The following is a 461,373-nucleotide window of genomic DNA, read 5'->3' as shown; positions in this document are numbered from 1 at the left end:
CACGGCCAGAAACGGCAAGTTTCCGACCAGTAGGAGGGGGATCATACTCACGGCCATCGCGCATACGCCCAGCAGCCACCGAGGTTCGGGCGCCCCGTTGAAGTGCAGCAGCCCGAAGACGGCCCCCGCCACGCAGGAGCCCAGCGCGTACACCGCGAGGACGATGCTCGCCGCTCCCTTGTGGCCCTGCTCGTCGGCGAAGGCCACAGTGACCACGTCCACCGCCCCGAAGATCGCGCCGGTGGCCACGAAGGTGGTCACCAGGACCTGCAGGCCGGGAGAGCGCATGGCGGAGCCGCCGCCGTGCCGCTCGCGCGGGTGCGGGGCGGGCTCGGTGGACCGCTGCGCGGTCAGCCAGAAGACGCCGACCGCGAGGAAGCAGGCGGCCAGCAGCGGGCCGGCCTCGGGGAACCAGGCGGTGGACAGGCCGATGGAGATGATCGGGCCGAAGATGAAGCAGATCTCGTCCACCACGGACTCGAAGGAGTACGCGGTGTGCAGCTGCGGGGTGCCCCGGTACAGGGCCGCCCAGCGGGCCCGGATCATCGCGCCGACGCTCGGCACGCACCCGATGCCCACACAGGCCGCGAACAGCACCCAGTCCGGCCACCCGTAGTGCGCAGCGACCAGCAGCAGGGCCGCCGCGGCCACCGCCAGCAGAGTCGCCGGGCGCAGCACCCGCCGCTGTCCGTACTGGTCGACCAGCCGCGAGACCTGCGGGCCCGCCACCGCCGCCGACAGCGCGATGGTGGCCGACAGCGCGCCCGCCAGCCCGTACCGCCCGGTGAGCTGGGAGACCATCGTGACCACGCCGATGCCCATCATCGACAGCGGCATCCGGCCGAGGAATCCCGCGGCGGAGAAGCCCTTGGAGCCGGGGGCGGCGAACAGGGCGCGGTAGGGGCTGGGCACTGGGTCTCCGGGCGGCTCGGACGGGACGGCGAGGGGCCGATGCCGCTGCGGTCAGGGCGCGGCACGGCTCTGTACGGATCAGTAAGGCGCGAAGGTGGCTGATACAGCTTACGAGTTAGGTGACCCTAATGCACCCCGGATATGGCGGTGAACACGTGCGGCACCCCACCGTTACCTCACTGTCAGTGCCGGGTGGCAGGATCGGAGTCATGCCAGACGCGCTCGATGCCACCCCCTACGACGCCCTGCTCCTGCTCTCGTTCGGCGGCCCGGAGGGGCCGGACGACGTCGTCCCGTTCCTGGAGAACGTGACGCGCGGGCGCGGCATCCCCAAGGAACGCCTCAAGGAAGTCGGCCGGCACTACTTCCTGTTCGGCGGGGTCAGCCCGATCAACGACCAGAACCGCGCCCTGCTGGACGCCCTGCGCAAGGACTTCGCCGACCACGGCCTGGGCCTGCCGATCTACTGGGGCAACCGCAACTGGGCGCCGTACCTCACGGACACCCTGCGCGAGATGGTCCGCGACGGCCGCCGCCGCATCCTGGTCCTCGCCACCAGCGCCTACGCCTCGTACTCGGGCTGCCGCCAGTACCGCGAGAACCTGGCCGACTCGCTCGCCGCCCTGGAGGCCGAGGGCCTGGACCTGCCGAAGATCGACAAGCTGCGGCACTACTTCAACCACCCCGGCTTCCTGGAGCCCATGATCGAGGGTGTGCTCCAGTCCCTCGCCTCCCTCCCCGAGGACGTCCGCGACGGCGCGCACATCGCGTTCACGACCCACTCGATCCCGGACTCCGCCGCGGACGCCTCCGGCCCGGTCGAGGAGCACGGGGACGGCGGGGCGTACGTCAGGCAGCACCTGGACGTGGCGCAGCTGATCGCCGACGCCGTCCGCGAGCGCACCGGCGTCGACCACTCCTGGCAGCTCGTCTACCAGTCACGCTCCGGCGCCCCGCACATCCCGTGGCTGGAGCCCGATATCTGCGATCACCTGGAGGAGCGGCACGCCGCCGGGGTCCCGGCCGTGGTGATGGCCCCCATCGGGTTCGTCTCCGACCACATGGAGGTCCTCTACGACCTCGACACGGAGGCCAAGGCCAAGGCCGAGGAGCTGGGTCTGCCGGTCGCCCGCTCGGCCACCGTGGGCGCCGACCCGAGGTTCGCCGCGGCGATCCGCGACCTCGTCCTGGAGCGGGCCGCCGTGGAGCGTGGCCAGGACGTCACGCCGTGCGCCCTGGGCGCGCTGGGCCCGAGCCACCACCTCTGCCCGGTGGGCTGCTGCCCGGCCCGCGCCCCGCGTCCCGCCGCCGCGGGCGCCGACAGCCCCTACGCATGAGGAGCGCCGTGACCGACGCCCACCACCTGGACCTGCTGCGCCTCGCCCAGGAGGCCGCCCGCCGCGCCGGTGCGCTGCTGCGGGACGGCCGCCCGGCCGACCTCGCGGTGGCCGCCACCAAGTCCAGCCCCATCGATGTGGTGACCGAGATGGACATCGCGGCGGAGAAGCTGATCACCGACCTGATCTCCGAGCACCGCCCCGACGACGGCTTCCTCGGCGAGGAGGGCGCCTCCAGCGACGGCAGCAGCGGCGTCCGCTGGGTGATCGACCCGCTCGACGGCACGGTGAACTACCTCTACGGGCTGCCCACCTGGGCCGTGTCCATAGCCGCCGAGCAGGACGGCGAGACCGTCGTCGGGGTCGTCGCGGCACCGATGCGCGGCGAGACGTACCACGCGGTGCGCGGCAGCGGGGCCTGGGCGGCCGGAGCCTGGGAGGGCGAGCGCAGGCTGGCCTGCCGGCCGTCCGCGCCGCTGGACCAGGCCCTGGTCTCCACCGGCTTCAACTACGTCACCGAGGTCCGCACGCACCAGGCCGAGATCGCCCGCAAGCTGATCCCGCTCGTCCGGGACATCCGGCGCGGCGGCTCGGCCGCCATCGACCTGTGCGACGTCGCCGCCGGCCGCCTCGACGGCTACTACGAGCGCGGACTCAACGCCTGGGACTTCGGCGCCGGCGACCTGATCGCCCGGGAGGCGGGCGCCCTGACCGGCGGACGGCCCTCAGAGCGCCCGTCACGCGATCTGACGGTCGCGGGTACCCCCGGCGTCTTCGAGCCCCTCCAGCGGCTCCTGGAGGACTTCGGCGCCTGGCACGACTGAGTCGGCCGAAGCACGAACGGGCCCCTGGCGCTGGACTCGCCGGGGGCCCGCTGTCGTACGGGTCAGACGCTTGACGCGCCGACTTCCACACCGTGTTCGGCCGCGAGGCGGCGCAGGTCGTCGAGCTCGCCCTGCTCCACCTCGACGAGGAAGTCGTCGCCCTCGTCCCGGGCCCGCGTCAGGTCGGACTCGGTCGCCCTTATGCGCTGCAGAAGTCCTGCGGTGAATGCGTCCATGCTGCGCCCCCTCGTCCTGGGTCGTGGGTCGATGGCACGGGGGTGTGCCGTTCGGAAGGGGCGATCACGTCTCCCATGGGTGCCCAGCGCTGCCCTGCTGGGCGGCGACGGTGCCGGACACCCACGCCCACTCTGCGGAAGCGGACCGCGGCGTACCGCATGGTGCTGCGGCACAAGCAGAGCGTGATCGCGGGGTGTAAACGGTCCTCCCCCCGCTCCCTCCCGCAGAAACCTCAACCGGAGGAGAAAATCTCACATTCCCGGATCCGGCGTCCGGTTCGCGCGGTGGCCACCACGAGGCTCACCGCGAAGATCGCCGAGGTCCCGCCCGGGCCCCCTCCCGCTGCCGCTCCACCGCCTTACTGCCGACTTATGGCCGAAAAGGGCAGGATGGAGGTCAACACACCCCCGAAGCCCCCTGCTCGCGTGCGCCCCGAGGCGCTGTGCGGGTGGACACAGGAAGGACAAGACGTGCGCGTACTCGTCGTCGAGGACGAGCAGCTGCTCGCCGATGCGGTGGCCACCGGACTGCGCCGGGAGGCCATGGCCGTCGACGTCGTGTACGACGGTGCGGCCGCCCTGGAGCGCATCGGCGTCAACGACTACGACGTGGTCGTCCTCGACCGCGACCTGCCCCTGGTGCACGGCGACGACGTCTGCCGCAAGATCGTCGAGCTCGGCATGCCCACACGCGTGCTGATGCTCACGGCGTCCGGCGACGTCAGTGACCGGGTCGAGGGCCTGGAGATCGGCGCCGACGACTATCTGCCCAAGCCCTTCGCGTTCAGTGAGCTGACCGCGCGCGTGCGTGCCCTCGGCCGCCGCACGAGCGTGCCGCTGCCGCCCGTCCTGGAGCGCGCCGGCATCAAGCTGGACCCGAACCGCCGCGAGGTCTTCCGGGACGGCAAGGAGGTGCAGCTCGCGCCGAAGGAGTTCGCCGTCCTGGAGGTCCTGATGCGCAGCGAGGGCGCCGTCGTCTCCGCCGAGCAGCTGCTGGAGAAGGCCTGGGACGAGAACACCGACCCGTTCACGAACGTGGTGCGCGTGACCGTCATGACCCTGCGCCGCAAGCTGGGCGAGCCGCCTGTCATCGTGACCGTGCCCGGCTCCGGTTACCGGATCTGATCGGCGGTGGCCGCTCACCCCGCGCCTCCCCAGGCGCCCCCGAAGCCCACCTGGGACCCCAGGAAGGCAGCCCCGCCGTTCCCGCTCCTGCGGCCGACCATCCGGATACGGCTCACGCTGCTGTACGGCGGCATGTTCCTGATCGCCGGCATCATGCTGCTGTCGATCATCTACCTGCTCGCCGCGAACGCCATGAACGTGGGCAGTGACCTGCCCTTCAAGATCCTCACCGGCCAGGTGGCGAGCGAGACCTGCAACTTCCCGGGCTCGCCGACCGCGACCGAGCTCAACGAGGCCATGAACGCCTGCGTCAACGAGCAGCGCCAGCACGCCCTGGACAATTTGCTCAGCCGCTCCCTGCTGGCCCTGCTCGGCCTCGCCGTGATCGCCTTCGCGTTCGGCTACGCCATGGCCGGCCGGGTGCTCTCGCCGCTCGGGCGGATCACCCGCACCGCGCGCGCGGTCGCCGGGTCGGACCTGTCCCGGCGGATCGAGCTGGACGGTCCGGACGACGAGCTCAAGGAGCTGGCCGACACCTTCGACGACATGCTGGAGCGGCTGCAGCGGGCCTTCACCGCCCAGCAGCGCTTCGTCGGCAACGCCTCCCACGAGCTCAGAACCCCGCTCGCGATCAACCGCACGCTCCTCGAAGTGCACCTGTCCGACCCGCACGCGCCCGTGGAGCTCCAGCAGCTCGGCAAGACGCTGCTGGCCACCAACGAGCGCAGCGAACAGCTCGTGGAGGGCCTGCTGCTGCTCGCCCGCAGCGACAACCAGATCGTCGAGCGGGGGCCCGTGGACCTCGCCGAGGTCGCCTCGCAGGCCATCGACCAGGTGCACGCCGAGGCGGACGCCAAGGGCGTGCAGATCCGCGGCAAGCGCGAGCCCGCGGTCGTCCAGGGCAACGGCGTCCTGCTGGAGCGGATCGCGCTGAACCTGGTGCAGAACGCCGTCCGGTACAACGTGCCCGAGGACGGCTGGGTCGAGGTCACCACCGAGATCCAGCACGGCCAGGCCGTCCTGGTCGTGGCGAACACCGGACCGGTGGTGCCGGCGTACGAGATCGACAACCTCTTCGAGCCCTTCCGCAGGCTGCGCACGGAGCGCACCGGCAGCGACAAGGGGGTCGGCCTCGGCCTGTCCATCGTCCGGTCCGTGGCCCGGGCGCACGGCGGGCACATCGCGGCGCGGCCGCGGGAGGGGGGCGGGCTCGTGATGCGGGTCACCTTCCCGATTTGAGGGGGCCCGGCGACGCACCTGGCTGCGCGCCTGGCGACACACCCGGGGATGTTCGCTTTGCGCGGAATTCTCCGGGCACCCGTCCGGTCGCTCCCTGTGTGATCAATCACAAAGGCGATTTTCTGGCCATCTACTCTCCGTGATCATGTGAGCTACCGGAAAGCCCGGAAAATCCGGGTTTTCCGGGGGCTTGATCACGGGAAGTACACGGTGAGACGCCTTTGAGGTGCGACATTCGGACCGTGTACGGTCCCGATCGCCATCCAAGCCGATCACTCGTGAGGAGTCCGGTTGGGTGTCGATTGAGTAACAGACCTTGATGTGAGGCAAAATCTCCGCCTCGGGTCGGGCACAAGTCCGGCCTCTCACGCGTTACGTGCGCTGGAGACACCGCAGACACCCGGAGGGGGAGAGCGACATGGCAACCGACTACGACACCCCACGCAAGACCGACGACGACGTCGACTCGGACAGCCTTGAAGAGCTGAAGGCCCGGCGGAACGACAAGTCCGCCTCGGCCGTGGACGTCGACGAGTTCGAGGCCGCAGAGGGCCTGGAGCTGCCCGGCGCCGACCTCTCAAACGAGGAGCTGGCAGTCCGCGTGCTGCCGAAGCAGCAGGACGAGTTCACGTGCATGAGCTGCTTCCTGGTCCACCACCGCAGCCAGCTGGCCCGGGAGAAGAACGGTCAGCCGATCTGCCGCGACTGCGACTGAGGCGGGGTCGGCCGTGACTGGCTCGACCCCACCTCGGAAGCGCCGCTTCCCCTGGGGAGCGGACAAGGGGCCGTCCGACGGCCCTCACGGCGTGCGTGACGACGAGCGGGGCTCCCCCGGCACGGGACCTGTCCCTACGGGGTCGGCCTCGCTCGAACCGGTCGGTGACCGGGCTGACCTCCCGGTGCCGGCTGAGGGTCCCGCCCCCGTCGCAAGGCGCCGGGCGGCGGTGATCCGGGACAGGGCCAGGGACCTGGCCAGGGAAGGCGCCCGCAAGGGCGGCCGACACGCCAGGGTGGGCCTCGGCTACCTCGCCGACCGGCTGATCGAGATCGCCCCGCGGATCCCCGTACGAGACCTGGCGACGCTGCGCAAGCAGTTCCCGGGCCTCGGTCCCGAACAGCTCGCGGACAAGCTGATCGCGGGCGCGGCGAACGCGTCGGCGACGGTCGGCGCGGGCGTGGGAGCGGCGGCGATGCTGCCCGTGCCGCCCGCGATGCCCACGGAGCTGGCCGCGGAGATCACCGGGGTCGCGGCGATAGAGCTGAAGCTGATCGCCGAGCTCCACGAGATCTACGGCGCGCGGCCGCCCGGCAATCTGAAGGACCGCAGCAGCGCGTATCTGAGGTCCTGGTCGGAGGAGCGTGGGATCGATCCCCTGAAGCCCTCGACGGTGAACTCCGCTTTCGGCGGTCACATGAAACGGCAGCTGCGCCAGCAGATCATGAAACGCATGGTGCGCAACCTGCCCAACCTGATGCCGTTCATGGTCGGGGCCGCGGTCGGCGCGGTCATGAACCGGCGCGACACCAAGAAGCTAGCGGCGCGGATCCGGGCGGACCTGCGCAAGACGCAGGTGCCCTGGGACCAGCTGACGGAACTGCCGCCGCTGGAGCGGCCCGCGGACGCGCTGCCGATGGGCAACGGGCAGCAGAACGAGCTCGGGCGCTGAGCGGCGTCGCAGTTACGCTGCGGCCGCTTCCCTCGCCGTCCTGATCGCCTCCGCCAGCCGCTGCGGCTCACGCGTCGACAGGTACAGGTATGGCGTCGGGTCCGCGGGGTCGGTGATCTCGACCCGCAGGGCCGTGGGGATGTAGGCGCGGAGCAGCATGAAGGCACGGGTGTCCGCCTTGTGCGTGCGCCAGGCCCGGGCCTCCTCCGGGCCCAGGATCTCCGTCTCGCCCAGCGCCGTGACCGGCACCCTCGCCTCGCCCGCGATCAGGGCGCCGCCCACCACGCGGATGCGGACCGAGCCGTACGAACTCGCCGCCACCGCCGCGGCGGCCGTGCCGCCGACCAGGCCGCCCAGCATCGGCAGCGTGCCGAAGGGCAGCAGGATCAGGGCGAGCGAGACCCCGGCCAGGAAGCTGATCAGCCACCAGGAGCGGGGCGCGGTGAGGCGTTCTTCGTACGGGGTGGCGGAAAGCTGCATGACGTCAAGCTTGGCACGGTGTCCGCGCGCCGCCCGGATCAGGGGGCAGCGGGCAGCGCTGTCAGGTAGGGCGGTGGTGGGAGACGGGCGGGCAGGGGGGCCAGCGCGCAGCGCTGTCAGGTAGGGCGGTGGTGGGAGACGGGCGGGCAGGGGGGCCAGCGCGCAGCGCTGTCAGGTAGGGCGGTGGTGGGAGACGGGCGGGCGGGTAAGGTCTGCGGCTGTGAGTGGTACAACCCCAGCTCTGACGCCTCCCGCCGATGCGAAGCAGCCGGTGCGGCACGCCGACGCCCCCGCGCCCGGTGAGCTCCTCGGCGCGCACTACGGCCAGTGCTTCGGCTGCGGCGGCGAACAGCCGCACGGGCTGCACCTGGCGGCGCGGGCCGGCGAAGGGCTGTCGATCACCGCCGAGTTCACCGTACGGCCCGAACACCAGGGCGCCCCTGGCCTCGCGCACGGCGGAGTGCTCGCCACCGCCCTCGACGAGACGCTCGGCTCGCTGAACTGGCTGCTGCGCACCATCGCCGTGACCGGCCGGCTGGAGACCGACTTCGTCCGGCCCGTTCCGGTGGGCACCACACTGCACCTCGCGGCCGAGGTGACCGCGGTGGCCGGACGGAAGATCTACTCGACCGCCACCGGACGCATCGGCGCCCCCGACGGCCCCGTCGCCGTCCGCGCCGACGCCCTCTTCATCGAGGTCAAGGTCGACCACTTCATCGACCACGGCCGTGCGGAGGAGATCCAGGCCGCCATGAACGACCCCGACCAGATCCGGCGCGCCCGCGCCTTCGAGGTGAACCCGTGAGCCGCGACCCCGTGAACGTGCTGATCCGGCGCGTCGACGCGGACGTACCGCTTCCGACGTACGCGCACCCCGGTGACGCGGGAGCCGATCTGCGCACCACCGAGGCGTGTGAACTGGCGCCGGGCGAGCGGGCCGTGCTGCCCACGGGGGTGTCTGTCGCGCTGCCCGAGGGGTACGCGGCCTTCGTACACCCTCGTTCCGGTCTTGCCGCCCGCTGCGGTGTCGCCCTCGTGAATGCCCCGGGGACGGTTGATGCCGGGTACCGTGGGGAGATCAAGGTGATCGTGGTGAATCTGGACCCGCGCGAGACCGTGCGGTTCGAGCGCTTCGACCGGATTGCCCAACTGGTCGTCCAGCAGGTCGAGAAGGTCCGCTTCCAGGAGGTGGCGGAGCTTCCCGGCTCGGCGCGGGCCGAGGGGGGCTTCGGGTCCACCGGCGGCCATGCCGCGGTGGGCGACGGGGGCGGCACAAGCGGCCTTGCCGCCGTGGGCGGCAAGGCGGGTGGGAATCGATACGCTTCGGTCGTATCCGACCGGGAAGGACAGTGACGTGTTCGGACGTCGCAAGAAGAAGGATGCCGCCGAGGACGCGGCCGGCGAGGCCGAGCAGGTCGTCGACAGCGTCGACACTGAGGCGGACGACGAGGTCGAGCGCGAGCGGGTGCGGCTGGAGCCGGAACCGCGGCCCGACGGACCCTGGGACAGCACCGAGGTGCGGGACCCGGCCGAGGGCCGGGTCGACCTGGGCGGGCTGTTCGTGCCGGGAGTCGACGGCATGGAGCTTCGGGTGGAGGTCGCGGGTGACGCGATCGTCGCGGCGACCGTCGTGCTCCGGGACAGCGCCATCCAGCTCCAGGCCTTCGCCGCGCCCAAGCGCGAGGGCATCTGGGGCGAGGTGCGCGAGGAGATCGCGGCCGGCATCACGCAGCAGGGCGGCATCGTCGACGAGGTCGAGGGCCCGCTCGGCTGGGAGCTGCGGGCCCAGGTACCGGTGCAGCTGCCGGACGGCACGGGCGGCTTCCAGGTCGTCCGGTTCGTCGGTGTGGACGGGCCCCGCTGGTTCCTGCGTGGTGTGATCTCGGGCCAGGGCGCGGTGCAGCCGCAGGCGGCCGGGCTGCTGGAGAACATCTTCCGGGACACGGTTGTGGTCCGCGGTGAGGGCCCGATGGCGCCCCGCGACCCGATCGTCCTCAAGCTGCCGAACGACGCGCAGATGGTCCCCGAGGGCGTCCAGCAGGACGACCAGGGCAGCTCCCGCTTCTCCGGCGGCATGGGCCAGCTCCAGCGCGGACCGGAGATCACCGAGGTCCGCTGAGACAGAGACAGGCACGACAGGGCCGTATCCACTGGGGTGCGGCCCTTTCGCATGGGCCGGCGCGTCAGGGTTCTGTCAAAGACGTTCCCCCGCCCCCTCGTCGTCCCCTTTGCCCGGAACGTTGGCCGTAAGGTCGACGCTGCGTACGCAGCAGTTTGCGGAAGACGGACAATGAGGCCATGGCACGCGGCAAGTTTCGGATCTACCTCGGTGCGGCACCGGGCGTGGGCAAGACGTACGCCATGCTGTCCGAGGCCCACCGACGGGTGGAGCGGGGCACGGACTGCGTGGTGGCCTTCGTGGAACTGCACGACCGCCCGCGCACCGAGGTGATGCTGCACGGCCTGGAGCAGATCCCGCGCAAGCGGCTGGAGTACCGCGGCGGGACTTTCACCGAGATGGACGTGGACGCCGTCCTGGCCCGCCATCCGCAGGTCGCCCTGGTGGACGAACTCGCCCACACCAACATCCCCGGCTCGCGCAACGCCAAGCGCTGGCAGGACGTGGAGGAACTGCTCGCGGCCGGCATCGACGTGATCTCCACCGTCAACATCCAGCACCTGGAGTCGCTGGGTGACGTGGTCGAGTCGATCACGGGGGTCCGGCAGCGGGAGACCGTGCCGGACGAGGTGGTCCGGCGGGCGGACCAGATCGAACTGGTCGACATGTCGCCGCAGGCGCTGCGTCGCCGTATGGCGCACGGGAACATCTACAAGCCGGACAAGGTGGATGCGGCCCTGTCGAACTACTTCCGGCCGGGCAACCTCACCGCCTTGCGGGAGCTGGCGCTGCTGTGGGTGGCGGACCGGGTCGACGAGTACCTGAAGCAGTACCGCAGTGAGCACCGGGTGTCGAAGATCTGGGGTTCTCGGGAGCGGATCGTGGTGGGTCTGACCGGCGGTCCGGAGGGGCGGACCCTGATCCGGCGGGCGGCGCGGCTGGCGGAGAAGGGTGCCGGTGGGGAGGTGCTGGCCGTCTACATAGCGCGCAGCGACGGTCTCACGGCCGCCTCGCCGAAGGAACTGGCGGTCCAGCGCACCCTCGTGGAGGATCTCGGCGGCACCTTCCACCACGTCGTCGGCGACGACATACCGGCCGCGCTGCTGGACTTCGCGCGCGGCGTGAACGCCACCCAGATCGTCCTCGGGTCGTCGCGGCGCAAGACCTGGCAGTACGTCTTCGGACCCGGCGTCGGCGCGACGGTCGCCCGGGAGTCCGGACCCGACCTCGACGTCCACATCGTCACGCACGACGAGGTCGCCAAGGGCCGCGGCCTGCCCGTGGCCCGGGGTGCGCGGCTGGGGCGGGGCCGGATCATCTGGGGCTGGGCCGTCGGCCTCGCCGGTCCGGCGATCCTGGCGGTGCTGCTGAACGCCGTCGACCTCGGCCTCGCCAACAACGTGCTGCTGTTCCTGACGCTGACGGTGGCGGCGGCGCTGCTCGGCGGGCTGCTGCCGGCGCTGGCCTCGGCGGCCTTCGGAACGTTCCTGCTGAACTACTTCTTCACTCCGCCCCTGCACCGCCTGACCATCGCCGACTCCAGGAACATCGTCGCGCTGGTGATCTTCGTGGCCGTCGCCGTGTCCGTGGCGTCGGTGATGGACCTCGCGGCCCGGCGCACGCACCAGGCGGCCCGGCTGCGGGCGGAGTCGGAGATCCTGTCCTTCCTCGCGGGCAACGTGCTGCGCGGCGAGACCAGCCTGGAGGCACTGCTGGAGCGGGTGCGCGAGACGTTCGGCATGGAGTCGGCCGCGCTGCTGGAGCGCAAGAGCGACATCGACCCGTGGACCTGCGTGGGCCGCGTCGGCTTCGGCGGGCCGGTGGAACGCCCGGAGGACGCGGACGTGGACATGCCGGTCGGGGACCACATGGCGCTCGCGCTGACCGGCCGGGTGCTGCCCGCGGAGGACCGCCGGGTGCTGGCCGCGTTCGCCGCCCAGGCCGTGGTCGTGCTGGACCGCCGACGGCTCCAGGAGGAGGCCGACCAGGCCCGCACACTGGCCGAGGGCAACCGGATCCGTACGGCGCTGCTGGCCGCCGTCAGCCATGACCTGCGTACCCCACTGGCCGGAATCAAGGCGGCCGTCTCCAGTCTGCGGTCCGACGACGTGGCGTGGTCCGAGGAGGACCAGGCGGAACTCCTCGAAGGCATCGAGGAGGGCGCCGACCGGCTCGACCATCTGGTGGGCAACCTGCTCGACATGTCCCGCCTGCAGACCGGCACGGTCACGCCGATCATCCGCGAGGTCGACCTCGACGAGGTCGTGCCGATGGCGCTGGGCGGCGTACCCGAGGACAGCGCGGTCCTGGACGTTCCGGAGACGCTGCCGATGGTCCGGGTGGACGCCGGGCTGCTGGAGCGGGCGGTCGCCAACGTCGTGGAGAACGCGGTCAAGTACAGCCCGGACGGTACGCCCGTGCTGGTCGCCGCCAGCGCCATCGCCGACCGCGTCGAGGTGCGGGTCGTGGACCGGGGACCGGGCGTGCCCGACGAGGCGAAGGACCGCATCTTCGAGCCGTTCCAGCGGTACGGCGACGCCCCGCGCGGTGCCGGAGTGGGCCTCGGCCTCGCGGTCGCCCGGGGCTTCGCCGAGGCCATGGGCGGCACCCTCAACGCCGAGGACACACCCGGCGGCGGCCTGACGATGGTCCTCACGCTCCGCGCGGGAAAGCGCCCCGCGTTTCTCTCCGTACCTTCAGAAGGGCAGGCTTCATGGTGAGTCTCACTGGGGGTGCTCCCCAGACCCCCAGAGTGCTCGTGGTCGACGACGAGCCACAGATCGTGCGGGCCCTCGTGATCAACCTCAAGGCGCGCAAGTACGAGGTCGACGCGGCCCACGACGGGGCCACCGCCCTCCAGCTCGCCGCCGCCCGCCACCCCGACGTGGTGGTCCTCGACCTGGGACTGCCCGACATGGACGGCGTCGAGGTGATCAAGGGGCTGCGCGGCTGGACCCGGGTGCCGATCATCGTGCTGTCGGCCCGGCACTCCTCCGACGAGAAGGTCGAGGCACTCGACGCGGGCGCCGACGACTACGTCACCAAGCCCTTCGGCATGGACGAACTGCTCGCCCGGCTGCGGGCCGCCGTCCGCCGCGCCGAGCCCGCCGGGGCCGGTGAGGACGAGGTGGTCGTGGACACCGACGAGTTCACCGTCGACCTCGCCGCGAAGAAGGTCAACCGGGGTGGGAGGGACGTACGGCTGACGCCCACGGAGTGGCATCTGCTGGAGGTGCTGGTGCGCAACACCGGCCGACTGGTCAGCCAGAAGCAGCTGTTGCAGGAGGTGTGGGGGCCGTCGTACGGGACGGAGACGAACTATCTGCGCGTGTACATGGCACAGATGCGGCGGAAGCTGGAGGCGGATCCGTCGCATCCGAAGCACTTCATCACGGAGCCGGGGATGGGGTATCGCTTCGAGAGGTGAGTCCGGGTGCGGTGCGGCTGCGGGCGCGGGTGCGGGTTCGGGCCGTGGCACGGGGGTACGTGACTGGGGGTACGTTGCTGTCAGTCCACCCCGGTAGGCTTCAGACATGAGTGCTGTTCCTCGTTCCGAAAAGCCGGCGGGCCGGTTCCGGCGCATGCTCGACCGGCTCTCCTCTTCGCAGGAGGACCTGGAGTCCGAGGAGCTGCGGGAGGACGCCGAGACCGCGGGTTGTACGCGCATCGGTGACTGCCATGACCGACAGATCGTCACGGTTACTGGTACCTTGCGCACGGTCACGCTGCGTCCGCGCGCGGGGGTCCCGGCCCTGGAGGCCGAGTTGTTCGACGGCTCCGCCGCACTGGACGTCGTGTGGCTCGGCAGGCGCTCCATCGTCGGGATAGAACCGGGGCGCAAGCTGATCGCATCGGGCCGGATCTCGATGAGCCGGGGCCGCCGGGTGCTTTTCAACCCCAAGTACGAACTGAGACCCCTCGGACGGGAGTAGCCGGTGACGTCGCTCGACAAGCCGACTGAGCACACCGAAGACACGGAGCACGACAACCGGGCAGTGACGGAGGCCGCACTGTTCGAGGCCTTCGGCGGCGTGCGGGGCATGATCGAGACGGTGCTGCCGGGCCTCCTCTTCGTGACCATCTACACGATCAACAAGGACCTGCACCTGTCCGCGCTCGCCGCCCTGGGTGTGTCCGTGCTGCTCGTGGTGGTCCGCCTGGCGATGAGGGACACCGTCAAGCACGCCTTCAGCGGTGTCTTCGGCGTGGCGTTCGGTGTCGTCTTCGCGATGATGACCGGCAACGCCAAGGACTTCTACCTGCCGGGCATGCTCTACACGCTGGGCCTGGCGCTGGCGTACATCATCACCACACTGGCCGGTGTTCCCCTGATCGGCCTGATGCTCGGCCCGGTCTTCAAGGAGAACCTCTCCTGGCGCACCCGCAACCCCGGCCGCAAGAAGGCGTACGCCAAGGCCAGCTGGGCGTGGGGCCTGATCCTGCTCGGCAAGTCCGCGATCCTCTTCCCGCTGTACTGGTGGGCGGACACCACGCAGCTCGGGTGGGTGCTGGTCACCCTGAAGATCCCGCCCTTCCTGCTGGCGGTGTGGCTGACCTGGGTCTTCCTGGCCAAGGCGCCGCCGCCCATCGACGTCTTCGCCGAGATGGAGGCGGAGGAGAAGCGCCAGGAGGCCGAGAAGGCGCGTCGCGAGGCGGAGGCACGGTCGGTCGAGTAGGCCTCCGGGCCGGGCCGACCGAGTAGGCGGCTTCAAGAACCGGATGAGCGAGGGCGCCCTGCGATCGCAGGGCGCCCTCGGTGTCGTGGCTGCTGTGGTGGCTAGTCCGCCCGGTGCTCCCGGCGGACCGACAGCAGGTCCTCCAGTTGCTCCTCACGGGCCTGCGCGGCCACGAAGAGCAGTTCGTCGCCCGCCTCCAGGGAGTCCTCCTGGGACGGGGTGAGGACGCGGGTGCCGCGGATGATGGTGACCAGGGAGGTGTCCTCGGGCCACTCCACGTCACCGACCTGGGTGCCGGCCAGGGCCGACTCCTCCGGCAGGGTCAGCTCGACGAGGTTGGCGTCGCCGTGGCTGAAGCGCAGCAGGCGGACCAGGTCGCCGACGCTGACCGCCTCCTCGACCAGGGCCGACATCAGGCGCGGGGTGGAGACGGCGACGTCGACGCCCCAGGACTCGTTGAACAGCCACTCGTTCTTGGGGTTGTTGACGCGGGCGACGACGCGCGGGACGCCGTACTCCGTCTTGGCCAGCAGGGAGACGACCAGGTTCACCTTGTCGTCGCCCGTCGCGGCGATCACGACGTTGCAGCGCTGGAGCGCCGCCTCGTCCAGGGACGTGATCTCGCAGGCGTCGGCGAGCAGCCACTCCGCCTGTGGGACGCGCTCGACCGAGATGGCGGTCGGCGCCTTGTCGATGAGCAGGACCTCGTGGCCGTTCTCCAGCAGCTCACCGGCGATCGACCGGCCGACCGCGCCGGCTCCGGCAATGGCGACGCGCATCAGTGACCGCCCTCCTTCACGGGTCCCTCGGCGAACGACGCCTCGACCTTCTCGACATCGGCACTGCGCATCATCACGTGCACCAGGTCGCCCTCCTGCAAGACCGTCTGCGAGGTGGGCAGGATGGCCTCGCCGAGGCGGGTGAGGAACGCCACGCGGACGCCCGTCTCCTCCTGGAGCTTGCTGATCTTGTGGCCGACCCAGGCGCTGGAGGCGTGCACCTCGGCGAGCTGCACGCCGCCGGTGGGATCGCGCCACAGCGGCTCGGAGCCGGACGGCAGCAGCCGGCGCAGCATCTGGTCCGCCGTCCAGCGGACCGTGGCGACCGTCGGAATGCCGAGGCGCTGGTAGACCTCGGCACGGCGGGGGTCGTAGATACGGGCGGCGACGTTCTCGACGCCGAACATCTCGCGGGCCACGCGGGCGGCGATGATGTTGGAGTTGTCGCCGCTGGAGACCGCGGCGAAGGCGCCGGCCTCCTCGATGCCCGCCTCGCGCAGGGTGTCCTGGTCGAAGCCGACTCCGGTGACCCTGCGGCCACCGAACGAGGAGCCCAGTCGTCGGAAGGCGGTGGGGTCCTGGTCGATCACGGCGACCGTGTGCCCCTGTTGCTCCAGGGTCTGGGCGAGAGCGGAACCCACCCTGCCGCAGCCCATGATGACGATGTGCACGACCGTCCTTCCGAGGTCAGGAGATGTTGACTTGGCTTGAAACAGGGTCTCAGACCGCTGACCAAGCTACACACGCACGGTCCGCGGCGGGGACCCCCGTGCACGGTTTGCGGTGGTCAACGGCGGCTGATGCTCCAGACACTGAGGACGGTGAGGATGCCGAGGCCGATGAGGGCGGCGGTGGCGCCGATGAGCTCTGCGGTCGCGGGCATGGGACCTCCGAAGAACGGGGCAGGACGGCCGTACGGGAAGGGTTTTGTCATATAGGCATGCGGATGGTGGTGTCGGCCGGATCCATGGCCTGACCTGCCGGGTATTTCACTCGGGGGGCAGATGCGAGGAGGCCGGTGGGCGACACCCTGTTCGAAGGCTTACGATCCTCTGTTGTGTCCAAACTGACCGACGTGCCCAAACGGATCCTGATCGGGCGCGCACTGCGCAGTGACCGGCTCGGAGAAACACTCCTGCCGAAGCGCATCGCACTCCCCGTCTTCGCCTCCGACCCGCTCTCCTCCGTGGCGTACGCGCCCGGCGAGGTGCTGCTGGTCCTGTCCATCGCGGGTGTGTCGGCCTACCACTTCAGCCCCTGGATCGCCGCCGCGGTCGTCGTGCTGATGTTCACGGTCGTCGCCTCCTACCGGCAGAACGTGCACGCCTACCCGAGCGGCGGCGGCGACTACGAGGTCGCGACCACCAACCTCGGCCCCAAGGCCGGCCTCACCGTCGCCAGCGCGCTGCTCGTCGACTACGTCCTGACCGTCGCCGTCTCCATCTCCTCCGGCATCGAGAACCTCGGCTCGGCGATCCCGTTCGTCGTCGAGCACAAGGTCGCCTGCGCGATGGCCGTGATCCTGCTGCTGACCCTGATGAACCTGCGCGGGGTCAAGGAGTCGGGCACGTTGTTCGCCATTCCGACGTACGTCTTCGTCACGGGCGTCTTCATCATGATCGCCTGGGGTTCCTTCCGCGGCCTGGTGCTGGACGACACCATGCGGGCGCCGACGGCGGGCTATGAGATCAAGCCCGAGCACGAGGGCCTGGCCGGCTTCGCCCTGCTGTTCCTGCTGCTGCGGGCCTTCTCCTCCGGCTGCGCCGCGCTCACCGGCGTCGAGGCGATCTCCAACGGTGTCCCCGCCTTTCGCAAGCCCAAGTCGCGGAACGCGGCGACCACGCTGGCGCTGATGGGCCTGCTGGCCGTCACCATGTTCTGCGGCATCATCGCCCTCGCCATGGCGTCCAACGTCCGGATGGCCGAGAACCCGGCCCACGACCTGCTCGTCAACGGCACCCCGGTCGGCTCCGACTATGTGCAGAACCCGGTGATCACGCAGGTCGCCGAGGCGGTCTTCGGCAAGGGCAGCTTCCTGTTCGTCATGCTGGCCGCGGCCACCGCGCTGGTGCTGTTCCTCGCCGCGAACACCGCGTACAACGGCTTCCCGGTGCTCGGCTCGATCCTCGCCCAGGACCGCTACCTCCCGCGCCAGCTGCACACGCGCGGCGACCGCCTCGCCTTCTCCAACGGCATCGTGCTGCTGGCCGGCGCCGCCGCGCTGCTGGTCTGGATCTACGGCGCCGACTCCACGCGCCTGATCCAGCTCTACATCGTCGGTGTGTTCGTCTCCTTCACGCTCAGCCAGACCGGCATGGTCCGGCACTGGAACCGGCATCTCGCCATGGAGACCGACCCCGCCAAGCGCCGCCACATGATCCGCTCCCGCGCGATCAACGCCTTCGGCGCCTTCTTCACCGCCCTGGTCCTGGTCGTCGTCCTGGTCACCAAGTTCAGCCACGGCGCCTGGGTCGCACTGCTCGGCATGGTGATCTTCTACGTGATGATGACCGCGATCCGCCGCCACTACGACCACGTGGCCAAGGAACTCTCCGCGCCCGACAGCCCGGGCGACGACAGCGTCCGTCCCTCGCGGGTCCACTCGGTGGTCCTGATCTCCAAGATCCACCGCCCGGCGCTGCGCGCCCTGGCCTACGCCAAGCTGCTGCGCTCGGACACCCTGGAGGCGCTCAGCGTCAACGTCGACCCGGCCGACACCAAGGTGCTGCGCGAGGAGTGGGAACGGCGCGGGATCGACGTACCGCTGAAGGTGCTGGACTCGCCGTACCGCGAGGTCACGCGGCCGGTCATCGAGTACGTGAAGGGGCTGCGGCGGGAGTCGCCGCGCGACGTGGTGTCCGTGATCATCCCGGAGTACGTGGTCGGGCACTGGTACGAGCATCTGCTGCACAACCAGAGCGCCTTGCGGCTCAAGGGGCGGCTGCTGTTCACGCCGGGCGTGATGGTGACGTCGGTGCCGTATCAGCTGGCATCGTCCGAGGCCGCGAAGAAGCGGGCCGGGAAACGGCAGGAGTGGAACGCGCCCGGGTCGGTGCGGCGCGGGCCGGCGCAGGAGCGGCCGCGGGAGCCGAGCGGCAAGGAGTGACCGGGGCCGGTGCCGGAGACTGCGGCTCGGTGCCCGGCATCGGCGTGCGGGGGAGCACGTAGACTGGTGGGCTGTTGTCCGGTCGTACCCACTCTCGTATCTGGAGCACCCCCGCCATGCAGGCAGAACCGAAGAAACCGCAGGTGGGGTCGCTCGTCGGGGAGGAGTACGAGGTCGAGGTCGGCCCCGTCGCCCATGGCGGGCACTGCATCGCGCGCACCGAGTCGGGGCAGGTGCTGTTCGTCCGGCACGCGCTGCCCGGTGAGCGGGTCGTCGCCCGGGTGACCGAGGGCGAGGAGGGCGCGCGTTTCCTGCGGGCGGACGCGGTCGAGGTGCTGTCGGCGTCCAAGGACCGCATCGAGGCGCCCTGCCCCTACGCCGGGCCCGGCCGGTGCGGCGGCTGCGACTGGCAGCACGCCAAGCCGGGGGCGCAGCGGCGACTGAAGGGCGAGGTGATCGCCGAGCAGTTGCGGCGGCTCGCGGGGCTCACGCCCGAGGAGGTGGGCTGGGACGGCACGGTGATGCCGGCCGAGGGCGACAAGCTGCCGGCGGGGCAGGTGCCGCAGTGGCGGACGCGCGTGCAGTACGCCGTGGACGGTGCGGGGCGTGCGGGTCTGCGCCGGCACCGCTCGCACGAGGTGGAGCCGGTCGACCACTGCATGATCGCGGCCGAGGGTGTCAGTGAGCTGGGCATCGAGAAGCGCGAGTGGCCCGGGATGGCGTCGATCGAGGCGATCGCTGCGACGGGGTCGCAGGACCGGCAGGTGATTCTGACGCCGCGGCCGGGGGCGCGGCTGCCGATCGTGGAGCTGGACCGGCCGGTGTCGGTGATGCGGGTCGGGGAGAAGGACGGCGGCGTCCACCGCGTCCACGGCCGCCCCTTCGTGCGCGAGCGCGCGGACGGCCGTACGTACCGGGTCGGCAGCGGCGGTTTCTGGCAGGTTCATCCGAAGGCCGCGGACACGCTGGTGACGGCGGTCATGCAGGGCCTGCTGCCGCGCAAGGGCGACATGGCGCTCGACCTGTACTGCGGCGTCGGCCTGTTCGCGGGCGCGCTCGCCGACCGGGTGGGGGAGAAGGGCGCGGTCCTCGGCATCGAGTCCGGCAAGCGGGCGGTGGAGGACGCGCGGCACAACCTCGCGGAGTTTCCACGGGTCCGGATCGAGCAGGGCAGGGTGGAGACGGTCCTGCCGCGCACGGGCATCACCGAGGTCGACCTCATCGTCCTGGATCCGCCACGGGCGGGGGCGGGGCGCAAGACGGTGGAGCATCTGGCGTCGTTGGGGGCTCGGCGGATCGCGTATGTGGCGTGTGATCCGGCGGCGTTGGCGCGGGACTTGGGGTACTTCCGGGATGGGGGGTATCGGGTGCGGATGCTGCGGGCGTTTGATCTGTTTCCGATGACCTCGCACGTGGAGTGCGTGGCGATTTTGGAGCCTGCGCAGAAGGGCTCCTGACCTGCTGCTTTGTGGGCGAGGTCGATTGATGACGAGTCGAGCACCTCGTCGATGCCGAGGCCGAGCGAGGCATCAGGGGTTGTGGAACGGGTCTCCTGCGCGCTCACCCGCGGCGTCGCAGAAGGCCCGCATGGCCGACGGCCTGAGCGCCGAGGGCTCGTCGGTCCGGCTACAGGGGCCTTGGCGCCGGGGCGACCCCCGACCCTGGCTTCCTGGCTGGACGCAGAGCGGGGAGACGTCGCGCTGGATGAGGGCATGGTCCGGCTGCTCCCATCCGCACCTCACGTCGGCGATATCCCTGTGGACTTCCTCCGTGCTCATTGCGCCAAAGGCGTGGGAGCTCTCCCGAAAAGGCCTCTCCGTCCTTCAATCCGGGATGGACGTCGACGGAGTGGAGCCAGGATCATCCTGGCTCCACTCCGTGGTGCGGGCGTGTTACTGGAACTGTGCGAAGAACCTCCAGATCTCTGCTTTGGTCCAGGTGGTGACGCCGCTTTCGCCGGAGGAGCCGTCGATCGGACCGGGTATGTGGCCTCCGTCGAACGCGGCCCACTGGACCGGGTATCCGGCACGGCAGCCCGAGTAGGTGGTGGTGATGTGCGTTCGGCTGCCCGGCGCGGGCTCGCGCGGGCTCTGGGGGGTGCAGCCGTTGTTGCCGACGAATTTGTCGCGCAGGGACCGTCCTTGCGCGATGTTGAGGACGGAGTCGCTGATGCCGTGGATTCCGAAGTAGGCGATGGGCTGGCTGCCACCGCTGCACCCGCTGATCTGAGCGCCGGAGATGACCGCGACGGCCCTGAAGACGTTCGCCCGGCTGCATGCGAGTGCGTAGCTCATACCGCCGCCCCAGCTGAATCCCGTGGCGAAACGCTGTGCCGGGTTGACACAGAGGCCGCCCTCGATGCGCCGGATCATGTCGTCGACGAAGGTGACGTCCTCACCGCCCGAATTGGCCCAGCCGTTGCCGAGGCCCTGGGGGGCGACGAGGATCGCGCTGTCGTTCGACTGTTCCTGTTGGCCGTAGTAGGACCAGGCGCTCCCGCTCGTGCCGCCCGAGGCGACGTCGCCCGCTGTTCCGCCCCGCCAGTGGAACGCGAAGATCAGCCGGTAGCGGTGGCTGTTGTCGTAGTTCGCGGGCACCCTGAGGATGAAGCTGCGGCTCTTGCCGCCGCTCTGAATCGTGTGCGTACCGCTCGTCAGAGTGGGTGCGCTGCCGCATCCGCCGCCGCCACCGGACGACAGCTTGATCATCTGCCATTGCTGGTTGGCGCCACCCCAGTCGGTGTACTGGACGACGTTGCCGCCGTCGGCGGTGGAGGCGCCCTGCACCTCCACCGCCTTGCCGCTGGTGCGGTTGATCAGCCGGACGTGGCCGGCGTCGGAGTCGGCCAGGCGGAACTGCTGGTTGGCCCCGTTGTGGTCGGCCCACTGCTGGATCGCGGCACCGTCGGCGGTCGAGGCGCCGGCCACGTCGAGCACCTTGTCCGAATGCCGGGCCTTGAGGCGGTAGAAGCCGCCGCCGGAGTCCACGAACTGCCACTGCTGGTTGGCTCCGTCGTGGCGCGTCCACTGGCTGACCCGCGCGCCGTCGGCGGTGGACGTGCCAGCGACGTCCAGCGCCTTGCCGCTGTTGCGATTGACCAGGACGTACCAGGCATTGGTGTCCACCGTCGCCGCCTCGGCGGGCGCCGGATTCACCGCGGCGAGCATGCCGATCGCGAGGGTCGCCGCCACCACGGCGGCGACCCGTGACCACCAGCGGTGTAATCGTGGAGGGGCGGGGGAAACCGCACCGTAGGTCTTCATCGATTCACCCTTTCGTTTGTGGCAGGTTCCCTCAGGTGCGGGTCCAGCGTTGGTTGCTGCCGTTCGAGCAGGAGTAGAGCTGGATCAGGGTGCCGTTGGCGGTGCCGCCCGCGACGGCGTCGAGGCAGAGGCCGGACTGGACGCCGACGATGGATCCGTCGGAGCCCAGGCGCCATTTCTGGTTGTCGCCGCCCCAGCAGCTGTAGATCTGGACTCTGGTGCCGTTGCCGGTGCCGGCGGCGTCCAGGCATTTGTTGCCGTAGACCCTGAGCTCGCCGGCGGCGGTGTACGTCCACTGCTGGTTGGTGCCGCTGTGGCAGTCCCACAGCTGGACCTGGGTGCCGTCGGTGGTGCTGGCGTTCGGCACGTCCAGGCAGCGGCCCGACCCGACGCCCTTGATCTGTCCGGAACCCGAAGGGGGCGTGGTGGAGCCGCCGTTGAGTGCGTTGAGGACGGCGGTGTAGGCGGGCTTCTTGCTGCCGTCGCCGTTGAACAGCAGCGGTGTGTGCTGCGGTCGCCAGGAGTCGGAGTCGCGCACACCCCAGACGGTGATGCCGACGCAGCGCGGGACGGCCAGGCAGTCGTTGGTCACGTTGGCGTAGGTCGAGGCCGGGGCGCCCTGGATGTCGAGTTCGGTGATGGCCACGTCGACGCCGAGGGCGGCGAAGTTCTGCAGGGTGGTGCGGAAGTTGCTGTGGTAGGGGCTGTCGTTGTTGAAGTGCGCCTGGAAACCGACACAGTCGATCGGCACGCCGCGCTGCTTGAAGTCCCGGACCATGGCGTACATGGCCTGGGTCTTGGCCCAGGTCCAGTTCTCGACGTTGTAGTCGTTGTAGCAGAGCTTGGCGGCGGGGTCGGCGGCGCGCGCGGTGCGGAAGGCGACCTCGATCCAGTCGTTGCCGGTGCGCTGCAGGTTCGAGTCGCGCCGGGCTCCCGAACTGCCGTCGGCAAAGGCCTCGTTCACGACGTCCCACTGGACGATCTTGCCCCTGTAGTGGCGCATCACGCCGTTGATGTGGTCGATCATCGCCTGGCGCAGTGCGCTGCCGCTGAGGGCCTGCATCCAACCGGGCTGCTGGGAGTGCCAGGCCAGGGTGTGACCGCGCACCTGCTTGCCGTTCTGCACCGCCCAGTTGTAGACGCGGTCACCGGCGGTGAAGTTGAACTGGCCCCGCTGCGGTTCGGTGGCGTCTATCTTCATCTCGTTCTCGGCCGTCACCGAGTTGAACTCACGGTTCGCGATCGTGGTGTACGCCGAGTCGCCCAGCCTGCCCGAGGCGATGGCGGTGCCGAAGTAGCGGCCGCTCTGCGCCGCCGCGGCGCCGAGCGTGCTCTCGGCTGCGTGTGCGGTCGGCGGCGCGACCAGTGCGGCGGCCGCACCGAGGGCGGCGACGACCAGCGCCAGCAGCAGGCCGCGGATCTTCCTGCGGATTGCGGGTCTGGGAAAGGCATATGAGCCCATGGCTGTGCCTCCAAGGTAGACATCACGGAAGGACTGAAGCGCGGGGGAATGCGTCGTCCGCTCCCACTCGGCAGGCGGCCGTCGGGTGAGGTACGGCGGGTGGCGGCGGTGTTTCGACACAGGCATGGGGGGCACTCCATCGCGGCTCAGCCGGGGGACCGCCACGCGGCGTCGCGTACCTCTCCAACTGCGCGAGGAGCCAGGATGCGCTGGTGCGAACCTCACCGGAACGTGACGGGGTGGCGTAGGTGCTTTGGTGCGCGGATCTGTCGTGCAGCTGTGCGTGGATCTGCCGTGCAGCACACATTGCTCAGGGCCGACGTGGCTCGATATCTCGAACTATGGCCGCTTCTCAGACAGGGAGATTGAGGTATTGACGATGGGTCGTCAATACTTCCCGCATAAAAAGTTTCCGGTGCTCGTTCGAAACTTTCGTAATCCGGCGAGCCGGACCGTGGGCGGCACGTGTTCGGGGCGGGAAGCCTCGGGGATCGCGGAGATGATCTCGCTGCGGCGCGGGACACGGCCAATCTATGGTGTGACGTGCGCCGTTTCGTACATAAGCTCAGCGAAATGTTTCGGCCTTCCTGGCGACGCTTGCGATAGGTATTGACGCCGTTCATCGGTTCCCTATGATTCAGGTTGCCCGACATCCCGACCCCTGTTCGATCAAGCGAACGCCGGGGTTGCTCCATCGCACAGCAGGGCATCTCCGGGGGGCATCCCCGAACGCCGAGCGCAAGGAGCCGCGTCTCGTGCATATGTCATGGCCTCGTCAATCCTTGCCGCGTCGCCGCACGCCTGCCCCCGGCGGAGGGGTCCCGCACCAGGGCGACCTGGCCAGGACGCGCAACGGCGCCTGGTACTACCTGGCATTCGTCGACACCTGCCCCGGCGGCCTGGTGCCGCGCCGGCCCCGGTCGCATGGACCTGCACGACCCCCGCAGATGGAAGTCTCCACCCCGGGCGCCCCTGCCCTTCGAAGGCGCCGGGCGCCACCGGTCTTTCGGGGTTCGCGAAGAACCGGGAAGTCACAAGCGGTCTGCCGTGGTGCTCGCAGGCCGCCGCACACCGCACTGCACCGACAGTCCGGACAACCTCTGACGAGGCCGACCGGAACCGCCTACTCAAGGTTGAGGAAGTCCCCATGCGCAGAGGAAGTTTCAGCCGCAGGCATCCGTCTGCGGTGCTCGCCGCCGCGGTTGCGGTCCTGGCCGCGTTGGCGGCGATGCTCGTCGCCACCCCGGCTCAGGCGGCCGCCAGCGGCGCCTTGCGCGGTGTTGGTTCGAACCGGTGTCTCGATGTGCCGGGCGCCAGCCAGACCGACGGCACGCATCTGCAGATCTGGGACTGCTGGAGCGGGGCCAACCAGCAGTGGACGTTGACGGACAGCAACCAGCTGACCGTGTACGGCAACAAGTGCCTGGACGTTCCGGGCCACGCCACCGCGCCCGGTACCCAGGTGCAGATCTGGACCTGTTCCGGCGGTGCGAACCAGCAGTGGCGGGTCAACTCCGACGGCACGGTCGTCGGCGTGGAGTCCGGGCTGTGCCTGGACGTCAGCGGCGGTGCTACGGCCAACGGCACGGCGGTGCAGCTTTGGAATTGCAACGGCGGCAACAACCAGAAGTGGACCGGCCTGTCCGCGCCGCCGGGCGGCACGTGTTCTCTTCCGTCGACGTACCGGTGGACATCGACGGGTGCGCTGGCGCAGCCGGCGAACGGGTGGGCCTCCCTGAAGGACTTCACCACGGTGACACACAACGGCAAGCACCTGGTCTACGCGTCGAACTTCTCGGGATCGTCGTACGGCTCGATGATGTTCAGTCCCTTCACGAACTGGTCGGACATGGCGTCGGCCGGCCAGACCGGCATGAACCAGGCCGCGGTGGCCCCCACCCTGTTCTACTTCGCACCCAAGAACATCTGGTTGCTGGCCTACCAGTGGGGTGCCTGGCCCTTCATCTACCGCACGTCGAGCGACCCCACCAACCCCAACGGCTGGTCCGCGCCGCAGCCGCTGTTCACCGGGAGCATCTCCGGCTCCGACACCGGCCCGATCGACCAGACACTGATCGCCGACGGTCAGAACATGTACCTGTTCTTCGCCGGTGACAACGGCAAGATCTACCGGGCGAGCATGCCGATCGGGAACTTCCCGGGCAACTTCGGCTCGTCGTACACGACGATCATGAGCGACACGAAGGCCAACCTCTTCGAGGGCGTACAGGTCTACAAGGTTCAGGGCCAGAACCAGTACCTCATGATCGTCGAGGCGATGGGCGCGAACGGGCGCTACTTCCGCTCCTTCACGGCCTCCAGCCTGAACGGCTCGTGGACCCCGCAGGCCGCCAGCGAGAGCAACCCCTTCGCGGGCAAGGCCAACAGCGGTGCCACCTGGACCAACGACATCAGCCACGGTGACCTGGTCCGCAACAATCCCGACCAGACCATGACCATCGACCCCTGCAACCTGCAGTTCCTCTACCAGGGCAAGTCCCCCACCGCGGGCGGCGACTACAACCGACTGCCGTGGCGGCCGGGTGTCCTCACCTTGCAGCGCTGACTTCCCGAATTCACGGTGACCGTGATGATGTGGCGCCGTCTGCAGGCGTGTGGGCGAGCGGTTCACGGCGTGGGCGATTCCACCCGCTGACCGACACTCACCGCCTCGAGGAACCCCAGCCGTGCGGCGGCCGGGGTTCCTCTCGCCTCCAGCGCCGTCGTCGCGGCCCAGCCCGTCTTCGGAGAGGCCGAGGCGTTCGGACCCCACTACGGCGTGTGCGCCACCGGACGCGCCAAGTCGGCCATTTCGCGCACCGTGGCGCTCCGGATCATCCACCGAGCCCTCGACGGACGGGGACGGCTACCTCTACATCGTCGACCGGAAGGAGGAGGTGATCATCCGCGGCGGCTACGACCTGTACCCGCGCGAGACCCAGGAGGCCTTGCACGAGCGCCCGGCCGCCGCCCTCGCTGCGGTGGTCGGCGTACGGCTCAAGGATGACTGTTGGTCGTTTGCGCTCGTTTGACGCTCTGGGCGCCAGGACGCGGGGCAAGAGCGCATCATGTACTGCGTGTCCTGTGGCTGGCGCGAGCCTGCTGACCTGCTGTGTTGGGTGACAGCGTGTGCGGTGTCGGGGCCTGTCCTGCCGATCTACTCGGCTCGGTGTGGGGTGATCCTGACGCTCGTTTGACGCTGCGCCACCGGGCCCACGGTCAGCATTCCGCTAGCGGCGACGGCGTGTTGCGGTGCGACGGCCCGTCGAGCTGCCCGAGGGGGACCACGACACGGTGGCCGACCAGGCGCTGCGCGAACTCGCCCGCGCCCTGCCCCTCGACGCCGCGACCCTGCTCTCGATCGACTTGCTGACCGGCGCCCACGTCCAGGTGGCGGGCATCGGCTACACCGCCGAGGCCTCCCGGACCCTGGCCGCCGAGTTCGTCACGACCCCGCGGTATCGGAGCGCTCTGCGGCGGGAGCTACCGCCGTTCATCTCCGGGACGCCGAGGATCCCGGATGAGCCCGGGCCCCCGTTCCGCCAGGGCTGGTTCCACGCCGAGCGGGTGCGCCCGGCAGGCTTCCGCGACGGCGTCACCGGAGCACTGCGGCATCGCGGCCGCGTCGTCGGCCTGATCCATCTGAGTACGGAGAGCGCCGACGCCTACGACACCGAGGCACGCCGGTTGCTCGCCTGCCTCATCCCGGCCCTGGCTGCGCTCGCCGACCCGGTGGCCGACGCCGGTAAGGGGCACGGCCTGCCGGAAGCAGGAGCAGCGAACCTCGTGACCGCCGACGCGGTGATCGACCTGCCCGCACGTGATCGCGTCCGGGTGCTGGAGGGGCCCGGGGGCCCGGCGGACGCGGTGCTGGTGCACGAGGTCCCGACCGAACGGCCGTACAAACTCAGCCCCCGGGAGCTGGAGGTGCTCACCCGGGTGCGATGGGACAGACCAACCAGGCCATCGCCCAGGCGCTGTTCCTGTTGCCGCGGGCCCGTGCACTGCCACATCGAGCACGTGCTCCACAAGACAGGCGCCGCCTCCCACACCGAGGCCACCGCCCTCTCCATATGGGACGGCCTGCTCCGCCCCGCCTTGACCATCTGGCGTTCTTCGTCGCACGGTCGAACGGTGATCCGCCGGAGCCCTCGCCCACCGGCAGTCGACCGCACCGGCGGCGTACCGCCGCAGTCCTGCGTACCGCACCACCGCGAGCCCGATGCCGCCGTCGTCGCAGGACTCGATTCTCAGTCACCGACCTGGTGTGCTGCCTCGCAGGACGACGTTCGTGGAGACCGGCACGATCCGCGAGGCGTCGTCGTCGGAGAGCGCGAGTTGCATCGCGCGGACCCCCACCTGCCGCAGAGGTACGGTCACGGAGGTCAGCGCCGGGACGACGTCCACTGCCGGGCCGATGTCGTCGAAGCCGGCGACTGCGACGTCCTGGCCAGGGACCAGCCCGGCGTCGCGGAAGGCGGTCATCACACCGATGGCCATGACGTCGTTGACGGCGAAGACGAGTTCGGTACCGTCGAGGCCCCGCTGGACGAGCTCGCGGGCGGCCGCGCGACCGCCCCTGCGGCTGAACTCGGCTTCGACCACGAACCGCTCGTCGATGTCGATGCCGAACTCGCCAAGGCCCTCCACGAAGCCCTTGCATCGGTCACGGGACGTCCTGAGTCCGGCGCCTGCGCGCACCATCGCGAACCGCCGGTAGCCGAGGCCCACCAGAGCGCGGGCGAGCTGCCGCGCTCCACCGTAGTTGTCGATGCTGACGGTGCGGAACGGCAGGTCGTGCTGGCTGATGAGAACCACGCTGCCGCCCGCCTCCTGGTAGGCGTGGAGCTCCTCCACGAGAGCGTGGCGGGTGTCGGTGCCGTCGATGCGGCTGCCGGTCAGGATGATGGCGCGGGGCCGCATGCCGCGCAGTGTCCTGAGGATCTGGAGTTCCCGCTCGGGGGAGCGGTCCGCGACCGCCATGGTCACGATGAGTCCGGCTGCCTCCGCCGCCTGCGTCACCCCGCCCGCGATCGAGGCGAAGTACGGGTCGTCGACGCCGCTGACGACCAGCGCGACGGTGTTCGTCGAACCCCGCGCGATCGCCTGGGCGGACAGATGCGGCGCGTAGTTCAGTTCAGCGGCCGCGGCGAGCACACGGTCGACGTTCTCCTGCCGGACGTTGCGGATGCTGCCGTTGAGCACGCGCGACGCGGTCGCCTGCGAGACGCCCGCCGTCCGCGCCACATCGTGAAGGGTCGCCTGGCGCTCCCCGGAGGCGGCCTTCCCGCGCCGCCGCGGAGGCGCCGCCGACCCGTCTTCCATGCCGCACATTGTGCACCGAGCCGCACGGTGCCTGGGAAGGGGTGCGGTGATTACGGAAGGTCACGGCATGGGCAGACCTCCAACCCGCGCGGAATGCGTTTTCCCACCCTCGCGGCCGAGCGCGGCCGAGCGCGGTCGCCGTGGCCGATGCGGCCGACTGTCGGCACGGCGCCGTCGGGGCCCGCGACGAGTCGCCTGGCAGTCCCATGACCAGGGCCGACGCGGTCGTGTTCCGGTTGAGCGATCGCTTCCAGTCGCCTGCGGGCCGTGGGCCGTGGGCCGGATGCCGCTCGCGTGGTCGGTACCGTCGCGCGTCGGACGCGACAGCTGCCGGAACAACGCCGACAGGTCGCTCCGCGAGGGCGCGCCGGACGGGGCGCCCTCGGGCACACCGGGGAGGCCTGCGCCACTGGAATCGGTCGCCATGACCGTGCCTGTGCCAGGCCGGACCGTTGTCCGCATCCCCGCCGGTGACCGGCCACGGATATTCTCGGGTGGCGTAGGAGGATCGTTTTCGTGGTGCGGGAGGGAATGGCGCGATGCCCCATCCAGCCAGATCGACCGTCACCCTGCGCGACGTGGCGGCCGCCGCCGGAGTGTCGGTCACGACCGCATCGAGAGTCCTGGGCGGCAGTTCCCGGACGGTCGCGCCCGAATACCACGAGCGGGTCCTCACCGCCGCGGCCGCGCTGCGCTACACCGCGGACGCCTCGGCCCGGGCGATGCGGCGTGCGAACGACTCGATCGCAGTGGTCGCCGACGACCTCACGACCCCGTCGATGGCGATGGCCGCCGCGGCGATGGAACGGCAGGCGCGTGACGCCGGGGCGTTCGTGACCGTCTCGTCGACCCACGGCACCGCCGAGCGCCAGCTCGAAACCGTCCGGCTGCAGCGCGCGCTCCGGCCACGGGCGCTCATCCTGACCTCCAGCCGCCTCGACGCGAACGCCCTGGACGGGCGCCTGCTCGACGAGTTGCTCGGCTACGAACGCGAGGGCGGCCGGGTGGTGATCGTCGGCGACACCGACATGCCGTTCGACTCGATCAGCTTCGACAACCACGGCTCCGCGAAGGAACTCGCCGCCCATGTCGCCGAGTCGGGGCACCGGCATGTGACGATCCTGGCCGGCGTCCGCGGTCGGGGGAACGTCTCCGCCCGCACCGCGGGCTTTGTGGCCGGGCTCCGGGAGGGCGGGGTCGAGACGCGGAACATCCGGATCTCGCATGGTGCGGTGAGCCGCCAAGGGGGGTTCGACGCGGCGCGACGGATGGTCGCCAGGGGGCTTGAGCCGCCCCACGCGGTCCTCGCCGCCAACGACGCCATCGCCATCGGTGCGATGTCCGCCCTCCGGGCCGCCGGCGTGTCGGTGCCGGCGGACGTCTCGGTGACCGGCTTCGACGACATCGAACTCGCGACCGACGTGACACCACGGCTGACGACCGTGTCGTTGCCACTGGCGCAGGCAGGCGCCGAGGCGGCCCGCCTCGCCCTCGCGCCTCGTGGGGAAGCCACGCACCTGATGATGCGGGGGCAGGTCGTGGTGCGCGACAGCACGGCGGTTCACGCCGGCTGACCTGCCCCTGCGGTGTGTGGTGCGCGGCGCCAAGTCGCCGGGCGCCGTCCGAAGTGTGGCCCCGTCCTCCCGCATCACGAGGGCACGGCGGGGAAATGACCGTCGCGCAGCTCCTCGCGCGTGCGTGCAGAGGAGGGTGCGGTGAGCAACTCGGTTCGGTGCCGAAGGGCCCCGCCGACCTGCTGTTCGTCTCCCGCCGGGCCCTCTCGCATCGTCGGCAAGTTCATTTTTGTTTGAAACCTTGACGCGTTCGATCACCGCTGGGCACACTGCGCGGAATACGTTTTCCCAGCGCGGCCTGAGGAGCAGGCATGAGGACTCTCAGCGAACCGCAGCGCCTGCGCGGCAGCGCCGACGACGTGCCGCCTGGGGGGTGCGCCGGCAAGGCCGCCTTCGGCCCCCCGCTGCCCCGGTGCGCGGGGCGGCACACCGCGCCCTTGATGCCGACGCCGAGACCAGCCCCCGATGAGGCAGGTCCGGCCGGATCCGTACCCACGATGTCGCGCACCGTTCGGTGCGCCCACCCCATGGACTCGAACCACCCACGCCTTGAGCCGTTACCCGATGTCTCGGCCGAAGGCGTCACGACAGGAGCCGGTACCGCACGACCACCGACGACAAGAAGAGGACAATGACCGCCAACCGAAGACTTGTGTCAAGGGCGATGGCCGCCGCACTGTGCGCGCTGGCCGTCGTGTTCGCATCGATCGCACTCCTCCCCGCGCAGTCGGCCCACGCCGCGGGCACCACGTACTACGTGAGCGCGGCCGGGAACGACAGCAACGCCGGAACCAGCAGCAGTGCGCCGTGGCGCTCGCTGAGCAAGGTGAACTCGAGGACGTTCCAGCCCGGCGACACCATTCGCTTCAGGTCCGGTGACAGCTGGGTCGGGCAGCTGTGGCCGAAGGGGTCCGGCGTCGACGGCGACCCGATCGCCATCGACCGCTACGGAGACGGCGCCAAGCCGAAGATCGCGGGTCAGGGCACCGTCGGCGACGCCGTGCGGCTGTACAACCAGCAGTACTGGGAGATCCGCAACCTCGACGTCTCCAACACGGCGCCCGCGACGGCGACACCCGGCGAGAACCTCGGCGACTTCCGCGGCATCGGCGTGCACGGCGACAACGGCCAGACCCTGCACCACTTCGTGATCGACTCGGTCGACGTGCACGACGTCACCGGCGAGGTCAAGTGGATCGGCGGCAACACCGCCAACAACAAGCCGGGCATTACCTTCAACACCGGCTGGGACCGCTCGAAGAACACCGGCGGCATCGCCTTCCTCACCACAGTCCAGGACATCACCGCACCCGGCGCCCCCACCGTGCTCGACGACATCACGGTGGAGAACTCCACCATCAAGAACACCTCGTTCGCGGGAATCGTGACGAAGCAGTACGCCGGTGACGCGCCCGGTGCCGTCTTCACGGGCTGGGGCAAGCGCGCCACGGCCACGGACTCCCGCTTCACCCCGCACACCGACGTCACGATCCGCGGCAACTACATCACGCAGGCGAACACCGACTTCGGCGGCAACGGCATCTATGTCACCGGCACCCGAGGCGCACTCGTCGAGGGCAACGTGATCGACCGGGTCGGCGTCTCCGGCGTCGAGACCAACATGGCCGACACCGTCACCGTCCAGCACAACGAGATCATGGGCACCCACCACATGGGCGGCAGTGCCGACGCCAACGGCCTGGACCCCGACATCGGCACCACCAACCAGCTGTTCCAGTACAACTACCTGCACGACAACGGCGACGGCATCCTGCTCTGCGCCTGCAACTCCTCGGTCAGGTTCGGCAGCGCGGTGGTCCGCTACAACGTCGTGACCGGCAGCGAGCGGTGGAACCTGCACATGTCGCAGACGACGGGCTCGGTGGCGGAGGTCTACAACAACACCTTCGTCAACACCAATTCCTCGACCATGGTGAGCGGCGGTGTCTCCGGCAGGGTCACGTTGACCAACAACCTGTTCGTCACCGGGAACTCCAACCCCGAGTTCAACAAGCAGACGACCGTCATCTACAACAACAACGGGTACTCGTCCGACTGGGCGAGCCGGCCCACGACCGACACGAAGGCCGTGATCGGCAGTCCGATGTTCGTGAACCCCGCCGTCACGGGGCCCTACGGCGACGAGAACGGCACGAGACTCGGCACGGCGGCGAACTTCGCGCTCCAGGCCGGATCGCCGTTCGTCGACGCGGGTGCCACCATCACCGGCAACGGCGGCCTCGACTACGCCGGGGCCACTGTGCCGGTGGGCAGCGCTCCGGAGATCGGCGCCCTCGAACGCGGCGCGCCGGGCATCGCGTTCACGGACACGTTCGACGGCCTGGCGACCGGCGCGCTCGCCAACGGCACGAACGGATGGCGGGTCATCTCGACCAACAACGCGGTCGACGTGGTGGACACGCCGTCCGCCACCGACAAGAGCGTCCGGCTGACCCGCACCATCGAAGGCGGCGGCACCGACGGGACCAACCTCGCCCGGCTCTTCTCCACCCCGCTGCAGGGCGTGGTGACCATCGACGCGCAGGTGATGCGCAACGACACGCAAGCCGGCTGGTTCGGGCTGCCGTACGTGTACAACTCCAGCGGCGCCCAGGCCGTCAGCGTCGCGTTCGCTCGCGGTCAGATCCACGCCTACGAGGGCACCACGGACCGTGTGATCGGTACGTACACCTCTGGCAAGTGGTATCGGATCACGCTCTCGGTGGACACGGTGAACCAGCGCTTCGACCTGGACATCGACGGCCGGCGGGTGCTGAACGATGCCGCGTTCCGTACCTCGATGCCGGGGATCGCGAAGGTCGCGTGGTACGCGAACGGGGGCGAGCGCGGGTCGGTGCACGTCGACGACGTCCGCATCTCGCGCGGTACCGGATTCCGTCAGTGACGGTTACGCCCAGGAGTCTTGGTCCGCGGACATCCTGAAAGAGAAGCAGCTCTGCCGGGCCATTTCGGTCCGGCAGAGCTGCATTGCCGTTGCATTGCCGTCTTGCTCAACGCGGTGACATCTGTTCCAGCCGGGCACTGACCACGGGTACATAGAATGTGGTGATGCCCGCCATATTGGGGTGCGTTCCCGATCCGTTTGTCCCAGGGAAACCGTTGACCAGGTCGTCGAATGTGTATTCCGCCCGCTGGGCGTCATCACGTGTGTCGAAAGTGGTCTCCCCGAAAACGTCGGCAATGGCGACATCCCACTGGTGACAGGCCCGCAAGGTCACCTCGCGCAGTGCCACCTGAGTGTTCCAGTCCCGCGAACCGAGTTTGTGGGCGGCGACGTACACAATGCGGGCGGTCGGCCATTTCCGCTTCATCGTTTCCAGCGTCCTCTCCAGCTCTCCGGCGTAGGTGCCCACGTCGTAGCGTCGGTCCCGGAAGATCGACTGGGCGTCGTTGGTGCCGCCGTCGAAGAGGACGAAGTCCGGTGCGACGGCGGTCGCCTCTTCGACCTGCGCACGTATCTGCCCGCCGGAAGCATGGGGGTCGGCGCCGATGGTCGCGCCGTTCCGGGCGAACTTGGTGAGGGTCATGCCGTGTTGGTCAGTGACGATGTCCACAAAACTGCGCGGATACACGTGTCCGTACACAATACTGTCACCGAAGGCGTAGACACTCCTGCCCGCCAATCCGTTGTCCACATCGGTCTCCTTGCAACTCCGCTATGTCAGGCCTGAATTTAAGCAGGACATTGACTGCTTGCGCCAGGACGGCTTAAATTGCATACAGAAAGCGCTTACTAAGAGGAAAGCCGGAGTGCTGACACACATGACTACAACCAACACAGGGTTGCCCGGGGGCGTCGCCGTCTCGCATCTGTCGGTGTATGACTGGCCCGCATCCGACGGGGTGTGCGGCGGCACCCCGCATATGCACCTGGCCTGCTCGGAGGGTTACCTCGTCACCGGCGGACGCGGGGCCGTGCAGACGCTGACCGCGTCCGGCTACGAGGTCACTCCGCTGGAGGCCGGCGCGGTCGCCTGGTTCACGCCCGGCACCATTCACCGGCTGGTCAACGAGGGCGATCTGCGGATCACCGTTCTGATGCAGAACAGCGGGCTGCCGGAGGCGGGTGACGCGGTCCTCACGCTGCCCCCGGAGTACCTGACCGACCCCGAGACGTACGCACGCGCCACCGTCATTCCGGCCGACGTACCCGAGGAGGAGCAGGAGCGCATCGCCCGTGCCCGGCGGGACCTCGCCCTGGAGGGCTACCGGGCACTGCGCGAGGCCGAGGGGCCCGAGGACCTGGCGGCGTTCCACCGGGCCGCCGCCGCGCTCGTGCGGCCGCGCATCGCCGAGTGGCGCGAGCGGTGGCGTCAGGGCGCCGCGGCCGCCGCCGAGGCCACCGGGGTGCAGCTCGACGCGCTGGAGCGGGGGGAGTTCCCCCACCTCGCGGACGCCGTCGTACGGTCGGAAAGGCCCACTGCCCGCGGGAAGTTCGGCATGTGCGGTCGGCTTGACGTGTACCAGAACTGATGTCCGTGCGGGGCGCGGCCGAGGAGCTCTTGGCCGGTTCCGTATGACCGCACGGGTGCGGCCGCTTGTCGGTACCGGTGTGCGCTCGGGCGGAGGAAGAGGACCGAACTTGATTTATGCGCTGTTGAACTGTCCGCGGGATGGAGTCCGGCGCCATGTCGATCACCGGGTGGCGGGTGCGCTTCACTCGCCGGGGATGGGCACGGCCACGCGAAGTGACCCCGTTCATGCGGGAGTTCGGTGATTTGTTCGCCGGTCTCGATCAGGAGTTGGATGATCTGGGGGTGCCCGAGGGACAGCGGTTCCTGATCAGTCCGGCGGGCGGGTACGACGCGGCGCTGAACCGGTACTTCTCGGTGTCGCTGGCATCTTCACCGTGGAACACCCAGGCCGCCCATGCCCGGGACCTGCGCACGAGCTTCGACTTTCTGTGGTTCGCGCGAGGCCGGCGTGACTGGCGTGATGCGTCTATGGACGACCGGGCGGCGTACGAGTGGTGGCGTCGTCGTGACGAGCGTGGACCTCGCTTGGAAAACACGAGCTGGGACCGGGAGGTGTCCACGGTCAACCAGTTCTACTTGTGGGCGATCGAGCAGGACCTTGTCCGGGCCAATCCCATCCGTCAGCGCGCGGCTGCGGTGTCGTCACCGTGGCGTGGCGTGGCGGGGCGGGCGGCACGATGGTGCGGCAAGTGCCGGCAGAGACGTGTCGCCGTGTCTACAACCCCGACCGTGCCCTGTGCCGCAGCCCCGAGGCTTCCGCCGATCAGCCCGTCATGGCCGACGGCCAGCCACTGCCCTGCCGAAACACCGCCCTCACCGTCTTCGTCCTGGTCGGCCTGCCCCTCACCCTGGCGGCCGGCCTGGCCGCCGCGGTCGTTCTCAACCATGGCATCCGCCGCTTCCGCGCCCTCTTCCGGGACCACCGGCCTGAAGCAACCCCGCAGCACACGAGCCAGGCACCGCAGAACACCAGCGCATAGGCCCTGCCGTCCGACGGACGGCAGGGCCTATGCGCTGGAAGCACCGACTGCTACTGCTGCCCCTGACCTTCTCCCTGTGGAGCAGGCGGTGAGGACGTGGTACCCCGCAGGATCAGATGGGTGGGCAGGACGATGTGCCGACCGCGGTCCGCCTCGGGATCGTTGATGAGTTCCAGGGCCAGTTCGGCGGCGGCGCGGCCCAGGTCGGAGGGCGACTGGGCCACGGTGGACAGGTCGAGCCATTCGGCCATCAGCTGGTCGTCGAAGCCGAGGACGGAGATCCGTTCGGGCACCTCGATTTGTACGGTGCGCAGGCTCAGGATGAGGGAGGCGGCGAGTTCGTCCTGTTCGGCGAAGATCGCGGTGGGGGGTTCGCGCAGGCTCAGCAGGTTGCCGACCGCTTGGGTGGTGCCGCGTTTGTCGCGGGGCGGGGTGGTGACGATCAGGTCGTCGTCCAGAGGGATGCCCGCCTCGGTGAGCGCCTGCTGGTAGCCGAGGAGGCGCTCGCGTGAGCTGAAGCTGAAGCCGCGGGCGTTGGTCGTGTGGGCGAAGGCGATCCGGCGGTGTCCGAGGTTGATCAGGTGGCGGGTGGCCTTGCAGGCGCCGGCGACGTCGTCGACGTAGACGCTGGGGCGGCCTTCGACGTGCTGGCTGATGTAGATGACCGGCATGCCGAGGTCGTCCAGCCGGGTGGTCTCCTCGCCGGTGAGGTCGAAGCAGAACACCAGCAGCGCGTCCGCGTTGCGGCGGGCCGGCAGGCGTTCGAAGAACGCGGCCCGTTCGTCCAGGTCCGGGACGACGTACACGGTCAGCTCCATGCCGGCCCGGCGCAGCAGCGGGCCCAGGCTGGACAGCGCTGCTCCCATGAACCACGAGTCGAGCGTGGGCACGAGCACCGCCATGACACCGGTGCGGCCGGTGACCAGGCTCGACGCTTGTCGCGAGATCGCGAAGTTCAGCTCACGGGCCGCTCGCTCCACCCGGGCACGGACCTCGGGTGAGACCGATGTCAGACCGCGCATCGTGCGCGAGACGGTGGAGGGAGAGACCCCTGCCCGTTCGGCGACGTCGGCCAACGTGGGGTGCCGCTGAGCTGGTGACATGAGCGGAAGTTAGCACAGATCGCGCCCTCAGCGGGAGTCTTTGTGACAGCGCTGTCACACCCCATCCTTGCGGGCAGAATGCCTGTTACACCCAGTCCGTGGGCGGTATCGGTCGCCTAAATCGTGTGCGCTACCGCGACGTTACGCATTGACTTCCGCCAGGTGCACTCCTACGGTGCAAGCGTTGTCTCAGCGGAGGCCAAGACGTGGCCGTAAGTCATTCACTGGCTGCTTTGACCTGCGCTTTCGATCCACGCAACGCCGTGACAGCACAGTCTCGTAACGGCCCAGAGTCATCTCGGTAGCTACTCCCTACAGGGCGCCCCCGCCGAGACTTCGGTTCCGCACGTCCAGGAGAGACAGTGAACGCCAGAACCACCAGAGTCCTTCAGTGCTCGGCCGTGCTCGTCGCCGCCGGGCTCGTCCTCACCGCCTGCGGCTCCTCCGACAGCGACAGCTCGTCGGGGCAGTCGAAGAGCCCGTCGTTCTCGGGCCGCGGTCCGATCACGTTCGCGGCCGCCAAGGACAGCTCCGGCGTCGTCCAGAAGGTGATCGACAGCTGGAACAAGCAGCACCCCAAGGAGAAGGTCACCTTCGTCCAGCTGCCGGCGGACGTGAACCAGCAGCGCCAGCAGATGATCCAGAACGCCGAGACGAAGTCCGACGCCTACACGGTGCTGTGGATGGACGTGGTGTGGACCTCGGAGTTCGCCGCCCACCAGTGGATCGACCAACTGCCCGCCGACCAGTTCCCGCTGGAGAAGATGCTCAAGCCGGTGGTGGAGACGGGCAAGTACCGCGACAACCTGTACGCGGTCCCGCATCACTCCGACGGCGGCGTGCTGTACTACCGCTCCGACCTGCTGAAGAAGGCGGGCGTCGCTGCCGCGCCGACGACGTGGGCGGAGATGAAGGCCGCCTGTGCCAAGGTCGAGAAGCTGCCCGAGGCCAAGGACATGGACTGCTACGGCGGTCAGTTCCAGAAGTACGAGGGCCTGACGGTCAACTTCGCCGAGGCAGTGAACTCCGCCGGCGGGGTCATCACCGACGCCGACGGCAAGCCGAACGTCGACACCCCCGAGGTGAAGAAGGGCCTGGACTTCCTCGTCGACTCCTTCAAGGACGGCACGATCCCGAAGGAGGCCATCACCTACCAGGAGGAGGAAGGCCGCCAGGCGTTCCAGTCCGGCAAGCTGGTCTTCCTGCGCAACTGGCCGTACGTGTACTCGCTGGCCGAGAAGAGCAAGGTCGCGGGCAAGTTCGCGGTCGCGCCGCTTCCCGGCCTGGACGGGGCCGGTTCCTCCAGCCTGGGCGGCCACAACGTGGCCCTGTCCTCCTTCGCCAAGAACAAGGCCACCGCGCTGGACTTCATGAAGTTCTTCACCAGCGAGGACAGCGCCAGCACGTTCCTCAAGGACGCCTCCATGGCTCCGCCGTACGGAGCCCTGTACGACGACCGGGCACTGGTCAAGCAGTACCCCTACCTGCCGGTGCTGAAGAAGTCGATCCTCAACGCCGTACCGCGCCCGAGGGTGGTCCAGTACGGTGACGCGTCCTCCGCGATCCAGCAGGAGGCGTACGCGGCCCTGAACGGTGACAAGTCCAGCGCGCAGGCGCTGAAGGACCTGCAGGACGCGCTGCAGAAGTCCACGGCACAGTGAGGAGAAAAGCCGTGGTCGACACCAAGATCCCACCCGGCACCGGCGCGGACCCGGCCGGCAGACATGCCGGAAAAGGCACCGCGCCGGTCAGGGGAAGCAAGCGGGCCTGGGCGACCGCGGCTTCGGGGCGGACGGCGGCACTGCTGGTGTCGCCGACCCTCCTGGTGCTCACCGTCGTCGTCCTCTACCCCACGCTCATGGCGATCAGAGAGTCGCTGTACGGGGCCAAAGGGCTGGACCCGAAGACCGGCTTCATCAGCGACACCGAGCCGTTCGTCGGGCTGCAGAACTACGCCGACATCTTCGGCGAGGCCGGCGACCGGTTCTGGAACGCGTTCTGGAACACCACCTTCTTCACCGTCGCCACGGTGGGCCTGGAGACGCTGATCGGTGTCGCGATGGCGCTGATCATGCACAAGGCGTTCAGCGGCCGGGCCCTGATCCGCGCCAGCATCCTCATCCCCTGGGCCGTGCCCACGGCCATCTCCGGCCTGCTGTGGCGGTGGATCTTCAACAGCGACGGCATCGCCAACGCTCTGATCGGCCACCAGGTGTTGTGGACCACCGAGGGCTTCCACGCCAAGGTCGCCGTCGTCATCGCCGAGGTGTGGAAGACCTCCCCCTTCATCGGGCTGCTGGTCCTGGCCGGCCTGCAGGTCATCCCGAAGGAGGTCTACGAGGCGGCCCGCCTCGACGGAGCCGGCCCACTCGCCCAGTTCTGGCGGATCACCCTGCCTTTGGTGAAACCCGCCCTGCTGGTCGCGGTGCTCTTCCGCTGCCTCGACGCACTGCGGATGTTCGACCTGCCCTACCTCCTCATCGGCGCCCAGAAGAACTCCGTGGAAACCCTCTCCATGCTCGCCCAGAACGAGGCGTCCAACGTCCGCTTCGGACCGGCCGCCGCCTACGCGGTACTCCTGTTCGTCTACGTCTTCCTCATCGCGCTCGGCTTCGTCCGGCTGCTGGGCACAGACCTCGTCGGAGACGTGGGCGGCCCGACAAAGCCCAAACGCAAAAGCAGCCTCCGGCGCACCTCGGCGCCCAAGAGTGCGGAGGTGCCGGCATGACGACGACCGGGAAATGGCGAACCTGGCTGCTCTACCTGGGCGTTGCCGCGGTGGTGGCCTACTGCCTGGCCCCCTTCTACTGGATGCTGGTCTCCAGCCTGCGCAGCGCCTCCGACATCTTCGACACCTCGCTGCTGCCGACCTCCGTGTCGTTCGAGAACTACCGGGCGGTCTTCAGCCCCTCCCAGGGATTCGGCCGCGCCCTGCTCAACAGCCTGATCGTCTCCAGCATCACCACCGCACTCGCCCTGCTGCTGGCCACCTTCACCGCCTACGCGATGGCCAGGCTGAAGTTCCGCTTCAAACGGCTGATCCTCACGCTGATCATCGCCACGTCGATGTTCCCGGTCGTCTCGATCGTGGTCCCGCTGCTGAAGCTGTTCACCGACATCGGCTGGATCAACACCTACCAGGCGATGATCGTGCCCAGCATGTCGTTCGTGCTGCCGCTGGCGGTGTGGAACCTGACCACGTTCTTCAAGCAGATGCCCGACGAGCTCGAAGAGGCCGCCATGATCGACGGCTGCACCAGGGGCCAGGCGTTCCGCAAGGTCATCATCCCGCTCGCCGCGCCGGGCATCTTCACCACGGCGATCATCAGCTTCATCGCCGCCTGGAACGAGTTCCTCATCGCCCTGTCGATGACGAACAAGCAGGACATGCAGACCGCGCCGGTCGCCATCTCCAAGTTCACCGGCGCCACCCAGTTCGACATCCCCTTCGGCAGCCAGATGGCCGCCGGCGTCCTGGTCACCGTCCCTCTGGTGATCATGGTGCTCGTCTTCCAGCGCCGCATCGTCGCCGGACTCACCGCGGGCGCGGCCAAGTAACCCCTGGCCGCCGCACCGCACCTTCCCCCACTCTCAAAAGGACCGTTCAGCACCATGTCCTCCACCACGCCTTCGCCCTGGTGGCGCAGCGCCGTCATCTACCAGGTCTACATCCGCAGCTTCGCCGACGGCGACGGCGACGGCGTCGGCGACATCGCCGGCCTGCGCTTCCGGCTCCCCTACCTCAAGTCGCTCGGCGTAGACGCCCTGTGGATCAACCCCTGGTACAAGTCCCCGATGGCAGACGGCGGCTACGACGTGGCCGACTTCCGCGCCATCGACCCGCTGTTCGGCACAGTCGCCGACGCCGAGCAGCTCATCGCCGAAGCCCACCGGCACGGAATCCGCGTCATCCCCGACATCGTGCCCAACCACACCTCCGACCAGCACGCCTGGTTCCAGCAGGCCCTGGCCGCCGGCCCCGGCAGCCCGGAGCGCGAGCGTTACGTCTTCCGGCCCGGCCGCGGTCCCGACGGCGCCGAGCCGCCCAACAACTGGATCTCCTGCTTCGGCGGCCCGGCCTGGACCCGCCTGCCCGACGGCGACTGGTACCTGCACCTGTACGCCCCCGAACAGCCCGACCTCAACTGGCAGCATCCCGACGTCCACGCCGAGTTCGAGTCCATCCTGCGGTTCTGGTTCCACCGGGGCGTCGACGGCTTCCGCATCGACGTCGCCCACGGTCTGGCCAAGGACCCCGAACTGCCCGACCTTCCACCGCGCCCGGACACGCCACACGGGCAGCCCCTCCACCACGCCCAGCACCCGCACTGGGACCGCGACGAGGTCCACGACATCTACCGCGCCTGGCGCAAGGTCGCCGACGAGTTCGACGGCGACCTTGCCTTCGTCGCCGAAGCCTGGGCCGACACCCCCGAGCGCCTCGCCGCCTACGTCCGCCCCGGCGGCCTGCACACCGCCTTCAACTTCGACTTCCTCATGGCCAGCTGGGACCCCAAGGACCTCCGCACGGTCATCGACGACTCCCTCGCCATGCTCAGCAGCGTCGGCGCACCGGCCACCTGGGTGCTCTCCAACCACGACGTCATGCGCCACACCAGCCGCTACGCCCGCAAGACCGTCGCACGATGGGTGCCCAACGAGCGGTACCAGCCCCAAGGCCCCGCCGATCTGGACCTCGGCACCCGCCGCGCCCGCGCCGCCGCCCTCCTCATGCTCGCCCTCCCCGGCGGGGCCTACATCTACCAGGGCGACGAACTCGGACTCCCAGAAGTCGAAGACCTGCCCGAGGCTGTCCTCCAGGACCCCATCTGGGAACGCTCCGGTCACACCGACAAGGGCCGCGACGGCTGCCGCGTCCCCCTCCCCTGGTCCGGACAGACCGCCCCCTTCGGCTTCAGCACCGCCGACACCGCCAGCCCCTGGCTGCCGCAACCTGCGGACTGGAGGGAGCGCAGCGTGGAGGCACAGACCGGCGACGAGACATCCATGTTGGAGCTGTACCGCACTGCCCTGCACATCCGACGCGAGCACCCTGCTCTCGGCGACGGGACCATGTCCTGGCTCGACGCCCCAGCAGGAGTCCTTGCCTTCCAACGCGAACCTGGCTTCACATGCGTGGTCAATCTGTCGGACGAGGCGTACCGGTTGCCTGAACACACCGCGACCTTGCTGGCCAGCGGCCCGATCACGGACGGACTTCTGGAACCGGACCGCGCGGTCTGGATCAAGGCCTAACCATCCACCCCAGGGGCGACGGCCCTTCTCAGTTCTCGAGGGCCTCTCCGGTGTCACTCCCCGCTGACCGGAGGGGCCCTGGCCCATTGGACAACGGACACCTGCAAACCCTGTCCATAAGAAGCGCGCATCGTCCCTCCTGCCGGCCGTCCGACCAGCTTGGCTGCTGCTGGACGCTCGCGCGGGGAAGCGGTACCGCGCAGAGGCCGAGCCGATCGACCCGGTCGGCGGTCATGTCCCTGGCCCCTCGCGGCCTTGAATCGGCCGCACGACGGCCTGGGCGGTGTTGTGGCCGCCGAAGCCGAGGGAGCAGGGCGGCGAAAGCTCGCGAGCGTCGGTCAGGGCTGCCCCGCGGTCATGGCCGTTGGCCTCGCAGCCGTGCTGTTCGGGGCAGTGCCGTGCGGCTCACACTTCGAAGCCGGTCGGTCGACCGTGCGGGCGGCAGGGATGGCTCGGTCCCCGACCGGCACCGACTCCGCGGCGGCACCGACTCCGCGGCGGCACCGACGAGCGGTCCCGCTAACGGCCCGTGCGACCTTCGGACGGCGGCTCGGCCGTCGACTCCCGCCAGATGATCCGGAACAGAGGTTCGTCCTTCGTCTCGGGCGGGGTGTCGAGCAAACCCGCTATCAGCTTGGCCATGGCCTTGCTGCCGAGTCGTTCGAGGTCCACGTCGACGGTGGTCAGGGACGGGCTCATGAACTGCCCGACACTGTTGTTGTCCCAACCGGTCACGCTCACGTCGCCCGGCACGTCCCAGCGGCGCTCCAGGGCGCCCCGGACGACGCCGGCGGCGACGAGGTCGTTGGCCGCGATCACCGCGGTCGGCCGGGAACGGCCCGGCAGTGACCGGATCGCCTCGATGCCGGACTCGCCGGACCAGTCGCCGTCGAAGACTCCGACGGACTCCAGCCCGAGGCGTTCGACCGTGTCCAGATACCCCTGCCTGCGCGCCCTCGCGGAAGCGAACTGGGCGTCGCCCGCCACATGAAGGAAACGAGTGTGACCGAGCGCCGCCAAGTGCTCGATCATCCGCACGACAGGCGTGGCGTCGGCCAGCTCCCCGATGCCGCGCATCTCGTCGTCGAAGTCGGCGGAGATCACCACGGCGGTCCTCTGGTGCAGCCTGCTCTGCACCGAGGGGACCACGGGAGCGAGGGAGAGGATGCCCTCGAACTGGCCCGAGTCGGCGAGCTCCAGCAGGCGTTCACTCCTCGCCCGTACGCCGCCCCCGGCGCTGACGACGTCCACGAAGTACCCTGCGGCGTCTGCCGTCGCGGTGGCTCCCGCCAGCATGCGTGAGGGGTTGAAGGCCATGGCGGGCATGAGGATCGCCAGTCGGCCGGTCTTCCGTGTGCGCATGGACCGCGCCACCAGGTTGGGGCGGTAGTCCAGTTCGCGGATGGCGTTCTCCACCCGTTCCAGGGTCGCGGGCTTCAGCCCGCCGTTGAACCGCAGGTACCGCGACACCGTCTGGGGTGACACACCGGCGAGTCGCGCCACATCGGTGATCGTCGGTCGTCGTCGCGCCGTGTCAGCGCCGTCCATCCGCTTCTCCCACCTTCGCCAATGTTCCGGTGAAGTCAGAGAGTACACACTCTTGACGCAAAAAGTGATCGTTCACTATCGTCCTCGCAACCCAAAGAGTGAACGATCACTTTTCGGGTGACGCGCGGCCCGGGACGGGCCCGCATCACTGTGTGCCGATGCCGCCGCTCAAGGGAGCAGTGCCGTGAGCTCCATCAACGAACTACGCCGGCTGCGCGGGTCCCAACGGGGCGTGCGACAGCAGAACAAGGCGGCGTTCTTCTTCCTACTGCCATGGTTCATCGGGCTCGTCGGGATCACTCTCGGCCCGATGCTTGCCTCGCTCTACCTCAGCTTCACCAAGTACAACCTGCTCCAGCCGCCGCAGTTCAGCGGACTGGACAACTGGACGCGCATGCTCGAGGACGAGCGCCTGCACAAGTCGCTCGGGGTGACGTTCAGCTACGTCCTGGTCTCCGTCCCGCTGCAACTGGCGCTGGCCCTGGCGCTGGCCCTGCTGCTGGACAAGGGAGTGCGGGGACTTGCCTTCTACCGCTCCGTCTTCTACCTGCCCTCACTGATCGGCGGCAGCGTCGCGATCGCCGTGCTGTGGCGAGCGATGTTCGGGACCAACGGCCTTGTCAACGACGCCCTGGCCGTCGTCGGTATCCAAGGGCAGGGCTGGATCTCGGAGCCCGGAACGGCGCTGTCGACCCTCGTCGTCCTCAACGTCTGGACGTTCGGCTCCCCCATGGTGATCTTCCTCGCCGGGCTGCGGCAGATCCCCACCTCTCTTTACGAGGCGGCCTCCGTCGACGGCGCGACGCGCTGGCGCCAGTTCCGCAGCATCACGATTCCGATGCTGACACCCATCATCTTCTTCAACCTGGTGCTCCAGATCATCCACGCCTTCCAGACGTTCACCCAGGCCTTCGTGGTCTCCGGTGGCACCGGAGGCCCCGCCGACTCCACGCTCTTCTACTCGCTGTACCTGTACCAGCGCGGGTTCGGCCACTTCGACATGGGGTACGCGTCCGCGCTCGCGTGGGTCCTGCTCCTCATCGTCGCGGTCTTCACCGCCGTCAACTTCTGGGCCTCAAAGTACTGGGTGTTTTACGATGACTGACCGCGCCATAGACGTACGAGACGTACCCCGCTCGCTGCCCGTCGACCGTTCGGACACGCTGCGCCGGATCAAGCGCGGGATGCGCGCCCCGCTCAAGCATGTCCTGCTCGCTCTCTGCGCCCTGACGATGCTGTACCCCGTCCTGTGGATGGTGGTCAGCTCCCTGCGGCCCAACAGCCAGATCTTCCGCAGCGCGGGACTCGCCCTGACGCACCCGCACGTCGAGAACTACAGCAACGGCTGGAACGCCTTCGCCCAACCGTTCAGCCACTACATGATCAACTCGCTGATCGTCGTGATCGGCGCGATCCTGGGCAATCTCCTCGCCTGCTCCATGGCCGCCTACGCGTTCGCCAGGCTCGAATTCAAGGCGAAGCGCGTGTGGTTCGCCATCATGCTCGTCACGATCATGCTGCCGATCCACGTGATCATCGTGCCGCAGTACATCCTGTTCTCGGAACTCGACTGGGTGAACACGTTCCTGCCCCTGATCGTGCCGAAGTTCCTGGCGACCGACGCCTTCTTCATCTTCCTCATGGTGCAGTTCATCCGCGGCATCCCGCGCGAACTCGACGAGGCCGCACGGATCGACGGTGCCGGGCAGGCGCGGATCTTCTTCCACATCATCCTGCCGCTGATGGTCCCGGCGCTGGCGACGACCGCGATCTTCACCTTCATCTGGACCTGGAACGACTTCTACAGCCAGCTCATTTACCTCACCGACCCGGAGATGTACACCACGCCCCTCGCGCTGCGTGCCTTCGTCGACCAGCAGACCGCGACGGACTGGGGCTCGGTGTTCGCCATGAGCGTCGTGTCGCTCGTGCCCGTCTTCCTCGTCTTCCTCGCCGGACAGCGCTTCCTGCTGCGAGGCATCGCGACCACCGGCGGAAAGTAACTGCGGGGGCTACTGCCGGATCTGCGGGGGCGATCGAGTCATGGCCGCTCGGCAGCACCGCAGCCATCCATCCGATCCACTCATCAAGCACAGGAGAAGCACATGAAAGCCAGCCCCTTCAGTCGCCTCGCGATCGGAACGGTCGCCTCGCTCTCGCTCGTCCTGACCGCCTGCTCCGGCGGCAGCACCGACTCCGCTCCCGAGCTCAGCGACAAGCCGGTCACCATCCGCGCCACCTGGTGGGGAGCGGACGCGCGCGCCCAGCTCACCAACGAGGCCATAGCGGCGTTCGAGAAGAAGTACCCCAACATCAAGGTCAAGGGCGAGTACAAGGACTGGAGTGGCTACTGGGACGCGCTCGCCACGACGACCGCGGCCAAGGACTCGCCCGACGTCATCCAGATGGACGAGCTCTACCTCGCGTCCTACGCGGACCGCGGAGCGCTGTACGACCTCGGCAAGGTCAAGAAGATCCTCGCCACCTCGCAGTTCGACGACCAGGCTCTCGCCACCGGACAGGTCAACGGAACGCAGTACGCGCTTCCCGTCGGCATCGGCGTCATGTCCGTCGTCGTGAACACCGACCTGTTCAAGAAGTACGGCGTGGACGTCCCCGACGACAAGACGTGGACGTGGGACGACTACGCCAAGGTCGCGAAGGAGCTGACGGACAAGAGCGGCGGCAAGATCCACGGTGCGGCCGGCGCCCCCGGCTTCGACGCCGGCAGCCTCAAGTACTGGGCGCGTCAGGAGGGCGGCAACCTCTTCGACAAGGACGGCAACGTCTCGCTCAAGCCCAAGGCGATCACCGACATGTGGAACTACGGTCTGAAGCTGATCTCCTCCGGGGCCAGCATCAAGGCGTCGACGATGGTCGAGGACCAGACCGCCGGCATCACCGCCGGCAGCTTCGCCACCGGCAAGGCGGCCATGACCGGGGCCTACAACACCCAGATCACCGCGCTGCAGCAGGCAACCGGCGCCAATCTGAAGCTGCTGCAGATGCCCCACGTCGGCACCACCAAGGCGAACTTCTTCAAGCCGTCGATGTACTGGGCCGTCTCGGGTCAGAGCAAGCACCCGGCCGAGGCCGCCGCATTCGTCAACTTCATGCTCAACGACCCGGCGGCCGCCGACATCCTCAAGACGGAGCGTGGCATCCCCGCGAACAAGGAGATGCTGAAGCACCTCGAGGCCGGTCTGACCGGGCCGGACAAGGCGGCCGCCGACTACATGAACGAGGTGACTCCTGGTGAGTCGCCGGTCGTGACCCCCAACGGCGGAAGCGGGATCGAGCCGATGCTGCAGCGCTACACCCAGGAGGTCTACTTCAAGAAGACCTCGCCCGAAGACGCCGCGAAGGCGTTCATCAAGGAGCTCCAGGGCGAGATCGACGCGGCCAAGTGACCTCATTCCCGGGGGCCGTCGGCGCCGCCCACGGCTCCCGGGGGAGTCCCGCGAAAGAGCGGGTCGGAAACCAAGAGAGAGAAACCACCCATGCCCAGCGCTCGGCCGCCGTACCGCGCGGCCATCATCGGCACCGGCGGTATAGCCCACGCCCACGCCCACGCCCTCGCCGAACTCTCCGAACGCGCCCGGCTGGTCGCCGTCGCCGATGTCGACCCCACCCGCGCCGCCGAGTTCGCCGACCGATACTCCGTGCCGCACGTCTTCAGCGACCTGAAGGCTCTGCTGGAGAGCGAGAAGCCCGACCTCGTGCACATCTGCACGCCACCGCAGACCCACGCACCCCTGTCGTCCATGGCGATGCAGGCCGGCATCACCGCCCTGGTGGAGAAGCCGACGGCGCTGAGCCTGCGCGAGATGGACCAACTGGCCGCTGTGCAGGAGCAGACCGGCTCCAGGGTCCTGACCGTCTTCCAGCACCGCTATGGCGCGGCGGCCGTACGCCTGCGCCGGCTGGCCGCCTCCGGCGCACTGGGCCGGCCGCTGGTCGCCACCTGCGAGACCCTGTGGTACCGGCCCGACGAGTACTTCGAGGTGCCGTGGCGGGGACGCTGGGACGTCGAGGGCGGCGGCCCCACCATAGGCCACGGTATCCATCAGTTCGACCTGATGCTGTCGGTCCTCGGCCCCTGGTCCGAGATCACGGCGCTCGCTGAGCGCCAGGCCCGGCCGACGGACACCGAGGACGTCTCCATCGCCGCCGTCCGGTTCGCGGGCGGAGCCCTCGCCACGGTGGTCAACTCCCTGCTGTCGCCCCGTGAGACGTCGCGCCTGCGTTTCGACTTCGAGTACGCCACGATCGAACTGGAGCACCTCTACGGCTACCGCGAGGAGCACTGGCGGTTCACGCCGGCGCCCGGCCACGAGGAACTCGGGGCCCTCTGGGCCGCCGGTGACGAGCCGGACATCACGAGCGGCCACAGGGTCCAGATCGAGGCCGTCCTGGACGCCTGGGACACCGGTCAGGAACCCGGCGTCTCCCTGTCGGACGCGCGACGCACGCTGGAGTTCGCGGCCGCGACGTATGCCTCGGCCTTCCGCGGTGTCCGCGTCGCCGCGGGCGAACTGACCGGCGACGACCCCTTCACGCTCAGCATGGACGGCGGCGCCGTGCCGTGGGAACGGGTCAAGGAGGCCCTGGTATGAACACTCTCGACATCAGACACGACCTCGATGCCTCGGTCACGGTCCGGGACGGCGACACCGAGCTGTTCCGCTATGTGTACCGGCCGGACACCGTCCAGCTGGAATCGCCCAAGCCCTACCTCCACCCGCTGCGCACCCGCGCCGGTCACGTAGTCAGCCTGTTCCGTCCCCACGATCACGTGTGGCACAAGGGCATCGCCTGGTCCCTGCCCCACGTGGGCGAGGAGAACTTCTGGGGCGGCCCCACCTACATCCACGGACGCTTCTACGTACAGCTGGAGAACAACGGAACCCAGGCGCACCGCCGGGTCGTCGCCATGGACCGGTCCGACGGATCCGCGACGTTCGCTCACGAACTGGACTGGATCACCCAGTCCGGCGCGTCGTTCTTCACGGAACGCAGGACGCTGCGGGCGAGCCTGATCTCCCCGCACGCCTGGGCGTTGACGTTCGAGACGCGGATGACGAACGTCTCCGGAACGGACGTCGCCTTCGGATCGCCGACCACCAAGGGCCGGGAGAACGCCGGCTACGGCGGCCTGTTCTGGCGGGGCCCGCGGTCGTTCACCGGCGGGCAGTTCGTGACCGCGGACGGCAAGGGCGGCGACGAGGTCCGCGGGCGGCGCATGGAGTGGATGGCTTTCGAGGGCCGCCACGACGAGACGGACGTACGGTCGCTCGTGCTCATGGTCGACGACGCGGCGAACCCGAACCACCCACCGCAATGGTTCGCCCGTACAGAAGAGTTCGCATGCCTCAACCCGGCACCGTTCTTCAGCGAGGAACTGACCGTCGAGGACGGTGCCACCCTGCGGTTCCGCTACGGCGTGGGCATCGCCGATGCCGACGCGAGCGCGGCTCCCGCACTCGCGGACGCGGTGCGCGAGGTGCTCGCGCGGTCCGACGCGTCCACCGCTGCCGGGGAACCCGCATGAATGTCCGCACGTGCGGACCGGGCCAGGGTCCGCCCTTGCCCAACGGTTGCCGCCCCGAGCAGGGCTGACGCGAGTCCGACCGCCGCCTCGGAGGAGGTGGCGGTCCTCTGCGTCTGCGGCAGGTCGCCCGGTCGAGCCGCGGCGACCTGGGCCTGCCACGGTGACGGTCGCGGCCCAGCCGCGGTCGTTGCTGGTCGGTCCTCTTGGGACGGCGGCCGTCCGGGCGCAGCGGCCTGTGGCGGCGGCCTACTCGAACACAGCCGAGAGACACTACCGACCGTCGCGACTCGCCGTGTCGGCGAAGCGAGCACCCCGCATCTGATTGACGAGTTCACGACGGCGCATCACCTTGTGATCCACCACCCGGCCGTCTTTGCGGACGGCACCTCGGCAGGCCGTTGGCGGCGCTGGCCACCATGGCACTCACCACGTACTGGCCGTGGTTCATGACGCATACCGTGGGCCCGCGTGAGCGCGAGCTGGCTTGCGCTGCGCTACCCGCATCGGTTCCGCCTGGAGGACGTCGAGCTCGACTGGGGTCACCTGGCCGAGGTCATGGCCCGCCTAATGTCCCGGCTGAACCGATTTGCCGATTGACCTCCTCACCCTCATCTCAAGGACTCACGCATGCCTGCCCGCTTGCTGTCCATTCCGGACCGCGCCCTGCATGCTCTCGAAGCTCACGAATGCGTGGCATCCACTCCGGCACCATCGACGACCCCATCTGCGACCCCTGCACCACGCCGGACGCCGAGCTCTGGCGCCCCTGCCCCACCTGCGGACAAGTCGAACGGCTGTACGCTCCTGGCCCGTGTCCCCGTTACTCACTCTCAAGCAGCGGCTCCACGAAATTCTCGCCGATGACATCGGCTCCATACCCCCAAGACTGCAGCCCATCCACGACGCCCTGGCCGGCACCGAACGGGCCGGCACCACGATGCGCTGGCTCTCCAAGCGCATCGTCTCCACCGTCCTGTCCGATCTCGGCTCCGGCCGCCGGCACCTCACCCACGAGGCCCTGGACGAACTTCCTGAAGGCGAGGTCGTCGAGCACATCCGCTGGGCGACCGCCCGCCGCCTGCTGCATGACGACACTCTGAAGTCCGAAGACCGCTTTGCGGCCTGCTGTTGCTCCTCCGCGCCAAGTGGCCCGCCGCGATCTCGCGGCTCACCGTCGACCACGTCGAGGAGACGGACGGAGCCGTCCGCATCCGCCTCGGCACCGTCCCGGTCGAGCTTCCCGCACCCGTTGCTGAACTGGCCCTCCACAGGTCGAGGTTCGCCGCAGCCATGCCGTCCTCGGCCGGACAGACTCTGCCTGGCTGTTCCCCGGAGGCCAGACCGGCCGCCCGATCAGCGCCTGGGCCATGGGCGAACGGCTCCGAGGATGACCTCGGGCTTGCCCCGAGTATCGACCACGGTCCGGACCTGCCGAGCGCCTTGCGCGTCGCGCGGACCAGACGGTGAGGGCGGCCCACGCTCTCGGGCACATCGACAGTCGGCGCCGGTGGAGACTGGGCCGCCTTCTCGGCTTCCTCGTCGACCAGCGCGAAGACGCAGTCGCCTCGCTGCCGACCGGACCAGCCCAGCTTGTGCGCCTCCGGCACGTGGCGGAGCGCGGCCGGGAGATCAGCTCGACCCCGTCGGCAGGGACACGGGCGGCTTCGTCGGCGTCTTCTTCCAGCCGTTCCTTTGCTGCCTGTACCTCGCGAGGGTGCTTGCCGTGCTTGACGTAGTAGCGGCCGTCCGCCGTGACGACTGCCACGGGTGGCCGCTGCTGCGCCACGTTCTCTTGATCAATCCGCGCTTCTCAAGCGCCGCAGCCGTATGGATGGCCTTTGGCGGAGAACCACGGTCTCAGAAGCACCGCGATCTCTCGCAGCATCGCGGCTTGCCTCTCCGGCAACGCGCACTTCACGGCCCAGGACTCGGCTCAGTGCAGGGAGGAGCGTCACGATAGGCGGCAGCGGCAGGGTGCTGCCGGGTTTCGTAGCCCGTCTGGGTGGCTGGAGCCGTGTGGGTTCGGGTGTGATCAGTCGATGTCCGGATCATCGGGCTCTTCGAGGAGGCGGGTCGCGAGGTCGTCGGCCCACTCCATGGCCCAGGTACGAAGAGCGGTGATCGTGGTCTCGTCCAGGCCGTATGCGGCGAAGGCTTCGTCGTCGGTCCATTCGGCGCCCGTGAGGTTCGCCTGCAGGTCCTCGCGCTCGAAGCGGCCGCGGGCGTGGCGGCGGCCGAACTCCTCGAGCTCGGCATTGGTCCAGCGGCGGGAGGCCGCGAACACGTCGATCAGGTCGCGGGGCGCTCCGCGGTCGGCGAGGGCGCGGACCTTGGTCCCGATCACGTCCTCCTCCGCGAGCACGGGCCCGTACGGGCTCTGGGCGACCGGCCGCCAGAAGATCTCCTTGAGGATGTCGACTTCGCATTCCTGCCCGGTGGCCGGGTCGGTCACGGTGAAGCGGGCGGACAGCGGGGCGGTCTCCAGCGCGTGTACCTTCCAGCCGCGGGCTTCCAGGCCGGCGCGGAGCGTGGCTGCGATGTCAGCCATGGGCGCCGGGTTCTCGGTGGCGACGTCGAGGTCCTGGCTGGGGCGGTTCACGAGGCGGTGGGCCCGCACGGCGTATCCGCCGGTGAGAACCAGGGGGTATGGGGAGCCGAGGGCGATCACGTCCGCCAGGAGCCGCGTGTGCAGCTCCGGCATGTCCGTCACGCGGCTGCCCGGGTGCGGGAGGCGAGCTGGGGGAAGGCGTCTTCCCATACGGCGCGCACGGTACGGCCGACGAGGGTGCGCAGCACCGGCCACAGCTGGAGGAGCAGGTCCCGGTTGAGGTAGCGGGGCAGGTCGTCGCGCAGGCCCTCGTGCAGGACGGTGCGGTACAGGCCCATGCGCTGGCGAGGCTTGCTCAGGTCGTACGAGGTCATACCCGACCAGGCCATGTGCAGTGGCAGCTCCACGATCCCCTGGGTCGGGCCGTGCAACTCGTCCAACGACTCCGGCAGACGCAGCCGGAACTTCTCCCGGTAGAGCGCGAGGTCCTCGGCGTCCGCGCCCGGGAGGTCCTTCGGCGCGGGTGCGGGGTGCTGTGAGCTGGAGGACATGAGTCCATTATGGCGGCCGAAGAAGCAGTGAGGGTCTGATGTGCGAGCTTGCGTCCGGAGTGAGCGGGAGGGCTCGTGCAGGTGAGCTGGTCGTGGCAGCCTGTTCCGCCTGAAGAGGAGGGATGGACTGTGGGTCATGACGCTCGTTTGACGCTCTGGGCGCCCGCACGCGGGACAGCGAGCCGATAAACCGGCTCTGACCTGCGAGTTTCCGAGTCTCGCCCAGACCAACATCTTTCCGATGACTCATCATGTGGAGTGCGTGGCGATTTTGGAGCCCGCCGCAATAGTCGTCGGGCAGCGGTCCCTTTCTGACATCGAACGCCATCTTCCTGACCCGGTACGCCGGACTCTTCCCGTTTCAGGTGGGACTCGGGCTTGCCGTGGCGGGTCTTCTCGGATTCACGGCGACCGTCCCTCTGGGGCGTCTGGCTGACCGAATAGGCGCACAGCCCCTGCTCGTGGCGGGTTACGGCACATTGGCCGTACTGTTCGTGTCCTACTGTTTCGTCGGAAACTTCGCGGCCTTCGTCGTCGTAGCCTCTCTCATATCCATCTGTGAGACGTCGGGAAGCCCCCACTGCGCTGATCGCGGCACGGTCGCGCCTGCTCAGGTCAAGAGCAGGTGCAAAGCGCCGTGCGGGTGTATTCAGGTTCCATGGGCGCTCGACGACTGCGCGGCAGTCACCGCCGATCACAGGAGCCGCATCAGGTTGTGCTGGCGGTACCCCTCGGGCTCATCGTGATCGTGTCGGTGGGCGACATTCTCGCTCCCCCGAAGTACACCTCGGCCCATTCCTGGCCGCTGCTCCCGCGATCACCGCATCGTTCGCAGGGCCTCGGACCACCGCCGGCATCGGGACCGGTCGCGGTTCTGGCTCAGGCCGTGGTCGCGATGGTGCGCACCAGTCTCACCGACCTCAAACACAGCTTCCAGCTCACGACGCTCGTGCTGATCTCGGTGTTCGTCACGCTGCTCGCCCACCGGCGCGAACGACACGAGAAGGAGCTGACGCAGCTGCGCTCGGTGGCGGAGGCCGCACAGCAGGTCGTGCTACGACCGCTGCCGCGCCGGATCGGCCCGCTGCGTATTGCCTCGGTCTACCTGGCCGCCGAAGCCGAGGCGCAGATCGGCGGCGACCTGTTCGCCGCGGCGCGCGCCGGGCAGGGGACCCGGTTCATCGTCGGGGACGTACGGGGCAAGGGCCTGGAGGCGATCGGGGACGCTGCCCTCCTAAACTGCGGCCACCCACCGCCCCTGCTGCTGCACAAGGGCCAGGTCACCTCGCTCGAAGTGAGCGATCCGGCCCCGCCTCTGGGGCTTGAAGAGTTCGCCGCCGCCCCCTCCGCTGCGGAGACCTTCCCTTCGAGCCCGGTTTCTGCCCGCTGGCCCAGCGTATGGGCACCGTTCCCGAAGACGATGCCCAGGGGTTCGTGCGTCATCTACAGGAAGACCTCCTCGCCTACACGCCGGGAGGTCATCTGGGCGACGACGCCGCCATGGTGGCGATCGAACGCGGACTGACGGCCAGGACCAGTGCTGTCAGCGTCGCGGGTGATTGCTGGGGGCCTCGGCCATCGGGTTCCACTCGGTGACGCCGGTGACGTCTGTCTCCCGCAGTGTCTGGAGATATGCGGGAATCCGGGCCGTCTTGACGCTGCCATGGTGGCAGGCGAGCGTCTGGGGATGCACGGCCTCGATCTTGTCCAGGGCATGATCCAGGTGAGCCCGCGAGGGGAAGATACCCACGCTGCGGTACATCTCGATCATGTAGTCGCTCTGGTCGGCGTCCGTTGTCGCGTGTCCACTGTCCGGGCCGATGAACACGTCCGAGCAGAAAACGGTGCGTGTGGTCCTGTCCCAGGGGAGCATCGACTCCCAGGTGTGCACGTACGGCGTGATCAGAAACCGCAGCCGGTGCGTGCCGAGGTCCAGCTCGCTGTCGCCGTCGACGGCCAGCGGCTCGCGGTCCGCGAGGTCGGCGTTGACGTCCGCGCCGATGGGGCTGCAGACCGGCAGTGCGTGCGGGGCCCGTTGCAGGAAGAGGTTGAGCGCCCCGGACTCGTCGCCCTCGAAGTGGGGCACCACCAGGTACCGGAGGGTCGCCGGGTCGATCAGCTCCGACACGGCCCGGTACGTCTCGTCGAAGGCGCGGCGGAACCCCGTCTCGACGAGCGTGGGGGCGTCGTCCCGGATCAGGAAGAAGCTGGTGGTGAAGTCCAGTTCCGGATGGGTCATCACGTTGATGCGGAAGATGTCCGCGGCTATCTCATCGACGGCAGCCATGACCGCCTCCCTGGCCGATCCGTTCCGACGCTCGCTGCCTTGCTCCCAGCGAACGCCCGAACCGACCGTGACGCAAGTGGTCATCCACGTCCCCGCGTAAGCAGTGCGCCCTGCACCGTGCAGGGCGCTTCCCGGGCGGTGCAGCCGTACAGCTCCTCGGCCTGCATTCGACAGGAGTGCTCCCCGGCGCCGCTAGCGTGAGCTGATGCACACTTCCGCGTCTCGCGCGTCCCTGCTGCCTGTCCTGAGGCCCCGGACCCAGGAAGGTCTCTGCGACTTCTACAAGGAACTACGCAGCACCGACGACCTCTTCTGGGACCGCCGCCTGGACGCCTGGATCGCGACCAGCCATGCCGTGGTCAGCAGCACTGCCGCTGACCCGCGGTTCTCCTCGGTGCGCTATCCCGACATCGCGGCCGTCTCCGAGGAGCTACAGCCGCTGGCCCGGGTCCTGAGCCGGCAGATGCTCTACAGCGACGCACCCGACCACCCCCGACTGCGCGCCCTGCTGAGCAGAGCCTTCACCCCCGGGCAGTGGCGACGCTCCGCGACCGGATCTCCGTGGCCGTCGAGCAGATCATCACCCGCGCGGCGCCGACCGGACGGATGGACATCGTCGCGGACCTCGCCCGGCCCCTGCCCCTGAACGTCATCTGCGACCTCATCGGTGCGCCGGAACGAGACCGACCCTCCTTGTCCTCCTGGTCCGACCAGATCGCCGCAGCCATTGGCAGCTCCCGGCTCGACGCCGACGACAGCCGTGCCGCCTCCCAGAGCATGGAACGCATGCTCGCCTCCCTCCGCGAACTCCTCACCCGCCGTGAATCCCCGCCCGCACCCCACACCCTGCGCGCACTGCTGACCACGCGGGCCGAGAGCACCGACCAGAACTTCGACGAACTCCTCGCCAACTGCGCTCTGCTCCTGATCGCCGGCCACGAGACCACCACCCACTTCATCGGCAACGCCGCCCTCGCCCTGCTACGCCACCCCCAGGCAGCCGACCAACTGCGCCGTCGGACCGACCTGATCCCCGCCGCCGTCGAGGAACTCCTGCGCTACGACAGCCCGGTGCAACTGATGCTGCGCCGGGCGCGGCACGACCTGGACCTGGCGGGCCGCACCATCGCCGCCGGGCAGGTGGTGCTCCTCGTCTGCGGCGCGGCCAACCGGGATCCGGCCGCCTTCCCCGACCCGGACGTGCTGGACTTCGAGCGGCCTGGTGGACGGCACGTCGCCTTCGGGTATGGGCCCCATTTCTGCCTCGGCGCGGCGCTGGCCCGGCTGGAGGGCACCGTCGTCCTGGAAACGCTCCTGACCCGGCTTCCCGACCTGAGGCTCGACGGCGCCGCGCCGCAGTGGCAGCGCAGCCTCAACTTCCGCGGGCTGACCCGCCTGGACGTCGCCTTCACCCCTGTCTGGAACCGGCGACGTGGGCATACGGTCCGGCACCGGTCGACGACGGTCAGTGGCTGAAATGGAGTAGTGCCCCGCCTTCAGTGAATCTGCACAGCGAATGCGCAATAGCGGCGCGGCGCGCCAGGGATCTGCACAAGGCCTGGCGCATGACGCTGCGTTGGTGCGGAGTGTTCCGTTCGAAGACGTGGTTGCGGGACCAGTCGGGCCCTGGTGTCGCGCGGTATGTGGAGAAGCTGCCCTGAAGTGTGTGCGTGCCTGCACGAATGCGCAGCCTGTTCGTTCAACTTCCTGGATGCGTATTCCGGTTGATTGGTTGCCCGGCGTGCTCCGTGCTTTGATCCTTCCCGCCGCGGGACCGTGCGATGGCCTCCGGAAATGGGTGTCGCACGCCTGCGGCCGAGGCCCGCTATCTGTCCCCAGCGGGGCCGCCCCCCTTGTGGATCGTCCATATGAAGGGAAGTTTCATCATGAACTCCGCTCCCCGGGTTGAGACCGTTGAGATCTCCGACGCCGAGCTCGACAGCGTCTCCGGCGGTATGCACCCGCACGCCAGCCTCGTCGTCGGCCCCACCGCGGTCAGCGATGCGGATGTCCTGGCCCAGGTCGACGCGGTCAAGAACGAGGTCCTGGGCTCCGCCGCCCAGTACAACCACGTCAGCGTCAGCGTCTCCCTCTGATCCGAAGCCGTAACTTCCGCCGTTGAGCCTCTCCAATCCCTTGGTGTGGTTGGGGCGTTGGCGGACACAGGCGATATGGACAGGCAAAGCTCCTGGCAGCAGCGGGTTCTTGACCGAGATCCTGCGTCTGCCAGGAGCTTCGCGTGCTTGTCCGCTCGTTGTCAGACCAGGAGACCCCGCGCCCAGGGCCTGCGCGACGGCCGCCGTCTTGGTCTGCGACCTGCGTCATGATCGATGTCCTGTTCGGTGACTTCGTGTGGTGGTGGGCTCCCGTCGGTCGGTGCCAGATGTCAGGCACATACGGCGGGCGGGTCAGATCCAGGTGGGCAGGTATGCCTCGGGGTACCGGCCGCCGAAACCGCCGTGGGGCAGGATCTCGTCGATCGCCGTGAGGTCGGCCTCGGTCAGGGTGACGTCGGCGGCGCGGGCGTTCTCCTCGACGCGGCGCGGGCTGCGGGTGCCGGGGATGGGCACGATGTGCTCGCCCCGGGTGAGCAGCCAGGCCAGGGCCAGCTGCGAGACCGTGGCACCCTTTCCGGCGGCGAGGCGGTGCCGGTGATGAAGCCGCGGCCGAGGGGGGAGTAGGGGACGAAGCCGAGGTCAGTCGCTCTCCCGGTAGTTCATGAACCAGTGGGTGTCGAAGTAGCGGGCCATGGTGAACGGGTGGTGCGGGTCGATGAGGATGCGGCAGACGAACTCCGCGGTCTGGTAGTCGAAGTGGAGCTCCTCGCCGTCGAAGGAGCGGACCATGACGGGCCAGCGGTCGGGGTCGTCGCCGTCGGCCTTCCAGCAGTACAGGTCCTCGTGCTCCGTGCCCGCCCAGATGAGCAGGCCGTCCGCCCTGAGAGCCGTCCACGGCTCCTGGTTCAGGTCCAGGTATCCGTCGAAGGCGCCCTCGCCGAACGTCTCGACCATGCGCTTGTAGTCGCTCGGCAGCGTGGTGCCCAGGCGCGACTCCACCTCCGGCCAGTCCACGTCCGGCCGCTGGGCGGGGTGTGTCCAGCCGGTGATCCGTATGAGCCGCTCCATCCAGTCGACGTCCTCGTCCGGAGCGACCGCCAAGAGTTCGGGCACCTCCCTGTGAGCGACCACCAGCACCGGCCGTACGGTCCCCTTGGCGTCCCGTGCCGTACCCGTGCCGATCCACTGATCCCCGTACGCCCACGCCCGTATCGTCACGGCCCGGTCCTCGAAGGGAACGAGGAGAGCCGCGCCCCTGGACTCGTCGAGCGTCGGATCGGTGAAGCCGTCGAGGACGAGGGTGCGCGGGGCGCCGTACCTGCTGCCGAGCAGGCCGGTCAGTTCCTGCGGGTCCAGGTCGCCGGGCAGGTACATGTAGCCATCACCCGGGCCGAGTTGGTCCAGCAGGTCGTTGACGGTCGCTTGCGTGAGGTCCATGACGGACAGTGAAGCGCACCGCACTGACAATGGACGTGCTGGGAGGACTCGCTTCCCCGAGACGGGCAGACAGGGGCGAGGATGGCCACCGTCAAGGACGTTGCCGAACGGGGGGTATGGCGCCGAGTACCGTCTCCTACGTCCTGAGCGGCTCCGGCAAGATCTCAAGAGGACACCCGGCGGACGCTTCAGGTCGCCATCGTGAGTACCGGGCGATCGACGGCAGGTTCGCCGTCGATGTCACCGACGCCGCCCGCTGCCACGACCACGACGTACTGCTTGCGGTGCTGATGGCGGTCGAGGAGCGCGATCCCCTCCCGCCCGGGGTCGGTGATCCCGTTCGGCGCGAGCGACGACTCGGCCCTGCACGACTGGGCGGACGCCGTGAGGGCGAGGAACGCCAGCCCCTTCAAGCTCCTGCTGCGCCGGATCGCGAACATCTTCGTGCCGTTGATCCCCGCCCTCATCGGATGCGGCATCATCGCCGGCCTCAACGGTCTGCTCGTCAACCTGGGCTGGCTGCCCGGGATCACCCCCGCCCTCGCCGCCATGGCCTCCGGGTTCATGGCGCTGATCGCCGTGTTCGTCGGCTACAACAGGGCGCAGGAGTTCGGTGGTACGCCGATCCTGGGCGGCGCGGTCGCCGCCATCATCGTCTACGCAGGCGTGGCCAACGTGGAGGCGTTCGGTCAGGATCTCTCCCCGGGGCAGGGCGGCGTGCTGGGTGCCCTGGGTGCGGCATGGCTCGGCGTACAGATCGAGAAGTGGTGCCGCCGCTGGGTTCCTGAGTCCATCGACGTCCTGGTCACCCCGACCCTCACCGTGCTCGTGGCCGGACTGGCCACCCTCTTCGGGCTGATGTTCGTCGCCGGTGAGGTCTCCGCGAAGATCGGCGAGGCCGCGAACTGGCTGCTCTCCCATGGTGGTGCGGGTGCCGGAGTGGTCCTCGGCGGTCTCTTCCTGCCACTGGTCATGCTGGGCCTGCACCAGGCGCTCATCCCGATCCGCACGACCCTGATCGAGCAGCAGGGCTACACCGTTCTGCTGCCGATCCTCGCGATGGCCGGCGCAGGCCAGGTCGGCGCGGCGATCGCCGTCTACCTCCGGCTGCACCGCAACACCTCCATCCGTACGACCATCAAGTCCGCCCTGTGGCCCGGGTTCCTCGGTGTCGGCGAGCCGTTATTCTACGGCGTGTCCCTGCCCCTGGGCCGTCCGTTCATCACGGCCTGCGCGGGCGGAGCGCTCGGCGGTGCGTTCGTGGGGCTCTTCAACCAGCTGGGCACCGACGTCGGTTCCACCGCGATCGGCCCGTCGGGGTGGGCGCTCTTCCCGCTGCTCGACGGAGACCGTGGGCTCGGCCAGACGGTGGCGCCGACCGGCGCCCCGGCCCGCTGACAGGGACGACAGCAGAGGAAGGGCGCCGTTCGATCCTGACGGTGCCCCACACCACCCAGGGGACGGCCCGGCTCGCGTAAGGGCCGCCCGCCGAAGTGTCAGTCGCTTGCTGGAAGGGGCCGCCCGGCGATCTCCCGGGCCTCGTCCGAGGGGACCCCCAGCATGCGCAGCATCATCTCCGCCATGGCTGTGGCCGCCGCGCCGCTGTCGGTGTCCGGTCGGGTGAGGCGCAGATCCAGCAGGGCCAGCAGGCTGCCGCCCAGTGCGGAGAGGGCGATCTCGGCGTCCGTGAAGGTGAAGCGGCCCGAGGCTGCTCCCGTCTTCAGGTCGCCCAGCGCGCGGGGCGACAGGCCGCGGTCGGAGTGGATGTGCCCGAGGCCGCGGTGGCGCAGGATCCGCATGATCTCCGGGTGCGTCTCGGCCATCCCGGCGCTGAGCCGTACACCGAACGCGACCCGCTCGGCGGGGTCGTCGACGCCTTCCAGCCGTTCGTCGATCGCCCGGCCGTACTCGTCGAGGGCGTCGAGCACCGCCTCGTCGAAGAGGGCGGTCTTGGACTCGAAGTGGTTGTAGAAGGAGCCGAAGCCGACGTCCGCCCGGTCCGCGATCGCCTGGATGCTCACGCCGGTGTCGCCGGACTCGGCCAGGATCTGCCGGGCCGCACGGATGAGTGCCTGCCGAGTCGCGGCGCGGCGGCGTTCGAACCGGTTGCTGGGCGGGGCTGACGTCGGCATGGGGCAAGTCTATCCATGACCACCAGTACTGATGGATTCATCAGAATTATTGGGTGAACCCGTTGACGGGGAACTAGTCAGAGATGATGATTTGCTCAGATAGTAGGGATGGTTGCTGATCAGGGACGCCGCGCCACCCTGCCGCACGAGCCACGGAGGGCACATGCCTGACCCCCACAGCACCCACCCCGGGCGTTCCCGCAACCCGGTGATCAAGGTGGCCGATCTGGCCTGGCTGGAGTTCGAGAAGCCGGACCTGCACCGGGCCGAGGTGTTCGCCCGCGACTTCGGCTTCGCCGTCGCCGCCCGCACCGAGCGGGAGCTGTGGCTGCGCGGCACCTTCGCCGGTACCCCCTGCATGGTGATCCGCAGGGGGCGTACCTCCCGGTTCATCGGCCCGGCGTTCCGCGCCGCCGAGCGGGCCGACCTGGACCGGCTGGCCCGCGCCACCGGCACCGCCGTACGGGACGCGAACGTGCCGGGCGGCGGGAAGGCTGTCGACCTGCTGGACCCCTCGGGGTTCCCGGTGCGGGTCGTGCACTGTGCCGAGCGGCTGCCCGCGCTGCCCGAGCAGCAGCCGCTGCTCCTCAACTTCGGCACCGAGCACCGCCGTACGAACGCCACCCAGCGTCCGCCGCGTGAGCCGTCCCGCGTTCAGCGGCTGGGGCACGTGGTGCTGGAGACACGGGTGTTCGCCCGCGCCCTGGACTGGTACCTGGACACGCTCGGCATGATCGTGTCGGACTTCCTGTTCCTGGACGGGCAGCGCGACCGGGGCCCGACGATGGCGTTCATCCGCTGCGACCTGGGAAGCGTGCCCGCCGACCACCACACGCTGGCCATGCACCTCGGTCCCGGCACCGGCTACGTCCACTCCGCCTACCAGGTCACCGACCTCGACGCGATCGCCACCGGCGGCGAGTACCTCACAGAGCGTGGCTACCGGCGCAGTTGGGGCATCGGCCGGCACCTCCAGGGCAGCCAGCTCTTCGACTACTGGCGCGACCCGGACCACTTCCTGCTGGAGCACTTCGCGGACGGCGACCTGTTCTCGTGCGACGTCGAGCCCGGCTGGGCGCCCATGTCCGCGAGCGGGCTCGCCCAGTGGGGACCGCCGGTCACGCGTGACTTCCTCGGTACGAAGCCCTCTCCCGCGAAGGTCCGCGAAGTGCTGCACGCCCTGCGCGGCGACAACGAACTCGACCCGGCGCGACTGCTGGGCCTGCTGAAAGCGATGAACTCATGAGCACCAACGTCCTGCGCACCGCCGACGGCTGGTGGGTCGTCCGCGGCGACCGCGCCACCCGTGTCGAGACCAAGGCGGCCACCACGGCCGAGCTGCTCGCCGACCGCGAAGCCGTCCGTGAGGCCGTCCGTGAAGCCGACCGTGGCGCGTCCCGTGCGGCCGCCGCGCGTGACGCGACCGGCACGCCCGTCGCCGACCTGGTGGCGCTCTCCCCGGTCACCACCCCCTGCCGTGTGGTCGCCCAGATGGTCAACTACCGCAGCCACGCCCGCGATTCGGGCTTCACCGGAGAGATCCCGCCCACCTTCTTCCGCAAGGCCTCCGGCTCGGTCAGCGGCCCGGCCGACACCGTCGTACGGCCCTCGCACGTGAAGTTCCTGGACTACGAGATCGAACTCGGCCTCGTCATGGGCGCGCCGCTGCCGCTCGGCACCGTCGTCACGGAGCAGGACCTGCCCTCGTACGTCGCCGGGCTGGTCATCACCAACGACGTCAGCGCCCGCGACGTACAGCTGACCAAGACGCAGTTCTACGAGAGCAAGTCGTACCCGACCTTCACGCCCACCGGGCCGTATCTCGCCCTGCTGGAGCCGGAGGACTTCGCCCATCTGCTGAACCTGCGGCTGAGGCTGAGTGTCAACGGCGACCTGCGCCAGGACCGCACCCTGGCCGACATGATCGTCCGTCCCGCCGAGGCGCTGACCCTGCTGGCCCGCTTCCAGACCCTCGACCCGGGCGATCTGCTCCTGACCGGCACGCCCGGCGGTACGGCGCTGAAGGCCCCGCCCAAGGCGGTGGAGAAGATCGGCGCGCTGCTGCCGCCCGCCGTGAAGTGGAAGGCGTTCTTCAACAGCCAGGCCCGCAACCCGCGCTACCTCCACACGGGCGATCTGATCACCGCCACCATCGCCACCCCGGACGGGCGGATCGACCTCGGCGAGCAGCGCACCGCCGTCGCGGACGCCGAGTAACGCGAGAGCCGAGTAACGAGAGAGCCGAGTAACGAGAGAGCCGGGTAGCGCGACAGCCGAGTAGCGCGACAGCCGAGTAACACAAGAAGCGAGCCGGACATGAAAGCACAGGCCGACCCGGGCAGCGCCGCCCGGACGGCGCCGGTGGTCATCGTCGGGGCGGGCCCGGTCGGTGTCACCGCCGCCATCCTGCTCGCCCGCCGCGGGGTGCGCAGCGTCCTGCTGGAGCGGCACCGGGACGTGTACCCGCTGCCACGCGCCGTGGCCATGGACGACGAGGTCCGCCGGATCCTCCAGGCCGTCGGCATCCACGAGGAGTTCACCGCCATCGCCCGCCCCGCGGGTGGCCTCAGGCTGCTGGACGCCCGGCACCGGGTGATGGCCGAGTTCCGGCGGGACGACCCGCACGGCTACCACGGCTTCCCCCAGACCACCCTCTTCGACCAGCCCGAACTGGAACGGTTGCTGCGCCGCGAGCTGGCCCGTCATCCCGCGTGCGAGCTGCGGGGCGGAGTGGAGGTCGTCGCCGTCGAACAGGACGTCCCCGGTGGCGGGGTGCGGGTCACGCTGCGCGACGAGGCCACGGACGTGGTGGAGCACCTGTGGGCGGACGCCGTCCTGGGCTGCGACGGCGCGGGCAGCCTCACCCGCGACGCGATCGGCGCCGTATGGGAGGACCTGCGTTTCGAGGAGACCTGGACGGTCGTCGACGTGCGCACCGATCTGCCGGTACGCGGCTGGGAAGGAGTCGACCAGGTCTGTGACCCCGCCCGGCCGGGGACCTTCATGCGGATCGGCGAGGACCGCTACCGCTGGGAGTTCCGGCTGGGCGCGGGCTCCGAGGACCTGCGGGAACTGGTGGCCCCCTGGGTGGAGCTGCCGTACGACGGCGACGGCTTCGAGGTGATACGGCAGGCGCGGTACACCTTCAGGGCACGCGTCGCCGACCGCTGGCGCCGGGGCCGGGTCTTCCTGCTCGGCGACGCCGCGCACCTGACCCCGCCGTTCATCGGGCAGGGCCTGTGTTCGGGTCTGCGGGACGCCTACAACCTCTCCTGGAAGCTCGCCCGGGTATTGGAACAGGGCGCGGACGACCGCCTCCTCGACTCCTACCAGAACGAGCGCAAGCCGCATGCCCGGCGCATGATCCGGCTCGCAATGGCGACGGGCTGGGCGATGACCGGCGGACAGGGCAGGGCCGCCGCCGTACGCCGCACCGCGCTCGGCGCGGTCTGCCGTGTCCCCGCGCTCACCGCGTACCTCACCGAGCACGGCCTCAGCCCGGCGCTGGGCCGCGGCCCCCTGGTGCACCACGGCCGCCGCCCGACGGACACCACCCTCGTCCCCCAGCCGTGGGTGACGACGGACCGTGGGCGCGCCCGCCTCGACGACGCGCTCGGCGACTCCTTCGCCCTCCTGTCCGCCGTACCGCCCGCCCCGGCCGTGCGGGCCGTCGCCCAGGCGCTCGGCGCCCGGATGGTCCGCATCGACGTCCCCGACGGCGCCACCGCCGGGGACACGGCCGTCATCGACGACGGAACCCTCGGGGCCTGGCTGCGGGCCGCCCGGGCGGACGCCGTCCTGCTGCGTCCCGACCGGGTCGTGATGAGCATCGTTCCGGCAGCCGGCGGCGGACTCACCCGTACGTCCGCCTGGGCGCCGCTGCTGTACACGTCCCGCCGCCCCGCAACCGCAACGCGTTGAGGAGCACCCCACCATGGCCGCGCCGAACCCGAAGCCCGCCCGGGCGCGGCCCTCCGTGCGCCCCGTTCCGGCCGCGATAACGCTGACGCGCGATTGTCAGTGCCGGGTGTCACGCTGGTCTCAGACTGGACCTGCGAAAGGGAATCGCCGTGATCACGACTGACCTCACTCCCGGCTCCCCTTGCTGGCTCGACCTCGGTGCCCCCGACGTCCGGGCCGCCGCGGCCTTCTACGGCGCGGTGCTCGGCTGGGAGTACGAGTCCATGGGCGAGGGAGAGGACATGGAGGGCGGGATGTTCCGGAAGGACGGCAAGACCGTCGCCGGGCTCGGCAAGCTCACCGAGGAGGGCGCGCGCTCGGCCTGGATGATCTACTACGCCGTCACCGACGCGGACGCCACGACCCAGGCCGTGGAGCGCGCGGGCGGCACGGTGCGGGTCCCGCCGAGAGACCTCGACGACTGGGGTCGGATGGCGCAGTACAGCGACCCGTTGGGGGGCCAGTTCGCGGTCTGGCAGCCGGGGAAGAACGCGGGCTTCGAACTGGCGGACGAGCCGGGGTCGCTGTCCTGGACCGAGCTGTACACGACCGACGCCGCGGGCGCGAAGGAGTTCTACGGCGGCGTCTTCGGCTGGCAGTTCAGCGACATGGAACTGCCGGGGGGCGAGGGTGCGTACACCCTCATCACCCCCGCCGGGCTTCCCGAGGAGCGCATGCAGGGCGGCCTCATGCAGCTCCCCGCGGAGAACCTCACGCTGGCGAACGGGCGGCCGTACTGGCACCCGGTCTTCCACGTCACCGACTGCGACGCCGCGGTCGCCCAGGTCACCGAGAACGGCGGCAGCGTGCAGATGGGACCGGAGGACGCCGAGGGCGTCGGTCGGCTGGCCGTCTGCGTCGACCCGTCCAACGCGGACTTCGTCGTGCTCACGCCCACCCAGAGCTGAGCGTTCTGGGCGAGGGCGACTCAGCCGGTCCCCGCCCTTGCGTCTACCGCCGGCCGAGGAGCTTGTTCATCCGGGTGATCTCATCGGCCTGGGCCGTGACAACGGCCTCGGCCAGCTCCTTCGCGGGCTCGTGGGCGCCGTTCTCGATCTCGCTCCCGGCCATCCCGACCGCGCCTTCATGGTGCTCGACCACGCACCTGCTGTTCCTAAAGGAGCGCCTGAACCGCCGTCAGGTGCTCGCCCTGGCCTGCGCGGCCCCCGCGGTCGGGCGCATCGCGCTCCGCTGAGCAGGAGGGCTGCGGTCCCGGCCGGTCCCGCCGTTGTCGTCGGGAGCCTCGACGCCGGGTGCGCCGTGCCGCAGACTCACGTCTGACCGGGTCGTTTCGCGTGAGCCGAGGAGGTGGGCACGGGGTGGACACGACCGTCGAGTCGGCGTCGGACCGATCGGACGGCGGGAGCCGGGCCGCGCCGGGGCCCGTGCTGGGCCGGGCGCTGCGGGTGCTCGGTGCGTTCAGTCCCGCCCGGCCCGCGCTCACGCTGAGCGAGCTGTCGCGGAGCTGCGGGCTGCCCACCTCGACCGTGCACCGGATGCTCGGTCCGCTGCTGGAGTGGGGCGCGCTGGAGCGCGGCGCGGACGGGCGGTACCGGGTGGGGCTGCGGCTGTGGGAGCTGGGCGCGCTCGCGCCGCGCGGGCCCGGGCTGCGGGAGCGGGCGCTGCCGTATCTGGAGGACCTGTTCCAGAGCACCGGGGAGAACGTGCAGCTCGCGGTGCGGGAAGGCACCGAGCTGGTGTTCGTGGAGCGGATCCGGGGGACCGGTGCGGTGCCCGTGCTCACCCGGGTCGGTGGTCGCTTCGCGATGACCGCGACCGGAGTGGGCCTCGTCCTGCTCGCGCACGCGCCGCGCGAGGTGCAGGACGAGGTACTGGCCGGGCCCGTACGCCGCTTCACCGAACGGACCCTCACCGATCCGCAGGTCCTGCGCCGCGTCCTCGGCGACATCCGCCGCGTCGGCTACGCCGTCAGCGACCGGCAGGTCACCATGGACGCCCTCTCCGTGGCCGCTCCCGTGTACGGGCCGGGGGAGGGCGTGGTCGCCGCGGTCTCCCTGGTCGTACGCCACTGCGAGGGCCGCCCCCGCTCACCGCACGTGCTGGCACCCCTCGTCTGCACCACGGCCCGAGCCATCACCCGCGCTCTGGGCACCCAGCCCACCGCCCCACCGGCCCGGGAGGCCACACAGTGCCTGGTGGGGGAGGACTGCACCTGCGGGGTGCCTTCGGCGACTCGGGAGGGGTGAGCTTCTGGGGGCCGGGGTGCGTTCGCCGTGTTCGGGTGGGGTGACCTTCTGGGGGCCGGGATGCGTTCGCCGGGTTCGGCTGGGGTGAGCTTCTGCCACTCGAGACGCGTGACCGGACAGGTCCCCCTCCGCCCCGCCCCGATTCCTTCCCGGCATCCGGGAAACCCCCTCGCCCCCCGTCGCCCGCCCGGCCAGAATCCCCGCATCCGCCGCACCCCGGGGCGCGGCCGAGCCGCCGTACCGCATCACCTGCCCCGACCGTCGTGCGCCGGACGTCGGACCGAGCCGGCGGCGACGGGGCGACGGGGGCGACGGAGGGCTGCCATGGCATGCTCCCGCGCCCCTGTTCGCCAGCCCGCGTCCCCGGTCCAGTGACCAGCCTTCGCGTGAGCCGAACGAAAGGAACGCCAGTGACCGCATTCGTGCGCAACCAGTGGTACGTCGCCGCCTACGCCCACGAGGTCGGCCGGGAGCTGCTGGGCCGTACCGTCCTCGGTGAGCCGATCCTGCTGTACCGCACCGAGGACGGCCGTGCCGTGGGCCTCGCCGACCGGTGTGTGCACCGCCGCTTCCCGCTGTCGGAGCACCCCAGCCGCTTGGAGGGCGACAAGGTGGTCTGCGGCTACCACGGCTTCACGTACGGTACCGACGGCGTCTGCGTCCGCGTCCCCGGCCAGACCCGCGTGCCACGCACCGCCCGCCTCGCCACGTACCCCGTCGTCGAGCAGGACTCCTTCGTGTGGGTGTGGATCGGCGACCGCGAGCCCGGCGACAGCCTTCCGCCCCGCGCCCCCTGGCTCGACTCGCCCCACTACACCACGGTGTGCGGCATGGAGCCGATCGAGGGCGACTACGGCCTGCTCGTCGACAACCTCCTCGACCTCTCCCACGAGACCTACCTGCACGGCGGCTACATCGGCACCCCCGAGGTCGCAGAGACCCCGATCACCACCGAGGTCGACGACAAGTCCGCGATCGTACGGGTCAGCCGGCACATGGACGACGCCGAGTGCCCGCCGTTCTACGCCAACTCCACCGGCATCCAGGGCCGGATCACCCGCTGGCAGGACATCGAGTACCACGCCCCCGCCCTCTACCTGCTGCACTCCCGCGTCGCCCCCGTAGGCACCCCCGCCCCCCGCCCGGACGGCAGCGACCCGGACGCCTTCCACGTCGAGGTGGTGTACGGCATCACGCCGTCCACCGAGAAGTCGACGTACGACTTCTGGGCCGTGGCCCGCGACTTCGCGCTCGACGACCAGGAGGTCACCGACTACCTGCGGTCCAGCAACCACACCGTGGTGATGCAGGACGTCGTCGCACTCAACGCCCTCCAGCGCGCCCTGGACACCGAGAAGCCCGGCTACCAGGAGCTGTCCATCAACATCGACACCGGCGGCCTCGCCGCCCGCCGCATCCTGGCCCGGCTCGCCGCCGAGAACTCCCCGGCGGCGGCCCGATGAACACCCTCACCGAGGGCGAGGTGTACCGCATCCACTGGGTCCCCGGCACCGACCGCCTGCTCGCAGTCTGCCACTGCGGCGACGAGCGGGAGTTCGAGGACCCCGTGGCGCTGTGGGACTGGCTGCTCGCCCACCCGGAGGGCCACAGCAGCCCGTACACCGCCGCCTCGCCCGCCGCCTCCTGACCGTCCGGAGATGCACGTGACCACCGTGAGCACCGCTCCGCCCACCGCCGCGGAGCCCGACCACGAGCAGGAACTCACCCTCGTCGTCGCGGCCCGGGACCACCTCGCCGAGGGCGTCGTCCGCCTCACCCTCACCCGCCCCGACGGCGCTGCGCTGCCCCCCTGGCAGCCCGGCGCCCACCTCGACCTCTGTCTCCCCTCCGGCCTCGTACGGCAGTACTCGCTCTGCTCCGATCCAGCCGACCGCACCCGCTGGCAGGTGGCCGTGCTGCGCGCCCCGGACGGCCGGGGCGGCTCCGCCGAGGTCCACGACCGCCTTACCGCCGGCGACCCGGTGCGGGTCCGCGGCCCCCGCAACAACTTCCCGCTGCACCCCGCACCCCGCCACCTCTTCCTGGCCGGCGGCATCGGCATCACCCCGATCCTCCCCATGGTCCGGCAGGCCGAACAGTGCGGCGGAGAATGGGAGTTGGTGTACGGCGGGCGCAGCCTCGCCACCATGGCGTTCCACGCGGAACTGCGTCAGGCGTACGGCGACCGGGTGCGGCTCGTGCCCCAGGACCGGGACGGACTGCCCGACCTCGACACCCTGCTCGGCACCCCGCGCCCCGGCACCCTCGTCTACTGCTGTGGCCCCGAGGGGCTGCTGCGGGCGGTGGAGGAGCGGTGCGCCTCCTGGCCGGCCGGTGCGCTGCGTGTCGAGCGGTTCGCACCCAAGGCCACGACCCAGGAGATGGACGGCGAGTTCGAGGTCGAGCTCGCCCGCAGTGGCCGGACCCTCACCGTCGCGCCCGGCACGTCCGTGCTGGACGCCGTCGAGCAGGCCGGTGCGCAGGTGCTGTCCTCCTGCCGCGAGGGCACCTGCGGCACCTGCGAGACCGCGGTCCTGGCCGGGACCGTGGACCACCGGGACTCGCTGCTCACCCCCGACGAGCAGGCCGCGCACGACACGATGATGATCTGCGTCTCTCGTGCCGCCTGCCCGCGGCTGGTCCTGGACCTGTGAGCCCGCTCAGCCCTGCTGCCCACTGATGTTGACCATCCAGGCGACGCCGAAGCGGTCCGTGCACATGCCGAACACATCGCCCCACATCTGCTTCTCCAGCGGCACGGACACCGAGCCGCTCGCCGACAACTTCTCCCAGTAGCCCCGCAGTTCGGCCTCGTCGTCGTCGGTCAGGGCGATCGAGTAGGCGTTGCCCCGGTTGAAGTCCTCGCCGGGGGTGTCCGCGCCCATCAGGGTGAAACCGCTCGGTGTCTCCAGCATGCCGTGCATGATCATGTCGGCGTCGGCGGTGCCCGACTGGCCGCCGAGCTCGCCGTAGGTGTTGAGCGACAGGGTGCCGCCGAAAACCTCTTGGTAGGACTCCATCGCCCGGCGGGCGTCGCCTTCGAAGTTGAGATACGGGTTGAGTCGCGAAGCCATGAGAACCTCCCGAAGCAAGCGGACGGCCATTGCTCCGCACCCTAGCCGGGGCCACTGACAACGGCCTGTCCACGCCATTACGCCGTCACGGCGTCGGTGCATCGAGTCAACGGGACTGTCGCGGAGCGTGTCGCTGTTCGGCCGAACGGGTGACATCGCGTAAGAATTGGCTGGTGCAGGCGATAAGCGAGGCAGATGGGGGGAGCCGGTGAACAGCCACGATGTCACCGATGAACAGTGGGAAGGGCTCGCCCAGGTCGTGCCGCTGCGGGGCCGGGACGCCTGGCCGTCGGCGGTGGACCACCGTGCGCTGCCCGAGGCGCAGACCGAGGCCCGCCGCCGCTTCGTCGTCCTGCGCGTCAATGTCTTCGCGGACGCCCGCGAGGTCGCCGAGACCCTGATGGCCGGTGTCCTGGTGCTGCTCGACCTGACCGGCGCCGAGACGGAAGTCGCCAAGCGGGTCCTGGACTTCAGTACGGGCGTCGTCTTCGGCCTGTCGAGCGGGATGCACCGCGTGGACCGCAACGTGTTCCTGCTGACCCCGCCCGGGACCGAGGTCCAGGGGCTGATGGAGGGGGCGGCGGGCGTTCCCGGGGTGTAAGGGACACGCCGTCTTCGCCCGATCGTAGGAAGGTCCCACCGGCGGAACGGTTCGGCCGTGTCGCGGTCTTCTACGGTCCGGACATGGCCGCGTCCCCCACCATCACCGCCCCGCCCCACGCCCCCCTCCCCTCCGGCCCCGGATGTCCGGAGCGGCCGTGCGTCACGGAGTTGCGGCTGTCCGCGTTCGCCGGGCACCGCGGGGCCCGGTTCCCGCTCGGGCCGTGCACGCTGCTCGCCGGGCCGAGCGGTTCCGGCAAGACGACCGCGCTGCGGGCCTACGAGGCGCTGGCCCGGCTCGGTGGCGGCGCCCGGCTCCATGACGTGTTCCCCGACCCGGTCGCCTGCGTGCCGGAGCGGGCACGGCCGGACGCCCAGCGGCGGCGCGGTTTCCGGATCGGCTGTACGACGGACGGTCCCGAGGGTCCGGTACGGCTCGACGTCGCCGTACAGGTCGAGCCCGAACTGCGCATCGTGGGCGAGCGGTTGACGTCCGGTCGGCTCGTGCTGCTGGAGACGGCCCTGCGCGATCCCGGCCGGCGTGCCGTGCAGGCCGCGTGGCACACCGGGGGGTCGGCGCCCGTGACGCGGGCACCGCTGCCCGACGACCGGCTCGGCACCGCGCTGCTGCCGTTGCGTGTGGCGGGCAAGACCGACGGGCAGCGGCAGGTGCTCGCCGCCGCCGAGCAGATGGTGGTGGCGCTGCGGTCGGTGTTCGCCTGCGATCCGCTGCCCGAGCGGATGCGCACGCCGGTGCCGACCGGCTCCGGGCGCCTCCTCGGCGGCTGCGACAACCTCGCCGACGTCCTGTGGCGCACGCGGCAGGAGTGCGTGCGGCGGCACGGGCAGTTCGTCGCGGCGGTACGGGCCGGCTGCGCCGGGAGCGTGGCGGACGTACTGGCCGAACCGGCGGCCGACGGCACGATCCGGGGAAGCCTCGACCGCGGCGACGGGTACCGGACCGGCTTCGGGCGACTGGGCGACGGGGAGTTGAGGTACGTCGCGCTCGCCCTGGTGCTGTTCACCGGGCCCGGCGTCCTCGACGTCGACCCGGTCGGCGAGGTGCCCGCCGCGCTGCAGACGCTCACGCTGCTCGCCGACGGGTTCGACCGCTCGCTGGACGTGCCGCAGCGCACCGAACTGCTGCGGCTGGCCGCCCGGATGGGCGGGCGCGGGCACATCCGCTGCGTCGGCGCGGTGAGCGACGTCTCGTGGGCGGCGGGGGAGGACGGGATCACGGTGGTACACCTGAAGCCGTGACAGCACAGTCAGCACATCCCGAACCGCCGGACCTCGCCGCCCTCCAGCGTCGGCTCGCCGCGTTCGCCGCCGCGCGCAACTGGCAGCCGTACCACACACCCAAGAACCTGGTCGCCGCGCTCAGCGTCGAGGCCTCCGAACTCGTCGAGATTTTCCAGTGGTTGACGCCCGAGGAGTCCGCCCGCGTCATGGCCGACCCCGACACCGCGCACCGCGTCAGGGACGAGGTCGCCGATGTGCTGGCGTATCTGCTCCAGTTGTGCGAGGTGCTCGGCATCGACCCGCTGGCCGCGCTCGCCGCGAAGATCGACCGCAACGAGGAGCGGTTCCCGGCGCCGGAGGGCCCGTGAACACGCCTACCCGGCAGGGGACAACCGAGGCGTTGGAGGACGCTGCTCCACTTTCACGCTCTGTATTCAAATTCCGAACTGAATCCGAATTGTTGTCCACAGATTTCCGTCTTCCACTGGCTTTTCGTCTCAGGCGCCCTCACGCTGGGTAGTGAACAAGGGAGTGCGGGCAGACGTGCGGAGAGAGCGCGTCGGGACAGACGGGGGCAGCGCATGGACGCGGTGCGACTCATCCTGACGAGCAGGCGTGCCCTGGCGGGAAGCGGCGAGGTGGCGGAGATCCTGACGGAGGTGTGGCAGGCGCAGGCCCTGGCCCAGGCGATCGGCAGCCGCCTCGCGGTCTTCGGCCCGCCCGAACTGCGCGGTGAGGCTCTGGGGTTGACCGAGCTGGCGGGCCGCGGCTGCGGTGTGCTGGACGCCCCGGAGCTGGCCCCCGGTGAGCTGCGCGCGGCCCAGCTCACCGAGCTGGGCGACGCCCGCCAGGCCCTGCTCTACCTGGGCAGCCTGCTCGGCGAGGTGGGCATAGCCCTCGTCGGCATCACCTGCGCCGCCCCCGACGAGGGGACGTACTGGCAGTGCATGGAAGCCATCGACGCGGCGGACGAGTCGAGGGACCGGGTCCTGGAGATGCTGCGCAAACTGGCGGACCGCGAGCAGGCTGTACCCGCGCGCGAGGCGGGTTAGGTTCCCTGTCCCCTGGTTCGCTGTCCCCTGGTTCCCCTGTCCTCTGATTCCCCGTCCGCTGGTTCCCCCTCCCCTGGATCCGCCTAGATCCGCCCCAGCCCCTCCGGAGGCTCGGCCCCCCGCTCCTCCGGCGCCGACGGGGCCGGTCTGTTCGTGCCCGCCGCCTGCAGGTCCGCGTCCAGGGCCGACAAGTCCGCGTTCAGCGCCGCCATCAGCTCCTCCATCTGCTGCAGCAGCCCCTTCGGCTGGGCGTCGCCCCCGCCCTGCTGCGGCACGGTCTCTTCCGACATGACGGCCTCCTCGGCCTGGCCCCCCGGGGAGGCCGGTGCGGGTGTCGCTCCGGCGTCGACGGCGTCGAGGGGCCGGTGCGGGCGCCGGGCGGTCCGGCTCCGCCCGAGCCAACGATCATCACCCGAGCGGGTCACTGGCACGGGCGCGCACCCGTGAACGGGGTTGACGTATTTCACCCTCGGCGGGGACGCGGCGGCGCCCCGCGCGACGGCCGCCGGAACCGATGGGTCGCCCGCAATCCCGAACAGGCAGGATGGAGGCATGGATCTTCGAATCTTCACCGAGCCCCAGCAGGGGGCGACCTACGACACCCTGCTCACCGTCGCGAAGGCCACCGAGGACCTCGGCTTCGACGCCTTCTTCCGCTCCGACCACTACCTGAAGATGGGCTCCGTGGACGGCCTGCCCGGCCCCACCGACGCCTGGATCACGCTCGCCGGACTCGCCCGTGAGACCAAGCGCATCCGGCTCGGCACGCTGATGACCGCCGGCACCTTCCGGCTGCCCGGCGTGCTCGCCATCCAGGTCGCGCAGGTCGACCAGATGTCCGGCGGCCGGATCGAACTCGGCCTGGGCGCGGGCTGGTTCGAGCAGGAGCACACGGCGTACGGCATCCCCTTCCCGAAGGAGAAGTTCGGCCGCCTCGAAGAGCAGCTGGAGATCGTCACCGGGCTGTGGTCCACGGAGGTCGGCCGGACCTTCGACTTCCAGGGCACGTACTACGAGCTCAAGGACTCGCCCGCGCTGCCCAAGCCCACCCAGCCGAAGATCCCGGTCCTCATCGGCGGCCACGGCGCGACCCGCACGCCCAAGCTGGCCGCCAAGTACGCCGACGAGTTCAACATGCCGTTCGCCTCCGTCGAGGACAGCGAGCGCCAGTTCGGCCGGGTCCGCGCCGCCGCCGAGGAGGCGGGCCGCAAGGGCGACGACCTCGTCTACTCCAACGCCCTCGTCGTCTGCGTCGGCAAGGACGACCAGGAGGTCGCCCGCCGCGCCGCCGCGATCGGCCGCGAGGTCGACGAGCTGAAGCTCAACGGCCTGGCCGGTTCCCCGGCCGAGGTCGTCGACAAGATCGGCCGCTACGCCGAGACCGGTTCCCGCCGGATCTACCTCCAGCTTCTCGACCTGCACGACCTGGACCACCTGGAGCTGATCTCCCACCAGGTCCAGACCCAGCTGTCGTAAGGCCGGCCGGGGCCGGGGCCGCCGACCCCGCCGCCGCGTCCCTCACCCCTTCCGCCCCTGCTCCCGCGCCTTCAGCTCGGACGCATACCCCGCCCCGACGGCGAGCAGGGCCGAGGACAGGGCGAGGAACGCGACGGCGGGGTTGACGTATCCGGGGACCCCCGCCGGGTAGCTCTCGCCCGTCTTCGTGTGGCACATCAGCCGGATCGGGACCACGTGCACGCTGGTGCTAAGCGTCACGGCCGCCTTCTCCGGGCCCCCGGCCGCCAGGCACGGGCGGATGGGCGAGGAGCCCGTACCGCCGTCCTCCACCTCCACATGCGCCCCGAACACATGCAGCGCCCCCCAGGCGTACAGGGCGGCGGCCGCGGCTCCGGCGAGGGCGGCGCCGAAGCGGAACCGTGTGGCCCTGTCCGCCCGACGGATGCCCTGGGCGGAGAGGCTGCTGAAGGCGTAGCCGCACAGGCCGAACGCGGTGATCGCACCGACCATGATCAGCAGCAGGAGCAGGAACCAGTCGCCCATCAGCTCCCCGGCCTCTCCTGCTGCCGCTCCTGCTCCTCCTTCTGCCAGGCGCCCACCCCGAGCTTCCCCGTCGTCCCCAGATCCAGCTCCGGGATCACCGTCACGGGCGCGGCGCCGGGCTTCGCCCAGGTCCGCACGTAGGGGGCGTTGACCGCCTCGCCGAACTGCGTGGTGTTGCGCCAGACCAGACCGGCCCAGGCGCGCTCGCCTGGCGCCAGGGTCAGCGGCCGGGGCGGGGCGTCGGCTCCCGTGCCGGAGGCGATGGCATCCCCGCCCTTGAGGATCCGCACGCCCTCGACGGGCTCGTGCTCCTCGTCGAGGATCCGGACCTCCGGGTAGCCGTTGAGCCGGTACGGCTCAGTGCCGCAGTTCTCCAAGTGCAGCCCCACGACCCGCAGCCCCATCGCGGCGTTGCCCTCATCGGCGTACACCCGCACCCCCGAGGCCGGGCACGCACCTCCCTTGGAGGGGGCCTCGGCGGTGGGCACGCTCCTGACCTGGGAGATCGAGACCCGCTCCCCGCCGCCGGTCATGACGACGGTCCGGCGTACCGGGCGACCCGGCTCGACGGACTCCACTGTCTCCTCCCCGGTGGACATCGCCTCACCCGTCTCCTTCGCGAAGGCCAAGGAGACGGTGTACGTGAAGGGTTCGGTCCCCTCGTGGGTGATCTCGAACTCGACGCGGTCGCACGCGGGCCCGCTCAGGCCGGTGATCCTGACCCCGCTCCGCTCCGTCCACGACGGGTCGGCGGGGCACGGGGCGGCCGAACCGCCGCTCGCCGACTCGGCTTGCTGGGTGCCGCACGCGGTGAGCAGCAGCAGGGCGGAGAGGGGGAGAAGGAGGGAGCGCATCCGCCGAGTTGATCAGCACCGGCCCCGTCGAGCTGTGACGGAAGCCACCCCTCCGGTCACAGCCCTGTCACAGCCGACCGGCGCCCAGCCTTGGCCGAGCGGAAAATCCCAGGTGGTGTCGCTTTGTTGTCGGTACGTTGTCAGGGACCCGCGGGCATGCATACCCGCACTTCAGACCCTTTCGAGGCAACCACCGTGTTCCTGACGATCAGTACCACCGGCACCCAAGAACGCCCCGCGACCGACCTGGGGTTCCTGCTGCACAAGCATCCCGGCAAGGCGCAGGCGTTCTCCACCTCCTACGGCACGGCGCACGTCCTCTACCCCGAGGCCGACGCCCAACGCTGCACGGCGGCGCTGCTGCTGGAGGTGGACGCGGTGGCACTGGTCCGGCGCGGCAAGGGCAAGGGCCGGGGCGGCGCACCCGACGCGGCCCTGGCGCAGTACGTCAACGACCGCCCGTACGCGGCCTCCTCGCTGCTCGCCGTCGCGCTGAGCGGCGTCTTCTCCAGCGCGATACGCGGGGTGTGCACCGCCCGCCCCGAGCGCGCCGCCGAGCCGCTCCCGCTGCGCATCGAGGTGCCCGCGCTGCCCGCACGCGGCGGCCCGGATCTCGTACGACGCCTCTTCGAGCCGCTCGGGTGGGCGGTCACGGCCGAACCCGTGCCGCTGGACACCGAGTTCCCGCAGTGGGGCGACTCGCGGTACGTGCGTCTCGTCCTGGAGTCCGAGGCGCTGACCCTCGCCGCCGCCCTGCGCCACCTGTACGTCCTGCTGCCCGTCCTCGACGACGCCAAGCACTACTGGGTCGCCTCCGACGAGGTCGACAAGCTGCTGCGGGCCGGTGAGGGCTGGCTGCCGGACCACCCGGAGCAGAAGCTGATCACCAGCCGTTACCTCTCGCGGCGTTGGTCGCTGACCCGTGAGGCGATGGAGCGCCTGGAGCTGGTTCGGCTGGCCGAGGCCGACGACAGCGAGGTCGAGGACCTCGACAACGCGGTCGAGGCCGAGACCGAGCAGGAGGAGAAGCCGACGCCGCTCGCCGTGCAGCGGCGGGAGGCGATCGTGGCCGCGCTCCAGCAGTCGGGCGCCGCCCGGGTCCTCGACCTAGGCTGCGGGCAGGGCCAGTTGGTGCAGACGCTGCTCAAAGACGTGCGGTTCACCGAGATCGTCGGTGTCGACGTGTCGATGCGGGCGCTCACCATCGCCTCCCGGCGGCTGAAGCTGGACCGCATGGGGGAGCGGCAGGCCGCGCGCGTCAAGCTCTTCCAGAGCTCGCTCGCCTACACCGACAAACGGCTCAAGGGGTATGACGCCGCCGTGCTCAGCGAGGTCATCGAGCACCTCGACCTGCCCCGGCTGCCCGCCCTGGAATACGCCGTGTTCGGCGCCGCCCACCCCCGCACGGTCCTCGTGACCACGCCGAACGTCGAGTACAACGTCCGCTGGGAGAGCCTCCCGGCCGGACACGTCCGGCACGGCGACCACCGCTTCGAGTGGACCCGCGAGGAGTTCCGCGCCTGGGCGGACGCGGTCGCCGAACGGCACGGATACGACGTCGGGTTCAGGCCGGTCGGACCGGACGACCCGGAGGTCGGCCCGCCCACGCAGATGGCCGTTTTCACCATGCGGAAGGAGGCGAAGGCAGCATGACCGAGACACACCAGGGCCGTGTCCTGCCCGTCACCGACCTCTCCCTCGTGGTCCTCGTCGGCGCCTCCGGCTCCGGCAAGTCCACCTTCGCCCGCAGGAACTTCAAGCCCACCGAGGTGATCTCCTCCGACTTCTGCCGCGGCCTCGTCTCCGACGACGAGAACGACCAGAGCGCCAGCCGCGACGCCTTCGACGTCCTGCACTACATCGCGGGCAAGCGCCTGGCCGCCGGCCGTCGCACGGTCGTCGACGCGACCAGCGTGCAGTCGGACGCCCGGCGGCAGCTGATCGAGCTGGCCCGCCAGTACGACGTGCTGCCCATCGCCATCGTGCTCGACGTGCCCGAGGAGGTGTGCGCCGAGCGCAACGCCGCCCGCACCGACCGGGCCGACATGCCGCGCCGGGTGATCCAGCGGCACATCCGCGAACTCCGCCGCTCCATACGCCACCTGGAGCGCGAGGGCTTCCGCAAGGTGCACGTCCTGCGCGGCGTGGCGGACGTCGAGAGCGCCACCGTCGTCACCGAGAAGCGCTTCAACGACCTCACCCACCTCACCGGCCCGTTCGACATCATCGGCGACATCCACGGCTGCTCCGCCGAACTGGAGTCGCTGCTGGGCAAGCTGGGCTACGTCGACGGGGTGCACCCCGACGGCCGGACGGCGGTCTTCGTCGGCGACCTCGTCGACCGCGGCCCGGACAGCCCCGGTGTGCTGCGCCGCGTGATGTCCATGGTGACGTCCGGCAACGCGCTCTGCGTGCCCGGCAACCACGAGAACAAGTACGGGCGCTATCTGCGCGGCCGCAAGGTCCAGCACACCCACGGGCTCGCCGAGACCATCGAGCAGATGGAGGGCGAGAGCGAGGAGTTCAGGCAGCAGGTACGGGAGTTCCTCGACGGGCTGGTCAGCCACTACGTCCTCGACGGCGGCAAGCTGGTCGTCTGCCACGCCGGTCTGCCGGAGAAGTACCACGGCCGCACCTCCGGCCGGGTCCGCTCGCACGCCCTGTACGGCGACACGACCGGCGAGACCGACGAGTTCGGGCTGCCGGTGCGCTACCCGTGGGCGGAGGACTACCGCGGCCGGGCGGCCGTGGTGTACGGCCACACCCCCGTCCCGGAGGCCACCTGGCTGAACAACACCATCTGCCTGGACACCGGCGCGGTCTTCGGCGGCAAGCTCACCGCGCTGCGCTGGCCGGAGCGGGAACTGGTCGACGTACCGGCCGAGCGGGTCTGGTACGAGCCGGTCAAGCCGCTGCGCTCCGAGGCGCCGGGCGGGCAGGACGGGCGGCCGCTGGACCTGGGGGACGTGCAGGGTCGGCGGGTCGTGGAGACCCGGTACGCCGGGCGGATCTCGGTCCGTGAGGAGAACGCGGCGGCGGCCCTGGAGGTCATGAGCCGCTTCGCGGTCGACCCGCGGCTGCTGCCGTACCTCCCGCCGACGATGGCACCGACGGCCACCTCCCACGTCGAGGGCTATCTGGAGCACCCGGCCGAGGCCTTCGCGCAGTACAAGGACGACGGTGTGGCGCGGGTCGTGTGCGAGGAGAAGCACATGGGATCGCGGGCCGTGGCGCTGGTGTGCCGGGACGCGGAGGTGGCGCGGAAGCGGTTCGGCGTGGACGGTCCCACGGGTTCGCTCTACACCCGGACCGGCCGCCCGTTCTTCGACGACGAGTCGGTCACCGAGGAGATCCTCGGGCGGCTCAGGTCGGCGGTCGAGTCGGCGGGCCTGTTCGCGGAGCTGGACACGGAGTGGCTGCTGCTCGACGCGGAGCTGATGCCGTGGTCGCTGAAGGCGTCCGGGCTGCTGCGCAGTCAGTACGCGGCCGTCGGCGCGGCTTCCGGGGCGGTGTTCCCGGGTGCGCTGGCCGCCCTGGAGGGGGCGGCGGCACGCGGCGTCGACGTCACCGGCCTGCTGACGCGCCAGCGGGAGCGGGCGGCCGACGCGGCGGCGTTCACCGAGGCGTACCGGCGCTACTGCTGGACCACGGACGGCCTGGACGGCGTACGCCTCGCGCCGTTCCAGATCCTGGCCGTGCAGGGCCGCAGCCTCGCCGCCCTGCCGCACGACGAGCAGCTCACCCTGCTCGACCGCCTCGTCGAGCACGACGGCACCGGTCTGCTCCAGACCACCCGGCGGCTGTACGTCGACACCGGCGACCCCGAGTCGGTCCAGGCGGGCATCGACTGGTGGCTGGAGATGACCGGCCGGGGCGGCGAGGGCATGGTCGTCAAGCCGGTCGGCGCGGTGGTGCGATGGGGGTCCCCCCGCTCGAGCGAAGCCGAGAGTGGGGGAAAGCAGGGCCGTCTGGTGCAGCCCGGCATCAAGTGCCGGGGCCGTGAGTACCTGCGGATCATCTACGGTCCCGAGTACACCCGCCCGGACAACCTGGCCCGGCTGCGCTCCCGGTTCCTGAACCACAAGCGGTCGCTGGCGCTGCGCGAGTACGCGCTCGGCCTGGAGGCCCTGGACCGGCTGGCCGAGGGCGAGCCGCTGTGGCGGGTGCACGAGGCGGTGTTCGGGGTGCTGGCGCTGGAGTCGGAGCCGGTGGACCCGCGGCTGTAGCGCCTGTCCGGCGGATCATCCCGGTGACGCGGGACCTGATCCGCCGGACAGCCCTGGCCGAAAGAGGGGGTGAACAGGAGCGCGAATGGTCAGGATGGAGGCATGGGATTCCACGTCGACTCCGAGGCCGGGCGGCTGCGCCGCGTCATCCTGCACCGGCCCGATCTAGAGCTCAAAAGGCTCACCCCCAGCAACAAGGACGCCCTGCTCTTCGACGACGTCCTGTGGGTACGCCGGGCGCGCGCCGAGCACGACGGGTTCGCCGACGTGCTCCGCGACCGCGGTGTCACCGTCCACCTGTTCGGCGAGCTGCTCACCGAGGCCCTGGAGATCCCGGCGGCCCGCGCGCTCATCCTGGACCGGGTCTTCGACGAGAAGGAGTACGGCCCGCTGGCCACCGACCACCTCCGGGCGTCCTTCGACGCGCTGCCCACCCGGGAGCTGGCCGAGGCGCTGGTCGGCGGGATGACCAAGCGGGAGTTCCTGGACGCGCACGCGGAACCGATCTCCGTGCGCTTCCACGTCATGGACCTCGACGACTTCCTGCTGGACCCGCTCCCGAACCACCTCTTCACCCGGGACACCTCCGCCTGGATCTACGACGGCGTCTCCATCAACGCCATGCGCTGGCCCGCCCGGCAGCGCGAGACCGTGCACTTCGAGGCGATCTACCGGCACCACCCGCTCTTCCGCGACGAGGGGTTCCACATCTGGTCGGAGGGGCAGGCCGACTACCCGTCGACCATCGAGGGCGGGGACGTGCTGGTGATCGGCAACGGTGCCGTGCTCATCGGCATGAGCGAGCGGACCACCCCGCAGGCCGTCGAGATGCTCGCGCACAAGCTGTTCGCGGCGGGCTCCGCGGAGACGATCGTGGCTCTCGACATGCCCAAGCGGCGGGCGCTGATGCACCTCGACACCGTGATGACCATGGTCGACGGCGATGTGTTCACCCAGTACGCCGGGCTCGGCATGCTCCGCTCGTACACCATCGAGCCGGGCGTCGGTGAGAAGGAGCTGAAGGTCACCGACCACCCGCCGGAGCACATGCACCGCGCGATCGCCGCCGCGCTCGGGCTGAGCGAGATCCGGGTCCTGACCGCCACGCAGGACGTGCACGCGGCCGAGCGTGAGCAGTGGGACGACGGCTGCAACGTGCTCGCCGTCGAACCGGGCGTGGTCGTCGCCTACGAGCGGAACTCCACCACCAACACCCATCTGCGCAAGCAGGGCATCGAGGTGATCGAGATCCCGGGCAGCGAGCTTGGGCGGGGCAGAGGCGGACCTCGGTGCATGAGCTGTCCGGTCGCCCGCGACGCCGTGTAGAGCCGCCGCCGGGCCGCCCGCATAGAAATGCTGACTGTCGTATAGACTTCCAGCGTCCCTGTCCCTGTACTTCTGGAGCGCCCCCATGGCGACAGTCCCGACCGCCCTCGCCGGCCGCCACTTCCTCAAGGAGACCGACTTCACCGAGGAGGAGTTCCGTGGCCTGATCGAGCTGGCCGCCGAGCTGAAGGCCGCCAAGAAGGCCGGGACCGAGACCCAGTATCTGCGGGGCCGCAACATCGCGCTGATCTTCGAGAAGACGTCGACGCGCACCCGCTGCGCCTTCGAGGTCGCCGCCGCCGACCAGGGTGCGTCGACGACGTATCTCGACCCCACCGGTTCGCAGATCGGGCACAAGGAGTCGGTGAAGGACACCGCCCGCGTGCTCGGCCGGATGTACGACGGGATCGAGTACCGCGGGGACAGCCAGGCCAAGGTGGAGGAGCTGGCGGCGTACGCCTGCGTGCCCGTCTACAACGGCCTCACCGACGACTGGCACCCCACCCAGATGCTCGCCGACATCCTCACCATGACCGAGCACGGCGCCCGGCCGCTGAAGGAGACCGCGTTCGCCTACCTCGGCGACGCCCGCTTCAACATGGGCAACTCCTACCTGGTCACCGGCGCCCTGCTCGGCATGGACGTCCGGATCGTCGCCCCCAAGTCCTACTGGCCCGCCCAGGAGATCGTGGACCGGGGCCGCGCGCTCGCCGAGACCAGCGGCGCGCGGATCACCCTCACCGAATCCCTGGCGGAGGGTGTCGCGGGCGCCGACTTCGTCGCCACCGACGTCTGGGTCTCCATGGGCGAGCCCAAGGAGGTCTGGGACGAGCGGATCGCCGCGCTCGCCCCGTACGCCGTGACCATGGACGTGCTGCGCGCCACCGGCAACCCGGACGTGAAGTTCCTGCACTGCCTGCCCGCCTTCCACGACCTCGGCACCAAGGTCGGCCGCGAGATCCACGACAGGCACGGCCTGGACTCCCTGGAGGTCACCGACGAGGTCTTCGAGTCGGCCCACTCGATCGTCTTCGATCAGGCGGAGAACCGGCTGCACACCATCAAGGCGGTCCTGGTCGCCACCCTCGCCTGAGCAGTCCTGGTCCTGACCGTGCTTGATCAGGCCTTGTGCTGACCCGCGGCCCGGAGCCACCCCTTCCGTGGCCGCCGCGCGCCCCACCCCGGCGCACCCCGCACCACCAGAAGGCCATCCTCGTCCGCATCGGCGTGGTCACCGTGCTGTAGTGCGCGGTCGCGCTCGCCGCGATCGGTGCGGGCCGCCGTCAACGTCGCGGTGATCGCCCTGCGCCGCCGCGAGCCGGATCTGCCCCGCACTTTCCGCGTGCCGCTGTACCCCGCGGCCGGTCTCCTGGTGTACCTCGGCTACGGGCGCCGCAACTCCCGAATGGCGCAGGTCACGTCGCCGGACGCGGCGGCCAGTGCGGCTGACGCTGACGTGGTACGACAGGCAGTCTGAACCACACCGCCTTGCCGGACTCGGTGGGGCGGTGACCGCAGGACGCGCTCAGAGTGCGGATCAGCAGCAGCCCGCGCCCGTGTTCCTGCCAGGGGTCGGGCTCGCGGTCGGCGGGATGCGTGAGGTTGCCCGGCGGCGCCGGGTCGGGGTCGTGCACCTCGACCCGGCAGCCGGTCGGCAGCAGCTCCACGACCAGCTCTATCGGGGCGTTGCCCGCCGTGTGCTCCACGGCGTTGGCGACCAGCTCGGCGGTGAGCAGTTCGGCGGTGTCACTGTCGGCGCCGTGATCCAGCTCCGTGAGTGCCGTACGGACCAGTGCGCGAGCCACGGGCACGGCCGCGGCGGAGTGCGGCAGCGCGATGCGCCAGGAGGCGGGGGCGGAGGGGCGTTCGTGCAAGGCTGGTTCCGTTCATGGTGCAGGCGCGTCCTGAGTGCCGAGAGATCCAGGCTGTCCTGCTTTCAACCTTAGGAATGGTACGGCGCCCCTCGGCAGGGTCTCACGACGGGCACCGCCCGGGACCTTCGGCCCGGTGAGTGCGGCTTACCCCGGCGAACGACCGGCCTCGCCCGGGTACTCCCGCTGTTACCGCGTTATTGACGTCCGGTGACTTCTGTGACCGGACAGAACCCCTGTGACCAGGTGAGACACCCACGCTTGCTCCTATCGCGCACTCCTGACGACAGTCACGAATGAGTGATAGCTTCAGGGGGTAGAGGTCAGTGAGGCAGTGCCCGCCCAAGGAGGCCGCACCCCATGAGTCCCTTCACCGGCTCCGCCGCCCCCACCTCGCCCTGGCGCCATCTGCGCGTCCACCGCGCCGACGGTGTGGCCACCGTCACCCTGGCCCGCCCCGACAAGCTCAACGCCCTCACCTTCGGCGCCTACGCCGACCTCCGCGACCTGCTCGCCGAGCTGTCGCGCGAGCGGGCCGTGCGTGCCCTGGTGCTGGCCGGCGAGGGCCGCGGCTTCTGCTCCGGCGGGGACGTCGACGAGATCATCGGCGCCACGCTGTCCATGGACACCGCCCAGCTCCTCGACTTCAACCGGATGACCGGCCAGGTGGTGCGGGCCGTACGGGAATGCCCGTTCCCGGTGATCGCGGCGGTGCACGGCGTGGCGGCGGGCGCCGGGGCGGTGCTCGCGCTGGCCGCCGACTTCCGGGTCGCGGACCCCAGCGCCCGCTTCGCGTTCCTCTTCACCCGGGTCGGCCTGTCCGGCGGCGACATGGGCGCCGCGTACCTGCTGCCCCGCGTCGTCGGCCTCGGCCACGCCACCCGCCTCCTCATGCTCGGCGAACCGGTCCGCGCGCCCGAGGCCGAGCGCATCGGCCTGATCAGCGAACTGACGGACGAGGGCCGAGCCGACGAGGCCGCCCACCGCCTGGCCCGCCGCCTGTCCGAGGGCCCGGCACTGGCGTACGCCCAGACGAAGGCCTTGCTGACGGCGGAACTGGACATGCCGCTGGCGGCAGCGGTGGAACTGGACGCATCAACGCAGGCCCTCTTGATGACCGGCGACGACTACGCAGAGTTCCACGCGGCGTTCACGGAAAAGCGCCCCCCGAAGTGGCAGGGGAGGTAGGAATGCTCTCCACCCAGCGAGCAACCACAACGAACCCGCAGCCGCCCGCGAAGACCGGCCACCCCCCACGCATCGCAATCATCGGCGGCGGCCCCGGCGGCCTCTACGCCGCAGCCCTACTGAAACGCCTCGACCCGGATCGGCAGATCACCCTCTGGGAACGCAACGCCCCCAACGACACCTTCGGCTTCGGAGTAGTCCTCTCCGACGAAACCCTCGGCGGCATCGAACACGCCGACCCACCCGTCTACGAGGCCCTGCAACAGCACTTCATCCGCTGGGACGACATCGACATCGTCCACCGAGGAGTACGCCACACCTCCGGAGGCCACGGTTTCGCCGCCCTCGGCCGCAAACGCCTCCTGGAGATCCTGCACACCCGCTGCCACCACCTCGGCGTAGACCTCCGCTTCCGCACCGAGGCCCCACCCCCAGCCACCCTCTCGAACTCCTATGACCTCGTCATCGCCGCCGACGGAGTGCACAGCACCACCCGCGAGACGTACGCCAACGCGTTCCGCCCCCACATCACAACGCACCGCTGCCGATACATCTGGCTGGCCACCGACTTCCCCTTCGACGCCTTCCGCTTCGAGATCGCCGAGACCGAGCACGGCGTGATGCAACTCCACGGCTACCCCTATGCCCCCGACGCCTCCACCGTGATCATCGAGATGCGCGAAGAGGTCTGGCACGCGGCCGGTTTCGACGAACTCGGCGAGCACGAATCCATCGAACGCTGCGCCAAGATCTTCGCGGACGCGCTCGCGGGCCGCCCGCTGAGCTCCAACAACTCCACCTGGACCACCTTCCGCACCGTCGTCAACGAACGCTGGTCGCACGGCAACGTCGTCCTCCTCGGCGACGCCGCCCACACCGCCCACTTCTCCATCGGCTCCGGCACCAAGCTCGCCGTCGAGGACGCCCTCGCCCTCGCCGCCTGCATCCAGGAACAGCCCTCGATCGAGACGGCCCTGACCGCGTACGAGGAGGAGCGCAAGCCCGTCGTCGCCTCCACCCAGCGCGCCGCCCGGGCCAGCCTGGAGTGGTTCGAGAACCTCTCGCTCCATCTCCACCAGCGCCCCCGCCAGTTCGCCTTCAACCTGCTCACCCGCAGCCGCCGCGTCACCCACGACAACCTCCGGCTGCGCGACGCGCACTTCGCCGAGGCCGTGGAGGGCGAGTTCGGCTGCCCGCCCGGCACGCCCCCGATGTTCACGCCGTTCCGGCTGCGCGGCCTGACCCTGCGCAACCGGGTCGTGGTCTCGCCGATGGACATGTACTCGGCGGTCGACGGCGTCCCCGGCGACTTCCACCTCGTCCACCTCGGCGCCCGCGCGCTCGGCGGCGCAGGGCTGGTGATGACCGAGATGGTGTGCGTGAGCCCGGAGGGCAGGATCACCCCCGGCTGTGCGGGCCTGTACACCGGCAAGCAGGCCGAGGCCTGGCGGCGGATCACCGACTTCGTGCACAGCCGGGCACCCGGCGCCGGAATCGGCGTGCAACTCGGCCACAGCGGACGCAAGGGCTCGACCAAGCTGATGTGGGAGGGGATGGACGAGCCGCTCGACGACGGCAACTGGCCACTCGTGGCCGCCTCCCCGCTGCCGTACAAGCCCGGCAGCCAGACCCCGCGCGAGCTGTCCCGCGCCCAACTCACCGACATAAGAGAACAGTTCACCGCCGCCGCCTTGCGTGCCGCGCGGGCCGGTTTCGACCTGCTCGAACTGCACTGCGCCCACGGCTATCTGCTCTCCGGCTTCCTCTCCCCGCTGACCAACCGGCGCACCGACGCCTACGGCGGCTCGCTCGCGAAACGGCTCCGCTTCCCGCTGGAGGTCTTCGACGCCGTACGGGCCGTGTGGCCGGAGGAGAAGCCCATGACCGTGCGGATCTCGGCCACCGACTGGGCCGAGGGCGGCACCACGCCCGAGGAGGCCGTCGCGATCGCCCGGGCCTTCGCCGCGCACGGTGCCGACGCCATCGACGTGTCGACCGGGCAGGTGGTGGCCGAGGAGCGGCCCGAGTTCGGGCGGTCGTACCAGACGCCGTACGCCGACCGGATCCGGCACGAGGCGGGCGTCCCGGTGATCGCGGTCGGCGCGATCTCCTCCTGGGACGACGTCAACTCCCTCATCCTGGCGGGCCGCACGGACCTGTGCGCGCTGGCCCGCCCGCACCTGTACGACCCGCACTGGACCCTGCACGCGGCGGCCGAGCAGGGGTACGACGGTCCGGGCGTCGTCTGGCCCGCTCCCTATCGTGCGGGCAGCCGCCCACCCCGCACCGGACGCACCGACGCCCCCAAACCCCGGTTGACACTCAGCAGTTGAGGTCGGCCGTCCCGGCCGTGAGGGTCAGGGGCATGCGCGGTCAGAGGCCCGCGAAGACCGCCCCCGCGTCCCGCAGCCGCTCGTGCAGCCCTTGGAACACCGCCGCCGACCGCACGCCCGGCCAGTTCGCGGGCAGCAGGCTCGCCGGCAGGCCGGGGTCGGCGTACGGCAGATGACGCCAGGAGTCCAGGGCGAGCAGGTAGTCGCGGTAGGCCTCCTCGGGCGGGGTGTCGGTGCGCCGCTGCCAGTCGTGCAGTACGCGCGCGTGCCGGTCGAGGAACGCCTCGTGCTGCTTGGCGATCGCGGCCAGGTCCCACCAGCGGGCGACCGCCTCGACGGTCGGCGCGAAGCCGAGGTGCTCGCCGCGGAAGAGGTCGACGTACGGGTCGAGGCGCAGCCGTTGGAGGGTGTGCCGGGTCTCCTCGTAGAGCCGGGCGGGGGCGATCCACACGCCGGGTGAGGCCGTGCCGAAGCCGAGCCCGGCCAGGCGGGAGCGCAGCACGTGCCGCTTCTGCCGTTCCGACTCGGGCACGGAGAACACCGCGAGCACCCAGCCCTCGTCCTCGGGCGGCGCGGCGGCGTAGATGCGCCGGTCGCCGTCGTCGAGCAACTGGCGGGCGTCCGGGGAGAGTTCATAACCGGCGGCGCCCTGTGCGGTGCGGGCCGGGACGAGCAGGCCGCGCCGCTTGAGCCGGGACACCGACGAGCGCACCGAGGGCGCGTCCACCCCGACCGCGGCCAGCAGCCGGATCAGCTCGGCGACGGGTACCGGGCCGGGCATGAAGCGGCCGTACGCGCCGTAGAGCGTGACGATGAGGGACCGTGGAGCGTGCTGGTCGGACACGTTGATCATCTTAGGTCGTACGGATCACTGCCGGTCGCCTTCGGTGCGCAGGCGGAACCTCTGGAGCTTTCCGGTCGCGGTGCGCGGGAGGGCGTCCAGGAAGACGATCTCGCGGGGGCATTTGTAGGGCGCGAGTTCGGACATGACGAAGGCGCGCAGGGCCGCGGCGTCCCGTTCGGCGCCCTCCTTGAGGACCGCGTAGGCCACCACCGCCATGCCGCGCACCTCGTCGGGCCGGCCGACGACCGCCGCCTCCACCACGTCCGGGTGCCGCAGCAGCGCGTCCTCGACCTCGGGTCCGGCGATGTTGTACCCGGCCGAGATGATCATGTCGTCGGCGCGGGCGACGTACCGGAAGTAGCCGTCGGGCTCGCGGACGTAGGTGTCGCCGGTGATGTTCCAGCCGTCGCGCACGTACTCCCGCTGCCGTGGGTCGGCGAGATACCGGCAGCCGACCGGGCCGCGCACGGCCAGCAGTCCCGGCTCGCCGTCGGGCAGTTCACGCCCTTCGGCGTCCACCACGCGCGCGTGCCAGCCGGGGACGGGCACGCCGGTGGTCCCCGGTCTGATGTGCTCGTCGGCCGCCGAGATGAAGATGTGCAGCAACTCGGTGGCGCCGATGCCGTTGATGACGCGCAGGCCGGTGCGCTCGTGCCAGGCCCGCCAGGTGGCCGCGGGCAGGTTCTCCCCGGCCGAGACGCAGCGGCGCAGGGACGTCAGGTCGTGGCCGTCGAGCTCGCCGAGCATGGCCCGGTACGCCGTCGGCGCGGTGAACAGCACCGACACCCGGTGCTCGGCGATCGCGGGCAACAGCTGCTTGGGGCCCGCCTGTTCGAGCAGCAGCGCGCCGGCGCCGGCCCGCAGCGGGAAGACGACGAGACCACCGAGGCCGAAGGTGAAGCCGAGCGGGGGGCTGCCGGCGAATACGTCGTCGCTGTGGGGGCGCAGCACATGCTTCGAGAAGGTGTCCGCGATCGCCAGCACATCCCGGTGGAAGTGCATGCATCCTTTCGGACGACCGGTGGTGCCGGAGGTGAACGCGATCAGCGCCACGTCGTCGGCCGCCGTGTCCACGGCCGGATACGGCGTGCCGGGCGCCGGGAGGTTGAGGAGGTCGTCGGGCGCGTCACCGCCGTACGTCGTGATCCGCAGGTCCGGGATCTCCGCCTTGGCGAGGTCGTCGACGGCCCGGATGTCGCACAGCGCGTGCCGCACGCGGGCGATCTCGCAGATCGTGCTCAGCTCGTGCGGGCGCTGCTGGGCCAGCACGGTGACGGCGACCGCGCCCGCCTTCAGCACCGCCAGCCAGCAGGCGGCCAGCCAGGGCGTGGTGGGGCCGCGCAGCAGGACACGGTTGCCGGGGACGATGCCGAGGTGACCGGTGAGGACGTGCGCGAGCCGGTCCACACGGGCGCGCAGGTCGCCGTACGTCCAGGTGGGGCCGTGCGGGGTGTGGAACACCGGGCGGTCGTCGGGCGGGCCGTGCAGGAGGTCGGCGGCGCAGTTCAGCCGTTCGGGGTAGTGCAGCTCCGGCAGGTCGAAGCGGAGGTCCGGCCACTGGTCGCGCGGGGGGAGGTGGTCGCGCGCGAAGGTGTCGAGGTGGGCGGAGCGGATCGGACGATCGTCCATGGTGGTTCGCCCCCTTGCCTGGTGGGCGTCGTGGTGGGCGTCGTGGTGGGCTCGCACCAGGAGCGTATCGCGTTGGTGACGGCAGTCAATGGAGCGCGATACCGTCGGGTGAGACCGCTCCGGAGGGAGGACCGGCAGTGCCCGCATTCTCACTCGAACCGGAACAAGCCGCCTGGTGCGCCGAGCTGCGCACCCTTGCCGCCGAACGGCTGCGCCCGCTCGCCGAGAAGGGCGAACCCGGCCACGTCAACCGCCCCCTCGTCGCCGAACTCGGCCGCCTCGGCCTCCTCGACCGCCTCTTCACCTCCGGCGCCCTCGACCTCTGCCTGATGCGCGAGTCCCTCGCCTACGCCTGCACCGAGGCCGAGACCGCCCTCGCCCTCCAGGGCCTGGGCGCCCACCCCGTCCACGCCCACGGCACACCCGAACAGCGCGACCGCTGGCTGCCGGGGGTACGCGAGGGCAGCGTGGTGGCCGCCTTCGCACTGAGCGAACCGGGCGCGGGCTCGGACGCGGCGGCACTGTCGCTGAGAGCGGAGCCGGAGGAGGCCGTTGTGGGGGGCGTGCCGGACGGCGAGGTGGACGATGCGCCGTCCGCCCGCTTGGCCACGCAGGGTGGTGGTTCGGTGGGTGGTGCCGGTGCTCTGCCGCGTGGCGGCGCTTCGGTGGTTGGCGCCGGTGGTTTGCCGGGGGGTGGTGCTTCGGTCGCTCGGCCGGGTGTCGTACCGACCGGCGCCTCGCTGTCCGCCGAGGCCGACGGCTCCCGGTGCTGGCGGCTCAGCGGCGAGAAGTGCTGGATCTCCAACGCTCCCGAGGCCGATTTCTACACCGTCTTCGCGCGTACGACCCCGGATGCGGGCGCGCGCGGGGTCACCGCCTTCCTGGTGCCGGCCGACCGGCCCGGCCTCACCGGCACCGGGCTCGACATGCTCTCCCCGCACCCCATCGGGGCCCTCCACTTCGACGCCGTGCCCGTCACCGCCGACGACGTGCTCGGCGAGGTCGACCGGGGCTTCCGGGTCGCCATGGGCACGCTCAACCTGTTCCGGCCCAGCGTCGGCGCCTTCGCCGTCGGGATGGCACAGGCCGCGCTGGACGCCGCCCTCGTGCACACCGCCCAACGGGACGCCTTCGGCGGCAAGCTGAGGGACCTTCAGACAGTCACCCACCAGATCGCCGAGATGGCCCTGCGCACGGAGGCGGCCCGCCTGATGGTCTACGCGGCGGCGACGGCGTACGACGACGGCGCGGACGGCGTCCCGCGGCGGGCCGCGATGGCGAAACTGCTCGCCACCGAGACCGCGCAGTACGTCGTCGACGCGGCGGTCCAGCTGCACGGCGCGCGGGCGCTGCGGCGCGGCCATCTGCTCGAACACCTCTACCGCGAGGTGCGCGCCCCGCGCGTCTACGAGGGGGCGAGCGAGGTCCAACGCGGCATCATCGCCAAGGAGTTGTACGCCACCCTGGAGGCCCGACCGTGACCGCCGAGCGCATCGACCCGCCCGACCTCTCCCCGGCCACCGGCTTCTCGCACGCCGTGGTCGCCACCGGCTCCCGGCTGGTGTTCCTGGCCGGTCAGACCGCCCTCGACACCGATGGCAAGATCACCGGCGACACGCTCCCCGAACAGTTCGAGCGGGCGCTCGGCAACCTGCTGACCGCCCTGCGCGCGGCCGGCGGCACCCCGTCCGACCTCGCCCGCGTCACCGTCTACGCCTCCGACGTCGCCGCCTACCGCGCCCACGCCCCCGAACTGGGCCGCATATGGCGGAGTCTGGCCGGACGGAACTACCCGGCCATGGCGGTCGTCGAGGTCGTACGGCTGTGGGACGAGGCGGCGATGGTGGAACTCGACGGATTCGCCGTGCTGCCCTGACGCCAGGGAGCGACCACCCGGCCGTCCGGGAGCAGTTCCCGGACGGCCGGGCGGACTCGCCACCGAAGGGGTGACGATCACGCTCCCGGGCGCGGGCGCCCGGTACCAGTGGAGGCCCCACTTCAGGAGGTCCTTCCATGTTCCTGCGCCCTGCGCTCGGCGCGGCCGCCGCCGCCCTGGCCCTGTTCGCCGCCACCCCCTCGACACCGGCCGCTGCCGAATCGCACGAGTCGGTCACCGTCGACTCCAAGGGCCGGATCGCCCCCGACGGCACGATCACCCTCACCGGCACCTACCGCTGCGTCGGCAGCACCGGACCGGTCTTCGTCAGCTCCATGATCGCCCAGAGCGACCTGTCGGTCCGGCACGGCATCGGCGGCTCCCTCGCCGTGTGCGACGGCAAGGAGCACCGCTGGGAGAACACCGGCAAGCCGTACAACCGCGTACTGAAGGCGGGCACCGCCAAGGTCGAGGCCACGCTCATGGAACTGCGCCCGCAGGGCGGCCTGCCGCTGCCCACCTTCCACGCGACACAGCAGCAGGACGTCCGGCTGGCCAAGAACTGACCGGCCTCTTCGGACCCGGGTGCGCCCGCACCGTACTGTCACCGGGCGCACCCGACATCCAGCACTTCGATCACGTCACCATGGCGGGTGTACAAAAGCCAGCACCAGTCACCGAATGCCGCGGACAGATCCGAGGCCTGTGTCGTCCGGTCTGTGGCCACGGCCCCGATGAGCGTGATGATTTCCTCGTGCGCGTCGTCCGGGACGTCGAACAGCACGTTGGCGGCCCGCTGGACCATTTCCACTTTCATCTCGCCCCCCGCGGACAGCATGAGCAGCCGAATACAGAGGTCGCTCGACCAGGATAATCCCCCATTGGGGTGAATCACGATCCGTCACCGGGCCGGTGAGCCCGAGCAACGCGGGCACACCGATACGGGCCCGAATGGCAAAGATGCAGAAGTGGACATTTCCGGTCACTGTAGGACAGGGCCGGACACCGGCCGATCTTGCCGAGCATCGGACTAGCCGAAGGAAACGTGATGGCCGTAGCTTCAGACATGCTCGTCCCGGCACTGCGCGAGGTCCGCAAGGCCGAAGTCGCGCTGGCCAACCGCTTCAACGCCCACCTCGCGGGCACGCCCGCCGGGGAGTACCGGGAGGTCCTTGAGCGCCGCGCCGGCGACGCCCGGGGGCACATCTACCGCATCGACGAACGTCTCGGAACGCTGCAGTCCCGCGGCCTGATGCAGACCGTTTGGGGAAATGCCTGGCGGTTGACCGGGCAGGCCGCCCGGCTGCCCTTCAGCGTGACCATGGCCGTCCCCAGCGCCATGTTCCGGGGGCGTGGACCGGCGACGGAGCACCAGCTGCTGAAGAACGTCGAGGACGAGTACGCCGTCACCGCGTACGCCGTGGCCATCTGCCGGGCCGCCGAGCGCATCGCCCAGGAGGCCCAGGACGCCGCCAGCTCGGAGCTGCTCAGTTCCATCCGCCGCGACCACGAGGAGGCGCTGGAAGAGCTCGGCAACAATCTTGAGCAGCGCGCCGAGGCAGCGGTGGCGGCCGCCCAGACCGCCGACGGTCTGACCGCCACGGGCGCCGCCCAGGGGGTCCGCGCCTGGAGCAGCTGGCTGCGCGAGACGGCCGAGCGCATGCCGGGCGCCGACCGGCTCCAGGGCGCACCCGAGGGGGCCCTCATCAGGGACTTCGAGTTGCCGATCCCCGACTACCGCAGGCTCAGCAGCAGGACGATCCTCGAACGCCTCCCGCACCTGCCCCAGCGGGACCTGGCCACCGTCGGCGCCTATGAGCGCGCCCACGCCGCCCGCCCCGCGATCCTGAGCAGGGTCGCCGACCTGCTCGGTCCGGAGCCCTGGCCCGGCTACGACGGCATGGACGAGGACGAGATCATCAAGCGGCTCGGTGACGGTGAGGAGAGCCTCACCCGGCGGGTGCTGACCTACGAGCGCCGCCACCAGGCCCGCTCCAGCATCCTCTCCGCCGCCGAACGCATCCCCGCCTGACCGGCCTGGCACCGGCCTTTCGGGCCGGGCTCTCACCGGCGCACCCCGGGCTCACGCGGCAGACCGCGCGACCCGGGGGTGTCGGCACTGATAGGTCCACAGCTGGTCGACGAGGGTGAAGCCGAAGGAGTCGAAGAGCCGGGGCGCGGCCTGGCAGTCCCGGCCGGGGTGCGGCGGGTCGTCGACGACGAGCGCGACCTCGGTGGCGCCCTGCTCGGCCAGCAGGGCCAGGGCTTGGCCGAGCAACTCGTGGCCCATGCCACGGCGGCGGTGACTGGGCAGAGTCTCGATCCAGTACACGGTCGCGGTGCGGTCGGGTCCCACGCTGACCACGGCCTCCGCGACCGGCTCGGCCGCCTCGCGGACGATCAGCCGCTGCCCCGGCGGGAAGTCGCAGGGGACGACCTCGGCGACCAGCTTCGCCGACCGAGGTGCGGCAGACAGCGCGCAGTACAAATAGCGGCTCTGGCAACGCCCGGTGAAGCCGCTGTGCAGCAGAGCGTCGTGTGTGGCGCCGCGGTGGGTGCGGGGCAGCCCGCCCGGTCCCAGCGGCCCCGGCGGACCACCGACGAACGCCTCGATCAGCGCGCAGTGGGCGAGCGCGGCGAGGGCGTGCCCGATCAGGGCACGCAGGGCAGGCGGATCCTCGTGGGCGTGGACCCAGCAGATCAGCCCGGTGCGCACATCGGCCCAGGACAGATAGGCGATGACCCCCCGAGGGCGGTCCCCGGCACTGGCCAGCACGCTGATCTCCGGCCGAGCCGGCACCGCCCAGCCGGCCGGGGGGACCGGACCGTGCCGCGCGGTGGCCAGCCTCTCCGGGGTGCAGCGCGGTTGTCCCGGCAGCCGGTCGGCGTCGATCAGTGCTCGCACCCCCGGTTCGTCGTCGGGACGGTACGGGCGCACCGTCGACCCGCTCTCGGGGCTGGGCGAAGAGGCCATGGTGTCCGTCCGCACAGGTGCTGACGTCGTTACCGGCTCTCTTCAGCGTCCTCCGTTCGGCCCCCGCTGTCACGGGAAACGGTGACTGTCCCGCAGGCGCCCTACGGAGAGCCGCCGTCCTGTGGCCTCACAGCGAACGTGAGCTGGGCCGCCGCCAGCAGCGCGCGCATCTCGGCGATGACCGGCCGGTGCAGGGGCAGCGTCAGGTGGCCGACGCCCGGCACCAGCACGTTGCGGGCCTTGAGGTCCGGATGGTCGATGCGGCCCCTGGCGGCCGGGATGACGGCTTCGTCCAGGTCGCTGTGGAAGGCCACGAACCGGGTGCGGCATCCCGGGGCGGGTTCGGCGAGTTCGGTCAGCAGCTCGCTTCCGGGCCGTAGCTGGCGCAGCAGCGGATGGGCCGGGGCCAGCAGGGCGGTCGCGGTCCCGCCGTGCGGCGTCGCGAGCGTGATCACCAGCGGGACGTACGCGTCGCCACCGAGCCGCTGCACGTAGTAGCGGGCGATCAGCCCGCCCAGGCTGTACCCGATCACGACCGCCGACCGCCCCGCGCCCTGGGCGCAGGCCGGCTCGACCTGGTCGCCCAGCGACCGGGCCGCCGTACGGATGTCCGGGCCGAACGCGTTGCAGGCGACCTGGATGAAGGGGCCCACGCCGTCGCCGCGCAGCTCGCGCTCCAGCGGTGGGACGACCGACGCGCCGTCGGCCAGCCCGTGCACCAACAGCACCGGAATCCCCGAATCGGCGGGCAGCGGGTCGGCCGGGCCCGCCGGTCGCCCGTGCCGGGCACGACCGAGCAGCCCGGTCAGCTGCCCGACGCCCTCCGCGGCGATGTCGAGGGGGAGCCGGGCCAGCCGTACGACCGCCCTGCTCGCCTCGACACCTACGCCGCGCGCCGGTGACAGCCCGGGGACCGTCAGCTGCGGCCTGAGAGGAATGCCCGTAGCCATTCACCTTCCCTGCACGAACGGCGCCCGTCCTGCGTGGCGGAAGAGCTGGACAACTGGACTGCAGAACTGGATGCGCCTACATGGGAAACGTTGCGGTAGTCGGCTCAATTCCATCCATCGCTACGGTTCACTTTGGCCGATCCCGGTCAAACATGCACATCGGCCTCCGCCGACGGCCGCGCAGGCGCGCGCGGTGCCTCGGTCCTACGGTGGTCCTGAGAGGGCCGTCGAACCGATCCGGCCCAGTGGAGGAGGCCGCGATGGACGAGCAGTTCGTCTGGGTGACGACACGCCGCCTTCGGGCGGGCAGCCTGGAGGAGTTCGAGAGGTCATGGCGCCCCGATCCCTACCCACAGGGTCTGCGCCGCGCCTTCGCCTACTGGTCCGAGGACGGACTGGAGATCACCGGGGTCTCGTTCTGGGACTCGAAGGAGGCGTGCGACTCCTGGCGGGACTCCGAGCCGGAGAAGCAGCGGCGTGCGGCCATGGCCCCCTACGTCGTCGAGGAGCGGGAGGGTTTCTACCGCGGCCGTGAACTCACCGTCCCTCAGCGATAGCTGTCGGTGAACAAGCACAGGCGCGTTGTAAGAGTTGCCGGGCTGTCACCGGCCCACCGGATCGCCCTCGGCGCCGTCGGTCTGCGTGCGCAGCATCGCATGGCCGCCGTGATGCAGGGGTGTGGTCAGGCCGAGTCGGGCCGCTTCGCCGCCTGTTCGGGCGTCGAAGACGTGGACGTGGCCGTGACCGCCGCGCGTGACGGCGACCCAGTCCGCGCCCGGTGAGGCGGCCACCGCACGGCGTTGGACGCCTTCCCAGGGGGTACCGCCGCGGCGGGGTGCCCCGTCCATGGCGGGGAGGGGGACGCGGCGGGCGGTGTCGTCGGCGTCCAGGAGGATCAGTTCGTCGCCGTCCGGGTGGATACGGGTGAACGCGGTGTGGTGCCGGGCGAGGGCCAGCCGGAAGACCAGGCCGGGGCCGAGTTCCGTCAGAGTGGTGCGGTTCGTCCCCAGGTCGTGGCGCCACGCCTGGTTGGTCCATTCCGGCCACCGCAGCGGGTCTGCGGGGCCGCCCCGCAGCGTCGACCACAGCGCCCGCCGCCGGGGATCGAGCCGCAGGTACCAGCCCCGGGCGGTCGAACCCCACGGGATCACCGGCTCCGGGACGAGTGCGTCGCCCTCGCGGCGGGCCCGGTGCACCCCGTCGCCCGTGGCCGCGAACACCTCGCCGCATTGGGGGTCTTGGGCGTCTCCGTGTCCGTCGTCCGGCAGCGGAAGGTCTGCGTGGGGTGTGACAGGAGGGCAGCCGGGCGGTGCCCCGAGCAGGTCGGCGAACCGGTGGGCGGCCAGCGCGCCGGGCTCTCGGTGCCGCAGGACGACCAGCGGATCGTCGTCGCCCAGGACCGTCACCCCCGGTTCGCCGACGCGTGTGCGTATCCGGGCCGCGGCTCCCGTGGCGAGGTCGATGACGGTCAGGAGGTCCGACCACGGCTCGGCGTTCTTGCCCAGGCCCGTCGTGACGGCGACCCACCGGCCGGACGGGTCGCAGGCGAGATGCTCGGCCGGTACGGCGACCGGGACCGCGGCCTGCACCAGTTCGTCACCGAAGGGGTCGAGCACCAGCAGCTCGCCCCTGCGGTCGTCGACGCAGGCCGCTCGCCCGCCCGGCAGCGCCAGGAACCCGGCGTGCTCGGAGAGGTGACGGCCGGTGAGGCGGTCCGTCTCGGTGCCGTCCGGCACGGTCAGTACGTGGACGGATCCCTCCACATGGTCGGAGACGAGCAGCAGGGGCGGGGCGGCGGTCATCGGTGCCTCCATGGAAACAGGGACTGTTGAGGAGTCGAGGACAATGAAAACGATTATCATGTATCTTCGGGTCGTTCCGGGGTCCCTGAGAAGAAGCGAGGGCATCGATGCTGCGCTCACCGTCGAGATACGTCCGAGGCTGGATCACCGCAGCGCTGGTGGGTTCCGTGCTGGTCGGGTGCGGCTCAGCCACCGAACCGGCGGGCGAGCGGGCCGCCGCGCCCGGCCCGAAGACCGACGTCGCCGTCGAACCCATCAAGGCGACACGGGAGTTGACCGACACGGGCGGCGTCAAGGTCTCCCTCAAGAAGGAACCCGAGCGCGTCGTCTGCCTGTTCGCGCTCTGCGACGACATCCTGACCGAGCTGGGCATCGTCCCCACGGCCACGAACAGCGCGCTCCTCGCCCACCCCGACTTCCTGGGGGAGGAGAAGGCGAAAGAGGTCGACATTATCCCCGGCGGGTTCATCGCGCCCGAGGCGGAGGCGATCCTCTCCCACAAGCCCGACCTCGTGATCGGCCTGGAGGACACGCACGGCAAGCTCGCCCCGGCGCTGAAGGACGCCACCACGTTCTGGGCCATGCAGCCCGAGACGTGGGAGGACAGCGTGGGCTACCTGCGTGACGTCGCCGCGCTGACCGGCCGTACCGCCGAGGGCGAGAAGGCCGAGAAGGCCTTCCGCACCAAGCTCGCCGAGGCCGAGAAGTCCAGGAGCGACAAGACCGCGCTCATCATCTACGGCAGTGACGAGAACTTCGGCGTCGCCACCCCGGAGACGGACGTGGGCGCCAGCCTCTTCCCGAAGCTCGCCGACTACCCCTGGAAGTCCCGTGGCGTGGAGGGCAGTTACAGCCTCGAAGAGATCCTCGCCCGTGACGTCGACGTGCTGTTCGTCGAGACGCTGAGCTTCGGCGAGGCGGACGGCAAGCTGTCGGAGAAGCTGGCGAAGAACCCCCTGTGGGGCAAGATCCCGGCGGTGAAGAACGGCGACGTCCACGAGGTGAACTCCGAGGTGTGGGCCAAGGGGCGCGGTACCCGTTCGCTGGGCATCATCCTCGACGAGGCCACGGCCGCACTGCGGTGAGCACGCCCACCGCGACGCACTCCGCGGCGGGCGACACGGCATCGGGCGCACAACGGTCCGGGCGCCTCGCAGCTGGATGGCAAATGCCCGTCCTGGCCGTCCTGTCGGTCGCCGCATCGGCCTGCGCGCTGAGTCTGGGCACCCCCTACGTCCCGCCGCACCGGCTGCCCGGTGCGCTGCTGGACGGGGACAGCACACTGGCCGGGATCGTCGTCACCGAACTCCGCGTGCCCCGGCTGGTGCTGGCGCTCGTCGCCGGGGCCTGTCTGGGCGCGGCGGGGCTCGTGCTCCAGGAGGCGCTGCGCAATCCCCTGGCCGTCCCCGAGATGCTGGGCGTGTCGTCGGGGGCCGCGCTCGGGGTGGCCGCGCCGCTGGTGCTGGCGCTGTCCCTGCCCGCCGCCGTCCAGCCCCTGCTGGCCGTCGGCGGGGCCGCGCTCGGCGGCGGACTGACGCTGCTCGCCGCCGGGTTGGGGCGCAGCCCGTCCGCCGTGCTGCTGACCGGCGCCGCGGTCGCCGCCGCCCTGCAGGCCGCGCTGCTCGTGCTGATGGTGGCGGCCGACCAGCTCGACCTGCAGCTGATCTACCGCTATCTGCTCGGCTCGCTCTCCGCCCGTACCTGGGACGACGTCACCGGGCTGTGGCCGTGGCTGCTCGTCGCGGTCCCCGCGCTCGTGCTGTGCGCGCCGGTGCTGTCGGTGCTGCGGCTGGGGGACGAGGACGCCGAGGCGCTGGGGGTGCGCGCCCAGCGGGCCCGGCTGGCCGCGCTGGCCATCGCCGTCGTACTGATCGCGCCCGTGACCGCCGTGTGCGGGCCGGTGGCATGGGTCGGGTTCCTCGCTCCGCACCTGGCGCGGTGGTTCACCCCCGCGGCGGGCGCGGTGCGTTGGCTGCCCTGGTCGGCGGCCTGGGGTGCCGCCGTGGTGGCCGTCGCGGACGTCCCGGCCCGCCTCGCACTGGCGCCGGTCGAGACGCCGGTCGGCGCTTGGACGGCCCTGGTCGGTGTGCCCGTCGGGGTCGCCCTGCTCCGGTCGGGCAGGCGCAGGCCGGCGGGCACCGCTGTCGTGCGCTCGGTGCCGCAGGGTGCGCAGGCCGTGCCCGCACGCCCCTCGGAGGAGGTCGGATGAGCCGCCGTTTCGCGGTGCTCGTCGCACTCACCGTCGTGTGCGCCGGTGTCGAACTGGTGGCCGGGCGGGGCATGTCCCCGGCCGCTGTCTGGGACGTCCTCGGCGGGGGCGGCGATACGACGGAACGGCACATCCTGCTCCAGCTCCGGCTGCCCCGCCTCCTGGTGGCCCTCGGTGCGGGGGCGTGCCTCGGCGTGGCGGGCCTGGTCCTGCAGTCGGCGCTGCGCAACCCGCTGGCCGGGCCCGAGGTGACGGGTGTGACGCCGGGGGCGGTGCTCGGCGCCGTCGCCGCGACCAGCCTCGGACTCGCGGGGTGGGAATCGCCCCTCGCCGTGGTCGTCGCCGCGTGCGTGGGCGGCTGCGCCGGGGCCGCGCTGCTGTGGCTGCTCGCCGGGCGCGGCCGCAGCGACCCCGCGCAGACCGCCGTGCACGGGGTGCTGGTGTCGGCGGTGCTCGGCGGGCTCACCGCCATGGTGCTGCTCGTCGATCCGGGCGAGCTCGGCAGCGTCGTCCAGTGGCTCGTCGGCACCACGGAGGGCCGGGTGTGGCCGCACTGGCACCTGCTGTGGCCGTGGGCGCTGGCTTGGGGAGCCGCCGCCTGGCTGCTGGCCGGGCCGCTGACCCTGCTGCGCTGCGGGGACGACATCGCCCTCGCCGCCGGGCTGTCCGCCCGGCGGGCCCGGACCCTCGCCCTGCTGTGCGCGGTGGCGCTGACGGCGGGTGCGGTGGCCGCCGTGGGAGCGCTGGGTTTCGTCGGGCTGCTCGTACCGCACCTCGCCGTGGCCGTCTTCGGCGCCGACCTGCGGGTGACCCTGCCCGGCGCCGCCCTGGTGGGCGCGGCCGTGGTGTGCGGGGCGGACGCGGCGGCGCAGCTGTCCTCGCGGCTGCTGGCGGCCGCGCTGGACTCCGGGCGGCTCACGCTGCCGGTCGGGGCCCTCACCGCCTGCCTCGGGGCCGCGCTGCTGCTGGTCGTCGTGCGCCGCGCGCCGAGCCGTACGTTCTGATGTCGACGGAGGACAGCATGACCGAGTCCGTGGGGATCCACGTCCAGGGGGTCCACTTCGGCTACCCCGGGCAACCCGTGTTGCGGGGCGTCGACATGACCGTCGAACCCGGGGAGCTGACCGCCCTCATCGGCCTCAACGGCTGTGGGAAGTCGACCCTGTTGCGGCTGGCCGCCGGGCTGCTGCGGCCGGACGAGGGGCGCGTACTGCTCGGCGGGGACGACCTCGCCCGGCTGACCCGGCGCGCCACGGCCCGACGGGTCGCGCTGCTGCACCAGTCGGCCCCGGCCGTACCCGGCATGACGGTACGTCACCTCGTCCGGCAGGGGCGGTACGCGGCGCGCGGACCGCTCGGCATGCTGCGCGAGGGCGACGACCCCGTCGTGCGCCGCGCCCTGCGCGACGTCGGCGTGGAGCAGTGGGCCGAGCGTGACGTCGACGCGCTGTCCGGGGGCGAGCGGCAGCGGGTGCGGCTCGCGATGGCGCTCGCCCAGGACACCCGTGTCCTGCTGCTGGACGAGCCGACCACGTACCTGGATCTGCACCACCAGCTCGACGTGCTGCAGACCGTGGTCCGCCTGCGCGAGGAACGCGGCCTGACGGTCGTGATGGTGCTGCACGACCTGGCGCACGCCGCCCGGTTCGCCGAGCGGATCGTCGCACTGCGCGACGGCCGCGTGGTGGCCGACGGGACACCGAAGGAGGTCGTCACGCCGGGGCTGCTCGCGGACGTGCTCCGGGTGGCCGGCCGGGTCGGCCGGGATCCCGAGGGGGGCTGGCCGGTGTGTTACCCAGATCACCCTCTCCCAGCCCTAGAATATGAAAATCATATTCATTAGAGTTCCCTGCGTGGCGCTCACCAGAACGCCATATCTCCCTGATGACGAAGGAGAGTTCATGGACACCGAGCAGGTCTTCGCGCCGATCGCCGACCCGGGTCAGCTGGCTCACGACTCGGCCTCCCACTCCAACGCGCTCGTCGAGAACCCCTTCGAGGACACCGAGGAGTAAGCGAGGGTCCAGCACCTTCGACCGGTGGGCCCGCCCGTCACGTTGCGGGCGGGCCCACGCCCTCCCCAGGCCCCCTTTTCCCACAGGAGGATCGACGTGTCCCGCAGCCGGCTCGCACCCGGTGTCGAGGTTGTCGCCGTGCCCGGACGGGGCCTCGCCGTCCGTACGGCCGAGGGGGAGTTCCTCAGCGTCAGGACCGGGGACGCGGACGAGGACGCCCTGCTGTCCCGTCTCTCCGGTACGGCCGCGGGGGATCCGGACGACGAACTCGACCGCATCGTCCGGGCCTTCGAGGGCGCCGGGTATCTGGCGGACGCAGCGCGGAGCCCGCTGTGGCCCGCCGATCGCCGGGAGGTGCGGGTGCTGGGCGATCCGGTACTGACGGAACCGCTGGCCGCGCTCCTGCGCACGCTGGGCGCCGAGCCGACGAGAGCAGCTCCTGACGACCTGTCTGCCGGAAACCCCGCCGCCGTCGTGTGGTGCCTCGACGGGCCCGTCCCCGAAGGGCTGTGGGACGCCGCCGACCGGCTGCCCGAGCGCGGCATCGCCTGGCTGCGCTGCCACCGCGAGGGCTTGCAGGCCTACGTCGAACCCCTCGCCGCCACTCCCGGGGACGTCACCTCGGCACACGTCCGGGCCCGTCGGCTCGCCGCCACCCCCGCGTACCGCGAGCTGGCCGCCTACTGGAGCGGGCCGCGTACCTCCGGCGCGCCCGTTCACCTCACCGCCCCCGCTGCCGGGCTGCTGGCCGCCCTGCTCGCCGACGACCTCAGCCGGTGGATCACCGGCGCACCCGACACCGGCGACCTGCCCGCCCGGCGCCGGCTCCGGCGCGTCGACCTGCGCACGCTGACCGTCACCGAACACCCCGTGCTGCCCGTGCCCGACGTCGCCCCGATGCCGAAGAAGGCCGGATGACGTCGCTCGAAGCGCCGTTCACCGTGGTCGTCGAGGGCCTCGCCACCGACGTTCACCTCCCGGATGGCGAGGATCCCTTCCCGGCCGTCCTCGTCCGCACGCCGTACGACCGCAGACGGCACCGCGCCGAGCTGCGCGGCTGGGCCCGCCGCGGCTTCGCCGCACTGGCCCAGGACGTACGGGGCCGGTACGCGTCGCCGGGGGAGTGGCACCCGTACGAGAGCGAGGCCGCCGACGGAGCGGCGACCGCGCGCTGGATCCGCGGGCAGCCATGGAACGACGGGCGGCTGGTCGCCGTCGGCGCCTCCTACGCCGCCCACTGCGCCCTCGCCCTGGCTCTCGACGCGCCCGAGAACGCCCGGCCCGACGCCGTCATCGCCGCCGTGCCCGCGCTGGGCGCCGCCGAGACGGCTCGCGAACCGTCGGGTGTGGAACGGCTGCTGGCCCGCGCCGGATGGTGGGCCGCCCACGGCGACCGGCGGGACTCCGACGAGAGCGCCCTGGACAAGGCCCTCTCCGCCGACCCCGGTCTACTCACCCATCTGCCGCTGACCGGTCTTCCCGAGCGGCTCGGCCGGAGCCTGCCCTCCTGGCCGGGCCTGTGGCGGCACCACGGACGCGGCGGACTCCTCGCGGCAGCGGGGCACGCCGGGATGCCTCTGCTCGCCGTGGGCGGCCATCACGACCACTTCACCGAGGACACCGTCGCGCTGTGGCGCCGCTGGGGCGGTCCGTCGGCGCGGCTGCTGCTGGGACCCTGGGGGCACGGCCTCGTCGCCGAGCCCGGACCCGACGCCGATCCGGCGCACCGGGTGAGCCTCGGGGAGCTGTACGTGCGCTGGGCCCGCCGCGCCCTCGCCGGGGACCTCGGCCGCGGGCACCGCGGCGCGGTCGGCCTGGGCGGCAGCCCCTTGTGGATGCCGGCCGATACGGAGGGGGAGCCGCGCACGCAGAGAGTACGGCTGCTGCACGGCTCGTCCTTCACGGCCGCCCCCGAACACCCCGTGTCCTCCGAGGACTTGACCGTCCCCACGGACGGCCCGCCCGACCGCTGTCTGCTGGTCACCCCGCCGCTGCCGCGTCCGCTGGACGTGATCGGGGACGCGGAGGTCCGGCTGCGGGCCACCGCGCACACTCCGTCCGCCGACTGGGCCGTCCGGCTCGTCGCCCTCACGCCGCAAGGGGTGGCCCGGCGGCTCGCCGTCGGCGTCGTCCGACGCGAGGAACCACCAGGGAGGGCCGCCGAGTTCACCGTAGGGCTCGGCAGGCTCGCGCGGCGGCTGCGCGCGGGCACCCGGCTCCGCCTGGAGATCGCCGGGCACCACTTCCCGGCCCACGCCCGCAACCCGCACACCGGCGACGACCCGGTCACGGCCACCCGGCTGCTCCCCTCCCGGCGCGAGGTCGACCCCGGGAGCGTGGCGCTCCGGCTGCCCGTGCTCATGTCCCGTCCCACTGCCACCGATCCCGCAGAGGAGATCCCGCGATGACGGCGCTGCCGCTGGAAGCTCTCGTCGACCCCGTCTGCGGCATCGTCCGCAAGGTCAAGCCCGTCGAGCACCCGGCGGGCGCACCGCCCCGCTACACCGCGCTCACCGCCGAGATCGCCGACGCCCGCAGGCTCGGCCTGTGGCCCGCCGACCGGGTGTCGCTCGGCACGACCTTCGGCGACCCCGAGGGGGCTCGCACAGCGGCGATGGCGGAGGGGATCGAGCGGTACTGCGGCAACCGCGTGCCGCCGCCCGGCCACCCCGACGCGCCCCTGCGTGCCACGGCCGCCGAACTGGCCGAGAAGGGGTTGCGGCTGTACGGGCCGGGCGAGCTGCCGTCCTACGCCGACTGGCAGTACGCCCGTGAGAAGTTCCCGTACCGCCCCCTCACCGCCGACACGCCGTCCCTGTGGACGCGCGGCATCGAACGGCTGCCCGAGGGCCGGACCGCCGAGGTCTGGGCGCCCGTCGCCCTCACGCACCTCAACTGGCGCCAGGGCGAGCTGCGTTCGCTGCCGCGCACCCACCACCTCAACTACGCCGGAATAGCCACCGGGCAGGGCTTCGACGACGCGGTCGAGCGCGGCCTGCTGGAGATCGTCGAACGCGACGCCCTCGAACTGTGGTGGCACCTCGACGGCCCCACCCGCGGCATCGACCCGGCCACCGTGCCCGGCCTCACCGACGACCTGGCCGGATCAGCGCTCGACGTCCATCTCGTCGAGATGCCCTCGGAGTTCGCCCCCTGCATGGCCGCGCTCGTCCACGACCCGCGGCTCGGTCTGTACGCCGCCGGGTTCGCCTGCAAGTACGACCCGGCCGAGGCCGCCCGCAAGGCCGTCCTCGAAGCCGTCCACACCTGGGTCTTCACCCAAGGTCTCACCGACCCCGGCGGCTGGGTCTTCCAGGCCGTCGAGGCCGGGCTGCTGGCCCGAGGGCTGTACCTGGACCACCGTGCCGACGGCCGCTATCTCGACGTGTGCGGCGACCAGTTCGAGCACGTACGGGACCTGGGTGCGCACGTGCAGGTGTGGCTCGACGAGCGGATGGCGCCCGAGGCCCGGCGGTTCACCGGGCCCGCGCACGGGACCGTGTCCATCGACGCGGTCGAGCCCGGCAGCCGGGACCGGCTGGAACGTGCGCTGCACGAGGGCGGCCACCGCGTCATGACGTTCGACCTCACCACCGAGGACGTGGCCGAGACGTCCCTGCGCGTCGCGCGGGTCCTCGTCTCCGAGCTCCTCCCCAACGCCCCAGCCGCCTTCGGCTACTTCGGCTGCCCGCGCCTCGCCGACGCCGCCGTCGCCCGTGGCTGGCGGCCGACCGCACCGAGCGCGCCGGAGGACTTCACGCTGGCTCCTCCGCCGCACATGTGAGGGCCGCGCCGTGGAACACGCCGGTGAGGCCGGTCCCGGGGGACACGCTTGTGAGGCCGGTTCCGTGAAGCAGGTCCGTGAGGCCGGTCCCGTGAAGCACGCCCGTGAGGCCGCCCCCAGGGGACACGTCCGTGAGGCCGGTCCCGGGGAACACGCCCATGGGGCACGCCTCATGCAACCTGCACGCGAAGACCGTCCGGTGGACCTCGTCGCCGCCCTCGCCCGCGCCCGCTCCCCGGAGAATCCCGGCCCCGACACACCTGCCGGGCCCGCCGTCCGTGCCTGGCCGGGACCGCCGCTGCCCATACCGGAGGCCCGCGCCGGGGAGCTGGACCTGCGGGCCCTGCTCAGCCTCTCCCTTGCGGCCTCGGACGGCTCCGGGCGGCTGCGGCCCGCGCCCTCCGCGGGCGCGCTGCACCCGGTGGACGCCCGACTCGTCGTAGGCGCCGGCTGCCCGCTGCCGCCCGGGCGCTACGGCTACGACCCGCTGCGCCACCGCGTGCACCGCCTCGGCCGGGAACCCGACGGCGCGCTGCCCGGGGCGACCGTCGAACTCTCCGTCACCCCGCGACGCACGGTCTCCCACTACGGCCACCGCGCCTGGCCGCTGATGCTGCTGGACACGGGGCACGTTGTCGCTGCGCTGTGGCTCGCGGCCCGCGCGCTGGGCACCTGCGAGTCCCTGCCCCGGCTGGACGGGCTCGCCGAGGACCCTCTCGCCGCAGTGCACTTCGCCCCGCCTCAGGGAGGAGGCCGGGCTTCCCGGCCCGCCGGGGCGAGCATGGACGCGCCCGCCCCCCGCGAGCTGCTGGCCCGTCGCAGCGCCCCGCCACCGCTACGGGGCACCCCGCCCCCTGACGTACTGCGTGCGCTGCTCGCCACCGCCGTCCAGGCGAGCGCCGGTGAGCTCGCCTGGTGCGCCGCCGTCGGCGAACCGCGGCCCGAACTGGTCGAGTTGGCCCCCGACGGCACACTGCGGCGCCTCGCGGCGGGCGAGGCCCGGCCGACGCTCGCCGTCTGGGCCGCGGGTCAGGCATGGCTCGCGGACGCGGGCGCCGTCCTGCTCGCCTACGGCTGCCCCTCGGACGCCGACGCTCCGCGGATCCGCCGAGCGCACCTACGGGCCGGTTTCGCCGTTCACCTGGCCCACCTGACCGCCGTACGACACGGGTCGGCCGCCCGCCCCGTCGGCTCCTGGCAGCAGGCGGACCTGGGCGCCGCGCTCGGCGCCGCACCGGGCCGGGACTGGATCGTCCACGGCCTGGCCCTCGGCACCACCCACCCCGACGAGGAGAAGACCTCGTGATCGTCCACCCCGAGCTGCGCCGCGCCGCACGTCACGCACGGCACCCCCTGCTCGCGGCCACCCTCCTGCAGGGGGCCGTCACCCTCACCCACCTGGCGCAGGCCGTGCTGCTGGCGCTCGCCCTCGCCGACCTGGCCCGCGGTGACACGGACCGGCTCCCGCTGCTCCTCGGCGCGGTGCTCGGCGTCGTCGCCGCACGCGCCGGGCTCGGCAATTGGCAGCGGCGCACCGCCACCCGTGCCGGGGCCGGCGTCAGGGTGGCGCTGCGGGACGAACTCCTCGCCCACCTCGGACGGCTGGGACCCGCGCACCTGACCACCGCGCGCGCCGGGGCCGTCCGCACCACCCTGGTCGACGGCGTGGAGGGCGTCGACGCCTACGTCTCCCGCTACCTGCCCCAGCTCCTGATCACCCTCACCGTGCCGCCCCTGCTGCTCACGGCCTTGGCGGTCATCGAACCGGCCGCCCTCCTCGGCCTCGTCCCCGCCCTGCTGCTCGCCCTCGCCGGGCCGCGCGCCTGGGACCGGCTGCTGGCCGAGCGCGGCAAGGAGCACTGGGACACGTACGAGGGGCTGGGCGCCGACTACCTGGAAGCACTGCAGGGCATGCCCGCCCTGCGGGCCGCGGGCGCCGTCGGGCGCACCCGGGAGCGGCTGGAGCAGCGTTCGGCGGCGCTGCACCGGGCCACCGTCGCCAAACTGCGCGTGTCCCTCGTCGACACCGGCATCACCGACCTGGCCATCCAGGGCGGCACCGCGGCCGCCGGGCTCCTCGCCTGCTGGTCGGCCGTCACCGGATCCACCACGGCGACCGGCACGTACCTGGTGCTGCTGCTGGCCTCCGAGTGCTTCCGGCCGGTCCGCGACCTGTCCCGCGAATGGCACGCCGGGTACCTGGGCGTGTCGGCCGCGGACGGGCTAGCGGCGCTGCGCACCGCCGAACCCGCCGTCCCCGACACCGGAACGGCACCGGCACACTGGCCGAGCCCGCCCGAACTGTGCTTCGAGGACGTCGAGTTCACTTATGACGGTGCCGAGACGCCCGCGCTCCGCGACGTCACCTTCACCGCCGAGGCAGGGCGTACGACCGCGATCGTCGGCCCTTCGGGCGCCGGCAAGTCCACGCTTCTCGCCCTGCTCCTGCGCCATCACGACCCGCAAGGTGGCCGGATCTCCCTCGACGGCCGCGCCGTGACCGCGTACGCGCTGGACTCGCTGCGGCAGGGCATCGCCGTCGTCTCCCAGGAGACGTACCTCTTCCACGCCACCATCGCCGACAACCTGCGCCTGGCCCGGCCGGACGCCACGGACGACGCGCTGATGCGCGCGGCCCGCACCGCCGGGATCCACGACGAGATCGCCGCCCTCCCCGACGGCTACGCCACCGTGCTCGGCGAACGGGGCGCCACCCTGTCCGGCGGCCAGCGGCAGCGGCTCGCCCTCGCCCGCGCCCTGCTGGCCGACGCTCCGGTGCTCGTCCTCGACGAGGCCACCAGCGCGGTCGACGAACGCCGTGAGGCGGACATCGTCCGCGAGTTGCTCGACGCCGCGGGCGGCCGGACCGTCCTGGTGGTCGCCCACCGGCTCGCCGCCGTCCGGCACGCCGACCGCATCGTCGTCCTCGACGGCGGACGCGTGGACGCCGTCGGCGAGCACACCACCCTCGTCCAGGCCGGGGGCGTCTACGCGGAGCTCGTCAAGGCGGGCCACGCTCACCAGGGAGGGCTCGCCGCATGAGCACCACCACCACCGATCGCGGTACCGCCGACATGCCCGCGCGCGGCTCACTGCGCGCCCTGCTCCCCGCCCTCGCCGGGCACCGGATCATGATGGCCCGCACCTGTGCCGCCGCACTCGTCGAACAGGGCTCGCTCGTCACGCTGCTGACGCTCGCCGCGCACACCGTCGGAACCGCCGTCATCGAGGACCGCGCCCCCTCGGCGGGTACGGTCGGCGCGCTCATCGTCCTGGTCCTCGTACGCGCCCTGATGACCTGGCGCGAGATGGACCTCAGCCACGACCTGGCCTACCGGGTGCTGGCCGAACTGCGGGTGCGCGTCTTCGACGGGCTCGCCCGCAGCGCGCCCGCCCGCGTCGCCGGCCGGCGCAGCGGAGACCTGGCCGCCACCGCCATGGCCGACGTCGAGGCACTGGAGTTCTTCTACGCCCACACCACCGCCCAACTCCTCGCATCCGGCGTGGTGTTCACCGGCGGTGCCGCCGTGCTGGCCACGGTGGAGCCATGGCTGCTGGTGGCGGTGCTGCCGGTCGCCGCGCTGCTCGCCGTGGCGCCCTTCGCCGACGCGCGCGGACGCGCGGCGCGCGGAGCCCGCACCCGGGCGGCCTCGGCGAAGCTGTCGGCCGACACCGTGGAGACCGTCGACGGGCTGCGTGAGCTGCTCGCCTTCGGCGGGCTTGCCGAGCGGCGCCGCCGACTCGCAGAGCAGGGCCGGCGGGTGGGGGAGGCCCAGCGTGCCGAGGCCACCTGGGAGGCGATGGCCGCCGCGGTCCGTGACCTCCTCATCGTGGTCGCGGTCCTCGGCGTGGTGGCCGCCGCGGCACAGTCCGTGACCTCCGGGCGGCTGCACGGCGCTTGGGCCCCGGCGGCGATGGCGCTGGCCCTGTCCGTGCTGGGCCCGGTCGCCGAGTCGGCCAGGGCACTGAGCCAGGCAGTGGGACTGCGCGCTGCCGCCGCCCGGGTCGACGCGGCCCTGAAGGCGCCCGCGCTCGCCCCGCCGCCCGCCTCGCCCCGTCCGCTGCCCTCCGGTCCGCTGGGCGTCCGGCTGCACCGGGTGAGCTTCGACTACGGCGGTCACTCCGTGCTGGACGGAGTCGAGTTGACGGTCCGCGCGGGGCAGACCCTCGCGCTGGTCGGCGCCTCGGGGGCCGGCAAGTCGACGTGCGCCCACCTGCTGGCCCGCTTCTGGGACCCGTCCTCGGGCACCGTCCACCTGATACCCGGCGACGGCGATCCCGTGGACGTACGTGACGTGAGCGATGCCGAGCTCCGGCGCGCGGTCGCCGTGGTGGGCCAGGACACCCCCCTCTTCCACGGCACCCTCGCCGACAACCTGCGGCTCGCCGCACCCGACGCGGACGACGACCTCCTCGCCGAAACGGCCCGGTTGTGCGGCGTCGACCGGATCGCCCCCATGGACACCCTCGTCGGCGAGCGCGGCTCCACCCTCTCCGGCGGCCAGCGCGCCCGGATCGCTCTCGCCCGCGCGCTGCTGGCCGAGCCGAGAGTCCTGGTGCTCGACGAGACCACCGCCCACCTGGACAACGCCAGTGACGCCGAACTCGCCACCGCTCTCGGCAAGGAAGGCCGCACCACGGTCGTCATCGCCCACCGCCCCGCCACCATCCGCCGCGTCGATCGCATCGCCGTTCTCGAAGCCGGCCGCATCGCGGAGGAAGGCACCTGGGAGGAACTCACCGCCCGCCCCGACAGCGCGCTGGGCCGCGTCCTCGCCGTCACCCCGTCCCGACCTGAGCCGGAGAAACGAGTCTCCGACTCACGTCACTAGGACTCTGCCAGCCACGCCAGCATGCGGCCCTGCGACCAGCAGCGGCCGATGGCCTCGGCGCGCAGAGCCGACTGCTCGAACACCGCCAGGCCGATGATGCTGTGGCCGGAGGCGCGGCGATCACCCAGTGTCGGAATCGCCGGCGCGACTCCGACGCCCTCGACCGACACCCACGCCACCGCCCGGCCGGTCGCCGCTTCGTCGAGGCGGTGCAGGAAGCGCAGGCGGCTCTCGAGCGTGAACTGCGACAGCGCCCACGTCGTGGTGACGACAGGCAGGGCGTCCGCGGGCACACGGGCGAAGGCTTCGGGCAGCACCTCGACGGGGTCACCTTGCAGCAGCAGCGGAGGTGCCGTCGCCGCCAGCGCCATCTCCGCATCGAGCCTCGCCAGCCGCTCCCGCTGATCCGGCCACAGGCAGGCGCGCAACCATCGGGCCTCATCCGCGTCGGTCACGTCAACCGGATCGAGATCGACGCCCACCCGGGCGACGACCTCGGGCATCGCCCGCGTCGGGACGGGCCGGTCGCCCACGGTCGAAGACGACATCTGGACGGGAGACGACGGGTCGCCCAGCGATGGTCCGTTGCTGTACGTGAGGCCCACGCGATCGACATTGAGATTGAGCCCGGCCGAACAGCCCACGTCGATCAGCCCCACCGCGTGCGCGCCCACCCGGCGCGCCGCCTCGGCAATGGCCGGATACAGCACGGCGCAGCGTCCGGTCTCGTTGGGCCGCGTCTTCCGGCGCACGGCGACGGCCACGACCGAGTCGGTCATTCGCAACAGCGTGTCGATCGCCGCGCGAGCGGCAGCGTCGCCGTCCGCGGCGGCATGGGCCGCGGCAAGCGCCGGGGCGTGTCCGGCGAGGGCGAGGTCGTGCAGCGCGGCGAGGATCACGGTGGGGTGCCGCCTGCGCGCCGGCGCCGCCTCGATGGCGCGCAGCGCCTCGTCGGACTCACTCAGGGCGACGGCGACGCGCGCGTACAGCGGCGATGTTTCGGCGGCATCGACCTCACCAAAGCGTCGGTACACCTGAGCGAGTGTGCGGGCCCTACCCACGGGTGCAGCGCTCCCTGCGGTCGGTCTTGACATCCCGACGAGTCTAGCCCTTGGGAAGTCGCGAACCTCAGCTGCTGTGCCGGCGAAGGGAGTTGACCACGTCGTCGGCCAGTTCCGTCGGATTCACGGTGATGTGGAAATGCGAGCCGGGACGCACGCGGGTAGTGAAGGCGCCCGTCGTGATCTCTCCCCACGCGGCAAGCGGCGCCGGATCGACGGTCCGATCGCCGTCGCCGTGATAGCAGCGAACGGGGCAGGAGAGAGGGCGTCGTCCCGCCGCGGCGGGACGGTAGACCTCGCTGGCGCGAATGTCGGAACGGAGGATCGGCAGCATCAGCTCACGCAACTCGTCATTGGCCGCGATCTCTGGATCGGTGCCGCCGAGTCCGCACACGGTGGCCCAGAACTGCTCGTCGGATTCCTGATGTGTGCGACCGCCGCCAGCGAGCGGAGGGGCTGCCGAGCCCGACACGAAGAGGTGCCGCGGTTCCCGGCCACGGTCCCGGAGCAGGACGGCTGTCTCGTACGCGACCAGCGCGCCCAGGCTGTGCCCGAACAGCGCGCAGGGCGTCGGGTCCATCCTGAGCAGCTCGGCCGCGACGGAGGAGCTCATCTCCCTGACCGTCTCGACCATCGGCTCGCCGAGCCTGTCTCCCCGGCCGGGGTACTGCACGCCGTACAGCGCGATCTCCGGCGGCATCGCGGGAGCCCACGGCGCGAAAGTGGTCGCGGAGCCCCCGGCGTGCGGGAAGCACACCACCCTCGCGGCCGGACGGGGCACCTCATGGAACGGCCGCAGCCAGTCACGTTGGCGAGTTCGGTGCTGCATGTTCCGGAGCATCGCAGGACGGCGGAGGCTCCGGCGAGGGATCTTTCAGTTCTCATTCAGCGCGAGGTAGCCGGCGAGTTGGGCGGCCGCGTCCAGCATGGCCAGGCCGCGAGCGGTGACGCGCTGCCGCCAGTCGTCGAGGGCCGCGGCCAGCGCCTGCGTGTCCCCGGCCGTTCGTACCTGCTGGACCACGGTGGCGATCAGCTCGAGCGGGTAGCCGCCGCGCCGCAGGAAGTGTGCGAGCTCCGCGTCGCGGATGTCGTCGGCGTCGTACGTGCGATGCCCCGTCTCCGGCCGGCGGACGGGAGCCAGTACGCCCACCGCCTCCCACTTGCGGATGGTCGCCACGCTGACGCCGAGGCGATGGGCGAGCTCCCCGATGCTGAACGGCTGGGTGTTCCTCGGGGCGCGCCAGGCGGCGTTCGAACGCCTCGTCAGATGGGTCAGGACCTCGTCGACGGCGTCCAGGGTTCCCCGGTCCCGCAGAAGCTCGGCATGGCTGCGGTCGATGGCGGTCAACGCGTCGTTGAGCCGTCCCGCGACGACATCACGCATGATCGTGCCGGCCTCGGCGTACCCGTGCGCCGGGACGAGCGCCCGGTACGCCCGCAGGGCCGCGGCGTGCTTCTCGGTATACCGCCGGTAGCCGGTCTGCGTACGCTCGGCGGGGGGAAGGAGGCCGTCGCGCTCGTAGTTGCGCACGGTTTGCGCCGAGATGCCGTGCCGCCGGGCGAGATCGGCAGGTCGGAAATGTGCCACGTTTGAGACTCTACAGCTTTCTTTCAAGGTACTTCACGGGCAAAGGTTCAACTGGTTGTGCAGGTGTAGATTCCAGGCCCAGCACGCCGGAATGCGTTGGTCCCTTGGAAAGGAACCTGGATGCCAGCAGCGATCGAAGTAGCTGGACTGTGCAAGAAATTCGGCTCGGTGACCGCCCTGGATCACCTCGAACTCAGCGTGCCCGAGGGCACCGTGCACGGTCTTCTCGGGCCCAACGGTTCGGGCAAGACGACCACCGTGCGCGTCCTGAGCACCCTTCTCAGGCCTGACGAGGGCAAGGCCGAGGTGTTCGGCTTCGACGTGCGCAGGAACCCCCTCCAGGTGCGCTCCATCATCGGCCTGACGGGTCAGTACACCGCGGTCGACGACATGCTGACCGGCCGGGAGAACCTGCACATGATCGGCAGGCTGTTCCGGATGTCCACCGCGGACGCCAAGACCCGGGCGAATGAACTGCTGGAGCGTTTCGACCTGGTCGGGGCGGCCGACCGGCAGGCAAAGACGTACTCGGGCGGCATGCGCCGCCGGCTGGACCTCGCCGCCAGCCTCATGGGGCGGCCCTGGCTCATCTTCCTCGACGAGCCCACCACCGCCCTCGACCCGCGCAGCCGCATGGACGTGTGGCGCACCGTGAAGGAGCTGGTGGCGGAAGGCACCACCGTCCTGCTCACGACGCAGTACCTGGAGGAGGCCGACCACCTCGCCGACTCACTGTCCGTGATCGACAACGGCGAGATCATCGCCGGCGGTACACCGGACCAGCTCAAGGCTCAGGTCGGCCAGGCGTGGGCCGATGTCACTCTCGTCGACGTCGCCGCCGTCGACGCGACGGCGCGCATCCTGCGGGAGACGCTGGGCACCGAGCCGGTCGGCGACGCGGAGACGATGCAGGTGCACGCGCCCCTGTCCGCCGGCATGACGCTGAACGAACTGCTCGACCCGTTGCGGGACGCCGGGATCGCGATCGCGGACGTGGCCGTGCGCCGGCCCACGCTCGACGACGTGTTCCTCGCCTTCACCGGGCACACCGCGGCGGCCCGGGCCTCCGAGAACGCCGACACCAAGAAGAAGGGCGGTAAGCAGTGATGGCCTCCACGTCCTTGGACTCGCGGCTCGACACCACGGAGCTCGGCGCCACCGACGCACAGCAGCGCAGCGGCCTGACATGGTGGCTGTCCGACGCGTGGCAGATGGCGCTGCGCAACTTCCGGCACCTGATGCGCAGCCCCGAACTGGTGATGTTCTCGCTGGTCCAGCCGGTCATGTTCATCCTGCTGTTCGCCTACGTGTTCGGCGGGGCGATCAACGTCGAGGACGGCAACTACCCGCAGTTCCTGCTGCCCGGCATCCTGGTGCAGATGGTGCTGTTCGGTTCCGTCGCCGGCACCACGATCGGCATCGCCACCGACATGGAGCGCGGCCTGATGGACCGGTTCCGCTCGATGCCGATGAGCCGTTCCGCGGTCCTCGTCGGCCGTACGGTGTCGGAGGTCGTCCGCAACGTCGTGGCTGTGCTGGTCGTCGTGCTCATGGGCCTGCTGATCGGCTTCCGCTTCCAGGGCGGGTTCCTGCCCGCCCTCGGCGGCGTCGCGCTGCTGCTGCTGTTCGGCTACGCGCTCACCTGGGTCGGTGCCATGATCGGCCTGTCGGTGCCCAACGCCGAGGCGGCCCAGTCGGCAGGCCTGATCTGGATCTTCCCGTTCAGCCTGATCTCGTCCGCGTTCGTACCCACCAACTCGATGCCGGGCTGGCTCCAGGTGTACGCCGATGCCAGCCCCATGACCACGACCGTCAACGCACTGCGCGACCTGTTCAACGGGAACGCGGCGGGAACGGACGTCCTGCTGACGGTCGGCTGGTCCGTCCTGCTGGTCGCGGTCTTCGCCCCGCTCGCCACCCGCAAGTACAGCCTGCACTCCAAGTGAGCACCGTCCGCGGGACCTCCGGCCCGCGGACGCCGTCTGTCCCGGTCAGCACAATGTCCCCCTCCCGGTGATGCCTCAACGGCACCGCCCGGAGGGGGACCACTACGCGGTTGCTTCGACGTCAACAGCGCCCGGGTCAGCCCGCACGCCGGGGCTTGTCCCACCAACCAGCGGTGTTGTACGTGCGTCCCTCGCCCGCCGCGACGGCGAAACCGGCGGACCGGCCCGAGGAGTTGACCGCCAGGACGTACGAGCCCAGGTTCTTGTCGCCGAGATCGGTCGTGCGCCCCCGGCCCGGCTCCCACATGACCGCGGTGAACGGGAACGCGGACGAGGTGGGGAAGTCGCGGATGCCCACGATCTGGCCGCGGTCGTTGACCTCGTACGCCACGCGACCGGGCAGTGCGACCGGATCGGCGTTCGGACTCGGCCAGTAGACGGCGGTGGACGCCCCGCCGGGCGCGCTGATTTGCCAGCCGACGATCAGCCCGTTCTCGTTGCGGTCGGTGGCGAACGAATCGGGTCCGCCGGAGAGCTGACGCGGGGTGAGCGTGCCGGGCTCCCACACCACCGCCGTGTGGTGCCATCGCTGCTCGCCGACCTCGGTCACCACACCGCCGGCCACCCCGCCGCGCTCGTCGAGCGTGCGCGCGAGCGACACGGGCCCGTCGGCCGACGGATCGAGCGTCGGGAGCGCGGTGTACGTGCGGCTCGCCGGGTCCCACAGGAACGACCCCACGGGGAGGCCCACGCCCGCCGCGTTGGTGCCGACGACGAGCACCGTGCCCTTGTCGTTGATGTCGACGGCCTGGGCGCCGTCGGCCCCGGGCGGCAGCGGCAGGACGTCCAGCCCGGTGTGTGCCCGCCAGACGAAGGGCTCCAGCCGCTGGCCGCTGCCCGGCGCTCCGAGGGTGCCGACCACGGTGCCCGACCGGTTGACACCCTCCGCTCGCGAACTGCGCGGCTCGGACGGCGTGATGTCGGTCAGCCGGCCGCCGTGGACGCGGGGGTTCATGATGAACGCGTGGGTCGCCCGGGAGCCCGGGACCGCCGTCGCGCCCACGATGTCACCGCGGTCGTTGAGGTCGGTGGCCTCGCTCTGGGTGCCGGTCCCGGCGAGCGATCCGATGTCGTGGAACCCGCCGGCCGCCTTGGCCGGCGAGCCCCGCAGCCCGGCCGGTACGACGCCGGCCGGCCGGTCGCCGTCGGCGCCGGGGTTCATCACGAGGGGGGCGGTGGTCCGGGTGCCCGGGAGCGGCGTCATGCTCGCGACGTCGCCGCGGTCACCGATGCCCCAGGCCGGCGACTCCATGCCCTGGTAGCAGCCCGTCGTCATCAGCACCACCAGCGCGGCGGCCGCCAGGGGCCGTGATCTCCTCACCATGTCACCCTCACCGGTCGCCGTGGCCGCGCATCAGGCGGCGCAGGTTGTAGTGGGCGACCTGGCGGCCGAGCGTGGCGCCGACCTCGTCGGAGAACCGGAAGTGGACGCCCGCCAGGACGCGGGCGTCGACGTTCTCCTGCGTCAGCGCCCACCACGGCGTCCCGCGCCGGTACTGGCGGGTCACGGTCCGGCCGTCGCCCCGCGGATACGTGATCGAGAACGCCGCCGGAACGAGGGGCCCGACGAGTCGCGTGAGCACCTGCTCGGCGGCGCCGGCGGTGACGGCATGGCCGCTCGGGTACTCCGGGTGCGGGGGCGACAGCAGGTACGGGGCCCAGTCGGGGTCGGGAGCGGTGCGGGGATCACCGTCGGTGTCCGCGGCGTGGATGGCCGTGACCGGCCGCCAGTGCAGGTAGGCGTACTTGGCCTCGAACGTGGCGATGCTGGCGTCGACGATGGCCGCGCCGAGCGCCGCCAGCAGCCGCACCTTGCTTCGCCGGGAGCGGTCCGGGTCACCGGCCAGCAAACGGAGCACCGGCACGTACTGCGTCATGGGGTCCAGCCACGCCAGGTCGCTCTGCTCCTCGGTCCGCTCGGAGACCTGCCCGCCGAAGCGCTGCACCTCGTTGAGGTCCCGTCGGTACCTGCTCGTGCCCAGCGCCGGCGGCGGAGCCGGCCGGAACCGATCGGCCCGGCCGAGCAGGAACGGGCGCGCCCGGCCGTACCCGGCCCCGACCAGCATGGTCGCCCCGGGCGTGAGCCGGTAGACCCCGGGTGCCTCGGGCGGCAGCGTGAACGGCGCGTTCACCGACGCGATGTCGAGGCCGTCACCGGTGCGCGCCGTGACCATCGCCGCCGCGGCCTCCCGGCCGGCGGCGATGCCCGCCTCCTTGGCCGCGCCCGCGGCCAGCCCGGACAGCGAATCGCTCAGCACGCCGTCGAGCTTGGCCGCCTGGTCGGGGACGAGCGCCTTCAGCACGTCGTGCACCGCGGTCGCCGTGGCGGCGTCCTCGAACACCGCCCGCTGCTGCCACGACCGTGCCGACGCCGCCCGTCGCGAGCCCAGCGCCGACCACGCCGCCATCCAGCTCATCGCCCACATCCGCTCGGGCAGCCCGGCCGTCGGGGACGCCCGGAACGTCGTCAGCATCTCGTCGAACCACCGGCCCACGACATCCGGGCGGGAACCGGTCCGGGGGGACGCCAGGGGAGCGGCCTGAGCCCCGGTGGCGGACAGAGCCGCGAAGCCCGCGACGCCGGCCGCGGAGATCAGCAAACTGCGCCGCGAGGTCCCCGCGGTGAGGGGTGATATGGAGGATCCGGACGATCCTGTCGTCATCGCCATGCCTTTCCATCGTGTTCGTGGTTGGGGGTTCGGGGTTCGGAGCCGGGATTCGGAGCCGGGTCGGCCACGGCCCGGGACCCGTTCACAGCCGGCGCAGGAGGGCCGCCCGGTCGACCTTGCCCGTGCTGGTCAGGGGCAGTTCGTCGAGGGCGACGACGCGGGTGGGGACCATGTACGACGGCAGGATCGCCCGCAGCGCGCCGACGATCTCGGACTTGGGCAGCGGCTCGGCCGTCGGGACGTAGAAGGCGGCCAGCGTCCGTCCGCGAGGCCCCGAGGGCGCCACCACCGACGCGGCCCGGATGCCCGGGCACTGGAGGAGGGCGCTTTGCACCTCGCCCAGTTCGATCCGGTAGCCGCGCACCTTGACCTGGTCGTCGAGGCGGCCCAGGAACTCCAGGTCGCCGCTCGGCAGCCACCGCGCGCGGTCACCGGTGTGGTACATGCGCTCGCCGGGACGGTGGGCCCACGGGTCGGGCAGGAACCTGGCGGCCGTGAGGTGCGGGGACCTGGCGTAGCCCAGCGCCACGCACTGCCCGGCGATGTACAGATCGCCCTCCTCGCCGACGGGACAGGGCCGCAGACCGCCGTCGAGCACGTAGTACCGGGCGTTCTGCATCGGTGTGCCGTACGGGATGCTCGGCCATGCCGGGTCGACGTCGCCCACCCGGTAGTGGTTCGACCAGACGGTGCACTCCGTGGCGCCGCCCAGCGCCACCACCTGGGCCCGCGGGAAGGCGGCCCGGATCTGGTCGGGCAGCGGCACCGGGACCCAGTCGCCGCTGAGGAGCACCAGGCGGAGCGTGTCGCGTCCGGCCGGCTCACGGACCTGGACGAAGGGCATGACCATGCCCAGGGCGGCGGGCGCCGAGTCCCAGATCGTGATGTCCTCCTGCTCGAGCACGTCCACCAGACTGTCCGGCTCGGCCAGTTCCGCCGTCGACGCCGGCCGCACGGACGCGCCGGCCGCCAGCACGCCGAAGATGTCGTAGACCGACAGGTCGAAGCAGAAGGACGTGACGAACAGGATTCTGTCGGTGGGCCCCACGTCGTAGGTGCGGTTCATCCAGTCGATGAGGTTCACCACCGACCGGTGGGTGACCACGACGCCCTTGGGCGCACCGGTCGAGCCGGACGTGAAGATGGTGTAGCAGACGTCGTCGGCCGCCGGGCCGGCGGTGAGGGGATCGGCCGGGCGCAGCTCGACGTGGTGTCCGGTCCACAGCGGCTCCCGCCCCGGCGCCGCCCGGACGCGGGACGGCGCCACGCGGATCACGGCGTCGTACCGGTGGGCCAGCTCGCCGGCGAACACCTCGGCCCGGCGGCGGTGGACCCGGGCCTCGGCCACCCCGGGCAGGAGTTCGGGCAGGCGCTCGACGAAGTGGGGTGACACCCGGACGCCGGCGTAGGTGTCCAGCTCGGGATCGATGAGGTCGGCGAGCACGATGACGCCGTCGTCGGCGAGCAGGCCGAGGAGCGAGTCGAGGACGCCGATCAGATAGTCGAGGTCCGGCATGAACTGCACCGTGCTGGCCAGCACGACGACGTCGAACGGACCGTGCACCCGCTCGGCGACCTCGTGGGCGAAGCACACCACGCCCTCGACCTCGCCCCCGGAGCGGGCCCCGCCCTCCTGGCTCCGGGTCACGGACACCGGTGAGGGGTCCACGGCGACGTAGCGGGAGGCTCGCGGCGCCAGGGCTTCGACGATCAGGCCCGAACCGCATCCGATCTCGAGGATCGCGGGCCGCTCGGCGGCCGTCGCGCCCAGCACGAACGAGGCGACATGGTCGCGGTAGCCCAGCACGTCCTGCTCGTCGAAGGGCCGTTCCGAGCGGCGCATGTTGAAGCCGGCGGCCTCCAGCTGGTCGGGAGCGCTCGCCATGAAGTCGAAGAACTTGGTGACCCGCTCACGCTGGAAGGTGGCCGACCACGAGGACTCCTCGGGGATGTCGGGGCACAGCACGTGCCGCAACGACGGCACCTCCCACCGCAGTTCCTGCACGGAGGGCAGATGGGCGCGGTCGGTGAGCACCGCCGCCACGTCGAGCCGGTCGAGCAGCTCGACCACGCGGCGCGCGGGCCACGCCGGATCGAGGGGGACGTAGGCGGCGCCGCACTTGAGCACGGCCAGCAGCCCGACGAGGGCCGACACGTCACGCTCGCCGTAGAGGGCCACGCTGTCGCCCCGGCCCAGTCCGAGGTCGCGCAGCAGCCGCGCCAGCCGGTTGGAGCGGCGGTCCAGCTCGCCGTGCGTGAGGACCTGCTTGTCGGACGTCACGATCGCCGGGCGGTCCGGGTGCCGCCGGGCGGCGTCGGCGAGCAGGTCGGGGATGGTGGCGTCGTCGCGGAACGGCCGTACGGTCTCGTTCCACCCGTTCCTGGGAGCGCCCGAAGCGGAGGCCGGCGGGATGCTCATCGGGCGAGCGATCCGAAGGCCTCGTCGGCCGCCAGCACGTCCGTCAGCTCGTTCACCGTCGGGTGGTCGAAGAAGAGCCGCAGCGACAGGCGCGTGCCGGCCAGCGCCCCGAGCTTGGCCATGATGTCGGCGATCAGCAGGGAATGCCCGCCGACCTCGAAGAAGTCGTCGTCGTCGGCGAAGTCGTCGTGCCCCAGCGCGTCGGCCCACTCGGCCCGCACATGAGCGTGCAGCAGCCCACGCTGCGTGCCGTCGTGGCCGTCGTGATCCGGGCTCGCCATCCCGCCCGATCGGATGTCGTTCACCACTCGCTCCAGCGTCCTCTCACGGTGCACTGCGTCGTCGGCCGACGGCCGCGGCCGCGCGGCCCCCCCGTCGCCGAACAGGTGGCGGATCGTCGCCGTCACGAGCGGTGAGTCCGCTGACTCCTGGTCGGACCGAGCAGGTCGCGGGCGGCGGGATCGTCGGATGCGGGGTCCGTGACGGCCCCATCGGGGTGTCAGTCTCGCCGTGGCGTTCCGCAGTTGTCCGAGGATCTTTCAGAGGTCAGTCAGGGTTGCCGCCCCTGGACGGTGCGCACTGGTCATCCTCACGTACATGGGAACGAAGACGAGAAACCGTTGGTTCGTCGGTGCCCCTCGCGGTGAGAGCAGAGGGTGCGTGTTGTACGCCTTTCCGCAGGCGGGCGCCGGCGTGACCACAGTGCGTCCGCTGTGCGTCGAACTCGCGGACACGTTCGACACCTTCGGCGTGCGCCTGCCGGGGCGGGAGTCCCGGCTCGATGACCCGATGGAAACCGTCATGCCCGTGCTCGCCGACAAGCTCGTCGACGAACTGCTCCGCCATGCCCAGGGACGGCCGGTGGTGCTGTACGGTCACTGCGCCGGCTCGGTGATCGCCTACGAGGTGGCGCGGCGCCTGGACCCCGCCCAGGTGCGAGGACTGGTCACCTCGTCCTACCAGGCGCCCGGCAGCGTTCGGCGCGAGCCCACGTGGCGGCGGCCGCGGCAGGAGTTCTTCCAGCAGGTCGTGACCGACGGCTATCTCCCGCCGGAGATCCTCGCCAACCAGGAAATGCTCGACATCGTCGAGCCCGCCCTGCGTGCCGACTACGAACTCATCGAGACCTACGAGCTGGAGGTGTTCGAGAGCGGGGCGGCCGTCGAACGGGTGTCGGCTCCGACGGTGGCCGTGTTCGGCCGCGACGACCACACCATCGACCCCGTCAACATCGAGGCGTGGTCGGGGTTCACCACCGGGCCGTTCCGGATGGTGTCGCTGGCGGGGGGCCACGACCTGCCGAGCAGCCGGCCGGCGGAGCTCGCGGCGGTCATCCGCGAGGGCCTGACGACCGGAGCCTGAGCCCGGCCCTCGTGCCGATGGACGAGTGCGGCGCGAACAGGCCGCGCTCGTTGTCGGCGGGTGAGCGCGGCGACCGGTTCGTCCGGCAGGGCCAGCAGTGACGTGTTCGGCGTCGGCGCTCGCGCTACCCGCGCCGGGCGCCGCCAAGGGATGCGAGGGCCCCGGTTGCGAGAGCCCCGTGGCCCGGCCGCGCGCCTGCGGGAACCCGACGTGCGGAACGCACCGGTCGGCCTCCGGACCACCGGACCGGGCTCAACCCCGCCATCCGCCGTACCCGTTCAGGCCGGCTCCCGGCCCAGAACGTCCGCGACCAGCCCGGCGACGTCGGTGGCCACGTGGAAGTGCCCGCCCGGCCGCACCCTCAGCGTGAACTCCCCCGACGTGCTGTCGGCCCACTCCGTCAGCTGCTTCTCGTCCACCAGCGGATCACCGTCGCCGTGGTAGCAACTCACCGGGCACGCCAGCGGCTTGGTCTCGGAGCGAGGCCGGTAGGTCGCGTGCGCTCGCAGGTCCGAGCGCAGCGTCGGCGCCAGCAACTCGCGCAGCTCCTCGTTCTCCGCGATCCCGGGGTCGATGCCGCCCAGCGCGTACAGGGCCGTCCAGAACTCGTCGTCGGGTGCCAGGTGGATGTCCCGGTTGCGCATGTGGCCGGGTGGGAGACAGGCGGAGGCGCACAGCCTCCTCGGCTCAGCGCCCATGTCCCGCAGCAGCAGGGCGGTCTCGTAGGCCACCAGCGCGCCCAGGCTGTGCCCGAACAGCACCTGGTCGCAGGTGGGCAGCCGGAGCAACTCCAACACGACGCGGCCGGCCATCTCGGCCACGTCGGCCACGAGCGGCTCGCCGAACCGGTCACCGCGCCCGGGGTACTGGACGGCCACGAGTTCCACGCCGGGCGGCATCGCGGGTGCCCATTCGGCGAAGGCGGTCGTCGAACCTCCGGAGTGCGGGAAGCACACCATGCGGACGGCGGGAGTCTCGACCTTGGCCAGTGTCCGTATCCAGCCTTGTTGCCGCATCCGGCTCATCGATCCGTCCTTCTCGGTAGCCGACCGTCTTGAAACCGCATCGTTTGTCCTTCCGGTGCCCGTCACGTGAATCGCGAAAGAGATAGGTAAGACATCGCCGGGCGGTGCGATCGGTCATGCACACCGGCTTCTGGCGGACATCTTTCAGGCGCTCGCGGGGTGCCGAGATTCGCTTCCTAGGGTGGGCCCCCGTACGACGGCGACTTCCGCCGGTCATGGCTGGGGTGACGTTCGAGAGTTACTTCTTCGGGGAGTCTGCATGGGTTCTGGCGGTGTTTCTTCGGCACAGGAGGCAATGTGGCTGGAACAGAATCTTGCGCCTGAGGTGCCGAACAGCACCACGACCATTTGGGACGTCCGGGGCGAATTGCACCTGCGGGACCTCGAAGACGCGCTGAGAACGGCCATGGGGGAGGCGAGCGCCCTCCTGGTGAACTTCCGGCGGGACGACGACGCGCTGCGGCTCGTCACCCGGAAACCGGACGCGTACGACGTCTTCCGCGTGGACGTGAGCGATGCCGCCGACCCGGCGCACGCGGCTCGCGCGTTCCTCACGGAACAGGTCCGGCGCCCGTTCGACCTCAGTGCGGACGCGCTGTTCCGGATCGGTTCCGTCCGGATGGGCGACGCGCATCACCTCGTATGCCTGATCTTCCACCACATCCTCACCGACGCGTTCGGCGTCTTCACCCTGCTGTCCCAGCGCGTCGCGGAGGTCTACCGCGCCCTGCGGGCCGGCTCCCCGGTGCCCGAACGGCCGGGCACCCCGCCCGAGATCGCCGGCGAGCGGGAGGCGGCGTACCGGTCGTCGGGACGCTTCACGGACGCGGAACGGTTCTGGCGGGATTACGTAGCGGCCGACGGGACGGCCGCCCGGCTGCCGGCGGGGATGCGCGCGGACGCCGCGACCCGTGCCGACGACGCCGGGTTCTGGGACGGCCTGACCGCACCGCTGGGCGTGTCCAGCTACACCACCAGCGTGGCCGCGAGCGAGGCCGCCGGGTGGCAGGAGGCCGCCGAGTCGGCCGGTACGAGCGTCCCGGACCTGCTCACCGCGGCCGCGACCGCCTTCCTGCACCGCATGTGCGACGTGCCCAAGCCGCTGCTGTCCTTCACCGTCAACTATCGCAGCGGCACCATCAGGAACGCGCTGGGCCTGTACTCCAACGCCCTGCCCCTGACGGTGGACGTGCCGGCGTCGGCCGACTTCGTCGAGCTGGCGCAGTCGCTGCGGACGGAGCGTCTGCGGGTGCTGCGGCACGCCGAGTACAACGTCTCCCTGATCAAGCGCGCTGCCGGTCACGCGGGTGACGCCCGCAGCCCGTTCGGCCCCGTCGTCAACGTCATCCCCTTCCTCAAGGAACTCGACCTCGCGGGCGCCGTCGGCAGGTTCTCCGGCGGAACGTTCGGCCTGCCGGACGAAGTGAGGATCTCCACCTACACGGACGGCGGTGCGGACAGCGACCTGTACGTCCGGTTCGACGCCCCCGGGTACCTGTACACCCACGAGGACATCGCCGGGCTCGCCGAACGGTTCGTCGCCTTCGTCCGCGCGGCCCTCGCCGACCCGCGTGCACGCGTCCGGGACGTAGGAGCCGTGGGGAAGGAGGAGCGTGCCGCGCTCCTCGACCGCTCCCGCGGACCCGTCGTCGACCTGAACGGTGTGACGGTGCCCGCCCTGCTCGACCGGCGGGCGGCCGCCGCTCCCGAGGCGGTCGCCGTCCTCCACGAGGACACCGCCCTGACCTACGGGGAACTGTCCGTGCGGGCCGACGCCCTCGCGCGCAGGCTCGTCGAGCGCGGTGCCGGGCCGGAACGGTACGTGGCCGTGGCCGTTCCCCGTTCCGTCGAACTGGTGGTCGCGGTGTGCGCGGTCCTCAAGGCCGGGGCCGCCTGCCTCCCCATCGACCCGGACTGCCCGTCGGACCGCGTGGAGGCGATGCTGAGCGACGCCCGGCCGGCGCTGCTGCTCACGGTCGCCGGGATCGACGGACTGGCCGTCACGCCGCTCGACGGGGCACAGCCGCTGTGGGAAGCGAGCGTCATCGAGCGGGCCGCCGGCCCGCAGGGCGCCGAGGCGCAGCCGGCCGCCGCACCGCTCGACGGCTGCCGCGGCGAGAACGCCGCGTACCTGCGCTACACGTCGGGGCCGTCCGGGCAGGCGGCCGGAGTCGTCGTGACGCACACCGCACTCGCCAACGGGCTGCTGTCGATGCAGCGGCGACACCCGCTGGACGCGACCGACCGGGTGCTGTACGAAGCCCCGGCGTCCCTCGGCGCCTCCGCGTGGGAGATCCTCTGGCCCCTGATCGCCGGTGCCACGATCATCATGCCGGCGCAGGACGTCCACCGCGACGCCGCCTCGCTCGCCGCGGCGGTCCGGCGGACCGGTGCCACCACGGTCCACCTCGTGCCGTCCGTGCTCGCCGAACTCGTCCGCGACGAAGCCGTCGCCACCGCCTGCGCGGGCCTGCGCCGCGTCCTGTGCGGCGGGGAAGCGCTCCCGGCCGACCTGGCGGCACGGTTCCGCGAGATCTGCGACGTCCCGGTCCACAACCTCTACGGTCCGGCCGGGACGGCGCTGGACGTCACCTCGGGGGAGCACCGGCCCGGTTCGCCCACCGTGCCGATCGGACGGCCGATCCAGAACACCGGCGTCCACGTGCTGGACCGCCACCTGCACATGACACCGGCCGGGGTGGTGGGCGAGGTGTACGTCACCGGCGCCGCGCTGGCCCGGGGCTTCCTCAACCGTCCGGCCGTCACCGCGGACCGCTTCGTCGCGTGCCCGTTCGGCCCCGCCGGAACGCGCATGTACCGCACGGGCGACCTGGCCCGCTGGAACGCCGACGGCGAACTCGAATTCGTCGGACGCGCCGACCAGCGGGTGCGCATCCGCGGCTTCTGGGCCGATCCGCTCCAGGTCGAAGCCGTCCTCACCGCCCACGCCGGAGTGGCCCAGGCCGCCGTGACCGCCCGGCCCGACGGCCCCGACCAGCCCGCCCAGCTGGTCGCCTACGTGGTGCCCGCGACCACCGGCCGGCTGGGCGCCGCCGGCCAGGACGTCGACTTCAGCGCCGGGCTGGACGTGGCCGAGGTGCGCCGTCACGTCGCCGCCCGGCTGCCCGAACACCTCGTGCCCGCGGTCGTCGTCGTCCTGGACAGCCTGCCGCTGACGACGGACGGCAAGCGGGACCGCGCCGCGCTGCCCGAACCGCAGGTCACACGGCGGGCCCATCGGGCGGCGCGGACCGTCGAGGAACGCATCCTCGCGGACGCCTTCGCCGAGGTGCTGGGCACCGGTCGCGTCGGTCTGGACGACGACTTCTTCGCCCTGGGCGGTGACAGCATCTCGGCGATGCGGGTGGTGACGCTCGCCCGCGCCGGCGGCCTCGCGCTCACCGCGCGGACCGTCTTCGAACGCCGCACCGTCGCCGCGCTGGCGGCCGTGGCCACGCCGGCCGACGCCCCGGCCGCCGCGGGGACCGAGGCCGCGGCCGACAGCGGCCGCGTCGGCCCGATACCGCTGCCGCCCATGGCGCGCCTGTTCGCCGAGCGCGGACCGGGCCTGGACAGGCTGGCCCAGTGGCTGGTGCTGACCCTGCCGGCGGACATGCGGCTCGACCTGCTCACCGCGACCGTGCGGGCGGTCCTGGACCGGCACGATGTGCTGCGCTCCCGGCTGACCGACGGCGCGTTGCTGATCCAGCCGCCGGGATCGGTGGCGGCGGACCGGCTCGTCCGGCGCGTGCCGTGCCCCGGAGACTGGGACGGGCCCTCGTGGCGGGCGCTGCTGGAGGCTGAGGCCGCGAAGGTGATCGCCGAGATCAGCGCCTCGGCCGGGCAGATGCTCCGCTTCGTCTGGTTCGAACCGTCGGACGGCGGACCCGGCAGGCTGCTCGTCGCCGCCCACCACCTCGTCGTGGACGGAATGTCGTGGCGCGTGCTCGTCCCCGACCTCGCCGAGGCCTTCGGGCAGCTCCGGTCCGGACGGACGCCGGCACTGGCACCGGTGGGAACGTCGCTGCGGCGCTGGCTGGACGAACTGGCGGACGACGCGGTACGGCCCGAGCGCGTGGCCGAACTGGACCTGTGGCGCGGGATCCTCGCGCCGTCCGGCGACCCGCTGGGCGCCCGGCCCCTCGACCCGAAGGCCGACCTGACCGCGACGGCGGAGACGCTGAGGGTCGACGTTCCGGCCGATCTCAGCAGGGAACTGCTCACGTCGGTCCCGGCCGCCTTCCGCTGTGGTGTCGACGACGTGCTGCTCACCGCCCTCGTCCTCGCACTGGCCGGGCGGCGAAGCGGCCCGCACGCCGCCGGGACGGTCGTACGGCTGGAAGGGCACGGACGGCAGGAGGAACTCGTTCCGGGCGCCGACCTGACGCGTACGGTCGGCTGGTTCACCACGGTCCACCCGGTCCGCTTCGACCTCTCCGGCATCGACGTCACCGACGCGCTGGGCGGCGGCCCCGCCGCGGCGGACGCGCTCCGGCGGGTCAAGGAAGGCCGGCGCGTCCTGCCCGACCAGGGCATCGGCTACACCCTGCTGCGCTACTTCAACGAGTCGACCGCGGCGGTCCTGCGCGACCACCCGGCCGACGAAGTGGGGTTCAACTACCTCGGGCGGTTCTCCTTCGACCGTTCCCGGACCGACCACGAAACGGCGTGGACCCCCGCCCCGGAATGCGCCGAGCTGGTCGCGGCACCGGACCCGGACACGCCGCTGATCTCCGCACTCGCACTCGACTCCCTCGTCACCGACACCGGCGACGGCGAACAGCTCCAGGCGTTGTTCACGTTCGCCACCGGAGTGCTGTCCACCGACGAGGTGCGGCACCTCGCCGACGCCTGGCAGACGGCTCTGCGCGCCCTCCACGCACAGGCGACCACGGGCGCGAGCGGGCTGACCCCCTCCGACATGCCGTTGGTCGACGTCCGCCAGCAGGACCTGGACGGCTGGCAGAGCCGCTACGGCCGGATCGACGACGTGTGGCCCCTGACGCCGCTCCAGCACGGGCTGCTGTACCACAGCATGCTCGGGGGCAGCGCCTCCGCGTCGTACCAGACGCAGTTCGCGTTCCGGATCAGCGGATCGGTGGACGCGGCGCGGCTTCGCGCCGCGGCCCAGGCCCTGCTGGACCGGCACCCCAACCTGCGGGTCGCCTTCGTGACGAAGTCCACCGGAGAACCGGTCCAGGTGGTCGTGGACGGCGTCGCAGTGCCCTTCCGGCACGTCGACCTCACCGGCCGGCCGAACGCCGAGGAGGAACTCGCCCGGGTCCTGGCCGAGGAACGCGAGGCGCAGTTCCGCCCTGACACCCCACCGCTGCTCCGGTTCAGCCTCATCACCCTCGGTCCGACGCAGGCCGAACTCGCGCTGACCGCGCATCACGCGCTGTTCGACGGCTGGTCGCTGCCACTCATCGAACAGGAACTGATGGACCTGTACGCCGGCCCGGCCGACGACCGTGAACCGGTCGACCACGGCTACCGGGAGTTCCTTCGCTGGCAGTCGCGGCAGGACACCGGCGAGGCCGTCGCGGCCTGGGCCGAGGAACTGTCCGACCTCACGCAGCCCACCCTCCTGGCCGCGGGGCTCGCCCCCGCCGACAAGGGGGAGACGGCCACCGACGTCGGTCAGGTCGACGTCCCGCTCACCCGCCAGGAAGCGGCCCTCGTGGTGCGTCAGGCCGCGGCGTGCGGCATCACGCCCAATGTCCTGGTGCAGGGCGCGTGGGCGGTCGTACTCGCCCAGCTCACCGGGAACTCCGACGTCGTCTTCGGCACCTCGGTCACCGTACGCCCACCCGAACTGCCGGGCGTGCACACCGCCGTCGGCATGTTCACCAACACCGTGCCGGTGCGGGTGCGGTGCGCGCCCGCCGACAGCCTCGAAAGCATGCTCCTCGCGGTACAGGACGCCCAGGCCAGGACGCTGGAGCACTACCACGCCGGGCTCGGCGACATCCAGCGGGCGACCGGACTGCCCACGCTCTTCGACACCATCGTGATCTTCGAGTCGTTCCCCGTGGACCGGGAGGCGCTGTCCAAGGCCGGCGCGTCCGCGGACCTGACGGTGACCGGCATCCGGCCCTTCGCGCCGACCCACTATCCGCTGACCGTGCTCGCCGCGGCCGACCCCATGCTGAGCGTGACCCTCCAGTTCCACCCGGACGTCCTCGACCGGGACACGGTCGAAGCGACAGCCGACCGCTTCGGCCGGGTGTTGCGGAGCTTCCTGGCGGACCCGCGCACCCGCACTGCAGCGGTCGACGTGCTGTCCGACGCCGAGCGACAGCTGGTGGTCCACGAATGGAACGACACCGCGCTGGACGTGCCGGACGAGTGCGTGCCGCAGCGGTTCGCCCGGCAGGCGCGGACCACCCCGGACGCGGTGGCCCTGGAGGCGGGCCAACAGCGCCTGGCATACACCGAGTTGGACGAGCGCGCCAACCGGATGGCGCACTGGCTGATCGCGCAGGGCATCGGGCCCGAGAGCCGGGTCGTGGTGCTGCTGCCCCGCTCGGCGGACCTGGTGGCGGCGCTGCTGGCGGTCTGGAAGGCCGGCGGCTGCTATGTCCCCGTGGACCCCGACCATCCCGCCGCCCGGGTGCGGGATGTGATCGAGGACTGCGCGGCGTCCCTGGTCCTGGACGAGACCCTGCTGGAGCGGACGGACTTTGCGCGGTACCCGGCGCACGACCCCGGGCACGTCCCGGCCCCCGGCCACGCCGCCTACACCATCTACACCTCCGGTTCGACGGGCAGGCCCAAGGGCGTGGTCGTCAGCCACGGCGCCCTGACCAACTTCCTGGCCGGCACACAGCGCACCCTCCGCCTGTCAGCGTCCGACCGCCTGGCCGCCGTCACCACGATCGCCTTCGACATCGCGGCACTGGAGCTGTTCCTGCCGCTCACCACCGGGGCGCGCGTGGTGCTAGCCACCCGCGACCATGTCGCCAACCCGGAGGCCATGCTCGATCTCGTCGGTCGGGCCGGCGTCACCGTCATGCAGGCGACCCCGGCGCTGTGGCAGATGCTCGCACTGCACGACGCGAGCCGCCTGGCCGACCTGCGCGTCCTGACCGGCGGCGAGGCCCTGCCCCGGCCGCTCGCCGAGAAGCTGTGCGCCCACGCCGCGCAGGTGATCAACCTGTACGGGCCCACCGAGACCACCATCTGGTCGACCCTCGCGGACGTCTCGGTCAGCAAGCCGCCGTCGATCGGGACGCCCATCGCCAACACCCAGGTCCTCATCCTGGACGCGGCCCTGCGGCCCGTCCCGCCGGGCGTCGGCGGAGACCTGTGGATCGCGGGGGACGGCCTGGCCCGCGGCTACCACCGGCAGCCGGGCATGACCGCCACACGGTTCGTCGCCAATCCGTTCGGCCCGCCGGGCACGCGGATGTACCGCACCGGAGACCTGGCCCGCTGGTCGGGGACCGGGGAGATCGAGTTCCTCGGCCGGGCGGACTTCCAGATCAAACTCCGCGGTTTCCGGATCGAGCCGGGCGACGTCGAGCACGCCCTGACCGGGCACCCGGCCGTCCGCGAGGCCGTTGTGACGGTGCGCGAGGACCAGCCCGGCGACAAGCGCCTCGTCGGATACGTCGTCGCCGCCGACGACGCGGAAGTACCGCCGGCCAGGGAGTTGCAGCAGTTCGTGCGGGAGCGGCTGCCCGACTACATGGTCCCGTCGGCGGTGGTCGCCCTCCCCGCCATCCCGCTGACGGCCAACGGGAAGCTGGACCGCTCGCGGCTGCCCCGGCCCGAGGCGAACAGCGCCAAGTACCGCGCGCCGGAATCACCCCGGGAAGTCGCGCTGTGCGCGCTCTTCGCCGAAATCCTCGGCGTGCAACGGGTCGGCGTCGACGACGACTTCTTCGCCCTCGGCGGGCACTCGCTGCTGGCCACCCGGCTCGTGGCGCGAGTGCGGTCCGACATGGGCGTCGAGATCCCGATCCGCACCATCTTCGCCGCACCGACCGTCGCCGAGCTCGCCCGGCGCTGGAGCGGCCTGTCGACCTCCGTCCGGAAGCCTCTGCGCAGGATGACCGAAAGGTAACAGGAGCATGGCGCCCCTCTCGTATGCGCAACAGCGCATGTGGTTCATCAACCGGTTCGAGGGCCGGACAGCGACCTACAACATCCCGATCCTGATCCGGTTGCGCGGACGGATCGACCAGGACGGCCTGCGCGCCGCGTTCCTCGATGTCCTGACCCGCCACGAGATCCTGCGCACCGTCTACGACGAGCTGGACGGACAGCCGCTGCAAAGGATCATCGAGCCTGCCGAACTGAGCCTGCCCTGGACCGACTGGGGATGGGTGTCCCCGGACCAGGTCGACGGCATCGTCGCCGCCTCGGTCCGCGAGGGCTTCGACCTGTCGACCGACCTGCCGATCCGGGCGTACCTGCTGCGCCCCGAGCCGGACGTCGCACTCCTCGTGGTGGTCATCCACCACATCGCCGGTGACGGCGGCTCGCTCGGCCCCTTCACCCGGGACCTCTCGGCCGCCTACCGGGCCCGCGCGACCGGCGCGGCGCCGACCTGGGACGAACTGCCGGTGCAGTACTCCGACTACGCGCTCTGGCAGCGAGAACTGCTCGGCGACGAGTCCGACCCGGACAGCGTCTTCTCGGCCCAGCTGCGCTACTGGCGGCAGGAACTGGACGGGGTCTCCCGGCCGATCACGCTGCCCTTCGACCGGCCGCGCCCCGCCCGGGCGAGCTACCGCGGCGACAACCACGGGTTCGAGATCTCCGAAGCGCTGCTGGAGAAGGCGGAACGTCTCGCGCGGGCGCGCAACGTGACCGTGCCGATGGTGTTCCAGGCCGCGCTGGTGGTCCTGCTGCACCGGCTCGGAGGCGACCGCGACATCACGCTCGGCTCGCCCATCGCGGGCCGCACCGACGAGGCCCTCGAAGGCCTCGTGGGCTTCTTCGTCAACACCTGGGTGCTGCGGGTGGGCCTGGCCTCCGGCGACACGTTCTCGCAGGTCCTCGAAGAGGTCCGCAAGAAGGCCCTGGCCGCCTACGACCACCAGGACCTGCCGTTCGAGCGGCTGGTGGAGGTGCTGCGCCCCGAGCGCTCGACCGCGCACCACCCGCTGTTCCAGGTCACCCTCGCCTGGCAGAACAGCGTCCGCCAGGAGCTGGACCTGCCCGGTGTGACGGCCTCGATGGAGCCGGTCGCCACCGGCACGGCCAAGTTCGACCTGTTCTTCAACCTGATGCCGCACCCCACGCGCAAGGCGGTGACCGTCGATCTGGAGTACGCCACCGACCTGTTCGGCCCCGCCGCCGTGGCGGCGATCGCGGCCCGGTACCTGAGCGTGCTGGAGCAGGTCGTCGACCACCCCGACCGCGGCGTGGCCGACCTCGACGTATCGCCGATGCCGGCCACGCGGGACGAGCGGGCGGCCGACGCCGGCGAGCGCGAGAAGATCCTCTACGAATGGAACGACACCGACCGCGACTTCCCCTGCCCGGGACCGATCCACCTGCCGTTCGAGCGGCAGGCCGCCGCGCGGCCCGACGCGATCGCCGTGCGCTGGGCGGACGGCTCCATGACCTACCGCGAACTGAACCGGCAGGCGAACCGGATCGCCTGGACCCTCAAGCGGCGCGGCGTGGGACCGGAGACCGTGGTCGGCGTGGCCGTCCGGCGCGGCCCGCTCATGGTCGCGGCCGCCCTCGGCGTGCTCAAGGCCGGGGGAGCCTACCTGCCCATCGGCGCGTCGCTGCCGTCCGACCGGGTCGCCGGGATGCTGGCCGACGCCTCCTCGACGCTGGTGCTGACCACCGAGGACACCAACAAGTGGACGCCCCCGGACGGCGTGGAACTCCTCGACGTCGGCAGCGCCGGCATGACCCTGTCCCTGGACGGCGAGATCAACCCCGAGCCGGTGGCGAGCGCCGACAACACGGCCTACATCATCTTCACCTCGGGAAGCACCGGAAAGCCCAAGGGCGTCACCGTCGCGCACCGGCCGGTGCACAACCTGCTCAACTGGTGCTACCGCACCTTCGAGTTCGGTGCCGACGACGTGAGCCTGTGCGTCACACAGCTGGACTTCGACCTGTCCGTGTTCGACATCTTCGGCCTGCTCGGCGCGGGCGGCGGCGTCTACATCGCGGACACCGTCCAGCAGCGCGACCCCGAGATGCTGCTCGACGTCCTGCTGTCGGAGCCGATCACCTTCTGGAACTCGGTGCCGGGCACGCTGAACCAGCTGGCCCCGCTGCTGCCGCAGGCCGCGGGCAGCCCCGGGATGAACGACCTGCGCCTCGTCTTCCTCTCCGGCGACTTCACCCCGCTGCCCCTGCCGGACCAGGTCCGCGCGGCCTTCCCGCGCGCCGAGATCGTCAGCCTCGGCGGCGCGACCGAGGCGACGGTCTGGTCGAACTTCTTCCCGGTCGGCGCGATCGACCCGCAGTGGCGCAGCATTCCCTACGGGCGGCCCATCGACAACGCGCGCTACTACGTGCTCGACGAGAAGCTTCAGCCGTGCCCGGTCGGAGTCGAGGGCGACCTCTACATCGGAGGGCCGGTCACCGCTCTCGGGTACGTCAACCGTCCCGTCCTCACGGCCGAGCGGTTCGTCGCCGACCCGTTCGGCGGGACCCCCGGCGGGCGCATCTACCGCACGGGCGACCGCGCGAGCTTCTTCCCGGACGGCAACATCTGCTTCCTCGGCCGGGCCGACGGCCAGGTGAAGGTGCGCGGCTTCCGCATCGAGCTCGGCGAGGTCGAGTACGCCCTGAGCCGCCACCCCGCGGTGCGCCAGGCCGTCGCGATCACCCGCCGCGACTCCTCCGGCGACCTGCGGCTGGTGTCCTACGTCCTGCCCGACCTGAGCACGGTGGAGAGCGTGGTCGCCGCCGACGAACAGGTCCGGGAGTGGCAGGAGATCTACGACCAGGGCTATCTGGAGGTCACCGACCGGGACTTCGGCGAGGACTTCAACCTGTGGGTGTCGAGCTACACCGGCGAGCCCATCCCGGTCGGGCAGATGCGCGCCTGGCGGGACGCCGCGGTGGACCGGATCCTGGGGTTCACGCCGCGCCGCGTGCTCGAACTGGGCGCCGGAACCGGCCTGCTGCTCGCCCGGATCGCGGGCAGCGTCGAGGCGTACTGGGCGACCGACTTCTCGGAGCCGGTCGTGGAGCGGCTCGGCCGGCAGGTCGCCGAGGCGGGCTGGTCCGAACAGGTGCGGTTGCTGTGCCGGCGCGCCGACGACCTCGACGGAATCCCGCAGATCTTCGACACCGTCGTGCTCAACTCCGTCGCCCAGTACTTCCCGAACGAGCGCTACCTGGAGCAGGTCCTCGACGGCGCCTGGGAGATGCTGGAGCCGGGCGGCCGTCTCGTGCTCGGCGACATCCGCCGGGCCCGCTCGCTGCGCGCCTTCCAGGTGGCCGTCCAGCAGGCCAAGCACGGCAACGTCCCGGCGGCCCAGCTGCGCGGCGCGGTCGAACAGGCCCTGCTCCTGGAGAAGGAGCTGGTCGTCGACCCGGAGTGGTTCCACCGCTGGGCCGAGCGCGCGGGTGCGGCCGGTATCGACGTACGCCTGAAGGACGGCGCCTACCAGAACGAACTGACCCGCCACCGCTACGAGGTCGTCGTGCACAAGCCGGGCGGAGAGGCCGCGGACCGGCCCCGCGCGGTGGACGCCGTGCCGCGCCTGGAATGGGACGGCGACCTCGACGGCCTGGCCGGCCGCGTCCGTGACCTGCGCGAGCCGGTGGTCCGGATCACCGGCATCCCCAACGCGCGCGTCATCGAGGAGGTGGCGGCGGCCCGCGCCCTGGGCCTGGAGGAGTCCGAGCCGCCGGCGGCGGCGCCGCTGGAGCCCCAGGAGCTGGCGGACTGGGCCGCACGGCAGGGCTGGCAGGCCGCGCTGAGCTGGTCGGGCAGCGCCGTCGACCAGTTCGAGGCGGTCCTGCTCACCGACGCCACGACCGGGCAGCGGGCCCTGTCGGGCACCTACGTCCCGGTGGCGGGCGCCGGTACCTGGATCAACGACCCGGCCGCCGCCGCGGGCATCACCGCCCTCCCGGCGGTCCTGCGCGAACACCTCACGAAGACGCTGCCCGAGTACATGGTGCCGTCGGCGATCGTGCCGATCGGCAGCGTGCCGCTGACCGTGAACGGCAAGCTCGACCGGGCCGCGCTGCCGGTGCCGGAGTACGCCGCCGCCCGGCGCGGCCGGCTGCCGTCCACACCGGAGGAGGAGTCGCTGTGCGAGATATTCGCCGGCGTCCTCGGGCTCGACCGCGTCGGCGTGGACGACAACTTCTTCACCATCGGCGGCCACTCGCTGCTCGCCACCCGCGTGGTGAGCCGCATCCGCGCCGCGCACGGTGTCGAGATCCCCATCCGGGCGATCTTCGAGGCGCCGACCGTCGCCGAACTCGTGACCCATCTGACGGACCACACGAAGCTCAGGCCGCCGTTGAAGCCGCAGCCGAGGCCCGAACGGCTGCCCGTCTCCTTCGCGCAGCAGCGACTGTGGTTCATCCATCGGTTCGAAGGGCCGTCACCGACCTACATCATCCCGCTGTCCATGCGGCTGCGCGGAAAGCTGGACGCGCACGCGATGCGCCAGGCGGTGCGTGACGTCGTGGTGCGGCACGAGTCGCTGCGCACCCTCTTCGACGAGGTGGACGGCACGCCCTACCAGCGGGTCCTCCACCCGGACGAGGTGGAGATCCCCTGGCAGGAGCACCAGGTCACCGAGACCGGCCTGCGGGACGCGCTGCGCGAGGAGGCGCGCCGGCCGTTCGACCTGGCGCGGGAGATACCAGTGCGGGCCGCGCTGTTCCGCGTCGACGAACACGACGCGGTGCTGCTCCTCCCGCTGCACCACATCGCGGCGGACGGCTGGTCGCTGGGCCCGCTGGCCGAGGACCTCACGGCGGCGTACACCGCCCGGTGCCTCGGGCAGAGCCCGAGCTGGGCCCCGCTGCCGGTCCAGTACGCCGACTACACCCTGTGGCAGCGCGACCTCCTCGGCGGCGACGAGCCCCACAGCCTGTACCGGCGCCAGCTGGACTACTGGACGCAGCAGCTCGCCGGGCTCCGGGAGTCGCTGGACCTGCCGACGGACCGGGCCCGGCCGGCCGTCGCGTCGTTCGCCGGCGACGTGCTGCCCGTGGAACTCGACGAGGAGCTGACCGACGGCATCCGCCAACTGGCCCTGCGCACCGGGACCACCGTGTCGATGGTCCTCCAAGCCGGTCTCGCGGCGCTGCTCAGCCGACTCGGTGCCGGCGACGACATACCGATCGGAGCGCCGATCGCCGGGCGGACCGACGAAGCGCTCAACCGGCTCGTGGGCTTCTTCGTCAACACCTGGGTGGCTCGCGTCGACACCAGCGGCGACCCCAGCCTGACCGAGCTGGTGGACCGCGTGCGGGAAGTCAGCCTCGCCGCCTACGACCACCAGGACATCCCGTTCGAGCACGTGGTCGAGATGCTCAACCCGGTGCGCTCGACCGCGCATCACCCGCTGTTCCAGGTGTGCCTGGCCCTCCAGAACAACGTCCAGCCGGCCTTCGACCTGCCGGGCCTGACGGTGACCCACGAACCGGTCGACATGGGCGTCGCCCGCTTCGACCTGTTCCTGAACCTCACCGAGCGGACCGGCGACGAGGGGACGAGCCGGATCGCCGGGCTCGCGGAGTACGCGACGGAACTGTTCGACCGTGACACGGTCGCGGGGCTGGTGGACCGCTGGCGGCACCTGCTGCGGCAGTGGGTCGACGCGCCGGACACCCCGATCGGCGCGGTGGAGATCCTCACCCGGGACGACCTGCCGGCCCTGGAGCGGTGGACGGGCCGCGGCCGCGGCAGCGAGCGCGTCACCGGCACGATCCCCGGGCACTTCGCCGCCGTCGCCGCCGAACGGCCCGACGCCGTCGCCCTCGTGACCGCCGACGGCGAGGAGAGCTGGACGTACGGCGAACTCGACCGATGGGCCAACCGCATCGCCCACCACCTCCGCGCGCGCGGCGCCCGCCCGCACCACCGTGTGGCGCTGCTCATGGACCGCTCCCCGCTGATGGTCGCGACGGTCCTGGGAACGCTGAAGGCGGGCGCCTGCTACGTGCCGATCGACCCCACCTGGCCGCGAGCGCGCATCGACGCCTTGCTCGCCGACCTCGACCCGGCAGTGGTGGTCGACGAGCGGCTGGCCGAGGAGGATCTGGACGGCCACCCGGCGCTGCCGCCGGACGCCGACGGTCTCGGTGAGGAGCACGTCGCCTACGTGATGTACACCTCCGGCTCGACCGGGACGCCGAACGGTGTCGAGGTGAGCCATCGCAACGTGCTCGACCTCGCGCTCGACCCCTGCTGGTCCGACGGGGCCCACGAACGGGTGCTGGTGCACAGCCCGCAGACCTTCGACGCGTCGGCGTACGAACTGTGGGTCCCGCTGCTGCACGGCGGAGCGGCCGTGGTGGCGCCCCCGGGGAAGCTGGAGCCGGCGCGGCTGGCGACGCTCATCGCCGAGCGGGGCGTGACCGCGCTGTGGCTCGGCGCGGGCCAGTTCGACCTGCTGACACAGCATCACCCCAAGTGCTTCGCCCAGGTGCGCGAGGTGTGGGCGGGCGGCGACGTGCTGTCACCGGCCGCCGTGCGCCGGCTGCTGGGCGAGGACGGCACCCTCACCGTCGTGAACGGGTACGGTCCCACGGAGGCGACGGTCTTCGCGGCTCGCCACCGGATGTCCTCGCCGGCCCAGTGCAAGGACCCGCTGCCGATCGGCGAGCCCATGGCGGGCAGCCGCCTGTACGCCCTCGACGACCGGCTGCGGCAGGTGCCGCAGGGCGTGGTGGGGGAGCTGTACATCGGCGGTGACGGCGTGGCACGCGGCTACGCGGACCGTCCGCGAGCGACGAGCGAGCGGTTCGTCGCCGACCCGTTCGGGCGCCCGGGCGACCGGATGTACCGTACGGGCGACCTGGTCCGCTGGAACCACGACGGACAGCTGGAGTTCCTGGGCCGCGTGGACGACCAGGTGCGCGTCCGCGGTCTGCGCGTCGAACCCGGAGAGGTCGAGGCGGCCCTGCGCAAGCGGGACGGCGTGGCGCAGGCGGTCGTGGTCGCCCGCGAGGACCGGCTCCGCGAGCGACGCCTGGTCGCCTACGTGGTGCCGGAGGTGGCGGACGCGGACGTGACCGAGCAGGTCGAGAAGTGGCGCGCCATCTACGACTCGATGTACGGCGAGACCACGGCGGACGCCACCGTGATCGGCGACGACTTCACCGGATGGACCAGCTCCTACACACGCCGGGCCATTCCGCTGTCGGAGATGCGCCAGTGGCGCGACTCCGTGGTGGAACGGGTACGCGGCCTGGGGGCGCGCCGGGTGCTGGAGATCGGCGTCGGCTCCGGCCTCCTGCTCGGTCCGCTGGCACCGCAGACCGAGGTGTACTGGGGCACCGACTTCTCGCAGCCGGTCATCGACCGGCTCGGCGCCCAGGCCGGCACGGACCCGCGGCTGAAGGAGAAGGTGAGGCTGCGGTGCCAGTCCGCCGACGATGCGGACGGACTGCCGGCGGAGTTCTTCGACACCGTCGTCCTCAACTCCGTCGTGCAGTACTTCCCGGACGCCGCGTATCTCTCCCGCGTCCTGGACGTCGCCCTGGACCGGCTCGCGCCGGGCGGCCGGATTCTGATCGGCGACGTCCGCAACTACGGCACCCTGCGGGAGTTCCTGACGGCCGTCCACTGCGCCCAGCACCCGGACGACGGGCCGGCGGCCGTACGGGCGGCGGTCGAACGCGCCGTGCTGAGCGAGACGGAACTGGTCGTCGACCCGGGCTTCTTCACCGAGTGGGCACAGACCCACCGCGACGTGGTGGCCGTGGACGTACGGCTGAAGCCGGGCGCGTACCAGAACGAACTCACCCGGCACCGCTACGAAGTCGTCCTGCACAAGCAGCCGAGCAAGCCGCTGCACCTCGCGGACGTCCGCACGGTGACCTGGGGCGCGGACGTGCGGCACCTGTCCGACCTGGAGACCGCGCTGACCCAGCACGGCGGCCACCTCCGGCTGGCCCGGATTCCCAACGCCCGGCTGGTGAGCGAGGCAGCCGAGTGCGGTGTCCCCACCGAGACGCAGGAGACGCCCCTCGACCCGCACGAGCTTCAGGCCTGGGGCAAGGAGCGGGGCCACGCGGTCCACTGCACCTGGTCGGCGGAGGCGCCCGGCTGGTTCGAGGCGGTGATCATCCCCGAGGGCAGCGCGCACTGTTGCGACGGTGTGTACCGGCCGATGGACACCCGCTCGCGCCCGCTGGTGAACGCGCCGTCGGTGTCCCGCCGGGTGACGCGGCTGCCGTCGTGGCTGCGGGAGGAACTGGCCGCCGAGCTGCCGGACCACATGGTGCCGAGCGACATCATGGTCATCGAACGCATGCCGGTGACCGCCAACGGGAAGATCGACCGCGCCCGGCTTCCCGAGACGGAGGCGGACGACGAGGAGTTCGGCTCCCCGCGCACGCCCCTGGAGGCCGAACTGGCCACGCTGTTCGCCGAAGTCCTGGGCATGGACCGGGTCGGGGTCGACGACGACTTCTTCGACTGCGGCGGCAGCTCCCTCCAAGTCATCCGGCTCATCTGGCGCATCCGTGCGGAGCTGGGCTTCGAGATCCCCATCAGGACCGTGTTCCAGCATCCGACCGTGGCCGAGGTCGCGGAACAGCTGTCGGCCGGCGTGGACGCCGTCGAGTTCGACGACCCGTTCTCGGTCGTGCTGCCGATCCGGACCGAGGGCGACAAGAAGCCGCTGTGGCTGGTGCCACCGGGCGGCGGACTGTCCTGGGCCTACCTCGGCTTCGCCCAGCACCTCGACCGGTCACGGCCGGTCTACGGTCTCCAGGCACGCGGGTTCGCCGGGGAGCCGCGAGCGACCTCGATCGAAAGCATGGTGGACGACTACGCCGACCAGATACTGCGCGTTCAGCCGGAGGGGCCCTACAACGTGCTGGGCTGGTCGTTGGGAGGGCCGATCGCCCAGGCGGTGGCCGCCGAACTCCAGCGCCGGGGACACGAGGTGGACCTCCTCGGCGTACTCGACTCGGGCCCCTCGAGCTACTTCGCCGACTTCACCACCCCCGACGCCAAGATGGTGCGCAGGTACCTCGCGCACTACATGGGCCATCTGGCGGGAATGGAGGAATTCGAATCGCTCGTCCAGACGTCCACCACCCTCTTCATCGAGCACACCGAGCTGATGACCCGGTACACGTCGCCGCGGTTCCGCGGAGATGTGGTGTTCATCGCCGCTGTCATCGACCAGGGAACCCGCGAACGGCGGCAGCTCGAGGTGGAACTGGACGTCCAGTGGCGGGATTTCACCGAAGGAACCGTGAAGCGCTTCGAGATCGAATGCGCGCACAACGAGATGATGTGGCCCGACAACGCCGCTGAGATCGGCCGCATCGTCAACGAGATCATCACATCGGCACGATGACCCGGCTGCCGCCCCCGGACCGGATGTGACAGCTATGGAGGAGAGATGAGCGTGAATCCGTTCGACGACGAGACCGGCGAGTTCTATGTCGTGGTCAACGACGAGGACCAGCACTCGCTGTGGCCCACGTTCGCCGATGTGCCCGCCGGCTGGCGCGTCGCGTTCGGGCCGGCGGGGCGCGCGGAGAGCGTCGCCTACGTGGAGGAGCACTGGACCGACATGCGGCCCCGGAGCCTGCGTGAGGCGATGCAGGCCTCATGAGGCAGGTGGGCCCGCGGGCGGACGTCCGCCCGCGGGCCCACGGCTCTGCCGCCGACCTCGAGAAGCGTTCGAAACACCTAGGGAGACGCCATGGCCCTTGCGACCACCAGGCACAGTCAACACGACCCACTGTCCGTCGCGGACGCCCATGGCTTCATCCGGGTGTACGGGGCACGGGAGAACAACCTCAACGACGTCGACGTGGCGATCCCGAAGCACCGGCTGACCGTGTTCACCGGCGTGTCCGGCTCGGGGAAGAGCTCGCTGGTGTTCGACACGATCGCCGCGGAGTCGCAGCGGCTGATCAACGAGACCTACAGCACGTTCGTGCAGGGTTTCATGCCGACCCTGTCGCGCCCCGACGTCGACGTGCTCGAAGGCCTCACCATGGCGATCGTCGTCAGCCAGGAGCGCATCGGCAACAACCCACGCTCCACCGTCGGCACCGTCACCGACGCCAACGCGATGCTGCGCATCCTGTTCAGCCGGCTCGGCGAGCCACGCCTGAACTCCCCCCAGGCGTACTCGTTCAACATCCCCTCGATCAGCGGCGTGGCCGCGGTCACGGTCGAGCAGAGGGCCGGGACGGTCGAGGAGCAGCGCAACTTCGACGTCACCGGCGGCATGTGCCCGCGCTGCGAAGGCATGGGCTCGGTCACCGACCTCGACCTCGCCCAGCTCTACGACGCCACGAAGTCGCTCGACGACGGCGCCATCACCGTGCCCGGCTACCACGTCGGCGGCTGGAACTGGCGGGTCTACGCCGGTTCCGGGCTCCTCGACCCCGGCAAGCCGATCGAGAAGTACACCGAGAAGGAACTCGACGACTTCCTCCACCACAAACCGACCCGGCTGAAAATACGCGACCTCAACACGACCTACGAAGGACTCGTCGCAAGGGTCCAGAAGTCGCTGCTCAGCAAGGACGTCGAGGCGCTCCAGCCGCATGTGCGCGCCTTCGTGGAGCGAGCGGTCACCTTCACGTCGTGCCCCGACTGCGGCGGCACCCGGCTCAACGAGAGAGCCCGGGCGTCCAGGATCAAGGGCGTCAGCATCGCCGACGCCTCCGCGATGCAGATCGACGACCTCGCCGAGTGGGTCCGCGGTCTGAACGAGCCGTCCGTGGCACCGCTGCTGACCTCGCTTCAGCACACTCTCGACTCGTTCGTGGGCATCGGGCTGGGCTATCTCTCCCTTGACCGGGCCTCGGGCACGCTCTCGGGCGGCGAAGCACAACGCGTGAAGATGATCCGGCATCTGGGGTCACCGCTCACCGACGTCACCTACGTCTTCGACGAGCCGACGATCGGCCTGCACCCCCATGACATCCAACGGATGAACGAGCTTCTGCTGCAGCTGCGCGACAAGGGCAACACCGTGCTCGTCGTGGAGCACAAGCCCGAGGCCATCGCCATCGCCGACCGCGTCGTCGACCTGGGCCCCGGCGCCGGTGCCGCGGGCGGCACCATCTGCTTCCAGGGCACCGTCGAGGAGCTGCGGGCCGCCGACACGCTGACCGGCCGCCACCTCGATGACAAGGCGTCGCTCAAGGACAAGGTGCGCACACCGTCGGGCTCGCTCGAGATAAGGGGAGCGAGCGAGCACAACCTGCGGGATGTCGACGTCGACGTCCCGCTGGGAGTGCTCGTCGTCGTGACCGGCGTGGCCGGCTCGGGCAAGAGCTCACTGATCGAAGGGTCGGTGTCGGGACGCGACGGCGTGGTCACGATCGACCAAGGACCGATCAAGGGCTCACGGCGCAGCAACCCCGCCACGTACACCGGCCTGCTCGAGCCGATCCGCAAGGCGTTCGCCAAGGCCAACGGCGTGAAGCCGGCACTGTTCAGTTCGAACTCCGAGGGCGCTTGTCCCACCTGCAACGGGGCCGGCGTCATCTACACCGACCTGGCGATCATGGCGGGAGTCGCGACCGTCTGCGAAGTATGCGAGGGCAAGCGGTTCCAGCCCTCCGTGCTCGAGTACCGTCTCGGCGGCCGCGACATCAGCGAAGTGCTGGCCATGTCCGTGACCGAGGCACAGGCGTTCTTCGCCGCCGGCGAGGCACGCACGCCCGCCGCCGTCGCCGTCCTCGGACGGCTCGCCGACGTCGGGCTCGGCTACCTCTCGCTGGGCCAGCCGCTCCCCACCCTCTCCGGCGGGGAACGGCAGCGACTGAAGCTGGCCACGCACATGGCCGAGAAGGGCGGCGTCTACGTTCTCGACGAGCCGACCACCGGCCTGCACCTCGCCGACGTCGAGCACCTGCTCGGCCTGCTCGACCGGCTCGTCGACTCCGGCAAATCGGTGATCGTCATCGAGCACCACCAAGCGGTCATGGCCCACGCCGACTGGATCATCGACCTCGGCCCCGGCGCCGGCCACGACGGCGGCCGCGTCGTCTTCGAGGGCACCCCGGCCGACCTCGTGGCCGGCCGCTCCACCCTCACCGGCGAGCACCTCGCGGCGTACGTCAACGCTTGACGGCAACTCACCCGCTCCCGGCCACAGGCCCGGCCGCAGACCTGCCGTGAGGGTCGCTGCCGCAGCCCATAGCTGCTGGCCAGACGCCCGCGATGCCCGTACTTGACAGACTTGACCAGCTGTTCCTGGCCAAGTTCTTTCACCCCTGTGGCACGTCCGCAAGGTTGCGCCAATCATTGAGTGCGGTCACGGGAACTGGGCCTGCGGGGGAGGCAGTGATGGGGGCGACTGGTGTTACGTCCGCACAGAAGGCCATGCGGCCGACAGATGCGTTCGCACCGGCCGAGAGGAACGACGAGGTGACGCTGTGGGACGTAGAGGGTTTCCGCCGAAGCGATGACTGCCGTCGCTGCTGCGCGACGAACTGGCGTAGACGCTCCCCGAGTTCATGACGCGGAGCGGGTGATGACGACCTTCGAAGACCCGTTCGCCGGCGTGCTGCCGAGCCGCGCCTAGGGGGAGAACCCACCGCTGTGGTGGCTGCCCCCGGCGGCGGTCCGAGCCGGCCCCTGCATGAGCTGGACCAAGCACGACGAGGGTCAGCACTCGCTGTGGCCGGCCTGTGCAGAAAATCCAGCTGATCGGCCCATTGTCCACGGACCGGCCGCGCGAGCGGACAGCCGTGCGCTCGTGGAGGTATCCGGACCGACACCACCCCCAGGAACCCGAGGAGGGCCATGGACGCATAGCCGAGGGGATTCCCGCAAGGAGCCGCGCGCTCTCAATGCCTCGAAAGATTCGTTGCCGGGGGCCCGTTGCCAGTGCCAACGGGGCCACGAGCTTTCATGGAGGACTGTTTTGCTTGTGGGAGGTCGGAACACCGACGTCATCTTCGTCCGATGGCCTGCGCAGGCGGACCTGAGGACCCGCTGCCGGAAGGAGGGAGTGCCGCGGTTACTCGTCGTCGAGGCAGGTGCGCAACCGCCGATCAGCAACGACCCGGTCGAGGACTGGGTCCGCCCTCCGGTGTCCCGGGATGACCTGGAGGCGCGGGTCAAAGTCCTGCAGAATCGTTTCAACAGCCGCCGGGTGCCGACGATCGACTCAACCGGAACCTTGAGCTTCGGCCGTCACTCCATCACCATCTCCACCACGCAGACGGAGCTGATGCGGCTGCTCATCGATCGCTTCGGCGAGGTCGTGTACCGCATCGAGTTCGTGCAGCGCCTCGCCACGCGGACGCCGACGCTGAACAGGAACTCGCTCGACCTGCACATCATGCGGCTCCGCCGCCGGCTCCTGCCGCTCGACCTGTCCATCCGGACCGTGTGGGGCCGAGGCTACATGCTGGAGAGCGCGACCCCCGCCGAGGTGGTCCCAGTAACGAATGCCGGCGGAATCTGAGCGAGGTCCCGGACCTGCGCATCATCGGCCCGGCGACGGCCGGGGACCGTGGCGCCGCCATCTCCGTCGTGCGGGTGGACACCCACCCGCACGACGTCGGCCAGGTCCTCGACGAGCAGGGCATCGTACGGAACTTCTTCGGATGAGGGGCTGAGGCGTGAAGCTGACATCGATGTACCAGGACGTCATCCTGGACCACTACAAGAACCCCCGCGGGCGTGGTCTCCGGGACGGTGACGCCGAGGTGCACCACGTGAACCCGACCTGCGGTGACGAGATCACGCTGCGCGTGAAGTACGACGGTACGACGCTCCAGGACGTCTCGTACGAGGGCCAGTGCTGTTCCATCAGCCAGGCGAGCGCTTCCGTACTGAACGACCTCCTGGTCGGCAAGGAACTGGCCAGGGCGCGGAAGATCCAGGAGACCTTCCTGGAGCTGATGCAGTCCAAGGGGAGGATCCAGCCCGACGACGCGATGGAGGACATCCTGGCGGACGCGGTCGCGTTCGCGGGGGTGTCCAAGTACCCGGCCCGGGTCAAGTGCGCCCTGCTGAGCTGGATGGCGTGGAAGGACGCGACGGCCCAGGTGCTGGGCGGAGCCGGCGTGGTCGTGACGGACGTCGTCGAGGACCGGGCCGAGTCCGCACGGGCGGCCTGGTCGACGAGTTCACCCTGACCTGCCGGCCGGCCGCCCACTGGTACTCGGCGGGCGGCCGGCTCGCGTTCTGGTACGCCGGTCGCCCGCCTTCGGGCCGTGGCCATCTGCTCGGGCTGCCGTGCCGCGCAGGCGGTGAGACCGCATGCCCTCTCATTCGGTGCGGGCGGCCGAGCTTTCCGACAGCAGCCTCTCGTGGACCTGCGCCCGCAGCTGCCGTAGCCGGGGGAACGGCAGGGTGACCCGGCGTGCCAGGTGGTCGACGCCAGTGCTGCCGCCGGTGCCGTTGCGGTTGCCCACCATCTTCGAGACCAGCGCCAGATGGGTCATCTTCCACCGCCAGTAGCCGTTGGCCACGTCGAGCAGGCTGTCGGCGATGCGGTTGAGCACGCCGGCGCCGGGGCCCTGCGCGCAGACATCGGCGACGCTGCTGCCCCTGTGCTCGGTCAGCCGCTCGAACGACCGGTAGAGGCGGCCCTCCTGCCGGTCGCCGCCCAGCAGCTGCGCCAGCAGGCGGAACTGCGCCGACTGCGCGCCGCTGGCCCCGTCGAGGAACGGGCGGAACTCGGCGAAGTGGCGCAGCGGCAGCTTCTCCAGCGCGACCAGCTGGTCGTGCAACACCCGGAGCAGCTCGGCGGTGCGCTGGAGGAACTCCAGCGCCAGCTCCTCGTCTTCCGGCCCGTAGGGCGGCGTCATCGCATCCGCGGCGGCGTCCAGGTCGATGGTGACCTGCTTGAGCCACAGCTCGCAGGACTGGTGGGTGACGATGAAGAAATGCTCGGCCAGTGTCACGGCCCGGCTCGCGGTGTCCGGGGTGCGGGTCTCCTGCAGGGACAGCAGGGTGTCGACGTGCAGGTAGTCCGCGTAGGTCAGGATGGTCATCAGGCGGCTCCACCGCATTCCCGCGCGAACTCCAGCAGTTCGCGTACGCCGTCCCGCAGCACCCGCGGCTCCACGCACACGGCGATCCGGACCAGGTGACGGGACCAGGGCGCCGGCTCGGCCGACATGACCCGTCCCCTTGCGTCCAGGCGGGGTATCAGCGCGAAACCGCTCCCGGGAACCACCGCAACGTTTCTGCTCTCCAGCAGGCGGGCGGCGAATTCTTCGGCGGTCAGGCCCGTCGGCGCCACATCGAGCACCGCGTACCAGCCCCCGGCGGGCAGTTCCGGCAACAGGCCGGCGTCGCGCACGGCCGGCAGCGCGGCATCCCGATTGGCGAGCACCATCGCGCGGTTCTCCCGCACCACCTGCCCCAGCCGCAGCGCCTCCAGTCCCGCGTACTGCACGGGGGTCGACATCGCGATGATGTTGGCCTCCTGCACGATCCGTACGGCCCGCGCGGTGCGTTCGTCGGCGGTGCTCAGGTACCCCAACCGATAGCCGGTCATCGCCAGGCTCTTTGAGAAGGTGTAGACGCTGTGGACGATCCGCTCGGAGACCGGCACATCGCGCTCCAGCGACGCGGTGGAGACGTGCTCGCCGTCGTAGACGAAGTGCTCGTACGCCTCGTCGCTGATGATCTGCCAGCCCCGTGCGCGCGCCATGTCGAGGAGAGAGCGCAGTGTCGCGGTGTCGAGGACGGCCCCGGTGGGGTTGGCGGGTGAGTTGAGCAACAGCACTTTCGTGTTCGGGGTCGCGGCCGCCAGCACCGACTCGGGGTCCGGCCGGTAGTCGCGCCCCAGGGGGTAGAACACCGGGCGGAGGCCCGCGAGCAGGGCCTGCTGGAGGTGGATGGGCCAGTGCAGCTCCGGCAGCAGGATCTCCGCGCCGGGTTCGGCCACGGCCTGCATCAGTGCGGCCAGGCCCTGGCAGGAGCCGGGCGTGACGAACACCCGGGACACGTCGGTGTCCACGCCGTTCTCGTCGGTGAGCTTTTCCACCAGGCGCTCGCGGAGCTCGAGCAGGCCCTCGACCTCGGTGTAGGTGGTGTGCCCTCGGGTCACCGCCTGAGCCAGTGCCTGCGCGACCTCGGGCGGCGGAGTGAAGTAGGGCTCACCGACGTGCAGCTTGGTCACCGGAGCACCGCTGATGCGCTCGTGTTCATCGGCCTCGCGGAAGACGCGATGAAGTTCCGACGACGGAATCGTCGACGAGACCGCGGCACCGTCCAGCAGTTGGGGATATGGGCTTGGCAGGGGCATGGTATCTCCGTTTCGGTCGTGGCAGCGGCGCACGGGGGACATCACGAGGTGCGGCCGCCGTCGACGGGAATCAGCGCTCCGGTGATCCAGCCGGAGAACTCCGGGTCGAGCAGGCCGCACACCCACCCGGCGACCTCGACGGGACGGCCGAAGCGGCCCATGGGAGTCGCCGCGAGCAACGACGAGCGCAGCGAGGCGGACTCCCCGGCGTCCAGGCCCATGTCGTCCCACATCGGTGTGTCCACCGGTCCGGGCAGGACGGCGTTGACCCTGACGTCCGGGGCCAGCTCCCTGGCCAGCGAGCGGGTGAGACTGTTGAGCGCGGCCTTGCTGGCGCCGTAGAAGGACCGTCCCGGCATGGCCAGCACCCCGCCGACGGACGACACGTTCACCACGGCGCCCCGCTCCTTGCGGAGGTGGGGCAGCGCCGCGCGGATCAGCGCGGCCGGGGCGCGGACGTTCGTGGCCAGCAGCCCGTCGAAGTCCTCGTCCGACGCGGTCTCCAGCGGCGCGAAGCGGGCCAGCCCGGCGTTGTTGACCAGGCCGTGCACCGTACCGAAGCGGGCGGTTGCGGCGGCGACGACGTGCTCAGCCGCTCCCGGCCGGGTGATGTCGGTGGCGATCACTTCGACGCGCTCGTCACCGCCTCCGGTCAGCTCGCGCAGCGCGGCCTCGCGACGCCCGACCGCGGCCACGTTCGCGCCGCGCGCCAGCAGGTGCTCGGTGATCGCGCGTCCCAGCCCCGTGCCGGCACCGGTGACGATCACCGTGCGGCCGGCGATGCCGTCGTCCCGCTCAGCCACGGCGGGCCACCCCGCTACGCCGTCCCCCGGCGCACGCGGCCTTGACCCGGGTCCCCCTGGCCGGTGACCTGTCGGTGCCCGGCCCGGCGAAGCCGGTCCCGTCGAGGGCGTCGGCCACCAGGTCGGCGAGTGGCACCGCGGATGCGGCGCACCAGTCGACTCGGCCGGCCGGGGCGGCCGAGTGCCGCGGCGTGCGTGGCCGACAGCCGCGTCCGGTATCGCGTTGAGCGGTTGCGAGCATGACCTCCACCTCGGCCGGACGGATTGTTTCGGGGCCAATCTCCCGTCTGCCGAGCGGATCGGCATCCCATTCCGACAGAACTGCGCCAGATGCGTCCGCGGACGGCGCCACCGTTTGTGACGATGCAGGCCCCAGCCGCTCTGCCGTATCTCCGGATCCCGCACGGAAGGTTCTGCCGATGAGCCCGTCCACGGCCGGCACCACCGCGTTCGACCTCACCGACCCGACGACGTTCGTGCGCAACGACCCGCATGCGTTCTGGGCCGAGGTGCGCGACGGCGATCCCGTCTACTGGCACCAAGGCCGCGCGGACCGCGCCGGCTTCTGGGTGGTCTCGCGCTACGCCGACGTGGTCACCGCCTACACCGACGCGGCGAGGCTGGGTTCGGCGCGCGGCACCGTGCTGGACGTGCTGCTCCAGGGCGACGACTCCGCCGGCGGCCGGATGCTCGCGGTCACCGACCGGCCGCGCCACCGCGAACTGCGCAACCTCATGATGCGCGCGTTCTCCCCCCGCGTGCTCGGCGAAGTGGTCGAGCGGGTCCACCGCCGCGCGGACGAGCTGATCCGGCAGGTCACCGGGGCCGGTGACTTCGACTTCGCCGCCGAGGTCGCCGAGCACATTCCGATGGGCACGATCTGCGACCTGCTGTCGATCCCGCAGACGGACCGACCGGACTTGTTGCGGTGGAACAAGAACGCCCTGTCCTCCGAGGATGCCGACGCCGACCCATTCGCCGCGCTGGAGGCCCGCAACGAGATTCTGCTGTACTTCATCGACCTGGCCGAGCAGCGCCGGGCTCGCCCCGGCGACGACGTGGTCAGCATGATCGCCACTGCCACCATCGGCGGGGAGTTGCTGCCCGTCGAGGACGTCGCGCTCAACTGCTACAGCCTGATCCTCGGCGGTGACGAGTCCTCACGGGTGTCGGCGATCTGCGCGGTCAAGGCGTTCGCGGACTTCCCCGACCAGTGGCGGGCCGTGCGCGACGGTGACGTAGCGGTCGACACCGCGGTCGAGGAGGTGCTGAGGTGGGCCACACCTGCCATGCACTTCGCCCGTACCGCCACCGTGGACCTGGAGCTGGGCGGCCGGCGGATACGCGCGGGAGACATCGTCACCCTGTGGAACATCTCGGCCAACTTCGACGATCGGGAGTTCGACCGGCCACGCCGGTTCGAGGTAGCGCGTACGCCGAACAAGCACGTGTCGTTCGGCCACGGGCCCCACTTCTGCCTCGGCGCCTACCTGGGGCGAGCCGAGCTGCGGGCGCTGCTCACCGCGCTGGCCGGAGCGGTTTCCCGCATCGAGCCGGCCGGGCAGCCCCAGCGCATCTACTCCACCTTCCTCAACGGCTACAGCACCCTGCCCGTCACCTTCGCGGCCCGCTGACCGGACACGACACCGGCAGGGAACACAGCGCGAGCCCGGCTCCTGCCCGCCCTGACCGCGTTGATGATGCGGCCCGGCGGGCAGTCCGCGGTGCGAGCCTTCGCCGTCCTACACAGAAGCGCGCAGCGCCACCTTGTCGACCTTGCCGACGGCGGTGCGCGGGAACTCCTCGACAGGCACCACCTTGTCCGGGATCTTGTAGGTGGCCAGACCGCGCTCGCGGAGGAAGGACTTGACCGCCGCCGGCTTGACCTCCTTGTCGCGGAGGATGACGAAAGCGACGCTCTTCTCGCCCAGCACCGGGTCGGCCACGCCGACCACCGCCGCGTCGCGGATCGCGTCGTGGGTGAGCAGGTGCTCCTCGACCTCCTCGGCGGGCACCTTCTCGCCGGCGCGGTTGATGATGTCCTTGATGCGCCCGACCACGACGATGCTGCCGTCGGGCCGGCGGCGAACCATGTCACCGGTGCGGAAGTAGCCGTCGGGGGTGAACGCGCGCCGGTTCTGCTCCTCGGCCCGGAAGTAGCCGCGGATGGTGTAGGGACCCCGCACCAGCAGCTCACCCTCGGCACCCTCGGGCACGGGCCGGCCGTCGGCGTCGACGACGAGGATTTCGTCGTGCTCGGCGAGCGGGCTTCCTTCGGTACCGACGATGATCTCCTCCGGGTCGTCCAGGCGCGTGTAGGTCAGCAGCCCTTCCCCTACGCCGAACCACTGCGTCAGCGCAGCACCGAGCCCGGTGCGGACCTCGGCGGCGCGTCCGGGGTCGAACTTGGAACTGCCCACCTGCAGCGTCAAATCCGGGAACCGCGCATCCGACTTGCGGGCGGCGTCGATCCACAGCCGCACCACGGGCGGCACGAGCGTCGTCAGCGTCACTCGCTCCCGCTCCAGCAGCTCGAACACCTCGTCCGGCCGGACGCTGGAGGTGAGCACCGCAGTGCCGCCGACCAGCAGTGCGCCCAGGACGCCGGGGCAGCCGAGCGCGGAGTTGTGGCCGACCGGGTTCACAGCCAGGTACACGCTGCCCTCGCCGAACCGCAGTGCCTCAGCCGTGGCACGCATGTTGTAGGCGTAGTCGTCGTGCGTCCGGGGGATGAGCTTGGGCAGGCCGGTCGTGCCGCCGGACAGCAGGAACAGCGCGGGCTGGCTGGGGTCGACGGCAGGCAGGTCGGACCCCGGCAGGTAGAGGTCCGCCAGTGCGGTGAACTCCTCGGCGTCGCCTGCGACCACGACGTGTTTCAGTGCGGGCACCTCGGCCAGCACCTCGCGGGCCAGTGAGCGGTGGTCAAAACCCTTGACCTCGTCGGCGACGACCAGCGCGACCGCCCGCGAGTGCGCGCAGAGGTGGGTGAGCTCGACCTTGCGGTGCCCTGGCAGCGCCATGACGGGTATGGCGCCGATCCGCAGCAGCGCGAAGACCACCACGACGAACTCGGGCACGTTGGGCAGTTGGACGACGACGCGGTCCAGCGGCTCGATGCCACGGTTCAGCAGCCCGCCCGCGAGCGCCGAGGACTCCGCCGACAGCTGGGCATAGGTCATCCGCCGCTCACCGCACACGAGTGCGGTCTTGTCGGCGTACCGGGCACATGCCTCGTCCAGCAGGTCTCCCAGTGGCCGACCTTGCCAGTAGCCCTCGCGCCGGTAGAACGCTGCCAGTTCCTCGGGCCAGGGCACACAACCTTCGAGCATCGCTTCCACCCAACAGAGTCGATGAGCTGAACAGCACGGCGTTTGGACGCCATTGCTCCAGCGTGGCTCATGTCGTGTTGGCGTGAGGCAACGGCGACAGGGACGCGAAAGGACCGTGCTTTGCGCAGCACGGCCCTGTCGCAGTCCTTTCGGAACGACGCGCCGACGCACCGGCGGGCGGCTAGCTTCGGTGGCCGGCGCAGCGCGCTCATAGCCCCAGTACCGACAGGACGGAGTGAGCAAGTGCCCACCGTTCCGGAGTTGTTCGAGTCCGTTGTGGCGCGTGCGGGTGACAACCCAGCGGTGGTGTTCGGCGACCGCGTCGTGACCTACACCGAGCTCAACGCCCGCGCCAACCGGTTGGCGCGGGTGCTGGTCGAGCGCGGGGTCGGCCCCGACACCACAGTGGCGGTGGCGATGCCGAAGTGCGACGAACTGATGGTCGTGCTGCTGGCGGTGCTGAAAGCCGGTGGCGCCTACCTCCCGTTGGACCCGCAGTACCCCGCCAAGAGGCTGGCGCACATGGTCGAGGACGCCCGGCCGGTTCTGCTGGTCCGGTTGGCGCGGGTGTCGCTCGACCTCGGGGCGCCGGTTTCCGAGCTGGTGGTGGACGACCCCGACGCGGTGCGCGAGACCGCGTCGCGGCCCGCCCACGACCTGACCGACACGTGCCGCACTGCTCCTCTCCACCCACAGCACCTGATGTACGTCATCTACACGTCGGGCTCGACGGGGACGCCCAAGGGCGTCGCCGTGGCACACGCCGGCGTCGCCGACATCGTGGCCGCCCAAGCCGCGTCCATCGCGCCCCAGCCGGGCGACCGCGTGCTCCAGTGGGCGTCCATCAGCTTCGACGCGGCGTTCTGGGACTGGTCGGCGGCGTTGCTGTCCGGTGCCACGCTGGTCGTGGCCCCGGCCGAGGAGCTGCTGCCCGGCCAGCCGCTGCACGACACGCTTCGCCGCCACGCGGTCACCCACGCCGTGTTGCCCCCGGTCGCACTGAGCGTCACCGACCCCGAGGATGTGCTGGTAGGCGGCACGGTGATGTCCACCGGCGACGCGTGTTCCCGCGCACTGGCGGCCAAGTGGGCGCCGGGGCGTCGTATGTTCAACGGCTACGGGCCGACCGAGACCACGGTCGGGTCCACCATCGCCGGCCCCATCGACACCTCCGACGAGATCACCATCGGCACGCCATGGTCGGGCAACAGCGTGCACGTCCTCGACGAGCGCCTGTGTCCGGTCCCGGACGGCAGCGACGGGGAGCTGTACCTGGCGGGCAACGGCGTGGCCCGCGGTTACCTGTACCGGCCAGGGCTGACGGCCACCCGGTTCGTGCCCAACCCCTTCGGCCCGCCGGGTAGCCGCATGTACCGCTCCGGCGACCGCGGCCGCCGTCGCGAGGACGGGCAACTGGTGTTCTCCGGCCGAGGCGACGATCAGGTGAAGATTCGCGGTTTCCGCGTCGAGCTGGGCGAGGTCGAGGCGCGGCTGGCGGCCCACCCCGCGGTCGACGTCGCTGCCGCAGTGGTGGTCGGCGACCTCGGGGGCGCTCGCCTTGCCGCCTACGTCAGCACCATCGACGGCGCCGAGGTGTCCGCTGCCGAACTGCGTGTGCACGCGGCGGAGACCCTGCCCGAGCACATGGTGCCTTCATCGGTCCAGCTGCTGCGGCGGCTCCCGGTCACCGCCAACGGCAAGATCGACCGTGCGGCGTTGCGGGATCTCGCCGAGTCGGCGGCGCACCACGACGAGGAACCCACGGGTGGCGATGCCGGCGATGACCACGCCTCGGTGGAGAGCAGGCTGTGCCTGATGGTCCGGGAAATTCTGGCGGTACCGGAGGCCGGGCCGGGCGACAACTTCTTCAAACTCGGCGGTCACTCGGTGCTGGCGACCCGGCTCGCCGGACGGCTCCGCGACGAGCTGGGGGTCACCGTGCCGATGAGGGCGGTGTTCGAGGCAGGCACCCTGTCCGAGCTCGCTTCCGTCGTGCGGGCGTCGCGCGAGTCCTGATGGAAGGAGATGTCGTGTACGACCCGGCCCAAGGCTTCCCTCATGTGGTCGTCGAACTGGCCTACGCCGACCCCGATGGCGCTGTCGACTGGCTCGTGCAAGTCTTCGGATTCCGCCTGCTCCTCAAGCAGCCGGTGTCGGGGGCCGTCCAACACGCCGACCTTGACACAGGCGGTGGCATCGTCATGGTCCGACCAACCGGCGGACGGCACTCCGGCACCTGCACCGGCGGGCACACCTGCAAGCAGATCATCGTCTGGGTTCCTGACGTGGACGAGCACTTTGCCCGCTCCACGGCAGCGGGCGCTCACATCGTGCAGCCCCTGATGGACAAACCATGGGGATTGCGTCAATACCTGGTCCGGGACCTCGAAGGCCATCTTTGGGAATTCACGCAGCACCTGCGTGACGTACCGCCGCACGAGTGGGGTGCGGTGGCCTTTACTTGACCGCTCTCACCGCACCAGACGGGCACGCGCGCCCGCCGCGGCCGGACGTGCCGTCCGTCACGACCGTGCCCAGTCGCCGCGACCACTTCGGGACCACATCATGATTTCCTCGCACACAGTCATCGTCCTGCACGCCCATCCGGACGACGAAGCCATCTTCACCGGGCTGACGATGCGCCGCCTGGCCGACGCCGGCGCTCGCGTGGTCCTCGTCACGGCCACCGATGGTGCCGCCGGCATCCCTCAAGTCCCGTTGCCACGCGGAGAATCCTTGCGCAGCCGCCGTCTCGCCGAACTCGAACGTGCTTGCGAATTGCTGGGTGTGGCCAGATTGGAGGTCCTCGGCTACTCCGATTCCGGTGCTCACAGCGGCCCGTACCGGGCAGGAACGCTTGGCGCGGCATCCGTCGCGGAGGTCGCACGTCAAGTGGCACGGATCGCCGGCCGTGAAGGTGCCTCCACGGTGGTGCACTACGACCCCCGCGGCATTTACGGGCATATCGACCATGTCCAAGTGCACCGCGTGGGCGCCATGGTCACCCGCAGTCTGCGCCTGAGCGGGTATCAGGCCACTGTGGATGCCGCGGCCCTCTGTGCGGGGCCGCGCCACGTGTTGCACGGCGCTGCCGGTGATCCGATGGACGTGGGGGTTCCTGCGTCCCGGATCTCGGTCACCGTCAAGGCGGAAGGCCCCGACCTGCTGGCCAAGATGGCCGCGATGGCCACGCACGCCAGCCAGGTCGGGGCGGCAGACCTCGACCCCGCGGGCTTCGCCGCAGCGTATGGCCGGGAATGGTTCGTCCGCGAGGGCGAGCCCGGAGCGCTGGATGCGCTCCTCGCCGCTTCGACCGGACAGGCCGCGGCAGTAGAAGGCGGTTCAGTCAATGCATACGGACCATCCGAGAGGGTGGTAAGTGCGCTTTAGGTCTGGCTGCCCGTGCAGGTCGGGGACTAGATGTCCCGGAAAATCTCGATCTGCGCCCCGATGGAGTTGAGCCGCTCCGCCAGATCCTCGTAGCCCCGATTGATGACGTACACGTTCCGCAGGACCGACGTCCCCTCCGCCGCCATCATCGCCAGCAGGACGACCACGGCGGGGCGCAGGGCGGGCGGGCACATCATCTCGGCGGCGCGCCAACGGGTGGGGCCCTCGACCAGGACGCGGTGCGGGTCCAGGAGCTGGAGTCGGCCGCCGAGGCGGTTCAGGTCCGTGAGGTAGATCGCGCGGTTGTCGTACACCCAGTCGTGGATGAGCGTCTTGCCCTGCGCGACCGCCGCGATCGCCGCGAAGAACGGGACGTTGTCGATGTTCAGACCGGGGAACGGCATCGGGTGGATCTTGTCGATCGGCGCCTCCAGCTTGGAGGGCCGGACGGTGAGGTCCACCAGCCGGGTACGGCCGTTGTCGGCGACGTACTCGGGTGTGCGGTCGTGGTCGAGGCCCATCTCCTCCAGGACCGCGAGCTCGATCTCCAGGAACTCGATCGGCACCCGACGCACCGTCAGCTCCGACTCCGTCACCACCGCGGCGGCGAGCAGGCTCATCGCCTCGACCGGGTCCTCGGAGGGGGAGTAGTCCACGTCGACGTCGATGGTCGGCACACCGTGCACGGTGAGCGTGGTGGTGCCGATGCCCTCGACCTTGACGCCGAGCGCCTCCAGGAAGAAGCAGAGGTCCTGGACCATGTAGTTGGAGGAGGCGTTGCGGATCGTCGTCACGCCGTCGTGGCGGGCGGCGGCCAGCAGCGCGTTCTCGGTGACCGTGTCGCCGCGTTCGGTCAGCACGATCGGCCGGTCGGGACGCACGGACCGGTCGACAACGGCGTGGTACTGACCCTCCGTCGCCGCGATGTCCAGCCCGAACCGGCGCAGCGCGATCATGTGCGGCTCGATGGTCCGGGTCCCGAGGTCGCAGCCGCCGGCGTACGGCAACTTGAAGCGGTCCATACGGTGCAGCAGCGGACCGAAGAACATGATGATGGAGCGGGTCCGTACGGCGGCGTCGGCGTCGATCGCCGCCATGTCGAGGTCGGCCGGCGGCACGATCTCCAGGTCGACGCCGTCGTTGATCCAGCGGGTACGGACACCGATGGACCCGAGCACCTCCAGGAGGCGGTACACCTCCTCGATCCGGGCGACCCGACGCAGCACCGTACGCCCCTTGTTGAGCAGCGAGGCGCACAGCAGAGCCACGCACGCGTTCTTGCTCGTCTTCACATCGATGGCCCCGGACAGCCGACGACCGCCGACCACCCTGAGATGCATCGGGCCCGCGTAGCCCAGAGAGACGATCTCACTGTCGAGGGCTTCACCGATTCGGGCGATCATCTCAAGGCTGATGTTCTGGTTGCCGCGCTCGATGCGATTGACGGCGCTCTGGCTGGTTCCGAGCGCTTCGGCAAGTTGCGACTGCGTCCAGCCGCGGTGCTGCCGGGCGTCACGGATGAGCTTGCCGATGCGTACGAGGTAATCGTCTGCCATGAGGCTGAGGTTATCTCAGATATGAGATGGTGCTTCCCGGGGGGTCCATTCGGGTGACGTCCCGTCAATGCCGCCGTTGCGGCAACGGGACCTCACCTTCGGTTACCCCGACTTGGCGTGCTGATGGGTGCACGGAGGCAACGCATTTGGTTTCAAGGACGTTCACTGGTCCCCGGCGAGCGCGAGAAGCTGACGGACCTGCTGACGAGGCTCGCCTGTCGTCGCAAACCGTGGGGGGCTTTCCTTCGCCTTGGTGGCCGCGTCCTCGAAGACACGCTCACCTGAATCCCCATAAAGGGGCGCGAGTGCGGACATGACCGGATTATGGGGGGCCATGGCGAGTTCCGGGACGAGCGGTACCGCCCGCGCTGAAGTCCCCGTACCGCGAGCGTCGCTCCGCCTTCGGTGAGCAGCGCTACGGCGCGCTCGGCATTCCGCGCGAGGGCCTGGAGGCGCGCCGGCGGGCCGCTGCCGCGAACTGGGACTGCTTCGGCGCGCCCGCCGCCCTGTTTTGCTACATCGACCGGGACCTGGGCCCGGCCCAGTGGTCCGACGTCGGCATGTATCCGCAGACCGTCATGCTGCTGCTGCGCGCCGAAGGGCTGCACAGCTGCCCGCGGATGGCGTGGGCGAAGTTCCACAGGGCCGTCGCGGAGGTCCTGTCGCCCCGGACGAGTCGACCGACGGTCGCTGACGCCAGAGATCTTCGCCCTGGACGAACTGGACCCGTCCGCACGTCGCATCCTGCCGCCACGGCGACTCGCACCGGGTCCGGGCATGACCATCCAGCCCGCATGTACTAGAGTTATCTCGACATCGAGATATCTGCCGGGGCGCACTGCGGTCGCCACCCCAGTAAGGGTTACCTAACTTAGCCTTACCTTATCGGATCGGCCAAGTAGGCGTGGCGGCAGGATGCGGTGGTACGCGCACATGAATGAAGGAGACTGTCGTGTCGGCGAACAGCTTCGACGCCCGCAGCACGCTGCAGGTCGGCGACGAGTCGTACGAGATCTTCCGCCTGGACAAGGTGGAGGGCTCGGCCCGGCTCCCCTACAGCCTTAAGGTCCTGCTGGAGAACCTGCTCCGCACCGAGGACGGCGCGAACATCACCGCCGACCACATCCGCGCCCTCGGCAACTGGGACTCGCAGGCCCAGCCGTCGCAGGAGATCCAGTTCACGCCGGCCCGCGTCATCATGCAGGACTTCACCGGTGTGCCCTGTGTCGTCGACCTCGCCACCATGCGCGAGGCCGTCAAGGAGCTCGGTGGCGACCCGGCGAAGATCAACCCGCTGGCCCCGGCCGAGCTGGTCATCGACCACTCCGTCATCGCCGACAAGTTCGGCACCAACGACGCCTTCAAGGTGAACGTCGACCTGGAGTACGGCCGCAACAAGGAGCGCTACCAGTTCCTGCGCTGGGGCCAGACCGCCTTCGACGAGTTCAAGGTCGTCCCGCCCGGCACCGGCATCGTCCACCAGGTCAACATCGAGCACCTGGCCCGTGTCGTCATGGTCCGCGACGGCAAGGCGTACCCGGACACCCTGGTCGGCACCGACTCCCACACCACCATGGTCAACGGCCTCGGCGTCCTCGGCTGGGGCGTCGGCGGCATCGAGGCCGAGGCCGCGATGCTCGGCCAGCCGGTCTCCATGCTCATCCCGCGCGTCGTCGGCTTCAAGCTGACCGGTGAGCTCAAGCCCGGCACCACCGCCACCGACCTCGTGCTGACCATCACCGAGATGCTCCGCAAGCACGGCGTCGTCGGCAAGTTCGTCGAGTTCTACGGCGAGGGCGTCGCCGCCACCTCCCTCGCCAACCGCGCCACCATCGGCAACATGTCGCCGGAGTTCGGCTCCACCGCCGCGATCTTCCCGATCGACGACGAGACGCTGAACTACCTGCGCCTGACCGGCCGCTCCGAGCAGCAGGTCAAGCTGGTCGAGGCGTACGCCAAGGAGCAGGGCCTGTGGCTGGACCCGGCCGCGGAGCCGGAGTTCTCCGAGAAGCTGGAGCTGGACCTGTCGACGGTCGTCCCGTCGATCGCCGGTCCGAAGCGCCCGCAGGACCGCATCGTCCTGGCCAACGCCGCCGAGCAGTTCAAGCAGGACGTCCGCAACTACGTCAACGACGAGTACGAGGCCAGCAAGGAGTCCTTCCCGAGCTCCGACGCGCCCTCGACCATCCCGAACGGCGCCCCGTCCAACCCGGTCACCGTCACCGCCCCCGACGGCACGACCTACACGCTGGACCACGGTGCGGTCACGGTCGCGGCCATCACCTCCTGCACCAACACCTCCAACCCGTACGTCATGGTCGCCGCCGCCCTGGTGGCCAAGAAGGCCGTGGAGAAGGGCCTGACCCGCAAGCCGTGGGTCAAGACCACCCTCGCCCCGGGCTCCAAGGTCGTCACCGACTACTTCGACAAGGCGGGCCTCACCCCGTACCTCGACAAGGTCGGCTTCAACCTCGTCGGCTACGGCTGCACCACCTGCATCGGCAACTCCGGCCCGCTGCCGGAGGAGGTCTCCAAGGCCGTCAACGACCACGACCTCGCCGTCACCTCGGTCCTCTCCGGCAACCGCAACTTCGAGGGCCGGATCAACCCCGACGTCAAGATGAACTACCTGGCGTCCCCGCCGCTGGTCGTCGCGTACGCCATCGCGGGCTCCATGAAGGTGGACATCACCAAGGACGCCCTCGGCACGGACCAGGAGGGCAAGCCGGTCTACCTGTCCGACATCTGGCCGTCCGAGGCCGAGGTCAACGACGTCGTGGCGAACGCCATCGGCGAGGACATGTTCAACAAGTCCTACTCCGACGTCTTCGCGGGTGACGCCCAGTGGCAGGCGCTGCCGATCCCGACCGGCAACACCTTCGAGTGGGACCCGCAGTCGACGTACGTCCGCAAGCCCCCGTACTTCGAGGGCATGACGATGGAGACCACTCCGGTCTCCGACATCTCGGGCGCGCGTGTCCTCGCCAAGCTGGGCGACTCGGTCACCACCGACCACATCTCCCCGGCCGGCGCCATCAAGGCCGACACCCCGGCGGGCAAGTACCTCACGGAGCACGGCGTCAAGCGCGCCGACTTCAACTCCTACGGTTCCCGTCGCGGCAACCACGAGGTCATGATCCGCGGTACGTTCGCCAACATCCGCCTGCGCAACCAGATCGCGCCGGGCACCGAGGGCGGCTACACGCGTGACTTCACGCAGGAGGGCGGCCCGGTCTCCTTCATCTACGACGCCTCGCAGAACTACCAGGCGGCCGGCACCCCGCTGGTCGTTCTCGCGGGCAAGGAGTACGGCTCCGGTTCGTCCCGTGACTGGGCGGCCAAGGGTACGGCCCTGCTCGGCGTCAGGGCCGTCATCGCCGAGTCGTACGAGCGCATCCACCGCTCCAACCTCATCGGCATGGGCGTCCTGCCGCTCCAGTTCCCGGAGGGCCAGTCCGCCGAGACCCTCGGCCTGACCGGCGAGGAGACCTTCTCCATCACCGGCGTCACCGAGCTGAACGACGGCACCACGCCGCGCACGGTGAAGGTCACCACCGACACGGGCGTCGAGTTCGACGCGGTCGTCCGGATCGACACCCCCGGTGAGGCCGACTACTACCGCAACGGCGGCATCATGCAGTACGTGCTGCGCAGCCTGATCCGCAAGTAACGGATCCGGTACGGCGTTCGGGCCGCATCCCCGGTCAACGGGGGTGCGGCCTTTGCCGTCCCCGAATTTTCGGGGCGGAGCGGCCGTTTACAAGCGAGCCGCTCCGCGCTAGCTTCCGAAACAGGTGGGTGGGAGCGCTCCCATAAGACGGCGGGCGGACCGGAACCCGCGTGCCCGGGTCCGCTCCCACCTCGCCCAAAACGCACACTCAGGAACGATTTCTGGCGACCTTTCAGTGAAGGGACGTTGATCTGTCATGCTCACGACACTCCCCGACTCGCCACCCCCCGACCGGCGATTACCACGCCGGTCCTTCCGCCCCACCGCCCTCCTCCTGGTCCTGCTCTCGCTGCTCGCGACGATCCCCGCCCTCGGCCTGATCGTCCTCAGCTCCGGCAGCCCGGCGGAGGCCCACGGCACGCCCATGAAACCGGCCAGCAGAACCTTCCTGTGCTGGCAGGACGGCCTCACCGACACCGGTGAGATCAAGCCGGTCAACCCGGCCTGCAGGGCGGCGCAGCAGGTCAGCGGGACGACCCCGTTCTACAACTGGTTCTCCGTGCTGCGCTCGGACGGCGCCGGCCGCACCCGCGGCTTCGTACCGGACGGCGAGCTGTGCAGCGGCGGAAACACCAACTTCACCGGTTTCAACCTGCCGCACAGCGACTGGCCGCTCACCCACCTCACCTCGGGCGCGACCGTCGACTTCTCCTACAACGCCTGGGCCGCGCACCCGGGTTGGTTCCACGTCTACATCACCAAGGACGGCTTCGACCCGACCCGGACCCTCACCTGGGACGACATGGAGGAACAGCCGTTCCTCAGCGTCGACCACCCGCCGCTCAACGGCAGCCCGGGCACGGTCGAGGCCAACTACTCCTGGACCGGCGCGCTCCCCGACAACAAGTCGGGACGCCACATCATCTACATGGTCTGGCAGCGCTCCGACAGCCAGGAGACCTTCTACTCCTGCTCGGACGTCGTCTTCGACGGCGGCAACGGCGAGGTCACCGGTGTCAAGGACCCCGGCAACCCGCCCACCGAGCCCCCGCCCGGCACCTGCACGGCCACCCGTACGACGACCGGCAGCTGGAACGGCGGCCACCAGTCCGAGGTCACCGTCACCAACACCGGTGACGTTCCGATGCTCGGCTGGATGGTCGACTGGACGCTGCCGAGCGGCCAGCAGGTGGAGAGTCTGTGGAACGGCACTGCGACCTACCACGGCCAGGCCGTGATGGTGCACAACGCAGGCTGGAACGGATCGCTGGATCCCGGAGAGAGCACCACCTTCGGTTACGTCGTCTCCGGCTCCGGCGGTGATACGACGACGAGCCTGCCCTGCCGGGTCGGCTGACCCACGCCGCCCCGGGCGGACCCGGTGGCCGCCGAGCCGACGTCCACCGGGTCCGCGAGCCGACGCAGGTGGTCCGCCGGTGTCATAGACCCGGCCGCTGCCCTGTCTTGCTGATGTGTGCATTGACGCACCGGGTCCGGCGTGCCGTCGCCGGTATCCGTTTTGAAAGTCGCATCAGCGAACGGAGACAGTAATGAAGATCGTGGTCGTCGGCGGTACGGGGCTCATCGGCTCGCAGGTCGTCGCACTATTGCGCGACGGTGGTCACGAGGCAGTGCCGGCCGCCCCCTCCACGGGCGTCGACGCCCTCACCGGCGAGGGCCTGGCAGGGGCTCTCAAGGGCGCGGACGTGGTCGTGGACGTGTCGAACTCCCCGTCCTTCGAGACCGAGGCGGCGCTGGACTTCTTCACCCGCTCGGCGCACAACCTGTTCGAGGCGGAGCGGGAGGCGGGTGTCCGCCACCACGTCGCGCTCTCCATCGTCGGGGTCGACCAGGTACCGGACTACGGCTACTACCAGGCCAAGGTCGCCCAGGAGGAAGCCGTGCGCGGCAGCGGTGTGCCCTACAGCATCGTGCGCGCCACCCAGTTCTTCGAGTTCATCGCCCCGGTGATGGGCATGTCCACCGAGGGCACGGAGGTGCGCCTGCCGTCCCTGCGGCTGCGCCCCATCGCCTCCGCCGATGTCGCCGCCGTCGTCGCCGAGGCGGCGCAGGGCGAGCCGTCGAACGGCGTGCGCAACATCGCGGGCCCCGAGGTGCACCGGCTCGACCGGCTCGGTGAGATGACCCTGGCGGTGAAGCCGGACGGCCGCACCATCGCCACCGACGAGGCCGCCGGCGTGTTCGCGGGCATGCCCGACGGGGTGCTCATCGGCGACGACACGGCGCAGCTTGCGGCCACCCGCTACGAGGACTGGCTCACGAAGAACTGACCGGAGCCCCGTAGTCCGACCGACCGATGGAGGGGGCACCGCGTGCTGTCGTGGTGCCCCCTCCGTCACAACGCCTTGCAGACGCTACGGCCGCCCGCTGAGCCTGCGTGCCGACCTCTCGTACGCCCCCAGCTTCTCGGGCGTCAGGACCCAGTAGAGCCCGTCGATACCGTCCGGTCCCGTCGTGACGCTCACCAGACCGACGCTCACCCCGTCCTTGACGAGCAGCACGCTGGGCCGGCCGTTGGCCTCGACCACGCCGTACTCGGCGCCGGGGAAGAACTTCTGGGCGAAGGCGCTGATCCTGGCCACGCGCTCGGCCCCCACGACCGCCAGCTGCGCCACGCCGCGCATACCGTTGCCGTCCGCGTAGGCGACGACGTCGGCCGACAGCACGTTCTCCAGCGCGGCGACGTCACCGTGCTGCGCGGCGGCGACGAAGGCTTCGAGCAGGCGCCGGTGCTGTGCCGTGTCGACGGGTTCACGCTGCTCGGCGGACAGGCGCTTGCGGGCCCGGCTGACGATCTGCCGCGTATTGGCCTGGCTCAGCTGCAGGATGATGCTCGCGATCTCGGCGTACGCGTAGTCGAACGCCTCCCGCAGTACATAGGCCGCCCGCTCCACGGGATTCAGCTTCTGAAGGACCAGCAGCACGGCCAGCTCCAGCGCCTCGCCGCGCTCCGCGCCGACCTGCGGATCCACACTGGTGTCCACGGGCTCCGGCAGCCACGGCCCCACGTAGGCCTCACGGCGTACGCGCGCCGACTGAGCCACGTTGATCGCCAGACGCGTGGTGATCTTCGCCAGGAACGCCCCGGGATCCAGTACCGCGCCCCGGTCGGCGCCCTGCCACCGCATCCACACGTCCTGCACCACGTCCTCGGCCTCGGTCACACTGCCCAGGATGCGGTAGGCGATACCGAACAGCCGTGGACGCAGTTGCTGGAAGGCGTCCGCCGCTTCGCTCAGCGAGTCGTCGCTGAGCGGCCCCTGCTCGTCCATGAAGCCGATGCCTCCGCAGCTCCACCGTCGTACCCCGGACCGGCGTACCCCCGGCGCAAGGACGGCCCGCTCACTGCGATCCTACGGCGGCCACGCCGGCAGAACAGCAACGCGCGGAAGCGGCGCCTCCCGCCGGGAAACGCGCGGGAGGCGCCGCACGGGACGACAGTCTCCTTACCGGCCGAGCAACTCGACCTCCGAGAGCGTCGCCTCCCCTCCGCTGAAGACCAGGCGGTACCTCGCGTACGCACCGGCCCGCGCCACGGAGAACGCCCGCGTCTGCCGGTCCCACCGGAAGGCGTCGCCCGCACGCACGTCCAGGGTCCGCCACCTCTTGCCGTCCGCCGACCCCTGGAGCTTCCATCCGGTCGGAGCCTTCGCGCGGTCGGACGAGGTGAGCGTGTACTGCACCGCCTTCGTCCGCCCCGACACCGGCAGCTCCACGGACGTCACGCTCGCGTCCGTCGCCGACGTGTTGTCGAAGAGGGCACCCTCGCCCGTGATCAGATCCGCCCGCGGCGTCGGCACCTTGTCGTCCTTGGTGAGGGAAACCGGTGCCGCGTCCTTGCCCGTGCCCCACTTCGACGGCCTCGGCCCCATGTCGAACTCCAGCACCCCACCCTTGGCGAGCAGCGAGTGCGGAAGCGACGTCGACGTCCAGCTGCGGCCGTTGACCTTCAGACCCTGCACGTAGACGTTCTTCGCGCTGTTCTTCGGCGCCCGGACCACCAGGTCGCGGCCGTTCTCCAGATGGACCGTCGCCTTGGTGAACAGCGGTGAGCCGACCGCGTACTCGCCGCTGCCCATCACCAGCGGGTAGAAGCCGAGCGCGGAGAACAGGAACCAGGCCGACTGCTCGCCGTTGTCCTCGTCACCGTGGTAGCCCTGGCCGATCTCGCTGCCGGTGTAGAGGCGGGACAGCACCTCGCGCACCTTCGCCTGCGCCTTCCAGGGCTGACCGGCCGCGTCGTACATGTAGATCGCGTGGTGGGCGACCTGGTTGGAGTGTCCGTACATGCCCATCCGGACGTCGCGCGCCTCCGTCATCTCGTGGATGACACCGCCGTACGAGCCGACGAACTCGGGCGAGGCCGTCTCCGGCGTCGCGAAGTACTCGTCGAGCTTCTCCGCGAGCCCGCTCCGGCCGCCGTACAGGTTGGCGAGCCCCCGGCTGTCCTGCGGCGCGGTGAACGCGTAGCCCCAGCCGTTGGTCTCGGTGTAGTCGTAGCCCCACACGCGCGGGTCGTACGTGGAGGACTCCACCCGCCAGTCGCCCTGCGCGTTCCGGCCCTGGAAGAAACCGGCCTCGGAGTCGAAGAGGTTGACGTAGTCCTGGGCGCGGTCGAGGAAGTACTCGGACTCCTCCTTGTAGCGCTTGTCGCCGGTCTTCTCGTACAGCGCCCGGCCCATCCGCGCGATGCCGTAGTCGTTGAGGTAGCCCTCCAGCGCCCACGACAGGCCCTCGTGCGTGTCGGTGCTGGTGTAGCCGAGGAAGGGTGAGGTCGCCATGCCCTTGCGGCCCACGCCCGACGACGGCGGCACCACCGTCGCGTTCTTCACCGCCGCGTCGTACGCCGCCTTCGCGTCGAAGTCGACGCCCTTGACGTACGCGTCCGCGAAGGCGACGTCCGACGAGGTGCCGGTCATCAGGTCGGCGTAACCCGGTGACGACCAGCGCGAGGTCCAGCCGCCGTCCTTGTACTGCTGCACGAACCCGTCGACCATCTCGCCCGCCTGGGACGGCGTCAGCAGCGAGTACGCCGGCCAGGTCGTCCGGTACGTGTCCCAGAAACCGTTGTTGACGTACACCTTGCCGTCGACGATCTTCGCGCCGGTGTGGGTCGGCGTGTCCTGACCCGGCATCGGGGAGAACGGTGAGGCGTACTTGTACGTGGAACCGACCTTCTCGAAGCCGGAGTTGGGGTACAGGTACAGCCGGTACAGGCTGGAGTACAGCGTGGTCAGCTGGTCCGGCGTCGCGCCCTCGACCTCGACCTTGCCGAGCAGCCGGTCCCACAGCCGCTGCGCCTTCGCCTTGACCGCCTCGAAGGAGGTGCCGTCGGGGATCTCCTGGCGCAGGTTGTCCTTGGCCTGGTCGACGCTGATCAGCGAGGTCGCCAGGCGCAGCGTCACCGTGCGGTCGGCGCCCGCGTCGAAACGCAGGTAGCCCTTCACCCCGCTGGACGAGCCCTCCGTCACCGGCTTGTCGAAGGTGCCGTAGACGAACAGCCGGGTCGCGCCGGTCGACAGGCCGGACTTCACGTCCGAGTACCCGGTCACCACGCCGGTCTCCTTGTCGAGACTCAGACCGGCCTGGTCGGTCACGTTGTCGAACAGGACGCTCGCGTCGTCGCCGGGGTAGGTGAACCGGAGCATCGCCGCGTGGTCCGTCGGGGTCATCTCGGCCTTCAGACCGTTCTCGAACCGCACCCCGTAGTAGTGCGGCCGCGCGACCTCGTTCTCGTGCCTGAAGGCCAGGGCCCGCGCCGTCCGCCCTATGTCCGGGGTGCCGGTGGCGGCGGACGGCATCACCTGGAAGGTCTGCCGGTCGCCCATCCAGGGGCTCGGCTCATGGCTCGCGCTGAACGCCTGGATCGTGGGCAGGTTGTCCGCGTTGTTGGCGCGGGCGTAGTCGTACAGCCAGCTGAGCGAGCCCGCGTTGGTCACCGGTGTCCAGAAGTTGAAGCCGTGCGGCACGGCGGTCGCGGGGAAGGTGTTGCCGCGTGAGAAACCGCCGCTGGAGTTGGTGCCGCGCGTGGTGACCGCGTAGTCCGACAGGTGCGCCTTCGGCTTCTCGGGAGCCTTCACGGCCAGCGACACATCGTCCACCCAGCCGCGGAACTTCGCCGGTCCGGCGGGGGAGTCGTACGCCACCAGGATCCGGTCGACGGTCTTCCCGGACGCCACCGAACCGATCCGCGAGACGACGTTGTTCCACTGGTTGACGTACAGCACCTTGGCGTCGCCCTGCCCGCGCGGGGAGAGCCGGAAGCCGTGCTGGTCGCTCGCTCCGAGGTCGCTCAGGTGGGTGCCGTCGGTGAACGCGAGGTCGACGGAGACGTGCGTGGCGTCGTAGTCCCGGTCCCCGTCCGCCATCGACGGGAAGATCCGGTACGACAGTTCGGTGTCGCGGCCGACGGCCACGTCGACGTCGAAGATCTTGTTGTACGAGTAGGCCCGGCCGTCCGTGGTGTGCCGGCCGGCGTACCGCAACGCCCGCTTGCCGGTGAAGCCGGCGCCCGCCTTAGCGGTGGGCGAGCCGCTCGGGCCGCGGTCGACCAGCGACAGCATGTCCTGCGGGACCGGGCCGTCGCTGCCGCCCGTGGAGAACTGCACGTCCGCCAGCTGAAGAATGGTTCCGCCGTTGTTCTTGGTGACGTCCAGCCGATAGTGCCGGAACTCGGCGGAAGCGGTGTCCGCGATGTCGTACGTCTTCGTCTGGAAACGCTCCGAGAAGGCCTCACCGGCGCGGCTGTCGAGCGTCTTCCAGTCCTTGCCGTCGGTGGAGCCCTGCAGGGTCCAGTCCACCGGGTCGCGTTCGTCGTGGTCGTTGGCCGAGGTAAGGGCATACCGGGCGAGTTTCACCGGTTTGTCCAGGTCGAACTCGACCCAGCCCGTGGGTGTGAACGTCAGCCACTTGGTGGTGGGCTCGGTGTCGACGAGGTTCTCCTTCACCTCCCCGGCGCCGCTGTTCTCGCCGCTCGCCCGTACGTCGGTGACGTGGTCGGTCACATTGCCCGGAATGCCGCTGCTGTAACCGCCGTCCACACCGGCGGCCCGCTTGCTGCCGTCCGGTGCGGTGTCGACGGTGTTCAGCCAGTCCGGTGCCGGCTCCCCCGTCTCGAACGAGGACAGGAACTCCCGGTCGGCGGCCGTCGGTGCGGCGGGCAGGGCGACCGCCGCGCCCTGCGAGCCCACGGCCAAAGCGAAGGCGGTCGCCGTCACGACCGCCGAACCCCATCTGTGCCGAGCTCTCTGCTGCTTCAACGGACCCTCCCTGGCGCGCGGACAACGTTGTCAACTTCGCTGCGCAAGGACCAGTTGTGGCTCAAGTGCCTGGCCTTGTCAAGGGTGTTGGCTGTGGCATTCGGGGCCTTTGCCGCGGACTTTTCCGGCAAGGCACCCACAGGCCGCTCATATTTCCGCGAGGTCTCAACTCGGAAAAGACCGTTGGCCAACCTTGCATTTGATCTTGCTCCGTCGGCGGGAAGTGGACTATACCTGTCGGCACTTCGCATGATTCCGCACTTCCTGCACGACCCCAGCTTGACCCGATCGCGGTGCCGGGGAGGATCCGGTTCACCGCCTGAGTCCTGGAGAAGGCGAGGACTTGAGCATGGGATCCACTTCTGCCCAGAACCCTGAGAACAACGGCTCCGCGGGTGTAGGTCGCCGCGATGTGATCAAGCGTTCTGCCGCGCTCGGCCTGATTTCCGTACCGACGATGAGCTTCCTGTCGGCGTGCGCCAGCAGCGGGGGAGGCGACAACGGGGGCAAGGCGAAGGAGGGCGAGAAGACCGCGAAGAACCCGCTCGGCGTCAATGACACCGCGCCGATGGAGTTCGTGCTGTTCGACGGCGGCTTCGGCAAGGAGTACGCCGAGGACGCCGTGAAGATCTACGAGCAGAACTTCCCCGAAGTGGACGTGAAGTTCTCCGCCACCCAGAAGATCCAGTCCACGCTCCAGCCCCGCTTCAACCAGGGCACCCCGCCGGACCTCATCGACAACTCCGGTGCCGAGCAGATGGACATGGGCGTCCTCTCCAGCAAGAACCAGCTCGCCGACCTCACTCCGCTGCTGGACGCCCCGTCGTACGACGACCCGAACAAGAAGGTCCGGGACACGCTGCGCCCCGGCATCGTGGAGATGGGCCGGCTGGACGGCGACCCGGTCTGGATCATGTACTACGCCTACACGGTCTACGGCGTCTGGTACTCGCAGAAGGCCCTGGACTCGCTCGACGAGCAGTACCCCGAGACCTGGGACCAGATGCTCGCGGTCTGCGAGAAGGCCAAGAAGAAGGGCATGGCGGGCTGGACGTACGCGGGCAAGTACCCGTACTACCTCCCCTTCTCGCTCTACCCGATGATCGGCAAGGTCGGCGGTGTCGAGGTCCTGGACGCCATCGACAACCTGGAGCCGAACGCCTGGAAGCACCCGGCGGTCAAGGCGTGCTTCGAGGCCTACTACGAGCTCTACAAGAAGGGCTACGTCCTCAAGGGCACCCCGGGCCTGGACCACATCCAGTCGCAGACCGCGTGGGCGCAGGGCAAGGCGCTGTTCATCCCGAACGGCTCCTGGGTGGAGAACGAGTCGGCGAACGTCATCCCGAAGGACTTCGACCTCGCCGTCTCCGCGCCGACCGGTATCGACAGCTCCGACAAGCTGCCCTTCGGTACCATCTGGGCCTCCGGCGGTGAGCCGTTCATCGTCCCGGCCAAGGCGAAGAACCCTGCGGGCGGCATGGAGCAGCTGCGGATCATGCTGAGCGAGGCGAGCTCCAAGAACTTCACCAGCAAGGTCAAGTCGCTGACCGCGTACAACGGCGGCACGGACGGCATCACCCTGACCCCGGGGCTGAAGTCCGGCGTCGCGGCGCTGGACAAGGCCGGCGAGAACGTGGTGAACCCGCGGATGCAGGACTGGTACGTGCAGCTGCAGAAGGAGAAGATCGGTGTTTCCGGTCTCGGCGAGATGATGGCCGGGCGTCTCACCCCGGCCGAGGCCATCAAGAAGATCCAGGGCTTCGCCGATGAGACCGCCAAGGACACGTCGATCAAGCACTACAAGCACCAGTAGGTCCGGTGAGGATCCGTCACCAGCGGCTGCATCCGCGCGCAGATCGGGGTCGATAGCACATGCAGCACGGCAAGTACCGGTTCATCGTGGGGTTCCTCGCGGTGCCCCTGGGGCTGTACACGCTCTTTGTCGTCTGGCCGTTCATCCAGTCCATCTACTACTCCTTCACGGACTGGACCGGCCTGAGCCCCGAATTCAAGATGGTCGGCTTCGACAACTACGAGCGGATGCTCGACGACGACATCTTCTGGAAGTCGTTGCAGCACAGCCTGTTGTTCGCGTTGCTGCTGCCGCTGGTGACACTGAGCTTCGCGCTGTTCCTCGCCTTCATGATCAATGTGGGCGGACGGCGCAGAAAGGGCGGCCCGGCCATCACCGGTGTCCGCGGGTCCTCGTTCTACAAGATCGTCTATTTCTTCCCGCAGGCGCTGTCGATCGCCATCGTCGCGCTGCTGTTCGCCTTCGCGTACAACCCGGACAGCGGCGCGATCAACTCGATCCTGCGCGGGATCGGGCTGGACAGCGTCCAGCCGCTCTGGCTGGGCGACCCGAACCTCGCCCTGTGGGCCGTGATGGCGGTGATCGTCTGGTCCACGGTCGGTTTCTTTGTGGTCCTGTTCTCCGCCGGTATGGCCTCCATTCCGGCGGATCTGTACGAGGCCGCGCTGCTCGACGGCGCCGGCCGCGCCAGCACGTTCTTCCGGATCACCCTGCCGCTGCTGTGGGACACCGTGCAGTCCGGCTGGGTCTACATGGGCATCCTCGCCCTGGGCGCCGAGTCGTTCGCGGTCGTACACATCATGACGACCGGGCCCGGCGGCCCCGACTACTCGACCACGGTGATGGTCCTGTACGTGTACCAGAAAGCGTTCCGTGACGGGCAGGCCGCCTACGCCACCACGATCGGCGTGGCCCTGCTCGTTGTCACGCTGGCCTTCGCCGCGATCATCATGCGGCTGGGACGGCGCGAGCGGCTGGAGTACTGACAGATGAAGACGACCGAGACCACCGCTCCCGTACCGGCCGAGTCCGGTATGCCCGTCACCAAGACCGGCCTCCCGTCCGAAGTGCCCTCCCGCGACAAGAAAGAGGGCACCGTCCTCAACGTCTTCTCGCACGGCGTTCTCGTCATCTGGGCGTTCATGGTCGTCATGCCGCTGCTCTGGGCGGTGATGACGTCCTTCAAGGACGACCGCTCCATCTTCGGCTCACCCTGGTCGCTGCCGGACACACTGCACTTCTCGAACTGGTCGCGGGCGTGGACCGAGGCCAACATGAGCGACTACTTCCTCAACACCGTCCTGGTGGTGGGAGGGTCGTTGGCCGGCACGCTGGTGCTGGGCTCGATGGCGGCGTACGTCCTCGCCCGCTTCGACTTCCCCGGCAACCGGTTCATCTACTTCCTGTTCATCGGCGGCATGAGTTTCCCGATCATGCTCGCGCTGGTCCCGCTGTTCTACGTCGTGAACAACATGGGCCTGCTGAACACGATTCACGGCCTGATCCTGGTCTACATCGCGTACTCGCTCCCGTTCACGGTGTTCTTCCTGACGGCGTTCTTCCGCACGCTGCCGACGTCGGTGGCGGAAGCGGCCTTCGTGGACGGCGCCTCCCACACCCGGACGTTCTTCCAGATCATGCTCCCCATGGCCAAGCCCGGCCTGGTCAGCGTCGGTATCTTCAACTTCCTGGGCCAGTGGAACCAGTACATGCTCCCCACGGTCCTCAACACCGACCCCGACAAGCGCGTCCTCACCCAGGGCCTGGTGCAGCTGGCCGTCAGCCAGGGATACAAGGGCGACTGGTCCGGCCTCTTCGCCGGTCTGGTGATGGCGATGCTGCCGGTGCTGGCGGCCTACATCGTCTTCCAGCGCCAGGTGGTGCAGGGGCTGACGGCGGGGGCGCTGAAGTAACGGCAGTAGCACTTCGTAACCGATCGCGCGCACACCGCTCCCACGCCCGGGAGCGGTGTGCGTGCTGTGCGCGCGGCCTCGAAACTGTTCAACCTCTTGACGGGAGGCACCCCGGACGGCTCAGCTTAGAGTTCACTAGTTGGACATAGACGGGGCCTCATCGATGCGGTCCCGCGCGCAGGAGGTCGTCGTGGAGACTCCGGGGTCGCAGTCGTCGCTGCACCGAGCCAACCTGGAGCGGGTGGTCCGAGCCGTACGGCTGGCCGGATCCCTTACGCAGGCGGAGATCGCAAGGACGACCGGTCTGTCCGCGGCGACGGTCTCCAACATCGTCCGTGAGCTGAAGGACGGCGGAACGGTCGAGGTCACGCCCACGTCGGCGGGTGGCCGCCGGGCCCGCAGCGTCTCGCTCAGCGGTGACGCCGGCATTGTCATCGGCGTCGATTTCGGGCACACACACCTGCGCGTCGCGGTCGGGAACCTGGCCCACCAGGTGCTCGCCGAGGAGTCCGAGCCGCTGGACGTCGACGCCTCCGCCGCGCAGGGCTTCGACCGGGCCGAAGAGCTGGTCAACCGGCTGATCGCGGCGACCGGGGTGGACCGGGCCAAGATCGCCGGGGTGGGCCTCGGCGTACCCGGGCCGATCGACGTGGAGTCCGGGACGCTCGGCTCGACCGCCATCCTGCCCGGCTGGACCGGCGCCCGGCCCGCCGAGGAGCTGCGGGGGCGGCTCGGCGTACCGGTGCACGTGGACAACGACGCCAACCTGGGCGCCCTCGGCGAGCTGGTGTGGGGCAGCGGCAAGGGCGTGCGGGACCTGGCGTACATCAAGGTCGCCAGCGGTGTCGGTGCGGGCCTGGTGATCGACGGGAAGATCTACCGAGGTCCCGGCGGCACAGCCGGAGAAATCGGACATATTACGCTCGACGAGTCCGGCCCCGTCTGCCGCTGCGGTAACCGGGGCTGCCTGGAGACCTTCGCGTCCGCCCGCTATGTGCTTCCACTGCTCCAGCCCAGCCACGGCAACGACCTGACCATGGAGGGTGTCGTACGGCTGGCCCGGGACGGTGACCCCGGCTGCCGTCGGGTGATCGCCGACGTCGGCCGCCACATCGGCAGTGGAGTCGCCAACCTGTGCAATCTTCTGAACCCGAGCCGAGTGGTCCTGGGCGGCGATCTCGCCGAGGCCGGAGAGCTGGTCCTCGGGCCGATCAGGGAGTCCGTCGGCCGCTACGCCATCCCCAGCGCCGCGCGCCAACTGTCCATTCTCCCAGGGGCACTTGGCGGCCGTGCTGAGGTGCTCGGAGCGCTCGCCCTCGCCCTCAGCGAGATGGGCGATTCGACACTTTTGGACGGCAGTGTCCCCGGCAGGCTTCCGGCCACCGCACCCGCCTTCACTTAGAGAACGGATGGCACCGTTGCCAACCCGTTAAGGATTTACTTCTTGACGTCGCACGTGTGGCCGAGTTGACTTCCAGCCACCTCGGCCGCAACGACGCGGCCTCGTCAGGGAGGTTATGAAGTTGAACACGCGTATGCGTCGTGCCGCCGTTGCCATCGCCGCCGGTGCGATGGCCGTCTCGCTCGCCGCCTGTGGCAGCGCTGAGGAAGCGGGCGGCGACACCGACGCCACCGGCTCCGCCGCCGCCAAGGGCGACAACATCAAGATCGGCCTGCTCCTTCCGGAGAACAAGACCGCGCGTTACGAGAAGTTCGACCGGCCGCTGATCGAGAAGAAGATCAAGGAGCTGACGAACAACAAGGCGACGGTCGAGTACAACAACGCCCGCCAGGACGCCAACCTGCAGGCGCAGCAGGTCGACACGATGATCACCAACAAGGTGGACGTGCTGATCCTGGACGCCGTGGACGCCAAGGCGATCAAGAACTCCGTGCAGAAGGCCGTGGACGCCGGCATCAAGGTCGTCGCCTACGACCGCCTGGCCGAGGGCCCGATCAGCGCCTACACCTCGTTCGACAACGAGGAGGTCGGCCGGACCCAGGGTGAGGCCCTGCTGAAGGCCCTGGGCGCCAAGGCCAAGGACAGCCAGATCGTCATGATGAACGGCTCGGTCACCGACCCGAACGCCGCCCAGTTCAAGAAGGGCGCGCACTCCGTCCTCGACGGCAAGGTGAAGATCGGCCGCGAGTTCGACACCAAGGAGTGGTCGCCGGACAACGCCAACGCCAACATGGAGGCGGCGATCACGGCGCTCGGCAAGGACAAGATCGCCGGTGTGTACTCCGCCAACGACGGCATGGCGGGCGGCATCATCACCGCCCTGAAGGCCGCCGGCATCGCCGACATCCCGGTCACCGGCCAGGACGCCGAGCTCGCCGCCGTGCAGCGCATCATCACCGACCAGCAGTACATGAGCGTCTACAAGTCCTACCCGCAGGAGGCCGAGGTCGCCGCCGAGATGGCGGTCGCCCTGGCCAAGGGTGAGGACCTGGGCTCCATCGCCAAGGACAAGGTCTCCAGCGGCAGCGCCACGGACATCCCGTCGGTCCTGGTCCCGGTGGTCTCCCTGACCAAGGACAACATCAACGACACCGTGATCAAGGACGGCATCTACACCGCCGACGAGATCTGCGCCGGCAACTACAAGTCGGCCTGCGACAAGCTCGGCATCGGCGGCTGAAACGGTCTCGGTCCCCTTCCAAGTACGGGAACCCGTCACTGAGTTCCCGTACGGGACGGCCGTACCTCAAGGCTCCTCCGGCGCCCCGCGTCACACACAGCCCCGCAAGCTCGACCCGGGGCGCCGGACGGAAAATCCCCCCAGTCTTTCTGCACAACCTCCCGCCGGGTCAGGCGGCGAAGGAGATGGTTCACGTGTCCGCTACGCCCGTGCTGGCGTTGCGCGGGGTCTCCAAGCGGTTCGGTGCCGTTCAGGCGCTCACCGACGTAGAGCTTGAGGTCCACGCCGGTGAGGTGGTCGCCCTGGTCGGCGACAACGGCGCCGGAAAATCCACGCTGGTCAAGACGATCGCCGGCGTGCACCCCATCGATGAGGGCGTCATCGAATGGGAAGGCAAGGCCGTTTCGATCAGCAGGCCGCACGACGCCCAGGCCCTGGGCATCGCGACCGTCTACCAGGACCTCGCGCTGTGCGACAACATCGACGTCGTCGGCAACCTGTTCCTCGGCCGTGAGCTGAGGAAGTGGGGTGTCCTCGACGAGGTCGAGATGGAGCGCCGCTCGCGCGAGCTGCTGCAGACGCTGTCGATCCGCATCCCCAGCGTGCGCATCCCGATCGCCTCGCTCTCCGGCGGTCAGCGCCAGACCGTGGCCATCGCGCGCTCGATGCTGGGCGAGCCCAAGCTCGTCATCCTCGACGAGCCGACCGCCGCCCTCGGTGTCGAGCAGACCGCCCAGGTCCTCGACCTGGTCGAGCGGCTGCGCGAGCGCGACCACGCGGTCATTCTGATCAGCCACAACATGGCCGACGTCAAGGCCGTCGCCGACAAGGTGGCGGTGCTGCGCCTCGGCCGCAACAACGGTGTCTTCGAGGTCAAGACGACCTCGCAGGAGGAGATCATCTCCGCCATCACCGGCGCCACCGAAAACGCCGTGACCCGCCGTGCGGCGCGCACGAACGGGGAGGTTTCCCAGTGAGCATCGACAAGACCTCCACGCCCGCGGCGGACGAACACGCCGTCGAGAACCCCGAGGCGGCCTCCGCCGCGGTGACCGCCGTCGACCCCCGGCTGCTCGTGCGCGAGCAGGGACTCGCGGGCTACCTCGGTGAGTTCAAGCGCAAGCTGAAGGCGGGTGAGCTGGGCTCCATCCCGGTCGTCATCGGCCTGATCGTCATCTGCGTCGTCTTCCAGAGCCTGAACTCCGCGTTCCTTTCCGCGCAGAACATCAGTGACATCACCGTCACGATGGTCGGTACGGGCATGATCTCGGTCGGCATCGTCTTCGTGCTGCTGCTCGGCGAGATCGACCTGTCCGTCGGCTCCGTCAGCGGCGCGTCCAGCGCCATCGCGGCCGTGCTCGCGGTGAACCAGGGCTGGCCCGAGTGGGTGGCGGTACTCTTCGCCGTCGGCGCGGGCGCCCTCATCGGCGCGGCGCACGGCTTCTTCTTCGCCGTCCTCGGCGCCCCGGCGTTCGCCGTCACGCTGGCCGGTCTGCTCTTCTGGCTGGGCTTCATGCTCCAGACGCTGGGCGAGAACGGCACGATCAACCTCGACAGCGACGGCCTCATCGGCCGGCTGACGACGTACTTCTTCACGGACATCGCCGCCGCGTACGGCCTGGCGGCCGTGGTGACCGCGATCTTCTTCATCACCTCGTTCCTCGGCAACCGGCGCCGCGAGGCGGCGGGCATCCCGTCGCGGCCGCTGAGCGACACGCTGCTGCGCACGGGGCTGCTCGCGGTGATCTCCTTCGCCGCGGCGTTCATGTACAACCAGTACAAGGGTCTGCCGCTGGCGACCGTGATCTTCCTGGTGTTCCTGGTGGGTACGGACTTCCTGCTGCGCCGGACCTCGTACGGCCGTAAGGTCTTCGCGCTCGGTGGCAGCGTCGAGGCGTCGCGGCGTGCGGGTATCAACGTCACGGCGGTACGGATCTCCGTGTTCGCGATCTCCGGTGGGTTCGCGGCGATCGGTGGTCTGTTCCTGGCGTCGAAGATCGCGTCCGCGAACCAGAGTGCGGGTACCGGTGACCTGCTGATGAACGCGATCGCGGCGGCGGTGATCGGTGGTACGTCGCTGTTCGGTGGGCGGGGGCGTACGTGGAACGCGCTGCTCGGTGTGCTGGTGATCGTTTCCATCCAGTACGGGCTGCAGCTGGAGTCCATCGCTGAGCCGGTGAAGTACATGATCACCGCGGGTGTGTTGCTCACCACGGTGGTGATCGACTCGATCACCCGCAAGACCCAGAAGACCGCGGGTCGCGCATAGGGGTTGCGCCGTAGGGGGCGCGGTGGTCTGCCGGGTGCCGGTCGCATGTGGCTGGTCGCGCCCACACGGCGGAGCCGCAAACTGATACAGCCCCGCGCCCCTTTCGGGCGTTGCTGTGCCCGGTGCCTCGTCGGTGCCGGGCACAGTCGTGTCGTACGTCGGCGGAACATTAGACTCGTCGAGCCCGTAACAGCTCGAACAGCTCTACTGCAAGGAGGCACGGGTGCCGCTGCTGACCCGCATCAGGGGACCGCGCGATCTGGACCGGCTCAGCCTGGAAGAGCTGGACCAGCTGGCGGAGGAGATCCGGACCTTCCTCGTCGAGGCCGTCTCCAAGACCGGCGGCCACCTCGGCCCCAACCTCGGCGTGGTGGAGCTGACCATCGCCCTGCACCGGGTGTTCGACTCGCCCAAGGACAAGGTGCTGTGGGACACCGGGCACCAGGCGTACGTCCACAAGCTGCTCACGGGCCGGCAGGACTTCTCGCGGCTGAAGATGAAGGGCGGCCTGTCCGGCTACCCCTCGCAGGCCGAGTCCGAGCACGACGTCATCGAGAACAGCCACGCCTCCACGGTCCTCGGCTGGGCCGACGGCCTGGCGAAAGCCAACCAGCTGCGCAAACGCGACGACCACGTGGTCGCCGTGATCGGTGACGGCGCGCTCACCGGCGGCATGGCCTGGGAGGCGCTGAACAACATCGCCGACGCCAAGGACCGCCCCCTCGTCATCGTCGTCAACGACAACGAGCGGTCGTACGCGCCGACCATCGGCGGTCTCGCCAACCACCTCGCGACGCTGCGGACGACCGACGGCTACGAGCGGTTCCTCGCCCGCACCAAGGAGGTCCTGGAGCGCACCCCGGTCGTCGGCCGGCCGCTCTACGACACCCTGCACGGCGCCAAGAAGGGGCTGAAGGACTTCATCGCGCCGCAGGGCATGTTCGAGGACCTCGGCCTGAAGTACGTCGGCCCGATCGACGGCCACGACATCGAGGCGCTGGAGTCCGCGCTGGCCCGCGCCAAGCGGTTCGGCGGCCCGGTGATCGTGCACTGCCTCACCGAGAAGGGCCGCGGCTACCAGCCCGCCCTCCAGGACGAGGCCGACCGCTTCCACGCCGTCGGCAAGATCCACCCCGACACGGGCCTGCCGATCGCCTCCTCCGGCGCCGACTGGACCTCCGTCTTCGGCGACGAGATGGTCAAGCTCGGCAAGGAGCGCGAGGACATCGTCGCCATCACGGCCGCGATGCTCCAGCCGGTCGGCCTGGACCGGTTCGCGAAGATCTTCCCGGAGCGGGTGTACGACGTCGGCATCGCCGAGCAGCACGGCGCCGTCTCCGCGGCGGGCCTGGCCACCGGCGGACTGCACCCCGTCTTCGCCGTGTACGCCACCTTCCTCAACCGCGCCTTCGACCAGGTCCTGATGGACGTCGCCCTGCACAAGTGCGGCGTGACCTTCGTACTGGACCGGGCCGGCATCACCGGCACCGACGGCGCCTCCCACAACGGCATGTGGGACATGTCGATCCTCCAGGTCGTCCCCGGCCTCCGGCTCGCCGCCCCGCGTGACGCCGAACAGGTGCGCGCCCAGCTGCGCGAGGCCGTCGACGTCGACGACGCCCCGACCGTGGTGCGCTTCTCCAAGGGCGCCGTCGGCCCCGCCGTACCCGCCGTCGGCCGCATCGGCGGCATGGACGTGCTGCGCGAGCCCGGCACCACCACCCCGGACGTGCTGCTCGTCTCGGTGGGCGCCCTCGCGCCGATGTGCCTGGAGATCGCCTCCCTCCTCGACAAGCAGGGCATCTCCACCACCGTCGTCGACCCGCGCTGGGTCAAGCCCGTCGACGAGGCCATGGCCCCGCTCGCCGAACGGCACCGCGTGGTCGTCACCGTCGAGGACAACTCCCGCGTCGGCGGCGTCGGATCGACCATCGCCCAGGCCCTGCGGGACGCGGGCGTCGACGTACCGCTGCGCGACTTCGGCATCCCCCCGCGCTTCCTCGACCACGCCTCCCGCGCCGAGGTCATGGCGGAGATCGGGCTGACCGCCCCGGACATCGCCCGCCAGGTCACCGGCCTGGTCTCCCGGCTCGACGGGCGCTACGAGCGGACCGCCGCCGACGAGATCGAGGCCGCGCGCGACTGACCCCCACGGCACCGAAAGCCTCTGAATGGGCCGGTTCCACCACTGCCAAGAGTGGTGGAACCGGCCCATTCGCGTGAGGCGGCTCGCGTCGGGGCATACGCATAACGCCCCCTCTCGATCATGTCGAGGACGACAAGCGTGGGAGGTACGCCGTGAGCAGCACCCTTTTCCGGACGAAGAAGGTCGAGCAGTCCATCCTCGATACCGAGGAGCCAGAGCACGCGCTCAAGAAATCACTGTCCGCCCTGGACCTGACGGTCTTCGGCGTCGGTGTGATCATCGGCACCGGCATCTTCGTCCTCACCGGCGCGGTCGCCAGGAACAACGCCGGACCGGCCGTCGCGCTGGCCTTCGTCGCGGCCGGCGTCGTCTGCGCGCTCGCCGCGCTCTGCTACGCCGAGTTCGCCTCCACCGTCCCGGTGGCCGGCTCCGCGTACACCTTCTCGTACGCCTCCCTGGGCGAACTGCCCGCCTGGATCATCGGCTGGGACCTGGTCCTGGAGTTCGCGCTGGGCACGGCGGTGGTCGCCGTCGGCTGGTCCGGGTACATTGCCTCGCTGATGGACAACGCGGGCTGGCAACTGCCCGAGGCGCTCGGCACCCGGGAGGGCGCCGACGGTTTCGGCTTCGACATCCTCGCCGCCGCCCTGGTGCTGGTGCTCACCGCCATCCTCGTGGTCGGCATGAAGCTCTCCGCGCGGGTCACCTCCGTCGTCGTTGCCATCAAGGTGACCGTCGTCCTCGTCGTGATCATCGCGGGCGCCTTCTTCATCACCGGCAGCAACTACGACCCGTTCATCCCCGAGCCGGTGCCCGTGGAGGCCGGGCAGAACCTGGACGCGCCGCTCATCCAGCTGATGTTCGGCTGGGCGCCCTCCAACTTCGGCGTGATGGGCATCTTCACCGCCGCCTCCGTGGTGTTCTTCGCCTTCATCGGCTTCGACATCGTCGCCACCGCCGCCGAGGAGACGAAGAACCCGCAGCGCGACATGCCCCGCGGCATCCTCGGCTCCCTGTTCATCTGCACCGTCCTGTACGTGGCGGTGTCGATCGTCGTCACCGGTATGCAGCACTACAGCGAGCTGTCCGTGGACGCCCCGCTCGCCGACGCCTTCAAGGCCACCGGGCACCCCTGGTACGCGGGCTTCATCAGCTTCGGCGCGGCGGTGGGCCTGACCACCGTCTGCATGATCCTTCTCCTCGGCCAGACCCGCGTCTTCTTCGCGATGAGCCGTGACGGACTGCTGCCCCGCTTCTTCTCCCGCGTCCACCCGCGGTTCAGGACCCCGCACCGGCCGACCATCCTGCTCGGCGTGCTCATCGCGGTCCTCGCGGGCTTCACGCCCCTTCAGGAACTGGCCGCGCTGGTGAACATCGGCACCCTGTTCGCCTTCGTCGTCGTCGCGGTCAGCGTGATCATCCTCCGCAGGACCCGCCCCGACCTGCACCGCGCCTTCCGCACCCCCTGGGTGCCCGTGCTCCCGATCGTGTCCGTGCTGGCCTCGCTGTGGCTGATGCTGAACCTGCCCGCCGAGACCTGGGTCCGGTTCGCCATCTGGATGGCGGCCGGTTTCGTCGTCTACTTCGTGTACGGCCGCACCCACAGCCGCCTCGCCCGCCACGAGGAGACCACGGTCGAGGACGTCATGAAACCCGAACGCGGCAACGAAGGGTGAGCATCCCGTTCTGAACACCCGGCCTCGTATGTCCTGCTTCAGTGGGACATACGAGGCCGGATAGCGTACGGCCCATGCGCGCCGAGCCCCTCGCACCGCCACGCTCCGTAGCCGCACCGCGGGTGGCGCACCGCTACTGGACCCGGCTGCTGCCCCTGCTGGCCGCGCTGGCCTGCCTCACCCGCGCGCCCTCCTTCGTACGGCCGCTGTGGAACCCCGACGAGGGCTATCTCGCCGTACAGGCGCGGATGCTGGCACACGGCGGAGAGCTGTACGAGACGGTCGTGGACCGCAAGCCGCCGCTGGTGCCGTGGCTGTACGAGGCGGCGTTCGCGCTGGCCGGGTCCGAGTCCCTCGCCCCGGTCCGGGCGCTGGCGGTGCTCGCACAGCTGCTCACGGCCGTCCTGCTGGCCTCGCTCGCGCGGCGCCGGTGGGGCGACGGCGCGGGCCGTACCGCCGGGGTGCTGTACCTGCTGGTCTCCGTCGGGCTCAACCCCGAGGACGCGCAGGCCGCCGGATTCGAGGTGTTCATACTGCCGTGCACGGCCGCCGCGATGTGGTGCGCGGACCGGCGCCGCTGGGGCGCGGCGGGCGCGGCCGTCGCCGGGGCCTTCCTCGCCAAGCAGACCGGGGCGGCCGTACTCCTGCCGGTGATCTGGCTGTACGTCCGTACCGGCGGCGGTGCGCGGGGTGGGCTGCTGTGGCTCGCGGCCGGGGTCGTCCTGCCGGTGCTGTGCGCGGCCCTGGTCACCGATCCGGCGGGCTTCGTGTTCTGGACGGTGACCGGATCGCGGGCGTACGCCGCCTCCTTCACCGGCTCCGAACTGCACGTCCTGGCCCGGGGGCTGGCCAACACCGCGATCCTGGGCGTCGGGTGCGCGGGGCTGCTGCCGCTGGTGGTACGGGCGCTGCGCACGGCCCGCACCGGGGCGGGGGAGCTGTGGCTGTGGCTGGCCGCGTCGGCCGGGGCGGTGCTGGCCGGGTTCCACTTCTTCGGCCACTACTACCTGCAACTCCTGCCGCCGCTCGCCCTGTTGGCGACCGCCGCCCTGCAAGTCCTGCCCCGCGACCGCCTGGTGACCGCCGTTGTCACCTCCGCCTGCTGCTGCGGCCTCTTCCTCGCCTGGGGCCTGCTCGCCCCACGCCCCGAACTCGCCCACGCCCAGCGCCTCGCGGAGGCCACCGCACGCCGCACCGATCCCGGCGACCGTGTGCTCGTCTGGGGCATGCACCCGGAGACGTACTGGCTCGCCGACCGCACCCCCGCCAGCCGCTACCTCACCGCCGGTCTCCTCACCAACTACAGCGGCGGCCGCGACGGCCCCCAGGTCGGCGAGAAGTACGGCGTCGAGGGCGCCTGGCCGACGTTCCGCGCGGAACTCACCGCGCATGCCCCGGCCCTGATCGTGGACGACTCCCGCGGCAAGCCGTACGCACCGCGGCGGGTGCCGAGCCTCAGGAAGGTGCTGGTGGCCGGGTACGAGGAGGTGGGGGAGGTGGACGGGGCGGTGTTGTACAGCCGGGTGGGTTCCGGGCGGAGACCCTAGCGATGCACCGTCCGTGGTCCCGCCACCTCCGCGCCCAGTTCCGTCACCCGGCGCCTGAGTTCACGGTCGGCCGTGACGACCAGGCAGGGGCGGTCGCCGGCCTCGGTGACCAGCTCGACCATGCGGTCGTCGCCACTGCCGGATGCCGCGTCGACCCGTACGCCCGGCACGGACTCCACCCTGCGGGCCGCGCCCTCCACCACGAGGACGATGTCCACCGGCCCCGCGTGGCCGGGCAGGCCGTCCGCCGCCAGCCGGTCGCGCAGGCGTTCGGCCGCGCCGTGCCGGTCGCGCCACCAGCCGTCGGGTACCGAGCCGACCACGTTGGCGGCGTCCACGATGACCAGGAGCGGGGCAGTCATGACACCCAGGGTCGCACGGGCCGCCGAGGGGAACCCGGGGGATGCCCGATTAAAGTAGGAGCGTGTCAATGGTCCCTGCGGTGAACGGCGACTGGCTGATACGAGGCCGGGACGGACGGCTCAGTGCCTACGCCCCCGGCGGCGAGGCCGTCCATTGCCGGGCCGAGCGCCATCCGGGCGGCGCGTGGCTGCCGTCCCGCAGGATGGGCGGCGAACAGCGGCTGTTGCCCGGCCTCGCGGTCGGCCAGGGAGCCGACGGTTACGCACACCTCGTCGCCTGGCGGCCCACCCCGGGCGGTGAGGCGGGCCTGGTGCACTCCACGCACTTCCGCCCGCACCTCGCCCCGCTGGACTGGCTTCCGATCGGCCACCCCAACAAGAAGGGCGAGCGGACCGGGATGCCCGCCGTGGCCGTGGACGCCGAGGGGCGCGCCTACGTCTTCGTACGCAACCGCGGCAAGGGCGTGCAGACCGTCAACCAGAAGGAGCGCGGCGGCTGGAACGGCTGGCACGACCTGAAGGGCTCCCGGGTGGACGAGGAACTCGTCGCCGTCACAGGCGAGTCGGGCCGGGTCGAGGTGTACGCCACCAACCCCGACGGCATCCTGCGCTGGTACCAGCAGGAGCCGGGCGCGCGCCCGGTCGCCGCCGACCCGCTGCCGGTGCGGGTGGCGCCGGGTTCGCTGAGCGCGCTGCCCACCTCCAAGGAGTACACGACGCTGTACTTCACGGACCCCGAGGGCACGCTGTACGCCTGGCGTCCCGACGGTGATCCGATCGCGCTGATCGCCGCGGCCGGGCCGGGGCCGGTGGCGGTCCTGCGCTGTGTGCTGGAGGGCCACGACTGCACCCTGCTCGCCCAGCGTTCGTCCTCCGGGCGGGTGGCCTTCGCGGCGTACCCCACCGAGCAGGAGTCGGCGGGTCTGTGGTGGACCGAGTCCGGGCCCCCGTTGCCGGTGGGCTCGCGGGTCGCCCTGGCGGAGGATGTTGAGGGCCGCGTCGTCGCCGCGACGGCCACACCGGACGGCGACCTGCGCCTGGCCCGGCAGAAGGAGGAACCGGGGCTGGCGCTGGCGGCCTGGCAGGAGGTCCGGGGGGCCTGACGTGCGAGGGCTGGATGTCCGGCGGCCTGACGTGCCAGGACTGGATGTCCGGGGCCTGACGTCCGGCGGATGGGCATGAGGGGGATGCGCCTGAGGGCCGTACACGCCGCCGCCATGCGCTGTTCACTGAACGCTCATCCTATGATGGGCCAGCTCGGCCTTCCGTACACAGGTTCGGGATGGGCAGGTCAGCCGCGCCGAGAGTCAGGGAAAGGGCAGGTCACGTCATGCGGACCGGATCCGGGCGCGGCGCCGTCCGAGGGACAACGAAAGCGGTCGTCGGCACCGAGGAGGCCGGCGCCTCACGCCACGCGGCCCAGTACAACCCGTCCGGCCGGTGGCTGGTCCTCGGCAAGGACGGCCGGCTGACCGCCTACGCCCGCACCGACGCGGGGCTGCTGCGCTGGACCGAGCTGCGGCCGGGCGGCCCGGCCTGGACCGGCCCCGACTTCTTCCCGATACCCGGCCTCACCCACCTGTCGGTGGCTCAGGGCGCCGACACCTACGTGCACTTCCTCGGGCGGCGCGAGGTCCGCAAGGGCGACGGGCCGCCCGTAGTCGACGTCGTGCACGCCATCCAGTACCAGACCGGCAGGCCCGTCACCGAGTGGCGGTCGCTGGGCAACCCGCACCAGGACCGGGAGAAGGCGGCCCGCTTCGGCGTCCCCGCGGCCGCGGTCAGCGCCTCGGGCCGGGTGTACGTCTTCGCGCGCAACGCCGGAGGCGGCGTGATGCTGCGCCGGGAGGCGCCCACCGGGAAGTGGGAGGCGTGGCGCGACCTCAAGGGCAGCCGGGTGCGGGACGGGCTCGCCGTCGTCGCCCATGCCTCCGGCCGCATCGAGCTGCTGGCCGGCGGTGAGCACGACGCCATGTGGTGGCGCCAGCCCGAGGCCGACGGCGACTTCGGGCGGGAGCCGAACATCCCGCTGCGGGTGGCGCCCGGCACGGCGTCGGTGCTGGAGACGGGCCCGGACCGGGCGACGTACTTCTGGGCCGACCCGCAGGGCGGCGGGCTCCTCGCCCACCGGCCCGGCGGCTGGGCGATCCCTCTCGGCGGCGCTCCGGCCGGGGACCCGGTGACGGCGCTGCGCGCGGTGCTCGACGGCTACGACTGCACCGTACTGGCCCACCGCGACCTCGACGGGCACGTCATGCTCGCCGCGTACGGCACGGAGAACGAGCAGGCCGGCGTGTGGTGGTCCCCGACGGGCGAACACTGCGCCGGCGCCCCGGCGCTGGCGCTGGACGGCCACGGCCGGGTGGTCCTGGCGATGCTGGGCCACGACGGCGCCCTGCACGTGGCCCGCCAGACCGGCGAACCGGGCCTGTCGCTGGCTCCCTCGGTGCGCGTCTGAGGAGGAGCCGGGACGCTGTCCGTATCACGCCCTGGCACCCGGGCCCAATCACCCCCCGGCGGCCGGCGACTTCTTCGCCGACTCCGGGATCTCCCCGTCCGTGCGCACCGCCTCCCACAGCTGGTCCGCCTGCGGCTGGGCCGCCACCACCCGGTTCGGGTCCTGGGCGTCGTACTGCACGGGCAGCATGATCGTCTCCATGGTCGACGGGTCGACCCCGTTCATGCTGCGGCCGAACTCGGCGAGCTTGGTGAGGGAGGCCAGGCCGGAGTCGGTGGTGAGGGACTCGGTGAGGGTGTCGGCGATGCGGTAGGTCTTGGTGGGGCTGCCCAGCAGGTCCTGCTTCTTGATCTCGGAGAGCAGCGCGACCAGGAACTGCTGCTGGAGCCCGATCCGCCCGAGGTCGCTGCCGTCCCCGACGCCGTGCCGGGTGCGGACGAACTGCAGGGCCTGCGTGCCGTCCAGCCGGTGCGTGCCTGCGCTCAGGTCGAGGCCGCTGGCGGTGTCGTGGATGTCCTCCTCGACGGTGACCGGCACGCCGCCGATCGCGTCCACGAGCCCCTTGAAGCCCGCGAAGTCGATCTCCACGAAGTGGTCCATGCGGACGCCGGACATCTGCTCGACGGTCTTGACCACACACGCCGGACCGGCCTGCGCGTACACGGAGTTGAACATCACGCGTTGCGCCGACGGCAGCGCGGAGCCGTCCCGCCCGGTGCACTCGGGCCGGGTCACGAGGGTGTCGCGGGGGATGCTGATGGCGACGGCCTCGCGCCGGCCCTCGGGTATGTGCAGCACCAGCGCGGTGTCGGAGCGGGCGCCGGAGACGTTGCCGCCGCCGAGGCCGGCATTGGCGCCGGAGCGCGAGTCGGAGCCCAGGACCAGCAGGTTCTGTCCCGCGGTGGGCAGCTTCTCGGGCCGGTCGTCGCCGAGCGCGCGGTCGAGGTCGACGCCCTTGATGTTGCCGTCGAGGTCGCGGTAGAGCCAGTAGCCGGTGCCGCCCGCGGCGAGCAGGACGACGACCAGGCCCAGCAGGACCCAGCGCCACACCCGGCGGCGTCTCCTGGGCGGCCGTGCGGCGCGGCGGCCCGACGGTGCGCGCCTCGATCCGCGGGAGCCCGTCGTGGTCGGGGCGTGGGTCATGCCTGGAGTCCTCTCTCACTGAGCGGCTCGAACTATAGACCGATTGCCGGGAGGCTATGGGCCGATCGGTGGCGGTGCGGGCCGACGCCTCTGCCACTCAATGGATGTCTGACGTTCAACTGCCGCTCATGGTTGTGTGTGTTGTGCGTCATGACTGATTGCAGTTGACAGCTATCAACCGGCCTGGTGATGATGTGCGCGGCCTGTGAAGGTTGAATTTTTGGCGTGAATTGCACATCGGTCGGATGGCCGGCGGATGGCGTGGTCGCGGATTTCGAGCCGGGGGGCACGAGGGCGAGCGACCGCCTGTGCTCACCTCGGCCGCGGCCGAGGTGAGGAAAAGGGAGGGTGGCTGTGCTGCTGCGTGCGTCGGCCCGGCAAGGGGCGGCTGCGTGACGACCGTTTCCGATCACGCCGTCCAGCAGGTTCCCGGCGCGGCCGGCGGCGTGCCGTCGCCGCGCGGCGCGCGCCCGCGCCCGGCCGAGTCCGCCCCCACCACGCTCACCGCGGAGCACGGCGACGTCTACGTCGAGCCGGGGCTCACCCCGCTGGGCGCCCGTGAGGCCAACCGCTCCGCGCTCACCGCACTCCTCGACTCCGCCGGCATCGGCCACTTCGCGGTGCGCGGCACCTCAGACCACGGCACGGTCGTCGCCGTCGCCGAGGAGGACCGGGAGCGGGTTCTGGCCGCGGTGTTCCGGGGGCTGGGCCAGTACCCGGGCCACCTCAGCGTGATCGACCCGGACGCGCCCCGGCCCGCCCCGCCGGTCTCCACCCGCGACCCCAGGGCCTGGCGCGAGGTGTCCGCCGCGCGCGTGCTGCAGATCAGCTGGTACCGCACCGACCCGGGCCGGCACCTCCTGCTCGGTCACCAGTACGGCTGCGCCATCGAGTTCTGGCAGCGGCACGGCACCCACCTGGTCGCGCCCCGCGCCAACCGCGCCACCTGGGCGGTCGCCGCCGACGGCGGCAACGTCCTGGGCGCCGCCCGGCTGTTCAGCCGGTTCGTCTCGGACTGGACCCCGGGCCGGCTGGCGCCCGCGCTGGCCACCCGCCCCGAGTTCCTGGTGCACTGCGCCGACGACATCGCCTTCCCCGTCGACGCCGTCTACACCTGGGTCGACGGCGACGACCCGGCCTGGCAGCGGCGCAAGGCCCAGGCCAAGGGCGAGGTCTACCACGCCGAGTCGGCCAGCGACGCCCGCTTCATCAGCCGGGACGAACTGCGCTACTCGGTGCGCTCGCTGCACCTGTTCGCGCCCTGGATCCGCAACATCTACATCGTCACCGACGACCAGGTCCCGGCCTGGCTGGTCGAGGGCCTGCCCGGGCTGCGCATTGCCACGCACCGCGAGATCTTCCGCAACCCGGACGACCTGCCGACGTTCAACTCGCACTCGATCGAGAGCCAGCTGCACCACATCGACGGCCTCGCCGAGCACTTCCTGTACTTCAACGACGACATGTTCATCGGCCGCCCGGTGACCCCGAACGCCTTCTTCACCCCCACCGGCACGGCCCGTTACTTCCCCTCTCGCAACCGCATCCCGCAGGGCCCGGTCATGGAGACCGACAGCCCGGTCGACGCGGCCTGCAAGAACAACCGCGCGCTCCTGGAGGAACGTTTCGGCCGGGTGATCACCCAGCCCATGGAGCACATCCCCTACGCCCTGCGTCGCTCGGCGATGGAGGAGGCCGAGCGGGACTTCCCCGAGGCCTGGGCGCGCACCTCGGCCAGCCGGTTCCGGGCGATGACCGACCTGTCGCCCACCTCGTCGTTCGCGCTCTACTACGCGGCGCTCACCGGCCGGGCCCAGCCGGGCTCGATGCCCTTCACCTACCTCCAGCTCGCCGTGCCCGACCTCGCTGACCGGCTGCAACGCCTCCTCGACGGGCGGGACCAGGACTCCTTCTGCCTCAACGACGCCTTCTCCACCCCGGAGGACATCGAGGCACAGCAGGAACTGCTGGACGGTTTCCTCAACGCCTATTTCCCGACGCCGAGCCCGTACGAGCGGTGAGAACCAGGCCCGCCAGGGGCCGACCGCCTTTCCACTGTGATGACAGCCCAGCCCCCGCGAGGGGACACCCTCGCCACCCCCCACACCCTTCCGTCCCGACGCCCCACGAAACGGAGTTCATGACGTGCCGGACCCGACGTCCATGAACTCCGCGGTGCACGTCTACCAGCGCCTCGTCCCACAGCCCGTCCGCTCCGCCGCCGCGACCACCGTCCCCGCGGGCGTACGCCGCAAGGTCAAGCGGCAGCTCGCCCGGACCCTCAGCCGCCGCGAGGCCCGGCTGCACCGCAGGGCGCTGCGGCAGGTGCGACGGGCGGAGCTCGGCCGGTCCGAACGGCGGGCCACCGCACCCGACGGCCGTATCGGGCATGTGCACACCGGGCTCACCGTCGACCTGGCCCGCCGCCTCGACCACGACCTCGTCACGCACGCGCTGGACGCCGCCGAGATCCCCTGGTTCGCCGTGCCCGCGCTGGACGACCGGCGGATCTGCCTCGCCGTGGACGTCAAGGACAAGGGGCCCGTCCGCCGCGTGCTGCGCGCGCTGATGGAGGAACACACCGGGTACGTCGTCACCGTCTCGCCCGCCCTGGGCGACACCCGGGAGATCCCGGGCAGCCACGTCAAGGCGTGGAAGAACTACGGCAGGGCCCGGGTGATCCGGCTGACCTGGCTGCGCACCGACCCCACCGAGAACCTCTGGACCGGTGAGGACCAGGGCATCGAGATCGAGTTCTGGACCACCAACACCGCCCTGCCCACCGAACGCCTCATCGGCCCACGCCCCAACCGGGTGCAGCGGGCGGTGCCCAGCGACGCGCTCGGCATCGAGATCGGCCTCGACCGGCTGTCCGGCTACTGCGACATCGACGGCGACCAGGAGCCGACGATCACGCTGGAGAGCTTCGACGTGGTCCGCCTGGAGGAGATCACCTTCCCCGTGGACGCCGTCCTGTTCTTCCAGCACCCCACACCGTGGGGCGAGTGGCTGCTGCGCGCCGCGCTGCGCTCCGTGCACCAGTACGCGCCCTGGGTGGACGTCGTGCACGTGGTCGCCGAGGCCGAGCCGCCGGCCTGGCTGGACGCCGGCGACCGGCTCAGCGTCGTACGCGCCCGGCCGGGTGCCGAGTGGCACCTGCACCAGCTGCCCGACGTCGCGGACCACTTCCTGCTGCTGCGCCCGGGCGCCCTGCTCGGGCGGCCGGTGCGGCCCTTCGACTACTTCACCCCGACCGGATCGACCCGCCCGAGGCGCGGCCCCTGGACCGCGCAGGAGTCCTTCGCGCCGTGGACCCGTGCCGCGTACTCCGCCACCGGCCGGGTCACCGCCCACGGCTACGCGCACGGACCCCAGCCGCACCGCGCCGAGACCCTCGCCCGGCTCGCCGGCACCGGTATCGCGCCCCCGCAGCTGCCGGTTGCCCAGCAGCTGCCCGCCGTACCCGGCACCCACCCGCTGGACGGCGTCCTCCACCACTTCGCGTACGTCTCCGGGGTCGCCGACCCCTCCGGTGAGGCGTCCGTCGCCCTGCACGCGGCGCTGCCCGGCCTCGGCAACCACCTGGAGCGGCTGCTGGTCCGGCGCGACACGCAGCAGATGCAGTTCACCGGCCTGGGCACCGAAGAGGCGCGTGCCCGGGGCGGAGTCAAGGCCGTGCAGCGTTTTCTGGAGCGTTACTACCCCGTGCCCAGCGTCTTCGAGCGCGACCACAGCGACCGCCCCGACGTCTCCGGTGAGGCGGGCCGGTAGTCGTGAGCATGGGCAACCCCGAGGCGTCCGCCGCGGTCGGGGCGTATCGCACCCTGGTCCCCACGGGCCTCAGACGCCGGATCGCGCGCCGCGTCCCGCTGCGGCTGCGGCAGGTGCTGAAGCAGCTGCTGCGCGGCCTGCACAGCCTCACCTTCGGGTCCCGGCTGCTGCGCTCGGTGCGGGCCCGCCGCCGCTGGCCGCACCTGTTCGGTCCGGGCGAACGGCTCGCCGCGCTCGCCGGTCCGGGCGCGCGCATCGCTCTGGTACGGCCCACCGTCTCGCCGCTGGGACTGCGCGAGGCCAACCTCGAACTCGTCGTCACCGCGCTGGAGGAGGCCGGCGTCGACTACTTCGCGATCCGCGGCACCTCCGACTTCCGCTCCTGCCTCGCCGTCGCCGAGGCCGACCGCGACCGTGCCCGGCAGGCGCTGGAGCGCTGCGCCGGACACAGCCCCGTCTACCTCGTGGCCTGCCGCGGCGAGAGCGCCCAGGGCCGGCCCGTGCTGGCCGGCTCCGCACGCGGCCGCCGGCTCGCCCGGGAGGCCGCCGTGGTGCGGGTCGGCATGGTGTGGAGCGACCCGGCAGGCACCCTGGTGCTGGGCCTGGAGCACGGCTGCGACATCGAGTTCTGGCGGCCCAGCGAGGGCCGCCTGGTGGCACCGCGCCCCAACCGGGTCACCGAGGACGTCGCCCTGGACGAGCCCCGCATCACCGTCCCGGTCAGCCGTCTCACCAGCTTCGCCGCCCTGCACACCCGCCGCACCCGCGCGGTGCGCACCATCCGGCCCTGCGCCGAACCCCTCCCCGAAGACGTCCGCTTCCCCGTCGACGTCGTCTACACCTGGGTCGACGGCAGCGACCCCGAGTGGCAGCGGCGGCGCGGCGCCTACCGCGACGGCGGCTACCACACCGAGTCCGCCAACGCGGCCCGCTACATCAGCCGCGACGAACTGCGCTACTCGCTGCGCGCGCTGGAGCAGAACGCGTCCTGGGTGCGCCATGTCTACCTGGTGACGGACCGGCAGCGTCCGGCCTGGCTCAACGACGCCCACCCGCGCCTCACGGTCGTCGACCACTCCGAGATCTTCGACGACCCCCAGGCGCTGCCCACCTTCAACTCGCACGCCATCGAGAGCCGCCTGCACCACATCAAGGGCCTGGCCGAGCACTTCCTCTACTTCAACGACGACATGTTCCTGGGCTGCCCGGTCACCCCGCAGGACTTCTTCCTGTCCAACGGCATGACCCGCACCTTCTTCTCCCCGTCCCAGGTGCCGCGCTGGGACCTCACGCCGGTCGACCGCCCGGTCGACGCGGCCGGCAAGAACAACCGGCGCCTGCTGCTGGAGCGGTTCGGCAGCGCCATCGTGCAGAAGCTGCGGCACGCCCCCTACGCGCTGCGCCGCAGCGTGCTGCACGAGATCGAACGGGAGTACGCCGAGGCGCACCGGCGGACGTCGTACAGCCGCTTCCGCAGCGCCACCGACATCTCCATCCCGTCGTCGCTGTACCACTACTACGCCTACTTCACGGGCCGGGCGGTGCCGTCGAACATCTCGTTCGCCTATCTCGACCTGGTCCGGCCGGAGATCCGGCGGCGGCTCGGCATCCTGCTGGCCCGCCGCGACCGGCAGGCGTTCTGCATCAACGACACTCTCTCCGACGGCCGGGACGTGGACCGCCAGACGGCGATGCTGCGCGACTTCCTCCAGGCCTACTACCCCGTGCCCAGTCCCTTCGAGCGGAAGGAGCGTGAGGTCCGGTGAAGATCTCCTTCCTGATCAACAACGTCTACGGCATCGGGGGCACCAACCGCACGGTGATCAACCTGGCCGAGGCGCTCTCCGTGCAGCACGAGGTGGAGATCGTGTCGGTGTTCCGGCGCGCCCACACCACCAAGTTCGAGATCTCCCCGCGCGTCACCGTGCGCGCCCTGGTCGACCTGCGCCCCGGTTCCGCCGACCGCGGCGCCGCCGGCAGCGACGAGCCCAGCGAAGTGGTGCCGCGCCAGGAGGAGTTCTACGCCCAGTACAGCCGCTTCACCGACGGCCGGATCATCCGCGAGCTGCAGAAGACGTCCGCCGACGTCGTGGTCGGCACCCGGCCCAGCCTCAACCTGTTCGTCGCCGCCCACACCCGGGACGGCGCCCTGCGCGTCGCCCAGGAGCACATGACGCACCTGGCCATCCCGCCGGCGGTGCGCGCGGAGATGGCCCGCGTCTACCCGCGGCTGGACGCGATCACCACCGTCACCGAGGCCGACGCCCGCTCCTTCATGGAGAACACCCCGATCCCCGGCATCCCCGTCGTCGGCATCCCCAACAGCGTCCCGCAGCCGTCCGTCACCCCCTCCGACTGCACCCGCAAGGTCGTGGTCAGCGCCGGCCGGATGCACCACATCAAGCGGTACGACCTGCTGATCCGCGCCTTCGGGCAACTCGCGGACGAGTTTCCCGACTGGCAGCTGCGCATCTACGGCGATGGCGGCGAGGCCGCCAAACTCCGCGCCCTGGTCACCGAACTGGGCCTGACCGGACGGGCGTTGCTGATGGGCGGCTTCTCACCCATCGAGTCCGAGTGGGCCAAGGGCTCCATCGCGGCCGTCACCTCCAGCGCCGAGTCCTTCGGCATGACCCTCGTCGAGGCGATGCGCTGCGGACTGCCCGTCGTCTCCACCGACTGCCCGGTCGGCCCCCGCGAGATCCTCACCGACGGCGAGGACGGCTTCCTCGTGCCCAACGGCGAGGTCGACGGCATCGCCTGGGGCCTGCGCCGCCTGATGGCCGACGACGCTCTGCGCCGCACCATGGGCGCCGCAGCCCTGCGCAACGCCGCCCGTTACGACCCGGCGGCCGTCGCCGACGAGTACCTGGACCTCTTCGAGGACGCCGCCCGCCGCCGCGCCGCCGCCCACCGCGGCTACCGCGCCCCCGCCGCACCCCGCAAGGGCGGCACCGCCCCGCTCACCGTGCCCCCCGTCTCCGTGGGCGCGGCCACCGTCGACGTCACCGCCGACGACGGAGGCTGGCTCCGCTTCAGCGCCGACGCACCCGGCGAGGGCCGCAAGCGCCGCCAGTTCGTCCTGCGGCACAAGCCCTCCGACGGCGACCCCCGCCCCGACCTGCCGCTGCGCACCCAGCGCAAGGACCTCGACAACGGCGGCACCCGCTACACCGCCGTCCTCACCCCGTCCGCCCTCGACGACCTCGGCGACGGACGCTGGCAGGTGGCCCTGCAGACCGGCAAGGCGTCCCCCGTCCATCTGAAGGCCGGCATCCGAGACACCCGCGCCCTCATCGACGCCCGCGCCCGCCTCGTCGCCCGCCCGCCGTCCGGGCCCGTCGGCTGGAACCTCCCCTACGCCCAGCCCAACGGCCGTCTGATGCTGCGCACCGTGCTGCGCGAGGAGCACGCCGAGTGCACCGGCGTGGAGGTCGCCGACGGCCGCATCACGCTGCGCGGAGTGCTGTGCGGGGGGCGGCGGATCGAGCCGGGCGCGCTGTTCGTCGTCAGCCGCCGCGGCCGCCGCGCCCGGAACGTCACCGTGCCCGTCGAGGTCCTCGGCCGTCAGGCGTTCCGCGCCGAGGCACCCGTGCGGCAGGTCGTCGACCACCGGCTGGAACGATGGGAGGACTGGGACTGGTGGCTCCAGCCCGACCCGTCCGACCGCCGCAAGGTGCGCATCTGCCATCTGCTGGAGGACTTCCCCGACGTCAAGAGCGCCTACGCCTATCCGTCGCTGCCGCTCGCCGGTGACGAGCCCTCCGAGTACGCCGTGATCCACCCGGCCCGTCCGGTGTGGGTGCGGCCGTACTGCTCGGCCTCCGGGGCGATGGCGATGAACGTGGTGGACCGTTGACCGATCCGGCCCGGGAGGCCCGATGACCCGTTCCGTCCTGCATGTCATCGCTCACCAGGACGACGACCTGTACTTCATGAACCCGGACCTGGTGCGCTCCCTCCAGGACGGCGACCGGGTCACCACGGTGGTGCTCACCGCGGGGGAGGGCGACGGGATCAACGCCGACACCGACGACCCCCAACGCGCGGCACTGCGGCCGGACTTCGTCCGCTACAGCACCGAGCGCGGCTGCGGACTGCGCTCCGCGTACGCCCGGATGGCGACCGGCGACCGCGACCACCCCTGGCGGCGGGAAGCCGTCGAGCTCGTGCCCGGCTTCGCCGCCGAACGGTGCACACTCGACGGTCACGACCACGTGCGCCTGTACTTCCTCCAGCTGCACATGGGCGCGCCCACCGAGCGGGGCGTGCGCACCCGGCTGCACGAGCTGTGGGACGGCGCCCTGCGCACCCAGGCCACGCTGCCGGTGCGCGGCGGCACCGTCGGCGAGGTCCAGCACATCACGCGCGAGCAGCTGATCGGCGCGCTGACCGCGCTGCTCGCCGACGTCCGCCCCAGCACGGTGCGTGCGATGGACCCCGACCCCGAACACGACGGCGGCAAGGAGGAGTACGTCTGCTCCGACCACGTCGACCACACCACCACCACCCAGTTCACGCTGGCCGCCCTGGCCCGGCACCGAGAGGCCGGGAACTACCCGGTGGTCGAGCACTACCGCGCCTACGCCAACCGCTTCTGGGGCTACAACCTCGACTCGGCCGCCGCGGCGGAGAAGGCCGAGTACCTCGCGACGTACGCCGGACTCGACGCGCCCGAGCGGTGCGCGCACGGCACCTGCGAGACCTGCGGCGACCGTCAGCTGGGCGGCAACCCGTACCGCAGCACGCACATGATGAGCACCGCCTACCGGTACTCGCCCACGACGACCTGGCTGCGCCTGGGCCCCGGCGGCCGGCTCAACGCGTTCGGCGTGCTGGCCGGCCGGCTGGCGTTCTGGACCGAGACCGGCCCGGCGAGCGGCGAGTGGAAGGGCCCCTTCGTGCTCGGCGAGGGCTGGCTGTGCCCGGCCCTGGCCGTGACCGGACTGCCCGGCGGGCCCGCCGAGCTGGTGGGCCTGCGCCGGCAGAACGTGGTCGGCAGCGGAGTGACCGTCGACGTCGTCCACACCGTGCAGGACGCCGACGGAGGCGGTTTCAGCGGCTGGCAGACCCTGGAGAACCCGGACTGGGCGCACGGCGACGGACGCCGCCAGCGTGAGGCCGGCGTACCGACGGCGGCCGTCGACCCGGCCGGGCGACTGCATGTCTTCGTCCGTGACTTCGCGCAGGGCATCAGCCTGCGCCGCCGGGACGCCACCGGCGCCTGGGGGCCCTGGGAGAACCTCGGCGGCAGCTTCGTGCAGGACGCCGGCAGCGCCCTCGTCACCGAGCGCGGCACCGTGGAGCTGTACGCACCGGGCAAGAGCTCCGTGTGGCGCTGGCACCAGACGGAGCCCGGCGGCGCGTTCCTGCTCGACGACACGCTGAAGACGGGCCGCCCGGCCACCGGCGGGGTCACCGCGGTCGACTCGGGCGATGGCCGCACCTGCCTGTACTTCCGCGAGGCCGGCACGCAGCAGGTCATGGCCTACCGCCAGCATCCCGACGGCAGCTGGCCCGGCTCCGGCGCGGGCCTCGGCGGCCACGGCGGCACCGGTCCCGTCGCGGCCCTGTGGGCCCCCGAACGCGGCGCCCGCGAGGCCTTTCTGGCCCACCGCGGCAGCCGGGGCCGCCTGGTCGTCTCGCTGCCCGACCGCGACAAGAACGTCTCCGGCACCCACTGGCACGAGTCCGGCGACATGCTCACCCACGCCCCGGCGATGGCGTACGACGCGGCGGGCGCCGTGACGGTCGCGGTCATCGGCACGGACGGACGGCTGCGGGTGCGCCGTCAGCTGTCGCCGGCGGTGGGCAGTCCGCTCGGGCCGTGGCGATGAGGGGTGGCCTGCGGGCGTCCGGTGAGCGATGATCACCCGCGTACGTCCGGGATCGGACGTACATTCGATACGCACAGGGGAGGACGCATGCCACTGGCACGCAGACTGTTCTTGGGGGGCTTCACGGCGGGGGCGGTGACCGTCGCCGTCAACGGTACGGAAGCGGTCGCGATCGGCGAGTACACGGACTACACGGCGCCGGCCAACTTCCTCAGCACTTCGACGACGGCCCACACCGTCACCATCAACCAGAAGGCGACGTCGGGGGAGGCGGTGGCACTTAATGTGACCTCGGCCAACCCGGACACCTCCGCCATGTACCTCAGCGGCAAGGAGACCGGCCGGGGCACGCTGAAGATCTCCCACAACGGGTACGCCGACGGCTCCGACGCGAACGCCTCCGCCCTGTCGATCGACCTCAAGGTCAGCGGCACCGCCGCCCAGGGCATCTACCTGACCGCGACCGACGGCCCGACCAAGGGCGCCCTGCTGGTCCTGCGCAACAACGCCGGCCTGGACGACTTCGTGGTCAAGGGCAGCGGCCGCACCGGCATCGGCATCGCCCGCGGCGCCACGCCCCAGTCCCAGCTCCACGTCGTCCAGTCGGCCGGCGCCCCCTCCGCTCTCCTCGCCGAGGGCGCGGTACGGCTCGCGGACGTCGCCTCGGCACCGACCAACGCGCCCGCCGCGGCCGGCGGCGGCTCCCTCTACGCCCAGAACGGCGCCCTGTACTGGAAGGGCGGCAACGGCACCGTCACCCAGGTCGCACCGGCGTAAAGGGCGTTGAGATGCACCTGACCCCCGAGCAACTGGTCTCCGAGTTCCACGACGCCGTCATGGAGCTGTACTTCGCCCGCAAGCGCATCGCCGCCCTGGAGGCGGAGAACGCCGAACTGCGCGCCAGGCTCGAAGCCGCCGCGGCACAGAGCGACGCATGAAAGACAGAGGGCCTCCGCCGTGGCGGAGGCCCTCTGTCGCGTCAAGCGGTTACGCCGGGACGCTCGCGACCCCAGCCTGAAGGAACCGCTTCCCGTTCACCCGCTCGGAGACTCCCTCGCGGTCCAGGTACGGCGTGATGCCGCCCAGATGGAAGGGCCAGCCGGCGCCGGTGATCAGGCACAGGTCGATGTCCTGGGCCTCGGCGACGACGCCCTCGTCGAGCATCAGCCCGATCTCCTGCGCCACCGCGTCCAGGACGCGCGCCCGCACCTGCTCCTCGGTGAGCACGGTGTCGCCCTGCTTCAGCAGCGCGGCGACCTCCGGGTCCAGCTCGGGCTTGGCGGTACCGTCGGCGGAGTGGACGTAAAAGCCGCGCTTGCCCGCCTCGACGACCGCCTTGAGGTTCGGGGAGACCGTGAAGCGGTCCGGGAAGGCCTTGTTGAGGGTTTCCGAGACGTGCAGGCCGATCGCCGGGCCGACCAGCTCCAGCAGCACCAGCGGCGACATCGGCAGACCCAGCGGCTCGACCGCCTTCTCCGCCACGTCCACCGGCGTGCCCTCGTCGATGACGTTCTGGATCTCGCCCATGAAACGGGTCAGGATGCGGTTCACGACGAACGCCGGGGCGTCCTTGACCAGCACCGCCGTCTTCTTCAGCTTCTTGGCCACCGCGAAGGCGGTCGCCAGCGAGGCGTCGTCCGTCTTCTCGCCGCGGACGATCTCCAGCAGCGGCAGCACCGCGACCGGGTTGAAGAAGTGGAAGCCGACGACCCGCTCGGGGTTCTTCAGCTTCGACGCCATCTCCGACACGGACAGGGAGGAGGTGTTCGTCGCGAGGATCGCGTGCGCCGGGGCGACCGCCTCGACCTCCGCGAACACCTGCTGCTTGACGCCCATCTCCTCGAACACGGCCTCGATGACGAAGTCCGCGTCCGCGAAGCCCTCGGCCTTGTCCAGGACACCGGTCACCAGTGCCTTCAGGCGGTTGGCCTTGTCCTGGTTGATCCGGCCCTTGCCGAGCAGCTTGTCGATCTCGGCGTGGACGTAGCCCACTCCCTTGTCGATGCGCTCCTGGTCGATGTCCGTGAGGACGACCGGCACCTCCAGGCGGCGCAGGAAGAGCAGCGCCAGCTGAGAGGCCATCAGACCGGCGCCGACGACGCCGACCTTGGTGACCGGACGGGCCAGGTTCTTGTCCGGGGCGCCCGCCGGGCGCTTGCCGCGCTTCTGCACCAGGTTGAACGCGTAGATACCGGCGCGCAGTTCGCCACCCATGATCAGGTCGGCGAGCGCCTTGTCCTCGGCGTCGTAGCCCTGCTGGAGGTCGCCGTTCTTGGCGGCGGCGATGATGTCGAGGGCGCGGTAGGCGGCCGGGGCGGCGCCGTGCACCTTGCCGTCGGCGAAGGCACGGCCGCGCTCGACGGCCTGGTCCCAGGCGTCACCGCGGTCGATCACCGGGCGCTCGATCTCGATCTCGCCCTTGAGGACGGACGCCGTCCAGATGAGCGACTGCTCCAGGAAGTCGGCGCCCTCGAAGATCGCGTCGGCGATGCCGAGCTCGTGGACCTGCTTGCCCTTGAGCTGCTTGTTCTGGTTGAGGCTGTTCTCGATGATCACCGTCACGGCCTTGTCGGCGCCGATCAGGTTCGGCAGCAGGGTGCAGCCGCCCCAGCCGGGGACCAGGCCGAGGAAGACCTCGGGCAGGGAGAACGCCGGGAGGGCCGCGGACACCGTGCGGTAGGTGCAGTGCAGACCGACCTCGACGCCGCCGCCCATCGCGGCGCCGTTGTAGTACGCGAACGTCGGCACGGCGAGGGCCGCCAGGCGCTTGAAGACGTCGTGGCCGCCCTTGCCGATGGCGTAGGCGTGGTCCCATTCCTTCAGCAGCTCGACGCCCTTGAGGTCGGCGCCGACGGCGAAGATGAACGGCTTGCCGGTGATGCCGACGCCGACGATGTCGCCGTCCGCGGCCTCCTTCTCGACCTGGTCGATGGCGGCGTTCAGGTTCGCCAGCGACTGCGGGCCGAAGGTGGTCGGCTTGGTGTGGTCCAGGCCGTTGTCGAGCGTGATCAGGGCGAACCGCCCGGCGCCGAACGGCAGGTCGAAGTGGCGTACGTGCGCCTGCGTGACGACCTCGTCCGGGAACAGCTCGGCCGCGCCCTTCAAGAGCTCAGCGGTGGTGCTCACTTGTTGCCTCCGTCGAAGTGCGGGTTCTCCCAGATGACCGTCGCGCCCATGCCGAAGCCGACGCACATGGTGGTCAGGCCGTAGCGGACGTGCGGCTGCTCCTCGAACTGGCGGGCCAGCTGCGTCATCAGGCGGACGCCGGAGGAGGCCAGCGGGTGGCCGAAGGCGATGGCACCGCCGTACTGGTTGACGCGCTCGTCGTCGTCCGCGATGCCGTAGTGGTCGAGGAAGGCCAGGACCTGGACGGCGAAGGCCTCGTTGATCTCGAAGAGGTTGATGTCCTCGATGGACAGGCCCGCCTTGGCGAGGGCCTTCTCGGTGGCCGGGATCGGGCCGTAGCCCATGACCTCCGGCTCGACGCCCGCGAAGGCGTAGGAGACCAGGCGCATCTTGACCGGCAGGTTGTTCTCGCGGGCGAAGTCCTCGCTCGCGATGATCGACGCGGTGGCGCCGTCGTTCAGACCGGCCGCGTTACCCGCGGTGACCCGGCCGTGGACGCGGAACGGCGTCTTCAGACCCGCCAGGTTCTCCAGCGTCGTACCCGGGCGCATCGGCTCGTCGGCGGTGACCAGGCCCCAGCCGGTCTCGCCCGCCTCCGCGTTGGTGCGGCGTACCGAGATCGGCACCAGGTCGGCCTGGATCTTGCCGTTGGCGTACGCCTTGGCGGCCTTCTCCTGCGAGCGCACGGCGTATTCGTCGGCGCGCAGCTTGGTGATGTGCGGGTAGCGGTCGTGCAGGTTCTCCGCGGTCATGCCCATGAACAGGGCGGACTCGTCGACCAGCTTCTCGCTGACGAAACGCGGGTTGGGGTCGACGCCCTCGCCCATCGGGTGGCGGCCCATGTGCTCGACACCACCGGCGATGACGGCGTCGTAGGCGCCGAAGGCGATGGAACCGGCCGTGGTGGTCACGGCGGTCAGCGCGCCGGCGCACATGCGGTCGATGGAGTAGCCGGGCACCGACTGCGGCAGGCCCGCGAGGATGCCCGCCGTACGGCCGATGGTCAGGCCCTGGTCACCGATCTGCGTGGTCGCGGCGATGGCGACCTCGTCGATCTTCTTGGGGTCGAGACCGGGGTTGCGGCGCAGCAGCTCCCGGATCGCCTTCACGACAAGGTCGTCGGCACGGGTCTCGTGGTAGATGCCCTTCGGGCCCGCCTTGCCGAACGGGGTGCGGACGCCGTCGACGAAGACGACGTCCCTGACGGTACGAGGCACGATGGCTCTCCTCCAGGGTGCGGGATGGCACTGCTGCGATGCGCTTGGCTGAGCGCGCGCTCAGGACCCATGCTACTTGTGGGTAACGTGGCTGCCCAGTCCCCCCGGGTCGAGCGGCGAAGGTCACACCTTCGGCGGTGCCGTCGAGCCGCGCGGCGTCAGCACCGGAGTCTGCACGGGATGCGAGCCGGGCCCCTCGCCGGTGATCACACCGAACAGGGTCCGTGCGACGTCCGCCCCGAATCCGTGCACGTCGTGGCTCATCGCGGACAGCGTCGGATGTGTCAGCCGGCACAGCTGGGAGTCGTCCCAGGCGAGCAGCGAGACATCGCCCGGCACCCTCAGACCCATCTCGGCGGCCACCGAAAGCCCGGCCACCGCCATGATGTCGTTGTCGTAGACGATGGCCGTCGGCCGGTCCGGCGGTGCCGCGGTGAGCAGGGAGCGGGTCGCCCGTGCCCCGGCCTCGCCGGAGAAGTCGGTCGCCACCTGCCACGCCCCGGCCAGCGCCAGCGCCCGCGCCGCCTCGTCGAACGCGGCCGTGCGGATCGCCGTGTGCCCGAGGGCGGCCGCGCCGCCGACCCGGGCGATCCGCCGGTGCCCGAGCGCGGCCAGATAGCGCACCGCCTCGGTGACGGCGGTGGCGTCGTCGGTCCACACGGCGGTCAGGCCCCCGGTCAGCGACGGATGCCCCACGGCCACCACCGGCAGCCCCAGCCGCTCGGCCACTGCCACCCGGGGATCGTCGGCCTGGAAGTCCACCAGGATCGACCCGCCGATCTGCCGCGCCTTCCACCACGACTCCAGCAGCCCGGCCTCCTGCTGAAGGTTCCGCACCAGCCGCAGCAGCAGCGAACAGGAGTGCTCGGTCAGCACGCTCTCCACACCCGAGACGAACTCCATGTAGAACGGTTCGAGCCCCAGCATCCGCGCCGGCCGGCAGATCGCCAGCCCCACCACGTCCACCCGCGCCCCCGCCAGCGACCGCGCGGTCAGGTTCGGCGCCCACCCCAGCTCCCGCGCCGCCCGGAAGATCCGCTCCCGGGTCGCCTCCGACAGCCCCGGTTTGTGGTTGAAGGCCAGCGACACCGCCCCCTTGGACACCCCGGCGCGCGCGGCGACGTCCTTGATGGTGACGCGGGATGCGGTCATCGCGCGGGCTCCACGCAGTACAGGGCGGCCCGGGCGGCGGCCGCGTCCGGAGCCCGCCAGCCGCTGACCCCGATGGTCACCCGCTCCCCGGGCAGCAGCGTCACGAGCCCCCGATCGGCCCGCGCGTCGGGGTCCAGCCGGTCGGCCTGCAGCAGCAGATCCCGTACGAGGGTGTGGGCCGTCACCGCGATCCCATCCGGCACGAGGCCGACGTCGAACTCCGGCCGGGGGTACGGGATCTCCCGGTCCGGCGCCGGAAACCGCAGCGCCCGCAGCCCTTGCGCGTCCGCCACCAGAAATTCCTTCGCCCCGGCCGGCTCCAGCTCGCGCGGCACCCGCACCAGGGCCACCTCCCGCGCCCCGGCCGTGAATCCCACGCTCGCCCCGCCGAGTACCTCGCCGTCGACCGACATCCGGCGCAGCGTCACCTCACCGGCCCACCCCCGCGCCGCCTGGTTCACCACCGCCACCACCAGCCCGCCGCCCCGCTCCTGCACGGTCAGCAACCGGTCCGCGTACAGCCGCCGCAGCTCGTGGTACAGCGGTTTCTCCCGTCCGTCGCCGTCGATCGCCGCCCAGGACGTCACCGGCCAGCAGTCGTTCAGCTGCCACACCACCGTCCCCGCACACAGCGGCCAGTGCGACCGCCAGTGCTCGATCCCGGCGGCGACGGCCCGCGCCTGGTTGACCTGCGTGAGGTAGTGCCACCGGTCGAAGTCCCCCTCGGAAACGGCGAAATGCCGCTCCAGCCCCCGGCGCAGCTTGCCGTTGCCGTCCTCCGCCTTCTGGTGGTGCAGCATCCCGGGGGAGCCGGCGGCGAGTTCCTCACCCGGCAGCGCCCGCCGCAGCGTGGCATAGGCGGGCGGCGCCTGCCAGCCGAACTCCGCGACGAACCGCGGCACATGGAGCCGGTAGTCGGCATAGTCGGACCGGTTCCACACGTCCCAGGAGTGATGCGTCCCGTGCGCCGGATCGTTCGGGTGATGCCGCCAGGACCCGGACCACGGACTCCCCGCCGCGTACGGACGCGTCGGATCCAGCTCGGCCACCACCCGCGGCAGCAGCCCCAGGTAGTACCCCTCACCCCACGACTCCCCGGCGAGCCGCCGCTCCCAGTCCCAGTCCCGAAAGCCCCACAGGTTCTCGTTGTTGCCGTTCCACAGCACCAGCGACGGATGAGGCATCAGCCGTACGACGTTCTCCCGGGCCTCGGCCTCCACCTCGCCCCGCAGCGGCTGCTCCTCCGGGTAGGCCGCGCACGCGAACGGAAAGTCCTGCCACACCAGCAGCCCGAGTTCGTCGCAGGCGGTGTAGAAATCCTCGCTCTCGTAGATCCCCCCGCCCCACACCCGCACCAGATCCACCCCGGCCTCGGCGGCCTGCCCCAACCGTTTCCGGTACCGCTCCCGCGTGATCCGCGAGGGAAACACGTCGTCCGGAATCCAGTTGGCCCCGCGCGCGAAGAGCCGCTCGCCGTTGACGACCAGCGTGAAACCGGTTCCGTACGCGTCCGCCGACGAGTCCAGCTCCACGCTGCGGAACCCGATCCGCCGCCGCCACACGTCAAGCGCCTCGTCCCCGTGCAGCAGCGTCAACTCGACGTCGTACAGGGCCTGTTCACCGTACCCACGCGGCCACCACAGCTCGGGATCCGCCACTTCCAGCCGTACGACACCCTGCGCACCGTCGACCTCCGCCCGCGCCCGCGCCGCACCCACCCGGGCCTCGACGACCAGCTCGGCCTCGACCCGCGTCCGCTCCACGTCGACGTTCAATTCGATGCGCCCTGTGCCCTCCTCGACCGTCACCAGCGGGCGCACGCGGGCGATCCGGGCCGTCGACCAGTGCTCCAGCCGCACCGGCCGCCAGATCCCGGCCGTCACCAGGGTGGGCCCCCAGTCCCAGCCGAAGGAGCAGGCCATCTTGCGGACGTACTGGTAGGGCTCGGCGTAGGCGCCCGGCCGCTCACCCAGCCGCCCGCGCACGGCCTCGGCCGCGCTGTAGGCGGAGGCGAAGCGGACGGTGAGACGCCCCTGGAGGCCGGTCACGTCGAAGCGGTACGAGCGGTGCATGTTCCGTACCCGGCCGAGGAGTTGGCCGTCGAGCAGGATCTCGGCGGCCGTGTCCAGCCCCTCGAAGACGAGGTCGGTCTGCTCCTGCGCGGAGCCGGCGTCCAGCTGCCGCTCGTAGGTCCACTCCCGCCGCCCGACCCACGCCACCTCGGCCTCGTTCCGCCCGAGGAACGGATCCGGGATCAGCCCCGCGGCCAGCAGATCGGTGTGCACACAGCCGGGGACCTCGGCGGGGAGGGCGTCCGCCGTGCCATCGGAGTGTCGCAGGATCCATCCGTCGGTGAGCGGTGTGGCCTCCAGCATGCGCTCTCTCCTAAACCGGTCTACTCCAGCTCCCCCGCAATGCCACCAGCCTTGGCGAGATTGGGACTTTACCGGTTGAGAAAGCGCTGTCAGAGTGCCGAATCAGCCAACCCGCAGTGCTCGTCCGGTCCGGCTTTTCGAGAACGGAGCTGATGCACATGAACCGCCGTACAGTCCTCGCCACAGCCGCGGCGACGGCCGCCCTGCTGCTCTCCGCCTGCACCGGAACAGGGGGTACGTCCCAGGGCGCGGAGGCGAAGGCGCCCGACGACCCGTCGAAGGTGAGCGGGACCATCACGGTCCTCACCCAGCGCACCGACCTCGTGCAGAACGGCACGATGGAGAAATACGCCGCCGAGTTCAACAAGACCTATCCCGGGGTGAAGGTCGAGTTCCAGGCCCTCACCAACTACGAGGCCGAGGTCAAGATCCGGATGAACACGGAGAACTACGGCGACGTCCTGATGATCCCCGCGGTGATCAAGAAGGCCGACTACCCGAAGTTCTTCGCCTCGCTCGGCACCGTGGCCGAACGCAGCAAGAAGTACCGTTTCACCGACTTCACGGCCGTCGACGGCAAGGTCTACGGGCAGAGCCCGATCGGCGTGATGCCCGGCTTCGTCTACAACAAGCGCGTCTGGCGGGAGGCCGGGGTCACCGAGTGGCCCACGACTCCCGACGAGTTCCTGGCCGGCCTGAAGGCGATCAAGGACAAGACCGACGCCGTCCCGTACTACACCAACTTCGCCGCCGGATGGCCGCTCACCTCCTGGACGTACGTCAACGGCTCGGTCCACTGCGACACCCAGGCGACCACCAAGCTCGCCGAGGGCGACCCGTGGGCCGACGGCGCCGACCTGCGCGTCGGGGACACGCTGCTGTACGAGATCGTGCGCCGGGGCCTCGCCGAGAAGGACCCGACGACCACCAACTGGGAGGAGTCCAAACCCCGGTTGGCCAAGGGCGAGATCGCCACGCAGTGGCTCGGCACCTGGGCGATCATCCAGTTCCAGGACGCCGCCCGGCAGGCCGGGGTGAACCCCGGCGACATCGGTTTCATGCCGTTCCCGGCCCAGGCGGACGGCCGGTTCTGCGCGGCCCTCAGCCCCGACTACAACCAGGCCGTCAACATCCACTCCGAGCACAAGGAGGCGGCCCGCGCCTGGATCGACTGGTTCACCGACAAGTCCGGCTACGTCGAGGACAACCTGGCCCTCTCCCCGCTCCAGGACGCCCCGCTGCCCGAGGTGCTGAAGCCGTACGAGGACGCGGGCGTCGAACTCATCGAGCTGGACGACGCGGCGGGCGCGCAGGTCAAGGAGATCGACGCCCGGTCGGAGGTCGGCATCTACGCCCCCGACTACCGCCAGGACCTGGTCGACCTCGCGCGCGGCGCCCGGCAGGGCAGCCTGGACGGTTTCCTGGACGACCTCGGCGAGAAGTGGACGACGGCGCAGGCGAACGCGGGGTCGTGATGACGGACACGACGCACCAGGCGGCGCGGCCCTCGCCGGTCGCGCCCCCGGCCCCCGTACCGGCCAAGGCCCCGCGCGGCGCACGCCGGTGGCGGGGCCCGACCCCCTGGCTGTTCCTGCTCGCCCCGCTGGCGCTGCTCCTGGTCTTCACCTACGCGCCGATCGTCAACATGGTCGCCTACAGCTTCACCGACTGGGACGGCGTGAGCCCGGAACTGCACTACACGGGTGTCGGCAACTACGTCGAGATCTTCACCCGCGAGGACCTCTTCCAGGTCTTCTTCGTCTCCGGCTACTATCTCGCCGCCTCCGTCGTGCAGATCGCCGCCGCGCTGTACTTCGCGACGATCCTGAGCTTCAACGTCCGGTTCCGGAACTTCTTCAAGGGCGTGCTGTTCTTCCCGTACCTGATCAACGGGGTCGCGATCGGCTTCGTCTTCCTCTACTTCTTCCAGGACGGCGGCACCCTCGACTCCGTCCTCGGCCTGTTCGGCGTGCACACGGACCACGCCTGGCTCGGCACACCGACATCGGCGAACACCTCTCTGGCGGGCGTGTCGGTCTGGCGCTACCTGGGCCTGAACTTCGTCCTGTTCCTGGGCGCGATCCAGTCCATCCCGTCCGAGCTGTACGAGGCGGCCGAACTGGACGGCGCGAACCGCTGGCAGCAGTTCCGCCACATCATCGCCCCCGGCATCAAACCGGTCCTGACCCTGACCGTGATCCTGTCGATCTCCGGCTCGCTGTCGGCCTTCGAGATCCCGTACATCATGACCGGCGGCGCGACCGGCACCGAGACCTTCGTGATCCAGACCGTGAAGCTGGCCTTCCAGTTCAACAAGACGGGACTCGCCTCGGCGGCGGCCGTCGTGCTGCTGCTGATCATCCTGGCGGTGACCTGGGTGCAGCGGCGGCTCGTTCCCGACGAGAGGGTGGACCTCGTATGACGCGCCGAGCGGTGGCCCGCACGCTGGTGTACCTGTCGCTGCTCGGGGCGACCGTGGTCGTCCTGCTGCCGCTGGCCGTGGTCTTCCTGACGTCGCTCAAGTCCGAGGAGGAGCTGGCGAACGGCAGCGGCGCCCTGACCCTCCCCGAGAACCTGTTCAACCTCGGCAACTACGTGACGGCGTTCCAGGACGGCCGGATGCTCTCGGCGTTCGGCAACACGGCCTTCATCCTGCTGTTCGCCATCGGCGGGACGGTCCTGATCGGCTCGATGACGGCGTACGCGATCGACCGCTTCCAGTTCCGGCTGAAGAAACTGGTCGTGGCGTTGTTCCTGATCGCCGCGCTGGTCCCCGGGGTGACCACCCAGGTGGCGACCTTCCAGATCGTCACCGGCTTCGGGATGTTCGACACCCGGTGGGCGCCGATCGTGCTCTACATGGGCACGGACATCGTGTCGATCTACATCTTCCTGCAGTTCGTCCGGTCCATCCCGATCTCCCTGGACGAATCGGCCCGCCTGGACGGCGCCAACGCCTTCACCATCTACCGCAGGATCATCTTTCCGTTGCTGAAACCGGCGATCGCCACGGTGGTGATCGTAAAGGGGATCACCGTCTACAACGACTTCTACATCCCCTTCCTCTACATGCCGTCACAGGACCTTGGCGTGATATCGACGTCCCTGTTCCGCTTCCACGGCCCGTTCGGAGCGCACTGGGAGGTGGTCTCGGCGGGCGCGGTGCTGGTGATCGTCCCGACGCTGATCGTGTTCCTGCTGCTGCAGCGCTACATCTACAACGGCTTCATGCGAGGAGCGACCAGGTGAGACGCCTTTAGGGGTGCCCTGTGGCCGTCGTACGACAGAAAGTCCTACGGCGCTTTGGCGGACAGCGCAGCCACCAGAACCGGCGTAACAAGCTCAACCTGCCACTCCCGAGCCCCGTACCCGCGAAGCACCCCCGCAACGGCCTCCACGTCGGCAGACGGCGGCTCCCAGCACACCCGCCGCACCGTGTCCGGCGCGATCAGGTTCTCCTGCGGCAGCCCGAACTGCTCGGCCAGCGCGGACACGCCGGCGCGAGCCGCCGACAGCCGGGCGGCGGCCGCCGGGTCCTTGTCGGCCCACGCACGCGGCGGCGGAGGGCCCGTGACCGGCTGCCCCGGCTGCGGCAGCTGCGTCTCCGGCAGGGCCTTGGCGCGATCCACCGCGGCCTGCCACTGCTCCAGCTGCCGCCGCCCCATCCGATGCCCGAACCCGTTCAGCGCGGACAGCGCGTGCACCGTGCCCGGAAGCGCGAGCGCGGCCTCGACGATGGCCGCGTCCGACAGCACCTTGCCCGGCGAGACGTCTCTGCGCTGCGCGATCCGGTCCCGGGTCTGCCACAGCTCGCGCACCACGGCGAGCTGCCGCCGCCGGCGCACCTTGTGCATGCCGGACGTACGGCGCCACGGGTCCTTGCGGGGCTCCGGCGGCGGCGCGGCCACGATCGCGTCGAACTCCTGCTGGGCCCACTCCAGCTTGCCCTGCCGGTCCAGCTCCTTCTCCAGCGCGTCCCGCAGATCGACGAGCAGCTCGACGTCGAGGGCCGCGTACCGCAGCCAGGGCTCGGGGAGCGGGCGGGTGGACCAGTCGACGGCGGAGTGGCCCTTCTCCAGGACGAAGCCGAGCACGCTCTCGACCATGGCGCCCAGGCCGACGCGCGGGAAGCCGGAGAGCCGTCCTGCCAGCTCGGTGTCGAACAGCCGCGTCGGCACCATGCCTATCTCGCGCAGGCACGGCAGGTCCTGGGTGGCGGCGTGCAGGACCCACTCCACGCCGGACAGCGCCGCACCGAGCGCCGACAGGTCGGGGCAGGCCACGGGGTCGATCAGGGCGGTGCCCGCGCCCTGCCGGCGCAGCTGCACGAGGTACGCGCGCTGTCCGTAGCGGTAGCCGGAGGCGCGTTCGGCGTCGACGGCGACGGGGCCGGAGCCGGCGGCGAAGGCGGCGATCACCTCGGCGAGGGCGGCCTCGTCCGCGATCACGGGCGGAATGCCCTCACGCGGCTCCAGCAAAGGGATCGGCGCCTCCGTAACAGAAGATCCGCCGTCTTCCGGAGGAGCGCCCCCGGTGATGCGCAGTGAACTGTCTGCTGCGGTTTCTTGGGCGTCGGTCACCTGTCAAGGGTATCTGTGTATGGACGGCGCCCGCCGACGGAACGTTCCGTCGGCGGGCGCGCGAGGGTCGCAAACCAGTCAGAATCCATGCGGGATACCGGTCACGACCGGGGGGAGACGCGGGCGGGCATCGGCGGCTCGATCCCGTTCACGTCAGTGAATGCCGAGGTGACTCGGCCAGGTGGCGGCTCGGGGAAGATCTCGGGGAGAGGTGGGGGGAAGCGAGAGAGAGGGCTTGCGGAGAGCGGGGGGCGACTGTGTGTGGGGGGGCGGTCGTCAGTGGATGATGCCAGTGCGCAGGGCCACGGCGACCATCCCGGCGCGGTCACCCGTGCCGAGCTTGCGGGCGATGCGGGCGAGGTGGCTCTTGACGGTCAGTGCGGACAGGCCCATCGAGACGCCGATCGCCTTGTTCGACTGGCCTTCGGCGACCAGGCGCAGCACCTCGACCTCACGGCCGGACAGCTCGCGGTAGCCACCCGGGTGACTCGGGGCACCCGGGGGGCGGCGGTGCAGACGGGCGGCGGCCGCGCCGATGGGGGCGGCACCGGGCCGGGTGGGGAGCCCGACGTTGGTGCGGGTGCCGGTGACGACGTAGCCCTTCACACCGCCCGCGAGGGCGTTGCGCACGGCGCCGATGTCGTCGGCGGCGGACAGGGCGAGCCCGTTGGGCCAGCCCGCGGCGCGGGTCTCCGACAGGAGCGTCAGACCGGAACCGTCCGGGAGGTGGACGTCGGCGACGCAGATGTCACGGGGGTTGCCGATGCGGGGACGAGCCTCGGCGATGGACGAGGCCTCGATGACATCGCGCACACCGAGCGCCCACAGGTGGCGGGTGACGGTGGAGCGGACGCGGGGATCGGCCACGACCACCATCGCGGTCGGCTTGTTCGGGCGGTAGGCGACCAGGCTTGCGGGCTGCTCTAGGAGAACGGACACCAGGCCTCCTGGGTGCGGGACGGGGTCGGCTCGTGGGGGGTGAAGCCGGGACGAACCGTGCTTTCAAGGTCACAGTCGTCTTCGGCACCAAACCGGTCCGCCTTTAGAGAATGATCACGATCTGGTGAGTAACAATCCGGGCAATTCGGACACGCGATCGATCACCCGAAGATCGAACGGTTTCGGTTCGATTCGATGTCCGGTCGAAAGTGGCCGTATCGACAAAGAGATCAGCCCGAACGGGTGCATGAGGGTGTGCGCGGCGCGTCAGCGTGACTGCGGGCCGCGCCGCTGCGGCAGGGTCACCACGGACGCGTCGCCCGGTCCCGCCGGCGGCAGGCCCGCGACCTGGGCGAGCAGGTCGCACCAGGAGGCGAGGTGGGCCGCGGTGTCCGGGACGCCGCCCAGGCCCTCGCGGGGCGTCCAGGAGGCCCGGATCTCGATCTGCGAGGCGGCGGGGCGCGCGGACAGCCCGCCGAAGTAGTGCGAGCCGGCGCGCGTGACGGTGCCGCTCGGTTCGCCGTACGTCAGCCCGCGCGCCTGCAGCGCACCGGTCAGCCAGCTCCAGCACACCTCGGGCAGCAGCGGGTCGGCGGCCATCTCCGGCTCCAGCTCCGCCCGCACCAGCGTCACCAGGCGGAAGGTGCCCTGCCAGGCGTCGTGTCCGGCGGGGTCGTGCAGCAGCACCAGGCGGCCGTCGGCGAGGTCCTGGTCGCCGTCGACGACGGTGGCCTCCAGCGCGTACGCGTGCGGGGCCAGCCGCTGGGGCGCGCGCGTGGGCTCGACCTCGATCTGCGGCCGCAGCCGTGCGGAGCGCAGCGCCTCGACGGCGGCCCGGAAGGGCAGCGGAGCCGTGTCGCCCGTATGCAGGTCCCCCTCCTTCGGGTCGTCCATTCCGCCAGCGCCGTCCGACAGTCGTCCCTGAGCCGCAGCCATGCGGTGCAGATTAAGGGGAATGAACGCCGGGCGCAGGCTAGACACCCCGCCCAGCGGTGCGGGGTCGCCGGGGTCGGCCGCACCCGAGGCCCTGCCATGCCCTTGTTGCCGCCATGCGAAACTTTCCCCGTGAGTGTCAACGGAAGCCCCATGGGCCAGCAGCCGACAGCGACGTACGACTCCGCCTTCCTCAAGGCGTGCAGGCGCGAGCCCGTGCCGCACACGCCGGTGTGGTTCATGCGGCAGGCCGGGCGCTCCCTGCCCGAGTACCGGAAGGTGCGCGAGGGCATCCCGATGCTGGAATCGTGCATGCGGCCCGACCTGGTCACCGAGATCACCCTGCAGCCGGTGCGCCGGCACCACGTGGACGCGGCGATCTACTTCAGCGACATCGTCGTCCCCCTCAAGGCCATCGGCGTCGACCTCGACATCAAGCCCGGCGTCGGCCCGGTCGTCGAGCGGCCGATCCGCTCCCGCGCCGACCTGGCACAGCTGCGCGACCTCACCCCCGAGGACGTCTCGTACGTCACGGAGGCGATCGGCCTGCTGACCGCCGAGCTGGGCGAGACGCCCCTGATCGGCTTCGCGGGCGCCCCGTTCACCCTCGCGAGCTACCTCGTGGAGGGCGGCCCGTCCCGCACGTACGAGAACGCCAAGGCGATGATGTACGGCGACCCCGAGCTGTGGGCCGACCTCCTCGATCGTCTCGCGGACATCACCGCCGCCTTCCTCAAGGTGCAGATCGAGGCCGGCGCGAGCGCCGTCCAGCTCTTCGACTCCTGGGCCGGCGCCCTCGCCCCCGCCGACTACCGGCGTTCCGTCCTGCCCGCCTCCTCGAAGGTGTTCCGCGCGGTCGAGGCGTACGGCGTCCCGCGCATCCACTTCGGCGTCGGCACCGGCGAGCTGCTCGGCCTGATGGGCGAGGCCGGCGCGGACGTCGTCGGCGTCGACTGGCGCGTCCCGCTCGACGAGGCCGCCCGCCGCGTCGGCCCCGGCAAGGCGCTGCAGGGCAACCTCGACCCGACGGTGCTGTTCGCCCCGCAGGAGGCCGTAGAGACCAAGACCCGCGAGGTCCTGGACGCCGCGGCGAACCTGGAGGGCCATGTCTTCAACCTCGGCCACGGCGTGATGCCGTCCACCGACCCGGACGCGCTCACCCGCCTCGTCGAGTACGTCCACACCCGGACCGCCCGCTGAGGCCTCACCACGCGCACGTCCTGAAGAATTTACCGAAATCCTATTGACTTAGGGCATGCTTCGTGCAGGGTAATAAATAGACCACAACACCGAAAGAGCCACAAAGCCGGTGAGGACGTCTAGTCGGCGGAGTGACTCGGACAGGATGTGGTTCAGGCCCCCGGCAAGCCGGCGCGACACCGAGACAACAGTGACGACTGAAGTTTCAGGACACGCGCAGCACTACCGGGGACTGTTTTTGCCCTCGGGGCTTTCGCACGCCGAACCGAAGAGCACCCCAGGGCACTCGCCCGTGGGCTGGAGAACACCCCCGTCGGAGGACGTTCCGCCCGAGGAGGCGGCGCACGGCGCACGACTCGCCCACGAACTCCTCACACCTGAGCGCTGTCCAGGAGCTTTTCACCTCCGTCGCCGTCGCCCTGCCGCTCGTTGAGGCGGACAGTGGAGAAAGGACCTGTGCGGCGAGCGCCTGAGGAGGGAGAGGTCACATGCTGCATCAAATGGTCGGCGACCTCATGACCACGGCGGTTGTGAGCGTGCGGCGGGACACAGGCTTCAAGGACATCGTCCAGCACCTCGCGGAGCACAACATCACGGCGGTACCGGTCGTCGACGACCAGGGCCGCCCGATCGGCGTGGTGTCGGAGGCGGACCTGCTGCGCAAGCAGGAGTCTCAGGCCGATCCGGGCGGACATCTGGCCGCAGCGCACCTGCTGCCCGCGGAGCGCGCCAAGGCCCACGCCCTGACGGCCGAGGGGTTGATGTCCAGCCCGGCCGTCACGGCACGACCGCAGTGGTCGGTCGTGGAGGCAGCCCGTGCCATGGCCCGCCACCACGTCAAACGGCTGCCCGTCGTGGACGACGCCGGGCATCTGGTGGGCATCATCAGCCGTGGCGACCTGCTGCACGTCTTCCTGCGGCGAGACCCGACGATCCGCGAGGAGATCATGACGGATGTCCTCACCCGAACCCTCGGCCTGGACCCCGGCACGGTCACCGTCCAGGTCACCGAAGGACGGGTGACGCTCAGCGGCACCGTGCCGCAGGAGAGCCTCATCCCCATCACGCTACGTCTGTCCGAGAGCGTCGACGGCGTCGTCGACGTCACCCATCACCTCCACGCCGAAACAGCGGGTAGAGCCGGTACACCACGGTGACTCACAGCCCCGCCGGCCCACACCACGGCCGTACCCCCAGGATCTCCCGACCCGCCGTCACCGGCACGGAAGCCGAGCCGAACGGATCAGGCACGGCCACCGGGAGGTGGGGAAACCGCCGCACAGTGGCGGCATCCCCGCATCCACCAGCGCATCGTCACGCTCCGCCGCCCTCTCGGCGACCCGGGGTGGCACCACCGCACCGAGTCGGCGCCGATGGCTCACCATGCCTGCCGGGGCCGCGCCCGTCTGCCGAACAGCAGGCCTGGCGGCTCCGGCGGTGGTGGTGTGCCCGGCTTCAGGGGCCAGGCGAGCAGCATGCCGACGAGGAAGCCCGCGATGTGCGCCGCGTACGCCACGGTGCCCGCGTCGGAGACGCCCTCGCCGGCGGAGTACACCGCCTGGAGCCCGAACCAGGAGCCCAGCACCAGCCAGGCGGGCAACCTCAGCGGCAGGAAGATCAGGAACGGCACCAGCACCCACACCCTGGCCTTCGGATACAGCACCAGATACGCGCCCAGCACACCGGCGATCGCCCCCGAGGCGCCGATCAGCGGCTCGGCGGACTCGGCGTTCAGCAGCGCGTAGCCGTACGCCGCCGCGTAGCCGCAGGCGCCGTAGAACAGTGTGAAGCGCACATGCCCCATGCGGTCCTCGATGTTGTTGCCGAAGATCAGCAGGAACAGCATGTTGCCCAGCAGATGCAGCCAGCTGCCGTGCAGAAACATCGCCGTGAGCACGCTCAGTTCGGGCGACTTGTCGTACGTCGGCGGGGCCACCTCGCAGCCCGGGCCCTGCGGGCCGACCACGACCTCGCCGGTGGGCACCAGGCGGGGCATCTGATGGTGGATCAGTTCCTGGGGCACCGCCGCGTACCGGTCCAGGAACGCCTGGAGATGGCACAGTTGCGCCAGACTGCTGTCACCCGCCACCGAACCCGCGAGGCCGGGCATGAACAGGAAGACGACGAAGTTCACCGCGATCAGCGCGTACGTCACCCAGGCCGTGCGGCGCGCCGGGTTCGTGTCATGGACGGGGATCACCACAAGGGAGTAGTGCCCTCGATGCGCCCGCCGAATCGGTGAACGCGGCCGACCGGGCGTGCGTATGTCTTCTCGACCGGCCGCGGCACGGCGAGGCGCGTCGCGGGACGACGTGAGGAACAGGCGATGAACGACCGAGTTACTCCTCCGATGCAGGCCACCCCCGACGGCGAGGCTCAGCTCGCGCTGGTGGTCCACCTCCCCTGGGAGGACGTCGCCCGACTCGGCCAGGAGGCCGGTCGCATGGCGGCGCAGTTGCAGCGACCGGTGACGCTGGACGAGGCGGTGAGCCACCGGTTGCGCTCCGTTTCCCCGGGCGCGCATGCGAAACCGGCGGGGGCGCAGCCCAGTGCCATGCCGGCGGCCGCCTCGGTGTCGTCGCTGCCGTCGCGACCGCCGTCCGAGCAGGCACGGCAGGCGATCGACAGGATCAACGGCACGGCGTAGCGGGCGTACGGGCTGTGTGCCGGGTGCGGGTTGTCTGCGGCTGGTCGCGCCCCCGCGGCGGAGCCGCAGATCGACACAGCCCCGCGCCCCTCAGGGTCGCTGCCCTACCGCCTTCGAGGCCTTGCGGGCCGCGACCAGGACCGGGTCCCACACGGGCGAGAACGGCGGCGCGTACCCGAGGTCCAGCGTCGTCATCTGCTCCACGGTCATCCCGGCCGTGAGCGCCACCGCCGCGATGTCCACCCGCTTGCCCGCCCCCTCCCGGCCGACGATCTGCACGCCGAGCAGCCGCCCCGTGCGGCGCTCGGCGAGCATCTTCACGGTCATCGGGGAGGCACCGGGGTAGTACCCGGCCCGGCTGGTGGACTCGATGGTGACCGTCTCGAACCGCAGCCCCGCCCGCCGCGCGTCCTTCTCCCGCAGCCCGGTCCGCGCGATCTCCAGGTCGCACACCTTGCTCACCGCGGTGCCGACCACCCCGGGAAACGTCGCGTATCCGCCTCCGGCATTCGTGCCGATGACCTGTCCGTGCTTGTTGGCATGCGTGCCGAGGGCGATATGCCGTTCCCGCCCGGCGACCAGGTCGAGGACCTCGACGCAGTCACCGCCGGCCCAGATGTTCTCGTGACCGCGTACGCGCATCGCCAGATCGGTGAGCAGCCCGCCGTGCTCGCCGAGGGGCAGCCCCGCCGCCTTCGCGAGCGTCGTCTCGGGGCGTACGCCGATGCCGAGCACGACCACGTCCGCCGGGTACTCGGCGTCATTCGTGGCCACCGCCCGCGCCTGCCCGTCCTCACCGGTGAGGATCTTGGTGACCTCGGCGTCGTTGACCATGATGATGCCCATGCCCTCCATGGCCTGGTGCACCAGCCGCCCCATGTCCGCATCGAGCGTGGACATCGGTTCCGCGCCCCGGTTGACGACCGTCACCTCGTAGCCGCGATTGATCAGCGCCTCGGCCATCTCGACGCCGATGTACCCCGCCCCGACGACCACCGCACGCCGCCCACGCGCGCGCGTGAGGGTGTCCAGCAGCTCCTGGCCGTCGTCCAGGGTCTGCACCCCGTGCACGCCGGGGGCGTCGACGCCGGGCATGTCGGGGCGGATCGGCCGGGCGCCGGTGGCGATCACGAGTTTGTCGTACGACGTCCAGGACTCGGCGCCCGAATCGACGTCACGCGCGCGTACCCGCGCCCCGTCGACGTCGATCTCCACGACCTCCGTCCGCAGCCGCAGGTCGATGCGCCGCGAACGGTGCTCCTCGGGCGTACGGGCGATCAGCTCGTCGCGGTCGGAGACCTCACCGCCCACCCAGTACGGGATGCCGCACGCGGAGTACGAGGTGAAGTGGCCGCGTTCGAAGGCCACGATCTCCAGCTCGTCCGGGCCCTTCAGCCGCCGGGCCTGCGACGCCGCGGACATGCCCGCGGCGTCGCCGCCGATCACGACCAGTCGCTCTCTTGCACCGCTCGCACGGCTCGTACCCCTCGCACCGCTCATGCTCATGCGAACACGCTACGGCTACGGGGCAGGTCAGTCCTGTTCGCCCTGCTTCTCCTCCGGTGCGGAACCGGGCGCGTGCTCCGGTGCCTGCCGGGCCGTCGGCAGCGGCCCCAGCGTGGTCATCGCGGACGCCGTGGCCGGGCGCCGCGCCCTGCGAGGCCGTACGAGACGCAGCCAGACCAGGACGAGCAGCGCCGCCAGCGCGGCGAACGGCAGCACCGCGCCCAGCGCCACGACGATCCAGCGCAGCATGGTCACGAACGCGTCCCAGCCGCCCGCCAGCGCGTCCGTGAACCCGGGGTCCTCGTCCTCCTCGGGGGCCTTCTTCACCGGCGTCTCGGACAGTGCGAGGGTGATGGTGGCCAGGCTCGTGCGGTCCTTCAGGGACGCCTGCCGGGCGAGCAGCGCCTCCAGATCGGCCTGGCGGCTGCTCAGCTCGCCCTCCAGCTCCACCACGTCGCTCAGCCGGGTCGCCTGGTCCATCAGCTCGCGGATCCGGGCGACGCTGGCGCGCTGGGTCTGGATGCGGCTCTCCACGTCGACGACCTGGTCGGTGACGTCCGTCGCCTTCGCCGTGCGGTCGAGCAGCTTGCCCGCGCCCTCCAGATCCGCCAGGACGTCCTCGTACTTGTCGACGGGGACCCGCAGCACGACCCGGGTGCGCTCGTTGCCGCGCTCGTCCCGGGTGGTGCTCTCGCTGCCCACGAAGCCGCCCGCGGTCTCGGTGGTCGTACGGGCCTGGTCCAGGGCCTTGGGCACGTCCTTGACCTGCACGGTCAGGGACGCGGTGCGGATGATGTGGCTCGCGGGGAGCCGGGGCGCGTCCGGGGCCTTGTCGGTGCCGGACCGGCTGTCGCTGCCGAAGGCGCCCTCCTCGGTGCCGGGTGCCACGGCGGCCCGGTCCTGGGCGGCGGCCGCGTCACCTGCGGTGGAGGAGGCGGTGTCGTCCGCGCCGCTGCATCCCGTCAGCGCCAGGGCGGCGGCGAGCAGGATTCCGGCCAGGGCCGGAACGGGACGTGGTGCGGACTTTCGTGCGGAGCGTGGTGCGCGCATGTAAGCGAACCCCCGAGGGTCGTGACAACTGACGCTCCTTCGACGCCGGGGCGGGCCGGGACGTTGGACCCGTGGGGTCCCGATGCGGTCACGGTCGGGACTCGGCGGGGCCACGGGCCGCGCCGGTGACTGTCAGTGGCGTCTGAGAAGGTGGAGCCATGAACGCAGCACCCACGGACGCCGGGCAGGTCGTCGTCATCGGAGCCGGAATCGCCGGGCTGGCCGCCGCCCACCGGCTGCTGGGGCGTGGCGCGCGCGTGACCGTGCTGGAGGCCTCCGACCGGATCGGCGGCAAGCTGCTGCCCGGCGAGATCGCGGGCGTGCGCGTGGACCTGGGCGCCGAGTCGATGCTGGCCCGCAGGCCCGAGGCCGTCACCCTCGCGCGCGAGGTCGGCCTCGAAGCCCGCCTCCAGCCGCCGGCCACCGCGACCGCCTCCCTGTGGACCCGCGGCGCCCTCCGCGCGATGCCCAAGGGCCACGTCATGGGCGTGCCGGGCACCGCCGCCGCGCTCTCCGGCGTGCTGTCCGAGGAGGGCCTGGCGCGCATCGAGCGCGACGCCGACCTGCCCCGCACGGAGGTCGGCGACGACGTGGCGGTGGGGGAGTTCGTCGCGGCGCGGCTCGGCCGCGAGGTCGTCGACCGGCTCGTGGAGCCGCTGCTGGGCGGGGTCTACGCGGGCGACGCGTACCGCATCTCGATGCGCTCGGCCGTCCCCCAGCTGTTCCAGGCCGCCCAAGAGCACGACTCGCTCACCGAGGCGGTCCGGGAGATCCAGGCCGAGGCGGCGGCCGCATCGCTGACCGGGCCGGTGTTCATGGGCATCGAGGGCGGTGTCGGCAGCCTGCCGCTCGCCGTCGCCGAGTCGGTGCGGGCGCGCGGCGGCGAGATCGTGACCGGGACCCGCGTGACGGAGCTGCGCCGGGAGGGCCGTACGGGCTGGCGGGTGGTGGCCGGCGACCGGGTGCTGCACGCCGACGCCGTGATCGTCGCCGTGCCCGCGCCCGCCGCCGCCGAGCTGCTGCGCGCCGAGGCCCCGGCGGCCGCGACCGAGCTGACCGCCGTGGAGTACGCGTCGATGGCGCTGGTCACCCTCGCCTACCGCAGGTCCGAGGCGCGCCTGCCCGAGGGCAGCGGTTTCCTGGTGCCGCCGGTCGACGGGCGGACCATCAAGGCGTCGACGTTCGCCTCCCAGAAGTGGGGCTGGATCGCCGACGAGGACCCGGACCTCATCGTGCTGCGCACCTCCGTCGGGCGGTACGGCGAGACGGAGATCCTGCGCCGCGACGACGCCGACCTGGTGGCCGTCTCCCGGCGCGACCTCCAAGCGGCCACGGGCCTGGACACCACGCCCGTCGCCACCCGCATCACCCGCTGGGACTCAGGCCTGCCCCAGTACCCCGTCGGCCACCACGCGCGCGTGTCCCGCATCCGCGAGCACGTCGGCAAGCTCCAGGGCCTCGCCGTGTGCGGCGCGGTGTACGACGGGGTGGGCATCCCGGCGTGCGTGGCGAGTGCGTACGCGGCGGTGGACCAGATCCACGGCGACCTTCAGGCTGTGCAGCAGCTCACCGCCCACCCGGTGCAGAGTCTGCACGGCGGAGCGGGAGAATAAGGGACATGAGTGACGACGCCTCCACCCCCGGCCCTGCTCGGATCCCGAACAAGGGCAAGCTGGCCAAGGACCTCAACGAGGTCATCCGCTACACCCTGTGGTCCGTGTTCAAGCTGAAGGACGTGCTGCCCGAGGACCGCGCGGGCTACGCCGAAGAGGTCCAGGAGCTGTTCGACCAGCTCGCCGCCAAGGACGTCACCGTCCGCGGCACCTACGACCTCTCCGGGCTGCGCGCCGACGCCGACCTGATGATCTGGTGGCACGCCGAGACCAGCGACCAGCTGCAGGAGGCGTACAACCTCTTCCGCCGTACCAGGCTGGGCCGCGCCCTGGAGCCGGTGTGGTCGAACATGGCGCTGCACCGCCCCGCCGAGTTCAACCGCAGCCACATCCCGGCGTTCCTCGCCGACGAGACGCCCCGCGCGTACGTCAGCGTCTACCCCTTCGTGCGCTCCTACGACTGGTACCTGCTGCCGGAGGAGGACCGCCGCCGGATGCTCGCCGACCACGGCAAGATGGCCCGCGGCTATCCGGACGTGCGTGCCAACACGGTCGCCTCCTTCTCCCTCGGCGACTACGAGTGGCTCCTCGCCTTCGAGGCCGACGAGCTGTACCGCATCGTCGACCTCATGCGCCACCTGCGCGGCTCGGAGGCCCGGCTGCACGTCCGCGAGGAGGTGCCGTTCTTCACCGGCCGCCGCAAGGAGATCACGGAACTGGTCGCGGGCCTCGCCTGACCGGGGGGATACTCCGGCGCCCCGATCAGCGAACGCCCGCCGCGGCGTCGCCCTTCCGTGCGGTGTCGCCCTTCCGTGCGGTGTCGCCCTTCCGTGCGGTGTCGCCCTTCCGTGCGGTGTCGCCCTTCCGTGCGGTGTCGCCCTTCCGTGCGGTCTCCCCCCGCTGCGCGGTGTCACCCTTCCGCGCGGCGGTGTCCGGCTTCGGCTCCGGGCGGGATGCGCAGGAGGTGCGGCGTGCCGGGAGGCTGCCCTGGAGCAGGTAGGCGTCCACGTGGGCGTTGACGCACGCGTTGGGGCCGCCCGCGATGCCGTGGGTGCCGGAGTCCCGCTCGGTGACCAGGACCGAGCCGGACAGCCGGCGGTGGAGTTCGAGGGCGCCGTCGTAGGGGGCGGCGGCGTCCTGCTCGGCGGCCAGGATCAGCGTCGGCGGCAGCTCGCCCGGCGCGGTCCGCACGTCGAGCGGCTGCTGACGCGGCGCCTGCCAGTACGCGCACGGCAGGTTCAGCCACGCGTTGTTCCACGTCTCGAACGGCGCCACGCGCGCGAGCCGCGTGTTGTCCCGGTCCCAGACCTCCCACTGCGTCGGCCAGGGCGCGTCGTTGCACTCGACGGCCGTGTAGACCGCACGGGAGTTCTCCGCCTCCACGGCCGCCTCCTCGTGCGGCGCGGCCAGGTCGGTCAGCGGCCGCGGATCACCCTTCAGATACGCCGACAGCGCCTCGGCCCGCTGCGGCCAGTAGTCGTCGTCGTAACCGGCATCAAGAAACGCGCTCTGCAACTGCCCCGGCCCGACCTTCCCGCCCGCCGGGTTCCGGTCGAGCCGCGCCCGCGCGGTGTCGTAGCTGCGCTGCACCTCCTGAGGCGTGGCGCCCAGCCCGTACACGCCGTGGTGCCTGGCGATCCACTCCTTCATGTCCGTCCAGCGGCCCTCGAACGCCGCGGACTGGTCGAGGTTGTTGCGGTACCAGATCTGCGCCGGGTCGGGGTTCACCGCCGCGTCGAACACCATCCGCCGCACGTGCGAGGGGAACAGCGTCGCGTACAGCGCCCCGAAGTAGGTGCCGTACGACGCGCCCATGAACGTCAGCTTCACCTCGCCCAGCGCGGCGCGCAGCACGTCCAGGTCGCGGGCGTTGTTCAGGGAGTGGTAGTGCCGGAGCGCGCTGCCCGACCGCTGCGCGCATCCGCGCGCGTAGGCCTTCGCCCGCGCGATGCGCTCCTTCTTGTACGACTCCGAGGGGTGCGTCGGCGCCGACGAGGGGGCCTTGAAGTGCTGTTCGGGGTCCTGGCAGGACAGCGGCGCGGAGCGGCCGACGCCGCGCGGGGCGTAGCCGACCAGGTCGTACGCGGCGGCCAGGCGCTTCCACTCGGGGAGCTTGCCGACCAGCGGGAAGAGGAGACCGGAGGCGCCCGGGCCGCCCGGGTTGTAGACCAGGGCGCCCTGACGGGGCACCCTGCGCTTGCTGTTGTGCGGGTCGCTGTGGGTGGCCGGCACCCGGCTGACGGCGAGCCTGATCTGCGTGCCGTTGGGCCGCGCGTAGTCGAGCGGGACGGTGACCGTGCCGCACTCCATGTCCTTCGGCAGGTCCTGGTTCTTCGGCAGGTCCTGCACGTCGGCGCACCGGCCGAAGTCGATCCCGGCGGCCGCGGCCCGCGCGGCGGCCACGGCGGTGCCGCGCAGCTCGGCCGCCTGTGCCTCGGCCGGTGCGCCGACGGCGGGGGCGGTGGCGACGGTGCTCAGGAGCAGGGAACCGGCGGCCGTGTAGAGGGCGGCAGCTCTCATCGTGTGTCCCTTCGGTGCGCGGCAGCGACAAAAGGGATGCTTCGTACGATTGTTGGCAAAGGCAAGCACAGGCGGCAGGTGTCGGCCCCAATGCGCCCGTACGCCCGCGCGGACCCGCGGATCTCGTGTCAGACGCGCCCGTACGGGCCGCGCTGCGCGAAGGCCGCCCGCAGATCCGGCTCGCCGACCGCGCGGATACCGCCTACGGCGACCGAGGTGAGGTAGGCGCGGTCGTCCCCGCCGTCGCCCGCGTGCCGGGCCAGCGCACCCAGCAGACGCTGACCGGCCGGGGAGGCCCAGGGCGAGTACGGGTGGGCCTCGATCCGGGCCAGGGCGAGGCAGCTCAGGCAGAGGACCAGCGGCAGCGCGAACCACAGGGCGATGAGGTGCCGCGGCATCTGGTCCTGAGCCGGCATCAGCAGCGCGGCGACGCCGAGCGCAAGCACGGTCGCCGCGGCGAGCCGCACCTGACGCACCCCGGCCCCGACGGTGGTCCCCGCCCCGGCCGGCACGGCGAGACCGGCGCTGACGAGCCGGTCGGCGAGACCGTGCACCGCGTCGGTGGCGGCCGCCGCGGCCCGTACCGGAGCGATGGGGGACTGGCCCTCCGGCCCGATGGCCCCTATCACCGACCGTTCGATGTCGTCGCGCCCGCGCGGATCCACGACGGTCGCCCAGCCCGTGTGCGCGAGGAGCAGCCGCCGCTGGCGGGCCATCGACACCAGCGTCAGATCGGCGACCCGCGCCGGACCGCCGGACAGGAACGCGGCCTCGTACAGCGTCAGATCGTGCTTCCCGCCCGATTCCGTGGCGACGTCCGCGGCCCGTACGGCGGCCAGGCACAGCCGGGTGCACGCCAGACCGGCCAGGGTCCAGGCCGGCAGGAGAAGGAGGACCCAGAACATGCCGTGTTTCTATGCCAACCGACTGGGAAACTCCATGCCTTGTTCACATTCCGGGACCGAGCGTTGTCGGCACGTGACGTTCCGCTTGACTGCGGGCCGGTCAGCGGCGCAGCAGCACCCGGCGGGCCCGCGCCATCCGCGAGCGCGGACGCGGCGCCGAACCGGACCGTTCCAGCCACCACTCCCGCAACTCCCGCCGCGCCCTTGTCTCCTGCGGCCGCCCGGCGAGCAGCAACCGCTCGGCGAAGTCCAGCGCGTCCCGCCGGTATCCGCCGGTCATCGGGTGCCGCTGGGCGTACGCCAGGAAGGTGGGCCGGTAGGCGGATCCCAGGATCTCCGGCAGCTCCGGCGCGACCTTCGCCACCACATCCGCCCGCTTCCCGGCCAGGGCCCGCGCCTGCACCCCGAGCCGTACCCGGTCGAACCCTTCGGGGACGGGGGTACCGGCGACCAGCGCGGAGAGCAGCGCGGCCTGGGCGAGGGCGAGGCGCTGACGGGCGGGCTCGTGGGCGGAGTCGTGGTGCGAGGGGTCGGCGGGCTCGGCCTGGGAGTCGGCGTGCTCGTCAACGGAGTCCGCTGTCACGCGAGACGTGGCGGTGGAATCCGCGGAAGCGACCGAAATCGCCGCCCGGGTCCGACGCCCCTGCTCCAACGCGCCCCGTATCTCCGCCAACTCCCGCTCCAGCTCCACCGGTTCGGGGAAGTTCTCGTCCCTCTCCAGCAGCACCCCCGGCGGGGACACGCGGGACGCCAGGTCGGTCAGGATGTCGAGGACCGGTCGGGGGACCGGGTGGGCGTGGCTGTCGTGCCAGACGCCGTCGCGTTCGAAGCCGCCCGCGACATGGACGTAGGCGATGGCCTCCAGCGGGAGTTCGGCGAGCGCCTTGGCCGGGTCCTCGCCGCGGTTGACGTGGTTGGTGTGCAGGTTCGCCGCGTCGATCAGGAGCCGTACGCCGGTCCGGTCGGCCAGCTCGTGCAGGAACTGTCCCTCGGTCATCTCCTCGCCCGGCCAGGAGATGAGCGCGGCGATGTTCTCCACGGCGAGCGGCACGGGCAGCGCGTCCTGCGCGATGCGGACGTTCTTGCACAGCACGTCGAGGGCGTCCCGGGTCCGCGGCACGGGCAGCAGGTGCCCGGCCTCCAGGCGCGGGGACGCCGTGAGCGGGCCGCCCGCCCGGACGAACGCGATGTGCTCGGTGACCAGCGGCGAGCCGAGCGCCTCCGCCCGCTCGGCGAGGGCCGAGAGGCGCGCCGGGTCGGGCCGGTCGGCGCCGCCGAGGCCGAGGGAGACGCCGTGCGGGACGACGGTCACCCCGCGCTCGCGCAGCCGCAGCAGCGCGTCCGGAAGGTGTCCGGGGCAGACGTTCTCGGCGACGACCTCGACCCAGTCGATGCCCGGCATCAGCTCCACGGCGTCCGCGATCTCCGGCCGCCATCCGATCCCGGTTCCCAGTCGCTCCATGACCCCCTCCTTCACGTCTGTCATGCACCGGCGTGAGGGGGGTATGGCCCCGCTGCCGGGGCCCGAACCCTGTCGCGTGCGCCTTCAGAGCAACATTTGAGGTTGCCAGGAGGTACGCGGGACCGGCCCCGGATGTTCAAACACCCTGGTTCAGCGCAGCGCCGGGTGGTCGGCGACGACGGTGCAGCTTCCGGCGGGGATCTCGGTGTACCCGGCGTCACGCACCAACGGCAGCCCCGACGTGGTGAGTCGACCCCAGCGCGTCGGCTCGGCGATCCGGACGGCGAGCGGGAACCCCGCGTCCCGCCAGGCCGCGCGCTCCTCGTCCGGCAGTTCCCACCAGGCGAGTTGGGCACCGTGCCCGGCCTGGGCCATCGCCTTGCCGGCCGACATCTCGATCTCCGGGTTCAGCCACAGCACCGGCGCACTCGCGTCCGCCTCGACCGGCGGCTCCGGATCGTCGAGATCGGTTCCGGAAACCTGCAGCCGCGCCAGCTCCTTGGGCCACCCGTCCAGGGGGACAGGCGGAAACACCCTCACCTCCGCCGACTTTCCCGTCACCGTGATCCCGGGCAGCGCCTCGGCCCGCCGCCACTCGGCCCCCCGGGCCCGCCGCACCACCTTGCGAATCCGCGCGTCCTGCCAGTCCTGCACGGCCTGGGCCCACTCCCCGTCGCCCAGCGACCGCTCATCACTCAACATGACCAGCACGGCACGCGCGGCGGTTTCCAGGGCATCGGTACGGGCGGGAGGCGCACCCTTCTCGATCCGCACAACCAGAGGCAGTACAAACTGAGGCGCGGTATCGCGCGCGCTGGGCTCGGACCGGAAGGGACTGTCAGTCGGTTCGGTAGTCACGCCGTCCAGTCTGCCAACCCCGGGGCCGCGGCGAGCTGCGCGATCAACCCACTACAACCCGCACCCCGCAACCGAACCCCACTACCCCGAACAAGCCGTACGCTGCGCCTCCAGCCACTCACACTCCGGACACAAGGTGATCCCTTTGTACGACTCCGGATACTCCGTGGGCTCCCGGCACACCACGCACTCCGCGTACGGCGGCCCCTCCGCCTTCGGCGGCCTGCTCGCATCGATCAGGCAATAGTCGTCGCCATCGCTCATACCTCCAGCGTATGCCGCTCACGTCAACCCGCCGGAGGCAACCGCTCCGATCAGCTCGGACACCTTCACGAACCGATACCCCTGCCGCCGCAGCTCCGGCACGATCGTGCGGATCGCCCGCTCGGTCGTCGGCGCCGCGCTCCGCGTGCAGTGCAGCACGACGACCGACCCTGGCCGCACCCCCTCCAGCACCTGCCGGGCCACCGCGTCCGCGTCCGTCGCGAACGCGTCCCCGCCCACCACGTCCCACTGCACCGCCGTCACGCCGGTGGCACTCAGCGCCCGCAGTGCCCGCTGGTCGTAGCAGCCACCGGGGAACCGGAAGTACGGCTTCGCGTCCGGCACGCCCACCCGGCGGAACGCCGCGTACGCCCGCTCCACGTCCGCCCGCATCCGGTCCTCGTCGATGGTCGGCAGGCCGTAGCAGTCGGCGGTGAAGGCGTAGTGGCTGTAGGAGTGGTTGGCGACCTCGAAGAGCGGATCCCGGCCGATGCCGCGGGCCTGGATCGGGTACTGCTCCGCCCACCGGCCCGTCATGAACACGGTCGCCGGTACCTTCAGCGCCCGCAGCGTCGCGATCAGCTGCGGGTTGTCGAAGCGTTCGCCCCGGGCGGCCCGGGGCCCCTGGTCGGCGGTCATGTCGGCGTCGAAGGTGAGCGCGACGGTCTTGCCCCCGGTCCGCGGGGCGCTGGTGAACACCGGCGTGAGGCCCGCGGGGCCGGGGGCGAGGGTGGGAGGTGCCGGGGGCGAGGGGGCAGGCGTCGAGGGGACCGCCGTATGGCCGCCGCGTGGCGCAGGAGCGGTGCCGCAGGCGGCGAGGGCGGCGCTCAGGACACAGACGGTGATGACGCTACGTGCAGGACTGATCACCGTATGAAAGTATGACCTTCAGGTCGGCGTGAGCGTCGACGCGACGGCCGGGTCACCCGGCCGGCGGCCTCCGCCACGGACCGCGCACCGCGAACGTCGTCCCCGGCGTGTAGCAGTTGACGTACATCGTCCCGCCGTCCGGCGAGAAGGTGACGCCCGCGAACTCACCCCACTGCGGCGCCTCGGGCGTGCCCGTGTTCTGCCGGTTGCGGGCCAGCGCGTACACCTCGCCCCGGCGCGTGACACCGAAAACGTGCTGCGCGCCGTTGCCGTCCTCGCAGACCATCAGGCCGCCGCTGGGCGCGAGGCAGATGTTGTCCGGCAACTCGCCGGGGAGCCGCACGTCGGTGTCCGGGCCGAAGGCGATCACCAGGGTGAGGCGGCGCGCCGCCGGGTCGTAGCGCCAGACCTGGCCGAAGTGGTCGGCCGCCGAGCCCTCCGCGCTGCGGGCGTACGAGGAGACGAAGTACACGCTCCGGCCGCCCCAGTAGCAGCCCTCCAGCTTCTGCGCGCGCGTGATGCCCTTCGGGCCGTAGTCCTGGAGGCGGACGGGGGTCTCGGTGGCGAGCGGGTCCGGTACGTCCACCCACTGGACGCCGCCGAAGCATGCGCCGGTCTCGTGGACCGACGACAGGTCGGGTACGCCGGGCACGCGCATCGCCTGGAGGCGGCCGCCCGCCCGCAGGGAGCCCGTCCCGCCGAGCGGCTTCTCCGGCAGGAACCGGTAGAAGAGGCCGAACGGTTTGAGGAAGGCGTCCTCCGTCTCGTAGACGACGCCGGTGCGCGGGTCGATCGCGACCGCCTCGTGCTGGAAGCGGCCCATCGCGGTCAGCGGGACCGCGCCGGTGCGGTGCGGGTCGGCCGGGTCGACCTCGAAGACGAAGCCGTGGTCCTTGGTGTAGCCGCCGGTGCCCGCTCTCTCCTCGGTCTCCTCACAGGTCAGCCAGGTGCGCCAAGGGGTGGGGCCGCCCGCGCAGTTGACGGCCGTACCGGCGAGGGCGACCCGCTCGGACCGGACGTGGCCGCCGGAGTCCAGGGTCAGCGCCGTGCAGCCGCCCTTGGCCGCCGGGTCGTAGGTGAGGCCCTCGACCACCGGGACGGGGACCTTCGCGGTGGTGCGGTTCTCGTGGTTGCGGACGAGGTGGACCCGGCCGTGGTGGCCGGGGAGGGCCGTCATGCCGTCGTGGTGGGAGGGGACGAGGCCCTCGCCGGAGCGCAGCGGGTCGCCCTCGCGGGAGAGAACCCGGTAGCTGAAACCTTTCGGCAGGTCGAGCAGGCCCTTGGGGTCGGGTACGAGGGGTCCGTAGCCGGTGTGGCCGAGGTGCTGGGCGGCGGCCGTACCGGTGAAGAGCTCGGACAGGGCACCGGAGAACGCGATGCCCGCTCCCAGGGCACCGCCGCGGGCGAGGACATGACGGCGTGTCACGGACATGGGGCAACCTTCCTGCTGGCGGACAGGACAGTGACCCCGCCGTGTTTATCAGCTGCCGCGCGTCGCCGGAACCACGCGCGTAGCTCCTGTCACGGACCGTCGGTGAGGTCCGGGGTGGGGTGGGGTTCCTCGGTGCGGCCGGGGGTGGTGTTGTTCGCGGGGTGCGGCTCCTGTGCTGCGTGGCCCGGGGCGCCGTCGGACTGTTGCGTGAGGCTCGCGGTGTCGTTGAGCTGCGGGGTCGGGCCTGGAGCCTGACCGGGCTGCTGGGTGAGGCCAGGGGTGTGGTCGGGGCCCTGTGGGTGGTCGTGCGTGTGCTCCGCCACCATGGGTGCCCTCTCCAGGAAGCGCAGCAGCTCCACCGGGAACGGGAGCACCAGCGTCGAGTTCTTCTCGGCGGCGACGGCCACGACCGTCTGCAGCAGCCGCAGCTGGAGCGCGGCGGGCGTGTTCGCCATCTGCTGGGCCGCCTCGGCCAGCTTCTTGGACGCCTGGAACTCGGCGTCGGCGTTGATGACCCGGGCCCGGCGCTCACGGTCCGCCTCGGCCTGCCGGGCCATGGAGCGCTTCATCGTCTCGGGCAGCGACACGTCCTTGATCTCGACCCGGTCGACCTGCACGCCCCAGCCGACGGCCGGGCTGTCGATCATCAGCTCCAGACCCTGGTTGAGCTTCTCGCGGTTGGACAGCAGGTCGTCCAGGTCGCTCTTGCCGATGATCGACCGCAGCGAGGTCTGCGCCATCTGCGACACCGCGAACTTGTAGTCCTCGACCTTGATCAGCGCGCTCGCCGCGTCGACCACCTTGAAGTACACGACGGCGTCCACACGCACGGTCACGTTGTCCCGGGTGATGCCCTCCTGGGCCGGCACCGGCATGGTGACGATCTGCATGTTGACCTTGTGCAGCCGGTCCACGATCGGAACGATCAGCGTGAACCCGGGCGGTCGTATGGTGCCCCTGAGCCGGCCGAGCCGCAGCACCACACCGCGCTCGTACTGCTTGACGATCCGGGCCGCCGCCGCGAGGTACACCACCCCCGCGGAACCGGCCATGGCGGCCGCCACCAGGAGATCTTCGAGCATGGCAACCCCCTCACGAGAGGCGTGTGGTGCCTGCTCCTGCAACGATATGCCCGGTGTCCGGTCCGGGGCCATGGGGGCGACGGAGCGGACACCGGGCGGACGGCGTCGGTCGAGGGTGACGACCTCCCCCGGTTCGGCAGGGTGACCTTCAGAGGCCGGTCAGGGGTGCCTTCAGGGACCGGTCAGGGTGAGGTGAGCCTCACCGGATCGGTGCCGGAGGTGCTGTGCCGCTCGGCCCAGCTCTCCAGCGCCGTACGGCACGCGTGGTCCAGGTGGTGCAGACCGGACACGTCCAGCTCGATGGGCCGGTCCTGGGGGAGTGCTTCCAGGCTGTCGAGTATCTTCGGCAGCCTCAGGAAGGTCGCGTTGCCCGACAGGTAGACCTGGATCGGGCCGGAGCCCTTGTCTATGACCTCCATCTTCAGGTGCGAGGCCTCCCATGCGGTCTTGACGACCGCCAGGGCGAGACCGATCAGGACGCCCTCGAACATGTTCACGGTGACAATGGCCACGGCTGTGATCACGAGGATCAGCGCCTCACCCTTGTGCGACCGCCACAGCCCGGTGATCTGGCGGAACGGGATCAGCTTCCACCCGGCGTGCACGAGGATGCCGGCGAGGGCGGGAATCGGGATCAGGGCCAGGGCGGACGGCAGCGCGGCCGCGAACAGCAGCAGCCACACACCGTGCAGCACACGCGACGCCTTGGTCTTGGCGCCCGCGTTGACGTTGGCGGAGCTGCGCACGATCACCGCGGTCATCGGCAGCGCACCCAGCAGACCGCACAGGGTGTTGCCCGCGCCCTGGGCGATCATCTCCTTGTTGTACTGGGTGCGCGGACCGTCGTGCAGCCGGTCCACGGCCGCCGCGCTGAACAGGCTCTCCGCCGAGGCGATCAGCGCGAACGCCACGATGGTGCCCCAGATGGCCGGTCCGGCCAGCTCGCCGAACGCTTCGGAGCCCGGCGGCTCGATGACACCGAGCAGACCCTCCACCTGGACGGTGGCGACCGGGAGGTCGAAGGCGAGTGCGGCGACCGTGGCCAGGATCACCGCCGCGAGGGCGCCGGGCACGGACCGCACCGCCTTCGGCATCTTCTTCCACAGCACGATGACGGCGACGGTGCCCGCGCCGACGGCGAGGGACGTCAGAGCCGCAGTGCTGCCGAGCGCGTCGGCGAACGCCCCGGGCAGGCCGACGATCTTGCCGATGCCGCTTTCCGGGGCCTTCAGGCCTGCAGCCGCGTACACCTGGCCGGCGATGATCACCAGACCGATACCGCAGAGCATGCCCTCGACGACCGAGACGGATATCGCCCGGAACCAGCGGCCGATCCCGAAGAAGCCCATGGCGAGCTGGAGCAGACCGGCCATGAGCACGATCACGCCGAGCGCCGCCACGCCGAACTCACTCACGGCCTCGAAGACCAGCACGGTCAGGCCCGCGGCCGGGCCGGACACCTGAAGGCTGCTGCCGGGCATGAGCCCGGTGACGATGCCTCCCACGATGCCGGTGACAAGGCCCAGCTCCGCGGGGACGCCGGAGGCGACCGCCACGCCGACGCACAGCGGCACGGCGATCAGGAAGACGACGATGGAGGCGAGGAAGTCCTGCCTCAGATAAGGGAACTTCGACAGCACGGTCATCGGTCCCTCAGAGCGTCTCGAAGGTGTCCGTCTCCGCGCGGTGTTCCCGCACGGTTCCGGTGTGGACTTCGTAGTACCAGCCGTGCAGCCGGAGTTGGCCGGCCTGGAGGCGCTGCTCGACGCACGGGTAGGAACGAAGTCGCAGCAACTGCGCGAGGACGTGGTTCTGCACGGCCTCGGCGACCGTCGGGTCGCTGGGGTCCGAGCACTTGGGCTCGTCCGCCGCGTGCGCGAGCCAGTCGCGTACGGCGGGTACGGCCGCCAGGTCGTCGTGGCGCACCACCGCGCCGACGGCGCCGCAGTGCGAGTGGCCGCAGACCACGACGTCCTGGACGCCGAGCACCTGCACGGCGTACTCGATGGTGGCCGCCTCACCGGTGGGGCGGTCGGAGGTGTACGGGGGGACGATGTTGCCCGCGGTGCGCAGCTCGAACAGCTGACCGGGGCGGGCGCCGGTGATCAGGGCCGGTACGACCCTGGAATCGGAGCAGGTGATGAACAGGACTTCAGGGGACTGGCCCTGGGCCAGTCGAGCGAACTCCTCAGGGCGCTGTCCGAACGTGCGGGCGTTGTCGATGAGGGGCTGCATGACGTGGTGACTCCTCCTGGCGCGCCGTGGGGGCGCGTCGGGCGTGCATGACAGAGGGTGAGAGGTGGGGGGACTGCTCTGCTCTCAGCAGCGGAAGACCTGAAGCGCGGCCGGAGAGTGGGCGGTCGAGGATCTCGACATACGGTCGTACGCGGTGTCGGGCACGGCCGCGTCGGATTCGGCCCCCTTGTCCCGCGCCGACTGCGGGCGCTTGGGCGCGCAGGGCGCGGAGTCGACCGTGCGGTGGCGGTCGCGTATTCGCAGGGGACCGGTCGGGTCGCCCGCGTGGGTGCAGCCGGCGAACGCGGCGCCTTCGGCGCGCGGCGCCTTGCCGGAGGGCTTGGTTCCGGGCTGAGCGTTGGCCTCGACATGACGGGCCGTATACGCAGCTGCGAATGAAACGGGAGGTGTGAAGAACGGGAGGGCGAACAGAACGGCTGCGAGGACCGTGAACAGGGTCCGGGCCGCCGTAGCCGTCGTACCTCGAAACATGAGCCTCCCTCCGATTCGGCGCACCTCTAGTCCGAACCAACGGTTGGTCAACGGCTGGTCAAGAAAGACATTAACCCTGCAAAGTTGTTTGCAGGGTTAACTTGGCGTTTCGAGCCGAAGAGAGCCTCAAAAGTGAGCTTGAGCTGGCGTGATCCGTACCTTGATCTTGCCTACGGCGTGGCGCTATTGAGGTTCGGTCAGGCGCTGGGCGTCACGGGCCAGCGCGGTCAGCCGGGAGATGGCCCGGAAGTACTTCTTGCGGTAGCCGCCCTTCAGCATCTCCTCGCTGAACAGCTGGTCGAAGGGCAACCCCGAGGCCAGGACAGGCACTTCACGGTCGTAGAGCCGGTCCGCGAGCACGACTAGGCGCAGCGCGGTGGACTGGTCCGGAATCGGCTGTACGTCGGTGAGACACACGGCCTTCAGGCCATCGGTCAACGCGCCGTAACGACTGGGGTGGACGCGGGCGAGGTGCTCCAGCAGCTGCGGGAAGTCGTCGAGCGAGGCGCCCTCGGTGGCGTGCGCCGTCCGTGTCACCTCTTCGTCGCTGTACGGCGCGGGGGCCTCCGGCAGGCCGCGGTGGCGGTAGTCCTCGCCGTCGATGCGCAGGGTGCGGAAGTGGGCCGACAGGCCCTGGATCTCACGCAGGAAGTCGGCCGCCGCGAACCGGCCCTCGCCGAGCTTGCCCGGCAGCGTGTTCGAGGTGGCGGCGAGCGCGACGCCCGCGTCGACCAGCTTGCCGAGCAGGGTGGAGACCAGGACGGTGTCGCCGGGGTCGTCCAGTTCGAACTCGTCGATGCAGAGGAGACGGTGACTGGAGAGGGTCTGGACGGTCTGCTGGAAGCCGAGGGCGCCGACCAGGTTCGTCAGCTCCACGAACGTGCCGAACGCCTTGAGGGCGGGTTCGGCGGGGGTGGCGTGCCAGAGGGAGGCGAGCAGGTGGGTCTTGCCCACGCCGTAGCCGCCGTCGAGGTAGACACCGCGGGGTCCGGCCGGGGGCTTGGGCGCCTTGGCCCTGCCGAACCCGAAGAATCCGCGCCTGCCCGTGCCGGGCACCGGGCCGAGGCCGGCCGCGAAGCCCTCCAGGACCCGTACCGCCTCGCTCTGGCTGGGCTGGTTCGGGTCCGGGATGTACGTGCCGAAGCGCACGGAGTCGAAGCGGGGCGGGGGCACCATCTCGGCCACCAGACGGTCCGCTGGGACGTGCGGCTCTCGCGCGCAGAGGGAGAGGGGGGCGGCTTCGGCGGCTATGGGGCTTCGGCCGGCGGCGGTGGAGGAGGACACGCTTACCCATGCTAAGGGGTGGGGTGGGGGTGGGTTGGGGCGCGGGGGGCGGCTGTGCGGCGGGGTCGGGGTGGGGCGGGGTGCGGCTGTGCGGCGGGGTCGGGGTGGGGCGGGGTGCGGCTGTGCGGCGGGGTCGGGGTGGGGCGGGGTGCGGCTGTGCACCGGGGTGCGGCTGGGCGGCGGTTCGGCGTGACCTGCGGTGCGGCTGGGGCGGAGTGCGACATGGTGCCAGTTGGTGGCGTGTGATCTGCGGCTCTACGCCTTCTGGCCCTGCGGCCCTGCGGCCCTGCGGCCCTGCGGCCCTGCGGCCCTGCGGCCCTGCGGCCCTGCGGCCCTGCGGCCCTGCGGCCCTGCGGCCCTGCGGCCCTGCGGCCCTGCGGCCCTGCGGCCCTGCGGCCCTGCGGCCCTGCGGCCCTGCGGCCCTGCGGCCCTGCGGCCCTGCGGCCCTGCGGCCCTGCGGCCCTGCGGCCCTGCGGCCCGGTGGCCCGGTGGCCCTGCGGCCCTGCGGCCCGGTGGCCCTGCGGCCCTGCGGCCCGGTGGCCCTGCGGCCCGGTGGCCCAGTGGCCCGGTGGTGCTGTGGCCGGTGGCCTCAGCCTGGTGGCGCTGCTGTCTGTGGCCCCGTGGTGCTGTGTTCCGGTGGTCCGGTAGTCGGGTGGTGCTGTGGCCGGTGGCCTCGGCCTGGTGGCGCTGGTGCCTGTGGCCCTGTGTTCCGGTGGCCTGGTGGCCCGGTGGCCTGGTGGTGCTGTGACCCGGTGGCGCTGCGGCCTCTGGCCGGGGCCCTGCGGCCCCGGGCCCCCGTGGCCCTGCGGCCCTGTGACCCCAGCGCCCCGTGCCCGGGCCCTGATGCGGCTGGGGGTCCTTTTCGCGTGGAACACTGCACGGCATGCGACGCCTGTTTCCTGTGATCGATACGACAGTGGACCCGGCCGACCGTGAGTGGGGGCTCGCGGAGCTGGCCGAGGCCTATGCCTATCCCGAGCCGGAGCCGGGGGAGCCGGTGGCGTGGTTGCGGGCCAACATGGTCTCCACGCTCGACGGGGCCGCTCAGCACGACGGGAAGTCGCAGCCCATCTCCAACGCCACCGACATGCGGATCTTCGGCACGCTGCGCGGGCTCGCGGACGTGGTGCTGGTCGGTGCGGAAACGGTCCGCCGGGAGGGCTACCGCCCCGCACGCGCGCGTGCGGAGTTCGCGGCGCGGCGGGAGGCCGCCGGGCAGGACCCCGTGCCCGCGATCGCCGTGGTCAGCGCCGGCCTGGACCTGGACTTCTCGATGCCCCTGTTCACCTCGCCCGTGGTCCCCACGCTGATCCTCACCGGCGCGGCGGCGGCGCCGGACCGGGTGGCCGCGGCCGAGAAGGCCGGCGCGCGGGTGGTGGTCGCCGGGGACGGTGTCGGCGTGGAGCCCGCACGGGCCGTACGGGCGCTCGCCGAGCTCGGTCACACCCGGCTGCTCACCGAGGGCGGGCCGCGGCTGCTGGGTCAGCTGGTGGCGGCCGGCGTGCTCGACGAGCTGTGCCTGACCGTGTCCCCGATGCTCACCGCGGGGGGCGCGCAGCGGATCGCCGGGGGGCCGTCGGTGGCGGTTCCGCAGCGGTTCGAGCTGGTGTCCCTGCTCGAAGAGGCCGGGTTTCTGTTCTCCCGCTACCGTCGGTCCTGAGATAGGCGGAATCTGCTGTTTGGAGGACAGAGGGCCCGCGGGCCCTCGAGGAGATAGGGGCGCCTGGTGTTCACAAGCGTTTTGATGATCGAGAAAGCCCTGACGTCCGCCGACGTGGAGTTCGTCACCACCTTGCACGGGGACGAGCCGGTCACTTTCCACGTGCTGCTCCAGCCGCGCGGCGAGCAGGCGGACCGGTTGCTGCGTGCCATCGACGACCTTGCGATGGGGGCGATCGACGAGGCGGCGCGGGAGGGAGAGACGCCGGAGGGCGAGGCGGCGAAGAGCGAGGGGCAGCGGGCGCTGGACGTGTCCCTGCAGGCCCTGCGGGCCTCCGGCAGTGCGGCGGAGGGGCGGCTGATCGAGGACCATCCGCTGGACGCGCTCAAGGGGGTGGTGGAGGAGGTCGGGGCCGATGAGGTGATCGTGCTGACGGATCCGCACTACGTGGAGGAGTTCTTCCACCGGGACTGGGCTTCTCGGGCTCGGCACAAGGTGGGCGTGCCGGTGCTGAAGCTGTTCTCGCACAGCAAGGCGTAGGGATACAGCCCCGCGTCCCTGGCGGCGTGGTGCCACTCGCCCCTTAAAGGGCACCGGCCGTCGCACGGAATAGGGTGGTGGCGCGCTTCCCGCGGGGACGCGCTGATCGTCGTACCAGACCAGACCTTGGGGAGAACACGCATGGCACCCGGCCTTCCTACCGCCATGGACCGACCGCACTTCATCGGCATCGGTGGGGCCGGGATGTCCGGTATCGCGAAGATTCTGGCGCAGCGGGGGGCCAAGGTCGCCGGCAGTGACGCCAAGGAGTCGGCGACCGTCGAGGCGCTGCGGGCGCTGGGCGCCACCGTGCACATCGGGCATGCGGCGGAGCACCTCGCGGACGACGCCAGCTGTGTGGTGGTCTCGTCGGCGATCCGGGCCGACAACCCGGAGCTGGCCCGCGCGGCCGAGCTGGGCATCCCGGTGGTGCACCGGTCCGACGCGCTGGCGGCCCTGATGGACGGGCTGCGGCCGATCGCGGTCGCCGGTACGCACGGCAAGACCACGACCACCTCGATGCTGGCCGTGTCGCTGTCCGAACTCGGGCTGCGGCCGTCGTACGCGATCGGCGGTGACCTCGACGCGCCCGGCTCCAACGCGCTGCACGGCGAGGGCGACATCTTCGTCGCCGAGGCGGATGAAAGCGACCGCAGCTTCCACAAGTACGCGCCCGAGGTCGCGATCGTGCTCAACGTGGAGCTCGACCACCACGCCAACTACGCCTCGATGGACGAGATCTACGAGTCCTTCGAGACCTTCGTGGGCCGGATCGTGCCCGGCGGCACGCTGGTGATCTCGGCGGACCACGAGGGCGCGCGGGAGCTGACGCGGCGGGTCGCCGCCTCGGGCGTCAAGGTCGTGACGTACGGCGCGGCGGACGACGCCGACGTGCGGGTGCTGTCGGTCGTGCCGCAGGGGCTGAAGAGCGAGGTCACCGTACTGATGGAGGGCCGGGAGCTCACCTTCACGGTCTCCGTCCCCGGCCGGCACTACGCCCACAACGCGGTCGCCGCCCTCGCCGCCGGCGTGGCCCTCGGTATCCCGGCCGCGGAGCTGGCGCCGGCGCTGGCGGCGTACACCGGGGTGAAGCGGCGGCTGCAGCTGAAGGGTGAGGCGGCCGGGGTGCAGGTGATCGACTCCTACGCCCACCACCCGACCGAGATGACCGCGGACCTGGAGGCGATGCGGGCGGCGGCCGGCGACGCGCGGATCCTGGTGGTCTTCCAGCCGCATCTGTTCTCGCGGACGCAGGAGCTGGGCAAGGAGATGGGCCAGTCCCTCGCCCTCGCGGACGCCTCCGTGGTGCTGGACATCTACCCGGCCCGTGAGGACCCGATCCCGGGGGTGACCAGCGAGCTGATCATCGAGGCGGCCCGGGCGGCGGGCGCGGACGTGACGGCGGTGCACGACAAGGGCGAGGTGCCCGAGGTGGTGGCGGGAATGGCCGGGGCCGGTGATCTCGTTCTCACCATGGGCGCGGGCGATGTCACCGACCTCGGGCCGCGCATTCTGCACCGCCTGTCGAAGTGAGGGGCTGACACCCATGTCGTACGACATCGAGAAGCCGGACGAGCAGTGGCGCGTGGAGCTGACGCCGGCCGAGTACGCCGTGCTGCGCCAGGCCGCGACGGAGCCCGCGTTCACCGGTGAGTACACCGACACCAAGACCAAGGGCGTGTACTCGTGCCGCGCCTGTGGCGCCGAGCTGTTCACCTCGGACACCAAGTTCGCGTCGCACTGCGGCTGGCCGTCCTTCTACGACCCCAAGGACAGCGACGCCGTGGAGCTGGTCGAGGACCGCTCGCACGGCATGGTGCGCACCGAGGTGCGCTGCGCACGCTGCGGGTCACACCTCGGGCATGTGTTCGAGGGGGAGGGGTATCCGACGCCGACGGATCAGCGGTACTGCATCAACTCGATCTCCCTGCGGCTGCTCCCGGACGAGGACTGAGCACGGGAGGGCACCTATGTGGGGGCGTGTCCTGCGGCAGGCGGGCGTGGTGGATCCGTCGCTGCGGCGCGACTACGCGCTTCAGCGGGGGGTGGTGGCCAGCTTCGCGCGGGCCGAGTACCTGGCCGTACGGCTGCTGCTGCCGACGGCTCTCCAGCCCGATGTCGTCGCGGCCGTCGCGTTCATGCACGAGACGGACGACCGCGTCGACCAGGGGAAGGCGGCCGAGCGTTCGGCCGCCCTGGCCGAGTGGGCCGTGCTCGTGGAGAAGGCCTGCACCACTGGGACCTCCGACCTCCCGGTGCTGCGCGCGCTGGCTCACACCGCCGAGCGGCACCCGGACATGCGGGCCCGTGTCGGGGACTTCCTCGACGGGGCCGCGCTGGAAGTCGCCTGGGAGGAGTTCGCCACTGAGGCGGACTTCGACCGGTACGTCACCGGCTACTCGCTGCCCGCCCTCATGCTCACGGCGGGCCTGCTGGCTCCTGCCGGGTCTCCCGGCCCGGACGAGTTCATCAGCTGCTGCGAGCGGCTGATCTCGGCGATGCAGCGTCTGGACTTCTTGGAAGACCTCGCGTCGGATCTGCGCACCGGGCGCCTCGGCATCCCCGTGGAGGCCCTTGAGGACTGCGGCATCAGCCGGGCGGACCTGCTGCCCGGCAGACCCCGGAGCCCGGCAGTCGACCGTCTGATCCAGACACAGGCCGACGCCGCCGCGACCGCACTGGCGGCGGCGAGGCCGCTGGAGGGCACGGTGAGCCGCGCGAACCAGCCTTTCGTGCGCGCCCTGATCGGTGTGCAGCACCACCGCCTCGAGGCCGTACGGGCGGCTGGCGCCGGGCTCATCGAACGATCCTCAGGGCCTTCGGCGATAGGCAGCCTCCGCGTGCTGGCACGGGAGACCGCCGCACGGCGGCGGTACCGGGGCTGAAGTTGGCGCCCACGGCTGTGGGGTGCGTACTCACGGCGGGGACGTGGACGACCCGAGCAAGGAAACTCTCATTCACCGTGCTGGATACGTGCTGGATGGGATGAGAGCGCCCGTGCTGGTGTGTGTACTGGCCAGAGCCTGGCCTGCGGCCGTGCAGTGCCTCGTGGCCCGCGTCCGTCTTCGTTCATGGGGCGGGGTGATGGCGAGGTTTCGGCCGGGCGTCGGTTTGGTCGAACGCCCCTGGCTGCGTTTGCGTCCGGCGAGCGCCGGCCGTACGGAGGTGCGCATCCTGTTTCACGGCCGTCACAGGACCACTGCCTTGCGGCTACGGCGGCTCCTTCGCCCCGGTGAGAAGTGGCCCGACCACAACACCCATGGTGTCCGTCAAAGCTTCCTGGCTGGAACCCGCCACGGTCGCATCCGTCGCCCGCAGGTTCGATGACTCCGGCGCACAGGCGCCGACTCGCGTGACGGACCGCGGCGGCGCGTCGGCATCGCGAGCGGCCGGTTTTCCCCGGGACTTGCTCCGGAGTGTCAGTGGTGGTCCGTACGCTCGTCGACATGGAGGGGAACGAAACGCAGGCACCTGATCGGGAGGAGACCGGCGCCGAAGCATGGCAGCGGCTGAGTGCGTACACGTACCTCAGCGTGCCCGAACGCCTGGAGTACGTCGCGGTGATGCGGGTGTTCTGCGGCACACTGCTCGCGGATCTTGCCGTGCCCGACGTGCTCGTCAAGCTGCAGCGGGCGGGCGGCCCGGGGGCGGCGCTCGATGCGGAGGCGCTCACCGCGCGCCTCGAGCAGTTGGTGCGCTGGGGCAATCTGCTGCGCAGCACGCACACCGTCAAAGCGACGAGCATCGCCGAGTACCAGCGTTCCCGGTCCCGCTATCAGCTGTCCAAACTCGGCGAGCGCGTGCAGCGGGACGCGGACGAGGTGCTGGCCGGGGCGGACGCCGCGCGTGAGGTGAGCAGTGAACTCCTCGCGCTCGTCGACCGCGGCCTGGGCGAGATCGTTGCCATGGTCACGGAGACCGGTGGCCCGGAGCCGCAGCAGGCGCTCGAACGCATCAGCACCCTTTTCGTGCAGTTCGCCGAATTCGCCGAGTCCGTACGGGACTTCTACGCCTACCTGGGCCAGGTGCTGGCCCGCTACGACCTCGAAGGGGCCGAATACCAGGGCTTCAAGGAGCTGCTGCTCGACTACGTGGAAGCGATCACTGAGGACGTGTCCTTCCGTGCCCCGCGCATCGCTGCTCAGCTGGCGGCGGTCTGGCCCCATCTGCCCACGCTGCTGTCCCGCATCGACGCCCACACGGCAGGTCTCGGGGCCCTCGCCGAAGGCCTGCCCGAGACCCGCGTCCAGCGCAGCCGCGGACGGGACCTGGCGGACTGGGAGGGGCTGCGGGACTGGTTCGCCGACACCGGCGGGCACGGCAGCCAGGTGGACCAGCTCCGGGACGCCACCCTGCGCGCTCTGCAGTCACTCCTCGCCAACGCCAAGCGGATGCTGCGTTCGGCCTCCGGCGAGATGTCCCGCCGCAAGGACCTGCTGCGGCTCGCGGCCTGGTTCGACGCGGCGGATCCGGAGGATGCGCACGACCTCGCGGTGGCCGCCTTCGGGCTCTACGGGGCGCGGCATCTGGGGGTGGCACCGGATCCGGAGTCGTCCGTGCCGGCGTACGTGAGTTGGTGGACCGGGCCGGTGGTGGACGTGCCGGTGGCGCTGCGCGAGCGCGGCAGCAGGGCTCCGCGCGGACGTGCCGCGGCGGCGGAGGACCACTCCGAGCAGAAGCGGCGCCTCCTGGAGCACGCGCGAGAGCACGCCGAGGCCCGGCAGGCGGCGGCCGACGAACTGCGCAGCGCCGCGGGCAGATTCGACCAGGTGAGACTGAGCGCTCCGGCCATGCGACTGCTGCTCGAACTCCTCACCGCCGCCCTCGGCAACGCCCAGTTGCACAAGGACGCCGGTGACTTCCTGCTCGACGGAGCGCAGGCGGGTGATGCGGACCTCGGCATCCGGCTGACTGCGTGGCGTACCCCCGGCCGGCACACCGTCCTGCAGTCCTTCGACGGCGACCTGACAGCGGACGATCTCACGCTGGCCGTCGAGAGCGCGTCCATGCGCGTGGGCGAGCCGATGCCCGAGGCGGGGGAGGCGAGTGCCTGATGCCCCTGCCGTCCGCGCACGACGTCGCGCTCGCGGCCGAGCGGCGCACCGCCGCCCGGCTGCTGCTGGCCCACCCCCTGGTCACCAGTAACGGACCGCACAGTGACACCTTCCCGCTGATCCGACGCCACGCCGACTGGCTCGCTCAACGCTTCCAGCAGGTGTTCGGATACCGACTGCTGGTGGAGGCGTCGTATGCCCGGCTCTTCAAGGCCGGCCTCGGGCCGGGCTCGGGGCACCGGCTCGAACGGCCGTCGACCGGGACGCCCTTCACGCCACGGACGTACGCCTACCTGGCCCTCGCCCTGTCGGTCCTCGTCACCGCCCCGGAACAGCTCCTGCTCTCCCAGCTCGTCGCCGATCTGCGGGCCGCGGCCGTGGACGCCGGGATCGAGATCGCCGACACCGGGCGGCAGGCCGAGCGGCGGACGCTCGCGGCCGCACTGCGGCAACTCGTCGACTGGGGCGTCCTGGTGGAGACCGAGGGCCATGTCTCGGCCGTCACCGAGGAGCGGGCCGGGGAGGCACTGCTGACCGTGGACCGCGAGATCGCGCGGGCCGTGGTCGCCGGTCCGCTCGCCCAGAGCCGCGACGGCGCGGACCTCGTGCGCCGGGCCGCCGACCCCGGCTTCGGAGGGCCGCGCACGTACGTCCGCAGGCGTCTCGTCGAAACACCGGTCGTCCATCTCGACGACCTCACGGACGCCGAGCGCGAGTGGCTGCGCACCCGGCAGCGGCGCGAGGCACAGGCGTTCTCGGAACTGCTCGGGCTGGAGGCCGAGATCCGCGCCGAAGGCATCGCCCTGGTCGACCCGGACGACGAACTCACCGACGTACACCTGCCGGGTACCGGCACCGTCGCACAGGCGGCGCTGCTGCTGGTGGAGCGGCTCGTCGACCGGCTGCGCCCCGAAGACCCGGGCCACCCCGCTGTCGGAGGGAGGCTGGTCATCGGCGTACCTGTCCCCGACGGGCTGCTGCCCGAGCTGCTCGACGAACTGATCGAGGAGTACGGCAGGCGCAGCAACTGGCAGCGCGGCCACCTTCAGGACCGGGAGGGATTCCTCGCCGCCGTCCTCGACCTCCTCGTCCGGATGCGTCTGATGGCGCCCGCCGGTCCCGTGCGCGCGGACGGCCACGGCCTGCCCGAGGGATACGGGGAGACGGTGGCCGACGGCCGTTCCGTCACGGACGTCTCGGGGGCACGCGGCAAGGACCGTACGGGCGGCGGCTGGATCCTGCTCGCCGCGGCCGCCCGCTACGCCACCACGGTGACGGTCAAGCCCGCCGCCGCCCAGCTTCCGGCGGACGCCCAGCCTCCGGCGGACGACATCTCCAAGGAGCCGCCCCGGTGAACAGCACCCCGGTGAACAGCACTCCGGCCCTCCACCGCTACCGTCTGCACCGCGCGGGCATCCACAACGTCTGGCAGTACGACAAGCAGGAGTTCGCCTTCGGCGACGGCCGCCTGCTGCTGCGCGGCAAGAACGGCGCCGGCAAGTCCAAGGCCCTGGAGATGCTGCTGCCGTACCTCCTCGACGGCGACGCCCGAGCGCTGGACGCCACGGGCACCGGGCGCACCAGCCTTCTCTGGCTCATGCTGGACGGATTCGAGCAGACCAACCGGCTGGGCTACCTGTGGGTGGAGTTCGCCCGGACGGACCAGGACGGCAGCGATCATCACCTCACCCTCGGAGTGGCCGTCCGCGCGTCGCAGTCGACCAAGACGGCGAAGCCGTTCTTCTTCGTGACCCGGCTCCGGGTCGGCGAAGACCTGGACCTCGCCCCCGCCGGCCGGCCTCTCCCCGTCGACCAGCTCAAGTCGCTCGTCGGCGCCGAGAACGTCACCGACCGCGCCGTGGAGCACCGGGCCAGGGTCGCCCGTGAACTGTTCGGCCTGACCGACGCGGCCCGCTATCGCAACCTCCTCCATCTCCTGCACCGGTTGCGCCGCCCCACCATCGGCGACCGCATCGACTCCGGGGGCCTGGTCTCCGTCCTCGCCGAGACACTGCCCGCTCTCGACGACGAGATCGTGGAGAAAGTGGCCCGGAGCCTCGACGACCTCGACGCCGTACGGGCCGACCTCGGGCGTCTGGAACGGACGGACCAGGCGCTCACCACCTTCCTCACCGGCTACCGCGGCTATCTGCACGGGGCACTGCGCCGCCGCGCGGGCGAGGCGAGCGGTGAACTGGAGAGGCTCGCGGAGTGCCGCAGGTCTGCGGGGGACGCGGCGAGAAAGGCTGAAGCGCTCCGTGAGCGTGAGAAGGAACTCGGCGGTCACCTCGAAGCCCTCGAGGGCGCGGCGAGCGCCGCCGAGACCGATCTGACCGCGCTGCACGCCAGCGCCGAGTACCGCGGCCTCAAGGAACTCGGGGAGAAGCGGGCCACCGTCAACGCCCTGCAGAGCGCGGCTGCCGCCGCCTTCAAGTCACTGCGCCAAGGGCACGGTAACAAGGAGGAAGCGGGCCGGCGTCTCACCGCCGAGGCCCGGCGGCTCCGGGAAGAGCTGATCGAGCTGAGCAGCACGCACGGCGAGTTGGTACGGGAGGCGGAGCGCTCCGGACTCGACCCCGTGCACCTGGGGGAGCCCGTCGCGACCCCAGCCCTGCCGGTCGCGGCCGCTGCGACGGCTGAACTGATGTCCCCGGAGGGCGACGTCCACCTCGTACGGCACAGTGAGGTACTGGCGGTCGACACCGAGGCCTGCGCGACCGCGCTGCACACCTGGGATGCCCAGCTCGACGCCGCGCAGCCGGTGATCGGGCACCGGTCCCGGTCCGTGACCGAACTGGCCGTTCTCGTGGAGGCGTCGGCCAAGGCCCAGCAGGAGGCGCACGAGGCCGACGCTGCCCGTGAGCGCCTGGAGGAACAGACGGAACACGCGCGAGACCAGGCAGAGCGGCGCCGACAGGAGACCGCGCGCGAAGGAGAGGCGTACGCCGACACGGTCCGGGCCTGGATCGAGCGGCTGCGAGGCCTCACCGGGGTACCCCTGGACGACGTACTCGCTTTGGTCGCCCACGATCCGGCGGACGGCCCGCTGCCCAACCGGGTCCCCGACGAGGTGGCTGACGCGGCCCGGTCGGCCGTCGATCCGTGGCTGGCGGAACTGGGCGAGGAACGCGACGCCCGCGCCGTCGCCCTGCGCGAACTGACCGGTGAACGAGATCGCGTGCGCAGCGAGCGCGAGGAGTGGGAACTCCGTACCGACCCCGAGCCGCCGCCTCCACCCCACCGCGCGGCTCCCCGCATCCCCGGCACCGGCGCTCCCCTGTACCGGCTGGTGGACTTCGCAGCCGACCTGGGGCCGGAAGCGCGTGCGGGGCTGGAAGCCGCCCTGGAGGCAAGCGGTCTGCTCGACGCCTGGGTCCGCGCCGACGGCACGGTCCTGGACGCGGCCGCGCGGGACACCCTCCTGGTTCCGGGAGAACCGGTGGCCGGGGTGACGCTCGCCCGGGTGCTGCGGCCCGTCGCCGCGCCGGACAGCGGGGTGACGGCCGAGCAGGTCGAGCGGGTGCTGGGGGCGGTGGCGCTGGCCGGTGTCGGGAACCTCCTCACGGACGCGGTGGATACGGCGGTGGCCGATCCGCACAGCGTCATCGGCACCGACGGCTCGTGGAAGCTGGGTGTCGCGCGGGGCCGCCACGTCAAGCGGGCCGCCGAGTACGTCGGTGCGGAGGTGCGTGCGGAGACCCGCCGCCGGACGCTCGCCGAACTCGACCGTCGACTGGCCGCGGTGCAGGACGAGTTGGCGGAGTGCGAGCAGGGACTGCGCATCCTGACCGAGCACCGAGACCGAGCCGCCGACACCCTGCGCCGGCCGCCCTCCGCCCGTCGGCTGACCGATGCCTGGGCCCGTACCGCCGAGGCCGAGCGCACCGCCGAGTCCCTCGCCAGGCAGGCTGCCACGGCCACCCGGGAGGCGGAGCAGGCGCGGGCCCGCGCGTCCGGCGCCCGGCGGGAGGCCGAGGCGACGGCGAGCGCCCACGGCCTCCCGACGGAGCCGGCCGCACTCGACACGGTCCGTCTCGCCCTGGACCGGCTCGGGCAGGGCACGGAGCGGTTGCGGCGACGAGTGCACGCGGTCGTTTCCGCAGCCGGTAGTCACCGCGACGGCCGGACGGACTACGAGGTTGCCGAGTCGGCCTGCCGGGAAGCCGAAGCCGACTACGCCGAGCCGCTCGGCCGCCTGGAGACCGCTCGCCGTGTCGTCCGAGGCCTTCAGGAGGCGCTCGGCGCCACGGAGCAGGAGATCCTCTCCCGCGAGGCCGAGGCGAAGCGCCGCCTGGACGCCGTGGAGCGCCAACTCCCCCGGCTGCGGGAGGACATGGCCGAGGTGCACGACAAGCGCGTACGGGCCGAGGAGGACGAGAGAGTACGGCGCGAGGCACTCGCCGCCCAGGAGGACGACGCGCTGGTCTGCGGACGGCGTCTGCGCGTGGCGTTGTCGTTGCCGGGTGTGCTGAGAGGGGCGGGCCTGGACAGCGACGAGGGTGTGGCCCTGAGGTCCCCGGACCCGGTCCACGAGGACGTACGGGGCCGGATCACGGCACTGCGTACGCTGGTCGACGACGTGCGCCGCCGTCTGGACACCGAACGCCGCGACACCTCGGACACCACGCTCCTCAATCTCCACACCGCGCTGCGCGACCAGCTCTCCGGAGGCTACGACGCGACGATCGAGGAACACGACGGCATCAAGCGCTGCCGCCTCGTCGACGACCACGGCCCGCACGACATCGCCGTGGTGGGCGAGCGCATCGCCGCCCAGGCGGCCGAAGCCCGCGACCGGCTGACGGAACGCGAGCGGGAGGTCTTCCAGCGCTTCCTGACGGGCGAGCTGGGCGACCACCTGTCCACCCAGGTCCTGGCCGCGGGCGCCCTGGTGGCCGCCCTCAACGCCACCCTGTCCACGGTCCGCACCTCACACGGCCTGGGCGTCACCCTCGACTGGAAACTCGCCGACGGCGTGGAGGCCGACGTCAAGGCGGCCGTCGATCTCCTGCGCAGTCCCTCGGGTCTGCGTAACCGCGAAGAGTCCGAGCAGCTCCGCGACGTCCTCCAGCGGCGCATCGAAGACGCCCGCCGCGCCGACCCGGGCGCGGGCTACGCGGCCCACCTGCGCACCGCCCTCGACTACCGGGACTGGTTCACCTTCACCCCCTGGGTGGTGAACGACGCCGCCCCCGGCAGCCGTCGCAAGCTCTCCGGCCGCACCGGCCTGAGCCAGGGCGAACAGCGCGTGCTGTCGTATCTGGTGCTCTTCGCTGCGGCGGCCGCCCACTTCACCAGCCTCGCGGAGTCCGCCCCGCACGCACCCCGCCTGATCCTGCTGGACGACGCCTTCGCCAAGGTCGACGAGCCCACCCACGCCCGCCTCGGCCGCATCCTCGTCGACCTGGACCTCGACTTCGTCCTCACCAGCGAACGCCTCATCGGCAACTGGCCGGGCGTACCGTCCTTGCACATCTACGAGTGCCTGCGCGATCCGCACGTGCGGGGCGTGGCCACCCTCCACTACACGTGGAACGGGCGGCAGAGGCGGCTGGTGTCGGTATGACCAACGCCCGAGCGGAGGGGGAGCCGCTGCTGGACGCCGAATCACTGGCTTTCCTGAACCGGCCGGGTCTGACGCGCCTCTGGGCGGCAGCCCGCACCCGCCTCGAACGAGGCGGCCTCCAGCCGACCGGCACGATCAGGCTCCAGAACCTGGACGCACAGGAGCGGGAGGCTCTGTCCCTCCTGCTGGCCAGGCCGGTCACCGGCCCGACCGCCACCATCCGCCTGCCGGACCTGGACATCCGCCTGCGGGCCAGTGCGGTCGGCCGGGGGCTGGCCGCGACGCTGGCGGAACTGGGCCCACCCCTCACCGATCGCCGGGCGGCCCGCGACGCTGCGCAGGCCGAACGCACCCGTCTGTGGTCCGCGGCGGAAACGACCCTCGCTGCAACGCCCTTGGCAGGCCAGTCATGGGCCCGCCCATGGCTGGAGGAGATGCGGCGGGGCGGCACGCTCACCCGACAGCCGTCCGGCACCGCGCTCACCACCGTCACCCAGGCCATCGACACCCTCGCGACCCTCTTCCCCGGCACAGGTCCCGACCCGACCCCTGCCACCTGGGGCCGCGGTGAACTGGCCACCCGCACGACGGGCTCGGCCCACGGCCTGGACGACGGCACTCTGCTGGCCCGCCTGGTCCTGCGGGGCATCGCGGCGGCCCGGGGAGTGGATGTCCCGACTGACGCACCGGGCCGCCGCGCCCTGTGGCGGCGGGCCTCGGTCATTCCCGACGAGGTGTCCAGCACCGTACTCACGTGTGGTCTGCGGCCAAGGGGCGGGACGTGGGGTGAGAAGACCCTGCGCGAGCGGGCGGACCGCGGGCTGGAGACCCATCTGACCTTGCGCGAACTGCGCACCCTGCGCCTGGACATGCCACCGGGCACCCGAGTCCACGTGTGCGAGAACCCACGCGTGGTCGAAGCCGCGGCCGATGCCGGATGCACCGCCCCGCTGGTCTGCACGTCGGGCAGTGCGACGACGGTCGTTCTCACGCTGCTGGACGCACTGGCGGCAGCCGGCTGTGCCTTCGCGTACCACGGGGACTTCGACTGGACGGGTATCGCGCTGGCCAACCGGGTCATGGAGCGGTACCGGGCGGAGCCGTGGCGCATGACGGCGGCGGACTACGAATACCTCGCGACACGCGCGGAGCTGTACGGCACGCCGTCACTGCCGCTGGCCGGGCCACGCGTGGCGGCCGTCTGGGACGCCGAGCTGGCCCCGACCATGGAAGCCTTCGGAGTCGCCCTGCACGAGGAGTGTGCGTTGGAGCCACTACTGGGAGACCTGGAGTAGGGGCTCTACGGCCAGTGGCGGCTCGGCTGTTGCCCCGCAGGGGGGAGCGGATGCACCCGAGCCTGGCCACGCATCCCCGATCCGAAGACCTTCACGCACTCGCACCGGCTCAGCGCGGCAGTCGGCTGTCTCGCGCACGGTGGCCGCAAGCACGGCCGCTGGATCGACACCCCGCTGCTGCCACGAGCCGCCGTGGCGGAGCCGGGAGGTGGCCCGAGGTTGGCCTCTCCGGGGCGTGCAGAAGGGCTGAAACGCGGTCAACCCGGTCTGGTGAGCGGGATACTGGTGCCTTCTGACGACGGCGACCAGGGGAGTGGATCGGTGGACTCTGCCGGAGGAGCGGGCGGTGGTCGGGGTGGGCGGCATGTGGTTGTCGTGGGTGGGAGTCTCGCGGGGTTGCTCGCGGCGCATGTGCTGGCCGGGCATGCCGAGCGGGTGACCGTCGTCGAGCGCGACCGGTTCCCGGACGGTGGCAAGGCGCGGCCCGGCGTGCCGCAGGGGCGGCATCCGCATGTCCTGCTGGAGGGCGGGCAGGTGGCCCTGGAGTCGCTGCTGCCGGGGTTCCTGGCGGAGCTGCGGGCGGCGGGGGCGCCGCGGGTGGGCATGCCGTCGGACATGGTGCTGTGGCAGAACGGCCGCTGGTTCCGCCGGACGCCCGCGACGACGCACATCTACACCGGTTCCCGCGCGCAGCTGGAGGAGCTGGTGCGGCGGCGGGTTCTGGCCAACCCGGCGATCAGCGTGGTGGAGGGGACCGATGCCGTCGGGCTCCTCGGCGACGCCGCGCGGGTGCGGGGCGTGCTGCTGCGGGACCGCTCCGGCGAGGCCCGCACAGAACCCCGGGCCCTTGAGGCCGACCTGGTCGTCGACGCCTCCGGCAGCGGCACGAAGGCCCCGCAGTGGCTCGCCGCGATCGGCGCCGACGCCCCGCACGAGGAGACCATCGACACCGGGCTCGCCTACGCCTCCCGCGTCTACCGCGGCAAGAGCGGCGTCCTCGACGGCGAGACCCTGGGCTACTACGTCTATCCCTGCCCCGACCAGGTGCACGCCGGCGGTGCGCTGCCGCTGGAGGACGGCAGTCATCTGCTCATCGTCTCGGGGCTGCGCGGCGACGAACCGCCCACGGACGACGACGAGTTCGTGACGTACACCAAGAGGCTGCCGCATCCGCTCCTGCACCGGTGGCTGGAGGACGCCGAACCGCTGTCACCGGCGTTCGGCTACCGGCGGACCGCGAACATCCGCCGCCGCTACGACCTGCCCGGCCGTCACCCGGCCGGATTCCTCGCCACCGGCGACGCCCTGTGCACCTTCAACCCGATCTACGGGCAGGGCATGGCCGTCGCCGCGATGAGCGCGGTCGCCCTGCGCGACGCACTGGCCGATCCGCGCCGGACACCCACGACGCGGCGCGTGCAGCGGGCGCTGCTCGCGGCGTCCCGGCAGGCGTGGGACATCTCCGCCGGGGCGGACCGTGCGATGCCGGGCGCGGTCGGCACCGCGGTCGTCGGCGGGCCCGCGGACCGCGTCGCCGGCTGGTACCTGGGCCGGGTCCAGGAGCGGTCCCCCGGCGACCCTGTCGTGGGGCGCGCCTTCCGCTCCGTGCTGACCCTCGCCGCGCCGGTCGCCGCCCTGTTCGCCCCACCCGTGGCCCGGGCCGTCCTCTTCGGCCCACCCGCACCGTCGCCCACCGAGCCGCCGGCGACACCGGAGGGGCCGGGGGCCTGAGCGAGGTCAGCTCGTCGGTCGGCCGTCCTCGTACGCCCCCAGGATCCGCTCCGCCGCCAGCGTCGCCGTCAACTCCCCGTCCCGCACCTGCTGTTCGAGGGCAGGTGCGAGGGCGCGTACGGCCGGGTGGGCGTGCAGGCGGGCCAGCAGGTCGTCGCGGACCATCGTCCAGGTCCAGTCGACCTGCTGGTCGCGGCGCTTGGCGGCGAGGCGGCCGGTGGAGTCGAGGAGCGTGCGGTGCTGTTCCAGGCGCTCCCAGACGGTGTCCAGGCCGGTCGACTCGCGGGCGCTGCAGTGCAGCACCGGCGGCGTCCAGACGGCGTCCTTGCCGTGCATCAGCCGCAGCGCGCCCGACAACTCCCGTGCAGCCGCCCGCGCGTCCCGCTCGTGCGGGCCGTCCGCCTTGTTGACGGCGATCACGTCGGCCAGCTCCAGGACACCCTTCTTGATGCCCTGCAGCTGGTCGCCGGTGCGGGCCAGGGTGAGCAGCAGGAAGGAGTCGACCATGTTCGCGACGGCCGTCTCGGACTGGCCGACACCGACCGTCTCGACGAGCACCACGTCGTGGCCCGCCGCCTCCATCACCACGATCGACTCGCGGGTCGCCTTGGCGACGCCGCCGAGCGTGCCGGCGGTGGGGGAGGGGCGGACGAAGGCCGCGGGGTCCACGGCCAGCCGCTCCATCCTGGTCTTGTCGCCCAGGATCGAGCCGCCGGTCCGGCTCGACGACGGGTCGACGGCGAGCACGGCGACCCGGTGGCCGAGCCCGGTCAGCATCGTGCCGAACGCGTCGATGAACGTGGACTTGCCGACCCCCGGCACCCCGCTGACGCCGATCCGCCGCGCCTTCCCGCTGTACGGCAGCAGCTCGGTCAGCAACTGCTGGGCCAGCACCCGGTGTTGCGGCCGGGTGGACTCGACGAGCGTGATCGCGCGCGCCACGATCGCCCGCTTGCCGTCGAGCACGCCCTTCACATACGCGTCAAGGTCGATCACAGCTCGTGCCCGAGGTCGGCCGCCAGCCGCCGTACCAGGTCGTGGGCCGCGTCCGGGATCACCGTCCCCGGCGGGAACACGGCCGCCGCACCCATCTCCAGCAGGGTCGGCACGTCCTGCGGCGGAATCACCCCGCCGACGACGATCACGATGTCCTCGCGTCCCTCCGCCGCCAGTTCCTCGCGCAGTGCCGGTACGAGCGTGAGGTGACCGGCGGCCAGCGAGGACACGCCCACGATGTGCACGTCCGCCTCCACCGCCTGCCGGGCGACCTCGGCGGGGGTCTGGAACAGCGGGCCGACGTCCACGTCGAAGCCGAGGTCGGCGAACGCGGTCGCGATCACCTTCTGGCCGCGGTCGTGGCCGTCCTGGCCCATCTTGGCGACCAGGATGCGCGGACGGCGGCCCTCGGCCTCCTCGAAGGCGTCCACCAGGGCGCGGGTGCGGTCCACGGACGGGGACTCGCCTGCTTCGTTGCGGTACACGCCGGAGATCGTACGGATCTGGCTCGCGTGCCGCCCGTACACCTTCTCCAGGGCGTCCGAGATCTCCCCGACGGTCGCCTTCGCCCGGGCCGCGCGCACCGCCAGCTCCAGCAGGTTGCCGTCGCCCCCGGCGGCCCGGGTCAGCGCGTCCAGCGCGTCCCGGCAGGCGGTCTCGTCCCGCTCCTCGCGCAGCCGCCGCAGCTTCTCGATCTGCTGCGCGCGCACGGCGGAGTTGTCGACCTTCAGGACCTCGATCTGCTCGTCGTTCTCCACCCGGTACTTGTTCACGCCGATCACCGGCTGCCGACCCGAGTCGATCCGGGCCTGTGTGCGGGCCGCGGCCTCCTCCACGCGCAGCTTCGGAATGCCCGCGTCGATGGCCTGGGCCATGCCGCCCGCCTGCTCGACCTCCTGGATGTGCTGCCAGGCGCGGCGGGCCAGGTCGTACGTCAGCTTCTCGACGTAGGCACTGCCGCCCCACGGGTCGATCACCCGCGTGGTGCCGGACTCCTGCTGGATGAGCAGCTGGGTGTTGCGCGCGATCCGCGCCGAGAAGTCGGTGGGCAGCGCGAGGGCCTCGTCGAGGGCGTTGGTGTGCAGCGACTGGGTGTGGCCCTGGGTGGCCGCCATCGCCTCGACGCACGTACGCGTGACGTTGTTGAACACGTCCTGCGCGGTCAGGGACCAGCCGGAGGTCTGCGAATGGGTGCGCAGGGACAGGGACTTGGTGTTCTTCGGGTCGAACTGCTTCACCAGCTTCGCCCACAGCAGGCGGGCCGCGCGCAGCTTGGCGATCTCCATGAAGAAGTTCATGCCGATCGCCCAGAAGAAGGAAAGCCGGGGCGCGAACGCGTCCACGTCCAGGCCCGCTTCACGGCCCGCCCGGATGTACTCCACGCCGTCCGCGAGGGTGTACGCCAGCTCCAGGTCGGCCGTCGCGCCCGCCTCCTGGATGTGGTAGCCGGAGATGGAGATGGAGTTGTAGCGGGGCATCCGCTGCGAGGTGAAGGAGAAGATGTCGGAGATGATCCGCATCGACGGCTTCGGCGGATAGATGTAGGTGTTGCGGACCATGAACTCCTTGAGGATGTCGTTCTGAATGGTCCCGGCCAGCTTCTCGGGCGGTACGCCCTGTTCCTCCGCCGCCACGATGTACAGCGCGAGCACCGGCAGCACCGCGCCGTTCATCGTCATCGACACGGTCATCCGGTCCAGCGGGATGCCGTCGAACAGCTGCCGCATGTCGTAGATCGAGTCGATCGCCACGCCCGCCATGCCGACGTCACCGGTCACCCGCGGGTGGTCGCTGTCGTAGCCGCGGTGCGTGGGCAGGTCGAAGGCGACGGACAGGCCCTTCTGACCGGCCGCCAGATTGCGCCGGTAGAAGGCGTTGGACTCCTCGGCGGTGGAGAAGCCCGCGTACTGGCGGATGGTCCAGGGCTGGTTGACGTACATCGTCGGGTACGGGCCGCGCAGATACGGCGCGATGCCCGGGTAGGTGTCCAGGAAGTCCAGGCCCTCCAGGTCCTGCCCGGTGTAGAGCGGCTTGACCGCGATGCCCTCCGGGGTCTCCCAGAGCAGGTCGTCACCGGCGGCCGCCTTCTTCACCGCCGTACGCCACTCGTCGGTGCCGCCGTCGGTGGCCGGGGTCCCCAGCTCGATCCCGGAGAAGTCGGGGACGGACATCAGGACACTCCCATCCGGTCGAGGGTCGCGGAGAGCACGGCGACCGCGTCACAGCCGGCGAAGACGTAACTGTCGACACCCGCGTACTGCCCGGGCCGCCCCGCGAGGAACACATGCGTGGCGCCCGCCGCCGTCAGCTCGCGGGCGCGGGCCTCGGCCTGCTCCGCGTACAGCTCGTCGCTGGAGCACAGGCAGACCTCGCGCGCCCCGCTCTCCTCGAACGTGCCCTCGGTGACGGGCTCGACGCCGCCCGCCTGGAACAGGTTCGCGGCGAAGGTGGCGCGCGCCGTGTGGGCGGCGGCCGGGCCGAGGGTGGCCAGGAAGATCCGGGGGCGGGAGCCGGTCGCGGCGAGGTGGGCGTCCGAGCGGGCGCGCAGCGCCTCGTAGGCGTCGTCGCGGCGGACCCGCGGCAGGCCGCCGGTGGGCGGCTCGGGGGCGGGCTCGCGGACGACGGGCTTCTCGGCCAGGTGCGGGAACTCGCTGACGCCGGTGATGGGTTCACGCCGCTTGGCGAGCTGCGCGGCGCGGGCGGCCCAGGTCTCGGCCAGCCGCTCGCGGAGCATCCCCGAGCGCAGGGCGGCGGCCTGGCCGCCCGCCCGTTCGATCGTGCGGAAGAACTCCCAGCCCGCGTGGGCGAGTTCGTCCGTGAGGCGCTCCACGTACCAGGAGCCACCGGCCGGGTCGATCACCCGGGACAGGTGCGACTCCTCGATGAGGATCGTGGAGGTGTTGCGGGCGATGCGGCGCGCGAACGCGTCCGGCAGACCCAGCGCGTGGTCGAACGGCAGTACGGTCACCGCGTCGGCGCCCCCGACCCCGGCCGCCAGCGTGGCCACCGTGGTGCGCAGCATGTTCACCCACGGGTCGCGGCGCGTCGTCATCACCGGCGAGGTCACGACGTGCTGCACCTGAGCCCCCGGCCCGCCGCACACCTCGGCGACCCGCGCCCACAGCCTGCGTGCCGCCCGCAGCTTGGCGATCGTCAGGAACTGGTCGGCGGTGGCCGCGTACCGGAACTCCAGCTGCGCGCAGGCCTGTTCGATACTCAGGCCCGCCTCGGTCAGCGCCCGCAGATACGCGACACCGGTCGCCAGCGAGCACCCCAGTTCCTGCGCGGCCGAGCCACCGGCCTCGTGGTACGGCAGCGCGTCCACGGTCAGCGCCCGCAGCCCCGGGTACTCGTCGGCGCACCGCCGCGCCAGTCCGGTCACGGCCGAGGAGTCGTACGACTGCCCGGTGCGCGCCTCGAATCCCAGCGGGTCGGCGCCCAGGTTGCCGCGCGCCGCCTCACGGGCGACGCCCCGCTCCTCGTACAGCCGCAGCAACTCACGTGCGGCGTCCTCGACCTCGCGTCCGGCGTCGAGGACGACGGGCGCCAGGTCGAGATAGACGCCGTCGAGGACGCGGCCGAGCGAGGACACCGGGAGGCCGCCCGCGCCGACGGCCAGCCAGAGCGAGGTGACGCCGTTCTCCAGGTCGGCGAGCACCGCGCCGCCGTCGACGGTCGCGTGCCGCTGTCGTACGTCCCAGCCGCCGAGGGTGTTCCCCTCGGCCCGGGCACCCCGTACAAAGGGTGCGAAACCGGGGAAGCCGGGCTCGGGCGCGGCATCGTGGGCGGTGTACAGGGGGCGGACACGGAGTCCGTCCTCCAGCGTGGTGGACAGGGCGTCCTCGGCGGCCGCGTCCTCGACGTCCTTGCCCGACTTGCGCAGTACGCCCGCCACAAGGCGCTGCCACTGCTCACGGGTCGCGTCGGAGAACTCGGCGGCCAGAGTAAGCCCGTCGTCGGGCAGGACCGTCATGCTCGGATGCTAGGCCAGGTGAACAAAGGAGCAGCAGAGGCCACGGCTGTGACCTTGCCCTCTTCGGGTGGGCCTTGAAGGGGCGGCGGATTCCGTACTACGCCGTGGTGTGACTGCGATCACGCGTCCGGTGCCGACCGGGGCTCGGGTTGCGGTGCGGCCCACAGGCCCCGGACATGGCCGAGGTGGCGGGTCATGACGGCGTGCACGGCGCTCTCGTCGCGGGCGAGCAGGGCGTCGAGGAGTTCCAGGTGCTCCTCGGCCGACGCCTGGAGGCGGCCCTGCTCGGCGAGTGCGGTCAGGCCGTAGAGGCGGGCGCGGCGGCGCAGGTCGCGGACCACCTCGACGAGGTGCTCGTTGCCCGCGAGGGCCAGCAGGCCGAGGTGGAAGCGCAGGTCGGCCTCGACATAGGCGATCAGGTCGCCGGCCACGGCCGCGGTGACGATCTCCTCGGCGACCGGACGCAGCTCCGTCAGCGCCACCGGGTCGGCGGTGCGGGCCAGTTGGACCGTGGTCGGAATCTCGATCAGCGCGCGGATGTGGGTGTACTCGTCGAGCTGTTTCTCGGAGACGGCCGTGACCCGGAAGCCCTTGTTGGGCACCGAGTCGACCAGGCCCTCCTTGGCCAGGTCCAGCAGCGCCTCGCGCACCGGCGTCGCGGAGACCCCGAAACGGGCGGCGAGCGTGGGCGCCGAGTAGACCTCGCCGGTGCGCAGCTCACCGGCGATCAGCGCGGCACGCAGGGCGTCGGCGACGCGCTCGCGGTAGCTGCTCTTCCTGCCGCCGAGCGCGGGGAGGCTGGGGGTGGGCGCGGTCATGGGGTCCTTCCTCGATCTCGATCGTCACAGAGTGAAGCCGGCGGGGAACGGATCCTCGGGGTCCAGCAGATACTGGGCCGTGCCCGTGATCCACGCCCGCCCCGTGAAGCTGGGCAGCACCGCCGGGATCCCGGCCACGTCCGTCGTGCCGAGCAGGCGGCCGGTGAAGTGGGTGCCGATGAACGACTCGTTGACGAACTCGGTGTGCAACGGCAGTTCGCCACGGGCGTGCAGTTGCGCCATGCGCGCGCTGGTGCCCGTACCGCAGGGGGAGCGGTCGAACCAGCCGGGGTGGATCGCCATCGCGTGGCGCGAGTGGCGGGCGGTGGCGTCCGGGGCGAGCAGGTGGACATGGTGCAGACCGCGGATCGACGGGTCCTCGGGGTGCACCGGCTCCTCCTCGGCGTTGACGGCCTCCATCAGCGCCAGGCCCGCTTTCAGGATGTCGTCCTTGCGGGCGCGGTCGAACGGCAGGCCGAACTCCGCGAGCGGCAGGATGGCGTAGAAGTTCCCGCCGTAGGCGAGGTCGTACGTCACCGTGCGCCCGTCGGCGAGCGTGGCCTTGCGGTCGAGGCCGACGGCGAAGGACGGGACGTTGCGCAGGGTGACGTTCCTGGCCGCGCCGCCCTCGACCGCGACCTCGGCGACCACGAGACCGGCCGGGGTGTCGAGGCGGATGGTGGTGACCGGCTCGGTGACCTCCACCATGCCGGTCTCCACCAGCACGGTCGCCACACCGATCGTGCCGTGCCCGCACATCGGCAGATAGCCGGAGACCTCGATGTAGACGACGCCCCAGTCGCAGTCGGGGCGGGTGGGCGGCTGGAGGATCGCGCCGCTCATCGCCGCGTGGCCGCGCGGCTCGTTCATCAGCAACTGTTTGATGTCGTCGCGGTGTTCCCGGAAGTGCAGCCGCCGCTCGTTCATGGTCGCGCCGGGGATGGTGCCGATCCCGCCGGTGATCACGCGGGTGGGCATGCCCTCGGTGTGCGAGTCGACGGCGTGCAGGACGAGTGAGCTGCGCACGACCAACCTCCCTGTATCCGGATACGAGTTGTACGAGCCCGCCGCTTGCGCGAGTCTGCCGCTTATCCGAGCCCCGCCGCGACGGCCTTCTCCGTCGCCGCCCGCACCGCCGCCTCCTGCTCCGGCGCCAGCGGCACCCGCGGGGGCCGGCACGGGCCGCCGTACCGTCCGGCGATGTCCATCGACAGCTTGATGGCCTGCACGAACTCCACACGCGAGTCCCAGCGCAGCAGCGGGTGCAGCTGCCGGTACAGGGCCAGCGCGGTGTCCAGGTCGCCGGCCACCGCGGCCCGGTACAGCTGGACCGAGGCCTTCGGCAGCGCGTTCGGATACCCGGCCACCCAGCCCTTGGCGCCCGCGATCGCCAGCTCCAGTGCGACATCGTCGGCGCCGATCAACAGGTCGAGTTCCGGGGCGAGTTCGGCGATGCGGTACGCCCGCCGGACGTCGCCGGAGAACTCCTTGACGCCCCGGATCAGCCCCTCGCCGTGCAGCTTCGCGAGCAGCTCCGGTACGATGTCGACCTTGGTGTCGATCGGGTTGTTGTACGCCACGACGGGCAGGCCCGCCCGGGCGACCTCGGCGTAGTGCGCGAGGACGGACCGCTCGTCGGCGCGGTAGGCGTTGGGCGGCAGCAGCATCACCGCGCCGCAGCCCGCGTCGCGCGCCTGCTCGGCCCACCGCCGGGCCTCCGCGGCGCCGTACGCGGCGACCCCGGGCATCACTCGCTCGCCGCCGATCGCGGCGACGGCGGTCTCGACGACCCTGGCGCGCTCCTCGGGGGTGAGGACCTGGTACTCGCCGAGCGAGCCGTTCGGTACGACGCCGTCGCAGCCGTTCGCCACGAGCCAGGCGCAGTGCTCGGCGAACGCCTCGTGGTCCACGGCCAGGTCGGCGGTGAGGGGGAGTGCGGTGGCGACGAGGACGCCGCGCCAGGGGCGGTGCTGGTCAGTCGTCATGGGGGTCCTTCCCGTCCGGGGGGTTGTCGAGTGGTCCGGTCTGTGCGTCGGGGGCCTGCCCGGCCAGTACGCCGAGCGGCACCGGCCGGGCGAACGGCGTGCGGGCCGGGGTCTGGGGGCAGCCGGTGAGGGCGGCGACGGCGGGCCCGCACATCCGGCCCTGGCACCAGCCCATCCCGGCACGGGTGAGCAGCTTCACGGTCCGTACGTCACCGGCGCCGAGCTCGCCGACGGCCGTCCGGACGGCGTGGGCCGGGACCTCCTCGCAGCGGCAGATCAAGGTCTCGTCGGTGAGCTGCTCGGCCCAGTGCGCGGGCGGTGCGTACACCGAGTCGAGCGCGGCGAAGAACCCGCGCAGCGCCGCCCGGCTCCGCGCCGCCCCGGCCCAGGTCCGTGGGTCGGGCCGTCCGCCGGTCAGCCGTGCGGCGGCGGAGCGGCCCGCGATGTGCCCCTCGGCGAGCGCGAGGTCCGCGCCGCCGATGCCGGTGGCCTCGCCCGCCGCCCACACGCCGGGCACGTCGCTGCGCTGCTCGTCGTCCACGTGCACGGCGACCCCGTCGAGGCGGCAGCCCAGGGTGGCGGCGAGGTCGGTGTGCGGCAGCATGCCGTGGCCGACGGCGAGCGTGTCGCAGGCGATACGGCGCCGGGTGTCCGGACGGACCCGGCCCTCGGCGTCGAGGGCTGCGACCGTCACGGCCGTCAGCCGTTCGGCGCCGTGCGCCTCCACCACCGTATGGCGGACCAGCACCGGGACTCGGTGGCGCAGCAGCCGGGCCGCGTATCCGGCGCCTTCGGCCAGCTTGACCGGCAGCGCGGACAGCGTGCGGGAGCGCCGTACCAGGGCCTTCGGGTCGGCGGACTCGACCAGCGCGGCGACGTGCGCGCCCGCCGCGGCCAGCCCGGTCGCGACGGGCAGCAGCAGGGGGCCGGTCCCGGCGACCACGGCGGTGCGGCCGGGCAGGACGAGCCCGCCCTTGAGCAGGGCCTGGGCGCCGCCCGCGGTGACCACGCCGGGGAGCGTCCAGCCGGGGAAGGGCAGCACCTTCTCATAGCCGCCGGTGGCGAGGACGACCGCGTCGGCGTCCACCGTCACGCCGTCCTCCTGCAGCGGTCCGAGCAGCGCGTGCACGGTGAAACCGCCGGAACCGCCGGAGTGCCGCTCGACGGACCAGACATGATGGTCCGTCAGGTGGGTGACGCGGCCTGCCGTGAGCTGCCGGTCGAGCCCCGCGCGCAGCCGCTGCCAGGTCCGCCGGCCGTGGTGCAGCGCCTGCGGGCGGCGGGCGCCGAGCCCGGGCGCGGGCTGCCGGTAGAACTGGCCGCCCGCCTCCGGGGCGGAGTCGACGAGGGTGACCCGTACGCCGTCGGCGGCCGCCGCCAGTGTCGCCGCGAGCCCCGCCGGGCCCGCGCCGATCACGGCGAGACGGGGGCGGTCAGTCATCGTGTCCCGTTCCCTCCTGCGTACGGATCGCGTCGCCCGGCCGTACCGGGACCAGGCAGGCGCGCTGGTTGGGGCGGCCGTTGACGCTCACCAGGCAGTCGAAGCAGACCCCGATCCCGCAGAACACCCCGCGCGGCCGCCCGGCGCCCCGGGTGCCGCGCCAGGAGGCGACACCGGCCGCCCACAGCGCGGCGGCGACGGTCTGGCCGGGCAGCGCGGTGATCTCCCGGCCGTCGAAGGTGACCGTGAAGGCGGGGCCGGGCCGGGCGTCGGTCAGCTTCAGTGGGTTCATCCTGCGTTCCCCTCGAAACGGTCGGGGCGGAAGGGCGCCAGGTCCAGGTCCGGCGCCCGTCCGCTCAGCACCTGGGCGATCAGATGTCCGGTCCCGGTCGCCAGCCCGATGCCCGCGCCCTCGTGCCCGCACGCGTGCAGCAGGCCCGGCACGCGCGGATCGGGGCCGATGGCGGGCAGGTGGTCGGGCAGATACGGGCGGAAACCGACGTACGTCCGCATGGCCCGCACCCGGCCGAGGAACGGGAACAACCGGACGGCGCCCGCCGCCAGCGCCCGTACCACCGGCAGCGAGAAGGACCGGTCGAAACCGACCCGTTCGCGGCTCGCGCCGATCAGCACCGGGCCCGCCGCGGTGCCCTCGACGACCGGTGAGGTCTGCAGGGCCGCCGAGTCGCTGGCCACGTCGGCCACGTAGTCGGCGGCGTACACCTTGTGCCGTACCAGCCGCGGCAGCGGCTCGGTGACCAGGACGAAGCCGCGCCGGGGGAGGACGGGCAGGTGGACCCCCGCCAGTGCGGCGACCTCGCCGCCCCAGGTCCCGGCGGCGTTCACGACGGCCGGGGCGTGGATCTCGCCCCGGTCCGTCCGCACGCCGCGCACGGCACCGTCCGGGCCGCGCAGGACGCCGGTGACCATCCGGCCGGTTTCGAGCCTGGCGCGGGAGGCCCGTACGAGGTGCGCGGCGGCGAGGGCGGGCATGACCTGGGCGTCCTGCGGATAGTGCATGCCGCCCGGGAGGCCGGGGGCGAGGTGCGGCTCCAGATCCCTGAGCTGGTGCTCGCCGACGGGTACGGCCTCGACGCCCGCGGCGCGTTGACCGGTCGCGAACCTCTCCAAGGCGGTCAGGCCCTCGGGCGAGGAGGCGACGACCACGCCGCCCTTGGCCTCGTACTCGACCGCCGTGCCGAATTCCTCCGCCCACTCCGCCCACAGGCGGGCGGACAGCAGGGCGAGCTGGAGTTCGGGGCCGGGTTCCTTGTCGGAGACGAGGACGTTGCCCTCGCCCGCGCCGGTGGTGCCGCCGGACACCGGGCCCCGGTCGACCAGCGTGACATCCAGGCCCGCCCGGGCCGCGTGGAAGGCGCAGGCGGCGCCCACCATGCCGGCTCCTACCACTACGACATCACAGGTCAACTGCTTGGTCACGGCAGTAATATGTCACATAGCGCGCACTGCCGGAAGGCCGCCGACACGGATTCCTTCCTCTGCGGTTCTGGGTAACGGAGAGATGGCGCTTTGGTGAATTCACCGTGCCGCTGTCGGTCGTACGCGATCACGCGCGCGGCGGTTCGCTCCGCTCGGCGGGCCGTCCCCGCGCGGGGGCGGGCGTGGCGCGGCGGTGTGGATGGATACCTTTGGCAACCGGTGTTTTCCGGCGAACGTCATGAGGTGAGAAGGCGGGTCTGCCGTGGTGACCGAGGACGGCTGCGCCGGCCGCCCCGAGCGGGACGGCCCGGGTCTCGGGCGGTGGATATGTGGCTTATGTCGGTTTATCACCCATTTAAGGTGTTATGTGTGGCGCGATGGATCCAGTCGTTTCGAAAACCTCCGACGGTCGGTGCCGTCGGCCGTACGAACACGCCCCTACCGGGACCCGGCGTGTCGTCGCGGCTGACGGCGCTGCGGTCGACCGTGGCCGGGATCGGGACCACGCTCGACGAGGAGACCACCTGCGTCGAGCTCACCAAGGTGGCCGCCGAGCACACCGGGGGCACCGCGGCCATCGTGCGGCGCGGCGAGGAGGGCGAGGCGGACTACCAGGCGGTCACCGGCGACCGCACGCTGCTGCCCGACCTGCGATGGGCCGTGGAGGTGGCGCTCCGGTCGGACAGCCGGGTCGGGCACGAGCGGCGCGGCCCCGCGCTCTGCGTGCCCCTCGCCAGCGGCGAGGACCGCTTCGGCGTCCTGGTGTGCGTCCGGGGCTACGGGCCCTTCACCCCGTCGGAGACGGACGTGCTGGCGCTGCTCGCCGAGCGGGCCGCCTCGCACATCCGGCACGCCCGGGAGCACGACCGGATGAGCCGGATCGTCGGCGATCTCCAGCGCGCCCTGCTCGCCGAGCCCGGCCGGCCGCACCCCAACCTGGACGTCGCCATCCGCTATCTGCCCGTGGGGCAGCGCGCGCTGGTCGGCGGCGACTGGTGCGAGACCGTCCGGCTGCACTTCGGGCGGACCCTGCTCGTGGTCGGCGACGTGATGGGCCACGGCCTGGAGGCGGCCGTCGACATGACCGCCTACCGCTCCGCCCTGCGCTACATAGCCTCCGCCGACCTCCCGCCGCACCGCGTGCTGCGCCAGCTCGACGACATCGCCTCCAGCGAGCCCGACCGTCGTCCCGCCACCTGTCTGATCGCCCGAGTCGACCCCGTGCGCGGTCAGGTCACGCTGGCCAGCGCCGGTCATCTGCCGCCCGCCGTGATCGACGGCATGGGGGACACCTCGCTGCTGCCGGTGCCGGTCGGCCCCCCGCTGGGCACGGGGCTCGGCGGCTACGAGCCGGCGACGTTCCAGCTGGACGCCCAGGAGACGCTGCTGCTGTTCACCGACGGGCTCGTCGAGCATCGCGGCGAGGACATCGACCAGTCCCTGAACCGGCTGGCCGGGCTGCGCTTCACCGCCCCGGAGGACATGGAGACCATCATCGACACCGTCCTCGCCAACCTGGACGCCCGCCACGCGGAGGACGACGTGGCCGTCCTGGCGTCCAGGCTCCGGCAGCGGCCGCACGCCGAGGAGGAGGGCGTGGCGTTCGGCATGTGAATGCCCTCTCCTGAGGAGCCCTACCAACGCCCTCTCCTGAGGAGTCCTTCCGACGCCCTCTCCTGAGGAGCCTTTCTTACGGATCGGGGACATCCGGGGGCGCCGGTCCCGCACTCGCGTGCGGAGTGCGAGGCTGGCGGCATGGAACAGCAGTCGTACGGGGCCCGGGTCCTGGTCGTCGACGACGACCCGACCGTCGCCGAAGTGGTCTCCGGGTATCTCGACCGGGCCGGATACGTCGTGGACCGGGCCGGTGACGGCCCCGACGCGCTGGCCCGCGCCGCCGCGCACTGGCCGGACCTGGTCGTGCTGGACCTGATGCTGCCCGGCATGGACGGACTGGAGGTGTGCCGGCAGATGCGGGTGCGCGGCCCGGTGCCGGTGATCATGCTCACCGCGCGCGGGGACGAGGACGACCGGATCCTCGGCCTGGAGGTCGGCGCCGACGACTACGTCACCAAACCCTTCAGCCCCCGCGAGCTGGTCCTGCGGGTGGAGTCCGTGCTGCGCCGGACCCGGCCCGCGCCGCACTCCACGGGCACCCTGAGCGCCGCCGGGCTCACGATCGACCCGGCCGCCCGGCGCGCCGCCAAGAACGGGGCGGAACTCGCCCTCACGATCCGGGAGTTCGACCTGCTCGCGTTCCTCCTGCGGCACCCGGGGCGGGCGTTCAGCCGGGAGGAGCTGATGCGTGAGGTGTGGGGGTGGGACTTCGGCGATCTGTCGACGGTGACCGTCCATGTGCGGCGGCTGCGCGGGAAGGTGGAGGACGATCCGGCCCGGCCGCGGTTCATCCAGACGGTGTGGGGCGTCGGCTACCGCTTCGACGCCGGCGACGGGGAGGCGTGAGCCGTGGAAGCCACCCTGCTCATCGCCCTGTTCGCCTTCCTCGGCGCCGCCGCGGCCGGGCTGCTCGGCGCCGGGGTGCTGCTGCTGATCCGGCGGCGCTCGCTCACCACGCACATCACCGTGGTCGCCGCCGTCGCCGTCGGCGCGATGTTCGCGGGCACGCTCGCGGTCGCGCAGGCGATGTTCCTGTCCGCGCACGACCTGACCGTCGTGACCACCGTGGTCGCGATGGCCGCCGTGGTCTCCCTGGTCACCGCGCTTCTGCTGGGCCGCTGGGTCGCCGCCCGCAGCCGCGCCCTCACCCTCGCCGCCCGCTCCTTCGGCGACGGCGGCGACTTCACCAGTCCCGACGGCCCCGCCACCGCCGAACTCGCCGCACTCAGCCGTGAGCTGGAGGCGACCAGCCGCAAGCTCGCCGAGTCCCGGGACCGCGAGCGCGCCCTGGAGACCTCCCGGCGCGAACTGGTCGCCTGGATCTCGCACGACCTGCGCACCCCGCTCGCCGGACTGCGCGCCATGTCCGAGGCGCTGGAGGACGGCGTCGCCGCCGACCCCGACCGCTACCTCCGCCAGATCCGCGCCGAGGCCGAACGCCTCAACGACATGGTCAGCGACCTCTTCGAACTCTCCCGCATCCACGCGGGCACGCTGGCGCTGAGCCCGAGCCGGATCTCGGTGTACGACCTGATCGGCGACGCCCTCGCGGGCGCGGACCCGCTCGCCCGGGAGCACGGCGTACGGCTCGTCGGCGACCGGGTCGAGCCGGTGCCCGTCGAGGTGGACGGCAAGGAGATGAGCCGGGTGCTGGGGAACCTGCTCATCAACGCGATCCGGCGGACGCCCGCCGACGGCACGGTCGCGGTGGCCGCCGAGCGCTCGCCCGACGGCGGGGTCGTCCTGTCCGTGACGGACGGCTGCGGCGGGATCCCGGAGGAGGACCTGCCGCGCGTCTTCGACACCGGCTGGCGCGGCACCGACGCCCGAACGCCACCGGCCGGGGCCGGACTGGGGCTCGCCATCGTGCGGGGCATCGTGGAGGCCCACCACGGGCGGGCCGCCGTACGCAATGTCTCCGGCGGCTGCCGCTTCGAGGTGACGCTGCCGATGGCGGACGTCTGAGGCGCGCGTGACCGGGCGGTGCGGCTGGGCTCCGCTGGGAGTGCCGCGGTATGCCGTCGATCGTCTGCGGCACCGTCGTGGCTGGTCGCGCCCACGCGGCGGAGCCGCACATCGAGAGAGCCCCACGCCCCTTCAGGGCGCTACGCCGGCCGGCAGTCGGACCGTGAACACCGTCGCCCCCGGCTCGCTGCTCAGCTCGATCGTGCCGCAATGAGCGCGAATCAGCGAGCTGGCCACCGCCAGGCCGAGCCCGCTGCCGCCGCGGTCGCGGCTGCGGGCCTTGTCGACCCGGTAGAAACGGTCGAAGACGCGTTCCCGGTCGGTGGCCGGTATCCCGGGCCCCGCGTCGCAGACCCGCACCAGCGCCGCCCCGGGCGCGACCGAGACCGCCACGCCCACCTCCGTCCCGGCCGGGGTGTGCACGGCGGCGTTGGTGAGCAGATTGTCCAGCACCTGCCGGATCCGCTGCGGATCCAGCCGCAGTTCCACCGGCCGGTCCCCCGTGATCACCGTCAGCGGATGGCCGGGGTGCGCGGCGCGGAAGGCGTCGGCGGCCTGCTCGACCAGCTCGACCAGGTCCGCGTCCGTGAGCCGCAGCGGCGTCTCCACCTCGGCGGCGTCGAGCCGGGCGAGCAGCAGCAGATCGTCCAGCAGGAAACCCATCCGGGCGGCCTCGGCCCGCAGCCGCGCCAGATGCTTGTCCCGTTCCTCGGGCGCGTTCGCGGCCGCGTACTGGAAGAGGTCCGCGTAGCCGCGTACCGACATCAGCGGCGTCCGCAGCTCGTGCGAGGCGTCCGCGACGAACCGGCGCAGCCGCTGCTCGGCCTCGGCGCGCACGGCGAGGGAGTCGTCGATGTGCTCCAGCATGGTGTTGAACGCCGTGCGCAGCTCCTCCACCTCCGGGCCGCCGCCCCGGCGGTCCGCACGCAGCGGCAGCCGGGCCGCGGACTCGGTCAGATCGTGCGAGGCGATGCCGTGCGCGGTGTGCGCCATGTCGCTGAGCGGTTGCAGCCCGCGCCGCAGCATCTTCCGGCCGAGCACCACCAGCGCCAGCAGCGCCAGCCCGAACGTGACCACCTGGATCGTGATCAGCTGCCGCACGGTGTCCTCGATGTCGCCCATGGGGGCGGCGCTCACCAGGACCACCCCGGGCTCGACCTCGCAGGCGCGCAGCCGGTAGGCGCCCGCACCCCTGATCTGCTCGGTGCGCAGCAGCTCCGTGTCCGCGGCGACCTGGGCCCGGGCCAGGGCGGTGAAGTCGTCGACGTCCGCCGGCAGGTCGGCGGGGTCCTCGGGCTTGCGGAGCACTGCGGCGCCGCCCGACACGTCGTACACGGCGTAGTACCAGCTGTAGTACTTCTTCCCGGAGAGCGTGCCGTAGTCCGCGATGCTCTTGGACTGGGCGATCTGGGCCTGCGCCAGCTGCTGGTCGAGCTGGGCCGACAGGTAGTCCCGCATGTACGTCGTCAGGGCCGTGCCCACCACGGAGAACACCACCAGCGACAGCGCGCCCAGCCCCAGCGCCAGCCGGGTGCCCAGGCGCAGCCTGCCGTAGCCGTGGCGCAGCCGGCCCAGCACTCGCCTCACTCTGCGGCCTGCCGGATCACGTAACCGAAGCCCCGCACGGTGTGGATCAGCGGTGCGGTGCCGTCGTCGGGCTCGTCGAGCTTGCGCCGCAGACGGCTCACGACCAGCTCCACCACATTGGAACGGCCGCCGAAACCGTACTCCCACACATGATCGAGGATCTGCGCCTTGGTGAGCACGGTCGGTGACTTGCGCATGAGATAGCGCAGCACCTCGTACTCGGTCGGCGTCAGCGTCAGCAGCCGCTCGCCGCGCCGCACCTCACGGGTGTCCTCGTCCATGGTGAGGTCCCCCACCCGCAGCACCGAACGCTGGAACCCGGGCCCCGCGGCGCGCCGCAGCACCGTGCGCAGCCGGGCCATCAGCTCCTCCACCGCGAACGGCTTCACCAGGTAGTCGTCCCCGCCCCGGGTCAGCCCCGCCACCCGGTCGGAGACCGCGTCACGCGCGGTGAGGAACACCACCGGCACCATCGTCCCCGAACCGCGCAGCCGGTCGAGCACGCCGAAGCCGTCCACGTCCGGCAGCATCAGGTCGAGCACGACGATGTCCGGATGGAACTCGGCGGCCCGGCGCAGCGCCTCGTCGCCGGAGTTCGCGGTGACCGCGTCCCAGCCCTCGTAGCGGGCGACCGTGGCGACGAGGTCGGCGATGGGCGGGTCGTCGTCCACGACCAGCAGTCGTACTTTCTCCACTCGTTCATAGTGCGGCACCGGCCGTCCGCCGCCAGACCCGGTCACCATGCGGACGCACATCGATATCCACTTGAAAGTTGTACGACAGGGAAACGACAGCTCCGGCCAGCCAAGCTCGGTGTCGCAAGGCCCCGACCAGGCCCCCGACCAAGGAGTTGCTGTCCGTGACGACCGTCCAGTCGCCTGCCGCGCCCGTCGCGGCGATACGTCCCAAAGTGGTGGCCCGCACCGGCCTGTACGCCGTGCTGGCCGCCAACGTGGCCGCGGTCACCTACTTCTTCGTCCAGGCAGGGTTCGCCTCCAACGCGCTGATCGTCCTCGGCCGCCTCGCCGGGCTGTACGGCGCCCTCCTCATGGCCTTCCAGCTGGTGCTGGTGGCCCGGCTGCCCTGGTTCGACCGCCGGATCGGCATGGACCGGCTCACCCTGTGGCACCGCTGGATCGGCTTCTCGCTGCTGTGGACGCTGCTCGCCCACGCGGTGTTCATCACCTTCGGCTACGCCGGCTCCTCCGGCCTGGACCCGGTCAACCAGCTCGTCGACCTCGCCGAGACGGTCGAGGGCGTGCTGCGGGCGGTGGTCGCGCTGGCGCTGATCATCGTGATCGGCACGGTCTCGGCCCGCTTCGCCCGGCGCCGACTGGCCTACGAGACGTGGCACTTCATCCACCTCTACACGTACATCGCCGTGGTGCTGGCCTTCTCCCACCAGGTCGCGGTCGGTACGACCTTCGTCGCCTCGCCGGTGGCCACCGGCTACTGGTGGACCCTGTGGACCGTCGCCCTCGGGTCGGTGTTGGTGGGCCGCCTGGTGCTGCCGCTGTGGCGGAACTGGCGCCACCAGCTGCGCGTCTCGGCCGTCGTCCCCGAGAACGACAACGTCGTCTCCGTCTACGTCACCGGCCGCGACCTCGACCGGCTGCCCGCCCGCGCCGGCCAGTTCTTCCTGTGGCGGTTCCTGACCCGTGGCCGCTGGTGGCAGGCCAACCCCTGGTCGCTGTCGGCCGCGCCCGACGGCCGCTCCCTGCGCCTGACCGCCAAGGCCGTCGGCGCCGGCAGCGCCGGCCTGCGCCACCTCAAGGCCGGCACCCGCGTCTTCGCCGAGGGCCCCTACGGCGCCTTCACCACCATGCACCGCACCCGGCCGGACGCCCTGCTCATCGCCGGCGGCGTCGGCATCACGCCGATGCGGGCCCTGCTGGAGGAACTGCACGGGCACGCCGTACTGATCTACCGCGTGGCCACCGACCAGGACGCCGTGCTCTACGACGAGCTGCGCGAACTGGCCCACGCCAAGGGCGCCGAGCTGTACCTGGTCACCGGCCCCGCAGAGCCGGACCGGCTGTCCGCCGCCGAACTCGCCCGGCTGGTGCCCGACATCGCCGACCGCGACGTCTATCTGTGCGGACCGCCCGGAATGACCCGCGGGGTGCTGCACAGCCTGCGCGAGCTGGGCGTGCCCAAGACGCAGATCCACCACGAGCGCTTCAGCCTGGCGGGCTGACGGACCTGACGGGAACGAGGAAGAACACCGTGAAACGAGCACTGCCTGTCCTGGTCCTGACCGTCGCGGGCCTGATCCCGGTCTGGCGCTACGAGCCGTCCCAGACCACGACGACCACCGAGGTGACCCAACCCGCCTCGACGCCCTCCTCCTCAGGTTCAGGGACCTCCGCCTCGCGCGTCGTCGCGGGCTCGACCGTGAACACCGAGAAGGGCCCCGTGCAGGTGGAGGTGACCTTCGAGGGCGGTGAGATCACGGCCGTACGGATGCTGCAGCAGCCGAACCACCCGCAGACCACGGCCGCCGTCCCGACGCTGATCGAGGAGACGCTTCAGGCGCAGAGCGCGGACATCGACTCGGTGTCGGGGGCCACGATCACCAGCGCGGGCTACAAGGAGTCGTTGCAGGCCGCCATCGACGCGCAGGCCGCGGCGGCCGCCTCGGCGAGCCCCTCCGACAACGCTTCCGCAGCGGAGCCCGAGGTCGTCGCGGGCCCGACGGCGAACACCGAGAAGGGCCCCGTGCAGGTCGAGGCGACCTTCGAGGGCGACGAGATCACGGCCGTACGGATGCTCCAGCAGCCGAACCACCCGCAGACCACGGCCGCCGTCCCGACGCTCATCGAGGAGACCCTCGAAGCCCAGAGCGCGGACATCGACTCGGTGTCCGGTGCCACGATCACCAGCGAGGGCTACAAGCAGTCCCTCCAGGCCGTGATCGACGCGAAGGGCGCCTGACGTGCACCGCGTCGAACACGTCATGGGCTTCCCGGTCTCCCTGCGCATCGACGACGAGCACGTGCCCGAGGGGCTCGCGGACGCCGTGTTCGCCTGGCTGCGCGAAGTGGACGAGCGGTTCAGCCCGTTCAAGGCGGACAGCGAGGTGTCCCGGCTGGACCGGGGCGAGATCGGCCCCGGCGAGGTCAGCGCCGACCTCGCCGAGGTCCTCGACCTGTGCGAGCAGTACCGGCTCGCGACCGGCGGCGCCTTCGACGCCCGCCTGCCCGGCCGCGGACTCGACCCCTGCGCCGTGGTCAAGGGCTGGTCGGTGCAGCGGGCGGCCGAGCTGCTGACCGGCGCCGGGGTACGGCGGTTCTGCCTCAACGCCGGGGGCGATGTGGTCGTCGGGGGCGGTCCGTGGCGCGTGGGGGTACGGCATCCCGACCACGCCGATCAGGTGTGCGCCGTCCTGGAGTTGACCGACGCGGCGGTGGCGACGTCCGCGTCGTACGAGCGCGGCGAGCACATCGTCGACGGGCGCACCGGACGTCCGGCGACCGGCCTGCTCAGCGTCACGGTGGTCGCGCCGACCCTGACGGAGGCGGACACCGCGGCGACGGCGGCGTTCGCGATGGGGGCGGAGGGGGTTGCCTGGGTGGCCGGGCGGGAGGGGTGCGAGGTGTACGCCGTGGACGCCGGGCGGCGGGTGCGGCGTACGGCGGGGCTGCCGGTGGCGGCGTAGACCTGCGCCCCTGTGGGGCGCATCCGGTACCGCCCCTTCCGCAAAGAATCGAACGCCACCCGCCAAAGTCCCGCAACGCAACCGGTCTAGACTCTCCCCGCAACGGCCCGCCCCCAGGCGAGAGCGGGCGGCGACTGCCACACCCGAAGGGCGTTCGGCGTTTTGATACGGATAGATTCAGTCACCAAGCGGTATCCCGACGGCACGGTGGCGGTCGACCGGCTGTCACTGGAGATACCCGACCGTTCGATCACCGTCCTCGTCGGACCCTCGGGGTGCGGCAAGACCACCACCCTGCGGATGATCAACCGGATGGTGGAGCCCAGCGAGGGCAGCATCCTGCTCGACGGCGTCGACATCATGCAGCAGCCGGTCAACACGCTGCGCCGGTCCATGGGATACGTCATCCAGAACGCCGGCCTCTTCCAGCACCGCACGATCGTCGACAACATCGCCACCGTGCCCCGCATGCTCGGCTGGGGCAAGGACAAGGCCCGCTCCCGCGCCAGGGAGTTGATGGAGCGGGTGGGGCTGGACGCATCCCTCGCCAAGCGGTACCCCTACCAGCTCTCCGGCGGCCAGCAGCAACGCGTCGGCGTCGCCCGGGCGTTGGCCGCCGATCCGCCGGTGCTGCTGATGGACGAGCCGTTCTCCGCCGTCGACCCCGTCGTCCGCAAGGGCCTGCAGGACGAACTGCTGCGGATCCAGGACGAGTTGGGCAAGACCATCGTCTTCGTCACGCACGACATCGACGAGGCCGTCAAGCTCGGCACCATGGTCGCCGTGATGCGCACCGGCGGCCGGCTCGCCCAGTTCGCCCCGCCCGCCGAACTGCTGTCCAACCCGGCGGACGACTTCGTCGAGGACTTCCTCGGCGCCGACCGGGGCATCCGGCGGCTGTCCTTCTTCCCGTCCGCCGGACTGGAGCTGCTCACCACGCCGATCGTCGCCGTCGACGCCACCGCCGAGCAGATCGCGGCCCGCGGCTCGGCCGACGCCCCCTATCTCCTCGTCACGGACCTGGACGGCAGGCCACTCGGCTGGAGCGAGCCGCGCGACCTCACCGCCGGGCAGATCGAACCGGAGCGACTGCTGCCGTACGGGCGGCCGTTCGTCGCCGAGCGGGACTCGCTGCGGGCCGCGCTCGACGGCGCCGTGCTGTCGCCCACCGGCTGGGCCGTCGCCGTGGACGGCGACGGCCGGGCGGCCGGGGTCGTCTCGCAGCAGACCATCGGCGAGGCGATCCGCGGCGCCCACGCCGCGGCACCCACCGCGGAGACCGCCCACGCCCAGGCCACCCACGCGAAGGCCACCCGATGAACGGCCTCTTCGACCTGCCCAGCGACCTCCAGAACAGCTACTGGGGCCTGATCGCACTCCACCTGCGCGAGGCGCTGATCCCGGTGCTGGCCGGACTGCTCGTGGCACTGCCGATCGCGCAACTGTGCGTGCGGCTGCGCTGGCTGTACCCGCCCGTGCTGTGGGTGACGACCGTGCTGTACGCGATCCCGTCGCTCGCCTTCTTCGTCGTCCTCATCGACTACACCGGCCTGAGCGAGACGACGGTGATGATCCCGCTCGCCGTCTACAGCCTGGTGGTGTTCGTCCCGGCGATCGTGGACGGCGTCCGCTCGGTGCCCCGCGAGACCCTCGACGCCGCCACCGCCATGGGCTTCGGGCCCGTACGCCGCTATGTCCAGGTGCAGTTGCCGATCGCCGCGCCCGCGATCATCGCCGGACTGCGGGTGGCGTCGGTGTCGAGCATCTCCCTGGTCAGCGTCGGCATGCTGATCGGCAACCAGGGCGCCCTCGGTAACCTGCTCAACAGCGGCATGATCTACAACCAGCCCCGCCTGATCTGGCTCTCCGTCGTTGGCACCGCCGTCCTCGCCATCGTCGTGGACGCCGTGCTGATCGGCCTGCGGATCCTCGTCACGCCCTGGATGCCGCGCGAGACCCGTAGGAACGCGCGCCCGATCGCCCTGAAGGACGCCGCCCGGTGAACGTACTGAACTTCATCAACGCCTTCTTCAGCGACCACGCCCACTGGCAGGGCTACGACGGCATCCCCACCCGCGTCCTGGAACACATCCAGTACACGCTGACGGCGCTCGGCATCGCCGCCGCCGTCGGACTCCCCATCGGCCTGCTGACCGGGCACACCGGGCGCGGCGGCAACACGCTCGCCCTCATCGCCACCGCCGCCCGCGCCCTGCCCAGCTTCGGCCTGATGGTGCTGATGTTCGTGCTGCTCGGGCTCGGTCTGGCACCGGTGATGATCCCGCTGGTCGTGCTGGCGATCCCGCCGATCCTCGTCACCACCTACGAGGCGATGCGCTCGGTCGACCCCGCCCCCGTCGACGCCGCGCGGGGCATGGGCATGGCCGAGGCCGAGGTCCTGTTCCGCGTCGAACTCCCGGTCGCGCTGCCGCTGATCCTCAGCGGCCTGCGCTCGGCGGCCATCCAGATCGTCTCGACGGCCACCATCGCCGCGTACGTCAGCTTCGGCGGCCTCGGCCGCTACATCGTCGACGGCCTCTACCAGCGGGACTACGAGAAGGTCGTGGGCGGCGCCACGCTGGTCGCCGTGCTGGCGCTGGCGACGCTCGGCGTGTTCTGGGCTGTCGGGCGCCTGACGGTGTCCCGCGGGGTCCGCCGGGGCGCCTGACCTCGCCTCACCCCTCGGTGCGGGCCAGCGCCAGCTCCAGTACGACGAGCAGCGCGTCCCGCACCGAGCCGCGCTCCCGGGCGTCGAACACGACGACCGGGGTGTGCTCGGCCACGTCGAGCGCCCAGCGGACCTCCTCCAGCGCGTGCTCGACCTTCCCGTCGAAGGCGTTGATCGCCACCGCGAACGGGACCTGCCGGTGCTCGAAGTAGTCCACGGCCGCGTAGCAGTCGTCCAGCCGCCGGGTGTCGACGATGACCAGCGCGCCGACCGCGCCCTCGACGATGTCGTCCCACATGAAGCCGAACCGGTCCTGTCCCGGCGTACCGAACAGGTACAGCTTCAGCGTCGGGTCGATGGTGATGCAGCCGAAGTCCATCGCGACCGTGGTCGTCGTCTTGCGCGGGGTGTGCGACAGGTCGTCCACCCCGGCCGCGACCTCCGTGATGGCGGCCTCGGTGGTCAGCGGCTCGATCTCGGAGATGGAGCCGACGGCGGTGGTCTTGCCCACGCCGAAGCCGCCCGCGATCACCAGCTTCACCGGCAGCGGGGGCCGTACGGCACTCTGCGCGGCCACGCCGACGGCGAGCGGTTCAGTCGGTGTCACGGAGTACCCCCCGGGAGTCGGGTATGGCGCGGAGGCCATCGATAACCCTTCGCAGGACGGACGCGTCATGGGTGACGGCGGCGTTCGGCACGTACACCGCCAGATGCCCGGCGGTGCGCAGGTCCTCGGCGAGGACCCGGACGACGTTGAGGTGCAGCCGCAGCAACGCGGCGATCTCCGCGATGGACTGGGGCTGCTTGCAGACGGCAACGATGTCGTGCTGCTCGAAGGAGAGCCGGTCGAGCGCGTCGAGGCCCCCGGCGGTGGCCACCACCTGGGTCTCGACGGGCATCGTCCGGGCGGACGCGGCCTCGCCCCCGCCCGCCACCCGGCCGGCGGTGACGAGGAACGGCCGCACGGCGGGGACGGGGCCCACCGGGGCCGGGTCCGGGGGCGTCGGGTCGTCCGCCATGGGTGTCTTCCTCCTCGACCGGGCGGTGACCGGTCAGCCCGTCGACGCGACGCCGACGCTGTTCTTCAGTTCGAGCACGAGCTGCGGGCTGAGCGCGGCACCGGCCCGGTTCGCGAACAGTGTCATCTCGTAGGCGATGTTGCCCAGCTTGGCCTCCTTGTCGGCGACCACCCCGAGCACGGCGCCGCTGCCGATCGCGGAGACCAGGACGTGACCGCCCTCCAGGTCGATGATGACCTTGTTCAGCGCACCGAGGCCGTAGTTGCCGGAGGCGCCGGCGGCCAGGCTGGTGAGGCCGGAGACGATCGCCGCCAGCCGCTCGGAGTGCGCGCGCTCGCGCAGCTGTGCGACGGCGATCAGCAGTCCGTCGGAGGACACCGCGATGGCGTCCACGACGCCCGCGGTCTCGGTCGCGAAACGGTTGAGCAGCCACGTGAAGTCGGCCGCGGCGGCCCGCAGTTCGTCCGGCGTGGTACCTCCCGTCGGAGTACCACCTGTCGACGTGCTCACTGCTCCGCTCCTTCCGGGGGGTGATTCTCGTGGTGCGGGCCCTTGGCGCCCGCGCCGCTGTTGCTGTCGCGGTGGGCGCGTTCCACCGCTGCCTCGAACTCCTCCAGCGCGCTGCGTACGGCGTCCGCGTCGGCCTGGGTCACGGCGCGCGGCGCGGCCTGCCGGTCGGCCCCTGCGGTGGCGGTCGTACGCAGCGTGGCGCCCCGGACGCGGCGGCGAAGTGGCCGGGCACCGCCGGGCGGCGCCTCGGTGCGGGCCCTGGGGATGACCGGCTTGTCGTCACCGGTGGCCGGCTCGCGCCGGGGGACCCGGCGGGGGAGCGGGACAGGGTCGTCCACGGCGTCATCCGGTACCGCCGGCACTTCTGGTGCCCCCGGCACGGCGGCCGCGGGCCGCGGCCCGGACGCCGGGGCCGGTACGGCGCCCGCCTCCGTGCGGTCCGTCGCCGTACCGCTCGTCGCGTGCTTGTGGTCCCCTGCCGAACCGCCGGAGGCCACCGCGCTCATCGTCAGCAGCAGCGTCGACGGAATGCCGACCTCGGCCGTCACACCGCCGCCGGGCGTACGGGACAGGGTCACGCCGATCTCCCAGCGGCGGGCCAGGTTGCCCACCACGAACAGGCCCAGCACCTTGGTCGGGACCAGGTCGAGGCGCTCGCGGCGGATCAGGCGGGCGTTCTCCTCGGCGAGCCGCTCGGCGCTCATGCCGAGGCCGTGGTCGGCGATGGTGATCGTCGCGCCCTCGTCACCGGCCCGGACGGTCACCTCGACGGGGCTGCCCGCGGGCGAGAACGACACGGCGTTCTCCAGGAGTTCGGCCACCATCAGCGTGAGGTCGCCGACGATGTCCGGCTCGACCATGATCTCGGTCCCGGCGTGCAGCTCGACCCGCTGGTAGCCCTCGATCTGGCCGAGCGCGGCCCGTACGACGTTGGTGAGCGCGGTCGGCCCGCCGTCCAGGACGGTCTCGCGGATACCGGCGAGCAGCATCAGGCTGTCGGCGTTGCGGCGCAGCCGGACCGCGATGTGGTCGATGTTGTACAGTCGTTCGAGCAGGGCGGGGTCGGTCTCGCCGCGTTCGACGGCGTCGATGAGGGCGAGCTGCCGGGTGGTGAGGTTGCTGACCCGGCGGCCGACGTTGCCGAACATCTCGGCGACGTTGCGGCGGCTGAGCACCTGCCGCTCCAGCAGCGCGGCCGCGGTGGTCTGCACCCGGTTGAAGGCGTCGGCCAGGTCGCCGATCTCGTCCTGGGCGGTGACCGGGATCTCACGCAGCCGCGGCGGCGCGTCGTCCTCGGTGTCGTCGTCGGCCACGCGTGCCAGCTCACGGCCGGCCACGTCGGCGACCTGCCGGGCGGCACCGGTGAGCGCCTGCACCGGACGGATCACCGAGCGGCGTACCGTCACCGACAAGAACCCCCACAGCAGGAAGCCGGACACGGCGAGGCCCAGCAGCCAGGCGGCGTTCCACCAGGCGTCGTTGGAGGCGTCGTCGGCCCGGTCGGCGATCTGGTCGATGAGCGAGCCGGTGATCGCCAGCCGGGTGTCGGACTGCTCGCGGTAGGCCGGGTAGTTGGACAGGGCGAGGGTGAACTTCGCGCGGAGCACGCTCGGCGTCGCGGCCTGCAGCGCGCTCGGGTCGATCTGCAACTCGGCGTACTGCCGCAGGATGGTCGCCTGCGCCGGGTTGTGCTCGATGCCGCGCAGCTCGGCCGCCTGCTCCTCGGTGGCGAACCGGCCGAACCGCTCGGCCTGGTGCTCGTACAGCTCGTAGGCGCCGACCGCGCTGATGAACTCGATGAGCGCGTTGGAGTCGCCGGTCGAGGCCGAGAACACGCTGGTCTCGAACGAGCTGTGGGCGGCGTTGGCGCGCAGCAGGGAGTCCAGCAGATTGCCGGTGAAGGTGGCCGCGAGAGCCGGGTTGCGGTCCAGGCCCAGGCCGTCGATCAGGCCCCTGGCGGCGTTGTGGTAGGCCGGGTCGATGTTGTCGGCGGGCAGATAGCCCTGCTCGATGGTCCGGCGCAGACTGCTCAGGCCGTTGACCTCCCGCAGCGCCTGTGCCTCGGTCTCCGCCAGCCGGTCCCCGAACGTGGCGCGCACCTTCTCGACCTGGGCGTCGACCTCCCGTTGCGCCGCCCGGTAGTCGGTCAGCGAGGGCTTGGCGCCGCTGTCGCCGGCCTCGTACCGCACGGACAGCAGGATGGCCTGCTGGTGCTCGGTCTCCACCCGGTCGACGAGTTCGGCGACCTGGGCGCTGTCCCGGACGAGGGCGGCGGCCTCGGCCGCGCTGCGGGCCTGCGTGACCTGGCCGGAGATGAGATATGTGAGCAGCACCGCGAGTCCGGCCAGCGGCACGCCGACCAGGACGTTGAGCTTCTGACGGAACGGCCGGCGATCGGCGAAGCCGCGCAGGCCACCCCGGGGCGGCCCGGGGGAGGGCGCGCGCACCTCGTTCGTGGACACCGAGCCTCCTTCGTGGGGTGTCGCACCGCGCGGGTCAAACGCGCGTGTCCGTTCGCATGTCGTTTCCGATCGGCTTCGGCCGGTGTGCGACGACACCGGTGCGGTTTGTGTCACCGCTGTGACCGGAGGGCAACTGCGGTGAGACTATCGCCTCCTGGGAGGGCGGATCGCACCACTCCAAGTCAAGAATCCGTTACAACCTGCTCCTCGGAACGCGGAAATCGCTCGCGCATCCTTCACAACTGGTCACTCATTGAAGCCGATTGGTGACCTGGCTGCTCTTGACTGAGCGAGAACCGGCTGGATTGGATCAGTGAGTGCGGTATGTGCGCCGCGTCCAGGATGGCCATGCTCCGCCGCCACATCCTCAAATCCCCAAAGCCGGAACGGGAACCGTGACTTCAACCGTGAAGAGCACCTGGTCCAGTACGAGACACCGCGGCGCGACCGCCGTCGCCCTCGCCGTCGCGGCGGCGCTGGTCGCCGGTTGTGGCTCGTCCTCCGACGACACGTCCGACAACCCGCTCTCCGAGGGCGGCGCTTCGGGCGGCAAGACCGTCGTCGTCGGCTCCAACAACTTCGCCGAGAGCATCCTCCTCGCCGACATCTACGGCGAGGCCCTGAAGGCCAAGGGCATCAAGGTCGAGTACAAGCCCAACATCGGCAGCCGCGAGACCACGTACGGCCTGCTGAAGAACGGCTCCATCACCGTCCTGCCCGAGTACAACGGCTCGCTGCTGGCCTACCTCGACCCCGACGCCGAGCAGAAGTCGACCGAGTCCGTGAACGCGGCCGTCAAGGCCAAGCTGGACTCCAAGCTGACGCTGCTGGAGTCCGCGCCTGCAGAGGACAAGGACTCGGTGTCCGTCAACGCCGAGACGGCCAAGAAGTACGACCTCACCGCCGAGTCCACCCTCGCCGACCTCAAGGACATCGCGCCCGAGCTGGTCATCGGCGGCTCGCCGGAGTTCCAGACCCGGCACCAGGGGCTGGTCGGGCTGGAGAAGGAGTACGGCCTGAAGTTCAAGTCCTTCAAGGCCCTCGACGCCGGTGGCCCGCTGACCCAGGCGGCGCTGACGAAGAACACCGTGCAGGCCGCGGACATCTTCACCACCGACCCGACCATCACCAAGGAGAAGTTCGTCGTTCTGCAGGACCCGAAGAACCTCTTCGGCTTCGCGAACGTGACCCCGCTGGTGTACAAGAGCGGCCTTCCGCAGGAGGGGGTCGACGCGCTCAACGCGGTGTCCGCCAAGCTCGACACCAAGACGCTGCTGGACCTGGACACCCAGGTCCAACTGGAGAACAAGGACCCGCTGGACGTGGCGAAGGCCTGGCTGCAGTCGGTCGGCCTGGACTGACCTTCCGCGCCCCTCGCCGAGGGTCCCGCCGTACCTCACGTGCCCCGCGCCGCCTTGAGCCGCGCGGGGCACGCACGTGTCAACCCTCGGACAGCAAGGGTGAGTTTCCCGCCGGACAAAGGGTTTCCCCTGTATCCGTCCGGCGGTTCCGTTGAATATCGTTCCACCACAGCTGACCCACAGGTAACCCCTGACGGGTCGGTTCGCGCCAGGCCGGCCTCAGCACGCCGCTTTTCGACATACCCCCCTCCGCTTCGACGACGAGGCGCATCGACCGCCGCTCCGCGCTGTCCGGAATACGGCCACGAAAGGCAAGCCCTTGCGAACCTCCCCTGCCATCAGACGCAAGCTGATATCCGTCGCCGCCGTCTCCGCGGCGCTGCTCACCGCAGCCGCCCCGGTCGCCGCAGCCCAGGACCCCTCACCCGGCGAAGCCGCCGTCCCCACCGCCCAGACCGAGGCCGCCCCCGGCACGCCCGCCGAACGCCTCATCGTCGGCTACAAGTCCGGCGCCGCCGAGGCCAAGTCGAACAAGGCCGCCGAGGCCGACGCCCGGGCCAAGGGTAAGGAGGCCGGCGAGGACCTCGACTTCCAGCGCCGCCTCGGCACCGGCGCCGCCCTGGTCGACCTGGGCGAGAGCCTCACGCAGGCGGACGTCGCCGACGTCGTCGCCGAGTACCAGGCGGACCCGCAGGTCGCCTACGTCGTACCGGACCGCCTGAACAAGCCGCTGGCCGACCCGAACGACACCGACTACGCCAAGCAGTGGGACCTCTTCGAGTCCACCGCCGGCATGAACGTGCCGGGCGCCTGGTCCACCTCGACCGGCACCGGCGTCACCGTCGCCGTCATCGACACCGGCTACGTCGCCCACTCCGACCTCGCCGCGAACATCGTCGGCGGCTACGACTTCATCTCCGACACCTTCGTCTCCGTCGACGGCAACGGCCGCGACAGCAACCCGGCCGACCCGGGCGACTGGTACAACGCCAACGAATGCGGCCCCGGCATCCCGGCCAGCAACTCCTCCTGGCACGGCACCCACGTCGCCGGCACCATCGCCGCGGTCACCAACAACAGCAAGGGCATGGCCGGCATCGCGTACGGTGCCAAGATCTCCCCGGTGCGGGTGCTCGGCAAGTGCGGCGGTTACGACTCCGACATCATCGACGCCATCACCTGGGCGTCCGGCGGCACCGTCTCCGGCGTGCCCGCCAACTCCAACGTCGCCAAGGTCATCAACATGAGCCTCGGCGGCGACGGCGCCTGCACCTCCGCCACGCAGAGCGCCATCAACGCGGCCGTGAACCGGGGCACGACGGTCGTCGTGGCCGCGGGCAACGACAACGAGAACGTGGCGAACCACTCGCCGGGCAACTGCAACAACGTCATCTCGGTCGCCGCGACCAACCGTTCCGGCGCCAAGGCCTCGTACTCCAACTACGGCTCGCTGATCGACATCTCCGCCCCCGGCGGCCAGACCAGCACCGGCCTCGCCAACGGCATCTACTCCACGGTGAACTCCGGCACCCGGACGCCGTCCACGGAGTCGTACGCCTACTACCAGGGCACCAGCATGGCCGCCCCGCACATCGCGGGCCTCGCCGCACTGTTGGAGTCGGCCAAGTCCTCGCTGACCCCGGCCCAGATCGAGTCGGCGATCAAGGCCAACGCCCGTCCGCTGCCCGGCTCCTGCTCCGGCGGCTGCGGCGCGGGCCTGGCCGACGCCGCGAAGACGGTCCAGGCCGTGGCGGGCGGTACGTCCACCGGTACGACCTTCTCCAGCACCTCCGCGGTCTCGATCCCGGACGCCGGGTCGGCCGTCGAGTCGCCGATCACCGTCAGCGGCCGCAGCGGCAACGCGCCCTCGGCCCTGCAGGTCGCGGTGGACATCACCCACACCTACCGCGGTGACCTGGTCATCGACCTGGTCGCGCCGGACGGCTCGACGTACCGCCTGAAGTCCTCCAGCGGCTCGGACTCCGCGGACAACGTCAACACCACCTACACGGTGAACGCCTCCAGCGAGGTTGCCAACGGCACCTGGAAGCTGCGGGTGCAGGATGTCGCCGCGCAGGACACGGGCACGATCAACAGCTGGAGCCTGACGTTCTGACGTAGGTGAAGACCTTCAGAAGACGCGTCTCCTGAGCGGGCGGGTCGACCGGTGCGGATGGGTGCCGGTCGGCCCGCCCTGTTGTCGTGTCCGGACGCGTTGGAACCGTCATCGGTTCACTGAGACGTCCGCGGCTCGCTACGCCACGCGGCTCTCCAGCGACGCCAGCACCCGCGCCCCCCGGTCGGCCCGGCTGTCCAGCCCGAGCAGTAACCCGGGCACCGCGATGCTCGGCAGCATGTGGGACCACAGCACGGACAGGCGTCGCCCCAGATCGTCCCGCCCGGTCAGGGCCCGCGACATCAGCTGGATGCCGGTGAACGAACCGACCAGCAGCTCCACCGTCTCCCGCGGATCCACCGTCGGCAGCAACTCGCCCTGCGCACGCGCCCGTTCCAGCAGTGGCGTCAGATGGTCGGTCCACTGCCGGAACGGCCCGGTGTGATCCACCCCCGGCGGCGCGCACTGGTCCACCGCCAGCCGCACGCTGCCCCGGAGCAGGGCGTTGCTCAGCAGCCGCTGGCCGACGACGAAGGTGATGTCGATGACCTCCTGCAGCTTGCACGGCTGGGAGGGAATCGCACCGAAGGGCACCTGCTCGTCGAGGACCGCCTGGGCGAGGGACTCCTTGGAGGGGAAGTGGAAGTACAGCGCGCCTTTGGTGACTTCGGCGCGTTCCAGCACCATGGCGATGGTGGTGGAGGTGTAGCCGTGTTCGTCGAAGACCGCACCGGCGGCTTCGAGGATCGCCCTGCGTGTCCTGATGGCGCGCTCCTGTTTCGCCATGAGAACCCCCCTCCGGCGCCCAGTTGGCCGGTTCATGCCGTTGGCGCCACGATCGTGCCGGAACTGCCCTGATCATAGGGCGTCACGGACTGATCACATTGAAAACAAACCGGTCGCCTCGTAACCTGACGCCACCCCAGCGGACGTCTCCGCCGTCCGCAGAGCCCTTCGGGGGACCGTAGGGAGAAACATGCCACAATCCCGGCAACTTGCCGAAACCCCGGCCCTGACGGCGACTGTTCCCCGGCAGCTCGTGCACCGCGCGGCCGTCGCCGAGACCTTCCTCACCGGCTGGCGACGGACGGAGACCGACCGCTTCGCCGTATCCGCCCAATGGCCTCGGGCCCACGGGTTACACGTGTCTCCCGACCGCTCCGCGTACGAGCCGCTGCTCGTCGTGGAAACCGTGCGCCAGAGCGGAACCCTGATCGCGCACACCGAGTACGACGTGCCCCTGGGCCACCACTTCGTGCTCCAGGAGTTCGAAGTCGACACGTTTCCCCAGCACTTGGCCGTCGGCCCGATACCGGCCGAGCCGGTCGTCGACGTCCACTTCGTCGAGGTGCGCCACCGGGCCGGCCGCCCTGCCGGTGCCCGGTACACCGCCGAAGTGCTGCTCGACGGTGCCCGCGTGGCGACCGCCCGGGTCGCCTTCACCTGCGTCGCCGAGTCCGTCTACCGCAGGCTGCGCGGCGGCCGCACCCCCGCCACCGTGTCCGCCCTTCCGGCGCCGCCCGGTCTGTCGCCTCAGGCCGTGGGCCGCGCGCTGCCGGGGGATGTCGTCCTGGCCCCGGCCGACCGGAATGACCGCTGGCGCCTGAGAATTGATACCGCGCACCCCGTTTTCTTCGACCATCCGCTCGATCACGCCCCCGGCATGCTCCTGCTGGAGTCCGCTCGCCAGGCGGCCCGGGCCCGGGCACCCGAGGCCGGGACGCCCGCCTCCTTCCGGTCGGTCTTCCATCGCTACGCCGAACTGGACGAACCCGTATGGATCGAGGCCTCGGACGACGGTGGCACGAACATACGGATCGTGGCCGCGCAGGGGGAGTCGGCGGTCTTCGAGTGCCTGGTCGGCATGGCGAAGGAGTGAGATATCGTGAGCGCAGGGTAAGAAACAAACGGCACAACCCGTTTTCATTCCCAGGAGAGTCCAGCCGATGGCGAGGCAGTTACGAGCCGAGCAGACCCGGGCCACGATCATCAGGGCCGCCGCCGACCTGTTCGACCGTCACGGCTACGAGTCGACCAGCCTGAGCGACATCGTCGAGCACGCCCAAGTCACCAAGGGCGCCCTGTACTTCCACTTCGCGGCGAAGGAGGACCTGGCGCACGCCATCATCGAGATCCAGTCCCATGCCTCCCGGCGACTGGCCCGTGAGGTGGACGACCGTAAGTGCTCGTCGCTCGAAGGCCTGATGCGCATCACGTTCGGCCTCGTGCGGCTCACCGTGGAGGGGCCGGTCGCCCGCGCCGGACTCCGGCTCGCCACCGGCGGCGTCGGGGTGCGGCCGCCCCTGCCGCACCCCTTCACGGAGTGGCTCGACATCGTTTCCAGAAAACTCCTCGGTGCCGTCAAGGAGTCGGACATCCACCCGGACGTCGACGTCGACGCCGTCGCCCACTCCCTCCTCAGCTTCTTCGTCGGGATACGCGTGACGAGCCGCACCCTCGAACCCGTCCTGCGGCTGCCCCGCCGACTCACCGAGATGTGGTACGTCCTCATCCGCGGCCTGGTCCCGGTGACCAGACGCCCCCGGTATCTCGGCCTCGCCACGCAGCTGGAACGGGAGATCAGAGCCGTCTGAGCGGCGCGCGGTACGGTGAGCCGCATGCCCGACGCCGCGCCCGCGCCCGTGATCCTCGGCAACGAAACCGGTTCCTTCCCGTACAGCGTGCTGGCCGAACGCCACCCCGCGATCATCCGGCAGGTACGCGAGTCCCTGCCGTACGGCCCCGACCGGCAGCGCGCCCTCGACGCCCTGCTCACCAGCTGCACCAAAGGCGTGATCGAACCGCTCCCCTCCGACGCGCACGACCGGGACCGGTGGGCCGCGTGGGGACTCGACCGGTACGCCGGACAATCCTGGTTCGACGTGCCCTGGCTGTGGTCGGAAAGCTACTTCTACCGCCAACTCCTGGAAGCCGTCGGTTACTTCGGCCCCGGACCCGAGCAGGCCATCGACCCGTTCCGTCCGGTCAAGCTCGCCGAACTCGAAGCGCCCCGGACCGACGAGGAACTGGCCGCCCTCGACCGCCTGGAATCCCGCCCGGCCGACGAGCGCGCCCAGGCCCTGCTGCACGGCTCGCTCTGGGGCAACCGCGCCGACCTCGGCTTCCGGTTGTCCGCCGGCGGCGACACCCCGGCCGCCGCCCCCGGCCTGGTCGCCGACGACAGCGAGACCCTCTGGTCACTCCTGCCGCCTGCCGGCACCGGCACGCTCTGCCTGATCGCCGACAACGCCGGCCGCGAACTCATCCCCGACCTGCTGCTCATCGCCCACCTCCTGGCCGAGGGACGCGTCGAGCGGGCGGTGCTGCACGTCAAGCCCAACCCGTACTACGTCTCCGACGCCACCCCGGCCGACGTACTCGACGCACTGCGCCGGCTGACGGCGGCGCCGGGCGCGGCCGCCGCGTACGGGCGGTGCCTGTGGTCGGCGACGACCGACGGCCGGCTGACGGTACGGGCCCACCCCTTCTCCTGCGGACCTCTGCCGTACGCCGAGATGCCCGACGATCTGCGCGCCGAGTTCGCCGCGGCGACGGTCACCGTCGTGAAGGGCGACCTCAACTACCGTCGCCTCGTGGGCGACCGCCACTGGCCGCCGACCACCCCTTTCGCCGACGTGACCGACTACTTCCCCGGTCCGGTCGCCGCCCTGCGCACCCTGAAATCCGACGTGATCTGCGGCCTCGACAGCGACACCGAGACGGCACTGGTCGCGGCGGAGGGCCGGCGCTGGCGGACTGGGGGCACGCATGCGCTGATCCAGGTCAACGCCCGAATCGGCGGCCCGGCCCGGTCCGTGTCCTGTGGGACGCGGTAGGCGTCGGCACGCCGGCGGCGTACCGGAGCGGGTCGAAGACGTCGGGGACGGGCGGGGCCGCGTGCGGCCTCATGCCGGGGCGCCCCGGCCACCGCGCCGCCTCGGCGGCCTTCTTCACGCGGCTCAGGCCACCCGTACGTCCTGCCAGACCAGCCGGTGGTCGGAGGTCGGGACCGGCCAGCCGCTGCCCACCAGCCGGTACAACGGGTCGTCGGACGTCGGCCAGAACACGCCGTTCGTGACCGGCGTCAGTCCCTTGCTGGGTATGACGTAGTCCACCCGCAGATTGCCGGGTGCGGAGTCGGCGAAGTCGGCGGTGTCGTAGGCGGGGTTGCCGGTGTGGGTGGTGTTGGCGCCGCCCTGGCGGCTCGCGGCCTCCACTGCGCCCGCGCTGGCCGGTGGAGCGGCCGGCAGGTTGACCGCCGGGTGGTCGAGCAGCTGACGTATCGCGTCGGCGTAGCTGTCGCCGTCGTGCGGGTCGGCGTTCTGGTCGCCCGCGATCACGAAGCGCGCGCCGGGGCGCAGTCCGCCGCGCCGGCCCTTGTCGTCGTAGAGATAGAAACTGCGCCTGCGGCCGCCGATGTAGTCGGCCCAGAGGCGGATCTCGTCGTGGTTGCGGCGGCCGTTGCGGTCCTCGGGGCCGTCGAACGTGGGCGGTGTGGGGTGCGAGACGAGGAAGTGGACGGTGTCGTGGCCGATGCGGACCGGCACGTCCCAGTGGCTCTTCGAGGAGAGCCGGAAGACCGCGCGGGCCTCGTCGCTGTAGTAGTCCGCCGGGAGGAGGTTGCCCGGCATGTCCTTCCACAGGAAGCGCTGGAAGGTGCGCACCGCGCGGGTGTCGATGGGGAACTTGGAGAGTACGACCATGCCGTACTGCCCCGGGAACCAGCCGTAGCCGAAGGCGTCCTGCCCGTACGCGTCGGAACCGGGCGTCGTGACGGCGCCGCCCCGTCCGTCGAAGTCGACCCCGGAGGCCACGCCCGTGTTGACGGGGCCGGTGAAGCGATACCGGTAGCGCACCGGACGCGCGCCGTTCTGGCTGACGGCCAGGTAGTTGCGCTGGAACAGGCGGGCCGCGGTGCCGTCGCTGTCGTAGTCGAACTCGTTGATCAGCAGGACGTCGGGGTCGACCCGCTGGATGGTCTCGGCGGCGTTGCGCGCCTGAACGTTGTCCGGGGTGGACAGGTCGGTGACGAGGGCGCCCTCGGCGGCGCGGTTCAGCGAGGCGTTGAACGTGGCGAACCGCACCGTCCGCCGGTGGTGGCCGGTGGCCGACGCCGGGAACGCCGCGGTGCCGGCCAGCGCGGCCCCGGCGAGCGAGGCGAGCGCGGTCCGGCGGGAGAGAGCTCTGGGGTCGTTCATCGGGACTCCGTAAGTCGGGGACACGTGACGTGCTGAAGCTTCCCCTTGATCGTGGACACCTGGAGACTGGGACCTGAGGTTCCAGAGGAAGTAGCACCAGGTGGGAAGCAAGTACACGAAGCGGTACACCGAGGAGTTCAAGCGGGACGCGATCGCGCTCGTCGACTCCTCGGGCAAGACGGTCACTGCGGTGGCCCGGGAACTCGGCATCAGCTCGGAGTCCCTGCGTGGCTGGTACCGCCGGGCCAAGGCGGACCGGGGCGAGGGCGAGCCCGGTGAGCTGACCAGCGCCGAGCGCGAGGAACTCAAGCGGCTGCGCAAGGAGGTCCGCGAACAACAGCAGACGATCGAGATCCTGAAAAAGCGACCGCCTTCTTCGTGAAGGAGAACGACCGGTGAGCGAGCTGTACCGGTTCATCCACACGGAGAAGGCGAACTACCCGGTCGTTCTGCTGTGCCGGGTGCTGAAGGTCGCCCGCTCGTCGTACTACGCGTGGTGTGACGGCGAGGCGGCCCGCCGCGCCCGGGAGGCCGCGAACGACGCGCTCGGGCATGAGATCACGGTGCTGCACATCGCCTCCCGCCATACCTACGGTGTCCCGCGCATTCACGCTGAACTGCGACGCCTGGGGCAGCGGGTGAACCGCAAGCGTGTCGCCCGCGTGATGCGCGAGCGCGACATACGCGGCGTCACACGGCGCAAGCGCCGCTCGCTGACCCGGCCGGATGCGAAGGCGAAGCCGGCCCCGGACCTGATCGGCCGTGACTTCCACGCCGAGCGTCCCGGGATCAAGCTGGTCGGCGACATCACCTACCTGCCCACCGCCGAGGGCTGGCTCTACCTCGCCTGCTGGCTGGACCTGGCCACCCGCGAGGTCGTCGGCTATGCCATGGCCGATCACCACCGAGCCGACCTCGTCGTCGACGCCCTGGACATGGCACATGGCCGGGGAACCTGGAGCCGGGATGTGTGATCCACAGCGATCGCGGCAGCGAGTATACCTCGTCCCAATTCCGTTACCGGATAGAGGAGTTGGGACTCCGGCAGAGTTGCGGGCGGACTGGGTCATGTTTCGACAATGCCGCCGCGGAGAGCTTCTGGGCCCTCCTGAAGGAGGAGATCGGCACCCGGACCTGGCCCGACCGGGCGACCGCCCGCGCCGAGGTCTTCACCTTCATCGAGACCTTCTACAACCGCCGCCGTCTGCGCAAGCACAAAATCTTCGGCTACCTCACCCCGGCCGAGACCAGGCAGCGACACCAGCACGCCCTTGCGGCGTAACGATCACGTGTCCGAGATCACGGGGAAACTTCAGTGCCGTGGTCGGCGGATTGCTTGGTCTCGGGCTGGCTTGGGCCAGGGTTGCCTGGTCCAGGGTCGCCTGGTCCGGGGTTGCCTGGTCCGGGGTCGCCCTGGCCCGGAGTTGCGTGGGTCCAAGGTCGCTTGCTCTGCGATTGCCGTAGTCTGCGCGCGTAGAGATGAACGCCACAAGGCCCGGCGAGAACTCCCGGATTCACCCTTGATTCACGCGATGGTGTGATCATGTCCCGGCTCGCGGATGCCCCCGGTGGGCCGGGGGTAGGGCCCGGCCATGACGCAGCAGCCGTTCGAACTCCCGCACTTCTACATGCCGTACCCCGCGCGGCTGAACCCACATGTCGACGAGGCCCGGGCCCATTCGACCGTGTGGGCACGCGAGATGGGCATGCTGGAGGGGTCCGGGATCTGGGAGCAGGCCGACCTCGACGCGCACGACTACGGCCTGCTCTGCGCCTACACGCACCCCGACTGCGACGCCGAAGCCCTCTCGCTCATCACCGACTGGTACGTGTGGGTCTTCTTCTTCGACGACCACTTCCTGGAGACCTTCAAACGCAGCCAGGACCGCGCCGGCGGCAAGGCCTATCTGGACCGGCTGCCGCTGTTCATGCCGCTCGACATGTCAACCCCCGTACCGGAGCCTCAGAATCCCGTCGAGGCGGGCCTCGCCGACCTGTGGGCGCGCACGGTGCCCTCGATGTCCATGGACTGGCGCCGCCGATTCGCCGTCGCGACCGAGCACCTGCTGAACGAGTCCCTGTGGGAGCTGTCGAACATCAACGAGGGGCGGATCGCCAACCCCGTCGAGTACATCGAGATGCGTCGCAAGGTCGGCGGCGCTCCCTGGTCTGCCGGCCTCGTGGAGTACGCGACCGCCGAGGTGCCCGCGGCCGTCGCCGGTTCCCGGCCGCTGAGGGTGCTCATGGAGACGTTCGCCGACGGCGTCCACCTGCGCAACGACCTGTTCTCCTACCAGCGTGAGGTCGAGGACGAGGGCGAACTCAGCAACGGAGTGCTCGTCCTGGAGACGTTCTTCGGCTGCACCACCCAGGAGGCCGCCGAGGCCGTCAACGACATCCTCACCTCCCGGCTGCACCAGTTCGAACACACCGCGTTCACCGAAGTGCCCGCGCTGGCCCTGGAGAAGGGCCTCGCCCCCGACGAACTGGCCGCGATCGCCGCCTACGCCAAGGGCCTGCAGGACTGGCAGTCCGGAGGCCACGAGTGGCACATGCGCTCCAGCCGCTACATGAACAAGAACGCCACGGCCACCGCCCCGTGGAGCGCCGGCGCCACCGGACTCGGCACCTCGGGGACCGACATCCGGTCGCTGCTCGCCTCGGCGGGCGCCGAGCGTGCGCGCGCGTACACGCACGTGCCGTTCGAGAAGGTCGGGCCGTCCCGCATTCCCGAGATCCACATGCCGTTCCAGGTGCGCCTCAACCCCGGCCTCGAAGGCGCCCGCGCGCGTCTCCTGACCTGGGCGCAGAGCCTCGGCATGCTCAGTGAGGGCGTCTGGGACGAGGACAAACTCGCCGCATTCGACCTGCCGTTGTGCTCGGCCGGCCTCGACCCGGACGGCTCTCCGGAGGCCCTCGATCTCAGTGCGGGGTGGCTGACCTGGGGCACGTACGGCGACGACTACTACCCGCTCGTCTTCGGCCACCGCCGCGACCTCGCCGCCGCCAGGCTGTGCACGGAACGTCTCTCGGCCTGCATGCCCGTCGACGGAGCGGCACCGCTCGTCCCCGTGAACGCCATGGAACGCGGCCTCATCGACCTGTGGCGGCGCACCACGGCCGAAATGAACGAGGACGGCCGCCGCCGGCTGAAGGCCTCGATCGATGTGATGACGGAGAGCTGGGTGTGGGAGCTGGCGAACCAACTCCAGAACCGCATCCCCGATCCCGTCGACTATTTGGAGATGCGCCGCGCCACCTTCGGCGCCGACCTCACCCTCAGCCTCTGCCGGATGGGCCACGGCCCCGACATCCCGCCGGAGGTCTACCGCAGCGGACCCGTCCGCTCGCTGGAGAACGCCGCTGTCGACTACGCCTGCCTCCTCAACGACGTGTTCTCCTACCAGAAGGAGATCGAGTACGAGGGCGAGATCCACAACGCCGTCCTCTTGGTGCAGAACTTCTTCGGCACCGACTACCCGACCGCCCTCGGCATCGTCAACGACCTGATGACGCAGCGCATGCAGCAGTTCGAGCATGTGGCTGCGACCGAACTGCCGGTCGTGTACGAGGACTTCGGGCTGTCGGCCAAGGACCGCGAAAGCATGGCGGGATATGTGACCGCACTGCAGAACTGGATGGCGGGCATCCTGAACTGGCATCGCCAGGTCCTCCGCTACAAGGCGGACTACCTGGAGCGACGAGCCCACGGCTTCCTGCCGGACCGCGCGCCTGCCGTACCCGTGCCGGTCAGCTGATACCGCGCAGCCGTGCGGCTGTCTCCTCGGCGAGCTCTCGTACGGCCTTCGCGGCGGTTTCCGAGAGCTCGCCGAGTATCGCGTCGCCGGACACGAGGACCGCGCGGGCCTGCTCCGGCAGGTTCGCCGCGGCCAGCGCGCGGGCCAGGGCGTAGTGCTCCGCGGCCGTGAAGCGGCCGAGGTTCACCTGCTGCCAGTTGCGCAGGGAGTCGTCGCCGGGGGCGTCGAGGATGGCTCCGAGGGATGCCAAGGTGCGTACCGCTTCGAGCGGTTGCCCGGCCTCCCGCTCCCACCGCGCCTGCGTGAGCAGGGCCGAGACGCGGTCCCACGCCGTGACCTGGAGAACGGCGTACAGCCGCTGGGCGCGCAGCGCCTGCGAGAGGTCGCCCAGACGCTCGAACGCAGTGGCGAGTGAGCGCAGAGGGCTGGTGTTCAGCCGTTTCGGGTCGTCGGGGTGGCGCAGTGCGCCCTGGTCCATGACGACTCCGTCCAGCCTGCGGATCAACGCCACCCGGGCGAGTTCGGTCATGCCCTGGTCCATGGCCAGGTCGGTCCATGTGCACGGCGGTTCGTCGGCGGGGTCGGTGCCGAACAGGGCGTCGTCCAGCTCCCGCGCCCAGCGCCCCAGCTCCGACGCGTCGGCGCCGCGCTCGGGCAGGTCGCTCAGCCCGCACGCGGTGTCGAAGTCCGTCTCCCGGACCTCGTGCAGCAGCGGCAGATCGTCCGTGTCTCCGTGCAGGCCCACCAGTACGGCGGCCAGTCGCAGCTCGTCCGTCATCGACGAACTCGCCTCGTGCCGCAGCAGATGCCGCAGCAGGCCGAGATCGCCATCCGCCCGGTCGAACTGCGCGGCGCGCAGGGCGAGTCGGCGCCGTACGGCGTCCGCCGCGAGCGCGTCCCACACCGCGCGGTCGCCGGAGCGCAGCAGCGAGAGGTCGGCGCGACCGGCCGCGAGGACCGGCTCCCAGAGCGGTGGCCGAGGGTGGTCGTCGAGCAGGTCGTATCCGCACAGCTCTTCGTCGTTGAGCAGGAGGAAGTCGGGCTCGGTGCGCAGCAGCGCGGAGTGCAGCCGGGCCACGAGCTCGACGGGGGAGCGGTCCGGGAATCCCAGGGCGGCGCGCAATTCGGCCCGCTCCTCGTCGATTCCGTAGTACTCGCGGAGCTCGTCCTCGACTTCCGTGACCCGCTCCCGGATCGCCTGCTCGCCGTCGGCCGGGGACAGGCGCGTACAGCTTCCCCAGCCGGGCAGACCGATCAGCATCTCCAGCGCCTCGTCGACGGTCGAACCGATGATCCCGGCCGAGCCGTCGGAACTGGCATAGAGCATCGATCCGTCCGCGCACACGAAGTACGTACCGCCCGTGTCGTCGCCCGCCACGATCTCCAGCGGGCCGCCCGACGCCAGACGGACCGGCTCGACATGGCCGTGCGCCGCGCGGTCGAGGTCGAAGTTGAACGGGAACGCGGCGAGAGCGGCCAGACGAGGGTCCTGCCGGAGCAGGCGCAGGGCGTGATCAGTCATGTCACAGAACGTAACAGGGCCCACTGACAGTGCGGTGTGCCGTTGCTGCCGCCGGCTTGTGCGGTTGCTGCCTCTGCCTGTGCCGCTGCCTCTTCCACTTCCTCCCCCCCCTCCTCCTCTGCCCCATGCGCCGGAGCGCCTTCCATTTCTGATGGTGAGTCAGTCTCACTCGTTCGTGGCTCGTTGTGCGCCGATGCGCCGGGTAGTGCACCAGGGGAGGCGAACCATGAAACAGACTGCGCTGCGTCCCAAGCCGAAACCCGGTCAGGAGCCCGACGGCACCGGCTCCCGTCCCGTCCGGCGCCCGCATGCCGCGCGGCGACGCGGCCGACGGCTCACGACCCTGCTGCTCGGCCTGCTCGTCGCGGTGGTGCTGGTGCTGTCCGGCGTCGGACTGGGCACGGTGGCCGCGACGGTGATCGGCATGAGCAAGCTCGCCGAACTCCAAAGCCAACCTGGCCGACCCGGCCGCCCCGGACCGTCGGTGCCCGCATCGCCGGTGCACCCGTCCACCTCGCCGGGCCCGAGCGCTTCCGGACCGTCGGCCGCCGGGCCGACCCCGCCGGCGGACATGGTCCTGGGCGTCGAGGTCGTGGACGCCGAGAAGTCCGGCGCCCTGGTCGTCGGCGTGCATGTCCCCGGGCCCGGCTATACGGCGGGCCTGGTGCGGGGCGACGTACTGCTCACCTTCGACGGCGCACCTGTCGAGTCCGCGGCGGACCTCGTACGGGCGGTCGACCGGGCGCGTCCCGGGGCGACGGTCACGGTGACGGTGCGACATGAGAGCGGCGGCTACCAGCAGTTGGCGGTGGCCCCGGGGATCGTCACGTGACCACCCGGAAGTGGGTGGTGAGTCGCCCCTCGTCGTCCAGCACGTGGAAGGCCGGCCCGGCCGGCGCCTCCCGGTCGGCGGCCCCTTCGCCCTCCCAGGGCAGCCGCAGCGTCCACGTCACACCCGGGCCGACGACCAGTGGCCGCCCGGCGAAGGTGGTGGCGGTGGCCGTGTGGGCGTGCCCGGTGATGAGCCCGGCGATCTCGGGGCGGCGCTCCATGAGGCCGGCCAGCCGGTGGGGTGCGCTCAGCCGGTAGGAGTCGGGCAGCGGGTGGTGCAGTGCGACCGGCGGGTGGTGCAGGGCGAGCAGCACCGGAAGGCTCCCGTCGAGCTCGTCGAGCGTCGCCTCGATCCAGTCGTACGTCTCCTCGTCCAGAGCCCCTTCGTCGCTCCCCGGGATGCTGGAGTCGCACATCAGTACGGCGGCATCGTCGAAGACGTGCGCCCCGTTGAGCGGCCCCTCGGTCGCGGGCAGGCCCAGCAGCGCCTTGCGGAGAGAGGCACGGCTGTCGTGGTTGCCCGGGCAGGTCAGCACCGGGAACGGCGCGTCGCCGGACCGCAGGCCGAGGATGCGGGCCGCCTCCTCGTACTCCGCCTCCGTGCCGTGGTCGGCGATATCGCCGGTCACCAGCAGCGCGTCCATGTGCCCCGGCAGCTCCCACAGCCGGTCGCGCACCCGCTCGGCGCGCTCCGTCGCCCGCGTGCTCCCGTCCAGATGCAGATCGCTGATGTGCGCGAGTACGAGCACGCCGGGTCCTTCCTATGAGTGTCACTAATGGATTCAGTGCATCTAAGGATTAGATCCGGTGCTCAAGCCAGCCCCGTGTCCGCCTTCGCCCTGTCCGTGCCAAGCGAGTGAGACCGGCCGCCCCACCAGGAGATGTCGGCTCCAGCGGAGGAAGATGGAGAAACGCTGTTGCGACGTCGGACGAGTGCCACCGTCACGCAGTGACCTTCTCCCTTGTGTGCACCCCGCAGCAGCCGACCATCGGATCACGGACGGGAGCAGACATGAACGGCACTTCTCGCGCCTACGACGTGGTGGTTCTCGGTGCCGGTCCCGCGGGCGAGAACCTGGCTGATCGTACGAGGGCCGCCGGGCTCACTTCGGTGATCGTGGAGAACGAGCTGCTTGGCGGAGAGTGCTCGTTCTGGGCGTGCGAGCCCAGTAAGGCACTGCTGCGTCCCGTGGTGGCGCGCGCGGATGCCCGCCGGGTACCGGGGCTGAGGCGAGCGGTCGAAGGACCGCTGGACGTGCCCGCGATCTTCGCGCACCGCGACAAGATGGCCACCTACTGGCAGGACGAGGACCAGGTCGACTGGCTTCGTTCCGTGTCCGTGGACCTGGTCCGGGGGCACGGCCGGCTGGACGGGCCGCGCCAGGTCGTGGTGGACATGCCCGACGGTGAGACCGTACGCCTCACGGCCCGGCACGCCGTCGGGGTGTCCACCGGAACAGTCACCGCCTTCCCCGATCTGCCGGGCCTGGAGCACGCCCGCCCCTGGACGAATCGTGACGCGACCGCCGCCCGGCACGTGCCGGACCGCCTCGCCGTGGTGGGCGGCGGCGTGGTGGCCGTCGAGATGGCCACGGCGTTCCAGGCGCTCGGATCGCAGGTGACCATGCTGGTGCGCGGACACAAGGGCCTGCTCAACCGGATGGAGCCGTTCGCCGGGGAGATGGTGGCCGACGCCCTGCGGGCCGCCGGTGCGGAGGTGCGGTTCGGCACCTCGGTGACCGGCGTCGCCCGGGAGGACGGCGCGGAGAGCCCGGTACGGGTCGATCTGGACGACGGAGACTCACTGGTGGCGGACGAGATCCTGTTTGCGACCGGCCGCTCGCCCCACACCGCGGACATCGGCCTGGAGACCGTCGGCCTGACCCCGGGCGACTGGCTCACCGTGGACGACTCGTACCGGGTGACGGACGTCGCCGACGGATGGCTCTACGCGGTCGGCGACGTCAACCACCGTGCCCTGATGACGCACCAGGGCAAGTACCAGGCCCGCATCGCGGGCGCCGTGATCGGAGCGCGCGCCAAGGGAGAGCCACTCGACGACAGCCGGTGGGGCGCCCACGCCTCGACGGCCGACAGCGCCGCCGTGCCCCAGGTGGTCTTCTCCGAGCCGGAGGTGGCGAGCGTGGGGCTGACGACGCGGGAGGCGGAGCGTGCCGGGCTCCGCGTCGACGTCGTGGACTACGACATCGGCCGCGTCGCCGGCGCGGCCCAGTACGCCGACGGATACCGAGGCACGGCGCGTGTGCTCATCGACGCCGATCGCCGCACCGTCGTCGGTGTGACGTTCGTCGGTCCCGGAACGCAGGAGCTCCTGTACTCCGCCACCGTCGTCATCGCGAGTGAGGTGCAGGTGGATCGGCTGTGGCATGCCGTCCCAGCCTTCCCGACGATCAGCGAGGTCTGGTTGCGCATCCTGGAGACGTACCGGGACCGCGTCGGCCCGGTGACGTGATCGCATGGCCGGCACGCCCCTCGCGCTCAATGACCGCGGCCGTCACGGATTTGCAGCCCCACCCCAACGATCCGGGCACCTCCTCGTGTGGTGGCGGGCAAATCGAGGACTCGGGGAGCAGTTCGTACGGGCCCTTCTCGAAGCCGGAGCAACCAAGGCCTACGCCGGGCCGTACCGGTCGCCGTGGACATCACCGACCACGAGTCCGTCGAAGCGGCGGCCGACCAGGCTGACCCGGACCGGCGCCAGTCCGAGCGCCAGGTTGGCGGTGAGAGCGGGGAGCGCCGCTGTGAGTGCCGACGTGATGCGCGGGCCTGCCGCGCTGCACAGTTCTTCCTGGTCGGTTCCGTCGACCGGCGCCAGGCGTCGGCCGGTTCCCGGGTGTTGGCCCGAGCCGCTTCGGTGTGGGGCGGCCAGGTGGCGGGCGAGTTTCGTATTCGTGTCGGCCACTCGGCCACCGTGAGAATGGCCCGACCGCACCTCCGGAGCTCCCGGTACCCCATGACATGAGTCCGCACCCGCCTGTTCCGCACCACGTCATTCGGTCGCACGTTCGAAATGGGCCTGGGTCGGACTGTCGTCCACACCGCCCGGCCGGCACAGGGACTTGAGGTCAGCCCCGTAGCTTGCTTCGGTTACGGCCGACCGCGCGACCGCCGACGTGCAGCGCCACCTGCGCCCGACTTCTGCCGAATCCCCGTTCACCGGCTCGCGTCGCCCCCTCCTGGCGGGCAGGATGCTGCCCGTGGTGTTCCCGCACCGGCTCAAGGAGGTTTGGATGACCGGCAGTACGGCCGCGCCCTTCACCGCCGACGACTACCGCGCCCGCATGGAGCGCGCCGCGCGGGCGGCCGCCGGCGCGGGGCTGGCCGGGCTGCTCGTCGCGCCGGGGCCGGACCTGGTGTGGCTCACCGGCTACGCGCCCACCGCGGTCACCGAGCGGCTCACCCTGCTGGTCCTCACCGCCGACCGGGATCCCGTCCTCGTCGTCCCCACCCTGGAGGCCCCCGACGCCGCGCAGGCGGCGGGAGCGGCCGCCCTGACGCTGCGGGACTGGACCGACGGCAAGGACCCCTACGCCCGGACCGCGGGCCTGCTCGCCGCCTCGGGACGCTTCGGCATCAGTGACAACGCCTGGGCCATGCACCTGCTGGGCCTGCAGCAAGCGCTGCCCGGCACGTCGTACGCCTCCCTGACGGAGGCACTGCCCATGCTGCGCGCCGTCAAGGACGCGGCGGAGCTGGACCTCCTGGCGGCCGCGGGAGCGGCCGCAGACGCAACGTTCGAGGAGATCCGGAAGGTTCCCTTCGGCGGCCGACGGGAGTCGGACGTCGCCGGCGACCTCGCCGACCTGCTGCGCCGGTTCGGGCACTCCCAGGTCGACTTCACCATCGTCGCCTCCGGTCCGAACGGGGCCAACCCGCACCACGAGGCCGGCGACCGTGTCATCGAGCGCGGCGACATGGTCGTCCTCGACTTCGGCGGCCTCAAGGACGGCTACGGCTCCGACACCTCCCGCACGGTGCACGTCGGCGAACCCACCGACGAGGAGCGCCGGGTGCACGACATCGTGCGCGAGGCCCAGGAGGCGGGCTTCCGGGCGGTCCGGCCGGGCGTGCCCTGCCAGGAGGTCGACCGGGCCGCCCGCGCGGTCATCGCCGACGCCGGGTACGGCGAGTACTTCATCCACCGCACCGGGCACGGAATCGGCGTCACCACGCATGAGCCGCCGTACATGATCGAGGGCGAGGAGCAGCCCTTGGTCCCCGGCATGTGCTTCTCCGTGGAGCCCGGGATCTATCTTCCGGGGCGGTTCGGGGTGCGCATCGAGGACATCGTGACCGTGACCGAGGACGGTGGGCGGCGCCTCAACGACACCACCCGGGAGATGCTCATAGTGGAGTGACCCGACCCAGGAGTCCCTGTACGCACCCGAGCGACAACGGTCCGACCATGACCCAGGCACCGACACCCACCGAGGACACCGTCCGCCGACTGGTCCGTTCCCTGCTCAAGGAGGGCGCGGCCGGTGCGGACGTCCGGCCGGTCGCCGAGGGCGGCGGCCGGGCCACGTGGTGGATCGGCACCCGGCACGTGCTGCGTCTCGCCCCCGACCGGGAGGCCGCCGCGCGCCAGCGCCGCGAACTGCGCCTGCGCGACCTCGTCCGCCCGCACGTGCCGGTCGCCGTGCCGACCAGCGTGGCGCACGGCGAGTGGGCGCCCGGCCTCACCTACACGCTGGACGCCAAGGTCCCCGGCGGCTCGGCGCCCGAGCACGACGTCTCCGCCCTCGGCGAGGCCGATCTGGCAGGACTCCTCACGGGGCTGCGCGAGGTGCCCGTACGGCAGGCCGAGGCGCTCGGCGTGCCGCGTGCCGCCCCACGGTCCCTGGAGGCGCTGCGCAGGGCCGCGGGACGCGCCGCCGAACGCCTCACCGCGGCCGACGAGTTCGACGCCGCCCGTCTGCACCAGTTCACCTCGCCCGCGGCGGTCCAGCTCGCCGCCCAGCCCGCCGGCGCGGTCCTCGTCCACCACGGCCTCACCGGCGCGCACCTGGTGGTCAGCGCCGACGGCCGGGTCCGCGGCGTCCTGGGCTGGGCCGACGCGGTCGTCGGCGATCCGGCCGAGGACATCGCCGGCCTCGCCCTCGCCGTCGGCGCCCCCGCCGCCGTCCGCGCCGCCACGCTGGCCGGTTACGGCGCCCGCCCCTGCCTGCGCGGCCTGTGGCTGGCCCGCTGCGACAGCGTCATCCACCTGGCCGACCGCCTCACCGGCCGGGGCGATGCGCCCCTGCCCCACCTCAGGACCCGGCTCCGCCACGCGTGGGAGCCGATCCTGCTGGAACGCGTGACGGAACTCCGCGGCGACGACCCGGACAACGCGCTCTAGGGAAGGGCGGTACCGGTCCGCCAGGGGGAGAGCGGACACCCACGCGCGCGTGTCGCCCCGAGCGGGTAGCCGCACGCGCGCAGCCTCGTGCGGGCATTCGCTCGTGCGCGTCGCCGGGGCGGGGCCCGTATGGGCGTGTGCCGAGCTGAGTGGGCAGCCGCGTGCGCGCAGCCTCGTGCGGGCACTTACCCGTGCACGACGCGGCAGCGGGACCCGCACGCGCGCATGCCGACCGGATCGGGGCAGCCGCGCGCCCGCGCGCCGCGCCCGAGCGGGACCCGCACGCGCGTGTGCCGCCCAGCGCACGCACCGTACGCGCACGTGCCCCTACGGCTGCGCCACCACCGCACAGCACTCCCCGGGCACCCGCAGCACCCCCTCCTCGTCCGGTGGCCCGACCGGCTCCCACGCGGCGAGGACCTCGGCGGGGCGGGTGCCCAGGGGGATCTCCGCGGGGGTCTTGGCGAGGTTCACGGCCACATAGAGGTCCCCGCGCCGGAAGGCGAGCCAGCGGGCCTCCTCGTCGTGGGCCACCTTGATGTCGGTGAGGTCGGGGTCGGTGAGGTCCGGCTGCTCGTGGCGCAGGGCGATGAGCAGGCGGTACCAGGCCAGCACGCGCGCGTGGGGCTCGCTGTCGGGCTCGGACCAGTCGAGGCAGGAGCGATCCCGGGTCGCCGGGTCCTGCGGGTCGGGTACGTCCTCCTCGGCCCAGCCGTGCGCCGCGAACTCCCGCCGCCTGCCCCGCCGTACCGCCTCCGCGAGGTCGGGATCGGTGTGGTCGGTGAAGAACTGCCAGGGCGTGCCGGCCGCCCACTCCTCGCCCATGAACAGCATCGGCGTGAACGGCCCGGTCAGCACCAGCGCGGCGGCGCAGGCCAGCAGACCGGGGGAGAGCTGGGCGGAAAGGCGGTCTCCCTGCGCGCGGTTGCCGACCTGGTCGTGGGTCTGGCTGTAGCCCAGGAGCCGGTGTGCGGCGACCCTCGTACGGTCCAGCGGCCGTCCGTGATGCCGGCCCCGGAAGCTGGAGTACGTGCCGTCGTGGAAGAAACCGCCGGTGAGCGTCTTGGCGAGCGCGCTGACGGGGGCGCGCGCGAAGTCGGCGTAGTAGCCCTGCGACTCACCCGTCAGCGCCGTGTGCAGGGCGTGGTGGAAGTCGTCGTTCCACTGCGCGTGCACCCCCAGCCCGCCCTCCTCGCGGGCGGTGATGAGCCGCGGGTCGTTGCGGTCGGACTCGGCGATCAGGAACAGCGTGCGGCCCGAATCCGCGGCGAGGGCGTCCACCGCGGCCGACAGCTCCTCCAGGAAGTGCACCGCGCGCTCGTCCGCCAGCGCGTGCACGGCGTCCAGCCGCAGCCCGTCGATCCGGTAGTCGCGCAGCCACGCCAGCGAGCTGCCGATCAGGAACTCCCGCACCTCGTCCGACCCGGGCGCGTCCAGGTTGACGGCCGTCCCCCACGGGGTGTGGTGCCGGTCGGTGAAGTACGGACCGAACTCGGGCAGGTAATTGCCGGACGGACCGAGGTGGTTGTGCACGACGTCGAGGAACACGCCGAGACCGAGTTCGTGGGCCCGGTCGACGAAGCGTTTCAGCGCCGCGGGCCCGCCGTACGGCTCGTGCACGGCCCACAGCGAGACGCCCTCGTAACCCCAGCCGTGCCGCCCGGGGAAGGGGCACAGCGGCATCAACTCGACGTGCGTGACGCCCAGTTCGACGAGGTGCCCGAGCCGCTCCGCCGCCGCGTCCAGTGTGCCCTCGCGCGTGTACGTGCCCACGTGCAGCTCGTACAGGACCGCGCCCTGCAGCGGGCGGCCGGACCACTCGGCGCGCCACGTGTGGAGCCCGTGGTCGACGACCGCGCTGAGCCCGTCCGGGCCGTCCGGCTGCCGCCGCGAGCGCGGATCGGGCCGCACCGGGCCGTCGTCCACCGCGAAGCCGTAGCGCGTGCCGTCACGCGCCTCCGCCTCGACGGTCCACCACCCCGCTCGCTCCGGATCGTGCTCCATCGCGCGCGTGGCTCCGTCGCAATGGAGCGTCACACGGCCGGCCTGCGGTGCCCACACCTCGAACTGCACGGACGGTTCCCCTTCGTCTGCTCACCGTGATGTAGCTCGATCATCGTGCTTCAAACGAGATCAATCCGCTTGTGGATACCCTCTTTTGCGGCGGGTGTCGTCCGGTACGCGCGTGTGGTGGCCGTTTCCCCGGTTTCTGGACACCCGGGGTTCACTGCCCGACAATCACCCGTGTGACGTCGTCCTTCGAGTTCTCGACCCACCCCGCGCGGCTGTCCGACGCGGAGCGCGACAAGGCGCTGAAGGTGCTGCGTGACGGCGTTGCCATGGGCCGTCTGTCGCACGACACGTTCATCCGGCGCATGGAACTGGCGCTCGCCGCCCGCCGGTCCGACGAACTCGCCGCCCTCACCGCCGATCTGCGCTCCGAGGGCCGGGTCGCGCGCCTGGTGTTCGGCACGGTCGAGGCGATGTCGGGCTTCACCGAGCGGCTGCGCAGGGCCTGGCGGGCCGAGCGGCTGCCGAAGCTGCTGCTGCCCCACCCGGCGGCCGGCCGCCCCTTGCGCATAGGGCGGGACCCCGCCAACGGGCTCCGGCTGAGCCACGAGACGGTCTCCCGGGTGCACGCCGAGCTCACCCGCCAGGGTGGCATGTGGGTCCTGCGGGACCTCGGCTCGACCAATGGCACCACCGTGAACGGGCGGCGCGTCATCGGCGCGACCGTGGTCCGTGAGGGCGACCAGGTCGGCTTCGGGCAGATGGCGTTCCGGCTCGCGGCCAACTGACCCGGAACGCCCCGCTGACCGCGCACACCGATGCCGACGGCCGCCGCCCGGCCAAAGCCCCCGCCACCTCAAATGATCCCGACTGTCACGGTGTTGACGTACACCTGAACTCGTGACTGACTGTGCGTGCACCACATACACCAGGTGAACCGACGGCGCCACGGAGGTGTGCCCTGCCGCCACTCCTCCGCTATCCGACCGTGGACGAGCTGGGCGCGCGAGCGGCCGCCCTCGTGGCCCGCCACCCCCGTTCCGCACGGCTGCGCCGTATCGGTACCTCGCGCGCGGGTACGCCCCTGTGGCTGCTGTCCGTCGGCCACGGCAGCCACCACGCCCTGGTCGTCGCCGGACCGCACGCCAACGAGCCCGTCGGCGGCGCCACCGTCCTGCTGCTGGCCGAGCGGGCCCTTACCGACCCCCGCCTGACCGAGGGCGCCGACGCCACCTGGAACCTGCTGCTGTGCCTCGACCCCGACGGCCTGCGCCACAACGAGGGCTGGCTGACGGGCCCGTACAGCCTCGACCGGTACTTCCGCCGGTTCTTCCGCCCCGGCTTCCTGGAACAGCCCGAGTGGCTGCCGGACGGTGCCGACGGTGCCGTACTGCCGGAAACGCGGGCCCTGCTCGCCCTCCAGGACGAACTGAAACCTTTCTTCCAGTGCTCCCTGCACGGCGTCGACGTCGGCGGCGGCTTCGTCGAACTCACCCGTGACCTGCCCGGTCTCGCGCAGTCCCTGTCGCAGACGTCGGCCCGTCTCGGCATCCCGCGCGAACTCGGGGCGTACGACGCCCTGTACTGGCCGGCACTCGGGCCCGCCGTCTACCGGATACCACCGCCGCGCCGGGGCGACCGGGTCGAGGCCATCACCGAGGCGGCCGTCGAGTCGACGTGGTACCACCCGCACCGGCACGGCACCGTGACGGCCGTCGTGGAGGCGCCCATGTGGGGCGTGGACGGCGTGGCGGACGGCTCCGCGCCCGCCGACCCGGACGCCGCGCGGCGTGTCATCAGCCGCACCCTGCGCCAGGACACGCGGCTGCTGCGGGACATCCTCGCGCGCGTGCGCCCACATGCCGCCGCCGTCCCGGACGCGGCCCGCCTGCTGGCCCCGGTCGACGACTACCTGCTCGTCTGCCCCGGACTCGCCGACGCCTGGGACCCCGACCTCGACGCCCCGCCGCACCGCCCCCTGCCGCCGCTGAGCACCGCCCACCTGACCGCCCTGCGCATCGCCGGACGACGGCTGGCCCTGCGAACCGCGGGGCTGCTGCACCAACTCGTCACGCGCGCGGGGCGCGATCCGGCCGGTGTGCTGCCGGAGCTGGACCAATTGGTCGACCAGTGGTGCGCGGAGTACCGGGACGGCTGCGGGGCGCGCTGGATCCCCGTCCCCAGCCAGGCCGAGTACCAGGCCCGGGTGGTCCTCGCCGCGTTCGAGCTTGCCCGGCGGCACGCGGGCTTCCGTTCGGGTGAGTCGGACTGGGGTTGTGAGCCGGTCGTGCCGATGCACCGGGAATGACGTACACCCTCACGACGAAAGCTGTACGGGGCGGTCTGCTGGCGGCGGCCGCCCTCCTCGCCGTCGGCGCCGCACCGGCGCGGGCGACGGTCCAGGAGTCCCGCACGAGCGACTGGCTCTACCTCTCGGTCACCCGGGGCGAGGCCCGGTCCAGCGACACGTGGGACACCCTGTTGATGTGCGACCCGCCCCTGGGGCACGGGCGGGCCGCCGAGGCCTGCGCCCAGCTCGACGCCGTGGGCGGCGACATTCGCCGCATGCCGCTGAAGCATGCCTACTGCCCGATGATCCATGCACCGGTGACCGTCCATGCGCGCGGGCAGTGGGGTGGGCAGTCGGTGGACTACCGGCAGACGTTTTCGAACGACTGTGAGATGGGGGCGCGGACGGGGGCGGTGTTCGCGTTGGACGGCTGACGGCTGACGGCTGGTGGTTGGCGGCTTACGCCGACCCGTCGCGCGCGTGCAGGGCCGCCATGACCACTGTGCGGGCCTGGTGCTCGACCTGGTGCTCCAGGGGCACCCAGCGGGCGCGGAAGCGGTCGGCGAAGGCATCGCTCCAGGTCGCGACGAGCCGTTCGAGGCGCGGGGCCGCCTGGTCGTCGGTCTCCTGAAGGACCCGCAACAGCATCGCCGCCGCCCGCAGGGGCAGGCGGCGGGCGAAGGCGTCGACGCTGCCGACGTACGCCATCGTGTGCCCGGCGGGCGGCGTGGACGTCCAGTCGGCGGCCAGCCCCGGCACCAGCTCCAGCGCCCATCTGGCGGCCCGCAGCAGGGGCCCGTCGACGCCCTCCAAGCGGGGCGACGCCTCGGACAGCACCCGTTCCACCTGGAGCGTGTCCCGCTGCAGTCGGCCCGCCAGGCGCCGCATCGCCGCGGCCGGCGCCGGATGCGGGGCCGGGTCGTCCACCAGGTCGCTCGCCCACATCGGCACCTCCACGACCGCCGTCAGGCCGCCGTACCGGTGGACGTGGTACCAGGTGCTGTGCCGGGCGTCGTCCGCGGGCAGGCTCGGGTATGCCAGGCCCGCACCGGCGGCCGGCATCACATGCACCCCGGGGCCGGTCGCGGGCCAGCCCGCGGCGTCCGACGCGCCGGTCTCCACGGGTATGTGCAGCTCCGCCGCGGACTTGGCGAACGGCTCGGCCAGGCCGGGTATCTCCTTCGTCAACTGCACCCAGCTGCCGCCCAGATCGGTGCCGTGCAGGGTCACCTGGAGGTAGGGGCGCAGCTCGTCGATGACGCCGGTCAGGGCCCGTGTCTCGGGCGGCAGCCGGTCCGGGGGCAGCACGGCGGGCGACCACTCCGGCTGCTCCGGGCCCGCGGGCCGGAAGAACCCGAGGTGGTAGTCGAACAGGCTGCGCGGTGCCGGCGTGACGTGCAGGCTCGCCCCGTCCGGGTCCGCGCACAGCAGGAAGTGCCACGATATGCCGGACCGCAACGGCCGCTCGTGCACCACCCGTTCGGCGACCGTCAGCAGCGTCGAACCCCCGGTCGGTTCGTTCGCGTGGGCGCCCGCGACGACCAGGACGGCGCGCCGGGAGCGCCCCACGGACAACAGGTGCAGCGGCCGGCCCGCGCGCGAGACGCCGATCTGGCGGAGGGCACACAAGCCGGGATGCTGAGCGGCCAACGCCCGGGCGGACGCCACGATTTCGGTCACGGTGGGGTAGCGCAGCTCCGGCAGGAGACTCACCCCCGATTTGTCCGCCCGGCTTCGCACCCGCAGTACCGCACGGTCTCCGGGCGGTGTCAAGGAGATGGCGGGGGAGCCTCCAGGGGGCGCCCGGATGCACGCACGGCCGGACGGAAGCGAATGCGCGCCAGGGCAACCGCCACCGCTACCGACCGACCGCCCCACGCCCAGCCGCCCATCTCCCCGCCCTCCGCTCAGCCGACCCGCTCCAGCAACGCCACGGGCAGCGGCCCGAAAAGGTCCTCCACGCGCGCGTGCCCGCTGAACTCCCCTCCCGGAGTCAGCGCATCGGCCCAGCGCCCGGGTGGCAGCGGCAGGGTCGTGTGCCGCCAGCCGCCCGCCTCCGCCAGCCGCAGTGACAGCCGGGTGACGGCGGTGATGACCTCGCCGGAGCGCGCGTACGCCAGGCAGTGCGCGGCCGCCGGGCCCTCGGGCGCCAGCGGTGTGTATGTCGCCGCCTCCCCGAACAGCTCGGGTCGGCGCGCCCGCAGCCGCAGCGCCGCCGCGGTCACCGCCCCCTTGGCGCCCGGATCGTCGGAGGGCGGGAAACGGACAGGCCTGCGGTTGTCCGGGTCGACCAGCGCCCGGTACTCGCCCTCCGTGCCCTGGTACAGATCCGGCACTCCCGGCATGGTCAGATGGACCAGCGCCGTACCGAGCACATTGGCCCGGATGTGGGGCTCCAGCTCGGCGCGCAGAGCGGCCACCGGCTCCCCCGGGGGACCGCACGGGCCCGCCGCGACGAACGCCGTCACCGCCTCCTCGTACGGCGGCTCCTGCTCGGTCCAGCTGGTGTACAGCCCGGCCTCGCGCACATGCTTCAGCAGCGCCTGCCGTACCCGGTCCGGGTCGGCCGGGCCGAGGCCGAACACCGTCTGCCAGGCCGCCCACGCCAGTTGCGCGTCCGGTACGCCCTCGCCCGTGCGGGTCACTTCGGTCAGCACGTCCGCCCAGCGCTGCGGGCACTCGGTGAGCACGGCCAGCGCCGCTCGCACGTCCGCGCTGCGCTTGGTGTCGTGCGTCGACACGACGGTCCCGGTCAGCGGCCAGTCGCGCTGCACGCGCGCGCAGTACGCGTGGAACCCCTCCGGGGACAGCGCCGGGATCCCCGGGTTCCCGCCCACCTCGGTCGCCGACAGCAGCGGCACATAGCGGTAGAACGCCGTGTCCTCCACGGACTTCGCCCGCAGCGCCGACGCGGTCTGCGCGAACCGCGCCCGGAACTGAAGATGGTCCGGCGCGTCGCCGTACCGCCCCAGCACCAGCCCGCGCACGACATCGACCGCACCGGCCTCCTCGGGGACCACGAAGGCCGCCCTGGCCTCCGCCGCGGCCTCCTCCGTGACGACGCTCGCCGCGTCCCCGGAGGCGTACGGCCGGTAGACCTCCAGCCGCACCAGCAGCTCCCGCAGCGCCGTGTGCAGGGCCCAGGGCGCGCGGTCGCGCAGCGCCGGGTCGGGCGACGCCGCGCACAGGCGGCTCGCCGACCGGGTCAGCCGGTCCACCTCGGCGGCCAGCTCGTGCTCCAGCACTCGGTACGCGGCCCGCCGTGCCGTCGCCTCCCAGTGGCCGCCCCGGTCCGTCTGCGGGGCCGCGAACCGCCGGTACTGGCCGAGGAGTTCACCGGCCCCCGCAGGGTCCGTGAGCACGCCGTCGACGTGCCGCAGGGCGTCGTAGCCCGTGGTGCCCGCGACGGGCCAGGAGGCCGGCAGCCGCTCCCCGTCGGACAGGATCTTCTCCACGACCGTCCAGCGGCCGCCCGTCGCCTCGTGCAGCCGCCTCAGGTAGGCGTCGGGGTCGGCGAGCCCGTCGGGGTGGTCGATGCGCAGCCCGTCGATCACCCCGTCGTGCAGCAGCTGCAGGACCTTGGCGTGCGTCGCCTCGAACACCTCCGGGTCCTCCACGCGCACTCCGATGAGCTCGGAGATGCTGAAGAAACGCCGGTAGTTGAGCTCGGTACGGGCAAGCCGCCACCACACCGGGCGGTACCACTGCGCGTCCAGCAGCTGCGGCAGGGGCAGGTCTTCGGTGCCTTCGCGCAGCGGGAACGCGTGGTCGTGGTAGCGCAGGACGTCTCCGTCGACCTCCAGGTGCTCGATCTCGGTGCCGAGCGGGTGTCCCAGCACCGGCAGCAGCATCTGGCCGCCCTGTGCCTCCCAGTCGATGTCGAACCAGCGCGCGTACGGCGACTTGGGGCCCTCCCGCAGTACCTCCCACAGGGCGCGGTTGTGGCGCGGCACCATCGCCATGTGGTTCGGCACGATGTCCAGCACCAGGCGCAGACCGTGCTCCCGCGCGGTGTGCGCGAGCGCCCGCAGCCCTTCCTCGCCGCCCAGTTCCGCCCGCACGCGCGCGTGGTCCACGACGTCGTAGCCGTGCAGCGAGCCCGGCACGGCCTCCAGGACGGGGGACAGGTGCACATGTGAGACGCCGAGCGAGGCCAGGTATGGCACGGCCGCCGCAGCGGCCCCGAACGGGAACTCGGGCTGCAACTGCAGCCGGTACGTGGCCGTGGGCACCACCGGGTCAGGACGCGCAGGTGTCATGGAAAGCTACGTACCCGCCCCGCCGGGTTTCGTGTCATCGTCCCCCGGTGCGTCCGCCCACACGCGTGGCCCGCTTCGAGCGATGGGAAGCGCAGGGGGCCCGGAGCAGCCGGAGCAGGCCGGGCCGGTGTACGCCGCCATGGGAGTGATGAGTGCCTCTGCGGGCCTCTCCACGGCCGCCGCACTCGCCGCCGCGATTCGCCTGTACGGCGCGCCCGGCGACGTACACCGGACGCACCGAGAACACCTCCCACGCGCGCGTGCCCGACAGCGGCACCCGGGCCTAGTCGGGCCGCTGCAACACCGTCAGGCTCCGGTCCACCAGCGTCAGCCGGTCCCCGGCCGCCACCTTCGGGGCCGTGCCCGGCGGCACTCCCTCGGGGCGGGCGGTGTCGACGACGACCTGCCACTGCCGTCCGTGGTCGACCGGGACCACGAAGTCCAGCGCCTTGGGTGAGGCGTTGAACATCAGCAGGAACGAGTCGTCGGTGATCCGTTCCCCGCGCGGCCCCGGCTCGGAGATCGCGTTGCCGTTGAGGAACACCGTCAGCGCCGACGCCTGCGCCGACTCCCAGTCCCGTTGGGTCATCTCCTTGCCCTCGGGGGTGAACCAGCCGATGTCGGACAGGTCGTCGTGCGTGCCCTCCACCGGGCGGCCGTGGAAGAAGCGCCGCCTGCGCAGCACGGGGTGGTCCTTGCGCAGCCACACCATCGCGCGCGTGAAGTCCAGCAGATCGTTGCCGTCCTGCGGCCACTGGACCCAGGACAGGTCGCTGTCCTGGCAGTAGGCGTTGTTGTTGCCGCGCTGGGTGCGCGCGAACTCGTCACCGTGGCTGATCATCGGCACGCCCTGGGACAGCATCAGCGTGGCGACGAAGTTGCGCATCTGCCGCTCCCGCAGTGCCAGCACGGCCGGATCGTCGGTCTCGCCCTCCGCGCCGCAGTTCCAGGACCGGTTGTGGCTCTCGCCGTCGCGGTTGTCCTCCCCGTTGGCCTCGTTGTGCTTGTGGTCGTACGACACCAGATCGTGCAGGGTGAAGCCGTCGTGGCAGGTCACGAAGTTGATGGAGGCGAGCGGCCGGCGCCCGTCGTCCTGGTACAGGTCGGACGAGCCGGTCAGCCGGGAGGCGAACTCCGCCAGCGTGCGCGGCTCGCCCCGCCACAGGTCCCGTACCGTGTCCCGGTACTTGCCGTTCCACTCGGTCCACAGCGGCGGGAAGTTGCCCACCTGGTAGCCGCCCTCGCCCACGTCCCAGGGCTCCGCGATCAGCTTCACCTGGGACACCACCGGGTCCTGCTGCACCAGGTCGAAGAACGACGACAACCGGTCCACCTCGTGGAACTGCCGCGCCAGCGTGGCCGCGAGATCGAAGCGGAAGCCGTCGACGTGCATCTCGGTGACCCAGTACCGCAGCGAGTCCATGATCAGCTGAAGGACGTGTGGGGACCGCATGAGCAGGGAGTTTCCGGTCCCGGTGGTGTCCATGTAGTAGCGGGGGTCGTCCGCCAGCCGGTAGTACGACGGGTTGTCCAGGCCGCGGAAGGACAGCGTCGGGCCCAGGTGGTTTCCCTCGGCGGTGTGGTTGTAGACGACGTCCAGGATCACCTCGATCCCGGCCTCGTGCAGCGCCCGCACCGCCGACTTGAACTCCAGGACCTGCTGCCCGCGGTCGCCCCAGGAGGCGTAGGTGTTGTGCGGGGCGAAGAAGCCGATGGTGTTGTAGCCCCAGTAGTTGCTCAGGCCCAGGTCCACCAGACGGTGGTCGTTGACGAACTGGTGTACGGGCATCAGCTCCAGGGCGGTGACCCCGAGCCCGGTGAGGTGGTCGATGACCGCAGGGTGCGCGAGCGCCGCGTAGGTGCCGCGCAGTTCCTCCGGCAGCTCCGGGTGGCGCATGGTCAGGCCCTTCACATGGGCCTCGTAGATCACCGTCTCGTGGTACTCGGTGCGGGGCGGCCGGTCGTCGCCCCAGTCGAAGTACGGGTTCACCACGACGGACGTCATGGTGTGCGGTGCGGAGTCCAGGTCGTTGCGCTTGTCCGGTGAGCCGAACGGGTAGCCGTACACCTCCTCGCCCCACGAGACCGAACCGCTGATCGCGCGCGCGTACGGGTCGAGCAGCAGTTTCGCCGAGTTGCAGCGCAGCCCCCGCTCCGGGGCGTACGGGCCGTGCACGCGGTAGCCGTACCGCTGCCCCGGCATGACGCCCGGCAGGTACGCGTGCCGGACGAACGCGTCGCTCTCCCGCAGTTCCACCGCCGTCTCCGAGCCGTCGTCGTGCAGCAGACACAGCTCTACTCGGTCCGCGGCCTCCGTGAAGACCGCGAAGTTGGTGCCGGCGCCGTCGTACGTGGCGCCGAGCGGATATGCCTCTCCAGGCCAGACCTGCATGGATACGACTCTTCCAGGTGTGTCGCGCCGGTGGGGCCGCCTTGGGCCCGAGTCTCCCCGAAAGTGAGGGAACCGCCTATGACTTACTCCCCTCTTACCGGTCGACCAGTGCATACGCGGTATGCCGAACCAGTGGGGCAGACACGTACTCCCATGGAGATCACGGGGAGTAGGGGGAGATTGTGCGCAACATAGTGCACCGCCATCTGGGCAAGGTGGTGGCCGGTGCCGCCCTCGCGGTCGCCGGGACGGCCGTGATGGTGGGAGTCACCCTGCCGGGCACGGCAGGAGCGGACGACACGGCCGGGGGAACGGCCGGTGGGGGCGGAGCCCAGCAGACGGCTCGGAGCGCGGGAGAGGGCCAGGCAGCCGTTCCGCCGGGCGTCGTCGAGCAGGCCCCGGCCCAGGGCGAGAAGGGCACCGGCCGCGACCCGCTCACCGAGGACGAGATGAAGCGGGTCGAGCGGATCGCCCTCAGCCGGCAGCTGCGCAGCTCCGGCGAGGACGTCGAAGGGGGCCGCGGGCCGCAGCACCTCGGCGTCGACCTCGCCGAACCGGAGGCCGGCGAGCTGGGCGACGCGAAGGCGGCACGGCGCGCCGAGGTGTCGTTCTACGACTACCGGGACGACACCCTTGTCACCCGGACCGTCAACCTCGACACCGGGAAGGTCGAGCGGACCGCCAGTCAGCGGGGCGTCCAGCCGCCGCTGAGCCGCGACGAGGCCACTGAGGCCGCCCGGCTGCTGATCGCCGACCCGCTGGGCGCGGGCCTGAAGGCCGACTACAAGGACGCCACCGGCAAGGAGCTCACCTCGCCGGACCAGCTGCTGCTCAACAGCATGGTGTACCGCGCCGCGCCGGGCGCCCAGCCCGCCGTACTCGACCGGTGCGGTGAGCACCGCTGCGTGCGGCTGTTCCCCAAGGTGAAGAACGGGCCGTGGATAGACGCCCGTTCCCTGGTGGTCGACCTGAGCGCCCGCAAGGTGGGCGAGCTCGCCGACTGAGCCACCCGCGCGCGGGAGCGGCCCGCGACCACGCGACTCGGTCCACTTTTCCAACCCGATCCTCCAGAAGGCTCCGGTGAGCCTTCCGCAAGGGAGTCGTTTTCGCCATGCCTGTGATCATGTCCATGATCGGCAACAGCCGTGCCCGCAAGCGGACGGCCCTGGCCCTCGCCCTGGCCGGGCTGGCCGCCGGCGCCACCACCGGGGCGGCTCCGGCCGCCGCCCAGCCCAAGGCCGCGCCCGCTCCGGCGGCCGGCTGCAGCGCGGCGTACCGCATCGAGCAGAAGCTCTCCACGGGCACCACCTGGCGGATGTGCTGGCGTTACCACAAGGAGGCCGGTCTCGTTCTGGAGCACATCACCTACCAGCCGCCGGGCGAGGCCCGCCCGATCAAGGTGCTGGCCTCCGCCAAGCTCGGCCAGATCCATGTGCCCTACGACGACGGCCAGAACGAGTACCACGACCTCACCCAGGCCGGTTTCGGTCAGGGCCTGAAGGGCCTGGCGCCCGGCGAGTGCCCCGGCGGCACCATCAAGACCGTCCGGGTCCCCGAGGCCTGGGACCCGTCCCACCAGAACGTCAAGGGCCTGTGCACCACCACCCGTTCGCGTGGCCACGCCTACCGCATGCAGGGCGACACCGCGAACAAGGTCTTCCAGAAGCAGGGCAAGGACCTGCTCGTCTACACCGTCAACCAGGTCGGCTGGTACGAGTACATCACCGAGTGGCGCTTCCAGGACGACGGCACGATCAACATGAACGTCGGCGCCACCGGCTCCCTCTCGCCCATGGACTACGACGCCGGCGACGGCCGCGGCTGGCCGATCGGCAAGGGCGCCAAGGCCTACGCCACCAGCCACAGCCACAACGTCTTCTGGCGGCTCAACTTCAACCTGGACGGCTCCACCAAGGGCAGGATCGAGCAGTACGACTCCAAGGTCAGCGCCCCCGCGAACGGCCGCCCGGCACCCACCAACAAGACCACCCGCACCCGGATCACCAAGGAACTCGCCGGGGACGCCAAGAACATGCGCTGGTGGCGCGTGGTCAGCGCGACCGGCAAGAACAAGGACGGGCACGCGCGGTCGTACGAAATCGTGCCCGGTGCCAGCGCCAAGTACCCGGGCCGCAGCTATACCAAGCACGACGTGTACTTCACCGAGTACAACAAGTGCGAGCAGTACGCCAGCGACAACCTGCCCAACTGCGGCGCCGGGCACGGCAAGTCCGTCGACAAGTGGGTGAACGGCCAGGCCCTGAAGAACCCCGTGGTCTGGGTGAACGTCGGCTTCCACCACGTGGCGCGGGACGAGGACCAGCAGCCCATGCCGGTCCACTGGCAGGGCCTGTCCGTCGCCCCGCGCGACGTCACCGCTATGAATCCCCTCACGCCGGCCGAGCTGGCTGATCAGAATGGGCGGCCCGAATAAGGAAGTTGGGAAACGAGCCTGCCCATCCGGCTGCACCGCCGACCGCTCCCGGAGTACCCTTCCTTGATCGTTGAGACGGGAGTGCTCGGGGGAGCGGAAGGCGGTGCGCGGGTGGGCTCGGGAGGGCTGGAGCTGCCCCCTGGTGACGAGGGTCACGAGGGGAACTCCACAGACGTCCCGCCCGGCACGGTGTCCCTGGCCAGACCGATGGAGCCCCACTCGATCGGCCCGGAACTGGACTGGGACGCCGACGCCTGGCGCGAGGTGCGCACCCGCGCCCAGCGAGCCGGCCGTGCCTACATCTGGCTGAACCTCGTCGAACAGCGGCTGCGTGCGGTCGTGGCCGCTGTACTGCGCCCCATCTACGAACCCGTCCACGGCGACGACTGGGTGGTCGCCGCGGCCGGACCGGCCGGCCAGGAGTGGGTCCAGCGCGCGGTCGCCGTACGTGAGGTCAGCCGCCGCAAGGGCTATCTGCTCGACCCCGCCGACGACAACGTCCTCAGCTTTCTCACCCTGCCGCAGCTGCGCGAGCTGATGGTGCAGCACTGGCCGTGCTTCGAGCCGTACGTCGACGAACGGCGGGATGTCGAACTCGCGCTCGACGAGCTGGAGGTCACCCGGAACGTCGTCTCCCGCAACCGGGCCCTGTCCGAGGCCGTGCTGAACCAGGCCGAGCGGGCCTCGGCACGGCTGCTGGAGATCCTCGGCGCGGGCGGGGACGTTCCCTCGGCGCGGCGGCTGCCGGTCGACGCGGTCGAGGACCTGGTCGGCGACCGCTACTCCGACGTGGTCGCCGTGCACCCCGACCGGGTGCGGCTGATGCGCCAGTTCCCCGCCGAGGACATCTTCGGCGGCGCCCGCCGTCTCGACGCCATCGGCATCGGCCTCAACCTGCTGGTGCAGAACTTCTCCGGGCGCCGCCTGGTGCGCCTGGCCGAGAGCGGCTGCCGGGTGCGGCTGCTGTTCCTCAACCCGGCCTCCAGCGCGGTGAAGCGGCGCGAGCGCGAACTCGGTATCAAACGGGGCGAACTGGGCCGGGCCGTGGAGATGAACATCCTGCACATGCGCCGGGTGCGCTCCCGGCTGCGGGACCCGGGCGCCTTCGAGATCCAGGTCTACGACGAGACGCCCCGCTTCACCGCCTACCTCGTGGACGGTGACGGCTCTGACGGCATCGCGGTCGTGCAGTCCTATCTGCGCCGCACCCGGGGGATGGAGGCGCCGGTGCTGGTGCTGCGGAACGGCAACCGGGTGGTCAAGTCGGGTGAGATGGACGAGGGTGGACTGTTCGGTACGTACCGGGAGGAGTTCGAGGCGGCATGGGTGGATTCACGCCCTGTGTCCTGAATCGGCGTCACCTTTCTTGCCGTCCCGCCCGCCTCTCAAGCCGTCGCGCCCGCGCCCGAAGCGGAATGCTGTCCTCTGATTGTCAGTGCCGCATGCGATCGTGGAGACCACTGGGGGAAAGCACCACCAAGAAGGGGGGCCGCCCATGGGCTGGCACCGGGAGCTGCTGATCGGCTTCGACCTGGAGACGACCGGGACCGATCCGCGTGAGGCACGCATTGTCACGGGGGCCGTGATCGAGGTCAGGGGTGGGCAGCCCCTGGGACGCCGGGAGTGGCTGGCGGACCCGGGCGTGGAGATTCCGGCGGACGCGGTGGCGGTACACGGGATCAGCAACGAACGCGCGGCCGCCGAGGGCCGCCCCGCCGACCGGGTCGCGGACGCCATCGCGGACGTGCTCGTGGCGTACTGGAAGACGGGCGTCCCGGTCGTCGCCTACAACGCGGCCTTCGACCTCACCCTGCTCTCCGCCGAACTGCGGCGGTACGGCCTGCCGTCCCTGCGCGACCGCCTCGGCGGCCTGAATCCGGCACCGGTCATCGACCCGTACACCATCGACCGCCAGGTCGACCGCTACCGGCGCGGCAAGCGCAACCTCGAAGCGGTCTGCACGGAGTACGGCATCGCTCTCGACGCCGCCCACGACGCCTCCGCCGACGCCCTCGCCGCGGCCCTGCTGGCCTGTGCGATAGCCGGCCGCTACCCCAAGATCGCGGCCCTTGGCCCGGCGGAACTGCACCGCCGCCAGGTCGAGTGGTACGCCGAGTGGGCGGCGGACTTCCAGAACTTCCTGCGCCGCAAGGGCGATGCCACTGCCGTGGTGGACGGGCTGTGGCCGCTGCGGGAACCGGCGGGGGAGACGGTGTGAGGGCCGGGTGGTCCGAGGGCCGAGTGGTCTAGGGGCGGGACAGTGTGAGGGCCGGGCGGTGTGAGGGCCGGGCGGTGTGAGGGCGGGAAAACAGGGCGCCGTGTGCCGGTCGCCGGGGCGGGCCGGTCTCGGTTGCGGTTGCGTCCGGCGCGGTGCGCGTGGCGGTGGGCGGCGTCCGGCACGCGGGTCGCGGGGGCGTGCCGGACGCCGGTGGCGTCAAGACCGCGGTGCGCGGGGCATGGGCGGATGGCCGTAGCGATCCGAGCCTCTCGCGGTGCCCACCGTCAGGCCGACGCCGACGCCGACGCGATGCGCTCGACGCGGGGCTTGGCCAGCCGCTCGTAGTCCGCGCCCGAGATGAGGAGCGAGCGGTCGAGCCTGGCCGCGTTGAAGTACAGCTTCGGCTGGGCCACGACGCCCGGATCGGCGACGACTTCGAGGTCGGGATCGAAGCTGAACGGCAGCACGGTGCCGGGGACGGCGCGGGCGAGCCGCTCGGCGGTCTCGGGGTCGCTGAAGCCGACGTAGCGCGCGTCGAACAACGCCCGGACGGCGTCCAGGTCGACCCGCCGGTCCCCGGGGACGACCGCGAGGACGTGGCGTGTGGTGCGGCGGTCCACCTTGACCCGCAGCACGATGCACTTCGCGGCCTCGGAAGCAGGGTGGCCGCGCAGGGCGCAGACGGCTTCGGTACTGCCTTCGGGCTCGTGGTCGATGAGGCGGTAGTCGACGGAGGAGGAGTCGAGCAGGGAGATCAGGTGGTCGTAGGTGTCGTGGTGGGTGTCGGCGTCGTGGGTGTTGATGTCGTGGATGTGCTCGGGCATTCGGGGGAGTCCTTGCTGAGGTGGTGGGCTGAGAGGAGGGGGAGTCCTGGCGTGCTTCGGCGCGCTCGCTCCACCGCCTGCCCCCAGTAGGTGCCGGCGACCATGAGGGCCGCGCCGAGGCCGGTGAGCAGGGTGAGGTGTTCGCCGCCGAGGGCCACGCCCACCGCGACGGCCCAGACCGGCTCGGTGCCCAGCAGCAGGCTGGCCCTGCTGGCCGAAGTGCGCTGCACGGCCCAGGTCTGCGCCAGGAAGGCGAACACGCTGCAGAACAGGGCGAGATAGACGAGCTGCGCCCAGGTCGCAGGGTCCGCGTGGACCAGTGTCGGCAGGTCAGGGGCCGCGACGGGAAGGAACAGGGGGGTGCCGACGAGGGTCTGCACGGTCGTCAGGTGCAGCGGCCGGATCGCCCGCCCCGCGGTGAAGCGGCCGACGAGCACGACATGCACGGCGCGGATCAGCGCGGCACCGAGCATCAGCAGGTCGCCGAGACGGGGCGCGTGGAAGCCGTTGCCGGACATCAGCAGTCCGACGGCGACGACGCACACGCCGGTCGCGGCGAAGAAGGAGGGAGGCAGCGCGCCGTGGTGGCCGCCGCGGTCGAGGAGCGGGGTGATGACGATGGTCAGGCTGATGATGAGACCGGCGTTGGCGGCGCTGGTGTGGGCCACGCCGTACGTCTCCACGACCAGGACCGCGGCCTGGGTCACCCCCAGGGGCAGACCGGCCCGCCACTCGGCACGCGTCCACCGCCGAGACCCGCGCCGCCGGGAGGCGACCAGTCCGAGACAGGTGACAGCGGACAGGGCGTAGCGGGCGAACAGCACGAGCAGGACGGGCAGCGCGGCGGTGGCCGTCTGGGCGGACAGATAGCTGGAGCCCCAGACGAGCGCGACAAGGAGGAGTACCGCATCGGTACGGCGGACGTCGGACACGTGCCTACGGTGCACCGGTGGCGTCCCTGAAGCCCAGTACCACCTTCTAAAACGATCATTTAGCGGAGCTACATCATCCCTACACTGACGGCATGGACGAACGGCAGCTGAGGATCCTGCGGGAACTCGGCGAACTGGGCAGTGTCACGGCGGTCGCCGAGGCACTGCTGGTGACGCCCTCGGCCATCTCCCAGCAGCTACGGCTGCTGCAGCGCGCGATCCCGGTGCCGCTCACCGAGCGTCAGGGGCGACGGCTGGTGCTCACCGACGCCGGTCAGGCGCTGGCGGGGGCGGCCGTCGAGGTGGAGACGGCTCTCGCGCGGGCCCGGCACACGGTCGAGGAGTTCGTCGAGCGGCCGGACGGGGAGGTGTCGGTGGCGGCGTTCCACAGCGCGGGCGCCGCGTTCTTCCCCCTGCTGCTCAGGGCACTCGCCGCCCCGGGCAGACCAGTGGCGAGACTGGCCGACGAGGACGTACCGCAGGAGGACTTCCCCCGGCTCACCCGCGAGTACGACATCGTCCTGGCCCACCGACTGGACCACGCCCCGCCGTGGCCGCACACGGTGGCCACCACGACGCTGCTGCGCGAGCCCCTGGACGTGGCCATGCCCGCCGACCACCCCCTGGCCGCGAAGCGCCGCGTCACTCCGCGCGACGTGGCCGACGAGCCATGGATCACCGTGCACGAGGGCTTCCCGGTCCTCGCGGTCATCGAGGCCATCGCCGCGGCAGCCGGCCGCCGCCTTCACCTGGCCCACCGCATCAACGAGTTCGCGGTGGTCGCCGAGGTTGTGGCGGCCGGCGGCGGCATCGCCCTGATGCCACGCTGGACGATGCGCCCGCATCCGGCGCTCGCACTGAGACCGCTCAGCGGCGTCCAGGCGAGACGCCACATCGACGCCCTCTACCGCCCCGAGCGCACGGCCCGCACAGCCGTCCGCACGGTCCTGACCGAGCTGCGGAGAGCCGCGCGCAGCATCCAGAACAGAGACAGTGACGGCGCGGAGACGCGGTAGGCCTCGGCGGCCTGTTGGATGACGCCGGGCAGTCAGGCGCTCAGAACGGGTACCACCGCACGGTCTCGTCCCCGTCCCGCAAGGACGCCACCCGGCGCCCGAACTCCACCAACGCCTGCGGGTTACTGGGCGCATGCTGCGCCACCCACGCACAGCTGGCCGTCTCCCGCGCGCCCCGCAGCACCGCACACCCCTCCCACTCCCGCACATCCCAGCCATAGGTCTCGACAAACGAGTCATAAGCCGCCGCAGGCAACCCGTACCGGTCCCGCGAGAGGGCCATGACCACCAGGTCGTGCTCGCGCAGGTCGGCGGAGAAGGTCTCCAGGTCGACCAGGACCGGCCCGTCGGGGCCGACGTGCACATTGCGGGGCAGCGCGTCGCCGTGGATCGGGCCGGGCGGCAGATGCGGGGTGAGCGCTGCCGCGGCGGCCGCGAACCCGTCGCGCCGCTCGCGCAGATACGCCGCGTCCGCCGGTTCGATCGCCTCCCCCGCCAGCCGCAGCCACCGCTCCACCCCACCCAGCAACTCACGCGTCGGCAGAGCGAAGGAGGGCGCGGGCAGGGCGTGCACGACCCGTAGCAGTTCGGCCAAATCCCGGGGCTCGGCGGGCCGTACGGGATCGGGCAGCCGGTGCCATACGGTCACCGGGTGCCCGTCGACGAGCAGCGCCGTGTCCCCGGCCGCCCGGACCGCGGGGACACCGGCCTCGGCCAGCCACAGCGCGATGGCCAGCTCCCGGCGGGCCCGGTCGAGGAGTTCGGCATCGCGGCCCACCTTGACGACCAGGTCACCGGCGGCGAACACCGCGTTCTCGCCGAGGGCGAGGAGCCGCGCGTCCCGCGCCGGACCGGGCAGTACATCCGCCGCGGCCAGTACGTCGCGCGCCCGTGCCTCGTCCATCGTCCGCCTCCGTGCTCCGTCGTCGCCGGGTCCATGAGCTGAACCCGGTGGTGTCGCGTTCCCGCCGTCCGCCGGCCAGTGTCGCATTCGCACAGGTCGGACACTGTGCGCGGTAAGTTGCACGAGACGTCTCGTCTCGCCTATGGTCGAGGGCATGACTCACATCGCCATGTTCTCCATCGCCGCCCACGGCCACGTGAACCCGAGCCTGGAGGTGATCCGCGAGCTCGTCGCGCGCGGGCACCGGGTGACGTATGCGATCCCCCCGGCGTTCGCGGAGAAGGTCGCCGAGACCGGCGCCGAGGTGAAGCTCTGGAAGTCCACGCTGCCCTCGCCCGACGACGACCCGGAGGCGTGGGGCACCACCCTGCTGGACAACGTCGAGCCGTTCCTGAACGACGCCATCCAGGCCCTGCCGCAGCTGATCGCGGCGTACGAGGGCGACGAGCCGGACCTCGTGCTGCACGACATCAGCTCGTACCCGGCGCGGGTGCTGGCCCACCGCTGGGGCGTCCGGGCCATCTCCCTCTCGCCGAACCTCGTCGCCTGGGACGGCTACGAGGAGGAGGTCGCCGAGCCGATGTGGGAGGAGCCCAGGAAGACCGAGCGCGGCCGGGCCTACTACGCGCGCTTCCAGGCCTGGCTGGAGGAGAACGGCATCTCCCAGCATCCCGACCCGTTCGCCGGCCGCCCGGCCCGCTCGATCGTCCTGATCCCCAAGGCGCTCCAGCCGAACGCCGACCGGGTCGACGAGAGCGTGCACACCTTCGTCGGCGCCTGCCAGGGCGACCGCGGCGCGGAGGGCGACTGGCAGCGGCCCGCCGACGCCGACAAGGTCGTGCTCGTCTCGCTCGGGTCGGCCTTCACCAAGCAGCCGGCGTTCTACCGGGAGTGCGTGCAGGCGTTCGCCGGGCTGCCGGGCTGGCACCTGGTGCTCCAGATCGGCCGGCACGTCGACCCCGCCGAGCTGGGGGAGGTGCCGGGGAACGTGGAAGTACGGTCCTGGGTCCCGCAGCTCGCGATCCTCAAGCAGGCCGACCTGTTCGTCACGCACGCGGGCGCGGGCGGCAGCCAGGAGGGCATGGCCACGGCCACCCCGATGATCGCCGTACCGCAGGCGGTCGACCAGTTCGGCAACGCGGACATGTTGCAGGGCCTCGGCGTGGCCCGCCATGTCCCGGCGGAGGAGGCCACCGCCGAGATGCTTCGCGAGGCGGCCCTCGCGCTCGTCGACGACCCGGAGGTCGCCCGCCGACTGAAGGACATCCAGGCCGAGATGGCCCAGGAGGGCGGCACCCGGCGGGCCGCCGACCTCATCGAGGCCGAACTGCCCGCGCGCTGAGCAGCACTGCGGGCCCGTCGGTTCCCCGGGAACCGACGGGCCCTCGCTCACCGCGGCACGGTCAGACCCGCACCGGCTCTCCCTCGTCCGCCGCGGCCGCCTTGTGGGTGATGGCCTCGGGCGCCTCGTCGTGCGTCAGGTCCGGAAGCCGGTTCAGCCACTTCGGCAGGTACCAGTTCCGCTCCCCGAGCAGCGCCATCACCGCCGGCAGCAGCACGCCCCGGATGATCGTGGCGTCGATGAGCACCGCCGCCGCGAGGCCGACGCCCATCTGCTTCATGGACTGCATGGACAGGGTGCCGAAGATCGCGAAGACGGCGACCATGATGACCGCGGCGCTCGTCACGACCCCCGCCGTGGTGATCACGCCGTGCGTGATGGCGTCCTTCGTCGTACGGCCGCGCAGCCGCGCCTCACGGATCCGCGAGACCACGAACACGTGGTAGTCCATCGACAGGCCGAACAGGATCACGAACAGGAACAGCGGCAGCCAGCTGACGATGGCACCCACGCCCTCCGCGCCCACCAGCGAGGCGCCCCAGCCGTGCTGGAAGACGGCGACCAGGATGCCGTAGGCCGCGCCCACCGACAGCAGGTTCAGTGCGATCGAGGTGATCGCGATCGTCAGCGAGCGGAACGACAGCAGCATCAGCAGGAAGGCGAACACCACGACGAACGCGAAGACCGGGGCGACCGACCCGACGAGCTGGTCGTTGAAGTCCTTCGAACCGGCGACCTGCCCGGTGATCGGCGCCTGAACGCCGTCGACCGTGCCGAGCGTCGCCGGACGCACCTCGTCGCGGAGTTTGTCCAGGCTGGCGCCCGCCTTGTCCAGGTCGGAACCGCCGACCAGCGGGACGTATACGAAGGCGACGTTCTTCGCGTCGTCCATCTTGATGTCGACCGGGCCGCGCGAGGCGCCCGAACTGATCGCCCGCTCACGGAAGTCGGCGAGCGCCGACTGCACCTCGGGCACGTCGATGTCCTCCGCCCTGACGACCACCTCGGCCGGCTCGGAGCCGCCCGGGAAGGCCTCGTTGACCCGGTTGTACGTCTGCACGATGGGCAGTGAGTCGCCGAACTCCTGGTCCAGCGTGAGGTTCTGCGTCTTCATGCCGACCGCGGGAGCCGCGACCGCCAGCAGCGCGCCGGCCGCGACGACGACGGACACGACCGGCCTGGCGAGGACCCCCTTCAGCACGGCCGTCCAGAACCGGCTCTCCCCGGAGCCGTCGCCGCCCCGACGACGCCGGCGCAGGAACGGAATGCGTCCCTTCTCGACCCGCTCGCCCAGCAGCGACAGCAGCGCGGGCAGCACCGTCACCGAACCGACCATGGCGACCGCGACGACCATCAGGGAGGCCAGCCCCATCGCCTCGAACTCGGCGAGCCCGGTGAACAGCATGCCCGCCATCGCCACGCACACCGTGACACCGGAGACGATGATCGCGCGGCCGCTGGTCGCGGCGGCGACCCGCAGCGCCGTCTGCGCGTCCCGCCCGGCCTGGCGCTCCTCGCGCTCACGGCGCAGATAGAACAGGCAGTAGTCGACGCCGACGGCCAGACCGACCAGCAGCATCACCGAGTTCGCGGTGTCGCTCATCGGCATCACGTGGCTGACGACGCCCATCAGCCCCATCGTCGCCATGATCGCGGTGATGGCCAGCGCCACCGGCAGCAGCGCCGCCACGACCGCGCCGAACGCGATGAGCAGAATGCCGAGCGCCACCGGTACGGCCGAGTACTCGGCCTTCCGGAAATCGTCGCCGAAGGCGTCGTCGAACGTCTTCATCATGCTGGCGCCGCCGATCTCCTCGATCCGCAGCGCCTCGTGCTGCTGCTGGACCCGCTCGACGGCCTTCAGCACGGGCTCCACCCGCTCGCCCGCGGTGTCCGACTCACCCTTCATGTCGAACTGCACCAGCGCGCTGCGCCCGTCCTGGGAGATCGTGTCCGTTTCATACGGCGTGGTGACGTCCGTGACCTCACCGGTCGCGTCGACGGCCCTGACGACATCGGCGACGGCGGCCCGGAACGCGGGATCCGTGGCCTTGAGGCCGCCGTCCTTCGCCTGGATCAGGACGGTCTCACTGGCCGGTTCCTCGATGCCGGCCTCCTCGATGATCTTCGCGGCGGTGTGGGTCTCCCCCTTGAGCTGGTCGCTGTCCTTGACGTCGACCCGTCCGGCCGCCGAACCGAGCCCCATCGCCAGGACGACGAACAGCACCCAGATACCGACGGCCGCCCATCGGTGCCGGGCGCTCCAGCCGCCCGCGCGGGCGGCGAGTCCCCGCACGCGTATGTCTCCGTTCCCCATGACGGGCTGCCCCCTCGTGAGCGGTGGCGGCCCCCTGCCGCCACCTTTCGACTCGAAGGTATGGGCCGGATAAAGCCATCTCGTCGTGCTGCCCGGTGAAGCGCCGGAGCCCCGGATCCTCCGGATGGCCACCCCGCCCTCACCACTGGGGAGGACACCGGTCCCTTACATCTATCGGCGAATGTCCGGGCTGATGATCAGGGATCCGCTCTTGGCGACCTTTGTGCCGACACGTGATTACGAAACCTTGTTGAACAAGTCACAGGCGCGTGCAGTGGTTGCTACCGGCGCGTTCATCGGCCAGAGTTTCGCGCAACCCGCACCCAGGACCGGCCGTCGTGCCCGCCCCCACGGGGCACGACGGCCGCCTAGTGTGGACGGATGACGACGTATGCGGCGCTGCTGCGCGGAATCAACGTGGGCGGCAGCAAGAAGGTCCCGATGGCCGACCTGCGCGCCCTGCTGGAGGGCCTCGGCCACGTCGCCGTGCGCACGTATCTGCAGAGCGGGCAGGTCGTGTTCGCGAGCGAGCACGGCGACGAGGAGTCCCTGGCCGCGGAGCTCACGCAAGCGATCGAGAAGCGGTTCGGCTTCGGGGTGGACGTCATCGTGCGCGACCACGCGTATCTGAAGGCGGTTGCCGACAACTGCCCGTTCCCGGCGGCCGAGTTGGAGGCCAAGCAGCTGCACGCCACATACTTCTCCGCGCCGGTGGACGCGCAGCGCTTCGCCGAGATCGACCAGGCCGCCTTCCTCCCCGAGGAGTTCCGGCTCGGAGACCGCGTCCTGTACCTGTACGCCCCGAACGGCCTGGGCCGCTCCAAGCTCGCCGAGTACCTGGCCAAGCCCCGGCTGAACAAGGGCGTGACAGCCACGTCCAGGAACTGGAACACCGTGGTCAAGCTCGTGGAACTCACCGAGCCGACGGCAGGGTGACCCGGCCTGTCCAAGGACCCCAAGTGGCCCACGGAGAAACCCGGTAACTGTACCGAAGCCCCGCGCCACTCCACCCTTAGCATCGCCGTCATGACCGACTCCGCGCCCACCCGCGTCGACTTCTACTTCGACCCCGCCTGCCCCTTCGCCTGGATCACCTCCCGCTGGCTGCTGGAGGTGGAACGGCACCGCCCGCTCGACCTCCGCTTCCACGCCATGAGCCTGTACCTGCACAACATCGGCAACGAGCTTCCGGACTGGTACCGGGACTTGGTCGACAGATCCATCGGCCCGGTACGGGTGGCGGTGGCCGCCGCCGAGCGGCACGGCGACAAGGTGCTGCGGGATCTCTACACCGCCTTCGGCCTCCGTATCCACGAGCGCAAGACCGGGGACTTCGACGCGGTGATCGCCGAGTCCCTCGCCGAGCTGGGCCTGCCCGGCGACCTCGCCGCCGCCGCGCACGACCCGTCCTACGACGAGGCCGTGCGCCGTAGCCACGAGGCCGGGGTCGAGGCCGACTCCGGCGGATACGTGGGGACTCCCACCATCCATGTCGACGGAACGGTGTGGTTCGGTCCCGTACTGCGGGCCATTCCGCGCGGTCCGCAGGCAGCCGAACTCTTCGACAGCTTCCGCGTCCTGGCCGCCCACCCGGACTTCTTCGAACTCAAGCGGACCCGCACCGGAGCACTCCGCTTCGACTGACGGCAGAAACGGAACCGCTCAGGCCCCGACAGCCGCCAACCTGGGCACTCGCGCCCCGTCATACCGCTCCAGCAGCACCCGCGCCACCTCCGGCGCCGGTCCCAGCACATCGGCGAGTACGTCCGCCTCGGCCGCCCCCCGCGCGATGCGGTCCGGCAGGAAGCCGGGGGCCAGCACGTACGGGGCGACCGCCACCCGCTCGCACCCCAGCGCCCGAAGCTCCCGTACCGCGTCCTCCGTGCGGGGAAGGGATGCGGAGGCGAACGCAGGCCGCACGGCGCACCAACCGGTGTGCCGCCACTCCCGCGCGATGTCTGCGATCACTGCGATCGCCTCCGGGTCGGTGGACCCCGCCGAGGCCAGCACGACCCCGGTCGAGGACTTGTCGGCGGGCGTCAGCCCCGCCTCGTACAGCCGCCGCTCCAGCGCGTCCAGCAGCAGCGGCGAGGGGCCGAGCACCTCCGCCTGGCGGATCCGCAGCCGCCGCGGCGCCTCCCGCAGCACCGCCGGGATGTCCGCCTTCGCATGGAAGGCACGCGTCAGCAGCAGCGGCAACGCCACGACGTCGCGGACGCCCTCCGCCGCCAGGGACTCCAGCACGCCCTGCACGGAGGGGATGTTGAAGTCCAGGAAACCGGTTTCGACACGCAGGGCCGGCCGCAGCGACCGTACCCGCCGCACCAGGGCGTGCACGGTCGCGGCGTGCCGCGGATCGCGGCTGCCGTGGGCGATGACGAGGAGGACCGGTTCGTGGCGCATGGGGATCAGCTCTTCACCAGCAGGCCGCGGCTGCGCAGCACCCGCCGCTCCAGCGGACTGAAGATCAGCAGGTCGATGGCGATACCGACGATCAGGATGAGCAGGATGGCGAGGAACACCATGGACATGGAGCTGGTGTTGCGGCCGTTCTCCAGCAACTGGCCGAGCCCCACGCCCAGGTCGGGGGAGGAGGCGATGATCTCGGCGGCCATCAGCGACCGCCACGAGAACGCCCAGCCCTGCTTCAGACCGGCCAGGTAGCCGGGCAGCGCGGCCGGCATCACGATGTGAAAGGTGCCCTTCAGACCGGTCGCGCCGAGCGTACGGCCCGCTCGCAGGAACAGCGGCGGCACCTGGTCCACGCCCGAGACGAGGCCGTTGGCGATGGAGGGGACGGCGCCCAGCAGGATCACCGCAAACATCATCTGGTTGTTCAGGCCCAGCCAGATCACAGCCGGGGGCACCCAGGCGACCGACGGCAGCGACTGCAGACCGGACAGGATCGGCCCGATCGCCGCCCGCACGAACCGCACCCGCGCCACCAGCAGCCCCAGCGGCGTGCCGATGGCCAGCGCGATCAGGAAGCCCAGCAGGCCACGGGAGACGCTGGTCCAGATGTAGTCGAACAGCGTGCCCTGCAGCCAGGCCGTCCGGACCTCGCCCCACACGTCGGCGGGGGAAGGCAGCTTGGCCGGGTCGTCGACGACGTTGAAGCTGATCAGCGCCTGCCACACCGCCAGCACCAGCACGACGGCGATGACCGGCGGGACGATCTTCTGAGTGAACGTCGTGCGCAGCGGCGTACGACCGGTCTGCACCGTCTCCAGCGCGTCCAGGCCCGCTTCGAGCCCGGCCAGATCGTTGCCGTCCTTGCCGTCCTTGAGGGCGGTTGTGTCAGTGCTGGCCATGGCGGCGGATCTCCCCACGCAGTTCTTCGGTGATCTCACGGGACAGCTCCGCCACCGCGGCGTCCTCGATGCGGCGCGGCTGCGGGATGTCGACCGTCCACTGGCGCGCGATCCGTCCCGGACGCGACGACAGCAGCACGACGCGCTGCGCGAGCCGCACCGCCTCGCGCACGTTGTGCGTCACGAACAGCACCGAAAGCTGCGTCTCGTGCCAGATCCGGGTCAGCTCGTCGTGCAGCACGTCGCGGGTGATCGCGTCCAGCGCCGCGAACGGCTCGTCCATCAGCAGCAGCTTGCTGTCCTGCCCCAGCGCCCGGGCCATCGCCACCCGCTGGCGCATACCGCCGGACAGTTCGTGGACGCGCTTTCCGTACGCCCCCTGCAGCCGGACCAGCTCCAGCAGTTCCTCCGCCCGGCCGCGCCGGTCGGCCTTGGGCACGCCGCGCAGCTTCAGGGCGAGCTCGATGTTCTTGCCCGCGGTCAGCCACGGGAAGAGAGCGTGCTCCTGGAACATCAGCGCCGGACGGCCGTCCGTCGTGATCTCACCGGCCGATGGCTTGTCCAGCCCCGCCACCAGGTTCAGCAGCGTGGACTTGCCGCAGCCGGAGGCGCCGAGGAGGGTGACGAACTCGCCGGGCGCGACATCGAGCGTGATGTCGTCGAGGACGAGCTGGCGCCCGGCGGGGCCGGCGAAGGACTTCGAGACGTGGTCGATGCGCGCGGCGTGTTCCACGGACGCATCCGTGTCGGCGGCCTTGGCGAGGGCGGTTGCCATGGTCGTCACCTCCTGGGTACTCATCGGGATCCGTGCCTTACTCGATGCCGAGACCGGCGTCGTCGACCTCGGGTTCGCCCTCGGCCTTGAGGACCTTGTTCAGCGGTGTCACGTCGTAGATGCCGGTGAGGTCCGGCTCCTGCAGCAGCCCTGCCTCGACGGCGTGTTCGGCCTGGGTGGCGAGCGTGGCCGCCAGCGGATCGTCGGTGAACCGGATGGACGGCCAGGCCGTGTCGATGACGTCGGCGGGCAGCGCCTTCCCGGTGTCGGCGCTCAGCTGCGCGTTCGCCGCGGCCTTCGCCTGCTCCGGGTGCTCGTTGATCCACTTGTTGGTCCGCACCGAGGCGCGCAGTACGGCCTCAACGGCCTTCGGGTGTTTCTTCAGAAAGCTCTGCGACACGATGACGTTCGTGATCACGAACTTCTTGCCGGGCCACAGATCGGCCTCGTCCAGCAGCACCTTCGCACCCTCGGCGACCAGCAGGGACGCGGTCGGCTCCGGCACCCACGCGCCGTCGATGGAGTCCGACCTGTAGAGGTCCGGGGTGACCTTGTTGTCGGAGCGGACCACGGAGACGTCGCCCTTTCCGCTCGCCCCGTCGACCTTCCACCCCTGCTCGGCGATCCAGTCGAGGAACGCCACGTCCTGGGTGTTGCCGAGCTGCGGGGTGGCGATCCGCTTGCCCTTGACGTCCTTCAGGGACTTGATCTTCTCCGGGTCGACCACCAGCTTCACACCGCCGGAGGCCGAACCGGAGATGATGCGCAGGTTCTTGCCGCCCGCCTTGACGTAGCCGTTGACGGCGGGGGAGGGGCCGATCCAGCCGATGTCGACGGAGCCCGAGTTCAGCGCCTCGATCTCCGAGGGGCCGGCGTTGAACATGGCGTACTCCGCCTTGGTCCCGCCCAGCTCCTGCTGGAAGAAGCCCTTCTGCCGGCCGACCAGCGCGGTGCCATGGGTGAGGTTCCCGAAGTAGCCGATCCGCACGGAGTCCAGACCGTCCACCTTCGCCGCCCCGGCGATCGGCTGCTCGGTGTTGTCCACGGCCTGGGAGCCGTAGCCGCAGGCCGCGAGGGCGAGCAGCGGCAGTACGGCCAGGACCGCGAGGCCGCGGCGCAGGGCGGGTGTGGCAGGCACGGGAGGTGTTCCTCTCGGTGGCCCGGCTCTCACGCCCTTACCAGGTCGTGGCCGGGAGATCGGCAGGTCGGTCCGGAGCGGCGCGCATGCGGTGCGCGTACGTCATCGCACACATCGCGCCACTCCGCCCTGCCCGCTGCCGAGGGCGCCGCTGCCGACGCGGCCGCCCTCCTTGGCGAAGGACGAGTAGAAGTCGGTCGAGGCCATGGTCAGAAGTCCCACCCGTCGTCCTCGCCCTCGTCCCGGACCGGCTCCGGGGAGGCGAACGACTCGCCGACCATGCCCGCGGTGAGCGTGGTGCCGTCGCTGGGGTCGATCAGGATGAACGAGCCGGTGCGCCGGGAGTCGGCGTAGGAGTCGACCGGCAGCGGCTCGGCGGTGCGGACCTTCACCCGGCCGATGTCGTTGGCGACGAGCTGTCCCGGGTGCGGGTGCAGGGACAGGTCGTCGAGGGTGAGCCGGGACGGGATGTCCTTGACGATCGCCTTGACCGTGCGGGTGCCGTGCTTGAGCAGCACCCGGTGGCCGACGGTCAGCGGCTGGTCGGCCACATGGCAGACGGTCGCCTCGATGTCCTGGGTGGTCGGCGGCGCGTCCTTGCTGGGCACGATCAGGTCACCGCGCGAGATGTCGATGTCGTCCTGAAGCAGGAGGGTGACCGACTGCGTGGTCCAGGCGACGTCGACCGGCTTGCCCAGCAGGTCGATGCCGGAGATCTTCGTCGAACGGCCGGACGGCAGGACCGTGATCTGCTCGCCGACGCGGAACGTGCCCGCCGCGATCTGACCCGCGTAGCCCCGGTAGTCGGGGTGCTCGGCGCTCTGCGGCCGGATCACGTACTGCACGGGCAGCCGCGCGTGGCAGTGCGCCAGGTCGTGGCTCACGGGCACGGTTTCCAGGTGTTCCAGAACGGTCGGTCCGCCGTACCAGTCCATGTGCGCGGACGGTTCCACGACGTTGTCGCCGTTCAGCGCGGAGATCGGGATCGCGGTGACCTCGGGCACGCCGAGTTCGGTGGCGTACGCCGTGAACTCCTCGGCGATCGCGCCGAAAACGCTCTCCTCGTACCCGACGAGGTCCATCTTGTTGACCGCGAGCACCACGTGCGGGACGCGCAGCAGCGCGGCGATCGCGGCGTGCCGGCGGGTCTGCTCGACGACGCCGTTGCGGGCGTCGACGAGGATGATCGTCAGCTCGGCGGTGGAGGCGCCGGTGACCATGTTCCGGGTGTACTGCACGTGGCCCGGGGTGTCGGCGAGGATGAACCGGCGGCGGGGCGTGGCGAAGTAGCGGTACGCGACGTCGATGGTGATGCCCTGCTCGCGCTCGGCGCGCAGGCCGTCCGTCAGCAGCGCGAGGTCGGGGCCTTCCTGCCCCCGCGAGGCCGAGGCGCGCTCCACGGCCTCCAACTGGTCGGCGAGGACCGACTTGGAGTCGTGCAGCAGCCGTCCGACCAGCGTGGACTTGCCGTCGTCGACGGAACCGGCGGTGGCGAACCGCAGCAGGGTGGTGGCCGAGAGTTCCTCGGTCGTGGTCGTGCTCATGTTTAGAAGTACCCCTCGCGCTTGCGGTCTTCCATCGCGGCCTCGGAGAGCTTGTCGTCGGCCCGGGTGGCGCCCCGCTCGGTCAGCCGGGACGCGGCGATCTCGGTGATGACCTGCTCCAGCGTCTCCGCGTCGGAGTCGACGGCACCCGTGCAGGACATGTCGCCGACGGTCCGGTAGCGGATCAGCCGCTTCTCGACGGTCTCGCCGTCCTTGGGGCCGCCCCACTCGCCGGCGGTCAGCCACATGCCGTTGCGCCGGAACACCTCACGCTCGTGCGCGAAGTAGATGGCGGGCAGCTCGATGCCCTCACGGGCGATGTACTGCCAGACGTCCAGCTCGGTCCAGTTGGACAGCGGGAACACGCGGACGTGTTCGCCGGGGGCGTGCCGTCCGTTGTACAGGTTCCACAGCTCGGGGCGCTGCCTGCGCGGATCCCACTGCGAGAACTCGTCGCGCAGCGAGAACACCCGCTCCTTCGCCCGTGCCTTCTCCTCGTCCCGGCGCCCGCCGCCGAACACCGCGTCGAAACGCTCCGCCTGGATCTTCTCCGTCAGCGGAAGCGTCTGCAGCGGGTTACGCGTCCCGTCCGGGCGCTCCTTCAGCACACCCCGGTCGATGTAGTCCTGCACGGACGCGACATGCAGCCGCAGGCCGTGCTCGGCCACCGTACGGTCCCGGTAGTCGATGACCTCGGGGAAGTTGTGCCCGGTGTCCACGTGCAGCAGCGAGAAGGGCACCGGCGCGGGCGTGAACGCCTTCAGCGCCAGGTGCAGCATGACGATGGAGTCCTTGCCGCCGGAGAAGAGGATCACCGGCCGCTCGAACTCGCCCGCCACCTCACGGAAGATGTGCACCGCCTCGGACTCCAGCGCGTCCAGGTGCGACAGGGCGTACGGGGTGTCGGTGCCCTCGTCGATCGTGGCGACGGTCGTCATGCCAGTCCCCTCTCGGTGAGCAGCGTGTACAGCGACGCCGCGGACTCCTGCACGGTCTGGTTCTGGGACTCGATCCGCAGATCGGGTGCCTCGGGCTCCTCGTACGGGTCGTCCACGCCGGTCAGCCCCGTCAGCTCGCCCGCGGCCTGCTTGGCGTACAGCCCCTTCACATCGCGCACGGAGCACACCTCGACCGGCGTCGCCACGTGCACCTCCAGGTACGGCGTGCCGTTCGTCTCGTGCCGCTTGCGCACCGCGTCACGGCTGTCGGTGTACGGCGCGATCACCGGGACGAGCGCCTTCACACCGTTACGGGCGAGCAACTCGGCGACGTAACCGATGCGCTGCACGTTGGTGTGCCGGTCCTCGCGGCTGAAGCCGAGGCCCGCCGAGATGAACTCGCGGATCTCGTCGCCGTCGAGCACCTCGACGAGGTGGCCCTCCTCGCGCAGCCGGCCGGCCAGCTCGTACGCGATCGTGGTCTTGCCGGCGCTCGGCAGGCCCGTGAGCCAGACGGTGGCTCCGCTCGTCACGTGCTTCTCCTGAGGGGTCGGTGTGGTGGTCGTCATCCGTGCAGCCCGCACTCGGTCTTGGCCCGCCCGGCCCAGCGGCCGGCGCGCGCGTCCTCGCCCGCGAGGACCCGGCGGGTGCAGGGGGCGCAGCCGATGGAGGCGTAGCCGTCCATGAGCAGCGGGTTGGTCAGGACGCCGTGCTCGGTGACGTAGGCGTCCACGTCGTCCTGGGTCCAGCGGGCGATCGGCGAGATCTTGACCTTCTGGCGCTTGTCGTCCCAGGCGACGACCGGGGTGTTCGCCCGGGTCGCGGACTCGTCGCGGCGCAGTCCGGTCGCCCATGCGTCGTAGTTCTTCAGCCCCTGCTCCAGGGGCTTGACCTTGCGCAGGAAGCAGCACAGGTCGGGGTCGCGGTCGTGCAGCTTCGGGCCGTACTCGGCGTCCTGCTCGGCGACTGTCCGGTCCGGGGTGAGGGTGATGACGTTGACGTCCATCACGGCCTCGACGGCGTCCCGGGTGCCGATGGTCTCCTCGAAGTGGTAGCCGGTGTCGAGGAAGACGACGTCGACGCCGGGCATCGCGCGGGAGGCGAGGTGGGCGACCACCGCGTCCTCCATGGAGGACGTCACGCAGAACCGCTTGCCGAAGGTTTCCGCCGCCCACTGGAGGATCTCCAGTGCGGAGGCGTCCTCCAGGTCGCGGCCCGCCTGCTCGGCGAGCGCCTTCAGCTGCTCTGCTTCCCGCGTTTCCTGAGCGGTCGTCATATGCCATCCCCTCCCGTTGTGTCGTGCTGGAGTCCACGGGCCAGCAGCCCGAGGAACTTCAGCTGGAATGCGCGGCTGCACGCCGCGCATTCCCAGGCGCCGTGGCCCTGCTCACTCGGACGCAGGTCCTCGTCGCCGCAGTAGGGGCAGTAGAAGGGCGCCGCGCGCTCGCTCATGACAGCGACTCCTCGCCGGCGCGCGCCGCCCAGGTGGCGAACCGCTCGCCGTCCTCGCGCTCCTCCTGGAACCGCTTCAGGACACGCTCGACGTAGTCGGGCAGCTCCTGCGCGGTGACCTTCAGACCGCGCACCTTGCGGCCGAAACCGGCCTCCAGGCCGAGCGCGCCGCCCAGGTGCACCTGGTAGCCCTCGACCTGCTCGCCCTGGTCGTTCATGACCAGCTGGCCCTTGAGACCGATGTCCGCGACCTGGATACGGGCGCAGGCGTTCGGGCAGCCGTTGATGTTGATGGTGATCGGCTCGTCGAAGTCCGGGATCCGGCGCTCCAGTTCGTCGATCAGCGAGGCGCCGCGCGCCTTGGTCTCGACGATGGCGAGCTTGCAGAACTCGATGCCGGTGCAGGCCATCGTGCCGCGCCGGAAGGGGGACGGCTTGACCGTGAGGTCCAGCGCCTCCAGACCCTCGATGAGGGAGTCGATCCGCGACTCGTCGACGTCCAGCACGATCATCTTCTGCTCGACCGTGGTGCGGACCCGGCCCGAGCCGTGCGCCTCCGCCAGTTCGGCGATCTTCGTCAGCGTGGCGCCGTCGACGCGGCCGACCCGCGGTGCGAAACCGACGTAGAAACGGCCGTCCTTCTGCTGGTGCACCCCGACGTGGTCGCGCCAGCGCTGCACGGGCTGGGCGGGCGCGGGGCCGTCGACCAACTTGCGCTTGAGGTACTCGTCCTCCAGTACCTGGCGAAACTTTTCCGCACCCCAGTCGGCCACCAGGAACTTCAGCCGGGCGCGCGTACGGAGGCGCCGGTAGCCGTAGTCACGGAAGATCGAGATGACGCCCTCGTAGACGTCGGGCACCTCGTCCAGTGGCACCCAGGCGCCGAGCCGGACGCCGATCTTCGGGTTGGTGGACAGGCCGCCGCCGACCCACAGGTCGAAGCCGGGGCCGTGCTCGGGGTGGTTCACGCCGACGAAGGCGATGTCGTTGATCTCGTGCGCCACGTCGAGCAGCGGCGAGCCGGAGACCGCGGACTTGAACTTGCGGGGCAGGTTCGAGAACGCCTTGTTGCCGACGATCCGGCGGTGGATCTCCTCGATCGCCGGGGTGCCGTCGATGATCTCGTCCGCGGCGATACCGGCGACGGGCGAGCCGAGGATCACACGGGGCGTGTCACCGCAGGCCTCGGTGGTGGACAGGCCGACCGCCTCCAGGCGGTTCCAGATCTCGGGCACGTCCTCGATCCGGATCCAGTGGTACTGGACGTTCTGCCGATCGGTGATGTCGGCCGTGCCGCGCGCGAACTCCTGCGAGATCTCACCGATCACCCGCAGCTGCTGGGTGGTCAGCCGCCCGCCGTCGATGCGGACGCGCAGCATGAAGTACTCGTCGTCCAGCTCCTCCGGCTCCAGGATCGCGGTCTTGCCGCCGTCGATCCCGGGCTTGCGCTGGGTGTACAGGCCCCACCAGCGCATCCGGCCGCGCAGGTCGTTGGGGTCGATCGAGTCGAAACCGCGCTTGGAGTAGATCGTCTCAATGCGTGTCCGCACATTGAGACCGTCGTCGTCCTTCTTGAACTGTTCGTTGCCGTTGAGCGGGGTGAAGTGACCCACGGCCCACTGACCCTCACCGCGGTGACGGCTCACCTTGCGGCGGGGAGTCGCGGCGGCAGGGTTCTGCGGGGTGGCGGCCATGGTTCTACGTCCTTCGGGACAGGCGGAAAAGCGGCTCTGACCTGCGCATACGGCGCATCCGGGCATACGTGCGCATCATTGCGCAGGGACAAACAAAGCGGGGGAGAACGGCGTTGCTGGAGAGGTCTCAGCTCGCCGGACAGATGGCGCTGGACATGCGGCCGAGGTCGACGTGCCGCCGACTCACCAAGGCAATTCCAGTTCCAGACATGACGGAAGCGTGTCACGGCGATCTGGACACAGTCCAGCTTCGTCCAAGATGCGGACACCCTTGTCTCGAATCGCGAAACAAGGGTGTCCTCGGTCACATGGCGTGAACGCCGTCTTGTCCGACCAGGTCAGGCAGGGTATGCACCCGGCCACGGACCGGGCGCCCCGACCTCCGGCTCCTCCTCGACCTTGGTGTCGAACAGCGTGAAGCCGCGCCGCAGGTAGTTGCCCATCGCGTGCTCGCCGTCCCTGCTGCACGTATGCAGCCACACCCGCTTCGTCGGCGCAAGCCCCGGCCACCGGTCCGCGAGATCCCACGCGCGGGCAGCGCCGTACGACAGCAGGTGCCCGCCGATGCGCCGCCCGCGGAAGGCCGGGATCAGCCCGAAGTAGACGATCTCCACCACTGCGTCGTCCTGCGGCTCCAGCTCCACATAACCGGCGGGCGTGCCCCGGTCGTAGGCCACCCAGGTCTCCACCCCGGGCCGCTCCAGGTGCTCCTGCCACCGCGCGTACGTCCAGCCCAGCCGGTCGGTCCAGTGGATGTCTCCGCCCACGGACGCGTACAGGAAACGGCTGAACTCGGGCGAGGGCACCTCGGCGCGGACGATCCGCACGTCGCCCTCCGGCACCGCGGCCGGGAGCAGGTCGGTCGGGGCGGTCTGCTCCAGGGACCAGGTGGTCACGGGGATGTTTGTCATGCAGGTCAGGGAATCATCTACCCCAGCGCCCTGTCGATCGTGTCCAGCGGCAGCGAGAACAGCATCCGCCCCGACTGCGACCAGACCTCACCGCTCTCCTCCCAGTAGGAGAGGGACTGCGCGGGGTCGCTCCAGCACAGGTACGTCTCGTCCGTCCCGCAGCGCGCCGCCCGCGCGCCACCGCTGTCCTGCCGCCACAGCGTCCCGTGCTCGCCCGCCGCGCGGGCCAGATACCACTGGGACCCGTGGGCGAGCACACCCCGGACGTCGGCCGCCTTCGTCTCGTACGCCTCCTGCGGCCCCGTCCCGAGCAGGCCCGCGCCGGACGGGTCGTCGTCGAGGGCGTACCGCCACAGGCGGGTGGGCCGGTCGCCGTCCGCCGGGACCGACTCGCTCGCGACCAGGCTGGCGGGCGTGGTGCTGCGGTCCAGGGAGAGCGCGCCGATCCGGGCGCCGGTCAGGCGGTACGAGCGGACGGCGGGCAGCGTGTACCGGTCGCCGCGCGCCGGTGGCGTGGTCGCGGCGATGTCGGCGGAGCTGCGCCGGATGCGGTCCAGGTCGTAGAGGTACAGGGCGCGGCCCTCGTCGGCGGTGACGAGCAGCTTGTCCTGGTACCAGACCATGCCGGACAGCCGCGACACCAGCGGCCGGCCGTCGGGGTCGCCGCTCGCCGGAACGGTGAGCGCCACCCAGGTGTAGGTGAACCGGTCCGGGTCGCCTGCGTCGACGAACGCGACCCTGGAGTGGCCCTGCTGGTCGCTCCAGCCGGACAGGACGACACGGTTCGCACCCCACCGGCCGTCGTCGTCGGCGTCCCCCGAGGTGGTCACCGCGCCCGTGTGCCATGCCTCTGTGCCGGCCTCGGCCCAGCAGTGCGCCCGGGTGGCCACGGGCGCTATGGGCAGCGCGGAGCGGTCGGCGTCGGTGCAGTCGGCCGCGGCACGCAGGCTGCGGTCGGCGTCCGCGAGGACGGCGGCGACACCGACGGGCTGCGCCGGTCCGTCGGGCACGGGCTGCGGGATCCGCTCCTCGCGCAGCCGCAGTTCCGCCAGCGAAGCCGCGGAGGTGACCGGCTTCAAGGCGCCGGGATCGGTGCTGACCGTGGCCTGGGAGGCGCTGATCACGGTGGCGGCGCCGGTGAGCGCGAGAGCGGTGCCGGCCAGGAACGCCCGCAGTGCCTGGCCCCGCCTGCGTCGGCGGTGTCTGCCGCGATGCTTCATCTGGTCCTCCCGAGGCGGGCCAACTGCGCCTGACGATCCGTGCGTTGACCTGGGAGCAGGTGGGGTGGCCCGGTAAGGGATGCTACGTCAGGTACGGCGGATTGTGGACGCAGACCCCGCAAATATGCGGAAGAAGCTCTCGAATACGTGGCCTTGGGACGCTCACGGCACCATCGAAGCCGCCCGTGCCCTGCGCACCGCCGGTGCGATGGAGTGCGGCAGGAGGTCGGACGGCTCGGGCGGGAGGACCACCTCGATCTCGGCGTCGTCGCGGAAACGATACGGTCGATGCTCCAGAAAGCTCCCGAGATACCGCCGTACCCGCGACATCTCGGCGCGCACCGTCACCGTGCGGCGCGGGTCGCCGAACACGTCCGCGGCGAGCTGCGCGGCGGTGCGGCCGGCCCGGTGCTCGGCCAGCAGGAACAGCAACTCGCTGTGCCGCGGGCTCAGTTCATGGGTCCAGGAACCCGCGCCGCCCGACACCGTCACCGTACAGCGGCGCGGCTGCCCCAGCTCCAGCACGATCCGGGTGGCACCGGAGGGCAGCGGCTCGTCGGCGGGCCGCACCAGCCAGCCCTCGGCCAGCGGTTCCACCATGCACAGGCCCAGCACGGGCAGCCAACGGCGGCCCGGCGACAGCGCCTTGGGCAACGCGATCCGGTTCGTGTACGGCATCCCCGTCACGGCCGCCGTCCAGCCCTCCCGGTCCACCACCAGCGCGCGGCCGGTCAGCCGGGCCAGCACCGGAGCGGCCACCGCGCGCAGCCGCTCCAGCGCGGTCAGATGCAACTCCCGCAGCCGGGCCTCGGCGAGCTTGGCCACCGAGTCGACCCAGGCCAGGGTGGCCGGATGCATCGTCTCCAGCGGCCCGCTCACGTCCACCACGCCGATCAGGCGCCCGTCGCGCGGATCCGTGATGGGGGCGCCGGCGCAGGTCCACGAGGCGTGCGAGCGGACGAAGTGCTCGGCGGCGAACACCTGCACGGGCCGCCGTACCACCGCCGGTGTCCCGACGCCGTTGGTGCCCACGACGTTCTCCCGCCAGTCCGCGCCGAGCAGAAAGCCCAGCCCGTCCGCCTTGCGCAGCACCGGGGAACTGCCCTCGCGCCACAGCACCCGGCCGTCCGCGTCGGCGATCACCATGATGTGCCGGGCGGTGTCCGCGACCGAGACCAGGCCGTCCCTGAGCACCGGCAGCACATGCCGCAGCGGCGAGTCCTCGCGCCGCCGCCGGATCTCCTCCGGCGTCAGCAGGCCGGATCTGAAGTCGTGGTCCGGGTCCATGCCGCTGCGCAGCATGCGGCCCCACGACTCCTCGATGACCGGACGGGGAGCGAGGCGTGGGCGCTTGCCGGAGAGGGCGGCGTCGCGGACCGCGCTGAGCACCCGCGCGGCCCGTGGCGCGTCGACGGCGGACAGGTCCGTCACATTCATGGGCGACCGCGGCACTGAGATCCTCCCCCGGATTCAGACTGACGTGCGACCGGGCTGTCAAGCCCTCACGGCGTCGTTTTCCGGTCGCGTCCCGATGGTGCGTCCCATACTGCCGCCCGCCGCTGACGGAGGGGCCCACTCCGGTCACAGACACCGGAAAGTTGCAACCCCTTGCAACCCTGGTGAACCGTCCCACGGTGTTTGAAACTTGAGCGACGTCGCCCGTGCGGCGCGCATGGCCTGAACGGGCCAGGCAGGGGCAGGGGTGGTGCCGTGTCGGCGCAGCACCACCCCTGTCTGCGTGCGGTTTTCCGGAAACGTCCCTCGCACACGGACGCAGGACGACGTACGCGCTCCAGGAGCCGACCCCCGGGTCAGGAAACCGGCCGCGCCCGCTCCACCACCGACGCCAGGTCCAGCGTGTGCGGCAGCGTCCCGAAAGCGGTTCCCCAGTCGCCGCCCAGCCGGGAGCCGCAGAACGCGTCGGCGACCTCGGGGGGCGCGTACCGGACGAGCAGCGCGCCCTGAAGCACCAGCGCGAGCCGCTCGACCAGGCGCCGGGCGCGGGCCTCGATGCCCTCCAGATCGGCCAGTTCGGTCAGCAGGTTCTTGATCGCGGCATCCAGCCGGTGATCGGCGCCGCGTGCCCGGCCGACCTCCGTCAGGTAGGCGTTGAGGGCCTCCGGCTCGCGCTGCAGCGCGCGCAGCACATCCAGCGCCTGGACGTTGCCCGCGCCCTCCCAGATCGAGTTCAGCGGCGACTCGCGCACCAGCCGGGGCAGCCCCGACTCCTCCACGTAACCGTTTCCGCCCAGGCACTCGGCCGCCTCCACCGTCACCGGCGTACAGCGCTTGGTCACCCAGTACTTCGCGGCCGGTACCGCCAGCCGCAGAAACGCCCGCTCCTGTTCGCTCCCGTCGTCGTAGGCGGCGGCGAGGCGCAGCCCGAGCGTGGTCGCCGCCTCCGACTCGATGGCGAGATCGGCCAGCACGTTGCGCATCAACGGCTTGTCGATCAGCCGCCCGCCGAACGCCTCCCGGTACGTGCAGTGGTGGACGGCCTGAGCGACGGCCTGCCGCATCAGCCCCGCCGAGCCGAGCACGCAGTCCAGCCGGGTCGCCGCGACCATCCCGATGATGGTCCGCACCCCGCGCCCCTCCTCGCCGACCCGGCGCGCCCAGGTCCCGTCGAACTCGACCTCGCTGGAGGCGTTGGAACGGTTCCCCAGCTTGTCCTTCAGCCGCTGGAGCAGAAAGACGTTCCTGGTGCCGTCCGCGAGCACCCGCGGCACCAGGAAACAGGTCAGCCCGCCCGGAGCCTGGGCCAGCACCAGGAAACCGTCCGACATCGGTGCCGAGCAGAACCACTTGTGCCCGGTCAGCTCATACGTCCCGTCCTCGGCGAGCGGCCGGGCGACGGTGGTGTTGGCACGGACGTCGCTGCCGCCCTGTTTCTCCGTCATGCCCATCCCGAACAGCACCCCCGCCTTCTGCTCGGCGGGCCGCAGATCACGGTCGTAGACCAGGGACGTCAGCCGCGGCTCCCACTCCGCGGCGAGGTCCGGGTCCGTGCGCAGGGCGGGCACGGCGGCGTGGGTCATGGACAGCGGGCAGCCGTTGCCCGCGTCGACCTGCGTCCACATCAGGAATCCGGCCGCCCGCCGCACATGCCCGGCGGGCCGCGCCCACGCCGCGGTCAGGCCCGCGGCGACGCCCTTGCCGAGCAGCCGGTGCCAGGCCGGATGGAACTCGACCTCGTCGACGCGGTGGCCGTAGCGGTCGTGGGTGTGCAGCCGGGGCGGGTTCTCGTTGGCCAGCACCCCCCACTCCTGCGCCTGCGCCGACCCGGCGGTGCGGCCGAGCCCCGACAGCTCGTCCCGGACCTCGCCGAGCAGATCGGGGGCCACGTGCCGCTCGACGGCCGCCCCGAGGGCGCGATCGGCGCCGAAGACGTCGTATCCGACGAGCGGCGGGACCTGATTGGTCACGGTGTGGGTGCTGCGTGCCATGCTCGGAACGTACCCCGAGGTACGGAGGTGGTCACCCCGCGGACCCGGGCACCTGGCCCACCGTCCCACCAGGGTGAACCATGCCCGCTGCGGCGGATACCGTTGGGTCGTGCAGCCAGCAAGTGTCACCCCCGAACGACCCTCCGGCCGCCTCCACCGCGCGCGGGCCCTCTACCGGAACGTCTCCAAGCGCAGGACCGCCTGGCTGCTGCTCAAGGACACCGTCAACTCCTGCATCGAGTACCGCATCCTCGGGCTGGCCGCCGAAGCCGCGTTCTTCACGCTGCTGTCGGTGCCGCCGCTGCTGCTCAGCCTGATCGGCCTGCTCGGCTACGTCGACGACTGGACCGGCACCGACACCATCTCCAGCCTGGAGACCAACATCCTGGAGGCCTCCCGCACGGTCCTGTCCGATCAGGGCGTCAACCAGATCGCGCGGCCGATCCTGGACGACGTGATGCGGGGCGGGCGACCGGACGTCATCTCCATCGGTTTCCTGTTCGCGCTGTGGTCGGGATCCCGGGCGGTCAACGTCTTCATCGACACGATCACCGTGATGTACGGCCTCGACGGCGTCCGCGGCATCGTCAAGACCCGGCTGGTGGCGTTCCTGCTGTTCATCGCGGCCCTGCTGATCGGCTCGGTCGCGCTGCCGCTGATGGTGGCGGGCCCCGACGCGGTGGTGCGGATCGTGCCGTGGTCGACGACGGTGGTGCAGGTCCTGTACTGGCCCGTGGTGATCGTCCTGTCGATCGTCTTCCTGACCACGCTGTACCACGTGTCCGTCCCGGTCCGCTCCCCGTGGGTCGAGGACGTCCCCGGCGCCCTGGTGGCCCTCGGCATGTGGGTGCTGGGCAGCTTTTTGCTCCGTATCTACCTGCAGAACACCATCGAGGGCGCGACGATCTACGGCTCCCTCGCCGCCGCCGTCGCCGTACTGCTGTGGATCGGAGTGTCCGCCTTCGCCGTGCTGGTCGGCGCCGCCGTCAACGCGGCGATCGACCGCGTCTGGCCGGCCGCCGCGACGGCCGCCGCCCGCGCCGCCAACGAACGGATGCGCGAGGCGCAGGTCGCCGAGTACGTCGCCCGCGCCGCCGCGGCCCGCGAGGCCGACCCCGACGACCCCGACATGCCGTCCGAGTTCCCCGAACGCTGGTCCCGCTTCCTGCCCCCGGAGGACGTGACGGCACGGCTGCGCACCCAGGTGAAGAGCTCGCAGAACGCGCAGAAGGGGGGCGGGGAGGAGACGCCGGGGCCGAGGGAGAAGTGAGGCACGCGGCGCTCAGGGCGTCCACGTCCCCGCCGCCGCTGCCTCCGCCGCGAACTGGGTGAAGTCCCGCGGCTCGCGGCCCAGCACCCGCTGGACGCCGTCCGACAGGTGGGCGTTGCGGCCGTCGAGGAGGGTCTCGAACACGTCCACGAGCAGATCGACCACCTCGGGCGGCTCGCCGAACGCGGCCAGCCGTGCGCCGTACTCCGCCGCCGGCACCGGCCGGTATGTCAGCTCCCGCCCCGTCGCCTTCGCGATCTCCGCCACCGCCTCCCCGAAGGTCAGCAGCCGCGGCCCCGACACGTCGATGCCCTGCCCGACGTACCGGTCACCCGCCGTCAGCGCCGCCACCACCACGTCCGCGACGTCCCGCAGATCGACGAACGGCTCACGCACCTCACCGCCCGGGAACACCAGCTCCCCGCCCAGCCGCAGCCCCTCCACCAGCGGCCCCTCACTGAAGTTCTGCATGAACCACGCGGACCGTACGACCGTCCAGTCCGCGCCCGACTCCCGCAGCGCCTCCTCGGTCGGCCGCGCCTGCACCTCGCCGCGCGCCGACAGCAGCACCAGCCGCCGTACGCCGAGGGAGACCGCCTCGTGCGCGAGCAGCCCGACCGCCCGGGTGGCCGCCGCGGAGCCGACGTCCCCGGGATGGACGAGATACGCCGCGTCGGCGCCCTGCACCGTCCGCGCCCACGTCGACCGGTCCGCCCAGTCGAAGCCCTGGGCGCGCGAGGCCGCCCGCACCGACAGTCCCGCCGCCTGCGCGGCCCGCACCACCCGGCTGCCCGTACGACCGGACGCCCCGGTCACCACCACCGTCATGCCCGTCTTCTTCGCCATGCCTCCAGTGAACTGCCGTACCGCTTCCCGAGCCCATCGCTGAACGGCTCATTCCCATGAGCGTGCGTCTACGCTGACGCCATGGATCCCCTCGCAGGCCTGCTGGAGGGCCCACGCGCGCGTGGTGCCTTCATGATCCGGGCGTGCTTCGATCCGCCCTGGGCCGTGCGGGTGGAGGACCGGGCACCGCTCACCGTGATGCTGATGGTGCGCGGCGACGCCTGGGTCGTCCCGGACACGGGCGAGCGCGTACGGCTGCGGGCCGGTGACCTCGCCATCGCGCGCGGCCCCGACCCGTACACCTGCGGCGACGACCCCGCGACGGAGCCGGAGGCGCTGATCCTGCCGGGCGGCGAGTGCCGCTACCCCGACGGCAGCTCCCTGCGCGGCCGGATGGACCTGGGGGTGCGCACCTGGGGCGACCGGCCCGACGGTGCGGCGGTGATGCTGATCGGCACCTACCTCTGGCGGGGCGAGATCAGCGGCCGGCTCCTCGCCGCCCTGCCGCCGCTGCTGTCGCTCCCCTCGGACGTCTGGCGCTGCCCGCTCACCCCGCTCCTCATGGAGGAGATCGTGCGCGACGAACCGGGCCAGGAGGTCGTCCTGGACCGCCTCCTGGACCTGCTGGTCATCGCCGCGCTGCGGGCGTGGTTCTCCCGCCCCGATGCGCAGGCCCCGGCCTGGTACCGGGCGCAGGCCGACCCGGTCGTCGGCCGTGTCCTGCGCCTCGTACAGGACGATCCGGCGCATCCGTGGACGGTCGCGTCGCTCGCCGCCAAGGCCGGGGTGTCCCGGGCCGCGCTCGGCCGCCGGTTCACCGAACTGGTGGGCGAACCTCCGATGACGTACCTCACCGGCTGGCGCCTCGCCCTCGCCGCCGACCGCCTGCGCGACACCGACGACACCCTGGAGACGATCGCCCGCCAGGTCGGCTACGGCAGCGCGTTCGCGCTGTCCAACGCCTTCAAACGGGTGTACGGGGTGAGCCCCCAGGAGCACCGGACGCGGTTGCTCAGCACGACGTAGCCTGGCGTACGTGTACGCGGAGCGGGTGTCTCGGCTGAGCGGCGCGGTGGTGTGGAGGAACACGCCGACCGGGCACGGTGCGGGGCGGGTGCTGCCCGACGGCTGTATGGACCTGCTGTGGAACGACGGCAGGATGCTCGTCGCGGGTCCCGACACGCGGGCGTACGTGAGTGCGGACGGGGCCGGTGCGTGGGCGGGCGTCCGCTTCTACCCGGGGGCGGCGCCGACGCTGCTCGGCGTACCGGCGCACGAGGTGCGCGACCGGCGGGTCGCCCTGGCCGACCTGTGGCCGGCGGCGCGGGTACACCGTCTGACGGCTCGTGTGAACGCGGCCGCGGATCCGGCGAGCGGGCTGGAGGCGGTGGCGCTGGCCCTGGCGGGCGACGCCGACCCGCCGGATCCGCTGCTGCGGCGGGTCGTACTGGCTTTGGACGCGGGCCGGACGGTCGCCTCGACGGCCGACGAACTCGGCCTCGGTGCCCGTCAGTTGCACCGCCGCGCGTTGCACGCCTTCGGTTACGGCCCGAAGACGCTGGCGCGCGTGCTGCGCTGGCAGCGGGCCCTCGCGTTGGCGCGGAGCGGGATGCCGTTCGCGGAGACGGCGGTGCGCGCCGGGTACGCGGATCAGGCCCACCTTTCCCGGGACACAAAGGACTTGGCCGGCACGACGTTGGGGGAGCTGCTACGACGCTGAAGGCAGCGGTGCGAACAGGTCGACGCCGTTGCCGTCCGGGTCGTGCAGGGATGCGTACCGCTGCCCCCAGACGGCGTCCCACGGCTTGAGCTCGCCGTGATACCCGGCGGCCACCATCTCCTCGTACACCGCGTCGACCTCGCCGGGCGTGTCGCACAGCAGCGCGAGCGAGGCCCGACCGCCCCCGGCGGGCGGCTGCCACCCGGGGTGGAAGGACCGCACGCTCTCCTCGGTGTCCAGCAGCAGCCGCAGCCCGCCGGGCAGTTCGGCCTCGGCGTGCGGCTGCTCCTCGGCTCCCTCGGGGAACGCGAACCCGAGCCGACCGTAGAAGACGACAGCGGTGGCCATGTCGGAGACCACCAGGCCAATGGCATCGAATCGTGGAGTCATGGGGCCACGGTACGAACGGGCCGGGACGCCCGTCTTGAACGAATCGGACACCACGGGAGATGGCCGGACGCCGGGTAATCCGCTTGCCCGCGCCCGCACGCCTCCCTACCGTCGCCCGCATGGTGGACGCGCTCTTCGGGCACCCGCGACTGGCCGCGATCTACGACGTGCTCGACTCCGACCGCGGCGACCTCGACGCCTACCTCGGCATCGCCCGGGAGTTCGACGCACGCCGGGTGCTGGACATCGGTTGCGGAACGGGCGTCTTCGCGCTGCTGCTGGCCGAGCGCGGCATCGAGGTCGTCGGTGTCGATCCCGCGCAGGCCTCCCTGGACGTCGCCCGTGCCAAACCGGGCGCCGACCGGGTCCGCTTCATCCACGGCGACGCGACCGCCGTTCCGCCGCTCCGGGCGGACCTCGCGACCATGACCGGCAACGTCGCCCAGGCCATCGCCGACCCGGACACATGGCGGGCCACCCTGCGGGCATCCCACGCCGCCCTACGGCAGGGCGGACACCTCGTCCTCGAAACACGCGACCCGGCCCGCCGTGTCTGGGAGGAGTGGAACCGGGACGCCACTCACCGCGTCACGGACGTCCCCGGCGTCGGTGCCGTGGAGAACTGGGTCGAAGTGACCGCCGTCCACGGGCCGTCGGTGACCTTCCGCTGGACCTTCGTGTTCGCCACGGACGGCGCACGCCTGACCTCCGACTCCACCCTGCGGTTCCGCTCCCGGGAGGAGGTGGAGGCGGATCTTCTCGGCGCGGGCTTCACGGTGGACGACGTCCGTGACGCTCCCGACAGGCCCGGACGGGAGTTCGTGTTCGTGGCGCACAAGCCGGGGGCGGGCGGCGGGTACGGCGGTAAGTGACGGGACGCTGCCTACGGCGTGCCGGGAAGCCGGACCGTGACGAGGAGGCCGCCGACGGGGCGGGGGGCGAGGTCGAGGGTTCCGTCGTGGGCGCGGACGACGCTGTGCACGATGGCCAGGCCGAGGCCGACGCCGGCGTGCTCGTCGGTGCGTACGCGTTCCGTTCCGCGCTGGAAGGGTTCGGTGAGGGTCGGTACCAGTTCCGGTGGCACTGGACGGCCCGTGTTCTCGACCCGCAGCACGCTCGCGTCGCCCTGCGCTTCGGTGTGGACCGTCACGGTGCCGCCGGCGGGGAGGTTGTGGACGATGGCGTTCTGGACGAGGTTCGTCACCATCCGCAGCAGGAGCTCCGCGGAGCCGCTGGTCCGTGCCGCCCCGCCGGTGACGTCGAGCGTGATCCCGCGCTGTTCGGCGAGGGGGAGCAGGGTTTCGGCGGCCTCTTCGGTGACGAGGGAGAGGTCGACGCTCTCGCGGGTGAAGTTCCCGCGGTCGCTGCGGCTGAGCAGCAGGAGGGCCTCGGTGAGGTCGATCGCGCGCGTATTGACGGCCTGCAGGCGTGCGAAGAGTTCGTCCCGGTCCCGCGTGGGGTCCCTGCGGGCGACATCGAGCAGCGTCTGCGAGATGGCCAGCGGGGTGCGCAGTTCGTGGGAGGCGTTCGCGGCGAACCTCTGCTGCTCGGCGACGTGCGAGTCGAGTTGTTCCAGCATGGTGTCGAACGTGTCGGCGAGTTCCCGGAATTCGTCCTGGCGGCCTTCCATGCGGATCCGGTGGGACAGCGATCCGTTCCCGGCCATCCGTGCCGCGGCCGTGATCTGCGTCAGCGGTGCGAGCATCCGGCCGGCGAGGATCCATCCCCCGACGAGGCCGAACACGAGCAGGAAGACCATGGCCAGGGCCGCGGCAGGGGCGAAGGTGCGCACGAGGAGGTAGCGGTTGGGCCGGATCCCGAGAAGGCCCTGGGGGCTGTCGGGTACGTAGCGCAGCAGGAACACCCACACCACGGCCAGCAGGAGAGCGCCGGCGACGGCGAGGAACCCGGCATAGCTGAGGGTGAGTTTCAGCCGGACGCTGAGCCCTGGGCGTCTATGCATGCGCACTGCCGGGGCGGGTCGTGTCGGGGCCGGTGTCGATGCGGTAGCCGACGCCGGGCACCGTGGCGATGATCCATGGTTCGCCGAGCCGCTTGCGCAGTGCGGAGACGGTGATGCGCACGGCGTTGGTGAGGGGGTCGGCGTTCTCGTCCCAGGCCCGTTCCAGCAGCTCTTCGGCGCTGACGACCCCGCCCTCGGCGGTGACGAGGACTTCCAGCACGGCGAACTGCTTGCGGGTGAGCGCGACGTAGCGTCCGTCGCGGAAGACCTCCCGGCGGAAGGGGTCGAGCCGCAGGCCCGCGATCTCGCGGACCGGGGGCCGGGCGTACGCGCGTCTGCGGTCGAGCGCCCTCAGCCGCAGGACGAGCTCCCGCAGCTCGAACGGTTTGGTGAGGTAGTCGTCGGCGCCGAGCTCGAACCCGGACGCCTTGTCGTCGATCCGGTCGGCGGCGGTGAGCATGAGGATCGGGATGCCGCTGCCGGAGGCGACGATGCGCCGGGCGACCTCGTCGCCGGAGGGGCCGGGGATGTCACGGTCGAGGACGGCGAGGTCGTAGGAGTTGACGCTGAGCAGTGCCAGGGCGGAGTCGCCGTCGCCGGCGATGTCGGCGGCGATCGCTTCCAGCCGCAGACCGTCACGGACGGCTTCGGCCAGGTAGGGCTCGTCCTCCACGATCAATACGCGCATGTCGGAAGCGTAAGCGGCACAACATGTCGCGGACGTATGCAAAGACGTGTGCAGACCGGACACGCGACTCAGCCTGCCGGTGCGGGCGCGGGGCGAGGCCGGTCCGACGGCGCCTCCGCCGTGGTGTGCCACCAGCGGCGCGACGCCAGCCCGGCCAGCACGGCGCCGGTGGCGTTGACCAGTACGTCGTCCACGGAGGACACCCGGTCGAGCCGCAGGGCGTACTGTGCGGTTTCGACCAGGACCGAGCAGCCCGCCCCGAGCGCCAGGATCCGCGGCACGGACGCCGGCGCCGCGAACCGTATCGGGGCGAAGAACCCCAGCGCCGCGAAGACCAGCAGGTTGCCGACGATCCCGAGCGGCCCCATCGTGACCAGGTCCCGCAGCGGCACCAGGCTCACCCGCGCGGGGACGGCGCCGGCCCCGGCGCCCGGCATCAAGGTCAGCCACAGGAACGGCACCGTCCCGTGGACCATCCCCACCTCGGCCAGCGACATCCGCCACGCCGAGGCGACGCCGGCGGCACGCCGACGGCGCGCCAGAGCCCACACCACCAGCGCGGCCAACGGCAGCGTGACCAACGTCATGAGCACCACACCGTTGAACGTGTCGAAGCAGCCGTGCCACCGCCCGGCCATGCACCTCGGAGCGGACATCATGAGCGGCCCCCGCACGACGAACAGGGCACTCGCCATGCCGAGGACCGCCAGGCCGAGAAGCACCATCCTGCGCGCGCGGCGGGGCGGTGCTGACAGGGAGGCGTCGTGGTTCATGCCCCCATGGGACAGGGAGGGCCGTTGCGGTGGCGTATGCGATTTTCGATACGCCCGCGATACGCCCGCGATACGCCGCGATACACCCGTTGCACGCCCCGGACAGGCCCTGATCGTCGGTGTGGTAGATGGAGAGCGGAGCCGGGAGGTCGTGACGTTGCCGAAGCCGGTCACGGTGCGGTCGTGCCCGACATGTCGGCGTCGGACTTGCCCCGCTCGCTGTGGGGTTCATCCTCCTGTTCGTGTTCCTGGTCGCCTCTGCCTGGCGCTGTGGCGTCTTCTCAGTCGAACCGCACCGGTCCCCGGGGCGTGTCCACCGTGAAGGTCAGGCCCACCGGGCCCTTGGTGAGGGTGAGGTCCGTGTCCAGGGCGGTCAGGAGGGGGCGGAGCTCGGCCGGGTCGGGGGTGCTGGCAGAGAAGGCCAGCAGGGGAGTGGTGGGGAGATGTGACTCCGTGGGGTGGGGTGAGGCGCCCCAGTCGATGAGGAAGGGGACCAGGCCGGAGGGGTGGGCGGACACGCCGTCGGTCAGGCGCCATTGCAGGAGCGTGCCGTCGGGGGTGCGGCGGCTCATCGGGAGCGGCGGGCCGGGGTCGTAGCCACGGGCACGGGCGGACGCGATCGCCGCGTCGAGGTCGGGAGGGCTGATCGCCCAGGTGAACGTGCGCGGTCCGGGCAACTCGTCGACGCCGAAGGGGCGCGGCCCGTCGGGCGTGGACTGGTCCGGGTCCGGACCGATGATCTCCAGGTAACCGGTTCCGGCCAGACCGACCAGGTAATTGCGGGTGCCGAGACCGACGTGCGTGCCGCCGACCGCCGGTTCCACACCGGTACGCCGGGTGAAGTCGGCGACCGTCGCCGCCAGATCGGGCGTTGCGAGGACGAGGTGGTCCAGGTGTGCCGGAATCGTGTTCATCGTCACCAAGGCTACGCAACCCGCACGCAACTGTGGAACGCCTGTGCGGCAGGATGGGCGCATGATGCGTTCCGTACGTGCGCTGCCGCTGGCGGCCCTGCTGATGCCCGTCCTGCTCACCGGTTGCGGCACCGAGCAGGCCGACGCCGCCGATCCGGCCGAACTCAGGTCCCGCGCCCAGGCGTTGGGCATCGCACCCGAGCACGTCTACGTCACCGAGGCCGACGGCTTCACCCTCGCCCAGCAGTCCGTCGGCGTGTACGGCGGCGACGGCTTCTCCGCCGTGTACGTGTCACAGCAGACCGGCGCCCAGATCCAACTCACCGTCGACCGTGGCACCGTCAACTCCGCCAACTGCTCCGACTGCGTCCGCGACGGCGACGCCTGGTTCCGTGGCACCGGGGAACAGCGCGAGTACGCCGTACCCAAGGACGGGCACGTGGTGCGGATCAGCGGCGCCGCGGTCTCCCGCGACGTGCTGCGCGAGGCGGCCCTCGCCGCCCACACTCCGTCCGCCGACGAACTCGACACCCTCCTGCCACCTGCCCAGGACGCCGCCACGCCCGTCGAACGCGGCGACCTGCCTCCGGCCGGTGACGGGGCGCCCAACAACGAGGTGGGCGCGAGCGGTTGACGTCACGGCCCCGTCAGTTGCCGGACAGCTTCAGGAAGGCGGTCCAGGTGGCGGGGGTGACGGTGAGGTGGGGGCCGGTGGGGGCTTTGGAGTCGCGGATGTGGATGGTCGTGGGCTGGACGGCTACTTCTATGCATGCGCCGCCCTCTTCGTTGCTGTAACTGGACTTGAACCACTCAAGCGCGGTACCACTCATCGCTCTCCCAGAAGACGGTCCAGCAGGTCCCTCGTGTCCTCGGTGGTGAGGGCCTGTGTCCGCAGCATCGCATACTTCTGGTTGAGGATCGCCACTTCGTTCGGGTCGGCGATCAGCTGGCTGCCGCGTTGTGTCTCCAAGTAGGCGAGCCGTTGGTGCTCTGGGGTCTCCAGGAGGATGAACGGGCCTTTGAGCCCGGCGTGGGAGGTGCGGCCGAGCGGCAGGATCTGGAGCGCCAAGCCGGGCAGGTCGGCGTACTCCCGCAGGTGCCGCACCTGCTCCAAGTGCACCTCGTCCCCGCCCAAGCGGTCCCTCAGCGCCGCTTCCCAGATCACGAAGCTCATCATCGGCGGCACCTTGCGGTGCAGGATTTCCCGCCGCTCGATGCGTGCCGCCACCAACTGCTCAGTCTCCTCCTCGTCGTAGACCGGCACTCGGTTGCGGAAGACCGCCCGCGCGTACGCCTCCGTCTGGAGCAAGCCAGGGACCAGCAGACTCTCGTACCACGAGATCACGATCGCCTCCCGCTCCCGATCCAGATACTCCTCCGCCCACATCGGTACGAGATCGACCTCCGGCATCCTGCTCAACGCCGTCGACAACGCCCCCTTGGTGTCGAGGAATTCGTCGAGCCCCTCGGCGAGATCCGGCTTGAGTGGCCGTCGGCCCTGCTCGATCGACGCGATCTGCTCCTCGCTGATGCCGAACCGCTCGCCCAATGATTTCTGCGTGTATCCGGCGGCCTCGCGATAGAGGGCGAGCAGCGCGCCCACCATCTTCATCGCCGAGGCGTTCCTGCGTGACCGTCGTGACCGTGTCGTGGTGCTCACGGTCACATGATGGACACGCGGTGTGACTGACGTCATGTGAACGAAGAAAGCCGCCTGCCCGGAGGGGGCTTCTTATCATTTTTCGTAACTCACATGAGTGCGTCCGAGTGTCGCGCGGCAGACCTCGGGCATGCACCCATCGCAACGCGACTGCTGTCGGCACAAGCGAAAGTGAGTGACCGCCATGAGGGCACCGCCAGTCGCTTCCTGACGACTTTGGAGTTCGCCTCCCAAAACGGCGGTGGCGCCTGTGGCCCTCTGATCACGCACGTCGTTGCCCACGAGAAACCGTGATGGTCCGACGTACTCGGACGTCGGGAGTAGGGGGACCGCTGCCCCGGGCCGCCTACGCTGGGCGGCATGCTCCCCCGACTCCTCGTCTTCACCCGCACCACCGCCTACCGGCACGATTCCATCCCGGCCGCCGTCGCCGCCCTCCGCGCGCTCGGGGACTTCGACGTCCGCCACACCGAGGAACCCGCCGACCTGGAGATCCCCCTGGACGGGTACGCCGCTGTCGTCTTCCTGTCCACCAGCGGGGAGGTGCTCACAGCGCCCGGGCGCGAGCGGCTCGCCGCGTACGTCGAGGCGGGCGGCGGTTTCGTCGGCGTACATGCCGCGGCCTGCACCGAGTACGAGTGGCCGTACTACGGCGAACTGCTGGGCGCCCGGTTCGACCGGCATCCCGCGTACCAGCCGGGCAAGGCAGTCGTCGAGGACCGCGATCACCCGGCCACCCGGCACCTGCCCGCCGTCTGGGACTTCACCGACGAGTGGTACGACTTCCGCTCCAACCCGCGAGGGATGGTGCGCGTGCTCGTGTCCGCCGATGAGTCCTCGTACCAGGGCGGTGGCATGGGGGACGACCATCCGCTGGCGTGGTGCCGGGAGAAGGGCGACGGCCGGGTCTTCTACACCGCGCTCGGCCACGCATCCGAGGCCTATGCGGACCCCGGCTTCCGGGCCCATCTGCGGGGCGGTATCCGATGGGCGGCGCGGCTCGGCTGACGACCCGAGGGCGCCGAGGGCGCCGAAGGCGCCGACCCGTCGGCTGCCACCGCCGTACGCCGCCTACCCGCGCGGCGGAGCCGTGCTCGACCGTTCCACCAGGCGGGTCGACAGTTCCGTCCGGGTGCTCTCCGGGCGGTCGCCGGCCATCATGCGGACGAGCAGACGCAGGGCCGTGGCCGCCATTTCCGAGATGGGCTGACGGACCGTGGTCAGGGGAGGGGTGGCCCAGCGGGCCTCGGGCAGGTCGTCGAAACCGACCACGCTGATGTCGTGCGGGATCCTCAAGCCACGTTCGGCCACGGCGCCGTACACACCCAGGGCCATACGGTCGGAACAGACGACGACGGCCGTCGGCGGCTCGGGCAGGTCGAGGAGTTCACGCATGCGTCTGCGGGCCATGGACTCGTCGAACCCGGCGTGCCGCACGTACTCCGGGTGGTGGCGCACCCCGGCCGAGGCGAGCGCCGAGCGGTGGCCCGCGATTCTGGCGCTGCCGCTCATGGTGCGGCGGTGGTCGGCGATGACGGCGATGCGTTCGTGGCCGAGGGACAGCAGATGCTCGGTCGCCGTCACACCGCCCTGCCAGTTCGCCGCGCCCACCGACACCACGCCGGGCGGCGGTTCGAGCACCGGGTCGATCATCACGAAGGGGATGCGGTGCTGTTCGAGCCACGCGTACTGGGACTCGGTCAGCTCGGCGAGGTTGAACAGCGCCCCGGCCGAGCCGCGCGTGGTGAGCTTGTCCAGCCAGCCGCGCTCCGGGGCGCCGGAGCGGCCGCGGGCGAGGTCCGCCGAGACAACCACGTCCAGGCCCGCGTCGTGCGCCGCCTGCTCCACGCCGTGCAGCACCGCACCGGACCAGGAGCTGTCCAGCGAGTGCACGACGAGGTCGACGAGGCGGGGTGCCTTCGCCGCGTCGAGGCGCGGTCTGCGCACGTAACCGAGCCGGACCAGGGCCTCCGTGACCCGGCGGCGCGTCTCGGGCGCCACGTCCTCGCGCCCGTTGACCACCTTCGACGCGGTCGGCACCGACACCCCCGCCTCCCGGGCCACCACCGCCAGCGTCGGCCCCGCCGGCGCACTCGCACTCCCCGTACGGACCATCGGGAACCACCTCTCCGGCCCGCCCGAGGGCCATCGAAAGTCGCGACCAGCGCTTCTCTCCGATAGAAAGCGCTTCCTAACAGTAGGCGCGCGGCACGGAGACGTGAAGACACCGGATTCACAGGACTGCTCATCGGACTACGACGACTCACTGGACTACGACGACTCACTGAATTACGACGACGCACGCTTGCCCGACGCGCGGCCGAACCCAAAATCAATGGACACGAGCAGGCCGGGCCGCGAACGCTGGAAGCATGCAGCAGGAGCAGATCTGGGACGCCGACGCCGCCCAGAGGTATGACACGCCCGGTACCGGAATGTTCGCGCCCGAGGTCCTGGGACCGACCGTGGACCGCCTCGCCGAACTCGCGGGCGACGGAGCGGCGCTCGAGTTCGCCATCGGTACCGGGCGGGTTGCCGTGCCGCTCGTCGAGCGAGGAATCCCTGTCACCGGCATCGAACTGTCGCTCCCGATGGTTGAGCAACTGCGCACCAAGGCGGACGAAGCGACGATCCCCGTGGTCGTCGGTGACATGGCGACGACCCGCGCCCCCGGCGCGTACACGCTCGTCTACCTCGTCTACAACACCATCTCCAACCTGCTCACCCAGGCCGAACAGGTCGAGTGCTTCCGCAACGCCGCTCGCCACCTCGCGCCAGGCGGCCGGTTCTTGATCGAGCTCTGGGTGCCCGAGCTGCGAAAACTGCCACCCGGCCAGACGGCCACCGTCTGGCATTCCGGCCCCGGCTCCATCGGCTTGGACACCTACGACGTGCTGCGCCAGCACGTCGTATCGCATCACTTCCGGTTCGACGAGACCACGCGGGCCCGGCTGTTCCGCAGCCCGCACCGCTACATCTGGCCGGCCGAACTCGATCTGATGGCTCAGCTGGCCGGCTTCGAGCTGGAGAGCAGGCACGCGGACTGGACCGGCGCCGAGTTCACCGCCGAGTCGCGCTCCCACGTGTCCGTCTACCGAATCCCACCGACCCGCTAGCCTCGCTCGGTGCACGTCAGCCGGAAGTCCCGGAAGTCCGCCGTGAACGACGCGTCGACGAGATCCCGGGCGTGGATCCCGGCCATGGCGCCGGTGAAGCGGAGCCGGGAGCCGTAGTCGTCGGACAGTCGGCTGAAGTCCAGCGGCGGCCCGATCGGTGTGCGGACGCCGTCCCGGACGTACCAGAAGCGGGCCTCGGCGCCGTCGATCGTCACGCCCAGCATGACCGGTGCCTCAGCCACGTCGACCACCGCCACCTGCCGGGCGCCCTCCTCATCCCGTTCGACCAGGCTCAGCACCGTCCGGCCGCCGCCCCGCCACTGCTGGCCGCGCTGCGGCTCGCCCTCCGGCTCCGCCCAGGTCACATCGAGGCCGAGGTACGCCTCGCTGTCGTAGCGCAGGACCAGACCGGCGGCCTGCGTGAAGCTGCGCGGCCGGGCGTCCACCGTCACCTCCGCCTCCGCGCGGTGCTCCGTGATCCGCTGGGCGAGCAGACTCTGCGCCCACCGCGACTCGGGTCCCTGCCGACCGCGCAGCCGGATCCAGCCGGGGCGGCTGGTGGTGTCGGCCCAGGACGGGTCCGGGTACTCGCGCAGGGTGCTCCACGGCCAGTCCAATTGCGCAGAAAAGGACGGGAGTTCGGGCTCACAGGGCCGCGTCGGCACGTCGACCTCGACCGCTGGGTGCCGGCTGCCGTGCGCCAGCCTCGGCCACCCCTCCGCGTCCCACACCACCCGCTGGATCGCCGTTTCCCGGCCCAGCGTGCAGCGCGGTCCGTGCGGCGTCCGCAGCGGGCGTGCCGTCAGGTGGCTGAGCAGCCACTGCCCGTCCGCCGTTTCGACCAACTCCCCGTGCCCGGCCTTCTGCAACGGCACCTCGGGGTCGTCCCGCGTCGTCAGCAGGGGCCGGTCGTCGAGTTCGTACGGGCCGGTCACATCACGGCTGCGGGCCACCCGTACCCCGTGCTCCCATCCCGTGCCGCCCTCCGCGAGGACCAGGTAGTACCAGCCGTCGTGCCGCAGCAGCTTGGGGCCCTCGATGAGCCGGTCGTGCTGGAGGAGCAGGTGCGTGTCGCCGATCGGGACCAGTGTTTCCCGGTCCAGCTCGGTCATGACGATGCCCGCGAAGCGCCGACCCCCCGGGCGGTGGTCGTTCTGGAGGTTCAGCAGCCAGAGCCTGCCCTCGTCGTGGAACAACGCGGGATCGAAGCCGTGGCTCGCCACGCGGCGCGGGGCCGTCCACTTCCCGGCCACGTCCGTGGCCGTGGAGACGTACGTGTCCAGGTCGAAGTACGGCGTACCGACCGAGCGCACGACGGAGTACGTCACCCAGAACCGCTCCCCGTCCCAGCTCAGGGACGGCGCCCACACGCCGCCCGAGTCGGGCACCCCGGCCAGCGAGTCGCCGGGGACCGCGCCCCGCACGTGGCCCGCGTACTCCCAGTGCGCCAGGTCGCGGGAGCGGTGGAGGGGGATCGTGGGGAACCACTCGAAGGAGCTGGTCGCCACGTAGTACCAGTCGCCGACCCGGACCAGCGACGGGTCCGGGGCGAAGCCCCGGATGACGGGGTTGCGCAGCAGCGTCACTTCAGCGCCCCCAGCGTGACGCCGGTCCGCCAGTAGCGCCGCATCGCGATCATCATGATCGCCATCGGGATGATGGACATCAGCGCGCCCGTCAGGACCAGGCTGGTGAGGTCGACGCCGGATTCGAGGCGTTTGCCGGACCAGTTGTACAGGCCCAGGTTGAGGGTCCAGTTCTCCTCGCCGCGCAGGACGGTGAGGGGTAGGAAGAAGGCGTTCCAGGTGTTGACGAAGGCGAGCAGGAACACCGTGGCGCCGCCGGTCGTCATCATGCGCAGCACGATGCTGAAGAAGATGCGCAGCTCGCCCGCGCCGTCGATGCGCGCCGCCTCCAGCAGCTCGAACGGGATGGTCGACTCGGTGTAGACCTTGGCCAGGTAGACGCTGAAGGGATTGATCAGGCAGGGGATCAGCATCGCCCACGGGGTGTCGACCAGGCCGATCTCCGAGAACATCAGGTACAGGGGCAGCGTCAGCAGGGCGATCGGGATCAGGAACGAGCCCACCACGCAGGCGAAGACCAGTTGGCGGCCCGGGAAGTCGAAGCGGGCCAGGCCGTAGCCGGTGGCGAGGGCGACGAGGGTGCCGCCCAGGGAGCCGACGCCCGCGTACAGCAGCGAGTTGGCCGTCCAGCGCAGGAAGATGCCGTCGCCGTAGGTGAAGAGCTGATGCAGGTTGTCCCACAGGTGCATGCCGGAGAACCACAGGCCGTTGCTCTGGTACAGCCCCGTGCGGTCCTTCGTGGCGGCGACGATCAGCCACCACACCGGGAACAGGCTGTAGACGCTGGCCAGCACCAGGCCGATGAGGAGGAAGCGCTGCCCGCCCCGTGAACGGGCAGTGCGGTCAGGGCGGCCCAGGCGGCGCACCGTGCGCGTGGGCGGATGCTTCGTACGGTCCTCGGTGAGCACCATCAGTCGGCCTCCCTCGAAGTCAGCCGGTAGAAGAGGAAGGACGCGACGCCGAGGATGAGCGCGAGGAGTACCGACAGGGCCGCGGCGTAGTGGTAGTTGCCCGCGTTGAAGGCCTGGTTGTAGATGATCATGATCGGGGTGAAGCTGTCGTTCACCGTCTGCGGTGTGACGTTGCGGAAGAGGGCGGGCTCGTTGAAGATCTGCAGCATCTGGATGATCGAGAGCATGCCCGTCAGGACGAGCGCGCCGCGCACGTGCGGGATCTTGATGCTGAGGGCGATCCGGCGTTCGGAGGCGCCGTCGAGGCGTGCGGCCTCGAAGAGTTCGCGGGGCACCGCCTGCAGGGCGGCGTAGATGATCACCATGTTGTAGCCGATGCCGTGCCAGGTGAGCAGGTTGCCGATGGACGGCCAGACCATGGACGGGGCGAAGAAGTTCCAGTCGAAGCCGAAGGCCTTGCCCAGCGGGGTCAGCGGGCCGACCTCGGGGCTGTAGAGGTTGATCCAGACGATCGCGGCGACCACACCCGGGATCATGTACGGGACCAGCAGCAGGATCCGGAAGCCGCCGGCCGCGCGCGCGGTGAGCGCGTCCAGGAGCAGCGCCATGATCAGGCTGATCAGCAGCATCACCGGGATCTGCACACAGGCGAACAGCACCACGCGCAGGACCGAACCCATGAACGCGGAGTCGGTCAGGCCCTGCTGGTAGTTGTCGAGGCCGGAGAACGTCTCCGTGGAGCCGCCGAGGCCCAGGCCCGAGCTCTGCTCGGTGAACAGGGACTGGTGGACGGCGTACCCGATCGGGAGCAGGTAGAGGAAGACGAAGCCGAGCTGGAAGGGCACCGTGAAGGCGGCGCCCTTCCAGCGCAGGGAACGAATCATGGGTGAGTGCCTAGCCCTTGACGCTGATACCGCGGGACTTCAGGTCGTTGACGGTCCACTCCTGCATGTGTGCCAGGAGGTCGGTGACCTTCTGTTCCTTGTTGATGACCTTGGCCCAGCCGGCCTGCATCTCCGTGAACATCGCGGTCCAGTTGGGACCGAAGGTCCAGTCGGTGGTGACGGTGCCCAGGCTGTCGGTGACGACCTTCTGCGCGGGCTCGTAGTGCTCGCCGAGCAGCTTCTCGGAGATCGACTCGGCGACGTACGCGTTGCTGTCGGCGAGGGCCGGCATCACGCCGTTGCCGGTCTCCGGGCTCGCCATCGTCTTGACCGCGCCCGGGTCGGTCGACATCCACAGCGCCACCTCGGCGGCCTGCTCCTTGTGCTCGCACTGCTCCGTCACCAGGGTCACGCTGCCGGTGAGGTTGGTGCCTGCGGGCGTCTTGGGCGCCTCGCCGGTGAAGGTCGGCCAGGGGGCCAGTGCCCAGTCGCCGAAGGAGTCGGTGAAGTTCTGCACCATGCCGGCCATCTGCCAGGTGGAGATCTGCCGGGTCGCGGTGCCGCCCTTGTCGTAGTTGCGCTGAACGGCGGCGTAGTCGGCGAAGGAGAGCTTGGAGTTGAGGTCGTTGTCGATGATCTGCTGGATCACCTCGGCGGCCTTGAGGGTGCCCTCGTCCTGGAAGTTCACCTTCCAGGAGTCGCCGTCGACGGCGTACCAGTGCGCGCCGGCCTGCATGGCGAGCACCTCCAGGGTGCTGGGGTCCTCACCGGCGTAGTTGGTGATCTTGATGTTGTGCTTCTTCAGCTCCTTGCCCGCGGCGATGAAGTCGTCCCAGGTGGCCGGGGGTTCGATGCCGTACTTCTCGAAGATGTCGGCACGGTAGATCGTGAAGTTGGGCGAGGAGCTGGTCGGGACGCCGTAGAGCTTGCCCTGCACCTGGGCGCTGGCCCATGAACCGGCGTTGAACTTGTCCTTCTCGCCCTCGACGTACTGGGTGATGTCGGCGAGCGCGCCCTCCGCGACCCAGCTCGTCACGTACTCGGCGGTGTTCTGCACCAGGCAGGGGGCGTTGCCCGCCTTGACCGCGTTGGTCAGCTGCTTCTGCATGGTCAGCTGGTCGGTGACCTTCGTGTACTTGAGCTGGACGTCCTGGTGCGAGGCGTTGAACGCCTTGACGACCGCCTCCTGGCCGTTCGCCCAGCCCCAGAAGGGCAGGGTCACCGGGCCGGAACCCGAGGAGTCTCCGGAGTCGGAGCCGGAGTCGGAGCCGCCGCAGGCGGCGAGCAGACCGGTGAGCGCGACACCCGCGACTGCGGCGCGGGCGAACCTTCTCCGGGGGCTGGTGAAGTTCATCGGACCGTGTTCCTTCGGAAAGTAGGCGTCTCACAACGGGGGACGCGGCGGCTCGGTACTGGCCGGCAACGACGGTCTGAGAACCGTCGGCTCGGGGTGCGGGGGGCGGCCAGGAAGAAGTGATAGAAACCGGTTGCTGGGACGTTAGGCCGCTACCCCCGCCTCTAGCAAGAGGTGTGCGGCAATTTGTTTGGTGGGTTGCGTAGAAAACGTTTACGGAACACTCTCCGCCGCGGACGACTAACCGCGCCGCCGGGGCGGCCGTACCGACTGGCGTACGACGACATGGGTGCCCAGCACCAGATGCTCCCCGTCGGCCCCCTTGCGCCGCCCCGCACCGCCCTCGCGCCGGTCGGCCACCGCGCGCAGGGCGACCCGGCCCATCTCCTCGTACGGCACGTGCACGGTGGTCAGCTGAGGGGTGAGCTGGGACGCCAGCGGGATGTCGTCGTAGCCGACGATCGACACGTCCTCCGGCACCCGCAGCCCGGCCGAGCGCAGCGCCTGCATGGCGCCCGCGGCGACCACGTCGGTGCCGGCGAGTACGGCGGTGAAGTGCAGCTTCTCGCGCAGGGCCGTCTCGACGGCCTCGTAGCCGTGCTCGTAGTCGTACGGGCCGTGCCGCACCATGCCCGGCTCGAAGGGCACGCCGTACGCCTCGAAGGCGCGCCGGGCGCCCCGCAGCCGGCCCTGTGCCGTGGTCAGTTCGGCGTGACCCGGCAGCACCAGGATGTCCCGGTGGCCGGCCGACAGCAGGTGGCTGGCCATCGCATAGGCGCCGGACTCGTTGTCGTAGTCGACGGTCGTCGCCGGGACGGCGCCCTCCAGCGGTGGTCGGCCGACCAGGACGAGGTGGGAGCCGGCCGCGTCCAGGGAGCGGGCGAAGCGGGCCATGCGCAGCTGGTACTCGTCGTAGTCGTAGGCGCCGCCGAGCAGGACGACGGCGGCGACGCCCTGTTGGCGCATGAGGTTCACCAGGGCCAGCTCCCGCTCCGGGTCGTCGCCCGTCGTGCCGACCAGCGAGAGCCAGCCGCGCAGCGTGGCCGCGCCCTCGACGCCCTTGGCCACATGGGCGAAGGCGGCGCCGGTGATGTTGTTGATGAGGATCGCGACCGTCGGGGTGCCGCCACCGGCCAGGGAGCGGGCGTGGGCGTTGGTGACGTAGTCCAGGTCCCGGACGACCTTCATCACCCTGCGGCGCAGGTCGTCGGAGACCGGGTAGTTGCCGGACAGCACGCGCGACACGCTCGCCACGGAGACGCCCGCGCGCTCCGCCACGTCCCGGATCGTCGCCCGGCCGGCGTCGCTCGGTGCCTTGCGCTGACTCACCGTTGCGGCTCCTTCACCGTCGTGGCCCGGACACCGGAGCGGGCAGGCTCGCCACCGGTACGGAAACCGTATCCCATCGTTTCTCCTGGCAGCAGGCCCGTGGACAGCGCTGCGGCGGTGCCCGTCAGGCGACCCGGGGCAGGTCCGCGTGGCGCACCTCGTGGGCGAGGGGCCGGCCCGCGGCCAGGCGCTCCAACTCCTCTACGACGATGCGGCCGAGACGCTCCAGTTCGTTGCCGAGCGAGCCCGCGATGTGCGGGGTGAGGAAGACGTTGGGGAGCCGGTACAGGGGGGACTCGGCGGGCAGCGGCTCGGGTTCGGTGACGTCGAGCACCGCGCTGAGACGGCCGGAGAGCAACTCGTCGGTGAGGGCGTCGTGGTCGACGAGGGCGCCCCGGGAGGTGTTGATGAGGACGCCGCCGTCGCGGATGAGGGCGAGGCGTTCGCGGTCCAGCATGTGCTGGGTCTCGGGGATGTCCGGGGCGTGCAGGCTGACGATGTCGCTGCCGCTCAGCAGCTCCTCCAGGGACACGGACCGGGTGCCGAGCGCGGCGGCCTCCGTGGCGGTCACGTAGGGGTCGTGGAGCAGGACCTCGAAGTCGTACGGGCGCAGCAGTTCGAGGAGCCTGCGGCCCACGCGTGAGGCGCCGATGACGCCGACGCGGCGGCCGAGGTTGCCGATGGCGGCGGTCTCGGCGGGGGTCGGGTGGGTGTGCGTGGCCCGGAAGCGCTCGCGGTGCGCGAAGGCGTCCTTGCCGACCAGCAGGATCATCGCGAGCGTGTACTCCGCGACCGGCAGCGCGTTGCCGGTGACCGCGCTGGAGACGCTGACGCCGCGCTTCCACAGGGCCTCGCCGACCAGCGAGCGGACGGAGCCGGCGGCGTGCAGGACCGCGCGCAGGCCGGGTGCCGCGGTGAGGGTGTCCTCGTCGAGGTGCGGGCAGCCCCAGCCGGTGATCAGCACATCGGCGCGGGCCAGCCGTGCCGCGGCGTCGGGGGCGGCGAAGTCCCGTACGACGAACGTGGGGTCGATCTCGGCCGTCTGCTGCAGCCGTGCCACGAGGGCCTCGGGGAAGAGCAGCGGGAGATGCACCGGATCCATGGCGAACACGGCCCGGGGCAGCGGGGCGCTGGGCATGACTCTCCTGAGGGGCGAGGGGTGGGGTCGGAAACGTTTTCTGAAAGCGTCTTCTACCGTAGATCCACTGTCGACGGGGGGCAATCGGCGGACCGGGTGGAAGATCCGCGAAATTTTCGGGCTGTCGGGTCACGGATGCCGACGTCACGATGGGGCAGGTGCTCAGCCTGCCTGTTCTGCGGGATGTGAGCAACCGGTTGTGAAGTGGCCGCCCGGTGATGCGTCCACGCGGCGGTCCGGGCGTCAGCGCTGGTCAGCGGTCTGTTGAGGGTCGGTGTCGGGCCTCATGGGCCGTGTCATCGGCATTTCGTGGACCTTTCGAAAGTGTGCGAGGACTCTTGACGTGCCCTCCGGACGGGCCGAAGCTCTGGCCACCCGGTCATGGCAACCGGTTGCTACGACGTTACAGCGATCCGACCCGCGATTCGGCAAGCCGCCCGTGCTTCCCGACCAGAAGGTGAGGCGCCCATGCCCTCCCATGCCGGTGCTCCCCGCAGTCGCCGACGCTTTCTCACCATGTCGGCCGGCGGCGCCGTGGCCGGTGCGGCGGCGTTGAGCGGTTGTGCGCTGCAGGTGCCGTACGGGGTCAGCGGCAAGGGCGAGACCGTCACCGTGATGGTCAACTCCGGTGACATACTCCCGGAGCAGGTCAAACAGGCCCAGAAGGACCTCGGCATCAAGATCGCTCTGGTGAAGTACGACATCACCAAGCTGATCGCGATGCTCACCAGCGGCAACCCGCCCGACCTGGTGCGCGGCGTCGGCGCGGTGGACCTGCCGTACTTCGCGGCGCGGGACGTGGCCGAGGAACTGGACCCCTACTTCGCCCGGAGCGGCGTCCTCGGACTCGACGACCTGGACCCCGTCAACGACCTGTGGCGGTTCGACGGCCGCACCCAGGGCAGGGGCCCGCGCTACGGCATGGCGAAGGATTTCTCCCAGGACTCCATGTACTGGTACAACGCCGCCGCCTTCGACAAGGCCGGTGTCGACTACCCGCCGGAGACCGAGCCGGTCACGTACGAGGAGTGGCTCGACAACGCCAAGCGCCTCGTGCAGCGCAAGAACGGCCAGACCACCGTGTTCGGCGGCAGCTTCAACGGGCTGACCCGGTCCACGCTCCTGGCGACCATGACGGCGTCCGCCGGCGGCAGCCTCTTCAACGACGACTTCTCTCAGGCCGACTTCACCACGCCCGAGGCCCGCAAGGCCCTGGCCTGGTACATCGACTACTGCAAGACCAAGGTCGGGACGAGCCTCATCCAACCCGACCCCAACGGCTGGGACGGGCCCACCTACCAGGCCCAGGCGCTCGCCCCGTCGATACGGGCCGACCTGATCTTCGCCAAGCTCGGCATGGTCGACACGTACTGGCCGTGGGTGCTGTGGGGCCTGTCCGCGGCGCCGTATCTCGTCTTCCTCTTCCGGCAGTTCTTCGCGGGCATGCCGCGCGAACTGGAGGAGGCCGCGATCGTCGACGGCTGCGGATACACGTCGATCTTCTGGCGGATCTTCCTCCCGCAGTCCTGGCCCGTGCTGTCCGCGAGCTTCATCATCGCCTTCACCTGGACCTGGGGCGACTACATCGCCCCGCAGCTGCTGCTGTCCACCGACCGCACCACGCTCGCCGTCGCCGTGATGACCACCTACGTCAATGAGGGCGGTACGCCCGTCCCCGAGCTCCAGGCCGCCGCCTCCGTGATGTACGTCGTCCCCATCCTGCTGATCTTCCTCGTCGCCCAGCGCGGTTTCGTCGCCGGGATGTCCACCTCCGGCCTCAAGTAGCGCACACCCCTTACCCAAGGAAGCTGTTCATGAACAACACCGAGAGCACCGGCCTGTCCCGGCGCACGGTCCTCCAGGCCGCGGGTGCCACCGCCGCCGCGTACTCGCTGGTCGGCGCCGCGGCGGGGACCGCCAGTGCGGAGGACGGACGGAAGACCGACCGGCTGGTGATCCACCCCGTCCCGGGCGCACTGCCGATCAACACCACCTACGTCGTCAAGGCCCGTACCCCCGGCGGTCAGTGGAAGCCGGTGCCGGTCCTGCGCGCGGGGACGAAGACCATCAACGAGAAGACCGGCTCCGGCGTCATCCGGTACACCTCGGTCGCCAACCTCGACTTCACCGGCACCGTCGAGGTGCAGGTCACCTGGTCCCAGGGCACGATCCCCTCCGCACGGATACGCCCGCTGTCGTACGACATCCCGCACGAGGTGAGCGGCGACACCATCACCTTCAGCCTCACCGAGCCGCGCAACCTCTCCATCGAGATCGACGGCGACATCTACGGCAACCTGCAACTGCACGCCAACCCGATCGAGACCCGGCGGCCGGAGGAGGACGACCCCGACGTCATCTACTTCGGCCCCGGCCTGCACACCCCCTCGGGCGGTGTGGTGAAGGTGCCCAGCGGCAAGACGGTGTACCTGGCCGGCGGCGCGGTGCTCAAGGCCCGCGTGGAGTTCGTGAACGTCGAGAACGCCCGGCTGATCGGCCGGGGCATCATCTGGGACTCGGACGCCGCCACCCTGGTGGCGTTCTCGAAGAACATCGAGATCGACGGGATCCTCGCCCTCAACCCCAAGACCGGATACTCCTGCACCATCGGCCAGTCGAAGCAGGTCACCGTCCGCAACCTGCACTCCTACAGCAACGGCCAGTGGGGCGACGGCATCGACGTGTTCAGCAGCGAGGACGTCCTGATCGAGGGCGTCTTCATGCGCAACAGCGACGACTGCATCGCCATCTACGCGCACCGCTGGGACTACTACGGCGACTGCCGCAACGTCACCGTCCGCGACTCCACCCTGTGGGCCGACGTCGCGCACCCGGTGAACATGGGCACGCACGGCAACCCCGAGAAGCCGGAGACGATCGAGAACGTCGTCTTCAGCAACATCGACGTCCTCCAGCACCGTGAGCCGCAGGTCCTCTACCAGGGCTGCTTCGCCCTGAACCCCGGCGACAGCAACCTCATCCGGAACGTGCGCATCCAGGACGTCCGGGTGGAGGACTTCACCTGGGGCCAGCTGTTCAACATGCGGGTCATGGCCAACCGGTACAACGCCTCGCCCGGCCGCGGCATCCAGGACGTCTACGTCCGCAACCTCACCTACAACGGCAGGAACGCCATCATGCCGATCGTCGTCGGCTACGACGCGGACCGCCCCATCAAGAACCTCACCTTCCAGAACCTCCAGATCAACGGCACGGTCATCCACGACAAGATGCGCAAGCCGGGCTGGTATCTCACCCCGGACATGGTCCCGATGTTCGTCAACGAGCACGTGAAGGACCTCCGCTTCCTGGACGCCACCACACCGGCCGCCACGGTGGCCCCCGAGATCACCAGCGCGGGCGAGGTGACGACCACCAAGAAGCGGAACTTCCACCACCTCGTCACCGCGACCGCGCTGCCCACGTCGTTCGGCGCCGAGGGACTGCCCGAGGGCCTGCGGATCGACGAGAAGACCGGCCTGATCTCCGGAACCCCGGGGCGCCGCGGCACCTACACGGTCACCGTCTCGGCCACCAACAGCGTGGGCACGGCGACCAGCACCCTCAAGCTCACCGTGCAGAACCCGTAAGCCAGGGAGAAACCCGTGCATTCGCTCAGCCGACGGACGCTCCTCGGCACGGCGGGACTCGCGGCCGTGGCCGGGGGCGGACTGCTGTCCGCCTCCGCCACGCCCGCGTGGGCCCGGTCCGCCGAAGCCGCGTTCACCTTCGCCCATCCCGGCCTGCTGCACTCCCGGGCGGACCTGGCCCGGATGAAGTCCGCGGTGGCGCAGGGACGCGACCCGATCGCCTCCGGCTTCGCCGCGCTGGCCGCCGACTTCCGTTCCCAGCACACCTATGCCGTCCGCAACACCGGACAGATCACCACCTGGGGCCGCGGCCCCACCGACAACACCAGCCAGGCCGCCACCGACGCGGCCGCCGCCTACCACAACGCCCTGATGTGGGCGGTCACCGGCGATGTACGGCACGCCGACAAGGCCCGCGACATCCTCGACGCCTGGGCCGCCTCCCTCACCGGCATCACCGGCGCCGACGGGCAACTCGGCGCCGGCATCCAGGGCTTCAAGCTCGTCAACGCCGCCGAGATCCTGCGGCACACCGGCTACGAGGGCTGGTCCGAGGAGTCGATACGCCGCTGCGAGCGCTCCTTCACCGACGTCTGGTACCCGGCTCTGTCCGGCTACTGCCTCTACGCCAACGGCAACTGGGACATCGCCGCGCTGCGCACCATCCTCGCCATCGCCGTGTTCTGCGACAACCGGGTGATGTTCGAGGACGCCCTGCGGTTCGCGGCCGCCGGGGCCGGCAACGGCTCGGTGCTGCACCGCGTCGTCACCGCCGCGGGCCAGGGCCAGGAGTCCGGCCGCGACCAGGCCCACGAGCAGCTCGCCGTCGGCCTGCTGGCGGACGCGGCCGAGGTCGCCTGGCAGCAGGGCGTGGACCTGTACGCCTTCGCGGACAGCCGGATCCTCGCCAACTTCGAGTACTTCGCCCGCTACAACCTGGGCGACGACTCCGTACCCTTCACGCCCGATCTCGACCGCACCGGCAAGTACGTCAAGACGACCGTCTCCAACCGGCAGCGCGGTGTGTTCCGCCCGGTGTGGGAGATGGCGTACGCGCACTACGCGGGACGCCTCGGCAAGCCCGCCCCCCAGACGGAGAAGGTCGTCTTCCGGGGCACGGACGGAGCACGTGTGGTGGAGGGCTACCAGGAGGACCACCCGGGCTGGGGCACGCTCACCTACGCCGGAACGGCGCCCGCCGCACCCGTCGCGCCGACGGCACCGGCCGGAGTCACCGCGGTCGGCGACGACCGCGCCGTCACGGTGTCCTGGCTGCCGTCCGCGTGGGCGACCGGCTACACGGTCCGGCGGGCCACCAGCCCGGAGGGGCCGTACAAGCGGCACGCGTCCGGGGTCGAGGCGCCCAGGTTCACCGACCACGACGTCCGCCCCGGCCGCACGTACTACTACACCGTCACCGCGGAGAGCTCCCACGGCACCAGTGCGGCTTCCGCCTGGATCGCCGCCACCGCCGGTCTCCCCGAGCCCTGGTCGACCCGGGACGTGGGGGAGGTGCGGATCCCGGGCTCCGCCTCCTTCGACGGCGAGCGCTTCGTGCTGACGGCGAGCGGCACCGCGGACACGTACCGGGTCGCCCACCTGCCGTTGCGCGGCGACGGCGTCGTCACCGCGCGGATCGTGTTCCCGCTCAGCTCGCAGTACTCCAAGATCGGCGTCACCGTCCGCGACTCCCTCGACCCGGACGCCGCGCACGCCTCGATGCTGATCCAGGGCCTGCCGCTGCACACCTGGAGCGGCGTGTGGACCGTCCGTCCCTCGGCCGGGGCATCCGTGTCCGGCACCGGCAGCACGCCCGTGCCGCCGTCCCAGCGGCAGGCGATCACCAGCGCGGCCGCGTTCCCGATCTCCGACCTCGGCTCCCTCCCGGAGTCGGCGACGCCCCTGACGGCGCCGTACGTCGAGGGCGCGGGCGACGGCTACCGGCTGCGGGCGCCGTACTGGGTCCGCGTGGAGCGCAAGGGCGGCCGCTGCACCGGCTCCCTCTCCCCGGACGGCATCCGGTGGACGGAAGTCGGTTCCACCGAGGTGGAGTTGGGGCACACGGCCTACGCCGGCCTGGTGCTCACCTCCTGCCTGGGCGTCGACGCGGAGTACGCCGAGACCGGCACGGGTGCCTTCGACAACGTCAGTGTGGTCACGGCCAGGGGCGCCGACTGGGTCACCCCGCGCCCCCCGCACACCGTGACCGGCCTGCGGGCGGTCACCGGCGCCGACGCCGTCGAACTCAGCTGGACCGACCCGGACCCCTCGGCCACCTACGCGGTACTGCGGGCCACGGACGCGGCGGGCCCGTACCGGACGATCGCGAACGGCGTCGCCCCGGTCGGCTTCGGCACCCGCATCCGGTACGCGGACCCCACCGGCAGCCCCGGCAGGACGTATCACTACACCGTCACCAAGACCAACACCGGTGGCCGCGGCCCTCGTTCGGCGCCCGCGCACGCCGAGATGCCGACCCCCTCGAAGCCGGAGTTCGTCTCCCAGGACACCGCGTTCGCGAACCGGGGCGTCATGTTCCGCCACCTGCTGCGGGCCTCCCCGGCGGCGGTCCGGTTCACCGCGCGCGGCCTGCCCGACGGCCTGCGCCTCGACCCGCGCACCGGCCTGATCTCCGGAACGCCCACCGAGAAGGGAGAGTTCAGGGTCACGACCACCGCGTCCAACGCGGGCGGCACCGCGACCGCCACCTTCACGCTCACCGTCGGTACCCCGCCGCCCGCCCCGTGGACGTACGGCGATCTCGGCGACGTGGTGCTCGACGAGTGGGAACTCGGCACCTACGGCGTCGTGTACGTGCGCAGACCCGGCAGCACCGCCTACGAGGACGGGACCTTCGTGGTGCGGGGCGCCGGGACCGATCTGACCGTCAACAACCAGGGAATGACCGGCCAGTTCGTACGGCGGCCCGTCACCGGCGACTGCGAGATCACCGCCCGGCTCGCCACCCGCACGGGCGCGAGCGGCGACCGGGTGGGGCTGCTCATGGCCAAGTCCCTGTCGCCGTTCGACCAGGCGGCCGGGGCCATCGTCACCGGCGGGAGCACCGCGCAGCTCATGCTGCGCACCACCGTGGCAGGCCGGTCGGCCTTCACGGGCAACGCGCCGGTCACCCCGCCCTGTCTCCTGCGGCTGAAGCGCACCGGGAGCGCCTTCACCGCCTACGCCTCCACCGATGACGGCGTCAGCTGGACCCCCCTCGCCGAGGGAGAGATCCCCGGCTTCGGCGACGCCCCCTACTACGTGGGCCTCGTGGTCTGCTCCCGCAGCCCCCTGGTCCGCAGCACCACCGAGTTCGACGAGGTGAGCATCACCGCCATGGAGTAATCGACATTGGAATGGAGCTGCACTGCTATGAGCCGCACTTCCCCCCACCAGCACCTCCACAACAGTGCGTTGAGCCGCCGCGGTCTGCTGAAGACCGCCGGCGGCCTCACCGCCGCCCTCGCCCTCGGCGCGTCCGCCACCGCAGCCACGGCGAGCGCGGCCCCGGCGACCTGGACGCACCCCGGCATGCTGCACAACTGGGGTGACATCAACCGCGCCCGGGCCCGCGTGGCCGCGGGCAACGACCCCTGGCTGTCCGGCTGGAACCGGCTGGTCGCCAACCCCCACTCCCGGTCGACCTGGACGCCCAACCCCCAGGCGACCATCATCCGCGGCGGCACCGGCCAGAACTACGGCATCCTCTACAACGACATCGCCGCCGCCTACCAGAACGCGCTGCGCTGGCACGTCGGCGGCACCGAGGCCAACGCCGCCTGCGCCGCGCGGATCCTCAACGCGTGGGCCACGACCCTGACGACGGTCACCGGCAACGCCGACCGGTTCCTCGCGGCCGGCCTCTACGGCTGGCAGTTCGCCAACGCGGCCGAGCTCATGCGGGACTACGACGCCTTCGACCTGGCCGCCTTCCAGGACATGATGGCCAGGGTCTTCTACCCGCTCAACAACCAGTTCCTCACCGGCCACAACGACGCCTGCATCACCAACTACTGGGCCAACTGGGACCTGTGCAACATGGCCTCCGTCCTGGCCATCGGGATCCTCAACGAGGACGCCGCCAAGTACGACCAGGCCGTCACGTACTTCAAGTCGGGCGCGGGCAACGGCTCCATCACCCACGCCGTCCCGTTCCTGCACACCGACGCGGACGGCCACGCCCTCGGCCAGTGGCAGGAGTCCGGGCGCGACCAGGGGCACACCGTCATGGGCATGGGCCAGATGGGCGCGATCTGCGAGATGGCCTGGAACCAGGGCGAGGACCTGTACTCCTACGACGGACGGCGCTTCATGAAGGCCGCCCAGTACGTCGCCAAGTACAACCTCGGCCAGGACGTGCCCTTCACCACCTACAGCTGGGGCACCGGACAGAACTGCGCGTACCGGGAGCACACGGCGATCTCCTCCGCCTCGCGCGGCCAGGTCCGCCCGGTCTGGGCGATGCTCCACTTCCACTACAACCGGCGCCTGTACCTCGACGACCGGTACATCTCCCAGATGTACTACAACCTCGTCGCCCCCGAGGGCGGTGGTGGAGACTACGGCTCCACCAGCGGAGGCTACGACCAGCTCGGCTTCGGCACGCTCATGTACGCCAAATAGGCGCTGAACCGGCTCGTGCACCGGAATACCTCCGAGCGATGTGATGCTCTGAGGTGAACGGTGCACGAGCACGGCGAAGGGCTGGTGGGCGGATGACCGCAGCAGACCTGACGGGCCCCGTGGTGAGCACGCCGTACGGGGCGGTACGCGGCCGGTACGAGCAGCACGTCGCGGTGTTCCGGGGCATCCCGTACGCCGCACCGCCCTTCGGGCCGCGCCGGTTCCGGCCCCCGGTGCCGCCCGAGCCCTGGGACGGCGTCAGGGACGCGGGCGCCTTCGGGCCGACGCCGCCCAAGCCGCCGTACTCGGAGGCGTTCGCCCAGTATCTGTCGGACCCGGTCGTGCCCGGGGACGACTGCCTCAACCTGAACGTGTGGACCCCCGAGCCGGGCCCCGGCGCCCGGCTCCCGGTCCTGGTGTGGCTGCACGGCGGGGCCCTGACCAGGGGCTCGTCGTGTGTGCCCGTGTACGACGGACACAGCTTCGCCCGGGACGGGATCGTCTTCGTCTCCCTCAACTACCGGCTTGGAGTGGAGGGCTACGGACTGTTCCCGGACGCCCCCGCCAATCCCGGCCTGCGCGACCAGCTCGCCGCCCTGCGCTGGGTGCACGAGTCGATCGAGGCCTTCGGCGGCGACCCCGACCGGGTGACCCTCTGCGGACAGTCGGCCGGTGCGATCAGCATCGGTGCCCTGATCGCCGCCCCGCAGGCCCAGGGCCTGTTCCGGCGTGCGGTCCTGCAGAGCGGGCCGCCCGAGGCGGTCGAGCGGGACAAGGTACGGCGGATGGTGCGCCGGATGGCGACCCGGCTGAAGGTGCCCGCGACCGCCGAGGCCTTCGCCGCCGTCGACCGCGACCTGCTGCTGCGCACCCAGGCCGAGGTGGGCCGGCTCAGCAGCCCCGTGCTGGGCGGGCCTGCCTTCGGGATCGTCGTCGACGGCGATCTCGTACCCCGCGATCCCCTGGAGGCGCTGATCGAGGGGGAGGCCGCGTCCGGCGCCGACCTGCTCATCGGCTGGACCCGCGACGAGTACCGGCTGTGGCTCGTGCCCGGCGGGCTGCTGGAGCGCGTCGACCGGCTCGGCCCCGTCGCCCTGGCCGGCGCCATGGCCCGCTGTCACTGCGGCCACGAGGTCCCGCGCGGCTACCGCGCCCTGCACCCCGAGGCCGGCACGGCGGAGATCGTCGGCCAGCTGGTCACCGACCACCTGCTGCGCATCCCGCTGCACCGCCTGGCCGACGCCCGCCCCGGATCGTCGTACGTCTACGAGTTCGCCTGGCCCTCCCTGCTGCCCGACCTCGGCGCCTGCCACGCCCTGGAACTCGGTTTCGTCTTCGACACCGGCGAGGTGCCCGAGGCGGCGAAGCTGGCGGGTTGGGGCGCCCCGACGGAGCTGGCCGACGCGATGCACCAGGCGTGGGTGCGCTTCGCGGCCGACGGCGACCCGGGCTGGGAGGCGTGGGACGCCACCCACCCGGTGCGGATCTTCGGCGAAGCCGAGCCGCCCGACGCCCCCGGTTCACCGGCGGCCCCCTACACCGTGTACGGCCCGCGCGACCGCGAGCTGGCGCTGTGGACGGCCGACGCCACCGCCCCGGAAACCGCACCCCCGGCGGCCCCTGCCGAGGGTGCGTCCGCGCGCCGTGCGGAACTGCGGTCCGTCGCACGTCTCCTCCGCCGCCCCGGCGGCGTCCGTCGGCAGTGACGCGGGGCGCCGTGCCCTACTCCACCGCCCGCACCGAGTCCCGCACCACGACATGGGTGCCCAGCAGCAGGTGCTCGGCCTGGGTTTCCGCGGTGCGACCGAGGGCGGTGCGGACCGCGAGGCGGCCCAGCTCCTCGTAGGGGACGTGCACCGTCGTCAGGGCGGGGTGCAGGTCGCGGGCGAAGGGAATGTCGTCGTAACCGGCCAGCGAGACATCGCCGGGGACGTCGAGGCCCGCCTCGTGCAGGGCGGTGAGCGCGCCCGCCGCGACCATGTCGGTGGCGGCCACGACGGCGGTGAACTCCAGCTCCGCGGCGAGGGCTTGGCGCATCAGGCGGTGGCCGGAGTCGCGGGTGAAGTCGCCGTGCAGGAGCAGCGCGGGGTCGGCGTCGACGCCGCGGGCGTGGTGGGCGGCGAGGTAGCCGCGCTCCCGTCCCAGTGCGGTGGTGTGGTCGGGCTTGCCGCCGAGGAACAGGATCCGCCGGTGGCCCTGGGCCAGGACGTGCGCGACCAGGGCGTAGGCGCCGCCCTCGTTGTCGTACTCGATGACCGTGACCGGCGCCCCCGGGCCCAGCGGCGGGCGGCCGCACAGGACGAGCCGGGACCCCGCCGAGGCCAGTGAGTCGGCCATCCGGCGGGTGCGTTCGCGGTACTCGGGGGTGTCGGCGCCGCCGCCCACCAGGATCACCGCGGCGGCCCGCTGGGCGCGCATCATCTCCACGAAGTCCAGCTCGTGCTGGACGTCGCCCTCCGTGCTGCACACCAGGCACAGATGACCGAGCCGGGTCGCCTCGCGCTCCACGCCGTGCGCCATGTGCGCGAACGACGGACCGGTGATGTCCTCCAGGACGAACGCCAGCGTGGGCGTCGCGACACCCGCGACGGCCTTGGCGCGCGCGTCGGCGACATAGTCCAGTTCGCGCACGGCCCGCATCACGCGCGTGCGGGTCGCCGAACTCACCGGATACGCCCCGCCGAGCACCCGCGACACCGTCGACGCCGACACCCCCGCACGCAACGCCACGTCCCGGATCGTGCTCCGGCTTGCGCCCCCGCTCTTGCGCGTCATCCCCACCCGCTCCTCTCCCCGCCCCCTGTGCACCCTCCGGGAACTGCGGCAACACGTGGGAAACCGGTTCCTGGTGCGGTGAGGCTAGCAGCGCCGGGGCCGGTTCGCTGCGCAAGTCGCCGACGGCTCCCGACCGCGGGTCATGCCGTCAGCGTGCGTGCGATCGAGGTGATCGTCTCCGGTCCCACCCGGCAGCACCCGCCGATCAGCCGGGCCCCGGCGGATCGCCAGCCCTCGACCTGTTCGGGAGTGAAGGTGGCGCGGCCGCTCCAGGCGCGGGCCTCGGCGTCCCAGGTCTCCCCGCTGTTGGGATAGACGACCACCGGCTTGCCCGTCACGCGCGCCGCCGTCTCCACCGCGGCGTCGACGTCCTGCGGCGCGCAGCAGTTCACGCCCACCGCGATCACCTCGTCCACGTCGGCGGCCGGGGCGAAGGCCTCCTGAAGCGGCTGTCCGGCGCGGGTGCGGTCACCGGCCACGGTGTACGACAGCCAGGCCGGCACCCCGAGTCCGCGCACCGCCCGCAGCAGGGCCGTCGCCTCGTCGGCGTCGGGCACCGTCTCCAGCGCCAGGACGTCCGGCGCGGCGGCCGCGAGCGCCTCCAGGCGGGGGCGATGGAAGCGTTCCAGCTCGGGCACCGTCAGCCCGTAGCGGCCCCGGTACTCCGAGCCGTCCGCGAGCATCGCCCCGTACGGGCCGACCGAGGCCGCCACCCACAGCGGGCGCGTGACCCCCTTCGCCCGGGCCCGCTCCGCCGCCTCCCGCGCCAACTGCACACTGAGCCGCAGCAGTTCGGCCGCCCGCTCGTGACGGATCCCGCGCTTGGCGAAGCCCTCGAAGGTGGCCTGGTAGCTGGCGGTGATCGCCACGTTCGCGCCCGCCAGGTAGTACGCGAGGTGCGCCTCGGTGATCGCCTCGGGCCGCTCCGCGAGCAGCCGCGCCGACCACAGCTCGTCGCTGAGGTCGTGCCCCGCCGATTCGAGCTGGTTGGACATGCCGCCGTCGAGCACGACCGTCCCGGCGGCGAGGGCGTCGGCGAGGCCGCTCGGGGCTGCGGGGGTGTCGCTGGTCATGTGTCGAGGCTACGCCCGGGTGGCGGTCTCCAGGACGGCGAGCATCCCCCGGGTGCGGGTGCCGTCCGGCATCTGCCAGGAGCCGGTGACGTGTCCGATCGCTCCCTGCGGAGGAACGGACGGACCGTCCGGGGCGGGCTGCAGCACCCGGTGCAGGCGGAGGGTCCTGCCGTGCGGCGCGGTCAGTGCGGTGCCTTCTTCGTGGTCGGTGGCGGTGAAGCCGGTCGGGACGGAGCCTTCGCCGGTACAGGCGGCGACGACGTCCCGGTCGGGGAGGTCGCTGACATTCTGGTCCTGAGCCTGCGCCCGCCCCTCGATCAGGGCCAGCAGTTGGGCGACCAGCACGGGGTCGTGGCAGCCGTCGTACGCCCAGCGCCGCCCCAGCACCCCGTGCTCCATGGTGCCGACGAGAGCGTGCTCCGCCCCGTCGAGCGGGGCACCGCGGTAGGTGAGGGGCACCAGGTAGGTGATCAGGTCGGGCCCGGAGGCATCGGTGACGACGATGAACTCGATCCCGACCTCGCCCTCCGGGTCGTCCAGCCGGAAGCCCCCGGCCTTCGCCAGCTCCGGCCCGCCCGTGCCACCCCGGTACCACGGGCGGGAGGGCAGCCAGGAGCTGAGCAGTTCCAGTTTGCTCGGGGTGAGGACGGTGCGGTGGATGACAGCCATGCCGAAGGATCTCTTCCCTTGAGCGGACGCGGACTCTGAGGCAGACGTTAGGCCCTGTCGTCATATTCCCGCCTGCCCGGCGACGCCTGGCACGCACGCTCGCCGCGTTGCCGAACCGCCCACGTGACTCCGCCACGCGGGCGGCCCGCCGCCTTGCGATCGCACGCACCAGACGCCGCCGAGCCCGCCTCCCGGCGGACGACGGGAATGTGACGACAGGACCTAACGGTGCGCCGCATGCCTGCCGCCGCCCCTGCGCCGGCCGCCCCGCGTGCGTCGGGTCGCGGGTATCAGCAGGCCGCCCAGCAGGCCGAGGCTCAGTACATACGGCCACCAGCCCAACCCGGAGTCGTCGGCGGTGCTCGCGCTGCGCGTGCCGACGTCCGCCGAGCCGGCCGCCGACGCGGGGGACGGGGAAGCCGACGGGCTCGCGGCGGCGGTGAGGGCGACGTCGTTGCCGTCGCCAGCGCGGTAACTGATGCGGTACACGGTGTCGGCCGGCTTCACCTCCGTACCCTCACGCAGTCCGGAGAACGCGCCCTTCGTCGCTCCGCGCCCCGCGTTGTCGAGAAGCGTGATCTCGCGGGCCGAGGACCTGCCCGCCGCCGAAAGGTCCACCTCCCCGGCCAGCCGAACCTCGCCCCCGGTCACCCTCAACGGCTTGTCCTGGAGCACCAGTCGGCCCTTCGCACGCTGCGTATAGCCCCCGGTCACCGTCAGACCGCCCGCCACCACACCGTCGTTCGTCACCGCACCCCGTACCGTGCCCTTGCCGGTCAGTGTCGTCGTCACCCGCAGTCCGGACGTGCCCACGTCCAGCCGGGCGCCCGGCGACGTGAGCCGAATCGCCTTGCTGCGGCCGAGAGTCGCCCCGGACTTCAGCGCCAGCGTGCCCTTCTCGACCGTCGTGGTCCCGGTGTACGTCACCCCGCTCCCGGCCAGCGTCGTCGTGGCCGCACCCGACTGCACGAACGCCCCGGAACCGCTGACCCGGGACAGCGAGATCGGCGTCGACGCGTTCCGCACCACGAGCGTGCCGTCGTTCACCACCCGGCACAGCTCGCCGTCCATCCACAGCGAGCCGTCGCCCTGCCCCGACCCCAGCCGCAGTACCGCGCCCTTCTCGACGGTGGTCGAGCCGTCGTAGTACTGCTTCGCCGCGAAGGTCACGTCGTTCCCGCGCGTTCCCGCGATGACGACGTCACCGGCGCCGGGCGCGGCCAGCGTGTCGTGGAACTGGCCGCCGCCGATGGGGGCGCCCAGCGTCACCGGGCCGTTGTAGTCGAAGGTGAGCAGTGAACGCGACCGAGCCGCCAGCAGGTTGATGTAGACGGTCTCGGCGGTCCCCGGCATGAAGATCTTGTTGGTCGTGCCGTCGCCCCACTGGACGTTCGCGCCCTTGATGTTGGTGCCGCGCTTGTTGACGTTCTTGCGCGCGGGCGTCCAGTTCAGCGCGGGGTCGCTGAGCGAGGGGTCGGTGTCGCCGCCCTGGTCCGACCAGCTGTACTGGCCGGTGAGCACGACCTTGCTGCCGGGCCGCGACTGGACGTTGATGTCGCTGCCGTACTCCCGCTGGTAGAAGTCCATCCCCATGGTGACGGTCTGGCCGAGTGGGGTGTCGACCGTGTACGTGCCCTGGTTGAGAATCTTGCGCACGTTCGGCAGCGACGTCGCGAACTCCGGCCGTCCCGCGTTGACCTGCGTACCGTTGTCGATCACCCCGGAGAAGGGGTGGGTGCCCGAGAGGTCCCAGGTGCCCCACAGGAACCTCGGCTGGCTGATCAGGCCGGAGCCGCTGATCGTGCCCAGGTTGTAGGCGCTCTTCAGGGACAGCCGCAGGGTGCCGTCGACCCGGATGTTGTCCTGGTTGAGCCGGAACGCGGGCGTGCCGTACGGGAAGTGGCCGATCAGGCCGGTCGTACCGCCGTTGCCGTACTGGAGCGTGGCGCCGCGCTCGACGGTGACCGCGGGCGGGTCCGGGTTGGTCGTGGTGACGTACGGGTGGTTGCCGCCGAGGATGCTCACCTTCTGCCGCTGCCGGGACTTCGGCAGCGTGAAGTCGCTGTCCCTGGTCAGGACCAGCGTGCCGGTGCCGCGCACCGTGAGCGTGCCCTCGCCGCGGAAGACGCCGTTGTACGTCGTCTGCCCGGACGGGACGACGACGACCGTGTCGCCGGCGAGCGTCACGTCCCGGTTCGCGAGCACGTCCGCGGTGACGTCCCGCGGACCGGCCGCGAAAGAAGGGGGAGCGGTGACCAGGGCGGCGACCGCCGCGAGGGCGCCGACGGCCGCTGCTGTTCTGTGGGTTTGGCTGCGCACGTGAGGGGAGACGGCCGGGACGTCGGCCGATAACAGAAATTCGCCGCCGCACTTTGTCCCGTCGGAACCGTTGACCTCCCCGTAACACACCTTTACCTTTTCGGCGTTCGGAATGACAGATGTTGTGCGAAATGTCGAACAGACTCCGTCGAGCATACGAGAGGCAGTCCGCATGAGCCGCGCCGACGACCTGCCCGCCCCCAACCGCCGACTCGTACTGAAGGGCGCCGCCCTCGCCGCGGGCGCCCTGGCCGCCGCCCCCGCCACCACCGCAGCAGCAGCGCCGTCTCGGAAGGCCGCCGGTCCGTACGTGAACCCGCTCGTCCTCAACCGCGCCGACCCGCACATCACCCGTCACAAGGACGGCTCCTACTACTTCACCGCCACCGCCCCCGAGTACGACCGCATCATCCTGCGCCGCTCCCGCACCCTGAACGGTCTCGCGACCGCCGCCGAGTCCGTCATCTGGCGCGCTCACCCGACTGGTGACATGGGCGCCCATATCTGGGCCCCGGAAATGCACCGGATCCGCGGCAAGTGGTACATCTACTTCGCCGCCGCCCCCGCCGAGGACGTGTGGCGGATCCGCATCTGGGTCCTGGAGAACTCCAACCCCGACCCCTTCCGCGGAACCTGGGTGGAGAAGGGCCAGATCAAGACGGCCTGGGAGACCTTCTCCCTCGACGCCACCACGTTCACCCACCGCGGCACCCGCTACCTCGCCTGGGCTCAGCACGAGCCCGGCATGGACAACAACACCGCCCTGTGGCTGTCGAAGATGGCGAACCCATGGACCCTGACCGGCCCGCAGATCAGGCTCTCCACCCCCGAGTACGGCTGGGAGTGCATCGGCTTCAAGGTGAACGAGGGGGCGTACGTCCTCAAGCGCAACGGCCGCATCTTCATGACCTACTCGGCCAGCGCCACCGACCACAACTACTGCGTCGGCCTGCTCACCGCCCCCGCGAACGCGGACCTCATGAACCCCGCCAACTGGTCCAAGTCCCCGACGCCGGTCTTCACCAGCAACGACACCACCCAGCAGTACGGCCCCGGCCACAACTGCTTCACGGTCGCCGAGGACGGCCGCACCGACGTCCTCGTCTACCACGCCCGCCAGTACAAGGAGATCAACGGCGACCCGCTCAACGACCCCAACCGCCACACCCGCGTGCAGACCCTGGGCTGGAAGCCGGACGGCACCCCGGACTTCGGCATCCCCGTCGCCGACACCGCACCGCGCGGAGCGTGACATGAGACGCCTGTACGCGCTCCTCCTCGCCCTGTGCTGCGCGCTCGCCGGTGCTCTGGTCACCGCCGCCCCGGCGAGCGCCGCGCCGCAGACGATCACCAACGGCACGCAGTTCACCGACACGTCGGGCACCCCCGTGCACGCCCACGGCGGCGGCATCATCAAGGTCGGCGCCTACTACTACTGGTTCGGCGAGCACCGCAACGCCGACAACACCTTCCGGTACGTGGACGCCTACCGCTCCACCGACCTGAAGAACTGGGAGTTCAGGAACCACGTCCTGACCCAGTCCACCGACCCGGAACTGGCCGTCGCCAACATCGAGCGGCCCAAGGTCATGTACAACGCGTCCACCGGCAAGTTCGTGATGTGGATGCACAAGGAGAACGGCTCCGACTACAGCGAGGCCCGCGCGGCCGTCGCCGTCTCGGACACCGTCGACGGCGACTACACCTGGCAGGGCAGCTTCCGCCCGCTCGGCCAGCACATGTCCCGGGACATCACGGTCTTCGTCGACACCGACGGAACCGGTTACATGATCTCCGCCGCCCGCGAGAACTACGACCTGCACATCTACCGCCTGACCAGCGACTACACAGGCATCGCCGCCCTGGTCGCCGACCCCTGGCACGGCGGCCACCGCGAGGCCCCCGCCCTGTTCAAGCGGAACGGCGTCTACTTCATGCTCACCTCGGGCGCCACCGGCTGGAGTCCCAACCAGCAGCAGTACGCCACCGCCACCAGCATCACCGGCCCCTGGACGGCGATGACCAACGTCGGCGACTCCACGGCCTACGGCTCGCAGACGACGTACGTCCTGCCCGTGCAGGGCACGTCGGGCACCGCGTACCTCTACCTGGGCGACCGCTGGGGCAACTCCTTCGGCGGCAGGGTCAACGACTCCCGCTACGTCTGGCTGCCGCTGACCTTCCCCACCTCGCGATCGATGTCGATGTCCTGGTCGCCGGAGGTCACCATCGACGCCGCGGCCGGCACGGTGAGCGGTGCCGGCGCCACGTACCAGACGCTGATCGCCCGGCACAGCGCCAAGTGCGCCGACGTACCGAACCAGTCACTGTGGCAGGGCGCCGCGCTCACCCAGTACACCTGCAACGGCGGCAACAACCAGAGGTTCTGGTTCAAGTCCGTCGGCAGCGGCTACTACCAGCTGATGGTCCGCAACAGCAGCCTCTGCCTCACCGAGAACGCGACCGCCGTCACCCAGGAGAACTGCAACACGGCCGCCACCGACCAGCAGTGGAGCGTGACCGCTTCCGGCAACTACTGGCTGATCCGGGCCAGGACCACCGGCGAGTGCCTGGACGTGAACGGCGCGTCCACCGCCAACTCCGCCGCGCTGATCACCTACACCTGCAACGGAGGAACGAACCAGCAGTGGACACGCGGAACGTGACGGTCAGGCGAGCAGGTCGATCGCGTCGATCGCCGTGCCCGCGCTGAGATAGGACGTCGTCCCCGAACCGCTCACCACGTGGATCTTCAGTGTGTTGTACGCGCCGGTGTCCGTCAGCCAGGCGGACGCCGGAACGCTGTAGGTGAACGTGTGGTTGTTGCCGCGGTACGAGCCGTTGGTCAGCGACCTCGTGTTCGGCTGGGTGGGCGGTGCGGGGATCGCCGACGTCCAGGTGTCGTTGACGACGACCTGCGGGCGGCCGTTGGCATAAGCAGTCGTCACACCGATCCGCAGCGTGTGCGCGGCGGCTGCCTGGGCGGCGGTCAGCCGGAAGTAGACGACGATCCCGCTGTTGACGTCCTTCCAGAGGTAGCAGGGGAAGGCCGACGTCTCGCTGCCGCTGCCGATCACCACGTTGCCGGTCCAGGGGGCGGCCCGGACGTCCGACGGATGGGCGTACGTCATCAGGTCGGCGTTCTTGAAGCCGCTGGGCGTCCCCGTCCAGTCGCCGATCCGCCAGATCGCGCTCGCGTTGGACGGGTCGTTCGAGGAGGGGACGGCGATCGTGTTGAGGGCGGTCGTCGCGCCCGCGCTCACCGTCACCGGCCCCGTGTACACGGCGAGTTCGTCCTTGTACACGGTCAGCGTGTACGTCCCCGGAAGGACACCCCCGATGGAGAAGTAACCGTCCGATGTCCGGGCCGAACCCCAGTACTGCGCCGCCGAGTTGGCGAGCCCGACGGTGTACGGGTACGCGGTGTCCCGCCCGCTGATCCCGACGCCCGCGACCCGGCCGCGGCCGCTCGCCGGGACGTACCCGGAGATGCCGAGCGAGTCCGCCCACGCGGTGGTGAGGGTGCCCGGGAACAGCGCCGGGGAAGGCGCCCCGCCGTCCGTGAAGGCGATGACGTACGGGCCCTGGAGGCCGAAACGCTGGTCCTCGGTCTGGTTCTGGCCGTAGTAGAGGATCTCGTAGAGGCCGCCGCCGTCCGCGCTCTGGTGGCGGAGGAGGGAGCGGTAGAAGGGGCCGCCGGAGGCCTTCTCGTGGTTGCTGCGCACGATCCAGAGGCCGACGCTGCCGGTCGTCCAGCCGATGTAGTCGTAGTCCATGACCCGCAGCCGGGAGTAGTGCTTGGAGCGGGTCTGACCGTCGGACTTTCCGAACACGTCCCGCGCCTCGATGGCGGTGGGCGCGTAGGTGTAGGAGTCGGGCTCGTCGTTGAGGAACAGACCGGCCCTGACGCGCAGGATGAAGCGGGTCGCCGAGACCGACGTGTCGGCCTTGTTGGTCCACAGGTAGACGTTGTTCTCGCCGCTGCGGGCCGCGTAGTAGTGGCGGAGCGTGCCGTGGGCGACGGAGATCAGGATCGTGGAGCCGGACTGCCTGATCGTCACCGTGGAGCTGCCGAGGCCCGACTCGATGTGCGAGTTCATGCCGCCGTAGCCCTGGTACTCCGTGCCCCGGTAGACCAGGGAGGACAGGTCGCCGTTGGACTTGCGGACCTTGAAGACGAGGTCGGCGCCGGTGTCGACGACGTAGTTCGTGCCGTCGTCGCTCCAGCCGAACGCGGCGGCCCGCGCGGTGCCGGTGAGGGCGGCGCCGGCGGCGGCCGCGGTGGCGCCGACGACGAAGGCGCGGCGGCCGAGGGCCGGGCGGACGCGGGGCCCGTCTGTGGCTGAGGACATGGGTCGCCTCCTGGGATGTGTGGGGGGAGTGCGGGTGCTGCGAAGGGTGACAGTCGAATCGCGTTCGCGAAAGGGCTTTCGCAGGCGGGAAGTTGGCGATGATGGGAATTCGCGCAGAGGGCTAGAAAGCGCTTGCTGAAACGTTGTACGGTCCGAGCCGCGCGCCTTGTCGACCTGCCCCGGGAGCCGCCATGAGACGTTTCACCCTTGCCGCGCCGGCCGCGCTGGCCCTCGCCACCTTCCTGACGGCCGTGCCGGCCCAGGCCTACGACCGGCCCACCGCCCTCGGCCCGGAAAACTGCACCGCCACCGCCTGCCACTTCGACGTCCCGCCCGGCACGTACGACGTTCGGATCGTCCTCGGTGGAGACGAGCCGTCCAGTACCGCCGTCACCGGCGAGACCCGGCGCTCCCTGCTCCCCGAGACGGCCGTCCCGGCGGGCCGGCGCGTGGCCCGCAGCTTCACGGTGAACGTCCGCACGCCCGAGGGCGAGCCGACGGGAGCCGACGGCGCCGCGGGCCTGGACCTGGCGCTCGGCGGCGCGGCGCCCGCGCTCGCCGACATCAGCGTCACGCCCGCCCGGCACGCCCGGCAGATCTTCCTCGTCGGCGACTCCACGGTCTGCGACCAGCCCGGCGACCCGTACTCCGCCTGGGGCCAGCAACTGCCGCAGTTCCTGCGCAAAGGCATCTCCGTCGCCAACTACGCCGACTCCGGCGAAAGCACGGTCACCTACCTGCAGAACCCGCAGCTGTGGGCCACCGTCCAGCCGCAGATCCGCCGCGGCGACCTCGTCCTCATCCAGCTCGCCCACAACGACAAGACCACCGATGAGGCCACCTACCGGGCCAACCTCGAAACGCTCGTGGACGGCGTCCGCGCCGAGGGCGGCCGTCCGGTGCTGGTCACGCCCATCGTGCGGCGCTGGTTCAACTCCGACGGCACCCTGAACAACGGCATCGCCCTCCTGGTCAACGGCCTCGGCGTCGACCACCCCGCCGTCACCCGCTCGGTCGCGGACGCCAAGGGCGTCCCCCTCATCGACCTCACGGCGAAGACGAAGACGCTGGTGGAAACGCTGGGCGTGGAGGCGTCCAAGGCGCTGTACCTCTACAACGAGAAGCGGGACAACACGCACACCTCCGTGCAGGGCGCCACGGTCTACGCGGGCCTGGTCCGGGACGAACTCATCGCTCAGCATCTGGTGCCGCAGGGCAAGGTACGGGTGGGATGAACTCCTGGAGCGCCCCGACCGGAACCGGGGCGCTCCAGGTCCAGCTGGAAGGAAGACCTGCACCATGGATCTGCCCCCGGACGACCGCACCCTGAGCCCGTACACCGGTTACACGCGCGCCCACTGGGAGGCCGCCGCCGACGCCCTGCTCGCCGCGGTGGAGCCGTACGCCACCGAGGACCACGCCCTCTACGATCTGCCCGGCGACCACACCAGCTGGTCCGGCAGGCTCTCGGACGGCCTGGAGGGCTACGCCCGTACGTTGCTGCTGGCGGCCTTCCGCCGGGACGGGACCGCGCTCGAACGGTACGCCGAGGGACTCGCCGCCGGAGTCTGCGGAGTTTGGCCCCGCATCCAGGACCGTAGCCAGCCCCTGGTCGAGGCGGCGTCCATCGCCCTCGCCCTGCGCCTGACGCGCGAGCTGCTGTGGGACCGGCTGGACGAGCCCGTACGGCAGCGGGCGGCGGCCTGGCTCGCCGACGCGCTGACCGCGGAGCCCTGGCCGTGCAACTGGGAGCTGTTCCCGGTGACGGTCGGTGGATTCCTGGAGGACATCGGTTACGAGACGGAGGCGTCCCGCAAGGCGATCGAGCGGGGGCTGGAGCGCATCGAGCAGTGGTACCTCGGGGACGGCTGGTACACCGACGGCGACGGCCGCAAGTTCGACTACTACAACGGCTGGGCGATGCACCTCTACCCGGTGCTGCACGCCTGGCTCGCGGACGACAACCGGTGGCTGGACCTCTACGGCCGTCGGCTCTCCCGGCACCTCGCCGACTACTCCCGCCTGTTCGGGGCCGACGGCGCCCCGATGCACCAGGGCCGCTCCCTCACCTACCGTTTCGCCACCACGGCCCCGCTGTGGCTCGGCGTGCTCAGCGGCCACACCCCGCTGTCGCCGGGGGAGACGCGGCGGCTGGCGTCGGGTGCGCTGCGCTACTTCCTGGACCGGGGCGCGGTGGACGAGCGTGGGCTGCTGACCCTGGGCTGGCACGGCCCCCAGGAGGCGTTGCTGCAAGGGTATTCGGGGCCTGCGTCCCCGTACTGGGCCAGTAAGGGTTTCCTCGGCCTCCTCCTGCCCGCCGACCACGAGGTGTGGACGGCGCCCGAGGAACCGGGTCCGGCGGAGCGCGCCGACGCGGTCACGCCGATCGGCCCGCCCAACTGGCTGCTCCAGTCCACCCGTTCGGACGGCCTGGTCCGCCTCCACAACCACGGCAGCGAGGACGTGCGCTACGACCCCTACTACACGCGCCTCGCCTACTCGACCGTGACGGAGCCTTCGGCGTCGTACGACAACAGTGTGATCGTCGGGGAGGACGCGAGCCGGACGGAGATCGTGCCGCTGGGTGTGGGTGAGGGCTGGGCGGCCTCCCGGCACACGGTCGGGGACGGGGTTCAGGTGACCAGCGTGGTGCTCGCGCACGGTGCCGCGGAGGTGCGGGCGCACCTGGTGACGGGCGCCGCGCCCGGAACCCCGGTGCGGGTCACCGGGTGGGCGGCGGGGGAGGGCGTGCGGTCCGAGCTGCTCCCCGTCCTCGGCCTCACCGACTCCCTCACGGGGGTCACGGGCGACGACGGTGCCACCCTCTTCGCCGCCCTGGCGCGGCTCACCGGCGAACCGGACCCCGTGCCGCTGGGGGAGACGGTGACCGTGCGGAGCGGTGGGCGGGGGGAGCTGAGGGTGCGGTGGAGCGCCGGATCCGAGGTGCGGGTCCGGCTGGACGCCTTCGGAGTGGAAGTGGGCCCGGTCGCCTGACTCGTCGGCTCGGTCGGTGTGTTCCCGCGCGGCGGTCAGCCGAGCCGGCGGGCGTCGCGCATGAGGTCGCGTCCCCGCAGCTCGTTCGCCTCACGCCACGCTCGGATACGCCGCGGCCGGATCAGGAAGTACTGGTAGGGCTCCGGCCTCGGGCCGCTGCTGCCCCGGTCTTCGTATGCTGTGCGCGTGATGGCGGGTGGGCTGCGACGGCCTGTGGAGCTGCGGGACGGCGCTTGGGAGCGGCCGCCGGGAACGCCGGGTACGGCCGCGGAGCCCGGGCTCTGGCTGGTGCGGGCGGAGGCGTTCCGGACGGTGGTGGCCCGGCTGGCCGACTCGGTGCTGGATGGGGCCGAGAAGCAGCGTGCGGCGGCGTTGCGGAGGGCGCAGGACAGGGACACGTATCTGGCGGGGCATGTGGGGCTGCGTCTGCTGCTGGGTGCGTACCTCGGTGTTCCGCCCGCCGACGTCCCGTTCCGGCGGCTGCCGTGTCCGTCGTGCGGTGAGCCGCATGGGCGTCCCGGGGTGCGGGGCGATCCGGTGCATTTCTCGCTGTCTCACAGTGATGGGCTCTGTCTGCTGGCGTTCGCTCCGGTGCCGGTGGGGGTGGACATCGAGGCGGTTCCGGCACTTGAGGTGGCGCAGGAGGTGGGGACGTCCCTGCATCCGCAGGAGGCGGCGGAGCTGCGCGCGGTGCGGGCGGTCGACCGACCGGCGGTGTTCGCCCGGGTGTGGGCGCGTAAGGAGGCCTATCTCAAAGGACTGGGCGTGGGGCTGGGACGTGCCATGTCGCTGGACTATCTGGGGACGGCCGGTGCCGTGGCGAAGGTGCCGGGCTGGACGATCGAGGACGTGGCGGTGGGCGACGGCCACGCTGCCGCGGTCGCCGTTCAGGACTGAGGGACACGTTCGAGGCCGAGGCCGCTGTTCCTGGCGGGGGCGCTCTTCGGGACGGTGGTGGTGAGTGCCTCGGAGCCGAGTACGTCGTCGCCGTAGAGGTCCTGCACCCAGTTGGTCTGGTAGATGGTCTCGAGGTAGCGCTCGCCGAGGTCGGGGGCGATGGCGACGGCGGTCGGCTGCCGGTCGTGCTGTTGCCGGTATCGGGCCAGCCACTGGCTGGCGCCGCTGACCACGGTGCCGGTGGAGCCGCCGAAGACGAAGCCGCGTCGGGCGAGCTGGTGGCAGGTGCGGATGGTGTCGGCCTCCTTCACATGGATGACTTCGTCGATGTACGAGCTGTCGAGGAGCGGGGGTCGGATGCTGGTGCCGAGGCCGGGGATCATGCGGCGGCCGGGGGTGTGCCCGAAGGTGGCGGAGCCTTCGGTGTCGATGGCGACGATGTGCACCCGCCGGTGCCAGGCACGGAAGTAGCGGGCGCAGCCCATGAGGGTGCCCGTGGTGCCGGCTCCGACGAAGAGGACGTCGAGGTCGGGGAAGTGGCGGGCGATGGCGGGGGCGGTGGTGCGGTAGTGAGCCCTGTGGTTATTGGGGTTGGTGTACTGGTTGAGCCACACATAGCGGTCGTCGGAGGCGCACAGGGCGCGGACGTGGTCGATGCGGGCGCCCAGCAGGCCGCCGGTGGGTGAGGGTTCGGTGACGATGTGGATCTGGCTGCCGAGGGCCTCCATGAGCAGCCGGGTGGGCAGGTTGCAGCGGGAGTCGGTGACGCACACGAACCGGTAGCCCTTGTTGGCCGCGATCATGCTCAGCGCCACGCCGAGGTTGCCGGACGAGGATTCGACCAGAATGGAACGGGGCGTGAGCCGACCGTCGCGTTCGGCCGCCTCGATCATCGCGGCGGCGGCTTTGAGCTTGATGGAGCCGGCGAAATTGAATCCTTCGCATTTGAGGAATATCCGCTGTCCGAGAATCGCCTCCAGGTCGACGTAAAGGTCGTCCTGGTTGAAGGCCTGCGGGGTGGATATGACCGGCACGGTCGTCCTCCTCTGTATTGACGGTGGCGTCGGGACTCCTCCAGTACGCGGCCTGACCGCGGCCGATGTCATGCCACCGAATCTCGGGGCTTGACACCACCCCCGATTACGGATAAGTGCGCCGGTCCGATAACGCTGCTGCTGCGCGGTGTCAAGGTACGAAATTCAGGGGCATGACGGGCGCCTGCCGGGCGGGCCTACTGAAGGGGCGGGTTTCACCGACCCGCCGCTGAAGGCTCAAGGCCCTTCGCGGACCGACCCGACAGCGAACCGCGCGTACTCACAGATGGACGACCCCATGCATTTCCTCTCCTCAGCACTTCCCGACAGCCGGCCCGACAGCGGGCCGGACAACAGGTTCCCCGGCCCGGCGGCCGACACCGCACGGCTTCTGGTGGATGTGCTGGCCGATGTCGTGGGAGTGGAAGGTGTGTCGGCCGACAGCCATTTCTTCGACGACCTGGGTGCTGATTCGTTGGTGATGGCGCGCTTTTGCGCCCGGGTGAGGAAACGGGCGGATCTGCCGTCCGTGTCGATGAAGGACGTCTACCGGTATCCCACGGTCAACAGCCTGACTGCCGCGCTCACCGGTGCCGGGCCCCCCGAGCCGGACCCGTCCGTTACGGCGTCCGTTACGGCGTCCGTCGCGGAGCCGGGGACGGCGGCGAGGGTCGGCACAGGACAGTACGTGCTGTGTGGAGTACTCCAGTTGCTGGTGTTTCTCGGGTACGTCTACCTGGCTGCCCTGGCCACGGTCCGGGGCTACGAGTGGGTCGGCGCCGGCTCGGGTCCCCTCGATGTCTATCTGCGGTCCGTCCTGGTGGGCGGTGCGGGCTTTGCCGGGCTGTGCGCCCTGCCGATCGTGGCGAAGTGGACGCTGATCGGTCGCTTCACCCCCCGTGAGTTCCCCGTGTGGAGCCTCGGCTATCTGCGCTGGTGGCTGGTGAAGACCCTGATCCGCACGAGTCCCGCGCGTCTGTTCACGGCGTCACCGTTGTACGTGCTGTATCTGCGGGCGCTGGGTGCGAAGATCGGGCGGAATGTCGCGATTTTCTCCACGCACATTCCCGTGTGTCCCGATCTGCTCACGATCGGTGACGGCACGGTGATCCGCAAGGACGTGTTCTTCTCCTGCTACCGGGCGCACGCCGGTCTCATCCAGACCGGCCCGGTCACGATCGGCAGGGATGCTCTGGTGGCCGAGCAGACCGTCCTCGACATCGGCACCTCGATGGGCGACCGGGCCCAGCTCGGGCACGCCTCCAGCCTGCACACCGGTCAGGTGGTGCCTGCCGGGGAGCGCCGGCACGGGTCGCCGGCCGAGCCCACCACCACCGATTTCCGTGCGGCCGTCGCCGCCGACTGCTCCACCGGCCGGAAGGTCCGCTACGCGATCGGGCAGCTGCTGGCACTGCTGCTGGTGTATCTGCCGCTGGCCGCCGGCGGCATGAGCGTGCTGCTCGCCGCACTGCCCCAGCTGAGGGCGCCGCTCGATGCCGGGCCCTCGGCGTTCACCGGTGGGACGTTCTGTCTCCGTGCGCTGGCCGCGTCCTTCGTGCTGCTCTTCGGCGCCGCTCTCGCCGGGCTGGTCATGCAGGGCACGCTGCCGCGCCTGCTGAATCTGGCGGTCAAGCCGGACAGGGTGTATCCGCTCTACGGATTCCCTTACGGACTGCAGCGTGCCATCGCTGCTTTGACCAACCGTAAGTTCTTCCTGAGGCTGTTCGGGGACAGCTCCGCGATCGTCCACTACCTGCGTTGTCTCGGCTACCGCCTGTCGCCCGTCATACAGACCGGTTCCAACTTCGGCACCGAAGTGAAACACGACAGCCCGTTTCTGAGTTCGGTGGGCAGCGGAACGATGGTCGCCGACGGTCTGTCGGTCCTCAATGCCGAATTCTCCAGCACTGCTTTCCGGATGTCCCGGGTCTCGATCGGGGCGCGTAGTTTCCTCGGCAACCACATCGCCTATCCCTCGGGCGCGAGGACAGGTGACAACTGTCTGCTCGCGACGAAGGTGATGGTCCCGGTCGACGGGGAGATGCGGGAGGACGTCGGCCTGCTGGGCTCGCCGCCGTTCGCCATTCCGCGGACGGTGCTGAGGGACACCCGGTTGAACGAACTGGAGAGCGGGAGCGAGCTGCGCCGGCGCCTGGCCGCGAAGAACCGGCACAATGCCGTCACCGCGGGGGTGTATCTGCTGGCGCGGTGGCTCCACCTCTTCGCCGTCATCCTCATCGCCCTGGCTGCCGAAGCCCTCTACCCCGCCCTCGGCGCGTCGGCGGTCGCGCTGGCCACTGTCCTCACCCTGGTCTTCACCGTCGTCCACTTCGCGCTGGCCGAACGGGCCGTCACGGGATTCAAGACCCAGAAGCCGCTGAACTGCTCGATCTACGATCCGTCGTTCTGGCGCCATGAACGCTTCTGGAAAATGGCCCATGCCGAATACATCGCCTTCTTCAACGGGACCCCGTTCAAGAGCGTCGTCTGGCGGCTCCTGGGTGCGCGGATCGGCAAGCGGGTCTTCGACGACGGCTGCACTGTCCCCGAGCGGACCCTCGTCACCATCGGGGACGACTGCACGCTCAATGCGGGCACGGTGATCCAGTGCCACTCGCAGGAGGACGGCGCCTTCAAGTCGGACCGCACCACGATCGGTGACGGCTGCACTCTCGGTGTCGGCGCGTTCGTCCACTACGGCGTGACGATGGCGGACGGTGCCCAACTCGCCTGCGACTCCTTCCTCATGAAGGGCGAACAGGTCCCGCAGCACGCCCGGTGGGGAGGAAACCCGGCCCTGCCGCTGCCCGGCGACACCCCCTCAACCCGAACCCCCGGCCACCCGCGACGCGCCCCTGCCCCGATCCCGCTGGGCAGCGTGTGACGCCGCGCCCCTCAACACCGAGCAGAGGAAAGACCCCCATGACGCGCAACGCCCCCACCAGTCGAGAGTTCTGGCACGGTGTCCTGGCCGCCGGCAGCGGCCTGACGCCCCTTCCGCGCTGGACCAGGGAGCCGGTCACCGGCCTGGCCGAGTACCGGGCGCCTGTGCCCGCGGGCCACGCGACAGCTCTGCGTCGGCTGGCGGACGACCTGGCGATACCGCTGAGCAGCGTGGCTCTGGCCGCGCACGCGAAGGTGCTGGCCACGCTGAGTGGCGAACGCGAGGTCACCACCGGTTACGTCGCCGCCGACGGCCGGCCGCTGCCGTGCCGGCTGACCACCGGAGCCGGCTCGTGGCGGACCCTGCTGCACGACACCCACCACGTCGTCTCGCACCTGTCGGCCCACCAGGACTTCCCCGTGGACGACCTCAGGCGCGAACTCGGCGTGAGCGAAGCACCGTTTGAAACCGAGTTCGATCCCACCGGCAGCCACAACACCGACACCGGGGGCGAGCGGGCCGGGAACACCGTGCTGTGGCTGGGCATCGAGCACCACGGCGACGGCGGGCCGGCACTGCGGCTGCGCTACCGCACGGACGTCTTCGACCGCGGCTACGCCGCCCGGGTCGCCGGTTATCACCTGACCGCGCTCGCGCTGATCGCCGCCGACCCGGATGCCGACCATGCGGCGCAGAGCCTGCTGTCCGCGGAGGAGCTGCGGTTCCAGCTCGACGGGCTGGCCGGGCCGCGCCGCGACCTGCCGGAGCGGCGGGTGCACGAGCTGTTCGAGGAGCGCGTACGGCTCCACCCGAACGCCGTCGCCGCGCAGGCCGGCACCCGGCAGTGGACGTACCAGGAGCTCAACCGCCGCGCCAACCGGCTGGCCGGAGCCCTGCGGGCCCGAGGACTGCGCCGGGAAGGCGTCGTCGCGGTGGTGACGGAGCGGAACCTGGACTGGCTGGCCGCCGTCCTGGCGGTGTTCAAGGCCGGCGGCGTCTACCTGCCCATCGAGCCGCATCTGCCGGCTGAACGCATCAAGGCGATGCTGACCCGTGCCGGATGCAGGCTCGTGGTGACCGAACCGGCCGCCACCACGACCCTCCGCCCGGCCCTCGCCTCGCTGCCCGACGTCCGGACCCTGTACGTCGAGACCGCCCACGACGAGGACCACCCCGAGACCGATCCCGGTGTCGACGTGGCAGCCGACCAGCTGGCCTACATCTACTTCACCTCCGGCTCCACGGGTGAGCCCAAGGGCGCGATGTGCGAACACGCGGGCATGCTCAACCACCTCTACGCCAAGCTCGACGACCTGGAGATCGGCGAAGGGGACGTGGTGGCCCAGACCGCGCCGCAGTGCTTCGACATCTCGCTGTGGCAACTGGTCTGCGCACTCGTGGTCGGTGGGCGGACCCTGCTGGTCGAGCAGGAGGCGATCCTCGACGTCGAGCGGTTCGTCGAGAAGATCGTCGACGGCCGGGTCGCCGTGCTCCAGGTCGTCCCCTCGTACCTCGAAGTGGTACTGGCCTACCTGGAGCAACACCCGCGCGACCTGCCGGACCTGCTGCATGTGTCGGTCACGGGTGAGGCGCTGAAGAAGGAACTCGCCCAGCGCTGGTTCACCGCCCAGCCCCACATCAAGCTCGTCAACGCCTACGGGCTGACCGAGACCAGCGACGACACCAACCACGCGATCATGGACCGGGTACCGGACACCGACCGGGTCCCGCTGGGCCGACCGGTCAACAACGTGCACGTCTACGTCGTCGACGAGCACCTCAACCCCGTGCCGCTCGGCGCGCCCGGCGTGATCGCCTTCTCCGGGGTCTGCGTCGGCCGCGGCTACGTCAACGACCCCGAGCGCACCCGGTCGGCCTACCTGCCCGATCCCCACCGTGCGGGCACGCGCCTGTACCTCAGCGGGGACATCGGCCGCTGGCGGCCCGACGGCACGCTGGAGTTCCTCGGCCGCCGGGACAGCCAGGTGAAGATCCGCGGTTTCCGGATCGAGACCGGCGAGATCGAGAACACTCTGCTGCGCGTGCCCGGGGTCCGTGACAGCGCCGTCGTGGTCGCCGAACGGCCCGACCACAGCACCCACCTGGTGGCCTTCTACACTGCTGCGCACCCGCTGGAGACGGACGTCCTGCTGGCTCGGCTGGGCGCATCACTGCCCGCGTACATGGTCCCGTCCGCCGTCCACTGGCGGGAGAGCCTCCCGCTCACCGCGAACAGCAAGATCGACCGAAAGGCCTTGACGGCCCTGGCCACGCAGCTGCAGGACGCAGAGGCGGGTGTCCAGGCGCCGAATACGCCGGCCGAGCAGCGGCTGGCGGCCGCGTGGGCGGGTGTGCTCGGCATCCCGCAGGGCCGGATCGACCGGCGGGACAACTTCTTCGACCGGGGCGGCACTTCCCTGTCGGCCGTGAAGCTCGCCATCACGCTGGACCGCGCGGTGTCCCTCAAGGACGTCATCCGCCACCCCGTCCTGACCGACCTGGCCCGGTTCCTGGACGACGCGACCCACCGGCACTCCACCGCACCACCGGCCTTCACCTGATCGCCGGTCGCTGCCTCAACCCCACGGAAAAACCGCACGAAAAGAACCGCACGAAAAGAACCGCACGGAAAGAACCGCACGGAAAGAACTCCACGGAAAGGACGAAGACCATGTCATTCCCCACCACCCCCACACCCATCAGCGCCGGCCCCGCGCCCGCGTTCGCCTCAGTGCCCGAGGTGGGCCGGCTCGACCTGCACCCGGCCAAACCCCCGATACTGCACGCCCCCGCCCACGCGGCCGGCGACGCGGCGGCCTGGGCGTCCGAGCACCGCCCCACCCTGCGCGGTCTCGTCACCGAACACGGCGCCCTGCTCGTCCGCGGCCTGGGCCTGGGCGACACCGGCCAGGTCGGCACGGTCTTCCACCGACTGGCCCCCGAGCTGATGACCGACAAGGAGGCCTTCGCACCCCGCGACACCTATGCGCCCGGCGTGTACTCCTCCACGGCATGGCCGGCCAACCAGCCCATGTGCATGCACCACGAACTCAGCTACAGCCACCGGCCTCCCGGCCTTCTGCTGCTGGCCTGCCTGACCGCGCCCGCCACGGGCGGAGCGACGGCCCTCGCGGATGCCGCCGGCGTCCTCGAGGCGCTGCCGCCGGAACTCGTCCAGCGGTTCGAACAGGAGGGCTGGCTGCTCACCCGCACCTACAACGACGACATCGGTGCCTCCTGGGCCGAGGCGTTCTGCACCGACGACCGCGGCGCCGTCGAGGACTACTGCCGTGCCAACGCGATCGAGTTCGCCTGGCAGCCCGACGGTGGCCTGCGGACCCGGCAGCGCCGCCACGCCGTGGTGCGCCATCCGGTCACGGGCCGACGCTGCTGGTTCAACCAGATCGCGTTCCTCAACGAGTGGACGCTGGCGCCGGAGGTAAGGGAGTACCTCATCGAGGTCTACGGCCCCGACGCCCTGCCGTTCAACACGCGTTTCGGCGGCGGCGACGCGATCGGCGAGGACGTCGTCGAGCTGATCAACACCGCCTACGCCGACCACACCGTCCGCGAGCCGTGGCAGGCCGGCGATCTGATGCTCGTCGACAACGTCCGCACCGCCCACAGCCGGGAGCCCTTCGAGCCACCGCGCGAGGTCCTCGTATCCCTGGCCGAACCACAGCACCCCGCCCCCGGCCTGCCGGCCACCACCCCGTAACCCGGACCCGACTCTCGCAAGGAGCACCCCATGACCACGCCCCGTTCCACCACGCCCCCTCCGGTCACCGTGCCGCCGTTCGCGGTGATCCCCGGCGCCCAGGTCCAACGCAGCCTCCAGGGCCAGGAGAGGAAAATCGTGGAGCTGGTCGAGACCACCTACCGGCTGCACGCAGAGGGGGAGTCGGTCAACCCGCCTTCCTACTTCCTGCGTTTTCCCGACCGCCCGAGCGCCCGCATCATCGCGCTGCCCGCCTCCATCGGCGGGCAGGTACGGGTGGACGGCCTCAAATGGATCTCCAGCTTCCCCGAGAACGTGCAGGCGGGCATTCCCCGGGCCTCGGCCGTGCTGATCCTCAACGACCACGACACCGGCTATCCGTTCGCCTGCCTGGAAAGCTCCATCATCAGCGCCACGCGTACGGCCGCGATGGCCGCATCGGCGGCCACCCGGCTCAGCCGGGGCCGCCGCACCCGCCCGACCCGTGTCGGCTTCTTCGGAACGGGCCTGATCGCCCGCTACATCCACACCTTCCTGACCGCGACCGGCTGGTCCTTCGACGACATCGGCGTGCACGACGTGTCCGCCGAACACGCGGCCGGCTTCCACAGTTACCTGCAAGACGCCCAGGCCGCCGGTGCCACCACCGGCAGGATCACCGTGCACGAGACCCCCGAGGAACTGATCCGCTCCAGCGACCTCGTCGTCTTCGCCACCGTCGCAGGCCGGCCGCACGTCACCGACCCGGCGTGGTTCGCCCACAACCCGCTGGTGCTGCACGTGTCGCTGCGTGACCTCGCCCCCGAGATCCTGCTCGCCTCGGCCAATGTCGTCGACGACGTCGAGCACTGTCTGAAAGCCGATACCTCACCGCACCTGGCCGAACAGCTCACCGGCAACCGGGACTTCCTCACCGGCACCCTGCACGACGTCATGACCGGCCGCGCGGCACTGCCGGAAGACCGGCCGGTGGTGTTCTCCCCCTTCGGCCTCGGCGTGCTCGACCTCGCCGTCGGCAAACACGTCTACGACGAGGTCGCCCGCACCGGACAACTGCAGGTCATCGCCGACTTCTTCCACGAACTGCGCCGCTACGGCTGAGCTGCCCGGGCCTGCGGTACGGGTGCCGCATGCCCGTCAGTTCGGCCGGCGCCGAAGCAACGGGGGCCTAGCGTGTTCCCATGACGCCCTTCGCCGCCCTCCACCACGCGGACGAGCCGCTGCTGCTGCCGAACGCCTGGGACCACGCATCGGCCCACTGCGGCTCGCGCTCACCAGGAGGCAGGCAAAGATCGGCCATCTGCCGAAACCATTGACGCGGGCATGCCCCCCTCCTATCTTCTGACCGAATTCACGAACCACGTTCGAGATTACGGACAGGGACGGTCTGGTATGCCTCGAATCCCCCATCGCGCCGCGCGCCGCAGACCCTGGATCGTCTGCGTGCTCGCCGTGCTCCTCGCCCTGATGGCGGCGACGCAGCCGGCGTCCGCGGCCGACGGCCGCCCCTACACCAACCCGCTGAAGTCGTTCAAGGGCGCCGACCCCTGGCTGACGTACCACGACGGCAACTACTACCTGATCACCACGACGTTCACCGGCATCCTCGGGATGCGCAAGTCACCGACCCTGGCGGGCCTCGCCACCGCGCCCAACGTGCAGGTCTGGTCGGACACCACCCCCACCCGCAACACCAACATCTGGGCGCCGGAGATCCACTTCTTCGACGGCCACTGGTACCTGTACTACTCGGCCGGTCAGAGCGGCGTGGCCTGCTGCGACTCGCAGCGTACGCACGTCCTGGAGAGCGCGGGATCCGACCCTATGGGCCCGTACACCTACAAGGGCATGCTCGCCGGCTCCAACCTCTCGCCGAACGGCTGGCTGATCGACGCCGGCGTGCTGGAGCACGACAACCGGCTCTACCTGGTGGGCAGCGGCTTCATCGGCGGCAGTACGCAGAGCCTCGTCATCGCGCCGATGAGCAATCCGTACACGCTCAGCAGCTCCGCCTTCACCATCATCTCCAGTCCCACCCTCAGCTGGGAGACCTCCGGAGGCGCCGTCAACGAGGCGCCCGAACCGCTGTACCACGACGGCCGGACGTTCCTGACCTACTCCGCCAGCTTCTGCGGAACCGCGGACTACAAGCTGGGCCAACTGGAGCTGACCGGCGACGATCCGCTGAACCCGGCCTCCTGGACCAAGAAGCAGACCCCGGTCTTCCAGCGCAGTGACGCGAACGGCGTCTACGGCCCCGGCCACAACGGCTTCTTCACCTCGCCCGACGGCACCGAGAACTGGATCGTCTACCACGCCAACTCCACGTCGAACGGCGGCTGCGGCAACGGACGGACCACCCGCGCCCAGGAGTTCACCTGGAACGCCGACGGCACCCCGAACTTCGGCACCCCCGTCGCCCTCGGCACCACCTTCCCCGGCCCGTCCGGTGAGACGGCGGCCACGCCGACGTCGTACACCCTCGTCAACCGCAACAGCGGCAAGTGCCTCGACGTGAACGGCGGCAACACGGCCGACGGCACCGACATCTTCCAGTGGACCTGCAACGGCGGCGCCAACCAGAAGTGGAGGATCGAGGACCTCGGCGACGACACCAACCGGCTGGTCAACGTCGCCACCGGCAAGGTGATGGACACCGCCGAGTGCTCCGCGGCCGACGGCGCCGACATCCGCCAGTGGTCCTGGCTCAACAACAAGTGCCAGCGCTACCGGCTGGTCTTCACCGCGAGCGGCGACCACGTCCGGATCGTCAACGAGTCCAGCGGCAAGGTCGCCGACGTGACCGACTGCGGCACCGCGAACGGCACCGACGTACGGCAGTGGACGTGGCTGAACAACAACTGCCAGCAGTGGCGCCTCGTACCGACGACCTGACCGGATCTGGAGAACTCCCTTGAGACGTAACGCCGTTCGCCTGCTCCTGGCGATGCTGGTCGCCCTCGCGGCCTGCCTCGTCGCGCCGGGCTCCCCCGCGCAGGCGGCTGTCCCCGACTCCCCCGCCGTGACCTACACCAATCCGATCGCGGAGAAGCGGGCCGACCCGCACATCTTCAAACACACCGACGGCTACTACTACTTCACCGCGACCGTCCCCGAGTACGACCGCATCGTGCTGCGCCGGGCGACCACCATCCAGGGCCTGTCGACGGCCCGGGAGGTCACCATCTGGACCAAGCACTCCAGCGGGATCATGGGCGCGCACATCTGGGCGCCGGAGATCCACTACATCGACGGCAAGTGGTACGTCTACTTCGCCGCCGGCGCCACCAACGACGTGTGGGCGATCCGGATGTACGTCCTGGAGGGCACCGGCGCCAACCCGCTGACCGCCACCTGGACGGAGAAGGGTCAGATCAAGACCCAGTGGGAGAGCTTCTCGCTGGACGCGACGACCTTCGTCGTGAACGGGGTCCGGTACCTGGCCTGGGCGCAGCGTGATCCGTCCGTGAACAACAACACGGACATCTACCTCGCGAAGATGGCCAACCCGTGGACCATCACGGGCACTCCGGTGATGCTGTCGCGGCCCACCTACTCCTGGGAGACCGTCGGCTACAAGGTCAACGAGGGCCCGGCGGTGATCCAGCGCGGCGGCAAGGTCTTCATGTCGTACTCCGCCAGCGCCACCGACAGCAACTACTGCCTGGGTCTGCTGTCCGCCTCCGCGAGCGCCGACCTGCTCAACGCGGCGAACTGGAGCAAGAGTTCCACGCCCGTGTTCACCAGCAACGCCGCGACCGGCCAGTACGGTCCGGGCCACAACTCCTTCACCGTCTCCGAGGACGGCAAGAGCGACATCCTCGTCTACCACGACCGCAACTACAAGGACATCACCGGCGACCCGCTCAACGACCCCAACCGCCGCACCCGCGTCCAGAAGCTGTACTGGAAGGCCGACGGCACGCCCGACTTCGGCATCCCGGTGCCCGACGGGGTCACGCCGCAGCGCTTCTCGTCGTACAACTTCGCGGACCGGTTCATCCGCCACTGGGACTACCGCGCCCGGATCGAGGCGAACGTCAGTCCGCTCGCCGACTCGCAGTTCCGGGTCGTCCCCGGCCTGACCGGCAGCGGCACGGTCTCCCTCGAGTCCACCAACTTCCCCGGCCACTACCTGCGGCACAAGAACTTCGAGGTGTGGCTGGAGAAGAACGACGGCACGGCCCAGTTCGCCTCCGACGCCACGTTCTTCCGGCGCGCCGGCCTGGCCGACTCGGCGGGCGTCTCGTACGAGTCGTACAACTACCCGGGCCGCTACCTCCGCCACTACGAGTACCTGCTGTACGTCCAGACCCCGAGCACCACCACCGACCGGGCGGACGCCACGTTCTACGCCCAGTGACGATCCGCACCCACCGGGTGCGGCCAGTGCTCCAACGCCACGTGCAGCGCGTCGATGGCCCTGTCCCACGACGCCTGCACGTCGCGTGGGGCACCGAAGGCGCCGGCCGCCTCCAGAGCGCAGTAGCCGTGGAACGTGGCGCGCAGGAGGCGGACGGCGTCAGTGAGGTCGGGTTCTTCGAGGTCGTAGGAGCGGAGCATGCCGTAGGTGATCTCGGCGGTGCGGCGCAGGGCGGGGGAGTCGGCGACGAGGTCCTGGCCGATGCGGATCTGCGTGGCCGCGTACCGGCCGGGGTGCTCAAGGGCGTAGTCCCGGTACGCGGCGGCGAAGGCGGCCAGCGCGTCCTTGCCCGCCCGCCCCGCGACGGCCGCGGCGATCCGGTCTATCATCTCGCCGCCGGCGAGGAGTGCGACCCGGGTGCGCAGGTCCTGGAGGCCGCGGACGTGTGAGTACAGGCTCGCATCCCTGACCCCGAAGTGCCGGGCCAGTGCCGAGACGGTGACGTTCTCGAAACCGATGTCGTCGGCGAGACCGGCGGCCGCCGCGACGACCCGGTCGGCCGTGAGGCCGGCTCTGGGCATGGAAATCGCCTCTCCGCATCCGCTCCAGCAGGCTCCGGGAGTCCTCTGGGGTCAGAGCCTGTGAGCGCAGTTTCGCATAGCGCGTGTGCGGCACACCGATCGCTCCGGAGGCGCTGCGCCGGCGGAACGCTGGGGTGCTGAGCCCCGCCCGACGGGATCTGCAAGCTCGTCCGGGCGGAGCTCCGGCTGCCCCGGGAGATCGGCCGACAGCAGCTCGGGTCAGCGAATCGGCGCGTACAGCACGCCCAGCTTGTCGATCTCGTCGCCCGAGCGGCCCGTGAAGCCGACGATCTGCCAGCCGGACGGGGCCGTGAAGGTCCTGGTCGCGGTCGTCGCCGTACCGGCCGTGAGCGTACGTCCCTTGTCCGTGCTGAACGCGGCCGAGAAGATCCGGGTGCGGCCGTCCTTCTGGCCCTGCGTCAGCTTCACGGACGTGAGGTGCTCACCCGACCCCAGCGTCAGCGTCGTCGCCGTGCCGCCCGTACCGCCGTGCGACAGGACCGTCCCGCCGTCGTGCGTCAGCGACACCGCGTCCAGGCGGGAGCCGCCGCGCAGGGTCAGGGTGCGGGGGGACGGGGTGGCCGGCAGGTCGTCGGCGTCGTTGAACGCCGTGCCGTGCGGGCCGCCGAAGAAGTCGCTGGCCTTGAGGGAGGGGTTGACGGTGTAGGAGAAGTCGACCGTGTGCGGGAAGTGGTCGGACAGGTGCTCCCCGTCGGAGCGGAGGAACGTCGCCCAGTCGTTGTTGTAGCGGGTGGCGTTGAGGCTGACGAGGTCGCTGCCGCGGTAGAGGACCTTGTCGACGACCTCGCAGTCATTGGTCGGGGCAGCCGCGTCGCAGACCTGCGCCTCGCTGCCCTGCGCCGGGGGTGTACCGCCCTTGACCAGGTCGACCCACGGGTCCTTGAGGCCGTTCTCGGCGATGAGCGTGCGGATGTTGTCGCCCGTCCGCGTGTAACGGGTGTTGGTGTCGCCCATGACGATCACCGCGTTGCCCGCGGAGTTGGCCTGGATGAAGTCCGACAGCTGCTCGACGTTGGCGCGCCGGGCGGCCAGGGCGTCGTCCGTCGAGTCGGCGTTGGTGTGGACGTTGTAGAGGTCGACGAAGACCCCCTCGGCGAGGCGGACACGAGCGAGCGAGAACCCCTTGGGAGTCAGGCAGTTCGTGCCCGTGCAGTGGTTCCACTTCACCCGTTGGAAGTCCTCGAAGGGGTGGTCGGAGAGGGTGTTGAGGCCGTCGCCGAACAGGGCGCCGCCGCTGGTCGGGGTGCGGTGCGGGTGGTTGTCGTTGGCGTAGAGGGCGGCGTGGTAGTTGAAGTCCTCCTGGACGTTCACGATGTCGTACGCGCCGAGCCGCTGACCGATCAGCGGGGTGTTGGTCTCGGGGTCGCTGTCGCCGAGGCCGAGCGGCAGGCCCGCGATGTTGTAGGTGAGGACGTTGAAGGTGCCGGTCGTGGCCGCCGCCGCGGGCGGCGAAGCGGCGGTGACGAGTCCGGCCACGGCCAGCGCGCCGACGGTGAGGGCGCCGATGAGTCTTCTCATGGGGGGTGTCTCCGTCAGGGATACGAGGAGGAAGATCAGCGCTGCTCAGCGTCACGGCAACTTCGCTTACGCGCAAGGGAGTTGGGGAAACTGACGGTGCCGGGGCGAGCGGCCGTGTCCGGGACGCCCGGTGCTTACCCACGAGTCGTTGACTATTCATCTTCTGCCTCGATTCTCCTCACGCGGCACAGCAGTGCCGAAGAAGGCGGCCGCAGAAGGCGGCGGCAATCAGGAGGGGCACCATGGGCCACAGCCACGGACACGGGCATCACCATCACCATCACCACGGTCACGACCACGACCATGACCATGACCACGAGCACGCGGCCCTGCCCGCCGCCTTCGACACCTCCGTGCCCGACGAGGCCCTGAGTCCCGAGCAGCAGTCGCGCCGCTCGCTGCTGCGCCGCGCCGGTCTGCTGGGCGCGGGCCTGGCCGCGTCGAGCGTGCTCGCGGCGTCCCCGGCCGCCGCCTCCGCCCCCTCGACGGGCCGCCGCGGCAAGGGCTTCCTGTGGCTGGCCGGCGACCACCACATCCACACCCAGTACAGCAACGACGGCAAGTACCGCGTCGTCGACCAGGTCCGCCACGGCGCCCGCTACGGCATGGACTGGCTGGTCATCACCGACCACGGCAACGCCACGCACGCCAAGATCGGTGTGGAGAAGGTCAACCCGGACATCCGCGAGGCCCGTGAGGCGTACGAGGACACCCTCGTCTTCCAGGGCCTGGAGTGGAACATCCCGGCCGCCGAGCACGGCACGGTCTTCGTGCACCCCGGCAAGAACGAGGTCTCCGTCCTCAAGCAGTTCGAGAACGACTACGACGGCTCGGTCAAGGGCGCCTCCGCCTCCACCCCCGCCAACGAGGCGCTCGCCATCGCGGGCCTGAACTTCCTCTCGGACCAGGTGAGGCGGCGCAAGGTCAAGGACGCGCTGATGCTCGCCAACCACCCGGCACGCAAGGGCATCGACTCGCCGCACGAGATCCGGGCCTGGCGCGACGCCACCGGGAGCCGCCAGATCGCCGTCGGCATGGAAGGCGCCCCCGGTCACCAGGCCGCCGGTATCCCCGCGGGCCTCGGTATGGGCCGGGCCCGCGGCCTGTACGACGGCAGCCCGGGCGCCAACTCCTTCCCCGGCTACCCGCTGGAGAGCTACCGCACCTGGGGCGGCTTCGACTGGATGACCTCCACCGTCGGCGGCCTGTGGGACAGCCTCCTCGCCGAGGGCAAGCCCTGGTGGATCACCGCCAACTCCGACTCCCACCAGAACTACGCCGACACCGCCGTACGCGGCCCGGGCAGCGACTTCAACGCCAACGGCAAGTACGAGGACCCGGTCTACGGCGGCAAGATCGACCTCACCCAGGGCGACTACTGGCCCGGCTACTACAGCCGCACCCACGTCGGCGCCGACGGCTTCAACTACGCCGCCGTGATGGACGGCATCCGCGCCGGCCGTATCTGGGTCGACCACGGCCAGCTCATCAGCGGCCTCGACGTGCGCGTGTCCGGCGGCAGCCGGTGGGCCACGCTGGGCGGCGCGCTGCACGTGCGCAAGGGCACGAGGGTGACGCTGACGGTCGACGTGGCCCTGGCGGGCGGCCCCAACTGGGCCGGTTTCGTCCCGACACTGGCCCGCGTGGACGTCATCCAGGGCGATGTCACGGGCGAGGTGAAGGACAAGGACACGTTCACCGCGCCGACGGCCAAGGTCGTCAAGTCGTACGAGGTCAACAAGTCGACGGGCACGGCCCGGCTGTCGTACGACCTCGGCCGGGTCGACCGCCCGGTCTACCTCCGCCTGCGCGGCACCGACGGCAAGCGCACCGGCGTCGGCCCGATGGGCGCGGCCGTCGACCCGGCGGGCCCGGCGCTCGACGTCGTCGGCGACGCCGACCCGTGGCAGGACCTGTGGTTCTACTCCAACCCGGTGTGGGTCCTGCCCTCGTGACGCCGTACGTCCTCACCGTCGACGCGGGCCTGGAGGAACTGCTCCCGGCCGACCACCTGCTCCTGACGCTGGCGGCCGAACTCGCCCTCCCCGAGGGCACGTTCGGCTGCACGCACCTCGTCCGGGGCGAGCGGCCCCGGGTCGTGCTGTCCTTCGCGATGGAGTCGCAGGCGGCTGCGCCGGCGGCCCGGGAGTGGCTGACGGCGAAGGGCTACGAGGTGACGGACGGCGCCCCCGACGAGGTCGGCCGCGCCGTGCTCTACCCGGGCGCGGCCGATCTCACCGGCACACTGTCGATCGCGGAGCTGCTGTCCCGCTCCGCGATCGACCGCGTGACCGTCCTGGGCGCGTCGGAGCAACCAGCCGCGCACGCCGCTGTCGTCACCCGGGACCACGTACGCCCGCAGTGGCAGAACGGCGAACTGGTCCTGGCCCTGATGCCCGCGGCGGGCGGCGTGCTCGTCCCGTTCGAGGTTCCCGACCCGACCCCCTGCTGCGCCGACCACTGAAACACGGCTGCCGCCGTTGCTCGTGACAGACCCGGCACGTGCGCTCTGATCAGTGCCCGAGAGCGTCCAGCTCCTCGCTGATCGCTTGGCGCAGGGCCTCGTGCCGCGGGCCGAGCGCGTACCGCTCGTCGCTCCAGTTCTCCCGCGGATACAGCCACACCGGTAGGTGCACGCGCTCGTCCGGTTCCCACTCGAAGCGGGGCCACACGTGGGCGTGCAGAAACGCGTCGGTGTTGCCGAGGATCTCCAGGTTGACTCGCCGGAACGCCGGATCGAGCCGCTTGCAGGCACGTTCCACGGCTTCGCCCAGCCGGTCCATGTCCGCCAGGAACGCCAGCCGCTTCGCCTTCGGCAGCTCCGACAGCCGCTGCACCGCCGGATCGTCCACCAGCAGCACCGAGTAACCCGGCAGGAACTGCACGTCCCCGATCACCGCGAAGCCGGCGTCGAGTCGCCGCAACACCGCCGGGTTCTCGCCTCTCAGGGCGCTGCCGATCCGGTCGCTGCGCCAGTCGGGCTCGGTCATGGCCGGGTCAGTCATGGTCGGGAGTGTAGGCGGCGTCAGCCGTTTATCCCGCTGTAGTGCCGCAACGCCCACCGCCACAACAGGCGCGCCCCCAGGTACGCCAGTAGCCCCAGCAGGGGTGACGCCGCCGCCAGCCAGTAGGGGACACTGGTGTCGTGGCCGGTCAGGACCGCGGTCGGGAAGTACGCGACGAAGGCGAGGGGGAGGCCGTACGTCAGGAGGCCGCCCACCGCTCTCGGCAGGACGTTGAGCGGGTAGCTGCCGAACGTGCCGAGGAGCTCCTCCAGCCAGCGGCCCCAGTAGTCGGCCGCCGGGAAGCGGAGCGCCGCCGAGGCCACGACCGTGAACAGGGCCGCCTCCAGGAGCATGCCGCCGAGCACGGCCGCGATCAGGTACGTGATGCGGCCCGCCGTCCAGTCGAGGTCGCTGCGCGACAGCGCGCCCACCATCAGGCCCGCCGCGACCGTCAGGTCGCCGATGGCGTTGGTGGGGAAGTAGGCGAGCTGGACCTGGCGGTGGACCGGCATGGGGCGGAGCAGGTAGACGTCGATCCTGCCCTCCTGGATCTGCCGGCCCGCCCAGTGCATCCTCCCCAGGAAGAGGACGAACAGCCCGTGTGCCAGCATCCGCGTCGCCGGGATCAGCAGCACGTCCGAGCTGTCCCAGCCGCCCATCCCGGTGAACCGGGTCAGCAGCACCGTCGCGAACACGATCACCGACACCTGCCAGACCGCGCCGATCGCGACCATCAGCAGGAACTCGGTGCGGTACTCCAGCTGCGCACGGAAGTTGAGGGCGGTGACGCGCCACACGATGCGCAGAGCCTTCAGCGACATCTCAGCCTCCCTGCGAGATCACGCGCCGCGCGGCCCGCCGCCACACCCACCGGGTGAACAGCGCCAGCCCCACCACCCAGGCGGCCTGCACGGCGATCTGGAACGCCGCGTCCGACAACGGAATCCGGCCCACGTACAGCGACAGCGGCACGCTCAGCGTCGCCTGGAAGGGCAGGAAGGCGCTCATCGTGATGAACCAGTCCGGAAAGAACCACAGCGGCGCGTACACCCCGGCCAGCAGGTTCTGCGCGAACAGGAGGATCAGCATCGCGGCATTGTTGCGGAGCGTGAAGAAGCACAGCTGGTCCAGGACGAGCATGACGTAGTACAGGACCCACTGGCCGAGCAGCATGCTCAGCAGGAACACCCCGGCCACGGCCGCCGACCTCGGGGGCTCCACGGCTCCCACGGCCAGGCAGACCGCGTAGCCGCCCAGCGCCCACGCCAGCCCGTAGAGCTGTTCGCCGAGGGCGCGCAGGGCGTAGTACCGCTGCGGCGGCAGCGGGCGCAGGTACCAGTAGACGATCGTCCCGAAGTGCACGTGCTGCAGCACGGTGTCCCGGCCCGTGTGCTGGTCCAACTCGCTCAGGCGGGAGGCGAGCACGGCGAGCACGGCGTACGTCACCGCCTGGTCGCGGTCGAGTCCGGCGGTGGTGCCGGTCTGCGCGTACAGGCCGCGCCACAACGACCACACCAGCACGACCTGCACGGTCAGCCGCAGCAGGACGGCGGTCATGCGGGGCGGGGCGTGCAGCTCGCCGAGCGGGGTGACGCGGGCGGCGCGCCAGGCGTGCACCATCGACATCAGGCGTCCCCCGCCGCCTGGACGTACGCGGCCCGCATCACGTCTTCGAGGTCCGCCTCGTCGATGCCGATGTCGGTCACCTCGAACCGCTCGATGACCGCCTTCAGTGCCTGGTGCACGGTCGGCGCGTCCGGCCCGTCGGGCCCGAAGACGACCCGGGGGCCGTCGTGCCGCAGTAACGCGACGCCCGGCGGCGGTACGACCTCGGCGTGCGGGTCGGCGAGCGTGGCCCGCACCTGCCAGGTGGAGCCGAACGTGCGGCGGATCTCGTCGAGGGTGCCGTCGAGCATCAGCCGGCCGTGGTTGATGAGGACGACGCGTTCGGCGAGCCGCTCGACCTCGGTCATGTCGTGCGTGGTCAGCAGGACCGTACGGCCGCGCTCCTCCACCTGGTGACGCAGGAACTCCCGCACCTGTTCCTTGACCACCACGTCCATGCCGATCGTCGGCTCGTCGAGAAAGACGACCTGGGGATCGTGCAGCAGGGCCGCCGCCAGATCGCAGCGCACCCGCTGGCCGAGGGAAAGATGCCGTACGCGCGTGTCCCAGAAGGACGACAGCTCCAGCAGGTCGTCGAACTCCCGCAGCCGCGCCGCGTGTTCGGACGTCGGCACCTCGTAGATGTCCCGCAGGATCGCGAACGACTCGCGCACGGGCAGGTCCCACCACAGCTGGGTGCGCTGCCCGAACACGGCGCCGATGTTCCGGGCGTTGCGCTCCCGCTCCTGGTACGGCACCACGCTCGCGACCCGGGCGTGGCCCGACGTCGGGGTGAGGATGCCGGTGAGCATCTTGATGGTGGTCGATTTCCCGGCGCCGTTCGGGCCGAGCAGTGCGAGGAGTTCACCGGGGGCGACATCGAAGGAGACGTCGACGACGGCGTGCTTGGCGACCCGCTCCGGGTTGACGAGGGAGCGCAGCGCCCCGGCCAGGCCGGGACGCCGCACGGTGGTGTGGAAGGTCCGGGTCAGGCCCCGGACCTCGATACTGCCACTCAATTGATCTCCGAGAAGACGAAGGAGAACTCCGCGGGCTCCGCCCGCAGGAAGTACTGCGGCAGCGGGCCCGGGCCGCACGACTGCGAGCCGATGCCGTGCTGGCCGTGGTCGAGATTGACCCACACTGTGTCGCCCGGGGTGAGGTCGGTGCGGTGGCGGGCGGCGTCCAGCTGTTCGGTCGTCCAGCGTCGGGCGGTGAACCAGAACTCCGGGTCGCCCTCGATGCGCAGGCCGCCGAGCTCCACCCAGCGGACGTCGGCGCGGGCGCCGTTCTCCTGCGGGCGGACGTACGGCGTCTGCAGCTCGTCGACGGTGGAGTGCCAACGCCCCAGCATCGAGGCGGACTTGGTGTCCGGGTAGGCCTCACCGGGGCCCCCGCCGAACCACTTCACGGCGTCCGCCTGCGCGAGCCCGAACCGGATGCCGAGCCGGGGCAGCGGCACCGTCCAGTCGCCCTCCGGCGTCACCGACACGGTCAGCCGCAGCCGGGTGCCGTCGGAGGTCCAGCGGTACACCGTGGCGAGGCCCACCTCCCAGGCGGCGGGCGCCACCCGGGTCCGCACCGTCAGCGCGTCGTCGGTCAACTCCACGGCGTCCAGGCGGTGCCGCATACGGTGCAGGCCGTACTTGCGCCACAGCATCCCGTAGCGGGTGTCGGTCTGCCACTCCGCGCCGTCGTCGTTGTCGGTGGGCGCCCGCCACACGTCCAGGCGCGGGGCGGTCACCTCGACGCCGCCGATGGTCTTCAGCGCACCGGTGCGCGCGTCGAAGGAGGCCGGGCCGAGGTAGATCAGCTTCTCGCCCGCGGTCGGGCGATCGATCGCCGCCACCGTGGGCAACGGCCGGGCGGAGACGGGGAACTGGCCCCACGCGACCTCGTGGTCCTTCGGCCCCCATGCGGTGTCCGCTGCCAGCAGCGCTCGTACCGTCCACTGGGTTTCGGCGCCTTGTGCGTCCGCCGGGGGCTCCGGCAGCTTGACGTCGGCCGACTCACCCGGCGCGAGCGCCGGCACCGACAGGGCGCCCGCCTCGACCGTCTCGCCGTCCACCTGGTACGACCACTCGAAGGCGAGCGCCGACAGATCGGCGAAGTCGTACTTGTTGGTCACCCGTACGGCGCCGTCCCCCTCGATACGGACCGGCTCGATGACCTTCTTGTACTCGACGAGCCCGGGGGAGGGCGTCCGGTCCGGGAAGATCAGCCCGTCGCAGACGAAGTTGCCGTCGTGCAGCTCCTCGCCGAAGTCGCCGCCGTAGGCGTAGCCCAGCTCGGGGTGCTTGATGCCGTGGTCGATCCACTCCCAGATGAAGCCGCCCTGGAGGCGATCGTACGCCTCGTACAGCCGCTGGTAGTCGGCGAGTCCGCCGGGGCCGTTGCCCATGGCGTGGCCGTACTCGCACTGGATGAGGGGGAGTTCGCGGCGCTTGTGGGTTCCGCCGTCGAGCCTCCGGCCGATCTGCTCGACCTCCGCGTGGGAGGCGTACATCCGCGAGTACACGTCCGTGTCCCGGCAGTTCCAGTCGCCCTCGTAGTGCACGAGCCGGTCGGGGTCCCGTGCGTGGATCCACTCGGCCATGGCGGTCAGCCCGCGCCCGGTGCCGGCCTCGTTGCCGAGGGACCAGAACACGACGGACGGGTGGTTCTTGTCCCGCTCGACCATACGGGCGGCGCGGTCCAGCAGGGCCGGGGTCCAGCGGTCGTCGTCGACGGGGTTGTCCCGCCAGGCCTGCTCGGTGAAGCCGTGGGTCTCCAGGTCGCACTCGTCGATGACCCACAGGCCGTACTCGTCGCACAGGTCGAGGAAGGCCGGGTGCGGCGGGTAGTGCGAGGTGCGCACGGCGTTGAGGTTGTGCCGCTTCATCAGCAGCACGTCCTCGCGCATGGTCTCCAGGTCGAGGGCGCGGCCCTGCTCCGGGTGCCACTCGTGCCGGTTGACGCCCTTGAAGAGGATCGCCCTGCCGTTGACCTTGATCAGGCCGTCTTCGAGTGCGACGGTACGGAATCCGATGCGCAGGGGCACGCGCTCGCCCGCCGTGACCAGCTCACCGTCGTACAGCTTCGGCGTCTCCGCCGACCACGGTGCGACCGGGACCGTCACCGGCTCGCCCGTCGCGACATCGATGTCCAGGGCGGGCACGGACACCCGCCCGTCGACGTCGGAGTCGACGCGCAGGGTGCCCTCGCCGGTGAGGTGGTCGTACGAAGCGTGGACGAAGAAGTCGCGCACGCTGTCGGCCGGGCGGTGCAGCAGGGTGACGTCACGGAAGATGCCCGGCAGCCACCACTGGTCCTGGTCCTCCAGGTACGAGCCCGCCGACCACTGGTGGACGCGGACCGCGAGGACGTTGCCGGACGGCTTCAGCAGCTGCCCGACCGCGAACTCGTGCGGCAGCCGTGAGCCCTTGAACTCGCCGATGTCCGTGCCGTTCAGCCACACGCGCGCGCACGACTCGACGCCGTCGAAGCGCAGGACCGCGCCCCCGTCGGCGGGCCAGTCCTCCGGCAGGTCGAAGACGCGCAGGTGGTCGCCGGTGGGGTTCTCGGTGGGGACGTGCGGGGGATCCACCGGGAAGGGGTACAGGTGGTTCGTATAAATGGGCGAACCGTGGCCCTGCAGGACCCAGTGCCCGGGGACGCCGACCTCCGCCCAGTCACGGGCGTCGTAGCCGGGCTCGGCGAAGGAGTCGTCCTCGGCGTCGGCGGTCGGCGACAGGCGGAAGCGCCAGCTGCCGTTGAGGGACAGGGACGCGGCGTCGGAGGACGCGTACCAGGCGCGGGGCGGCAGGGTGCCGGTGCCGGGTGCGACGTCCTCGACGTACTGGATGGCCGTTGTCGTGCGGAAGGACATCTGTCTCCTAGGTCAGCCCTTGATGCCGGTCTGCGCGATCCCCTGCACCAGCCAGCGCTGGAGGAAGAGGAACACGAACACCAGGGGCAGGATGGAAATGGCGGTGGCCATGAAGATCAGGTGGTAGTTGACGGTCTGGTTCGTCATGTACGAGGAGAGCGCGACCTGGACGGTCCAGGCGCTGGGGTCCTGACCGATCACCAGCGGCCACAGGAACGCGTTCCAGCCGTTGATGAACGTGATCGTCGCGATCGCCGCGAAGAAGTTCAGCGAGTTGGGCACGACGACACGCCAGTACGCACCCCAGTAGCCGAGCCCGTCCACGCGTGCCGCCTCCTCCAGCTCCTTCGGGAACCCGAGGAAGTACTGCCGGAACAGGAAGCAGGTGAAACCACTGAACAGGCCCGGAATGATGAGACCGCGGTAGCTGTCCACCCAGCCGAGGGACGACACGAGGACGAAGCTCGGCACGAAGGTGACGGCGGTGGGGACCATCAGGGTGAACAGGACGGCGTAGAACACCTTGTTCGCATGCTTGTACGGGATGCGCGCCAGGCCGTAGCCCGCCAGGGAGCACACCAGAAGGATGCCGACGGTGTGCAGGACTCCGACGACCGCCGAGTTCCACAGCGCCTGGCCGAAGTCCACGGTCGGGTCCTCGAACGGCTCGGTGACGTTGCCCCATTGGATGTCCGTGGGGAACAGCTTCCAGTCCTCGCCGGTGATCTCCGGGTCGGTGGACAGGGCGTTGCGGAGCAGGACGTAGAACGGGATCAGGAAGAGGAGGGCGGCGACACCGGTGGCGACGTACAGGCCGGTGGAGCTCATAACGCCACCCCGGCGCGCGCCGCGTGCGGTGCTGCTCGCCTTGACCGTGTTGGAGGTCACTTGGACTCGTCACCCCTTCCGAAACCCATGATCTTGCCCTGGAGCAGGGTGACGACGCAGATCAGCAGGGTCAGGATCACCGCGCCGGCACTGCCCGCGCCGTAGTCCTGGTTGTCGCCGAGGGCGGTGTAGTACAGCTCGACCAGCGGTGGCCGTCCCCAGGTGGTCTTCTGCAGGAGGTTGAAGAACTCGTCGAAGGCTTGATACGCCGCGATGAGCAGGAGCAGGATCACGGCCGTCGAGGTGGCCCGCAGCTGCGGGAGCGTGATGTACCAGAAGGTCTGCCAGCCCGGCTTGGCGCCGTCGATGGCGGCGGCCTCGTACAGCTCGTCCGGGATGTTCTGCAGGGCGGCCAGGAAGAGGATCATGTAGAAGCCGGACTGCAGCCACAACCGTGCCGTGACGATGACCAGCCAGTACCACGGCGGGTCGGGGTTGGCGAGCCAGGCGATGTTCTCCACGCCGAACCAGCCGAGGACGGTGTTCGCCAGGCCGAAGCGCACCCCGTTGAAGATGGACATCTTCCAGATCAGGGAGGCGGCGACATAGCTGCACGCGGTCGGCAGGAAGAACACCGACCGGAAGAACGCCCGCATGAAGCGCAACCGGTTCACCATCAGGGCCAGGCCCAGCGAGAGCGCCCAGGTGGTGGGCACGATGATCGCGGCGAAGACGGTGAAGGTGACGAGGGAACCGGTGAAGTTGCCGTTTCCCAGCATCTGCCGGTAGTTGTCGAACCCGATGAACTCGTTCGGCGTGACGGTGAAGCGCGCCTCGAAGAAGCTGAGCCAGATGCTCCAGCCGATGGGGATGTAGACGAAGATCAGCAGGCCGATGAGGAACGGCCCGGTGAAGAGCCAGAAGTTGAAGGTGCTGTTGCCCCGCAGCCCCCGCCGCGGCCTGGTCCCGGAGGACTTGGCCGGGGCGGGGCGCGCGAGGTCGCGCGTGGTGGTCGTCGACATGTCGCGGTCCGTCCGGCGGTCTATCCGAAGAGCTTCTTCAGTTCGGTGTTGACTGCCTTGTCGCACTTGTCGAGGGCGGCCTCCGGGTCACCGCCCTTGCGCACACAGTCCGCGAAGACGTCCTCCGTCGCCTTGATCATGGCCTGGGTCCAGCCGATGTTGTCGAAGTGCCCGTAGTCGGTGAAGAGTTTGACGCCCTCCGCCGGCAGCCCCGACTTCAGCTTGTCGGCGTTCTCGGCGATCGAGGTGCGCGGCGGGATGTGGAAGCCGTAGGAGAGGGCCCAGTCCTCCTGATACTCCTTCTGGTCGATCCACAGCCACTTCACGTACTCCTTGGCCTCGTCGGCCTTGTCGCTCTTGGCGTTCACGAACATCGACCAGCCGCCGTTGTAGACCGAGGGCTTGCCGGCGTCGGTGACCTTGGGGAACGGGAAGACCCCGAGGTCGTCGCCGAGGGTCTGCTGCATCGCCGGCATCGCCCACATGCCGCAGAACTGGATCGCGGTCAGGCCCTGGTTGAGGGCGGAGGGGTCCCAGTAGTCGGCCGGGGCGTCGAGCAGCAGATCGCCGCTGGTGAACAGCTTGCGCATTTTCTTCAGGCCCTCGACGACCCCGTCCGTGTGGTAGGCGATCCGGTTGTTCTCGTCGAGGGTGTCGGCGCCGGCCGCCCAGATCATCGGTCGGATCACCGCCTGCAGCGTGTTGCCGAGGTACACGCCCTTGACCTTGTCCGTGGTGAGCTTGGCGGCGACCTCGATCAGCTCGTCGAGGGTCTGCGGCACCTCGACGCCGGCCTTCTCGAAGAGCGAGGGGCGGTAGAAGAAGAACTGCGGGTCGTCGATCATGCGGACGCCGTATATCTTGCCGTCCACCGTGTGCGACTGGATGTCGGCCTGGTTGAAGTCGTCCTTGACCGGTTCGACGATGTCGGTCATATCCGCCACCTGACCGCTCGTGACGAGCTGGATCTGCGGGTGGAACTCGAAGAGGTCGGGCGCGTTGTCGGTGAGCAGGCTGGCGAAGAGCTTGCTCTCGAAGTTCGACCCGGTGATCCACTGGGTGGTCACGTCCGCCTTGTCGTAGGCGGCCGCGTACTTCTTGATGGCCTGCTCGGTCCCCGCCTCACCGTACGCGTGGAAGTACTGCACGAGGCTGTTGCCCGAAGCTCCGCCGCCCCGCCCGTTGTTGCTCCCACAGGCCGCCAGCCCGCCGGCGGCGGCCAGGCCCATGGCGGCCCGCAGTACGGATCGGCGGTCCCAGTTGCTCTTGCTGAATGCCGACATGCTGACGTCCTTGTCTCTTGTGCGGCTGCGGCTCGTTCAGAAGGTGCGGTGCGGGACGCTAACCTTCGGCTAAGGCTTCGGCAAGGGGTCGAACGAAGTCTGTTCGAAACGTTGCGCAGCGTTCGGAATGCCGGACGTGACGGCGCGACGGACCACCGCACGGCGGCCCGCCGAACCGTCGAAGGGTGAACTACTGGACCGGTGACGGGCAGTGCAGGTTCAGCGCCGTGTCGATGCGTCGGGCGGCGTGCGGGGAGATCTCGGCGGAGGCGGTGTCTGCGGCGCCCGCCGGGGGTGCGGGCGCGTTCCTTCCGTCGTCATGAAGGCGGCGCGGTACGGCTCCTTGCGGGGGTGGCGGTGCGCTTGCCGTTCCGCTGCCCGACGGTCTGCAGGGCGCCTTCGAGCGCGAACGTCGCCGCGCCGAGGGAGACCGGGTCGGTGGGGATCGGGGAGAGGACGATGTCGGTGGCGGCCAGGGGCCGCCGCAGCGCGTGCCGGGACACGGCGTCGCGCACTTCGGTGAGGAGGGGTTCGCCGAGCGTGGCCGCGACCCAGCTGCTGAGGACGACCACTTCGGGGTTGAGCAGATTGACCAGGTCGGCGATCCCGGCGGCGAGGTAACGGGCGGTGTCCCGGACGACCTTGAGGGCCACCGGGTCGTGCACGGCGACCGCGCGGGCGAGGGCGTCGATGGTGGCCGTCTGGTCCTCGGGGTGGAGCAGCGGACTGCCGGGGTTCAGCTCACGCAGGTGCTGCATGATCCCGGGAGCGCCCACGTAGGTCTCCACGCAGCCGTGGTTGCCGCAGTGGCACAGCCGCCCATCCAGGACGAGCGTGGTGTGACCCCACTCGCCGGCGCTGTTGCTGACGCCGCGATGCAGCCCACCGCCCAGGATCAGCCCGGCGCCCACCCCCGTCCCCAGGTTGACCACCACCGCGTCACCGCGCCCCCGCGCCGCGCCGAACCACAGCTCGGCCACCGCGCAGGCGCGCAACGGGTTGTCCAGGTGGAGGGGGTAGGCGATGTGCTCGGCGAGCAGGTCGAGCAGGGGGACGTCGTGCCAGTCCCAGTTGGGCGCGTACTCGGAGATGCCCGTGTCGCGGTCCACCTGCCCCGGCACGCTCACCCCGACGCCGAGCACGCGCGCGCCCTCGACCCCGGCCTGCGCGACCACCGAGCCGACCGCGGCGGCGACATGGCCGACCACCTGCTCCGGGCGGCTCTCACCGGGACGCATGTCCTCGTCGGCGCGGGCCAGCACGTTCAGCGCGAGGTCGAACAACTCGACATGGACGTACGTCTCCGCGATGTCGACGCCGATCAGCGCGCCGCCGGAGGCGTTGACGGCCACGAGCCCGCGCGGGCGGCCGCCCGCCGAGTCCTCGAAACCGACCTCGGTGATCATGCCGAGGTCGAGCAGCTCGCCGACCAGTGTGGCGACGGTGGCGAGGCTCAGCCCGGTCGCGGCGGCCAGCTCCTGCCGGGAGGTGGGAGACTCGGCGATGATCTGGCGCAGCACCTCGTAGCGGTTCGCGGTGCGGATGTCACGTGATGTGCGCTTCACCGGGCCGACCCCCATCCCTTCAGCTCAGGCCGGGACGACATCGGCACCGGCGCGGCGCAAGGCTATGGGCTGGGGGGACGTTCGACAAGGGGTTAGGAAAGGGGGTGTAGAAAGTCGGGTGAGCGAGTGCAGAAGGGGGGTGCAGGAAGTGGGGTGCAGGAAGTCCTGCCGATTCAGGCCGCCAGGATGTCCCGTACGAAGGCGTTGGTGAATGTGCCGCTGGGGTCGAGTGTCCGGGCCAGCGCCCGGAAGTCGCCCAGCCGCGGATAGCGCTCGCGCACCATCGCCCCCGGCGTCGCGAACACCTTCCCCCAGTGCGGACGCGCGTCGAGCCCGTCCAGCGCCTCCTCCACCCGTCGCACCACCGGCAGCACCGCTTGAGCGTCCTCGATCCAGGTGAAGTGCACCGCCACGCTGTCCCGCCCGTACGCGGGGCTCAGCCACTGCTGGTCGGCGGCGATCGTGCGCACCTCGCAGGTCTGCACGACCGGCGCCATGACCGTACGGATCGCGTCGAGGGCGTGCAGTACGTCGACGGCGTACGACCGCGGCATCAGGTACTCCGACTGCAACTCCGCACCGCTGCTCGGCGTGAACTCCGCGCGGAAGTGCGGCAGTCGCTCATGCCATGGCCCCGGGACGCCGAACTGCTCGGTGCAGTTGGCCGCGGGCATCCCCGGCACCGGATGCAGCGCCTGCGTCGCGGGCGCGGCCCAGGGGAAGGCGGGCATCGGCTGGTCGGTGCGGCGCTTGACCCACACCTGCCGGAAACCGGGCTCGCGCCAGTCGGTGAACAGGCTGACGCTGTACGCGGCCGCCATGACCGTCTCGAAGTCGAGCCCGGCCAGGGGCAGTTCGGTGAAGACGTACTGCTCGACGTCGTAGGACGGCTGCACATCGAGGGTGAGCGCGGTGACGACGCCGAGCGCCCCCAGCGAGGTGACCGCACCGCCGAAGCGCTCGTCGCCCCGGGTGATCGTGACGGTCGTACCGTCGCCGGTGACCAGCTCGACCTCGCGCACCGCGGCGGCCAGGGGCGGGTTGCCGACTCCCGAGCCGTGGGTGCCGGTCGCCACCGATCCGGCGACCGAAATGTGCGGCAGGGATGCCATGTTGGCCAGGGCGAGGCCGTGTGCGTGGACATGGCGGGCGAGTTCGGCGTAACGGACGCCGCCCGAGACCCGTACCGTACGGGCCGTCGTGTCGACGTCGATCTCGGGCGGCAGGGCGTCCAGGGAGAGCAGCATGCCCTCGGGGCCCGGTTCGGCGATCTCGTTGAACGAGTGCCCGCTGCCCAGCACCCGCACCCGCGCGCTGTCCGCGACGAGCGAGCGCAGCGCGTCGAGCGTGGGCGGGCGGTGCAGCTCCTTGGCGGCGTACGTGATGTTGCCCGCCCAGTTGGTCACGGTACCGGTCATGCGGTTGCCCCTCCCCGCCGAATGCTGTCCATGTCGGGTCCAGCAAATCACCCTCGGACATGCCTGCCGGACCCGGCTGCACGGCTCGGGAGGCAGTGGGCATACCGTGAGGAGTCGTACGTCCGAACTGGGAGGAGACACGAAGATGGGCAGCCGCACCGCGCTCGTCGAGGATCTGATGGAGCGCTTCCCGCAGGTGCCGCGGGAGGCCGTCTTCAAAGAGGACCTGCTCCGGGGCGGTGTCGCCTTCGCCCCGTCCGCGCTGAGCGATACCGCCAACGAGGCAGCCGGTGAGGTCAAGCCGAAGTCGTACTTCATCTTCTCCTTCGACCACGGCACCCTGCCCGAGCTGGGCGAGGCCGCCCTGCGCCGCCCGCCGGAGGAGATCATCCTCACCGGAGGGCCGTACGACCTGCGGCGGACCGTCGTCTCCGTGCGCGTGAACCCGTCGTCCCCGTACCGCGTGGCCGCCGACGAGGGCGGGATGCTCGGGCTGTACCTCGACGGCAGGCGGATCGCCGATGTGGGCGTGCCGCCGATGCCGGAGTACTACCGGCACACGCTGTCCAACGGGAAGTCGGTGATGGAGGTGGCGCCGACGATCCAGTGGGGCTACCTGATCTACCTGACCGTCTTCCGGGTGTGCCAGTACTTCGGTGCCAAGGAGGAGTGCCAGTACTGCGACATCAACCACAACTGGCGCCAGCACAAGGCGGCCGGCCGCCCCTACACCGGGGTGAAGGACGTGGAGGAGGTGCTGGAGGCCCTGGAGATCATCGACCGGTACGACACCGCCAAGGCGTCCACCGCCTACACGCTCACCGGCGGCGCGATCACCAAGACGGTCGCCGGGCGGGATGAAGCCGACTTCTACGGGCACTACGCCAAGGCCATCGAGGAGCGCTTCCCGGGGCGGTGGATCGGCAAGGTGGTCGCGCAGGCGCTGCCGCGCGACGACGTGCAGCGGTTCAAGGACTACGGCGTGCAGATCTACCACCCGAACTACGAGGTGTGGGACCGGCGGCTGTTCGAGCTGTACTGCCCCGGCAAGGAGCGCTATGTCGGCCGCGACGAGTGGCACAAGCGCATCCTCGACTCGGCGGAGATCTTCGGCGCGCGCAATGTGATCCCGAACTTCGTGGCGGGCGTGGAGATGGCGGAGCCGTTCGGTTTCACCACGGTCGACGAGGCCATCGCGTCGACCACCGAGGGCCTGCGCTTCTTCATGTCGCACGGCATCACGCCCCGGTTCACCACGTGGTGCCCCGAGCCGACCACCCCCCTCGGCAAGGCCAACCCGCAGGGTGCGCCGCTGGAGTATCACATCCGGTTGCTGGAGGCCTACCGCGCCACCATGGACGACTTCGGCCTCACCTCCCCGCCCGGCTACGGCCCGCCCGGCCCCGGCCGCGCGGTCTTCTCCGTCAGCTCGTTCATGGACAGCCTGCCCGCGCAGGAGCCGGACGAGCCGCGCCGGGCAACGGCAGGGCAGGAGACGGCGCAGGCGTAATCCGGGAGAGACCAGGGCGGACCGGGGGGGTACGACACCGCACTTCGAATACCCGGCTTGTCAGTTGTGTCGAAAGCGTGAAAGGCTCTTGCCCTGCCTGAGGTTCCCCACAACTCCCCTTGTCCCCACGGTGAGTTGACCTCGCACGATGCAGGAGACCCATGCCCGACCTGCCGACCCCCCAGGACGCCACCGAGGCGGCGCTGTTCTCCGAGTGCTGGGACACGGTGCTGTCGTACGCCGACCTGTGCACGGCCGGATCCGCGGCCGCGACCCAGCTCGCCCGGGAGGCGTTCGCACACGGTATACGCGAGGCCCGCACCGCCGGGTCCGAAACGCACCGGAACGCCGGCCGCCGCCCGCCCCGACTGCCCCGAATAGCCCTGCTGCTGACCGCCGTGCGCACCACGGCGGCCGACTGGGAGACGCAGGGCCACGGCCACCGGCTCGACCCCGAACTGCGCCTGTGGCTCAACTCCGACCACGCCGCCCGCTACACCGGCCCCCCGCTGCGCCGCCCGCTCGCCCTGCGCGCCCTGCGCGACATGCAGGGAGCCGACGCCGAACTGCTGTGGCTCGCCGAGGTGGAGGCCCTGCCGCTCCCCGTGGTGGCCCGCCGCCTCGGCCTCGACCCGACCGGCGTCGCCGACGAACTCACCGAAGTACGCGGTCTGTTCCGGGACCGCTGCCTGCGCAACCATCTCGACACGCCGATGGACCCGCAGTGCCGCAGTTACGCCCGGCTGCTCGACGCCGTCACCCGCTCACCGGTCGCCGACACCCCCGACGACCTCTCCCAGCACCTCGCCCGCTGTGTGCAGTGCGCGGAGGCCGCGGCCTGCCTGCGGCTGCACGGCGGTGGCCTGCCCGGCGCCCTCGCCGGCGGTGTCATCGGCTGGGGCGGCCTCGCCTACCTGGAGCGCCGCCGCCGCGCCGCCGAGGTACGCCTCGGCGCCGGCCGTCCCGACGGCCTCGACCCGGACGACGAGGCCGGTGCCGACCGGGCGCGCGTGCTGCGCGGCGGCCTTCTCGTCGCCGCCGTCCTGGTCTCCCTGCTGGCCCTCGCCGTCACCCTGCTGCCGCAGGGCAGCACCGGTGACGGCGCCGCGGGACCCGCCGACACCGCCGACCGCCAGCCGGTGGCCGACCCCCGCCCCTCCCCGCCGGTCGCCACCCGCTCCCCCTCGGAGTCCGCGTCCCCCTCCCCGAACTCCCCCGAGCCGTCGGACAAGCAGACCCCGGCCCCGCCGTCCGACCACAAGGGCACCGACCCGGAACCCCAGGGATCGTCCACCACCTCCACGCAGACCGGGCCGTCGCCGGGGGAGGGTGAGCAGCCGACCTGCCATGTCACGTACGACCTGGTCAGCCAGTGGCCCGACGGCTTCCAGGCCGCCGTCACCGTCACCACCGAGCACGCTCTCGACGACTGGCGCGTCGCCTGGACCTTCCGGGACGGCCAGCGGGTCGGCCAGATGTGGGACGCGAGCTTCACCCAGGACGGCTCCCGCGTCACCGCCACCGCCGCCGACTACAACAAGGCCGTCCCCGCCGACGGCAGCCTCGCCTTCGGCTTCCTCGCCTCCTGGCGCGGCAAGAACTCACCGGCGTACGACTTCACGCTGAACGGGCAGGACTGCGCCAAGGCCTGAGTACAACGGCACGAGACCGACCGGCTTCCGCCAGGGCCTGTTGCGAAAGTCCCGCCTGCCCCGCGACGCCCGGCACGCACTCTCGCCGCACCGCGCGAAAGCCCACGTAGCGCCGCTACGAGGACTTCCGCGCGGCACGCCGAGAGCACGCACCGAACGCCGCGGGGCCCGCCCTCCGGGCGGACGACGGGACTTTCGCAACAGGCCCTAGCCCGAGAGGCCGGCCTCGGAGCAGGCGCGCCGGAGCTCGGGGGTGCAGATCTGGTCGATGGTGTACACGCCGTCCTTGATCAGGGTCTGTTCGATGTTGTCGCGGGTCACCGCCGTCGGAGTGAGCAGGATCGACGGGATGTCCTCGGTGGTGGAGCTGTCGATCGTCGTCGTGGCGATGTCGTCGAGGTTCTCGCCGCGCCCGAGGGCGACGGCCATGGTGGCGGCCGCGTCGGCTTCCGCCTTGAAGGGCTTGTACACCGTCATGTACTGCTCGCCCGTGATGATGCGCCGCACGGCTTCGAGGTCGGCATCCTGGCCCGTGACCGGAGGAAGGTCCCGGACACCGGCATTCTTGAGAGCGGCGATGACGCCGGCGGCAATCGCGTCGTTGGCCGCCAGGACGCCGCTGATCCGGTTCGGGCCCAGGGCCGCGATGGCAGCGGACATATTGGCGTAGGCGTTGTCCGTGCTCCAGCCCTGGGTGGTGTACGACCTGCCGATCTTCACCTTGCCGGCGAGGACGGACATCGCGCCGCTCCGGTACCACGCCGCGTTGGTGCTGGTCGGGTCGCCGTTCATCATGACGACGCTCCCGCGGCTCGCCTCCTCGCCCATGGCCGTCAGGAGTCCCTCGGCCTGGAGCCTGCCGACCTGCGCGCCGTTGAAACTGACAAAACCCGAGATCGGGCCCTCGGCGAGCCGGTCATAGGCGACGACGGGGACGCCCGCCCGGTGTGCCTCCTGGATGGAGGAGCGCAGAGCCTTGGTGTCCGCGGCGTCGAGGATCAGGACGCGGACATCCTTGGTGATCATGGACATCACCTGTTGCTGCTGCCTCCGGGCATCACTCTCGGCATTGGCGTACTGCACGGTGCACCGGCTACACAGCTCCTTCAGCCGCTTCTCGATCAGCGGCTTGTCCGAATGCTCCCAGCGGGGGACCGCTCGGCTCGGGAGCAGCAGGCCCACGGTGAAGCTGTCCGTGTCCGCGTCGCTGTCTCCTCCGCAGGCGGCCAGGGACATCGTCATCAGTCCGGCGACGAGCGCGGCGACGACGTGTCGTATGCGAGGCCTCATGGCAGACCCCCTCGTTCCGTTCGGGGCGCCGAGGCCTCGGGGTCCGGCCCGCCCTGTTGCACAATGATCTCGCTCCACACCTGCTTGCCGCCGGCCACCGGCATCGAGCCGAAGGACTCCGACACCGCTTCGACCAGGAGCAGGCCGCGGCCACCGGTCGACTCCCAGTCCACGATCACCGGCTTGGCGGGCGCACGCGGTGAGGAGTCGCTCACGGAGACCCGAACCCGGTTCCCGCCGAGCACCAGGTCCAGGCGGACCGGACCCTGGGTGTGCATCAGGGCGTTGGTGACCAGTTCGGACACCACCAGCAGCACCGCGTCCGCTGCCTCTTCGACCCTCCAGCGACGCAGGGTACGCGCGGTGAACCGGCGGGCGTGCATCACGGCGTCGGGCAGCCGCCACACCACCCAGCCCGCCCGGATCGGCCGGATCTTCATGCCGTCGTAGCGCAGCAGCAACAGCGCCACGTCGTCCTCACGACGGCCGACGTCGCCGAGCAGCGCGTCGGCCATCCGCCCCGGGTCCGCCGGATCGGCCGCGGCGAGCGCGGTGCGCGTCCGCCGCATGCCCTCGTCCAGGGGCAGGTCCGAGGCCTCGACCAGCCCGTCGGTGATCAGGGCGAGCACCGTGCCGGGGGCCAGTGCGAGAGCGGTCAGGGGAAACTCCGCGTCCGCGAGAATGCCCAGCGGGGGCCCGCCCTCGGCAAGCACCTCCTCGGTACTTCCGTCGGGGTGGCGCACCAGCGGTGACAGGTGCCCGGCCCGGACGAACAGGGTGTTGCCCTCCTCCATGTCCAGCTCGGCGTAGCAGCAGGTGGCGAACAGATCGGTCTCCATGCCGACGAGCAGACGGTTGGCGTGGGACACCACCACGTCGGGCGGATGACCCTCCACGGCGTACGCCCTGACCGCGGTGCGCATCTGACCCATGATCGTCGCGGCTCCGGCACTGTGTCCCTGCACGTCACCGATGACCAGCGCCACCCGCCTCTCGGAGAGGGCGATGACGTCGTACCAGTCGCCGCCGACCTGCAATCCCCGCCTGGCGGGCAGATAGCGGGCGACTGCCGTCCCCCCGGGCAGCTCGGGGAGGCGCCGGGGCAACAGACTGCGCTGCAACATCGTCGCGAGCTCCTGCTCGGCGTCGTGTGCGTGCGCGCGCTTGAGCGCCTGCCCGATGAGCGCCGCGGTCGCGGTCAGCAGGGACCGCTCCTCGGGGACGAACTGGTGCGGCTGATCCCAGCCGACCACGCACACGCCGGCGACCCCGCCCTTGGCGGGGAGCGGCAGGACGGCCAGCCCTCCGGTGCCGATGCCCGCGAGTCCGGGTTCGAGGGGAGTGCCGGCGGGCCACAGATCCGTACGCCCGTCCCGCAGCGCCAAGCGAAGCGTGGGCAGGGCGCTGACCGGTGCGTCGGGCCACTCCGAACGCCACTGGGAACGCCAGATCTCCGGCCAGGCGTCGGGCCGCGGCGGGTCGAGCATGGTGACCATGAACCGGTCGTCCCGCAGCTCGGCCAGCGCCACCCGGTCGGCGCCCAGCGGTTCACGCAGTGCGTTGACCGCCACTCGACCGACGTCATGGACCGTGGCGGCCTCGTCGAGTGCGGCAGTCAGCCACTGGATCCTGGACACGTCGTCGGGGCTCCGGCGCAGGACCGAGGTCGCAGCCACCACGCCCAGCACCTGCTCCGGCCCGCCGTCGGCCTGCGTCGCCACCCGGCAACTCAGGCTCAGCCAGCTCATTCCACCAGTGGGGCAGCGGACGCGGAACTCCAGCTCCCGCCGGCCGAACGCCTGGGCGGACGGCTCCAGGACGGACATCAGTGCGTGCATGTCCTCCGGCAGGGCGTGCGAGAGCAGGGTGTCGGCCTTGCCGTCGAAATCGTCGGGCGTGATGCCGACCAGCTCCAGGAGGGTCTCGTCCGCCTCGATCAGGCCGGTGTCCGGCACCAGGACGAACGAGCCGACACGCAGACTGCGCAGGGCGGAACTGAGCAAGGATGACGGTGCGGGCGGTCCGGTCCCGGCCTGGAGCAGCCCGGCGACCGCGTCGGCGTACCGCTCCAGGAAGCGTCGCTGCTCGGCCTCGAAGCCGTCCGGGGAAGCGCCGACGACGACGAGGCAGCCCAGCCGCCTGCCCGGCGGGCCGAGGGGCAGCGCGCCGAGCGGCGCCTGTGCTTGCGGTGGCGTCGGCCCGCCCTCGTGGTAGGAGGCGAGCGCCGCCGGATTCAGCCACAGGGGCCCCTCGGCGCGGTAGGCGTGGGCTGCGGGGGAGCCACCGAACAGGGGCAGACGCTCGGGCAGCTCGTACTGATCAGTTGCGCCTCCGGCCGTTTCCACCAGGCGAAGCTCCTGCTGCCCGGACTCGGACACATAGACGGCTGCCAGCGCCGCCCCGGCGAACGTCAGGGCCCGGTCCCTCGTGGTGGCCTCGCACAGCGGAGGCGGTGAACGGTCATCAGGCATGTCCGCAACCCACCTCCCGTCCATGCGGGGCACCCCGCTACCAGATTGTCATATGCGAACCAAGCGGACAGACTCGTCTATTTCTGGAGCAAGACTCACCGAGTTCGCAGATCGGTGGAGCCGGTGTCAGACTGACGACGTGGCGCCGGCAAGGGAGGTCTTCCGTATGAAGACCTGCATAAGGGACGCGGCCCTCGCGATGACCGCGGTCTCGACGGCCGTCGCCCTCGTGGCCTGCGGGCAGGGCGCCGGGAACAGCTCCGGCGGGGGGAACTCGCGCACGATCGGTGTGCTGCTGCCGGACGCGACCACGGCTCGCTGGGAGACACAGGACAGGCCCCTGCTCGACAGGAAGATCAAAGAGCTGTGCGCCGACTGCACGATCGAGCACGCCAACGCCAGGAGCGATGTGGCCACCCAGCAGCGGCAGATGGAGTCGCTGATCACCCGGGGGGTCGATGCCATCCTGCTCGTCGCCGTGAACGCCCGATCGCTCCAGCCCGAGGTGAGGATGGCGGATGAAGCAGGTATCCCCGTCATTGCCTACGACCGGCTCGCCGAGGGCCCGATCTCGGGTTATGTCTCCTTCGACGCCGTGGAGGTCGGCCGGCTCCAGGGCAGGGCACTGCTGACGGCCATGGCGAACAGGGGGGCCAGCGACCAGATCGTCATGATGAACGGCGATCTCAGCGACCCCAACGCGGTGTCGTTCAAGGAGGGCGCACTGTCCGTACTCGAGGGGCGGGTGAAGATCGGCAAAACCTACGACACCCGCCAATGGCGGATGGAGCACGCCTACACGAACATGTCCAGCGCCATCTCCGCCCTCGGTGCCGGGAACATCGACGGGGTCTACGCCGCCAACGACAGCCTCGCCGCCGGCTGCATCGCCGCCCTGAAGGCCAACAAGGTCCAGCCGCTTCCCCCCGTCACCGGGCAGGACGCCGAACTGGCCGCCGTGCGGCGCATCGTCGCAGGCGAGCAGTACATGACCGTTTACAAACCCTTCGAACCCGAGGCCTCCGCCGGCGCCGCCATGGTCGTGGCCGCGGCCCGCGGTGAGAGCCTCGACCGGATTGCCACGGACCAGGTGAGACCCCCCGGTGGGCACGCGGTACCGGCTGTCCTGCTCACCCCCGTGCCCGTGACCGTCGACACCATCAAGGACACCGTGGTGAAGGACGGTATGTACACGATCCAGCAGATCTGTCCCCCTCGGCTCGACGCCGCCTGCAACAGAGCCGGACTCACCTGACAGGCCGGTGCCGGCGCAGGACCGGTCACGGGAAGGAGGATGGTCTCCGTGCCGACTCCCCCCTTGTTGGCGCTGCACGGCGTGTGCAAGCGCTTCGGCGTCGTCGACGTTCTCGCCGACGTCGACCTCGAAATCCGTGCCGGCGAGGTGGTCGCGCTGCTGGGCGACAACGGGGCCGGTAAGTCCACACTGGTCAAAGTGATCTCCGGCGTCGCTCCCGCGGACAGGGGCGTCATCGAGTGGGAGGGCCGGACGGTCCACATCAGGCGCCCCCACGACGCCCGGGACCTCGGCATCGCCACCGTCTACCAGGACCTCGCGCTGTGCGGGAACCTCGACGTCGTAGGCAACCTGTTCCTCGGCCGGGAAATCCGCAGATTCGGCTTCCTCGACGAGGTCGAGATGGAACGCCGGACCGGCCAGCTCCTGGAACGCCTGACCAGGCGCGTTCCCGACCTGCGTGCCCCTCTGGTCGCACTGTCCAGCGGCCAGCGGCAGACGGTCGCCATCGCTCGTTCGCTCCTGGTCGACCCGCGACTGCTCCTGCTGGACGAGCCGACCGCGACTCTGGGACTGGAGCAGACCAATGAGGTCCTGGACCTCGTCGACCGGTTGCGTGACCGCGGGCTCGGTGTCCTGCTCATCAGCCACAACATGGGTGATGTCAAGGCTCTCGCGGACCGGGCCGCCGTGCTGCGGCTCGGTCGCAACAACGGCTTCTTCGACGTGAACACCGCGTCTCAGGAACAGATCATCTCGTCCATCACCGGCGCCGCGGAAAACGTGCCCCGCCGGATGGCCCACCGGGAGTCAAGGTGGTGAAAGGGAAGCGCAACACTGCGGACACCCCGCGGGCCGACCAGGCCACACCCACCGTCGAGGCCCGTCAGCCGCACCGCGGGCGGGTCGTGGCCCGCGCCGTGGAAAACCAGGTCACCGTTCTCCGGCGCAAGCTGGGCGCCGGCGAACTGGGCCTGCTCCCGGTCGCTCTCGTCCTCGCTGTGGTCTGGATCAGCTTCCAGTCCCTCAACGAGAACTTCCTGTCACCCCGGAACCTGTCCAATCTCAGCGTGGACATCGTGGGCACGGGTCTGATCGCCGTCGGCATCGTCTTCGTGCTGCTGCTGGGTGAGCTGGACCTGTCGGTCGGCTCGGTCAGCGGCCTCGCGGCGGCTGTCTTCGCCGTTCTGAACGTGAACAACGGCGTACCGGAATGGCTCTCCCTCATCATCGCGGTGCTCGCGGGCACGGTGGCGGGAAGCGTCCAGGGCTACTCGTTCGCCCGGACCCGCGTGCCGGCCTTCGTCGTCACCCTCGCCGGGCTGCTCACCTGGAACGGCCTCATGCTCTACATCCTCGGGACCAGCGGCACCATCAATCTCGACGAGAACGGGCTCGTCGCCCAGCTGACCAGCTATTACTTCACCAACGACGCTGCCGCCTACGGCCTGGCGGCAGTCGGCTCGGGCGCGGTGTTCCTCGTGTCCTACCTGGACAGTCGGCGCCGAAAGGCCGTAGGCATGCGGCACCGCTCACTCCCCGCGATCGCCGTGCGTACGGGAGTCCTCGCGGTGATCGCGTTCGCCGCCGCGTACGTGCTCAACCAGTTCCAGGGTCTGCCGCTCGCCCTCCTGATCTTCCTCGTGATCGTGGCCGGCCTCGACATCGTGCTCCGCCGCACGCACTACGGGCGGCAGATCTACGCAGTGGGCGGCGGCGTCGAGGCGGCCCGCCGCGCCAGCCTCAGTGTGACGCGGGTGCGGACCGCGGTGCTGGCGGTCTCGGGCACCATGGCCGCGATCGGCGGTCTGTTCCTGGCCTCGCGCATCACCTCGGTGAGCCAGGGTTCAGGCACGGGCGTCCTGCTGCTCAATGCCATCGCGGCAGCCGTCATCGGTGGCACCAGCCTGTTCGGAGGACGCGGAACGACCTGGAGCGCGGTGCTCGGCATGCTGGTCATCCAGTCGATCGCCTCGGGCATGGCGATCACGGACACCCCCGCCGCCGTCCAATTCATGATCACGGGCGGCGTGCTCTTCGCCGCGGCGGTCATCGACGCAGTGTCGCGACACTCGCAGGAGGCCCATGGGCGGGCGTGACACGAAAAACCGGTGGCATCCGGGTGCGTGACTCTCTAACGTGAGGGCTGCTTCGCGCAGCAGCCGTCGGCTGCTGCTGTCGGCCGAGCAGGAACGGGAGGTGTGACCGATGGCTGTCGTTGCGACGGGCGCTGCCCGCATCCAGGAGTTCATCAAGTCCACCTCCGTGGCCACCGGCTGACACATTCCACGCTTGCGCGCGTCGTCGTACGCACGCCCGCCGGGGCCACCCTTGTGAAGGGTCTCCCTGTTGTCTTCCACCTCTGCGTTCGCCGCGCTCGCTCCCTACGGCTGGGACGGGGCATGGTCGGACGAGTTCGCCCCGTACGACTCCGAAGGACTGCTGCCCGGGCGGGTGCTCCGGGTCGACCGCGGGCAGTGCGACGTGGTCACCACCGGCGGAGTGCTGCGCGCCGACACCGCCTTCGTCACCCCGCACGACCCGCTGCGGGTCGTGTGCACCGGCGACTGGGTCGCCGTCGAACCCACGGGCAACCCCCGCTACGTACGGACGTATCTGCCGCGCCGTACCGCCTTCGTGCGCTCCACCTCCTCCAAGCGGTCCGAGGGGCAGATCCTCGCCGCCAACGTCGACCACGCGATCATCGCCGTGTCGCTGGCCGTCGAACTCGACCTCGGCCGCATCGAACGCTTCCTCGCCCTCGCCTGGGAGTCCGGGGCGCAGCCGGTGGTCGTCCTGACCAAGGCCGACCTCGTGCCGGACGCGGCGACGCTCGGGCACCTGGTGCGGGACGTGGAGACCACGGCGCCGGGAGTGCCGGTGCTGGCGGTCAGCGCGGTCGGCGGGGACGGGCTGGACGTCCTCACCGCCGCCGTCTCCGGTGGTACGTCCGTCCTGCTCGGGCAGTCCGGTGCGGGCAAGTCGACGCTCGCCAACGCGCTCCTCGGACAGGACGTGATGGAGGTGCAGGCCACGCGGGACGTCGACGGGAAGGGGCGGCATACGACCACCACGCGCAACCTGCTGCTGATGCCCGGCGGCGGGGTGCTGATCGACACGCCGGGGCTGCGGGGAGTCGGGCTCTGGGACGCCGGTACCGGGGTCGGGCAGGTCTTCTCCGAGATCGAGGAGCTGGCGGCCGAGTGCCGGTTCCACGACTGCGCGCACGTGTCCGAGCCGGGGTGCGCGGTGCTGGCCGCGATCGAGGCGGGCGAGCTGCCGGTGCGGCGGCTGGAGAGCTACCGGAAACTGATCCGGGAGAACCAGCGGATCGTCGCCAAGACCGATGCGAGGGTCCGTGCGGAGCTCAGGCGGGACTGGAAGCGCAAGGGGGCTGAGGGGAGGGCGGCGATGGAGGCGAAGCGGGGGAGGTGGCGGTAGCGCCTACGGGGGTGCCTCATCTGCCGGCCGGCGGCTGCGGGTTTCGCTGTGGCCGGCCGCGCAGTTTCCCGCGGCCCTTCGGTGCGTGGCAGCGCCGTGTCCGATTTCCGCCAGCGGCGCCGCCGTGGCTCGCCCACACTGGACAACGTGATGGACGAGGACACCAGGTACGAAGCCGTGCGCAGCAGGGACGCCCGGTTCGACGGCGAGTTCTTCTTCGCCGTCGAGACCACCGGCATCTACTGCCGGCCCAGCTGCCCGGCCGTCACCCCCAAACGCCACAACGTGCGGTTCTTCGCGACGGCCGCCGCCGCGCAGGGCGCGGGCTTCCGGGCCTGCCGGCGCTGCCGGCCGGACGCGGTGCCCGGGTCGGCCGAGTGGAATGTGCGGGCCGATGTCGTGGGCCGGGCGATGCGGCTGATCGGCGACGGGGTCGTGGACCGGGAAGGAGTCGCCGGGCTCGCCGCGCGGCTCGGGTACAGCGCGCGGCAGGTGCAGCGGCAGCTGACCGCCGAGCTCGGCGCCGGGCCCGTCGCCCTCGCCCGGGCCCAGCGGGCACACTCCGCGCGCGTGCTGATCCAGACCACCGACCTGCCCATCACGCAGATCGCGTTCGCCGCCGGATTCGCCAGTGTGCGGCAGTTCAACGACACGATCCGCGAGGTGTACGCCGCCACCCCGAGCGACCTGCGGGCCGCCGCACCCAGGGGGCGTACCGCCCGGCGGGCGGACACGCCGAGTGCCGGAATCCCGCTGCGGCTCGCCCACCGGGGGCCGTATCACGCCGGTGCCGTCTTCGACCTGCTGGCGCGCGAGGCCGTGCCCGGGATCGAGGAGGTGAGCGGGTCGCCCGGCCGGCGCACCTACCGGCGTACCCTCCGGCTGCCGTACGGCACCGGGATCGTCGCCGTCGACGAGCGGACCGGCAGCTCCGGTACCGCCACCCACCCCGGCGGCTGGCTCGACACCCGGCTGCACCTCACCGACCAGCGGGACCTCACCACCGCCGTCCAGCGGCTGCGGCGGCTGTTCGACCTCGACGCCGATCCGTACGCCGTCGACGAGCGGCTCGGCGCCGATCCGCGGCTCGCTCCGCTGGTCGCCGCGCGGCCGGGGCTGCGGTCGCCCGGCGCCGCGGACCCGGAGGAGCTGGCGGTACGGGCGCTGGTGGGGCGGTCGGCGGCGGAGGGGCTGGTACGGCGGTACGGCAAGGCCCTCGACGCGCCCTGCGGCACCCTCACCCACCTCTTCCCCGAACCGGCCGTCCTCGCCGGGGCCGAGCCCGAGGGCACCCTGGGCGCGCTCACCGCGGCCCTCGCCGACGGCGTCGTACGCCTGGACCCCGGCGCCGACCGGGACGACGCGCAGGCGGCGCTGCTCGCCCTGCCCGGCCTGGACGCCGCCACCGTCGCCGTCATCCGCACCCGCGCCCTCGGCGACCCGGACGTCGCCCCGCCCGGCGCGGACGTCCCCGACAGCTGGCGCCCCTGGCGCGCATACGCCGTACAACACCTGCGCGCAGCAGGGGAGCTGGAGTTCCCGTGAACACGCCCGTCAACACCGCCCCTGTCGCGGCCCCGACCCACTGGACCACCGTCGACAGCCCCCTCGGTGAGCTGCTCCTCACCGCCGACCCGAGCGGCACCCTCACGTCCCTCTCCGTGCCCGGGCAGAAGGGCGGACGGACCGTCCAGGACGGCTGGCGGCACGATCCGGCGCTGTTCCGGGAGGCGGAGGAGCAGCTCGCCGCGTACTTCGCCGGGGAGCTGAAGGAGTTCCGGCTGCGGTCGCGTTCCGAGGGGACGCCGTTCCGGCAGCGGGTGTGGGCGGCGCTCGACCCGCTGCCGTACGGCGCGACCACCACGTACGGCGAGATCGCCGCGCGGATCGGCGCCCCGCGCGCCGCCGTACGGGCCGTCGGTGGCGCGATCGGCGCCAACCCGCTGTTGATCCTGCGCCCCTGCCACCGGGTCGTCGGCGCCGACGGCTCGCTGACCGGCTACGCGGGCGGCCTGGACCGCAAGGTGCGGCTGCTCACGCTGGAGGGCGTGCTGCCACCGGCGGCCGACCGACCCGGCTGAGATAACCGATTGAACCGCCCGCCGTCCGCGTGATTGCGTGGGCGGCATGGTGTCGACCGATCGACTCGTGGCCTTCGCCGCCATGTCGTTCCTGCTGATCGTGGTGCCCGGGCCGAGTGTGCTCTTCGTGATCGGGCGGGCCCTGGCGCAGGGCCGCCGGGCCGCGCTGACCACGGTGGTGGGGAACACGCTGGGGGCGTACGTCCTCGTGGTCGCCGTGGCGTTCGGCATTGGGGCCGTCGTGGAGCGGTCGGCCGTCGTCTTCCTGGCGCTGAAGCTGGCGGGCGCGGCCTACCTGATCCATTTGGGGGTCCGCGCGATACGGCAGCGGCATGCGCTGCGGGCGGCGTTCGGCGGGGCGGCGGAGGTGGCCCACGGGCGGCTGCGCACGCTGGGGGAGGGGTTCGCGGTCGGGGTGACCAACCCGAAGACGATCGTGTTCTTCGCCGCGGTACTGCCCCAGTTCGTCGACCGCGCGCAGGGGCACGTCGTCGCGCAGATGCTGCTGCTCGGCCTGGTCTTCAACCTCATCGCCGTCGCCTGTGACAGCGTCTGGGGGCTGGCGGCGGCCGGTGCGCGGGACTGGTTCGCCCGTTCCCCGGGGCGGCTCGCGGCCGTCGGCGGCGTCGGCGGCCTGACCATGATCGGCCTCGGCGTGACGGTGGCGGCGACCGGCCGCAAGGACTAGACGCCCGCTCAGGTAAGCCCAAAACTCAGGTCAGCCCCAGATCACCGCGCCCAGCCACGCGCCCATGATCAGCAGGCAGGTGAACAGCTCCGTGAGCACACTGGAGCCACCGGAGCGCATCGCCGTGCGCAGGGCGGCCCTGGCCTCGCCGTGGCGGCCCAGGCGGAGGCGTTCGCAGAGGTAGACGCCGGCCATGAAACCGGGGATCGCGCCGATGACGGGGACGACGACGAAGCCGAGGAGCGCGCCGAGTCCGGCGTACACCGCCATTCGGGGGGTGGCGCCGCTCTCCTGGAGCCGGCGGGGCGGCAGGGCCCAGCGCACCACCTGCGACAGGAGCAGCGCGGCAGTGGCGCCGACCAGCACGAACCAGGCGACCGGCCGTGGATCCTGCAGCGCCCACCACAACACCGCGGCCCACACCAGCCACGACCCCGGAACACCGGGCACCAGCACTCCGCACAGGCCGAACACCATGACCAGGCCGGCCAGCAGGAGCTGCCACACTCCCATCTGCCCAGCGTGCAGGAGCCCGGGGCAGCACGCAGGCCGTCAGCGTTCCCGGGCCACCCAGCCCGCTCATAGGCGTGCCACCCCAGCTGCAACCGGGTCGTCGCCCCCGTCAGCTCCATCAGCCGCTTCACCCGCCGCTGTACGGTCCTCAGGCCCAGGCCGAGCTGTTGCAGCTCCAGCAGCCCACTCGCGTGCACCACCAGCGCGGCCGGTTCCGCGGTCGGCGAGGTGAGCGGCACCAGGGCGAGCGCGCGGTCGGCGACGACCAGCTTGGTCGGCACCCGGTCCACCACCCGCACCTCCTCGCCCCGGCCGAGCGCCGCGCCCAGTTCGGTCATGCCGTCCGGCTGGTCCAGTTCGTGCCGCCGCTGGGTGAGCAGCGCGCCCAGCGCCACACCGGGCGGGGCGGCCACCCAGCGGCCGGGCCGGGCGGACGACTGGGCGGCGAGACCGTGCCGTTCCAGGCGGCGCAGCGGAAACCGGCCACGGCGCAAAACCGCCTTGGCGCATCATCGCCGTACCGCCCGTAACCCTGCGAAGGTGGGGTCACCGGCGCTGACGGGGGCCCGGGCCTACGACGTCGCCGGGCGGTTCTCCCGTGGGGGGTGGAACCGCCCGGCGACGTCCCTGCCGTCCCGGCGACTCCCTCGCACGGCCGTGCGACGGCTCACTCCGGTGCCCCGTACGACGGCTCACCGCACGCCGTTCGAACACGGTTCGCGCCGACCGCATTTTCCGAACGCCCCGTTTTCATCCGGCCCCCGCGGTGGACAATTGGGGGCATGAGCCAGCAGGGGGGAAGGCCCACCGGTCACTCCGACGACTGGTGGGGGCAGATTTACGACGACACCACCGAGGACACGGGCCCCACGCGCACGCCCGACTCGCTGGACGACCGCTTCGCCTCGGCATCGGGGGCGGTGACCGGACCGCCGGGCACCCGGGGCGCCTTACCGACGCCGCGCAGCGGCTCACGGCCGCCGCGGGACACCGCCGACCGCCCCGTCCCCGAGCCGCGCGACGCCGGGACAGTCCCTTCCATACCCACCCCACTCCCTCCCCAGGGCCCCACCACCTCGGGCGCCGGCACCCCTGCCCCCTCCTTCGCGGAGCCACCCCCGCCGCCCCCACACTCACCGACCCGCCTGAAGCGGGTCACCGCCGCCGCCCTCCACCACGTGGGCTCCGGCCCGCCCACCTACGACCCCGAGCCCACCGCGCTCCCGCCCGCCGACCCCGACGACCTCGGCAGCCTGGTCGCCGACACCGTGCTGGACGGCGCCCACTACGGGGCCTGCACGCTGCGCGCGGCCTCCGTGCGCGGCGACTCCGCGCGGTACCGGGGCGAACCCCGCCGCGACTCGCTGCTCACCGCGCGGTTCGGCACCGGCGACGACGCCCTCGTGCTGGTCGCGATGGCCACCGGCGCCCGCGCCACCGCCGGGGCGCACCGCGCCGCCGCCGAGGTGTGCCGGTGGATCGGGCGGGCGGTCGGGCGCAGTCATGTGCGGCTCGCCGAGGACATCCGGGCCGGCCGGCGCGGCGACCTGAAGTCCGGCCTGCACCGCCTCACCGACCGCAGCCTCGGCAAGCTCCGCGCCAGCGCCGCCGAACAGGGCCTCGGGCCCGACGAGTACGCCGCCACCCTGCGCTGCCTGCTCCTGCCCGCCGACCCCGGATGCCGCACCCGCGTCTTCTTCGGCGTCGGCGCCGGCGGCCTGTTCCGGCTGCGCGACGGCGCGTGGCAGGACATCGAACCGCAGGTCGGCGAGGTCGCCGGCGAACCCGTCGTCGGCTTCGGGTCGCCGCCGGCCGAGACCCCCGACGGCGACCGCTTCACCATGGACCTCGGCATCCCGACGCCGCCCAGCCCCTACGAACCGGCCCCCGAACCGCCCCGCGAACCCTTCCGCTTCCGTGCCTCCATCGCCCGACCGGGCGACACGCTGCTGATGTGCACCGAGGGCCTGGCCGAGCCGCTGCGCGGCGAACCGGAGTTGCCCGCGCATCTGTGTGAGCGGTGGTCGGCGCCGCAGCCGCCGGGCCTCGCCGCCTTCCTCGCCGACACCCAGGCGCGGGTGAAGGGCTACGCCGACGACCGTACGGTGGCGGCTGTCTGGGAGACGTGAGGGCAGACGCTGACCGGCGTAGGGCGGCCGCCGTGCCGTACGGATTCGGCCAGTCTCGCCGGGCGCGCTACGGCGGTGGTACGGCGGTTGTCGATGACCGGCGGTCAGACGGGTTGGGCGGCTACGGCCGGATCGGCAGTCGCAGATCGGCAGTTGGGGCGATCCGGGGCGGGCCGGGCCGCGCCGGACGGGCGGGCGGCGGTCGGGTGGGGCGGCCGGGGCGGGCGCGGCCGTGGCCGAACACCTGGTCGTTGACAATTCCACATGACTGCCCCGGTGCCCATCGGGCAAGGATCCCCGTGAACGTGTTCGAGCAGGAGGGGAACCAACATCGGCACGCGGGCGGGGGACATGAAGAGGCAGGTACGAGGGGGCGGCCCCGCGGCGTTCGGGGCCTTCTCGGCAGGGACGGTGGCGGAAGAGGCCGACGGCGCCACGGACCGGGCACAGGCGCCGCAACTGAGGCGCAGACTCGGGCGGGCGGACCTGAGGGCGGTCCCGGAGGCCCGCAGAGAGCTGCGCGACCTGCTACGGCAGTGGGGACAACCCGGCCGGGCGGAGATCGCGGAACTGCTCACCAGCGAACTCGTCACCAACGCGATCGTCCACACCGACGACGACGCCGTCCTGACGGCCACCGTCGGACCCCGTGGACTGCGGGTGGAGGTACGGGACTTCGTGGCCCGCCCGCCGCGACTGCGGGTGGCGAACGCCGACGACAACACGCACGGCAGGGGGCTGGTGCTGGTGGAGTCCCTCGCGGACGCGTGGGGCGTACGGCCGCACGGGGTGGGGAAGTCGGTGTGGTTCGAACTCGGCGCGGACTCGGACGCTGACGCCGCCTGAGGCGCCGCCTGAACGGCACGGGGTGCGGCCCGTGAACGGTACGGGGTGCGGCCCGCGTCGGACCGCACCCCCGTCCCCTTCCGTGTTGCCCGGCACTAGCCGAACTGCTGCTCAAGGTCCTTCAGCTTGCGCTCAAGGGAGTCGAGACGCGGGAGGGCCATGGTGTCGTCCTCCGCGGTGAGGTCGACGGTGAGCGGCTCAGTGCCGCTGCGTACGGGCTGAAGTGAGGGCCGCGCGCGGACGGGCAGTGGCTCCGGCGTGGATATGGCAGGCTCCGCGGTGACGCGCTCGCCCTGCTCCACGGTGGGCAGCTCGACGTGCCGTCCGCCGCCCCGGCCCACGAAGCCGCGCCCGTGGCCCCGGCTGATCGCCTTGAGCTGCGCGCGCTCCAGCCGCTGCTGCTCGCGCCGCCGCAGCCGGGCCTCTTCCTTCTGCCGCTTGTCCTCGCGCACCTCGTCGACCGCCTCGTCGAGGGTGCGGACGCCTTCCAGGAGCATCAGCGACCAGGCCTTGTACGTCTCACGCGGCGCCCGCAGCCAGCGGACGATGCGGATCTGCGGCAGCGGGCGCGGAATCAGGCCCTGCTCGCGCAGCGCGGCCCGGCGGGTCTGCTTCAGGGCGCGGTCGAAGAGGACCGCCGCCGACAGGGACATGCCCGCGAAGAAGTGGGGGGCGCCGTCGTGGCCCAACCCACGAGGGGCGTGCACCCAGTTGAACCAGGCCGCCGCGCCCGCGAACGTCCACACCAGTATCCGGGAGCCGAGCGCCGCGTCGCCGTGGCTGGCCTCGCGGACCGCGAGCACGGAGCAGAACATCGCCGCGCCGTCCAGGCCGAACGGCACCAGATACTCCCAGCCGCCGGAGAGGCCGAGGTTCTGCTGGCCGAAGCCGACGAGGCCCTTGAAGGAGAGGGCCGCGGCGACCGCGGCACAGCAGAACAGCAGCACATAGGAGGCGGTGCCGTAGATGGCCTCCTTGCGTCTGCGGCGCTCCTCCATGCGCTCCCACGAGTCGTCCGCGCTCGTGTCCTTCCCCGCGGAACGCTTGCCGCGCTGGAGTACCGCAACCGCCGTCAGCATGCCCGCGAGCAGTACGGCGCACGGTAGCAGCCAGTTCAGCGATATGTCGGTCAGTCTCATCTGGGGTTTCCCTTGCATTGGGATAGGGCGTAACGCCCGCCATGGTGGCCCAAACCCGCCTGCCCTCAGGGGATTTCGGGGCAAGAGGCCGCCAATGAAGTGCAAGGGGATGCCCAGGGCGGCGTTCTGCTCGAACTGCCGCTTGAGGGGCGGGAGTTGAGTTCGAATAAGACTACCCGTACCGGTGGTTCCGCGGAAAGTTCCCGCGGCATGTGAGGAGGGTGTGAAACAGGGTAGCGTCGGTGCCGGTGTGGTCCGTGCGGGTGGGGTGGTTGTGGGGTCTGTGCTGAGGGGTGTCAACCGGCGCTGGTCGCGAGCAGTTTGGTGACGCGGTCCGCGTCGCAGGTGCGCGGGCAGGTGGCGCAGGTGTCCTCCGGGCGGAGGGTGTAGAACATGCAGCAGCTCGCCCGGTCCCGGGTGGGCAGCGTCTCGCCGTTGGGGCCCTTCAGCTCGCGGAAGGCGGCCGAGCCGGCGTACGGCTTGGTCGCGCCCGGCAGCAGCAGCTCCAGCTCGTGGCGCGCGCGGTCCTGCTCGCCGAGTAGGTGGGCGACGTACCACAGGCCCTCGACGATCTCGTCGGTCGCCATGCCCCACAGGGCGCGGCCGCGGCGGCGCATTCGAGGGCCGAAGGCGGCGAGGACCGGTTCGAGGTGCTCGGCGACCGCCGCGCGCACCTCGGCCCGCAGGGCCTCCTCGTCCGGGACCACCCTGGCGCCCGGGAGGCTCGCGGCCGGGTCGCCGGGGAGGCAGGCGAAGCCGTGCGGGCGGACCGCCAGGCGGCCCATGGCCAGGCCGGGGGCGGCGCGGTCGTACGAGACATGCGTCACGGGGTAGCGGGGGACGCGGCGGTCGAGGAACCACGGGACGGTGATCAGGAGGCAGGCCGGCCAGGCGTAGCGGTGCAGGCCGAAGCTGGCGATCACGTCGGGGCGGGCGCGCCGGCCGTAGTCGTGGACGACCTGGGCGTCGTCGTGGGCGAGGAAGGCGTCGAGGGCGGTGCTGTCTGCGGGGCCACCTGCGGTGCTGCCCGGGGTGCCGGCTGCGGCGAGGGCGGCGCTGGTGATCCATCCGGGCCCGGTGGGGAAGGGCTCGGTGGGGTGCAGTTCTGTGATGCCGAGGCTGGGGATGGCCTCCGTGAGGCGGGCGTACGCGTCTGCTGTGGCCGAGGCGGGCGCGGGCATACGGGGACCACCCAATCGGAGACGGTATCGGGCCGTTTGAAGGTAAGGCTTACCTTAGCCGAAGTGGGGTGGATTTGAACTGGGGGCTTCTGCGCCTAAGGTGCTTGACGGATGAGTAACAAGCCGCCGTAATGACGCCAAGTACTGATACGTCCGGAGGAGGACCCCTTGAAGCAGCGCGCGCAGGGCTCCGCCGAGGTGGGGGTGCCGCAGGTGCGGGTGCCGGTGCAGCCTGGGGTTGTGGAGGGGGAACGGGGGCGGGAGCGGGGCGCTGCCGCTGGAGGTGGCGGTGTCGGGGGTGCCGGTGGGGGTGTGCGGGGGGAGCACACGCACAGTGAGCCGCCGGTTCGGGCGGTGGTGCAGCGGGCGTCCGTGCGGGGGCAGATCCTTGACGCGTTGCGTGCGGCGCTGGTGAGGGGGGAGCTGCGACCGGGGGAGGTGTACTCGGCGCCGGTGCTGGCGGAGCGGTTCGGGGTGTCGGCGACGCCGGTGCGGGAGGCCATGCAGCAGCTGGCCTTGGAGGGGGCGGTCGAGGTCGTGCCCAACCGGGGGTTTCGGGTCGTTCAGCGGGATGCTCGTGAGCTGGCCGAACTGGCGGAGGTGCGGGGGCTGATCGAGGTGCCGGTCATTCTGCGGCTGGCTCGTACGGTGGCCGTGGAGCGGTGGGTGGAGTTGCGGCCGTTGGCGGAGGCGACGGTGCGGGCGGCGTCTTCCGGGTGCCGGGCGACGTATGCGGAGGCCGATCGCGCCTTTCACCGGGCTGTGCTGGGGCTTGCGGGGAACTCGCAGTTGGTGCGGATCGCCGATGATGTGCACCGGCGGGTGCAGTGGCCGTTGGTGGCGGCTTCGGGTGGGCGTGCGGAGCTGGTGGCCGATGCGGCTGAGCATGGGGCGTTGCTGGATGCGCTGGTGGTGCGGGATCTGGATGCGGTGCGGGGTGTGGTGGAGGGGCACTTCGGCGCCTGCGGTGGCCTGCTCGGCTGAGTGGGGCTTGCTGTAGCGCCTCCGGTGCGGGGTGCGTCGGGGCCGCGCCGGGGGGTGTCCGTCCTCGGAGCGGCGCGACTCGGTCTCTTGCCAACTCGCCCGTGTTGACGCGCCAACCGCTGCGGGCGGACACCCCCCGACACGGCCCCTTCCCGCCGTGGGCGACTGCGGGTACGTGGGCCCTCCCGTGCGGTCAGTCGTGCCGCTGGGGTGCGTGACGTGTGGGCTCTACGCCGTCGCCGCTCCCGGTGTCGGGGGTGCCAGTTGGGCTGCGAGCCACGTGGGGACGCCGCCCAGGAGGCGGTAGAGGCGGCGGGCCTCCTCTCGTAGGCGGGAGGCCTCCGGTTCGGGTGCTGTGTCTGCCAGGGAGGCCAGAGCGGGGGCCGTGCCGACCAGGTAGCCCAGCTCCTCGCGGATGCGGAGGGATTCCGCGAAGCCGTGGCGGGCCTCGGTCAACTCGCCTTCCCTGAGGGCCAGTCCGGCGAGGTGGCGCCAGGTGAAGGAGAGGAGGAGGGCGTTGTCGTGGGCGGTGGCGCCCGCGTGGGCGCGGCGGTAGGCGGCCAGGGCGGCCTGCGGGGAGCGGGCCAGGTTCTCGGCGAGCAGGCCTCGGCGGAAGTCCAGGAGGGGGCGGCCGGGGGCGCCGGGAGGGATCAGGGCCGCCGCCCGGCCAAGGGCCGCCCGGGCCTCGTCGGCGCGGTCGCGGACCGTGTGCAGGGTGGCCGCGTAGGCGAGTTGGCCGCGTTCGCAGGCGGCCGCTCCCCGTTCCTCGTCGGTGTGGGCCATTGCCTCGGCCGTGCGCAGGGCGTCCTCGGCGTCCTCCCAGCCCTGCTCGGTGTACAGGCAGCGTTCGACCAGCAGCGCGGCGCGTTGCAGGGCCGCCGCCGGTGTGGTCGGGGTCAGCAGGGCCGCCGCGTCGGCCCAGCAGGCCCGTGAGCGCAGCCGCCATACCGCGGTCTGGAGGGGATCGTCGTCTGCGGTCGTTCCGGTACCAGACATGGCGGTATGCGCCACGTTGCCCTCCCCGAGCACGCCATTGAGCTGTTGAGTGGTGGCCGCATTCCAGCACCAATTCGGCTGCCCGGCCAAGGGGGCGGGTGAAGGATTTCACAAAGTCGTGGGACTCCGCGGCCCGTTGGGTTTCAGCTCATGCGCAGGGCCAGGAAGAAGTCCAGCTTGTCCTCCAGGCGTGACAGGTCGCGGCTCGTCAACTGCTCGATCCGGCCCACCCGGTACCGCAGCGTGTTGACGTGCAGGTGGAGGCGCGAGGCGCAGCGGGTCCAGGAGCCGTCGCATTCGAGGAACGCTTCGAGGGTGGGGATCAGCTCGGCGCGGTGGCGGCGGTCGTAGTCGCGCAGGGGGTCCAGGAGGCGGGCGGTGAAGGCTCGGCGTACGTCGTCGGGGACGAAGGGGAGGAGCAGGACGTGGGAGGCGAGTTCCTGGTGGCCCGCCGCGCAGACGCGGCCGGGGCGGGCCGCCGCCACCCGGCGGGCGTGGCGGGCCTCCTCCAGAGCGCCGCGCAGGCCCTCCGCCGAGTGGACCGCCGCGCTGACGCCGAGCGTGACGCGGCCGTCGTCGTCCAGGCCCGAGGAGAGGGGGGTTTGGATCGAGGTGAGGAGTGCGTCCGCGAGGACGCCTGTTTCCGAGCCGTCGTGTTCCGTCGAGACGGCCGGGAGGGGGACCAGGGCGATCGCCTCGTCGCCGGTGTGGGCCACGGCGATGCGGTCGGAGGGTTCGGGGCCGGTGGCCAGTGGGTCGACCAGGATCTCCTCGAGGAGTGACTGGGCCACCGGGCCCGCCTCGATCTCGGCGTCGTCCCACTCGACGCGGGCCACGACCACCTGCCAGTGGGGTGCCGCGCCGAGGCCGGGCAGCAGGACCGGGGCGGCGACGCGCAGGCGGGCCGCGATCTCGGCGGGGGCGGCGCCCGTCTGGACGAGTTCCAGGATCTCCTGGGCCAGTCGGCGGCGGACCGTGCGGGCCGCGTCGCGGCGGTCGCGTTCGACCGCGATCAGCTGGGTGACGCCGTGCAGCAGGTCCAGGCGTTCCTCCGCCCAGTCACCGGCGTCCGCCTCCACGGCCAGCAGCCAGTCGGACAGGACCGTCTCGCGGACGTCCCGGGAGGCCTGCGGGGAGCGGCCGCTGCTGCGGATGGGGAAGAGGGAGTACGTCGTGGTGCCGAGGATCAGGCGGTGCGGGCCGCGGCGGCCCGTGCGGGCGGCCGCCAGGTGTTCGGCCGCCAGCTTCGCGCAGGCCTCGGCGGGCAGCGCCGGGCCGCCGATCTTGGGGCCGGCGATGAGGCGGCCGGTGGGGGAGAGGACCCAGGCGCGCAGGTCCAGGTCCGAGCCGAGGAGGTCGAGTACGACGTCCGGGCCGCCGCCCGCCGGGCCCGACGTCATCATGCGGCGGTGTCGGTCGACGACGGCCGCGAGGTCGCCCGCGCGCTCGCCGGAGACCTGTCGTACGACGTGCTCGGTGATCGTCGCGAAGGCCACCGACTCGTGCACCGCGAAGAGGGGCAGGCGGTGGCGGGCGCACGCCACGACCAGGTCGTCCGGTACGTCGCCCAGTTCCGCCTCACCGGCCGCGAGGGCCACCACCCCGGCCTGCACCAGGATCCGTACGAAAGGCTCGGAGTCGGCCGCGTCCCGGCGCCAGGCCAGGCCCGTCAGCACCAGCTCACCGCCGGCGAGGTAGCGGCTGGGGTCCCGCAGGTCGGTGGTCATCACGCCCCGCACGGTGCGGTCCAGCTCGTCCTCGCCGCCGAGCAGCTTGAGGCCCAGCGCGTCGGTGTCCAGCAGTGCGCGCAGCCGCATTCTCGTCGCCGCCGTTCTTTGTCTCGAAAACTACGATGGATCTTGACGGGTCCGTGGGTGAGTGGCCCGTGCGGTGGCCGGTTGAGCGGTGCTTGCCGTCTCCCGTGCTGTGTCCCAGGTCACGCGGGCTGTGCCGGACGTTTCCCCAGGAAAACCAGGAGGTTACTGATGACCTCCGTTCATACGAATCTACAAGATGACTGCCCTGGCCAGCCAACTCCTTCATGGTTTCGGTGACTGACCCCGTTGGAGGACGGCGCTGTGTACTGACGTCAATCCGCGTTAACAGCACATGAACGAGCCGGGCCCGCCGCACACGGATTGGCTCAATCTGTACGACTCACGAGACGAAGAAGAGAGCCGGTCATGGACTTCCTTCGCCCCGCCAGCTGGGAGGAGGCGCTCGCCGCGAAGGCCGAGCACCCCACCGCTGTGCCGATTGCGGGTGGCACCGATGTGATGGTCGAGATCAACTTCGACCACCGCCGGCCCGAGTACCTCATGGACCTCAACCGCATCGGCGATCTCTCCGAGTGGGAGATCGGCGAGGACTCCGTGCGGCTGGGGGCCTCCGTCCCGTACTCCAGCATCATGGAGCACCTGCGTGCCGAGCTGCCGGGCCTGGCGCTCGCCTCGCACACCGTCGCCTCCCCGCAGATCCGCAACCGCGGCGGCGTCGGCGGCAACCTCGGCACCGCCTCCCCGGCCGGTGACGCCCACCCCGCCCTCCTCGCCGCCGGCGCCGAGGTCGAGGTGGAGTCCGTACGGGGCTCCCGGCGCATCCCGATCGACGCGTTCTACACCGGCGTCAAGCGCAACGCGCTCGCGCCGGACGAGCTGATCCGCGCCGTGCACATCAAGAAGGCGGACGGGCCGCAGCAGTACTCGAAGGTCGGCACGCGCAACGCCATGGTCATCGCCGTGTGCGCCTTCGGCCTCGCGCTGCACCCGCAGACGCGGACCGTGCGGACGGGGATCGGTTCGGCCGCCCCGACGCCCGTCCGGGCCAAGGCCGCGGAGGAATTCCTGAACGCCGCCCTGGAGGAGGGCGGCTTCTGGGACAACGGAAAGATCATCACCCCGTCGGTCGCCAAGCAGTTCGCGCAGCTGTGCTCCGCCGCCTGCAACCCGATCGACGACGTCCGGGGGACGGCGAGCTACCGCCGCCACGCGGTGGGCGTCATGGCCCGCCGCACGCTGACCTGGACCTGGGAGTCGTACCGCGGCGCCCGCCGCACCACCGAGGGAGCTGCGTGATGCGCGTCAACTTCACTGTCAACGGTCGTCCGCAGGAAGCCGACGACGTCTGGGAGGGCGAGTCCCTGCTCTACGTGCTGCGCGAGCGGCTCGGGCTTCCGGGCTCCAAGAACGCCTGCGAGCAGGGCGAGTGCGGGTCGTGCACGGTTCGGCTGGACGGGGTGCCCGTCTGTTCGTGCCTGGTGGCGGCGGGTCAGGTGGAGGGTCGCGAGGTCGTCACCGTCGAAGGGCTCGCGGACTACGCCAAGCAGCGGTCCTGCGGTGACTCCTGTGGGACCTCGCTCGACGAGGCCAAGGGATGGCAGGCCAAGGGCACCGACTCGCAGACCGGCGAGGGCAGTGAGCTGTCCCCGATCCAGCAGGCGTTCATCGACGCCGGCGCCGTGCAGTGCGGCTTCTGCACGCCGGGACTGCTGGTCGCCGCCGACGAGATGCTGGAGCACAACCCGAACCCGACCGACGCGGACATCCGCGAGGCGCTGTCGGGCAACCTGTGCCGCTGCACCGGCTACGAGAAGATCATGGACGCGGTCCGCCTGGCGGCCGCCCGTCAGTCCGAGGGGGTCTGACCATGCCGGCCAACGGCGCTCCTACGAAGATCACCCAGGGCACCCGGACCAAGGGCGGCATCGGCGAGTCCACGCTCCGCCCGGACGGCACCCTGAAGGTCACCGGCGAGTTCGCGTACTCGTCCGACATGTGGCACGAGGACATGCTCTGGGGCCAGATCCTCAGATCGACGGTCGCCCACGCCGAGATCGTGTCCATCGACACGAGCGAGGCCCTCGCCCTGCCGGGCGTCTACGCGGTCATGACCTACGACGACCTGCCGACCGAGGTGAAGAACTACGGTCTGGAGATCCAGGACACCCCGGTCCTCGCGCACGGCAAGGTGCGTCACCACGGTGAGCCGGTGGCGATCGTCGCCGCAGACCACCCGGAGACCGCCCGCCGCGCGGCCGCCAAGATCAAGGTCGACTACCGGGAACTGCCGGTCATCACCGACGAGGCCTCCGCGACCGCGCCGGACGCGGTCCTCGTCCACGACAACCGCGACGACCACCACTTCGGTCACGTCCCGCACCCGAACATCGTGCACCGCCAGCCGATCGTCCGCGGCGACGTGGACGAGGCCCGCAGGCGCGCCGACGTGATCGTCGAGGGCGAGTACACCTTCGGCATGCAGGACCAGGCCTTCCTCGGCCCCGAGTCGGGTCTCGCGGTGCCGGAGGAGGACGGTGGCGTCCACCTCTACATCGCCACCCAGTGGCTGCACTCCGACCTGCGCCAGATCGCGCCCGTGCTCGGCCTGCCCGAGGAGAAGGTGCGGATGACGCTGGCCGGTGTCGGCGGCGCGTTCGGCGGTCGTGAGGACCTGTCGATGCAGATCCACGCCTGCCTGCTGGCGCTGCGCACCGGCAAGCCCGTGAAGATCGTCTACAACCGGTTCGAGTCCTTCTTCGGGCACGTCCACCGCCACCCGGCCAAGCTGTACTACGAGCACGGCGCCACCAAGGACGGCAAGCTCACGCACCTGAAGTGCCGGATCGTCCTGGACGGCGGCGCCTACGCCTCCGCCTCCCCGGCGGTCGTCGGCAACGCCGCGTCGCTGAGCGTCGGCCCGTACGTGGTCGACGACGTGGACATCGAGGCCTTCGCCCTCTACACCAACAACCCGCCCTGCGGCGCCATGCGCGGCTTCGGCGCGGTCCAGGCGTGCTTCGCCTACGAGGCGCAGATGGACAAGCTGGCGAAGAAGCTCGGCATGGACCCGGTGGAGTTCCGGCAGCTGAACGCCATGGAGCAGGGGACGATCATGCCGACCGGGCAGCCGGTCGACTCCCCGGCGCCGGTCGCCGAACTGCTGCGCCGCGTCAAGGCGATGCCGATGCCGCCGGAGCGCCAGTGGGAGAGCAGCGAGGGCGCGGACGTACGGCAGCTGCCGGGCGGCCTGTCCAACACCACGCACGGTGAAGGCGTCGTACGCGGTGTGGGCTACGCGGTCGGCATCAAGAACGTCGGCTTCTCCGAGGGCTTCGACGACTACTCGACCGCGCGCGTCCGTATGGAGGTCGTCGGCGGAGAGCCCGTGGCCACGGTCCACACGGCCATGGCGGAGGTCGGCCAGGGCGGTGTCACCGTCCACGCGCAGATCACCCGCACCGAGCTGGGCGTCGCGCAGGTGACCATCCACCCGGCCGACACCCAGGTGGGCAGCGCCGGTTCGACGTCGGCCTCGCGGCAGACGTACGTCACCGGTGGCGCCGTCAAGAACGCCTGTGAGCTGGTCCGGGAGCAGGTGCTGGAGATCGGGCGCCGCAAGTTCGGCTCCTACCACCCGGCCTGGGCGACGGCCGAGCTGCTGCTGGAGGGCGGCAAGGTCGTCACCGACGGCGGCGAGGTGCTGGCCGACCTGGTGGACGTGCTGGAGAACGAGGCCGTCGAGGTCGAGGAGGAGTGGCGGCACCGGCCGACCGAGGCCTTCGACCTGCGCACCGGCCAGGGCAACGGCCACGTCCAGTACTCCTTCGCCGCGCACCGCGCCGTCGTCGAGGTCGACACCGAGCTCGGCCTGGTCAAGGTGATCGAGCTGGCCTGCGCCCAGGACGTCGGCAAGGCGCTCAACCCGCTGTCCGTCATCGGCCAGATCCAGGGCGGTACGACCCAGGGTCTCGGTGTGGCGGTCATGGAGGAGATCGTCGTCGACCCGAAGACCGCGAAGGTGAAGAACCCCTCCTTCACGGACTATCTGATCCCCACGATCCTCGACACGCCGACCATCCCCGTCGACGTGCTCGAACTCGCCGACGACCACGCCCCCTACGGGCTGCGCGGCATCGGCGAGGCCCCCACCCTGTCGTCGACCCCGGCCGTCCTCGCGGCGATCCGGAACGCGACCGGGCTGGAGCTGAACCGGACGCCCGTACGACCGGAACACCTCACCGGCACGGCGTAAGGAACCCGCAAGTCGCTCCGGGCGGCGCACGGAACGTCACACACTCCGCGCCGCCCGGAGTAAAACCAGATCGTTCGTCTCGGGCCGTCCCCCGGGTCGTGCGGCCGAAGCACCTTCCCAAATCCCGTAGCCGCACTTGCGGTTCCCCATACGGGTGCCCCTGTGAACCTTGGGAGTAGGCCCACATGACCCAGCAGTCACTGGAGCCCACGACCACTGCCGAAGACGCGGGTGAAGGAACCCGCCTCCCCGCCGGCAGGTCGTGGCTCGACCGGTACTTCCACATATCCCACCGAGGATCCACGGTCGCGCGTGAGGTGCGCGGCGGCGTCACCACCTTCATGGCGATGGCGTACATCCTCCTGCTCAACCCCCTGATCCTGTCCGGCAAGGACGCGGCCGGGAACACGCTCGGCCAGCAGGCCCTGATCACGGCGACCGCGTTGGCGGCGGCCCTCACCACGCTGCTGATGGGTTTCGTCGGCAAGGTGCCCCTCGCGCTCGCCGCGGGCCTGTCCGTCTCCGGCGTCCTCGCCTCCCAGGTCGCTCCCCAGATGACCTGGGCCCAGGCGATGGGCATGTGCGTGATGTACGGCGTGGTCATCATGCTGCTGGTCGTCACCGGCCTGCGTGAACTGATCATGAATGCGATCCCGTTCGCGCTGAAGCACGCGATCACCATGGGCATCGGCCTGTTCGTGGCGCTGATCGGCTTCTACAAGGCCGGTTTCGTGCACCAGGGCGAGGGCACTCCCGTCACCCTTGGACCGGCGGGCGAGCTGGCCGGCTGGCCGGTGCTGCTCTTCGCCGTGACCCTCCTCGCCATCTTCATGCTCCAGGCGCGCCGCATCCCCGGCGCCATCCTGATCGGCATCGTCGGCGGCACGATCCTCGCCCTGATCCTCAACGCCCTCGACGTCATCGACCCGAAGCAGTGGGCCGGCGGCGCTCCGGAACTCAACGGGAGCGCGGTCTCGATGCCCGACTTCTCGATCTTCGGCAACGTCGAGTTCGGCGGCTGGGGCGAGGTCGGCGCGATGACCGTCGGCATGATCGTCTTCACGCTGGTGCTCGCCGGTTTCTTCGACGCGATGGCGACCATCATCGGCGTCGGCACCGAGGCCAAGCTGGCGGACGACCGGGGCCGGATGCCGGGCCTGTCCAAGGCGCTGTTCATCGACGGCGCGGGCGGCGCGATCGGCGGCGTCTCCGGCGCCTCCGGCCAGACCGTGTTCGTGGAGTCGGCGACCGGCGTCGGCGAGGGTGCCCGGACCGGCCTGTCGTCGGTGGTCACCGGGCTGTTCTTCGCGGCCTGCCTGTTCTTCACGCCGCTGACGGCGATCGTGCCGGGCGAGGTCGCGGCCGCCGCCCTGGTGGTGATCGGCGCCATGATGATGATGAACGCCCGGCACGTGGACTGGTCCGACCGCGCCACCGCGATCCCGGTCTTCCTGACCGTCGTGATCATGCCGTTCACGTACTCGATCACCGCGGGAGTCGCCGCCGGCGTCATCTCGTACGTCGCCATCAGGATCGCGCAGGGCAAGGCTCGGGAGGTCGGTGCCTTCATGTGGGCGCTGTCGGTGATCTTCGTCGTGTTCTTCGCGCTCAACCCCATCGAGAGCTGGATGGGCGTCCACTAGGCGCCCGGCTGCCCTTCACACAACCGCTGCTTAAGGAGACCGAGAGATGCTGGACATCGCCGACGAGCTGCACCGGTGGGTCGAGCAGGGACGCGACTTCGCCGTGGCCACCGTGGTGGCCGTGAGCGGCAGCGCCCCGCGCCAGCCCGGCGCCGCCCTCGCGGTGGACGCCGACGGCACGGCCATCGGCTCGGTCTCCGGCGGCTGTGTGGAGGGCGCGGTGTACGAGCTGTGCCAACAGGCGTTGCAGGACGGAGAGCCGGTCCTGGAGCGCTTCGGCTACAGCGACGACGATGCCTTCGCGGTGGGACTGACCTGCGGCGGAACCATCGACATCCTGGTCACCCCGGTCCGGGCGGGCGACCCCGGCCGGCCGGTGGTGGCGTCCGCGGTGGCCGCCGCGTCCCGGCGCGAGCCCGCCGCGGTGGCCCGGATCGTCTCCGGCCCGGCCGAACTGACGAACGGCGGCGCGCTGCTGGTCCGCCCCGACGGGTCGTACGACGGCGGCTTCGGCGCCCATCCCGAACTGGACCGCACCGTCGCGGCCGAGGCGGGCGCCTTCCTGGACGCAGGCCGCACCGGCACCCTGGAGATCGGAGAGCAGGGCTCCCGGTGCGGAGCGCCGCTCACAGTGCTGGTCGAGTCGTCGGTCCCCGCCCCCCGCCTGATCGTCTTCGGCGCGATCGACTTCGCGTCGGCACTGGTCCGCGTCGGCACGTTCCTCGGCTACCACGTCACGGTGTGCGACGCCCGCCCCGTCTTCGCGACGCGGGCCCGCTTCCCCGAGGCCGACGAGATCGTCGTCGAGTGGCCCCACGAGTACCTGGAGCGCACCGACGTCGACGCCCGCACGGTCCTGTGCGTGCTCACCCACGACGCCAAGTTCGACGTACCCCTGCTGAAGCTGGCGCTGCGGCTGCCGGTGGCGTACGTCGGCGCCATGGGCTCCCGCCACACCCACCTCGACCGCAACCGGCGGCTGCGCGAGGTCGGCGTCACCGACCTGGAGCTGGCCCGCCTGCGCTCGCCCATCGGCCTGGACCTGGGCGCCCGTACGCCGGAGGAGACGGCGCTGTCCATCGCCGCCGAGATCGTGGCCAACCGGCGGGGCGGCAGCGGGGCTTCGCTGACCGGTGCGCACACCCCGATCCACCACGACACGCCGTCGGCACCGGCGGGGCGGATCGGGTCGGTGGCCTGAACCGGGCTCCTCGGGGGGAGCCGGGTCACCGTCCCCGGAGGAGGCGGTTCGCCGCCCGGCCGAACACCAAGCGGGCCGCGCGTTCCAGGGCGCCGTCGAGGAAGGGCGGCAGCAGGCGTACGCGGAGTTCCTCGTGCCAGACCACATGGGCACGGCCGCCCGGACCCGGGCGGACCTCGATCTCCGCCCAGCCGCGCACGACCCGGCCGCGCTTCTCCAGACGGCACCGGCCGGGGGCGTCGTCGGTCGGCGGCCGCCAGACGGTGACCTCCATCCGGTCGTCGAAGGCCAGCGGACCGAGGCCGGAGCGGGCCACGAACACCGTGCCCTCGTGGGTCGGCGCGGGGGTGAGCACGGTGACGCGGGTCAGCGGGACGACGTCACCGTGCCGGGGCCAGTCCGTGAGCCGGCGCCAGGCCTCGGGCGGGGGGAGGGGAGCCGTGCGTTCGAGGAGGAAGGTGGCCACGGGGCGATCTTAGGGGCGCACTACCTGTAGACCTCGCCAGGTTCCGCCTTCCCCGGTGCCAGCAGCTGAGGGACCGTCACGAACACGTACCCGCGCTCCTTCAGCGCGTCGATGATGCCGGGCACGGCAGGCACGGTCCCCTGGTAGATGTCGTGCAGCAGGATGATGCCGTCCCGGCCAGCCTGGTCGAGGACGCGCTGCCGGATCAGTGCGGAGTCGTTGGTCGTGTAGTCCTTGGCGGTGACGCTCCACAGGACCTCGGCGAGACCGAGTTCGCGGCAGATCTCGTGCACGGTGTCGTTCGTACGGCCCTGGGGCGGGCGCATGAGGGTGGGGCGACGGCCCGTGAGGCGCTCGATCTCCTCGTTGGGGCGCTGGAGTTCCTCGCGGATCTCGTCCGGCTCCAGCCGGGTGAGGATCTTGTGGTCCCAGGTGTGGCTGGCTATCTCGTGGCCCTCGTCGGCCATCCGCCGGACCAGCTCCGGGTACTTCTCGATGTGCCGCTTGCCGAGCAGGAAGAAGGTCGCCGGGACCTGCTTCTCCTTCAGGATGTCGAGCAGGCGCGGGGAGTTCTCGCTGGGTCCCGCGTCGAAGGTGAGCGCGATGCTCCCCCGTAGCCCTTCGGGCACGGGGGCACCCCCACTCGCTCCGACTTCGCTCCGCTCACGCGCCGGCAGGCGACGCTGCCGAGGGCGGCGGCCTTCTCGCCGGACGCGGCCTGGGCGCGGACCGCGCTGGGGGCGGTGGTGTCGAGGCTTGTGCAGCCGGTCAGGGCGAGTGGCAGGGAGAGGGCCGCCAGCGAGGTCGCGGCGGCACGGAACGCGGTGCGCCGTCCTTCCGTCTTCTTGGACGGCTTGGACGGCTTGGATGACTTGATCGGCGAGGGCGTTGTGGTTCTGCGCCGGAGTCCTGGTCGGAGAGGCATGCGGAGACTATACACTGCGTGTATAGATGGGGTTTATAGTGGTCCTGTGGGCTTCCCGAGGGTTTGAGGCGGCCGCACTCTGGCACCCGGGCACACATGACCACCGCCTACGCCGTGGTGATCCCCACGCTCGTCGGTGACACCCTCGCCGACTGCCTCGCCGCGCTGGCCGCCGCGACCGGCCCCCAGCCGAGCGAGATCGTCCTGGTCGACGACCGGCCCGTCCCGGATCCGGGCCCGCTGGAGCACCCTCTGAGCGTCCTCGGCGATCTGCGGGACCGTACGACCGTGCTGCACGGCGGCGGCCGCGGACCCGCCGCCGCCCGCAACACCGGTCTGCGCGCGGTCGCCTCGCCCTGGGTCGCCTTCCTCGACGACGACGTGCAGGTCGGCCCGCACTGGTGCGAGCAGCTCACCCAGGACCTGGCCGCCGCGAGCCCCGACACGGCGGGCGTGCAGGGCGTGATCGCCGTACCGCTGCCCGGGCGCCGCCGCCCCACCGACTGGGAGCGCGAGACGGTGGCCCGCGCGCGGGCCCGCTGGGGCACCGTCGACATGGCCTACCGCACCGACGCCCTCAAGCAGGTCCGCGGCTTCGACGAACGCTTCCTGTGCGCCCACCGGGAGGACGTCGATCTGGCCCTGCGGCTGCTCGACGCCGGGTGGGGTATCCGGCAGGGGCGGCGCACCACACGGCACCCCGTGCACCCCGTGGGCCGCTGGGCCTCGGTGACCGCCCAGCGCGGGCATGCCGACGACGCGCTCATGCTGCGGTTGCACGGCGCCGGGTGGTGGTCCAAGGCGGCCGGGCCGCGCGGTCGTATCCGCGTCCACCTCGCGGTGACGGCGGCGGGCGCGACGGCGTGCGTGCTCGCGGGGGCCGGGCGTCGTACGGCCGCCGCCGTCGCCGCGTCGGTCTGGGCGGCGGGCACCGCCGAGTTCGCCTGGGCGCGCATCGCACCGGGACCGCGCACCCGGGACGAGGTGACCACCCTGCTGGTGACCAGCGTGCTCATTCCGCCGACGGCCACCTGGCACTGGCTGAGCGGCCTGTGGCGACACCGGGACGCGCCCGCGTGGCGGGAGGTGGGGCTGTGAGCCGGGGCGCCGGTCCGGCCGGAGGTGGTGTCGTGACTCGGAGCCGCGCCGGTCCGGCCGGACGTGGCGTCGTGGCCCGATCCGCATCGGCCGGGCGGGAGGTGGCGCCATGAGCCGGATCCGTGCCGTGCTCCTCGACCGCGACGGCATCCTCGTCGAGGACGTCCCCGGCAACGCCGATCCCGACCGCGTCCGCCCCGTCGCCGGTGCCTACGCGGCGCTCGCGCTGCTGCGCTTCTACCGTGTGCGCACCGGCTTCCTCACCCACCAGCCCGGCGTCTCCCAGGGGCGGCTCACCGAGGCCGACGTGCGCCGGGTCGACGCCCGCGTCGAGGAGCTCCTCGGCCCGTTCGACGTACGCGGCGTGTGCCCGCACGCCCCCGCCGACGGCTGCCACTGCCGCCCACCCGAGCCGGGCCTGATCCTCTGGGCCGCCGGACGCCTGTGCACGGCCCCCGCCGACTGCGCCGTGATCGGCGACACCGACGCGCACATGGAGGCCGCCCGCCGGGCAGGCGCCCACGGCATCCTCGTCACGACCGCCCGCCCCCAGGCAACCACCGCGCACACCGCCGGCGACCTGGGCACGGCCGTACGGTCGCTGCTCACCTCCCGGCTCACACACGTCGTTCCCGGCCCCCCGTGACCCCCAGCGCCGCCGTCAGTGCCTCCGCGCCGTCCCGTACGCCGGTGCCGTCGCGGAAGCGGTCCCGAGTTCGCCGGGCGGCGCCGCGGCCGGTGGTCAGGCACCACTGCCACCACCGTTCCAGTTCACCCACGTCGAGCCGTTCGGCCGCGATCAGCGCGGGCCAGCCGCACGCGCGCGCCTGCGCGGTCACCTTCGCGCCGCCCGTGACCGGGTCGACGGCCAGCGCCGGAGTGCCCGCCCGCAACGCCAGGACCAGCCCGTGCAGTCGGTCCGTGACGACGAGGTCGAGGCGGTCCAGCACCGACGACAGCTGGGCGGGCGTCGTGCTCAGCCGCCAGTCGTGCGCGTCGAGCCGGGTCTCCAGCTCCAGCCGCGCACAGTCCTTCCCGGCCAGCCACCGGGTGACGGCGCCGGCGACCTCCGCGTGCCGCCGCCGCCCCCCGTACTCGTGCTGACCGTGGGTGAGGATCACCCCGACCACCGGCCGGGCCGGGACGGCGGGCGCGCGGGCCGACAGGTCCACCAGCGGCTCGGTCCCCGGGGCGTCCCGCGCCAGCACCTCGTGGAAACCGGCGACAGCCGGACCCGCGGGATCGACGACGGAGGTGCCGACGGCGATCCGCACACAGTGCGCGAACCGCCGGTGCAACTCCTCGACCTGCGGCCCGTGCACCGGCCCGCACACGAACACCAGATGGGAGTACGCCTCCGCCCGCACCCCCTCCAGGTGCAGCGCCCCCGGCCGGAACCCCGGGCTCCAGGCGACGTCGTACGCCAGCCCGGCCCGCTCCAGCACGTCCGCCACCCGCCGCAGGGCCAGCACGTCCCCGGCGGTCGCCTCCCCGTCCCGGAAGCTGAACCACCCCGTGAGCAGGATCCGCCGCGGTTCCTCCATGGTGCCCACGGGTGCCCTGCGCCCCCGGCGGCCAATCGCCGTACCGCCTACAAGGCGCGCGCCACGAGGAGGGCGACGTCGTCGTGGTCTTCCGGGTGACGCAGGCCGTACAGCAGCAGGTCGCAGGTCTCTTCGAGCGGCCGGTGGGGTTCGTCGAGGAAGGTGAGAAGGGTGTTCAGGCGGTCGTCGATGGGGTGGTGGCGGGTCTCGACGAGGCCGTCGGTGTAGAGGACCAGCAGGTCGCCGGGGGCCAGCTCGACCGTGCTCGGCTCGAAGGGGATGCCGCCGATGCCGAGCGGGGCTCCCGTGGGCAGGTCGAGCAGTTCGGGTGCCTGTCCGGGGCGGGCCAGCGCGGGCGGCATGTGGCCCGCGTTGGCGATGCGGCACAGTCTGGTGCGCGGGTCGTACACGGCGTACACGCACGTGACGATGTAGTGCTCCAGATCGCAGGTGATCTTGTCGAGGTGCTGGAGCACGGCACCGGGTTCGAGGTCGAGGTCCGCGTAGGCGACGGTCGCCGTGCGCAGCCGGCCCATGGTGGCGGCGGCGTCGATCCCGTTGCCCATGACGTCACCGACGACCAGGGCGGTCTTGTCGTCGGTCAGGCCGATCACGTCGTACCAGTCGCCGCCGACCTCGCTGGTGGCCTGCGCGGGCTGGTAGCGGGAGGCGAGCTCCAGGCCGGTGTGGTGCGGCGGGTGGTCGGGCAGCAGGCTGCGCTGCAGGGTCAGGGAGGTGTTGCGCACGCTCTGGAACCAGCGCGCGTTGTCGATGGCCACGGCCGCACGGCTGGCCAGCTCACTGGCCAGCACGACGTCGTCCTGGTCGAACGGCAGCGGGTTGCGGGTGCGCTTGAGGTCGAGCGCGCCGAGCACCTCGCCGTGCGCGATCAGCGGCACGGCGAGATACGAGTGGATACCGGCCTGCGCCAGCAGCGCGCCGGCCTCGTCGTCCCGGGCGATCCGCGGCAGATCGTGTTCGCCGACATGCCGTACCAGAACCGGCCGGCCGGTGTGCACGCACAGCGTGACCAGGCGGTCGCCCTCGTAGGCGGCGACATCCCCGGGCGCGTCGGCGGCGCGCAGCGCCACCGTCGGGTGAGCCGCCTTGAGGGCGAGGGCGCGGAACAGCTCGGGTCCGTTGTCCGGCCGGCGGGTACTGCGGCAGGCCAGCGCGGAGTCCAGGACGTCCACGGCGACCACGTCGGCCAGCTCGGAGGCGGCGATGTCGGCCAGTTCGCGGGCTGTCTGCTCCACCTCCAGCGTGGTCCCGACCCGGGTTGAGGCGTCGGCGATGAGGGCGAGGCGCCGCCGGGCCCGGTCGGCCTCGGCGGCCGCGCGGTGCCGTTCGGTGACGTCGACGACGGAGGTGGCCGCGCCCAGGACCCGCCCGCCGGGGTCCTCCAGCCGGTAGAACGACAGGGACCAGGCGTGCTCGTGCTCGGGGTCGGTCGGCGGGCGGCCCACGTGGTACTGGTCGAGCAGCGGAGTGCCGGTGGTGAGCACCTGACGCAGGCAGGACTCGATGGTGTCGATGTCGGGCAGATGCAGGGTCTCCCGCAGATGCCGGCCGATGTGGTCCTCGGCGGGCACCCCGTCGATCCGCTCCAGCGCCGGGTTGACCAGCAGGTAGCGCAGGTCGGGGTCCATGAGGGCCAGGCCGATCGGGGACTGGTTGATGAGCCGCTCGCAGAGGGCGAGGTCGGTCTCGACACGCTGGAGCAGGTTGTGATCGGCGGCGAGGCCCAAAGCGTAGACATCACCGAGGTCGTCCAGCAGCCGCATGTTGCGGAACTCCGTCAGGCGGGTGCTGCCGTCCTTGAGCCGGATCGGGAAGGTGCCGGCCCAGCTCCGGCCGGTCTCCAGCACCTCCGTGAACAGTTTGATCACGGCCGGCAGGTTCTCGGGGTGGACGAACAGCCGCGCCGCGTACGTGCCCAGCGCATCCTCCGCGGTGTAGCCGAACAGCTCCTGGGCCTGCGGGGTCCAGAACACGATGCGCCCGTCGGCGTCAACCACCACCGCGGCCACGCTCAGCACGTCCAGCAGGCCGGTCGGTCGGGGCGTCTCGGCGTCGTAGTCGTCCCCGTCTGGCTGGAAGGATTCGGCTGTCATCCCTGATCCTCCTCCTCCACCGGCCGGCGGAAGTGACGACGTGCTCTTCCATGCTGCCCCCGGCCTTCCGCCTTGCCCAGTCCGGGGGCGGTGGGGGCCGCCGGGGCCGTGCACATCGCACGGACAAGCAGGAACATGGTCCTGTAAAGGATGGCGACCCATGGACTCTGCGCGACACGGTTCCGAAACGCCGCCGCCCGCCGGAGCGCGCGATCTCTTCGACGCGTCCACCGACGCGGCGGCGGTGGTCTCCGCCACCGGCGTGGTGATCGGCTGGACCCGCGCGGCCGAGGAACTCCTCGGGCACCCGGCCGCGGAGGTCGTCGGCGGCTCCGCCGGACGTCTGCTGGCGATGCCTGGGGATCCGGTACGCACGGCCGGCATCGCCGACCGGTGCCGCGCCGGAATGGGCTGGAGCGGTCACATCCCGCTACGGCACCGCGACGGCCACCGGATCGACGTCGACCTGCGGGTCTCCGCCTGCTTCCGGATCGGCTCGCAGGAGTGCTTCCTGGTCTCGGCACGGGAGCAGCGCCAGCAGTGGGCGGTGGACCGGTCGGTCCTCGACGGCTTCCTGACCCGCTCGCCGGTCGGCATGGCGGTGATGGACCTGGACCTGCGCTACGTGTGGCTGAACGACACCCTGGAACGCTTCGGCGGCGTGCCCCGCGAGCAGCGGCTGGGCCGCCGGCTGAGCGAGCTGCTGCCCGGGCTGCAGGCGGAGAACATCGAAGGCCTGATGCGCAAGGTGCTGGCGACCGGAGTCCCCGTCACCGACTACGAGTACGTCGGCTGGAGCTGGGCCGACCCGCACCGCCAGCACGCCTACTCCACGTCGTTCTTCCCGCTGGTGGACGCCACCGACACCACCATCGGGGTCTGCTACATGGTCCTGGACGTCACCGAGCGGTGGAACGCCCGTCAGTTGCTGTCGCTGGTCAACGACGCCGGGACCAGCGTCGGCCGGACACTCGACGTGATGCGCACGGCGCAGGAACTCGCCGACTTCGCCGTCCCCCGCTTCGCGGACTTCGTCGTCGTCGATCTCCTGGAGCCGGTCCTCAGCACCGAGGGACACGGGGCGTGGCTGACCGACGCGGGACCGGCGTCCGCCAAGCCGGTCATGCGCCGCGCCGGGATGAGCTCGGTGCGCGAGGGCTGCCCGGAGGCCGTGGCGCAGGTCGGGGACAGGGTGGACTTCGTCCCGCCCCCGTACGACGTGAGTCTGATCATCAACGGCGATCCGGTCCTCATCCCGGTCCTCGACCCGTCCGACGAGTGGTGGATGGCCGAAGAGCCCGCGCGGGCCAGGAGCATCCGCGAGTTCGGACTGCACACCCTCATCGCCGTGCCGATGCGGGCGCGGAACACCGCCCTGGGCCTCACCACGTTCATGCGGTCGCTCAACCCCGCCCCCTTCCAGCCCGACGACGTCCTGCTGGCCCGGGAGCTGGTGGCCCGGGCGGCGCTGTGCGTGGACAACGCCCGCCGCTACACCCGGGAGCACACGGCGGCGGTCACCCTGCAGCGCAACCTGCTGCCGCAGGCCCTGACCGGCGGTACGGCGCTGGAGGTGGCCTCCTACTATCTGCCGGCCGACCCGAGAGGCGGGGTCGGCGGCGACTGGTTCGACGTCATCCCGCTGTCCGGCGCCCGGGTGGGCCTCGTCGTCGGCGACGTCGTCGGCCACGGCATCACCGCGGCGGCGGCGATGGGCCGGTTGCGCACGGCGGTGCAGACCCTGGCCGACATGGAGCTGCCGCCCGCCGACCTGCTGGCGCATCTCGACGACCTGGTGCTGCGGCTGAGCGAGGAGACGACCGACGAGAGCACCACTGCCTTTCTCGGCGCGACCTGTCTGTACGCCGTCTACGACCCGGTCAGCCGGCGGTGCACGATGGCCCGCGCCGGACATCCACCGCCGGTCGTCGTCGCCCCCGACGGGCAGGTCTCCTTCCCGGAACCGCCGGCCGGGCCGCCGCTCGGGCTGGGCGGGGTGGCGTTCGAGTCCACCGAGATCGAACTCGCCGAGAACAGCCTCTTCGGTCTCTACACCGACGGCCTCATCCTGGGAGCCGACCACGACATGGAACGCGGCATGACCCGCCTCGGCGAGGCCCTGTCCCAGGGGCACGGAGTCGGTGACGGTGCGGTGCGGGCTGGCGGGGGCGAGGGCGGTGACGGTGCGGCGCACGCTGGACCGGAAGAGGGCGGCGACCGTGCGGCGCAGGCTGAAGGGGGCCGGGGCTGCGACGCGGGAGCGAGTGCCGGGGGGACCGGACGTGCGGGGCAGAGCGGGCGGGGCCTGGGTTCCGGCCGTGCGGCGGAGGCTGGGCGGGGTCGGGATTCCGGGCTTGCGGGGCAGGCTGGGCGGGGTCAGGACTCCGGGCTTGCGGGGCAGAGCGAGCAGGGCCTGGGTTCCGGCCGTGCGGCGGAGGCCGGGCGGGGTCAGGACTCCGGCCTCACGGCGTCCTCCGGTCAGGGCCCGGCCCCCGGCGTCACGGCGCCCACTGGTCGGGGGGGTCAGGACTCCGGCCTCACGGCGCCCACTGGTCGGGGCCCGGCCCCCGGCCTCACGGCGCCCACTGGTCGGGGCCCGGCCCCCGGCGCCACGGCGCACCCGCCGCAGGGCCCGGCCCCCGGCCTCGCGTCCCTGTGCGCGGCCGCGGTGCAGCGGCTTGTGCCTGTGCCCCAACCCGACGACATCGCCCTGCTCCTGACGCGCACGCACGCCCTGGGCGCCGACCACGTCGTCTCCTGGGACGTACCCGTGGACCCCGCCGCCGTCGCCGACGTCCGGGCACGGGCCACCCGCCAGGTCGAGGCCTGGGGCTTCGAGGAGCTGGCCATGACCACGGAGCTGATCGTGAGCGAACTGGTCACCAACGCGATCCGCTACGCCGCACCGCCCATCCACCTGCGCCTGCTCCGTGACTCCCGGCTGACCTGCGAGGTCGCCGACGCCAGCAGCACCGCGCCGCGTCTGAGGCATGCCCGCAGCACGGACGAGGGCGGCCGCGGCCTGTTCCTGGTGGCCCAGCTCGCCCACCGCTGGGGCGCCCGCTACACCTCCGGCGGGAAGATCATCTGGGCGGAACAGGAGATCCCGTGAGGCCCTCGCCCAGGGTCACCCGGCCAGTTCCTTGGTGATGCGGTCGAGCATGAACGCCGAGGACTCGCGTGCCCGTTCCTCCCAGGCGAAGACGCAGGCGGTGGCCACGCCGTCGAAGCCCAGTTCGCGCAGGGTGCCGAAGAAGGCGTCCCAGTCGACCTCACCCTGGCCGATGTCCAGGTGCTGGTGGATACGGGCCGCCGTGCCGGGCGGGTTGAGGATGTAGCGCAGGCCGGACGACCCCTTGTGGTTGAAGGAGTCCGCGATGTGCACATGCTGGAGCTTGTCACCGGCGTACCGCATCATCGCGGCGATATCGGCCCCCACCTCCGAAGCACCCGACAGATGGAAGGTGTGCGGGGCGCAGTAGAGGTAGTTCACCCAGGGTTTGTTGATGGCGCGGACCAGGTCGACCGCGGGGGTGTTCTCCTCGCAGAAGTCGTCCGGGTGGGCCTCCAGGTTCAGAGCGATGCCTTCCCGCTCGAACACCGGCAGCAGTTCCTCCATCGAGCGCCAGAACGCCGCCTCGCTCTCGGCGGCCCGCTCGGGACGCCCGTTGAACTCGGAGTTCATCAGCGGGCATTCCAGTTCCGAGGTGATCTCGATCATCCGCTTCCAGTAGCGGACCGCGGCCTGCCGCTCCGTCTCGTCGGGCGAGGACCACTTGTACAGCGGCAGTACGGAGGACAGCCGCACGCCGTGCGTGCGCAGCGACCGCTTGAACGCGGCGACCCGTTCGTCGTCCGCGCGCGGATGCAGGAAGAACGGCATGAAGTCGTCGCGCGGCGACAACTCGATGTACTCGTAGCCGAGTTCGGCCACCGTGCGCACCATGTCGTCGAGCGGCAGGGCGCGGAACATGTACGGGTCGAGGGCGATCTTCATGCGGTTCCTCCGTAGAACGCCGGGCGGGGCTTCATGTCGACGGTGCCGACCTGGCCGCCGGTCTCCAGGGAACGGACGGCGGCGTCGGTGATGACGGTGGCGGCATAGCCGTCCCACGCGGAGGGCCCGGTGGGCTCGGCGCCGGCCGCGACGGCGTTGATCCACTCGCGGAACTCGGTGTCGAAGGCGTCCGCGAACCGCCCCTTCCAGTCCTGCAGGACGGCGGTGCCGTGCCGGCCGGCGCTGCGGACCCCCACGGCGGCCGGGTCGGGCAGCCGGACCAGGCCCTCCTCGCCGACGGTCTCGCACTGGATGTCGTAGCCGTACTGGCAGTTGACGAAGACCTCCAGGTCGATACGGACGCCCGCCGCCGTCTCGAAGTACATCAGCTGGGGATCCTTGAGGTGCGCGAACCGCTTGCCGGTGGCGCGCGGCGTGATCACCTGGGCGGTGACGATCTCGTCGTCCAGCAGCCAGCGCAGTACGTCGATCTCGTGCACGGCGGTGTCCTGCGCGGCCATGACGGAGGTGTACGACTCCGGCACCGTCGGGTTGCGGTGCGCGCAGTGCACGATCAGCGGGGTGCCGATGGCGCCGGCGGCGATGACCTCCTTCATCTGGCGGTAACCGGGGTCGAAGCGGCGCATGAAGCCGACCTGGACGAGGCGGCGGCCGTGGGCGCGCTCGGCGTCGACGATGCGCAGACAGTCCTCGGCGGTGGTGGCGAGGGGTTTCTCGCAGAAGACGGGCTTGCCGGCGGCGATCGCGTTCAGGACGTGCTCGGCGTGCGTGGGCCCCCAGGAGGTGACGAGGACGGCGTCCACGTCGGGGGAGCCGATCAGGTCGGCGCCGGTGGGCAGCGCGGTGGCGCCGATGCGGGCGGCCACCTCGGCGGCGCGCGCCGCGTCGATGTCGGTCACGGCGGTGACGGCGGCCCCGGTGACGACCTCGGTGAGGCGCCGTATGTGGTCCTGGCCGATCATTCCGGCGCCGATGACACCTACACGTACGGTCATGGTCGTTGCCTCCATGGCATGGGATTCAGGAGTAGCGCGCCCGGAGTTCGGCTTCGAGGGTTTCGAGAGTGCGGCCCTTGGTCTCCGGGACGTAGAGCTTCACGAAGGTGAGGGACAGGACGCCCGCGGCCACGAACAGGAAGAAGGTGCCCGCGATGCCGATCCCGGAGACCAGGGACGGAAAGACCAGCCCGATCACGAAGTTGGTCAGCCACAGCACCACGGCCGCGACTCCCATCCCGAAGCCGCGTATCCGCATCGGGAAGATCTCCGAGAGCATCAGCCACGTCACCGGCGAGATCGCGCCCTGCTGGAAGGCGAGGAAGGTGACGGTCATGGCGAGCACGGCGTAGGCCCGGATCTCGGTCCAGGTTCGGGCGTCGCGTCCCGGTGAGGCCGCAGCCGGCCAGGTGCTCACGGGTGCGTACGGAGATCGGGAGCGGTACGTCCGGGGCGCACGGGTACAGGTCCTGCTCGACGATGACGAACAACTCGGCGTCGAGCCCCGCGAGTTCCGCCACCACGTCGGCCGGGTCGGGCACGCCTGCCGGGGGCGAGACGCACACACCGCGCTGGACGGCCTCGCCGAAGGACAGGTCCTCGGCGGCGACCTGGGCGAGCACGGCCGGGTCCATCTGCTTGATGTGCACATAGCCGACGCGCTCACCGAAGCGTCGGATCAGGTCGAGGTTGTCCCCGCCGCCGTACGCGACATGCCCGGTGTCCAGGCAGAGATTCGTGTACCGGCTGTCGGACTCGTTCAGCAGCCGCTCGATCTCCGGCTGGGTCTGGATGTGGCTGTCGGCGTGCGGATGGACGACGAGGCGTACGTCGTACTCGTCGAGGAGCAGCCTGCCCAGCCGGTCGGCGGCCCGGCCGAGACCGGCCCACTGCTCGGCGGTCAGCTCGGGCGGCTCGGTGAACGCGCCGGTCTTCTCGTCGCGGTACATGGGCGGGATCAGGACCAGGTGGTGGGCGCCCGCCGCGGCCGTCGGCGTGGCGACCTGGCGGACGTGGGCGAGCATCTCGTCCCATGCCTCGGGACGGTGCAGCGCGCCGAAGGCAGGCACCCGGTGCTCGTCCTCGGGGAACCACACGCCCCAGGAGTCCGGGGCGGAGCCCAGGCAGAGGTTGCCCGCTGTGGTGCGGAGGGGGGAAGGCGCCGTTGCCATGCAGTGTCCTTCGGGGAGAGGGAGGAGGGGGAGTTTCGAGTTCCTGCGGTTCTCCTTGCAAAGCTTGCTGTCGCGCTCTACTAGCGCGCTCTAGTGCGAGTACGATGACCCCTGTTCAAATGTCATGTCAATACCTTGGGGGTGGGTTCACAGGTGGATGCAACGGGCAGGCAGCGGCCCACGATGGCCGATGTCGCCGACCGGGCGGGCGTGTCACGGGCGCTGGTCTCGATCGTGTTCCGCAACCAGCCGGGCGCGAGCCAGGAGACCCGCGAGCGGGTGCTGCGCGTGGCCGAGGAGATCGGCTACCGCCCCGACAGCGCGGCCCGGCTCCTCGCCCGCGGCCGCAGCCGCACACTCGGCGTGATGTTCACCGTGCACCAGACCTTCCACACCGACCTGATCGAGGGCATCTACCCCGAGGCCGAACGCCTCGGCTACGACGTGCTGCTCTCCGCGGCGGCCGAGGGGCGCAGCGAGGCCAAGGCGGTCGAGGCGCTGCTCGGGCACCGCTGCGAGGCGCTGATCCTGCTCGGCCCGGAAGCGGACCCCGCCTACCTCGACGCACTCGGGCAGCGCGCCGTCACCGTGTCGGTCAGCCGCCGGGTGCCGCGCGCCGCCCGGGTGGACTTCGTGCACAGCGCCGAGAGCAAGGGGGTGCGGCAGGCCATGGACTACCTGGTCGAACTCGGGCACCGCAGGATCGTGCACATCGACGGCGGCCGGGGGCCCGGCTCGGCCGAGCGGCGGCGCTCCTACCGGGCCGCGATGCGCCGGCACGGACTGGAGCCGGAGAGCCGGGTGATCCCCGGCGAGCACACCGAGCAGTCCGGCATCGAGAGCGGCCGTCTGCTCCTGGCGGAGCGCGACCGGGGTCTGCCCCTGCCGACGGCGGTCCTCGCGGGCAACGACCGGTGCGCGATGGGCGTGCTGATGGCCCTGGTGCGGGCCGGCGTCGAGGTCCCGCGGGACATGTCCGTCGTCGGCTACGACGACAGCCACGTCTCCCACATGATGCCGATCGGACTGACCACCGTCCGCCAGGACGCGGTGCTGATGGCCGAGCACGCGGTGCGGTTCGCCGTGGAACGGCTTGAGGACCCGGAACTGCGGCCGCGGGAGGCGGTACTGGACCCCAAGCTGGTGGTACGGGGCACCACTGGCCCGCCGCCTGAGGAGGCGGCGGGCTGAACCTGCTCAGCGGGTGCCGTTGGCGGCGAACTTCGCGACGGAGTCGACGTTCTCCTTGGTGACGAAGGCCGGTCCGGTGAGCACCGGGGCGGTGCCGCCGCCGCTGACGTTGCCGTTGGTCCGGTACAGCCACAGCCCGTCGACGGCGAGGTAGCCCTGCAAATACGGCTGCTGGTCGACCGCGAACTCCACGGACCCGTCCTGGACGGCCTGCACCAGGTCCTTGTTGAGGTCGAAGGTCGCCACCTTGGCCTTGCTCCCCGAGTCCTTCACCGACTGCACCGCCGTGAGCGCGAAGGGGGCGCCGAGGGTGACCACCTGGTCGATGGAGGAGTCCCGCTGGAGCTTGGCGGTGAGCGTGGACTTCACGGTCGGCATGTCGGTGCCGTTGACGTAGAGGGTCTCGGTCTTGCCCTTGAACCCCTTCTTCAGGCCGGCGCACCGGGCCTCCAGCGCGACCTGCCCCTGCTCCTGGATCACACACAGGGCGTGCTTGGCGCCCATCTGGTTGAGACGCTCACCGAACGCCACGCCCGCGATGTTCTCGTCCTGGCCGAAGTACTCCAGCATGCCCAGCTGCTTCCAGTCGTCCAGGCCGGAGTTGAAGCCGACGACCGGGATACCGGCCGCCGTGGCCTTGGCCACCACCGCCTTCATGGCGTCCGGCTTGGCCGCGGTGAGCGCGATGCCGTCGACCTTCTGGTCGATCGCGTTCTGCACGAGGTTGGCCTGGTTCCCGGCGTTGGGGTCGCTGGAGTAGACGAGCTTGATGTTGTCCTTCGCGGCGGCCGCCGTGGCGCCCTTGCGGATCAGGTCCCAGAAGGTGTCGCCGGGAGCGGCGTGCGTGATCATCGCCACCGTCATACGGGGCGTGTCCGCCTTGCCCACGCCGGCGTCCGCCGCGGCTTCCTCGGACTTCTTGCCGCCGGAGCCGCTGGAACAGCCGGCGGCGAACAGGGCGCCCGCCAGGAGCGTGGCGGTCAGGGCGGCGGCTCGGTGGTTTCTGTGCATGTCCCGTGCACCTCGTGAGGAGTAGATCGAAGGAGGGAGTGAGGGGGGGAGGAGGGGATGGCAGCTCCGTGCGGGGTGGGGAGAATCGTCGGCCGAACGATGCCTCGCGCGGTGCCTCGCAGGTGCTAGAGCGCTTTATTAGCGCGCTCTAGTAGCACGTAACTATGGGGCCGCCTTCAGGGGATGTCAATGCGTTTGTCAGGACGTTTGAACAAGGTGTCCGTGCGTGGCAGGGCCGGAACGTGTGCGGGGTTGTCGGTCGGCGTTATCCTGGCTGCGGCCGTGCGATCGTTGTGCACGGCGCGGCGGTGGGGCCCGCCGTACCCGAACCGCGGCACTGGTGCCGCCAACGGTCCCTACTTGCGACGATGCGCCCGCGTGCCCGGCGCCCCGGCGAGTAGGAGACATACGTTCATGACAACCCCGTACTCCCGGACGGTGGAGGAGCCCACGGATCCCGACACAGAGGTACGCGTGCCCACCCGGCGGTGGCAGTCCTGGCGGGCGCAGGCACCGATTGTGGCGGTGGTGGCGCTCGGCGGCGGGATCGGGGCCGCCGCCCGGTACGGGGCCTCTCTGATCTGGCCCGTGGCGGCCGGGGGGTTCCCCTGGACCACTCTGTTGGTCAACGCGGTCGGCTGCGCGGTGATCGGCGTCTTCATGGTGGTGATCACCGATGTATGGGCGGCGCACCGCCTGGTGCGGCCGTTCTTCGGCACCGGCGTCCTGGGCGGCTTCACGACGTTCTCCACCTATGCCGTGGACATTCAGAGGCTGGTGGACGCGGGTGAGGCGCGAACGGGGCTGGCGTATCTGGCCGCGACGGTCCTGGCGGCGCTCGCGGCGGTGTGGCTCGCGGTGGCGGCGACGCGCCGCTTTCTGACATGGAGGCAGCGATGATGAGGCTGACGGGCACGGCCCTGCGGCTGACGGTCTTCATCGGGGAGAACGACGTCTGGCACCACAAGCCCCTCTACACGGAGATCGTGCACCGTGCACACCGGGCCGGACTGGCGGGCGCCAGCGTGTTCCGGGGCATCGAGGGATTCGGCGCCTCGTCGCTGATCCACACCTCACGGCTGTTGTCGCTGGGCGAGGACCTGCCGGTGGCGATCGTGATCGTGGACACCGAGGAGCGGGTGCGGGCCTTCCTGCCGGAGCTGGACGTGCTGGTGGGGGAGGGGCTGGTGATCCTCGACCACTGCGAGGTCATCCGGTACGTCGGCAGGGGGCAGGACGCGTGAACTGGCTGCTCGTGGTCGTCGGCGGGATGGTCGGCGCGCCGCTGCGGTATCTGACCGACCTGGCGGTGCAGAGACGGCACGACACGGTGTTCCCGTGGGGCACCTTCACCGCGAACGTCGTCGGCTGCCTGGTGCTCGGCCTGGTGTCCGGCGCGGTACTGGCGGGGGCCGCCTCCTCGCAGGTGCAGTTGCTGATCGGTACCGGCTTGTGCGGGACGCTGACGACGTATTCGACGTTCTCGTACGAGACGCTGCGGCTGGCCGAGGACGGGGCGAGGTTCTACGCCGCCGCGAATGTGGTCGCGAGCGTGGTGGCGGGGCTGGGCGCGGCGCTCGTCGGGGTGACCGTCGCCGAGGCGTTGTGGGCCTGAGAACGCGGGCGACGATCCAAGGGGTTCACGCCATGGGGGCGCGCCCAGTGCCGCGGGAAGATCCGAGCGCGACCCGTCAGCGACATCGGCGGGCATTGAGCCGGGCGGCCTGGCGTGTCAGGTGGTCGCGCTCGGCGAGGTTGGGCGCCTTGTGGGCCGCCTCGGCGTACAGCCGTGCCGCCGTCGCCAGGTCGCCGTCGCGCTCGTGAAGGTACGCCGCCACCGCGGCGTGGCGGGGCAGCGAGGTGTCCAGCGCCGCGAGCGCAGCCAGACCGGCGCGCGGTCCGTCCGCCTCGCCGACGGCCACTGCGCGGTTGAGCCGCACGACGGGGTTGTCGGTGAGGTGCCCGAGTTCGTCGTACCACTCGACGATCTGCACCCAGTCGGTCTCCTCGGCGGTGGGCGCGTCGGCGTGGAGTGCCGCGATGGCGGCCTGGGCCTGGAACTCACCCAGCCGGTCGCGGGCGAGGGCGGCCTGCAGGATCGCGACGCCTTCGGTGATCAGCCGCGTGTCCCACCGGCTGCGGTCCTGCTCGGCGAGCGGCACCAGACTGCCGTCGGACGCGGTCCGGGCGGCACGCCGGGCGTGGTGGAGCAGCATGAGGGCGAGCAGTCCGGACACCTCGGGATGGTCGATCGCGGCCGCGAGCTGCCGGGTGAGCCGGATGGCCTCGGCGGCGAGGTCGACGTCACCGGAGTAGCCCTCGTTGAAGACCAGGTAGAGGACGCGCAGCACGGTGGCGACGTCGCCGGGCCGGTCGAACCGCACGCCGGAGACGGTGCGCTTGGCCCGGCTGATGCGCTGCGCCATGGTCGGCTCGGGCACCAAATAGGCCTGGGCGATCTGGCGGGTGGTCAGCCCGCCGACGGCGCGCAGCGTGAGCGCCACCGCGGACGACGGCGTCAGCGACGGGTGGGCGCACAGGAAGTAGAGCTGGAGCGTGTCGTCCACCGCGGGCGCGGGCCCGGGCGCCGGTTCCTCGTCGACGAGGTCCTCACGCCGGCGGCGGGCGGCGTCCGCCCGGGTCGCGTCGAGGAACTTGCGCCAGGCCACGGTGACCAGCCAGGCCTTCGCGTCCCGCGGCGGGTCGGCCGGCCAGACGCGCAGTGCCTCGATCAGCGCGTCCTGAACGGCGTCCTCGGCCGCCGCGAAGTCGGCTCCGCGGCGGACGAGGACGGCGAGCACGCTCGGCGTGAGGCTCCTCAGCAGGGCCTCGTTCATCAATGGCACTCGGTGACGGTGGGCGACGCGGACAGGAACGGGCGCACCTCCAGCCACTCGTGGATCGGCTTGCCGCCCGCCCCGGGGGCCGCCGACAGCTCCCCGGCCAGCTCGACGGCGCGCTCGTAGCTGTCGACGTCGATCACCATCCAGCCGGCGATGAGGTCCTTGGTCTCCGCGAACGGGCCGTCGGTGACCGGCGGGCGCCCCTCACCGTCGTACCGGACCCATGTGCCCTCGGGGGCGAGCGCCTGCCCGTCGACGAACTCGCCGCTCTTCTCCAGCCGGGCCGCGAAGTCGTTCATGTACTGCACGTGAGCCGAGATCTCCTCCGGCGTCCACTGGTCCATCGGCACGTCGTTGACCGAAGCCGGGGCGCCGCGGTAGTGCTTCAGCAGCAGGTACTTGGCCATCGTGGTTCTCCTCGGTGCTGGTGCGACCCATTGTGGTCGCGTTCACCCCGGGGACGGAGCCGGACGCGGGTTCTCGACATCGCCGTCCGATTTTTTTTGGCCTCACTGCCACACGCCCGGCTTCCAACGGCGTGGCGGCGCTCCCTCTTCGGCTTCGGTGGTGTGGCAGTCGGTGCACAGGCCGGTGAGTTCGACGGTGTGCTCCACCGCGGCGAACCCGGTGTCGGCGGCGATCCGGTCCGCCCACCGTTCGACGACCTCGGAGTCCACCGGTCTGCTGGTGCCGCAACAGCGGCAGATCAGGTAGTGGCGGTGGCCGTCGGCGGGCCGCCGACGGTAGAGCCGTCCGCCCGCCTCGTCGCGTACGACGTCCACACCGCCCTCCGCCTCCAGGTCCCGCAGGGCGCGGTAGACGGTGGTCAGGCCGATCTTGTGGTCGCCGGCGACCAGCAGGCCGTGCAACTCCTGGGCCGACACGAAGTCCTGGCAGCCCCCGAGCGCGCTCAGGACCGCCTTGCGCTGCCGGGTCGTCCGGCCACCCACGGCAGATCACCCCCATCAGCGCTCGCCGGATCGGCACGCGCAGGCAAACTGGAAATGACATCCATATCTATATGGAGAATAGCTCATATAGGTCGCTCATGTGGGGAGCAGGTGTGCGAGCCGAGCCGACCGCCCGGCCGGCGGCGCCGGGGATCAGCGCACTCGCCGCTCCTCCAGCGGCGCGGCCCGCAGTCGTGCGGTGGTGTCGCTCGGCAGGTGGGGGGTGTGCGCCACCAGTCGGGCGGAGTTGGCGACCACCGCGATGCTGCTGGTGTTGTGCAGCAGGGCGGCCAGGACGGGATTGATGGAGCCGCCGGCGCCTGCGACGAGGCCGGCGAGGTTGACGCCGATGGACAGCGTGTAGTTCTGCCGCACGACACGCAGGGTGTGCCGGCTGAGTTCCACCACGGCGGCGACATTGCGCAGGTCGTTTCCGGCCAGCGCGATGTCGGCGGTCTCCAGGGCGACGTGGGAGGAGTGGGCGCCCATGACGATGCCGACGTCGGCGAGCGCGAGGGCGGGGGCGTCGTTGGTGCCGTCGCCGACCATCGCCACGCTGTGACCTTCTGCCTGGAGGTCGCGGATGAGCTGGAGTTTGGCCTCGGGCAGGGCGTGGGCGTGCACCTCGGTGATGCCGAGGGTGTCGGCGACGGCCTGGGCGGTCTCGGGGGCGTCGCCGGTCAGCAGCACGATCCGGGTCACGCCGAGGTCGGTGAGCTGGTGGACGACGGTGTCGGCGCCGCCGCGCACGGCGTCGGAGAGGCCGAGCATGCCGATCAGGTTGTCGTCGTGGGCGATGCAGATGACGGTCTCACCGGCGGCGCGCAGCCGGCTCGTCCACTCCTGGGCCGTCTCGGAGAGTTCCATGCCGTGGCGGCGCAGCAGGGCGGGGCTGCCCACCAGCAGGCGGCTGCCGTCGAGTTCGGCGCGCACGCCCATCCCTAGGACGACCTCGCAGGCCTGGTGGATCGGGATGTGCAGATGCTGTTCCTCGGTGCGCCGGACGATGGCCTCGGCGAGCGGGTGGCGTGCGTGCAGTTCGCCGGAGGCCGCGAGGCTCATCACCTGGTCGGCGGTGAACGCCTCGTCGAGGGTGACCACGCTGGTGACCAGGGGGCGGCCGAGGGTGAGGGTGCCGGTCTTGTCGAAGACCACGGCGGTGACCCGGCCGACGCCCTCCAGGTGGGTGCCGCCCTTGATGAGGGTGCCCCGGCGGGCGCCGTTGCCGATGGCCGCGCTGATCGCGGTGGGGGTGGCCAGGCCCGCGGCGCAGGGGCAGGCGATGAGCAGCATGGTCATCGCCCGCCGGGCGTCGCGGGTCAGTACGTAGGTGATCCCGGCGAGGGCGAACGAGACGGGGACGAAGCGGCGGGTGAAGGCGGTGGCGACGGTCTGGATCGGGGCCCGGTCGGCCTGGGCCTCCTCGACCCGGGTGATGATCCGCCCGACGACGGTGTCCTGTCCGACCGAGGTGGCCCGTACGGTCACGGAGCCGGTGGAGACGAGGGTGCCCGCGTACACATCGCTGCCCGGCCGTACGTACACCGGGAGCGCCTCACCGGTGATGGCGGCCTGGTCCACGAGCGCCTCGCCGGACTCGGCGGTGCCGTCGACGGGGATGCGGTGGTGCTCGTAGACCGCGACCACGTCCCCGGCCCGGACCTCGGTGAGATCGACCTCCACCTCCACGCCGTCGCGGACCAGCCAGACGCGCTCCTCGCCGATGGAGAGCAACTCCTCGATGGCGCGCCGGGTCCGGCGCAGGGTGATGGCCTGCAGGAACTCACCGATGTTGAGCAGCCACAGCACCATCAGCGCGACCACGTTCTCGCGCAGCACGAGCGAGATCACGGTCGCCGTCGTCACCAGCAGATCGGTGCCCGCATGGCGTCTGCCGCCGAGCGTGCGGGCGGCGCCGCGGAAGAACGGCAGCCCCGTGAACACGGTGACCGCGCCGAGGAAACCGGCCGAGCCCCCCGGCGTCCACGGGGGCCGGCCGAGCAGTCGCCGCAGTCCCACGAGGGCGAGTACCGCGCCGCCGACCACCAGTCGCGCCACCTCTCCGGTGGAGGAGTCGGGCACGGACCGGCTGGCCCGGGCGGGCACCCCCGGCGGCGGCGCCTCGTCGAGGGCGGCGACCAGGCGGTCGACGTCGACCAGGTCGGGCTGGACCCAGACGATCACTGCGCCGGTGCGCGGGAAGATCCGCAGCGCCCGGAAACCCGGCACATCGGTGAACCGCTCGTCGACGATCCCTGCGCAGCCGGGCCGCGCCCGCAGCCACGGAACCAGCAGCCGTACGCGCCCGGCGGCCGCGGAGCGCACCACCACGCCGGAGCCGGAGGCGGGCGGGGCCACAGGGTCGGGCATGGCGACCGCCTCTCAATGCTCGTGGTCGTGGGCGTGTCCCTCGACACCGACCGCCGAGGGCGGCGGCGCCTCCTCACCCAACTGCTCCCTGGCCTCCGCCAGCAGGTCCCCTGCCTTCAGACGGGCCTCTTCGGCGGCCGCACCCAGCCGTCGCCCCGTCGTGATGCCGCCGGCGATACCGCTGACCAGAAGCCTGCGAGCCGCGGGCTTCGCCCTGGGAGCGGCCTTGGCGGCGCCCCGCAGAACCAGCGCGCCCGCGGCTCCGGACAAGGCGTAGTGCGTGACGCGGCCCACGACCGCACTGGCGAAAGCGGCGGGATGCATCATGATCTCCTTCCGCGGAGCGGATTCCTCCGTCTTCGACGCGGTAAGTCCATTCTCGTCCCGTGGTGGGCGTCGCGCATCAGCCGTTTGCGGAAGATCGCCGAGGCAGTCGTGACCGCGCAGGCCGAGGCGAGCGGAGTTAGGTTCTTGGTAAGGATTTCCATATCGGATGGCCGGAAGACGGTCTTGACATCCGTTTCCATCTAGCGTGGGCCAAGCCGGGACAGGCTGAGCTCGGCGAACAACTCACTTCATCGCGGAGGATCCCCATGCGTGCGTCCTTGTCCCGGCGTTCGGCGCCGCTCATAACCGGCGTCTGCCTGATCGCCCTGGCGGGCTGCGGCAGTTCGTCCGGCTCCGGCAGCGCCACCGACGCCTCGCAGACCCCCGTATCCTCGTCCGCCATCCCGGTGGTGGCCTCGACGAACGTCTACGGCGACATGGTCGAGCAGATCGGCGGCGCGCAGGTGAAGGTCACCTCGATCATCAGCAACCCCGACCAGGACCCGCACTCCTACGAGGCCAACAGCCGGAACCAGTTGGAGCTGTCCAAGGCGAAGGTCGTCATCGAAAACGGCGGCGGCTACGACGACTTCATCGACCGCATGCTCAAGAGCAGCGACAACTCGTCCGCCGAGGTCATCAACGCGGTCAAGGTCTCCGGGAAGACCGCCCCGTCGGGCGGGGAACTCAACGAGCACGTCTGGTACGACTTCCCCACCGTGGCCAAGCTCGCCGACAGCATCGCCGCCGCCCTGGGCAAGGCCGACCCGGACGACGCCGGGACCTTCACCAAGAACGCGAACGCCTTCAAGGCGCGGCTGAAGCCGCTTCAGGAGAAGGAAGCGCAGATCAAGACCGACCACGGCGGCGAGGAGGTGGCCGTCACCGAACCCGTACCGCTGTACATGATCGAGGCCTGCGGCCTGAAGAACGCGACGCCGGAGGAGTTCAGCGAGGCCATCGAGGAGGGCGACGACGTCTCCCCGAGGACCCTGCAGGCCACGCTGGCGCTGTTCACCGACAACAAGGTCAAGGCGCTGATCTACAACGAGCAGACCTCCGGCCCGCAGACCGAGAAGGTCGAACAGGCGGCCAAGTCCGCCGGAATTCCCGTCGTCCCCGTGACCGAAACCCTGCCCCAGGGCAAGGACTACATCGGCTGGATGACCGCCACCGTCGACGCGCTCGCGAGCGCGCTGGCCAAGTGAGGCGGTCCACCATGGCCGCCGTGCCCCACGCCCGCACCCGCGACCGCGGGACGACCGACGACGACCATCGCACCGACGGCGCGGTGATCAGCCTGCGCGGAGCGGCCCTCTCCTACGGCGAGCGCGTGCTGTGGCAGGACCTCGATCTCGACGTACAGCCGGGCGAGTTCCTGGCCGTGCTCGGGCCCAACGGAACGGGCAAGACCAGCTTCGTACGCGCCCTGCTCGGCCAACGGCAGCTCTCCGCCGGCACCCTGACGGTCCTGGGCCGCCCGCCCCGCAAGGGCAGTCGGCACATCGGCTACGTCCCACAGCAGGCGACGCTGTCCGCGCACGCCATGCTGCGCGCCCGGGACCTGGTCCGCTTCGGCATCGACGGACACGGCTTCGGACCCCGGCTGCGCACGGGCGCCGTACGGCAACGGGTCGACGAGGTGCTCGCGTCGGTCGGCGCCGCCGCGTTCGGGGACGTACCCCTCGGCCTGCTCTCCGGCGGCGAACGGCAGCGCGTGCGCATCGGGCAGGCGCTGGCGACCGACCCGCGGATCCTGCTGTGCGACGAGCCACTGCTCTCCCTCGACCTGCACCATCAGCGGGCCGTGACGGAACTGGTGGACGCCCGGCGCCGCTCCCACGGCACGGCGGTGGTCTTCGTGACCCACGAGATCAACCCCGTGCTGGGACTGGTGGACCGCGTGCTGTACCTCGCCCGTGGCGCCCACCGGGTCGGCACACCGGACGAGGTGCTGACCTCCGAGGCGCTGTCGCAGCTGTACGGCACGCAGGTCGACGTCATCCGCGTCCGGAACCGGATCACGGTGGTGGGCGTGCCCGACGAGGTGGCCGAGCCACCGCATCACCCCGAACTGCCGCACGGAGTACGGCCATGACCCTCGCCGAGGGGATCTGGCAGCAGATCTTCAATTTCGACAACTACGGCGAACTGCTCGCCCTGGTCCGCAACTCCCTCATCGCCGGCGTCGCCCTCGGCCTGGTCGGTGGGCTGGTCGGAGTCTTCGTGATCATGCGGGACCTGCCGTTCGCGGTGCACGGCATCAGTGAGCTGTCGTTCGCCGGGGCCTCGGCCGCGCTGCTGCTGGGGGTGAACATCGTGGCGGGCTCGATCGTCGGATCGCTGATCGCGGCCGGCACGATCGGCCTGCTCGGCTCACGCGCCCGGGACCGCAACTCGGTGATCGGCACGATCATGCCGTTCGGCCTCGGCCTCGGTGTGCTCTTCCTCGCCCTGTACGAGGGCCGGGCGGCGAACAAGTTCGGCATCCTCACCGGGCAGATCGTCGCCGTCGACACCCCGCAGACGTCCTGGCTGCTCGGTACGTCGGCGGTGGTGCTGGCGGCGCTGGCGGTCATGTGGCGGCCGCTCGCCTTCTCCAGCGCCGACCCGGAGGTGGCCGAGGCGCGCGGGGTGCCGGTCCGCGCGCTGTCGTTCGCCTTCATGCTCGTGCTGGGCCTCGCGGTCGCGCTGTCCGTGCAGATCGTGGGGGCGCTGCTGGTCCTCACCCTGGTCGTCACCCCCGCGGCCGCCGCGGCCAGGGTGACCGCGTCGCCGGTGCTGTTGCCCGTGCTGAGCGTGGTCTTCGCGGTCGCCTCGATCGAGGGCGGGATCCTGCTCGCCCTGGGCAGCAGCATCCCCATCAGCCCGTACGTCACCACCATCTCGTTCACGATCTACCTGGTCTGCCGGGCCGCAGGCACGTACCGGGCCCGGCAGTGTGGGGCGAGGAGGTCATCGAGCTAGCAGTCCGGCCAGGGCGCCGGTGACTTCCAGGCCGTCCGGAGTACGTCACAGGCGACCGGCGACCCGCGCTGCGGGTCGCCGGTCGAAACAACGCGCTCGGGTCACACCCAGCAGCCGTTGACCGTGGCGGCGAGGCCGTCCAGGGCGTCCTTGATGTCGTTCCCGTTGGCGGTGGAGCCGTTCTCGACGAAGGAGAAGATCTTCCAGCGCCCGTCCTGCGCCTTCGTCATGCCGCTCAGAGCGATGGCGCCGGTGAGGGTGCCGGTCTTGGCCTTGACCTTGCCGACGGCACACTGGGAGTCGGGAGTGTCGAAGCGGCCCCACTCGGGCCCAAGGGTGGCCCCCGCCTCGCCCGCGACGGGCAGGCCGTCCGCGATGTACTTCAGGGTCTGGCGGTAGCGGGGGTCGGTGGTCAGGTCGAGGATGTCGGCCAGGGTCTGGGCCGGGATCCGATTGGAGCGGGACAGCCCGCTGCCGTCGTACATCTCGAAGTGGTCCAGCGACACGCCGTACCGCTGGCTGAGTACGGCCCGTGCGACCGCCGTCCCGTCCTCGAACGTGGCCGGTCGGCCGGCGCCGAGCGCGGTCATCCGCAGCAGCGTCTCGGCGATGTTGTTGTCGCTCACCTTGAGCATGTGCTTCACGATCGTGGACAGCTCGTCGGACTGGTGCTGAGCCACGGGGACGTTGCCTGCTCCGGCCACGCCTCGGGTGACGTCGCCGGTGACGGTGACACCCCGGTCGGCGAGGAGCTTCGCGAAGACCTGCCCCGCGTCCAGGGAGGTATCCGTGACGGCGTGTCCGTCCACCACCAGGGGCCGCACCGGCGCGACCTCGTTCGGGTAGTAGCCGGTGTTCCAGCCGGTGGCGAGTGTGGGCTCGGGGAAGAGACTGTCGTCGACTTGGACCTGCACCGACGTGAGACCCGCGTTGTTCAGCCCCGCGACGGCGGTCTTGGCGAGCGCGTCGAGGTCGTCGGCGGTGAGCGTGCGGTCCCCGCCGCCGACGAGGGTGAGTGTGCCGTCGGCGTAGACGACCTTGGTGGTGAACCGGTGGTCGGGGCCGAGCACGGTCAGCGCGGCGGCGGCGGTGGCGAGTTTGGTGTTGGACGCGGGCATCAGCGCGGTGGTCGCGTTGTGGCCCCAGACGACCTTGTCGGTCTTGGCGTCGATCACGACACCGCTGAGCGTGCTGCCGAGGCGCACGTCCTGGCTGCGTGTGTTCAGGTTGCCCGCGATCTTCTGCTCGGCGGCGTTGAGGTCGGTGACGGAGGTCGTCTTGGAGACGGCCTTGCCGGCGGCGAAGGCCGACGGGGCGGCCAGGATCGCCCCCGCGATGGGGGCGGTCGCCGCGATCACGAGCGTTCGGCGGACCGCCGGGCTCATCGCTTTGGGCTTGCGGTGACGTCCGCCGACGGCGGAAGTTGAGGTTCTGGGCACGTGGGGGGCCTCGGTATGGGGTTCGGTGGACGAGCGAACTGAAAGATCTTGAAGGGGAAAGTAGCAAGAGCGGGCCGGGCTACTGCCAAGTACTCGTGAAGGAGCGCGTCGAGACGACCGCGAAGACCGGCAACGAACGTAAGGGCGTTCCGTGTCGGGTCTGCTTCCGCCGGCGCCCGCTCGGCCTCGTCGGTCGCCTTCCGGCTGTTGCTCGGCGTGGGCGCGGCGGCGGTGTTCACCCACCGTGGCCTTTCTCGCCCTTTACCGGGGGCAGGCCCGGGACCGGGCGATGGGCTGGCGGACGACCGCCACCACGGCGGGCGGGTTCGTGTACCCGCCGGCGGCCGGGGCGCTGGGCAACGTCTCCGGGCACGCGCCCTTCGCGCGCTGCGGCTGCTGCGCCGGCATCCGAAGCTGGCGGCGTTGTGCGGACTGTGGGTGGCCACCACCGCGCTGATGATGGTCCTGGCCGTGTTCCTGCCCCGCCGCCTGGACCAACTCGGCATCCACGACCCTCTCTTGGTCGCCCTGTACGGCGTGGTCATCGCCTCGGCCGCCGCGAGCGCGGTCGGCCTGACCTACGCCAGGCTCACCGCCCGGCTCGGCCATGCGGTCCGATGCGCATCGCGGCCGGCGCCTGGACGGCGGCTCTCCTGGTCTTCGCCTGCGCCGACCACGCCCTGCCCCTGCTCCTCGTACCGGCGCTGACGGGGCTCGGCAACGGCATCGCCACGCCCACCCCGACCGTCCTGGTCGACCACGCCGCCGCCCCGCCTCGCCCCTGCTCTTCGGCCCGCTGATCGACTCCACCTCCATCACCACGCGGAGCCCTGGCTTCCGCGGCCGGTACCGCGGCCATCCTCATCGCCCTGTTCCGGCTGAAGGACCCACCGCAGGCACGCCCCCGAGAGAAGGCGGAGGACGAAGAGGCCCCGGCTGCCAACAGCGACGCCTGAAGCTCACCGTCGTCCCGAGCTGACGGCCCGGACGAAGCGGCACCCCGGTGGTCGCCCAAAGGTGGCCGTCCTCAGCGGCGAGCCGGCCCGCCAACCCCACGCGGGAGCAGCAGCGAGACGACCGCGACGACCAGAAGTACGGCCGCCATCGCCCCGAAGGCCCGCGCGTAGCCAGCGGTGCGGCCGCCCACGTCGGCCGCGAGACCGAGCGCGCCGCCCATCTGCTCGGTCGTGTTCATCACCCCCGAAGCCGCCCCGGCGTCGTCCTCGGCGACTGCGCTGGTCCCAGCAGGCCGTCGACGTAGCCGCGTCCGCCCGTTGCCGGGAAGCGTGGCCTTACGGCGTGTCCGGTGCGTTGCCGGCCAGGTAGACGGTGTTGGACGAGGTGCCGCCCTGCAGGGGGTTGTCGAACTCGACGATGTGGGCTGTTGCTTGGGCGAAGACCACGGTGAGCGCGGAGGTGAACCGGTCGTCGGGCGGGTCGTTCGACCACAGGGCGAACACGCCGTCGGGGTGGAGGTGTGCGGCCAGGGCGCGGAGCCCGGCGGGCTGGTAGAGCGCCGCGTGGCGTGGGTGGAGCACGTGGCGTGGTGAGTGGTCGATGTCCAGCAGGATGGCGTGGAAGCGTCGGCCGGGCTCATCGGGGTCCAGGCCGATGGAATCGGCGGCCATGGCGAAGAAGTCGCCGTGCACCAGGCGGCAGCGGGTGTCCGAGGTGAGCCGAGAGCCGAGAGGCACCAGGCCACGCCGGTGCCAGTCGATGACTTCGGCGAGCGCGTCGATCACGGTCAGCGTACGGACCCGGGGGTCGTCCAGCGCCGCCGCTGCGGTGTAGCCGAGTCCGAGTCCGCCGACGGCGACGTCCAGTTCGGCGTCCGGCAGCTTCGCCAGCGCGAGTTCCGCCAGCGCGGTCTCGCCGGTGGTGAAGAGGCTGGACATCAGGAACTCGTCGCCGAGTTTCACCTCGTACACGTCGTCTCCCGACACCGGGTGGCGGCGGCGCCGCAGACTGATCTCACCGATCGGTGTCGGCTGCCAGTCGATCTCCTCGAAACGTACGCTCATCCGTTCCCCTTTCTGGCTCTTCGGTGTGCTGGTGTGGGGGCCCGGCCCGGTCAGG

374 protein-coding genes and 14 pseudogenes (2 of these 388 running past the window's edge) are annotated in these 461,373 nt (G+C 71.2%); 214 read left to right on the top strand and 174 right to left on the bottom strand.

The features are described 5' to 3' along the window. A protein-coding gene (locus tag HJD23_RS09615) for an MFS transporter (RefSeq protein WP_171114524.1) crosses the window boundary here: on the bottom strand, positions 1–912 show its 5' portion. Its footprint begins 327 nt before the window's first position; 912 of the gene's 1,239 nt are visible here — the first part of the coding sequence; its start codon is at positions 910–912; the stop codon falls past the left edge of the window. A 209-nt stretch (positions 913–1,121) separates the two neighbouring features. Between HJD23_RS09615 and HJD23_RS09610 the strand changes: the two genes are divergently transcribed. After that, positions 1,122–2,249: a ferrochelatase gene (locus tag HJD23_RS09610; protein WP_171114525.1), complete on the top strand. Its 1,128-nt coding sequence runs from the start codon at positions 1,122–1,124 to the stop codon at positions 2,247–2,249. An 8-nt stretch (positions 2,250–2,257) separates the two neighbouring features. Then, entirely contained in the window at positions 2,258–3,073 is an 816-nt protein-coding gene (locus HJD23_RS09605) for an inositol monophosphatase family protein (RefSeq protein ID WP_171114526.1), read from the top strand. Between the two features lie 62 nt (positions 3,074–3,135). On the opposite strand, the gene HJD23_RS09600 is transcribed toward HJD23_RS09605, so the two are convergent. Next, positions 3,136–3,309, bottom strand: a complete 174-nt coding sequence (locus tag HJD23_RS09600) for a hypothetical protein (protein WP_003997305.1) — start codon at positions 3,307–3,309, stop codon at positions 3,136–3,138. 471 nt (positions 3,310–3,780) lie between these two features. Here HJD23_RS09600 and HJD23_RS09595 point away from each other — a divergent pair, with 471 nt between their 5' ends. The 4 genes from HJD23_RS09595 to HJD23_RS09580 all read left to right on the top strand — a co-directional run bounded on the left by HJD23_RS09595 (position 3,781) and on the right by HJD23_RS09580 (position 7,340). After that, entirely contained in the window at positions 3,781–4,434 is a 654-nt protein-coding gene (locus HJD23_RS09595) for a response regulator transcription factor (RefSeq protein ID WP_007385219.1), read from the top strand. A gap of 6 nt (positions 4,435–4,440) precedes the next feature. Beyond that, positions 4,441–5,673 carry a HAMP domain-containing sensor histidine kinase gene (locus HJD23_RS09590; RefSeq protein WP_171114527.1) on the top strand — a complete coding sequence of 411 codons (1,233 nt, stop codon included), beginning with the start codon at positions 4,441–4,443 and terminating at the stop codon, positions 5,671–5,673. Positions 5,674–6,091: 418 nt separating this feature from the next. After that, positions 6,092–6,388, top strand: a complete 297-nt coding sequence (locus HJD23_RS09585; protein WP_003993510.1) for a DUF4193 domain-containing protein — start codon at positions 6,092–6,094, stop codon at positions 6,386–6,388. 13 nt (positions 6,389–6,401) lie between these two features. Next, positions 6,402–7,340: a hypothetical protein gene (locus HJD23_RS09580; RefSeq protein ID WP_171114528.1), complete on the top strand. Its 939-nt coding sequence runs from the start codon at positions 6,402–6,404 to the stop codon at positions 7,338–7,340. A gap of 12 nt (positions 7,341–7,352) precedes the next feature. Here the strand turns inward: HJD23_RS09580 and HJD23_RS09575 are convergent, their stop codons facing one another. After that, complete coding sequence (locus tag HJD23_RS09575) at positions 7,353–7,820, bottom strand: DUF3093 domain-containing protein (RefSeq protein WP_171114529.1); 468 nt, start codon at positions 7,818–7,820, stop codon at positions 7,353–7,355. Positions 7,821–8,040: 220 nt separating this feature from the next. Here HJD23_RS09575 and HJD23_RS09570 point away from each other — a divergent pair, with 220 nt between their 5' ends. The 7 genes from HJD23_RS09570 (at position 8,041) to HJD23_RS09540 (ending at position 14,615) form a co-directional block, all read left to right on the top strand. Further along, entirely contained in the window at positions 8,041–8,625 is a 585-nt protein-coding gene (locus HJD23_RS09570; RefSeq protein ID WP_171114530.1) for a PaaI family thioesterase, read from the top strand. After that, positions 8,622–9,173 (top strand): dUTP diphosphatase, encoded by a 552-nt coding sequence (gene dut / locus HJD23_RS09565; RefSeq protein WP_141313099.1) that lies wholly within the window; start codon positions 8,622–8,624, stop codon positions 9,171–9,173. The genes HJD23_RS09570 and dut overlap by 4 nt, the downstream gene beginning before the upstream one ends. A 1-nt stretch (position 9,174) precedes the next feature. Then, on the top strand, positions 9,175–9,939 hold the full coding sequence (locus tag HJD23_RS09560) for a DUF3710 domain-containing protein (protein WP_171114531.1): 765 nt from the start codon (positions 9,175–9,177) through the stop codon (positions 9,937–9,939). 179 nt (positions 9,940–10,118) lie between these two features. After that, the gene (locus HJD23_RS09555) at positions 10,119–12,659 is read left to right on the top strand and encodes a sensor histidine kinase KdpD (RefSeq protein ID WP_171134007.1); all 2,541 of its coding nucleotides are present in this window, start codon (positions 10,119–10,121) and stop codon (positions 12,657–12,659) included. Continuing rightward, entirely contained in the window at positions 12,653–13,366 is a 714-nt protein-coding gene (locus HJD23_RS09550; RefSeq protein ID WP_171108566.1) for a response regulator, read from the top strand. The genes HJD23_RS09555 and HJD23_RS09550 overlap by 7 nt, the downstream gene beginning before the upstream one ends. Before the next feature lie 106 nt (positions 13,367–13,472). Continuing rightward, positions 13,473–13,871, top strand: a complete 399-nt coding sequence (locus HJD23_RS09545; RefSeq protein WP_079048543.1) for an OB-fold nucleic acid binding domain-containing protein — start codon at positions 13,473–13,475, stop codon at positions 13,869–13,871. Positions 13,872–13,874: 3 nt separating this feature from the next. Then, positions 13,875–14,615 (top strand): DUF3159 domain-containing protein, encoded by a 741-nt coding sequence (locus HJD23_RS09540; RefSeq protein ID WP_171108568.1) that lies wholly within the window; start codon positions 13,875–13,877, stop codon positions 14,613–14,615. Positions 14,616–14,716: 101 nt separating this feature from the next. On the opposite strand, the gene HJD23_RS09535 is transcribed toward HJD23_RS09540, so the two are convergent. After that, entirely contained in the window at positions 14,717–15,394 is a 678-nt protein-coding gene (locus HJD23_RS09535; RefSeq protein ID WP_171108570.1) for a TrkA family potassium uptake protein, read from the bottom strand. Beyond that, a complete protein-coding gene (locus HJD23_RS09530; RefSeq protein ID WP_171108572.1) occupies positions 15,394–16,065 on the bottom strand; it encodes a TrkA family potassium uptake protein in 672 nt (223 codons plus the stop codon). The genes HJD23_RS09535 and HJD23_RS09530 overlap by 1 nt, the downstream gene beginning before the upstream one ends. Before the next feature lie 386 nt (positions 16,066–16,451). Between HJD23_RS09530 and HJD23_RS09525 the strand changes: the two genes are divergently transcribed. Continuing rightward, positions 16,452–18,500, top strand: a complete 2,049-nt coding sequence (locus HJD23_RS09525) for an APC family permease (RefSeq protein ID WP_171108574.1) — start codon at positions 16,452–16,454, stop codon at positions 18,498–18,500. A 116-nt stretch (positions 18,501–18,616) separates the two neighbouring features. Next, positions 18,617–19,957 carry a TRAM domain-containing protein gene (locus HJD23_RS09520; RefSeq protein WP_171108576.1) on the top strand — a complete coding sequence of 447 codons (1,341 nt, stop codon included), beginning with the start codon at positions 18,617–18,619 and terminating at the stop codon, positions 19,955–19,957. A 435-nt stretch (positions 19,958–20,392) separates the two neighbouring features. Here the strand turns inward: HJD23_RS09520 and HJD23_RS09515 are convergent, their stop codons facing one another. Next, a complete protein-coding gene (locus HJD23_RS09515) occupies positions 20,393–21,694 on the bottom strand; it encodes an RICIN domain-containing protein (RefSeq protein ID WP_171111430.1) in 1,302 nt (433 codons plus the stop codon). A 100-nt stretch (positions 21,695–21,794) separates the two neighbouring features. Further along, positions 21,795–23,225 (bottom strand): endo-1,4-beta-xylanase, encoded by a 1,431-nt coding sequence (locus HJD23_RS09510; protein WP_171108578.1) that lies wholly within the window; start codon positions 23,223–23,225, stop codon positions 21,795–21,797. A gap of 1,147 nt (positions 23,226–24,372) precedes the next feature. On the opposite strand from HJD23_RS09510, the gene HJD23_RS09505 reads away from it, so the two are divergent. The 3 genes and pseudogenes from HJD23_RS09505 to HJD23_RS44970 form a co-directional block, all read left to right on the top strand. Beyond that, a complete protein-coding gene (locus tag HJD23_RS09505) occupies positions 24,373–25,791 on the top strand; it encodes a non-reducing end alpha-L-arabinofuranosidase family hydrolase (protein ID WP_171108581.1) in 1,419 nt (472 codons plus the stop codon). Positions 25,792–26,122: 331 nt separating this feature from the next. Further along, positions 26,123–26,257: a hypothetical protein gene (locus HJD23_RS44705; protein WP_269475865.1), complete on the top strand. Its 135-nt coding sequence runs from the start codon at positions 26,123–26,125 to the stop codon at positions 26,255–26,257. 220 nt (positions 26,258–26,477) lie between these two features. Continuing rightward, positions 26,478–26,867: pseudogene (locus tag HJD23_RS44970) on the top strand (DNA-binding response regulator); the annotation flags it as partial. 612 nt (positions 26,868–27,479) lie between these two features. Here the strand turns inward: HJD23_RS44970 and HJD23_RS09500 are convergent. Further along, complete coding sequence (locus tag HJD23_RS09500) at positions 27,480–28,550, bottom strand: LacI family DNA-binding transcriptional regulator (protein ID WP_171108583.1); 1,071 nt, start codon at positions 28,548–28,550, stop codon at positions 27,480–27,482. A gap of 539 nt (positions 28,551–29,089) precedes the next feature. On the opposite strand from HJD23_RS09500, the gene HJD23_RS09495 reads away from it, so the two are divergent. Then, positions 29,090–30,124 carry a LacI family DNA-binding transcriptional regulator gene (locus tag HJD23_RS09495; protein WP_171108585.1) on the top strand — a complete coding sequence of 345 codons (1,035 nt, stop codon included), beginning with the start codon at positions 29,090–29,092 and terminating at the stop codon, positions 30,122–30,124. 631 nt (positions 30,125–30,755) lie between these two features. Beyond that, on the top strand, positions 30,756–33,029 hold the full coding sequence (locus HJD23_RS09490) for a right-handed parallel beta-helix repeat-containing protein (protein WP_197973918.1): 2,274 nt from the start codon (positions 30,756–30,758) through the stop codon (positions 33,027–33,029). 106 nt (positions 33,030–33,135) lie between these two features. Here the strand turns inward: HJD23_RS09490 and HJD23_RS09485 are convergent, their stop codons facing one another. Further along, positions 33,136–33,780: an SGNH/GDSL hydrolase family protein gene (locus HJD23_RS09485; RefSeq protein WP_171108587.1), complete on the bottom strand. Its 645-nt coding sequence runs from the start codon at positions 33,778–33,780 to the stop codon at positions 33,136–33,138. A gap of 127 nt (positions 33,781–33,907) precedes the next feature. Here HJD23_RS09485 and HJD23_RS09480 point away from each other — a divergent pair, with 127 nt between their 5' ends. Next, positions 33,908–34,618, top strand: coding sequence for a cupin domain-containing protein (locus HJD23_RS09480; protein ID WP_171108589.1), 711 nt, complete (start codon positions 33,908–33,910; stop codon positions 34,616–34,618). Between the two features lie 805 nt (positions 34,619–35,423). Next, positions 35,424–35,537 (top strand): annotated as a pseudogene (locus HJD23_RS09470) (sugar ABC transporter permease); the annotation flags it as partial. A gap of 113 nt (positions 35,538–35,650) precedes the next feature. On the opposite strand, the gene HJD23_RS09465 reads toward HJD23_RS09470, so the two are convergent. Further along, positions 35,651–36,703 carry a LacI family DNA-binding transcriptional regulator gene (locus tag HJD23_RS09465; RefSeq protein ID WP_346770303.1) on the bottom strand — a complete coding sequence of 351 codons (1,053 nt, stop codon included), beginning with the start codon at positions 36,701–36,703 and terminating at the stop codon, positions 35,651–35,653. A gap of 362 nt (positions 36,704–37,065) precedes the next feature. Here HJD23_RS09465 and HJD23_RS09460 point away from each other — a divergent pair, with 362 nt between their 5' ends. From HJD23_RS09460 to HJD23_RS09445, 4 genes are read left to right on the top strand one after another with little or no spacing between them, the layout of a single operon-like run. Further along, complete coding sequence (locus tag HJD23_RS09460) at positions 37,066–38,364, top strand: ABC transporter substrate-binding protein (protein ID WP_171108591.1); 1,299 nt, start codon at positions 37,066–37,068, stop codon at positions 38,362–38,364. 11 nt (positions 38,365–38,375) lie between these two features. Continuing rightward, positions 38,376–39,431, top strand: a complete 1,056-nt coding sequence (locus HJD23_RS09455; RefSeq protein WP_240980673.1) for a sugar ABC transporter permease — start codon at positions 38,376–38,378, stop codon at positions 39,429–39,431. Beyond that, complete coding sequence (locus HJD23_RS09450; RefSeq protein ID WP_171108593.1) at positions 39,428–40,261, top strand: carbohydrate ABC transporter permease; 834 nt, start codon at positions 39,428–39,430, stop codon at positions 40,259–40,261. Before HJD23_RS09455 ends, HJD23_RS09450 begins: the two co-directional genes overlap by 4 nt. A gap of 54 nt (positions 40,262–40,315) precedes the next feature. Further along, entirely contained in the window at positions 40,316–41,959 is a 1,644-nt protein-coding gene (locus HJD23_RS09445) for a glycoside hydrolase family 13 protein (RefSeq protein WP_171108595.1), read from the top strand. Positions 41,960–42,478: 519 nt separating this feature from the next. Here HJD23_RS09445 and HJD23_RS09440 read toward each other — a convergent pair. After that, positions 42,479–43,507 (bottom strand): LacI family DNA-binding transcriptional regulator, encoded by a 1,029-nt coding sequence (locus tag HJD23_RS09440; RefSeq protein ID WP_171108597.1) that lies wholly within the window; start codon positions 43,505–43,507, stop codon positions 42,479–42,481. 184 nt (positions 43,508–43,691) lie between these two features. On the opposite strand from HJD23_RS09440, the gene HJD23_RS09435 reads away from it, so the two are divergent. From HJD23_RS09435 to HJD23_RS44700, 6 genes are all read left to right on the top strand, one after another. Then, a complete protein-coding gene (locus HJD23_RS09435; RefSeq protein WP_171108599.1) occupies positions 43,692–44,612 on the top strand; it encodes a sugar ABC transporter permease in 921 nt (306 codons plus the stop codon). Beyond that, the gene (locus HJD23_RS09430; RefSeq protein WP_171108601.1) at positions 44,605–45,510 is read left to right on the top strand and encodes a carbohydrate ABC transporter permease; all 906 of its coding nucleotides are present in this window, start codon (positions 44,605–44,607) and stop codon (positions 45,508–45,510) included. Before HJD23_RS09435 ends, HJD23_RS09430 begins: the two co-directional genes overlap by 8 nt. A 102-nt stretch (positions 45,511–45,612) precedes the next feature. After that, on the top strand, positions 45,613–46,917 hold the full coding sequence (locus HJD23_RS09425) for a sugar ABC transporter substrate-binding protein (protein ID WP_171108603.1): 1,305 nt from the start codon (positions 45,613–45,615) through the stop codon (positions 46,915–46,917). Positions 46,918–47,007: 90 nt separating this feature from the next. Further along, positions 47,008–48,123, top strand: a complete 1,116-nt coding sequence (locus tag HJD23_RS09420) for a Gfo/Idh/MocA family oxidoreductase (protein ID WP_171108605.1) — start codon at positions 47,008–47,010, stop codon at positions 48,121–48,123. After that, positions 48,120–49,058, top strand: coding sequence for a PmoA family protein (locus tag HJD23_RS09415; RefSeq protein ID WP_171108608.1), 939 nt, complete (start codon positions 48,120–48,122; stop codon positions 49,056–49,058). The genes HJD23_RS09420 and HJD23_RS09415 overlap by 4 nt, the downstream gene beginning before the upstream one ends. A 468-nt stretch (positions 49,059–49,526) precedes the next feature. Then, positions 49,527–49,655 carry a hypothetical protein gene (locus HJD23_RS44700; RefSeq protein WP_260462498.1) on the top strand — a complete coding sequence of 43 codons (129 nt, stop codon included), beginning with the start codon at positions 49,527–49,529 and terminating at the stop codon, positions 49,653–49,655. A gap of 223 nt (positions 49,656–49,878) precedes the next feature. On the opposite strand, the gene HJD23_RS09410 is transcribed toward HJD23_RS44700, so the two are convergent. From HJD23_RS09410 to HJD23_RS09400, 3 genes are all read right to left on the bottom strand, one after another. Then, a complete protein-coding gene (locus HJD23_RS09410; RefSeq protein ID WP_171108610.1) occupies positions 49,879–50,145 on the bottom strand; it encodes a hypothetical protein in 267 nt (88 codons plus the stop codon). 945 nt (positions 50,146–51,090) lie between these two features. Next, complete coding sequence (locus HJD23_RS09405) at positions 51,091–51,759, bottom strand: nucleotidyl transferase AbiEii/AbiGii toxin family protein (protein ID WP_171108612.1); 669 nt, start codon at positions 51,757–51,759, stop codon at positions 51,091–51,093. Between the two features lie 5 nt (positions 51,760–51,764). Next, entirely contained in the window at positions 51,765–52,157 is a 393-nt protein-coding gene (locus HJD23_RS09400; protein WP_171108614.1) for a hypothetical protein, read from the bottom strand. 625 nt (positions 52,158–52,782) lie between these two features. On the opposite strand from HJD23_RS09400, the gene HJD23_RS09395 reads away from it, so the two are divergent. Next, on the top strand, positions 52,783–53,682 hold the full coding sequence (locus HJD23_RS09395) for a serine/threonine-protein phosphatase (RefSeq protein WP_346770302.1): 900 nt from the start codon (positions 52,783–52,785) through the stop codon (positions 53,680–53,682). A gap of 18 nt (positions 53,683–53,700) precedes the next feature. Here HJD23_RS09395 and HJD23_RS09390 read toward each other — a convergent pair whose 3' ends face one another. Beyond that, positions 53,701–54,444 (bottom strand): hypothetical protein, encoded by a 744-nt coding sequence (locus HJD23_RS09390; RefSeq protein WP_171108616.1) that lies wholly within the window; start codon positions 54,442–54,444, stop codon positions 53,701–53,703. 205 nt (positions 54,445–54,649) lie between these two features. Between HJD23_RS09390 and HJD23_RS43665 the strand changes: the two genes are divergently transcribed. The 3 genes from HJD23_RS43665 (at position 54,650) to HJD23_RS09380 (ending at position 56,540) form a co-directional block, all read left to right on the top strand. Beyond that, positions 54,650–55,090 (top strand): cytochrome P450, encoded by a 441-nt coding sequence (locus HJD23_RS43665; RefSeq protein ID WP_240980672.1) that lies wholly within the window; start codon positions 54,650–54,652, stop codon positions 55,088–55,090. Further along, a complete protein-coding gene (locus HJD23_RS09385) occupies positions 54,979–55,920 on the top strand; it encodes a cytochrome P450 (protein WP_240980671.1) in 942 nt (313 codons plus the stop codon). Before HJD23_RS43665 ends, HJD23_RS09385 begins: the two co-directional genes overlap by 112 nt. Positions 55,921–56,330: 410 nt before the next feature. Continuing rightward, entirely contained in the window at positions 56,331–56,540 is a 210-nt protein-coding gene (locus HJD23_RS09380) for a hypothetical protein (protein ID WP_171108618.1), read from the top strand. A gap of 312 nt (positions 56,541–56,852) precedes the next feature. Here the strand turns inward: HJD23_RS09380 and HJD23_RS09375 are convergent. The 3 genes and pseudogenes from HJD23_RS09375 to HJD23_RS43660 form a co-directional block, all read right to left on the bottom strand. Then, positions 56,853–57,139, bottom strand: a pseudogene (locus HJD23_RS09375) (aldo/keto reductase); the annotation flags it as partial. Position 57,140: 1 nt separating this feature from the next. After that, positions 57,141–57,938: an SMI1/KNR4 family protein gene (locus HJD23_RS09370; protein WP_171134006.1), complete on the bottom strand. Its 798-nt coding sequence runs from the start codon at positions 57,936–57,938 to the stop codon at positions 57,141–57,143. A 188-nt stretch (positions 57,939–58,126) separates the two neighbouring features. After that, positions 58,127–58,405, bottom strand: coding sequence for a hypothetical protein (locus tag HJD23_RS43660; protein ID WP_206326591.1), 279 nt, complete (start codon positions 58,403–58,405; stop codon positions 58,127–58,129). Between HJD23_RS43660 and HJD23_RS09365 the strand changes: the two are divergent. After that, positions 58,326–59,312: pseudogene (locus HJD23_RS09365) on the top strand (PTS transporter subunit EIIC); the annotation flags it as partial. The gene HJD23_RS43660 and the pseudogene HJD23_RS09365 sit on opposite strands and share 80 nt — an antisense overlap. Before the next feature lie 122 nt (positions 59,313–59,434). Here HJD23_RS09365 and HJD23_RS09360 read toward each other — a convergent pair. After that, positions 59,435–60,070, bottom strand: a complete 636-nt coding sequence (locus HJD23_RS09360; RefSeq protein ID WP_171116282.1) for a TetR/AcrR family transcriptional regulator — start codon at positions 60,068–60,070, stop codon at positions 59,435–59,437. A 163-nt stretch (positions 60,071–60,233) separates the two neighbouring features. Here HJD23_RS09360 and HJD23_RS09355 point away from each other — a divergent pair, with 163 nt between their 5' ends. The 4 genes from HJD23_RS09355 (at position 60,234) to HJD23_RS09340 (ending at position 64,938) form a co-directional block, all read left to right on the top strand. Then, positions 60,234–61,316: a VOC family protein gene (locus tag HJD23_RS09355; RefSeq protein ID WP_197972482.1), complete on the top strand. Its 1,083-nt coding sequence runs from the start codon at positions 60,234–60,236 to the stop codon at positions 61,314–61,316. Further along, positions 61,313–62,287 carry a fumarylacetoacetate hydrolase family protein gene (locus HJD23_RS09350; protein WP_171116280.1) on the top strand — a complete coding sequence of 325 codons (975 nt, stop codon included), beginning with the start codon at positions 61,313–61,315 and terminating at the stop codon, positions 62,285–62,287. Before HJD23_RS09355 ends, HJD23_RS09350 begins: the two co-directional genes overlap by 4 nt. A 99-nt stretch (positions 62,288–62,386) precedes the next feature. Beyond that, positions 62,387–63,991 carry a bifunctional 3-(3-hydroxy-phenyl)propionate/3-hydroxycinnamic acid hydroxylase gene (locus HJD23_RS09345; protein ID WP_171116279.1) on the top strand — a complete coding sequence of 535 codons (1,605 nt, stop codon included), beginning with the start codon at positions 62,387–62,389 and terminating at the stop codon, positions 63,989–63,991. A gap of 149 nt (positions 63,992–64,140) precedes the next feature. Next, positions 64,141–64,938, top strand: a complete 798-nt coding sequence (locus HJD23_RS09340) for a VOC family protein (protein ID WP_171116277.1) — start codon at positions 64,141–64,143, stop codon at positions 64,936–64,938. Positions 64,939–64,981: 43 nt separating this feature from the next. Here HJD23_RS09340 and HJD23_RS09335 read toward each other — a convergent pair whose 3' ends face one another. Continuing rightward, positions 64,982–65,131, bottom strand: a complete 150-nt coding sequence (locus HJD23_RS09335) for a DUF305 domain-containing protein (RefSeq protein ID WP_240980670.1) — start codon at positions 65,129–65,131, stop codon at positions 64,982–64,984. A 218-nt stretch (positions 65,132–65,349) separates the two neighbouring features. On the opposite strand from HJD23_RS09335, the gene HJD23_RS09330 reads away from it, so the two are divergent. The 4 genes from HJD23_RS09330 (at position 65,350) to HJD23_RS09315 (ending at position 68,891) form a co-directional block, all read left to right on the top strand. Beyond that, entirely contained in the window at positions 65,350–66,237 is an 888-nt protein-coding gene (locus tag HJD23_RS09330) for an IclR family transcriptional regulator (RefSeq protein ID WP_206352692.1), read from the top strand. A 410-nt stretch (positions 66,238–66,647) separates the two neighbouring features. Further along, positions 66,648–67,700 carry an aromatic ring-hydroxylating dioxygenase subunit alpha gene (locus tag HJD23_RS09325; protein ID WP_171116276.1) on the top strand — a complete coding sequence of 351 codons (1,053 nt, stop codon included), beginning with the start codon at positions 66,648–66,650 and terminating at the stop codon, positions 67,698–67,700. Then, complete coding sequence (locus HJD23_RS09320; protein ID WP_171116274.1) at positions 67,697–67,885, top strand: hypothetical protein; 189 nt, start codon at positions 67,697–67,699, stop codon at positions 67,883–67,885. The genes HJD23_RS09325 and HJD23_RS09320 overlap by 4 nt, the downstream gene beginning before the upstream one ends. Before the next feature lie 10 nt (positions 67,886–67,895). Continuing rightward, entirely contained in the window at positions 67,896–68,891 is a 996-nt protein-coding gene (locus tag HJD23_RS09315; RefSeq protein ID WP_171116272.1) for a PDR/VanB family oxidoreductase, read from the top strand. 6 nt (positions 68,892–68,897) lie between these two features. On the opposite strand, the gene HJD23_RS09310 is transcribed toward HJD23_RS09315, so the two are convergent. Then, the gene (locus HJD23_RS09310; RefSeq protein ID WP_171116270.1) at positions 68,898–69,311 is read right to left on the bottom strand and encodes a VOC family protein; all 414 of its coding nucleotides are present in this window, start codon (positions 69,309–69,311) and stop codon (positions 68,898–68,900) included. 208 nt (positions 69,312–69,519) lie between these two features. Here HJD23_RS09310 and HJD23_RS09305 point away from each other — a divergent pair, with 208 nt between their 5' ends. The 4 genes from HJD23_RS09305 to HJD23_RS09290 all read left to right on the top strand — a co-directional run bounded on the left by HJD23_RS09305 (position 69,520) and on the right by HJD23_RS09290 (position 72,205). Next, positions 69,520–69,912, top strand: a complete 393-nt coding sequence (locus HJD23_RS09305; RefSeq protein ID WP_171116268.1) for a cell division protein SepF — start codon at positions 69,520–69,522, stop codon at positions 69,910–69,912. A gap of 83 nt (positions 69,913–69,995) precedes the next feature. Beyond that, positions 69,996–71,171 carry an ATP-binding protein gene (locus HJD23_RS09300; RefSeq protein WP_171116266.1) on the top strand — a complete coding sequence of 392 codons (1,176 nt, stop codon included), beginning with the start codon at positions 69,996–69,998 and terminating at the stop codon, positions 71,169–71,171. Then, complete coding sequence (locus HJD23_RS09295; protein WP_171116264.1) at positions 71,168–71,521, top strand: nucleotide pyrophosphohydrolase; 354 nt, start codon at positions 71,168–71,170, stop codon at positions 71,519–71,521. The genes HJD23_RS09300 and HJD23_RS09295 overlap by 4 nt, the downstream gene beginning before the upstream one ends. A gap of 213 nt (positions 71,522–71,734) precedes the next feature. Beyond that, the gene (locus HJD23_RS09290) at positions 71,735–72,205 is read left to right on the top strand and encodes a DUF6099 family protein (protein WP_171116262.1); all 471 of its coding nucleotides are present in this window, start codon (positions 71,735–71,737) and stop codon (positions 72,203–72,205) included. Between the two features lie 83 nt (positions 72,206–72,288). Here the strand turns inward: HJD23_RS09290 and HJD23_RS09285 are convergent, their stop codons facing one another. Continuing rightward, a complete protein-coding gene (locus tag HJD23_RS09285; protein WP_171116258.1) occupies positions 72,289–72,495 on the bottom strand; it encodes a hypothetical protein in 207 nt (68 codons plus the stop codon). A gap of 262 nt (positions 72,496–72,757) precedes the next feature. On the opposite strand from HJD23_RS09285, the gene HJD23_RS09280 reads away from it, so the two are divergent. Continuing rightward, complete coding sequence (locus HJD23_RS09280; protein ID WP_171116257.1) at positions 72,758–73,681, top strand: LLM class F420-dependent oxidoreductase; 924 nt, start codon at positions 72,758–72,760, stop codon at positions 73,679–73,681. 42 nt (positions 73,682–73,723) lie between these two features. Here HJD23_RS09280 and HJD23_RS09275 read toward each other — a convergent pair whose 3' ends face one another. Both HJD23_RS09275 and HJD23_RS09270 read right to left on the bottom strand, forming a co-directional pair. After that, the gene (locus HJD23_RS09275; protein ID WP_197972485.1) at positions 73,724–74,206 is read right to left on the bottom strand and encodes a hypothetical protein; all 483 of its coding nucleotides are present in this window, start codon (positions 74,204–74,206) and stop codon (positions 73,724–73,726) included. Then, entirely contained in the window at positions 74,206–75,060 is an 855-nt protein-coding gene (locus HJD23_RS09270) for a DUF4232 domain-containing protein (RefSeq protein ID WP_171116255.1), read from the bottom strand. The genes HJD23_RS09275 and HJD23_RS09270 overlap by 1 nt, the downstream gene beginning before the upstream one ends. A gap of 195 nt (positions 75,061–75,255) precedes the next feature. Here HJD23_RS09270 and HJD23_RS09265 point away from each other — a divergent pair, with 195 nt between their 5' ends. From HJD23_RS09265 to HJD23_RS43655, 5 genes and pseudogenes are all read left to right on the top strand, one after another. Then, complete coding sequence (locus tag HJD23_RS09265; RefSeq protein WP_171116253.1) at positions 75,256–76,713, top strand: 3' terminal RNA ribose 2'-O-methyltransferase Hen1; 1,458 nt, start codon at positions 75,256–75,258, stop codon at positions 76,711–76,713. Further along, positions 76,710–79,286 (top strand): polynucleotide kinase-phosphatase, encoded by a 2,577-nt coding sequence (locus tag HJD23_RS09260; protein WP_171116252.1) that lies wholly within the window; start codon positions 76,710–76,712, stop codon positions 79,284–79,286. The genes HJD23_RS09265 and HJD23_RS09260 overlap by 4 nt, the downstream gene beginning before the upstream one ends. Positions 79,287–79,388: 102 nt before the next feature. After that, positions 79,389–80,612 carry an arginine deiminase gene (locus HJD23_RS09255; protein WP_171116250.1) on the top strand — a complete coding sequence of 408 codons (1,224 nt, stop codon included), beginning with the start codon at positions 79,389–79,391 and terminating at the stop codon, positions 80,610–80,612. Between the two features lie 85 nt (positions 80,613–80,697). Continuing rightward, the gene (gene argF / locus HJD23_RS09250; protein WP_171116248.1) at positions 80,698–81,705 is read left to right on the top strand and encodes an ornithine carbamoyltransferase; all 1,008 of its coding nucleotides are present in this window, start codon (positions 80,698–80,700) and stop codon (positions 81,703–81,705) included. 183 nt (positions 81,706–81,888) lie between these two features. Next, positions 81,889–82,089 (top strand): annotated as a pseudogene (locus tag HJD23_RS43655) (amino acid permease); the annotation flags it as partial. Here HJD23_RS43655 and HJD23_RS09245 read toward each other — a convergent pair. Beyond that, entirely contained in the window at positions 82,028–82,486 is a 459-nt protein-coding gene (locus tag HJD23_RS09245; RefSeq protein WP_171116246.1) for an ATP-binding protein, read from the bottom strand. The pseudogene HJD23_RS43655 and the gene HJD23_RS09245 sit on opposite strands and share 62 nt — an antisense overlap. A gap of 357 nt (positions 82,487–82,843) precedes the next feature. Here HJD23_RS09245 and HJD23_RS09240 point away from each other — a divergent pair, with 357 nt between their 5' ends. Together HJD23_RS09240 and HJD23_RS09235 are read left to right on the top strand one after the other, a co-directional pair. Then, complete coding sequence (locus HJD23_RS09240; protein ID WP_171116244.1) at positions 82,844–83,671, top strand: enoyl-CoA hydratase family protein; 828 nt, start codon at positions 82,844–82,846, stop codon at positions 83,669–83,671. A 2-nt stretch (positions 83,672–83,673) separates the two neighbouring features. Next, positions 83,674–86,004, top strand: a complete 2,331-nt coding sequence (locus HJD23_RS09235; RefSeq protein WP_171116242.1) for a bifunctional salicylyl-CoA 5-hydroxylase/oxidoreductase — start codon at positions 83,674–83,676, stop codon at positions 86,002–86,004. Positions 86,005–86,044: 40 nt separating this feature from the next. On the opposite strand, the gene HJD23_RS09230 is transcribed toward HJD23_RS09235, so the two are convergent. Together HJD23_RS09230 and HJD23_RS09225 are read right to left on the bottom strand one after the other, a co-directional pair. After that, a complete protein-coding gene (locus HJD23_RS09230) occupies positions 86,045–86,857 on the bottom strand; it encodes a PaaX family transcriptional regulator C-terminal domain-containing protein (RefSeq protein ID WP_171116240.1) in 813 nt (270 codons plus the stop codon). Positions 86,858–86,872: 15 nt separating this feature from the next. Next, a complete protein-coding gene (locus HJD23_RS09225; protein ID WP_232107652.1) occupies positions 86,873–88,477 on the bottom strand; it encodes an AMP-binding protein in 1,605 nt (534 codons plus the stop codon). A 137-nt stretch (positions 88,478–88,614) separates the two neighbouring features. Here HJD23_RS09225 and HJD23_RS09220 point away from each other — a divergent pair, with 137 nt between their 5' ends. The 3 genes from HJD23_RS09220 (at position 88,615) to HJD23_RS09210 (ending at position 90,919) form a co-directional block, all read left to right on the top strand. After that, positions 88,615–89,958: an acyl-CoA dehydrogenase family protein gene (locus HJD23_RS09220; RefSeq protein WP_171116236.1), complete on the top strand. Its 1,344-nt coding sequence runs from the start codon at positions 88,615–88,617 to the stop codon at positions 89,956–89,958. Beyond that, the gene (locus HJD23_RS09215; RefSeq protein ID WP_171116233.1) at positions 89,955–90,353 is read left to right on the top strand and encodes a RidA family protein; all 399 of its coding nucleotides are present in this window, start codon (positions 89,955–89,957) and stop codon (positions 90,351–90,353) included. Before HJD23_RS09220 ends, HJD23_RS09215 begins: the two co-directional genes overlap by 4 nt. 137 nt (positions 90,354–90,490) lie before the next feature. Further along, complete coding sequence (locus tag HJD23_RS09210) at positions 90,491–90,919, top strand: DUF6299 family protein (protein WP_171116231.1); 429 nt, start codon at positions 90,491–90,493, stop codon at positions 90,917–90,919. A gap of 38 nt (positions 90,920–90,957) precedes the next feature. Here HJD23_RS09210 and HJD23_RS09205 read toward each other — a convergent pair whose 3' ends face one another. Beyond that, positions 90,958–91,191 (bottom strand): hypothetical protein, encoded by a 234-nt coding sequence (locus tag HJD23_RS09205; RefSeq protein WP_232107653.1) that lies wholly within the window; start codon positions 91,189–91,191, stop codon positions 90,958–90,960. A gap of 210 nt (positions 91,192–91,401) precedes the next feature. Between HJD23_RS09205 and HJD23_RS09200 the strand changes: the two genes are divergently transcribed. Next, complete coding sequence (locus HJD23_RS09200; RefSeq protein WP_171116229.1) at positions 91,402–92,385, top strand: hypothetical protein; 984 nt, start codon at positions 91,402–91,404, stop codon at positions 92,383–92,385. Between the two features lie 51 nt (positions 92,386–92,436). On the opposite strand, the gene HJD23_RS09195 is transcribed toward HJD23_RS09200, so the two are convergent. After that, on the bottom strand, positions 92,437–93,327 hold the full coding sequence (locus tag HJD23_RS09195; RefSeq protein ID WP_171116227.1) for a GNAT family N-acetyltransferase: 891 nt from the start codon (positions 93,325–93,327) through the stop codon (positions 92,437–92,439). 101 nt (positions 93,328–93,428) lie between these two features. Next, the gene (locus HJD23_RS09190; RefSeq protein WP_171116225.1) at positions 93,429–94,277 is read right to left on the bottom strand and encodes a lipase; all 849 of its coding nucleotides are present in this window, start codon (positions 94,275–94,277) and stop codon (positions 93,429–93,431) included. 260 nt (positions 94,278–94,537) lie between these two features. Between HJD23_RS09190 and HJD23_RS09185 the strand changes: the two genes are divergently transcribed. Beyond that, positions 94,538–94,834, top strand: a complete 297-nt coding sequence (locus tag HJD23_RS09185; protein ID WP_141307831.1) for a hypothetical protein — start codon at positions 94,538–94,540, stop codon at positions 94,832–94,834. Positions 94,835–94,879: 45 nt separating this feature from the next. Here HJD23_RS09185 and HJD23_RS09180 read toward each other — a convergent pair whose 3' ends face one another. After that, on the bottom strand, positions 94,880–96,079 hold the full coding sequence (locus tag HJD23_RS09180; protein WP_171116223.1) for a hypothetical protein: 1,200 nt from the start codon (positions 96,077–96,079) through the stop codon (positions 94,880–94,882). 107 nt (positions 96,080–96,186) lie between these two features. Here HJD23_RS09180 and HJD23_RS09175 point away from each other — a divergent pair, with 107 nt between their 5' ends. The 11 genes from HJD23_RS09175 (at position 96,187) to HJD23_RS09130 (ending at position 108,919) form a co-directional block, all read left to right on the top strand. Beyond that, on the top strand, positions 96,187–97,164 hold the full coding sequence (locus HJD23_RS09175; protein WP_171116222.1) for an ABC transporter substrate-binding protein: 978 nt from the start codon (positions 96,187–96,189) through the stop codon (positions 97,162–97,164). A gap of 83 nt (positions 97,165–97,247) precedes the next feature. Further along, positions 97,248–98,288, top strand: coding sequence for an iron ABC transporter permease (locus tag HJD23_RS09170; protein ID WP_171116219.1), 1,041 nt, complete (start codon positions 97,248–97,250; stop codon positions 98,286–98,288). Further along, positions 98,285–99,292, top strand: coding sequence for an iron ABC transporter permease (locus HJD23_RS09165; RefSeq protein ID WP_171116217.1), 1,008 nt, complete (start codon positions 98,285–98,287; stop codon positions 99,290–99,292). The genes HJD23_RS09170 and HJD23_RS09165 overlap by 4 nt, the downstream gene beginning before the upstream one ends. Before the next feature lie 17 nt (positions 99,293–99,309). Continuing rightward, complete coding sequence (locus HJD23_RS09160) at positions 99,310–100,131, top strand: ABC transporter ATP-binding protein (protein ID WP_171116215.1); 822 nt, start codon at positions 99,310–99,312, stop codon at positions 100,129–100,131. A gap of 58 nt (positions 100,132–100,189) precedes the next feature. Beyond that, positions 100,190–100,303: a streptamidine family RiPP gene (amiA, locus tag HJD23_RS43650; RefSeq protein ID WP_240980669.1), complete on the top strand. Its 114-nt coding sequence runs from the start codon at positions 100,190–100,192 to the stop codon at positions 100,301–100,303. A gap of 96 nt (positions 100,304–100,399) precedes the next feature. Then, the gene (locus HJD23_RS09155) at positions 100,400–101,221 is read left to right on the top strand and encodes a hypothetical protein (protein ID WP_171116213.1); all 822 of its coding nucleotides are present in this window, start codon (positions 100,400–100,402) and stop codon (positions 101,219–101,221) included. Then, the gene (locus HJD23_RS09150) at positions 101,218–102,711 is read left to right on the top strand and encodes a CocE/NonD family hydrolase (RefSeq protein ID WP_171116211.1); all 1,494 of its coding nucleotides are present in this window, start codon (positions 101,218–101,220) and stop codon (positions 102,709–102,711) included. The genes HJD23_RS09155 and HJD23_RS09150 overlap by 4 nt, the downstream gene beginning before the upstream one ends. Then, entirely contained in the window at positions 102,708–104,087 is a 1,380-nt protein-coding gene (locus tag HJD23_RS09145) for a YcaO-like family protein (protein ID WP_171116210.1), read from the top strand. Before HJD23_RS09150 ends, HJD23_RS09145 begins: the two co-directional genes overlap by 4 nt. 172 nt (positions 104,088–104,259) lie before the next feature. Further along, complete coding sequence (locus HJD23_RS09140; protein ID WP_171116208.1) at positions 104,260–105,393, top strand: SagB/ThcOx family dehydrogenase; 1,134 nt, start codon at positions 104,260–104,262, stop codon at positions 105,391–105,393. Beyond that, the gene (locus HJD23_RS09135; protein ID WP_171116206.1) at positions 105,390–107,129 is read left to right on the top strand and encodes an ABC transporter ATP-binding protein; all 1,740 of its coding nucleotides are present in this window, start codon (positions 105,390–105,392) and stop codon (positions 107,127–107,129) included. Before HJD23_RS09140 ends, HJD23_RS09135 begins: the two co-directional genes overlap by 4 nt. Continuing rightward, a complete protein-coding gene (locus tag HJD23_RS09130) occupies positions 107,126–108,919 on the top strand; it encodes an ABC transporter ATP-binding protein (protein WP_171116204.1) in 1,794 nt (597 codons plus the stop codon). Before HJD23_RS09135 ends, HJD23_RS09130 begins: the two co-directional genes overlap by 4 nt. Here the strand turns inward: HJD23_RS09130 and HJD23_RS09125 are convergent. From HJD23_RS09125 to HJD23_RS09115, 3 genes are all read right to left on the bottom strand, one after another. Further along, a complete protein-coding gene (locus HJD23_RS09125) occupies positions 108,916–109,953 on the bottom strand; it encodes a DUF2332 domain-containing protein (protein WP_197972487.1) in 1,038 nt (345 codons plus the stop codon). The two genes, HJD23_RS09130 and HJD23_RS09125, sit on opposite strands and share 4 nt — an antisense overlap. 94 nt (positions 109,954–110,047) lie before the next feature. After that, positions 110,048–110,809 carry an alpha/beta fold hydrolase gene (locus HJD23_RS09120; protein WP_240980979.1) on the bottom strand — a complete coding sequence of 254 codons (762 nt, stop codon included), beginning with the start codon at positions 110,807–110,809 and terminating at the stop codon, positions 110,048–110,050. 45 nt (positions 110,810–110,854) lie between these two features. Further along, positions 110,855–111,568 carry a TioE family transcriptional regulator gene (locus HJD23_RS09115; protein ID WP_171116199.1) on the bottom strand — a complete coding sequence of 238 codons (714 nt, stop codon included), beginning with the start codon at positions 111,566–111,568 and terminating at the stop codon, positions 110,855–110,857. A 120-nt stretch (positions 111,569–111,688) separates the two neighbouring features. Here HJD23_RS09115 and HJD23_RS09110 point away from each other — a divergent pair, with 120 nt between their 5' ends. Next, positions 111,689–112,675, top strand: a complete 987-nt coding sequence (locus HJD23_RS09110; protein ID WP_171116197.1) for an ATP-binding cassette domain-containing protein — start codon at positions 111,689–111,691, stop codon at positions 112,673–112,675. Further along, the gene (locus HJD23_RS09105; protein WP_171116195.1) at positions 112,675–113,514 is read left to right on the top strand and encodes an ABC transporter permease; all 840 of its coding nucleotides are present in this window, start codon (positions 112,675–112,677) and stop codon (positions 113,512–113,514) included. Before HJD23_RS09110 ends, HJD23_RS09105 begins: the two co-directional genes overlap by 1 nt. Positions 113,515–113,650: 136 nt before the next feature. Here HJD23_RS09105 and HJD23_RS09100 read toward each other — a convergent pair whose 3' ends face one another. From HJD23_RS09100 to HJD23_RS09085, 4 genes are all read right to left on the bottom strand, one after another. Next, a complete protein-coding gene (locus HJD23_RS09100) occupies positions 113,651–114,898 on the bottom strand; it encodes a hypothetical protein (RefSeq protein ID WP_171116193.1) in 1,248 nt (415 codons plus the stop codon). A gap of 7 nt (positions 114,899–114,905) precedes the next feature. Beyond that, positions 114,906–116,243, bottom strand: coding sequence for a vanadium-dependent haloperoxidase (locus HJD23_RS09095; RefSeq protein WP_171116192.1), 1,338 nt, complete (start codon positions 116,241–116,243; stop codon positions 114,906–114,908). 82 nt (positions 116,244–116,325) lie between these two features. Further along, positions 116,326–118,662: an amino acid adenylation domain-containing protein gene (locus HJD23_RS09090; RefSeq protein WP_171116190.1), complete on the bottom strand. Its 2,337-nt coding sequence runs from the start codon at positions 118,660–118,662 to the stop codon at positions 116,326–116,328. Further along, positions 118,659–118,967 (bottom strand): acyl carrier protein, encoded by a 309-nt coding sequence (locus HJD23_RS09085; RefSeq protein WP_171116188.1) that lies wholly within the window; start codon positions 118,965–118,967, stop codon positions 118,659–118,661. The genes HJD23_RS09090 and HJD23_RS09085 overlap by 4 nt, the downstream gene beginning before the upstream one ends. A 292-nt stretch (positions 118,968–119,259) precedes the next feature. Between HJD23_RS09085 and HJD23_RS09080 the strand changes: the two genes are divergently transcribed. After that, positions 119,260–120,024 (top strand): alpha/beta fold hydrolase, encoded by a 765-nt coding sequence (locus HJD23_RS09080; protein ID WP_232107654.1) that lies wholly within the window; start codon positions 119,260–119,262, stop codon positions 120,022–120,024. 278 nt (positions 120,025–120,302) lie between these two features. Here HJD23_RS09080 and HJD23_RS09075 read toward each other — a convergent pair whose 3' ends face one another. After that, positions 120,303–121,049 (bottom strand): alpha/beta fold hydrolase, encoded by a 747-nt coding sequence (locus tag HJD23_RS09075; RefSeq protein ID WP_171116184.1) that lies wholly within the window; start codon positions 121,047–121,049, stop codon positions 120,303–120,305. A 259-nt stretch (positions 121,050–121,308) separates the two neighbouring features. On the opposite strand from HJD23_RS09075, the gene HJD23_RS09070 reads away from it, so the two are divergent. The 7 genes and pseudogenes from HJD23_RS09070 (at position 121,309) to sufU (ending at position 143,300) form a co-directional block, all read left to right on the top strand. Next, positions 121,309–129,117, top strand: coding sequence for a non-ribosomal peptide synthetase (locus tag HJD23_RS09070; RefSeq protein WP_277347773.1), 7,809 nt, complete (start codon positions 121,309–121,311; stop codon positions 129,115–129,117). 7 nt (positions 129,118–129,124) lie between these two features. Next, positions 129,125–138,538 carry a non-ribosomal peptide synthetase gene (locus HJD23_RS09065; RefSeq protein ID WP_171116181.1) on the top strand — a complete coding sequence of 3,138 codons (9,414 nt, stop codon included), beginning with the start codon at positions 129,125–129,127 and terminating at the stop codon, positions 138,536–138,538. 45 nt (positions 138,539–138,583) lie between these two features. Continuing rightward, entirely contained in the window at positions 138,584–138,799 is a 216-nt protein-coding gene (locus tag HJD23_RS09060) for an MbtH family protein (RefSeq protein WP_171116178.1), read from the top strand. A gap of 90 nt (positions 138,800–138,889) precedes the next feature. After that, the gene (locus HJD23_RS09055) at positions 138,890–141,280 is read left to right on the top strand and encodes an excinuclease ABC subunit UvrA (protein ID WP_171116176.1); all 2,391 of its coding nucleotides are present in this window, start codon (positions 138,890–138,892) and stop codon (positions 141,278–141,280) included. A gap of 513 nt (positions 141,281–141,793) precedes the next feature. Then, complete coding sequence (locus HJD23_RS44695; RefSeq protein ID WP_277347772.1) at positions 141,794–142,624, top strand: winged helix-turn-helix domain-containing protein; 831 nt, start codon at positions 141,794–141,796, stop codon at positions 142,622–142,624. Beyond that, a pseudogene (locus tag HJD23_RS09040) lies at positions 142,615–142,749 on the top strand (aminotransferase class V-fold PLP-dependent enzyme); the annotation flags it as partial. The gene HJD23_RS44695 and the pseudogene HJD23_RS09040, both read left to right, overlap by 10 nt. 32 nt (positions 142,750–142,781) lie before the next feature. Next, positions 142,782–143,300, top strand: coding sequence for a Fe-S cluster assembly sulfur transfer protein SufU (gene sufU, locus HJD23_RS09035; RefSeq protein ID WP_171116174.1), 519 nt, complete (start codon positions 142,782–142,784; stop codon positions 143,298–143,300). A 132-nt stretch (positions 143,301–143,432) separates the two neighbouring features. Here the strand turns inward: sufU and HJD23_RS09030 are convergent, their stop codons facing one another. The 3 genes from HJD23_RS09030 to HJD23_RS09020 are packed head-to-tail and all read right to left on the bottom strand — an operon-like array spanning position 143,433 to position 146,226. Then, complete coding sequence (locus tag HJD23_RS09030; RefSeq protein ID WP_171116172.1) at positions 143,433–144,161, bottom strand: tryptophan 2,3-dioxygenase family protein; 729 nt, start codon at positions 144,159–144,161, stop codon at positions 143,433–143,435. Then, positions 144,161–145,423 (bottom strand): pyridoxal phosphate-dependent aminotransferase, encoded by a 1,263-nt coding sequence (locus HJD23_RS09025; protein ID WP_171116170.1) that lies wholly within the window; start codon positions 145,421–145,423, stop codon positions 144,161–144,163. The genes HJD23_RS09030 and HJD23_RS09025 overlap by 1 nt, the downstream gene beginning before the upstream one ends. 41 nt (positions 145,424–145,464) lie before the next feature. Continuing rightward, on the bottom strand, positions 145,465–146,226 hold the full coding sequence (locus HJD23_RS09020; protein ID WP_240980667.1) for an SDR family oxidoreductase: 762 nt from the start codon (positions 146,224–146,226) through the stop codon (positions 145,465–145,467). A gap of 419 nt (positions 146,227–146,645) precedes the next feature. Between HJD23_RS09020 and HJD23_RS09015 the strand changes: the two genes are divergently transcribed. Next, positions 146,646–147,860 carry a cytochrome P450 gene (locus HJD23_RS09015; RefSeq protein ID WP_171116166.1) on the top strand — a complete coding sequence of 405 codons (1,215 nt, stop codon included), beginning with the start codon at positions 146,646–146,648 and terminating at the stop codon, positions 147,858–147,860. Between the two features lie 108 nt (positions 147,861–147,968). Here HJD23_RS09015 and HJD23_RS09010 read toward each other — a convergent pair whose 3' ends face one another. Next, positions 147,969–149,555, bottom strand: a complete 1,587-nt coding sequence (locus tag HJD23_RS09010) for a (2,3-dihydroxybenzoyl)adenylate synthase (RefSeq protein WP_171118977.1) — start codon at positions 149,553–149,555, stop codon at positions 147,969–147,971. 243 nt (positions 149,556–149,798) lie between these two features. On the opposite strand from HJD23_RS09010, the gene HJD23_RS09005 reads away from it, so the two are divergent. The 3 genes from HJD23_RS09005 (at position 149,799) to HJD23_RS08995 (ending at position 152,945) form a co-directional block, all read left to right on the top strand. Beyond that, complete coding sequence (locus HJD23_RS09005) at positions 149,799–151,571, top strand: amino acid adenylation domain-containing protein (protein WP_240980666.1); 1,773 nt, start codon at positions 149,799–149,801, stop codon at positions 151,569–151,571. A gap of 14 nt (positions 151,572–151,585) precedes the next feature. Next, positions 151,586–152,020, top strand: a complete 435-nt coding sequence (locus tag HJD23_RS09000) for a VOC family protein (RefSeq protein WP_171116162.1) — start codon at positions 151,586–151,588, stop codon at positions 152,018–152,020. 100 nt (positions 152,021–152,120) lie between these two features. Further along, positions 152,121–152,945, top strand: a complete 825-nt coding sequence (locus HJD23_RS08995) for a PIG-L family deacetylase (protein ID WP_171116160.1) — start codon at positions 152,121–152,123, stop codon at positions 152,943–152,945. Between the two features lie 26 nt (positions 152,946–152,971). Here the strand turns inward: HJD23_RS08995 and HJD23_RS08990 are convergent, their stop codons facing one another. Next, a complete protein-coding gene (locus HJD23_RS08990; protein ID WP_171116158.1) occupies positions 152,972–154,501 on the bottom strand; it encodes a UDP-N-acetylglucosamine 1-carboxyvinyltransferase in 1,530 nt (509 codons plus the stop codon). Between the two features lie 162 nt (positions 154,502–154,663). After that, positions 154,664–154,855 (bottom strand): annotated as a pseudogene (locus HJD23_RS43640) (hypothetical protein); the annotation flags it as partial. A 5-nt stretch (positions 154,856–154,860) separates the two neighbouring features. Here HJD23_RS43640 and HJD23_RS08985 point away from each other — a divergent pair. From HJD23_RS08985 to HJD23_RS08970, 4 genes and pseudogenes are all read left to right on the top strand, one after another. Continuing rightward, positions 154,861–155,169 (top strand): annotated as a pseudogene (locus HJD23_RS08985) (nitroreductase); the annotation flags it as partial. 269 nt (positions 155,170–155,438) lie between these two features. Then, positions 155,439–158,171, top strand: a complete 2,733-nt coding sequence (gene acnA / locus HJD23_RS08980) for an aconitate hydratase AcnA (RefSeq protein WP_171116156.1) — start codon at positions 155,439–155,441, stop codon at positions 158,169–158,171. A gap of 256 nt (positions 158,172–158,427) precedes the next feature. Continuing rightward, positions 158,428–159,528 carry a lytic polysaccharide monooxygenase gene (locus HJD23_RS08975; protein ID WP_171116153.1) on the top strand — a complete coding sequence of 367 codons (1,101 nt, stop codon included), beginning with the start codon at positions 158,428–158,430 and terminating at the stop codon, positions 159,526–159,528. 193 nt (positions 159,529–159,721) lie between these two features. Further along, entirely contained in the window at positions 159,722–160,462 is a 741-nt protein-coding gene (locus HJD23_RS08970) for an NAD(P)H-binding protein (protein WP_171116151.1), read from the top strand. An 84-nt stretch (positions 160,463–160,546) separates the two neighbouring features. On the opposite strand, the gene HJD23_RS08965 is transcribed toward HJD23_RS08970, so the two are convergent. Next, a complete protein-coding gene (locus HJD23_RS08965; RefSeq protein ID WP_171116149.1) occupies positions 160,547–161,464 on the bottom strand; it encodes a sigma factor in 918 nt (305 codons plus the stop codon). Between the two features lie 174 nt (positions 161,465–161,638). After that, the gene (locus tag HJD23_RS08960) at positions 161,639–165,388 is read right to left on the bottom strand and encodes a GH92 family glycosyl hydrolase (RefSeq protein ID WP_171118975.1); all 3,750 of its coding nucleotides are present in this window, start codon (positions 165,386–165,388) and stop codon (positions 161,639–161,641) included. A 412-nt stretch (positions 165,389–165,800) separates the two neighbouring features. On the opposite strand from HJD23_RS08960, the gene ngcE reads away from it, so the two are divergent. From ngcE to HJD23_RS08910, 10 genes are all read left to right on the top strand, one after another. Beyond that, positions 165,801–167,264, top strand: a complete 1,464-nt coding sequence (gene ngcE, locus HJD23_RS08955) for an N-acetylglucosamine/diacetylchitobiose ABC transporter substrate-binding protein (protein ID WP_171116147.1) — start codon at positions 165,801–165,803, stop codon at positions 167,262–167,264. Positions 167,265–167,323: 59 nt separating this feature from the next. Next, positions 167,324–168,250, top strand: a complete 927-nt coding sequence (locus tag HJD23_RS08950; RefSeq protein WP_171116145.1) for a sugar ABC transporter permease — start codon at positions 167,324–167,326, stop codon at positions 168,248–168,250. Positions 168,251–168,253: 3 nt separating this feature from the next. Then, positions 168,254–169,177, top strand: coding sequence for a carbohydrate ABC transporter permease (locus tag HJD23_RS08945; protein ID WP_171116143.1), 924 nt, complete (start codon positions 168,254–168,256; stop codon positions 169,175–169,177). Positions 169,178–169,367: 190 nt separating this feature from the next. Beyond that, positions 169,368–170,579 (top strand): ROK family transcriptional regulator, encoded by a 1,212-nt coding sequence (locus HJD23_RS08940; RefSeq protein WP_171116141.1) that lies wholly within the window; start codon positions 169,368–169,370, stop codon positions 170,577–170,579. A 133-nt stretch (positions 170,580–170,712) separates the two neighbouring features. Then, a complete protein-coding gene (locus tag HJD23_RS08935; protein WP_171118973.1) occupies positions 170,713–171,819 on the top strand; it encodes a substrate-binding domain-containing protein in 1,107 nt (368 codons plus the stop codon). A 185-nt stretch (positions 171,820–172,004) separates the two neighbouring features. Further along, positions 172,005–172,796 (top strand): ATP-binding cassette domain-containing protein, encoded by a 792-nt coding sequence (locus HJD23_RS08930; protein ID WP_171116139.1) that lies wholly within the window; start codon positions 172,005–172,007, stop codon positions 172,794–172,796. Beyond that, positions 172,793–174,088 carry a sugar ABC transporter permease gene (locus HJD23_RS08925; RefSeq protein ID WP_171116137.1) on the top strand — a complete coding sequence of 432 codons (1,296 nt, stop codon included), beginning with the start codon at positions 172,793–172,795 and terminating at the stop codon, positions 174,086–174,088. Before HJD23_RS08930 ends, HJD23_RS08925 begins: the two co-directional genes overlap by 4 nt. 223 nt (positions 174,089–174,311) lie before the next feature. Beyond that, positions 174,312–176,234, top strand: a complete 1,923-nt coding sequence (gene dxs / locus HJD23_RS08920; protein WP_171116135.1) for a 1-deoxy-D-xylulose-5-phosphate synthase — start codon at positions 174,312–174,314, stop codon at positions 176,232–176,234. A gap of 152 nt (positions 176,235–176,386) precedes the next feature. Then, positions 176,387–177,910 (top strand): amino acid permease, encoded by a 1,524-nt coding sequence (locus tag HJD23_RS08915; protein ID WP_171116133.1) that lies wholly within the window; start codon positions 176,387–176,389, stop codon positions 177,908–177,910. Positions 177,911–177,984: 74 nt separating this feature from the next. Then, the gene (locus tag HJD23_RS08910; protein WP_171116131.1) at positions 177,985–179,457 is read left to right on the top strand and encodes a glycosyltransferase family 39 protein; all 1,473 of its coding nucleotides are present in this window, start codon (positions 177,985–177,987) and stop codon (positions 179,455–179,457) included. On the opposite strand, the gene HJD23_RS08905 is transcribed toward HJD23_RS08910, so the two are convergent. Next, a complete protein-coding gene (locus tag HJD23_RS08905; RefSeq protein WP_171116129.1) occupies positions 179,454–179,819 on the bottom strand; it encodes an NTP pyrophosphohydrolase in 366 nt (121 codons plus the stop codon). The two genes, HJD23_RS08910 and HJD23_RS08905, sit on opposite strands and share 4 nt — an antisense overlap. A 68-nt stretch (positions 179,820–179,887) precedes the next feature. Here HJD23_RS08905 and HJD23_RS08900 point away from each other — a divergent pair, with 68 nt between their 5' ends. Then, positions 179,888–180,922 (top strand): hypothetical protein, encoded by a 1,035-nt coding sequence (locus HJD23_RS08900; protein ID WP_197973174.1) that lies wholly within the window; start codon positions 179,888–179,890, stop codon positions 180,920–180,922. A 227-nt stretch (positions 180,923–181,149) separates the two neighbouring features. Then, positions 181,150–182,277, top strand: a complete 1,128-nt coding sequence (locus HJD23_RS08895) for a hypothetical protein (protein WP_171116127.1) — start codon at positions 181,150–181,152, stop codon at positions 182,275–182,277. Between the two features lie 48 nt (positions 182,278–182,325). Here the strand turns inward: HJD23_RS08895 and HJD23_RS08890 are convergent, their stop codons facing one another. Beyond that, entirely contained in the window at positions 182,326–183,420 is a 1,095-nt protein-coding gene (locus tag HJD23_RS08890) for an LCP family protein (RefSeq protein ID WP_171116125.1), read from the bottom strand. 392 nt (positions 183,421–183,812) lie between these two features. Here HJD23_RS08890 and HJD23_RS08885 point away from each other — a divergent pair, with 392 nt between their 5' ends. The 7 genes from HJD23_RS08885 (at position 183,813) to HJD23_RS08855 (ending at position 193,966) form a co-directional block, all read left to right on the top strand. Then, positions 183,813–185,441, top strand: coding sequence for a stealth family protein (locus HJD23_RS08885; RefSeq protein ID WP_171116123.1), 1,629 nt, complete (start codon positions 183,813–183,815; stop codon positions 185,439–185,441). Positions 185,442–185,565: 124 nt separating this feature from the next. Beyond that, on the top strand, positions 185,566–187,191 hold the full coding sequence (locus HJD23_RS08880) for a sugar phosphotransferase (RefSeq protein WP_171116120.1): 1,626 nt from the start codon (positions 185,566–185,568) through the stop codon (positions 187,189–187,191). 2 nt (positions 187,192–187,193) lie between these two features. Then, on the top strand, positions 187,194–188,957 hold the full coding sequence (locus tag HJD23_RS08875; RefSeq protein ID WP_171116119.1) for a stealth family protein: 1,764 nt from the start codon (positions 187,194–187,196) through the stop codon (positions 188,955–188,957). Continuing rightward, complete coding sequence (locus HJD23_RS08870; protein WP_171116117.1) at positions 188,954–191,050, top strand: glycosyltransferase family 4 protein; 2,097 nt, start codon at positions 188,954–188,956, stop codon at positions 191,048–191,050. Before HJD23_RS08875 ends, HJD23_RS08870 begins: the two co-directional genes overlap by 4 nt. Positions 191,051–191,072: 22 nt before the next feature. After that, a complete protein-coding gene (locus HJD23_RS08865; protein WP_171116115.1) occupies positions 191,073–193,028 on the top strand; it encodes a PIG-L family deacetylase in 1,956 nt (651 codons plus the stop codon). Positions 193,029–193,115: 87 nt separating this feature from the next. Further along, a complete protein-coding gene (locus HJD23_RS08860) occupies positions 193,116–193,805 on the top strand; it encodes a hyaluronoglucosaminidase (RefSeq protein WP_171116113.1) in 690 nt (229 codons plus the stop codon). An 11-nt stretch (positions 193,806–193,816) separates the two neighbouring features. Continuing rightward, on the top strand, positions 193,817–193,966 hold the full coding sequence (locus HJD23_RS08855) for a hypothetical protein (RefSeq protein ID WP_171116111.1): 150 nt from the start codon (positions 193,817–193,819) through the stop codon (positions 193,964–193,966). Between the two features lie 49 nt (positions 193,967–194,015). Here the strand turns inward: HJD23_RS08855 and HJD23_RS08850 are convergent, their stop codons facing one another. The 4 genes from HJD23_RS08850 to HJD23_RS08835 all read right to left on the bottom strand — a co-directional run bounded on the left by HJD23_RS08850 (position 194,016) and on the right by HJD23_RS08835 (position 200,898). Continuing rightward, entirely contained in the window at positions 194,016–196,154 is a 2,139-nt protein-coding gene (locus tag HJD23_RS08850) for a 3-hydroxyacyl-CoA dehydrogenase NAD-binding domain-containing protein (protein ID WP_171116108.1), read from the bottom strand. After that, positions 196,151–197,371, bottom strand: a complete 1,221-nt coding sequence (locus tag HJD23_RS08845) for an acetyl-CoA C-acyltransferase (RefSeq protein WP_171116106.1) — start codon at positions 197,369–197,371, stop codon at positions 196,151–196,153. Before HJD23_RS08845 ends, HJD23_RS08850 begins: the two co-directional genes overlap by 4 nt. A gap of 123 nt (positions 197,372–197,494) precedes the next feature. Then, the gene (locus HJD23_RS08840; protein ID WP_171116105.1) at positions 197,495–198,523 is read right to left on the bottom strand and encodes a LacI family DNA-binding transcriptional regulator; all 1,029 of its coding nucleotides are present in this window, start codon (positions 198,521–198,523) and stop codon (positions 197,495–197,497) included. After that, positions 198,520–200,898: a glycoside hydrolase family 2 protein gene (locus HJD23_RS08835; protein WP_171116103.1), complete on the bottom strand. Its 2,379-nt coding sequence runs from the start codon at positions 200,896–200,898 to the stop codon at positions 198,520–198,522. Before HJD23_RS08835 ends, HJD23_RS08840 begins: the two co-directional genes overlap by 4 nt. Before the next feature lie 158 nt (positions 200,899–201,056). On the opposite strand from HJD23_RS08835, the gene HJD23_RS08830 reads away from it, so the two are divergent. The 3 genes from HJD23_RS08830 to HJD23_RS08820 are packed head-to-tail and all read left to right on the top strand — an operon-like array spanning position 201,057 to position 204,147. Next, on the top strand, positions 201,057–202,373 hold the full coding sequence (locus tag HJD23_RS08830) for an ABC transporter substrate-binding protein (protein WP_171116101.1): 1,317 nt from the start codon (positions 201,057–201,059) through the stop codon (positions 202,371–202,373). Next, a complete protein-coding gene (locus HJD23_RS08825) occupies positions 202,373–203,320 on the top strand; it encodes a sugar ABC transporter permease (RefSeq protein ID WP_171116099.1) in 948 nt (315 codons plus the stop codon). Before HJD23_RS08830 ends, HJD23_RS08825 begins: the two co-directional genes overlap by 1 nt. Beyond that, positions 203,317–204,147 (top strand): carbohydrate ABC transporter permease, encoded by an 831-nt coding sequence (locus HJD23_RS08820; protein WP_171116097.1) that lies wholly within the window; start codon positions 203,317–203,319, stop codon positions 204,145–204,147. Before HJD23_RS08825 ends, HJD23_RS08820 begins: the two co-directional genes overlap by 4 nt. Positions 204,148–204,191: 44 nt before the next feature. Here HJD23_RS08820 and HJD23_RS08815 read toward each other — a convergent pair whose 3' ends face one another. The 3 genes from HJD23_RS08815 to HJD23_RS08805 form a co-directional block, all read right to left on the bottom strand. Continuing rightward, positions 204,192–205,478, bottom strand: a complete 1,287-nt coding sequence (locus HJD23_RS08815; protein WP_171116095.1) for a ribonuclease D — start codon at positions 205,476–205,478, stop codon at positions 204,192–204,194. A 276-nt stretch (positions 205,479–205,754) separates the two neighbouring features. Then, positions 205,755–206,417 carry a response regulator transcription factor gene (locus tag HJD23_RS08810; RefSeq protein WP_003993737.1) on the bottom strand — a complete coding sequence of 221 codons (663 nt, stop codon included), beginning with the start codon at positions 206,415–206,417 and terminating at the stop codon, positions 205,755–205,757. 267 nt (positions 206,418–206,684) lie between these two features. Then, complete coding sequence (locus HJD23_RS08805; protein ID WP_171116093.1) at positions 206,685–207,353, bottom strand: DUF3000 domain-containing protein; 669 nt, start codon at positions 207,351–207,353, stop codon at positions 206,685–206,687. A gap of 129 nt (positions 207,354–207,482) precedes the next feature. Here HJD23_RS08805 and hemE point away from each other — a divergent pair, with 129 nt between their 5' ends. Beyond that, the gene (hemE, locus tag HJD23_RS08800) at positions 207,483–208,550 is read left to right on the top strand and encodes a uroporphyrinogen decarboxylase (RefSeq protein WP_171116091.1); all 1,068 of its coding nucleotides are present in this window, start codon (positions 207,483–207,485) and stop codon (positions 208,548–208,550) included. 488 nt (positions 208,551–209,038) lie between these two features. Next, entirely contained in the window at positions 209,039–209,707 is a 669-nt protein-coding gene (locus HJD23_RS08795) for a CBS domain-containing protein (RefSeq protein ID WP_171116089.1), read from the top strand. Positions 209,708–209,928: 221 nt separating this feature from the next. On the opposite strand, the gene HJD23_RS08790 is transcribed toward HJD23_RS08795, so the two are convergent. Next, entirely contained in the window at positions 209,929–210,753 is an 825-nt protein-coding gene (locus HJD23_RS08790; RefSeq protein WP_171116087.1) for a rhomboid family intramembrane serine protease, read from the bottom strand. Between the two features lie 123 nt (positions 210,754–210,876). On the opposite strand from HJD23_RS08790, the gene HJD23_RS08785 reads away from it, so the two are divergent. Continuing rightward, complete coding sequence (locus tag HJD23_RS08785) at positions 210,877–211,197, top strand: hypothetical protein (protein WP_171116086.1); 321 nt, start codon at positions 210,877–210,879, stop codon at positions 211,195–211,197. Between the two features lie 90 nt (positions 211,198–211,287). On the opposite strand, the gene HJD23_RS08780 is transcribed toward HJD23_RS08785, so the two are convergent. Together HJD23_RS08780 and HJD23_RS08775 are read right to left on the bottom strand one after the other, a co-directional pair. Beyond that, entirely contained in the window at positions 211,288–212,703 is a 1,416-nt protein-coding gene (locus tag HJD23_RS08780; protein WP_171134005.1) for an FAD-dependent oxidoreductase, read from the bottom strand. 27 nt (positions 212,704–212,730) lie between these two features. Beyond that, positions 212,731–213,753, bottom strand: a complete 1,023-nt coding sequence (locus HJD23_RS08775) for a DUF4349 domain-containing protein (RefSeq protein ID WP_171116082.1) — start codon at positions 213,751–213,753, stop codon at positions 212,731–212,733. 158 nt (positions 213,754–213,911) lie between these two features. Between HJD23_RS08775 and hemG the strand changes: the two genes are divergently transcribed. Both hemG and hemQ read left to right on the top strand, forming a co-directional pair. After that, positions 213,912–215,366, top strand: coding sequence for a protoporphyrinogen oxidase (hemG, locus tag HJD23_RS08770; protein ID WP_171116080.1), 1,455 nt, complete (start codon positions 213,912–213,914; stop codon positions 215,364–215,366). A gap of 5 nt (positions 215,367–215,371) precedes the next feature. Next, positions 215,372–216,103, top strand: coding sequence for a hydrogen peroxide-dependent heme synthase (gene hemQ, locus HJD23_RS08765; RefSeq protein ID WP_171116078.1), 732 nt, complete (start codon positions 215,372–215,374; stop codon positions 216,101–216,103). Between the two features lie 25 nt (positions 216,104–216,128). Here hemQ and HJD23_RS08760 read toward each other — a convergent pair whose 3' ends face one another. The 12 genes from HJD23_RS08760 to zapE form a co-directional block, all read right to left on the bottom strand. Next, positions 216,129–217,886 (bottom strand): alpha/beta hydrolase, encoded by a 1,758-nt coding sequence (locus HJD23_RS08760; RefSeq protein ID WP_171134004.1) that lies wholly within the window; start codon positions 217,884–217,886, stop codon positions 216,129–216,131. A gap of 128 nt (positions 217,887–218,014) precedes the next feature. Further along, on the bottom strand, positions 218,015–218,791 hold the full coding sequence (locus HJD23_RS08755) for a TIGR04222 domain-containing membrane protein (protein WP_171116074.1): 777 nt from the start codon (positions 218,789–218,791) through the stop codon (positions 218,015–218,017). A 100-nt stretch (positions 218,792–218,891) separates the two neighbouring features. After that, positions 218,892–220,253 (bottom strand): DUF692 domain-containing protein, encoded by a 1,362-nt coding sequence (locus HJD23_RS08750; protein ID WP_171116072.1) that lies wholly within the window; start codon positions 220,251–220,253, stop codon positions 218,892–218,894. Positions 220,254–220,403: 150 nt separating this feature from the next. Then, positions 220,404–221,120: a peptidyl-tRNA hydrolase gene (locus HJD23_RS08745; RefSeq protein ID WP_171118969.1), complete on the bottom strand. Its 717-nt coding sequence runs from the start codon at positions 221,118–221,120 to the stop codon at positions 220,404–220,406. A 72-nt stretch (positions 221,121–221,192) separates the two neighbouring features. Then, positions 221,193–221,375 carry a hypothetical protein gene (locus HJD23_RS43635; RefSeq protein ID WP_232108038.1) on the bottom strand — a complete coding sequence of 61 codons (183 nt, stop codon included), beginning with the start codon at positions 221,373–221,375 and terminating at the stop codon, positions 221,193–221,195. Between the two features lie 18 nt (positions 221,376–221,393). Then, the gene (locus HJD23_RS08740) at positions 221,394–222,245 is read right to left on the bottom strand and encodes a polysaccharide deacetylase family protein (RefSeq protein WP_171116070.1); all 852 of its coding nucleotides are present in this window, start codon (positions 222,243–222,245) and stop codon (positions 221,394–221,396) included. A gap of 52 nt (positions 222,246–222,297) precedes the next feature. Then, positions 222,298–223,677, bottom strand: coding sequence for an alkaline phosphatase PhoX (locus tag HJD23_RS08735; protein ID WP_171116068.1), 1,380 nt, complete (start codon positions 223,675–223,677; stop codon positions 222,298–222,300). Between the two features lie 89 nt (positions 223,678–223,766). Further along, complete coding sequence (locus HJD23_RS08730) at positions 223,767–224,759, bottom strand: slipin family protein (protein ID WP_240980665.1); 993 nt, start codon at positions 224,757–224,759, stop codon at positions 223,767–223,769. A gap of 182 nt (positions 224,760–224,941) precedes the next feature. Next, positions 224,942–226,405: a SulP family inorganic anion transporter gene (locus HJD23_RS08725; protein WP_171116066.1), complete on the bottom strand. Its 1,464-nt coding sequence runs from the start codon at positions 226,403–226,405 to the stop codon at positions 224,942–224,944. A gap of 7 nt (positions 226,406–226,412) precedes the next feature. Then, positions 226,413–226,994, bottom strand: a complete 582-nt coding sequence (locus HJD23_RS08720) for a carbonic anhydrase (protein WP_171116064.1) — start codon at positions 226,992–226,994, stop codon at positions 226,413–226,415. Between the two features lie 84 nt (positions 226,995–227,078). Then, positions 227,079–227,486 (bottom strand): hypothetical protein, encoded by a 408-nt coding sequence (locus HJD23_RS08715; protein WP_171116062.1) that lies wholly within the window; start codon positions 227,484–227,486, stop codon positions 227,079–227,081. Between the two features lie 183 nt (positions 227,487–227,669). Next, positions 227,670–228,770, bottom strand: coding sequence for a cell division protein ZapE (gene zapE, locus HJD23_RS08710; protein WP_171134003.1), 1,101 nt, complete (start codon positions 228,768–228,770; stop codon positions 227,670–227,672). 883 nt (positions 228,771–229,653) lie between these two features. On the opposite strand from zapE, the gene HJD23_RS08700 reads away from it, so the two are divergent. The 10 genes from HJD23_RS08700 (at position 229,654) to HJD23_RS08655 (ending at position 244,616) form a co-directional block, all read left to right on the top strand. After that, positions 229,654–230,430, top strand: coding sequence for a pyrimidine reductase family protein (locus HJD23_RS08700; RefSeq protein ID WP_171108551.1), 777 nt, complete (start codon positions 229,654–229,656; stop codon positions 230,428–230,430). A gap of 84 nt (positions 230,431–230,514) precedes the next feature. Next, positions 230,515–230,970, top strand: coding sequence for an indole-3-glycerol phosphate synthase (locus tag HJD23_RS08695; protein WP_197972366.1), 456 nt, complete (start codon positions 230,515–230,517; stop codon positions 230,968–230,970). A 141-nt stretch (positions 230,971–231,111) separates the two neighbouring features. Continuing rightward, on the top strand, positions 231,112–232,503 hold the full coding sequence (gene murC / locus HJD23_RS08690) for a UDP-N-acetylmuramate--L-alanine ligase (RefSeq protein ID WP_171108547.1): 1,392 nt from the start codon (positions 231,112–231,114) through the stop codon (positions 232,501–232,503). Between the two features lie 13 nt (positions 232,504–232,516). Continuing rightward, on the top strand, positions 232,517–232,924 hold the full coding sequence (gene msrB, locus HJD23_RS08685) for a peptide-methionine (R)-S-oxide reductase MsrB (protein ID WP_171108545.1): 408 nt from the start codon (positions 232,517–232,519) through the stop codon (positions 232,922–232,924). Between the two features lie 16 nt (positions 232,925–232,940). After that, entirely contained in the window at positions 232,941–233,855 is a 915-nt protein-coding gene (locus HJD23_RS08680) for a squalene/phytoene synthase family protein (protein WP_171108543.1), read from the top strand. A 561-nt stretch (positions 233,856–234,416) separates the two neighbouring features. Continuing rightward, a complete protein-coding gene (locus HJD23_RS08675) occupies positions 234,417–236,024 on the top strand; it encodes a TIGR02677 family protein (RefSeq protein ID WP_197972365.1) in 1,608 nt (535 codons plus the stop codon). Beyond that, positions 236,024–237,379: a TIGR02678 family protein gene (locus tag HJD23_RS08670; RefSeq protein WP_171108539.1), complete on the top strand. Its 1,356-nt coding sequence runs from the start codon at positions 236,024–236,026 to the stop codon at positions 237,377–237,379. Before HJD23_RS08675 ends, HJD23_RS08670 begins: the two co-directional genes overlap by 1 nt. Beyond that, positions 237,376–241,590, top strand: a complete 4,215-nt coding sequence (locus tag HJD23_RS08665) for a TIGR02680 family protein (RefSeq protein WP_240980664.1) — start codon at positions 237,376–237,378, stop codon at positions 241,588–241,590. Before HJD23_RS08670 ends, HJD23_RS08665 begins: the two co-directional genes overlap by 4 nt. Then, entirely contained in the window at positions 241,587–242,885 is a 1,299-nt protein-coding gene (locus tag HJD23_RS08660; RefSeq protein ID WP_171108537.1) for a TIGR02679 family protein, read from the top strand. Before HJD23_RS08665 ends, HJD23_RS08660 begins: the two co-directional genes overlap by 4 nt. Before the next feature lie 375 nt (positions 242,886–243,260). Next, positions 243,261–244,616, top strand: a complete 1,356-nt coding sequence (locus HJD23_RS08655) for an FAD-dependent monooxygenase (protein ID WP_171111424.1) — start codon at positions 243,261–243,263, stop codon at positions 244,614–244,616. 6 nt (positions 244,617–244,622) lie between these two features. Here HJD23_RS08655 and meaB read toward each other — a convergent pair whose 3' ends face one another. The 9 genes from meaB to HJD23_RS08610 form a co-directional block, all read right to left on the bottom strand. After that, a complete protein-coding gene (meaB, locus tag HJD23_RS08650; protein WP_171108536.1) occupies positions 244,623–245,612 on the bottom strand; it encodes a methylmalonyl Co-A mutase-associated GTPase MeaB in 990 nt (329 codons plus the stop codon). Beyond that, on the bottom strand, positions 245,609–247,783 hold the full coding sequence (gene scpA / locus HJD23_RS08645; protein ID WP_171108533.1) for a methylmalonyl-CoA mutase: 2,175 nt from the start codon (positions 247,781–247,783) through the stop codon (positions 245,609–245,611). Before scpA ends, meaB begins: the two co-directional genes overlap by 4 nt. Further along, positions 247,783–249,585: a methylmalonyl-CoA mutase subunit beta gene (locus tag HJD23_RS08640; RefSeq protein WP_171134001.1), complete on the bottom strand. Its 1,803-nt coding sequence runs from the start codon at positions 249,583–249,585 to the stop codon at positions 247,783–247,785. The genes scpA and HJD23_RS08640 overlap by 1 nt, the downstream gene beginning before the upstream one ends. A gap of 119 nt (positions 249,586–249,704) precedes the next feature. Next, positions 249,705–250,403 carry a GntR family transcriptional regulator gene (locus tag HJD23_RS08635; protein ID WP_171108528.1) on the bottom strand — a complete coding sequence of 233 codons (699 nt, stop codon included), beginning with the start codon at positions 250,401–250,403 and terminating at the stop codon, positions 249,705–249,707. A 24-nt stretch (positions 250,404–250,427) separates the two neighbouring features. Beyond that, on the bottom strand, positions 250,428–251,429 hold the full coding sequence (locus HJD23_RS08630; RefSeq protein ID WP_171108526.1) for a proline racemase family protein: 1,002 nt from the start codon (positions 251,427–251,429) through the stop codon (positions 250,428–250,430). 62 nt (positions 251,430–251,491) lie between these two features. Next, positions 251,492–252,388 carry a dihydrodipicolinate synthase family protein gene (locus HJD23_RS08625; protein ID WP_171108524.1) on the bottom strand — a complete coding sequence of 299 codons (897 nt, stop codon included), beginning with the start codon at positions 252,386–252,388 and terminating at the stop codon, positions 251,492–251,494. After that, positions 252,378–253,829, bottom strand: a complete 1,452-nt coding sequence (locus HJD23_RS08620) for an NAD(P)/FAD-dependent oxidoreductase (RefSeq protein ID WP_171108522.1) — start codon at positions 253,827–253,829, stop codon at positions 252,378–252,380. Before HJD23_RS08620 ends, HJD23_RS08625 begins: the two co-directional genes overlap by 11 nt. Further along, positions 253,822–254,121: a (2Fe-2S)-binding protein gene (locus HJD23_RS08615; RefSeq protein ID WP_171108520.1), complete on the bottom strand. Its 300-nt coding sequence runs from the start codon at positions 254,119–254,121 to the stop codon at positions 253,822–253,824. The genes HJD23_RS08620 and HJD23_RS08615 overlap by 8 nt, the downstream gene beginning before the upstream one ends. After that, positions 254,118–255,269: an FAD-binding oxidoreductase gene (locus tag HJD23_RS08610; protein ID WP_171108519.1), complete on the bottom strand. Its 1,152-nt coding sequence runs from the start codon at positions 255,267–255,269 to the stop codon at positions 254,118–254,120. The genes HJD23_RS08615 and HJD23_RS08610 overlap by 4 nt, the downstream gene beginning before the upstream one ends. A 453-nt stretch (positions 255,270–255,722) precedes the next feature. Between HJD23_RS08610 and HJD23_RS08605 the strand changes: the two genes are divergently transcribed. From HJD23_RS08605 to HJD23_RS08595, 3 genes are all read left to right on the top strand, one after another. Then, positions 255,723–256,883, top strand: a complete 1,161-nt coding sequence (locus HJD23_RS08605; RefSeq protein ID WP_240980663.1) for a SpoIIE family protein phosphatase — start codon at positions 255,723–255,725, stop codon at positions 256,881–256,883. A gap of 141 nt (positions 256,884–257,024) precedes the next feature. Beyond that, on the top strand, positions 257,025–257,732 hold the full coding sequence (locus HJD23_RS08600) for a response regulator transcription factor (protein ID WP_171108515.1): 708 nt from the start codon (positions 257,025–257,027) through the stop codon (positions 257,730–257,732). Positions 257,733–257,735: 3 nt separating this feature from the next. Next, positions 257,736–258,851, top strand: a complete 1,116-nt coding sequence (locus HJD23_RS08595; protein ID WP_171108513.1) for a HAMP domain-containing sensor histidine kinase — start codon at positions 257,736–257,738, stop codon at positions 258,849–258,851. 132 nt (positions 258,852–258,983) lie between these two features. Here HJD23_RS08595 and HJD23_RS08590 read toward each other — a convergent pair whose 3' ends face one another. Continuing rightward, the gene (locus HJD23_RS08590; RefSeq protein ID WP_171108511.1) at positions 258,984–260,429 is read right to left on the bottom strand and encodes a HAMP domain-containing sensor histidine kinase; all 1,446 of its coding nucleotides are present in this window, start codon (positions 260,427–260,429) and stop codon (positions 258,984–258,986) included. Between the two features lie 5 nt (positions 260,430–260,434). Beyond that, a complete protein-coding gene (locus HJD23_RS08585; RefSeq protein ID WP_171108509.1) occupies positions 260,435–261,181 on the bottom strand; it encodes a response regulator transcription factor in 747 nt (248 codons plus the stop codon). 116 nt (positions 261,182–261,297) lie between these two features. Here HJD23_RS08585 and HJD23_RS08580 point away from each other — a divergent pair, with 116 nt between their 5' ends. From HJD23_RS08580 to HJD23_RS08555, 6 genes are all read left to right on the top strand, one after another. Next, positions 261,298–262,635, top strand: coding sequence for a ferredoxin reductase family protein (locus HJD23_RS08580; RefSeq protein ID WP_171108507.1), 1,338 nt, complete (start codon positions 261,298–261,300; stop codon positions 262,633–262,635). A gap of 29 nt (positions 262,636–262,664) precedes the next feature. Further along, on the top strand, positions 262,665–263,372 hold the full coding sequence (locus tag HJD23_RS08575) for an FMN-binding protein (protein ID WP_171108505.1): 708 nt from the start codon (positions 262,665–262,667) through the stop codon (positions 263,370–263,372). Position 263,373: 1 nt separating this feature from the next. Then, complete coding sequence (locus tag HJD23_RS08570; RefSeq protein WP_240980662.1) at positions 263,374–264,096, top strand: FAD:protein FMN transferase; 723 nt, start codon at positions 263,374–263,376, stop codon at positions 264,094–264,096. A 162-nt stretch (positions 264,097–264,258) separates the two neighbouring features. Then, on the top strand, positions 264,259–265,416 hold the full coding sequence (locus tag HJD23_RS08565; RefSeq protein WP_171108503.1) for an ABC transporter ATP-binding protein: 1,158 nt from the start codon (positions 264,259–264,261) through the stop codon (positions 265,414–265,416). Next, the gene (locus HJD23_RS08560; protein WP_171108501.1) at positions 265,413–266,099 is read left to right on the top strand and encodes an ABC transporter permease subunit; all 687 of its coding nucleotides are present in this window, start codon (positions 265,413–265,415) and stop codon (positions 266,097–266,099) included. The genes HJD23_RS08565 and HJD23_RS08560 overlap by 4 nt, the downstream gene beginning before the upstream one ends. Then, the gene (locus tag HJD23_RS08555; protein ID WP_171108499.1) at positions 266,096–266,764 is read left to right on the top strand and encodes an ABC transporter permease; all 669 of its coding nucleotides are present in this window, start codon (positions 266,096–266,098) and stop codon (positions 266,762–266,764) included. Before HJD23_RS08560 ends, HJD23_RS08555 begins: the two co-directional genes overlap by 4 nt. A 7-nt stretch (positions 266,765–266,771) precedes the next feature. On the opposite strand, the gene HJD23_RS08550 is transcribed toward HJD23_RS08555, so the two are convergent. From HJD23_RS08550 to HJD23_RS08535, 4 genes are read right to left on the bottom strand one after another with little or no spacing between them, the layout of a single operon-like run. Then, a complete protein-coding gene (locus HJD23_RS08550) occupies positions 266,772–267,371 on the bottom strand; it encodes an ATP/GTP-binding protein (protein ID WP_141307943.1) in 600 nt (199 codons plus the stop codon). Further along, positions 267,358–267,783 carry a DUF742 domain-containing protein gene (locus HJD23_RS08545; RefSeq protein WP_171108497.1) on the bottom strand — a complete coding sequence of 142 codons (426 nt, stop codon included), beginning with the start codon at positions 267,781–267,783 and terminating at the stop codon, positions 267,358–267,360. Before HJD23_RS08545 ends, HJD23_RS08550 begins: the two co-directional genes overlap by 14 nt. A 33-nt stretch (positions 267,784–267,816) precedes the next feature. Further along, on the bottom strand, positions 267,817–268,293 hold the full coding sequence (locus HJD23_RS08540; protein ID WP_141307947.1) for a roadblock/LC7 domain-containing protein: 477 nt from the start codon (positions 268,291–268,293) through the stop codon (positions 267,817–267,819). Next, positions 268,290–270,755, bottom strand: coding sequence for a HAMP domain-containing histidine kinase (locus HJD23_RS08535; RefSeq protein WP_171108495.1), 2,466 nt, complete (start codon positions 270,753–270,755; stop codon positions 268,290–268,292). The genes HJD23_RS08540 and HJD23_RS08535 overlap by 4 nt, the downstream gene beginning before the upstream one ends. A 395-nt stretch (positions 270,756–271,150) precedes the next feature. On the opposite strand from HJD23_RS08535, the gene HJD23_RS08530 reads away from it, so the two are divergent. Beyond that, the gene (locus HJD23_RS08530; protein ID WP_171108493.1) at positions 271,151–272,116 is read left to right on the top strand and encodes an ABC transporter substrate-binding protein; all 966 of its coding nucleotides are present in this window, start codon (positions 271,151–271,153) and stop codon (positions 272,114–272,116) included. A 319-nt stretch (positions 272,117–272,435) separates the two neighbouring features. Then, complete coding sequence (locus HJD23_RS08525) at positions 272,436–274,232, top strand: S8 family serine peptidase (protein ID WP_171108491.1); 1,797 nt, start codon at positions 272,436–272,438, stop codon at positions 274,230–274,232. A gap of 138 nt (positions 274,233–274,370) precedes the next feature. Here HJD23_RS08525 and HJD23_RS08520 read toward each other — a convergent pair whose 3' ends face one another. Continuing rightward, positions 274,371–275,018: a ScbR family autoregulator-binding transcription factor gene (locus HJD23_RS08520; RefSeq protein WP_171108489.1), complete on the bottom strand. Its 648-nt coding sequence runs from the start codon at positions 275,016–275,018 to the stop codon at positions 274,371–274,373. Positions 275,019–275,208: 190 nt separating this feature from the next. Between HJD23_RS08520 and HJD23_RS08515 the strand changes: the two genes are divergently transcribed. The 3 genes from HJD23_RS08515 (at position 275,209) to HJD23_RS08505 (ending at position 278,068) form a co-directional block, all read left to right on the top strand. Beyond that, entirely contained in the window at positions 275,209–276,111 is a 903-nt protein-coding gene (locus HJD23_RS08515) for a ScbA/BarX family gamma-butyrolactone biosynthesis protein (RefSeq protein WP_171108487.1), read from the top strand. A gap of 67 nt (positions 276,112–276,178) precedes the next feature. After that, entirely contained in the window at positions 276,179–276,826 is a 648-nt protein-coding gene (locus HJD23_RS08510; protein ID WP_171134000.1) for a ScbR family autoregulator-binding transcription factor, read from the top strand. A gap of 24 nt (positions 276,827–276,850) precedes the next feature. Further along, positions 276,851–278,068, top strand: coding sequence for a damage-control phosphatase ARMT1 family protein (locus tag HJD23_RS08505; RefSeq protein ID WP_171108485.1), 1,218 nt, complete (start codon positions 276,851–276,853; stop codon positions 278,066–278,068). Positions 278,069–278,191: 123 nt separating this feature from the next. On the opposite strand, the gene HJD23_RS08500 is transcribed toward HJD23_RS08505, so the two are convergent. Further along, positions 278,192–279,430: an endonuclease/exonuclease/phosphatase family protein gene (locus HJD23_RS08500; RefSeq protein WP_171108483.1), complete on the bottom strand. Its 1,239-nt coding sequence runs from the start codon at positions 279,428–279,430 to the stop codon at positions 278,192–278,194. A 100-nt stretch (positions 279,431–279,530) separates the two neighbouring features. On the opposite strand from HJD23_RS08500, the gene HJD23_RS08495 reads away from it, so the two are divergent. The 4 genes from HJD23_RS08495 (at position 279,531) to cyc2 (ending at position 283,188) form a co-directional block, all read left to right on the top strand. Further along, complete coding sequence (locus HJD23_RS08495; RefSeq protein ID WP_171133957.1) at positions 279,531–279,812, top strand: transposase; 282 nt, start codon at positions 279,531–279,533, stop codon at positions 279,810–279,812. Between the two features lie 13 nt (positions 279,813–279,825). Further along, on the top strand, positions 279,826–280,404 hold the full coding sequence (locus HJD23_RS08490) for an IS3 family transposase (protein WP_171133993.1): 579 nt from the start codon (positions 279,826–279,828) through the stop codon (positions 280,402–280,404). Then, positions 280,401–280,712: an integrase core domain-containing protein gene (locus tag HJD23_RS08485; RefSeq protein WP_171133994.1), complete on the top strand. Its 312-nt coding sequence runs from the start codon at positions 280,401–280,403 to the stop codon at positions 280,710–280,712. The genes HJD23_RS08490 and HJD23_RS08485 overlap by 4 nt, the downstream gene beginning before the upstream one ends. Positions 280,713–281,022: 310 nt before the next feature. Beyond that, complete coding sequence (gene cyc2, locus HJD23_RS08480) at positions 281,023–283,188, top strand: germacradienol/geosmin synthase Cyc2 (RefSeq protein WP_171110983.1); 2,166 nt, start codon at positions 281,023–281,025, stop codon at positions 283,186–283,188. On the opposite strand, the gene HJD23_RS08475 is transcribed toward cyc2, so the two are convergent. Further along, complete coding sequence (locus HJD23_RS08475) at positions 283,181–284,710, bottom strand: hypothetical protein (RefSeq protein ID WP_171110985.1); 1,530 nt, start codon at positions 284,708–284,710, stop codon at positions 283,181–283,183. The two genes, cyc2 and HJD23_RS08475, sit on opposite strands and share 8 nt — an antisense overlap. Positions 284,711–284,936: 226 nt before the next feature. Here HJD23_RS08475 and HJD23_RS08470 point away from each other — a divergent pair, with 226 nt between their 5' ends. Then, positions 284,937–285,542 (top strand): PDZ domain-containing protein, encoded by a 606-nt coding sequence (locus HJD23_RS08470; protein ID WP_171110987.1) that lies wholly within the window; start codon positions 284,937–284,939, stop codon positions 285,540–285,542. Here the strand turns inward: HJD23_RS08470 and HJD23_RS08465 are convergent. Further along, positions 285,535–286,290 carry a metallophosphoesterase gene (locus HJD23_RS08465; RefSeq protein ID WP_171110988.1) on the bottom strand — a complete coding sequence of 252 codons (756 nt, stop codon included), beginning with the start codon at positions 286,288–286,290 and terminating at the stop codon, positions 285,535–285,537. The genes HJD23_RS08470 and HJD23_RS08465 overlap by 8 nt on opposite strands. A 263-nt stretch (positions 286,291–286,553) precedes the next feature. Between HJD23_RS08465 and HJD23_RS08460 the strand changes: the two genes are divergently transcribed. Next, positions 286,554–288,014: an NAD(P)/FAD-dependent oxidoreductase gene (locus HJD23_RS08460; RefSeq protein WP_171110990.1), complete on the top strand. Its 1,461-nt coding sequence runs from the start codon at positions 286,554–286,556 to the stop codon at positions 288,012–288,014. Positions 288,015–288,173: 159 nt separating this feature from the next. On the opposite strand, the gene HJD23_RS43630 is transcribed toward HJD23_RS08460, so the two are convergent. Beyond that, positions 288,174–288,464 carry a hypothetical protein gene (locus HJD23_RS43630; protein WP_232107589.1) on the bottom strand — a complete coding sequence of 97 codons (291 nt, stop codon included), beginning with the start codon at positions 288,462–288,464 and terminating at the stop codon, positions 288,174–288,176. Positions 288,465–288,792: 328 nt separating this feature from the next. Between HJD23_RS43630 and HJD23_RS08450 the strand changes: the two genes are divergently transcribed. Both HJD23_RS08450 and HJD23_RS08445 read left to right on the top strand, forming a co-directional pair. Further along, on the top strand, positions 288,793–289,920 hold the full coding sequence (locus tag HJD23_RS08450) for an aminopeptidase P family protein (RefSeq protein WP_171110992.1): 1,128 nt from the start codon (positions 288,793–288,795) through the stop codon (positions 289,918–289,920). Between the two features lie 47 nt (positions 289,921–289,967). Further along, positions 289,968–290,903: an aminoglycoside phosphotransferase family protein gene (locus HJD23_RS08445; RefSeq protein WP_171110994.1), complete on the top strand. Its 936-nt coding sequence runs from the start codon at positions 289,968–289,970 to the stop codon at positions 290,901–290,903. A gap of 327 nt (positions 290,904–291,230) precedes the next feature. Here HJD23_RS08445 and treZ read toward each other — a convergent pair whose 3' ends face one another. Continuing rightward, entirely contained in the window at positions 291,231–292,976 is a 1,746-nt protein-coding gene (gene treZ, locus HJD23_RS08440; protein WP_171110996.1) for a malto-oligosyltrehalose trehalohydrolase, read from the bottom strand. 173 nt (positions 292,977–293,149) lie between these two features. Here treZ and HJD23_RS08435 point away from each other — a divergent pair, with 173 nt between their 5' ends. The 3 genes from HJD23_RS08435 (at position 293,150) to HJD23_RS08425 (ending at position 295,637) form a co-directional block, all read left to right on the top strand. Beyond that, positions 293,150–293,701, top strand: coding sequence for a DUF1707 and FHA domain-containing protein (locus tag HJD23_RS08435; RefSeq protein ID WP_171110998.1), 552 nt, complete (start codon positions 293,150–293,152; stop codon positions 293,699–293,701). Positions 293,702–293,901: 200 nt separating this feature from the next. Continuing rightward, positions 293,902–295,221, top strand: coding sequence for a M14 family zinc carboxypeptidase (locus HJD23_RS08430; RefSeq protein ID WP_171111000.1), 1,320 nt, complete (start codon positions 293,902–293,904; stop codon positions 295,219–295,221). After that, positions 295,218–295,637 (top strand): SSI family serine proteinase inhibitor, encoded by a 420-nt coding sequence (locus HJD23_RS08425; protein ID WP_171111002.1) that lies wholly within the window; start codon positions 295,218–295,220, stop codon positions 295,635–295,637. The genes HJD23_RS08430 and HJD23_RS08425 overlap by 4 nt, the downstream gene beginning before the upstream one ends. 25 nt (positions 295,638–295,662) lie before the next feature. Here the strand turns inward: HJD23_RS08425 and HJD23_RS08420 are convergent, their stop codons facing one another. The 3 genes from HJD23_RS08420 to glgX form a co-directional block, all read right to left on the bottom strand. Continuing rightward, positions 295,663–296,916, bottom strand: a complete 1,254-nt coding sequence (locus HJD23_RS08420) for a M14 family zinc carboxypeptidase (protein ID WP_171111004.1) — start codon at positions 296,914–296,916, stop codon at positions 295,663–295,665. Between the two features lie 194 nt (positions 296,917–297,110). Further along, the gene (gene treY, locus HJD23_RS08415; protein WP_171111005.1) at positions 297,111–299,462 is read right to left on the bottom strand and encodes a malto-oligosyltrehalose synthase; all 2,352 of its coding nucleotides are present in this window, start codon (positions 299,460–299,462) and stop codon (positions 297,111–297,113) included. A 283-nt stretch (positions 299,463–299,745) separates the two neighbouring features. Next, complete coding sequence (glgX, locus tag HJD23_RS08410) at positions 299,746–301,854, bottom strand: glycogen debranching protein GlgX (protein ID WP_171111007.1); 2,109 nt, start codon at positions 301,852–301,854, stop codon at positions 299,746–299,748. A 182-nt stretch (positions 301,855–302,036) separates the two neighbouring features. Between glgX and HJD23_RS08405 the strand changes: the two genes are divergently transcribed. From HJD23_RS08405 to HJD23_RS08390, 4 genes are all read left to right on the top strand, one after another. Next, a complete protein-coding gene (locus HJD23_RS08405) occupies positions 302,037–302,858 on the top strand; it encodes a Tat pathway signal sequence domain protein (protein WP_171111009.1) in 822 nt (273 codons plus the stop codon). A gap of 119 nt (positions 302,859–302,977) precedes the next feature. Continuing rightward, entirely contained in the window at positions 302,978–304,288 is a 1,311-nt protein-coding gene (locus HJD23_RS08400; protein WP_171111845.1) for a copper amine oxidase, read from the top strand. 111 nt (positions 304,289–304,399) lie between these two features. Beyond that, the gene (locus HJD23_RS08395) at positions 304,400–305,638 is read left to right on the top strand and encodes an SAV2148 family HEPN domain-containing protein (RefSeq protein ID WP_171111848.1); all 1,239 of its coding nucleotides are present in this window, start codon (positions 304,400–304,402) and stop codon (positions 305,636–305,638) included. A gap of 145 nt (positions 305,639–305,783) precedes the next feature. Further along, the gene (locus HJD23_RS08390) at positions 305,784–306,506 is read left to right on the top strand and encodes a 3'-5' exonuclease (protein WP_171111011.1); all 723 of its coding nucleotides are present in this window, start codon (positions 305,784–305,786) and stop codon (positions 306,504–306,506) included. Positions 306,507–306,790: 284 nt separating this feature from the next. Here the strand turns inward: HJD23_RS08390 and HJD23_RS08385 are convergent, their stop codons facing one another. Next, positions 306,791–307,330, bottom strand: a complete 540-nt coding sequence (locus HJD23_RS08385) for a YbaK/EbsC family protein (RefSeq protein WP_171111013.1) — start codon at positions 307,328–307,330, stop codon at positions 306,791–306,793. Further along, positions 307,261–308,262 carry a DMT family transporter gene (locus HJD23_RS08380; RefSeq protein ID WP_171111015.1) on the bottom strand — a complete coding sequence of 334 codons (1,002 nt, stop codon included), beginning with the start codon at positions 308,260–308,262 and terminating at the stop codon, positions 307,261–307,263. The genes HJD23_RS08385 and HJD23_RS08380 overlap by 70 nt, the downstream gene beginning before the upstream one ends. Before the next feature lie 92 nt (positions 308,263–308,354). Here HJD23_RS08380 and HJD23_RS08375 point away from each other — a divergent pair, with 92 nt between their 5' ends. Further along, positions 308,355–309,278: a LysR family transcriptional regulator gene (locus HJD23_RS08375; RefSeq protein ID WP_171111017.1), complete on the top strand. Its 924-nt coding sequence runs from the start codon at positions 308,355–308,357 to the stop codon at positions 309,276–309,278. Between the two features lie 40 nt (positions 309,279–309,318). On the opposite strand, the gene HJD23_RS08370 is transcribed toward HJD23_RS08375, so the two are convergent. Further along, complete coding sequence (locus HJD23_RS08370) at positions 309,319–310,182, bottom strand: aminoglycoside phosphotransferase family protein (RefSeq protein WP_171111019.1); 864 nt, start codon at positions 310,180–310,182, stop codon at positions 309,319–309,321. 105 nt (positions 310,183–310,287) lie between these two features. Here HJD23_RS08370 and mgt point away from each other — a divergent pair. Next, positions 310,288–311,524: pseudogene (gene mgt / locus HJD23_RS08365) on the top strand (macrolide-inactivating glycosyltransferase). 61 nt (positions 311,525–311,585) lie between these two features. Here the strand turns inward: mgt and HJD23_RS08360 are convergent. Then, a complete protein-coding gene (locus HJD23_RS08360; RefSeq protein ID WP_171111023.1) occupies positions 311,586–313,841 on the bottom strand; it encodes an MMPL family transporter in 2,256 nt (751 codons plus the stop codon). A gap of 381 nt (positions 313,842–314,222) precedes the next feature. Between HJD23_RS08360 and HJD23_RS08355 the strand changes: the two genes are divergently transcribed. Next, positions 314,223–314,777, top strand: a complete 555-nt coding sequence (locus HJD23_RS08355) for a DUF1697 domain-containing protein (protein ID WP_171111025.1) — start codon at positions 314,223–314,225, stop codon at positions 314,775–314,777. A 90-nt stretch (positions 314,778–314,867) separates the two neighbouring features. Then, positions 314,868–315,485 carry a DsbA family protein gene (locus HJD23_RS08350; protein WP_171111027.1) on the top strand — a complete coding sequence of 206 codons (618 nt, stop codon included), beginning with the start codon at positions 314,868–314,870 and terminating at the stop codon, positions 315,483–315,485. Between the two features lie 18 nt (positions 315,486–315,503). On the opposite strand, the gene HJD23_RS08345 is transcribed toward HJD23_RS08350, so the two are convergent. From HJD23_RS08345 to HJD23_RS08275, 15 genes are all read right to left on the bottom strand, one after another. Then, complete coding sequence (locus HJD23_RS08345; RefSeq protein ID WP_171111029.1) at positions 315,504–316,244, bottom strand: sirohydrochlorin chelatase; 741 nt, start codon at positions 316,242–316,244, stop codon at positions 315,504–315,506. A gap of 5 nt (positions 316,245–316,249) precedes the next feature. Next, positions 316,250–317,152: an ABC transporter permease gene (locus HJD23_RS08340; RefSeq protein ID WP_171111030.1), complete on the bottom strand. Its 903-nt coding sequence runs from the start codon at positions 317,150–317,152 to the stop codon at positions 316,250–316,252. Then, positions 317,139–317,927 carry an ABC transporter ATP-binding protein gene (locus HJD23_RS08335; RefSeq protein WP_171111032.1) on the bottom strand — a complete coding sequence of 263 codons (789 nt, stop codon included), beginning with the start codon at positions 317,925–317,927 and terminating at the stop codon, positions 317,139–317,141. Before HJD23_RS08335 ends, HJD23_RS08340 begins: the two co-directional genes overlap by 14 nt. 37 nt (positions 317,928–317,964) lie before the next feature. After that, positions 317,965–319,065: an aliphatic sulfonate ABC transporter substrate-binding protein gene (locus HJD23_RS08330; RefSeq protein ID WP_171111034.1), complete on the bottom strand. Its 1,101-nt coding sequence runs from the start codon at positions 319,063–319,065 to the stop codon at positions 317,965–317,967. Between the two features lie 209 nt (positions 319,066–319,274). Continuing rightward, positions 319,275–320,609 carry a GTP-binding protein gene (locus tag HJD23_RS08320; protein WP_171111036.1) on the bottom strand — a complete coding sequence of 445 codons (1,335 nt, stop codon included), beginning with the start codon at positions 320,607–320,609 and terminating at the stop codon, positions 319,275–319,277. Between the two features lie 2 nt (positions 320,610–320,611). Next, complete coding sequence (cysD, locus tag HJD23_RS08315) at positions 320,612–321,547, bottom strand: sulfate adenylyltransferase subunit CysD (protein ID WP_141308025.1); 936 nt, start codon at positions 321,545–321,547, stop codon at positions 320,612–320,614. Continuing rightward, positions 321,544–322,116 (bottom strand): adenylyl-sulfate kinase, encoded by a 573-nt coding sequence (gene cysC, locus HJD23_RS08310; RefSeq protein ID WP_141308027.1) that lies wholly within the window; start codon positions 322,114–322,116, stop codon positions 321,544–321,546. The genes cysD and cysC overlap by 4 nt, the downstream gene beginning before the upstream one ends. Further along, positions 322,113–322,823 (bottom strand): phosphoadenylyl-sulfate reductase, encoded by a 711-nt coding sequence (locus HJD23_RS08305; RefSeq protein WP_171111038.1) that lies wholly within the window; start codon positions 322,821–322,823, stop codon positions 322,113–322,115. Before HJD23_RS08305 ends, cysC begins: the two co-directional genes overlap by 4 nt. Next, entirely contained in the window at positions 322,820–322,999 is a 180-nt protein-coding gene (locus HJD23_RS08300) for a hypothetical protein (protein WP_171111040.1), read from the bottom strand. The genes HJD23_RS08305 and HJD23_RS08300 overlap by 4 nt, the downstream gene beginning before the upstream one ends. Continuing rightward, positions 322,996–324,693 carry a nitrite/sulfite reductase gene (locus tag HJD23_RS08295; RefSeq protein ID WP_171111042.1) on the bottom strand — a complete coding sequence of 566 codons (1,698 nt, stop codon included), beginning with the start codon at positions 324,691–324,693 and terminating at the stop codon, positions 322,996–322,998. Before HJD23_RS08295 ends, HJD23_RS08300 begins: the two co-directional genes overlap by 4 nt. 127 nt (positions 324,694–324,820) lie before the next feature. Next, on the bottom strand, positions 324,821–324,904 hold the full coding sequence (locus tag HJD23_RS44965; RefSeq protein ID WP_309486338.1) for a putative leader peptide: 84 nt from the start codon (positions 324,902–324,904) through the stop codon (positions 324,821–324,823). A 127-nt stretch (positions 324,905–325,031) separates the two neighbouring features. Beyond that, positions 325,032–325,604 (bottom strand): GNAT family N-acetyltransferase, encoded by a 573-nt coding sequence (locus tag HJD23_RS08290; protein ID WP_171111044.1) that lies wholly within the window; start codon positions 325,602–325,604, stop codon positions 325,032–325,034. A 17-nt stretch (positions 325,605–325,621) separates the two neighbouring features. Then, positions 325,622–326,824, bottom strand: a complete 1,203-nt coding sequence (locus tag HJD23_RS08285; protein ID WP_171111046.1) for a hypothetical protein — start codon at positions 326,822–326,824, stop codon at positions 325,622–325,624. Positions 326,825–326,986: 162 nt separating this feature from the next. Next, positions 326,987–328,261 carry a helix-turn-helix domain-containing protein gene (locus tag HJD23_RS08280; RefSeq protein ID WP_197972360.1) on the bottom strand — a complete coding sequence of 425 codons (1,275 nt, stop codon included), beginning with the start codon at positions 328,259–328,261 and terminating at the stop codon, positions 326,987–326,989. A gap of 374 nt (positions 328,262–328,635) precedes the next feature. Beyond that, entirely contained in the window at positions 328,636–330,270 is a 1,635-nt protein-coding gene (locus HJD23_RS08275; protein WP_171111051.1) for an acyl-CoA dehydrogenase family protein, read from the bottom strand. 109 nt (positions 330,271–330,379) lie between these two features. Here HJD23_RS08275 and HJD23_RS08270 point away from each other — a divergent pair, with 109 nt between their 5' ends. Then, complete coding sequence (locus HJD23_RS08270) at positions 330,380–331,540, top strand: YihY/virulence factor BrkB family protein (protein WP_171111052.1); 1,161 nt, start codon at positions 330,380–330,382, stop codon at positions 331,538–331,540. 12 nt (positions 331,541–331,552) lie between these two features. Here the strand turns inward: HJD23_RS08270 and HJD23_RS08265 are convergent, their stop codons facing one another. Then, positions 331,553–332,386: an NAD(P)H-binding protein gene (locus tag HJD23_RS08265; protein WP_171111054.1), complete on the bottom strand. Its 834-nt coding sequence runs from the start codon at positions 332,384–332,386 to the stop codon at positions 331,553–331,555. 81 nt (positions 332,387–332,467) lie between these two features. Here HJD23_RS08265 and HJD23_RS08260 point away from each other — a divergent pair, with 81 nt between their 5' ends. Together HJD23_RS08260 and HJD23_RS08255 are read left to right on the top strand one after the other, a co-directional pair. Next, positions 332,468–333,412: an AraC family transcriptional regulator gene (locus HJD23_RS08260; RefSeq protein WP_171111056.1), complete on the top strand. Its 945-nt coding sequence runs from the start codon at positions 332,468–332,470 to the stop codon at positions 333,410–333,412. A 10-nt stretch (positions 333,413–333,422) separates the two neighbouring features. Continuing rightward, positions 333,423–334,106: a helix-turn-helix domain-containing protein gene (locus HJD23_RS08255; protein ID WP_171111058.1), complete on the top strand. Its 684-nt coding sequence runs from the start codon at positions 333,423–333,425 to the stop codon at positions 334,104–334,106. On the opposite strand, the gene HJD23_RS08250 is transcribed toward HJD23_RS08255, so the two are convergent. Beyond that, the gene (locus tag HJD23_RS08250; RefSeq protein WP_171111060.1) at positions 334,095–334,496 is read right to left on the bottom strand and encodes a VOC family protein; all 402 of its coding nucleotides are present in this window, start codon (positions 334,494–334,496) and stop codon (positions 334,095–334,097) included. The genes HJD23_RS08255 and HJD23_RS08250 overlap by 12 nt on opposite strands. 119 nt (positions 334,497–334,615) lie before the next feature. Here HJD23_RS08250 and HJD23_RS08245 point away from each other — a divergent pair, with 119 nt between their 5' ends. Next, positions 334,616–335,368 carry a class I SAM-dependent methyltransferase gene (locus HJD23_RS08245; protein ID WP_171111061.1) on the top strand — a complete coding sequence of 251 codons (753 nt, stop codon included), beginning with the start codon at positions 334,616–334,618 and terminating at the stop codon, positions 335,366–335,368. A gap of 11 nt (positions 335,369–335,379) precedes the next feature. Here the strand turns inward: HJD23_RS08245 and HJD23_RS08240 are convergent, their stop codons facing one another. The 4 genes from HJD23_RS08240 to HJD23_RS08225 all read right to left on the bottom strand — a co-directional run bounded on the left by HJD23_RS08240 (position 335,380) and on the right by HJD23_RS08225 (position 338,834). After that, on the bottom strand, positions 335,380–336,459 hold the full coding sequence (locus HJD23_RS08240; protein WP_171111063.1) for a HAMP domain-containing sensor histidine kinase: 1,080 nt from the start codon (positions 336,457–336,459) through the stop codon (positions 335,380–335,382). Then, positions 336,452–337,147 (bottom strand): response regulator transcription factor, encoded by a 696-nt coding sequence (locus HJD23_RS08235; protein ID WP_171111065.1) that lies wholly within the window; start codon positions 337,145–337,147, stop codon positions 336,452–336,454. The genes HJD23_RS08240 and HJD23_RS08235 overlap by 8 nt, the downstream gene beginning before the upstream one ends. A 68-nt stretch (positions 337,148–337,215) precedes the next feature. Then, positions 337,216–337,920: a VanZ family protein gene (locus HJD23_RS08230; RefSeq protein ID WP_171111067.1), complete on the bottom strand. Its 705-nt coding sequence runs from the start codon at positions 337,918–337,920 to the stop codon at positions 337,216–337,218. A gap of 281 nt (positions 337,921–338,201) precedes the next feature. Further along, a complete protein-coding gene (locus HJD23_RS08225; RefSeq protein ID WP_171111069.1) occupies positions 338,202–338,834 on the bottom strand; it encodes a VOC family protein in 633 nt (210 codons plus the stop codon). Between the two features lie 61 nt (positions 338,835–338,895). Between HJD23_RS08225 and HJD23_RS08220 the strand changes: the two genes are divergently transcribed. Continuing rightward, positions 338,896–339,468, top strand: a complete 573-nt coding sequence (locus HJD23_RS08220; RefSeq protein WP_171111071.1) for a hypothetical protein — start codon at positions 338,896–338,898, stop codon at positions 339,466–339,468. A 13-nt stretch (positions 339,469–339,481) separates the two neighbouring features. Here HJD23_RS08220 and HJD23_RS08215 read toward each other — a convergent pair whose 3' ends face one another. Then, positions 339,482–339,664, bottom strand: a complete 183-nt coding sequence (locus HJD23_RS08215; RefSeq protein ID WP_171111073.1) for a DUF397 domain-containing protein — start codon at positions 339,662–339,664, stop codon at positions 339,482–339,484. Next, positions 339,661–340,446 carry a helix-turn-helix transcriptional regulator gene (locus tag HJD23_RS08210; RefSeq protein WP_240980977.1) on the bottom strand — a complete coding sequence of 262 codons (786 nt, stop codon included), beginning with the start codon at positions 340,444–340,446 and terminating at the stop codon, positions 339,661–339,663. Before HJD23_RS08210 ends, HJD23_RS08215 begins: the two co-directional genes overlap by 4 nt. A 408-nt stretch (positions 340,447–340,854) precedes the next feature. On the opposite strand from HJD23_RS08210, the gene HJD23_RS08205 reads away from it, so the two are divergent. Further along, the gene (locus HJD23_RS08205; RefSeq protein ID WP_171111076.1) at positions 340,855–341,502 is read left to right on the top strand and encodes a ThuA domain-containing protein; all 648 of its coding nucleotides are present in this window, start codon (positions 340,855–340,857) and stop codon (positions 341,500–341,502) included. A 63-nt stretch (positions 341,503–341,565) separates the two neighbouring features. Here HJD23_RS08205 and HJD23_RS08200 read toward each other — a convergent pair whose 3' ends face one another. Then, a complete protein-coding gene (locus HJD23_RS08200) occupies positions 341,566–342,609 on the bottom strand; it encodes a substrate-binding domain-containing protein (protein ID WP_171111078.1) in 1,044 nt (347 codons plus the stop codon). A 257-nt stretch (positions 342,610–342,866) separates the two neighbouring features. Here HJD23_RS08200 and HJD23_RS08195 point away from each other — a divergent pair, with 257 nt between their 5' ends. Next, the gene (locus HJD23_RS08195) at positions 342,867–343,610 is read left to right on the top strand and encodes a class I SAM-dependent methyltransferase (RefSeq protein WP_171111080.1); all 744 of its coding nucleotides are present in this window, start codon (positions 342,867–342,869) and stop codon (positions 343,608–343,610) included. Here the strand turns inward: HJD23_RS08195 and HJD23_RS08190 are convergent. The 6 genes from HJD23_RS08190 to HJD23_RS08165 form a co-directional block, all read right to left on the bottom strand. Further along, a complete protein-coding gene (locus tag HJD23_RS08190; RefSeq protein WP_171111082.1) occupies positions 343,607–345,196 on the bottom strand; it encodes a glycoside hydrolase family 43 protein in 1,590 nt (529 codons plus the stop codon). The genes HJD23_RS08195 and HJD23_RS08190 overlap by 4 nt on opposite strands. Continuing rightward, a complete protein-coding gene (locus HJD23_RS08185) occupies positions 345,193–346,107 on the bottom strand; it encodes a carbohydrate ABC transporter permease (protein WP_171111084.1) in 915 nt (304 codons plus the stop codon). The genes HJD23_RS08190 and HJD23_RS08185 overlap by 4 nt, the downstream gene beginning before the upstream one ends. Next, positions 346,107–346,991, bottom strand: a complete 885-nt coding sequence (locus HJD23_RS08180) for a sugar ABC transporter permease (RefSeq protein WP_171111085.1) — start codon at positions 346,989–346,991, stop codon at positions 346,107–346,109. Before HJD23_RS08180 ends, HJD23_RS08185 begins: the two co-directional genes overlap by 1 nt. Before the next feature lie 10 nt (positions 346,992–347,001). Beyond that, complete coding sequence (locus HJD23_RS08175; RefSeq protein WP_171111087.1) at positions 347,002–348,345, bottom strand: extracellular solute-binding protein; 1,344 nt, start codon at positions 348,343–348,345, stop codon at positions 347,002–347,004. A 240-nt stretch (positions 348,346–348,585) separates the two neighbouring features. Further along, positions 348,586–349,674, bottom strand: a complete 1,089-nt coding sequence (locus HJD23_RS08170; protein WP_171111090.1) for a LacI family DNA-binding transcriptional regulator — start codon at positions 349,672–349,674, stop codon at positions 348,586–348,588. A gap of 124 nt (positions 349,675–349,798) precedes the next feature. Further along, positions 349,799–350,812 (bottom strand): hydroxyacid dehydrogenase, encoded by a 1,014-nt coding sequence (locus HJD23_RS08165; protein WP_171111092.1) that lies wholly within the window; start codon positions 350,810–350,812, stop codon positions 349,799–349,801. A 468-nt stretch (positions 350,813–351,280) separates the two neighbouring features. Between HJD23_RS08165 and HJD23_RS43625 the strand changes: the two genes are divergently transcribed. The 5 genes from HJD23_RS43625 to HJD23_RS08135 all read left to right on the top strand — a co-directional run bounded on the left by HJD23_RS43625 (position 351,281) and on the right by HJD23_RS08135 (position 360,731). After that, positions 351,281–352,597 (top strand): extracellular solute-binding protein, encoded by a 1,317-nt coding sequence (locus HJD23_RS43625; protein ID WP_240980661.1) that lies wholly within the window; start codon positions 351,281–351,283, stop codon positions 352,595–352,597. A gap of 29 nt (positions 352,598–352,626) precedes the next feature. Then, entirely contained in the window at positions 352,627–354,402 is a 1,776-nt protein-coding gene (locus HJD23_RS08150; RefSeq protein WP_171111094.1) for an Ig domain-containing protein, read from the top strand. Positions 354,403–354,417: 15 nt separating this feature from the next. After that, positions 354,418–357,747 carry an alginate lyase family protein gene (locus HJD23_RS08145; RefSeq protein WP_171111096.1) on the top strand — a complete coding sequence of 1,110 codons (3,330 nt, stop codon included), beginning with the start codon at positions 354,418–354,420 and terminating at the stop codon, positions 357,745–357,747. A 27-nt stretch (positions 357,748–357,774) separates the two neighbouring features. Further along, positions 357,775–359,025: an alginate lyase family protein gene (locus tag HJD23_RS08140; protein ID WP_171111098.1), complete on the top strand. Its 1,251-nt coding sequence runs from the start codon at positions 357,775–357,777 to the stop codon at positions 359,023–359,025. 92 nt (positions 359,026–359,117) lie between these two features. After that, complete coding sequence (locus tag HJD23_RS08135) at positions 359,118–360,731, top strand: carboxylesterase family protein (protein ID WP_171111100.1); 1,614 nt, start codon at positions 359,118–359,120, stop codon at positions 360,729–360,731. A gap of 16 nt (positions 360,732–360,747) precedes the next feature. Here HJD23_RS08135 and HJD23_RS08130 read toward each other — a convergent pair whose 3' ends face one another. From HJD23_RS08130 to HJD23_RS08115, 4 genes are all read right to left on the bottom strand, one after another. After that, positions 360,748–361,800 (bottom strand): LacI family DNA-binding transcriptional regulator, encoded by a 1,053-nt coding sequence (locus HJD23_RS08130; protein ID WP_171111102.1) that lies wholly within the window; start codon positions 361,798–361,800, stop codon positions 360,748–360,750. Between the two features lie 140 nt (positions 361,801–361,940). After that, a complete protein-coding gene (gene mmuM, locus HJD23_RS08125; protein ID WP_171111104.1) occupies positions 361,941–362,873 on the bottom strand; it encodes a homocysteine S-methyltransferase in 933 nt (310 codons plus the stop codon). A 9-nt stretch (positions 362,874–362,882) separates the two neighbouring features. After that, positions 362,883–363,542 carry a 1,4-alpha-glucan branching protein gene (locus HJD23_RS08120; RefSeq protein WP_171111106.1) on the bottom strand — a complete coding sequence of 220 codons (660 nt, stop codon included), beginning with the start codon at positions 363,540–363,542 and terminating at the stop codon, positions 362,883–362,885. 222 nt (positions 363,543–363,764) lie between these two features. Beyond that, entirely contained in the window at positions 363,765–365,861 is a 2,097-nt protein-coding gene (locus HJD23_RS08115; protein ID WP_171111107.1) for an autotransporter, read from the bottom strand. Between the two features lie 172 nt (positions 365,862–366,033). On the opposite strand from HJD23_RS08115, the gene HJD23_RS08110 reads away from it, so the two are divergent. Both HJD23_RS08110 and HJD23_RS08105 read left to right on the top strand, forming a co-directional pair. Continuing rightward, positions 366,034–367,113 (top strand): glycoside hydrolase family 43 protein, encoded by a 1,080-nt coding sequence (locus HJD23_RS08110; protein ID WP_171111109.1) that lies wholly within the window; start codon positions 366,034–366,036, stop codon positions 367,111–367,113. A gap of 1 nt (position 367,114) precedes the next feature. Next, positions 367,115–368,527, top strand: a complete 1,413-nt coding sequence (locus tag HJD23_RS08105) for an RICIN domain-containing protein (protein WP_171111111.1) — start codon at positions 367,115–367,117, stop codon at positions 368,525–368,527. Positions 368,528–368,530: 3 nt separating this feature from the next. Here the strand turns inward: HJD23_RS08105 and HJD23_RS08100 are convergent, their stop codons facing one another. Then, a complete protein-coding gene (locus HJD23_RS08100) occupies positions 368,531–370,213 on the bottom strand; it encodes a rhamnogalacturonan lyase B N-terminal domain-containing protein (protein WP_171111113.1) in 1,683 nt (560 codons plus the stop codon). A 191-nt stretch (positions 370,214–370,404) separates the two neighbouring features. On the opposite strand from HJD23_RS08100, the gene HJD23_RS08095 reads away from it, so the two are divergent. Both HJD23_RS08095 and HJD23_RS08090 read left to right on the top strand, forming a co-directional pair. Continuing rightward, positions 370,405–371,448 carry a rhamnogalacturonan acetylesterase gene (locus HJD23_RS08095; RefSeq protein WP_171111115.1) on the top strand — a complete coding sequence of 348 codons (1,044 nt, stop codon included), beginning with the start codon at positions 370,405–370,407 and terminating at the stop codon, positions 371,446–371,448. A gap of 64 nt (positions 371,449–371,512) precedes the next feature. Continuing rightward, complete coding sequence (locus tag HJD23_RS08090) at positions 371,513–373,207, top strand: DUF2264 domain-containing protein (RefSeq protein WP_171111117.1); 1,695 nt, start codon at positions 371,513–371,515, stop codon at positions 373,205–373,207. A 35-nt stretch (positions 373,208–373,242) separates the two neighbouring features. Here the strand turns inward: HJD23_RS08090 and HJD23_RS43620 are convergent. Next, a pseudogene (locus tag HJD23_RS43620) lies at positions 373,243–373,350 on the bottom strand (pyridoxamine 5'-phosphate oxidase family protein); the annotation flags it as partial. Between the two features lie 46 nt (positions 373,351–373,396). Here HJD23_RS43620 and HJD23_RS44690 point away from each other — a divergent pair. Further along, entirely contained in the window at positions 373,397–374,104 is a 708-nt protein-coding gene (locus HJD23_RS44690) for a 4'-phosphopantetheinyl transferase superfamily protein (RefSeq protein WP_277347800.1), read from the top strand. Here the strand turns inward: HJD23_RS44690 and sbnA are convergent. Then, positions 374,095–375,138, bottom strand: a complete 1,044-nt coding sequence (gene sbnA / locus HJD23_RS08080; RefSeq protein WP_171111119.1) for a 2,3-diaminopropionate biosynthesis protein SbnA — start codon at positions 375,136–375,138, stop codon at positions 374,095–374,097. The two genes, HJD23_RS44690 and sbnA, sit on opposite strands and share 10 nt — an antisense overlap. A gap of 298 nt (positions 375,139–375,436) precedes the next feature. On the opposite strand from sbnA, the gene HJD23_RS08075 reads away from it, so the two are divergent. The 6 genes from HJD23_RS08075 to HJD23_RS08050 all read left to right on the top strand — a co-directional run bounded on the left by HJD23_RS08075 (position 375,437) and on the right by HJD23_RS08050 (position 386,103). Further along, the gene (locus HJD23_RS08075) at positions 375,437–378,022 is read left to right on the top strand and encodes a Pls/PosA family non-ribosomal peptide synthetase (protein WP_171111121.1); all 2,586 of its coding nucleotides are present in this window, start codon (positions 375,437–375,439) and stop codon (positions 378,020–378,022) included. Between the two features lie 38 nt (positions 378,023–378,060). Then, complete coding sequence (locus HJD23_RS08070; protein ID WP_171111123.1) at positions 378,061–380,583, top strand: amino acid adenylation domain-containing protein; 2,523 nt, start codon at positions 378,061–378,063, stop codon at positions 380,581–380,583. Positions 380,584–380,693: 110 nt separating this feature from the next. Next, positions 380,694–381,740 carry a TauD/TfdA family dioxygenase gene (locus HJD23_RS08065; protein ID WP_171111125.1) on the top strand — a complete coding sequence of 349 codons (1,047 nt, stop codon included), beginning with the start codon at positions 380,694–380,696 and terminating at the stop codon, positions 381,738–381,740. Between the two features lie 30 nt (positions 381,741–381,770). After that, a complete protein-coding gene (sbnB, locus tag HJD23_RS08060; protein ID WP_171111127.1) occupies positions 381,771–382,841 on the top strand; it encodes a 2,3-diaminopropionate biosynthesis protein SbnB in 1,071 nt (356 codons plus the stop codon). A 291-nt stretch (positions 382,842–383,132) separates the two neighbouring features. Next, a complete protein-coding gene (locus HJD23_RS08055; protein WP_171111129.1) occupies positions 383,133–384,635 on the top strand; it encodes a family 43 glycosylhydrolase in 1,503 nt (500 codons plus the stop codon). Positions 384,636–384,687: 52 nt separating this feature from the next. Next, positions 384,688–386,103, top strand: coding sequence for a family 43 glycosylhydrolase (locus tag HJD23_RS08050; RefSeq protein ID WP_171111852.1), 1,416 nt, complete (start codon positions 384,688–384,690; stop codon positions 386,101–386,103). Here the strand turns inward: HJD23_RS08050 and HJD23_RS08045 are convergent. Both HJD23_RS08045 and HJD23_RS08040 read right to left on the bottom strand, forming a co-directional pair. Continuing rightward, the gene (locus tag HJD23_RS08045; RefSeq protein ID WP_171111131.1) at positions 386,091–386,684 is read right to left on the bottom strand and encodes a TetR-like C-terminal domain-containing protein; all 594 of its coding nucleotides are present in this window, start codon (positions 386,682–386,684) and stop codon (positions 386,091–386,093) included. The two genes, HJD23_RS08050 and HJD23_RS08045, sit on opposite strands and share 13 nt — an antisense overlap. Before the next feature lie 219 nt (positions 386,685–386,903). Further along, entirely contained in the window at positions 386,904–388,223 is a 1,320-nt protein-coding gene (locus HJD23_RS08040; protein WP_171111133.1) for a jacalin-like lectin, read from the bottom strand. A 242-nt stretch (positions 388,224–388,465) separates the two neighbouring features. Here HJD23_RS08040 and HJD23_RS08035 point away from each other — a divergent pair, with 242 nt between their 5' ends. Both HJD23_RS08035 and HJD23_RS08030 read left to right on the top strand, forming a co-directional pair. After that, positions 388,466–390,178 carry a PHP domain-containing protein gene (locus HJD23_RS08035; protein ID WP_171111135.1) on the top strand — a complete coding sequence of 571 codons (1,713 nt, stop codon included), beginning with the start codon at positions 388,466–388,468 and terminating at the stop codon, positions 390,176–390,178. Then, positions 390,175–390,687 carry a hypothetical protein gene (locus tag HJD23_RS08030; protein WP_171111137.1) on the top strand — a complete coding sequence of 171 codons (513 nt, stop codon included), beginning with the start codon at positions 390,175–390,177 and terminating at the stop codon, positions 390,685–390,687. The genes HJD23_RS08035 and HJD23_RS08030 overlap by 4 nt, the downstream gene beginning before the upstream one ends. Positions 390,688–390,736: 49 nt before the next feature. Here the strand turns inward: HJD23_RS08030 and HJD23_RS08025 are convergent, their stop codons facing one another. The 10 genes from HJD23_RS08025 to HJD23_RS07980 all read right to left on the bottom strand — a co-directional run bounded on the left by HJD23_RS08025 (position 390,737) and on the right by HJD23_RS07980 (position 402,817). After that, on the bottom strand, positions 390,737–391,213 hold the full coding sequence (locus HJD23_RS08025) for a diadenosine tetraphosphate hydrolase (protein ID WP_171111853.1): 477 nt from the start codon (positions 391,211–391,213) through the stop codon (positions 390,737–390,739). Between the two features lie 35 nt (positions 391,214–391,248). Beyond that, positions 391,249–392,049, bottom strand: coding sequence for an ABC-2 family transporter protein (locus tag HJD23_RS08020; protein WP_171111139.1), 801 nt, complete (start codon positions 392,047–392,049; stop codon positions 391,249–391,251). A gap of 1 nt (position 392,050) precedes the next feature. Further along, the gene (locus HJD23_RS08015; protein WP_171111141.1) at positions 392,051–392,854 is read right to left on the bottom strand and encodes an ABC-2 family transporter protein; all 804 of its coding nucleotides are present in this window, start codon (positions 392,852–392,854) and stop codon (positions 392,051–392,053) included. After that, entirely contained in the window at positions 392,854–393,852 is a 999-nt protein-coding gene (locus tag HJD23_RS08010; protein ID WP_171111143.1) for an ATP-binding cassette domain-containing protein, read from the bottom strand. The genes HJD23_RS08015 and HJD23_RS08010 overlap by 1 nt, the downstream gene beginning before the upstream one ends. Then, positions 393,849–396,701, bottom strand: a complete 2,853-nt coding sequence (locus HJD23_RS08005; protein ID WP_171111146.1) for a glycoside hydrolase family 2 TIM barrel-domain containing protein — start codon at positions 396,699–396,701, stop codon at positions 393,849–393,851. The genes HJD23_RS08010 and HJD23_RS08005 overlap by 4 nt, the downstream gene beginning before the upstream one ends. Positions 396,702–396,713: 12 nt before the next feature. Further along, complete coding sequence (locus HJD23_RS08000; protein WP_171111148.1) at positions 396,714–397,529, bottom strand: carbohydrate ABC transporter permease; 816 nt, start codon at positions 397,527–397,529, stop codon at positions 396,714–396,716. 56 nt (positions 397,530–397,585) lie between these two features. Next, positions 397,586–398,551 carry a sugar ABC transporter permease gene (locus tag HJD23_RS07995; protein WP_171111150.1) on the bottom strand — a complete coding sequence of 322 codons (966 nt, stop codon included), beginning with the start codon at positions 398,549–398,551 and terminating at the stop codon, positions 397,586–397,588. A gap of 20 nt (positions 398,552–398,571) precedes the next feature. Further along, positions 398,572–399,834 (bottom strand): sugar ABC transporter substrate-binding protein, encoded by a 1,263-nt coding sequence (locus tag HJD23_RS07990; RefSeq protein ID WP_171111152.1) that lies wholly within the window; start codon positions 399,832–399,834, stop codon positions 398,572–398,574. 317 nt (positions 399,835–400,151) lie between these two features. Then, positions 400,152–401,399 carry an ROK family transcriptional regulator gene (locus tag HJD23_RS07985; protein ID WP_240980660.1) on the bottom strand — a complete coding sequence of 416 codons (1,248 nt, stop codon included), beginning with the start codon at positions 401,397–401,399 and terminating at the stop codon, positions 400,152–400,154. 173 nt (positions 401,400–401,572) lie between these two features. Continuing rightward, the gene (locus tag HJD23_RS07980; RefSeq protein ID WP_171111156.1) at positions 401,573–402,817 is read right to left on the bottom strand and encodes an FAD-binding protein; all 1,245 of its coding nucleotides are present in this window, start codon (positions 402,815–402,817) and stop codon (positions 401,573–401,575) included. 145 nt (positions 402,818–402,962) lie between these two features. Here HJD23_RS07980 and HJD23_RS07975 point away from each other — a divergent pair, with 145 nt between their 5' ends. Beyond that, the gene (locus HJD23_RS07975; protein ID WP_171111158.1) at positions 402,963–404,327 is read left to right on the top strand and encodes a radical SAM protein; all 1,365 of its coding nucleotides are present in this window, start codon (positions 402,963–402,965) and stop codon (positions 404,325–404,327) included. Positions 404,328–404,488: 161 nt separating this feature from the next. Beyond that, positions 404,489–405,979, top strand: coding sequence for a cellulose-binding domain-containing protein (locus tag HJD23_RS07970; RefSeq protein ID WP_171111160.1), 1,491 nt, complete (start codon positions 404,489–404,491; stop codon positions 405,977–405,979). Positions 405,980–406,186: 207 nt separating this feature from the next. Here HJD23_RS07970 and HJD23_RS07965 read toward each other — a convergent pair whose 3' ends face one another. Both HJD23_RS07965 and HJD23_RS07960 read right to left on the bottom strand, forming a co-directional pair. Beyond that, on the bottom strand, positions 406,187–407,269 hold the full coding sequence (locus HJD23_RS07965) for a substrate-binding domain-containing protein (protein WP_171110344.1): 1,083 nt from the start codon (positions 407,267–407,269) through the stop codon (positions 406,187–406,189). Continuing rightward, on the bottom strand, positions 407,266–409,740 hold the full coding sequence (locus tag HJD23_RS07960) for a SpoIIE family protein phosphatase (RefSeq protein WP_171110343.1): 2,475 nt from the start codon (positions 409,738–409,740) through the stop codon (positions 407,266–407,268). Before HJD23_RS07960 ends, HJD23_RS07965 begins: the two co-directional genes overlap by 4 nt. Before the next feature lie 166 nt (positions 409,741–409,906). Here HJD23_RS07960 and HJD23_RS07955 point away from each other — a divergent pair, with 166 nt between their 5' ends. The 7 genes from HJD23_RS07955 to HJD23_RS07925 all read left to right on the top strand — a co-directional run bounded on the left by HJD23_RS07955 (position 409,907) and on the right by HJD23_RS07925 (position 417,205). After that, positions 409,907–410,995, top strand: coding sequence for a substrate-binding domain-containing protein (locus tag HJD23_RS07955; protein ID WP_171111739.1), 1,089 nt, complete (start codon positions 409,907–409,909; stop codon positions 410,993–410,995). Between the two features lie 39 nt (positions 410,996–411,034). Then, positions 411,035–411,817, top strand: a complete 783-nt coding sequence (locus HJD23_RS07950; RefSeq protein ID WP_171110342.1) for an ATP-binding cassette domain-containing protein — start codon at positions 411,035–411,037, stop codon at positions 411,815–411,817. 86 nt (positions 411,818–411,903) lie between these two features. Continuing rightward, positions 411,904–413,094 (top strand): sugar ABC transporter permease, encoded by a 1,191-nt coding sequence (locus HJD23_RS07945; protein ID WP_240980976.1) that lies wholly within the window; start codon positions 411,904–411,906, stop codon positions 413,092–413,094. A 250-nt stretch (positions 413,095–413,344) separates the two neighbouring features. Further along, positions 413,345–414,436 (top strand): ribosome small subunit-dependent GTPase A, encoded by a 1,092-nt coding sequence (gene rsgA, locus HJD23_RS07940; RefSeq protein WP_171110340.1) that lies wholly within the window; start codon positions 413,345–413,347, stop codon positions 414,434–414,436. Between the two features lie 150 nt (positions 414,437–414,586). Then, positions 414,587–415,981 carry an AlkA N-terminal domain-containing protein gene (locus HJD23_RS07935; protein ID WP_171111737.1) on the top strand — a complete coding sequence of 465 codons (1,395 nt, stop codon included), beginning with the start codon at positions 414,587–414,589 and terminating at the stop codon, positions 415,979–415,981. Beyond that, on the top strand, positions 415,978–416,517 hold the full coding sequence (locus tag HJD23_RS07930; RefSeq protein WP_171110339.1) for a methylated-DNA--[protein]-cysteine S-methyltransferase: 540 nt from the start codon (positions 415,978–415,980) through the stop codon (positions 416,515–416,517). The genes HJD23_RS07935 and HJD23_RS07930 overlap by 4 nt, the downstream gene beginning before the upstream one ends. Before the next feature lie 46 nt (positions 416,518–416,563). Then, a complete protein-coding gene (locus HJD23_RS07925; RefSeq protein ID WP_171110338.1) occupies positions 416,564–417,205 on the top strand; it encodes a LysE family translocator in 642 nt (213 codons plus the stop codon). Positions 417,206–417,235: 30 nt separating this feature from the next. On the opposite strand, the gene HJD23_RS07920 is transcribed toward HJD23_RS07925, so the two are convergent. Continuing rightward, the gene (locus tag HJD23_RS07920; RefSeq protein WP_171110337.1) at positions 417,236–417,718 is read right to left on the bottom strand and encodes a DUF456 domain-containing protein; all 483 of its coding nucleotides are present in this window, start codon (positions 417,716–417,718) and stop codon (positions 417,236–417,238) included. Positions 417,719–417,771: 53 nt separating this feature from the next. Next, positions 417,772–418,191, bottom strand: a pseudogene (locus HJD23_RS43600) (hypothetical protein); the annotation flags it as partial. A 309-nt stretch (positions 418,192–418,500) separates the two neighbouring features. On the opposite strand from HJD23_RS43600, the gene HJD23_RS07910 reads away from it, so the two are divergent. Together HJD23_RS07910 and HJD23_RS07905 are read left to right on the top strand one after the other, a co-directional pair. Beyond that, on the top strand, positions 418,501–419,847 hold the full coding sequence (locus HJD23_RS07910; protein ID WP_171110335.1) for a protein phosphatase 2C domain-containing protein: 1,347 nt from the start codon (positions 418,501–418,503) through the stop codon (positions 419,845–419,847). Between the two features lie 351 nt (positions 419,848–420,198). After that, positions 420,199–420,693 carry an ATP-binding protein gene (locus tag HJD23_RS07905; RefSeq protein ID WP_171110334.1) on the top strand — a complete coding sequence of 165 codons (495 nt, stop codon included), beginning with the start codon at positions 420,199–420,201 and terminating at the stop codon, positions 420,691–420,693. A gap of 95 nt (positions 420,694–420,788) precedes the next feature. On the opposite strand, the gene HJD23_RS07900 is transcribed toward HJD23_RS07905, so the two are convergent. Both HJD23_RS07900 and HJD23_RS07895 read right to left on the bottom strand, forming a co-directional pair. Then, complete coding sequence (locus tag HJD23_RS07900) at positions 420,789–421,832, bottom strand: DUF2637 domain-containing protein (RefSeq protein ID WP_171110333.1); 1,044 nt, start codon at positions 421,830–421,832, stop codon at positions 420,789–420,791. A gap of 296 nt (positions 421,833–422,128) precedes the next feature. Next, complete coding sequence (locus HJD23_RS07895; protein ID WP_171110332.1) at positions 422,129–423,013, bottom strand: (2Fe-2S)-binding protein; 885 nt, start codon at positions 423,011–423,013, stop codon at positions 422,129–422,131. Positions 423,014–423,181: 168 nt separating this feature from the next. Here HJD23_RS07895 and HJD23_RS07890 point away from each other — a divergent pair, with 168 nt between their 5' ends. Beyond that, entirely contained in the window at positions 423,182–423,997 is an 816-nt protein-coding gene (locus HJD23_RS07890; RefSeq protein WP_171110331.1) for a GntR family transcriptional regulator, read from the top strand. Positions 423,998–424,225: 228 nt separating this feature from the next. On the opposite strand, the gene HJD23_RS07885 is transcribed toward HJD23_RS07890, so the two are convergent. Beyond that, a complete protein-coding gene (locus tag HJD23_RS07885) occupies positions 424,226–424,993 on the bottom strand; it encodes a hypothetical protein (protein ID WP_171110330.1) in 768 nt (255 codons plus the stop codon). A gap of 143 nt (positions 424,994–425,136) precedes the next feature. Then, entirely contained in the window at positions 425,137–426,810 is a 1,674-nt protein-coding gene (locus HJD23_RS07880) for a PucR family transcriptional regulator ligand-binding domain-containing protein (protein WP_171110329.1), read from the bottom strand. Between the two features lie 366 nt (positions 426,811–427,176). Between HJD23_RS07880 and HJD23_RS07875 the strand changes: the two genes are divergently transcribed. The 5 genes from HJD23_RS07875 (at position 427,177) to HJD23_RS07855 (ending at position 433,867) form a co-directional block, all read left to right on the top strand. After that, entirely contained in the window at positions 427,177–428,067 is an 891-nt protein-coding gene (locus HJD23_RS07875) for a xanthine dehydrogenase family protein subunit M (RefSeq protein WP_171110328.1), read from the top strand. Further along, on the top strand, positions 428,067–428,636 hold the full coding sequence (locus tag HJD23_RS07870; protein ID WP_171110327.1) for a (2Fe-2S)-binding protein: 570 nt from the start codon (positions 428,067–428,069) through the stop codon (positions 428,634–428,636). The genes HJD23_RS07875 and HJD23_RS07870 overlap by 1 nt, the downstream gene beginning before the upstream one ends. Before the next feature lie 2 nt (positions 428,637–428,638). Beyond that, complete coding sequence (locus HJD23_RS07865; RefSeq protein ID WP_171110326.1) at positions 428,639–431,023, top strand: molybdopterin cofactor-binding domain-containing protein; 2,385 nt, start codon at positions 428,639–428,641, stop codon at positions 431,021–431,023. 185 nt (positions 431,024–431,208) lie between these two features. Further along, positions 431,209–432,666 carry an NCS2 family permease gene (locus HJD23_RS07860; protein ID WP_171110325.1) on the top strand — a complete coding sequence of 486 codons (1,458 nt, stop codon included), beginning with the start codon at positions 431,209–431,211 and terminating at the stop codon, positions 432,664–432,666. A gap of 46 nt (positions 432,667–432,712) precedes the next feature. Continuing rightward, a complete protein-coding gene (locus HJD23_RS07855) occupies positions 432,713–433,867 on the top strand; it encodes an XdhC/CoxI family protein (RefSeq protein WP_171110324.1) in 1,155 nt (384 codons plus the stop codon). Positions 433,868–433,892: 25 nt separating this feature from the next. Here HJD23_RS07855 and HJD23_RS07850 read toward each other — a convergent pair whose 3' ends face one another. Further along, complete coding sequence (locus HJD23_RS07850) at positions 433,893–434,333, bottom strand: SRPBCC family protein (RefSeq protein ID WP_171110323.1); 441 nt, start codon at positions 434,331–434,333, stop codon at positions 433,893–433,895. A gap of 20 nt (positions 434,334–434,353) precedes the next feature. After that, positions 434,354–435,132 (bottom strand): annotated as a pseudogene (locus HJD23_RS07845) (polysaccharide deacetylase family protein). A gap of 222 nt (positions 435,133–435,354) precedes the next feature. Between HJD23_RS07845 and HJD23_RS07840 the strand changes: the two are divergent. Continuing rightward, a complete protein-coding gene (locus tag HJD23_RS07840) occupies positions 435,355–436,356 on the top strand; it encodes a glycosyltransferase (protein ID WP_171110322.1) in 1,002 nt (333 codons plus the stop codon). A gap of 109 nt (positions 436,357–436,465) precedes the next feature. After that, complete coding sequence (locus HJD23_RS07835) at positions 436,466–437,002, top strand: HAD-IIIA family hydrolase (RefSeq protein ID WP_171110321.1); 537 nt, start codon at positions 436,466–436,468, stop codon at positions 437,000–437,002. On the opposite strand, the gene HJD23_RS07830 is transcribed toward HJD23_RS07835, so the two are convergent. Both HJD23_RS07830 and HJD23_RS07825 read right to left on the bottom strand, forming a co-directional pair. Next, the gene (locus HJD23_RS07830; protein ID WP_171110320.1) at positions 436,974–437,900 is read right to left on the bottom strand and encodes a polysaccharide pyruvyl transferase family protein; all 927 of its coding nucleotides are present in this window, start codon (positions 437,898–437,900) and stop codon (positions 436,974–436,976) included. The genes HJD23_RS07835 and HJD23_RS07830 overlap by 29 nt on opposite strands. A gap of 47 nt (positions 437,901–437,947) precedes the next feature. Continuing rightward, positions 437,948–440,014, bottom strand: coding sequence for a SpoIIE family protein phosphatase (locus HJD23_RS07825; protein ID WP_171110319.1), 2,067 nt, complete (start codon positions 440,012–440,014; stop codon positions 437,948–437,950). Positions 440,015–440,174: 160 nt separating this feature from the next. Here HJD23_RS07825 and HJD23_RS07820 point away from each other — a divergent pair, with 160 nt between their 5' ends. After that, entirely contained in the window at positions 440,175–443,126 is a 2,952-nt protein-coding gene (locus HJD23_RS07820) for a SpoIIE family protein phosphatase (protein WP_240980659.1), read from the top strand. A gap of 15 nt (positions 443,127–443,141) precedes the next feature. Here HJD23_RS07820 and HJD23_RS07810 read toward each other — a convergent pair whose 3' ends face one another. The 4 genes and pseudogenes from HJD23_RS07810 to HJD23_RS07795 all read right to left on the bottom strand — a co-directional run. Next, a complete protein-coding gene (locus HJD23_RS07810; protein ID WP_171110318.1) occupies positions 443,142–444,011 on the bottom strand; it encodes a sugar phosphate isomerase/epimerase in 870 nt (289 codons plus the stop codon). Beyond that, positions 444,008–445,027, bottom strand: a complete 1,020-nt coding sequence (locus tag HJD23_RS07805) for a Gfo/Idh/MocA family oxidoreductase (protein WP_171110317.1) — start codon at positions 445,025–445,027, stop codon at positions 444,008–444,010. The genes HJD23_RS07810 and HJD23_RS07805 overlap by 4 nt, the downstream gene beginning before the upstream one ends. 25 nt (positions 445,028–445,052) lie before the next feature. After that, positions 445,053–445,385 (bottom strand): annotated as a pseudogene (locus HJD23_RS07800) (MFS transporter); the annotation flags it as partial. 4 nt (positions 445,386–445,389) lie between these two features. Then, a pseudogene (locus HJD23_RS07795) lies at positions 445,390–446,199 on the bottom strand (TIM barrel protein); the annotation flags it as partial. Between the two features lie 183 nt (positions 446,200–446,382). Between HJD23_RS07795 and HJD23_RS07790 the strand changes: the two are divergent. Then, the gene (locus HJD23_RS07790) at positions 446,383–447,390 is read left to right on the top strand and encodes a LacI family DNA-binding transcriptional regulator (protein WP_171110316.1); all 1,008 of its coding nucleotides are present in this window, start codon (positions 446,383–446,385) and stop codon (positions 447,388–447,390) included. A gap of 6 nt (positions 447,391–447,396) precedes the next feature. Here the strand turns inward: HJD23_RS07790 and HJD23_RS07785 are convergent, their stop codons facing one another. After that, positions 447,397–448,401, bottom strand: coding sequence for a substrate-binding domain-containing protein (locus tag HJD23_RS07785; RefSeq protein ID WP_171110315.1), 1,005 nt, complete (start codon positions 448,399–448,401; stop codon positions 447,397–447,399). Positions 448,402–448,815: 414 nt separating this feature from the next. On the opposite strand from HJD23_RS07785, the gene crcB (HJD23_RS07780) reads away from it, so the two are divergent. Genes crcB (HJD23_RS07780) through crcB (HJD23_RS07770) form a run of 3 tightly spaced genes read left to right on the top strand, consistent with a single transcriptional unit; the run spans position 448,816 to position 450,016 of the window. Beyond that, positions 448,816–449,301, top strand: coding sequence for a fluoride efflux transporter CrcB (gene crcB, locus HJD23_RS07780; RefSeq protein WP_171110314.1), 486 nt, complete (start codon positions 448,816–448,818; stop codon positions 449,299–449,301). Then, positions 449,298–449,645, top strand: coding sequence for a DUF190 domain-containing protein (locus tag HJD23_RS07775; protein ID WP_171110313.1), 348 nt, complete (start codon positions 449,298–449,300; stop codon positions 449,643–449,645). The genes crcB (HJD23_RS07780) and HJD23_RS07775 overlap by 4 nt, the downstream gene beginning before the upstream one ends. Further along, positions 449,642–450,016 (top strand): fluoride efflux transporter CrcB, encoded by a 375-nt coding sequence (crcB, locus tag HJD23_RS07770; RefSeq protein WP_171110312.1) that lies wholly within the window; start codon positions 449,642–449,644, stop codon positions 450,014–450,016. The genes HJD23_RS07775 and crcB (HJD23_RS07770) overlap by 4 nt, the downstream gene beginning before the upstream one ends. 76 nt (positions 450,017–450,092) lie before the next feature. Here the strand turns inward: crcB (HJD23_RS07770) and HJD23_RS07765 are convergent, their stop codons facing one another. From HJD23_RS07765 to HJD23_RS07745, 5 genes are all read right to left on the bottom strand, one after another. After that, complete coding sequence (locus HJD23_RS07765) at positions 450,093–451,238, bottom strand: DUF6596 domain-containing protein (protein WP_171134142.1); 1,146 nt, start codon at positions 451,236–451,238, stop codon at positions 450,093–450,095. Next, complete coding sequence (locus tag HJD23_RS07760; protein ID WP_171110311.1) at positions 451,238–451,651, bottom strand: YciI family protein; 414 nt, start codon at positions 451,649–451,651, stop codon at positions 451,238–451,240. The genes HJD23_RS07765 and HJD23_RS07760 overlap by 1 nt, the downstream gene beginning before the upstream one ends. Before the next feature lie 102 nt (positions 451,652–451,753). Beyond that, on the bottom strand, positions 451,754–452,194 hold the full coding sequence (locus HJD23_RS07755) for a transcriptional repressor (protein WP_171110310.1): 441 nt from the start codon (positions 452,192–452,194) through the stop codon (positions 451,754–451,756). Between the two features lie 153 nt (positions 452,195–452,347). After that, positions 452,348–454,564 carry a cation-translocating P-type ATPase gene (locus tag HJD23_RS07750; RefSeq protein ID WP_171110309.1) on the bottom strand — a complete coding sequence of 739 codons (2,217 nt, stop codon included), beginning with the start codon at positions 454,562–454,564 and terminating at the stop codon, positions 452,348–452,350. A gap of 12 nt (positions 454,565–454,576) precedes the next feature. Further along, complete coding sequence (locus HJD23_RS07745) at positions 454,577–454,891, bottom strand: DUF1490 family protein (RefSeq protein ID WP_232107586.1); 315 nt, start codon at positions 454,889–454,891, stop codon at positions 454,577–454,579. Positions 454,892–455,157: 266 nt separating this feature from the next. Between HJD23_RS07745 and HJD23_RS07740 the strand changes: the two genes are divergently transcribed. From HJD23_RS07740 to HJD23_RS07730, 3 genes are all read left to right on the top strand, one after another. After that, positions 455,158–456,099 (top strand): zinc ABC transporter substrate-binding protein, encoded by a 942-nt coding sequence (locus tag HJD23_RS07740; RefSeq protein ID WP_171110308.1) that lies wholly within the window; start codon positions 455,158–455,160, stop codon positions 456,097–456,099. An 83-nt stretch (positions 456,100–456,182) separates the two neighbouring features. After that, positions 456,183–456,989 carry an ATP-binding cassette domain-containing protein gene (locus HJD23_RS07735; RefSeq protein ID WP_171111733.1) on the top strand — a complete coding sequence of 269 codons (807 nt, stop codon included), beginning with the start codon at positions 456,183–456,185 and terminating at the stop codon, positions 456,987–456,989. Further along, the gene (locus tag HJD23_RS07730; protein ID WP_171110307.1) at positions 456,986–457,858 is read left to right on the top strand and encodes a metal ABC transporter permease; all 873 of its coding nucleotides are present in this window, start codon (positions 456,986–456,988) and stop codon (positions 457,856–457,858) included. Before HJD23_RS07735 ends, HJD23_RS07730 begins: the two co-directional genes overlap by 4 nt. A gap of 101 nt (positions 457,859–457,959) precedes the next feature. On the opposite strand, the gene dacB is transcribed toward HJD23_RS07730, so the two are convergent. Beyond that, entirely contained in the window at positions 457,960–459,243 is a 1,284-nt protein-coding gene (gene dacB, locus HJD23_RS07725; protein ID WP_171110306.1) for a D-alanyl-D-alanine carboxypeptidase/D-alanyl-D-alanine-endopeptidase, read from the bottom strand. A gap of 671 nt (positions 459,244–459,914) precedes the next feature. On the opposite strand from dacB, the gene HJD23_RS07720 reads away from it, so the two are divergent. Further along, the gene (locus HJD23_RS07720; protein ID WP_171110305.1) at positions 459,915–460,097 is read left to right on the top strand and encodes a hypothetical protein; all 183 of its coding nucleotides are present in this window, start codon (positions 459,915–459,917) and stop codon (positions 460,095–460,097) included. Between the two features lie 227 nt (positions 460,098–460,324). Here the strand turns inward: HJD23_RS07720 and HJD23_RS07715 are convergent, their stop codons facing one another. The 3 genes from HJD23_RS07715 to HJD23_RS07705 form a co-directional block, all read right to left on the bottom strand. Then, positions 460,325–460,492: a hypothetical protein gene (locus HJD23_RS07715; protein ID WP_171110304.1), complete on the bottom strand. Its 168-nt coding sequence runs from the start codon at positions 460,490–460,492 to the stop codon at positions 460,325–460,327. 97 nt (positions 460,493–460,589) lie between these two features. Next, positions 460,590–461,318 carry a spermidine synthase gene (locus HJD23_RS07710; protein WP_171110303.1) on the bottom strand — a complete coding sequence of 243 codons (729 nt, stop codon included), beginning with the start codon at positions 461,316–461,318 and terminating at the stop codon, positions 460,590–460,592. 50 nt (positions 461,319–461,368) lie between these two features. Continuing rightward, positions 461,369–461,373: the 3' end of a ribonuclease J gene (locus HJD23_RS07705; RefSeq protein WP_171110302.1), read on the bottom strand. 1,681 nt of this gene lie beyond the right edge of the window; 5 of the gene's 1,686 nt are visible here — the last part of the coding sequence; its start codon lies off the right edge, out of view; its stop codon occupies positions 461,369–461,371.

The sequence above is a fragment of the Streptomyces sp. Z423-1 genome (assembly GCF_013009255.1).
GTDB lineage: Bacteria > Actinomycetota > Actinomycetes > Streptomycetales > Streptomycetaceae > Streptomyces > Streptomyces gossypiisoli.
This window is presented reverse-complemented; position numbering and strand designations above follow the sequence as displayed.

What these genes read in the sequence shown, in the direction of transcription:
- HJD23_RS08295 (WP_171111042.1), bottom strand. Translation starts at nt 324,693, where the DNA reads ATGGCCGCCACCCCGCAGAACCCTGCCGCCGCGACTCCCCGCCGCAAG.
- HJD23_RS08760 (WP_171134004.1), bottom strand. Translation starts at nt 217,886, where the DNA reads ATGAGAGCTGCCGCCCTCTACACGGCCGCCGGTTCCCTGCTCCTGAGC.
- HJD23_RS08110 (WP_171111109.1), top strand. Translation starts at nt 366,034, where the DNA reads ATGAGCCGCGCCGACGACCTGCCCGCCCCCAACCGCCGACTCGTACTG.
- HJD23_RS07825 (WP_171110319.1), bottom strand. Translation starts at nt 440,014, where the DNA reads ATGACAGCCGAATCCTTCCAGCCAGACGGGGACGACTACGACGCCGAG.
- HJD23_RS08700 (WP_171108551.1), top strand. Translation starts at nt 229,654, where the DNA reads ATGCGACGCCTGTTTCCTGTGATCGATACGACAGTGGACCCGGCCGAC.
- HJD23_RS08130 (WP_171111102.1), bottom strand. Translation starts at nt 361,800, where the DNA reads ATGACGCGCAAGAGCGGGGGCGCAAGCCGGAGCACGATCCGGGACGTG.
- cyc2 (WP_171110983.1), top strand. Translation starts at nt 281,023, where the DNA reads ATGACGCAGCAGCCGTTCGAACTCCCGCACTTCTACATGCCGTACCCC.
- acnA (WP_171116156.1), top strand. Translation starts at nt 155,439, where the DNA reads ATGAAGGAGACTGTCGTGTCGGCGAACAGCTTCGACGCCCGCAGCACG.
- HJD23_RS08180 (WP_171111085.1), bottom strand. Translation starts at nt 346,991, where the DNA reads ATGATTCGTTCCCTGCGCTGGAAGGGCGCCGCCTTCACGGTGCCCTTC.
- HJD23_RS09205 (WP_232107653.1), bottom strand. Translation starts at nt 91,191, where the DNA reads ATGCTGTCCGCGGGGGGCGAGATGAAAGTGGAAATGGTCCAGCGGGCC.
- HJD23_RS09090 (WP_171116190.1), bottom strand. Translation starts at nt 118,662, where the DNA reads ATGAGCATCCCGCCGGCCTCCGCTTCGGGCGCTCCCAGGAACGGGTGG.
- HJD23_RS08600 (WP_171108515.1), top strand. Translation starts at nt 257,025, where the DNA reads ATGGAACAGCAGTCGTACGGGGCCCGGGTCCTGGTCGTCGACGACGAC.
- HJD23_RS07750 (WP_171110309.1), bottom strand. Translation starts at nt 454,564, where the DNA reads ATGCCCGACCCTGTGGCCCCGCCCGCCTCCGGCTCCGGCGTGGTGGTG.
- HJD23_RS08840 (WP_171116105.1), bottom strand. Translation starts at nt 198,523, where the DNA reads ATGACCGCATCCCGCGTCACCATCAAGGACGTCGCCGCGCGCGCCGGG.
- HJD23_RS08095 (WP_171111115.1), top strand. Translation starts at nt 370,405, where the DNA reads ATGAGACGTTTCACCCTTGCCGCGCCGGCCGCGCTGGCCCTCGCCACC.
- HJD23_RS08375 (WP_171111017.1), top strand. Translation starts at nt 308,355, where the DNA reads ATGGACGAACGGCAGCTGAGGATCCTGCGGGAACTCGGCGAACTGGGC.
- HJD23_RS08400 (WP_171111845.1), top strand. Translation starts at nt 302,978, where the DNA reads ATGTCCATGATCGGCAACAGCCGTGCCCGCAAGCGGACGGCCCTGGCC.
- HJD23_RS08140 (WP_171111098.1), top strand. Translation starts at nt 357,775, where the DNA reads ATGAGCCGCACTTCCCCCCACCAGCACCTCCACAACAGTGCGTTGAGC.
- HJD23_RS08135 (WP_171111100.1), top strand. Translation starts at nt 359,118, where the DNA reads ATGACCGCAGCAGACCTGACGGGCCCCGTGGTGAGCACGCCGTACGGG.
- HJD23_RS08755 (WP_171116074.1), bottom strand. Translation starts at nt 218,791, where the DNA reads ATGTTCTGGGTCCTCCTTCTCCTGCCGGCCTGGACCCTGGCCGGTCTG.
- HJD23_RS08680 (WP_171108543.1), top strand. Translation starts at nt 232,941, where the DNA reads ATGTGGGGGCGTGTCCTGCGGCAGGCGGGCGTGGTGGATCCGTCGCTG.
- HJD23_RS08065 (WP_171111125.1), top strand. Translation starts at nt 380,694, where the DNA reads ATGTCATTCCCCACCACCCCCACACCCATCAGCGCCGGCCCCGCGCCC.
- HJD23_RS08675 (WP_197972365.1), top strand. Translation starts at nt 234,417, where the DNA reads ATGGAGGGGAACGAAACGCAGGCACCTGATCGGGAGGAGACCGGCGCC.
- HJD23_RS08390 (WP_171111011.1), top strand. Translation starts at nt 305,784, where the DNA reads ATGGGCTGGCACCGGGAGCTGCTGATCGGCTTCGACCTGGAGACGACC.
- HJD23_RS08460 (WP_171110990.1), top strand. Translation starts at nt 286,554, where the DNA reads ATGAACGGCACTTCTCGCGCCTACGACGTGGTGGTTCTCGGTGCCGGT.
- HJD23_RS09105 (WP_171116195.1), top strand. Translation starts at nt 112,675, where the DNA reads ATGGCCTCCACGTCCTTGGACTCGCGGCTCGACACCACGGAGCTCGGC.
- HJD23_RS43635 (WP_232108038.1), bottom strand. Translation starts at nt 221,375, where the DNA reads ATGAGCGATGGCGACGACTATTGCCTGATCGATGCGAGCAGGCCGCCG.
- HJD23_RS09405 (WP_171108612.1), bottom strand. Translation starts at nt 51,759, where the DNA reads ATGCCGGAGCTGCACACGCGGCTCCTGGCGGACGTGATCGCCCTCGGC.
- HJD23_RS08070 (WP_171111123.1), top strand. Translation starts at nt 378,061, where the DNA reads ATGACGCGCAACGCCCCCACCAGTCGAGAGTTCTGGCACGGTGTCCTG.
- HJD23_RS07880 (WP_171110329.1), bottom strand. Translation starts at nt 426,810, where the DNA reads ATGCGGCTGCGCGCACTGCTGGACACCGACGCGCTGGGCCTCAAGCTG.
- HJD23_RS09410 (WP_171108610.1), bottom strand. Translation starts at nt 50,145, where the DNA reads ATGCAGCAGGCGGCGGGCGGTCGCCCAGCGGATGTGCTCGACGACCTC.
- HJD23_RS08280 (WP_197972360.1), bottom strand. Translation starts at nt 328,261, where the DNA reads ATGAATGTGACGGACCTGTCCGCCGTCGACGCGCCACGGGCCGCGCGG.
- HJD23_RS07975 (WP_171111158.1), top strand. Translation starts at nt 402,963, where the DNA reads ATGGGCAGCCGCACCGCGCTCGTCGAGGATCTGATGGAGCGCTTCCCG.
- HJD23_RS08995 (WP_171116160.1), top strand. Translation starts at nt 152,121, where the DNA reads ATGATTTCCTCGCACACAGTCATCGTCCTGCACGCCCATCCGGACGAC.
- HJD23_RS07835 (WP_171110321.1), top strand. Translation starts at nt 436,466, where the DNA reads ATGAGCCGGATCCGTGCCGTGCTCCTCGACCGCGACGGCATCCTCGTC.
- HJD23_RS08640 (WP_171134001.1), bottom strand. Translation starts at nt 249,585, where the DNA reads ATGACGGTCCTGCCCGACGACGGGCTTACTCTGGCCGCCGAGTTCTCC.
- HJD23_RS08445 (WP_171110994.1), top strand. Translation starts at nt 289,968, where the DNA reads ATGACCCAGGCACCGACACCCACCGAGGACACCGTCCGCCGACTGGTC.
- HJD23_RS08910 (WP_171116131.1), top strand. Translation starts at nt 177,985, where the DNA reads ATGCGCGCCGAGCCCCTCGCACCGCCACGCTCCGTAGCCGCACCGCGG.
- HJD23_RS09255 (WP_171116250.1), top strand. Translation starts at nt 79,389, where the DNA reads ATGGGATTCCACGTCGACTCCGAGGCCGGGCGGCTGCGCCGCGTCATC.
- HJD23_RS08050 (WP_171111852.1), top strand. Translation starts at nt 384,688, where the DNA reads ATGCTGGTCGCCCTCGCGGCCTGCCTCGTCGCGCCGGGCTCCCCCGCG.
- HJD23_RS09430 (WP_171108601.1), top strand. Translation starts at nt 44,605, where the DNA reads ATGACTGACCGCGCCATAGACGTACGAGACGTACCCCGCTCGCTGCCC.
- HJD23_RS09015 (WP_171116166.1), top strand. Translation starts at nt 146,646, where the DNA reads ATGAGCCCGTCCACGGCCGGCACCACCGCGTTCGACCTCACCGACCCG.
- HJD23_RS07995 (WP_171111150.1), bottom strand. Translation starts at nt 398,551, where the DNA reads ATGTCGACGACCACCACGCGCGACCTCGCGCGCCCCGCCCCGGCCAAG.
- HJD23_RS07765 (WP_171134142.1), bottom strand. Translation starts at nt 451,238, where the DNA reads ATGAACGAGGCCCTGCTGAGGAGCCTCACGCCGAGCGTGCTCGCCGTC.
- HJD23_RS08150 (WP_171111094.1), top strand. Translation starts at nt 352,627, where the DNA reads ATGAACAACACCGAGAGCACCGGCCTGTCCCGGCGCACGGTCCTCCAG.
- HJD23_RS07760 (WP_171110311.1), bottom strand. Translation starts at nt 451,651, where the DNA reads ATGGCCAAGTACCTGCTGCTGAAGCACTACCGCGGCGCCCCGGCTTCG.
- argF (WP_171116248.1), top strand. Translation starts at nt 80,698, where the DNA reads ATGGCGACAGTCCCGACCGCCCTCGCCGGCCGCCACTTCCTCAAGGAG.
- HJD23_RS08075 (WP_171111121.1), top strand. Translation starts at nt 375,437, where the DNA reads ATGCATTTCCTCTCCTCAGCACTTCCCGACAGCCGGCCCGACAGCGGG.
- HJD23_RS08660 (WP_171108537.1), top strand. Translation starts at nt 241,587, where the DNA reads ATGACCAACGCCCGAGCGGAGGGGGAGCCGCTGCTGGACGCCGAATCA.
- HJD23_RS09420 (WP_171108605.1), top strand. Translation starts at nt 47,008, where the DNA reads ATGCCCAGCGCTCGGCCGCCGTACCGCGCGGCCATCATCGGCACCGGC.
- HJD23_RS07965 (WP_171110344.1), bottom strand. Translation starts at nt 407,269, where the DNA reads ATGAGGCCTCGCATACGACACGTCGTCGCCGCGCTCGTCGCCGGACTG.
- HJD23_RS08285 (WP_171111046.1), bottom strand. Translation starts at nt 326,824, where the DNA reads ATGAAGCATCGCGGCAGACACCGCCGACGCAGGCGGGGCCAGGCACTG.
- HJD23_RS07895 (WP_171110332.1), bottom strand. Translation starts at nt 423,013, where the DNA reads ATGCCCGCGCCCGCCTCGGCCACAGCAGACGCGTACGCCCGCCTCACG.
- HJD23_RS09190 (WP_171116225.1), bottom strand. Translation starts at nt 94,277, where the DNA reads ATGGCTACGGGCATTCCTCTCAGGCCGCAGCTGACGGTCCCCGGGCTG.
- HJD23_RS08035 (WP_171111135.1), top strand. Translation starts at nt 388,466, where the DNA reads ATGGGCCACAGCCACGGACACGGGCATCACCATCACCATCACCACGGT.
- HJD23_RS08230 (WP_171111067.1), bottom strand. Translation starts at nt 337,920, where the DNA reads ATGAACCACGACGCCTCCCTGTCAGCACCGCCCCGCCGCGCGCGCAGG.
- HJD23_RS08165 (WP_171111092.1), bottom strand. Translation starts at nt 350,812, where the DNA reads ATGCCCAGCGCCCCGCTGCCCCGGGCCGTGTTCGCCATGGATCCGGTG.
- HJD23_RS08045 (WP_171111131.1), bottom strand. Translation starts at nt 386,684, where the DNA reads ATGCCCAGAGCCGGCCTCACGGCCGACCGGGTCGTCGCGGCGGCCGCC.
- HJD23_RS08355 (WP_171111025.1), top strand. Translation starts at nt 314,223, where the DNA reads ATGACGACGTATGCGGCGCTGCTGCGCGGAATCAACGTGGGCGGCAGC.
- HJD23_RS09370 (WP_171134006.1), bottom strand. Translation starts at nt 57,938, where the DNA reads ATGGACCTCACGCAAGCGACCGTCAACGACCTGCTGGACCAACTCGGC.
- HJD23_RS07980 (WP_171111156.1), bottom strand. Translation starts at nt 402,817, where the DNA reads ATGACCGGTACCGTGACCAACTGGGCGGGCAACATCACGTACGCCGCC.
- HJD23_RS07715 (WP_171110304.1), bottom strand. Translation starts at nt 460,492, where the DNA reads ATGAACACGACCGAGCAGATGGGCGGCGCGCTCGGTCTCGCGGCCGAC.
- HJD23_RS08720 (WP_171116064.1), bottom strand. Translation starts at nt 226,994, where the DNA reads ATGCAGCCCCTCATCGACAACGCCCGCACGTTCGGACAGCGCCCTGAG.
- HJD23_RS07885 (WP_171110330.1), bottom strand. Translation starts at nt 424,993, where the DNA reads ATGTCTGGTACCGGAACGACCGCAGACGACGATCCCCTCCAGACCGCG.
- HJD23_RS07830 (WP_171110320.1), bottom strand. Translation starts at nt 437,900, where the DNA reads ATGGAGGAACCGCGGCGGATCCTGCTCACGGGGTGGTTCAGCTTCCGG.
- HJD23_RS09465 (WP_346770303.1), bottom strand. Translation starts at nt 36,703, where the DNA reads ATGTCACCAGCTCAGCGGCACCCCACGTTGGCCGACGTCGCCGAACGG.
- HJD23_RS09270 (WP_171116255.1), bottom strand. Translation starts at nt 75,060, where the DNA reads ATGCGCTCCCTCCTTCTCCCCCTCTCCGCCCTGCTGCTGCTCACCGCG.
- hemG (WP_171116080.1), top strand. Translation starts at nt 213,912, where the DNA reads ATGAACGCAGCACCCACGGACGCCGGGCAGGTCGTCGTCATCGGAGCC.
- HJD23_RS07785 (WP_171110315.1), bottom strand. Translation starts at nt 448,401, where the DNA reads ATGCACAGAAACCACCGAGCCGCCGCCCTGACCGCCACGCTCCTGGCG.
- HJD23_RS08990 (WP_171116158.1), bottom strand. Translation starts at nt 154,501, where the DNA reads ATGGCAGACGATTACCTCGTACGCATCGGCAAGCTCATCCGTGACGCC.
- HJD23_RS08620 (WP_171108522.1), bottom strand. Translation starts at nt 253,829, where the DNA reads ATGACTGACCGCCCCCGTCTCGCCGTGATCGGCGCGGGCCCGGCGGGG.
- HJD23_RS07840 (WP_171110322.1), top strand. Translation starts at nt 435,355, where the DNA reads ATGACCACCGCCTACGCCGTGGTGATCCCCACGCTCGTCGGTGACACC.
- HJD23_RS09505 (WP_171108581.1), top strand. Translation starts at nt 24,373, where the DNA reads ATGCGCAGAGGAAGTTTCAGCCGCAGGCATCCGTCTGCGGTGCTCGCC.
- HJD23_RS08120 (WP_171111106.1), bottom strand. Translation starts at nt 363,542, where the DNA reads ATGGCTGTCATCCACCGCACCGTCCTCACCCCGAGCAAACTGGAACTG.
- cysC (WP_141308027.1), bottom strand. Translation starts at nt 322,116, where the DNA reads ATGACGACCACCACACCGACCCCTCAGGAGAAGCACGTGACGAGCGGA.
- dacB (WP_171110306.1), bottom strand. Translation starts at nt 459,243, where the DNA reads ATGAGCCCGGCGGTCCGCCGAACGCTCGTGATCGCGGCGACCGCCCCC.
- HJD23_RS09130 (WP_171116204.1), top strand. Translation starts at nt 107,126, where the DNA reads ATGAGCACCACCACCACCGATCGCGGTACCGCCGACATGCCCGCGCGC.
- HJD23_RS08965 (WP_171116149.1), bottom strand. Translation starts at nt 161,464, where the DNA reads ATGGACGAGCAGGGGCCGCTCAGCGACGACTCGCTGAGCGAAGCGGCG.
- HJD23_RS08000 (WP_171111148.1), bottom strand. Translation starts at nt 397,529, where the DNA reads ATGAGCTCCACCGGCCTGTACGTCGCCACCGGTGTCGCCGCCCTCCTC.
- HJD23_RS07910 (WP_171110335.1), top strand. Translation starts at nt 418,501, where the DNA reads ATGAGCCAGCAGGGGGGAAGGCCCACCGGTCACTCCGACGACTGGTGG.
- HJD23_RS09180 (WP_171116223.1), bottom strand. Translation starts at nt 96,079, where the DNA reads ATGACCGCCGCCCCGCCCCTGCTGCTCGTCTCCGACCATGTGGAGGGA.
- HJD23_RS09230 (WP_171116240.1), bottom strand. Translation starts at nt 86,857, where the DNA reads ATGATCAACGTGTCCGACCAGCACGCTCCACGGTCCCTCATCGTCACG.
- HJD23_RS09170 (WP_171116219.1), top strand. Translation starts at nt 97,248, where the DNA reads ATGCCCGTCCTGGCCGTCCTGTCGGTCGCCGCATCGGCCTGCGCGCTG.
- HJD23_RS08975 (WP_171116153.1), top strand. Translation starts at nt 158,428, where the DNA reads ATGCTCACGACACTCCCCGACTCGCCACCCCCCGACCGGCGATTACCA.
- HJD23_RS09400 (WP_171108614.1), bottom strand. Translation starts at nt 52,157, where the DNA reads ATGTCCTCCAGCTCACAGCACCCCGCACCCGCGCCGAAGGACCTCCCG.
- HJD23_RS09175 (WP_171116222.1), top strand. Translation starts at nt 96,187, where the DNA reads ATGCTGCGCTCACCGTCGAGATACGTCCGAGGCTGGATCACCGCAGCG.
- HJD23_RS07935 (WP_171111737.1), top strand. Translation starts at nt 414,587, where the DNA reads ATGGACGAGGACACCAGGTACGAAGCCGTGCGCAGCAGGGACGCCCGG.
- HJD23_RS43660 (WP_206326591.1), bottom strand. Translation starts at nt 58,405, where the DNA reads ATGAGGGCGGGGATCAACGGCACGAAGATGTTCGCGATCCGGCGCAGC.
- HJD23_RS08320 (WP_171111036.1), bottom strand. Translation starts at nt 320,609, where the DNA reads ATGAGCACGACCACGACCGAGGAACTCTCGGCCACCACCCTGCTGCGG.
- HJD23_RS08865 (WP_171116115.1), top strand. Translation starts at nt 191,073, where the DNA reads ATGACCCGTTCCGTCCTGCATGTCATCGCTCACCAGGACGACGACCTG.
- HJD23_RS08225 (WP_171111069.1), bottom strand. Translation starts at nt 338,834, where the DNA reads ATGAACACGATTCCGGCACACCTGGACCACCTCGTCCTCGCAACGCCC.
- HJD23_RS08470 (WP_171110987.1), top strand. Translation starts at nt 284,937, where the DNA reads ATGAAACAGACTGCGCTGCGTCCCAAGCCGAAACCCGGTCAGGAGCCC.
- HJD23_RS09225 (WP_232107652.1), bottom strand. Translation starts at nt 88,477, where the DNA reads ATGGACGATCGTCCGATCCGCTCCGCCCACCTCGACACCTTCGCGCGC.
- HJD23_RS08205 (WP_171111076.1), top strand. Translation starts at nt 340,855, where the DNA reads ATGCTCCCCCGACTCCTCGTCTTCACCCGCACCACCGCCTACCGGCAC.
- HJD23_RS08300 (WP_171111040.1), bottom strand. Translation starts at nt 322,999, where the DNA reads ATGAGCGAGCGCGCGGCGCCCTTCTACTGCCCCTACTGCGGCGACGAG.
- HJD23_RS08090 (WP_171111117.1), top strand. Translation starts at nt 371,513, where the DNA reads ATGGATCTGCCCCCGGACGACCGCACCCTGAGCCCGTACACCGGTTAC.
- HJD23_RS07720 (WP_171110305.1), top strand. Translation starts at nt 459,915, where the DNA reads ATGCGCATCGCGGCCGGCGCCTGGACGGCGGCTCTCCTGGTCTTCGCC.
- HJD23_RS07775 (WP_171110313.1), top strand. Translation starts at nt 449,298, where the DNA reads ATGATGAGGCTGACGGGCACGGCCCTGCGGCTGACGGTCTTCATCGGG.
- HJD23_RS09480 (WP_171108589.1), top strand. Translation starts at nt 33,908, where the DNA reads ATGACTACAACCAACACAGGGTTGCCCGGGGGCGTCGCCGTCTCGCAT.
- HJD23_RS08260 (WP_171111056.1), top strand. Translation starts at nt 332,468, where the DNA reads ATGGATCCCCTCGCAGGCCTGCTGGAGGGCCCACGCGCGCGTGGTGCC.
- HJD23_RS08835 (WP_171116103.1), bottom strand. Translation starts at nt 200,898, where the DNA reads ATGCTGGAGGCCACACCGCTCACCGACGGATGGATCCTGCGACACTCC.
- HJD23_RS09450 (WP_171108593.1), top strand. Translation starts at nt 39,428, where the DNA reads ATGACGACGACCGGGAAATGGCGAACCTGGCTGCTCTACCTGGGCGTT.
- HJD23_RS09545 (WP_079048543.1), top strand. Translation starts at nt 13,473, where the DNA reads ATGAGTGCTGTTCCTCGTTCCGAAAAGCCGGCGGGCCGGTTCCGGCGC.
- HJD23_RS08505 (WP_171108485.1), top strand. Translation starts at nt 276,851, where the DNA reads ATGCCCGACGCCGCGCCCGCGCCCGTGATCCTCGGCAACGAAACCGGT.
- HJD23_RS08820 (WP_171116097.1), top strand. Translation starts at nt 203,317, where the DNA reads ATGACGCGCCGAGCGGTGGCCCGCACGCTGGTGTACCTGTCGCTGCTC.
- HJD23_RS08805 (WP_171116093.1), bottom strand. Translation starts at nt 207,353, where the DNA reads ATGGCTGCGGCTCAGGGACGACTGTCGGACGGCGCTGGCGGAATGGAC.
- HJD23_RS07875 (WP_171110328.1), top strand. Translation starts at nt 427,177, where the DNA reads ATGGACTTCCTTCGCCCCGCCAGCTGGGAGGAGGCGCTCGCCGCGAAG.
- HJD23_RS09535 (WP_171108570.1), bottom strand. Translation starts at nt 15,394, where the DNA reads ATGCGCGTCGCCATTGCCGGAGCCGGCGCGGTCGGCCGGTCGATCGCC.
- HJD23_RS44695 (WP_277347772.1), top strand. Translation starts at nt 141,794, where the DNA reads ATGAGCTGGACCAAGCACGACGAGGGTCAGCACTCGCTGTGGCCGGCC.
- HJD23_RS07745 (WP_232107586.1), bottom strand. Translation starts at nt 454,891, where the DNA reads ATGATGCATCCCGCCGCTTTCGCCAGTGCGGTCGTGGGCCGCGTCACG.
- HJD23_RS09600 (WP_003997305.1), bottom strand. Translation starts at nt 3,309, where the DNA reads ATGGACGCATTCACCGCAGGACTTCTGCAGCGCATAAGGGCGACCGAG.
- HJD23_RS08020 (WP_171111139.1), bottom strand. Translation starts at nt 392,049, where the DNA reads ATGTCGCTGAAGGCTCTGCGCATCGTGTGGCGCGTCACCGCCCTCAAC.
- HJD23_RS43665 (WP_240980672.1), top strand. Translation starts at nt 54,650, where the DNA reads ATGCACACTTCCGCGTCTCGCGCGTCCCTGCTGCCTGTCCTGAGGCCC.
- HJD23_RS08015 (WP_171111141.1), bottom strand. Translation starts at nt 392,854, where the DNA reads ATGTCGATGGTGCACGCCTGGCGCGCCGCCCGCGTCACCCCGCTCGGC.
- HJD23_RS08785 (WP_171116086.1), top strand. Translation starts at nt 210,877, where the DNA reads ATGAACGACCGAGTTACTCCTCCGATGCAGGCCACCCCCGACGGCGAG.
- sbnB (WP_171111127.1), top strand. Translation starts at nt 381,771, where the DNA reads ATGACCACGCCCCGTTCCACCACGCCCCCTCCGGTCACCGTGCCGCCG.
- HJD23_RS08235 (WP_171111065.1), bottom strand. Translation starts at nt 337,147, where the DNA reads ATGCGCGTATTGATCGTGGAGGACGAGCCCTACCTGGCCGAAGCCGTC.
- HJD23_RS08930 (WP_171116139.1), top strand. Translation starts at nt 172,005, where the DNA reads ATGGTTCACGTGTCCGCTACGCCCGTGCTGGCGTTGCGCGGGGTCTCC.
- scpA (WP_171108533.1), bottom strand. Translation starts at nt 247,783, where the DNA reads ATGTCCGTCCCCGACTTCTCCGGGATCGAGCTGGGGACCCCGGCCACC.
- msrB (WP_171108545.1), top strand. Translation starts at nt 232,517, where the DNA reads ATGTCGTACGACATCGAGAAGCCGGACGAGCAGTGGCGCGTGGAGCTG.
- HJD23_RS09610 (WP_171114525.1), top strand. Translation starts at nt 1,122, where the DNA reads ATGCCAGACGCGCTCGATGCCACCCCCTACGACGCCCTGCTCCTGCTC.
- HJD23_RS08735 (WP_171116068.1), bottom strand. Translation starts at nt 223,677, where the DNA reads ATGTCCGTGACACGCCGTCATGTCCTCGCCCGCGGCGGTGCCCTGGGA.
- HJD23_RS08670 (WP_171108539.1), top strand. Translation starts at nt 236,024, where the DNA reads ATGCCCCTGCCGTCCGCGCACGACGTCGCGCTCGCGGCCGAGCGGCGC.
- HJD23_RS08100 (WP_171111113.1), bottom strand. Translation starts at nt 370,213, where the DNA reads ATGTCCTCAGCCACAGACGGGCCCCGCGTCCGCCCGGCCCTCGGCCGC.
- HJD23_RS08635 (WP_171108528.1), bottom strand. Translation starts at nt 250,403, where the DNA reads ATGACCGCGCCCACCCCCAGCCTCCCCGCGCTCGGCGGCAGGAAGAGC.
- HJD23_RS09110 (WP_171116197.1), top strand. Translation starts at nt 111,689, where the DNA reads ATGCCAGCAGCGATCGAAGTAGCTGGACTGTGCAAGAAATTCGGCTCG.
- HJD23_RS08935 (WP_171118973.1), top strand. Translation starts at nt 170,713, where the DNA reads ATGCGTCGTGCCGCCGTTGCCATCGCCGCCGGTGCGATGGCCGTCTCG.
- HJD23_RS09060 (WP_171116178.1), top strand. Translation starts at nt 138,584, where the DNA reads ATGAGCGTGAATCCGTTCGACGACGAGACCGGCGAGTTCTATGTCGTG.
- HJD23_RS08560 (WP_171108501.1), top strand. Translation starts at nt 265,413, where the DNA reads ATGAACGGCCTCTTCGACCTGCCCAGCGACCTCCAGAACAGCTACTGG.
- HJD23_RS07855 (WP_171110324.1), top strand. Translation starts at nt 432,713, where the DNA reads ATGCTGGACATCGCCGACGAGCTGCACCGGTGGGTCGAGCAGGGACGC.
- HJD23_RS08450 (WP_171110992.1), top strand. Translation starts at nt 288,793, where the DNA reads ATGACCGGCAGTACGGCCGCGCCCTTCACCGCCGACGACTACCGCGCC.
- mmuM (WP_171111104.1), bottom strand. Translation starts at nt 362,873, where the DNA reads ATGACCAGCGACACCCCCGCAGCCCCGAGCGGCCTCGCCGACGCCCTC.
- HJD23_RS07950 (WP_171110342.1), top strand. Translation starts at nt 411,035, where the DNA reads ATGGTCTCCGTGCCGACTCCCCCCTTGTTGGCGCTGCACGGCGTGTGC.
- HJD23_RS09350 (WP_171116280.1), top strand. Translation starts at nt 61,313, where the DNA reads ATGAGCACCAACGTCCTGCGCACCGCCGACGGCTGGTGGGTCGTCCGC.
- HJD23_RS44690 (WP_277347800.1), top strand. Translation starts at nt 373,397, where the DNA reads ATGGCGGGTGGGCTGCGACGGCCTGTGGAGCTGCGGGACGGCGCTTGG.
- HJD23_RS07920 (WP_171110337.1), bottom strand. Translation starts at nt 417,718, where the DNA reads ATGGGAGTGTGGCAGCTCCTGCTGGCCGGCCTGGTCATGGTGTTCGGC.
- HJD23_RS08340 (WP_171111030.1), bottom strand. Translation starts at nt 317,152, where the DNA reads ATGGCCAGCACTGACACAACCGCCCTCAAGGACGGCAAGGACGGCAAC.
- HJD23_RS07820 (WP_240980659.1), top strand. Translation starts at nt 440,175, where the DNA reads ATGGACTCTGCGCGACACGGTTCCGAAACGCCGCCGCCCGCCGGAGCG.
- HJD23_RS09550 (WP_171108566.1), top strand. Translation starts at nt 12,653, where the DNA reads ATGGTGAGTCTCACTGGGGGTGCTCCCCAGACCCCCAGAGTGCTCGTG.
- HJD23_RS08250 (WP_171111060.1), bottom strand. Translation starts at nt 334,496, where the DNA reads ATGACTCCACGATTCGATGCCATTGGCCTGGTGGTCTCCGACATGGCC.
- HJD23_RS09165 (WP_171116217.1), top strand. Translation starts at nt 98,285, where the DNA reads ATGAGCCGCCGTTTCGCGGTGCTCGTCGCACTCACCGTCGTGTGCGCC.
- HJD23_RS08200 (WP_171111078.1), bottom strand. Translation starts at nt 342,609, where the DNA reads ATGGTCCGTACGGGGAGTGCGAGTGCGCCGGCGGGGCCGACGCTGGCG.
- HJD23_RS07790 (WP_171110316.1), top strand. Translation starts at nt 446,383, where the DNA reads ATGGCCGATGTCGCCGACCGGGCGGGCGTGTCACGGGCGCTGGTCTCG.
- HJD23_RS09360 (WP_171116282.1), bottom strand. Translation starts at nt 60,070, where the DNA reads ATGCCGACGTCAGCCCCGCCCAGCAACCGGTTCGAACGCCGCCGCGCC.
- HJD23_RS09030 (WP_171116172.1), bottom strand. Translation starts at nt 144,161, where the DNA reads ATGACCATCCTGACCTACGCGGACTACCTGCACGTCGACACCCTGCTG.
- glgX (WP_171111007.1), bottom strand. Translation starts at nt 301,854, where the DNA reads ATGCAGGTCTGGCCTGGAGAGGCATATCCGCTCGGCGCCACGTACGAC.
- HJD23_RS09065 (WP_171116181.1), top strand. Translation starts at nt 129,125, where the DNA reads ATGGCGCCCCTCTCGTATGCGCAACAGCGCATGTGGTTCATCAACCGG.
- HJD23_RS08545 (WP_171108497.1), bottom strand. Translation starts at nt 267,783, where the DNA reads ATGGCGGACGACCCGACGCCCCCGGACCCGGCCCCGGTGGGCCCCGTC.
- HJD23_RS08240 (WP_171111063.1), bottom strand. Translation starts at nt 336,459, where the DNA reads ATGCATAGACGCCCAGGGCTCAGCGTCCGGCTGAAACTCACCCTCAGC.
- HJD23_RS08750 (WP_171116072.1), bottom strand. Translation starts at nt 220,253, where the DNA reads ATGGAGCGACTGGGAACCGGGATCGGATGGCGGCCGGAGATCGCGGAC.
- HJD23_RS07955 (WP_171111739.1), top strand. Translation starts at nt 409,907, where the DNA reads ATGAAGACCTGCATAAGGGACGCGGCCCTCGCGATGACCGCGGTCTCG.
- HJD23_RS09100 (WP_171116193.1), bottom strand. Translation starts at nt 114,898, where the DNA reads ATGGTGAGGAGATCACGGCCCCTGGCGGCCGCCGCGCTGGTGGTGCTG.
- HJD23_RS08040 (WP_171111133.1), bottom strand. Translation starts at nt 388,223, where the DNA reads ATGAGAAGACTCATCGGCGCCCTCACCGTCGGCGCGCTGGCCGTGGCC.
- HJD23_RS08290 (WP_171111044.1), bottom strand. Translation starts at nt 325,604, where the DNA reads ATGACAAACATCCCCGTGACCACCTGGTCCCTGGAGCAGACCGCCCCG.
- HJD23_RS08795 (WP_171116089.1), top strand. Translation starts at nt 209,039, where the DNA reads ATGCTGCATCAAATGGTCGGCGACCTCATGACCACGGCGGTTGTGAGC.
- HJD23_RS09200 (WP_171116229.1), top strand. Translation starts at nt 91,402, where the DNA reads ATGGCCGTAGCTTCAGACATGCTCGTCCCGGCACTGCGCGAGGTCCGC.
- HJD23_RS08825 (WP_171116099.1), top strand. Translation starts at nt 202,373, where the DNA reads ATGACGGACACGACGCACCAGGCGGCGCGGCCCTCGCCGGTCGCGCCC.
- HJD23_RS08895 (WP_171116127.1), top strand. Translation starts at nt 181,150, where the DNA reads ATGCGGACCGGATCCGGGCGCGGCGCCGTCCGAGGGACAACGAAAGCG.
- HJD23_RS09495 (WP_171108585.1), top strand. Translation starts at nt 29,090, where the DNA reads ATGCCCCATCCAGCCAGATCGACCGTCACCCTGCGCGACGTGGCGGCC.
- HJD23_RS08520 (WP_171108489.1), bottom strand. Translation starts at nt 275,018, where the DNA reads ATGGCGAAACAGGAGCGCGCCATCAGGACACGCAGGGCGATCCTCGAA.
- HJD23_RS09080 (WP_232107654.1), top strand. Translation starts at nt 119,260, where the DNA reads ATGGGAACGAAGACGAGAAACCGTTGGTTCGTCGGTGCCCCTCGCGGT.
- HJD23_RS08890 (WP_171116125.1), bottom strand. Translation starts at nt 183,420, where the DNA reads ATGACCCACGCCCCGACCACGACGGGCTCCCGCGGATCGAGGCGCGCA.
- HJD23_RS08305 (WP_171111038.1), bottom strand. Translation starts at nt 322,823, where the DNA reads ATGACGACCGCTCAGGAAACGCGGGAAGCAGAGCAGCTGAAGGCGCTC.
- HJD23_RS08715 (WP_171116062.1), bottom strand. Translation starts at nt 227,486, where the DNA reads ATGTTTCGAGGTACGACGGCTACGGCGGCCCGGACCCTGTTCACGGTC.
- HJD23_RS07740 (WP_171110308.1), top strand. Translation starts at nt 455,158, where the DNA reads ATGCGTGCGTCCTTGTCCCGGCGTTCGGCGCCGCTCATAACCGGCGTC.
- HJD23_RS08275 (WP_171111051.1), bottom strand. Translation starts at nt 330,270, where the DNA reads ATGGCACGCAGCACCCACACCGTGACCAATCAGGTCCCGCCGCTCGTC.
- HJD23_RS08220 (WP_171111071.1), top strand. Translation starts at nt 338,896, where the DNA reads ATGATGCGTTCCGTACGTGCGCTGCCGCTGGCGGCCCTGCTGATGCCC.
- HJD23_RS07870 (WP_171110327.1), top strand. Translation starts at nt 428,067, where the DNA reads ATGCGCGTCAACTTCACTGTCAACGGTCGTCCGCAGGAAGCCGACGAC.
- HJD23_RS09440 (WP_171108597.1), bottom strand. Translation starts at nt 43,507, where the DNA reads ATGGACGGCGCTGACACGGCGCGACGACGACCGACGATCACCGATGTG.
- HJD23_RS08005 (WP_171111146.1), bottom strand. Translation starts at nt 396,701, where the DNA reads ATGTCCTTCCGCACGACAACGGCCATCCAGTACGTCGAGGACGTCGCA.
- HJD23_RS07805 (WP_171110317.1), bottom strand. Translation starts at nt 445,027, where the DNA reads ATGACCGTACGTGTAGGTGTCATCGGCGCCGGAATGATCGGCCAGGAC.
- HJD23_RS08510 (WP_171134000.1), top strand. Translation starts at nt 276,179, where the DNA reads ATGGCGAGGCAGTTACGAGCCGAGCAGACCCGGGCCACGATCATCAGG.
- HJD23_RS08515 (WP_171108487.1), top strand. Translation starts at nt 275,209, where the DNA reads ATGCCACAATCCCGGCAACTTGCCGAAACCCCGGCCCTGACGGCGACT.
- HJD23_RS09380 (WP_171108618.1), top strand. Translation starts at nt 56,331, where the DNA reads ATGAACTCCGCTCCCCGGGTTGAGACCGTTGAGATCTCCGACGCCGAG.
- HJD23_RS08475 (WP_171110985.1), bottom strand. Translation starts at nt 284,710, where the DNA reads ATGACTGATCACGCCCTGCGCCTGCTCCGGCAGGACCCTCGTCTGGCC.
- ngcE (WP_171116147.1), top strand. Translation starts at nt 165,801, where the DNA reads ATGGGATCCACTTCTGCCCAGAACCCTGAGAACAACGGCTCCGCGGGT.
- HJD23_RS09010 (WP_171118977.1), bottom strand. Translation starts at nt 149,555, where the DNA reads ATGCTCGAAGGTTGTGTGCCCTGGCCCGAGGAACTGGCAGCGTTCTAC.
- HJD23_RS08780 (WP_171134005.1), bottom strand. Translation starts at nt 212,703, where the DNA reads ATGAGCATGAGCGGTGCGAGGGGTACGAGCCGTGCGAGCGGTGCAAGA.
- HJD23_RS09290 (WP_171116262.1), top strand. Translation starts at nt 71,735, where the DNA reads ATGGACGCGGTGCGACTCATCCTGACGAGCAGGCGTGCCCTGGCGGGA.
- HJD23_RS09575 (WP_171114529.1), bottom strand. Translation starts at nt 7,820, where the DNA reads ATGCAGCTTTCCGCCACCCCGTACGAAGAACGCCTCACCGCGCCCCGC.
- HJD23_RS08265 (WP_171111054.1), bottom strand. Translation starts at nt 332,386, where the DNA reads ATGGCGAAGAAGACGGGCATGACGGTGGTGGTGACCGGGGCGTCCGGT.
- HJD23_RS07710 (WP_171110303.1), bottom strand. Translation starts at nt 461,318, where the DNA reads ATGAGCGTACGTTTCGAGGAGATCGACTGGCAGCCGACACCGATCGGT.
- HJD23_RS09240 (WP_171116244.1), top strand. Translation starts at nt 82,844, where the DNA reads ATGAGTCCCTTCACCGGCTCCGCCGCCCCCACCTCGCCCTGGCGCCAT.
- HJD23_RS09055 (WP_171116176.1), top strand. Translation starts at nt 138,890, where the DNA reads ATGGCCCTTGCGACCACCAGGCACAGTCAACACGACCCACTGTCCGTC.
- HJD23_RS08830 (WP_171116101.1), top strand. Translation starts at nt 201,057, where the DNA reads ATGAACCGCCGTACAGTCCTCGCCACAGCCGCGGCGACGGCCGCCCTG.
- HJD23_RS07990 (WP_171111152.1), bottom strand. Translation starts at nt 399,834, where the DNA reads ATGTCGGCATTCAGCAAGAGCAACTGGGACCGCCGATCCGTACTGCGG.
- HJD23_RS09345 (WP_171116279.1), top strand. Translation starts at nt 62,387, where the DNA reads ATGAAAGCACAGGCCGACCCGGGCAGCGCCGCCCGGACGGCGCCGGTG.
- HJD23_RS08025 (WP_171111853.1), bottom strand. Translation starts at nt 391,213, where the DNA reads ATGACCGAGCCCGACTGGCGCAGCGACCGGATCGGCAGCGCCCTGAGA.
- HJD23_RS07900 (WP_171110333.1), bottom strand. Translation starts at nt 421,832, where the DNA reads ATGAGACTGACCGACATATCGCTGAACTGGCTGCTACCGTGCGCCGTA.
- HJD23_RS08970 (WP_171116151.1), top strand. Translation starts at nt 159,722, where the DNA reads ATGAAGATCGTGGTCGTCGGCGGTACGGGGCTCATCGGCTCGCAGGTC.
- HJD23_RS08335 (WP_171111032.1), bottom strand. Translation starts at nt 317,927, where the DNA reads ATGGCAACCGCCCTCGCCAAGGCCGCCGACACGGATGCGTCCGTGGAA.
- HJD23_RS08625 (WP_171108524.1), bottom strand. Translation starts at nt 252,388, where the DNA reads ATGACGACTGACCAGCACCGCCCCTGGCGCGGCGTCCTCGTCGCCACC.
- HJD23_RS09275 (WP_197972485.1), bottom strand. Translation starts at nt 74,206, where the DNA reads ATGGGCGACTGGTTCCTGCTCCTGCTGCTGATCATGGTCGGTGCGATC.
- HJD23_RS08725 (WP_171116066.1), bottom strand. Translation starts at nt 226,405, where the DNA reads ATGACCGTGCTGTCGAAGTTCCCTTATCTGAGGCAGGACTTCCTCGCC.
- HJD23_RS09185 (WP_141307831.1), top strand. Translation starts at nt 94,538, where the DNA reads ATGGACGAGCAGTTCGTCTGGGTGACGACACGCCGCCTTCGGGCGGGC.
- HJD23_RS08370 (WP_171111019.1), bottom strand. Translation starts at nt 310,182, where the DNA reads ATGGACGAGGCACGGGCGCGCGACGTACTGGCCGCGGCGGATGTACTG.
- HJD23_RS08350 (WP_171111027.1), top strand. Translation starts at nt 314,868, where the DNA reads ATGACCGACTCCGCGCCCACCCGCGTCGACTTCTACTTCGACCCCGCC.
- HJD23_RS08185 (WP_171111084.1), bottom strand. Translation starts at nt 346,107, where the DNA reads ATGGTGCTCACCGAGGACCGTACGAAGCATCCGCCCACGCGCACGGTG.
- HJD23_RS07810 (WP_171110318.1), bottom strand. Translation starts at nt 444,011, where the DNA reads ATGAAGATCGCCCTCGACCCGTACATGTTCCGCGCCCTGCCGCTCGAC.
- HJD23_RS08695 (WP_197972366.1), top strand. Translation starts at nt 230,515, where the DNA reads ATGATCGAGAAAGCCCTGACGTCCGCCGACGTGGAGTTCGTCACCACC.
- HJD23_RS09150 (WP_171116211.1), top strand. Translation starts at nt 101,218, where the DNA reads ATGACGTCGCTCGAAGCGCCGTTCACCGTGGTCGTCGAGGGCCTCGCC.
- HJD23_RS08055 (WP_171111129.1), top strand. Translation starts at nt 383,133, where the DNA reads ATGCCTCGAATCCCCCATCGCGCCGCGCGCCGCAGACCCTGGATCGTC.
- HJD23_RS09260 (WP_171116252.1), top strand. Translation starts at nt 76,710, where the DNA reads ATGACCGAGACACACCAGGGCCGTGTCCTGCCCGTCACCGACCTCTCC.
- HJD23_RS43625 (WP_240980661.1), top strand. Translation starts at nt 351,281, where the DNA reads ATGCCCTCCCATGCCGGTGCTCCCCGCAGTCGCCGACGCTTTCTCACC.
- HJD23_RS07905 (WP_171110334.1), top strand. Translation starts at nt 420,199, where the DNA reads ATGAAGAGGCAGGTACGAGGGGGCGGCCCCGCGGCGTTCGGGGCCTTC.
- HJD23_RS09025 (WP_171116170.1), bottom strand. Translation starts at nt 145,423, where the DNA reads ATGCCCCTGCCAAGCCCATATCCCCAACTGCTGGACGGTGCCGCGGTC.
- HJD23_RS08245 (WP_171111061.1), top strand. Translation starts at nt 334,616, where the DNA reads ATGGTGGACGCGCTCTTCGGGCACCCGCGACTGGCCGCGATCTACGAC.
- amiA (WP_240980669.1), top strand. Translation starts at nt 100,190, where the DNA reads ATGGACACCGAGCAGGTCTTCGCGCCGATCGCCGACCCGGGTCAGCTG.
- HJD23_RS09075 (WP_171116184.1), bottom strand. Translation starts at nt 121,049, where the DNA reads ATGAGCCGGATGCGGCAACAAGGCTGGATACGGACACTGGCCAAGGTC.
- HJD23_RS09285 (WP_171116258.1), bottom strand. Translation starts at nt 72,495, where the DNA reads ATGTCGGAAGAGACCGTGCCGCAGCAGGGCGGGGGCGACGCCCAGCCG.
- HJD23_RS08385 (WP_171111013.1), bottom strand. Translation starts at nt 307,330, where the DNA reads ATGCCCGAGCACATCCACGACATCAACACCCACGACGCCGACACCCAC.
- HJD23_RS08730 (WP_240980665.1), bottom strand. Translation starts at nt 224,759, where the DNA reads ATGCTCGAAGATCTCCTGGTGGCGGCCGCCATGGCCGGTTCCGCGGGG.
- crcB (WP_171110314.1), top strand. Translation starts at nt 448,816, where the DNA reads ATGACAACCCCGTACTCCCGGACGGTGGAGGAGCCCACGGATCCCGAC.
- HJD23_RS08210 (WP_240980977.1), bottom strand. Translation starts at nt 340,446, where the DNA reads ATGAAGATGGTGGGCGCGCTGCTCGCCCTCTATCGCGAGGCCGCCGGA.
- HJD23_RS08855 (WP_171116111.1), top strand. Translation starts at nt 193,817, where the DNA reads ATGCACCTGACCCCCGAGCAACTGGTCTCCGAGTTCCACGACGCCGTC.
- HJD23_RS09235 (WP_171116242.1), top strand. Translation starts at nt 83,674, where the DNA reads ATGCTCTCCACCCAGCGAGCAACCACAACGAACCCGCAGCCGCCCGCG.
- HJD23_RS09490 (WP_197973918.1), top strand. Translation starts at nt 30,756, where the DNA reads ATGACCGCCAACCGAAGACTTGTGTCAAGGGCGATGGCCGCCGCACTG.
- HJD23_RS07865 (WP_171110326.1), top strand. Translation starts at nt 428,639, where the DNA reads ATGCCGGCCAACGGCGCTCCTACGAAGATCACCCAGGGCACCCGGACC.
- HJD23_RS09195 (WP_171116227.1), bottom strand. Translation starts at nt 93,327, where the DNA reads ATGGCCTCTTCGCCCAGCCCCGAGAGCGGGTCGACGGTGCGCCCGTAC.
- HJD23_RS44965 (WP_309486338.1), bottom strand. Translation starts at nt 324,904, where the DNA reads ATGTCTGGAACTGGAATTGCCTTGGTGAGTCGGCGGCACGTCGACCTC.
- HJD23_RS09315 (WP_171116272.1), top strand. Translation starts at nt 67,896, where the DNA reads ATGCACGTGACCACCGTGAGCACCGCTCCGCCCACCGCCGCGGAGCCC.
- HJD23_RS07970 (WP_171111160.1), top strand. Translation starts at nt 404,489, where the DNA reads ATGCCCGACCTGCCGACCCCCCAGGACGCCACCGAGGCGGCGCTGTTC.
- HJD23_RS09145 (WP_171116210.1), top strand. Translation starts at nt 102,708, where the DNA reads ATGACGGCGCTGCCGCTGGAAGCTCTCGTCGACCCCGTCTGCGGCATC.
- HJD23_RS08215 (WP_171111073.1), bottom strand. Translation starts at nt 339,664, where the DNA reads ATGAGTGGTACCGCGCTTGAGTGGTTCAAGTCCAGTTACAGCAACGAA.
- HJD23_RS08900 (WP_197973174.1), top strand. Translation starts at nt 179,888, where the DNA reads ATGGTCCCTGCGGTGAACGGCGACTGGCTGATACGAGGCCGGGACGGA.
- HJD23_RS09555 (WP_171134007.1), top strand. Translation starts at nt 10,119, where the DNA reads ATGGCACGCGGCAAGTTTCGGATCTACCTCGGTGCGGCACCGGGCGTG.
- HJD23_RS08175 (WP_171111087.1), bottom strand. Translation starts at nt 348,345, where the DNA reads ATGAACTTCACCAGCCCCCGGAGAAGGTTCGCCCGCGCCGCAGTCGCG.
- HJD23_RS08775 (WP_171116082.1), bottom strand. Translation starts at nt 213,753, where the DNA reads ATGCGCGCACCACGCTCCGCACGAAAGTCCGCACCACGTCCCGTTCCG.
- HJD23_RS08585 (WP_171108509.1), bottom strand. Translation starts at nt 261,181, where the DNA reads ATGGTGACCGGGTCTGGCGGCGGACGGCCGGTGCCGCACTATGAACGA.
- HJD23_RS09585 (WP_003993510.1), top strand. Translation starts at nt 6,092, where the DNA reads ATGGCAACCGACTACGACACCCCACGCAAGACCGACGACGACGTCGAC.
- HJD23_RS09210 (WP_171116231.1), top strand. Translation starts at nt 90,491, where the DNA reads ATGTTCCTGCGCCCTGCGCTCGGCGCGGCCGCCGCCGCCCTGGCCCTG.
- HJD23_RS08195 (WP_171111080.1), top strand. Translation starts at nt 342,867, where the DNA reads ATGCAGCAGGAGCAGATCTGGGACGCCGACGCCGCCCAGAGGTATGAC.
- murC (WP_171108547.1), top strand. Translation starts at nt 231,112, where the DNA reads ATGGCACCCGGCCTTCCTACCGCCATGGACCGACCGCACTTCATCGGC.
- HJD23_RS09095 (WP_171116192.1), bottom strand. Translation starts at nt 116,243, where the DNA reads ATGGCGATGACGACAGGATCGTCCGGATCCTCCATATCACCCCTCACC.
- HJD23_RS09280 (WP_171116257.1), top strand. Translation starts at nt 72,758, where the DNA reads ATGGATCTTCGAATCTTCACCGAGCCCCAGCAGGGGGCGACCTACGAC.
- HJD23_RS08945 (WP_171116143.1), top strand. Translation starts at nt 168,254, where the DNA reads ATGAAGACGACCGAGACCACCGCTCCCGTACCGGCCGAGTCCGGTATG.
- HJD23_RS09500 (WP_171108583.1), bottom strand. Translation starts at nt 28,550, where the DNA reads ATGGAAGACGGGTCGGCGGCGCCTCCGCGGCGGCGCGGGAAGGCCGCC.
- HJD23_RS08905 (WP_171116129.1), bottom strand. Translation starts at nt 179,819, where the DNA reads ATGACTGCCCCGCTCCTGGTCATCGTGGACGCCGCCAACGTGGTCGGC.
- HJD23_RS08345 (WP_171111029.1), bottom strand. Translation starts at nt 316,244, where the DNA reads ATGCGCCACGAACCGGTCCTCCTCGTCATCGCCCACGGCAGCCGCGAT.
- HJD23_RS09140 (WP_171116208.1), top strand. Translation starts at nt 104,260, where the DNA reads ATGCAACCTGCACGCGAAGACCGTCCGGTGGACCTCGTCGCCGCCCTC.
- HJD23_RS08425 (WP_171111002.1), top strand. Translation starts at nt 295,218, where the DNA reads ATGACGTACACCCTCACGACGAAAGCTGTACGGGGCGGTCTGCTGGCG.
- HJD23_RS09310 (WP_171116270.1), bottom strand. Translation starts at nt 69,311, where the DNA reads ATGGCTTCGCGACTCAACCCGTATCTCAACTTCGAAGGCGACGCCCGC.
- HJD23_RS09320 (WP_171116274.1), top strand. Translation starts at nt 67,697, where the DNA reads ATGAACACCCTCACCGAGGGCGAGGTGTACCGCATCCACTGGGTCCCC.
- HJD23_RS08500 (WP_171108483.1), bottom strand. Translation starts at nt 279,430, where the DNA reads ATGAACGACCCCAGAGCTCTCTCCCGCCGGACCGCGCTCGCCTCGCTC.
- hemQ (WP_171116078.1), top strand. Translation starts at nt 215,372, where the DNA reads ATGAGTGACGACGCCTCCACCCCCGGCCCTGCTCGGATCCCGAACAAG.
- HJD23_RS09445 (WP_171108595.1), top strand. Translation starts at nt 40,316, where the DNA reads ATGTCCTCCACCACGCCTTCGCCCTGGTGGCGCAGCGCCGTCATCTAC.
- HJD23_RS09390 (WP_171108616.1), bottom strand. Translation starts at nt 54,444, where the DNA reads ATGGCTGCCGTCGATGAGATAGCCGCGGACATCTTCCGCATCAACGTG.
- HJD23_RS07925 (WP_171110338.1), top strand. Translation starts at nt 416,564, where the DNA reads ATGGTGTCGACCGATCGACTCGTGGCCTTCGCCGCCATGTCGTTCCTG.
- treY (WP_171111005.1), bottom strand. Translation starts at nt 299,462, where the DNA reads ATGACACCTGCGCGTCCTGACCCGGTGGTGCCCACGGCCACGTACCGG.
- HJD23_RS09355 (WP_197972482.1), top strand. Translation starts at nt 60,234, where the DNA reads ATGCCTGACCCCCACAGCACCCACCCCGGGCGTTCCCGCAACCCGGTG.
- HJD23_RS08360 (WP_171111023.1), bottom strand. Translation starts at nt 313,841, where the DNA reads ATGGGGAACGGAGACATACGCGTGCGGGGACTCGCCGCCCGCGCGGGC.
- cysD (WP_141308025.1), bottom strand. Translation starts at nt 321,547, where the DNA reads ATGACGACCGTCGCCACGATCGACGAGGGCACCGACACCCCGTACGCC.
- HJD23_RS09415 (WP_171108608.1), top strand. Translation starts at nt 48,120, where the DNA reads ATGAACACTCTCGACATCAGACACGACCTCGATGCCTCGGTCACGGTC.
- HJD23_RS09510 (WP_171108578.1), bottom strand. Translation starts at nt 23,225, where the DNA reads ATGGGCTCATATGCCTTTCCCAGACCCGCAATCCGCAGGAAGATCCGC.
- HJD23_RS09520 (WP_171108576.1), top strand. Translation starts at nt 18,617, where the DNA reads ATGCAGGCAGAACCGAAGAAACCGCAGGTGGGGTCGCTCGTCGGGGAG.
- HJD23_RS08105 (WP_171111111.1), top strand. Translation starts at nt 367,115, where the DNA reads ATGAGACGCCTGTACGCGCTCCTCCTCGCCCTGTGCTGCGCGCTCGCC.
- HJD23_RS09070 (WP_277347773.1), top strand. Translation starts at nt 121,309, where the DNA reads ATGGGTTCTGGCGGTGTTTCTTCGGCACAGGAGGCAATGTGGCTGGAA.
- HJD23_RS09300 (WP_171116266.1), top strand. Translation starts at nt 69,996, where the DNA reads ATGGCCGCGTCCCCCACCATCACCGCCCCGCCCCACGCCCCCCTCCCC.
- HJD23_RS08615 (WP_171108520.1), bottom strand. Translation starts at nt 254,121, where the DNA reads ATGAACCCACTGAAGCTGACCGACGCCCGGCCCGGCCCCGCCTTCACG.
- HJD23_RS07730 (WP_171110307.1), top strand. Translation starts at nt 456,986, where the DNA reads ATGACCCTCGCCGAGGGGATCTGGCAGCAGATCTTCAATTTCGACAAC.
- HJD23_RS09425 (WP_171108603.1), top strand. Translation starts at nt 45,613, where the DNA reads ATGAAAGCCAGCCCCTTCAGTCGCCTCGCGATCGGAACGGTCGCCTCG.
- HJD23_RS08860 (WP_171116113.1), top strand. Translation starts at nt 193,116, where the DNA reads ATGCCACTGGCACGCAGACTGTTCTTGGGGGGCTTCACGGCGGGGGCG.
- HJD23_RS09120 (WP_240980979.1), bottom strand. Translation starts at nt 110,809, where the DNA reads ATGCAGCACCGAACTCGCCAACGTGACTGGCTGCGGCCGTTCCATGAG.
- HJD23_RS07960 (WP_171110343.1), bottom strand. Translation starts at nt 409,740, where the DNA reads ATGCCTGATGACCGTTCACCGCCTCCGCTGTGCGAGGCCACCACGAGG.
- HJD23_RS07860 (WP_171110325.1), top strand. Translation starts at nt 431,209, where the DNA reads ATGACCCAGCAGTCACTGGAGCCCACGACCACTGCCGAAGACGCGGGT.
- HJD23_RS09160 (WP_171116215.1), top strand. Translation starts at nt 99,310, where the DNA reads ATGACCGAGTCCGTGGGGATCCACGTCCAGGGGGTCCACTTCGGCTAC.
- HJD23_RS08950 (WP_171116145.1), top strand. Translation starts at nt 167,324, where the DNA reads ATGCAGCACGGCAAGTACCGGTTCATCGTGGGGTTCCTCGCGGTGCCC.